The 352,636-nt window shown below is 60.9% G+C and carries 311 protein-coding genes, 2 tRNA genes, 5 pseudogenes and 1 riboswitch (1 of these 319 running past the window's edge); of the genes and pseudogenes, 164 read left to right on the top strand and 154 right to left on the bottom strand.

Annotated features, from left to right (window positions below):
* The 4 genes from J4G38_RS03435 to bshB1 all read left to right on the top strand — a co-directional run.
* Positions 1-373: the end of a sigma-70 family RNA polymerase sigma factor gene (locus tag J4G38_RS03435; protein WP_035566352.1), read on the top strand. The gene continues 491 nt to the left of window position 1, outside the view; only the last 373 of its 864 coding nucleotides appear in the window; the start codon falls outside the window, past its left edge; its stop codon occupies positions 371-373.
* A 204-nt stretch (positions 374-577) separates the two neighbouring features.
* Positions 578-1,513: a thioredoxin-disulfide reductase gene (gene trxB / locus J4G38_RS03440; RefSeq protein WP_210515579.1), complete on the top strand. Its 936-nt coding sequence runs from the start codon at positions 578-580 to the stop codon at positions 1,511-1,513.
* A 126-nt stretch (positions 1,514-1,639) separates the two neighbouring features.
* On the top strand, positions 1,640-2,758 hold the full coding sequence (locus J4G38_RS28870; protein ID WP_317198175.1) for a M23 family metallopeptidase: 1,119 nt from the start codon (positions 1,640-1,642) through the stop codon (positions 2,756-2,758).
* 133 nt (positions 2,759-2,891) lie between these two features.
* Positions 2,892-3,611 carry a bacillithiol biosynthesis deacetylase BshB1 gene (gene bshB1, locus J4G38_RS03450; RefSeq protein WP_210515764.1) on the top strand — a complete coding sequence of 240 codons (720 nt, stop codon included), beginning with the start codon at positions 2,892-2,894 and terminating at the stop codon, positions 3,609-3,611.
* On the opposite strand, the gene J4G38_RS03455 is transcribed toward bshB1, so the two are convergent.
* The 3 genes from J4G38_RS03455 to J4G38_RS03465 form a co-directional block, all read right to left on the bottom strand.
* Positions 3,603-3,995: an amidohydrolase family protein gene (locus tag J4G38_RS03455; RefSeq protein ID WP_210515578.1), complete on the bottom strand. Its 393-nt coding sequence runs from the start codon at positions 3,993-3,995 to the stop codon at positions 3,603-3,605. The two genes, bshB1 and J4G38_RS03455, sit on opposite strands and share 9 nt — an antisense overlap.
* Before the next feature lie 179 nt (positions 3,996-4,174).
* Positions 4,175-4,432, bottom strand: coding sequence for a hypothetical protein (locus J4G38_RS03460; RefSeq protein ID WP_210515577.1), 258 nt, complete (start codon positions 4,430-4,432; stop codon positions 4,175-4,177).
* Positions 4,432-4,605: a hypothetical protein gene (locus J4G38_RS03465; RefSeq protein ID WP_210515575.1), complete on the bottom strand. Its 174-nt coding sequence runs from the start codon at positions 4,603-4,605 to the stop codon at positions 4,432-4,434. The genes J4G38_RS03460 and J4G38_RS03465 overlap by 1 nt, the downstream gene beginning before the upstream one ends.
* A gap of 214 nt (positions 4,606-4,819) precedes the next feature.
* Here J4G38_RS03465 and parS point away from each other — a divergent pair, with 214 nt between their 5' ends.
* Both parS and J4G38_RS03475 read left to right on the top strand, forming a co-directional pair.
* Complete coding sequence (gene parS, locus J4G38_RS03470; RefSeq protein WP_226163123.1) at positions 4,820-5,218, top strand: type II RES/Xre toxin-antitoxin system antitoxin; 399 nt, start codon at positions 4,820-4,822, stop codon at positions 5,216-5,218.
* Between the two features lie 107 nt (positions 5,219-5,325).
* The gene (locus J4G38_RS03475; protein ID WP_210515571.1) at positions 5,326-5,778 is read left to right on the top strand and encodes an RES family NAD+ phosphorylase; all 453 of its coding nucleotides are present in this window, start codon (positions 5,326-5,328) and stop codon (positions 5,776-5,778) included.
* Here the strand turns inward: J4G38_RS03475 and J4G38_RS03480 are convergent.
* Together J4G38_RS03480 and accC are read right to left on the bottom strand one after the other, a co-directional pair.
* Positions 5,775-6,380, bottom strand: coding sequence for an imm11 family protein (locus J4G38_RS03480; protein ID WP_210515569.1), 606 nt, complete (start codon positions 6,378-6,380; stop codon positions 5,775-5,777). The two genes, J4G38_RS03475 and J4G38_RS03480, sit on opposite strands and share 4 nt — an antisense overlap.
* A 14-nt stretch (positions 6,381-6,394) precedes the next feature.
* On the bottom strand, positions 6,395-7,906 hold the full coding sequence (gene accC / locus J4G38_RS03485; RefSeq protein ID WP_210515566.1) for an acetyl-CoA carboxylase biotin carboxylase subunit: 1,512 nt from the start codon (positions 7,904-7,906) through the stop codon (positions 6,395-6,397).
* Positions 7,907-8,122: 216 nt separating this feature from the next.
* On the opposite strand from accC, the gene J4G38_RS03490 reads away from it, so the two are divergent.
* The gene (locus tag J4G38_RS03490; RefSeq protein WP_210515564.1) at positions 8,123-9,370 is read left to right on the top strand and encodes an aminotransferase class I/II-fold pyridoxal phosphate-dependent enzyme; all 1,248 of its coding nucleotides are present in this window, start codon (positions 8,123-8,125) and stop codon (positions 9,368-9,370) included.
* A 254-nt stretch (positions 9,371-9,624) separates the two neighbouring features.
* Positions 9,625-9,795: pseudogene (locus J4G38_RS28875) on the top strand (histone H1); the annotation flags it as partial.
* Positions 9,796-9,996: 201 nt separating this feature from the next.
* Here J4G38_RS28875 and tyrS read toward each other — a convergent pair.
* Entirely contained in the window at positions 9,997-11,535 is a 1,539-nt protein-coding gene (gene tyrS, locus J4G38_RS03500) for a tyrosine--tRNA ligase (protein WP_226163124.1), read from the bottom strand.
* 161 nt (positions 11,536-11,696) lie between these two features.
* On the opposite strand from tyrS, the gene holA reads away from it, so the two are divergent.
* Entirely contained in the window at positions 11,697-12,758 is a 1,062-nt protein-coding gene (gene holA / locus J4G38_RS03505; RefSeq protein WP_210515560.1) for a DNA polymerase III subunit delta, read from the top strand.
* Positions 12,759-12,814: 56 nt separating this feature from the next.
* Positions 12,815-13,015 carry a hypothetical protein gene (locus J4G38_RS03510; RefSeq protein ID WP_210515558.1) on the top strand — a complete coding sequence of 67 codons (201 nt, stop codon included), beginning with the start codon at positions 12,815-12,817 and terminating at the stop codon, positions 13,013-13,015.
* 96 nt (positions 13,016-13,111) lie between these two features.
* Here J4G38_RS03510 and J4G38_RS03515 read toward each other — a convergent pair whose 3' ends face one another.
* On the bottom strand, positions 13,112-14,356 hold the full coding sequence (locus tag J4G38_RS03515) for an MFS transporter (protein WP_226163125.1): 1,245 nt from the start codon (positions 14,354-14,356) through the stop codon (positions 13,112-13,114).
* Between the two features lie 580 nt (positions 14,357-14,936).
* Between J4G38_RS03515 and J4G38_RS03520 the strand changes: the two genes are divergently transcribed.
* The 9 genes from J4G38_RS03520 to trmB all read left to right on the top strand — a co-directional run bounded on the left by J4G38_RS03520 (position 14,937) and on the right by trmB (position 26,586).
* Complete coding sequence (locus J4G38_RS03520) at positions 14,937-15,554, top strand: ATP-grasp domain-containing protein (protein ID WP_210515554.1); 618 nt, start codon at positions 14,937-14,939, stop codon at positions 15,552-15,554.
* A 172-nt stretch (positions 15,555-15,726) separates the two neighbouring features.
* A complete protein-coding gene (locus tag J4G38_RS03525; RefSeq protein WP_210515553.1) occupies positions 15,727-19,026 on the top strand; it encodes a tetratricopeptide repeat protein in 3,300 nt (1,099 codons plus the stop codon).
* A gap of 72 nt (positions 19,027-19,098) precedes the next feature.
* The gene (locus tag J4G38_RS03530) at positions 19,099-20,859 is read left to right on the top strand and encodes a TonB-dependent receptor (RefSeq protein WP_210515551.1); all 1,761 of its coding nucleotides are present in this window, start codon (positions 19,099-19,101) and stop codon (positions 20,857-20,859) included.
* A gap of 101 nt (positions 20,860-20,960) precedes the next feature.
* Positions 20,961-22,178, top strand: a complete 1,218-nt coding sequence (locus tag J4G38_RS03535) for an HU domain-containing protein (RefSeq protein WP_210515549.1) — start codon at positions 20,961-20,963, stop codon at positions 22,176-22,178.
* Between the two features lie 8 nt (positions 22,179-22,186).
* On the top strand, positions 22,187-22,882 hold the full coding sequence (locus tag J4G38_RS03540; RefSeq protein ID WP_210515548.1) for a MotA/TolQ/ExbB proton channel family protein: 696 nt from the start codon (positions 22,187-22,189) through the stop codon (positions 22,880-22,882).
* Between the two features lie 98 nt (positions 22,883-22,980).
* Positions 22,981-23,400 (top strand): ExbD/TolR family protein, encoded by a 420-nt coding sequence (locus J4G38_RS03545; protein ID WP_210515547.1) that lies wholly within the window; start codon positions 22,981-22,983, stop codon positions 23,398-23,400.
* A 149-nt stretch (positions 23,401-23,549) separates the two neighbouring features.
* The gene (locus tag J4G38_RS03550) at positions 23,550-24,449 is read left to right on the top strand and encodes a hypothetical protein (protein WP_210515546.1); all 900 of its coding nucleotides are present in this window, start codon (positions 23,550-23,552) and stop codon (positions 24,447-24,449) included.
* A 116-nt stretch (positions 24,450-24,565) separates the two neighbouring features.
* A complete protein-coding gene (locus J4G38_RS03555) occupies positions 24,566-25,888 on the top strand; it encodes a bifunctional folylpolyglutamate synthase/dihydrofolate synthase (protein ID WP_210515545.1) in 1,323 nt (440 codons plus the stop codon).
* A gap of 32 nt (positions 25,889-25,920) precedes the next feature.
* Entirely contained in the window at positions 25,921-26,586 is a 666-nt protein-coding gene (gene trmB, locus J4G38_RS03560) for a tRNA (guanosine(46)-N7)-methyltransferase TrmB (RefSeq protein ID WP_210515544.1), read from the top strand.
* Between the two features lie 60 nt (positions 26,587-26,646).
* On the opposite strand, the gene J4G38_RS03565 is transcribed toward trmB, so the two are convergent.
* Positions 26,647-27,243 (bottom strand): beta/alpha barrel domain-containing protein, encoded by a 597-nt coding sequence (locus J4G38_RS03565; RefSeq protein ID WP_210515543.1) that lies wholly within the window; start codon positions 27,241-27,243, stop codon positions 26,647-26,649.
* 149 nt (positions 27,244-27,392) lie between these two features.
* Between J4G38_RS03565 and rpe the strand changes: the two genes are divergently transcribed.
* From rpe to hisIE, 9 genes are all read left to right on the top strand, one after another.
* A complete protein-coding gene (gene rpe / locus J4G38_RS03570) occupies positions 27,393-28,106 on the top strand; it encodes a ribulose-phosphate 3-epimerase (protein WP_210515541.1) in 714 nt (237 codons plus the stop codon).
* A 26-nt stretch (positions 28,107-28,132) separates the two neighbouring features.
* Positions 28,133-30,745: a TonB-dependent receptor gene (locus J4G38_RS03575; protein WP_226163126.1), complete on the top strand. Its 2,613-nt coding sequence runs from the start codon at positions 28,133-28,135 to the stop codon at positions 30,743-30,745.
* Positions 30,746-31,485: 740 nt separating this feature from the next.
* Entirely contained in the window at positions 31,486-32,337 is an 852-nt protein-coding gene (gene hisG / locus J4G38_RS03580) for an ATP phosphoribosyltransferase (protein ID WP_210515539.1), read from the top strand.
* Between the two features lie 11 nt (positions 32,338-32,348).
* Positions 32,349-34,790 (top strand): histidinol dehydrogenase, encoded by a 2,442-nt coding sequence (gene hisD, locus J4G38_RS28880; protein WP_317198176.1) that lies wholly within the window; start codon positions 32,349-32,351, stop codon positions 34,788-34,790.
* A gap of 50 nt (positions 34,791-34,840) precedes the next feature.
* Positions 34,841-35,947 (top strand): bifunctional histidinol-phosphatase/imidazoleglycerol-phosphate dehydratase HisB, encoded by a 1,107-nt coding sequence (gene hisB / locus J4G38_RS03595; RefSeq protein ID WP_210515537.1) that lies wholly within the window; start codon positions 34,841-34,843, stop codon positions 35,945-35,947.
* 79 nt (positions 35,948-36,026) lie between these two features.
* On the top strand, positions 36,027-36,614 hold the full coding sequence (gene hisH, locus J4G38_RS03600) for an imidazole glycerol phosphate synthase subunit HisH (RefSeq protein WP_210515535.1): 588 nt from the start codon (positions 36,027-36,029) through the stop codon (positions 36,612-36,614).
* A gap of 23 nt (positions 36,615-36,637) precedes the next feature.
* A complete protein-coding gene (locus J4G38_RS03605) occupies positions 36,638-37,354 on the top strand; it encodes a 1-(5-phosphoribosyl)-5-[(5-phosphoribosylamino)methylideneamino]imidazole-4-carboxamide isomerase (protein ID WP_210515533.1) in 717 nt (238 codons plus the stop codon).
* Between the two features lie 54 nt (positions 37,355-37,408).
* A complete protein-coding gene (hisF, locus tag J4G38_RS03610; protein ID WP_210515532.1) occupies positions 37,409-38,164 on the top strand; it encodes an imidazole glycerol phosphate synthase subunit HisF in 756 nt (251 codons plus the stop codon).
* A gap of 50 nt (positions 38,165-38,214) precedes the next feature.
* Positions 38,215-38,886: a bifunctional phosphoribosyl-AMP cyclohydrolase/phosphoribosyl-ATP diphosphatase HisIE gene (gene hisIE, locus J4G38_RS03615; protein WP_210515530.1), complete on the top strand. Its 672-nt coding sequence runs from the start codon at positions 38,215-38,217 to the stop codon at positions 38,884-38,886.
* A gap of 79 nt (positions 38,887-38,965) precedes the next feature.
* Here the strand turns inward: hisIE and J4G38_RS03620 are convergent, their stop codons facing one another.
* From J4G38_RS03620 to J4G38_RS03635, 4 genes are all read right to left on the bottom strand, one after another.
* Positions 38,966-39,934 carry a hypothetical protein gene (locus J4G38_RS03620; RefSeq protein ID WP_210515527.1) on the bottom strand — a complete coding sequence of 323 codons (969 nt, stop codon included), beginning with the start codon at positions 39,932-39,934 and terminating at the stop codon, positions 38,966-38,968.
* Between the two features lie 852 nt (positions 39,935-40,786).
* Positions 40,787-41,947 (bottom strand): tetratricopeptide repeat protein, encoded by a 1,161-nt coding sequence (locus J4G38_RS03625; protein ID WP_210515526.1) that lies wholly within the window; start codon positions 41,945-41,947, stop codon positions 40,787-40,789.
* A 198-nt stretch (positions 41,948-42,145) separates the two neighbouring features.
* On the bottom strand, positions 42,146-44,749 hold the full coding sequence (gyrA, locus tag J4G38_RS03630; RefSeq protein ID WP_210515524.1) for a DNA gyrase subunit A: 2,604 nt from the start codon (positions 44,747-44,749) through the stop codon (positions 42,146-42,148).
* Positions 44,750-44,894: 145 nt separating this feature from the next.
* Positions 44,895-45,125 carry a hypothetical protein gene (locus J4G38_RS03635; protein ID WP_210515522.1) on the bottom strand — a complete coding sequence of 77 codons (231 nt, stop codon included), beginning with the start codon at positions 45,123-45,125 and terminating at the stop codon, positions 44,895-44,897.
* Between the two features lie 265 nt (positions 45,126-45,390).
* Here J4G38_RS03635 and J4G38_RS03640 point away from each other — a divergent pair, with 265 nt between their 5' ends.
* Positions 45,391-46,413 (top strand): LLM class flavin-dependent oxidoreductase, encoded by a 1,023-nt coding sequence (locus tag J4G38_RS03640; protein ID WP_210515520.1) that lies wholly within the window; start codon positions 45,391-45,393, stop codon positions 46,411-46,413.
* A 25-nt stretch (positions 46,414-46,438) separates the two neighbouring features.
* Here the strand turns inward: J4G38_RS03640 and J4G38_RS03645 are convergent, their stop codons facing one another.
* Positions 46,439-47,086 carry an HD domain-containing protein gene (locus J4G38_RS03645; RefSeq protein WP_226163127.1) on the bottom strand — a complete coding sequence of 216 codons (648 nt, stop codon included), beginning with the start codon at positions 47,084-47,086 and terminating at the stop codon, positions 46,439-46,441.
* Positions 47,087-47,186: 100 nt separating this feature from the next.
* Positions 47,187-48,353 carry a hypothetical protein gene (locus J4G38_RS03650; RefSeq protein ID WP_210515518.1) on the bottom strand — a complete coding sequence of 389 codons (1,167 nt, stop codon included), beginning with the start codon at positions 48,351-48,353 and terminating at the stop codon, positions 47,187-47,189.
* A gap of 172 nt (positions 48,354-48,525) precedes the next feature.
* On the opposite strand from J4G38_RS03650, the gene J4G38_RS03655 reads away from it, so the two are divergent.
* The gene (locus J4G38_RS03655) at positions 48,526-49,341 is read left to right on the top strand and encodes a phosphatase PAP2 family protein (RefSeq protein WP_210515517.1); all 816 of its coding nucleotides are present in this window, start codon (positions 48,526-48,528) and stop codon (positions 49,339-49,341) included.
* Between the two features lie 421 nt (positions 49,342-49,762).
* Here J4G38_RS03655 and J4G38_RS03660 read toward each other — a convergent pair.
* The 4 genes from J4G38_RS03660 to J4G38_RS03675 all read right to left on the bottom strand — a co-directional run bounded on the left by J4G38_RS03660 (position 49,763) and on the right by J4G38_RS03675 (position 53,646).
* Positions 49,763-49,835 (bottom strand) — tRNA-Thr (locus J4G38_RS03660).
* A gap of 134 nt (positions 49,836-49,969) precedes the next feature.
* On the bottom strand, positions 49,970-52,471 hold the full coding sequence (locus J4G38_RS03665; RefSeq protein ID WP_210515515.1) for a DUF349 domain-containing protein: 2,502 nt from the start codon (positions 52,469-52,471) through the stop codon (positions 49,970-49,972).
* Between the two features lie 91 nt (positions 52,472-52,562).
* Positions 52,563-53,120, bottom strand: coding sequence for a YqgE/AlgH family protein (locus J4G38_RS03670; RefSeq protein WP_210515513.1), 558 nt, complete (start codon positions 53,118-53,120; stop codon positions 52,563-52,565).
* A 55-nt stretch (positions 53,121-53,175) separates the two neighbouring features.
* Positions 53,176-53,646 (bottom strand): DinB family protein, encoded by a 471-nt coding sequence (locus J4G38_RS03675; protein WP_210515511.1) that lies wholly within the window; start codon positions 53,644-53,646, stop codon positions 53,176-53,178.
* Between the two features lie 260 nt (positions 53,647-53,906).
* Between J4G38_RS03675 and pdxH the strand changes: the two genes are divergently transcribed.
* From pdxH to J4G38_RS03705, 6 genes are all read left to right on the top strand, one after another.
* Positions 53,907-54,557: a pyridoxamine 5'-phosphate oxidase gene (gene pdxH, locus J4G38_RS03680; RefSeq protein ID WP_210515509.1), complete on the top strand. Its 651-nt coding sequence runs from the start codon at positions 53,907-53,909 to the stop codon at positions 54,555-54,557.
* 112 nt (positions 54,558-54,669) lie between these two features.
* On the top strand, positions 54,670-56,001 hold the full coding sequence (locus J4G38_RS03685) for a DUF1015 domain-containing protein (protein ID WP_210515507.1): 1,332 nt from the start codon (positions 54,670-54,672) through the stop codon (positions 55,999-56,001).
* 99 nt (positions 56,002-56,100) lie between these two features.
* Positions 56,101-57,849, top strand: a complete 1,749-nt coding sequence (locus J4G38_RS03690; RefSeq protein ID WP_210515506.1) for a hypothetical protein — start codon at positions 56,101-56,103, stop codon at positions 57,847-57,849.
* A gap of 28 nt (positions 57,850-57,877) precedes the next feature.
* Entirely contained in the window at positions 57,878-58,459 is a 582-nt protein-coding gene (locus J4G38_RS03695; protein ID WP_210515504.1) for a Maf family protein, read from the top strand.
* The gene (locus J4G38_RS03700) at positions 58,460-60,214 is read left to right on the top strand and encodes a hypothetical protein (RefSeq protein ID WP_210515502.1); all 1,755 of its coding nucleotides are present in this window, start codon (positions 58,460-58,462) and stop codon (positions 60,212-60,214) included.
* Positions 60,215-60,321: 107 nt separating this feature from the next.
* Positions 60,322-60,819 (top strand): cupin domain-containing protein, encoded by a 498-nt coding sequence (locus J4G38_RS03705; RefSeq protein WP_210515500.1) that lies wholly within the window; start codon positions 60,322-60,324, stop codon positions 60,817-60,819.
* An 88-nt stretch (positions 60,820-60,907) separates the two neighbouring features.
* On the opposite strand, the gene J4G38_RS03710 is transcribed toward J4G38_RS03705, so the two are convergent.
* The 6 genes from J4G38_RS03710 to sdaAB form a co-directional block, all read right to left on the bottom strand.
* A complete protein-coding gene (locus tag J4G38_RS03710) occupies positions 60,908-61,336 on the bottom strand; it encodes an EamA family transporter (RefSeq protein ID WP_210515498.1) in 429 nt (142 codons plus the stop codon).
* Positions 61,333-61,797, bottom strand: coding sequence for an HAD domain-containing protein (locus tag J4G38_RS03715; protein ID WP_210515496.1), 465 nt, complete (start codon positions 61,795-61,797; stop codon positions 61,333-61,335). The genes J4G38_RS03710 and J4G38_RS03715 overlap by 4 nt, the downstream gene beginning before the upstream one ends.
* A 37-nt stretch (positions 61,798-61,834) precedes the next feature.
* Positions 61,835-62,824 carry an NAD(P)H-dependent glycerol-3-phosphate dehydrogenase gene (locus J4G38_RS03720; RefSeq protein ID WP_226163128.1) on the bottom strand — a complete coding sequence of 330 codons (990 nt, stop codon included), beginning with the start codon at positions 62,822-62,824 and terminating at the stop codon, positions 61,835-61,837.
* 202 nt (positions 62,825-63,026) lie between these two features.
* A complete protein-coding gene (locus J4G38_RS03725) occupies positions 63,027-64,436 on the bottom strand; it encodes an efflux RND transporter periplasmic adaptor subunit (RefSeq protein WP_210515494.1) in 1,410 nt (469 codons plus the stop codon).
* Positions 64,437-64,526: 90 nt separating this feature from the next.
* Positions 64,527-66,077 carry a TolC family protein gene (locus tag J4G38_RS03730; protein ID WP_210515492.1) on the bottom strand — a complete coding sequence of 517 codons (1,551 nt, stop codon included), beginning with the start codon at positions 66,075-66,077 and terminating at the stop codon, positions 64,527-64,529.
* 72 nt (positions 66,078-66,149) lie between these two features.
* Positions 66,150-66,830, bottom strand: coding sequence for an L-serine ammonia-lyase, iron-sulfur-dependent subunit beta (sdaAB, locus tag J4G38_RS03735; RefSeq protein ID WP_210515491.1), 681 nt, complete (start codon positions 66,828-66,830; stop codon positions 66,150-66,152).
* Positions 66,831-67,118: 288 nt separating this feature from the next.
* Here sdaAB and J4G38_RS03740 point away from each other — a divergent pair, with 288 nt between their 5' ends.
* A complete protein-coding gene (locus J4G38_RS03740; protein ID WP_210515490.1) occupies positions 67,119-68,108 on the top strand; it encodes a tryptophan 2,3-dioxygenase family protein in 990 nt (329 codons plus the stop codon).
* A 136-nt stretch (positions 68,109-68,244) separates the two neighbouring features.
* Here J4G38_RS03740 and J4G38_RS03745 read toward each other — a convergent pair whose 3' ends face one another.
* Together J4G38_RS03745 and J4G38_RS03750 are read right to left on the bottom strand one after the other, a co-directional pair.
* Positions 68,245-68,454, bottom strand: a complete 210-nt coding sequence (locus J4G38_RS03745; protein WP_210515489.1) for an LPXTG cell wall anchor domain-containing protein — start codon at positions 68,452-68,454, stop codon at positions 68,245-68,247.
* 133 nt (positions 68,455-68,587) lie between these two features.
* Positions 68,588-69,910, bottom strand: a complete 1,323-nt coding sequence (locus J4G38_RS03750; RefSeq protein WP_210515488.1) for an MFS transporter — start codon at positions 69,908-69,910, stop codon at positions 68,588-68,590.
* Positions 69,911-70,091: 181 nt separating this feature from the next.
* On the opposite strand from J4G38_RS03750, the gene J4G38_RS03755 reads away from it, so the two are divergent.
* Both J4G38_RS03755 and J4G38_RS03760 read left to right on the top strand, forming a co-directional pair.
* Positions 70,092-71,663 carry an NAD(P)/FAD-dependent oxidoreductase gene (locus tag J4G38_RS03755; RefSeq protein WP_210515487.1) on the top strand — a complete coding sequence of 524 codons (1,572 nt, stop codon included), beginning with the start codon at positions 70,092-70,094 and terminating at the stop codon, positions 71,661-71,663.
* Positions 71,664-71,797: 134 nt separating this feature from the next.
* A complete protein-coding gene (locus J4G38_RS03760) occupies positions 71,798-72,157 on the top strand; it encodes a CoA-binding protein (RefSeq protein ID WP_210515486.1) in 360 nt (119 codons plus the stop codon).
* Positions 72,158-72,334: 177 nt separating this feature from the next.
* Here J4G38_RS03760 and J4G38_RS03765 read toward each other — a convergent pair whose 3' ends face one another.
* The gene (locus J4G38_RS03765; RefSeq protein ID WP_210515484.1) at positions 72,335-73,345 is read right to left on the bottom strand and encodes an ABC transporter ATP-binding protein; all 1,011 of its coding nucleotides are present in this window, start codon (positions 73,343-73,345) and stop codon (positions 72,335-72,337) included.
* 299 nt (positions 73,346-73,644) lie between these two features.
* On the opposite strand from J4G38_RS03765, the gene J4G38_RS03770 reads away from it, so the two are divergent.
* A complete protein-coding gene (locus tag J4G38_RS03770; protein ID WP_210515482.1) occupies positions 73,645-75,279 on the top strand; it encodes a hypothetical protein in 1,635 nt (544 codons plus the stop codon).
* 24 nt (positions 75,280-75,303) lie between these two features.
* Here the strand turns inward: J4G38_RS03770 and J4G38_RS03775 are convergent, their stop codons facing one another.
* Together J4G38_RS03775 and J4G38_RS03780 are read right to left on the bottom strand one after the other, a co-directional pair.
* Positions 75,304-75,816 (bottom strand): anthrone oxygenase family protein, encoded by a 513-nt coding sequence (locus tag J4G38_RS03775; protein WP_210515480.1) that lies wholly within the window; start codon positions 75,814-75,816, stop codon positions 75,304-75,306.
* A gap of 55 nt (positions 75,817-75,871) precedes the next feature.
* On the bottom strand, positions 75,872-76,825 hold the full coding sequence (locus tag J4G38_RS03780; protein ID WP_210515478.1) for a S1C family serine protease: 954 nt from the start codon (positions 76,823-76,825) through the stop codon (positions 75,872-75,874).
* A 202-nt stretch (positions 76,826-77,027) separates the two neighbouring features.
* Between J4G38_RS03780 and J4G38_RS03785 the strand changes: the two genes are divergently transcribed.
* Positions 77,028-78,596 (top strand): MFS transporter, encoded by a 1,569-nt coding sequence (locus J4G38_RS03785; RefSeq protein WP_210515476.1) that lies wholly within the window; start codon positions 77,028-77,030, stop codon positions 78,594-78,596.
* Positions 78,597-78,604: 8 nt separating this feature from the next.
* On the opposite strand, the gene J4G38_RS03790 is transcribed toward J4G38_RS03785, so the two are convergent.
* A complete protein-coding gene (locus tag J4G38_RS03790; RefSeq protein WP_210515474.1) occupies positions 78,605-79,147 on the bottom strand; it encodes a hypothetical protein in 543 nt (180 codons plus the stop codon).
* Between the two features lie 115 nt (positions 79,148-79,262).
* A riboswitch (Fluoride riboswitch) is annotated at positions 79,263-79,336 on the top strand.
* Between the two features lie 48 nt (positions 79,337-79,384).
* On the opposite strand from J4G38_RS03790, the gene J4G38_RS03795 reads away from it, so the two are divergent.
* Positions 79,385-80,680, top strand: a complete 1,296-nt coding sequence (locus J4G38_RS03795; RefSeq protein ID WP_226163130.1) for a voltage-gated chloride channel family protein — start codon at positions 79,385-79,387, stop codon at positions 80,678-80,680.
* 6 nt (positions 80,681-80,686) lie between these two features.
* Here J4G38_RS03795 and J4G38_RS03800 read toward each other — a convergent pair whose 3' ends face one another.
* Positions 80,687-81,178 carry a hypothetical protein gene (locus J4G38_RS03800; protein ID WP_210515472.1) on the bottom strand — a complete coding sequence of 164 codons (492 nt, stop codon included), beginning with the start codon at positions 81,176-81,178 and terminating at the stop codon, positions 80,687-80,689.
* A gap of 746 nt (positions 81,179-81,924) precedes the next feature.
* Between J4G38_RS03800 and J4G38_RS03805 the strand changes: the two genes are divergently transcribed.
* From J4G38_RS03805 to J4G38_RS03815, 3 genes are read left to right on the top strand one after another with little or no spacing between them, the layout of a single operon-like run.
* Complete coding sequence (locus tag J4G38_RS03805) at positions 81,925-82,482, top strand: RNA polymerase sigma factor (RefSeq protein WP_226163132.1); 558 nt, start codon at positions 81,925-81,927, stop codon at positions 82,480-82,482.
* A 3-nt stretch (positions 82,483-82,485) separates the two neighbouring features.
* Positions 82,486-83,592 (top strand): hypothetical protein, encoded by a 1,107-nt coding sequence (locus J4G38_RS03810; RefSeq protein WP_210515470.1) that lies wholly within the window; start codon positions 82,486-82,488, stop codon positions 83,590-83,592.
* A gap of 26 nt (positions 83,593-83,618) precedes the next feature.
* On the top strand, positions 83,619-84,776 hold the full coding sequence (locus J4G38_RS03815) for a porin family protein (RefSeq protein ID WP_210515468.1): 1,158 nt from the start codon (positions 83,619-83,621) through the stop codon (positions 84,774-84,776).
* Positions 84,777-84,898: 122 nt separating this feature from the next.
* Here the strand turns inward: J4G38_RS03815 and J4G38_RS03820 are convergent, their stop codons facing one another.
* Positions 84,899-85,657, bottom strand: coding sequence for an RNA methyltransferase (locus J4G38_RS03820; RefSeq protein WP_210515466.1), 759 nt, complete (start codon positions 85,655-85,657; stop codon positions 84,899-84,901).
* A gap of 53 nt (positions 85,658-85,710) precedes the next feature.
* Here J4G38_RS03820 and tamL point away from each other — a divergent pair, with 53 nt between their 5' ends.
* Complete coding sequence (gene tamL / locus J4G38_RS03825; RefSeq protein WP_210515464.1) at positions 85,711-88,311, top strand: translocation and assembly module lipoprotein TamL; 2,601 nt, start codon at positions 85,711-85,713, stop codon at positions 88,309-88,311.
* Positions 88,312-88,376: 65 nt separating this feature from the next.
* Here the strand turns inward: tamL and J4G38_RS03830 are convergent, their stop codons facing one another.
* Positions 88,377-90,617, bottom strand: a complete 2,241-nt coding sequence (locus J4G38_RS03830; protein WP_210515462.1) for an alpha-ketoacid dehydrogenase subunit alpha/beta — start codon at positions 90,615-90,617, stop codon at positions 88,377-88,379.
* Between the two features lie 134 nt (positions 90,618-90,751).
* Between J4G38_RS03830 and hemF the strand changes: the two genes are divergently transcribed.
* Genes hemF through J4G38_RS03845 form a run of 3 tightly spaced genes read left to right on the top strand, consistent with a single transcriptional unit; the run spans position 90,752 to position 92,826 of the window.
* A complete protein-coding gene (gene hemF, locus J4G38_RS03835; protein ID WP_226163134.1) occupies positions 90,752-91,678 on the top strand; it encodes an oxygen-dependent coproporphyrinogen oxidase in 927 nt (308 codons plus the stop codon).
* Positions 91,671-92,249, top strand: coding sequence for a phosphatase PAP2 family protein (locus J4G38_RS03840; RefSeq protein WP_210515458.1), 579 nt, complete (start codon positions 91,671-91,673; stop codon positions 92,247-92,249). Before hemF ends, J4G38_RS03840 begins: the two co-directional genes overlap by 8 nt.
* Before the next feature lie 13 nt (positions 92,250-92,262).
* Positions 92,263-92,826 (top strand): flavodoxin family protein, encoded by a 564-nt coding sequence (locus J4G38_RS03845; protein ID WP_210515456.1) that lies wholly within the window; start codon positions 92,263-92,265, stop codon positions 92,824-92,826.
* A 96-nt stretch (positions 92,827-92,922) separates the two neighbouring features.
* Here J4G38_RS03845 and J4G38_RS03850 read toward each other — a convergent pair whose 3' ends face one another.
* From J4G38_RS03850 to J4G38_RS03875, 6 genes are all read right to left on the bottom strand, one after another.
* Entirely contained in the window at positions 92,923-93,519 is a 597-nt protein-coding gene (locus J4G38_RS03850) for a riboflavin synthase (RefSeq protein ID WP_210515454.1), read from the bottom strand.
* A 130-nt stretch (positions 93,520-93,649) separates the two neighbouring features.
* Positions 93,650-93,973 (bottom strand): hypothetical protein, encoded by a 324-nt coding sequence (locus J4G38_RS03855; RefSeq protein WP_210515452.1) that lies wholly within the window; start codon positions 93,971-93,973, stop codon positions 93,650-93,652.
* A gap of 135 nt (positions 93,974-94,108) precedes the next feature.
* Positions 94,109-95,755, bottom strand: coding sequence for a S8 family serine peptidase (locus J4G38_RS03860; RefSeq protein WP_210515450.1), 1,647 nt, complete (start codon positions 95,753-95,755; stop codon positions 94,109-94,111).
* A gap of 105 nt (positions 95,756-95,860) precedes the next feature.
* Complete coding sequence (locus J4G38_RS03865) at positions 95,861-96,661, bottom strand: hypothetical protein (protein ID WP_210515448.1); 801 nt, start codon at positions 96,659-96,661, stop codon at positions 95,861-95,863.
* Between the two features lie 31 nt (positions 96,662-96,692).
* Entirely contained in the window at positions 96,693-97,859 is a 1,167-nt protein-coding gene (gene mnmA, locus J4G38_RS03870; RefSeq protein ID WP_210515446.1) for a tRNA 2-thiouridine(34) synthase MnmA, read from the bottom strand.
* A gap of 139 nt (positions 97,860-97,998) precedes the next feature.
* Positions 97,999-99,420, bottom strand: coding sequence for a sugar transferase (locus J4G38_RS03875; RefSeq protein WP_226163136.1), 1,422 nt, complete (start codon positions 99,418-99,420; stop codon positions 97,999-98,001).
* Positions 99,421-99,575: 155 nt separating this feature from the next.
* Between J4G38_RS03875 and J4G38_RS03880 the strand changes: the two genes are divergently transcribed.
* From J4G38_RS03880 to J4G38_RS03900, 5 genes are all read left to right on the top strand, one after another.
* Positions 99,576-100,238 carry a protein-L-isoaspartate(D-aspartate) O-methyltransferase gene (locus J4G38_RS03880; RefSeq protein WP_210515748.1) on the top strand — a complete coding sequence of 221 codons (663 nt, stop codon included), beginning with the start codon at positions 99,576-99,578 and terminating at the stop codon, positions 100,236-100,238.
* 117 nt (positions 100,239-100,355) lie between these two features.
* Positions 100,356-102,578, top strand: coding sequence for a M43 family zinc metalloprotease (locus tag J4G38_RS03885; protein WP_210515445.1), 2,223 nt, complete (start codon positions 100,356-100,358; stop codon positions 102,576-102,578).
* Between the two features lie 312 nt (positions 102,579-102,890).
* A complete protein-coding gene (locus tag J4G38_RS03890; RefSeq protein WP_210515443.1) occupies positions 102,891-105,050 on the top strand; it encodes a M43 family zinc metalloprotease in 2,160 nt (719 codons plus the stop codon).
* 189 nt (positions 105,051-105,239) lie between these two features.
* A complete protein-coding gene (locus J4G38_RS03895) occupies positions 105,240-105,758 on the top strand; it encodes an acyl-CoA thioesterase (RefSeq protein WP_226163138.1) in 519 nt (172 codons plus the stop codon).
* Between the two features lie 52 nt (positions 105,759-105,810).
* The gene (locus J4G38_RS03900) at positions 105,811-106,593 is read left to right on the top strand and encodes a hypothetical protein (RefSeq protein WP_210515439.1); all 783 of its coding nucleotides are present in this window, start codon (positions 105,811-105,813) and stop codon (positions 106,591-106,593) included.
* Positions 106,594-106,631: 38 nt separating this feature from the next.
* Here J4G38_RS03900 and J4G38_RS03905 read toward each other — a convergent pair whose 3' ends face one another.
* Positions 106,632-108,152 carry a TonB family protein gene (locus tag J4G38_RS03905; protein WP_210515438.1) on the bottom strand — a complete coding sequence of 507 codons (1,521 nt, stop codon included), beginning with the start codon at positions 108,150-108,152 and terminating at the stop codon, positions 106,632-106,634.
* A gap of 110 nt (positions 108,153-108,262) precedes the next feature.
* On the opposite strand from J4G38_RS03905, the gene J4G38_RS03910 reads away from it, so the two are divergent.
* Entirely contained in the window at positions 108,263-108,646 is a 384-nt protein-coding gene (locus tag J4G38_RS03910; protein WP_210515436.1) for a hypothetical protein, read from the top strand.
* Positions 108,647-108,670: 24 nt separating this feature from the next.
* A complete protein-coding gene (locus J4G38_RS03915; protein WP_210515435.1) occupies positions 108,671-109,330 on the top strand; it encodes a hypothetical protein in 660 nt (219 codons plus the stop codon).
* An 87-nt stretch (positions 109,331-109,417) separates the two neighbouring features.
* Here J4G38_RS03915 and J4G38_RS03920 read toward each other — a convergent pair whose 3' ends face one another.
* The 7 genes from J4G38_RS03920 to alaS form a co-directional block, all read right to left on the bottom strand.
* Entirely contained in the window at positions 109,418-110,542 is a 1,125-nt protein-coding gene (locus J4G38_RS03920; protein WP_210515433.1) for a TlpA disulfide reductase family protein, read from the bottom strand.
* Between the two features lie 209 nt (positions 110,543-110,751).
* Entirely contained in the window at positions 110,752-112,209 is a 1,458-nt protein-coding gene (gatB, locus tag J4G38_RS03925; RefSeq protein ID WP_210515431.1) for an Asp-tRNA(Asn)/Glu-tRNA(Gln) amidotransferase subunit GatB, read from the bottom strand.
* Between the two features lie 114 nt (positions 112,210-112,323).
* On the bottom strand, positions 112,324-113,181 hold the full coding sequence (locus J4G38_RS03930) for an energy transducer TonB (protein WP_210515430.1): 858 nt from the start codon (positions 113,179-113,181) through the stop codon (positions 112,324-112,326).
* Positions 113,182-113,283: 102 nt separating this feature from the next.
* Entirely contained in the window at positions 113,284-114,210 is a 927-nt protein-coding gene (locus tag J4G38_RS03935; protein WP_210515428.1) for an SPFH domain-containing protein, read from the bottom strand.
* A 166-nt stretch (positions 114,211-114,376) separates the two neighbouring features.
* The gene (locus tag J4G38_RS03940) at positions 114,377-115,135 is read right to left on the bottom strand and encodes an energy transducer TonB (protein ID WP_210515427.1); all 759 of its coding nucleotides are present in this window, start codon (positions 115,133-115,135) and stop codon (positions 114,377-114,379) included.
* A 36-nt stretch (positions 115,136-115,171) separates the two neighbouring features.
* Complete coding sequence (locus tag J4G38_RS03945) at positions 115,172-115,984, bottom strand: toxin-antitoxin system YwqK family antitoxin (protein WP_210515425.1); 813 nt, start codon at positions 115,982-115,984, stop codon at positions 115,172-115,174.
* A 21-nt stretch (positions 115,985-116,005) separates the two neighbouring features.
* Entirely contained in the window at positions 116,006-118,693 is a 2,688-nt protein-coding gene (alaS, locus tag J4G38_RS03950; protein WP_210515423.1) for an alanine--tRNA ligase, read from the bottom strand.
* 177 nt (positions 118,694-118,870) lie between these two features.
* Here alaS and J4G38_RS03955 point away from each other — a divergent pair, with 177 nt between their 5' ends.
* The 6 genes and pseudogenes from J4G38_RS03955 to J4G38_RS03980 all read left to right on the top strand — a co-directional run bounded on the left by J4G38_RS03955 (position 118,871) and on the right by J4G38_RS03980 (position 125,061).
* On the top strand, positions 118,871-119,905 hold the full coding sequence (locus tag J4G38_RS03955) for a glycoside hydrolase family 53 protein (protein WP_210515421.1): 1,035 nt from the start codon (positions 118,871-118,873) through the stop codon (positions 119,903-119,905).
* Between the two features lie 22 nt (positions 119,906-119,927).
* Positions 119,928-120,290 carry a MerR family transcriptional regulator gene (locus J4G38_RS03960; RefSeq protein WP_210515420.1) on the top strand — a complete coding sequence of 121 codons (363 nt, stop codon included), beginning with the start codon at positions 119,928-119,930 and terminating at the stop codon, positions 120,288-120,290.
* 120 nt (positions 120,291-120,410) lie between these two features.
* A complete protein-coding gene (gene dprA / locus J4G38_RS03965; RefSeq protein ID WP_210515418.1) occupies positions 120,411-121,538 on the top strand; it encodes a DNA-processing protein DprA in 1,128 nt (375 codons plus the stop codon).
* A gap of 208 nt (positions 121,539-121,746) precedes the next feature.
* Positions 121,747-121,878, top strand: a pseudogene (locus J4G38_RS29110) (delta-60 repeat domain-containing protein); the annotation flags it as partial.
* 215 nt (positions 121,879-122,093) lie between these two features.
* Positions 122,094-124,160 (top strand): T9SS type A sorting domain-containing protein, encoded by a 2,067-nt coding sequence (locus J4G38_RS03975; RefSeq protein ID WP_210515417.1) that lies wholly within the window; start codon positions 122,094-122,096, stop codon positions 124,158-124,160.
* 94 nt (positions 124,161-124,254) lie between these two features.
* The gene (locus J4G38_RS03980; RefSeq protein WP_210515416.1) at positions 124,255-125,061 is read left to right on the top strand and encodes an aminotransferase class IV; all 807 of its coding nucleotides are present in this window, start codon (positions 124,255-124,257) and stop codon (positions 125,059-125,061) included.
* 17 nt (positions 125,062-125,078) lie between these two features.
* On the opposite strand, the gene J4G38_RS03985 is transcribed toward J4G38_RS03980, so the two are convergent.
* Both J4G38_RS03985 and J4G38_RS03990 read right to left on the bottom strand, forming a co-directional pair.
* The gene (locus J4G38_RS03985; protein ID WP_210515414.1) at positions 125,079-125,594 is read right to left on the bottom strand and encodes a hypothetical protein; all 516 of its coding nucleotides are present in this window, start codon (positions 125,592-125,594) and stop codon (positions 125,079-125,081) included.
* 9 nt (positions 125,595-125,603) lie between these two features.
* Positions 125,604-126,398 (bottom strand): thymidylate synthase, encoded by a 795-nt coding sequence (locus J4G38_RS03990; protein WP_210515412.1) that lies wholly within the window; start codon positions 126,396-126,398, stop codon positions 125,604-125,606.
* Between the two features lie 160 nt (positions 126,399-126,558).
* Between J4G38_RS03990 and J4G38_RS03995 the strand changes: the two genes are divergently transcribed.
* Positions 126,559-127,113 (top strand): hypothetical protein, encoded by a 555-nt coding sequence (locus J4G38_RS03995; RefSeq protein ID WP_210515410.1) that lies wholly within the window; start codon positions 126,559-126,561, stop codon positions 127,111-127,113.
* A gap of 89 nt (positions 127,114-127,202) precedes the next feature.
* Here the strand turns inward: J4G38_RS03995 and J4G38_RS04000 are convergent, their stop codons facing one another.
* Positions 127,203-127,406, bottom strand: a complete 204-nt coding sequence (locus J4G38_RS04000) for a hypothetical protein (RefSeq protein ID WP_210515407.1) — start codon at positions 127,404-127,406, stop codon at positions 127,203-127,205.
* Between the two features lie 181 nt (positions 127,407-127,587).
* On the opposite strand from J4G38_RS04000, the gene J4G38_RS04005 reads away from it, so the two are divergent.
* The 4 genes from J4G38_RS04005 to J4G38_RS04020 all read left to right on the top strand — a co-directional run bounded on the left by J4G38_RS04005 (position 127,588) and on the right by J4G38_RS04020 (position 131,952).
* On the top strand, positions 127,588-129,909 hold the full coding sequence (locus J4G38_RS04005; protein WP_210515405.1) for an efflux RND transporter permease subunit: 2,322 nt from the start codon (positions 127,588-127,590) through the stop codon (positions 129,907-129,909).
* Positions 129,910-130,101: 192 nt separating this feature from the next.
* Entirely contained in the window at positions 130,102-130,893 is a 792-nt protein-coding gene (locus J4G38_RS04010; protein WP_210515403.1) for an oxygenase MpaB family protein, read from the top strand.
* Between the two features lie 51 nt (positions 130,894-130,944).
* Positions 130,945-131,334, top strand: coding sequence for a ribosomal maturation YjgA family protein (locus tag J4G38_RS04015; RefSeq protein WP_210515746.1), 390 nt, complete (start codon positions 130,945-130,947; stop codon positions 131,332-131,334).
* Between the two features lie 138 nt (positions 131,335-131,472).
* On the top strand, positions 131,473-131,952 hold the full coding sequence (locus J4G38_RS04020; RefSeq protein WP_210515402.1) for an FKBP-type peptidyl-prolyl cis-trans isomerase: 480 nt from the start codon (positions 131,473-131,475) through the stop codon (positions 131,950-131,952).
* 9 nt (positions 131,953-131,961) lie between these two features.
* Here the strand turns inward: J4G38_RS04020 and J4G38_RS04025 are convergent, their stop codons facing one another.
* Entirely contained in the window at positions 131,962-135,681 is a 3,720-nt protein-coding gene (locus J4G38_RS04025) for a DEAD/DEAH box helicase (RefSeq protein ID WP_210515400.1), read from the bottom strand.
* 183 nt (positions 135,682-135,864) lie between these two features.
* A complete protein-coding gene (locus J4G38_RS04030; protein WP_210515398.1) occupies positions 135,865-136,266 on the bottom strand; it encodes a hypothetical protein in 402 nt (133 codons plus the stop codon).
* A gap of 112 nt (positions 136,267-136,378) precedes the next feature.
* Here J4G38_RS04030 and J4G38_RS04035 point away from each other — a divergent pair, with 112 nt between their 5' ends.
* From J4G38_RS04035 to J4G38_RS04070, 8 genes are all read left to right on the top strand, one after another.
* Positions 136,379-136,948 (top strand): hypothetical protein, encoded by a 570-nt coding sequence (locus J4G38_RS04035; protein ID WP_210515395.1) that lies wholly within the window; start codon positions 136,379-136,381, stop codon positions 136,946-136,948.
* 347 nt (positions 136,949-137,295) lie between these two features.
* Entirely contained in the window at positions 137,296-137,655 is a 360-nt protein-coding gene (locus J4G38_RS04040) for a hypothetical protein (protein WP_210515392.1), read from the top strand.
* A gap of 92 nt (positions 137,656-137,747) precedes the next feature.
* Complete coding sequence (locus tag J4G38_RS04045; protein WP_210515389.1) at positions 137,748-140,924, top strand: DUF5691 domain-containing protein; 3,177 nt, start codon at positions 137,748-137,750, stop codon at positions 140,922-140,924.
* Positions 140,925-141,000: 76 nt separating this feature from the next.
* Positions 141,001-142,089 (top strand): ATP-binding protein, encoded by a 1,089-nt coding sequence (locus tag J4G38_RS04050; RefSeq protein ID WP_210515387.1) that lies wholly within the window; start codon positions 141,001-141,003, stop codon positions 142,087-142,089.
* 29 nt (positions 142,090-142,118) lie between these two features.
* The gene (locus J4G38_RS04055; RefSeq protein ID WP_210515385.1) at positions 142,119-142,532 is read left to right on the top strand and encodes a RusA family crossover junction endodeoxyribonuclease; all 414 of its coding nucleotides are present in this window, start codon (positions 142,119-142,121) and stop codon (positions 142,530-142,532) included.
* Positions 142,529-143,203: a hypothetical protein gene (locus tag J4G38_RS04060; RefSeq protein WP_210515383.1), complete on the top strand. Its 675-nt coding sequence runs from the start codon at positions 142,529-142,531 to the stop codon at positions 143,201-143,203. Before J4G38_RS04055 ends, J4G38_RS04060 begins: the two co-directional genes overlap by 4 nt.
* A gap of 32 nt (positions 143,204-143,235) precedes the next feature.
* Positions 143,236-145,620, top strand: coding sequence for a DUF5682 family protein (locus tag J4G38_RS04065; RefSeq protein ID WP_210515381.1), 2,385 nt, complete (start codon positions 143,236-143,238; stop codon positions 145,618-145,620).
* Positions 145,621-145,778: 158 nt separating this feature from the next.
* Complete coding sequence (locus tag J4G38_RS04070; protein ID WP_210515379.1) at positions 145,779-146,897, top strand: VWA domain-containing protein; 1,119 nt, start codon at positions 145,779-145,781, stop codon at positions 146,895-146,897.
* Between the two features lie 63 nt (positions 146,898-146,960).
* Here J4G38_RS04070 and J4G38_RS04075 read toward each other — a convergent pair whose 3' ends face one another.
* Positions 146,961-147,449 (bottom strand): SMP-30/gluconolactonase/LRE family protein, encoded by a 489-nt coding sequence (locus tag J4G38_RS04075; RefSeq protein WP_210515376.1) that lies wholly within the window; start codon positions 147,447-147,449, stop codon positions 146,961-146,963.
* A 75-nt stretch (positions 147,450-147,524) separates the two neighbouring features.
* A complete protein-coding gene (locus J4G38_RS04080) occupies positions 147,525-148,607 on the bottom strand; it encodes a winged helix DNA-binding domain-containing protein (protein ID WP_210515374.1) in 1,083 nt (360 codons plus the stop codon).
* Positions 148,608-148,846: 239 nt separating this feature from the next.
* On the opposite strand from J4G38_RS04080, the gene J4G38_RS04085 reads away from it, so the two are divergent.
* The gene (locus J4G38_RS04085; RefSeq protein ID WP_210515371.1) at positions 148,847-150,259 is read left to right on the top strand and encodes a glycoside hydrolase family 125 protein; all 1,413 of its coding nucleotides are present in this window, start codon (positions 148,847-148,849) and stop codon (positions 150,257-150,259) included.
* A 16-nt stretch (positions 150,260-150,275) separates the two neighbouring features.
* On the opposite strand, the gene J4G38_RS04090 is transcribed toward J4G38_RS04085, so the two are convergent.
* Positions 150,276-151,859, bottom strand: a complete 1,584-nt coding sequence (locus J4G38_RS04090) for an FAD-dependent oxidoreductase (RefSeq protein WP_210515369.1) — start codon at positions 151,857-151,859, stop codon at positions 150,276-150,278.
* A gap of 905 nt (positions 151,860-152,764) precedes the next feature.
* On the opposite strand from J4G38_RS04090, the gene J4G38_RS04095 reads away from it, so the two are divergent.
* On the top strand, positions 152,765-154,756 hold the full coding sequence (locus J4G38_RS04095) for an AAA domain-containing protein (RefSeq protein ID WP_210515366.1): 1,992 nt from the start codon (positions 152,765-152,767) through the stop codon (positions 154,754-154,756).
* Between the two features lie 73 nt (positions 154,757-154,829).
* Here the strand turns inward: J4G38_RS04095 and J4G38_RS04100 are convergent, their stop codons facing one another.
* Positions 154,830-155,987 (bottom strand): SMP-30/gluconolactonase/LRE family protein, encoded by a 1,158-nt coding sequence (locus J4G38_RS04100; protein WP_210515362.1) that lies wholly within the window; start codon positions 155,985-155,987, stop codon positions 154,830-154,832.
* Between the two features lie 320 nt (positions 155,988-156,307).
* On the opposite strand from J4G38_RS04100, the gene J4G38_RS04105 reads away from it, so the two are divergent.
* Together J4G38_RS04105 and J4G38_RS04110 are read left to right on the top strand one after the other, a co-directional pair.
* Positions 156,308-158,497 carry a catalase gene (locus J4G38_RS04105; RefSeq protein WP_210515359.1) on the top strand — a complete coding sequence of 730 codons (2,190 nt, stop codon included), beginning with the start codon at positions 156,308-156,310 and terminating at the stop codon, positions 158,495-158,497.
* 126 nt (positions 158,498-158,623) lie between these two features.
* The gene (locus J4G38_RS04110) at positions 158,624-159,139 is read left to right on the top strand and encodes an FKBP-type peptidyl-prolyl cis-trans isomerase (protein WP_210515356.1); all 516 of its coding nucleotides are present in this window, start codon (positions 158,624-158,626) and stop codon (positions 159,137-159,139) included.
* Between the two features lie 146 nt (positions 159,140-159,285).
* Here the strand turns inward: J4G38_RS04110 and J4G38_RS04115 are convergent, their stop codons facing one another.
* A complete protein-coding gene (locus J4G38_RS04115) occupies positions 159,286-159,882 on the bottom strand; it encodes an acyl carrier protein phosphodiesterase (protein ID WP_210515353.1) in 597 nt (198 codons plus the stop codon).
* 128 nt (positions 159,883-160,010) lie between these two features.
* Between J4G38_RS04115 and J4G38_RS04120 the strand changes: the two genes are divergently transcribed.
* From J4G38_RS04120 to J4G38_RS04130, 3 genes are all read left to right on the top strand, one after another.
* A complete protein-coding gene (locus J4G38_RS04120; RefSeq protein ID WP_210515350.1) occupies positions 160,011-160,523 on the top strand; it encodes a pyridoxamine 5'-phosphate oxidase family protein in 513 nt (170 codons plus the stop codon).
* Between the two features lie 73 nt (positions 160,524-160,596).
* Positions 160,597-160,809 (top strand): hypothetical protein, encoded by a 213-nt coding sequence (locus tag J4G38_RS04125; protein WP_210515347.1) that lies wholly within the window; start codon positions 160,597-160,599, stop codon positions 160,807-160,809.
* 9 nt (positions 160,810-160,818) lie between these two features.
* Entirely contained in the window at positions 160,819-161,529 is a 711-nt protein-coding gene (locus tag J4G38_RS04130; protein WP_226163139.1) for a spheroidene monooxygenase, read from the top strand.
* Here the strand turns inward: J4G38_RS04130 and J4G38_RS04135 are convergent.
* Positions 161,526-163,139, bottom strand: coding sequence for a hypothetical protein (locus J4G38_RS04135; protein ID WP_210515344.1), 1,614 nt, complete (start codon positions 163,137-163,139; stop codon positions 161,526-161,528). The genes J4G38_RS04130 and J4G38_RS04135 overlap by 4 nt on opposite strands.
* A 194-nt stretch (positions 163,140-163,333) precedes the next feature.
* Here J4G38_RS04135 and J4G38_RS04140 point away from each other — a divergent pair, with 194 nt between their 5' ends.
* A complete protein-coding gene (locus J4G38_RS04140; RefSeq protein ID WP_210515341.1) occupies positions 163,334-164,929 on the top strand; it encodes a hypothetical protein in 1,596 nt (531 codons plus the stop codon).
* An 80-nt stretch (positions 164,930-165,009) separates the two neighbouring features.
* The gene (locus tag J4G38_RS04145; protein WP_210515339.1) at positions 165,010-166,554 is read left to right on the top strand and encodes a hypothetical protein; all 1,545 of its coding nucleotides are present in this window, start codon (positions 165,010-165,012) and stop codon (positions 166,552-166,554) included.
* Positions 166,555-166,601: 47 nt separating this feature from the next.
* Here J4G38_RS04145 and J4G38_RS04150 read toward each other — a convergent pair whose 3' ends face one another.
* On the bottom strand, positions 166,602-167,723 hold the full coding sequence (locus J4G38_RS04150) for a DNA topoisomerase IB (RefSeq protein WP_210515337.1): 1,122 nt from the start codon (positions 167,721-167,723) through the stop codon (positions 166,602-166,604).
* A 195-nt stretch (positions 167,724-167,918) separates the two neighbouring features.
* Between J4G38_RS04150 and J4G38_RS04155 the strand changes: the two genes are divergently transcribed.
* Entirely contained in the window at positions 167,919-169,022 is a 1,104-nt protein-coding gene (locus J4G38_RS04155; RefSeq protein ID WP_210515334.1) for an App1 family protein, read from the top strand.
* A gap of 1,186 nt (positions 169,023-170,208) precedes the next feature.
* Here the strand turns inward: J4G38_RS04155 and J4G38_RS04160 are convergent.
* Positions 170,209-170,673, bottom strand: coding sequence for a YybH family protein (locus J4G38_RS04160; RefSeq protein ID WP_210515328.1), 465 nt, complete (start codon positions 170,671-170,673; stop codon positions 170,209-170,211).
* 159 nt (positions 170,674-170,832) lie between these two features.
* On the opposite strand from J4G38_RS04160, the gene J4G38_RS04165 reads away from it, so the two are divergent.
* A complete protein-coding gene (locus J4G38_RS04165) occupies positions 170,833-171,117 on the top strand; it encodes a TIGR03643 family protein (RefSeq protein WP_210515326.1) in 285 nt (94 codons plus the stop codon).
* A 5-nt stretch (positions 171,118-171,122) separates the two neighbouring features.
* On the opposite strand, the gene mtgA is transcribed toward J4G38_RS04165, so the two are convergent.
* Positions 171,123-171,884, bottom strand: coding sequence for a monofunctional biosynthetic peptidoglycan transglycosylase (gene mtgA, locus J4G38_RS04170; protein WP_210515324.1), 762 nt, complete (start codon positions 171,882-171,884; stop codon positions 171,123-171,125).
* Positions 171,885-172,040: 156 nt separating this feature from the next.
* On the opposite strand from mtgA, the gene J4G38_RS04175 reads away from it, so the two are divergent.
* Complete coding sequence (locus J4G38_RS04175) at positions 172,041-172,676, top strand: LON peptidase substrate-binding domain-containing protein (RefSeq protein WP_210515321.1); 636 nt, start codon at positions 172,041-172,043, stop codon at positions 172,674-172,676.
* 15 nt (positions 172,677-172,691) lie between these two features.
* Here J4G38_RS04175 and J4G38_RS04180 read toward each other — a convergent pair whose 3' ends face one another.
* Both J4G38_RS04180 and J4G38_RS04185 read right to left on the bottom strand, forming a co-directional pair.
* Complete coding sequence (locus J4G38_RS04180) at positions 172,692-173,504, bottom strand: M48 family metallopeptidase (RefSeq protein ID WP_210515319.1); 813 nt, start codon at positions 173,502-173,504, stop codon at positions 172,692-172,694.
* A 122-nt stretch (positions 173,505-173,626) separates the two neighbouring features.
* Positions 173,627-174,304: a murein L,D-transpeptidase catalytic domain family protein gene (locus J4G38_RS04185; RefSeq protein ID WP_210515316.1), complete on the bottom strand. Its 678-nt coding sequence runs from the start codon at positions 174,302-174,304 to the stop codon at positions 173,627-173,629.
* Positions 174,305-174,535: 231 nt separating this feature from the next.
* Here J4G38_RS04185 and J4G38_RS04190 point away from each other — a divergent pair, with 231 nt between their 5' ends.
* Positions 174,536-174,967: a hypothetical protein gene (locus J4G38_RS04190; RefSeq protein ID WP_210515314.1), complete on the top strand. Its 432-nt coding sequence runs from the start codon at positions 174,536-174,538 to the stop codon at positions 174,965-174,967.
* A 50-nt stretch (positions 174,968-175,017) separates the two neighbouring features.
* On the opposite strand, the gene J4G38_RS04195 is transcribed toward J4G38_RS04190, so the two are convergent.
* A complete protein-coding gene (locus J4G38_RS04195) occupies positions 175,018-175,425 on the bottom strand; it encodes a hypothetical protein (RefSeq protein ID WP_210515312.1) in 408 nt (135 codons plus the stop codon).
* 181 nt (positions 175,426-175,606) lie between these two features.
* Entirely contained in the window at positions 175,607-176,077 is a 471-nt protein-coding gene (locus J4G38_RS04200; RefSeq protein ID WP_210515311.1) for a DUF4199 domain-containing protein, read from the bottom strand.
* Positions 176,078-176,361: 284 nt separating this feature from the next.
* Between J4G38_RS04200 and J4G38_RS04205 the strand changes: the two genes are divergently transcribed.
* Both J4G38_RS04205 and J4G38_RS04210 read left to right on the top strand, forming a co-directional pair.
* A complete protein-coding gene (locus J4G38_RS04205; protein ID WP_210515308.1) occupies positions 176,362-177,984 on the top strand; it encodes an ABC-F family ATP-binding cassette domain-containing protein in 1,623 nt (540 codons plus the stop codon).
* Between the two features lie 84 nt (positions 177,985-178,068).
* Positions 178,069-178,893 carry a hypothetical protein gene (locus J4G38_RS04210; RefSeq protein ID WP_210515306.1) on the top strand — a complete coding sequence of 275 codons (825 nt, stop codon included), beginning with the start codon at positions 178,069-178,071 and terminating at the stop codon, positions 178,891-178,893.
* A gap of 85 nt (positions 178,894-178,978) precedes the next feature.
* Here J4G38_RS04210 and J4G38_RS04215 read toward each other — a convergent pair whose 3' ends face one another.
* Positions 178,979-179,137 (bottom strand): lmo0937 family membrane protein, encoded by a 159-nt coding sequence (locus J4G38_RS04215; RefSeq protein ID WP_210515303.1) that lies wholly within the window; start codon positions 179,135-179,137, stop codon positions 178,979-178,981.
* Positions 179,138-179,344: 207 nt separating this feature from the next.
* On the opposite strand from J4G38_RS04215, the gene J4G38_RS04220 reads away from it, so the two are divergent.
* Both J4G38_RS04220 and msrA read left to right on the top strand, forming a co-directional pair.
* Positions 179,345-180,232 (top strand): 3-hydroxyacyl-CoA dehydrogenase family protein, encoded by an 888-nt coding sequence (locus tag J4G38_RS04220; protein ID WP_210515300.1) that lies wholly within the window; start codon positions 179,345-179,347, stop codon positions 180,230-180,232.
* Between the two features lie 353 nt (positions 180,233-180,585).
* Positions 180,586-181,122 carry a peptide-methionine (S)-S-oxide reductase MsrA gene (msrA, locus tag J4G38_RS04225; RefSeq protein WP_210515298.1) on the top strand — a complete coding sequence of 179 codons (537 nt, stop codon included), beginning with the start codon at positions 180,586-180,588 and terminating at the stop codon, positions 181,120-181,122.
* A gap of 60 nt (positions 181,123-181,182) precedes the next feature.
* Here msrA and J4G38_RS29115 read toward each other — a convergent pair.
* Together J4G38_RS29115 and J4G38_RS04235 are read right to left on the bottom strand one after the other, a co-directional pair.
* A pseudogene (locus J4G38_RS29115) lies at positions 181,183-181,571 on the bottom strand (GxxExxY protein).
* Positions 181,572-181,677: 106 nt separating this feature from the next.
* Positions 181,678-182,502, bottom strand: coding sequence for a 2,3,4,5-tetrahydropyridine-2,6-dicarboxylate N-succinyltransferase (locus J4G38_RS04235; RefSeq protein ID WP_210515295.1), 825 nt, complete (start codon positions 182,500-182,502; stop codon positions 181,678-181,680).
* 264 nt (positions 182,503-182,766) lie between these two features.
* On the opposite strand from J4G38_RS04235, the gene J4G38_RS04240 reads away from it, so the two are divergent.
* Complete coding sequence (locus J4G38_RS04240; protein WP_210515293.1) at positions 182,767-183,813, top strand: adenylate/guanylate cyclase domain-containing protein; 1,047 nt, start codon at positions 182,767-182,769, stop codon at positions 183,811-183,813.
* A gap of 65 nt (positions 183,814-183,878) precedes the next feature.
* Here the strand turns inward: J4G38_RS04240 and J4G38_RS04245 are convergent, their stop codons facing one another.
* From J4G38_RS04245 to J4G38_RS04255, 3 genes are all read right to left on the bottom strand, one after another.
* Positions 183,879-185,459, bottom strand: coding sequence for a cyclic nucleotide-binding domain-containing protein (locus tag J4G38_RS04245; protein ID WP_210515291.1), 1,581 nt, complete (start codon positions 185,457-185,459; stop codon positions 183,879-183,881).
* Positions 185,460-185,562: 103 nt separating this feature from the next.
* Positions 185,563-186,441, bottom strand: a complete 879-nt coding sequence (locus J4G38_RS04250) for a YitT family protein (protein WP_226163140.1) — start codon at positions 186,439-186,441, stop codon at positions 185,563-185,565.
* Positions 186,442-186,701: 260 nt separating this feature from the next.
* On the bottom strand, positions 186,702-187,355 hold the full coding sequence (locus J4G38_RS04255) for an efflux RND transporter periplasmic adaptor subunit (protein WP_210515286.1): 654 nt from the start codon (positions 187,353-187,355) through the stop codon (positions 186,702-186,704).
* A gap of 207 nt (positions 187,356-187,562) precedes the next feature.
* Between J4G38_RS04255 and J4G38_RS04260 the strand changes: the two genes are divergently transcribed.
* From J4G38_RS04260 to J4G38_RS04280, 5 genes are all read left to right on the top strand, one after another.
* Positions 187,563-188,738: a glycosyltransferase family protein gene (locus J4G38_RS04260; RefSeq protein WP_210515284.1), complete on the top strand. Its 1,176-nt coding sequence runs from the start codon at positions 187,563-187,565 to the stop codon at positions 188,736-188,738.
* A gap of 111 nt (positions 188,739-188,849) precedes the next feature.
* Positions 188,850-189,860, top strand: a complete 1,011-nt coding sequence (locus J4G38_RS04265) for a 3-oxoacyl-ACP synthase III family protein (RefSeq protein ID WP_210515282.1) — start codon at positions 188,850-188,852, stop codon at positions 189,858-189,860.
* Positions 189,861-189,986: 126 nt separating this feature from the next.
* Positions 189,987-190,649 carry a metal-dependent transcriptional regulator gene (locus J4G38_RS04270; RefSeq protein ID WP_210515279.1) on the top strand — a complete coding sequence of 221 codons (663 nt, stop codon included), beginning with the start codon at positions 189,987-189,989 and terminating at the stop codon, positions 190,647-190,649.
* Complete coding sequence (gene mnmE / locus J4G38_RS04275; RefSeq protein ID WP_210515276.1) at positions 190,646-192,067, top strand: tRNA uridine-5-carboxymethylaminomethyl(34) synthesis GTPase MnmE; 1,422 nt, start codon at positions 190,646-190,648, stop codon at positions 192,065-192,067. The genes J4G38_RS04270 and mnmE overlap by 4 nt, the downstream gene beginning before the upstream one ends.
* A 204-nt stretch (positions 192,068-192,271) precedes the next feature.
* A complete protein-coding gene (locus J4G38_RS04280) occupies positions 192,272-193,561 on the top strand; it encodes a citrate synthase (RefSeq protein ID WP_210515274.1) in 1,290 nt (429 codons plus the stop codon).
* A gap of 82 nt (positions 193,562-193,643) precedes the next feature.
* Here J4G38_RS04280 and J4G38_RS04285 read toward each other — a convergent pair whose 3' ends face one another.
* The 4 genes from J4G38_RS04285 to J4G38_RS04300 form a co-directional block, all read right to left on the bottom strand.
* Positions 193,644-194,018, bottom strand: coding sequence for a hypothetical protein (locus tag J4G38_RS04285; protein WP_210515271.1), 375 nt, complete (start codon positions 194,016-194,018; stop codon positions 193,644-193,646).
* Positions 194,019-194,522: 504 nt separating this feature from the next.
* Positions 194,523-196,499, bottom strand: coding sequence for an OmpA family protein (locus J4G38_RS04290; protein ID WP_226163141.1), 1,977 nt, complete (start codon positions 196,497-196,499; stop codon positions 194,523-194,525).
* A gap of 8 nt (positions 196,500-196,507) precedes the next feature.
* Entirely contained in the window at positions 196,508-197,089 is a 582-nt protein-coding gene (locus J4G38_RS04295) for a 7-carboxy-7-deazaguanine synthase QueE (RefSeq protein ID WP_210515740.1), read from the bottom strand.
* Positions 197,090-197,291: 202 nt separating this feature from the next.
* On the bottom strand, positions 197,292-198,215 hold the full coding sequence (locus J4G38_RS04300; protein ID WP_210515738.1) for a bifunctional 5,10-methylenetetrahydrofolate dehydrogenase/5,10-methenyltetrahydrofolate cyclohydrolase: 924 nt from the start codon (positions 198,213-198,215) through the stop codon (positions 197,292-197,294).
* A gap of 95 nt (positions 198,216-198,310) precedes the next feature.
* On the opposite strand from J4G38_RS04300, the gene J4G38_RS04305 reads away from it, so the two are divergent.
* Complete coding sequence (locus J4G38_RS04305) at positions 198,311-198,733, top strand: DUF5684 domain-containing protein (RefSeq protein WP_210515268.1); 423 nt, start codon at positions 198,311-198,313, stop codon at positions 198,731-198,733.
* A gap of 71 nt (positions 198,734-198,804) precedes the next feature.
* Here the strand turns inward: J4G38_RS04305 and lepA are convergent, their stop codons facing one another.
* Entirely contained in the window at positions 198,805-200,592 is a 1,788-nt protein-coding gene (gene lepA, locus J4G38_RS04310) for a translation elongation factor 4 (RefSeq protein WP_210515266.1), read from the bottom strand.
* Positions 200,593-200,745: 153 nt separating this feature from the next.
* On the opposite strand from lepA, the gene J4G38_RS04315 reads away from it, so the two are divergent.
* The 7 genes and pseudogenes from J4G38_RS04315 (at position 200,746) to J4G38_RS04340 (ending at position 207,362) form a co-directional block, all read left to right on the top strand.
* Positions 200,746-201,600, top strand: coding sequence for a hypothetical protein (locus tag J4G38_RS04315; RefSeq protein ID WP_210515264.1), 855 nt, complete (start codon positions 200,746-200,748; stop codon positions 201,598-201,600).
* Between the two features lie 100 nt (positions 201,601-201,700).
* Positions 201,701-202,108, top strand: coding sequence for a GlcG/HbpS family heme-binding protein (locus J4G38_RS04320; protein ID WP_210515263.1), 408 nt, complete (start codon positions 201,701-201,703; stop codon positions 202,106-202,108).
* A gap of 90 nt (positions 202,109-202,198) precedes the next feature.
* Positions 202,199-205,618 (top strand): methylmalonyl-CoA mutase family protein, encoded by a 3,420-nt coding sequence (locus tag J4G38_RS04325; protein ID WP_210515260.1) that lies wholly within the window; start codon positions 202,199-202,201, stop codon positions 205,616-205,618.
* 44 nt (positions 205,619-205,662) lie between these two features.
* Entirely contained in the window at positions 205,663-206,274 is a 612-nt protein-coding gene (locus J4G38_RS04330; RefSeq protein WP_210515257.1) for a hypothetical protein, read from the top strand.
* Positions 206,275-206,361, top strand: a pseudogene (locus J4G38_RS29120) (methylmalonyl-CoA mutase family protein); the annotation flags it as partial.
* Positions 206,362-206,440: 79 nt separating this feature from the next.
* Complete coding sequence (locus J4G38_RS04335) at positions 206,441-207,049, top strand: hypothetical protein (RefSeq protein WP_210515254.1); 609 nt, start codon at positions 206,441-206,443, stop codon at positions 207,047-207,049.
* 10 nt (positions 207,050-207,059) lie between these two features.
* The gene (locus J4G38_RS04340) at positions 207,060-207,362 is read left to right on the top strand and encodes a toll/interleukin-1 receptor domain-containing protein (RefSeq protein ID WP_210515251.1); all 303 of its coding nucleotides are present in this window, start codon (positions 207,060-207,062) and stop codon (positions 207,360-207,362) included.
* A 332-nt stretch (positions 207,363-207,694) separates the two neighbouring features.
* Here the strand turns inward: J4G38_RS04340 and J4G38_RS04345 are convergent, their stop codons facing one another.
* Entirely contained in the window at positions 207,695-208,243 is a 549-nt protein-coding gene (locus J4G38_RS04345; RefSeq protein ID WP_210515249.1) for an REP-associated tyrosine transposase, read from the bottom strand.
* Between the two features lie 334 nt (positions 208,244-208,577).
* Here J4G38_RS04345 and J4G38_RS04350 point away from each other — a divergent pair, with 334 nt between their 5' ends.
* Positions 208,578-209,366: an SDR family NAD(P)-dependent oxidoreductase gene (locus tag J4G38_RS04350; RefSeq protein ID WP_210515246.1), complete on the top strand. Its 789-nt coding sequence runs from the start codon at positions 208,578-208,580 to the stop codon at positions 209,364-209,366.
* Positions 209,367-209,738: 372 nt separating this feature from the next.
* Here J4G38_RS04350 and J4G38_RS04355 read toward each other — a convergent pair whose 3' ends face one another.
* Complete coding sequence (locus J4G38_RS04355; RefSeq protein WP_210515243.1) at positions 209,739-210,257, bottom strand: SgcJ/EcaC family oxidoreductase; 519 nt, start codon at positions 210,255-210,257, stop codon at positions 209,739-209,741.
* Positions 210,258-210,549: 292 nt separating this feature from the next.
* On the opposite strand from J4G38_RS04355, the gene J4G38_RS04360 reads away from it, so the two are divergent.
* The 9 genes from J4G38_RS04360 (at position 210,550) to J4G38_RS04395 (ending at position 218,209) form a co-directional block, all read left to right on the top strand.
* Complete coding sequence (locus tag J4G38_RS04360) at positions 210,550-211,419, top strand: aldo/keto reductase (RefSeq protein WP_210515241.1); 870 nt, start codon at positions 210,550-210,552, stop codon at positions 211,417-211,419.
* A gap of 99 nt (positions 211,420-211,518) precedes the next feature.
* The gene (locus J4G38_RS04365) at positions 211,519-212,586 is read left to right on the top strand and encodes an OmpA family protein (RefSeq protein ID WP_210515239.1); all 1,068 of its coding nucleotides are present in this window, start codon (positions 211,519-211,521) and stop codon (positions 212,584-212,586) included.
* A 75-nt stretch (positions 212,587-212,661) separates the two neighbouring features.
* On the top strand, positions 212,662-213,255 hold the full coding sequence (locus J4G38_RS04370) for a polysaccharide deacetylase family protein (protein ID WP_226163143.1): 594 nt from the start codon (positions 212,662-212,664) through the stop codon (positions 213,253-213,255).
* Between the two features lie 12 nt (positions 213,256-213,267).
* Positions 213,268-213,483, top strand: coding sequence for a hypothetical protein (locus tag J4G38_RS04375; RefSeq protein ID WP_226163145.1), 216 nt, complete (start codon positions 213,268-213,270; stop codon positions 213,481-213,483).
* 143 nt (positions 213,484-213,626) lie between these two features.
* The gene (locus J4G38_RS04380) at positions 213,627-214,208 is read left to right on the top strand and encodes a pseudouridine synthase (protein ID WP_210515236.1); all 582 of its coding nucleotides are present in this window, start codon (positions 213,627-213,629) and stop codon (positions 214,206-214,208) included.
* Positions 214,209-214,370: 162 nt separating this feature from the next.
* Entirely contained in the window at positions 214,371-214,505 is a 135-nt protein-coding gene (locus tag J4G38_RS28545; RefSeq protein WP_262905905.1) for a hypothetical protein, read from the top strand.
* A 242-nt stretch (positions 214,506-214,747) separates the two neighbouring features.
* Complete coding sequence (locus J4G38_RS04385) at positions 214,748-215,374, top strand: FKBP-type peptidyl-prolyl cis-trans isomerase (RefSeq protein WP_210515233.1); 627 nt, start codon at positions 214,748-214,750, stop codon at positions 215,372-215,374.
* A gap of 78 nt (positions 215,375-215,452) precedes the next feature.
* Complete coding sequence (locus J4G38_RS04390; protein WP_210515230.1) at positions 215,453-216,136, top strand: hypothetical protein; 684 nt, start codon at positions 215,453-215,455, stop codon at positions 216,134-216,136.
* 114 nt (positions 216,137-216,250) lie between these two features.
* A complete protein-coding gene (locus tag J4G38_RS04395; RefSeq protein ID WP_210515227.1) occupies positions 216,251-218,209 on the top strand; it encodes a KUP/HAK/KT family potassium transporter in 1,959 nt (652 codons plus the stop codon).
* Between the two features lie 140 nt (positions 218,210-218,349).
* Here J4G38_RS04395 and J4G38_RS04400 read toward each other — a convergent pair whose 3' ends face one another.
* From J4G38_RS04400 to J4G38_RS04410, 3 genes are all read right to left on the bottom strand, one after another.
* Positions 218,350-219,231, bottom strand: a complete 882-nt coding sequence (locus tag J4G38_RS04400) for an SDR family oxidoreductase (protein ID WP_210515224.1) — start codon at positions 219,229-219,231, stop codon at positions 218,350-218,352.
* 108 nt (positions 219,232-219,339) lie between these two features.
* Positions 219,340-220,269 (bottom strand): helix-turn-helix domain-containing protein, encoded by a 930-nt coding sequence (locus J4G38_RS04405; RefSeq protein ID WP_210515221.1) that lies wholly within the window; start codon positions 220,267-220,269, stop codon positions 219,340-219,342.
* Between the two features lie 130 nt (positions 220,270-220,399).
* Positions 220,400-222,211, bottom strand: coding sequence for a M61 family metallopeptidase (locus J4G38_RS04410; RefSeq protein WP_210515219.1), 1,812 nt, complete (start codon positions 222,209-222,211; stop codon positions 220,400-220,402).
* A 133-nt stretch (positions 222,212-222,344) separates the two neighbouring features.
* Here J4G38_RS04410 and J4G38_RS04415 point away from each other — a divergent pair, with 133 nt between their 5' ends.
* From J4G38_RS04415 to J4G38_RS04425, 3 genes are all read left to right on the top strand, one after another.
* Positions 222,345-223,217 (top strand): C40 family peptidase, encoded by an 873-nt coding sequence (locus J4G38_RS04415; protein WP_210515216.1) that lies wholly within the window; start codon positions 222,345-222,347, stop codon positions 223,215-223,217.
* Between the two features lie 621 nt (positions 223,218-223,838).
* A complete protein-coding gene (locus J4G38_RS04420; RefSeq protein ID WP_210515214.1) occupies positions 223,839-224,279 on the top strand; it encodes a DUF2147 domain-containing protein in 441 nt (146 codons plus the stop codon).
* A 182-nt stretch (positions 224,280-224,461) separates the two neighbouring features.
* Entirely contained in the window at positions 224,462-225,097 is a 636-nt protein-coding gene (locus J4G38_RS04425; RefSeq protein WP_210515211.1) for a hypothetical protein, read from the top strand.
* A gap of 147 nt (positions 225,098-225,244) precedes the next feature.
* On the opposite strand, the gene J4G38_RS04430 is transcribed toward J4G38_RS04425, so the two are convergent.
* Positions 225,245-227,323, bottom strand: a complete 2,079-nt coding sequence (locus tag J4G38_RS04430; protein ID WP_210515209.1) for a M1 family aminopeptidase — start codon at positions 227,321-227,323, stop codon at positions 225,245-225,247.
* Between the two features lie 211 nt (positions 227,324-227,534).
* Here J4G38_RS04430 and J4G38_RS04435 point away from each other — a divergent pair, with 211 nt between their 5' ends.
* Positions 227,535-229,799 carry a gliding motility-associated C-terminal domain-containing protein gene (locus J4G38_RS04435; protein ID WP_210515206.1) on the top strand — a complete coding sequence of 755 codons (2,265 nt, stop codon included), beginning with the start codon at positions 227,535-227,537 and terminating at the stop codon, positions 229,797-229,799.
* 144 nt (positions 229,800-229,943) lie between these two features.
* Here J4G38_RS04435 and J4G38_RS04440 read toward each other — a convergent pair whose 3' ends face one another.
* From J4G38_RS04440 to J4G38_RS04450, 3 genes are all read right to left on the bottom strand, one after another.
* A complete protein-coding gene (locus J4G38_RS04440; protein WP_210515203.1) occupies positions 229,944-230,597 on the bottom strand; it encodes a cytochrome c oxidase subunit 3 in 654 nt (217 codons plus the stop codon).
* Positions 230,598-230,695: 98 nt separating this feature from the next.
* Positions 230,696-231,034, bottom strand: coding sequence for a hypothetical protein (locus tag J4G38_RS04445; RefSeq protein WP_210515200.1), 339 nt, complete (start codon positions 231,032-231,034; stop codon positions 230,696-230,698).
* Positions 231,027-231,278, bottom strand: a complete 252-nt coding sequence (locus tag J4G38_RS04450) for a hypothetical protein (RefSeq protein ID WP_210515197.1) — start codon at positions 231,276-231,278, stop codon at positions 231,027-231,029. Before J4G38_RS04450 ends, J4G38_RS04445 begins: the two co-directional genes overlap by 8 nt.
* Before the next feature lie 213 nt (positions 231,279-231,491).
* On the opposite strand from J4G38_RS04450, the gene J4G38_RS04455 reads away from it, so the two are divergent.
* The 3 genes from J4G38_RS04455 (at position 231,492) to J4G38_RS04465 (ending at position 234,693) form a co-directional block, all read left to right on the top strand.
* On the top strand, positions 231,492-232,343 hold the full coding sequence (locus J4G38_RS04455) for a hydroxymethylglutaryl-CoA lyase (RefSeq protein ID WP_210515195.1): 852 nt from the start codon (positions 231,492-231,494) through the stop codon (positions 232,341-232,343).
* A gap of 12 nt (positions 232,344-232,355) precedes the next feature.
* Positions 232,356-233,099, top strand: a complete 744-nt coding sequence (locus J4G38_RS04460) for a (Fe-S)-binding protein (protein WP_210515193.1) — start codon at positions 232,356-232,358, stop codon at positions 233,097-233,099.
* 238 nt (positions 233,100-233,337) lie between these two features.
* Positions 233,338-234,693, top strand: a complete 1,356-nt coding sequence (locus tag J4G38_RS04465) for an O-antigen ligase family protein (RefSeq protein WP_210515191.1) — start codon at positions 233,338-233,340, stop codon at positions 234,691-234,693.
* Between the two features lie 12 nt (positions 234,694-234,705).
* Here the strand turns inward: J4G38_RS04465 and J4G38_RS04470 are convergent, their stop codons facing one another.
* Together J4G38_RS04470 and dapA are read right to left on the bottom strand one after the other, a co-directional pair.
* Positions 234,706-236,472, bottom strand: coding sequence for an FG-GAP-like repeat-containing protein (locus tag J4G38_RS04470; RefSeq protein WP_210515188.1), 1,767 nt, complete (start codon positions 236,470-236,472; stop codon positions 234,706-234,708).
* Between the two features lie 526 nt (positions 236,473-236,998).
* The gene (gene dapA, locus J4G38_RS04475; protein ID WP_210515186.1) at positions 236,999-237,883 is read right to left on the bottom strand and encodes a 4-hydroxy-tetrahydrodipicolinate synthase; all 885 of its coding nucleotides are present in this window, start codon (positions 237,881-237,883) and stop codon (positions 236,999-237,001) included.
* A 133-nt stretch (positions 237,884-238,016) separates the two neighbouring features.
* Between dapA and J4G38_RS04480 the strand changes: the two genes are divergently transcribed.
* Entirely contained in the window at positions 238,017-238,940 is a 924-nt protein-coding gene (locus tag J4G38_RS04480) for a polysaccharide deacetylase family protein (protein WP_210515183.1), read from the top strand.
* 177 nt (positions 238,941-239,117) lie between these two features.
* On the opposite strand, the gene J4G38_RS04485 is transcribed toward J4G38_RS04480, so the two are convergent.
* The 6 genes from J4G38_RS04485 to J4G38_RS04510 form a co-directional block, all read right to left on the bottom strand.
* The gene (locus J4G38_RS04485; protein WP_210515180.1) at positions 239,118-239,648 is read right to left on the bottom strand and encodes a hypothetical protein; all 531 of its coding nucleotides are present in this window, start codon (positions 239,646-239,648) and stop codon (positions 239,118-239,120) included.
* 309 nt (positions 239,649-239,957) lie between these two features.
* Positions 239,958-242,066, bottom strand: coding sequence for an NAD-dependent DNA ligase LigA (gene ligA / locus J4G38_RS04490; protein ID WP_210515178.1), 2,109 nt, complete (start codon positions 242,064-242,066; stop codon positions 239,958-239,960).
* Positions 242,067-242,207: 141 nt separating this feature from the next.
* Positions 242,208-242,828, bottom strand: a complete 621-nt coding sequence (locus J4G38_RS04495; RefSeq protein ID WP_210515175.1) for a DUF4920 domain-containing protein — start codon at positions 242,826-242,828, stop codon at positions 242,208-242,210.
* A 92-nt stretch (positions 242,829-242,920) separates the two neighbouring features.
* Positions 242,921-243,541: a hypothetical protein gene (locus J4G38_RS04500; protein WP_210515172.1), complete on the bottom strand. Its 621-nt coding sequence runs from the start codon at positions 243,539-243,541 to the stop codon at positions 242,921-242,923.
* A gap of 152 nt (positions 243,542-243,693) precedes the next feature.
* Entirely contained in the window at positions 243,694-244,452 is a 759-nt protein-coding gene (locus tag J4G38_RS04505; protein ID WP_210515170.1) for a hypothetical protein, read from the bottom strand.
* Positions 244,449-246,323, bottom strand: coding sequence for a S8 family serine peptidase (locus J4G38_RS04510; RefSeq protein WP_210515167.1), 1,875 nt, complete (start codon positions 246,321-246,323; stop codon positions 244,449-244,451). The genes J4G38_RS04505 and J4G38_RS04510 overlap by 4 nt, the downstream gene beginning before the upstream one ends.
* Before the next feature lie 106 nt (positions 246,324-246,429).
* Here J4G38_RS04510 and J4G38_RS04515 point away from each other — a divergent pair, with 106 nt between their 5' ends.
* Complete coding sequence (locus J4G38_RS04515; protein ID WP_210515165.1) at positions 246,430-247,251, top strand: OmpA family protein; 822 nt, start codon at positions 246,430-246,432, stop codon at positions 247,249-247,251.
* A 105-nt stretch (positions 247,252-247,356) separates the two neighbouring features.
* Here J4G38_RS04515 and J4G38_RS04520 read toward each other — a convergent pair whose 3' ends face one another.
* Both J4G38_RS04520 and J4G38_RS04525 read right to left on the bottom strand, forming a co-directional pair.
* Positions 247,357-248,817 (bottom strand): M20/M25/M40 family metallo-hydrolase, encoded by a 1,461-nt coding sequence (locus J4G38_RS04520; protein ID WP_210515162.1) that lies wholly within the window; start codon positions 248,815-248,817, stop codon positions 247,357-247,359.
* Positions 248,818-248,936: 119 nt separating this feature from the next.
* A complete protein-coding gene (locus J4G38_RS04525) occupies positions 248,937-250,673 on the bottom strand; it encodes a M14 family zinc carboxypeptidase (RefSeq protein WP_226163147.1) in 1,737 nt (578 codons plus the stop codon).
* Between the two features lie 182 nt (positions 250,674-250,855).
* On the opposite strand from J4G38_RS04525, the gene surE reads away from it, so the two are divergent.
* Positions 250,856-251,710 carry a 5'/3'-nucleotidase SurE gene (surE, locus tag J4G38_RS04530; protein ID WP_210515158.1) on the top strand — a complete coding sequence of 285 codons (855 nt, stop codon included), beginning with the start codon at positions 250,856-250,858 and terminating at the stop codon, positions 251,708-251,710.
* Positions 251,711-251,743: 33 nt separating this feature from the next.
* On the opposite strand, the gene J4G38_RS04535 is transcribed toward surE, so the two are convergent.
* The 3 genes from J4G38_RS04535 to J4G38_RS04545 all read right to left on the bottom strand — a co-directional run bounded on the left by J4G38_RS04535 (position 251,744) and on the right by J4G38_RS04545 (position 254,238).
* A complete protein-coding gene (locus J4G38_RS04535) occupies positions 251,744-251,998 on the bottom strand; it encodes a hypothetical protein (RefSeq protein WP_210515156.1) in 255 nt (84 codons plus the stop codon).
* 36 nt (positions 251,999-252,034) lie between these two features.
* On the bottom strand, positions 252,035-253,414 hold the full coding sequence (locus J4G38_RS04540) for a sensor histidine kinase (RefSeq protein WP_210515154.1): 1,380 nt from the start codon (positions 253,412-253,414) through the stop codon (positions 252,035-252,037).
* 143 nt (positions 253,415-253,557) lie between these two features.
* Positions 253,558-254,238 (bottom strand): response regulator transcription factor, encoded by a 681-nt coding sequence (locus tag J4G38_RS04545; RefSeq protein WP_210515151.1) that lies wholly within the window; start codon positions 254,236-254,238, stop codon positions 253,558-253,560.
* A 167-nt stretch (positions 254,239-254,405) separates the two neighbouring features.
* On the opposite strand from J4G38_RS04545, the gene J4G38_RS04550 reads away from it, so the two are divergent.
* A complete protein-coding gene (locus J4G38_RS04550) occupies positions 254,406-254,999 on the top strand; it encodes a phosphoglycerate mutase family protein (RefSeq protein WP_210515148.1) in 594 nt (197 codons plus the stop codon).
* 213 nt (positions 255,000-255,212) lie between these two features.
* On the opposite strand, the gene J4G38_RS04555 is transcribed toward J4G38_RS04550, so the two are convergent.
* The 3 genes from J4G38_RS04555 to J4G38_RS04565 all read right to left on the bottom strand — a co-directional run bounded on the left by J4G38_RS04555 (position 255,213) and on the right by J4G38_RS04565 (position 258,886).
* Positions 255,213-255,968, bottom strand: coding sequence for a COG4705 family protein (locus J4G38_RS04555; protein ID WP_210515145.1), 756 nt, complete (start codon positions 255,966-255,968; stop codon positions 255,213-255,215).
* A 147-nt stretch (positions 255,969-256,115) separates the two neighbouring features.
* Positions 256,116-257,663 (bottom strand): sigma 54-interacting transcriptional regulator, encoded by a 1,548-nt coding sequence (locus tag J4G38_RS04560; protein ID WP_210515143.1) that lies wholly within the window; start codon positions 257,661-257,663, stop codon positions 256,116-256,118.
* A 116-nt stretch (positions 257,664-257,779) separates the two neighbouring features.
* Positions 257,780-258,886 (bottom strand): vWA domain-containing protein, encoded by a 1,107-nt coding sequence (locus J4G38_RS04565; RefSeq protein ID WP_210515140.1) that lies wholly within the window; start codon positions 258,884-258,886, stop codon positions 257,780-257,782.
* Positions 258,887-259,126: 240 nt separating this feature from the next.
* Between J4G38_RS04565 and J4G38_RS04570 the strand changes: the two genes are divergently transcribed.
* From J4G38_RS04570 to J4G38_RS04580, 3 genes are all read left to right on the top strand, one after another.
* The gene (locus J4G38_RS04570; RefSeq protein ID WP_210515137.1) at positions 259,127-259,408 is read left to right on the top strand and encodes a DUF427 domain-containing protein; all 282 of its coding nucleotides are present in this window, start codon (positions 259,127-259,129) and stop codon (positions 259,406-259,408) included.
* Positions 259,409-259,618: 210 nt separating this feature from the next.
* Entirely contained in the window at positions 259,619-260,479 is an 861-nt protein-coding gene (locus tag J4G38_RS04575; protein WP_210515134.1) for a methylated-DNA--[protein]-cysteine S-methyltransferase, read from the top strand.
* 82 nt (positions 260,480-260,561) lie between these two features.
* On the top strand, positions 260,562-261,245 hold the full coding sequence (locus J4G38_RS04580; protein WP_210515131.1) for a flavin reductase family protein: 684 nt from the start codon (positions 260,562-260,564) through the stop codon (positions 261,243-261,245).
* A gap of 96 nt (positions 261,246-261,341) precedes the next feature.
* Here the strand turns inward: J4G38_RS04580 and J4G38_RS04585 are convergent, their stop codons facing one another.
* The 4 genes from J4G38_RS04585 to J4G38_RS04600 form a co-directional block, all read right to left on the bottom strand.
* On the bottom strand, positions 261,342-262,322 hold the full coding sequence (locus tag J4G38_RS04585) for an acyl-ACP desaturase (protein WP_210515128.1): 981 nt from the start codon (positions 262,320-262,322) through the stop codon (positions 261,342-261,344).
* A gap of 132 nt (positions 262,323-262,454) precedes the next feature.
* Positions 262,455-264,146 (bottom strand): hypothetical protein, encoded by a 1,692-nt coding sequence (locus tag J4G38_RS04590; protein WP_210515125.1) that lies wholly within the window; start codon positions 264,144-264,146, stop codon positions 262,455-262,457.
* An 82-nt stretch (positions 264,147-264,228) separates the two neighbouring features.
* On the bottom strand, positions 264,229-265,077 hold the full coding sequence (locus J4G38_RS04595; protein WP_210515123.1) for a phytanoyl-CoA dioxygenase family protein: 849 nt from the start codon (positions 265,075-265,077) through the stop codon (positions 264,229-264,231).
* A gap of 108 nt (positions 265,078-265,185) precedes the next feature.
* Complete coding sequence (locus tag J4G38_RS04600; RefSeq protein ID WP_210515120.1) at positions 265,186-266,157, bottom strand: glycosyltransferase family 2 protein; 972 nt, start codon at positions 266,155-266,157, stop codon at positions 265,186-265,188.
* Between the two features lie 118 nt (positions 266,158-266,275).
* On the opposite strand from J4G38_RS04600, the gene J4G38_RS04605 reads away from it, so the two are divergent.
* Both J4G38_RS04605 and J4G38_RS04610 read left to right on the top strand, forming a co-directional pair.
* Positions 266,276-268,696: a hypothetical protein gene (locus J4G38_RS04605; RefSeq protein ID WP_210515117.1), complete on the top strand. Its 2,421-nt coding sequence runs from the start codon at positions 266,276-266,278 to the stop codon at positions 268,694-268,696.
* Between the two features lie 668 nt (positions 268,697-269,364).
* Entirely contained in the window at positions 269,365-270,561 is a 1,197-nt protein-coding gene (locus J4G38_RS04610) for a PKD domain-containing protein (RefSeq protein ID WP_210515114.1), read from the top strand.
* Here the strand turns inward: J4G38_RS04610 and J4G38_RS04615 are convergent.
* Positions 270,555-271,853, bottom strand: coding sequence for an MATE family efflux transporter (locus J4G38_RS04615; RefSeq protein ID WP_210515111.1), 1,299 nt, complete (start codon positions 271,851-271,853; stop codon positions 270,555-270,557). The two genes, J4G38_RS04610 and J4G38_RS04615, sit on opposite strands and share 7 nt — an antisense overlap.
* 26 nt (positions 271,854-271,879) lie before the next feature.
* Positions 271,880-272,896, bottom strand: a complete 1,017-nt coding sequence (locus J4G38_RS04620) for a hypothetical protein (RefSeq protein WP_210515108.1) — start codon at positions 272,894-272,896, stop codon at positions 271,880-271,882.
* 156 nt (positions 272,897-273,052) lie between these two features.
* Between J4G38_RS04620 and corA the strand changes: the two genes are divergently transcribed.
* Positions 273,053-274,255 carry a magnesium/cobalt transporter CorA gene (gene corA, locus J4G38_RS04625; protein ID WP_210515105.1) on the top strand — a complete coding sequence of 401 codons (1,203 nt, stop codon included), beginning with the start codon at positions 273,053-273,055 and terminating at the stop codon, positions 274,253-274,255.
* A gap of 537 nt (positions 274,256-274,792) precedes the next feature.
* Here corA and J4G38_RS04630 read toward each other — a convergent pair.
* The 3 genes from J4G38_RS04630 to J4G38_RS04640 form a co-directional block, all read right to left on the bottom strand.
* A complete protein-coding gene (locus tag J4G38_RS04630; RefSeq protein ID WP_210515102.1) occupies positions 274,793-275,194 on the bottom strand; it encodes a hypothetical protein in 402 nt (133 codons plus the stop codon).
* Between the two features lie 207 nt (positions 275,195-275,401).
* Positions 275,402-276,439: an AAA family ATPase gene (locus J4G38_RS04635; RefSeq protein ID WP_210515098.1), complete on the bottom strand. Its 1,038-nt coding sequence runs from the start codon at positions 276,437-276,439 to the stop codon at positions 275,402-275,404.
* A gap of 32 nt (positions 276,440-276,471) precedes the next feature.
* Positions 276,472-279,240 (bottom strand): hypothetical protein, encoded by a 2,769-nt coding sequence (locus tag J4G38_RS04640; RefSeq protein ID WP_210515095.1) that lies wholly within the window; start codon positions 279,238-279,240, stop codon positions 276,472-276,474.
* Between the two features lie 187 nt (positions 279,241-279,427).
* Between J4G38_RS04640 and J4G38_RS04645 the strand changes: the two genes are divergently transcribed.
* The 3 genes from J4G38_RS04645 (at position 279,428) to J4G38_RS04660 (ending at position 283,141) form a co-directional block, all read left to right on the top strand.
* The gene (locus J4G38_RS04645; protein ID WP_210515093.1) at positions 279,428-280,021 is read left to right on the top strand and encodes a hypothetical protein; all 594 of its coding nucleotides are present in this window, start codon (positions 279,428-279,430) and stop codon (positions 280,019-280,021) included.
* Between the two features lie 1,022 nt (positions 280,022-281,043).
* The gene (locus tag J4G38_RS04655; protein WP_210515090.1) at positions 281,044-281,583 is read left to right on the top strand and encodes a hypothetical protein; all 540 of its coding nucleotides are present in this window, start codon (positions 281,044-281,046) and stop codon (positions 281,581-281,583) included.
* An 82-nt stretch (positions 281,584-281,665) separates the two neighbouring features.
* Positions 281,666-283,141: an APC family permease gene (locus J4G38_RS04660; RefSeq protein WP_210515087.1), complete on the top strand. Its 1,476-nt coding sequence runs from the start codon at positions 281,666-281,668 to the stop codon at positions 283,139-283,141.
* Positions 283,142-283,237: 96 nt separating this feature from the next.
* Here J4G38_RS04660 and J4G38_RS04665 read toward each other — a convergent pair whose 3' ends face one another.
* From J4G38_RS04665 to J4G38_RS04675, 3 genes are all read right to left on the bottom strand, one after another.
* Entirely contained in the window at positions 283,238-283,972 is a 735-nt protein-coding gene (locus tag J4G38_RS04665; protein WP_210515084.1) for a carboxypeptidase-like regulatory domain-containing protein, read from the bottom strand.
* A 307-nt stretch (positions 283,973-284,279) separates the two neighbouring features.
* The gene (locus tag J4G38_RS04670; protein WP_210515081.1) at positions 284,280-284,720 is read right to left on the bottom strand and encodes a hypothetical protein; all 441 of its coding nucleotides are present in this window, start codon (positions 284,718-284,720) and stop codon (positions 284,280-284,282) included.
* 123 nt (positions 284,721-284,843) lie between these two features.
* A complete protein-coding gene (locus J4G38_RS04675; protein ID WP_210515079.1) occupies positions 284,844-285,284 on the bottom strand; it encodes a hypothetical protein in 441 nt (146 codons plus the stop codon).
* Positions 285,285-285,594: 310 nt separating this feature from the next.
* On the opposite strand from J4G38_RS04675, the gene J4G38_RS04680 reads away from it, so the two are divergent.
* From J4G38_RS04680 to J4G38_RS04690, 3 genes are all read left to right on the top strand, one after another.
* On the top strand, positions 285,595-286,941 hold the full coding sequence (locus J4G38_RS04680) for an NAD(P)/FAD-dependent oxidoreductase (RefSeq protein WP_210515076.1): 1,347 nt from the start codon (positions 285,595-285,597) through the stop codon (positions 286,939-286,941).
* An 11-nt stretch (positions 286,942-286,952) separates the two neighbouring features.
* Complete coding sequence (locus J4G38_RS04685) at positions 286,953-287,174, top strand: hypothetical protein (protein WP_210515075.1); 222 nt, start codon at positions 286,953-286,955, stop codon at positions 287,172-287,174.
* Positions 287,175-287,253: 79 nt separating this feature from the next.
* The gene (locus J4G38_RS04690) at positions 287,254-288,606 is read left to right on the top strand and encodes a 4Fe-4S binding protein (protein ID WP_210515072.1); all 1,353 of its coding nucleotides are present in this window, start codon (positions 287,254-287,256) and stop codon (positions 288,604-288,606) included.
* Between the two features lie 456 nt (positions 288,607-289,062).
* Here the strand turns inward: J4G38_RS04690 and J4G38_RS04695 are convergent, their stop codons facing one another.
* The 5 genes from J4G38_RS04695 to J4G38_RS28895 all read right to left on the bottom strand — a co-directional run bounded on the left by J4G38_RS04695 (position 289,063) and on the right by J4G38_RS28895 (position 292,371).
* A complete protein-coding gene (locus J4G38_RS04695) occupies positions 289,063-289,449 on the bottom strand; it encodes an IS1 family transposase (protein ID WP_210515069.1) in 387 nt (128 codons plus the stop codon).
* A gap of 1 nt (position 289,450) precedes the next feature.
* A complete protein-coding gene (locus J4G38_RS04700; RefSeq protein ID WP_210515066.1) occupies positions 289,451-289,783 on the bottom strand; it encodes an IS1 family transposase in 333 nt (110 codons plus the stop codon).
* A 160-nt stretch (positions 289,784-289,943) separates the two neighbouring features.
* On the bottom strand, positions 289,944-290,810 hold the full coding sequence (locus tag J4G38_RS04705) for a cation diffusion facilitator family transporter (protein WP_210515063.1): 867 nt from the start codon (positions 290,808-290,810) through the stop codon (positions 289,944-289,946).
* A gap of 173 nt (positions 290,811-290,983) precedes the next feature.
* Positions 290,984-291,583, bottom strand: coding sequence for a WD40/YVTN/BNR-like repeat-containing protein (locus J4G38_RS04710; protein WP_210515060.1), 600 nt, complete (start codon positions 291,581-291,583; stop codon positions 290,984-290,986).
* Entirely contained in the window at positions 291,583-292,371 is a 789-nt protein-coding gene (locus J4G38_RS28895; RefSeq protein ID WP_317198179.1) for a sensor histidine kinase, read from the bottom strand. Before J4G38_RS28895 ends, J4G38_RS04710 begins: the two co-directional genes overlap by 1 nt.
* A 232-nt stretch (positions 292,372-292,603) precedes the next feature.
* Here J4G38_RS28895 and J4G38_RS04720 point away from each other — a divergent pair, with 232 nt between their 5' ends.
* Positions 292,604-294,835 carry a sensor histidine kinase gene (locus J4G38_RS04720; protein WP_226163149.1) on the top strand — a complete coding sequence of 744 codons (2,232 nt, stop codon included), beginning with the start codon at positions 292,604-292,606 and terminating at the stop codon, positions 294,833-294,835.
* 5 nt (positions 294,836-294,840) lie between these two features.
* Complete coding sequence (locus J4G38_RS04725; RefSeq protein WP_210515055.1) at positions 294,841-295,227, top strand: response regulator; 387 nt, start codon at positions 294,841-294,843, stop codon at positions 295,225-295,227.
* 35 nt (positions 295,228-295,262) lie between these two features.
* Here the strand turns inward: J4G38_RS04725 and J4G38_RS04730 are convergent, their stop codons facing one another.
* The 3 genes and pseudogenes from J4G38_RS04730 to J4G38_RS04740 all read right to left on the bottom strand — a co-directional run.
* Positions 295,263-296,048, bottom strand: coding sequence for an alpha/beta hydrolase (locus J4G38_RS04730; RefSeq protein WP_210515051.1), 786 nt, complete (start codon positions 296,046-296,048; stop codon positions 295,263-295,265).
* A gap of 194 nt (positions 296,049-296,242) precedes the next feature.
* On the bottom strand, positions 296,243-296,404 hold the full coding sequence (locus tag J4G38_RS04735; protein WP_226163163.1) for a cyclic nucleotide-binding domain-containing protein: 162 nt from the start codon (positions 296,402-296,404) through the stop codon (positions 296,243-296,245).
* A gap of 139 nt (positions 296,405-296,543) precedes the next feature.
* Positions 296,544-296,834 (bottom strand): annotated as a pseudogene (locus J4G38_RS04740) (Crp/Fnr family transcriptional regulator); the annotation flags it as partial.
* A gap of 178 nt (positions 296,835-297,012) precedes the next feature.
* On the opposite strand from J4G38_RS04740, the gene J4G38_RS04745 reads away from it, so the two are divergent.
* Positions 297,013-297,678 carry a DUF4159 domain-containing protein gene (locus J4G38_RS04745; RefSeq protein ID WP_210515048.1) on the top strand — a complete coding sequence of 222 codons (666 nt, stop codon included), beginning with the start codon at positions 297,013-297,015 and terminating at the stop codon, positions 297,676-297,678.
* 107 nt (positions 297,679-297,785) lie between these two features.
* Here J4G38_RS04745 and J4G38_RS04750 read toward each other — a convergent pair whose 3' ends face one another.
* The 4 genes from J4G38_RS04750 to J4G38_RS04765 form a co-directional block, all read right to left on the bottom strand.
* A complete protein-coding gene (locus J4G38_RS04750; protein WP_210515045.1) occupies positions 297,786-298,358 on the bottom strand; it encodes a 1-acyl-sn-glycerol-3-phosphate acyltransferase in 573 nt (190 codons plus the stop codon).
* Positions 298,359-298,475: 117 nt separating this feature from the next.
* Positions 298,476-299,240 (bottom strand): patatin-like phospholipase family protein, encoded by a 765-nt coding sequence (locus J4G38_RS04755; RefSeq protein WP_210515041.1) that lies wholly within the window; start codon positions 299,238-299,240, stop codon positions 298,476-298,478.
* Between the two features lie 106 nt (positions 299,241-299,346).
* Positions 299,347-300,195, bottom strand: coding sequence for an MBL fold metallo-hydrolase (locus J4G38_RS04760; RefSeq protein WP_210515039.1), 849 nt, complete (start codon positions 300,193-300,195; stop codon positions 299,347-299,349).
* A gap of 113 nt (positions 300,196-300,308) precedes the next feature.
* A complete protein-coding gene (locus J4G38_RS04765; protein WP_210515036.1) occupies positions 300,309-301,256 on the bottom strand; it encodes an acetyl-CoA carboxylase carboxyltransferase subunit alpha in 948 nt (315 codons plus the stop codon).
* 296 nt (positions 301,257-301,552) lie between these two features.
* Between J4G38_RS04765 and J4G38_RS04770 the strand changes: the two genes are divergently transcribed.
* Positions 301,553-301,626, top strand: a tRNA-Asp gene (locus tag J4G38_RS04770).
* 177 nt (positions 301,627-301,803) lie between these two features.
* A complete protein-coding gene (locus tag J4G38_RS04775) occupies positions 301,804-303,114 on the top strand; it encodes a site-specific integrase (RefSeq protein ID WP_210515034.1) in 1,311 nt (436 codons plus the stop codon).
* A gap of 90 nt (positions 303,115-303,204) precedes the next feature.
* Here J4G38_RS04775 and J4G38_RS04780 read toward each other — a convergent pair whose 3' ends face one another.
* The 3 genes from J4G38_RS04780 to J4G38_RS04790 all read right to left on the bottom strand — a co-directional run bounded on the left by J4G38_RS04780 (position 303,205) and on the right by J4G38_RS04790 (position 305,481).
* Positions 303,205-304,104 (bottom strand): nucleotidyl transferase AbiEii/AbiGii toxin family protein, encoded by a 900-nt coding sequence (locus J4G38_RS04780; protein WP_210515031.1) that lies wholly within the window; start codon positions 304,102-304,104, stop codon positions 303,205-303,207.
* Complete coding sequence (locus J4G38_RS04785; protein ID WP_210515029.1) at positions 304,076-305,122, bottom strand: type IV toxin-antitoxin system AbiEi family antitoxin; 1,047 nt, start codon at positions 305,120-305,122, stop codon at positions 304,076-304,078. The genes J4G38_RS04780 and J4G38_RS04785 overlap by 29 nt, the downstream gene beginning before the upstream one ends.
* Before the next feature lie 155 nt (positions 305,123-305,277).
* Entirely contained in the window at positions 305,278-305,481 is a 204-nt protein-coding gene (locus tag J4G38_RS04790) for a hypothetical protein (RefSeq protein WP_210515026.1), read from the bottom strand.
* A gap of 150 nt (positions 305,482-305,631) precedes the next feature.
* Here J4G38_RS04790 and J4G38_RS04795 point away from each other — a divergent pair, with 150 nt between their 5' ends.
* The 4 genes from J4G38_RS04795 (at position 305,632) to J4G38_RS04810 (ending at position 307,679) form a co-directional block, all read left to right on the top strand.
* The gene (locus J4G38_RS04795) at positions 305,632-306,378 is read left to right on the top strand and encodes a hypothetical protein (RefSeq protein WP_210515024.1); all 747 of its coding nucleotides are present in this window, start codon (positions 305,632-305,634) and stop codon (positions 306,376-306,378) included.
* A gap of 69 nt (positions 306,379-306,447) precedes the next feature.
* Positions 306,448-306,792 carry a hypothetical protein gene (locus J4G38_RS04800; protein WP_210515021.1) on the top strand — a complete coding sequence of 115 codons (345 nt, stop codon included), beginning with the start codon at positions 306,448-306,450 and terminating at the stop codon, positions 306,790-306,792.
* Positions 306,793-306,862: 70 nt separating this feature from the next.
* The gene (locus J4G38_RS04805; protein ID WP_210515018.1) at positions 306,863-307,294 is read left to right on the top strand and encodes a hypothetical protein; all 432 of its coding nucleotides are present in this window, start codon (positions 306,863-306,865) and stop codon (positions 307,292-307,294) included.
* A gap of 160 nt (positions 307,295-307,454) precedes the next feature.
* Positions 307,455-307,679, top strand: a complete 225-nt coding sequence (locus tag J4G38_RS04810) for a helix-turn-helix transcriptional regulator (RefSeq protein ID WP_210515017.1) — start codon at positions 307,455-307,457, stop codon at positions 307,677-307,679.
* 51 nt (positions 307,680-307,730) lie between these two features.
* On the opposite strand, the gene J4G38_RS04815 is transcribed toward J4G38_RS04810, so the two are convergent.
* Positions 307,731-308,099 (bottom strand): hypothetical protein, encoded by a 369-nt coding sequence (locus tag J4G38_RS04815; RefSeq protein WP_210515014.1) that lies wholly within the window; start codon positions 308,097-308,099, stop codon positions 307,731-307,733.
* Between the two features lie 311 nt (positions 308,100-308,410).
* Here J4G38_RS04815 and J4G38_RS04820 point away from each other — a divergent pair, with 311 nt between their 5' ends.
* Positions 308,411-309,391: a GIY-YIG nuclease family protein gene (locus tag J4G38_RS04820; protein ID WP_210515011.1), complete on the top strand. Its 981-nt coding sequence runs from the start codon at positions 308,411-308,413 to the stop codon at positions 309,389-309,391.
* Positions 309,392-309,425: 34 nt separating this feature from the next.
* A complete protein-coding gene (locus J4G38_RS04825; RefSeq protein WP_210515009.1) occupies positions 309,426-310,205 on the top strand; it encodes an HNH endonuclease in 780 nt (259 codons plus the stop codon).
* A gap of 115 nt (positions 310,206-310,320) precedes the next feature.
* Here the strand turns inward: J4G38_RS04825 and J4G38_RS04830 are convergent, their stop codons facing one another.
* The 8 genes from J4G38_RS04830 to J4G38_RS04865 all read right to left on the bottom strand — a co-directional run bounded on the left by J4G38_RS04830 (position 310,321) and on the right by J4G38_RS04865 (position 313,790).
* Entirely contained in the window at positions 310,321-310,641 is a 321-nt protein-coding gene (locus tag J4G38_RS04830; protein ID WP_210515007.1) for a YegP family protein, read from the bottom strand.
* 41 nt (positions 310,642-310,682) lie between these two features.
* Positions 310,683-311,372: a PD-(D/E)XK nuclease-like domain-containing protein gene (locus J4G38_RS04835; protein ID WP_210515005.1), complete on the bottom strand. Its 690-nt coding sequence runs from the start codon at positions 311,370-311,372 to the stop codon at positions 310,683-310,685.
* Positions 311,373-311,457: 85 nt separating this feature from the next.
* A complete protein-coding gene (locus J4G38_RS04840; protein ID WP_226163151.1) occupies positions 311,458-312,186 on the bottom strand; it encodes a hypothetical protein in 729 nt (242 codons plus the stop codon).
* Positions 312,187-312,260: 74 nt separating this feature from the next.
* The gene (locus tag J4G38_RS04845) at positions 312,261-312,416 is read right to left on the bottom strand and encodes a hypothetical protein (protein WP_210515002.1); all 156 of its coding nucleotides are present in this window, start codon (positions 312,414-312,416) and stop codon (positions 312,261-312,263) included.
* A 48-nt stretch (positions 312,417-312,464) separates the two neighbouring features.
* Complete coding sequence (locus J4G38_RS04850; protein ID WP_210514999.1) at positions 312,465-312,779, bottom strand: DUF3846 domain-containing protein; 315 nt, start codon at positions 312,777-312,779, stop codon at positions 312,465-312,467.
* Positions 312,780-312,835: 56 nt separating this feature from the next.
* A complete protein-coding gene (locus J4G38_RS04855; RefSeq protein ID WP_210514996.1) occupies positions 312,836-313,024 on the bottom strand; it encodes a hypothetical protein in 189 nt (62 codons plus the stop codon).
* Positions 313,025-313,072: 48 nt separating this feature from the next.
* The gene (locus tag J4G38_RS04860) at positions 313,073-313,474 is read right to left on the bottom strand and encodes a hypothetical protein (RefSeq protein WP_210514993.1); all 402 of its coding nucleotides are present in this window, start codon (positions 313,472-313,474) and stop codon (positions 313,073-313,075) included.
* Complete coding sequence (locus tag J4G38_RS04865; protein ID WP_210514990.1) at positions 313,467-313,790, bottom strand: hypothetical protein; 324 nt, start codon at positions 313,788-313,790, stop codon at positions 313,467-313,469. Before J4G38_RS04865 ends, J4G38_RS04860 begins: the two co-directional genes overlap by 8 nt.
* 166 nt (positions 313,791-313,956) lie before the next feature.
* On the opposite strand from J4G38_RS04865, the gene J4G38_RS04870 reads away from it, so the two are divergent.
* The 3 genes from J4G38_RS04870 to J4G38_RS04880 all read left to right on the top strand — a co-directional run bounded on the left by J4G38_RS04870 (position 313,957) and on the right by J4G38_RS04880 (position 316,125).
* A complete protein-coding gene (locus J4G38_RS04870; RefSeq protein ID WP_210514988.1) occupies positions 313,957-314,316 on the top strand; it encodes an SLOG family protein in 360 nt (119 codons plus the stop codon).
* Positions 314,317-315,389: 1,073 nt separating this feature from the next.
* On the top strand, positions 315,390-315,674 hold the full coding sequence (locus J4G38_RS04875; protein ID WP_210514985.1) for a hypothetical protein: 285 nt from the start codon (positions 315,390-315,392) through the stop codon (positions 315,672-315,674).
* 52 nt (positions 315,675-315,726) lie between these two features.
* The gene (locus J4G38_RS04880) at positions 315,727-316,125 is read left to right on the top strand and encodes a M15 family metallopeptidase (protein WP_226163161.1); all 399 of its coding nucleotides are present in this window, start codon (positions 315,727-315,729) and stop codon (positions 316,123-316,125) included.
* A 53-nt stretch (positions 316,126-316,178) separates the two neighbouring features.
* Here J4G38_RS04880 and J4G38_RS04885 read toward each other — a convergent pair whose 3' ends face one another.
* Positions 316,179-316,790: a type IV toxin-antitoxin system AbiEi family antitoxin domain-containing protein gene (locus tag J4G38_RS04885; RefSeq protein WP_210514979.1), complete on the bottom strand. Its 612-nt coding sequence runs from the start codon at positions 316,788-316,790 to the stop codon at positions 316,179-316,181.
* Between the two features lie 325 nt (positions 316,791-317,115).
* On the opposite strand from J4G38_RS04885, the gene umuD reads away from it, so the two are divergent.
* The 10 genes from umuD to J4G38_RS04935 all read left to right on the top strand — a co-directional run bounded on the left by umuD (position 317,116) and on the right by J4G38_RS04935 (position 333,352).
* The gene (gene umuD, locus J4G38_RS04890) at positions 317,116-317,589 is read left to right on the top strand and encodes a translesion error-prone DNA polymerase V autoproteolytic subunit (RefSeq protein ID WP_210514976.1); all 474 of its coding nucleotides are present in this window, start codon (positions 317,116-317,118) and stop codon (positions 317,587-317,589) included.
* 108 nt (positions 317,590-317,697) lie between these two features.
* Positions 317,698-318,993, top strand: a complete 1,296-nt coding sequence (locus J4G38_RS04895) for a Y-family DNA polymerase (protein WP_210514974.1) — start codon at positions 317,698-317,700, stop codon at positions 318,991-318,993.
* Between the two features lie 58 nt (positions 318,994-319,051).
* Positions 319,052-319,351 (top strand): hypothetical protein, encoded by a 300-nt coding sequence (locus J4G38_RS04900; protein WP_210514972.1) that lies wholly within the window; start codon positions 319,052-319,054, stop codon positions 319,349-319,351.
* A 137-nt stretch (positions 319,352-319,488) separates the two neighbouring features.
* A complete protein-coding gene (locus tag J4G38_RS04905; protein ID WP_210514970.1) occupies positions 319,489-319,677 on the top strand; it encodes a hypothetical protein in 189 nt (62 codons plus the stop codon).
* 554 nt (positions 319,678-320,231) lie between these two features.
* Positions 320,232-321,200, top strand: coding sequence for an HNH endonuclease (locus J4G38_RS04910; protein ID WP_210514968.1), 969 nt, complete (start codon positions 320,232-320,234; stop codon positions 321,198-321,200).
* Between the two features lie 133 nt (positions 321,201-321,333).
* Positions 321,334-324,648 carry a helicase-related protein gene (locus J4G38_RS04915; RefSeq protein ID WP_210514966.1) on the top strand — a complete coding sequence of 1,105 codons (3,315 nt, stop codon included), beginning with the start codon at positions 321,334-321,336 and terminating at the stop codon, positions 324,646-324,648.
* A 36-nt stretch (positions 324,649-324,684) separates the two neighbouring features.
* Positions 324,685-328,572: an Eco57I restriction-modification methylase domain-containing protein gene (locus tag J4G38_RS28900; protein ID WP_210514963.1), complete on the top strand. Its 3,888-nt coding sequence runs from the start codon at positions 324,685-324,687 to the stop codon at positions 328,570-328,572.
* A gap of 21 nt (positions 328,573-328,593) precedes the next feature.
* Positions 328,594-330,654, top strand: coding sequence for an ATP-binding protein (locus tag J4G38_RS04925; RefSeq protein WP_210514959.1), 2,061 nt, complete (start codon positions 328,594-328,596; stop codon positions 330,652-330,654).
* A gap of 37 nt (positions 330,655-330,691) precedes the next feature.
* On the top strand, positions 330,692-331,627 hold the full coding sequence (locus J4G38_RS04930) for a GIY-YIG nuclease family protein (RefSeq protein ID WP_210514957.1): 936 nt from the start codon (positions 330,692-330,694) through the stop codon (positions 331,625-331,627).
* A gap of 36 nt (positions 331,628-331,663) precedes the next feature.
* Positions 331,664-333,352: a UvrD-helicase domain-containing protein gene (locus J4G38_RS04935; protein ID WP_210514954.1), complete on the top strand. Its 1,689-nt coding sequence runs from the start codon at positions 331,664-331,666 to the stop codon at positions 333,350-333,352.
* A 31-nt stretch (positions 333,353-333,383) separates the two neighbouring features.
* Here the strand turns inward: J4G38_RS04935 and J4G38_RS04940 are convergent, their stop codons facing one another.
* The 7 genes from J4G38_RS04940 to J4G38_RS04970 form a co-directional block, all read right to left on the bottom strand.
* On the bottom strand, positions 333,384-335,225 hold the full coding sequence (locus tag J4G38_RS04940; RefSeq protein WP_210514952.1) for a DUF262 domain-containing protein: 1,842 nt from the start codon (positions 335,223-335,225) through the stop codon (positions 333,384-333,386).
* Between the two features lie 411 nt (positions 335,226-335,636).
* A complete protein-coding gene (locus tag J4G38_RS04945) occupies positions 335,637-336,290 on the bottom strand; it encodes a hypothetical protein (RefSeq protein ID WP_210514949.1) in 654 nt (217 codons plus the stop codon).
* A gap of 119 nt (positions 336,291-336,409) precedes the next feature.
* Positions 336,410-337,801, bottom strand: a complete 1,392-nt coding sequence (gene dnaB / locus J4G38_RS04950; RefSeq protein WP_210514946.1) for a replicative DNA helicase — start codon at positions 337,799-337,801, stop codon at positions 336,410-336,412.
* 15 nt (positions 337,802-337,816) lie between these two features.
* Positions 337,817-338,650: a hypothetical protein gene (locus J4G38_RS04955; RefSeq protein WP_210514943.1), complete on the bottom strand. Its 834-nt coding sequence runs from the start codon at positions 338,648-338,650 to the stop codon at positions 337,817-337,819.
* Entirely contained in the window at positions 338,647-339,237 is a 591-nt protein-coding gene (locus J4G38_RS04960) for a hypothetical protein (protein WP_210514940.1), read from the bottom strand. Before J4G38_RS04960 ends, J4G38_RS04955 begins: the two co-directional genes overlap by 4 nt.
* 12 nt (positions 339,238-339,249) lie before the next feature.
* Complete coding sequence (locus J4G38_RS04965) at positions 339,250-339,582, bottom strand: helix-turn-helix domain-containing protein (protein WP_210514938.1); 333 nt, start codon at positions 339,580-339,582, stop codon at positions 339,250-339,252.
* A complete protein-coding gene (locus J4G38_RS04970; RefSeq protein WP_210514935.1) occupies positions 339,573-339,833 on the bottom strand; it encodes a hypothetical protein in 261 nt (86 codons plus the stop codon). Before J4G38_RS04970 ends, J4G38_RS04965 begins: the two co-directional genes overlap by 10 nt.
* Before the next feature lie 256 nt (positions 339,834-340,089).
* Between J4G38_RS04970 and J4G38_RS04975 the strand changes: the two genes are divergently transcribed.
* The gene (locus J4G38_RS04975; RefSeq protein ID WP_210514932.1) at positions 340,090-340,776 is read left to right on the top strand and encodes a S24 family peptidase; all 687 of its coding nucleotides are present in this window, start codon (positions 340,090-340,092) and stop codon (positions 340,774-340,776) included.
* Positions 340,777-341,205: 429 nt separating this feature from the next.
* Here J4G38_RS04975 and J4G38_RS28905 read toward each other — a convergent pair whose 3' ends face one another.
* From J4G38_RS28905 to J4G38_RS05020, 9 genes are all read right to left on the bottom strand, one after another.
* Positions 341,206-342,318 (bottom strand): DUF3298 and DUF4163 domain-containing protein, encoded by a 1,113-nt coding sequence (locus tag J4G38_RS28905; RefSeq protein ID WP_210514929.1) that lies wholly within the window; start codon positions 342,316-342,318, stop codon positions 341,206-341,208.
* Between the two features lie 13 nt (positions 342,319-342,331).
* A complete protein-coding gene (locus tag J4G38_RS04985; RefSeq protein WP_210514926.1) occupies positions 342,332-343,939 on the bottom strand; it encodes a WG repeat-containing protein in 1,608 nt (535 codons plus the stop codon).
* Positions 343,940-343,982: 43 nt separating this feature from the next.
* A complete protein-coding gene (locus tag J4G38_RS04990) occupies positions 343,983-344,696 on the bottom strand; it encodes a phosphodiester glycosidase family protein (RefSeq protein ID WP_210514923.1) in 714 nt (237 codons plus the stop codon).
* A 25-nt stretch (positions 344,697-344,721) separates the two neighbouring features.
* The gene (locus J4G38_RS04995; protein WP_210514920.1) at positions 344,722-346,164 is read right to left on the bottom strand and encodes a phosphodiester glycosidase family protein; all 1,443 of its coding nucleotides are present in this window, start codon (positions 346,162-346,164) and stop codon (positions 344,722-344,724) included.
* Positions 346,161-347,906: a LamG-like jellyroll fold domain-containing protein gene (locus J4G38_RS05000; protein WP_226163153.1), complete on the bottom strand. Its 1,746-nt coding sequence runs from the start codon at positions 347,904-347,906 to the stop codon at positions 346,161-346,163. Before J4G38_RS05000 ends, J4G38_RS04995 begins: the two co-directional genes overlap by 4 nt.
* A gap of 4 nt (positions 347,907-347,910) precedes the next feature.
* Positions 347,911-348,789 carry a hypothetical protein gene (locus J4G38_RS05005; RefSeq protein ID WP_210514915.1) on the bottom strand — a complete coding sequence of 293 codons (879 nt, stop codon included), beginning with the start codon at positions 348,787-348,789 and terminating at the stop codon, positions 347,911-347,913.
* Between the two features lie 9 nt (positions 348,790-348,798).
* Complete coding sequence (locus J4G38_RS05010) at positions 348,799-349,611, bottom strand: hypothetical protein (protein ID WP_210514912.1); 813 nt, start codon at positions 349,609-349,611, stop codon at positions 348,799-348,801.
* 33 nt (positions 349,612-349,644) lie between these two features.
* Positions 349,645-351,762: a hypothetical protein gene (locus J4G38_RS05015; protein WP_210514908.1), complete on the bottom strand. Its 2,118-nt coding sequence runs from the start codon at positions 351,760-351,762 to the stop codon at positions 349,645-349,647.
* A gap of 103 nt (positions 351,763-351,865) precedes the next feature.
* A protein-coding gene (locus J4G38_RS05020) for an IS5 family transposase (protein ID WP_394371008.1) occupies positions 351,866-352,626 on the bottom strand; the annotation gives its coding sequence in 2 pieces (ribosomal slippage) (positions 351,866-352,303 and positions 352,306-352,626; 759 coding nt in all).
* Positions 352,627-352,636 lie beyond the last annotated feature (10 nt).

Genomic DNA, 352,636 nt, shown 5'->3' on the forward strand with positions numbered 1-352,636 from the left:
GACCACTTCCGAAGTGGTTGATACGCTGAAAATCAGCGGCCGCCACGTATCGGTGGACGCTCCTTTTGTGCAAGGCGAAGAAAACCGTTTGCTCGACGTACTCGAAAACGAGGACGAAGAGTCGCCGGACATGGCTTTGATGAACGACTCGCTCCGCAAGGAGGTGCAGCGCGCCCTGAGCACGCTCACCAAGCGCGAGGCGGATGTTATCACGCTGTACTTCGGGTTAAACGGCGAAGCCGCGCTGACTTTGGAGGAAATCGGCGAGAAATTTAACCTGACCCGTGAGCGGGTGCGTCAGATTAAAGAGAAGGCTATCCGGCGGTTGCGGCACACGTCGCGCTCGAAAGCGCTGAAGCCTTATCTCGGCTAATCAATTAGTTTTGCGAATTGAAAAACCCCGACCGGCAGGTTGGGGTTTTTTGTACGGTTCGGCGTTCATCGGCGTCTACCTGGCTGTCGCGCGAAACGAAGTTCGACTTAGTCAGTTCTGGCTTTGCGCTCCGGTGGTGCCGTTAGCCGTTTTATTTTCATCGTTCAATGATGTGCGGAGCAGGGCTTCGCGCTACAATGCAAAATGTCTGAACACATCAAATGCCTTATCATAGGGTCCGGCCCAGCCGGTTATACCGCCGCCATCTACGCTGCCCGGGCCAACATGGCGCCCGTGATGTACATGGGCCTGCAGCCCGGCGGCCAGCTTACCATTACCAATGACGTGGAGAATTTCCCGGGCTACGCCGATGGCGTGATGGGCCCGCAGATGATGGAAGACCTGAAAAAGCAGGCTTCCCGCTTCGGTACCGATATCCGCTACGGCATTGCTACGGCGGTGGATTTCTCGGTGCATCCGCGCAAAATTACGATTGACGAATCCATTGAACTGACGGCCGATGCCGTGATTATTGCCACGGGTGCTTCGGCCAAGTGGCTGGGGATTCCGTCGGAAGCCAAGTTGAACGGCTCGGGCGTGTCGGCCTGTGCGGTTTGTGATGGATTCTTCTACCGCGGTCAGGAAGTGGCCATTGTGGGCGCTGGCGACACGGCGGCTGAGGAAGCGACGTACCTCGCCAACCTGTGCAGCAAGGTGACCATGATAGTGCGCAAAAGCGAGATGAAAGCCTCGAAAATCATGCAGCAGCGCGTGCTGGACAACCCCAAGATTGAGGTGCTGTTTGATACCGTCACCGATGAGATTCTGGGCGAGCACAGCGTGGAAGGCGTGCGGGTGAAGAACCTGATGACGCACGAAACCCGCGAAATTGCCTTGACGGGCTTCTTTGTGGCCATTGGCCACGAGCCCAATTCCAAGATTTTTCAGCCCTATTTGCACCACGACGAGCAGGGCTATCTGAAAACCATTCCTGGTACCAGTAAAACCAATGTGGACGGCGTGTTTGCTTGTGGTGACGTGCAGGACTTCACTTACCGGCAGGCCGTGACGGCCGCTGGCACCGGCTGCATGGCCGCGCTCGACGCCGAACGCTATTTGGCGGCATTGGGCATACACTAATTTCCTTGCATCGACGTGTTAGAAAAGGCGAGCTTTGTGGTTCGTCTTTTCTTTCTGCTTCGTCTTGAATGAACGGCGCGGGGTGGGGGTTGTAAAACCTTTGCACCGGCCTTTTTCCGTCTGCTTTTGATTTTTCTGAAAAATTCCCACTGGCGCCCGGTCCTGCTGCTGCTGGCGTTATTGCTGCTGCTGGTAGGGCTGAGCCCGGCCCAGGCACAGCGCCGTAAGCCACCGCGCACTAAAACCAAGGCCGGCAGCACCACCGGTAATTCCGACTTTTTCCGCATTAAAACGCCGAAAATGCGCTATGTGCGGCCGGATACAACCACGGTTATTGAAACTGAAGAGCTGCCCGACGACAACTCCGACGCCGCGAAATCCATCTACTTCAACCCCGCTAAAAAGCTCAGTATCGTGAGCGAAGACACCACGACGCTGAACGAGGGCGGGCAGGAAATCGTGGAAATGTCGGATGAGGTGCTCATCGACTCGTCATGGGTGAAAGTGGCGGGCTATTATTCCATCTGGGATACCCACCGCGTGAACCCGTACCGGGTAGACGGCCGCAGCTACCGCGACTCGCTCAAGCTGCACCTCACCGACCCGCCCCGGCAGCGCTACGCGAAAATGCCACTGGTGAAAACGCCCATTACGTCGGGGTTTGCCTTCCGGGGGTACCGTTGGCACTACGGCATGGACCTGGACCTGGAAACCGGCGACTCAGTGCGCGCTGCTTACGACGGCGTAGTCCGCATCAACGCCTGGGACGGCGGTGGCTACGGCAACTACATTCTGGTGCGTCACTACAATGGTTTGGAGACGATTTACGGGCACATGAGCAAGGCCCTGGTGCCCGTGGGCACCTTCGTAAAGGCGGGCCAGCTCATTGGCTACGGCGGCAGCACGGGGCGCAGCACGGGCTCGCACCTGCACTTTGAGGTGCGGTACCAGGGCAACCCCATCAACCCGGCGTTGATGTACGACTTCCCTGGCTATCGGCTGCGGAAGGACAATTTCACCATCACCTCGCAGTTGTTCAACTACTACAGCCGGGCGGTGGGACGTAGCCGCAGCAGTGGCGGCGGTCGGCCCTCACGGGCCCGGCAGGTTGTCACGCACAAGGTGCGCTCCGGCGATACCCTTTCGGAAGTAGCCGAGCGGTATGGCGTCCGCGTAAGCACCCTGAAACGGCTAAACCCCGGCGTAAAAACCTTGCAGCCCGGCAAGAAGCTGCGCATAAAATAGCATCACGGATGTAGTCAGATTTGAGGGATTACACGGATTTCTGTGCCCCATTCTGCTGGTATCTAAAAAAGCCGTGAACTTGGCTGAGACCAATAATAATCTGTGCAATTTGTCAAATTCGACTACATCCGTGATAAAGCTTGATGTTCTGGCGCTGGGCGCCCACCCCGACGACGTTGAAATGTCGTGCACTGGCACGCTGCTGGCCAGCATGGCCGCTGGCAAAAAAGTCGGCATCGTCGACTTCACGCGGGGCGAGCTAGGCACCCGCGGCACGCCCGCCATCCGTGCGGCCGAAGCCGCTGCTTCCAGTAAAATTCTGGGCATCGATATTCGCGAAAACCTGGGCCTGCCCGATGGTTTCTTCCGCAACGACCGGGAGCATCAGCTGCCGCTCATCGCCGCCATCCGCCGTTACCAGCCCGAGGTAGTGCTGGCCAACGCCATCGAGGACCGGCACCCCGACCACGGCCGGGCTGCCCAACTGGCCATTGACGCCTGCTTTCTGGCCGGCTTGCGCATGATTGAAACCTTTGGTGACGACGGCCGGCCGCAAGCCGCCTGGCGACCCAAAAACGTGTACCATTACATCCAGGACCGCCAGCTGCCGCCCGCTTTCGTGGTCGACATCACGCCCTATTGGGAGAAGAAGTGGGAAGCCATCCAGGCCTTCAATACCCAGTTCTTCAACCCCTCCCTCGATGCCCCGCAAACCTACCTCTCCAGCCAGGCCTTCGGCCGGTTTATGGAAGCGCGGGCGCGGGAGTTCGGCCACATCATCGGCGTCGAGTTCGGCGAGGGCTTCACGGTGGCGCGCCCCGTGGGCGTGCGCGAGGTAGGGGATTTACTGTAGCTTCAGCAGCTGGTCGGCGTTGCCGTAGGCCCGCTTCTCTACCTCGGCGGGCGGCACCAGCCCATCCAGAAACTGGCGGCCCTGGGCGTTTTCGGCATACGGATAATCTACTAAAAACAGGATGCGGTCCACGCCGAACGTGGCCAGCGCGGCTTCGGGCGGCGGACGCGTGAAAATGCCGCTAGTGGTGAGGTGCACTTGGTTGCGTAGCATTTGGCTGATGGCACGCGTGAGGCGGGTTTGCTTTTGGGGCATGGTCATGTCGCAGCGAGCCATCATCACAGGCAGGGTTTCGCCCATGTGCCCGATGATGAGCTGCCGGCGCAGGTAGCGGTCAAGGGTGCCGGCCAGCACCAGGCGCGGTACGTGCACGGCCTTTTCCATGTGCCAGCCATAGCCAGCCGGAGCCCCATTTTGTGCGGCAGGTGGTTATAGTACGCACCGCGCACCGGCTACCGGCGGAATACCGGGGTGGAGGTAGAGCGACACGTCCAGTTCCTCGGCTTTGGCCAGCAGCGGCGCAAATTCCGGGGCATCCAGAAATTGCCCGTTGGTGGTGCCGTTCAGCAGTGTGCCCCGGAAACAGTGGTTTTCACCGTGCGCTCCAGTTCCCCGGCGGCCGCTGCGGGGTTGGTGGTGGACAGGTAGGCAAAACCGGCAAACTGCGTGGGGTGCGCGGCAATGGCAATGGCAATGGCCTGGGCCTGGGCCATGCGGTCGTTGTACTCGCGGGCAAACGCCGGGCCTGCGGTGGCAGCCAGCAGCTCCGCGCCCGGCCCCGATACCGACAGCACCTGCACCGAAACACTAGCCGCATTCATCAGCCGCAGCCTTTCGGCGCCAATTCAATTTCCCGCAACTGTTCTTCCTGCTGCGCCACCGGCGACTGCGGGTTATTCTCAACCGGCCAGCCAGCCTCAGCTCGTACCACCGGGCTAATGCGGTTGACCATGTCGGGAAAGGAAATGTGCTCTTCGAGGGTGACGATGCGCACGAGAGAGGAAGGCGAATGGTGAGGAGAAGTAGACTAACGCAGGCACCCAGGCGCAGTTCTGCACTGTTTTCAACAGTGAGAGCGTACTTCTCTGGAAACGAAAAGGAAATATTTCTCGTTACTACGGAAATATTTCCCACCTTTGGGAAAGCATATTATACTTATCACTATGGCTGCCGCCGCTGCTCATCCGTCCGCCGTTTATTCACCCGCTTTGCTTGGACTGCAAGCCACCGTGGCCGATTCTTTTGCCTTGGTGATGGAGGCGCGCACCGGCGTGCTGGCTAAAACTGCCTTTGACGTCGCCGCCCTGCTCCAACTCAGCGCCGACGAGTTGGCCGACCTCCTCCACACCACCACCAAAACCCTGCGCACCTACCGCCAGGCCAAAAAGCGCCTCGGCCCCGCCGCCAGCGAGCAAATCCTCAAACTGCTGTCCCTGGCCCGCCACGGCGAGGAGGTTTTTGGCACGCAGCCTGCTTTCCGGCGCTGGCTCGACAAGCCCGCCTACGGCCTCGACAACCAGGCCCCGCTCGCCCTGCTCGAAACCAGCGGCGGCATCGACCTGGTAGCCGACGAAGTAGACCGCATAGCCCACGGCGACTTCGCCTGATTTGTTTGTAGTGGTCAGTTGCTCGTTGTTAGTTGTCAGAAAAAAAACTAAAAGCACTGACGGTCATCGACTAATAGCTGAAAACGAGCAGCTGACAACTAACCGAAGTGGAAATCTACCGCATCTGCCTGGCCAAATACGCCGACGAACTAGTCGCGTCCGGCAACCCCGGCCGTTGGAACCTGCGCGGCCAGCTGGTCATCTACGCCGCCGGCAGCCGCGCCCTGGCCTGCCTCGAAAACGTGGTGCACCGCAGCGGCGAAGGGCTCAACAGCCTCTTCAAAGTCATCCGCATTGAAGTGCCCGACGTCCTGCCCATCGAAGAGCTAACGCTTGCTCAAATGCCCGAGGAATGGCAGCTACCGCGTCACTACGCCCGCTGCCAGCCCCTGGGTGCCGCCTGGTACCAGCGCCAGGAAGCCGCTGTGCTGCGCGTGCCCTCGTCTATCATCGCCCATGAGCACAACTACGTGCTCAACACCCGCCACCCCGATTTTGGGCAGATTCGCATCGTCGGCTGGGAGGATTTTGAATTTGACCCGCGGATTAAGGAAAGCTAGAAAATGCGTGCATTTTCAAAATGTAAGCCCGCTAAACCTTTGCGCCGAGCATCCTCCCAAACTTGACGGCTTACATAAATTCCGGATGGAATTTGCCAGAACATGTCATCAGGCCGACCAAATACACATAGGTTGGCTATTTTCTCTTGCGAAAAAGCAGGGTTAACAAGAAATTTAGGCTTATTAATGAGCTTATGGAAAACAGACTTTTCCAGGTCTAATACATCATTTTGCTTCTTAAACCTGAGCATGAAGTATCTGCGAAACCCGCTTGTTTCTGAGTTGATGTTCACCCGAATCCATTCATATTGCTCATCACCAGAGGCGTGATAATCAATAATTTCACGCAATCTTTCTGACATGACAGGCCAAGCAAAAGTATTAGGTAGGTAATCAAACCACTGATGCTTTAAGCCACTTAAATTGGGGGATTCAACACTTCCGCTTTTTCCAAAGGAAACCTTTTTTAAGGTCAGGTCGAACGGAATTTTATTTTGATTTATTATTTCTGCCATAATCGTAAAGTATGGCAGAATATTCTCTGGGGCACAGGCAACCGCAGCATGACGACTGTCTTGCGGGCTGAGGGAAAAATGGGCCATTTAGCGTACCGTCCCTACCGCACCCCTAGCCGATTCCGGCGCCAGCCCGAAACCTCCACCCCAGCCGTTTCCCCAGCCACCGCAGCCGCTTGAGGTTTCTTATCGCTGAGCAGCATGGCACCCAGCGCGGCAGCTATTTTAGCCATAGCCTCGTCCGGCGCGGCGGGAGCGAGGTCGGCGGGGGAGAAGTGGTTTTTAATAAAGTTGGTGTCGAAATCGCCGCTTACGAAGGCGGGGTGGCGCATCACGTAGGCCCCGAAGGGCAGCGTGGTTTCGATGCCCGTAATTTTAAATTCCTCGATGGCGCGCAGCATGCGGGCAATGGCCTCGGCGCGGTCGGCCCCGAAGGTGACCAGCTTGGCAATCATCGGGTCGTAGTAAATCGGGATGTCCATGCCCTGCTCGAAGCCGTCGTCGACGCGCACGCCGGGGCCCTGGGGGCGCACGTAGGTGGTCAGGGTTCCGATGTCGGGCAGGAAGTTGTTCTGCGGGTCTTCGGCGTACACGCGCAGCTCCAGGGCGTGGCCGGTGATGACGAGGTCGGCCTGCGAGAAAGCGAGGGGCTCGCCCTGGGCCACTTTGATTTGCTCCTTCACCAGGTCGAGACCGGTGATTTGCTCCGTTACGGGGTGTTCCACCTGCAGGCGGGTGTTCATTTCCAGGAAGTAGAAGTTGTGCTTATCGTCGAGCAAAAATTCAACGGTGCCGGCCCCCGCGTAGTTGCAGGAGCGGGCCACGTCCACGGCGCAGCGGCCCATTTCGGCGCGCAGCTCGGGTGTGAGCACCGAGGAGGGCGCTTCCTCAATCACCTTCTGGTGGCGGCGCTGGATGCTGCACTCGCGCTCGAACAAGTGCACGATGTTGCCGTGCTCGTCGCCCAATACCTGAATTTCGATGTGACGCGGGCCGGTCACAAACTTTTCAATAAAGACTGCGCCATCGCCGAAGGCCGACACGGCCTCGTTAATAGCCAGCTGCATCTGCTCCTCGAATTCGGCCGCGTTTTCCACGATGCGCATGCCCTTGCCGCCGCCGCCGGCCGAGGCTTTAATCAGGATGGGAAAACCAACTTCCTGGGCAATAAGCTTGGCCGCGGGTACGTCAGATATGGCCTCGTCGGTGCCGGGCACCAGGGGGATGTTGTAGGCCTTCACGGCCTGCTTGGCCGAGAGCTTGTCGCCCATCATTTCCATGGCCTCGGGACTGGGGCCGACGAAAATCAGGCCGGCCGCGCGCACGGCGCGGGCAAAGCCGGCATTCTCGGAAAGGAAGCCGTAGCCGGGGTGAATGGCATCAACGCCCAGTTCCTGGCAGATTTTGATGATTTTGTCGCCGCGCAGGTAGCTGTCTTTCGAGGCGGGCGGGCCCACGCACACGGCCTCGTCGGCGTAGCGCACGTGCAGGGCGTTGCGGTCAGCTTCGGAGTAGATGGCCACGGTGGCAATGCCCATTTCCTTGGCGGAGCGGAGGACGCGCAGGGCAATTTCGCCGCGATTGGCAACGAGCAGCTTGGTGATTTTTTTCATCGAAATGGGAGCGGGCGGGACGAGTTGGAAGTGCAAAGAAAGTTCGAAACTGCAGGCCCACGGCAAACCTGCGGGTAGACTAGCGGTTGTTAAGCCCAAATTATGTACATCAACGGCTCGGGGTTACCTTTGTGATTAGGCACGTTTTGGGTTCCCCCGAAATAAACCCAACGCTAGTTCTCCGCCCTTTACCTTCACCTCATTCCCGTTTCTTCAGTGGATATTTTCGACCGGATTTCGGCGAACCGCGGCCCGCTTGGCTCGCACTCGCACTACGCCCACGGCTATTTCACATTCCCCAAGCTCGAAGGCGAAATCAAGCCCCGCATGACCTTTCGGGGTAAGGAAGTCCTGACCTGGAGCCTGAACAATTACCTGGGCCTGGCCAACCACCCCGAAGTGCGGCAGGCCGACATCGACGGGGCCACCGATTACGGCATGGCCTACCCGATGGGGGCCCGCATCATGAGCGGCAACTCGACCCTGCATGAGCAGCTGGAAAACGAGTTGGGCGAGTTCGTAAACAAGCCGTCGGCCTTGCTGCTCAATTTCGGCTACCAGGGCGTGGTGAGCATCATCGATGCGCTGGTGAGCCGCCACGACGCCATTGTGTACGACGCCGAGTCGCACGCCTGCATCATCGACGGGGTGCGGCTGCACCAGGGCAAGCGGTTCGTTTTTCCGCACAACGACATGGCCAATCTGGAGAAGCAGCTGGAGCGTGCCAAACGCTTGACCGACGAAACCGGCGGCGGCATTCTCGTGATTACGGAGGGCATGTTTGGCATGTCGGGCAACCTCGGCAAGCTGCCCGAAATCGTAAAACTGAAGGAGAAATTCAACTTCCGAATCTTCGTTGACGATGCTCATGGTTTTGGCACGCTGGGCCCCACCGGAGCCGGAACGGCCGAGCATTTGGGCTGCCAGGACGGCGTAGACCTAATTTTTTACACGTTTGCTAAAAGCATGGCGAGCGTAGGCGCATTCGTGGCCGGGCCGGAAAGTGTGATTGAATATTTGCGCTACAACATGCGCAGCCAGATTTTCGCCAAATCGCTGCCCATGCCGCTGGTGGTGGGCGCGCTGAAGCGCATAGAGCTGATTCGGACGCACCCCGAATACCGCGAAAACCTATGGACCATCGTGCGGGCCCTGCAAAGCGGCCTGAAGGAAAAGGGCTTTAACATCGGCACCACGGAATCGCCGGTAACCCCGGTATTCCTGAACGGCGAAATCTCCGACGCTACGGCCCTGACCTTTGATTTGCGTGAGAATCACGGAGTTTTCTGCTCTATTGTCGTGTATCCGGTGGTGCCCAAGGGCGTGATTATGCTCCGCCTCATCCCCACGGCCGTGCATACGCTGGCCGACGTACAGGAAACGATTGCGGCGTTTGAGACCGTGGCTGCCAAGCTCGATAAAGGGCTTTACAGCAAGGCCCCGGCCACGGCCCAAACCGCCTAAAACAGCCCGCTAAGGCACTTCGCGCCGGCTGCCCGAGAGGGCGGTCGGCGCTTTTGTTTTTGAACTATACCGAGATAGTAGCAGGTGGGCGACTTTGCGCAAATGGCCTTTTTTTTGGCAAAATCGGCCTCTGAAAGCAGGGGAGGGGGTTTTTAAAAAAAAGTGAAAAACTTGCTTGCATTTGAAATCCCTGTATATTAGGGCCGGCTTAACACCACCACAAACTCATTTTTCACCCCAAATCCCAATTCCCAATGAACAATTTTGGCAAACTGAAGGACCTCGTGATGTCGCTCGAAGACGACTTTTCGAAATTCTACGACAAGCAGAACGCCGCTGCCGGCACCCGCGTGCGCAAAGGCATGCAGGAGTTGAAAACGATGGCCCAGGCCTTCCGCACCGAGGTTCAGAACACCAAGAACACGGGTGCCGCCGCCGCTGCTCCTGCTGCTAAGAAAGCCGCTCCTGCTGCTAAGAAAGCTGCTCCCGCTGCCGCTAAAAAAGCCGCTCCTGCGAAGAAGAAGTAATGCTGAACCACAAATATTCGAGGTAATCGAATTTTGTGGAAAGCAAAAAAAGGTCCCGCCGATTGGCGGGACCTTTTTTTGTGTGCTGAGCGGGCCGGATTACACCAGCTCCACCAGGAAGTAGTTCTTCTTGCCTTTCTGCACCACGAGGTATTTGCCGGCCAAATGCGAGAACGCGGCTACGGAGGCGTCGGGAGAGGGTACTTTTTCGCGGTTGATGCTCACGCCACCGGCCTGAATCATCTTCTTGGCTTCGCCCTTGGACGGGAAGATTTTGTGCAGCGTGGTGTCGCTGAGGAAAGTCGCGGCGGTGAGGTCGGGCAGCTCGTCGCGGAGCACCCGCAAGCGCGGCACGCCGGCGAATACGTCGAGCAGGGTGGCCTCATCGAGCGAAGCAAGGTCGCCGCCGCCAAAGAGGACCTGCGAGGCGGCAATGGCGGCCTCGCAGGCGGCGGTGGAGTGCACGCGGGTAGTCACGTCCTGGGCCAGGGCCTTTTGCAGGATGCGCAGGTGCGGGGCGGCGGCGTGCTCGGCTTCCAACTGCTCGATTTCGGCCTGCGAGAGCAGCGTAAAGACGCGAATAAGACGCGGGGCGTCGGCATCAGCGGCGTTGAGGAAGAATTGGTAGAACTGGTAGGGCGAGGTGAGGGCGGGGTCGAGCCAGACGGTGCCGGTTTCGGACTTGCCGTACTTGGTGCCGTCGGCTTTGGTGATGAGCTGGCCGGTGAGGGCGTAGGCTTTGGCGTCGCGGCCTTCGGCGTTGGCGAGGCGGCGGATGAGTTCGGTGCCGGTTGTGATGTTGCCCCACTGGTCGCTGGCGCCCATTTGCAGGGTGCAGCCGAGGGTTTTGTTGAGGTGCACGAAGTCGTAGCCCTGCAGGAGCTGGTAGCTGAATTCGGTGTAACTGATGCCAACAGTACTCTCTTGGCTACCGAAAATTAAGCTTCCGTCAGGAGGAGTGAAGTTAGAATCCACGTTCTTTTGTAGGGAAGCACTAAGATTTTTCATCTCAGTTCTACTCGATTTGACCTTAAATAGAGCATAATTGACATCTCCACCATTTTGGACAGCAATTTCAAGTTCTTGAAGTCGCTCATCAAGAACATTAGCCCTGTCAAAGAGTGCCGAGCTAAGTCCTTGCGTGGTTTCAAAGGATTGGGAACGGCTTATTCGATTTTTTACCGAATCCTTACTCATCATGTAATTGACAGTAAGGTTTTTTCCAACTTCGCGCAGAAATTCGAGGAAACCGAAGTTTTTGAACCAGTCGTAGTTGTTGACGACCAGCGCGCCGGTGGGGCCTTCGCTAAAATCCAGGAATTTCTCCAGTTGGGCCTGAATGCCGGCCTGGTTGTGGCGCAGGGTGGCCTCGTCGAGCAGGTTGCGCTCGGCGGATTTGCCGCTGGGGTCGCCAATCATGCCGGTGGCGCCGCCCACGAGGGCCACGGGGCGGTGGCCGGCGCGCTGCAAGTGCACCAGCAGCATGATGGTGGCCAGGTTGCCGATGTGCAGCGAGGCCGCCGTGGGGTCGAAGCCAATGTAGCCGGTGATGGGCGCGTGGGTGGCCAGGTGTTCGGCGGTGCCGGGCATGGCGTCGTGGTACATGCCGCGCCAGGTCAGTTCTTCAATAAGGGACATGGGGTCTTAGGGACTTGGGGACTTGGTTTTCGGGCCGACAAAGAATGCCGAATCCATAGACCACGCCGGTAATAAAGAGTGACAAAGGTAGGGGCGGGCATAGGCAAGCGCTAATTTTGCGACGGAGCGGCCCATCCAAGTCCTTAAGTCCCCAAGTCTCTATGCCCCTATTAGAAGCCGACGCAGTCCTAAAGCAGCTCCAGCAGCGGCAGTTTCAGCCTGTGTATTTTTTGCAGGGCGAGGAGCCGTACTATATCGACGTAGTAGCCGATTTGATTGAGAAAACCGTGCTGGCGGAGCACGAGCGCAGCTTCAACCAAGTGGTTATCTACGGCAAGGACGTGGACGTGACCGGGATTCTGGGCCAGGCCAAGCGGTTTCCGATGATGGCCGAACGCAGCGTCGTCATCGTGAAAGAGGCCCAGACCGTGGCCGATTTGGAGCAGGAGCGGAGCTGGCCTTTTCTGGAGGCCTACCTCAAAAACCCGCTTTCCAGTACCGTGCTGGTGTTTTGCTATAAGCACAAGACGCTGGATAGCCGCAAGAAGCTGGGCAAGCTGCTCAGCGGGAAAGACTCGCCCGCCGTGCTGATGACCAGCAAAAAGCTCTACGACAACCAAGTGCCGCAGTGGCTCACGGCCAACGTGCGTGGGCGCGGCCAGCAGATTACGGGGCAGGCCACGGCCATGCTGGCCGAGTACATCGGGGCCGATTTGGGCCGGCTGGCCAATGAGGTGGACAAGCTGGTGCTGAACCTAAAGCCCGGCCAGCCCATCGACGAGGAGCTGGTGCAGCGGCTGGTGGGCATCAGCAAGGACTACAACATTTTCGAGCTGCAAAAAGCCCTGGTGCAGCGCGATATATTGAAAGCCAACCGCATTCTGGGCTACTTCGCGGCCAACCCCAAGGCCAACCCGCTCATCCCGAACCTGACGCTGCTGTTCAACTTCTTCACCAAGCTGCTGGTGCTGCACCAGGCCGGCCCCAACCCTTCGGATGGTGTGTTCAAGGGGCTGGGCATCCTGAACAGCTTTGCCCAAAAGGAGTACCAGCAGGCCCTGCGCGCCTACCCGGTGGAGCGGGTTGTGGGCCTTATCCACGCCATTCGGCGGGCCGATGCGCAGAGCAAGGGTATCGAAAGCGGCTCGATGGACGATGCGGAGATTCTGCGGGAATTGGTGTGGCTGATTCTGCACAACGTGCCGGCCGGGGTGCTGGAGTAACGCCGCGGCGGCATCTGCCGTAGAAAGCGGACATCCACCTTAACCTGATTTCACTCATGAGCAATAAACCAAGTGGCACCCTGGGCGGCCTGATTTCCGGCTTATTCGGCGGCAGAACCAACGACGACGGCACCCGCACCGGGGCTTCGCCGACCCGCAACCTGGTGGGCGGCGCCCTGCTGGCGGCTGGGGCCGCCTACCTGTACAAGCGCTACAAAAGCGGCAACCTGAACTTGCCTAATCTGAATTCCAAGTAACGAACCGGCTTCGATTCGTTGGATACAACAAGCCCCATTAGCCGTTGCTGATGGGGCTTGTGCTTGCTGGTAGGGTTAATGGACCACCCATTTGGCCTACGCCCGCTGCACCTTGTAGAGCCGGGCCCCGAACAAAAACACCACCACGTAGCACACAATGGGCAGGTAGTAGGCATGGGCCACGCTGGTATTGGCCACCAGGCCCATCAGGCGCGGAAACAGCGCGGCCCCCACCACGCCCATCACGATGAACGACGAGGCCAGCTGCTTGTGTCGGCCCAGGTCCTTCAGCCCCAGGCTGTAGATGGTGGGAAACATGATGCTGAAGAAGAAATTGAGTAGAATGAGCGCCACGAACGACACCAGGCCCCAGTGCTGGGCCACCACCAGGCACATGCCGATGTTGGCCACGGCCACGGCCGCCAGCAGCCGGTTGGGGGCAATGAACTGCATGAGGTAGGTGCCCAGGAAACGGCCCAGCATCATGCCCACCAGGCTCAGGGAGAAGAAGTAGGCGGCTTTGTCGTTGGTGAGGCCGGTGTACTCCACGCCGTAGTTGATGAAAAAGGCCCAGGTGCCGCCCTGGGCCGCCGTGTTGAAGAACTGGGCCACGCAGGCCCACACGAAATGCCGGTGCTGAAACAATTGCTTGTCGGCCACCAGGTCGGTGGGGGCTTCGGCGGGGGCCAGGGCCACGGGGGTGTGCTCGGCATTGAGGGCGGGCACGGTGACGAAGAAAAACGCCAACCCAATGCTGCCCACCACGGCCCCGATGATGGCGTAGAGAATTTTTACCGAGGCGAGGTCGCCGGCCGCGTGGGTGCCGCGCAGCACGAAATACCCGCCGATGAGCGGCCCCGACACCGCCCCGATGCCGTTGATGGCGTGGGCGAAGTTGATGCGCCGGTCGGAGGTGCGCGGGTCGCCCAGGCCGTCGAGAAAGGGGTGGGCCACCGCTTCCAGCGTGGCCAGCCCGCAGGCCAGCACGAACAGCGCCAGGCGCAGGTAGCCGAACGAGAGGGCGGTGGCGGCCGGCACCATCAGAAAAGCGCCGAGGGCATAGAGTCCCAGCCCGAGCAGCACGCCTTTCTGGTAGCCGAAGCGTTTCATGAACCAGCCGGCGGGCAGCCCCATCACAAAGTAGGCCCCGAAAATGGACAGCTGCACCAGCGCCGAATCGGCTTTGCTGACGTGCAGCACCTCCTGGAAATGCTTGTTGAGGATGTCGCCCATCGTCACGCCCACGCCCCAGAGCATGAACAGCGACACGACGAAAACGAGGGTGAGCAGATAGCGCCGTTCAGTGAATGGCGGCGGCGGAGCGGTAAGGGTTGGCTGCACAGGCGAAGAAATGAGCGGGGTTTGAGGAAAAGAATGCCCGCCTATAAGCGACTGCCCGCCGGATAGTTTGGCTAAAACCGTAATCCAACGGCTCATTTTAGCTGTTGGAGCTGTTGGAGCTGGTGTGGCTGGTACGGCACAACGTGCCGGCCTGGGTGCTGGGGTAACCGGCTGATAAGGAAGCACTAGATGGTCCCGGCTACTCGTCCGATGGTCCCGGCAACGCATCCGATGGCCCCGCATGGCTTCTGATGCATCCGGCAACCCATCCGATTGCCCCGGTAACCTATCCGATGGTCCCGGTAACGCCTCCGATGGCCCCGGTAACGCCTCCGATGGTTCCAGCGACGCCTCCGATGTGGGCAGCAACGCTTCCGATGGGGGTGGCATGGGGTTGAGAGGTGCTGCTACGGAAGCACGGCGGCAAGCAGTAGTTTTAGCGTTGGTACACGTTTCTTTCAACTATGCGCGCTCATATTCACTTCGCCCACGGCCTGCCCCAAAGCGTCAATAACTACCTGGCTATGGATGGTTTTCAGCAAATGGGCTGGGAAATCGTGCCCTACACCGATGCCGAGCCGTGCGGGATAATGCTCCCGACGAGGTTGTGGTCGGCCACATTGCGGCCGTGCGGGCCAGCCTGCAGGCGCTGGGCTTGCCGGTGCCCACCGAGCTGGGCTACCCCGAGGCATTATGGCCATTTCTGGGGCGGCGGCTGTGGCAGAGCACCATCAATAAGGTAGCGGCCAATGCCAGCCAGTGGCCGGTTTTCGTGAAGCCAATGCACGACGCTAAAAAATTTACGGGCGTGTTGGTGCGTGGCCCCCGCGACCTCATGGGCTGCGGCGACCAGTACGAGGACACGCCCGTGTGGTGCGCCGAGCCCGTGCAGTTCGTGGCCGAATGGCGTTGCTTCGTGCGCTACGGCCGTATTCTGGATGCCCGGCCCTACAAAGGCGACTGGCGGGCTCACTTCGACCCAACCGTGGTGGAACAGGCATTGGCGGCTTATTTGCCGGGAGCGCCGGCAGCCTTTTCGCTGGATATTGGCTGCACCGCCGCTGGCAAAACTGTGGTAGTGGAGGTAAACGACGGCCATTCGCTGGGGGCCTACGGGCTGATGCCGCTAGCGTATGCTAAGTTTCTGTCGGCGCGCTGGGCCGAAATGACGAGCAGCGAGGACTACTGCGATTTTTGAAGCGGTAGTTGAAGTGTGCGGTGGCCCAAGCCAACTGCCAGCCAGGCGTAACGGCGAATATGTGCGGCAATGAAACCTGCAATTATGCGTTGGCTGGGCAACCTACGGGCATTTATCGCTACTTTTGGCGAGTTCCCGGGCCCGGTGCGGCCCCTCCACGACAGGTATTTACATGAAGCTATTTCCCCGGCTGGCGCTGGCCGCCGCCCTGAGTGCCGCGGCGCCGATGGCCGCCCAGGCCCAGCAAACCCAAGTGTTTGCCGCCGATGAGCGGCACTTTCAAGAGGGCCTGGAGCTGTTTGACCGGGGCCAGTACGGCGCGGCCCAGGAGGCGTTTCGGGCGTACCTGGCCATTGAGCCGGTGCACCTGAGCCAGGCCGGCCCCACCGCCGGCGACCGCACCGCCGACGCCGAGTACTACTACGCCATCAGCGGCCTCTACCTCTCGCACCCCGACGCCGAGGGGCTGATTCTGGACTTCGCCGCGCAGCACCCGGCGCATCCCCGCGCCGCGTCGGCGTATTTCGAGCTGGGCAAGTTCTACTTCGACCAGAAGAACTACGAGTCGGCCATCCGCTACTTCACCAAAGTGGCCCCCGACAACCTGAGCAACGACCAGCGCGCCGAGGCCGATTTCAAGCTCGGCTACAGCTATTTCGAGCAGAAGGACTACGAGAAAGCCCGGCTGCTGTTCGACCGCAACAAGCAGGTGCAAAGCCAGTACAAATACGCCAGCTCGTACTACGCCGGCTACCTCGGCTACCGCGCCGGCGACTACGCCGCCGCCCGCGCCGACCTGGCCGTGGCCGAGCAGAACGACGCCTACAAGCCGGTGGTGCCGGCCATCGTGACCCAGATTTACTACAAGGAAGGCAACTACGACGGGCTGATTGGCTACGCCTCCAAAGCCCTCCAAAACACCCCGCCGCCCCAGAATTCCGACGAAATCCAGCTGCTGCTCGGCGATGCGTACTACCAGAAACAGCAATACAAGGAGGCGGCGGAGTATTTCGACAAGTACGCAGCCATCCACAAAAACAAGATTGAGCCGGCGCTGGAGTATAAAATTGGTTTCGCCAACTACAAGATGGGCGACTTCAAGGGCGCCATCGCCAGCCTGAAGAACGTGGCCGTGCGCCGCGACTCCCTGGGCCAGAACGCCGCCTATCACCTCGGCCTGAGCTACGTGCAGAACAACCAGAAGCCCCAGGCCGTGACGGCTTTCGAGGCCGCCCGGCAAAGCACGTTTGATAAAAGCATTGCCGAAAACGCCACCCTCAAGCTGGGCCAGGTGCAGTACGAGCTGGGCAACCTGCCCGAAACCATTGCCGTGCTGAAGGACTTCCGCAAGAAGTTTCCCCGCTCGAAAAACCAGGCCACGGTCGACGAATTGCTGAGCACCAGCTTCCTGTCGTCCACCGATTATTCGCAGGCCCTGACTTATCTCGAAAGCCTCGAAGACCGCAGCGACAAGCTGAACGACACCTACCAGCGCGTGGCCTACTCGCAGGCCGCACTGCTTTACAACAACGGCAACTATGCCGAAGCCCTGCCGCTGCTGGACAAGTCCCTGAAGTACCCCTCCGACGACGGCCTGCGGGCGGCGGCGCAGGTGCTGCGGGGCGAGATTTTCAGCGTGGGCCAGCAATATCCGGACGCCATCACGGCCTACGTAGCGGCCGCCCGTTCGGCCCGCCAGGGCGGTGTGAGCCCCGAGGAGGCCGATTTTGAGCAGAAAGCGCGCTACGGCTTGGGCTACGCCTACTACAACACCAAGCAGTACGAGCGCGCCCGGCCGCAGTTCCAGGCCTTCCTCAGCGACACCGACGCCAAGCCGGCGGACCCCAACTACTACGACGCCACCCTGCGCCTGGCCGACACCTACTACGTGGCCAAAAACTACCCGCAGGCCCTCACGCTCTACGACAAAGTCATCACCGCCAACGCGGCCGACAAAGACTACGCCTACTACCAAAAAGGCCGCACCCTGGGCCTGATGGGCCGCCGCGAAGAAGCCAACAACACGCTGGCTGCGCTACTCAAAACCAGCCCTAACTCGCGCTACGCCGAAGATGCCGTGTTCCAGCAGGCGCAGCTATCGTTCGAAGCCGGCGAGTACCAGCCGGCCGTCACCGGCTTTTCGCGGCTGATTGACAACCGGCCCAACAGCGGCCTGGTGCCCCAGGCCCTGCAAAAGCGCGGCGTGGCCTACGCCAACCTCCAGCAGCAGGACAAGGCCGTGGCCGATTTCCAGCGTGTGCTCACGGATTTTCCGCGCAGCGAAGCCGCCTCGCAGGCCATCTACAGCCTGCAGGAAAGCCTCACGGCGCTGGGCCGGACTGAAGAGTTTGACGCGGCCCTGGCCTCATTCAAAATTCAAAACCCGGACAGCAAAGCCACCGAAAGCGTCGAGTTCGAAGCCGCCAAGTCGCTGTACCTGGCCGAAAAATATCAGCCCGCCATCCTACGTCTGGAAACCTACCTGAAGCAGTACCCGGAATCAGCCCTCGGGCCCGATGCCCGGTTCTTCCTGGCTGATTCGTACCTGAAAACCGGCGACAAGCAGCAGGGCCTGACCCGCCTGCGCGACGTGGTGACCGAAGGCAAAACCGAGTTCCTGAACCGCGCCGTGGGCCGCCTCGCCGACCTGGAGTTCGAAAACAAGAACTACGCCGACGCCGCCAAGCTCTACGAGCGCCTGCGCGGGGCCAGCACCAACCGCCGCGAAGTGGCCAACGCCACCCTCGGCCAGATGCGCAGCCTGTACGAGAGCGGCGACTACCCCGGCACCCGCCGCGTGGCCGAGGAGCTGCGCACCCAGGCCGGCGCTACGGCCAATGCCACCAACTCGGCACTGCTCTACCTGGGCAAAGCCAGCTTCCGGGCCGAGAGCTATGACCAGGCCGCTACCGAACTGGCCGCCGCCGTCACGGCCGCGCCCAACGACGTGAACGGCGCCGAAGCCCAGTATTACCTCGCCGAAACCTACTTCAGGCAGAAGAAGAACGAAGACGCCAAAGCCGCCGCCCTGAAGGTCAATTCAGACTTCAGCAACTACGCCCTGTGGCAGGGCCGCGCCTTCCTGCTCATCGCCGACGTGTACGCCGCCGAGGGCGACAACTTCCAGGCCCGGGGCACGCTGAATTCGCTCATCGATAATAATTTCCCGGTGGCCGAAGTGCTGGAAGCCGCCAAACAGCGCCTGAAAACCCTGGGCGCCGACCAACCCGACGACACCGCCGCGCCCGCTACGCCCAAAGCCGCGCCCACCAAAGCCCCCACCAAAGCCCCCGCCAAGGCACCCACCAAAGCCCCCGTAAAAGCGCCGACGAAAGCTCCTGGTGCCACTCCCGCGCCGGGCAAGCCCGCAACCACCGCGCCGGCTCCCGCCAAAGGCAAGGCACCTGCCGTGCCCCCCACCAACCTGCGCGGCACCACCACGGCTCCGGCCGATACGGCTACTCAGCGCTAGGTCCGGCGTATTTTCTCATTGAATAATCATTTGCTGATGAAGCGTTTGTTGATACTTAAATCTTATTCCGCAGTGCGCTCTGGCGTGGGCGTGGCCTCCGGGCTGGCCCTGGCCGCTGTGCTGGTTGGCATCGCGGCCCCCACCGCCAGCGCCCAGCCCACCAAGGGCAAGCACACCGGCAGCATTGAGGAAGCCGAGATTGAAATCGTGAAAGAGCGCGTGAACCAGCTGCCCGAAGCCACCCGCAACTTCGAGAAAATCAAGCTGCCCGCGCCGCCCAAAACCGAGCGCAAAGTGACGTATACTTTCCCCGATTTCCGGCTGCCCGCCGACCGCCTCAACCCTTCGGTGAAGGTGCTGACCATCCGGGCCGAGGAGCCTGCGCCGCTCACCGGCAACTTCGTGAAGGCCGCCATCGGCAACTACGGCACGTTCTACGGCCGGGGCTATTTCCACAGCACCCGCAACACCGACCATGCTTACGGGATTGATATCAACCACATCAACTCCCTGAATGGCCCCGTGGATGGCAAAAATTCCAGCCAGTCCGAAACCAGCGCCCACCTCATGGGCGAGCTGTACCGGGGCACCGGGGCTTTCGGCGCGACGCTGGATTTCGGCCACGAGCGCTACAACTTCTACGGCTACAACAAGGCCGCCAACGGCAGCCCGGTGGTGACGCCCGAAGCCACCGACATCAAGCAGGCATTCAACCGCTTCGCCGTGAAGGCCTACGCGCACAACCGCGACCCGGCACAGCAGCTAACCTACGACGCCGGCATCGGCTACCGCTACTGGACCGACAACTTCGCGGCCTCCGAAAACGACGTGCGCCTGAACGCCAAAGTCGGCTACGCACTGGGCGAATCCAGCCGCGTAACCGTCGCCGCCGATGCCTCCTTTATTTCAGATAAGGACCAGGCGGGGCCCACGGTTGCCTTGCCCAATCCGGCCCTGCTCACGCGCACCCGCACTTTTGTGCAAGCCACGCCGGCCTACGAGTTTGTCAATAAAAGCATCGCCTTCTCCCTGGGCGCGACCCTGGGCTATTCGTCCGACACGGCCACCAGCGTCAGCAAGGCTGTGATTTATCCGGCCGTGCGCCTGGGCTACACCGTTGAGCCCGAGAAGTTCATGGTCTACGCCGGCCTCGGCGGGGCGCTCCAGCGCGTGACGCGCTACGACCTGAGCACGGAAAACCCGTGGCTGAACCGTGGCCTGAACGTGGCCGATACCCACCGCGGCCCCACCATCTACGCCGGCTTCACTTCCACGCCCGCCCGTGGTCTGGAGCTGAACGTGCGGGCCACCTACGCCCGCGACCGCAACCTGTATTTCTACCTCAACAACCCCATCGACCCCACCAAGTTCGACCTCGTGTACGACCAGCACGCCACGGGCGTACTCAACATCCACGGCGAGCTGCTGTATAATGCCGCCGAGAAATTCCGACTCGGCACCCGGATGGATTACAACAAGTACGCCCTCAACACCCTGCCCGAGCCGTTTCATCGCCCCGAGTTTCAGGGTTCGGTGTTCGGCACCTACAATGTTTTCGACAAGCTGATGCTGGGCGTGGAAGGCTATTTCTACTCGGCCAGCTACGGCATCAGCTACCGGTCGAACAACACGCCGGGGACCGTGCGAACCTCCGATTTTTACCGCGCCACCGACCCGATTGTGGACCTAAACCTGCGCGCCGATTACCGCATTACGCCAAAAATATCCATCTTTGCAATGGGTAACAACCTCGCTAACCGCCAGTACCAGCGCTTCTACGGCTATCCGGTGAAGGGCATCAACGTGCTGGGCGGGGCTACTTACACGTTCTAATTCGGGCCTTTGTGTCTTGGATTTTAAGGACTTGTCCTGCGTAACTCGTAGGCTGAATCCTGATTTTTCGCGCCCACTGAGTCCCCAAATTCCCACCTGCTATGCACCTTGCCGACCACATCCGCCCCTTGCTCCGTGACCACGACTGCGTGATTATTCCGGATTTCGGGGGCCTTGTGGCCGATGTTTCGCCGGCGCGGGCGCAGCCCGGCCGCCAGGCCCTGAGCCCGCCCACCAAACTCGTGGCCTTCAACCAATCGCTGACCCGCAACGACGGCCTGCTGGTGGATGCCCTGAGCCAGCACCTGGGCCTGCCCATTGCCCAGGCCCGCGAGGCCGTGCGCACCGCCGTAGCCGGCCTGCAGCAGGAACTTGACGAAACCAACCGCACGGAGCTGCCCGGCATCGGCATTTTCCGCCGGGCCGCTGGTCGCGGGCTCGCCTTCGAATACACCGGTACCGATAACCTGTTGGCCGCGGCCTTTGGTCTGCCCGAGTTGGCGGCCCGCCCTGTGCGCGCCAATGATGCCCGCCCCAAGCGCCCCCAGCCAGTCTTGCGCGGCACGGCTACCCGCCGCTCACGTTGGGCGCGGCTGCTGCCCGGCGGTGTTATCGCTATAGCTGCCGGCCTGCTACTCCTGGCAAATTACCAGGTGGCGCTGAATGCCGGTTATCTGCCGGCTAGCTGGCGTACCCAAATGCCAAAGTGGGAACTGACCCAGCAGCCCGCAGCTTCGGCCACCGAGCCCACGGAGCCGCAACAGGCCACCCTGGGCCAGCACAGCTTTAGCAACAGCGCGATTGTTGCGGATGGCATAACTCCCTTGCCAGTTGAATCTTCAATCGCTACTCCCGAAGCAGGGGTACAGCCAAGTGCTTCATCTAATGAGTCATCAGATGAAGCAGTAGCCGCACGTTCTAACGCTGCGTCCGTTGCGGTTGTACCTGAGGTTTCGCCCAAGGCCGCCGCGACAGTCGCCGCGCCCGTTGCTGCCACCCCCAAAGCACCTGCCGTAATTGCAACGCCCACCCGGGCCATTGCTCCTGTTGCTTCGGCCGCAGTAAGCTCCACTATAATTAAAAACCGGACCGGTCGTTATTACGTCATCGCTGGCGCGTACCGAAGCCTGTCCGGCGCCGAGGGTGGGCGTAAATTACTGGCCCATAGCGGCCACGCTGCTCACATTATTATGCCGCCCTACGGCAGCCGGCTGTTCCGCCTCACTGCGGCCGACTACTCCGACCTGGGTTCCGCCCAGCGCGAAGCCCAGCGGCTGCGCCTAAAAACGCATAGCGACTACAATACCCTGAAATTTTAATTGTCCGCATGTCCGTATTCCTTTTGCAAGCGACTGCCGCTGCCGTCGATACTGTTACTACCGCCGCTCCGGCCGCTCCAATTGCCAATACCAGTGTCCCCGTTATCGACCTGCTGCTGCGTGGGGGACTGATAATGATTCCGCTGGTAGCCCTGTCCATTCTTTCGGTTTACATCATCATTGAGCGCTACATCACCATCCGCAAGGCCGCCGGCAACCCCGACGCCTTCATGGCCAGCATCCGCTCGCTGATGGTGAAAGGTGACCTGGCCGGGGCCAAACTGCTCTGCGCTCAAACTGCCTCGCCACTGGCCCGAATGGTTGAAAAAGGCCTGCGTCGCATTGGCCTGCCATTGAAAGAAATCGAAACCAGCGTTGAAAACGTGGGCAAGATTGAGATTGCCCGTTTGGAAAAGAATATCAGCATCCTGGGCATCATCGCCGGTATCGCTCCCATGATTGGCTTTGTGGGCACCATCATCGGCGTTATCAAGATTTTCTATTCCATTGCCGCCACCAAGGAATTCGGTATCCCGCAGGTAGCCGACGGCTTGTATGTGAAGCTGGTAACATCGGCCACCGGCCTCATCGTCGGCATCATCGCCCACATCGGCTACCACTGGCTGAGCATTCTCGTGGAGCGAATGGTGTTCCGTATGGAAAACTCGGCCATTGAATTCATGGACATTCTTCAGGATAACTAATTGATTTGCTAATCATTTGATGCGCTGGTACGCAAACTTGAGGTTAACCATTGAGCTATCAGCACATCGAATAATTAACTTATCAGCATATCAACGCTATGAATCTTTCCCGCCGCCATCGCCTCACGTCGCACGTTGAGACCGGGGCCATGAACGACATCATGTTTTTTCTGATGTTGTTCTTCCTGATTGCCTCCACGCTGGTGAACCCCAACATCATCAAGCTGTTGCTGCCGAATGCAAAGTCAAGCACGCAGGTGATGAAGCAGCCCATCACCGTATCGGTGGATGCGGCTGGCCAGTATTTTGTCAACAAAAAGCAGGTGAGCCCCGCTGATGTGGAGGCGGCGCTGGTGGCCCTGATTGGCACTGCGCCGACCACGGAGCAACCCACCGTGGTGCTGCGCGTCGATGCTTCGTTGAACGTTCAGAAGCTGGTTGACATTCTGGAAATTGGCAACCGCCACAAATTGAAAATGGTGATGGCCACCCAGGCCCAGCAAGCAGCGGGCAAGTAATCTGCTGATATGTTATTTTGCTAATGATTTGATTCTGCTGGGTTTCGAAAACTGCCAAAGCTTACCGTTGAGCCCTAATTAGCTCCGCGCCGAATCAGTTTTAATTCTCACCAGTTCATCACCGCATCAAAAAATCAGCACATCAAGCAATGGCTATTGATTATCCCGAACCGCACCGCCGCGAGGCCCTGATTGGCACCCTGGTTGTCCATGGGGTGCTCCTGTTGCTGTTCATATTTATGGTGTTCAAAGGGCCCAACCCGCCGCTGGCCGCGCTGGCCGGGGGCGATGGCAACGTAGAATTGAATTACGGCCTCGACCCCGTCGGCTCGGGCAATATCCAGAGCATGGCCCCGGCCAATAACTCGCAGAACCGCGAAGACAGCCGCCCGCCCAAAGCCAGCCCGGACCCGCAGCCCCGCCCCACCGCCGTGGCCACGCCCGACCCGACGCCACCCGCCCAGGAAAAAATCATCACCAGCGAGGCTGAAGAAAGCCCCGTCTCGGAAGCGCCGGTAGAAACGCCGGCTCCGCCCAAGGAAGAAGTAAAAGCGGCGCCCAAGCCGAAGCGGCAGGTAGCCGTAGCCTTTTCGCCCAAAGGCAGTGCGACCGGCGGCGGCACCGGGGTAAACGGTTCCAGCAATACGCCAAGCGGCAACAACAACGGCGACCATCCCGGCACCGTGGGCGACCAGGGCGACCCGAACGGTTCGCTGGACGCAAAGGCCCTGTATGGCCCTGGTGGGGACGGCAGCGGCCGGGGTTCCGGGCGGGGGCCAGGCAACGGGAATGGCTTGGAAATGAGCGGCTGGCGCTTCGAAAGTACCCCCAACGTGGTAGCGCTGGACGATGACCCCGGGATGATTCGCTTTAAGATTAAGATTTCGGCCGATGGCGAAGTGGAGTCGGTGACGAAAGTGTCGGGCAACGTTTCGGCGGCGCAGGAGAAGCTGTGCCGCGATAAGTTGCTGGATGCCAATTTCGTGAAGACCAATGGGGCGGCCGGCGGGGCTACGGGCTTTTATACCTTCAAATTTTCGGTGCGGTAATCCGGTTGAAAATCAGTTGATGCCCCGCCGTCTGCTGAGCAGGCGGCGGGGCTTTTTAGTAAGATGCCGCCCAACTCCGTTAATTTGCGCTTTCCTCCCCCGTTTTCTTCATTCCCGTGACCTATTCCGAAACTCTTGCTTATCTCTACGACCAACTGCCCATGTTTCAGCGGGTGGGGGCGTCGGGGTTCAAAAAAGGCTTAGGCAATACCTTGGTCCTGGCCGAAGCCCTGGGACATCCGGAGCGACAGTTTCGTAGCGTGCATGTGGCCGGCACCAATGGCAAGGGCAGCAGTTCGCACTTGCTGGCGGCGGTGTTGCAGGCGGCGGGTTATAAAGTCGGACTGTACACCTCGCCACACCTGCGGGAGTTCACTGAACGGATTCGGGTGAACGGACGGGAGTTGCCCCCGGAGTACCTGGTGGAGTGGGTAGCGCGCTGGAAACCGTTGTTTGAAACCGTGCAGCCCTCGTTTTTTGAGATGTGCGTGGCGCTGGCATTTTCCTGTTTTGCCGAGCAGCGGGTGGACCTGGCCATCATAGAAGTAGGCTTGGGTGGCCGGTTTGATTCCACGAACATCATCACCCCGTTGGTATCGCTCATCACCAACATCAGCTTTGACCATCAGGCGCTATTGGGCGATACCTTGCCCGAAATCGCGGGCGAAAAAGCAGGCATCATCAAGCCCGGCGTGCCGGTGGTGGTGAGTCAGACTCAGCCCGAAGTCGCCGCAGTGTTTCAGCGCGAAGCCGCCACCAAGCTAGCGCACCTGGTTTTTGCCGACGAGATTTACCAAGCGGCCTTTACTGCCGAGCCGGAGCCGGAAACCGGTTTGCGGCCCGTTTCCATCACCCAGCAAGGCCGGCCCTATTTGTCCAACGCCGAGCTGGGCCTGCCCGGTGATTACCAGCAGCAAAACCTGCCCGGCGTGCTCGCCACCCTGGATGAGCTGCGCGCACTGGGTTTCCGCATTACCGAAGCCGCGGTGCGTGCCGGTTTTCGGCAGGTAACGCAGCTTACGGGGCTGCTGGGACGCTGGAGCATCATTGGCCGCCGGCCGCTGGTGGTGTGCGATACCGGCCACAACGCCGCCGGCCTGCGCCTGGTGGTGGCCCAGCTGCGCCGGCTGTCGTACCACCGTTTACATTTGGTCATCGGCACCGTGAACGATAAGGACGTGGCCAGTATGCTGGCCCTACTTCCCCCGGAGGGCATTTATTACTTTTGTGCGGCCAATATTCCGCGGGCGCTGCCGGCTGAAGAACTGATGCTGCAAGCTGCTGCCATTGGCGTGGTGGGCCAGGGGTATGGGTCGGTGGCTGCTGCCGTGGTAGCCGCTCGCGCCGCTGCCGGGCCGGAAGATGTTGTCTTTATCGGCGGCAGCACCTTTGTAGTGGCTGAAGTCGACGAGCTTTATACCGCCGCCAAAGCCGGCTAACAATCCCGTTTCACGTATTTTATTTTACCGATTTGCCTCGCGTCAAACTGCAGCGTTTCACCGATAACGCCACCCGTCCCGATATTATTGAACCCGGTAAGCCCGAATACGAACAACTGGGCGGCCGATGGCGCACCGATTTCTTCCGGGCCCCGTATCCGCTGACCCTGGAAGTGGGCTGCGGCAAGGGCGAATACACCGTGGGCCTGGCCCAGCGCCACCCCGAACGCAATTTCCTGGGCCTTGATATAAAGGGGGAACGTATCTGGCGGGGCAGTTCCCGCGCCGCCGAAATGGGCCTGACCAACGTAGGCTTTGTGCGGATGCGGGCCGAAGCGCTGGCCGCGCAATTTGGGACCGGCGAACTAGACGAAATCTGGATTACTTTTCCGGACCCGCGGCCCCGCGACCGCGACATCAAGCGCCGACTGACTTCGCCGCGCTTCCTCGGTTTGTACGAACAATTGTTAACTCCCGGCGGTCTGCTGCACCTCAAGACCGATAACGAAGGCCTTTTCGAGTTCACTTTGGAAACACTGGCCGCCCGTCCCGGCGCCACTGTCGAGCGCTTTACCCGCGACTTGTACTCAGAAACTGCCCCGGAATTTGCCGAAGCTCAAGCCATTCAAACCAATTTTGAAGGTAAATACCGGGCAGTAGGCGTGCCCATTAAATACGTGCAGTTCCGGCTAACGTAGGCCGACGGGATTTGGGCGGCACGCGCTAGCTCAACCGTAAGCCGGAGCCATTCGGATTTATTATTCGACTTCGAGCGCCTCAAACACGGCTTCAAGTTGGTCGAAATCGCGTAGGCCGGGCTTCACTTCATCGCCGGAAGGAAAGGATAAACCCGCTAGCGCGAGCTGGCCGACGAGATTACGCGCCAGCTTGGGGTGCAGGCCGGGGCCCAGCCAAAGCGGCCGCTCGGCCGCGAGGGTTGCCAATGCAACGTAGGTACCGGGAGCAGCCGGTTCGGGTAATTCTACGAGGAAACCTACTGGTGCAGTAGGCAGGGGCTGCGCTAAGGCGGCGGAATCCGGGGCTAACTCCAGGTACACGGGCGGGGCAATTTCAGCCAGTTCTTCAGCCGGACGCGAGCTTCTCAATAGCACGGCGTCGAGACTGCACTCGGCGGCTATTGCATTGATTTCGTAGCTGCTGAGCTGGTCGAACTCACCTATTAGTTCAACCCCGGCAATCCAGCCGGCGAGTTCCTTCACGGTTTTGGTGTCGAGGTGCCCGGGCAGCGCCGGGTCGAGCACAAAGGTTAGTTTGTCGGCGCCCATGCCGGCACAGTAGCGGGCATCGGAGAGGTTGTTGATGCCACGAATGAGGAGGGGAACGAGGTGGGGCACGGGAAGGCGGTGAGCAGTGAACCGGTTGCAGTGAACCGATGGTGACGGGAAGAAACGGACGACGGGCAGCGGGCTGCGTCGCAAAAGTAGAGGCCGGCCGCCGGCCGGGCTTCATTCGGGCTTCGCGCGCCGTCTGTATCTTCGTCCCCATGAACTCAACCCGCCGTGCCCCGTTGCTGGCCCCGTCGTTTCTGGCCGCCGATTTGGCCAACCTGCAAGCCGAAACCGAGCGGCTGGCCACCAGCGCCGCCGATTGGCTGCACTTCGATGTGATGGACGGCCGTTTCGTGCCCAACATCTCCTTTGGCTTGCCCGTGCTGCAGGCCGTGGCCCGCTACGCGAAGCAGCCCATCGACGTGCATTTGATGATTGAGGAGCCGCAGCACTACCTGGCCGCGTTTCGCGATGCCGGCGCCAGCAGCATCACGGTGCATTACGAAGCCTGCCCGCACTTGCATCGTGTGGTGCAGCAAATCAAGCAGTTGGGCTGTCGGGCCGGCGTTGCGCTGAACCCGGCGACGCCGGTATCGCTGCTCGAAGACATAGCCGCCGACCTTGATGTGGTGCTCGTGATGTCGGTGAATCCTGGTTTTGGTGGGCAGGCCTTCATTCCGAATACGCTGAAAAAAGTGGCCATGCTAAAGGAATTGTTGCTGGAAAATGGCTCCGCTGCGCTGATTGAAGTGGATGGCGGCGTGAACATGACCAACGCCGGCCCGCTGGTGGAAGCCGGCGCCGATGTACTGGTGGCCGGCAATTTCGTGTTTAGCGCGCCCGAAGGCCCCGTGGCCACGCTGGCAGCCATGCGCGACCACCTGGCCGGGCTGGAAATGGATGCCGAGGCCGCTGGCCGGCGGCAATAGTCGCGGCGCTTGCTCGTTCTAGCCCCGTGAAACAACTCTTTACGCTGCACTTGCTGCCTGTGCCTGCATTTCTAAAAATTTTGGGGCGTGGCTTCTGGCCGGTTTGCGGTGTGGCGCTGGGGCCTTTGCTGCTGGCGCCGGCCGTAGTAGCAGCCCAAACGACTGCGCCCACGGAAGCCCCAACTGCGACGTTCGTAACCCTCACGGGTACTTTGCGGGATGCCAGCGGCCAGCCGTTGGAACTGGCGGCAGTGGGAGTGGAGGGCCAGCCCGGCGGGGCCAATACCAATGCCGACGGCACGTTTTCCTTACAAGTGCGGGTCCCGGCCCCCGGCCAAACGGCCGTGCTGGTGGTGCGCCGGCTGGGGTATTTGCAATTGCGGATTCCCTTGAAGCTGCCCGCTGATGCCAACCGTCCGTTGCGCCTGGCCATGCGCCTGGATACCAAGGCGTTGGGCGGAGTAAACGTCACGGGCCGCTCCGGCCAGGCCGATACCCGCGAGCAGGTCAGTATCACGCACATCGACCCGCGTTCGGCCAAGGAAATTCCTTCGCCATTCGGCGATTTTAACGCCATCCTCAAGACGCTGCCGGGCGTGGTTTCGAATAATGAGTTGAGCAGCACGTACAATGTGCGGGGCGGCAACTACGATGAAAACCTGGTGTACGTCAACGGGTTCGAGATTTACCGGCCGTTTCTGGTTACTTCGGCGCAGCAGGAAGGCCTCAGCTTTATCAATCCCGATTTGGTGAAGCAGGTGGAATTCAGCAGCGGCGGCTGGCAGCCGAAGTATGGCGACAAGCTGGCCTCGGTGCTGAGCGTGGACTATAAGACGCCCGAGAAGTTTGCGGCCTCGCTCACGGCCAGCCTGGTGGGCGGGGCGGCCCACGTCGAAGCCCGCTCGGCCAATGGCCGGGTGAGCTACCTGGCCGGGGTGCGCTACAAGAATGCGCAGTACGTGCTCAACTCCTTAAAGCAGCAGCAGGGCGGCTACAATCCGACTTTTTTCGATGCGCAGGCATTCGTCAATATTGGTCTGGGAAAAAAGGAGGACATGCAGCGCACCACGCTGGGGCTGCTCGGCGTCATCGCCCACAACGACTACCGCTTCTCGCCCGAAACCGGCCAGGCCACGTTCTCAACCGGGACCAACCAGTTTACCCGCGTCTTCATTGCCTACGACGGCCGCGAGCGGATGCAGTTCGATACCTACCAAACAGGTTTGAATCTGAAGCACGACTTTTCCTCGAAGCTGCAGATGGAGCTGCTGGGCTCGGCCCTGATTTCGCGGGAGTTTGAGTTCCGCGACGTGGAAGCGGCCTACACCTTCGCCGAAATAAACCGCGACCCGACCTCGCCCGATTTCAACCAGGCCGTGCGCCAGCGCGACATTGGCTCGCAGTTCAAGCACTCGCGCAACTTCCTCACGGCCCAGATTTATACAGCCGAAACCCGCGGCCGCTGGACGCCCGCTGCCAACCACACCGTGCGCTGGGGAGCCAAAATCGGCCGCGAAAAAATCACCGACACGCTCGACGAGTACAGTTTCGCCGACTCGGCCGATTTTGTGCCTGATTCCCGCCGTACGCGCTTGCTTTCCGACTTGAGCCTGCTAAGTACCCGGAGCCAGGGCTTCATTCAGGATACCTGGAACCTCGATTCGCTGCGCACCCTCACCTACGGCGTGCGGGCGCACTACTGGACCACCAACGGCCAGCTCGTTATCAGCCCGCGCGTGCAGTTTTCGCAAATCAGCCGCGTGCACCCCAATCGTTCGTTCAAGGCCGCCGTGGGCGTTTATTATCAGCCGCCGTTCTACCGGGAGCTGCGCAACCAGGCCGGCGACCGCACCGACCCCAGCCAGCCGTTGATTCAGACCGGCACGCTCAACGTGGAATTGCGGGCCCAGAAGTCCTATCATTTCATCGTCGGCAAAGAAATCAGCTTTCGCCAATACGGGCGTCCCTTCAAGTTTTCGGCCGAAGCGTACTATAAATACCTCACCGATGTAGTGCCCTACGACGTGGACAACGTGCGCCTGCGCTACTTCGCCAAGAACAACGCCACGGCCTACGCGGCCGGTTTCGATGCCCGGGTGAGCGGCGAATTTGTGAAAGGGGCCGAATCGTGGTTCAGCCTGGGGGTGCTCACCACCCGCGAAAACGTGAACGGCGACTCCATGAATATCGTGGACGGCACCGGCAAAATCACCGGCCGCGAGCCCAAAGGCTACATCCGTCGCCCGCAGGACCAGCGCCTGAACGTGGGCGTGTTCTTCCAGGACCATCTGCCCGACAATCCTTCGGTGCGCGGCTACGTGAACCTGGTGTTCGGTTCCGGGCTGCCGTTCAGCCCGCCCAACCAGCCCGATTTGCGCGGCACCGATGCCCTCGTCACCACTTATAAGCGCGTCGATTTGGGCTTCTCTAAAGTCATCGGTTTGAAAAACGACAAGGCTCCCAAAACTCATTTCTACAGTTTCGACAGCCTGTGGCTGGGACTGGAAATTCTCAACGTGTTGGCGGCCAACAATGTGGCGGGCTATAGCTACCTGCAGGACGTGAATGGCGTCACGTATTCCGTGCCCAGCTACCTCTCGCAGCGGGTGGTGAATCTGCGGATGATAGCGCGGTTTTAACCCCCTCTGAACGTTTGATTCAGTCGTCCCGGAAGCGGGCGGTCAGCAGAAAGCTGGCCGCCCGCTTGTCGGTTTGGGCCGTGCCAATGGCTTGTTGGAATAGCCCGGTTCGGTATTCCCCAGTGCTTGCTTACCTACAGCACGAGAAAACAGCCGTAGGTTTGGGGGAATAAGATTATATACCAATATAACTATATTTTATGCAATCAGTGGCCATGATTTAGGCGCCTGTTTGCTTGTATGTATATCTATTTTGAGCTGTGCGGGGCAAAAGGCCGTGAAAAGCGCAAAAACCGGGGGCATTCGCTACGATGGTTGCCGCTACGCTGACGGGAAGTTGCGAATTAACTTTTCTCTCCAGGTAAACTTTTCCGGCTGCTTGGGGGTATGAAGACCGGAAACAAAAACCGCCCCGTTGGTGGCGACGGTTTCGGTTTCCGGCTTACCTTTGTACCCGATGAGCATTTTCTCCGCTTTTGTCTGTGCTATTGCCGCCGTCCCCGTTGTGGGCTTCCGGGCGGTTGCGGGCGGGCACCATCACCACCATCTGTGGGGGGCCGGGCTGCGCGCCGGGTGCTAGCATAGCACCGGCCGCCCGCGCCTCCGCCGCCGCGTTCCGGGCCGCAGTCGCGCCGGACTATCCTTTTTAAATTTCCGGGAAATTCCATCGCCGGGCCTTGGGGTCTGGGGTGAATTGATTCGTGCCCTTGCGGGGCCCGGCCCGCTTGTTACCCTATTTCATGCTACGATTAGCCATTCAAAAGTCCGGTCGCCTGAGCGAGGATTCCCTCGCCCTCATTCGCGAATGCGGCATCCACTTCCTGAGCACGTCCTACAAACTCAAAACGGAAGCCACTAATTTTCCGCTCGAAATCCTGTTTCTGCGCGACGATGACATCCCCGGCTACGTGAAGGACGGCGTGGCCGACCTGGGCATCGTGGGCCAGAACGTGCTGGTGGAAGCCGGCTACCCCAACCTCGAAGTCGAAGCCCTGGGTTTCAGCAAGTGCCGCCTGAGCCTGGCCGTGCCCCGCGCCGATGCGTACCCGTCCATTGAGGCACTGCAGGGGAAGAACATTGCTACTTCCTACCCCAACATCCTCGGCCGCTACCTGGCCGAGCACGGCGTGCAAGCCAATCTGCACACCATCAGCGGCTCGGTTGAAATTGCGCCCAGCATTGGCCTGGCCGAGGCCATTTGCGACATCGTGAGCAGCGGCTCCACCTTGCTGGGCAACGGCCTGCGCGAAGTCGAAACCGTGTTTCGCTCCGAAGCGGTTCTCATCGCCCAGCCCAATCTCACGGCCGAGCAAAGTGACCTGCTGGAGCAGCTCCAGTTCCGGATGCAGGCCGTGCGCCGGGCCAAGCGCAGCAAATACATTTTGCTGAACGCGCCCGTTTCGGCCCTCGACGAAGTGCGGCGCTTGTTGCCCGGCATCAAATCGCCTACCGTTACGCCGCTGGCCGAAGCTGGCTGGGTGTCGGTGCAGTCCGTGGTGCAGGAGGATGAGTTCTGGCACATTACCAGCCAGCTCAAAGCCGTGGGCGCCGAAGGCATTCTGGTGCTGCCCATCGAAAAGATGATTGCCTAGCCCGGTTCGCCATGCAGCTCTATTCCTATCCCGACCCCAGCACCTGGCCCGCGCTCCAGCAGCGCCCCGCCGCCGCCGAAGCGCCCCAGGTAGCCGCCCGCGTCCGGGCCATTTTTGAGCAAGTGCGCACCGGTGGCGATGCCGCGTTATTGACGTTAGCCGCCGAACTCGACAAAGCCACGCTGACCAATCTGCTGGTTTCTGAAGCCGAGTTTGCCGCCGCTGCCGCCCAGGTTCCGGCGGCGCTGCAAGCCGCCATTCGCCAGGCCAAAACCAATATTGAAACCTTCCACGCCGCCCAGCGGGAGCCCGAATTGCGCGTCGAAACCATGGCCGGCGTGGTTTGCTCGCGCCGGGCGGTGCCGGTGCAGCGCGTGGGCCTGTACGTGCCGGGTGGCACGGCCCCGCTTTTCAGTACCCTGCTCATGCTGGGCGTGCCGGCCCGCCTGGCCGGGTGCCCGGAAGTGGTGGTCTGCACGCCGCCCCAGGCCAATGGCGCGGTGAGCCCGGTTATCCTGTTCGTGGCGCAGCTGCTCGGGATTGATAAAGTGGTGAAAGCCGGCGGCGCGCAAGCCGTGGCCGCGCTGGCGCTGGGCACCGATAGCGTGCCGGCCGTGGATAAAATCTTCGGCCCCGGCAACCGCTACGTGACCGCCGCCAAGCAAGTAGCGGCCGCCGAGTACGGCGTGGCCATTGATATGCCGGCGGGTCCGTCCGAAGTCCTCGTGATTGCCGATGCCACTGCCAATCCGGCCTTCGTGGCCGCCGATTTGCTGTCCCAGGCCGAACATGGTCCTGATTCCCAGGTGGTCGTGCTCAGCGACTCCAGCACCGTCCTGGAGCAGGTGCGGGCGGAGGTAACGCGCCAGCTGGCCACGTTGCCCCGGCGTGAAGTTGCGGCCCTGGCGCTCGACAACAGCCGCGCCGTCCTGCTGCCCGATGCGGCCAGCATGCTGGAATTTTCCAATCAATACGCCCCGGAACACCTCATCCTGGCCACTGATAACGCCGAAGCTCTGGCGGCACAGGTCACCAATGCGGGGTCCGTATTCCTGGGCCATCTCACGCCGGAAGCTGTGGGCGACTACGCTTCGGGCACCAACCACACCTTGCCCACCAGCGGCTATGCCCGGCAGTATAGCGGCGTGTCGCTCGATTCGTTCGTAAAGAAAATCACGTTCCAACGCCTGTCGGCTGAAGGCTTGCAAGCCGTTGGCCCGGTGGTGGAAACCATGGCCGAAGCCGAGGGCTTGGCTGCTCACGCCCGCGCTGTAACCCTGCGCCTGGAGTCGTTGGCTGCCAATGATACCGCCAAGGCCAACGCATCGGGTTCTGTGGCCACTGCCACTGCTCAGGCTGCTGGTCCCTACGCCGGCCTCATTCGCCCGAGCGTGGAGCGCATGCAGCCGTATTCTTCGGCCCGCGATGAGTTCGAGGGCCTGGCCCCGGTGATGCTCGATGCCAACGAAAACAGCTTCGGCTCCGTCGGCCCCGATGACTTCAGCCGCTACCCCGACCCGCACCAGCGCGCCATCAAGGCCGATTTGGCCCGTTTGAAGGGCGTCGCGCCGAACCAGATTTTCCTCGGCAACGGCTCCGATGAAGCCATCGACCTGCTCGTGCGTCTCACCTGCACGCCGGGCCAGGACAGCATCGTTATCTGCCCGCCCACCTATGGCATGTACGAGGTGGCCGCCAACCTCAACGACGTGCGCGTCGAGCGCCTGCCGCTGACTGCCGATTTCCAGTTGCCCGCCGATGCCGCCGAAAAACTCGCTACTTCCAACGCCAAGCTGGTCTATCTGTGTTCGCCCAATAACCCCACCGGTAATCTGCTGGCCCAGGAAGCCGTTGAAACGATTCTGGGCAGCTTCCGTGGGCTGGTGGTGGTCGATGAAGCGTACGCCGACTTTGCCGCGGTGCCCAGTTGGACGACTTGCCTGGCCGAGTTTCCGCGTCTGGTGGTGCTGCAAACCTTCTCCAAGGCCTGGGGACTGGCGGGGTTGCGCTTAGGCGTCGCGTATGCGGCTCCGGCGCTCATCGCCTACCTCGATAAAATAAAGCCGCCCTATAATATTTCGGCCGCAACCCAGCAACACGCCCTGGCGGCATTGGCGGCGGCGCCGCGCCTTGCCGAAATGCGGGCCGCTCTCCTGGACGGCCGCACCTGGCTGGCAGAGCGGTTGCCGGAATTGCCCAGTGTGGAGCACGTTTTTCCTTCTGACGCCAACTTTCTGCTCGTGCGTTTCAGGGTGGACGCCACGGCTTTATACGACCAGTTGCGCGCCCGCGGCATCGTGGTGCGCAACCGCACCACCCAGCCCGGTTGCGCCGGTTGCCTCCGCCTCACGGTGGGCACTGCCGCCGAAAATACCCGGCTGCTCCAGGCGCTCACCGAAATCGGTCGGTTAACCGGAGTAGAGCAACCGACAACATCCGCCGCTGCTCACTAAATCGCGGGCTTCGGCCATCATTCATCGCTCACCGTTTACAGTTAACTGATTTGAAAAAGGCGCTTTTCATCGACCGCGACGGCACCATTCTCGTGGAGCCCCAGCCCAGCCAGCAAATCGACGGCCTCACGCCCGACAAGTTTCAATTCCTGCCGGGCGCCATCAGCGCCCTCGCCCGCATTGCCCACGACCTGCCCGGGTACGAGCTGGTGCTCGTCACCAACCAGGACGGACTGGGCACGGCCCGCTTCCCGGAAGACACGTTTTGGCCGGCTCATCAGCTCATGCTCGATATTCTGGCCGGCGAGGGCGTTCACTTCGCCGCCGAGCACATCGACCGCAGTTTCCCCCACGAGGGCCTGCCCACCCGCAAACCGGGCCTGGGCCTCCTGGGCCAATACCTCGACCCGGCCAATGAATACGACCTGCCCAACTCTTACGTCATCGGCGACCGTCTCACCGACGTGCAGCTGGCCACCAATCTCGGCAGCCAGGCCATTCTGATAGGAGAGGAGCCTGACCCACGCGCCGCGCTCACTACCACTAGCTGGGAAGCCATTTATCATTTCCTGCGCTACCCGGCGCGGGTGGCCGTCATCGAGCGTAATACCAATGAAACGCAAATTGCTATTCGGCTGAATCTGGATGGCACCGGTCAAACCGATATTCACACGGGCCTGGGCTTTTTCGACCACATGCTCGAACAGCTTGGCCGCCACAGCGGGGTTGATTTACACATAAGTGTAAACGGCGATTTGCATATCGATGAACACCACACAGTTGAAGATACTGCGTTAGCCCTTGGGACGGCATTCTCACAAGCTTTGGGCGATAAGCGCGGGTTGGCGCGCTACGGTTTTCTGTTGCCCATGGATGAGGCCCTGGCCCAGGCCGCCATCGACTTCTCGGGCCGTCCCTGGCTGGTCTGGAATGCGGAGTTTAAGCGCGAGCGGGTAGGGGACTTGCCTACCGAGCTGTTCTTTCACTTCTTTAAGTCCTTTACTGATAATGCCCGCGCTACGCTTAACATTGCCTGCGCAGGCGATAACGAGCACCACAAAATTGAGGCGATTTTTAAAGCCGTAGCAAAGGCTATAAAGATGGCTTTGCAGCAGGATGATTCGGCGGCAATCCCGAGCACAAAGGGAATACTATAAACAAATGGCGTTACTACTTGCGTTAAAGATGGTGGGCGCTAGGGTCTTTGTATATCCAAATGAATAAATTGGTTCGCTAATGGAAATTGCAGTTGTAGATTACAAAGGGGGGAATGTGCAATCCGTGCTGTTCGCCTTGGAGCGTCTTGGAGCCAGCGCCACCCTGACAGCCGACCCGGAAGCGCTACGCCGGGCCGACAAGGTGCTGTTTCCCGGCGAAGGCGAAGCTTCCTCGGCTATGCAAGCGCTGCGGGAAGCTGGGCTCGACCATGTATTGCCCACGCTGACGCAACCCTTCCTGGGCATTTGCCTGGGTATGCAGCTGCTGGGCCAGCACAGCGAAGAAAACGATACGCCCTTGCTTGGACTATTGCCCTTCACGGTGCAACGCTTTGCGCCCGACTCAACCCACAAAGTGCCTCACATGGGCTGGAACAACCTGTTGGCATTGCAAGGCCCGCTGTTTGCCGGCCTTACCGAGGCGGACCACGTATATTTTGTGCACAGCTACTATGCTCCGGTGGGCGCTTACACGACGGCTCAATCGGCCCATCCGGCGCCTTTCAGTGCGGCAGTGCAGCATCGCAATTTCCATGGCGTGCAGTTTCATACCGAGAAAAGCGGCACCGTGGGCACCCGCGTTCTGGCCAATTTTCTGGCGCTTTAAGTTCTGTTAAATACCCGTTTCCTGTGGAGATTATCCCTGCCATCGACTTAATAAACGGCCAATGCGTCCGGCTTAGCGCCGGCGACTTTGGCCGCCAGACAACTTACGATAGCGACCCGGTAGCCGTGGCCCAGCGCTTTGCCGACGCCGGCGTGCGCCGGTTGCACTTGGTTGACCTCGACGGGGCCCGCGCCGGCTATCCGGTGAACCTGGCCGTGCTCGAAGCAATTGCGTGCCGAACCACGCTGGATATCGACGCTGGCGGCGGCATCCAAACCGAAGATTCGTTGGCCCAGGTGCTGCGTGCCGGCGCGGCGCACGCCACGGCAGGCAGCCTGGCGGTGCGCGCGCCGGCCACTGTGCAAGCCTGGCTGGCCCGTTACGGGGCCGAAACCATCTTCCTGGGGGCCGATTTCAAAGGAGAGCATATCCTGATAAATGCCTGGGCTGACCAAAGCACGCTCACGCTGGCTGGTTTTATCGCCGACTATCTGGCCGCCGGGGCATCCACTTTCATCTGCACCGACGTGAGCAAGGACGGTTTGCTGCAAGGGCCTTCGCTGGATACGTACCGAACGCTGGTGCAGCAGTTCCCCACTGCGCGTTTCATTGCCAGCGGTGGCGTTACCACCGTTGCCGACCTCGAACGGCTCGCCAAAGCGGGCATGCACGGGGCCATCATCGGCAAAGCCATTTACGAAGGCACCATTGCGCTGGCCGATTTGAAGCCTTTCCTGTAGCCCTTGGTGCCGGTTTCACATTCCGATTTTCCATTCGCCTCATTCGTTGACTCCGTGGTTAAGAAAAGACTCATTCCCTGCCTCGACGTACGCGACGGCCGCACCGTGAAAGGTATCCAGTTTGAGGGCCTGCGCGATGCGGGCGACCCCGTGGCCCTGGCTGCCCGCTATGCACTCGAAGGCGCCGACGAGCTGGTGTTTCTCGATATCACGGCCACCAACCAGCGCCGCAAGCCCCTCACAGAGCTGGTGCGCGACGTGGCTCGCGTGCTCGACATTCCATTCACCGTGGGGGGCGGCATCGGGACGGTGGCCGATGTGGAAGCTCTACTGCTGAGCGGAGCCGACAAAGTATCCATCAATTCGGCCGCGCTGGCCCGCCCCGAGTTCATTGCCGACCTCGCCCGTCGATTTGGCTCCCAATGCATTGTGGTGGCGGTTGATGCCCGCCTGGTGGAGAACGAGTGGCAGGTAATGACCCGCGCCGGCACCCAGCCCACCGGCCGGCAAGCCGTGGAGTGGTGCCGCATGGCGGCCGACTTAGGTGCCGGCGAGTTGTTGCTAACTTCCATGAGCCACGACGGCACCAAATCCGGTTTCGCACTGGAGTTGACCCGGGCCGTGAGCGATGCCGTTTACGTCCCCGTCATTGCTTCTGGGGGAGCTGGCCAGCCGTCCGATTTTACGGCCGTATTTCAGGCCGGCGGGGCCGATGCGGCCCTTGCTGCCAGCATTTTTCACTTCAATGAAACCGCGTTGCCGGCGCTAAAGCAATATTTGCACGAGGCGGGCATCGCCGTGCGCCTCTAGGCTTGGTCGTCTAATTTTACGGCGCCAATCCTGTTCCTTATTCCCGACTAATGACTGCTTCCTCCACGTCCGCTGCCCCATTGCGCTTCGATTCTACCACCGGCCTCGCCCCGGCCATTGTGCAGGACGCTGATACTGGCCAGGTGCTCATGCTCGGCTATGTGAATGATGAGGCGTGGGCTAAAACGCAGCAGGAGGGGCGAGTGACGTTTTTTTCGCGCTCCAAGAACCGGCTGTGGACTAAGGGCGAAAGCAGCGGCAACTACCTTACGGTCGTTAGCCTGCATATTGATTGCGACGCTGATACGGTCCTCATCCGGGCCTTGCCGGCTGGGCCTACCTGCCACCGTGGCACCATTAGCTGTTTTGAGCAAGCTGAGCAGGTGATTGCGCCCGCGCCACCAATTGGTTTTTTAGCTGCTTTGGAGCGATTAATTGCCGAGCGGAAGCAATTCCCCGAGCGGGCCCCGACATCCTACACGGTTTCGTTGTTCCAGAAAGGCATCCCCAAAATAGCGCAGAAAGTGGGAGAGGAGGCCGTGGAGAGCGTAATTGATGCCGTGGCGGGGCATCGCGATACGCTGCCGGGTGAGGTTGCGGATTTGCTGTACCATTTGCTAGTGCTCCTGGCGGCCACCGGTGTACCCATGGAAGAAGTTATTGCGGTGCTTCAGGAGCGCCATCGGTTGCCCAACAATCGCCACTTAACCGAAACTGAGTAAAGAAGCAGCCATCATCACATCAATCAATGCGAGTCATCGATTGGCACTACGCTTTGTGGTTCACATGCTTAGCTTGATTTTACGCTTTTAATTGCCTTCTTATTTTTTCAAGTAGGGCAATAGCAATTGCAACGTCATCTTCTTCTGTAATTGATAGAGTCGTGTTTACTCCAGGTCCACTTACTTGTATCTGATAGGCATCCCGTGGGCTATGCTCTGGTAAGGCTGGCGCTGGCGTGGTGATTCTGGGTGAGATAAATGGGGTAAGTTCCGTCTCCTGGGCAGCAGGCTTTCGCGCGGTTTCAGTTATTTGTTCTGCGTTTGCTGCGGGTGCGGTGTTTAGCAAGCCAAACAAGCTTGCTATCGCGTCTTGACTATTCGTTTTTGTGGGCTCCGTTGCTGGTGGTCGTGGTATTGCAGCATTTTGTGCTGGGCTAGTAAGTTCTGGTGTTTGGATATTGTTATTTTCGGGTGTTGTCGTGAGTAAGGGTAAAAATTGGGGTTCTTGTCGAAAGGTATTTGGCGAAGGTTGAGGACTGGCAAGTTCACGCCGCGGGGTTTGTTGAGCCGCCAAAGTATCAATGTCGGCTATCACGTTGTTCTCATTTAAGAGCCCCACCATGCGTGCGCCGTCTACAAAGGCCTTTGCTACACCTTGGGCGTTGATTTCCTCGACTCCGAACTCTCTAATAAGCATCACGTCCAGCATCTGAATGGGAAGCTCACGGGACCTGAATTTCCGGCACAGTTGTGTAAATAGGGGGGGCGTAAGGAAAGCTTCGCGATGAAAGACTAGTTCTTCCTGCTTGTCATAGGCGTGTTTAATGCGTTTGAACAAGGTTGTGGTCGTCAATAATTCTCGTTTGCTCGTCAACAGCCCAAATTTCACGGCCGAGCCGATGATGGCCTTAAATGACCCGCTCACTTTCCGGTTGAGCTTGCGTGCAGCTGTATCGATGGCACACTTTCCGCCTGTGTCGTCTGTAACTTCGGCGAGTTCCCATGCCCCGGTATAACTTGTTCTCGGATAGTCTATAAGTTTTGGCATTACGTCATCAGAATTAGGAGTACAAGTATAGGCCCTTATCGCATAATAAAATATAGTATTAAAAAGTTCACTGACGGGAAATTTTATACCATATTATGCGTTTATTATCTACCCTTCTATCAGTTGGGGTTAGAAGCATATAAATTGTGACCTAAATATACAGTATATCTTGCTGCTAGCACATATTATCAAGTGCTAATTTCAAAAGGAGTATAATTTATTTCTCAGTTTCTTAGCTACATATTTGTTGCATAGCAGCACAAGAAACTTAAGCATTATTAGAGTGATTTGCATACCAAGTATTCGAAAGTATAAAAGTTGTCCAATTTTATACTTTTTTTTATCTTGATCTAACAGGTCCTAATTGTACCCGGCTGGGGAAAACATAGAACCAGCAGATTCTCTCTACGCTGCAAGACTATGGAAAAATGAGACAGCTACCTACGCACGCTCTTTTTCCCTAAAGACGAAATCCATTACGCCTCGGCGTTGCTGAAAGGGGTACTACGCATCTGAATAGGCACAAAGCGGCGACATGGTCATTAGAGAAACTGCTGCTACCCAGCACCAACTTTCAATTTATTGCTGCCACCGCACCGCCACTTCGAGGCTTTGTCAGGAGGACAACTAAGGCATAAGCAATAAACCATGCGAACAAATAATCACTCGATGAGCAACGTCACTACGGCCATAGACTAACTAATGAATTGAACTACGAACACTCGCAAACCGAGAGCAAAGATGTGTCTTATAATTTATATTATGTTAAATTGATGATACGAGAAATGACATGAAAAAAGAAAAGCCCATCCACATGCGTGGATGAGCCCTACCCTTAACCTGGAACCAAACCTATTTTTTATTAAGCGACTGGAGTTTGGCATTCAACCGTTCTGAGTCGGCAGTACGACCCAGCCGAAAATAGACTTTTTGCAGCGATGCCAACGTGTTGCGGTCATCCGGCTGCAGCTGAAGTGCTTTCTCAAAATATGGCACCGAAGCTTCAAAATACTTCTTACCGTCCGCTTCAAACTTCTTCCCTGAAGTCTGATACGTCTTCAAATCCATCTTACTGGCTTTTGTATAAGCATCAGCAGCTTTGTTGTAATTATACACGCCGAGGTTAAACTGAGCATCAAAATTGTTTGGGTCAAGCTCAACTGCCTTCTTATAATCGGCCAAAGCAAGGTCCTGCTTCTTTTGCTGGTCGTACATCGAACCCCGCACAGCGTACAGATTGGAATTGCTCGGGTCTGCAGCAATCGACTTATTGATTTTACCCAACGCATCCTCACCTTTGCCGCTCGCCAGAGACATATTCAAATCTTCCAACATAAATGTTTTGTTGGTTGGATACGCCACTAATGCCTGCTGAAGCACTTTAGCAGCTTCAGCATCGTCTTTTTGTTGTTTAGCCATTTGGAGCAATCGTGAATACAGCGTCACCGACTTGTAATTCATGGCCAACAATTGGTTGTAGCTGGTTTTAGCACCCGCATAATCCTGCTTGGCCTCATAAGCATAAGCCGAATAGAGCACCGCCGTGGTATCCTGAGGCTTTATTTGCGAGGCAAGTTTGTAGCTCGCAATTGCTTTGTCGTACTCTTTAGCGTTGTAGCTATTCACAGCATCGTTGAACGCACGACCGTACAGCCCATCCATTCTGGTAACTGCCTGCTTACCAAATTCACCGGTCTGCGTATCCAGCTCAACCGTCTTAGCATACGACTCATAAGCTTTTTGCAGTCCCTCACCCGGCTGCAGCTGCTTACTATAGATAGGACTTTCCAACATGCCTTGGTAGATTTCGCCCCGCGTAAACCAGGTTTTGGCTTTGCCGCTGGTTTTTTCATTCACAATTGCCTTATCAATGTCCACGCGAGCCTTGTCGAGCAGGCCGGTACGCTGGTTTAGGATGGCATTGGTGACGGCTGAAGTTTGGGCCAATGCCACCGAGGGCAAACTCGCAGACAACGCCGCCGCAGCAGCAAGGGTCAAAAATGTCTTGTTCATAAGAAAATGGGAATAAGCCTTAAATGGGCAGTTGACCGCACGTTCTGTTGCAGCAACTGCTCAGCAAGACTAGAAAGAATGAGAAAAAGTGGGCGAAAAAATAAAAACTACTACGAACCAAAACGGGAGGTGCCGGTATTGGTTTCACCAAAAATAAACAGGGCAGCCCAATTGGGCTGCCCTGCTCCTATTCAGCAATTATGCCAAATCGGCTTCTTCCGCGTCGTCTTCCGTCGAATCATCTCCACCGTCGAGTTCATCCGCTCCGGTAGAAACGGTTCCAAAACTAGCTTCAGCTACGCCATCAGCACTAGCAATTACCACCAGAACGGCCTCGGTTTCCCCTTCTTCTTCCTTCTCATCGGCCGCCACTTTGGCTACTGATGAGATTTCGTCGTTGGCACTAATTTTAATCAACCGAACACCCTGGGTAGCGCGGCCAATGGTACGCAAATCGCTCATTCGCAAACGGATGGTGATGCCTGATTTGTTGATAATCATCAAGTCATCGGTATCGTTCACGTCTTTGATAGCCACCAGATTGCCCGTTTTATCGGTCAGCTTCATGGCGCGAACACCTTTGCCACCGCGGTTCGTGACCCTGTATTCGTCGAGGGCGCTACGCTTGCCGTAGCCATTTTCACTCACAACGAGCAATTCCTGCGAGGGGTCGCTGAGGCAGACCATACCGACCACGCGGTCGCCAGGCGTTTCCGACAAACTAATGCCGCGAACACCGGCCGCGGCCCGGCCCATCGAACGAACCTTCGACTCGTTGAAGCGCACGGCGCGGCCGGAACGCGACGCCAGCACCACTTCAGCGTTCGGAGCCAATAGTTGCACGTCAAGAATCCGGTCGCCTTCGTTGATGGTAATGGCATTAATGCCGGCGGTACGAGGGCGAGAATACGCTTCGAGCGGCGTCTTTTTCACCGTACCCTGCTCCGTGCAGAACATCAGGAACGTATTTTCGAGGTAGTCCGGGTCTTTAAGGCCGCGCACGTTGAGCACGGAACGCACCTTGTCTTCCCGCGGAATTTCGATGAGATTCTGGATGGGCAAGCCTTTGGTGGCCTTCCCTCCTTCCGGCACTTCGTACACTTTCAGCCAGAACACCCGGCCCAACTCGGTGAAAAAAAGCAGGTATTCGTGCGTAGTCGCCACGAACAAATGCTCGGTAAAATCGTCCTTCTTGGAGATGGCCCCGCGCGAACCCGCCCCGCCCCGGCCCTGAGCCCGGTATTCATCGAGGTTGGTGCGCTTGATGTACCCTTCGCGGCTGATGGTGATGACCATTGCTTCGTCGGCAATCATGTCCTCGGTCGAGAAGTCACCGCCGATGTAGTTGATTTCGGTGCGGCGGTTGTCACCGTAGCGCTCGCGAATGTCTTCCAGTTCGGTTTTGATGATGCCGCGCTGAAGCTCATCCGATGCCAGAACGGCGTTCAGGTGGTCAATCAGCTTCATTAACTCGTTGTATTCGGCCACGATTTTGTCGCGTTCCAGGCCAGTGAGACGCTGAAGGCGCATGTCGAGAATGGCACGGGCCTGCACTTCACTCAGCGCGAACCGCTGGATGAGCTGGCCACGGGCCACCTCAGGGTCCCGCGAGCCGCGAATCAGGGCAATAACCTCATCCAGGTGGTCGAGGGCAATGAGCAGGCCTTCGAGGATGTGGGCCCGCTTCTGGGCTTCGGCCAACTCGTAGCGCGTGCGGCGCACGATGACTTCAGCGCGGTGCTCAACAAAATACTGGATGAGCTGCTGCAGGTTCAGCGTCATAGGGCGGCCTTTGACCAGGCATACGTTGTTGACGCCAAAAGAGCTTTGCAGTTGGGTATAGCGGTACAAGTTGTTGAGTACCACGCTCGGCATGGCGTCTCGCTTGAGGTCGTAAACGATGCGCATGCCGTCGCGGTCCGACTCGTCGCGCATGTCCGAAATGCCCTCAATCTTCTTATCGTTGATGAGCGCGGCGGTTTTCTCAATCATCGACGCCTTGTTCACCATATAGGGAATTTCGGTGACGACGATTTGCTCCTTGCCGGTTTTGGTGGTTTCGAACGTGGCCTTGGCGCGCATTACCACGCGGCCGCGACCGGTTTCAAAAGCCTGCTTCACGCCTTCGTAGCCGTAGATGATGCCGCCCGTGGGGAAGTCGGGCGCCGTCACGTACTGCATCAGCTCGGACACGGTGATTTCCGGGTTGGCCAAGTAGGCGATGATGCCGTTCACAACTTCCGTCAGGTTGTGGGGGGCCATGTTGGTGGCCATGCCCACGGCAATGCCCGAAGTGCCGTTCACCAGCAGGTTCGGGAATTTGGCGGGCATCACGCTGGGCTCTTCCAGCGAGTCGTCGAAATTGGGCTGGAAGTCAACGGTGTCCTTGTCCAGGTCGTTGAGCATCTCGTCGGCGATGCGCTTGAGGCGGGCCTCGGTGTAGCGCATGGCGGCCGGCGAGTCGCCATCAACGGAGCCAAAGTTGCCCTGGCCGTCCACCAGCGGGTAGCGCAGGCTCCAGTCCTGGGCCATGCGCACCATGGTGTCGTACACGGAGCTGTCGCCGTGCGGGTGGTATTTACCCAACACCTCGCCCACGATACGGGCCGATTTTTTGTAGGATTTGTTGTAGCCCACGCCCAACTCGCTCATGCCGTAGAGCACGCGGCGGTGCACGGGCTTCAGGCCGTCGCGCACATCGGGCAGGGCCCGGGAGATGATGACCGACATCGAGTAATCGATGTACGCGCCCCGCATCTCGTCTTCGATGTTTATCGGAATGATTTTTTCGCCTTCCGCCATTGAGGGGGTTGATAGGCAGCTCAAAAAAGCCCGTTAAAAGGGCGCTTTAAGCCGCAGGGTGAATGGTTCTTATTGTGCGTGCGAAGATACAACAAAAAGGCCGCAGCGGCAAGCGCTACGGCCTTTTTTAGGCGTTTCGAGCCGCCTATCTCAGCGGCTTGCTTTTGTCCTGGGCATGGGTACCGGACTTGGGGTTGTAAGTCTTAATTTTCTCACCAATAGCTGGGTTCTGCTTCTTGAACCACGGCTGCCCGTGATACTTGACCCCGCTGTGCAGGTGCACCTTGCGCACATGGCAGGACTCAATGGGACAAGTGCGGCAACTGGCCACCGCCAGCAGCAGCAAGCAAGAAATCAGACGGAGAAACGGCTTCATTGGGCAAAGGTAACGGGCAGAAAGCGCTGAGACGGTTCCCTTTCTCGGGTGAGTTTCCATTCCTCTTGGCCTTCCACTCTGCAGATTGACGGCCCTGGCTATTGGATTTGAAGCAGGCAAAGGCAAAGTGACTGGTCTAACGCAAGCAATAAAGTAAAGACAACGCGAACTATGTACATACATATGATGTACATACATTTGTATTGCCGTCTGCGCATTATTATGTCAAAAAGCCCCTCATCACCATTTAAACACTCGCCCTTCCATGGAAATTGGCATTGATAGTTTCGCCTCGCACCTGCTAAACAACAGCACTGGCGCTACCCTGAGCGCTGCGGAGGCCATGAGCCAGTTGCTTGACCGCATTGTGCGGGCCGACGAAGTGGGGCTCGACATATTCGGCATCGGCGAGCACCACCGGCCCGAATACCTCGACTCCGCACCTGCCGTTATTCTCGCGGCGGCGGCCGCCCGCACCAAGCGCATCCGCCTCACCAGTGCCGTGACCGTGCTCAGCGCGGCCGACCCGGTGCGCGTATTCCAGCAGTTCGCGACGCTGGATTTGATTTCGCAGGGCCGGGCCGAAATGGTGGTGGGCCGGGGTTCTTCAATTGAGGCATTTCCGCTGTTCGGCTTTGACCTTGAGGACTACGACGAGCTGTTCGCCGAAAAGCTGGGCCTGCTCCTGACCGTGCGGGACCACGAGAAGGTGCAATGGTCGGGCAAATTTCGGCCGGCGCTGCAGGGCCAGGGCGTCTACCCGCGGCCGGTGCAGCCGCAGCTGCCCATCTGGCTGGGCGTGGGCGGCACGTCGGAATCGTTTGTAAGAGCCGGCACGCTGGGCTTGCCGCTAATGGTGGCCATTATCGGCGGCGACACCCACCGCTTCCGCCCCCTGGTAGACTTGTACCGGGAAGCCGGCCGCCGCGCCGGGCACGCGCCCGAGCAGCTGCGCGTAGGCCTGCACTCGCTGGGCTACGTGGCTGCCACCACCGAGGAGGCCCGGGAAAGCTTCTTTCCGGGGTATGCCCGCACGTTCAGCGCCCGCGCCCGGGAGCGCGGCGGCCTGCCCGTAACGCGGGGCCAGTTTGATGCCCAGGCCGGCCCGCTTGGGGCATTGCTAGTGGGCAGCCCGGAAGAAGTAGGCAAGAAAATTCTACGCCACAGCGAGGCGCTGGGCGGCATTTCGCGGGTTACTTTCCAAATGGATGTGGCGGCGCTGCCCCATGCCCAAATCCTGCAGGCCACCGAGTTGCTTGGCACCCGCGTGGCGGCTTTGCTGAAATGATTACAAAGTCAAGCAAGAGGGTTGGTTAGTCAACGCCGTCCCACTCGGCCAGGAAACGGGCCATGTAGCCTTCCATGTAGGCATGCCGCTCCTGGGCCACCTGGCGGGCAACATCGGTGTGCAGCCGGTCTTTGAGGTGCAGCAGCTTTTCGTAGAAATGATTGAGCGTGGGCGCGGTGTTCTGCTGGTAGCTGGCAAAGCTGTCGTGCGCCACGGGGGCAATGGCGGGGTCGTGCAGCGGCCGGCCCTTGTGCCCACCGTAGGCGAAGGCCCGGGCAATGCCAATGGCCCCAATGGCATCGAGCCGGTCGGCGTCCTGCACGAGCGCCGCTTCAATGGAAGAAACGGGCGTTTCGACGCCCAGCCCCTTAAAAGAGACTTCCCGGATAATCGTTTCGACGCGGGCAATGAGCGGCTCCGGGGCGTGCTGCGAGCACAACCACGCGCGGGCGGCGCGGGGCCCGGCCTCGTAGTCGCCACCGTGGAATTTCCAGTCGGCGATGTCGTGCAGCAAAGCGCCCAGCTCGGTGACTTCGCGGTCGGCTTCGGGGGCGGCCAGGGCCAGGCGGCGGGCCATCAGCCACACCCGGCGGATGTGCGCCCAGTCGTGGCCGCTGCCCTCGTCGGCAAATTGTTGTTCGATGAAATGCGCGGTGGCGGTAAGTAGTTCCAAAACGTGAAAGCGGATAAAAGCGGGCCGAAACAACGCAATAACGTTGTTCTGAGAGCCAACGTGGGAAACGACAAAAGTAGCGCCAGCCGCTGCTACGGCGCTAATCAATGGGCAAAGCCCGCTCGAATGGCGCAGTGCGGTCGAACAAATACCGGTAGGTGGCGTGGGTGCGCCACACGGTGCCGCCAATGGCTTCGGCAATGCGCATCATCTTGGGGTTGAAGTCCCCAATCCAGTTCATCACGAAGTCATCGTAGCTGACTTTGGTGCGGTCCTGCACCATGTTGGCCACGGCCATGATGAAGGCAATTTCGAGGCCCTTGCGCTGGTGGGCGGGCACAATGCCAAACACAATACCGGTGAGGGTGTGCACCGCGCCGCGCCAACGGTACCACGCAAATTTGAGCTTGCCCCACCAGTTCAGGTTGCCATCGACGTACCGAAACAGCTCATTCAATTCGGGCAGGGAGATGAAAAAGCCCACGGCTTCGCCCCGAAAATACGCGAACCAGCACACCCGCTCGTCGATGATGGGGCGCAGCTTTTTCATGATGTTGCCGGACTGCTCGGTGGTCATTTCCTTCACGCCGTCGTGCTTCACCCAGGCTTTGTTGTACACCTGCCGGAAATCCTCGGTGTACTTGGGCAGGTTGTCGAGGCGCAGGTGTTCGAAGCTGTAATCGGCGTGATGGAGCAGGCCGGCGGCGCGCTCCAGGTACTCGGGCGAGAACGGAGTGGCCAGCTTCCGGAAATAGGTGTATTGATTGAAGTAGCACTGAAAACCATAGGTTTCGAGCAGGCGGCGGTAGTACGGCGGGTTGTAGTTCTGGCCATAGAGCGGGGCGCCGAAATTGTCGAGCAGCACGCCCCACCACTGGTCGCGGTCGCCAAAATTGATGGGACCGTCCATGGCAGCCATGCCCTGCGCCGCAAGCCACGTCCGGCAGCCGTTGAGCAGGGCATCGGCGGCCACCTGGTCGTCCACGCATTCAAAAAAACCCATGCCCCCCGTGGGTTGCGCGAAAGTTTGGGCAGTGTGCTCGTTCACGAAAGCCGCCACCCGGCCCAACGTGCGCCCGGCGCCGTCCACCAACAGCCAGCGAATGAGGCAGCCGTGGCGGAAATACTTGTTTCTGTCGCGGTCAAATACGTTTTCCACGTCGCGGTCCAGTGGGCGAACGTAATCAGGGTCACGGGCATAAAGCCGAACCGGAAACTGCAAAAACTCACGGGCCTGAGCCGAGGTTACTACTTCCAACAAACGCATACGCAACCAAAAAACCCAAAAGAACTCAGAATGAAACGGCAAGTTAGCAACCCCAACGGTTAACAACCTGAACAGGCTAAAAAGCCAACCGCTAGTATTTGTGCAACTTGGCCGAAGCAGCGCCGGCGCTGCTTCGGCCCCGCAGTTGTTTCTTCGCAATTTATCCTTCGCCATGACTATATTTTTTCGCAACCTGCGCGCCTTGCTCCTGCTGCTGCCGCTGGCAGCTGCACCCCAACTGGCCAAGGCCCAAATCCCCCGGACTGCTCCGGCCGATACGACCCACAAATACGAAAACCCCAGCGGCCATTCCGCGCCCACCAAGAAAACGTTTTTCAAAAGCAAGGGCTTTCGGGCGGCCATTGTGCCGGCAGTGCTCATCGGCTACGGAGCCAGCACCATCAACGGCAACGGCTTCTACAGCTCGTATAATGCCAAGAAGGACATTCGCCGGGCTTTTGGCACCTACCGCAACCACATCGATAATTACCTGCAATTCGCACCTTATTTAGAAGTGGGCGGCGTGCTGCTGGCGGGCGTGGAGTCGCGCGACGACCGGGTGAACCTGGCCCTCATCGTCCTCAAAAGCGAGCTAATCATGCTCACATCGGTGTACATCGTAAAAACGCTAACGGCAGTACAGCGGCCCGACTCGTCGGACCGGCTTTCGTTCCCGTCGGGCCACACGGCGCAGGCGTTTCTGGCGGCCAGCATCGTGCACACCGAGTTTCGGGACAAGAGCCAGTGGTACGGCATCGGGGCCTACACGCTGGCGACGGGGGTGGCCGCGTTCCGCATGATAAACAACAAGCACTGGGAATCCGACGTGTTTGCCGGGGCAGGGTTCGGCATCCTGTCGGCCCACCTGGCCTACCTGAGCCACCGCAACCGCTGGGGCCGCAAGCCCATCGGGCGCGACGTGAGCATGGTGCCACTCTGGAGCCCCGGCGGCGGAACCGGCCTGAGCGTAACCTGGCGACCGAAATAAGCCGAAGTACGCTTTACCCAGCTGGCCCGGTTTATGAAACTATCCATGGCCGATAAGGCCAACTCCAGAAGGACGCTATAAAGGAACAGCTTGCGTTGCCCGAATTTGGAATGGAATCCCGCACCAGAATTGCCTAATTCGTCCCCACCCCACCGCAACAGCAGCCCGCTTACGTTCAGGCCAGCAAAGACGCCCCAGAAACCACTCCTAAGCTCGCAAACAGCGCTTTTGCTTCAGGGTATTCACCGCCGTTATGTGTGTGAAATGCATCAGCTGCGGTCAACACGGAAATTAGAAACAGGGCTACAATCAGCACGCACATTACCATTGTCGGCGACGCAACGGTCCTCAGCGAAGAAGCCTATCTACCGAAAAATGAAAATGGCCTCTACAAACCGTAGAGGCCATTTTCATAACACTGAGCCGCCTGTCGGACTCGAACCAACGACCCTCTGATTACAAGTCAGAAGCTCTACCAACTGAGCTAAGGCGGCTAATTGGTGGCACAAAAGTACGCGGCTGGAGACACTTTTGCCAGCCTACGCATTCATTTTTATAAAAACAGGCCCGACGCAGACTACGCCGGGCCTGTTTTTACCTGAGAATCACGCGGTTTATTATTCTCTATTTAGCTGCGAATAACTTTTAGCTGCTTTTTCAGCACATCGATGCGCTTCTGCCCTTCGGCGATGCGGCCCTGATACTCCTCACGCAATTGGGAGGCATTTTTGGAGCGGGCGAAAAAATCGAGGTTGGTTTGCAGCGTGGAATGGTCGTTTTCCAACTCGTTGATTTCCTTGCGCAGCGCCATTTCCTTGCGCGTAAGCTGTTGCTGCGCCTGCGGACGGGCCTTCAAACGGCTCACTTCCACCTGAAACAACAGGTCGTTGCATTCGGCGTAGCTCAGGCCGGGAACGTGGTCCAGGTACTTGCCCAACAGGGCCAGTAGCTGTTCCTCGCTGCGGTCGGCGGTGCCACGGCCGGGCTGCTCGTCGGTGGGGTCGAACTCGGCCACCCAGCCGGCCAGAATCTCCCGGAAACCTTCCAATGTGCCGGGCGCATCGGCCGTGAGGGCGTTGACCTGGTCGGCAATTGTATCGAGGTGCGCCGTTTGCTCCGCCGACGACTGCTGCACTTTCTCCTCCCGCTGCCGGGACTCGTGCTTGGGGCGGTCGAAGATGGCATCGCAGGCGGCACGGAAACGGTGCCAGAGCTTGTCGGCCAGCTTGTCAGGCACCCGGCCCACTTCTTTCCACTCCTTCTGCACCCGAATAACCACCTGGCGGGCAGCATCAGCATCGGGGTTGTTCAGGGCTTCTTCGGCCTGCTCAATGAGGGCAACCTTGGCTTTCACGTTGGCCGATTTCTCGTTGTCGAGCGACTTGAAGAAATCGTTTTTCCGGTTGAAGAAGGCTTTGTAAGCGGCCCAGTACTGCTTGTTCAGCGCATCGGCCTGGGCGCGGGGCACAAGGCCGGCGGCTTCCCACTCGGTTTTGATTTCCTGGAGCTCGTCGGTTTTCGAGCGCCACAGGTTCACGCGGTCGGTGTCGAAAGAAGCAAATGGCAGCACACGCTCCAACAGGGCCTGCTTCACCACGAGGTTGGCTTTTTCTACCGTCGAGCGCTGGTCCACGAACTCCTTGCGGCGCTGGTGCAGCACATCCGACGCGGCGATGAAACGCTGCCAGAGCGGCTCGCGCTGGTCGTTCGGCACGGGACCGATGTGCTTCCATTCCTCGTGCAGCTTGGTCAGCTCGTCGAGGGCTTTGTTGATGCCGGGCACGCTGGTCAGGGCTTCGGCGCGCTTGATGAGGCCTTCTTTGGCCTCGAGGTTGCGGCGGCGGTCCAGGTCCTTCATCTCCAGGAAGCGGCCCTGCTTGCTGTAATAGATGTCGAGCAGGCCGTGGTAGGTATCCCAGATGCCCTGGCTGTCGGTTTGGGGCACGGCCCCGGTGGCTTTCCACTCGCCTTGCAAGGCCTTGAGCCTGGCCGAGCTGTCTTTGGTTTCGGCCGCTTCTACCAATACGCGCAGCTGGTCGAGCAGCGCTTTTTTCTTGGTAAGGTTATCACCCCGGCTGACGTCTTCGGCTTTTGCGTCCTTGGCGCGGTTCTCGCGAAACTCCTGCATGGCCTTGTTCAACTCCTGCTGGCCCTCGGGCTGCTGGAACGCGAAGGCTTCGGCACCCTCGCCGCCTTCGGCAAACTTCTGGCGGGCGGCGCTGCGGGCCAGTCCCACGTTGGTTTCGTACTGGCGGGTGAGGTCCTGGATTTGCTTGCGGTTGCGGCGCGCATCGGGCCGGCGCAACAGCTCCACCAGGTAAGACGCCTGGGCGGGCAGGTCGAGGGCCGTAAAATCGGGCGCTACGGTTTCCGAAACATAGCTATCCTCGCCTTCAGCCCCGGTGGGCTCATCGCCTGCGTCGATGGCCTCCACATCGGCCGGAGCTGCATTGAGCGGGGTTTCCGACGAAGTAGGCAGGGCCGCCACCGTCTCGACAGCAGTTTCCAGCTCGGGAGCACTGTGCAGCTCCACGGTGGGCAACTCCGGCGCCTGGTCTTCCACCGTGGCGACGGTGTTCGGGCCGCTCAGGGTTTCGGGGTCGGCAATGGGTGCGGGCGTGGCGCTGGCAATGTGCTCATCGGCGGGCAACGCTTCCGGGGCGGGGGCAGGCACGGGTGCTTCGGCCGTTTCGGGCTCGGGCTGCGAAGCCATTTCTGCACCGTAATGCTCCACGGCACGGGCTTGCGGGGCCGACATATCGTGGCCGTCCACGGTCACGGCGTCGGAAACGTGGTGAGCGGTTTCGGCGGCAGCGACGGCTTCGGGGGTGCCGGGCTCGGGGGCCACAACGCCCAAATCAGTCGCCATGACCGATTCGCCGGAGGCTTCAGCCGTACCGGCGCCTTCGGGCTGGTCGGCGGGCAGTTCGGGCGTGCCCTGGAGGGGCATCTCAATCTGCGCCCCCGATTCGGGCGAAACCGAAGTGGCCGGCATGACCGACTCGGTAGGGGCCGGGGCCGGCTTGCCCTGGATTTCGGCGAGGCGACGTTGCAAAATGGTCATCCGGTCCTCGGCGGCCGGTTCGGTGCCACCGGTGACCGGGGCAGTGGGGTTTTCTTCAGCAGCCATAAATCTTCGTAAAAGCCAGCCCCGCATGTGGGACCAGAGGAGAGAGCAAAAAAGAGTGGGAATTAAATAAAACGACAGCGCAAAACCCGAATCAGTTCAGGCGAGGGTCTACCGGATAATTGGCCAGTACCTTAAACCGCCCACCTTTCTCCCGCAAAATCTCCCGCCAGAAGGCATCGGATGCCAAAGTAAACACTTTCCCGGCGCTTGCGGAGTGCCGTATCCAACTCTGCCCCTGCATTTCGCTGGCCAATTGGCCCACCGACCACCCGGAATAGCCGGCAAACAGCCGCACTTCGTCGGCCCCCACGGCCCCGCTGCCAATGAGGCCGAGCAGCAGCTCAAAATCGCCGCCCCAATACACGTCCTGCCCCAAAGCGGTGGCGCCCGGCAGGTCGGGCCGGCGGTGCAGATAGTGCAGGGTATTGGGCTCGACGGGGCCGCCCACGTACAGCGGCAGCGCGGTGGCGGCGTGGCCCACCTCAGGCGGCAGGTCCAGCACATCGCCCAGGGTGAGGTTGGTGAGGCGGTTGAGGACCAGCCCGAAGGTGCCGTCTTCCGGCGCGTCGTGGCAAAGCAGCACCACGCTACGCTCAAAGTTGGGGTCGTTGAGAAAAGGCTGGGAGATGAGCAGGGTGCCGGGACGCATGTTCGGAGAAATAAAGGAGAAATGAGAAATGCCGGGGCCGGGCGGCCACCAGAATTCAATTTACAAATTGCAAGGCTTGTCCTTGAGTCAGGAGGCGGCGATGGTAATCAATTTGGCCAAGATGATAGGTAAGGTGCCCGTACAAGTGGATTAGGAAGGCCTGCGTGGTCATTGGGTCGCCCAGCACTTCGTCGGGATAGGCGGTCTGCAATTGGGCTTCGGTGAGGGCGGTCAGGGTCCGCTCCACTACGTTTGTCGTGTCTTTAACTTGCTGAACCAACACCGCTTGCGGCACATGCTGCGTCGTAAATTCGGCATTTCGGTTGCGCACGTAGCCGCTGTGGCCCAGCACGGCGCCGATGTAGGTATTGAGGTTGCCGACCAGATGCAGGCACAAATTGCCCGCCGAATTGCTGATGCCGGCCGCAACCTGCCACAGGCTGGCTTCGTCGGGAAATGCGGCGATTTGCTGCGCCAGGCGCTGCAAATCGCGCTGAAATAGGGTGCAGAGGTCCTGGCTGAGCATAAGAGTGGTGAGGAGCGGGAATGGAACGCTAGCGCAGCAGAAAGGGCCAGTGCCTTCCGCGTCAGCCAGCGGCTGGGGGTTTGCCAGCTGGCAAGCGAGCCGGGCTCTGAGTACCTTGCGCCGCAAATGTCCTTTTGCCTTCGCAAAGGAGTTATAAAGACTCCCGCTTGCGTAAAAATGTTCCTTCTTGGCCCACAATCCACAACGGCGCGTTTCGAGGCTTTCCTATTCCGCATGCTTCCCCATCATTCACCTAACGCATGACCGACCCGCACCTAGCCGACCTGCGCAAAACCTACGCCCAGCGCACCCTTTCCGAAACCGACGTGCTGCCCAATGCCGTGCAGCAGTTCCGGCAGTGGCTGGATGAAGCAATTGCCGCGCAAGTGGAGGAACCCACCGCCCTCACGCTGAGCACGGTGGCCGCCACCGGCCAGCCGTCATCCCGCGTGGTGCTGCTGAAAGGCCTGCCCGATGACGCCGGCTTTCTCTTCTACACGAATTACGACTCGCAGAAAGGCCACGAGCTGGCCGCGCAGCCGCTGGCGGCCCTCAACTTTTTCTGGCCGGCCCTGGAGCGGCAGGTGCGCGTAGAAGGCCGCGTGGAAAAAGCCCCGGAGGCAATGTCGACTGAATATTTCCAGAGCCGGCCGCGCAGCAGCCAGCTCGGCGCCTGGGCCTCGCCCCAAAGCCAGGTCATCGGCAGCCGCGAGGAGCTGGAAGCCCGCGAAACCAAAATAGCCGAAGAATTTGGCGCGCAGGACCCGCTGCCGCGCCCACCGCACTGGGGCGGCTACATTTTGCGCCCCCACCGGCTGGAGTTCTGGCAGGGCCGCCCCAGCCGCCTGCACGACCGCATCGTTTACGAGCTGCTAGGCAGCAGCTGGCAGCGCAGCCGGCTGGCCCCATGAGGCTAAATCACGCCTTTGGCTTAATGAGGAATGAAGATTGAGGAATTATTTCAACGGTCCTGATTCGGCTAATTCCTCATTCTTCATTCCTCATTCCTCATTGACCAACTCCTTGGCTGAAATTCAACCCTTGCGCGGCTGGCGCTACAACCCGACGCTGAGCGCTAACATTGATGCTTACGTTTCGCCCCTGTTCGATGTAGTGTCGGCCAAGCAGCGCGAAGCCCTGTACCGCAACCCGCTCAATTCCATCCACCTGTCGGTGCCCCGCGCCGAGGACCCGGCTGGGGCGGCCCTTGCGCGGCTGCGCGAGTGGGAAGCCAGCGGGATTATCCGGCAGGATGAATTGCCCGGGATTTACGCCTACTACCAATATTTCCGGTTGCCGGGCAGCGCCCGCGAATACTGCCGCAAGGGCTTCATGTGCCACATTCGGGCGTATGACTGGGACGAGGAAGTGGTGCTGCGCCACGAAAACACCCTGCCCTCCTCGGTGAACGACCGGGCCGAATTGCTGGCCCGCACCCAGTTCCAGACCAGCGCCACCCACGGCCTGTACCGCGACGCCGATTTTGAGCTGGAAACCTACTTGGACGAAGCCATGCGCTCGCCGCTGGTTGAAACCGAGGAGGACTACCAGGGCGCCCGCGACGTGCTGGCCGTGATTCAGGACGCCACCGTTATCCGGCGATTTCAGGAATTGCTGGCCACCCGGCAGGTAATTCTGGCCGACGGCCACCACCGCTACGAAGGCTCCCTGGCCTACCGCCAGGCCCGCGAGCTGGCCGCCGACGGCCGCGCCACCGGCCGCGAGCCCTGGAACTATCACCTGATGTACCTCACCAACGCGGCGGCCGACGACCTGCGCATTCTGCCCACGCACCGCCTGCTGCTGGAGCTGCCCGGCAGCCTGAGCGACGCCGAGCTGCTGGCCCGGCTGGAACCGTATTTTACCATTATTCCGCAGGATGACGCCACTGATTTGCCCGAAATCATTGCCGGCAAGCGCTGGGCCTTTGGGCTGTATCTGGGCGGGCAGGCCTTCAAAATCCGGCTGCGGCCCGAGGTGCACGCCCAATTGAACTGGGACACCACCGAGGCCGTAAAAAACCTGGATTTGACGGTACTCCACTTTTTCGTGCTGGAAAAAGCCCTGGGCATTATTGGGCCCGATGCGCAACGGTCCTGGCCGGGCGTGGCCTATGTGCGCAATTTCACCGAGTGCCTGCAACGCGTGGACCGCGGCGAGGCCCGCGCCGCCTGCATTGTGAACGAAGTGAGCATGGCCGAGGTGGAAGCCGTATGCCACTCGGGCGCCGTAATGCCGCCCAAATCCACGTTTTTCTACCCCAAAACCATTGGCGGGTTCCTCTTCAGCAGCATTGCCGACGAGGAAGCGGGCAACCTGTTCAGCGACTTCTTTGCGGTGCCCGCGCAGTCGTAATCCGGGGCGGGGGCCTGAGGCCGACGGCTTTCGGCCGGGAATTCAGCTTCGGTAAGCCTCGCGCCCACCACCCCGCCCCTGCCCCGTTTGCCTTCGCACATGCGCTTTCTGGCCCTCCTTGCCTGCTTTGTATTGATAGCCGCCAGTGGTTTGCTCAGCCTGCTGCTGGGGCCGGTTTCGTACGCGAAACTGCAAAGTCTGGGGCAGCTGCTGTACCTGGAAGATGCCTTTGCGCGCCTGCCACTGGCCCTCACGCCGGCGCGCTACGCCGCACTGCGGGGGCTGCTGTTTGGCACCTTGGGCGGCAGCCTGCTCGCCGGGCTCAGCCTGCTGCGCCACCCGGCCAACCGGGCCGAGCTGCGGGGGCTGAGGCTAGAAATAAACGCGGCCTGGGCCAGCCTGCGGGCCACCATCCGGAACTTAACCAAAGTTGAAATGGCGGTGGGCCTGGGCTTGCTGGGCCTCGTGCTGGGCGTGCGCGCGGGCCTGCTGCTGGGCTACGGGTTTCGGTACGATGAGCTCCTCTCCTACCTGTTTTTCGTGCGCGAAGGGCCCGTGGTCACCAGCAGCTTTTACCCGCTGCCCAACAACCACATTTTTTTCAACCTCTGCTGCGCGCTGGGCCGCCCGGTGTTGGGCCAGCACCCGCTGCTGCTCATGCGGCTGCCTTCGTACGGGGTGGCGGCCCTGGGCACCGCCCTGAGCTACGCGCTGCTTGCGCGGTTCACCAATTTCCGGCTGGCCACGCTGGTCACGGGGCTCTTCAACCTCACGCCGGCGGCGCTTTACTACGCGGCTTCGGGCCGGGGCTACTACATGCAGCTGGTCCTGATTCAGCTGGGTTTTTTCGCCGTGGTTGGCCTGGGCGCCTGGCCGCACTACCGGCGACTGGCCTGGCTGGTGTTTGTGGTGAGCAGCGTGCTGGGACTCTACACCATTCCCACCTACGCTTACCCGCTGGCTTCGCTGGCGCTGGGGGCCGCACTGGTGCTGGCGCCAATTCGCGGGCAAAAGCAATGGCTGGAGCTGCTGCTTACCGGCTTACTCATTGGAATAACCGCCACCCTGCTTTACGCCCCGGTGGGTGCGGTTTCGGGCTGGCCCCGGCTGCTGGCTAATTCGTACGTTGTCCCGGCTTCGTGGGCCACTTTTCGCGCTTCGGCGCTGGCCAACATTTACGAAAAAACCCAGGAGCTGTTTGGCGTGGTGCGGCCGGTACTGCTGCTCGGCGGGGCACTGGCAGCTCTCGTCCCGCTGGCGTTGTGGCGGGCGCGGCTACCGGCCCTCGAACGCAGTTTGGCGGGCGTAACCTGGGCCTTGCTGGTAGTGCCCGCGCTGGTGATTATGGCGCAACGCACCTACCCACCCACGCGCGCAGTTGTATATCTGGCCTATTTCGGCTTCCTGCTGGGGGCGCTGGCCCTGTGGTTTGTGGCCGGACGCTGGCGGGGTTTTTCCCTTTCCAAACCACAGCAGCTGGGCCTGATTGGGATGTGCGTAGTGGCGGCCGGGGCGCTCCGCTTCGATTACGTGCTGGCCCGCATCTACAGCAGCCGGCACGAAGAAATTCAGTTGACCCAAGCGTGGCGTTGGCTAGCGGCCCGCAAGCCAAAGCAGGTACTCCTGGGCTCTTACGAGGCCTTTTTTTACTATTACGCGGTGCAGGACCACCAACGGGTAGAGCTGGCCAACCGTCCCGCGCCCGGCCGCCGCTACGACTACCTCGTGCTGCCACCCAGGCAGGAATCCGCCCCGGCCTGGGCGCGGTCATTGGGCTACCAGCCCGTGTTCCGCAACGATTTAGTGAGCATTTTTGCCCTTGCGCCGCTTCCGGCCCGACCCCATTGAGCGCGCCGCTTTTCTTTTCGCCTTCTGAATGAAACTGATTTTAGCTTCCAACTCGCCCCGCCGCCGCCAATTGCTCACCGACCTGGGCCTGGCCTATGAAATCCGGCTGCGCGAAGTGGACGAAGACTTCCCGCCTCACCTGCACCAGGCCGAAGTAGCCGAGTACCTGGCGGCCCGCAAAGCCGACGCCTACGCGCACGACCTCGCCCCTGATGAAGTCGTACTCACGGCCGATACCATCGTGTGCCTGGACGACGATGTCCTTAACAAACCCGCCGACGTAGCCGAAGCCACCGCCATGCTCACCCGCCTGCAAGGCCGGGCGCACGACGTGTTCACCGCCGTGTGCCTGCGCACCGGCGACGGGCGCCAGGTCGTGTTCTCGGACCAAACCACGGTCTATTTCCGCCCCCTCACCCCGGCCGAAATCAGCCACTACATCGCCACGGCCCGGCCCTTCGATAAAGCCGGGGCCTACGGCGCGCAGGACTGGCTGGGCATGGTGGGCATCAGCCGCCTCGAAGGCTCGTACTTCACCGTAATGGGCCTGCCCACGCACCGCGTCTGGGAAGAGCTGGAGAAACTGGGCGCCCTGCCCACCCGTCCCTAAATGCCCGGCCCGTCGCCCCGTTTTTTCTGGATTGTGGGCCTGCTGGCCGTTGCAGCCTGCGCGGCCTACGCGGCGGCGGTGCTGGCTGGCGCTGACCTGGCCGAGGTGCTGGCGCTGGATGGCATCGCGGCGGAACACGAGCATTGGCACATTCAGCCCCTCACGGCGGCGGGCTTTCAAGGCGTTAAACTGGCGCTCAGCCTTGTGGCGGCAGGGCTGGGAATAGCCGGCGGCGGGCTGGCCTGGTCGGCCACGGGCCGTCGCGAGCTGGCCGCGCTGGCTCCGGAAATACGCCAGGGCTGGAATTCAATCACGCATCGCTGGCAGCTGCTGCCGCAGCGCGCCCGGCTTGGGGCGTGGCTGGGATTGGCAGTCCTCACCGCGTTGCGAACTTACTTCAGCCTCAGCAAGCCCCTGCACCCCGAAGAAATTGCCTCGTACGAATACTTCGTCAGCAAAGGCTTGCTGGCCGTGAGTAGCTACTATCCAATTCCCAACAATCATATTCTATCCAACACCATCAGCTGGGCATTTTATCGGTTAAAACCAGGGTTTTGGTGGAGCATGCGGTTGCCGGTTCTGCTCGTGAGCACGGCGGGCACGGCGGGATTATTCGCGGGCTTGCTGTGCTGGGCCAATTTCCGGGTGGCATTTTGGGCCACCGCCGGTTTTTGCTGGCTGCAGCTGAGCCTGTACAACGCCAGTGCCGGCCGGGGCTACTGGCTGTTGATTTCACTGGTCGGCATCCTGTTTTTCTGCACCCTGGTACTGGACCAGCCGGGCGGCCCCCGACGAGCCGCGTGGGTGGGTTTGGTGCTGGCCAGCCTGGCGGGCTTCTACACCATCCCCACATTTGCGTATGCGCTGGCCTCGGCCCTGGCGTGGCTGGGCGGGCGCAGCCTCTACCGCCGCCACTGGCCGCAATTGGGCATTCTGCTGGCAATGTCAGCAGCCATTGCAACTGGCGTCGCGGCACTTTACGCGCCGTTGGTGCTAATTTCTGGCGCCGGGGCACTGTTCGGCAATGGGTTCGTCACCGCTCAACCAGCGGCAGTTTTTTGGCTCGGACTCCCGGCTTATCTATGGTTTACGGAAGGCCTCCTGGCTGGGCAGCGCACGGTGGGCGGCTTGCTCGTGCTGGCTGCCATAGCGGGCACCGGCTACTGGTTGTGGAGGGCTCGCCGCCACCATTTCGCCAGCCCCGAGCCGTTGCATTTAGGCAGCGCCACCCTGTGGTTTGCCCTATTCCCTTATGCGCTGGTGCTCGTGCAACGGGTATTTGCCCCCGAGCGGGTGCTGCTCTACAAGTCGTTTTTCCTGTTCACCTTGCTGGCGCTGCTGGCTGATGCGTGGCTGCGCCGTCCGGCGCCGGCCTGGCTGCGGCGCTGGTCGGGGCGGGCTTTGGTGGCCGCGTTTGCCGTTTTCGCAGCCTACCAAACGTATTATGTGGAATTCTTAAACCGGCAAATCCGCACCACCACCGCAGCCTATCGCGCCGGTTTTGAGTGGCTGCGGCGGCAGCCCGCCGGCCCGGTGCTGGCCCCGGAGCCGCTGCACGAGCTGTTTTTCCGTTTCTACGCCCACACCACCGCGCCAGACCGGCCGTGGCAGATTGATATGGTTCGCCGCCCCACCCGCCGCTACGCGTACGTGGTGGCCTTCCCCAATAAGCGCGGCGCATTCCAACCCGTTTTTGCTTTCCCACCGGCTTTTGCCAACTCCCAGGTAGAAATTTTTGCCGTGCCCAGGCCATAATTTTTAGGGCTAACCGGGGCAGGCCGAACGCAACAAAAACGTCTCCTTCGGACGCTTTGATGGTACATTGGTGTACCCAATTTTAGATTTCAACCAATCCAACCGCTATGCGCCCCACTTCCATCCGAACCCTCGACCCCCAGGCTGGCCTCGCCATTTCGGTGGTTGGCGACACGTACCGCGTCCTCGTTAGCGGCGAGCAGTCCGCGGGCGCCTATGCCATCATCGATATGCTGGTGCCCCCCGGCGGCGGGCCCGGGCCGCACGCCCATGCCGAAATTCAGGAGGCCTTTTTTGTGATTGGGGGTGAAGTAGTCGTACGGTCTGAAACCCAGACGTACACCGCTAAAAAAGGGGCCTTCGTGGACATACCTACCGGCGGCGCCATCCACAGCTTCACCAATGAGTCGACGGCCGTGGCGCATCTGCTGTGCGTAGTCGTGCCCGCTGGCCTGGAGAAATTTTTTGCTGAAATCGGCCAGCCCGTGGCTGCCGACGCATTTTTGCCCAAGCCCGAACTGGGCCCCGACGCCCTAAAAGAGTTGCAAGCCCTTGCCGGGAAGTATAACCAGGAAGTATTTCCCCCGGATTATTTCACGAAATAACCAAGCCTGCTTCGGACGGAATGCGTTTGGTGCCGGGCTTTCGTACGCGTTTTGAAACGGGCACAAATTCCACCTTGCTGAGCGGCTCCTACTGCCCGCGTGCCAGCAGCGCAATGCCGACCACAATCAGCAGCAAGCCACCGGCCTGCGACAGCGTCAGGGCCTCCCGTAGCACAACCAGGCCCAAAACTGCCGTGAGCAGCACCGAGCCGCCCACAATCACCGGCGTGCCCACCGAGGAATTCACCCCGCGCTGAAACACCACGAACGTCAGGATTTCGGCCAGCCCCACGCCCAGCCCAGCCAGAGCCGCCAGCCCCAGGCCCTGGCTGGTCACGGGCAGCGGCTGCCCTTGCAGCTTCAGTTTCACTAGCCACGCGGCCCCGAGAGCGGCAGCTACCAGCTGCAGCACCACCGCGCCCACGGCGGGCGGCAGATGGTTGGCGGCGAGCTTGATGAAGAAGTTGTAGAGCGCCAGGCACAGGGCCGTGAGCAGCGCGAGGGGAAGCCAGTTCATGGGGTGAGGAGAATATCCAGCACTTTGGTCATGGCTTCTTCGTCCAGACCAATCAGTGGTTTTGTAAGCACACACCGCGCCTTTATGGCTTCCGGTAATCGATTGATTGAAAGGTCATCGTCAATAATCACATACGTTTCTCCATCGCTGCGGCTTGCAACCCACTCTGCTATTTCATCGGCCCGGTCGCCCATGCAGTTAAGGGTTGCCACATCATTGATTTTAGCAATTAGCGGTGAATTAATTCCTCTGGTCTGCAAAATAACTTGCCATTCGCCAAGCGAATAATTGATTCTGTGTGACGTAGTCAATACAATCCTTGCCTGGGTCTGGTCGATGATACGGCCCAAGTTATTCGCGGCGCGTGCATTGAACTTCATAAAGCCATCGTCCTGAAGCTCCACGGCCCGCCACGCTGGGGTCGTCACTAAAACCCCATCAATATCCAGGAGAATTACCATGTCAAATCAATTCAAAAACCCAAAATCCGACAGAATCTCACCGCAGCTTCTCCTTCAGTAACTCCAGCTCCACGGCCGGCGAAATCCGCTCGTAGAGAATGTTATAGGCCGCCTCCGTAATCGGCATATTCACCTTAAGCTTCTTGTTCAGCTCATGGATGGATTTCACGGCGTAGTAGCCTTCGGCCACCATGTTCATTTCCAGCTGGGCCGATTTCACGGAGTAGCCGCGGCCCACCATGCCGCCAAAGGTGCGGTTGCGCGAGAACTGCGAGTAGGCCGTCACCAGCAAGTCGCCGAGGTAGGCGGAGGCCGATAGGTCGCGCGGCTGGGGGTTGATGGCTTGCAGGAAGCGGCGGATTTCCTGCACCGCGTTGCTCACCAGCACGGCCAGGAAATTGTCGCCGTAGCCCAGGCCATGCGCAATGCCGCCGGTGAGCGCGATGATGTTTTTCATCACCGCGCAGTACTCAATCCCGTCGAGGTCGGAGGCCGGGTGGGCGCTCACAAAGCGGTTGCGCAGCAGCTCGCAGAAGGCCAGCGCAAGGCCCGCATCGGGCGAGCCGATGGTGAGGTAGCTCTGTTTTTCCAGGGCCACTTCCTCGGCGTGGCAGGGCCCGGCAATTACGCCCACCTGCGTGCGCGGCAGCCGAAACCGCTCGACCACGTAATCGGTCACCAGTTGGTTCTTGCCCGGAATCATGCCCTTGATGGCCGAAATAACCTTTTTGTGTTTCAGCGAGTCGCGGTCCAGCTTATCCAGCACGGGCTGCACGAAAGCCGCGGGCACGGCCAGCACCAGCCAATCGGCTTCCTCGATGGCTTCTTCCAGGTCGGTGGTGGGGTGCACGCGGTTCAGGTCGAACTGCACGGCCGAGAGGTAGCGGGGGTTGTGGCGGGTGCGCAGCAAGTGCTGCACGTCCTCTTTCGAGCGCAGCCACCAGTCGACGCGGGCGCCATTTTCGGACAGTATTTTGGTGAGAGCGGTGGCCCAGGAGCCGCCGCCAAGCATGGCTATTTTTTCCAAGTAGGTGGGAGTTTAGTATTGAGCAGCGAAGAACGCCATGAGTGAGAAACCAAGAACGTTACGGGCTAAGAAATCAAGAACGTCATGCTGAGGGAAGCCGAAGCATCTCTACCGCGCAAGTAACTATTTGCTATTGCGGTAGAGATGCTTCGGCTTCCCTCAGCATGACGTTCTCTGGACGTCTTCTGACCAGCTTGCGACCTTATTTCGCCGCGTCCGGGTCGTCCTTCAGCGCTTCCTTATTCAGGGTTTTGGCATCCTTGATTTCCACGTGCGAGCCGTCTTTCAGCGTTTTGGCCACGGCGCGGAAGGGGCCGCTCGCCACCTGGTCGCCGGCCTTCACGCCGCTCAGCACTTCGATGTTCTGGAAGTCACTGATGCCGGTTTTCACGGGCGTCAGCACCGCTTTGCCATCTCGAATCACGAACACCACTTCCTGAATTTCGGCCTTGGGCGCGCTTTTTGGGTCCACGGCCGTGGCGGTGCCATTGCCCCGGCTGGAGCGAATTTGCGGGCCGCCTTTTGCGTCCGTTTTCGCATTGGCCGAATCGGAACGGGTGGTCACCGACGCCAGGGGTACGCTCAGCACGCCGCCTTTGCGGTCCGTGATGATGTCGACCGAGGCCGTCATGCCGGGGCGGAACGGCACGATGATGTGCCCGCGCACCGTGCGCAACAGGTGGCTGTAGCTTTCCGGCAGCAGCCGGATGCGCACTTCAAATTCGGTCACGGCTTCGGCCGTGAGGGCGTCCTTGGCGGTGTTGGCAATGTTGGTGACGAGGCCGCGGAATTTCTCGTCCTTGTTGCTATAGGCATCCACTTCCACCTCCACCGAGTCGCCGATGTTCACGTTGTTCACGTCGTTCTCGTTCACGTTCACGCGCACCTCCATGTTGTTGAGGTTGGCAATGCGCATGATTTCGGTGCCGGCCATTTGGGTGGTGCCCACCACGCGCTCGCCTTTTTTCACGTTCAGCTTGCTCACCGTGCCGCTCACCGGCGAATAAATCGTGGTTTTGTTGAGGTTTTTGCGGGCCTCTTCCAGCGAGGCCGAGGCGGCCGTCACAGTGCTTTGCGAGGCGCGGATGGTTTGCTTGGCGCTGTTAATTTCCTCCTGCGAGGCATTGTAAGCGGCCTGACTGGCTTCGTAGTCCGACTGCGAAATGACTTTCTGCTTGTACAGCGAAGCGTTGCGGCGGTAGGTCAGCTCGGTTTGCTTGGCGCTGGCCATCAGCTGCTGGAGGCGGGCCTGGGCCTGGCCCACGTTGGCGCGCTGGGTGCCCACCTGGGCGCTTTGCATTTCCACCTGGGCCTGGTAGTTATCGGGCCGAATGCGGAGCAGCAGCTGCCCTTTGCGCACAGAATCGCCCTCCTGCACGTACAGTTCAATAATTTCGCCCGACACATCGGGCGAAATTTTCACTTCGGTTTCGGGCTGCACTTTGCCCGAGGCACTGACTTTTTCCACGATATTGGCCGGTCCGGCCTTGGCGGCGAGGACTTCGACGCCGGTCGGCTTGCCCACCCAGCCTTGCTTTTTCGCCACGGTGTAGCCCACAATGAGCACCAGCACCAAACCAATCAGGATGTAGAGTAAACGGTTGTTTTTCATGTAGTAATTGTCGGTTGTTGGTTGCCGTCGTCAGGTTGTTTCCGTGCTCGTTATCAGCCTAATAACTGACAACGAGCACCTAACAACTGCTCAAAGTGTCAGCGGCTTGCCCTGATAGAACTCGAGCACTTTGCGCCGGAAAATGAAGCTGTACTTGGCCTGAATGCGGTTTGATTCGGCGAAGGTGAGGTTGTTTTTGGCGATGTTGAATTCGGTGCCGTTGAGCAAGCCGTTGTTGAAGCGGATTTCCGAGTTGCGCTGCGTGAGCGTGAGGGCCGTCACCTGGCGCTTGGCCGCCGAGTATTGCAGCTGGGCGGCGCGGGCATCGGCGTAGGCCTGCTCGATGCTTTGGCGCAGGGTGAGGCGGGCCTGCTCGGCGCGCACCGTGGCCGACTGCTCGTTGAGCAGGGCCCGCTGCACGCCCGTGCGCACCTGCAAGCCGTTGAGAATGGGCACCGACAGGCCGAACTGGATTTGCTTGCCCAGGTTATTATTCAGCTGGTCGAAAAACCTGACCGGGAGCACGTCGTACGTGGGCTGGCCGGGCAGCTGCACGGTGTAGCCGCTGGTGCCGGGCACGGGGTTGCCGGCGGCATCCAGCACTACCAGCGGAAACGGGGTCCCCGCCGATGTGCCCGAAATCACCCGCGACACCGAGGACGACGAGAAACCCGTAAAAATCTGCCCCGACAGGAACAGGCGCGGGTAGTAGGCGCCCCGCGTGAGGTCGGTGCTGCGGCGGGCGCTCTGCACCCGCAGCTCGGCCGCCTTAATCTCGGGCAGTCTCGTCGAGGCCGTTTGGAAGGCTTGGTTCACGTCGAGGCTGTAGGGTGCTTCCTCGTCGGGGTCGGCCAGCTGGGGCACGTCAATCTGGAAGTTCTTGGCCGTGGCCGGGTCAATGTTCAGCAGCTGCATGAGGGCCAGGCGGGCCAGGTCGGCCTGGTTCTGGGCCGTTATCACGTTCAGCTGGTCAGTGGCCAGCTGCGACTGCGTATCGAGCACCGTGCTTTCGGGAATGCTGCCGGCTTTGAGAAGGATTTTGGCGCGGTCCAGCTGGGCCTGGTCGTTATCGACGTGCAGCTGATTGGCCCGCACCAGCTCCTGGGCCAGCACCAGCTGCAGAAACTGCGACGCCACGTTCAGGCTCAAGTCGTTCTTGGCCTTCTCAATGTCCTGCACGCTGGCCTCGTAGTCCAGCGCATTGCGCTTGATGGTGTTGCGCAGCTGAAAGCCCTGAAACAACACCAGCTGCGACACGGCCGAAAAGTTGTTGGCCCGAATGGTCTGGCTCTGATACTCGTAGGTGAGCGGGTTCACGCTCGTGCCAAACTGCCAGGTCTGGTTGCCGTTGAGGTTCGCCGAAGGCAGCAAGGCGGCCTTGCTCTGGTTGAGGACAACCTTGTTGTTCTGGGCCGAGAGGCTATTCAGGCGCACGCCCAGGTTGTGCTCCAGAGCGTAGTCCACGGCGCGCTGCAGGGTCCAGGGGCCGGTGGCGGCCTGGGCCGGGCCGGCCAGCGCTGCTGCGGGCGGCGAGGCCGGAATGGCAGGCGTCTGGGCCTGCGCGGCGGTAGCCAGCAGCAAGGCTCCCGCCAGCGTGAGCGGCCGGGATTTCACAGCCGAAAGGGTAATACGTCGTTTCATCTCGCAGAAAATTTTGGTGCTTCCAGGGTAGCTTAATCGAAGGGAAAAGCTATTTATTACATTTCCGCGCCGTCATTCCAGCGTTGCAATGTAGGTGATGCGCTGCACCCAGCTCAGTTGACGTAAATACGCCAGCGTTATTTCCTTAATCGGGCTATCCATCTCAATAAACTGCCGGGCCGCGTCGTTGCGGCCCTTCCGGCTCACAAACATGGTGGCGATGTTGCACTGGTCGTGCGCAATAACCGAGGCAATGAACGCAATGGAGCCGGGCACGTCTTGGGCATCGACGATGAGCGTGTGCAGCGCGCCCGAGAAGTCGGACGAAAACCCATCGACCTCCACAATGCGAATAACGCCGCCGCCCCGGCTCTGGCCCACCACCTCCACGCGGTGGCCCGTGGCCCCGTCCAGCAGGTTCACCTTGATGGTGTTCGGGTGCATGGTGGAGGCATTGCCCACGCTCTGAAAGGTATACTGCAGGCCGGCCGCTTCGGCGTGGTCGAAGGCCGTGCGGATGCGGGTGTCGTCGGGCGCGTAGCCGAGCAGGCCGGCCACAATGGCGCGGTCGGAGCCGTGGCCCTCGTAGGTGCGGGCAAACGAGTTGTAGAACGTCACCACCGCCTCGGTGGGCACGGCCCCCAGAATGCGGATGGCCGCCCGCGCGATGCGCACCACCCCGGCCGTGTGCGACGAGCTGGGCCCAATCATCACGGGGCCAATCATATCAAAAATGCTGGATTTTTCGGCCATGGGCTTGCGCCATCAATACGGTTACGGAGCTAAAAGTAGCGGATTTGAGCCACACCGGGCAGTTGGACGGGCGGGCGGGCCCCACAAAGTATTCGATAAAAAGCTCGACTTAAAGGCATTTAAGCTCCAGAATTCGCAACAAAGATGCGGCCCAACCACATAGGTTGCGGATTGTTAGGCACGCCGCCTAATTCCGCTCCTTGAAACCACAGTATTTTAACGATATTTGCCACGGCCCACCCAGCCAATAGGCTCCTCTTTTTCCCTCTCACTTCACCCCTTCCCCACATGTCCGCCCTTCCCACCACGGACGAGTTTTCTCCCGCTGTACTAGCGCAGCTGCGCCGGCTAAAGGATAAATACGTCCCCGACGGCCAGGACCTGGCCGCTTATCTCGAAGGCCTCTACCACGCCAAATACATTAATTACTGGGATTATATTGAGCTAGACACCTTACTCTCCCTGCAACGCCCGCTCACCAACCTGCCCGATGAGCGGATTTTCATCATGTACCACCAGATTTCGGAGCTGTATTTCAAGCTCTGCCTCTGCGAGTACGAACAGATTGGCGACCTGCAGCAGCCCACGCTGGGCGAAGTAGTGCTGCGCCTGGGCCGTATTAACCGCTATTTCGACAACCTCATCGACTCCTTCGACGTGATGGTGGATGGCATGGACAAGCAGCAGTTTCTCGACTTTCGCATGGCCCTCATGCCGGCCTCGGGCTTCCAGTCGGTGCAGTACCGCATGATTGAGATTGCCAGCACCAGCCTCGAAAACCTCACCGACCAGGTGAAGCGCCAGACCCTGGGCGAGGCTGCCGCCCACGACTTCGACCAGCTCCTGGGCTGCATTTACTGGAAAGCCGGCGCCACCATCGAGGCCAGCGGCGCCAAAGCCCTTACCCTCATCGAATTCGAGCGCAAATACACCGCCGACCTCGTGCGCCACGCCGCCGCGTTCCAAAACCGCAACGTGTGGGCCGTGGTGCAGCGCCTGCCCGCCGAAGACCAGCACCACCCTCGCCTGCTGCGCGCCATGCGCCAGCTCGACGTGAGCGTGAACGTGAACTGGCCGCTGATGCACTTCAAATCGGCGGTGCGCTACCTGCAGCGCAACCCCACCGACGTGGCGGCGACCGGCGGCACCAATTGGCGCAGCTACCTGCCGCCCAAGTTCCAGCGCCGCATCTTCTACCCGCAGCTATGGACGGCCCAGGAATTGGAAGATTGGGGCAAAGGATGGGTTGAGCAAGTGCTGGAAGGCGTGAGTGCGTAGAGTTGGCTCCGCCAGCGTTAAATCAACCCGCCTGAAAGGTCTATTATCAGGGCCTGCTTCGCGATACCGCATAAAGGCAATACCCCGCAAAAATGGCTTGAGCGTCATTTTGCGGGGTATTGCCTTTAAAAAGCTTTTACCGTCGGTTGTTGCCATACATTTTCCAGCGGCCGAAAAATGCCAGCGCGGCTGCGACGATGACCAAGCCAACCAGTGCGTACTTAAATCCGCCCTGGCCGGTGTGCGCCCAACTCCACCAGGACAATATACCGGCAACAAACATCAGGCAGGTGGTAAGCAGTAGCCGCGTGGTGGAAACGTACGGCGGTTTGAGCATCGTTTTCATGGCTCTCGGGGTTTAGATAATTGCGGTGAGGCAGCATGGCTGATTTTGCTACAACTAAATATACACATACAAACCACCATTCACAAGCTATTTGTTGTCTTTCGTGGCTGACGGATATAGGGCTGCCGGCCTCTTATTCCGTCATCTGTCCGTGTTCGGCCCGCGTCTCGCCCATTCGCCAGTACACAAGTAGCGAGAGCAGCGCGCAGCCCGTCACGTACCAATAGAACCACTCTTCCACCCCGTGGTCCTTGGCGAAAAGAGCCAGATACTCGGCCGTGCCGCCAAAAATGGCCACCGTGAGCGCAAACGGCAGCCCCACGCCCAGCGCCCGTATTTCCGTGGGGAAAAGCTCTGCTTTCACCACCGCGCTGATGGACGTGTACCCGCTCACGACAAACAGCGCGGCGATGAGCAAGCCCGCAGCCACCCAGGCATCGTGCGTGTGGGCCAGCTGGCGCAGGAGCGGCACCGTGCCCAGCGTGGCCCCGATGCCAAACATCAGCAGGACCGGCCGGCGGCCCACTTTGTCGGAAATAGCGCCCAGCAAGGGCTGAAACAGCAGCGCCACGGCCATCACCCCAAACGAAATAAGGGTGGCCTGCTCCTTGGAAAAGCCCGAAGTGTTGACCAGAAATTTTTGGGCATACGTGGTGAACGTGTAGAAAGCCAGCGTGCCGCCCAGCGTGAGGCCCACCACGGTAAGCACTGCCTGCGGGTGCTGCATGAGAACCCGCATTTGGCTGACCGTGGGAGCGCGGCCTTCGCCTTCGGCTCCGGCAGCGGCCACCCCGCGCCGGTGCTCCTCAAAAGCGGCGGTTTCGCCCATGTGTGTGCGCAGGTACAAGGCCCCCAGCGCCGCCACTGCCCCGATGATGAAAGGCACCCGCCAGCCCCAATCGCCCAGTTGGGCAGGCGTGAGCAGGTGCTGCAAGCCCAGCTGCACAATGAGGGCCAGCAGCTGCCCGCCCATCAGCGTGAGGTATTGAAAACTGGACCAAAAGCCCCGGTGTCGCGCTCCCGCCATCTCGCTCAGGTAGGTGGCTGAAGTGCCATATTCGCCACCCACGCTGAGGCCCTGCACCAGCCGGGCCAGCAGCAGCAAGGCCGGCGCGGCCACCCCAATGCGGGCGTACCCCGGCGTGGCCGCAATCAACAGCGAGCCGCCGGCCATGAGGCGCACCGACAGCAGCAGCGCCGCCCGGCGGCCGTGGCGGTCAGCATACGCGCCCAGCAGCCACGCGCCCAGCGGCCGCATCAGAAAACCCACTGCGAAGATGGCGGCGGTACTGAGCAGCTGCGCCGTGGGGCTGCCTTTGGGGAAGAATACCGGCGCGAAGTACAGCGCAAACGCCGAGTAGGCATACCAGTCGTACCACTCCACCAGGTTGCCAATGGAGCCGCTGACGATGGAACGCAGGCGCGAGATGGTGGGAGAAGCGGAGAGCACAGTCATGCGGCAAATAAAAGCGGTGGCGACCGGGGCTTCCAACGCAGGCTCCCTTTACCTGTTCAACGGTGCGCAAAACCAGTGCCCAGCGCAGGATTGTACCTTTGCCAATAGTTGACTGAGCGCCTAATTCATATGTGAATCTGGTGTTTTAAATCAAAGGATAACTACCTTTCATATTACACAAATGTTAAAACAAGAACTGGAAATCCTGCTCGCTCCCGAAGTAGCTTTCGATGAGTTTACCAGGTACGAAGCCGTGCTTCGCCAAGCCGGTTTACAGCCCGGCGAGGCCGATTATATCCACCTCCGCAAGCGGTCCATCGATGCCAGGGGCCGCCAGGCGCTGGTGAGGCTCCGGGCCGATGTATACCGGACACCTCCCCCAACCGATTTGTTTGGCCCTTGGTTTGTTTATCCAAATGTGAAAATACATTCACCGGCAGTGCTTATTATTGGTGCCGGCCCGGCGGGGCTGTTTGCCGCGTTGCGCTGCATTGAGCTGGGTCTAAAACCCATTGTGCTGGAGCGGGGACGCGACGTGCGAGCACGGCGCCGAGACCTGGCCGCTATCAATAAGGAGCAGCTCGTAAACCCTGATTCCAACTACTGCTTTGGGGAAGGCGGCGCGGGCACTTATTCCGACGGCAAATTATATACCCGCGCCACCAAGCGCGGCGACGTGGGCCGGGTACTGCGCCGGCTGGTGCAGCACGGCGCCACGCCCGACATTCTGGTGGACGCCCACCCCCACATCGGCACCAATAAACTGCCGGCCGTGGTGCAGGCCCTGCGCGAAGCCATTATTGAAGCGGGCGGCGAAGTGCGCTTCGAAACCCGTGTGACGGACCTGCTGCTGGAAAATAACCGCCTGCGCGGGGTGGTGACGGCGACGGGCGAGGCGCTGGAAGCTGACGCCACGATTCTGGCTACCGGCCATTCGGCGCGGGATATTTACGAGCTGCTGCACCGGCGCGGCGTGCTCATCGAAGCCAAGCCATTTGCGATGGGGGTGCGCGTGGAGCACCAGCAGGCCCTGATTGACCAGGCCCAGTACCGCCGGGCCGAGCGCGGGCTGCTGCCGGCAGCCTCCTACTCGCTGGTGCACCAAACGGAGGTGGGCGGGCAGCAGCGCGGCGTGTTTTCGTTTTGCATGTGCCCCGGCGGCTTCATTGTGCCGGCCGCAACGGCTCCCGGCGAAGTGGTGGTGAATGGCATGAGCCCCAGCCGCCGCGACTCGCAGTTTGCCAATTCCGGCATTGTGGCCGCCGTGGAGCTGGTTGACATGGACCTGAAACAATACGGTGCCCTGGCCGGCCTGCGCTTTCAGCAAGCCATTGAGCAGCGGGCCTGCCAGGCGGCCGGCGGCACCCAGCGGGCGCCCGCGCAGCTGCTGGGCGACTTTCTCAGGAATAAAACCTCGGCCAACCTGCTCGAAACTTCCTACCAGCCCGGCTTGGTGGCGGTGCCGATGGATGAGGTGCTCGGCGATGCGCTGGCCGAACGGCTGCGCCAGGGCTTCCGCGATTTCGGCCGCAAAATCCCCGGCTACGCCACCAATGCCGCTCAGATTGTGGGCGTGGAAAGCCGGACCTCGGCCCCCGTGCGCATCCCGCGCGATAAGGACACGTTGCAGCATCCGGTGGTGGCGGGCCTGTTTCCCTGCGGCGAAGGCGCGGGCTACGCGGGCGGCATCGTGTCGGCGGCCATGGACGGGGAGCGCTGCGCGGAAGCCGTATTTGCAATTGTTAAAGGATAATGTTTGTTCGGTAGTCGCGGCGGCCTGCTAACCACGGCAAGCGCGGCTGCGTAATCATGCTTCCTTATAGTATTACCGCCGGCAGCTCTGGCCTGGTCAAAAACTGCCGCTGAAAATTCAACGTTGAAATCAACATGAAAAAGACTCTTGTTCTTGGTGCTTCGGACAACCCATCCCGCTACTCCTTCCGGGCGGCGCACATGCTCAAAAACCACGGCCACGAAGTGGTGCCGGTCGGCATTCGCCAGGGCGAAGTAGCGGGCATGGCCATTCACACGGACCGGCCGCTGGAAAAAGACATCGACACGGTGACGCTTTACGTGGGCCCACAAAACCAGCCCGCCTGGTACGACTACATTCTGGACCTGCAGCCCAAGCGCATCCTTTTCAACCCCGGCACCGAAAACCCGGAGCTGGAGCGCCTGGCCCAACAGCGCGGCATCCAGACGGAAGAAGCCTGCACCCTGGTGCTGCTTTCGATTGGGCAATATTGAGTTGTTAGTTAGTGGTTGTTAGGTGTTAGTCAACATCCTGGTCAACAACCGACAATGAGTAATTGATAACCCATTTACTTTTGAACGAATGCTTGTAAAACCACTGACCTCTCGTGGTTTGCACGTAAATACCCTGGCAGTTTCTGCCGGGGTATTTTTTGTAAAACCGGCCGCCTGTTAAGCCTGAGCCACGGGCAATTTCATCTCCCAGCCAGTGCCGGGCGTCACCGAAACCGCTACAGTCTGGCCCGGCGCAAAAGCTGCCGCCGCAGTTCTGGCCCGGATGGTGCTGGCGGGCAGCTCGATTTCCAGCTCGTAGTAGCTGCCATAAAACCGAACGGCCCGCACCGTGCCGGCCAGCCCGTCGCCGCCGGTAGCAGGCGGCCCGAGGCGAACTTGCTCGGGGCGCACCAGTAGCGCGGTTGCGGCGGTTATGCGCCTGGTGCTGGGAGCGAGCGCCTGGCGGTCGGCCCCCATTATTAGGTTATAATCGCCGAACAGGGCGGCGGTGTATTCGTCTACCGGCTGATGATAAATCTGGGCGGGCGGCCCCTGCTGCACCACGCGGCCCCGGTGCAGCACCAGAATTTCATCGGCCCAGGGCAGGGTGTCGGCCGCGTCGTGCGACACCAGCAGGCAGGTGATGCCCAGGCGGGCGCCCAGCTCGTCGATGATGGTTTGGAGGATGCGCTTGTGCACCCGGTCGAGGTTGGAGAACGGCTCATCGAGCAGCAGCAGCCGGGGCGCGGCGAGCAGCAGCCGGGCCAGGGCCACGCGCTGCTGCTCGCCGCCGGAGAGCTGGTCGGTGCGGCGCTCGGCCAGGTGGTCGATGCGGCACAGCTCATACAGGGCCTGGGCTTCGGCCGGCGGGCGCTTGTTGGCGTAGCGCAGCACCTGCTCGACGCGCAGGGAATGCGGCAGGTCCGATTTCTGCGACAAATAGGCCACGCCGGGGTGGCCGGGCACCAGGGTTTCGGCGGGGCCGCGCACCCGGTCGCCGCTCACGCGCACTTCGCCGGCGCTGGGCTGAATGAGGCCCGCAATAACTTGCAGCAGCGTGCTTTTGCCGGTGCCCGAGGCGCCGGCCAGCGCCAGCTTGTGCCGCGCCGGCTGGCGGAAACTGATGTTGTGCAGAACCGTGGTTCCGTGTTCCTCCAGGCTGATGCCGGAAACGGTGAGCAACTCCATGAGCACCAAAAAGCGAAAACGGCATTCCGCAGCTTTCGCCCCAAAATCAGGGCCAGGCTTACGCTAACGCCACGGCGAAGCTACTGCCTCACGCAGTAATAAGCCGCCGCCCCATTGCAAGGCCGCCGAAAGCCTGGGGCCAGAATGTGGGCCTTGACGGTCGAATCATGCAGGTTTTGAGCCCGATTTCATGCCAACTTCCGGGCCGCTCAGCTGTTCATTTGCATGATGCCAATGGCCTCGCTCCGGGCCAGCTTTTTCATTGTCGCGTTCGTGAAATTGCGACCAAGTCATTGCTTATGAAAACTTCCGTCCTTCTCTCTTTCGGCCTGCTGCTGAGCACTGCGGCTTTTGGCCAGCACTCCACCATGCCCGGCATAGATATGGCGGCGCCCAAGCCGGCCCGCCGCCCGCCCAGCCCCCAAACAAAACCGGCCACTACGGCCCCATCCCGGCCTAAATCTGCGGCCGTGCCTGCTGATAGCACGGCCCGCAAGGCTGCGGTAGCGCCGGCCATACCGGGCATGGCCATGCCGGGCATGAGTATGCCCGCCACGCCCTCGCCCGCCTCCGCCCCGCCCAGTCACGATATACCGGGCATGGACATGGCATCCCCAAGCACGGCCACGCCCATGCCCGGCCACACGATGCCCGGCATGGCCATGGACAGTGCCGGCGGCATGATGATGGATTTCCGGAATTCTTTTTCCAAAAACCTGCCCATGACGCGGCAGGGCTCCGGCACCAGCTGGCACCCCGACAATTCCCCGATGTATATGCAGATGTACCAGCCTAAGGGGTGGGACGTGATGCTGATGTACTCCCTGTTCCTGCGCTACACCCGCCAGAATGCCAACCACGACGCCCGGCGCGGCGATGCCAACTTCCGGGCCAACAGCTACGTGATGGCCATGGCCAACCACCTGGTGGGCCAGCGCGGGCTGTTCAGCGTGCAGGCCATGCTGTCGGCCGACCCGCTCACGGTGGGCGGCGCGGGCTACCCGCTACTGTTCCAGACCGGCGAGTCCTGGCAGGGCGAAAAGCTGCACGACCACCAGCACCCGCACGATTTGGTCAGTGAGCTGGCCGTGGCCTACACCTACGCCGCCAGCTCCGACGTGGACCTGACCGCCTACCTCGGCTACCCCGGCGAGCCGGCCATTGGGCCGCCCGTGTTCATGCACCGGCCCTCGGCGGCCAATCTGCCCTCGGCGCCGCTGGGCCACCACTGGCAGGATGCCACGCACATTCAGTTTGGAGTGGCCACGCTGGGGGTGCGCTACCGCAACGCCAAGCTCGAGGGCTCGCTCTTCACGGGCCGCGAGCCCAACGAAAACCGCTACAGCTTCGACCGGCCGCGCTTTGATTCCTACAGCGCCCGCCTCTCGGTGAACCCGGCCACCAACCTGGCCCTGCAAGCCTCGATGGCCCACATCAACAGCCCCGAAGAGCTGGAGCCGGACGACAATGTGGACCGCACCACGGCCTCGGTGCTGCACAACGCCGCGCTGGGCCCGGAGAGCATCCTGTCGTCGACGCTCGTATGGGGCATGAACCGCCACAGCGGCTCCGGCGACGCGTATTATTCCCACTCCTTCCTGCTCGAAAGCAACCTCCAGGCCCGGCAATTCAACTTGTTTACCCGCCTCGAAACCCTGCAGCTAAACTACGACGAGCTGCTGCTGCCGGCCCTCACCGACAATGATGCGCACGCCAGCCGGCAGGTGTCCGCCTTCACGCTGGGCGCCTCAAAATACCTGGCCAAAACCACAGCCGGCTGGCTCGATTTGGGCCTCACCGGCACCCTCAACGCCTTCAATACCGACAACCTGGCGCTGCTGAATGCCTACGGCAAAAACCCGCTTTCCTTCGAAGTGTACCTGCGCTTCATCGCCCCGCGCATGAGCATGCACATGGGCGGCATGAAGCACTGATTGCGGCCGCCCGCCCTGGCCTTTTTACATCGGTTTGGCGCGGGCCGCCGGGGCCGACAGACAGGCCCCCACGGCCAGCCCCAACGCCACCGTAGCGGCAATGGTCCTCACGCGGTGCCACTTGTTCCAGGGGCTTTCGAAGGCGGCCCGTGCCGAAACCGCCGCAGCTGGCGAGGCAGTTTGCAGAGGGAATGCCGCCAGGGTTTCGTTTAGGGGAATATTAGCGGCCACCGTAACCCCCAGGCTGCCCACCAAATACATAATAGAAGCAGCTCCCAGCAGCCAGCATCGCCGCGAAACCGGGCGACCAACGTGCAAGACCGTGGCCAGGGGCAGAAAAAAGGGTGCCCCAAGAAAGCTGGCCAAAAAAATCGGGTTTTGAATCGCCTCGTTAATGGCCTGCATCGCCGCAATGTACTGCGGGGCCGGCAAACGCGCGAACGCCGGATTTATCGCCACCGCGAAGCCGTAGAACAACCCCGCCACCAGGGCCGTCGTGAAGGTGGCCAGCGCCAGAACAATGGATTTGACGGACATGGGTGGCGGCAATTGGTTACCACCAAAATACGACCACCCGCCCATTCACGCCCGTTTAGGCGGCCATCAGCCGGACCCGGCCCGCGCCGCTTTCCACGGGCGTGATGCGCAGCTCCACTTTCTGCTGGTTGCGCAGCACGGTCAGGAACTGAAACGCGCCGATTTTTTCCTGCGTGAGCAGCCGGAACAGGTCATCGGAGCTGGCCACGGGCTGGTCGGCGAAGGCAATGACGAAGTCGCCTTCGCGCAGGTCGGCCGCGGCGGCGGGCGAGCCAGCCTCCACTCCCACCACAAACAGCGCCTGGCGCGCGGGCAATTGGTGGAAGCTTACCACGCGCGGGTGCAGGTCTACTTGCTGGGTGCTGAGGCCGAGGTAGCCGCGCCGCACCCGGCCCTCGCGCAGCAGGGCCGGCAGAATGGCCGTGGCCGTGTTGATGCCGATGGCGAAGCACAGCCCCTGCGCCCCGCGAATGGTGGCCGTGTTCACGCCCACCACCTGCCCGTCGGCGTCGATGAGCGGGCCGCCGCTGTTGCCGGGGTTCAGGGCCGCGTCGGTTTGCACGATGTTGTCGATGAGGCGGCCGGTTTCGGTGCGCAGCGTGCGGCCAAGGGCGCTCACCACCCCGCTCGTGACGGTGTGCTGGAAGCCGTAGGGATTGCCAATGGCAATGACAAGCTGGCCGATTTGAATGGCCGCCGAATCGCCGAGCCGCGCGGCCGGGTGGCCTGTGGCCGGGGTCTGGAGCAGCGCGAGGTCCGAATCGGGGTCTTCGCCGACCAGGGTGGCCGGATATTCGGTGCCGTCGGCGAAGGTGAGGCGGATTTCCTCGGCCCCGCGCACGACGTGGCTATTGGTGAAAACGTAGCCATCGGTGGAAAACAAAAAACCCGAACCGGAGCCCGCCGGGGCTAATTTCTGCTGCTTGTTCTTTTTGCGAACATCAATTTTTACAACAGAATCTTTGGCCGCTTCCACGGCCGAAATAACGATTTGCGAGTAGGAATCCATAACGTTGCAGATAAAAGCGGGAATGCGCCTGGGCACGGCTGGCAAATAGTTGGCCGCCGGGTATTTAGCGTCATTTTGACAGGCAAAGCAGAAGCATCGGCAGCTACAACCTGCTCAAATCGAAATCCCAGAACGTCATGTTGAGCGCAGCCGAAGCATGACGTTCTTTATATACCGTTTCAGCATTTCTTCCCCACCCACCATGGCCCTGCCTCCCGCCGCCGTCCCCACAGCCACCACCGACGCCGCCACCGGCCGCTGGATTCTAGTGGCCGCCGTGGCCGCTTCCTGCATGGCTTTCCTCGACGGCTCGGCCCTGAACGTGGCCCTGCCGGCCCTGCAGCACGACCTGCACGCCGATGGCGCGGGCCTGCTTTGGGTCCTGAATGGCTACCTACTGGTATTGGCGGCGCTGATACTGGAAGGCGGCACCCTGGGCGACCGCCTGGGCCGCAAACGGGTGTGCATGGCCGGCATCTTCCTGTTCGCGGTGGCCTCGCTGGGCAGCGGCCTGGCCCCGAGCACGGGGTGGCTGATTGCGGCCCGCGTGGTGCAGGGCCTGGGCGGCGCGCTGCTGATTCCGGGCAGTCTGGCCCTGATTTCGGCGGGCTTTCCGGCGGCGCGGCGCGGACAGGCCATCGGTACGTGGTCGGCCGCCACCACGCTGGTAACGCTGGGCGGGCCGGCGCTGGGCGGCTGGCTGGCCGATGCCGGCTGGTGGCGGGCCATATTCCTGCTCAACCTGCCGCTGGCCGCCGTGGCCCTGCTGGTACTCTGGCGCAAGGTGCCCGAAACCCGCGACGAAACCGCCACTGGCAACGACTGGGCCGGTTCGGCGCTGGTCGCGCTGGGGTTGGCGGCGCTCACCTTCGGCCTGCTCTCGGCCCCCGCCCTGGGCTGGGCAAGTCCCCGGGCCTGGGGACCGTTCGGGGCGGGCGTGCTGGCGCTGGGCGCGTTCGTAGCGGTAGAGGCGCGCAGCGCCCACCCCATGCTGCCGCTGGGCCTGTTTCGCAGCCGCACTTTCAGCGGCACCAACCTGCTCACCCTGCTGCTCTACGGCGCCCTGACGGCGGCCATGCTGTTTGTGTCCCTCAACCTGGTGCAGGTGCAGGGCTACTCGCAGCTAGAGGCGGGCCTGGCCTTCGCGCCCATGGGCCTCCTCATTGCGCTGCTCTCGCGCCGCGCCGGCCGCTGGGCCGACCAGCACGGGCCGCGGCGCCTGCTCACGGCCGGGCCGCTGGTGGTAGCCGCGGGCTTTGGCTGGCTCAGTGAAATCGGCCTTACCGCTGGCCCGGCCGCGTACTGGACCACTTTTTCCCCCGGAGTGGCCTTGTTCGGCCTGGGGATGGCCCTGACCGTGGTGCCGCTGACCACCGCCGTGATGACGGCCGTTGACGACCAGTACGCCGGCACCGCCTCGGGCATCAACAACGCCGTTGCGCGCACAGCCGGGGTGCTGGCCCTGGCCATCCTTGGGGCCTTTGCCCTCACGCACTTTGCCGGCCAGCTGGAACAGCGCACGGCTTCACTCCCGCTCTCCACCGAAGCGCGCCAGTTACTGCACCAGGAAGCCGGCAACCTGGGGGCGGCGGCCGTGCCGGCGGCAGTATCCGCAGCCGAGCGAGGGGCAGTGCGAACGGCTATTCGCGAGTCATTCCGGCACACGTACCAGCAGATGCTTTGGCTATGCGCGGGGTTAGCCGTGGCCAGCGCCGGCCTGGCATTCTGGCTGGTGCCGATGGGGCCGCGCCGCAGTAAGCCACAGGAGTAGCGAACGAGTTATAGCAGAATATCCAACGTCAGGGCCGGCATGAGGAGTAGTTTGCGGCCCACGGTCCGCATGTCGCCGCCACTCACGTAATCAGCGGTAAAGCCATTGGCGGCCAACACGCTGAGGCCGGCCCGGAAATCGTTGCTAAAGCGCAGGTTCACGCCGAGGCCGCCGCCCACGTTGAAATCGGTCAGGGTGCCGTTGCGGTAGCCGAGGTCCCAGTGGTAAAGCGAATACACCCCGCCGAGGCCCAGTACGGGCTCAATACGCGGGTTTTTGAGCGGGATGTAATACGTAAGCAGCCCGATGCCGCCCCCGCCAAACTCGTTTTGCCGCTGATAATCGAATACCTGCGTGGCTACCAGCCGGCCGCCAAAATGCTCTAGAAACCGAACTTCGGCCTGCACCCCCAGGACTTTGGGGTTGGCCAGAATGCCAAGTGAGGCTTTGTAGCTTTTGTAAGGGGCGGCTTTCGGGGCCACCTCTTGCGCCGCGAGACGGGCAGCAGAAACCAAAAAGAAGACGAGCGGAAGAAGTGGCTGTTTGCGCATGGGTAGCACCGAAGGTAAGCGGCTGGTGGCAGTAAGGTCGGATTTGCGTTCTGCTCGACAGAAATTCAGTATGCCTCTGGCCCATGAAATCAGCCCGTTTTTCCGCTATATTTGCCCGCAATACGGTGATGGATTTCCACCGCGAACCGCCGGTGCTTCGTGCGCCGCGCTGATGATTCCTACGAAGCGGACGGCCAGGGTGGCCGCGCCGCATAGCTCATCATTTCGTTCGCGCCCGTGGCCCCACGTTTCAACTTCTCCCGCCTGCTGCCCACCCGGTTGCGGGCCCTCGATACCACTACGGCCCTGGTTTTCATGCTGCGCTGGCTGCTGATTTGCGGCTTGATTGGAGCATTAGCCGGCACGGCTTCGGCGGGCTTTTTGGTGGCACTCGATTGGGTTACCGGCTGGCGCGAAAGCCACCCGTGGGCACTGGCGCTGCTGCCGGTGGCGGGCCTGCTCATCGGTTTGGCCTACCATTATTGGGGCGACCGGGTGGTGCGCGGCAACAACCTGATACTCGACGAAATTCATCGCCCCAGCGAGCGGATTCCCCTGCGGATGGTGCCGCTGGTGCTGGGCGGCACGCTGGCCACGCACCTGTTTGGCGGCTCGGCGGGGCGCGAGGGCACAGCCGTGCAGATGGCCGCCGCGCTGGCCGACCGGCTCACCCGCTGGCTGGGACTGCGCCCCCGCGACCGTCGGCTGCTGCTCATCGCGGGCATGAGCGCGGGGTTTGCTTCGGTGTTCGGTACGCCGCTGGCCGGGGCGGTTTTTGGGCTGGAAGTCTTTCTGCTAGGCTCCATTCGCTATGAAGCCGTGCTGCCCAGCTTCCTGGCCGCCGTGCTGGCCGACTGGGTCACGCGGGCCTGGGGCGTGGGCCACACCCGCTATCCCACGCTCGAGGCGCTGCCGCTCACGCCGGCTTTCCTGGCCTGCACGCTGCTGGCGGGGGCTTTGTTTGGGCTCACGGCGCGCAGTTTTGCCACCCTCACGCATGCCATCAGCCGGGTATTTGGGCGCATAACATATGCGCCGCTGCGGCCGGTGGTGGGCGGGGCCGTGGTGGCCCTTTTGATTGGTGGCCTGGGCCTCAGCCGCTTCAGCGGCCTGGGCGTGCCGGTCATCGTGGAAGCCTTTCAGCACCCGCTGGCCCCGACCGATTTTGCCTGGAAGCTGGCGCTCACGGCCCTCACGCTGGGCTGCGGCTTCAAGGGCGGCGAGGTCACGCCGCTGTTTTTCATTGGGGCGGCGCTGGGCAGCGCGCTGGCCGTGGTGCTGCCGCTGCCGGTGGCGCTGCTGGCGGCCATGGGTTTTGTGGGCGTGTTTGCGGGGGCGGCCAATACGCCGCTGGCGTGCACGCTGATGGGGCTGGAATTATTCGGCAGCAATGCGGCCGTGTACCTGGCCCTGGCTTGCGTGGTGGCGTATTTATTCTCGGGCCACACCGGGATTTACGGCTCGCAGGTGGTGGGCCAGGCCAAACAGCTGCGCCAGGGCCGGCAGCAGGGCCACCGGCTGGGCGAACTGTAGCAAAGGCTACCGTGCCGTGGAAGCAAGGACCTTTTCGACGGGTTGCGAATCGAGGTTGCGAACGGAGATTGTGGAGCGCGGCGACTGGGCCTGCACCTGCACGGCATAGCGATAACGCTCGTGCCCTACCCGCAGCACCACTGCGTACTCACCCGCCGGCAATTTGCCAAAGTTCAGCTTACACCCATACGAAGGCTGGTGGTTGACTTCAGCCGACAGGCAAATGTTGCTGCTAAGCTGCATCACCCGCACCTGCATCCGTTCCTGGACGGGGTTTTCAATGGTCAGCCACAAGCTTTCGGCATCGCCTTGCTTGGCGTGCACGGGCCGCGCCTGCTGGGCTTGAGCGGGGCTGCTCCACGCCACGGCGCCTAACATAACGGCGGTGCCCACCAACCCAGTGCGTACGCGGCGTTTGATGGCAGTGGTTTGCGAGCGGTGGTTGGCGGTTGCAGCGGCCAACGATTGAGTGGGGCGGGAAGTGAGAAAGCGTTTCATGGTTTTTGCAAAAAAATGGATGATGAATTAGTTAGGGTGAAAAGCGGTGGAATGTGGAGAGTACCGAAGCAGGCCGCCAATCATTACTGCCTGGCCAATGTTTTTTTCCGGGTGGCGCAGCCATCGACTGCCTGGCAATGAAATCGGGGCGGGCTACGTGCGGCGATTGCCAGGAGCTGCTCGAGGAAGTTTTTCACGATGCACGGGGTGAGGTGGGCAGAAACGACTTCGGAGATTGGCTCCTCCCCTGTTGGGCAGGCAAAGTGCGCTGGTAACGGGCGTCCTTTAGTACACGCTTACAACAGCTACCTTGTTAAGAACAGAACAAATGTAAAGCAGGTACTTTGTAAAGCAAGGTACTGCTTCAAAAAAATATTTATAATTTGAAGCATTTATTCTATTATGCGCTGATAATCAGTGAATAATAGAATATTAAAAATTTCAGCCTTTGCCTCATTACCGGATTTGGAGTTTGCTCCATAGTGCTAACGTTGCTGCAGCCCGACCCTAGGCTGCCCAGGCAGCCGACTAATTCTTCGCAAAAGCCAGGCACCAAAACGGTTTCAAGGCCCTCATCAACCCTTCCTCCTGTGCCGCGTTGCTGGGCTTCCCGCAAAATTGTGCAACGTCAGCGGGCTCCCGCGCTACTGCCCCACCCGCCGCGCCGGGCTGATTTATTTTTTCCGCAGGCAACCAGCAACGCTATTTTCGCATCTGCCGCGCTACCTCACCATCCTTTCTGCATTTTGCCCACTCTTACCGTGACCGAAGCCGACCTCATCGCTGCCTGTGTGCGGGGCGAGCACCGGGCCCAGCGCCAGCTCTACGACCAGCTGGCCGGGCTGATGCTGACCGTGTGCCGCCGCTACCTCAAGCGCCGCGAAGATGCCGAAGAAGCCCTCCTGCTGGGCTTTGCCAAGATGTTCCGGGCCCTGCCCAACTACCGTTTCGAGGGCAGCTTTGAGGGCTGGGTGCGCCGCATTATGGTGAACGAAGCCCTGATGCAGCTGCGCCAGCGCGAGCTGATGACCGTGTCCTTCGAGGATTTCGCCCAGCCCGAAAACCTGGCCACCACGGCCGCCACGGCCGATACCCAGCTCCAGGCCGAAGACCTGCTGGCCCTGCTGGCCACCCTACCCGCCGGCTATCGCACGGTTTTCAACCTCTACGCCCTGGAAGGCTACGGCCACCAGGAAATTGCCGAGCTGCTGGGCATCAGCGAAGGCACCAGTAAATCGCAGCTGAGCAAGGCCCGCGCCCTGCTCCAGCGGCGCGTTCAGTTTTCTGCCATTAGCACGAATTAGACTATGCTTCCCGAAGATATCGACGACTTATTTCGCGACAAGCTGGCCGGCCACGAAACGCCGCCCGGCGATGCGCTGTGGGCCCGCCTCCAGGCCGCTCCCGAGGCCGAACCGGCGGCCGACGCCAACGCTGAACGCCTCGACCAACTGTTCCGGCAAGGCCTGCACGCCCACGCCACGCCCCCCCGCCGCGAGCTGTGGGAGCGGCTTGAAGACGAGCACCTGCGGCCCCACAAGCGCCGGCCCGCTGCGTGGTGGCCCATGGCCGTGGCTGCCGCCCTGGCCCTGCTGCTGGTGGCCGGCGGCGCGGGCCTGTGGCTGGGTTTCCCCAGCGCCAGCACGCCGGCCGGCACCGTGGCCTCGCAGCAACACCAGCGCACCAACGCAACGGCCAACGCCGGCACTACTGATGCCGCGGCCCCCGCTGCTACGAAAGCGGCTACCGCAGCAGTGGCTACGGACGAGGCGCCGACTACTGCTACGGTAGCCACCAATACTTTGGCCCAACCCTCAAAAAAGGCTTACCCGGTAATTATTAAAGAAAATGAGGTGGCCCAGGCAACCCGTCCCACGGCCCTCGCATCTACCACCCCGAAGGCCAGGATGGCAGCCCCCGGGCAGTCGCCTCGCCACCCGCTGGGCACGAACCGGGAGCTGGACGCAGCCGCCGGTAACTCCCCACTCGTGGCCCACACGACGGCCCCTTCCGCTGCCCACCCGGCCCCCACGCTCCCCACCGCTCCTGACGAGCAGCGGCCCTCTACCCCAACAACTTCGGCCGTAGTGGCCACTGCCACCCCCGTTCCGGCACCGGAAATCGTCCCCGCCCGGCCAATCCCGGCCCCCAGCGTGGCCAATGCCGGCGAGCTGATTACGGTGGACGTGCGGAGCGGCGCCGCTCCGGCCGCCCGGCCCACCAAAATTTTCAGCGCCGCCACGGCCCCGGCCCCCGACGAGCGCCGGGGCCTGGGTGGCCGGCTCCTTCAGCAGGCGGGCCACCTGGTGCGGGGCGAGCGGGTGAGCCTGGCCGAAGCCACCGGCCTGCCCGAAAACGTGACCCTGCGGGCCACCGTGGCCGGCCGCAGCCTCACCAAATCCATTCAATTGTAATTCAACATTCCTCTTCTTTAGAACTCATGCAACGCGCTTTTCTCTCCTTTTTTCTGTTGATGCTGGCACTGGTGAGCGGGCCGAACGTGGCCCGCGCCACCGCCCTGGCCGGCCGCGCCACCGTGAAAGACACCATTGTGGTGCGCCTGCCCAACAAAGCCGTGCTTACCCTGACGGTGCGCGACGCGGCCCAGCTGCGTCAACTAAAAAACTACCACCTCGACTCCCTCACCTCGCGGCTGGCCGGCTACATTGCCCAGGCCGAAGCCGCCGCCAAAAGTGGTAAATCGGAACAGGTGACGATGGAGTTTTACCCCGACAAGGACCAGCCCGGCAAGAACATGCCCGAGCAAATCCGCATCACCACCCACAAGCCCACCGCCAGCTACGGCCCCAGCAACAAGGTGGAAGTGCTGCTGGAGAAAAAAACCGGCCTCGTTATCAACATCGACGGCAAGGATGACTCCACGCCCCGGTCGGCCGCCAGCCGCGCCGACCGGCAGGCCAGCCGCGACTCCACCCGCCGGAAAGAACTGGAGCGTCACTCCACCAAGTCGCACCTGATTTTTGACCTGGGCCTGAACGCGCTGGTCAACCAGAAGCAGTACTTCACCCCCGCCGGCCAGGCCGAAAACATCGACCTGCGCACCGAAGGCTCGCGCTACGTCAACATCGGCCTGAACTGGGACGCCCGCCTCGGCGGCAAGCACAGCCCCCTGAGCCTGACCGTGGGCCCCGAATTTGCCTTCAACAACTACATGCTGAGCGGCAACGACAAGTGGGTGAACGCCAACGGCCGCACCGACGTGGTGCGCGAAACCAACGGCCGCCAGTTCCAGAAAACCAAGCTGGCCACTTCCAGCATCAACCTGCCCCTGATGCTGCGCCTCCAGCTGCACGACTCGCACTACCGGCCCACCTTCACTATTGGCGCGGGCGGTTTCGTGGGTTACCGCATCAAGTCCTGGACCAAGCTGAAATACACCAGCGAAGGCACCACCTACAAGGACCACGACGACGGCAGCTACAACATGGAAAACTTCCTCTACGGCCTCCAGGGCACCATTGGCTACCGCGACCTGGAGTTCTTCGGCAAGTATAACATGAACGGCCTGTTCAAAACCAACGTCGGCCCCGATACGCAGGTGCTCAGCTTCGGCGTCCGCATTATCGGGATTAATTAACCCAGGCTGCGGACGGAAACTACAATGCCCCGACTCACCCAGAGCCGGGGCTTTTTACTATAATGGCAATAATACATTAGCGCAACGATTTGCTTAGCACGGGGTCTTCGCAATGACAATTTCTACTGCTCCCGAAAAAAATTATCCAGCAGAATCGCGGCTGAAATGGCCACGTTCAGGCTTTCGGCTCCGCCCCCGGTGCCGCGCGGGATGTGCAGCCGGCGCGTGAGGGCGGCCTCCACGGCCGGGGTGAGGCCGTGCGACTCGCTGCCCATCACCAGCACGCCGGCGGGGCGCAGGGTGAGGCGGTGCACGTTGTCGCCCTCCAAATCGGCCCCAAAAATGCCCACGGCGGGCGGCAGCGTGGGCAGCCAGGCGGCCAGGTCGCGCTCCCAGACCCGCACCCGCGCGAAGGCGCCCATGCTGGAGGAAACCGTTTTGGGCGAATACGGGTCGGCGCAGCCGGGGCTGAGCACCACGCCGGGCAGGCCGTACCAGTCGGCCAGCCGCAGCAGCGTGCCGAGGTTGCCGGGGTCGCGCACTTCGTCGAGGGCGAGCAACAAAGCGGTTTCTGGCAGCGTTAGGGGCAAGGGTTGCCCGGCGGGCAGGCGGGCCACGGCCAGGGCCGTGGTGTTGGTGGCCAGCGTGCCCAGCTGGGTCAGCTCGGTTTCGGTGGCAATGGCCAGCGGCAGCCGGGCGGGCAGCCGGGCACGGTTTTGGTCAGCAAATTCGGCCGTGACCAGCAGGTGTTCCGTTTCCAGGTCGGAACTTAGCAGCTCCAACACGCTTTTGCCCCCTTCGACCAGGAACGCCCCGTGGCGTTGCCGGTACTTCTTCTGGTGCAGCGACTGCACGTATTTGCCAAGTGCTTTTGAAACCATTATTGTCTAAGTATACTTCGAAGCTAAGCCCGGCTCGCCGTTTGCCCCCCCTGGTGGCTCTGGTCCTGCTGGCGGCGTGCTCGCCGTTTAGCCTGCTGCGGCCCAACCAGCGGTTGCTCGCCCGCGTCGAGCTTAAGGGGGTAGAGTTGGCCGACAAAGAACGGCTCACCGCGCTGGCCCAGCAAAAACCCAATACCCGGTTTCCGCTGCCCAAGGTGGCCATCTACCACCTAGGGCATAATTTTTATGATTCGGCGCGCATCAAAAATAAGCTGCGCGCCATTCAGGCCAGCTACGCCACCAAAATGCAGGCCGCCGGCACCGATTCGGCCAAGCTTGGCCAGCTCCTCACCCAGCGCGAACGCAAAGTGGAACGCAAGCAGCTGGCCCTCGACAAAGGCAACGCCATCATGCGGCTGGGCGAAGCGCCGGTGGTGTACGACTCGGCACTTACGCACCGCTCGGTGGAGCAAATGACGACTTTTTTGCGCTCGCAGGGCTTTTTCCGGGCCCGCGTCACGGCCACCGACACCGCGCGCTATCAGCCCGGCGCGGTGCTGAAAGTGCTGAGGGCCGTCGGCAAAATCATTCCCGGCAAGCCCGACTCGCTGGATGCCACCAAGCAGTACCGCCGCGTGACGGTGACGTACAACATCACCGAAAACAAGCCGTTTCTCTACCGCCTCCAGGCCCCCAGCATTGCCGATTCGGGCGTGGCCGCCGTGGTGCGCCGGGGCCAGGGGGCCTCGCTGCTGCGCGAAAACGAGCGCTACAACGAAGAGCTGATTGGCCAGGAGCGCACCCGGCTGGAAACGCTGATTAAAAACGCGGGGTATTACGATTTCCGCCAGCCGTACATCACCCTGGAAGCCGACACCAGCTACGAGAAGTTCACGGTCCGGATGCGCACGTTCATCGCAAACCCCGCCCCCGGCCAGGGCCACCGCGTGTACACCGTGCGGCAGGTGCGCTTTGTGACCGATGCCGGCGTGGGCCGCACCCTGCGCAGCGCCACCGGCGACACCCTGCGCCGGGCCGGTACCGTGGGAGCCCTGCGCGCGCGCCCCAGCCTGGGCCTGCGCACCGATACCACCGTCACCGATTCGGTCCGCTTCGCCGCCTACGAGCAGAAGTACAGCACCAGCCTGCTGGCCCGCAAGGTGCTGGTGCGCCCCGGCCAGCTCTACAACGTGGACCGCACCCTGCAAACCCAGCGCCTGCTGGCCGACCTGGATATGTTCCGGTTCAATACCGTGAACTACCGCAAGGTACCCGACCCGCCGTCTGCCGACAGCGCCGGCCGCCACCCCAGCACCGGCCAGTTGGTAGCCGTTATCAACGCCTCGCCGGCCCCCAAGTTTTCGGAAACCAGCGAAGTCGGCGGCACCTTCGTGGCCAACCTGGCCGGCCCGTTTGCCAACCTGCGCCTCAAAACCCGCAATCCATTTGGCGGGGCCGAGGTGCTGGAAGTGGGCATTCGGGCCGGCCTGGAGGGCCAGTTAAGACGGGTTGCAGTGGATGGGAAATCAACGCCCGAATCCGTGTATACCGTGCAGCTTGGGGCCACCGCGGCGCTGGTACTACCACAGTTTCTGGTACCCTTCCGCACCAATCATTTTTTAACCAGATACAACCCCAAAACCCGTTTTAGCCTCTCTGAAACGTTTGTTGACCGACCCGAATACACTCGTTCCAACTTCGAGTTTGCCTACGACTACATCTGGCAGCGTTCCGCATTTCACCAATACGTCTTTTCGCCGGTCGTCATCACGCTGGTTAACACGTTGCGCACCGACACCGCTTTCGAACGGCGGTTGAATTTGCTACGTGACACGCAAGGTTCCTCCCTGTACCGGTCGTTCAGTAAGCAGATTGAACCCAGCATCAGCTTCACCTCGCTTTATAATTCCAACGATTTCAATGAAACCCGGGACGCCCATTACCTCCGGCTGTTCGCCGAAGTCGGGGGCCTCACGCGGGGCCTCTACAAAGATGCCTTATTGGCTCAAACAGGCCTTAATGTATATAATTTTGCCCGCATCAGCGCCGACTATCGCCGCTACTACCACCTCACTCCCAAAACGTATGTTGCGTGGCGCCTCAATGGGGGGGCCGTACACGCCCTCGCCCCCACTTACGACCCCCAGACCAAAACCGACGCGTACATTATTCCTTACGATAAATCGTTTTTTGCCGGCGGCTCCACCAGCCTGCGGGCCTGGGCACCGCGCCGGCTAGGGCCCGGCGGCTACACCTCCATCCTGAGCACGGGCCAGCGCGACTACGTGTCGGAGCAGCCCGGCGAGCTCCTGCTCGAAGGCAGTGTGGAGTACCGCTTTCCCATCTACAGTTTCATCAAAGGGGCCCTTTTCACCGATTTTGGCAACGTGTGGGGCTTGCAGGAGCGCAAAGATGGCAATGGCAACTACCTGCGGCCCAACGCCCAGTTCCAAATCAACCAGTTCTATAAGCAGATTGCGGTGGGCTCCGGCCTTGGCATTCGCTTCGACTTCACCTTCCTCATCCTGCGGCTCGACATCGCCACCAAGGTTTACGACCCCACCGCTCCTTCCACCGAACACTGGGCCCTGCGCAATTTCAATAAAGACGCCAACCCCATTGCCTTCAACCTAGGCATTGGATACCCTTTTTAAATCAGTTTTCAGGGAACGGTTAGCAACTGAATTCGAGATTGCTACCTGTTCCCTGAAAACCGGTTTTAATACCCCAGCAGCTCTCCCAACGCCGCCGAAACCTTACCCGCGCTGGGCAGCATCATCTTTTCCAGCTCCACATTGAGGGCGATGGCGGGCAGATTGGCCGCGCCGAGGGTGAAGACCGGCGCGTCCAACGCCGTAAAGCAATGGCGCTGAATGCGGCCGGCCAGGCTTTCGGCAAAGCTGTTCAGCAGCGGCTCTTCGGTGAGGACGAGGACCTTGCCGTGGCGGCGCGTGGCGGCCGTCACGGCTTCAAAATCGAGCGGGTTGAGCGTGCGCAGGTCGAGGATTTCGATTTGGCCAGGGTAGTCGCGGCTGGCGGCTTTGGCCCAGTGCACGCCCATGCCGTAGGTCACCACCAGGGCCGTATCGCCCTGGCGCAGCTGCTCGGGGTCGGCGGCCTGAGCCACGGCGGCCTGGCCTAGTGGGATGACGTAGCCGGCGGCCGGCTCCACGGTTTTGGCGTCTTCCGTGCCGGGCACTTTGCTCCAGTACAGGCCTTTGTGCTCCAGCATAATGACCGGGTTGGGGTCGAGGAAGGCCGCCCGCATCAGGCCTTTCATGTCGGCCGCGTTGCTCGGGTACACCACTTTAATGCCGCGAATAGTCAGCAGCGTGCTTTCAATCGAGCCCGAATGATACGGCCCGCCGCCGCCATAGGCCCCGATTGGCACGCGGATGAGGGCCGGAATCGGGAACTTGCCCATGGTCAGGTAGCAGGATTTCGACAGCTCTTCCACCAGCTGGTTCAGGGCCGGCCAGATGTAGTCGGCAAACTGAATTTCGACGATGGGCCGGGCGCCCACCGCCGCCATGCCCGCCGTGCTGCCCACAATGTAGGCCTCCTGAATGGGCGTGTTGAACACCCGGCGGTCGCCGTATTTCCTGGCCAGCAGCGCCGCCTCGCGGAACACGCCGCCCAGCTCGCCGCCCACGTCCTGCCCATAAAACAGCGCCTCCGGGAATTCCCGCAGAATATCATCTACGGCGTGCAGGGCGGCGTCCACCATCAGGGCTTTTTCGGCTCCGGCGGGGGCGCGCTCGCCGGCTTCGGCAGTCACGGCGGGGGGCGCAAACTCGTGGTCGGCGAAGGTGGCGGGGTCGGGGTTGGGCGCGGCCAGGGCTTCGGCCCAGTCGGCACGCACGGTGGCCTCGGCTACGGCCGCCAGGTTGGCCAGCGCCGTTTCCGAAACGCCGTTTTGCAGCAGCAGCTGGTGCAGGCGCGGCAGCGGGTCCTGCTCCTGGTGGGCAGCCAAATCGTGGCGGTACCACTCGCGGCGCACGCCGCTGGTGTGGTGGCCCAGCAGCGGGCATTTGGCGTGCACCAGCACCGGGCCGCGCCGGGCGCGCACGTGCGCAAATGCTTCCGTCAGGCCTTGGTAGGAGGCTTCAAAATCGGCCCCATCTACCTGCAAACGGCGCAGCCCCGGAAAGCCAGCGGCGAATTCGTAGGCGTTCATGGCCCGCATTTCGCGGCCGGTGGCCGAGATGCCCCAGTCGTTGTCCTGCACCAGGTACACGATGGGCAGCTGGTGCAGCACCGCCATTTGCAACGCTTCCGATACCTCGCCCTCCGTCATCGCCCCATCGCCAATGGAACACAAAACCACCGGTTTTGAATGAGGAGTGAGGAATGAGGAATGAGGAATTGCCGTTGACTCTAATTCTTCATTCTTCATTTCTAATTCTTCATTTCGGGGATGGCGCAGGCCCTGGCTTTCGAAGTAGGCCAGGGCCTGCGCCATCCCCGTGGCCGGAATGGCCTGCATGCCCGTGGCCGAGCTCTGGTGCGGAATCACGGGCACGCCCGCCCGCCGCAACGACGGATGCGCGTAGTACGTGCGCCCCCCGCTGAAGGGGTCATCGGCCTTGGCCAACAGCTGGAGCATCAGCTCATAAGGCCGCAGGCCGAGGCCGAGCAGCAGGGCGTCGTCGCGGTAGTAGGGCGTGGCGTAATCGGCTTCGGTGAGCAGGAAGGCGGCGGCCAGCTGCACGGCTTCGTGCCCCCGGGCGGTGGCGTGCACGTAGCGGGCGGCCGTAGCTTTTTCGGCCTCGTAGAGGCTGGCCATCGCGGCGGCGGTGTGCATCAGGCGGTAGGCGCGGCGCAGCAGGGCCAGGTCGGGAGCCGCAGCCACGGCGGCCGGCGAGGTAAATGCCGCGGCCGCCGCCGCTGCGGCCGCGGCTACGCGGGTGTTGGGCAGGTCGGCGGTATCGGGAGCGGTGGGAATGGCAAAATCGGACATCGGGGGCGGAGCGGGTGTGGCCACAAAAGTACGCCCCGCCCCCGTCCGTATCTTTGCCTCGCCTATTCCGCTTTTGCGTTTTCTTGCCGGCCTCAGCAATCAATAGTCTGCCAGCCCGGCTCAGCACCTTTTCAGTGAATCCCACTTCTTCGCCTACCACCCGCCCCGAAATAGAAGCCTGGCTGGCTGATTTTCAGCTGCGCCTCTGCCAGCAGCTCGAAGCCGCCGATGCCGGCCCGGTCCATTTTCTCACCGATGCCTGGCAACGCGAAGGCGGCGGCGGCGGCCGCTCCAAAGTGCTGGAGCACGGGCGCATTCTGGAAAAAGGCGGCGTGGGGTTTTCGGCCGTGTGGGGCCAGATGAGCGACAAAGCCGCGCAACAGCTGCACATGCCTGACCCGCATTTCTACGCCACCGGCGTGAGCGTGGTGCTGCACCCGCGCAGCCCGCGCGTGCCCATCATCCACATGAATGTGCGCTACTTCGAAGCTGGCAACGGCGAAGCGTGGTTCGGCGGCGGCATCGATTTGACCCCGATTTACGTGGATGAAGCCCAGGCCCGCCGCTTCCACGAGCGGCTGCGCACCGTGTGCGACCGCCACAACCCGACCTATTACCCCAGGTTTACGCGCTGGGCCGACGACTATTTTTACCTGCCCCACCGCCAGGAAACGCGCGGCGTGGGCGGCATTTTCTACGACCGCCTCACCGTGGGGCCCGATGGCACCGCCGAGGAATTATTCGCCTTCATGCGGGACGTGGCCGAGCTGTTCGGCCCTTTCTACACTGAATTGATGGCGGAAAACCACGCCCTTTCTTTCACCGAGCGCGAAGAAGCCTGGCAAACCATGCGCCGCGCCCGCTACGCCGAATTCAACCTGGCCTTTGACCGGGGCACCCGCTTCGGCCTCGAAACCGGCGGCCGCACCGAATCCATTCTCATGAGCCTGCCCCCGCGCACCGGCTGGGCCTACAACCCCGCCCCGCCCGCCCCCGGCACCCCCGAGGCCCGCACGCAGGCCTGGCTGCGCAAAGGCGTAGATTGGCTGGCCGATGCTTAACTACCTCCAATCCCTCGACCGGCAGCTGCTCCTGGCCATCAACCACGCCCGCACCCCGGCGCTGGATTCGCTGATGACTTTTGCCTCGAACCGCTACGTGTGGATTCCCGTCTACGTCCTGCTCATCGCCGTGCTCATCGACTTGTTTCGCCGCCGGGTCCTGCTCATGCTTCCGCTGCTGATTGCGGCCGTGGGGCTGGCCGACAGCATCACCAGCCGGTTATTCAAGCCATTTTTCGGCCGCCTCCGCCCCTGCCACGACCCCATGCTTTTCGGCCGGCTCCACCTGCCCGATGGCTGCGGCGGGCAGTTCGGCTTCCTGTCCTCCCACGCGGCCAATTCCGTGGCGCTGGCCATTTTTTTATTGCTGGCGCTGCCGGCGGGCCGTTTTCGCACCCTCAAAACCCTGGCTTTTATCTGGGCAGCTCTGCTTTCCTATAGCCGCATGTACCTTGGCGCCCACTACCCTACCGATGTGCTGGGGGGCGCCGCCATTGGCGCCTTGCTGGGCTGGGGCACGGCGGTGGCTTACCGGCGCCTGGCCCCACGCTGGTGGCCTCAATATGCGTAGCTTGGCTTCCCAAATGAGTCTTCCCCCTCGCCGCTTTCTGTTTTTGCTGTCGAGCACGCGCCGGCTGGGTAATACCGAACAGCTTGCGTACTGCGCCGCGCACCACCTGCCTGTGCCGGCCGAGCAACAGTGGTTGCACTTGCTCGACTACCCCCTGCCCGACTTTGTGGACCTGCGCCATCGGGGCACCTTTCCAACCCCAACCGGGAACGCAAAGTTGCTGCTGGATGCCACACTGGACGCCACCGACATCGTGCTCATCGCGCCTCTTTACTGGTACAGCCTGCCCGTGCCCGCCAAGCTCTACCTGGATTACTGGAGCGCCTGGCTGCGCACTCCCAACCTTGATTTTCGCCAGAAAATGCAGTGTAAAAGCTTATGGGCCATTGTCGTAAGCAGCGGTGAGCGCGCCGAAGCCCAGCCCCTGGAAGACGCCCTCAAACTCAGCGCCCAGTACATGAAAATGGCATGGGGCGGCATGCTCTTCGGCACCGGTTCTCGGCCCAACGATATTCAGTTTGATGCCCCGGCGTTACAAAGGGCGAAGTCCTTTTTCCTGACCCCGGCCGGCAATTAGCCCGCATCCAACTGCTGAGTCTTTTGATATTCGTTGCTAGTTGTCAACGCACTAATAACCAACAACGACCAACTAAAAACTCCGCACGCCTGAATTTCAGTTGGCCTTGCCCAGCAGCTTGGCCACGTATTTGCCCACAATATCGAACTCCAGGTTCACCGTTTCGCCGGCTTGCAGCTGCTGAAAGCTGGTGTGCTCATAGGTATAGGGAATGATGGCCACCGTGAAGCCGTCGTCGGTGCTGTCGAAGCAGGTCAGGCTGGTGCCATTCACGCAGATGGAGCCTTTTTCGACGGTGAGGCGGCTGGGGCCGGGCTCGTGCCCAAAGCGGAACAGCCACGAGCCCTGCTGGTCTTCCACGCTCAGGCAGGTAGCCGTGGCGTCGACGTGGCCCTGCACAATGTGGCCGTCGAAGCGGCCGTTGGCGGCCAGGCAGCGCTCCAGGTTCACGTGGCGGCCGGGCCGCCACTGGCTCAGGTTAGTCACGCGCAGCGTTTCGTCGATGACCGTGACCACGTGCGTGCCAGCGGCGGCATCCACGGCCACCACGGTCAGGCACACGCCATCGTGGGCCACGCTTTGGTCGATTTTCAGTTCGGCGGCGAAGGGCGATGCCACGGTGAAGTGACGGTTGCTGCCTTGGTTTTCCACGGCCACTATGGTGCCGAGGGCTTCAATGATTCCAGTAAACACGTATCGCGGATTTAGTCGGATTTTTCTGATTTCGCGGATTGCTTGCCGCAAATACAAAGAACGGCTTCCTGTGAGCAAGAAGCCGTTCATCGCAACAATTGGGGACGGGTGAATGATTTGGGGGGGACGCCTATTTCTCGGCTTTCTCCAGGGCTTTCCAGTCCAGTTCGCCGTTTTCGCGGCGGCGCAGGAACACGGTCTGGTCGTCTTTCTGCATTTTGCCGAAGGTCAAATCGCCCCGGCAATCGATGCATTTAACGGAAGTGTACTTGAATTTATCCTGGGAAACCCGGCTGGTCAGGTCCAGATTGTCGGAGCCGCACAGCCCGCAGGCGGCCACATCGGGGAAGCTAAGCCGGTCGTACTCCGCCACGGTTTCGTGGAAGTTATTGCCCTGCACGGTGAAGTGAAACTGGCGGCGCCCAATGCGCTTGGTAATCATCATTTGCAACATTCTACTGCAAGAAAACTAGGTGAATTTATGCTTTAAAACTACGAAATATCGCCCTCAAAAACAAGCTGATATGCCGCCAAAACCGCATAAAAAAAGGTCTCGGATGAGGCCTTTTTTTATGCGGTGAAAACCAAGCTATTGCTGCACAAATTTCACCGTTCGGCGCAGGCTGCCGGCGCTCACCTCACAGGTGTAAGCGCCCTTGGCCAGGTGGGCCAGCTGCAGTGGCGCCTGGCTGCCGGCGGTGGCGGGCAGCTGCTGGCGGTCCACCACCGCTCCGCGGGCGTCCAGGACACGCACGCGCAGAGCCTGGCCGCGCAGGGCCGCTGGCAGCACCAGCGTGAGGGGGCCGTCGCCGCTGGGGTTAGGGAACAGGCCCAGGGCGTCGCTCGCGGCGGGCACGCTGGCCGTAGTGGCCAGTGGTGCGGTCGGATGCAGCGCATTGTAGGCCGCCAGGAAATTGGGAATGCCATAGCCCAGGATATTATCCGGCACGGTGGCTTGCGAGGCCGTGCTGCGCAGCGCCACAATCACCTGCTGCGCGGTGAGCGTGGGGTTGGCCTGCCAGAAGCCGGCCACCATGCCCGCCAGAATGGGGCAGGCATAAGACGTGCCGCTGCCCCGAAATGCGGTGCCATTGGGGGCCAGCACGGCTGCGGCCAGGCCCATGGCCGCCAGCGTGGGCTTGATGCGGCCATCGGAAGTAGGGCCGTAGGAGCTGAAATAGGCATGGTTGCCGGAGGAATCCACTGCCGCTACCGACATGATGGAATCGGCATCGGCCGGGGCCGAAATGTAGTGCCAGGGGTCGTCGCCTTCGTTACCGGCGGCGCTCACCACCAGCATGCCCACGCGGGCCGCCATGGTCGCCGCCCGCGAGCTGATGGCGGTGCGGCCGTTCATGTCAGCATAGGTGTAGGAAACCGAGGGCAAATCGAACGTAGTGTAACCCAACGAGGAGCTAATGACGTCGACCCCAGCCGAATCGGCGTACTCGGCGGCCGCCAGCCAGTTGGCTTCTTCAATGGGGTGCTCGGAGTAAATATCCTCGGTGATGCACAGGTGGAACGTGGCCTTGGGCGCGGTGCCAATGTAGAAACCCGTCTCATTGGCCCCCATAGCCGACAGGCAATTGGTGCCGTGGCTGTTGCGGGTGTACACGTTGGTACCGCCGTCGACGAAGTTGCGGGTGCTGGCCATTCTATTCTCCAGAAAGAGCGGCTGCAGGGCTGAAATCTGGTCAACGCCGGGGAAGCCGGCATCGAATACGGCAATCTGCATGCCTTCGCCACGAAAACCGGCGTCGTGCATCGAAAGGGCCCCAATTTGTAGGTTCTGGCGGAATGCGGGGCCGTACTGGGCGCGGGTGGCCTGGGTGCGCGCCACCGTAGCGGGCACCTGCACCGGCGGCGGCGTGGGCGTGGGCACGCGGTAGCTGCGGTTGAGCGTGGTGGCAGTGCGCACCGTGGGCAGCGCCGTGATGCGGGCCAGCGTGACCGAATCGCAGGAAACCACCGCCGCATTGAACCAGCGCGACGTGTAGATAACCTGCGGACTGCCGGCCAGGGCGCGCACCTGCGCCACGTAGGCGGGGTTCACGGGCAAGTCGCGGGGCTGCACCGCAATTCCCTGCCGCGTGCGCCGCAATAGGGAGCGGGCGGACAAAAACGCCTGCGGCTGCGCCACCGAATACGGCGTACCCGCCTTATCGCGGAAGTACACCAGGTGGCGGCGCACGGTGCCCTGGGCAGCTGCCGGCACAGTGGCCAGGACGTTCAGCATCCCAGCTACCAAAACCAAAATCAGCCATTTTCTTGAAGAAGGCACCATAGCAAGCAAAAAACTGCGGTTAGTAAACAAAGCCAGCCGGCCTATTGAATGGGATAATCAATTAACATGGTAATCAATCAGGGTTTCCCGGCGCGAGAAAGCGCTGAAGTACGAGTTGACCGGGTAGACCTGGTTGCCGCCTACGGGATAGTTGTAAAACGCCAGGTACACCCGACGACGAAACACCGGCCCCACATTTTTCGCAAACACCTGCTGGTAGCTGATGCGCTTGAGCAAGCTGTTTTCAGTCGCCGCGCCGGTATTCATGGTCGTGAGCGTGGTGGGGTACGCCTTGGCGGGGGTGGTTGGTGTACTGCCCGTGGTGAAGGGCTGCCCCGTTCGGCTGTACTGCCGGGTTTCGGCGGTTATGGTGTCGTTGAAGTTGTTGTTGAACGCGTTGAAATTCCACGACCGGCCATCTTTTACCGGGAAAATCAGCTCCACGGTGCGGGTGTTGTTGCGGTTCATTATCACCGATTGCGCCGAGGCGCTGAGCACGAAAACGCTGTCGGTGGTCCAGGTGGTGGCTGGTGGCACCTGTTTGGCGCGCACCAGGCGGTAGGCCTTTTGCCCGGCGGCATCGGTAAAGACCTCCGTGACGGTTTCCTTGAACCGGTACGCGCTGGGCCGGGCCACGCTGGTGATGCCCATTGATGCCAGGCTCCAGGTGGTATCGGCCACGGCGTAGGTCCAATAGTTGCCCACGGCCACTGGGTAGTAGTCAATTCCGGTTTCGGGCGCGGGCTCGGTCTTGTCTTTGCAGCCCGCAAAAGCGCCGGCCAGCGCCAGGGCCGCAATGGCCAGCCCGGTGCGGCGGGCCGTCGCTTTTGTGTTCGGAATCATTAGCATTCGATGCATAAGTAGAATAGCAGAAGGCAGGGTGGCGGAATTACTGGCCGGCTACCTCCACGGTAGCGGCAGCAAAAGGTAAGGGAAATTCGCCGATTACGTGGCGCTCAATCCAGCCGCCGCCCAGCACGTCCTGGCCGTCGTAGAACACGGCGGCCTGCCCGGGCGTGATGGCCAGGACGGGCTCCTCGAAGTAAACGCGGATTTTGCCGTCCACTTCTTCCAGGAAAGCCGGCGCCCCGTCGTGGTTGTAGCGCACTTTCACCACGGCGGGCACCAGGCCCCGGCCAGCCAGCGAGGCCAGTTTGCCCATGTTCAATTTGCCCACCACGGTGGCCGTGCTGGCCAATTCTTCGTAGTTGCCCAGCACCACCTCGTTGGTATCGGGGCGGATTTCGAGCACGAACGCCGGGTAGCCCAGGGCCACGCCCAGCCCCTTGCGCTGCCCGATGGTGTAGAACGGGTAGCCCTCGTGCTTGCCGATGACGCGGCCGTTTTTGGTCACGAAGTTGCCGCCGGCCACGCGGGCTTCCAGGCCCGGCACGCGGCGGCGCAGGAAGCCCCGGTAGTCATTGTCGGGAATAAAGCAGATTTCGTAGCTCTCGGGCTTGTTCACCAGCTCGGTGAAACCGCGCCGGCGGGCTTCGTCATAGATTTCGGTTTTGCGCATGCCGCCCAGCGGGAACAGCGTACGGCTCAGGCTCTCCTGGCTCACGCCCCAGAGGGCATAGCTTTGGTCCTTATTTTCGTCGAGGCCTTTGCTCACCACAAAACGGCCGGTTTCAGCGTCTTTGCGGATGTTGGCGTAGTGGCCGGTGGCGATGAACTCGCAGCCGAGCTGGTCGGCCCGGCGCAGCAAAGCGTCCCACTTGATGTGGGTATTGCAGAGCACGCAGGGGTTGGGCGTGCGGCCCGCGAGGTATTCGTCGGTGAAATTATCAATGACAAAATCGCCAAACTCATCCCGGATGTCGATGATATAATGCGGGAAGCCGAGCGTTACGGCAATGTCGCGGGCATCGTTGATGCTGTCGAGCGAGCAGCAGCCCGTCTCCTTTTTCGAGCCGCCGGCGCTGGCGTAATCCCAGGTTTTCATGGTCATCCCGACTACTTCGTAGCCTTGCTCGTGCAGCAGCACGGCGGCCACACTGGAGTCAATTCCGCCGCTCATGGCGACGAGTACTCTTCCTTTTACTTCGGTATTCATAGTGGATTGCAATTCACCCGGAGCTTGAATGGTTCCGGCTGGCAGCCACAAAGGTACAAGGTCAGCTATAAGTGAGCAGTGAGCTGCGCGCATCGGCCGAGTCTGCAATTCATTGATAACTGTTCACTGCTCACTGACCTTACTTCCCCCGCCCTTCCACGATGATTTTCAGCGTATACAGCAGCACGCGGAAGTCCATTGCCAGGCTCATGTTTTCGATGTAGAGAATGTCGAATTTGAGCCGTTCGACCATCTGGGCCACGGTTTCGGCGTAGCCGTATTTTACCTGGCCCAGGGAAGTGAGGCCGGGCCGCACGCGGTGCAGGTGGCGGTAGTGGGGCGCGATTTTCACAATCTGGTCGATGAAAAACTGGCGCTCGGGGCGCGGGCCCACCACGCTCATGTCGCCCTTGATGACGTTCCAGAACTGCGGCAGCTCGTCGAGGCGCACCTTGCGCATGAAGCGGCCCCATTTGGTGATGCGCGGGTCGTGGTCGGAGCTCAGGGCCGGGCCCAGCTTCTCGGCGTCCAGGAACATCGACCGGAACTTGATGATGCGGAACGGGTGGCCGTTGCGCCCAATCCGCTCCTGCCGGTAAAACACCGGGCCGGGCGACGAGAGCTTCACCATCACGGCCGTGAAGGCGTACACCCACCAGGCCAGCAGCAGAAACAGGGACGAAGCCACCACGTCGAACACCCGCTTGAGCATTATCTGCCACACGGGCATCAAATCCTGCTTGATTTCGATGAGCGGCGTGCCGAATAAGTGGTTGACTTTCACCGAGCCCAGCAGCATCTGGTACAAGTCGGGCAGGATGCTGACGCGGGCCGTGGTGCCCTCCAGCAAAGCCAGAATATCCTGAATGAGCAGGTGTTCGCTGGGCTCGATGGCAATGACGATTTGCTCGATTTTGTGGGCCCGGACCAGGGCGGGCAGGCGCTGGTAGGAGCCGCGGGCGGGCAGCTCGGCGGCCAGGCCGGGGTCGATGGTATCGCCCACGGGCGCGAAGCCTATCAGGCGCAGGCCCAGGTGGCGGCTGGTGCGCGCCAGCTCATGAAACGTGTTTAGGGCCAGCGCGTTGGAGCCGACCAGCAACGTTGGGAACGAAATATGACCTTTGTAAATCTGGCGCTGCACGCTGCTCACGGCCCAGGTGCGCAGGATGGCCGAGATGAAAAAGTGCAGCAGGTAGTACGCCGTGAAGGTTTTGTAGTAGGCCCGGTAGTTCACCACGCCCTGGTCGTCGAGCAGCAGGGTGAAGAAGATGACCACGGCCCCGAGCAACGACACCCGCGCCAGGCGCAGGATTTCGGCCAGGCGCGACTTGCGGTAGATGTCGCGGTACTCGCCCACCAGCCCGTAGAGGACGGTCCAGAACACGGCGATGAAAACGGCCGAGCCCGTGAGGTCAAACAAGGCCCCTTCGGTGAAGTGGTAGCCCGTCATCTCGTTGAGCAGGTATTTCCGCTCCAGGTAGAAGCATATCCACGCTATGAGCGCGGCCCCGAAATCGGCAGCAACAAGCTTGACGTATTGAAAGCGGCGAATAAGCTGCAAAACGGTAGTTTGGGTAGTATTTTCGCGGTCTGTGGACAAAAACCGCGCCGGGCAAAGGTAGGGCCCGGCGGTAGTTGTCAGGTTTTCCTTTTTTTCACTTGACTAAAAACGGGGGCGCCCCGGCCAATTTCCTCATTTTACATTCCACCCTCCCCATTTCGAAGCTCAACGATACCTATCGCCACCAAGGGCAGCGCCGCGCTTTGGCCCGGGAGCTGCGCCGCCGCGGCATCCACGACGAGCGGGTGCTGGCGGCCCTGGCCACCGTGCCGCGCCACCTGTTCTTCGAGCCCGCCTTTGAGGCCCACGCGTACCAGGACAAAGCGTTTCCCATCGGCGAAGGCCAGACCATCTCCCAGCCCTACACCGTGGCCTACCAGACCCAGCTGCTGAACGTGCAGCCCACCGACCGCGTGCTGGAAGTGGGCACCGGCTCGGGCTACCAGTGCGCTGTGCTGCTCCAGCTCACGCCCCACGTCGACAGCATCGAGTTCAATGAAGTGCTGTTTGCCCGCACCCGGCAGCTGCTGGCCGCCCTGGGGGCCGGCGGCGCGGGCCTGCACTGCGGCGACGGTTCGCTGGGCCTGCCGGTGCGCGCGCCGTTCGATGGCATTCTGGTGACGGCCGGGGCGCCGGGGCTGCCGCCGGCCCTGCTGCGGCAGCTGCGCGTGGGCGGCCGGCTGGTGATACCCGTGGGCGACAACCAGAGCCAGCGCATGGTGCGCGTGACCCGCGAAGGGCCGGAGGCTTTCGTGCGCGAAGAGTTTGAAGAATTCCGCTTCGTGCCGCTGCTGGGGGCCAGCGGCTGGCGCAGCTAGCCCCGGCTTCATCGTTTGCCCACGCAAGGGGTGTAACTTGCTCATTCTTTACTGTTGCCGGGGAGTACTGCTCCACCCTACTAGCACCCCGGCAGCGCAATTTCCCCCTCTTTTTTTATGCTGAAACTGTTACGCGTTTCCCGGCGCTGGGTGCTGGGTATTGGGGCGATGGCCCTGGGCTTATCGGCCACTGCCCAAACGCCGGAAGGCGTTAGCCGCAGCTATCCGGAACACCGCACGGGCTTCCGCTGCGCTTTCGATAGTGCCCAGCAGGCCGCGTTTGCGCGCCAGCCGGGCGCGGCGGTGGCCTACCGGGCTTTTTTGCAGCAGGTAGCCGCCATGCCGGCCGTGGCCCAGGCCCGCCTGCTGGCCGCCCCCGATGTGACGGTGCCCGTGGTGATGCACATCATCCACACCGGCGGCTCGGATAATATTTCGGATGCCCAGGTGAACGACGCGGTGCGGGTCATTAACGCCGACTACAGCAAAACCAACCGCGACACGGCCGACGTGATTGCGGCCTTCCAGTCGATTTATGCCAACATTGGCTTCAAGATGAAGCTGGCCCGCCTCGACCCGAACGGCAACTGCACCACCGGCATCACCCGCACGTATTCGACCGATACCAACATTGGCGATGACCGGGTGAAAAGCCTCATCGTGTGGGACCAGAGCAAGTACCTCAACATCTGGATTTGCACCAACGCCAACGGGGCCGGCGGCTACGCCTACCTGCCCTGCACCGGCGGCGCGGTCGATGGCATCGTGATTCGCAACGCCCAGTTTGGCAGCATCGGCACTTCGGGCGGCAGCAACCTGGCGGTGCGCTCGCTCACCCACGAAATCGGCCACTACTTCGGCCTGCCCCACACCTGGGGCGGCAGCAACACGCCGGGCCTGGCCAGCAATTGCAGCATCGACGACGGCATTGCTGATACGCCGAACACCACCGGCTCGCAGACCAGCTGCTCATCGGCCTACGGCACGGGCACGGTGCTCACCAGCTTCAACCCCTGCGGGCCGCTGGCCAACGTGCAGAATTTCATGGACTACTCCAGCTGCACGCGCATGTTCACGCTGGGCCAGCGCGCCGTGATGCGGGCCTCGCTGCAGCTCGGCTGCCGCCAGGTGCTCACGAGCGCGGCCAACCTGCTGGCCACCGGCACCAACGACGGCTACACCAGTGGCGCCTGTGCCCCGGTGGTGACCTTCCAGGCCTCGGCCACGACGGTGTGCGAAGGCTCGGCGGTGACCTTCAACGACTATTCTTATAACGCCGACCTCACGGCGCCCGGCACCAGCTATGCGTGGCAGTTTCCGGGGGGCACGCCCGGCACCTCTACCCAGCGCAACCCGGTGGTGACGTATGCCACCGGCGGCGTGTATGACGTGACGCTGACCGTGACCACGCCGGGCGGCAGCGGCACCCGCACCCGCCCGGCCCTGGTACAGGTAGTGGGCGGCAACGCGGGCCTGGTGGCCACCGTGGCCGAGTCCTTCGAAAACCCTAACTTCCCCGCCAACTTCCCGGTACCGAACCTGCGCAACTGGGTGTCCTCGTCCACGTCCACTTCGGGCGGGGCGCGGTGGATACGCCAGGCCGTAACCGCCACCAACGGGCTGGTGGTGAGCGACGGTACGGCGTGCGTAATTGTGCCCAGCTCACTGCTGGCCGCCAATACCCAGACCCGGCTCACCTCGCCCAACATCAACCTGAGCAGCTACTCGGCCACCAATCCGCCGGTGCTGTCCTTTGACCGCGCCTACGCCCTGCGGCCCACTTCGCCCAGCGAATCGCTGGCCGTGCAGTTCAGCAACGACTGCGGCACCACCTGGACCACCCAGCGCATCTATTACCCCGGCGTGCTCAACACCCGCGACACGCTGCGGGTGTACGGCTACGTGCCCCACGCCGCTTCCGACTGGCAGCAGCTGCGCATCGACATTCCCGCCACCTACCTGACCAGCCATTTTCAGGTTCGCTTCCAGATGGTGAGCAACGGCGGCAACTACTTCTACCTCGACCACGTGGCCGTGGGCCTCGCCTCGGCCCTGGCCGGCCGGAGCGGCAGCAGCGCGGCCACTCCGATGCTCGTGTTCCCCAACCCGCTCACGGCGGAGACGGCGGTGCAGTTTACCCTGGCCGCCGCCGGGCCGGTCGAACTGCGCCTGACCGACGTGCTGGGCCGCACGGTGCTCAGCTTGCCCACCAAAACCTACTCCGCCGGCCCGCAAACTTTGCCTCTGACCAACGCCGGCCGTGCCCTGCCCGCCGGCATCTACTTCGTGCGCGTCACCCTCAACGGGCAAGCCTTCACCTCCAAAGTCACGGTTGAGTAAGCCTAAGAGGGTTGTTCACGGCAACGACTTCAACCCGCGCCATTTGCCTGGTTGCCCTGGTCCTGCCCAACGCCCGCCCCGGCTTTTTTCCGCCGTAATACTCCTTGACTAATATGGATAGTTTCTGCAACCCAAAATCCTGGTCCCTAAAGCGGTAGGTAATTGCAAATCCCCTGTTGCTCTTTTGGGCGCCATTCGCATAGTTAATCAATGCCTTTTATAGGGTAAATTTGGGGTCGTTTCATTGAACTTGTCGTCACCCATTGCGACTTAACATTTTTCCTACTCCCTCTCTCCTCACTTCATTTTCTCATGCTGAAAAAACTTTTACCCTCGGTGCTGAGTGCCGTCCTGGCCCTGACCGGCTTCGGGGCCCAGGCCCAAAATAGTAACCGCAACTGGTGCGGCACCGATGCCGTGCGGGAGCAGTACTTTGCGACTCATCCCGGTGCCCGTGAGGCCCAGCTGTTGTTTGACCAGCAGCTCACCGTTATGGCGCAGGCCCAGCAGCGCAGCTCTTCCTACGTCACCGATGTAACCATCCCGGTGGTGGTACACGTCATTCACGCCGGCGGCACCGAGAACATTACGGACCGGCAGGTTGCCAGCGCCATCGCCCAGCTGAACATCGACTACCAGAAGCTGAACCCCGACACGGCGAACACCCTGCCCCTGTTCCGCCCCATTGCCGCGTCGATAGGCTTTCAGTTCCGCCTGGCCAAAAAGGACCCGAACGGCAACTGCACCACCGGCATCACCCGCCACTACCTGCCCACCCTCATCAATGACGACCAAAGCGGGTCCGTGCAGGCGGCCGTTCTTTGGGACCCCAGTCGCTACCTGAACGTCTGGGTGGTGGGCTCCATCGGCACCGCCTCCGCGGGCGGCATCGTGGCAGGGTATGTAAGCCCCCCGAACTCCCCTACCAACCCCCGCGACGGTTTTGTGGTGCGCAGCGACTTTTTTGGTACCCAAGGTACCAGCACCCTCTCCAATACCCGGGCCGCGACCCACGAGATTGGCCACTATTTTAGCCTGGCCCACCCTTGGGGCAGTACGAATAACCCCGGCACCGGCGACTGCTCCGGCACCGACAACGTGGCTGACACGCCGCCAACCGATGGTACCCAGAGCTGCAACCTGAACTATGCGCCTTGCGGCCAGATAGCCAACGTGCAGAACTTCATGGACTATTCTTTTTGCTTCACCATGTTCACGCAGGGCCAGCGGGCCCGCATGCGGGCGCTGCTGGCGGCCACCCGCACCGCGCTCGTTTCGCAAACCAACCTGGTGGCCACGGGCACGAACGACGGCTACGTGGCCCCCGACTGCGCCCCGATTGCGGCCTTTATCCCCACCAGCGCCACCAGCGTCTGCGTCAACACCCCCGTCACCCTGCGGGACATTTCCTCCAACTTCACGCCCGGCGGCGGCCCGCTCACCTACGCCTGGTCCTTCCCCGGCGGCACCCCGGCCACGGCCACCGGCCAGACCGTGGCGGTGCAGTACGCCACGGCCGGCTACTACTCCGTCACCGAAACCGTGAGCAACACCGTCGGCGGCACGAGCAGCACCCAGACCAACCTCATCAAGGTGGAAGGCCCCACCGGCGGCGAAACGGCCCCCTACACTGAGTCGTTTGAGAACGCGGCCTTCCCCAACCTCTTCGCCGCGCCTTCGCTGCGCAACTACACCGTGTCGGCCACGACCAGCGCTGGCGCGGCGGCCCCCTACGTCTGGCGCCAGCAAACGGGCACCTCGGCGGCCGACGGTACCGGCTATTTGTACACCGCCGACCGCATTTTCCCAGCCGGCGCCATTTCCACCCTCGTCTCGCCCAACATCAGCCTGGCCGGGGTGACGGGCCCGGCCGTGCTGCGCTTCGCCCGGGCTTATGCCCTGCGCTCGGCCGCCAGCAACGACCACCTCGACATTTCCTTCAGCAATGACTGCGGCGCCACCTGGTCCGTGGCCACGGTGCTGCCCGCCGCCACGCTCTCCACCCAGGGCCCCACGCCGATTGACGGCTACACCCCGGCCACCGCCGCCGCCTGGCAGACCCTGGCCGTGGCCATTCCGGCCCAGTTCCAGCAGAGCCCCCTGTTCAAGGTGCGCCTGCAAATGGTCAACGGCACGAGCGCGGGTAATAACTTCTACTTCGACTACCTGCGCATCTCCGGCGTGCTGGCCACCAAGGCCGACGCGCTGGCCGCCCGTGGCATCAGCGTGTACCCCAACCCGCTCACCCAGGAAACGGCCGTGCACCTGGCCCTGGCCACGGCCACGCGGGTGCAGGTTAGCCTGACCGACGTGCTGGGCCGCCCCGTGCTGAGCCTGCCGGCCAAGACCTACGGCGCCGGCCAGCAAACCCTGCCCCTGACCGGTCCCGGCCACGCCCTGTCCGCGGGCCTCTACCTCGTGCGCGTCGCCCTCGACGGCCAAACCTTCACCGCCAAACTCACCGTCGAGTAAGCCCCACTGCTTGATGATTCTTTTGCAAAAAAGCCCCGGCAGCCGGCCGGGGCTTTTTTGTGGGCAGAAATTTCGCTGAGAGCCGGCCGTACCTTTGTCTTAACCGCTGACGGCGGCTAACCGAATGGGCCCATGGCGCAGGCGGAGCCGGCCGTTGCTGCCTTCTATTGCATCCTATATTTCATCGCCGTGCGCAAGCAAAAACCCGTCGCCGACTCCTTCGTTATCATGACCGAGCTGGTGCTGCCCAATGATACCAATACGCTGAACAACCTCATGGGGGGCCGCATGATGCACCTGATGGACATTGCCGCCGCCATTTCAGCCCAGAAGCACTCCAACCGCATCGTGGTCACGGCGTCGGTCGATAACGTGTCGTTTCGCGACAGCATCCGGCTGGGCAACGTGGTGACGCTGCAGGCCCAGGTCACGCGGGCGTTCAGCTCCAGCATGGAAGTCCACATCGACGTGTGGGCCGAGGACATCCCCAGCGGCACCAAGCTGAAAACCAACGAAGCCTTTTTCACCTTCGTAGCCGTCGACCAGGCCGGCCGGCCCATTGATGTGCCCGAGGCCCTGCCCGAAACCGAAGAGGAAATTCATCTGTACGAGGGCGCGCTGCGCCGCCGCCAGCTTCGCCTGGTGCTGGCCGGCCGCATGCAACCGGCCGAAGCCAAGGAGCTAAAAGCCCTTTTCTCGCTGGAATAGCCGCTGTTTTTGTTTAAATTGGCTACTCCCATCGGCTAAATTCCTTCCCGCCATGTCCGCCGAAAAACTAGCTTTCCTGCAGAACTTCTACACCGACGTCACGCTCTACGTGCCGGCCGAGCCGGAGCCGGTGGCTGCCGCACCCAAGGCGGTAGTGCCGGTAGCAGCGGCGCCGGCCGCCCCTGAAGCCAGCAAAACCACCCCAAAGCCTCCGGTGCGCGACGTTCAGCTGCCGTCCAAATCCTTCAGCCAGCCCTCAGCCGGCCTCGAACGGCTGGCGGCCGGCTTCCATCACCCCATCACCGCGCCCGAACCACTGGTGGAAGCTCCCGCCCAGCCAGCGCAAGCGGCTGAAAGGCCGGTAGTCGCTGCTGCACCGGTGGCCGCTCCTCCGGCCCAGCCGGCTGATGCGCCCGCCGTGCCACCCGTCATGCTCACCCAGTTCAGCACGCTGGGCAACAATGCGCAGGGCGTAATCCTCTTGTTCCGGCTGCCGCCGGAGCAGTTTGTGAAGCTGCACCGCAACGTATTTTTGAACAAGATGCTGCAAGCCCTGGGCATCGTGATGGCCGATGTGGTGCTCGTGAACGTGGAGTCGGACCTGCCGGTGGCACTGGTGAACCTGCGCCGCGAGCTGGCCGCCACGCACATCATTGCCTTTGGCAAAAACCTGCTCGATACCACCATTCGCAATACCCAGATTTACGAGCCGGTGCAGTTCCCAGGTATCGGTCTCTCCTACCTGTCTTCGGCCACCGTGGAACTGGTAGAATACGACACGAGCCTGAAAAAGCGCCTCTGGCCGGGCTTGCAACGCATGTTCGGGGTCGGCTAACTTCGGCGCTTGCACCGAAGTTTATCGGCCGGCCGGCGCTATTTGGTAGCGGCCGGGGGCGCGAATTTGACGGTGGCCGTCACCTGCACGGGCACGGCCTGGTCGTTCTGCCGGCCGGGCGTGAACGGGCCCACGCGGTTGATGGCGTCGAGCACGGCCTGGTCGCAGCTCACGCACAATGAGCGCACCACGCGCGGCTTGCGCACCAGCCCATCGGCATCCACAATAAACTCGACGTACACGGTGCCGGCAATATGCTCGCGCCGCACGGCATCAGAATAGTGCAGGGCCTGCGTGATGGCGGCCGGGTAGTCGCGCGTGCCGTCGAGCAACGTGGGCATCTGCGAGGCGTACGTGTACACCTTTTCCGTTTCGGAATAGGGCGCGGCGGGGTCTGGCAGCGGCATCGGGATTTCCAGAAACTGGTGGGTGGCGGCGGGCTGCCCGACGGCGTCACGGGCGGGTGTCCAGGCCGGGAAGGTGCGCACCAGGCGCAGGGCTTCGGCGTCGCAGCTGGCGCAGAGGGAGTTTTTCACCTCGGCGGCATCCACCTTGCCATCGGCCCGCACAATGAAATCGACCCGAATACGGCCCCGCAGCTTTTCGGTAGTCACCACGGCCGGCACGCGCAGGTTGCGGCGGATGTACTCAAAAAGGCCCGTCGATGCCGGGAAAGTGGCGCGGGTAGGCAAGTCCTCACTGCGGTAGATGTGGCTGGGCGAGCGCAGCGTAACGGGCAGGTTCATCGCCACGGACACGGCCTGGCCATTCTGCCGGCCGGGCACCAGTTTGGGCAGCTTGTGCACGGCAGCCAGCACGGCGGCATCGCAGGCAGCACACAGGCCCCGCCCGATTTTCGCATCCTCCACGTCGCCGGTAGGGCTCACGGCGAAACTGGTGTACACCACGCCTTCCGAGCGGCCGTCGAGCACTTCGGCGGGATAAACCAGGTTTTTCAGCACCGCCTTTTGCAGGGCGGCCTGGTCGGCGGCGTAGCTTCCGCCGGCTTCCGCCAGCGTCTTATCGGTGGTTTTGGGTTGGCCGGGCAGCTTGGGCATTTGCTCCACGTAGGTGAAAGCGCGGTTCGCGGCGGGGGCGGCGGCCTGGGCCACACTCGCGGCATTCGTTGCGCCGGCCTCCTGGAAATTGACGGGCACCGTGAAGCTGACCCACACGGCGCGGCCGTTTTGCTTGCCGGGCACGAAGCGCGGCAGCTGCTGCACGGCATTCACGGCAGCTTCGTCGCAGCCCGAGCCGAGGCCTTTCACCACTTTCACGTCCTGCACCGCGCCGGTGCTGGTCACCGAGAAAGACACGAACACCCGGCCGGTTATCTTATTGCGCCGGGCTGCTTCGGGGTAGATGAGGCGCTCCTGAATGGCGGCCGTGATGCCGGCCATGCCCCCGCCAATGGGCAGCGTGGGCATTTGCTCGACGTAGGTGTATACTTTTTTTCCTTCATCGTCGTCCTGCGCGGCAGCGGGTTGGGCCAGCGCCAGCAGCGCCGCCGCAAGCATTATAGCGGGGAAAGAAGAAAAGCAGAGGGTAGATAAATTCATGGCGCAATATTACGGCTGCCTGCTTACCCGACCGGGGCCGCCGCGCCAGTTTATCCCATTCAATACCTTTGCCCCTGGTCTGGCGCCATCGCCAGCTCCGCTGCCGCTCCATGAAATTCCTTGTTAGTGCTGCACTTCTGGCGGCCACCCTCACCGGGGCCAACGCGCCTGATTCAGCCCCAAAACCTGCCGTCGACCTCGACCCCGTGTACGGTGCCAATCGCAGCGAAATCTACCATACGCACCGCGTGAAGGAGGTTTTTATGGATGAGGAGGCCTTTTACAACGGCAATCTGACCACAGAGCGGTGCCTCAACAAGTACCACGAGCTGGACCACGCCGGCCGCGTGACGCGGGAAGAAACCACCCACAACCGCGTCATCATGTATCGGCATGACTTCGAATACAATGCCGCCGGCCAGCACGTGGCCACCACCACCTATGCGCCGCTGGGCGGCGAGCGCAAAGACACCGGCCGGGTAGGCCTCGCCTGAATACCAGCCAGCCATGACCGTTTCGTGACCGAAGGCACCGAAACCGCCGGCATCACCGGCTGGGATGCCGACGCGGGCCTGTGGCACCCCGTCAACCGGGTGGTCAGCACCACGCGGCACGACACCACCTACGCAGAAACTATAGATGCCAAAGGCGCCATTATCAGCCTCGTTCGCACCTTCCGCACCGGGCCCGGCAAGCACATCTACCGACACGACTACCTCAACTTCTCGCCGGGCGGCCTGGACGAGCCCAAATACTACTATGTTCGCACCGAGCGCGACCAAGTGGTGGAATCAGGCGCGGTGGATTTTTCGCAGAACCTCGACGCCTACATTGCCCAGCACCCCGAGGCCATGCGCTACGTGTTTGGCTCAAAACGGGGCTTTTATGCCCTCACCGATTACGTGGCCCGGCAATCGACCGGCACCTACCACCCCACCACCACGGCCACCTACAACCGCCAGGGCCAGCTGTTGGCCGAAGTCAGCTACAACCGGCGCACCACTTACCAGCGCGATGCCCACGGCCGCGCCCAAACCAGCCAGGACTCCTATCAGGAACAGCCCGGCAACCGCACCACCTACACCTACCGCCCCGACGGCCTGCTGGCCAGCGAAACCGTGACCCAGCACGACGGCACTCCCGACGAAAACCGCTACTACCGCTACACCTTCTACTAAGGACTGCAACAACTCCCCGGACCAGTAAAACGCAAAGCGCCCGGCTTACATAAGCCGGGCGCTTTGCGTTTTACTGGTCCGGGGAATTTAGTTAACGGTTTTCAGCACTTCGGCCAGCTTGGCGGCCAGGGCTTCACCGCGCAGGTTTTTGGCAATAATCCGGCCCTTGGGGTCAATCAGGAAGGATTGGGGAATGGCTTTCACGCCGTAAGCGGCGGCGGCCACGCTGTTCCAGCTGGCCAGGTCCGAAACGTGGTTCCAGGTCAGGCCATCGGAGGCAATGGCTTTTTCCCACTTGGCCTTATCCTGGTCCAGCGACACGGAATAAATGGTAAACCCTTTGTCCTTGAACTGATTGTAGGCCTTCACCACGTTGGGGTTTTCCTGGCGGCAGGGGCCGCACCAGCTGGCCCAGAAATCAATCAGCACGTACTTGCCGCGCAGGCTGCTGAGGGCCATTTTGGCACCAGCGGGCGTGGGCAGGTCAATTTCCGGGGCCATCGAGCCTTGCGCGGTGGCCCGCAGTGGCTCCAGCCGGGCCGTCAGCTCTTTGGTGAAGGGGGAATTGGGATTGGCCTTGCGCTGCACGCCCGCCACGGAATCAGCGAACTGAAATTCTTCCTCCGGATTCATAAAAGCCCCCACCGCGAAACCGCTCACCACCGAGGTGGCGTTGCGCCGAATCAGGGTTTTTACCTTGGCCGTGGTGCCGCCCTGAATCTGGTAGTATTCCTTCTCGACTGCTTTCATCTCCTCCGTTTTGCCGGCCTGACCGGCGGCGTTGTAGCGCTTGCCAATGTCCTCGAGCTGGCCCTTGCTGCCGGTCATCACCTGCGTGAGCTGGCGCAGCACTTCGGCATCCTTGCTGCCTTTCACGGTGTAGGTAGCGGGCAGGCTTTTGGCGTCACCGCTGAGCTGCACGTGGGTTTTGTTGTCCAGCAGCAACAGCACCTGATTGGCATCGTCCAGTTTCAGCTGGAAAATACCCGGCGCAGTGGCCAGGCCCTTTAGCGTGAAATTGCCCGAGGCATCGGTTTTGGCCTGGCCTTTCTCCACGAATTGATTGGAGGTGAGTTCCGCAAGGTGCAGCACCGTGCCGGCGGGCGCGTTCTTGAGCTGGCCCGAAACCTCGTAGCCATCGGCGGCGGCGGCGTTTTGGCAGGCATTGGCCATGCCCAACACGGTGGCAGCCAGAAAAACAGATTTTATCATAGGATGAAGCATATATGCTTAAGCTTGTGCTAAATGTAGCCAACGCGGGCCAGTGAAGTTATTGTTCCGAAGCAGGAATTCAGAACGTTTGCTGAGCGCAGTCGAAGCATCGCTACCGCTTCGTTGAATCGAGTTGATTACTTGCGCGGTAGAGAAGCTTCGACTGCGCTGAGCATGACGTTGGGGTTGACGGTCAAGCAAGCAATTCCTTACCCTTCCAGCGCGGCGCGCAGCAGCTGGTTAGCCAGCTTGGGGTCGGCTTTGCCGCCGGTCAGCTTCATCAATTCGCCCATAAACATGCCGGTGAGCGACTTTTTGCCCGCCCGGTACTCGGCAACTTTGGCCGGGTTGCCGTCCACAACTTGCTGCACCAGGCCGGCCAGCTCGCCGGTATCGGCTTGCGTGAGCAGGCCCAGGCTTTCGGCCGCGCCGGTTGCGTTGGCGGAGGGATGGTCGAGCAAATGCGGAAAAAGCTGCTTGCTGGCGACGGAATAATTGATTTTTCCCGCGTCAATCAGGTCGATGATGCCGGCAATCTGGGCCACGTCGAGCGGGAAGTCGGCCATGGTGAGGGCGCGCTCATTGAGGTAGGATTTCACCGGGCCCATCACCCAGTTGGCCGCCGCTTTGGAGTTGGGCGTGAGACGCGAAAGGTCGTCGAAGAACAGGGCCACCTCCTTCTGGTCAATCAGCACCGAGGCGTCGTAGTCGTTCAGGCCCAGCTCGCCCACAAAGCGCGAGTACAGCTGCTGCGGCAGGGCCGGCAGCTCGGCGGCCACGCGGTGCAGCCACTCGTCGGAAATCACCAGCGGGGGCAGGTCGGGCTCCGGGAAGTACCGGTAGTCGTTCATGGTTTCCTTGCTGCGCTGGCCGTTGGTGGTGCCGCTGGCTGCGTCGAAACCGCGGGTTTCGCTGTCCACTTCGCCGCCGGCTTCGATGATGTTTATCTGCCGCTCGATTTCGTAGGCAATGGCCCGCTGCACGTTGCGGAAGGAGTTCATGTTCTTTACTTCCACCTTCATGCCGAACTGCTTGGCGCCGTGCAGCATGACGGAAATGTTGGCGTCGCAGCGCAGTGAGCCTTCTTCCATGTTGCCGTCGCAGATGCCGAGGTACTCCACCAGCTTCTTGATTTCGATGAGGTAGGCGTAGGCTTCCTCGCCGGTCCGGATGTCGGGCTCACTCACAATCTCAATCAGCGGCACGCCGGCGCGGTTCAGGTCAACCAGGGTTTCGGTTTCGCCGGCCAGGTGCATCGATTTGCCCGCGTCTTCCTCCATGTGAATGCGCGTGACGCCGATGCGCTTGGTGGACCCGTCGCTGAGGCGCACGTCGACGTGGCCGTCGTGGCAAATCGGGGTTTTGTCCTGGGTAATCTGGTAGCCCTTGGGCAGGTCGGGGTAGAAGTAGTTTTTGCGCGCAAACAGGTTGTCGCGCCGAATCTGGCAGTTGGTGGCCAGGCCCATTTTCATGGCAAACTCCACGGCCGTGCGGTTCACCTTGGGCAAGGTGCCGGGGTGGCCGAGGGTAATCACCGACAGGTTGGTGTTGGGCGCGACGCCGTATTCGTTCTCATCGGCAGAGTACATCTTGCTGTGCGTGAGCAGCTGGGCGTGTACTTCGAGGCCGATGACGGGCTGGTATTTGGCAAGGGTGGCTTCGTCCATATCAAAAAACGCGGGGGTCCTGAGTGCTAATTAACCCTAAAGGTAACGGGTACAGACAAGCCAACGGCCACGGGCCGCACCCAGGTTCCGCGGATTTACGCGCCGGGCCGGCCCCTACCGGAAGCGGCCGTAGCCCCGCGGCGCACCGTACCCCGGCCGGTAGGGCGTCTCCAGGGTGTAGTACACCGGCACCGTGAGGTAGCTCATCAGCACCTGGCCATCGCGCCGGCCGGGCACGAACTGGCGCTTGAGCTTGGCCACGGCCCGCAACGCCGCGTTGTTGAGAAAAGAGGCCGTGGAGTGCACCACGCGGGCATTGCTGATGCGGCCATCCGGGGCCACGGCCAGCTCCACGTCGATTTCGCGCAGCCAGCTACGCCGCAGCATGGTCATCGTTTGGTTACTTTCGCGGCGCATGGCGTCCCGCTCCGGGGCCGTGAGGCGCACGGCTTTCGTCAGCTCTCTGGTCAGCTGCTCGGGGCCGCCGGGGTATAAGGGCAGCTGCTCGTAGATAAAATAGGGCACGGCGGCGCCGTCGGGTCCGTAGCAGCGGCCGATGCCGCAACGGCCGTTTTCGTAGTGCTCGCGCCGTTTCAGGCCGCCGTCGGGGTAGTAGGTAAACAAGTCGCCGTTGCGCTGCCCGCGCATGTATTCCTCCTTGGAACGCATCTGCCCGTCTTCGTACCACGTGCTGAGGGTGCCGTGCCGGATGCCCCGGTACGCGTTGGCGTAGGGAATGTACTGCTTGAGGTGCCCCGAAGGATAATACACCCGCGTGACGGCGCTCAGGCTGTCGCGGAAGACCGTTTCGGCGCAATAGGCGGCCGAATCGAGTTGGGTAGCCGGCTGGGCGTCTTCCCTAAAGAATGTGGCGGGTGGGCTGGGCAGCGCCTTTGGTGGGGCCTGTGCGTGGCTCGCCAGGGGGCCGGCCGCCAGCAGCGCCAGCTTCAGAAAAAGTGGTTGCGTTTTCACCGGAAGGGGCCGCTGCCAGGGCAGGTTAATCGGCGCGAAACAATTAGGCCCCAAAGTACGCAGCGGCCGGAGAAACGGCAATATCCGGCCGAACGGCCGGCCTTATTTCACCGGCCGCTGCAGCTGCTGGATAGCCATCATTTGCTCCAGGCTTTTGCTCATGCCTTCGTTCGAGCCGTCGAGGAAAATGACGTTGCCTTTGCCCTGTTCGGCGAAATGCTTGATGGCCTCGGTCCACATCGAGAAGTAGACCATCGACGGGTCAAGGTTGTTTTTGCTCATTTCTTCCACGGCGTGGGCGAGGCCCTTGGTCACTTCTTCACGGAACAGGGCCACGCCCTGGCCGCGCAGCTGGGCGGCGATTTTCTCGGCTTCGGCCGCGATTTTGATGGCGTTGCCCTCGGCTTCGGCGGCTTTGGTTTTGGTGATGAGCAGGGCCTGGCCTTCGTTTTCGGCGGCGGCTTTGAGGTTGTTCGACGCCACGACTTTGGCCATCGAGCGCATGATTTCCTCATCAAAAGCAATGTCGTTGAGCTGCAAGTCAATCAAATGGTAGCCCCAGCTTTCGAGCGTGGCATCGAGCTGGTCTTTCACATGCAACACGATTTCGCCCCGCAGACTCAGAACGGCCGCCTGCCGCTGCGTGGCCACGAACGCCCGGATACTGCCCTCCACGGTGCGCACCAGCGCCTGCATCAGGCTTTGCTCATCCACAAACTTGAAGGCCACGTTCTTGATGGCTTCCTCGCTCTGGTCGAAGGCCGCGTACACCAGCATGGCCTTGAAGTTGACGTTGGCCTGGTCGATGGTAATGGCCTGGAAATTCAACTCCAGCGAACGGTTCTGGATGGAAATTCGCTTGTAAACGGCCTCAATAAACGGCAGCTTAAAATTCAGCCCCGGCGACATGATGCGCCGGTACTTGCCGAAAACCGTAACCACCGCCACCGTGCCCTGCGGCACGATGACGTAGCAGAGAAACAGCGTCAAGGCGATGAGGCCCAGGATGACGAGCGCAAAGGTTGACATGGAAGTTGTGCGGGTGAAAGGTGAGATGGGAATTCAAGGGCTTGCCCCGGCAGCTCAAATGTACATTGCACCAGTTGTCTGGCTTCATTTCAAAAAGCTTCTTTTCAACCTTGATAGCGAAAGGGGGCTTTTCGGCTCATGCGGGGCAACAAAGCCAGGGCGCAACTTACTGAATTCTAAACGTAATGGGCACTGTGAAGCTGATGGCGGCAATTTCTCCATCGTACTTTCCCGGCGTAAAACGCCCGAGCTGCTTCACGGCCTGCACCGCCGCCGCATCCAAAGGCGGCGTCACGGCCTTTGTCACCCGCACATCAGTCACCTTGCCCTTTTTCGAGACCACGAACGTGACGAGAACCTGCCCGGTTTGTGAGTAGCGCAGGGCCTCGGGTGGGTACTGCACCCGGCGCGATACTGCCGCCACAATGGCCTGCTTGCTGCCGTCGCCCTCCGAGTACACGGGCATCACCAAGAACTCAAAAAACGGCACGGCGGTGCCGTCGGCACGGTAGCACTCGCCTTTCGTAACCTTGTCGGCCACATACGTTTCGTGCCGCTTCAACTGTCCCGACGCGTAGTAGAGCCGGCTTTCGCCCTGTTTGGCGCCGTGCACAAACTCCTGGTGCCACTTCTGCTGGCCGTTGGGATACCAGTTGTCGAAAGAGCCGTGGGCAATGTTTTTTTGGACGTTGTCATAGGTGCAGATGCTCTGCAGCTTCCCGTTCAGAAAGTAGTCGCGCAGCGTGCCGCCCACACTGTCGGTGTATTCGGTTTCGCGCCGGTAGCGTGCGCCCACTTCGGAGGGCAACACGTGGAAAGTGGAATCCAGAAACTCCCTTTTCAGCGGCGGAATAATCTGCTGCGCCAATGCCGTGGGTCCAAATCCACCCAGGAAAACCAGTAGCAGCCAACGCATATTTTTCATCAGGAGTTAAGAAAACAGAATGGAATTTACGACCAATCAGCGATATAGAACCTTGGCCTGCACCACTCCTTCCACCACATCGTTGGTAGGCTGACCCTCGAGCACGGCGGGCTCGAAGGCCGGCAACTGGTTGATGGCTTTGAGGATGGCGGCCTGCAAGGCGGCCGGGGCATCCGTCAACAAGCGGGCGTCTTGTACCGCGCCTGTGGGGTCAATTCGGAAGGCATAATACACCAGCAGTTCCTTGGGCTGCTGGTAGCCGGCCGGCAAAAACCCTTTGTACTCCTGCTGCACCAGTTTCAGAAACCTGCCCGAATAGGTGTTCTTACCCTTCAGTTGCGCAAACGTGTGGTAGGGCGGGCACTTTGCCAGGGCCTGGCCCGTGGAATCGTAACAAGTGCTGGTGCCTTTGCCGGAAGTAAAGAGCTGATTACGACACAGCTTCCCGTTGGGGTGGTAGGTGCGCAATACCCCTACCGTCTGGCTTTTATGGTAGGTCAGCTCCTCGCGCAGTTGGCCGGTTTCGTACCACTCGCGGCTGTGGCCTTCCAGCTCAATCCCCGGCACCAGCCCCGTAAAGTATTGTTCCAGAATCAAGCGGCCGGTGGCCAGCATGTAGCGCCGGGCCTGCCAGTTCAGCCCGGCACTGTCGATTCGGGTAAATCGGTCGTAGCAATGCGCGCCTTCCGGCCCGGCCGGCAGCGGCACCCAATACTTATCGTAATAACGAAGGCCCACCGGCTGGCCCAGCAGGTCGTCGACCACGCGCACGATGGGGACGCCCACCGTTTGGCCGTGCAGCACCGTGCGGCTAGCCAATAGCAACACCGCAAGCAGTTGCTTTTTCATCAATTATAACGAAGGGAAATGCTACGCCAGTGCGGTTACCAGTCCCTCCGCCTTGTCAATGGCCGCCGCTAGCCCGGCCACGTTCTTGCCGCCGGCCGTGGCGAAGAACGGCTGCCCGCCGCCGCCGCCCTGAATTTCCTTAGCCAGCTCGCGCACCAGCGTGGTGGCATTGAGCTTGCCGGCTTTGGCCGTTTCATCATCCAGCATCACGGCCAGCTGGGGCTTGCCATCCACGGCCGCGCCCAGCACTAGCACCAGCGGCGCGGGTGCCGCCTGACGCACCTCGAAGGCTAGCGATTTGAGCGAATCGGCAGATGCGGCGTGGACATTGGCAGCGACGAAATGCAGCCCGTTGGGCAACTGCCGGACCTGCGTGAGCAGGTGGCGGCGCTGGGCGGCGAGCTGCTGCTGGGTAAATACCTCAATTTGCTTGCGCAACGCGGCCATTTCCTCGCCCTGCTTTTCCAGGGTGGTGACGAGGTGCTGCGGGTTGCCCAGCGTCTCGCGCACCTGGTTCAGCAAGTCGATTTGCTGGTCTACGTAGGCTTCCGCCCCGGCTCCGGTCACGGCTTCAATACGGCGCACCCCGGCCCCCACGGCACTTTCGGCCGTGATTTTGAGGTAGCCGATGCTGCCCGTGTTGGGCACGTGCAGGCCGCCGCACAGCTCCACCGAAAAGTCTTTATCGAAGGTGATGACGCGCACGAACTCGCCGTATTTCTCGCCGAACAGCGCCATCGCGCCCAGGTTTTTCGCCTCGGCAATGGGCACATTGCGGCGCTCAATCAGCGGGATTTGCTGGCGAATCCGCTCGTTCACGATTTGCTCGATTTCGCGCAGCTGCGCATCAGTCACTTTGGTGAAGTGCGAAAAGTCGAAGCGCAGCAGCTTCTCGCTCACCAGCGAGCCTTTCTGCTGCACGTGGCCGCCCAGCACCTCGCGCAGGGCGGCCTGCACCAGGTGCGTGGCCGAGTGGTTCTGCCGAATCTGGTTGCGCCGGGCCACGTCGGGCTGAGCAATGAACTCGCCGGTCAGGTCCTCGGGCAGCTCCAGCACGGTGTGCACGATGAGGTCGTTTTCCTTCTTTGTATCAATCACGCGCACTTTCGACAGCGGCGATTCCAGGTAGCCGGTATCGCCGATTTGCCCGCCGCTTTCGGCGTAGAAGGCGGTTTGGTCGAGCACTACCTGGTACTCGGTTTTGCCCTTGGCCGTGGTCTTGCGGTAGCGCAGGATGCGGGCCGGCGCCTCGTCCAAATCGTAGCCCACGAAGGCGGGCTGCTCATCGGAATCGGTCACCACCACCCAGTCGCTCTGCTCGGTTTCCTGGGCGTTGCGGCTGCGGTTTTTCTGCTGCGCCAACTCCTTCTGGAAGCCCTCCTCATCCACGGTCAGGCCCTTTTCGCGGGCGATGAGGGCCGTGAGGTCGAGCGGGAAGCCAAAGGTATCGGACAGCTCAAAGGCCGTTTTGCCATCAATCAGGTTGCCATTGGCGCGGGCAGCTTCTTCCAGCGCATCGAGGCGGCGCAGGCCGGTTTCCAGCGTTTTCAGGAAGGCAATTTCCTCTTCCTCAATCACGCGCTGCACGAAAGCCGTCTGGGCTTTCAGCTCGGGGAAAATGCCGGCCATCTGGTCGGCCAGCACGGGCACCAGCTTGTAGAGGAAGGGCTGTTTCTGGTTCAGCGACGAAAACGCGTAGCGCACGGCCCGGCGCAAAATGCGGCGAATTACGTAGCCGGCCTTCACGTTGCTGGGCAGCTGGCCATCGGCAATGGTGAAGGCGATGGTGCGAATATGGTCGGCGATTACGCGGATGGCGATGTCCGTTTTCTCGTTTTCGGTGGTGGGCTGGTCGGTTACTTTGGCCGGGGCCGTGCCGTGGTACTCCACTCCTACTTCGGTGGCAATGAACTGAATGAGCGGCTGAAAAACGTCGGTATCGTAGTTCGACTTCACGCCCGACACGGCCATCATCAGGCGCTCAAAGCCCATGCCGGTGTCCACGCTCTGCTCTGGCAGCTTGATGAGGGACTTGTCGGCCAGGCGCTGGAATTCCATGAACACGTTGTTCCACACCTCCACCACCTGCGGGTGGTCGGCGTTCACCAGCTCGCGGCCGGGGGTGGCAGCGCGCTCCTCGTCGGAACGCAGGTCGATGTGGATTTCGGTGCAGGGGCCGCAGGGGCCGGTGTCGCCCATCTCCCAGAAGTTGTCCTTCTTGTTGCCGGGCAATATCCGGTCGTCGGTGGTGTATTGGCGCCAGAGGTTCTGGGTTTCGGTATCGGGGCCGAGGTTATCACCCTTATCACCTTCGAAATAGGTGACGTAGAGCCGGTCTTTTTCCAGCTTGAAAACGTCCGTGAGCAGTTCCCAGGCCCAGGCAATGGCTTCGGTTTTGAAGTAGTCGCCAAACGACCAGTTGCCAAGCATCTCGAACATGGTGTGGTGGTAGGTGTCGTAGCCAACCTCCTCCAAATCGTTGTGCTTGCCGCTCACGCGCAGGCACTTTTGGGTATCGGCAATGCGCTTGTAGGGCGCGGGCTTGTTGCCCAGGAAATACTCTTTGAACGGGGCCATGCCCGAGTTGATGAACAGCAGCGTGGGGTCGTCCTTCACCACAATCGGGGCCGAGGGCACGATGTGGTGGCCTTTGGAGGCGAAGAAATCGAGGAATTGCTGGCGGACGTGGCTGGCGGTGGGGAGCGACATAGGAATCGAGAAAAAAGCGGGCCCGCACCCGGCAGAGGTTGATGGATTGCCACGGGGCCAGCGTCGCAAAGGTAACAAACGGCCTCCCTGCCCCGGTTGCATCGCTGCCCGTATCTTGCGGGCCGGGTTTAGTGGTTATGCTTTCCCACTTTCAGGCCCCCACTTCTACTACCTGCTATGGCATTCACCACCTTTCTGCGGCGCTTTTCCTGCCTGGGCCTGCTGGCGCTGCCGGCCCTGAGCCACGCGGCCACGCCCCCGGCACCGCACAAGGCCAAATTGGGCAAAGTCCTCGGGGCTGATATTTCCTTTCTGCCCCAGCTGGAAGCGCGGGGCGTGAAGTTTTCGGACAAGGGCGTGAAGAAGGACGCCATCCAAATCCTCAAAGACCACCACTTCAACTACATCCGCCTGCGGATTTTCAACAACCCCGCCGCCGACAGCGGCTACTCGCCCGGCAAGGGCTTCTGCGACCTGCCCCACACCCTGGCCATGGCCCAGCGCGTGAAACAGGCCGGCCTCAAGCTGCTGCTCGATTTCCACTACTCCGACACCTGGGCCGACCCGCAAAAACAGTTCAAGCCCGCCGCCTGGAAAGCCCTCACCGGCCCGGCGCTGACGCAGGCCGTGCACGACTACACCAAGGAAGTGCTGCAAGCCCTCAATGCTCAGGGCACCCCGCCGGATATGGTGCAGGTGGGCAACGAAATCAACCACGGCATGATTTGGCCCGATGGCGACGTGCAAAAAGCCGACAGCCTCACCCGCTTCGACACCCTGGCCCAGCTGGCCGAAGCGGGCGCCAGCGCCGTGCGCGAAACCACACCCAATGCACTGGTGATGATGCACATTGCCCTCGGCGGCCAGAACCTGCATTCCACCACCTGGCTCGACCGCATGATTGCCCGCAAGGTGCAATTCGACGTCATCGGCGAGTCGTATTACCCGAAATGGCACGGCACCATTGCCGACCTTCAAAACAACCTGACCGCCCTGGCGAAAAAGTACCCGCAGGATATTGTGGTGGTCGAGTATTCGGAGCGCAAGCGTGAAGTCAACGACATTGCTTTCAACCTGCCGGGCGGCAAAGGCAAGGGCAGCTTCATCTGGGAGCCGCTCAACACCTGGGAATCCATTTTCGACAAACAAGGCCAGGCGAATGACTTGTTGTTAATTTACGACGAAATCAGCCGGAAATACCGGGTTGAGTAACTCCAAGCCGGCCGCTACTACCATGCCCTATAAAGAGCGCAGCATCGAGAAACAGTACTTCACCATCGGCGAGGTAGCCGCCCAGTTTAAGGTGGCCGAGTCGCTGGTGCGCTTCTGGGAAACCGAATTTGACGAGCTGCGGCCCCGCCGCAGCAAGAAAGGCAACCGCCTCTACACCCCGCAGGACATCGAGGTTTTCCGCACCATTTACCATTTGGTGAAGGAGCGCGGCTACACCATCCCCGGCGCCCGCGACATGCTCAAGCAAAAGGGCCCGCAGCTGAAGGAGAAGATTGACGTGGTGCAGAGCCTGGAAAAGGTGCGGGCGTTTCTGGTAAGCCTGAAGAAGGAGGTGGAAGCGGCCGGCAAGGCGGACCCGGAGTAAGCTCACGAAACCCCTGCGGAGAGGGGCGGCTGATGCCAGCAAACCAACATTTAAAAAATACTCCCTACCGTCGTCAGGCTCCCCTCTCCGCGGGAGAGGGGCCGGGGGTGAGGTGACCCAATGAACGACGACACCCTCTTCCACGAGCTGGCCCTCACGCTCCTGCCCGGCATCGGCCCGCAGCTCACCCGGCAGCTGATGAGCTACGGCGGCGCGGCCAAAAACGTGCTGATGATGCCGCCCGGCAAGCTGCGCCGCATCCCCGGCGTGGGCGCGGCCACGGTGGCCATCCTCACCGGCAAGGAACGAGAAATGGCCTTTCGCAAAGCAGAGACTGACTTAAAGAAAGCCGAGAAGGACGGTGTACAAATCCTATTCTACACCAGCAAGCGCTTCCCCAGCCGCCTCAAGCTGATTCCGGACGCCCCCGCCATCCTCTATTACCAGGGCACGGCAGACTTGAACGCGCCCAAAACGGTGGCCCTCGTGGGCACGCGCAAAGCCACGGACTACGGCCGCGAGCAAACCGAGCGCATCGTGAAAGGCCTGCTGCCGCACCGGCCGCTGGTGGTGAGCGGCCTGGCCTACGGCATCGACATCATGGCCCACCGCGCCGCCCTGCAGGAAGGCCTCGAAACCGTGGGCGTGATGGCTACCGGCCTGGACAGAATCTATCCGCACACACACCAGAAAACCGCTGAGAAAATGCGCGAGCAAGGCGGCCTGCTCACCGAATTCCCCTTCGGCACGCCGCCCGACCGCTACAACTTCCCGGCCCGCAACCGCATCATCGCCGGCCTTTCGGACGGCACCGTGGTGGTGGAAGCCGCCATCAAAGGCGGCGCCTTGATAACCGCCGAGCTGGCCCTGAGCTACGACCGCGACGTGCTGGCCGTGCCCGGCAACCTGGGCTCCCCATCCTCCGAAGGCTGCAACGCGCTGATTCGGGACAATAAGGCTGCCCTCTACGCCGAGCCCCGCGACCTGGAGCAGCTATTAAACTGGGATGCGGCCCTGCACCAGTCGGGCAAATTCAAGCCCACGCCCTCCTACTCAGCCGACGATTTCACGGCCGACGAATTTGCCTTGATAACGATACTAGCCGCCGCGTCCGGCCGCGAAATGCAAATGGACGAGTTGGCCTGGAAGGCACAAATAGCCATCTACGCCGTGGCCTCGCTGTTGCTGGCGCTAGAGTTTCGGGGCGTGGTGCGGGCGCTGCCGGGCAAGAAGTTTGCGTTGGTGTAAGAAAGTCAGTGGACTTTTTCTTTTGGCTTACTATGAAAATAGTTCCACAAAGGCAAATTGTGGCCTCATTTTCGCTCCCAGACATTTTTTCTACCAACCAAAAACACAATGAGAACAGGTAGACTCCTTACCGGCCTGTTTTTAGTTTCTTTCGCTTGGCGACCTGCCGCGGCGCAGACCCCTCGACCCGACGTTTGCACCGCCCAGCATGTATGCACCGGGCGTGGTGTTGTCGGCCGTGGAGCAACCGGACGGCAAGCAGGTCGTGACCGGGCTTTTTAATCGCGTCGATGGCACGCCGGCCTGGGGCATAAGCCGTTTCAATACCAACGGCACCCTGGATGCGGCATTCCAGCAAAATATTGGGGCCGGGGCTTATGGCTACCGCCTGCGCCTGCTCAGCAACGGGCAGTTTTTCCTGCTTTACCCGGGCAGCACCTTTTCCCCGCCGCTCACGGCGGGCGGCATTAGTCGGGTGGCCATGCTGCGCCTGAACGCCGACGGCACGGCGATGCCTCCTTTGACCCCGGCACGGGACCCAATGACTACGGGTTTGTGGACGACTTGCTGCCGCTCTCGAATGGCAAAGCCATTGCCGTGGGGTTCTTCGACCATTTCAACGGGGCGGTGGCAAATGGCATCGTGCGGCTTACTGCCGCTGGCGCCGTTGATGCCACGTTTAATTCCGGGTTGGGCGCGGCCCCGGGCGACGATATTGAGCGCATCATCGCGCTGCCCAACGGCCAGTTTCTGGCCACCGCGTCCATCAGCAGCTACGATGGCGTGGCGTGCAGCGGGGGAATAATTCGCCTGAACGCCGACGGCAGCCTCGACCCAACCTTTGTTGCGGGCCTGGGCGGCGTGGTCGATAACGTGGTGCTGCAACCGGATGGCCGGATACTAGTAGCGGGCCAGCTTTCGGTGGGCACCAGCACTCCCGATATTGCCCGCCTGATGCCCAACGGGGCCTACGATGCAAGTTTTACCCCGCCCTCGTTTCCCGTATTTTCGGTTTCTTCCCGCTACGGCGATGCGCTCCAGCTCCAGCCCGATGGCAAAGTCATCGTTCTCAATATCTTTCCCGCGGCGGGGGGGTCGGCATCCTCGGTGGTGCGTTTGAATGTTAATGGCACCCTCGATTCATCGTTTCAGGTAGGCACGGCGGCAAACAACGGGCCGTCGTCGGTGCTGCTGCTGGCCAGTGGCAAGATGCTGCTGATGGGCGGTTTCACGGCGTTCAGCGGCGTTCTCGACCGTCCTTTGGTTCAGCTGACCAGCGCTGGCGCGGTGGACCCCACTTTTCAGCCGCTCATCCAAACCACGGGCTCGGTGGCGGCGGCGGTGCGCCAGGCCGACGGCAAGCTGATGGTGGGCGGCAGTTTCACGCAAATCAACGGGCAGACCGTGCGGCGGCTGGCTCGCTTCAATACTGACGGTACCGTGGATGCCTCGTTCACGGTAAGCCCTGGCCTGGATACCCGGGTGGCCGACGTAGCGCTGCAACCCGACGGCCGCGTTCTGACCATTCAGGCGGGAGAAGTGCACCGCTACCTCACCACCGGTCAATCCGACAACAGTTTTTCACCGCCCAGCTTTACGCGCAGCCAACTCACGCACTTGCTCCTGCAAGCCGATGGCCGGGTGCTGGTGGGCGGCACGGTGGTCAATAACAACGGCACCCCCGTGCCCCAGGGAGTGCTGCGCCTGCTGGATACGGGTGCCATCGACGCTTCGTTTGCCCCGGCCAGCACCGGCGCGGGTCAGTTCGCCGGCTTTCAGGCCATGGCCCAACAACCCGACGGCAAGCTGCTGGTGGCCGGCCGGTTTGCGGCCACAGCTGGGGCTTCCCCTGTGCAAACCGTGGTACGCCTGACCAGCACCGGCGCGCTGGATGCCGGTTTCACCGGCAGCGCTTTTGGCGCGGTTGCAACCACGGGTACCAGTTCCATCCAAACGCTCGCGGTTCAGCCTGATGGCAAAATCCTGGCCGGCGGGGCTTTCTCGGCATACGGCACCACCCCGCTCGTGAACATCGCCCGTCTGAATCCCGACGGCACCCCCGATGCCGGCTTTACGCCCCCGGCCACCGCCGGCACGGTGAATACTTTGCAGCTGCAACCCAACAACCGCATCCTGGTGGGCGGGGCGTTCACCAGCGCCAGCCTTCCTACTAATCTGGCCCGCCTGCTACCCACCGGCACGGCCGATACTTCCTTTGGCCCCACGGCCGTGCCCAATAGCGGCGTCAATGCCCTGGTGGTGCAGCCCGATGGCAAAATTGTGCTGGGTGGCTCCTTTGCCAGCCTGAGCAATCAAGCCAGCATGGGCGTGGCCCGGCTAACGGCCACCAACGTGTTGCAGGTGAAAGCTCCCCAGGCGGTAGCCGACCGCACCAGCGCCTGGCCCGTGCCAGCGCACTCCATGCTGAATGTCAGTTTTGACGTGGCCGCCCGGCCCCAATCGCTCGACTTGCTCGATGCAGTAGGCCGAACCGTTCTGCACCAGAGCCTGAACGGGCAGCCAACGGCAACGCTGGCAGTTGATAAGCTCACAACCGGTACGTACCTGCTGCGCGTTGGCTACGAAAGCGGCGTTGTGGTGCGCCGCATCCAGGTTCAGTAGCGGACCTTCGATGATGAAAGTTAAAAAAGGACGAACCGCCCGGTTCGTCCTTTTTTTGGGTGCAAGGCGTGGCTTTTCCCTACCTTCCGGCAACATGCTATTACTGAACAACGACCTGCTGCCCACGGCCACCCTGTCGCTCCCCAACCGTGGCCTGGCTTTCGGCGACGGCCTCTTCGAAACGCTGATTGTCACCGAAAACCGCTTGCGCCTGGCTACCGACCACTTCGCCCGCATGCAGCAGGCCGCCGCTGCCTTATACCTGAAACTACCTGACGCCCTCGCCTCGCCCCAAGCAGTAGAAACCGCCCTCACTCGCCTTGCCACTGCCAACCAGCTGCCCGCCGCCCGCCTGCGCCTGCAACTCTGGCGCACCGGCGGCGGCCGCTACACCCCCACCACCGATGCCGCCGAATGGCTGGCCACCGCCGAAGCTTTCGTACCCGACGAAACACCCATTGCCAAGGCCGATTTCGCATTGGAAACACATTCCATTCATTCCCCGCTCAGCTTTTGCAAGGGGCCGCAGGCGTGGCTTTACGTGCGCGCTGCCCACGAGCGGCAGCAGCGCGGGCTCGATGAAATTATCCTCTGTGATGCAGCCGGGCATGTAGCCGAAGCTGGCGCGGCGGCTATTTTCTGGATGAAAGAGGGTGTGTTATTCACCCCTGCGCTGGAAACCGGCTGCGTGGCCGGGGTGCGCCGGGCCCAGGTGCTTCGGGAAGCGCGGGCGGCTGGAATGGAGTGCCGGGAGAAGCTTTTCAGACAGGAAGCATTGCTGGCAGCGGAGTCGGTTTTTACAGCCAATGTTGCAGCAGTGAGGGTAGTACATCAGATTGGCGATGTACGTTTTTCAATCCTGGTGCCTAATTTTCTGGCTTCACTCAACCACGCATTCTAGCGCTAACCTCCCAACGCTTACTGTGCGATAAACCGCATGGGCACCACCAACGAATCCTGCAAACTCTTGGACCGCACGAAGCGCAACGCCCCGAGCACCCGCTGCGCCTCCGCGTCGAGGGCCTGGATGGCGGCGGGCGGGTAGTCACTTTCAGGCAGGGCCAGCTCGCGCTTGGTGACGCGGGGCGGCTGGCGCACCGAGCCGTCGGGGCGCACCAGCACGCGCACGAAGAGGCGGCCGGTGGGCAGCGGCACATCGGGGTGGGCGGCCGTGGGCCGGGCGGCATCCGGAAATTTGGCCTGTTCCGACACAAACTCGAAGAATTTGGTCCGGCCGTCCGCCATTTTACCGGGGTCGGCTTCGTGCCAGAACCGGGGCAGAATGGGCGACTGCAGCTTGGGCGGCACTCTGGCCACGGGCAGCAGGCGGCCCTGCGGCAGCATCGGGAAGCCCGGCGCGGCATACTGCGCGTGGGCGCAAGGCACCAGCAGCACGCTTCCCAGCAAGACCAACCCCAGTGCGCGCTTTCTCATCGTGCCGCGTTATACGGCTACCGGCGCTTTTATCGCCGGCCAGGGCGCGTAGTTTTCCAGCTGAAAATCTTCGTACTGAAAACCAAAAATATCCGTCACCGCCGGGTTGATGCGCATGTGGGGCAGCGGGCGCGGCTCGCGTTCGAGCTGCAATTTGGCTTGCTCCAGGTGGTTGCTGTAAAGGTGGGTATCGCCGCCGGTCCAGACGAATTCGCCCGGCTGCAAGCCCGTCACCTGGGCCACCATGAGGGTGAGTAGCGCGTAGCTGGCAATGTTGAACGGCACGCCCAAAAATACGTCGGCTGAGCGCTGGTAGAGCTGGCAGGACAGCTTGCCATCGGCCACGTAAAACTGGAAGAGCGCGTGGCAGGGCTGCAACTTCATTGCCGGCAACTCGGCCACGTTCCAGGCCGAAACGAGGATGCGGCGCGAGTCGGGCTGGGTCCTGAGCTGCTGGATAATCTGCGAAATCTGGTCGATGTGGCCGCCGTGGCCGTCGGGCCAGGAGCGCCACTGGTGGCCGTACACGGGGCCGAGGTCGCCGTTGGCATCGGCCCACTCATCCCAGATTCTCACGCCGTGCTCCCGGAGATAGGCAATGTTGGTATCGCCCCGCAAAAACCACAGCAATTCGTGGATAATGCTCTTCAGATGCACCTTTTTGGTGGTCACCAGCGGAAAGCCCTCGGCCAGATTGAACCGCATTTGAGGCCCGAAAATGGAAACGGTGCCGGTACCCGTCCGGTCGGTTTTCACGGTGCCGGTGTCGAGGATTTGGCGGAGCAGGGCTTGATACTGGCGCATCGGCTGAAACGAGGTAAAAGCAAAGAGTTGAGAGCGGATGATGCCAAAAATACAGTTTAAGCAGCAGCTATCTTCAACTCGGCAAAATTCAGCTGCGTACGTTGCCTGCGGGACTCGCTATCTTTGGAACACCCACTAATTGACCGTAAAGTATTTACCAATGCTTCAACGCTACCGACCGTTAATTCCGGTTATATTCCTGGTCATCTGTTGCATCAACACAATTGCTACGGTATTTGGTGGGACCGTAACTATCGATGGTATCGCCTATGGATATACTCTTAATGCCAAGCATTACGGGGCCTTTGCCGCAACTTTGGCAACAATAGCCTCCTTCTTTTTTCTCAAGCATTACTACAGGTATTTCCTGCTGTTTCTTTTCGCGCTGGGCATTTTTGGCCTCATAAACTTCACTGCTTCGGAAATTAGCTCGGGGCTAAACTTCGGCGAAGTACACGTTGGCATGAGTCCAGTTTTGATGGTATTTGGTCCATTGGTTTATATATTCAATTACCAAAAAATAAATTCTGCCATCTTCTCAGTTATTAAATCTTCGGACGAGAAAATCGCCAGCATCCAACAAGAGGAAATAAGTGAATTCAAAAACCGATTTGCTCGAAAGTCGAGCGAAGAGCTTGCGCAGATTGTTGCCCTTAACAAATTGGTACCGCCGGCATTAACGGCCGCCCGGCAGCTGTTGAAGGAAAGACACTAAGCCTTTACCGCACTCAACCTAAACCAAAAAAGCCGCCTTGTTTCCGAAGCGGCTTTTTGCTGCTCAGCGGCGGCCGAAGCCGGCTGGGATTACAGTTTCACGGCAACGGCCGGCTTGGCGGTGGTTTTCACGCTGGCGGTTTTGCCGCCTTTCATGCAGCACGAGCCACCGGCCATGCTTTTGGTGCAGGTTTCTTTCTTGCCTTTTTGGCCGGGTTTGTCGTGGCCGTCGTGGGCGAAAGCAGTGGTGCCGGCAAAAGCAAACAGGACGAAGGCGAGCAGGGCGTTTTTCATGGGAAACGAATTGGGGTGAAGGGAAACAAAAGGCGAAAACGCGCGGTTTTCAGGGTCTAAGATACGCATTAGCGGCACTTGTTCCTGCCCGCTGCGTACCTGCTCCGTTTCTCCGTTTGCTCATCAATTGCCGCCCGCCCGGCGCCTGCTTCGGCGGGGGCTTTTTGCGGGCGGCCGCTCCATGTCCCTTCGCCGCTACGCCCATATTACCCTGCTCGTGCTGGGCCTGCTCACGGTGGTGAGCGGCTACTTCGTCGCCCAGCTGCGGTTCAACTACAATTTTAACGACTTCTATCCCGCCGGCGACCCCGACCTGGACTACTACCAGGGCTACACCCAGCGCTTCGGCAACGACAACGACTACCTGCTGCTGGGCGTGGAAGCCCCCGCCGGCCAAACCGTATTTTCGCCCGCTTTCCTCACCCAGGTCGATTCCCTCACCCAACTGGCGCGGCGCGAGCCCAACGTGCGCCACGTCACCTCGCCCACCACCCTGGCCAACACCGTGGTGGAGGGCCTCGGCGTGTTCAGCCTGCCCTACCTCCACCCCGAAACCTACGCCGCCGACCCCGCCCGCCGCGCCGCCGACTCCACCCTGATTTACCGCACGCCCGGCCTCGTGGGCAACGTGTTCAGCCCCGATGCGCGGGCCGTTTCCCTGGTGCTCCAGCTCACCCCCGACCTCGAAAAACCGCCCGGCGACTCCCTCTTCGCGGCCCTGCGCGGCGGCCTCACCCGCCTGGGCCTGCCCGAGGCGCAGGTACATTTCGCGGGCCGCATCGTGGCGCAGTCCGTGTTCGTGGACCGGCTGAAGTGGGAGCTGGTCGTGTTCATGTCCCTGTCGGTGCTGCTGGTGACGGGGCTGCTCTGGCTCACGTTCCGGACGTGGTGGGGCGTGGTATTGCCGCTGATTGTGGTGCTGGGGGCCATTTTGTGGGGCCTGGGCGTGATGGCCGCCTTTGGCGTGAGCATCGATTTGATGACGGCCCTGCTCCCGCTCATGTTGTTTGTGGTGGGCATGTCCGACACCATTCACATCATCAGCCGCTACGTGAGCGAGCTGGGCTACGGCGCCAGCAAAAAGGACGCCCTGCGGGTCACCATCAAGGAATCGGGGTTTGGGTCGGGGCTGTCGGCGCTCACCACCAGCCTGGGCTTTTTCACGCTGATGACCAGCACCATCCGGCCCATTCACAACTTCGGGTTGTTCACCGGCATCGCCGTTATTCTGGCGTTCATTCTCAGCTTCACGCTGCTGCCGGCCATGCTCGTGCTGCTGGGCAAACCGGCCTTGCGCGAGCCGCGCCGCCAGGGCCACAGCTGGGACGGCGTGCTGAGCCGGCTGTTTCGCACGGTGCTGGTGCGGCGGCGGCTGGTGTTCATTGTGAGCGGGCTGGTGCTGGCGGCGTCCATCGGGCTGGCCACGCGGGTGCGCATCAATTCCTCGCTGCTCGATGACTTATCGAAAAATGACCCCGTGCGAATGGATTTCGCCTTTTTCGAGCGGCAGTTCTCCGGCGTGCGGCCCTTCGAGCTGGAGCTGAAACCGGCCGAGGGCCGCGACATCTACGACCTGGCCGTGCTGCGCCAGACCGAGCGCATCGAAGGCTACCTGAGCAACACCTACGGCCTGCGCTTTGCCGCCTCGCCGGTCACGCTCGTGAAATCGGTGCGCAAAGCCCTGCACGGCGGCGGCCTGGCCGACTACCGCCTCCCCACCGACACGCTGGAAATGCGCAGCCTGCGCGGCAAGGTCCGCCAGTTCCGCAAAAAGCCCGAATTCAGCGCCCTGGCCCTGCCCGACGGCACCGCCGGCCGCCTCACGGGCCGCATGGCCGACGTGGGCAGCATCCGCGCCGATGCCCTGAACGACGCCCTGCGCCGCTACCTGCGCACCGGCATCGACAGCACCGTGCTGCGCACCCGCCTCACCGGCTCGTCCAACCTCATCGACAAAAACAACGAAAGCCTGACCCTGAACATGATTCAGGGCATGGCCATCGATGTGGCCATGGTCACGCTCATTGTGCTGGCGCTGTTCAAATCCTTCCGCATGACGCTGGTGGTGCTCATCCCCAACCTGCTGCCTATCATCATCGTGGCCGGCGTGATGGGCCTGGCTGGCGTGAACATGAAGGTCAGCACGAGCATCATTTTCACCATCGCCTTCGGCATCGCGGTCGATGACACCATCCACTTCATCAGCAAGCTACGGCTGGTGCTGGGCAAGCAGCCCGATATATTCAAGGCGGTGCGCCACACGTACCTGCTGGCCGGCAAGGCCGTAATTACCACTTCCCTGATTCTGGTGGGCGGCTTTTCAACCCTGCTGTTTTCGAAGTTCGACGGCACCTTCTACGTCGGCCTGCTCATTGGCCTCACGCTGCTGTTTGGCGTGGTGGCCGAGCTGACGCTGCTGCCGCTGCTGATTCTATATTTCTACAAGCGCCCGAAAACGAGCCACTCACTGCCGGAAAGCACGCTGGTAAAGAATCAATTCTAAGGCAAGCGTGTAGGGTGCGGGGCTGGCCCCCGCCCGTCATTGGACATTCTGGTCCGGGCTTCGTGCACCGACAAATAAGCCTCGCACCTCGTTCCGTAGCGAGAATTATACTTTGCATTGCAAAGTTCTTTATAACTTGCCGACGAATTATCGGGCCCCTCCGCTCTGTTCGGGTTTTAGCTGACTCGCCTCATGGACTATTTCGTTGCTCCCACTTCCATCGTGCGCCGCATCTGGGGCACTGCCGATACGGTGATGTTCATCTTCGCCGGGGCGGCGGCTGAGTTCGCGCTGAACAAAGCCGTGGACTGGCTTTACTTCACCGGCCGCCTGCCCGCCGACCCGCTGGGCCGCCTGTTTTCCACGGTCGACTATGCCCGCCGCATCGTGTTTGCCGACCGCGCCGGGGCCGAGCACGCCATCGACACCATTGCCGCCATCCACGGGGCAGTGGAGGCGCGGCGCGGCCAGGCCATCCCCGCCTGGGCCTACCGCGACGTATTGTTTATGCTCATTGCGTACTCCATTCGAGCTTTTGAGGTGCTGGAACGGCCCCTCACGCCCGTGGAGTGCGAGGAAATTGTGGACGTGTTCTGCCGGCTGGGCCAGCGCATGGGCGTGCCCGATTTGCCGGATTCCTACGCGGCCTGGCGGGCGGCCCGGGCCCGGCACCTGGCCCAGGACCTGGCCGCCAGCCGCTACACCACCGACCTTTACCTGCAATACCGCAAGCACCTGGGCGGCCCACGCTACCAGCTGCTGCGCGCGGTGCAGGGCCTGGTAGCGCCGCCCTGGGTGCGCAGCCTGCTGGCGCTGCCCGGTGGTGGCTACCTGCGCCCGGCCATCGCGCTCTACCGCGCCACCAAGCATTTGGCGGTGAGCCAATGGGCCAAGAATGCCCTGCTGCCCGCTGAGTATCAGGCCCGCATCCGGGCGCTGGACGGCGTGCCGGCCGCGTTGGCCCAGCACGCCGCCCGCGCTTAGGCGCACTCCCAACATCGTCAAATAGCTCCAAAATCAGAACTTGTGCTGCTTATGTTCGGCTTTCATTTCCGATATTTTCGCCTGGCCCTGGGCCTGTTCCTGGTCGAGGTATTCATCGCATTGTTCGTGCACGACCGCATTATTCGTCCCCAGGGCGGCGATTTTCTGGCGACGATACTCCTGTATTGCCTCATTCGAAGCTTCTTTTCTTTGCCGACCAGTGTGGCGGCCGGCGTGGCCCTGCTGGTTTCTTACCTGTTAGAAGTCCTGCAATACTTCCAGTTGCTGGCGCATTTGGGCTGGCAGCATTCTGCGCTGGCCCGCGTGCTGCTGGGCAGCCAGTTTGAGTGGCCCGATATGCTGGCCTACACGCTGGGCGCGGCATTTATTATAGCGATTGAGGCGGCGAGAACGGCTTCCGCAACGGGCCAAACGGGCTGATTGCGCATTTTCTACTTGTTCCTGCAACCTTAATTCAGGCTCAATGCTCTCAGCATTGAGTTCGCAGGCTTATTTTTACATCAAAAACAATCCATGAAAAACGTATTTTCTAGTGGCGTACTCCGCCTGCTATTCCCCGTGCTACTCACCACCGCGGGCCTGATGACGACCGCCTGCAAAAAGGACGACAGCACGACCACCACCACCACGGACTACGCGCCAATCGACAACGCAATTATTCAGAAATATCTGACTGATAACGCTATCACCACCGCCCAGAAGCAGGCCTCGGGGCTGTATTACTTGCCCGTGGTGAGCAACCCAACCGGCACCCGCGCCGTGGCTGGCAAGCTCGTGTACGTGCTGTACACCGGCCGTTTGATGGACGGCACGGTGTTCGACGCATCGTCGATGCACAATAACGTGCCCATCAGCTTTGTGCTGGGGCAGGGCCGCGTAATTGCCGGCTGGGATGAAGGCATCGCCCTGATGCACGAAGGCGAAAAAGCCCAATTGCTGATTCCCTCAGCGTTGGCCTACGGGGCTTCCGGCTCGGGCACGACAATTCCGGCCAACTCGGTGCTCCGCTTCGAGGTTGAACTGGTGGCCGTGCGCTAACGCGCGGCGCTATGGTTGAACGAACGCGCCCACCCGCGCCAGCAAGGCGGCGTGGTGTGGGGCGCGGCTCAGCATTTCCGGGTTGCCGAGCAGCACCAGCTGCTGACGGGCGCGGGTGAGGGCCACGTTGAGCTTGCGGTCGACCTGGCCGGATTCGTCGGGTGACACCATGAGCTCCAGCTGGTGCTCGTGGTGGCAGCAGAAGCTCACGATGATGACCTCGCGCTGGCTGCCCTGGTAGCGCTCCACGGTGTCGACACTCACCTGGGCGAGGGCGGGCAATTGGAGCTCGACGGCTAACTGGGCCAGCCGCGCCCGGATGCGGGCCGCCTGATTGCGGTAGCTGGCAATGATGCCCAGCGTAGTTTCGGGGTTGAAGGCAGCGCCGTAGCCCTGGGCCACGTAAGCGGCCGCCTGCCCGGCCAGCTCGGCTTCCTGGGCCGATTCTTTCATCGACAAATCCTCGGGCTGGCGCTGCGTGGGCACAAATACCACGCGCCGACTGCGCAATGCGGCGGCGAAGGCATCGGCCGGGGCGGGCCAGGCGGCGCGGCTGAGCGGGGCCGCCTGCCAGGGCTGCGGGCACCGCAGCTGGCCTTCGTAAAAATCCTGATTGACGAGCACGGCCAGTTCCTGGTGCATGCGGTATTGGTCGGCCAGGGTGCCGTGGGCGTGGGGCCAGCGGGCCTCGGCGCGGCGGAAAAGGCGCTCGAAATAGGAGTTGCGCAGGTTAGTGAGGCCCAGCTCGTCGCGCAGCAAATCGGCCACTTCGGGGGCAATGGCGCTGGTTTCGGGTTCCTGGGCCACCACGGCGGGCAGCTGGCGGTGGTCGCCGATGAGGATGAACTTCCTGACCTTGGCCAGCAGCGCGAGCATGGGCGATTCCAGCACCTGGCTGGCCTCGTCCACCACCGCCACATCAAACTGCTTCAGCATAAACAGCTCGGGCTTACCCAGCAGACTGGCCACGGTGCCCACGTAAAACGGCGTGCCGGTGAGGCGGGCGCGCACGGTTTGGCGGCTGGCGCAGTCGGCAATCATGTTATCGAGCAGGTACGGCCGGTAAGCGGGCGAGGTGCCCAGCCGCGAACCCACCCGAATAAACGGCAGCCCGGCATCGACCAGCTGCTCGCAGATTTCGTCCACCGCGCGGTTGGTGTAGGCGGCCAGCAGCACCTGCTTGTCCTGTTGGCAGAGGCTGACGGCCAGCTCGCGCAGGATTGCGCGGGTTTTGCCGGTGCCGGGCGGGCCGCAGAGCACGAACCAATCGGGCGCGGCCAGGGCGCGGGCCACTACTTCGGGGGCTGTGGTGGCGGGCGTGGCGGCGGGGTTCCAGTCTTCGGGTGGGCGCGGGCCGGTGCGGGCCAGCAGGCGCAGGCGGCGCTCCGGTCTCAGGCTCAGAAAGGCCGACAAGCCGGCCCATTCGCGGCGGAAAGTGTCGTAGGTATCGGGCTCCAGGGCCCAGTGCGAGTGGCCCAGCAGGTAGCGCGGGGCCATGCGGCGGTTGCGCACACTGAGCACTACCCGGCCGTCGGCCCCCAGGTCTTCGGCCAGCACCGCCTTCACCACCTGCGCATCGAGCACGGATAATGATTTGCTGCTTTGGTGAGGGGTTGAGGTGCTTAATTTGGCTGGGTCGGCGGCTGAAAGCCCTTGGCCCGCCCCCGCTTCGGCGGCCTCATCGGTAGTTATCGTTTCTTTCGGATTGCGGCGGCGCGGGTAGAGAATCAGCGTGTCACCGGCCCGGAAATTGACTTCGCGGCCATCGGCCGGGCGCTGGAAGATGAGGTGCGGGCCGAGGCCGCCGCGGGCGTCGTCATCGGCATTGCTGTGGTCTTCCACCAACGTCAGGTCATCGAGCAGGCTGAAATTCTGCTGCTTGCGGGCCTGGGGCAGCAGCCAGAGGCCGGCCTGGCCGCCGGCATCGCCGGGCCGGGCCTCGTCGCCGAGGAGCGTCAGCCGCATTTCGCGGGCCGTGAAACGGGCCAGTTCCAGGCAGTAGGCGCGCTCGACGGGGTCGGCGGCGGCCCAGGCGTTGGCTACTTTTTCGGCTTTGGCTTTGCCGAAGGACGGCAGCGCCATCAGGTTGGGGTGCAGCACGGGAGCCAGCAGGGCCGCGGTTTGGCGCGGGCCGGTGGCGCGGGCCAGCTGCAATTCGGTGCCCACCAGCTGGTTGCGGGCCGAAAGCAGGCGGTCAATCAACTCCTGGTCCTGGTCGACGCGGCGCACGGCGGGCTGGCCGCTGGCCGCGTTGGAGTAGAGAATGCTGGTGCGGCCCCGGCCGGCCGTTTCGCCATCGGCCCCAAATACCGATTCGAGCAGCAGACGGTAGAGCTGGGCCTGGGCGGCGTGGTTGCTCCAGGGCTCGGCATGCGGCACTTTGGTCGAGCTTTTTAACTCCACCAAGTCGTAGCCGGAACTGCTTTCGTGCAGCAAATCGAGCCGCCCTTGCAAGCCATAGGTGGCCGATAAAAACGTGGGTTCGAGGAAGCAATCGGCGAGGTGCAGGGGCTCCTGCTGGTAGCCGGTGCGGCTTTGGGCCACGAAACCCTGGGCGCGGGTTTCGCGCAGGGTGCGGTGGTGGCGGCGCAGGTCGTTGAGTAATTCCGGCACGCCGGTGCGGGTCTGGAACTCGGGCAGCGTGCTCAGCGACAGCGGCGCCGAGCGAAACAGTCGCTGCTTAAAAAACTGCTCCAGGTTGAAGTCTGGGCTGGTTGTTAGTTGCTCGTTGTCAGTTGTTAGAACTGGAAGCACCGCCGTTGACTCAGGCGGAAATACCCCGCCCAAAGCGGACGAACCCACGCTGACAACGGCAACGGCTTCAACGGCCGCCGGTGGAGCAGCAACTTTTAATTTTTCATTCTTGATTCTTAATTCTTCCTTCCTGCCAGCGTGGCTTACTTCTTCGTCCAGCAACAGGTTCACCAGGTTGCCGAGCACCAGCGGGCGCGAGGTTTCATCGGGCAAAAACGCGTTCAGCAGCGCCCATTCCGGGATGGTGCCCTCGCGCTGGGCGCACTCGGCAATGGTCGTGACGCTGATGAGGTAGTCGGGCTCGAGCACCACGCGGCGCGCACGCACGCTGCCATCGGCCAGCAGCACCGGGCCGATGAGGTGCAGCGTGGGATGCAGCGCGGCGGCCAGCGGCAACACGTTTTCGTAGGCGGCGGGCAGCACCAGGCGGAACGGGCCGCTGGGGCGGCCGTCGGCGGGCGTGGACAGCTCCACGGTCAGGTCGCCGGCGGCCAGGTCGGCGTGCAGCACCCGCACGCGCCACGCCACGCCGGCCGGGGCCGTATCGGGCGCAAATGGCCGCGAGCCGGCGGGCTGACTACCAGAATTTTCTACTTCGGGAGCGGCGCCGACGGCCAGGCCAGCGGGCAGCGCCGGCCCCGCATACGCCGTGCCGGTGAGGTGCAGCACCAGCGCCGCCACGGCCGCGAAACCACTGGCGGCCTCAGCTTGGGTGCCGGCGTAGCTTTCGTGCACCACCAGATTGGCCGCCAGGCGCAGGGCTTGCAGCTGCTGGCGGAGCGCAGCCGGCAGCTCCTGCGTGTACGCTACCTGTCCGATGGCCTGATTCAGGTCAATAAACGGGGCTTCCCGCTGCTTGCAGTCGTCGCGCAGCACGGTTTCGAGCAGCTTGCGCAGCTTGGGCAGCTGGTCGGCCGGCGCGGCGGCGTGGTCGGTGGCGAGGGCGGCGAGGCGGGAGTAGTAGCGGGTAGGCATTGAGGGGCAGAAAACTGGCGGCAGGACCTATAAAAGTAACGGTTTTACCGGGGCCGGTTGCGAATGATAGTAGCTCTTTTCAGGTTCGAGCACTGCAGCGCGGACCACAAAGTCCGCGCTACACCCGCCGACGGTCACAGCTACGCCGTTCGCGCAACTTTATATCTGACGGCAAAAACCGCGCTACCGGGCGGCGCTAAGGCCCATGGGAGCGGCCAAAGGGCCGTCCTCGTACATGTTGAGGTAGAGCTTGAGAGGTTCTTTGCGGCCTTTCCAGGTGAGGGAATACACGTCGAGCTGGCCTTCGTTGTCGATGCCTTCTGCCGGGATTTTGAAGGCGCAGCAGCTGCCCTGGCGCTCGTACTCAATAACTTCGCCGTGAGGGCCGAGCAGGGCGTTGAGGTAGCGCTGCTGGTTGCGCGCCCCGGCTTCGCGGCCGCCGCCCACCCGCACCGGGTTGTTTGCCGTAAAGCCGTACGTTTCGTCCTTGCTGGTTTCCTGAATCAGGAAGGGCAGCACGGTGCTGCCGCCTTTTTCGTGCAGGCCTTCCGACACTGCACCGCCGTACGTTGGCGGCGTTTTCATCCGGGTAGTTTCGCAGCTCCATACGCCCAGCGCGAGGAGCAATAATGCACTGCCTTTTTTCATACTCTGTATTTTTATCATGCCAATGCCTTTTTCTTCATTGTCTTCCAGCGTGCAAAGAACTACACGCCAGCTGGCTTTTCACACAGTAGTGCTGGGCAGTGGGCTGTTATTGAGTCTGTCCGTGGCGGCCCAAACGCCGTCCGTATCGTCCGATTCGCCCCTGCCCCACCTGCTGGCGGAGCGTAAAGCCCTCACCGACCGCTACACTGCCGCCAGTGCCCAACGCCACAGCTTGTTCGGCAACAAGCCTTCCAAAAAGGACCTGCAGGAAGTGGTCGACGCCCTGCAAGGCATCGTGGACAAGGACCAGCAAATCGTGGACGTGCTCAACCGCACCGCCCAGGCTGCCACCACCACCTCCGTGCGGCTGGCCGCCACCACCACCTACCTCGAAAGCACCGGCCGCGACGACCGCAACCTCACCGCTCAGCGTCTTTCCGAGCTGCAGAACGAAACCGAAAACCTGCGCCAGCGCGAAAAGCAGCAGCTGGCCAAGCAGCGCGACCTCGAAGCCGACGTGGCCGACGCCAAGCAGGGCCATTTCGTGCGCGACGCGCTGATTGCGGGGCTGGCCGTGCTGTGCGTGGGGCTGCTGCTGGCCCGGAAGCGGCGCAGGTAGGCACCTGACTGTTTGGGCAGTATTTCCGGCTGAAACGGCTGAAAGGCTTTCGTATGGGAAAAAACCGGCTTCAAAACCATTGCTCTTTCGCCATGCAGCCCTTAACATTGAGTTTCCGGACTACCCCTGTTTCGGAAGAACTTTCCGCCGCAAGTTGTTCAACGACGAGACGCAAAATGTTGCGTCTCTACTCCCGTGCACCAAACTGAGAGTTGCGGTAAAATGCCCTGCGGCGGTCATTTTGCCGACTTTGAAAAGCCGGAATTGCTGGCCGAGGAGCTGCGGGGATTCTTCCGGCCGCTGCGGGCCAAAGGGCCTGGGAGCGGAAACACGCGTACTTTCACCGCATGTCATCCCCGTTTCCCTTTCAAATAACGGCGGCCCCGGCCCCGGTCTCGCCTGAGTATCAGTTTGTCATTTTTGCCGACGTGGGCGGACTGGAAGACTACTATGCCCTGTTCCAGCATTTTGGGTTTGGCGGCACGGCGGCTTCCTGGGTCGAGCACATCGAAACCATTATCGAAGAGCACCAGCCCGGCCTGCTCGATGAGATGGAGTTTGTGGAGGGCGACCACACGTTTGTGGCCTACGCCAGCGGCCAGGTGGCCGTCGACCAGTTTCTGGCCTGCGTGCTGCCGTTTTTCGACACCCTGCCGCACTTGCAGAAGTACCTGAGCCAGGCCGACCCGGACGACTTTTTCGCCTGAACAAGCCGGGGCTCGAACCGAGGGCCAACGCGACGCTGACGCGCTAGCGAAGCTGGGAATTCGCTGCTACTTTTGGCGCCTACCCCGCCCGCATGATTTCCTTCACCGAAGCGCAAGCCCAAGCCCTCGTCACCGACCCCGGCACCCTGAAACGGGGCCAGGAGCTGGCCAACCCCACCAAATGGGCCAACCTGGGCCGCACCGACACCGCCGCCTGGGGCGAGTGCGCCGGCAGCGGCTCCAGGCCCTACCTCACCGGCATCGACCTCAGCGAGCCGGCCTTTAAGTGCAGCTGTCCGAGCCGCGTTTTCCCCTGCAAGCACGGCGCGGGGCTGCTCCTGCTCCTGGCCCGCCAGCCCGCTTTGCTGGCGGGAAACACGCCGCCGGTCTGGTTGGAAGAATGGCTGGGCAAACGCCAGCAAACCCAGGAGAAGAAAGCCGAAAAACCTACCCCCAGCCCGGCATCGGCCACAAAAGCAGCCAAAGCGTCAGCAGCAGCGGAGGCAACGGAAGGCGAAGAATTATCCGGTTTGACTTTTTTGGAGAGCGGGCCGGAAAGCGAGGTTTCGTTGAAAGGTGAGGTTCCGACAGGACCCGACCCCAAGCGCCTCGCCCGCATGGCCGCCGGGGCCGATGACCTCGCCGCCTGGCTCGAAGACCTGATGCGCGCCGGGCTGGCCACCCTCGACCAGCAGCCAACGAAATTCTGGGAAAGCCAGGCCGCCCGGCTGGTCGATAATCAACTGCCCGGCCTGGCCGCCACCCTCCGCGAGCTGGCCACCCTGCGCCACGCCCACGCCGACTGGCCCACCCGCCTGCTGGCCCGCCTCGGCGAGCTGTATTTGCTGGTGCGGGCCTTCCAAAACCTGCCCAACCTGAGCCCCGACGCCCGCCAGGACGTGCTCCAGCAAGTCGGCATCAACCTCAAGAAAGAAGACCTGCTCGCCACCGCCGCACCCGTGGCCGACGCGTGGCAGGTGCTGGGCCAGTTCCGCTGGGAAGAAGACCGCCTCTCGGCCCGGCGCACCTGGCTGCGGGGCCGCGACACCGGCCGCCCGGCGCTGGTGCTGGATTTTTCGTTTGGCGGGCAGCCCTTTGCTACGTCGCTCATTCCGCAGGGCAGCTACCTGGGCGAAGTCGTGTTTTACCCCGGCCTGCTCCCCCTGCGCGCCGCCCCGGTGAGCCTGAAATTCGATGGCACGCTGCCGCCCACGGCCGTGCCGCCCGGCCAAGCCATCAGCCAACTGCTGCACGACTACGCCGAGGCCCTGGCCCGCCAGCCTTGGCTGCGCGAGTGGCCCGCCACCCTCGCCCAGGTGCTGCCCACCCCGCTCTCCGACGGCCGCTGGCGGCTCCACCACGCCACCGAGGCCCTCACCCTGGCACTGCGCTTTGCCGACGAAAACACGCCCTGGCAGCTGCTGGCTGAGAGTGGCGGCCAGCCCGTCACGCTCTTTGGCGAGTGGGACGGCCACGCCTTCCGTCCCCTCAGCAGCTGGCTCGCAACCTCACCGGACCCCGCCGGGGCCAGCTTCCTCTCCATAAATTCGGGGGAACAAGCCGATTCCGAAACCAGCAGAGCCGGTGCCCCCTCTTTTTTGGAGAGGGGCAGTGCCCGGCAGGGGTCAGGGGGTGAGGTTCCGCCCGCGCCAGAGCTACCCGCCTGGCCCCAGCTCCTGCGCATTGCCCTGCTCGGCACCCGCCAAAGCGCCGAAATTCCGCCCCCCATTCCCGCCCTGCCCGCACCGGAATCACCCGAGCAAGCCGTGCTGCTGGCCGCCGGCACCCTGGCCCTGATGCGGAAAGCAGGCCACCGCCCGGCCGCGCCCACGGTGCCGCCCCTCGCGCCGACTCCGCCCGAGCTGCTGCCCGCCCTCGGCCCGCTGGGGGCCGACAACCTTCGCCAGATGCTCCTCAATTCCCAACATCTGGACTTGCTGCCCGACTACCTCGCTCGCGTGGCGGCGCGTGCCCGCCGGGTGCCGCCCGCCTTGCTGGTGCCGCTGCTCAGCCACGCCACCCGCTCTCCCGAAACGCGAGCGGCGCTGGGGCCTGTGCTGGGCACCCGCGGCCACTGGCTGGCTGCCCTGCACCCCGATTGGGCCAGGCTGGCCGATATCCTGCCCGCACCTGCCGCCGATGCCGCCGACCTGACCAACTGGGAAACCGGCCCGCCCGCCACCCGCCTCGCCTGGCTCACCCTGCATTTTGCCCCGGCCCCGGACGCGGCCCGCGCCCTGCTGCTGGCCGCCCTGCCCACCGAGCCCGCCAAAATGCAGGAAGCCCTGCTCGACGTTCTGGCCAACCACCTGCACCCCGATGCCGAGCCTTCGCTCGAAGCCCTGCTCAAAGCGCGGGGCCAGGACGTGCGCCGCCGGGCAGCTGAATTGCTGGTGCAAATTCCCGGCGCGGCCCTCCCCGAGCGGCTCTGGGCCCGCGCCGCGCCGCTCATCACCGCCCGGCGCAAGCTGCTGGGGCTGGGCAAACCCACGCTGGAAATCACCCTGCCCACGGCCTGGGACAAATCCTGGCTGCTGGATGGCATTGAGGAAAAGAGCGGCCGCTTCGATTATCGCCGCAGCCCGGTAGCTGGGGCGCAAGCCACCGTGGGGCCCGCCGCCGCCCGCCTGGGCAACCTGCTGGCCCTGCTGCCACCCCAGCGCTGGGCCGCCCACCTCGGCCTCACGCCCACCGAGTTGCTGACTGCGGCGGCAAATTCGGAATGGGCCATTCCGCTGCTGCCTTGCTGGGCCCAAAGCACCCTGCTGCACCACGATGCTGGCTTTGCCACGGCCTTTCTCAGATTGCGAATTGACGAGCGGCCGACGCTGCAAAAGGCGCATTGCGACCGCAGCCTGCCGTGGGCGGACCTGGCGACTCTTTTGCCACCCGCGGCCCGGCAGGCTTTGCTTATAACGCCCCTCGTGGAGCACATCCGCCGCCAGGAGCCCGGTTCGATGACCGAGTTGGCGGCCATCCCCGCGCCTTGGCCGAGGGCCCTCACTGCCGCCGTAGTGGAAGCCGTCATCAGCCAATTGACCAACACGGCCGTGCTGTACCAACTCAACGAGCCGCCCTACCATCTCCGGCAGCTGGCCTGGCTGTTGCCCCAAACCGCGGCCTCCAGCCTCGCCCCGGCCGATGTTGCCTGGGCCATTCAGCAGGTAGAAGCCATCGACCAGCCTCACTCGGTTTTTCTTCCCCAACTGCATGCGTTTGTCGACATCCTGCGCTTCCAGGCCAATTTGGAAGCGTCGCTGAACCAATGACAATTGAATAACCAGAGCGTCGTGCTCATCTGACGTTCTGGCAAAAATCAAAATTCTTCTTCCACACCCAACCGCCATGACGCCTACCACCCTGCTCCGCCCCCACGCCGAAGACCTGTACGCCGAAGAACTCGCGGCCCTGCGCGCCAGCGACGACCGCCCCAAGCCGCCCGGCTGGCACCTCTCGCCCTGGGCTGTGGTCACGTATTTATTGGGTGGAAAACTAGCTAACGGCTTCGAAATTGAGGCCAAGTACATCGGCCAGCGGCGGCTGATGGAAATTGCCGTGGCCACCCTCGCCACCGACCGCGCCCTGCTCCTGCTCGGCGTGCCCGGCACGGCCAAAAGCTGGGTGTCGGAGCACCTCACGGCCGCCATCAGCGGGCACACCAACCTGCTGGTGCAGGGCACCGCCGGCACCGCCGAAGACAGCCTCCGCTACTCCTGGAACTACGCCCGCCTGCTCGCCGAGGGCCCTTCGCTGGCCGCTCTCGTGCCCAGCCCGCTCTACAAAGGCATGCAAACCGGCCAGCTCGTACGCATCGAGGAGCTCACCCGCATTCCGTCCGACGTGCAGGACACCCTGCTCACCATGCTCTCCGAAAAGGTGCTGCCCATCCCCGAGCTCAGCACCGAAATCCAGGCCACGCAGGGCTTCAACGTCATCGCCACGGCCAACGACCGCGACCGCGGCGTGAACGAGCTGAGCAGCGCCCTGCGCCGCCGCTTCAACGCCGTGGTGCTGCCCCTGCCCGCCACCCTGGCCGAGGAAGTCCACATCGTGCAAACGCGGGTGGCCAAGCAGGGCCAGGCCCTCCAGTTGCCCGTGGAGGCCCCCGCGCTGGAGCAAATCAGCCGCCTCGTCACCATCTTCCGCGAGCTGCGGGCCGGCGTCACGGACAACGGCAAAACCAAGCTCAAGTCGCCCACCGGCACGCTGAGCACCGGCGAGGCCATCTCCGTCATGAACGCCGGCCTGGCCCTGGCCGCCTACTTCGGCGACGGCACCCTGCGCGCCAACGACCTGGCCGCCGGCCTCACCGGCGCCGTCATCAAAGACCCCGCCCCCGACCGCGTGGTCTGGCTCGAATACCTCGAAACCGTGGTGAAGGAGCGCGAGGGCTGGAAGGATTTGTACCGGGCGTGCCGGGAGGTGGTGGAGTAGATAAATTGATTCCTACTACATTTAAACCCTTGTCCGTTTTACTTGTGCTTGTCGAATTTCTACTAGTACGCCGGCCCATCGCACACCAATCAAAAGATGCTACAAAACGGCGGCTATGGCAGGAATTTGTAGCTATTGAAGCGCGCAAAGCATGGGGAGCACAAGCCGCTATCGATACGCCCTGTCAGCTTACGCTTGTTTATTTTTGCGGAGAGCGCCCTGCAGATATTGATAACATTATCAAGCCCATTCAGGATGGTTTGAACGGGACAGTGTATGTGGGCGATGGCTACGTAACTGACGTAGATAGTCACCGAAGGCCGCTTACGGAAGCTTTCGACCTTATTAGCCTGCCGCTACTTGTGCTCTCTGCCCTTTCCGAGGGCAAAGAATTCGTGTATGTCCGTGTTTCTAATTCACAAGCCATAGAATCGTATTTATGAATTCCGCACATCGCCAACATGATATCCAAGTAGCCGCCTTGGCTGAAAGCTACCGCCAACAAGGCTATTCCGTAACGGCACCGCCTGATAGGGAAAGCGTGCCCTTTGATTTAAATGGTTTCAGGCCCGATTTGTTAGCCGAAAAAGAAGGACAACACCTGCTCATTTTGGCTAATAATACACAGCAGCCGATTTCAATCAGTCGCTTACGCGAACTAACTGAAACCATTAAGCAACAGTCCGCGCTGGGATGGCGCCTGCTGCTCATCAACTATTCTGCTGAAAGTGCGGCCGGTGGCTTGCCACAAGACCCCATTTCCTGGAGCACTATCGTGCAACGGATAAGCCAGGCTAAAAAACTGCGCGAAGCCGGTGAAGCGGAAGCGGCAATTCTGTTGTTTTGGTCGGCTTTGGAAGCGCTGCTACGCCGCCATGCCGAAAGCTTGGGCTTTCCGTTGGAACAGCTTTCGGTTCGGGCATTGCTTGATTATTTATACTCAGATGCAGACCTCTCTTATGAGCATTTTGACCAAGCCAAACACTTGCTTTCTGGCCGTAACAAGGTAGCTCATGGCTTTCCACTCCCCGAAGCCCCGCAACAGGCCAGTCATTTACAAACCCTTATTGATGAATTATCTGATGAATGGCTGCCCATGCGTAATGTGGCATAATTCGTTGCACTGGTGCTTGAAGTAGCTTCGTAATGCCCACCGACCTGCGCCTCTTCGGCATTCGCCACCACGGCCCCGGCAGCGCCGCCAGCCTCGTGGCTGCCCTCGATGCTTTCCGGCCCGATATCATCCTGCTGGAGTGCCCCGCCGATGCGGAGGCGGCCCTGGCCACGGCCACCCACCCGGAGCTGGTGCCACCCGTGGCGCTGCTGGTGTACAATCCCAAGCAGCAAGGGCAGGCGTCGTTTCTGCCGTTCGCCGAGTTTTCGCCGGAGTGGCAGGCGGTGCAGTGGTGCGCTCGCAATAGCGCGCATGTCCGGTGCATGGATTTGCCGATGAGCTTACGGTTTGGGATGCGGGATGCGGTGCAGGCGTCAACCTCACCCCCTGACCCCCTCTCCAAAAGAGAGGGGGCACCGGACATGCCTACTGATACAGCAACAGCAGAAACTGAAGCAACTTCTGCCCCAGCCGAACCCTCCCTTCCCGAACAAACTGAACAAGCCGAAGAAAGCAATTCCGGTGCCCCCTCTTTTTTGGAGAGGGGGTCAGGGGGTGAGGTGAGCACGGAGGGCGACCCCGAAACTGACCCCGTCGCTTACATCGCCCGCCTCGCCGGCTACACCGACTCCGAGCAGTGGTGGGAAACCCATCTCGAACACGCCCCCGGCAACGCCGACACCTTTGCCGTGGTGCTGGAGTTGATGACGGCCCTGCGAGAAGAGCTGCGCCGACCCGAAACCGAAGAAACCCTGCTCCGTGAGGCCTTCATGCGCGAAACCCTGCGCGCCGCCCTCGCCCAGGGCTACCCGCGCGTGGCGGTGGTGTGCGGGGCTTGGCACGCCCCGGTGCTGCAAACCGAACTATTTAAAAAGGAGGACAAAGCCCGCCTCAAAGGCTTGAAGAAAGTCCCCACCGAAACCACTTGGATTCCGTGGACTTATGAGCGGCTGTCGTTCAGCTCCGGCTACGGGGCCGGGGTGCTATCGCCCGCCTGGTATGAGCTGCTGTTTGCCCAGTCCCGCGCCGAAGTCCTGACCCACTGGATGGTGCGCGCCACCCGCTTGCTGCGCGGGCAGGACGTAGACGCCTCTTCGGCCCACGCCATCGAGGGCGTACGGCTGGCGGCGGCGCTGGCCGCTGTACGCGGGCTCGCGCTGCCCGGTATTGATGAGTTGCAGGAAGCCGCCGTGGCCATCCTGGGCGGGGGCTACGCCGAGCCGCTGGCCCTGGTGCACAAGGAGCTGGTGATTGGGGTGAAGCTGGGCGAAGTGCCGGCTGGCCTGCCCGCCACGCCCTTGCAGCAGGACCTGGCCCAGCAGCAAAAGACGCTGCGCCTCAAGCCCGAAGCTCTGCCCAAGCCGCTGGATTTGGACCTGCGCCAGCCCGCCCAGCTCGACCGCAGCCACCTGCTGCACCGCCTGCGCCTGCTCGCCATCAACTGGGGCGAACCCGAGGACGCGACGGGCTCCCGCGGCACCTTCCACGAACTATGGACCCTGGAATGGGAGCCCGAAATGGCCCTGTCGGTGATAGAAGCCGGCCGCTGGGGCAATACCGTCCTCACCGCCGCGGCCGCTCGTGCCACCGCCCGCGCCGCCGAAGCTACCACCCTCGAAGCCGTGAGCACGTTGCTGGAAGAAGCCCTGCGCGCCGACCTCGGCCCGGCCATTCCGGCGCTGGTGGCGCGGCTGGAAACCATCGGGGCCGGCACCCGCGACGTGACCCACCTGCTGGCCGCCCTGCCCCCGCTGGCCCAGGTGCTGCGCTACGGCAACGTGCGCCGCACCGACACTGCCCAGGTGGCTCAGGTGGTGCAGCAGCTCATTCCGCGCCTGTGCATTGGCTTGCCGGCCGCCTGCGCCGGCCTGGATTACGACGCGGCCAAGCCTCTTTTAGCCCGCATCGAGGACACCCACCAGGCCATTCGCCTGCTCCAAAACCCCACGCACGAAGCCGACTGGTACGCTGCTCTGGCCGCCGTGCAGCGCAACACCGCCACCAACGGCCTGCTGGCCGGCACCGCCGCCCGCCTGCTCTTCGACACTCAACAGGCTACGCCCGAAGCCACCGGCACCACCCTCGGCCTGGCCCTGGCTCCCGCCCAGCCCACCGACTACTCCACCGCCTGGATTGAGGGTTTCCTACGCGGCAGCGGCCTGCTGCTCATCCATCATCGCGAATTGTTCGACCTGCTGGATACCTGGCTGGGCAGCCTGCCGGAGGATACTTTCCGCGAAATCGTGCCCCTGCTCCGTCGCGCTTTCACCGATTTCTCGCTGCCCGAGCGCCGGCAGATTCTGGAGCTGGCCGGCACGGATGCTTCTGCTCAGATGGCCAGTACGGAAGTGGAGGATTTTGATTGGGAGCGCGGGGCGCGGGTGCTGCCGGGGCTGCGGGAATTGCTGGGCGTTTAGTTGTTTAACCTCAAAAAGAAAGTCCTGCTCTTCTGGCGTCCGCGCAGCCGAAGCATTTCTGCTGCTTCGCTGCAATAGCATTGATTACTTGTGCGGTAGAGATGCTTCGACAAGCTCAGCATGACGTTCTTTCACCTCCGTTCCTCCTGCCAATATCTATGTCCGCTCCCACTACCCCCACCCGCTGGAAACTCGTACTCGGCTCTGCTGCCGATGCACAAAACGCCGTGCCCCTGCCCCCCGACTACGGCCGCATGGACGACGTGCTCACTGCCCTCTACGACGGCGACAAAGCCGAGCGCAAGGCCGGCCTGGGTGGTTCGGCGCCCCGCGTGAGCCGCTGGCTGGGCGACATCCGCGAGTATTTTCCCACCGAGGTAGTGGCCATTATGCAGCAGGACGCCATGACGCGCCTGGGCCTGAACCAGCTGCTGCTGGAGCCCGAAATCCTGCGCACGGTGCAGGCCGACGTGCATCTGGTGGGCACGCTCATGTCGCTGAGCCGGGTGATGCCGCAGAAGGCCAAGGCCACAGCCCGCGAGGTCATCACCAAAGTGGTGCGCGAGTTGGAGAAGAAGCTCGCCAACCCGTTGCGCCAGGCCGTGCAGGGCGCCCTGAGCCGGGCCGTGCGCAACCCGCGCCCGCGCTATCACGAAATCGACTGGGGTGCTACCATCAAAGCCAACCTCAAGCACTACCAGGCGGCGCACAAAACCATCATTCCGGAGCGACTGGTGGGTTTCGGGCGGCGCGGGCAGGCGCTGAAGGAAATCGTGCTCTGCGTGGACCAAAGCGGCTCGATGGCTTCCTCGGTGGTGTATGCGGGCGTATTCGGGGCGGTCTTGGCTTCGCTGAAAGCCGTGAAAACGCACATGGTCGTGTTTGATACCGCGGTGGTGAACCTGAGCGAAAACCTGCACGACCCGGTGGACTTGCTTTTCGGCGTGCAGCTGGGCGGCGGCACCGATATCAACCTGGCCCTCACCTACTGCCAGCAGCTCATTACCCGCCCGACGGATACCATCCTCGTCCTTATCACCGACCTGTACGAGGGCGGCAACGAGAAGGAAATGATAAAACGCGCCGCCGCGCTCAAGGCCGCTGGCGTCAACATTGTGGTGCTCCTGGCCCTGAGCGACGACGGCGCCCCCAGCTTTGACCGGCGCGTGGCCGAGCAGCTGGCGGCGCTGGACATCCCCAGCTTCGCCTGCACGCCGGCGAAGTTTCCGGAGCTGATGGCCAAAGCCATTCAGGGGCAGAAGCTGGAAATTGCGTAGCGTGGACTCTGCGAGTCCGCGCGTCGTTCGCTCAATGCGCGGACTCGCAGCGTCCACGCTACATCAGTCCCGAAACGGCTTCGGTCCCGGTTCCATTTTAAACAGCTGCACCGGGAATCTCACCGTTTCCACGCCGCGCTGGGAGCCGGCGGTGCGATTCATCTGCGGCACCGGAATCCAGAGCGCGCCGGCGTGGCTAATCCACAACGCATCGGCCCAGATGAGGCGGGGGTTCTGCACCAGGACGCTGCTTTGGGCATCGGGCGTCACTTTTAAGATGCGCTTTTCATGGGCGTCGCTCATGCAGAGGTTGCCGTCGGCGTCGATGGCCGTGCCGCAGCAGGCAGGAAAATCAAAGCAGTAAGTGCCCTTTTTGGAGAGGCCGGCGAAGCTGATGTTGGGGTCGTCCGAGTACTTGGTTTCGAGGCGGTACATGGGCCCGGCGGTTTGGAAATAGAAGTATTTACCATCGGGCGACACTTCCAGTTGGTCGGCGTGCAGGGCTACTTTGTCGCCGTTGAGCTTGAGCATGGCTTTACCTCCGCCGTACATGGGGCGGCGAGCGGCGGTAGTGCGGTCGCCGTCGAGCAGGCGGCGGCCCTGGCCGGTTTTCTGTAGGAATTCCCCTTACTCAGTCACGACGTGGCCCAGAGGCAAACTGAGGAAGTCGCAATACTGCCCGGCTGCCTCCATCACCAATTCGTTAGGTACTTCAACCGGCCCAAAAAAGCTCACGGCTACGTCGATAGCGCCCTTTTTGAGTGTACGCTTCCAGGTGCCGACTATCTGGCCATCGACCACCACCATGGGCTTGAAAATTCCATTGCCGCCGGGCACGATTTTGTCCGCGTGCCCGGCGTCCAGCACCGCCTGCCGGTCTTTGTAGCCGAGCAGGTACTCATCGAAGCCCGGCAGCAGCTGCACGTTCGTCGCAGTGGGGGCAGCGCCGGTTTCGGGCGGTGAAAACCAGTAGGTTTTGCTCTCGACTTTTTCCGCAATCAAACTGGCCTGCACGGCTTCCAGCCCTTGCCGGGCATCGGTTACGGCCATGCCCGCCCAGTTGGCAAAGTCGTGCACGGTGGCCGGGCCGTGACTGGCGAAGTAGCGCCGGGCCAGCTCTGCCAGGGCCGCATCCCGGTCAAGCGGCCGGGCATTCGGAGCCCACTCTTCCAGCAACACGAACGTCTGCTGCCGGCCCTGCAACGGCCCCAGGCAGATGTGCCCCTGCTGCGCGACGTAGCGCAACAGAAAATATCCCCGCTGCCCCGCCGTGCTGATTCCGGCCTGCTCCAGCACCTGCATCATGGCCGGGCGCATCAGCCGCTGGCCGCCTTTCAGGGCTTCATAGAAAGCCGTTCTGCTCTGCTCAATCACGGTTTCGTCCATCTCCAGCTGCTGCAGCCGCGCCGCTTCGCCCTTCAATATCCGGGGGGCCAGCAGCTGCACCATCCAGGCCGCGTCCTCGGCGGGCACGAGGTGGATGGTGCCCCGCATGGGCCAGGTCAGCACGAGCTGCTGGTCGGCCAGGGCCTGCTCGACGGCAGCCAGTGATGGCACCCGCGTGCGCAGCCCCACGGCCCACATGGCCTGCCCGTAGTCCTGCGCCTGCACCGCGCCCATCCAGCGGACGGCGGCGGCCGGGTCGGTGCATTTTGCGCCGGCAATCCGTTGGTTCAGCAGCCGCAGAAGGGCAATTTCCGGGTGTTCCATGGGCAGCGAAAATAAGGGGCCAGAGCCGTTTCAGCAGGATACGGGGTAGCAGCGCGGACTGGACTTTGTCGTCCGCGTCCCCGCGCCGTTCATAATTGTTTGGGTTTCTGCCGGGGACGCGGACTACAAAGTCCACGCTACGGGTATGCCGGCCCCGAAACCGCGCTTGCTGAGGTCCTCTTCGTTCAATTGCCGGGCCTTACTTTGCACCCAACCCCTTATCCTCGTCCCTCCCTTCTATGAACCGCCGAACTTTTGTGCGGGGCGCGGGCCTGCTGGCCGCCAGCCCCTTATTTGGCCTGCCCCGCCTGGCCTGTGCGGCTTCGGACCTGCCCACCGTGCGGCCCGCCGCCGGCCAGCGCCGCTTCCAGAGCCCGGCCGTGGAAAACGCCATCGCCGAGTTCGGCCGCACCGTGAAAGACCCGGAGCTGGCCTGGCTGTTCAACAACTGCTTTCCGAACACGCTGGACACCACCGTGACGCCCACCACCCGCGCCGGGCGGCCCGATACCTTCGTCATCACCGGCGACATCGACGCCATGTGGCTGCGCGACAGCTCGGCCCAGGTCTGGCCCTACCTCTCGTTCGTCACGCAGGATGCCGCCCTGCGCCAGCTGGTGGCCGGCGTCATCAACCGCCAGACGCGCTGCATCCTGCAAGACCCCTACGCCAACGCCTTCTACCAGGACCCCACCAAAGTGGGCGAGTGGAAAACCGACCAGACCGATATGAAGCCCGGCGTGCACGAGCGCAAGTGGGAAATCGACTCGCTCTGCTACCCCATCCGCCTGGGCTACCACTACTGGAAAATCACGGGCGACGACCAGCCCTTCGACGCCCAATGGCGCCAGGCCATCGCCCTCACCCTGCAAACTTTCCGCGAGCAGCAGCACAAAACCGGCCCCGGCCCCTACCATTTCTACCGCCAAACCACCAACCTCCTCGATACCCAGCCGCTGAACCCGCCCCCTGTGCACCCCACGGGTCTCATCGCCTCGGCCTTCCGGCCCAGCGACGACGCCACGCACTTTCCGTTCCTGGTGCCGAGCAATTTCTTCGCCGTCACCAGCCTCCGCCAGGCGTTTTTGATGATGGCCGACATTGCCCACGACAACGCCGCCGCCCAGGAATGCATGGCCCTGTCCGATGAAATTGCCCTCGCCCTGCGCCAGCACGCCATCATCCAGCACCCCGACTTCGGCCCCGTTTACGCCTACGAAGTGGACGGCACCGGCGGCCACACCCTCATGGACGACGCCAACGCGCCCAGCCTCCTCTCCCTGCCCTACCTCGACGCCCTGCCCCTCAACGAGCCCACCTACCAGAACACCCGCAAGCTGGCCCTGTCCGCCACCAACCCGTTTTTCTTCAAGGGCACGGCTGCCGAGGGCATCGGTAGCCCCCACACCGGCGCGGATAGAATTTGGCCCATCAGCCTCGCCATGCGCGGCCTCACCAGCCTCGACGACGCCGAAATCCGGGCCTGCGTGCGGGCCCTCAAAGCTTCCCACGCCGGCACCGGCTACATGCACGAGTCCTTCCACAAGGACAACCCCGCCAAGTACACCCGCGCCTGGTTTGCCTGGGCCAACACCTTCTGCGGCGAGTTCCTCTGGAAAGTGTACCGGGAGCGTCCGAAGCTGCTGGCGTAAGGCGCGGGGTCGTGCCCTACACCGCGTTTACCGAAGCATTACCAGCCAGCAATCGGGCCAGCGCCGCCTCATCATCCGCCTCCAACGCTACCTCCGCTTTGAGGTTTTCGATGTCGCGCTTCACGCTGGCCACGGCCAGGGTTTTGCCATTGGCCCGAAAGGCCACGGAGCCTTCCCGCTTCGCTAAATCGCCGCTCACCGGGGCCTGGTCCCACTTTTCGGCGTGGCCGACGTAGCGAATCGACAGGTCGTAGTGCTTGCTCCAGAAGAACGGCACGGCCTCGAAACGCTCGCGCAGGCCCAACATGTTGCGGGCGGCCGTCTGGCCCTGGCGCTGGGCCACCACCCAGTGCTCCACCCGAATATTTTCGCCACTGTGCGGGTCGGGCCAGCGGGCAATGTCGCCGGCCGCATAGATGCCGGGGGTGCTGGTTTCGAGGTATTCATTCACCGCCACGCCCTTGTCGATGGTCAGCCCGGCGGCCTCGGCCAGCGCCAGCCGGGGCCGCACGCCGATGCCGACCACCACTAAATCGGCCGGCAACCGCTCTCCATTCTGCAACACCACCGCATCCTTTTCGATGCTGGCCGCGCTCTGCCCGAGGTGAAAAACGACGCCCTTTTCCTCGTGCAGCGCCCGCACCATTTCACCCAATTCCGGCCCCAGCACCTTCACCAGGGGCGTTTTTTCGGGAGCCACTACGTGCACTTCCAGGCCCTTGGCCCGCAGGCTCCCGGCCACTTCCAGCCCAATAAAGCTGGCCCCCAGCACCACCGCCCGCCGTGCCCCCGCCAGCCCGGCCACGACGGCGTGATGGTCGGCCAGCGAGCGCAGCGTGTGCACCTGCGGCAGGTCGTGACCCGGAATATCCAGCTGCACCGGCGCTGCCCCCGTGGCCAGCAAAAGCGCGTCAAAAGCGTGGGCCGAGCCATCGGCCAGCAGCACGCGGCGGCCCGGTACGTCCAGGCTCGTCACCTCCCCGTGCACCAGGCTGATGTTGTGCCCGGCATAGAAACCCGCTGGCCGCAGGGCCACCGGCTGCTTCCCATCGGCCGGGAAGCTTTTGGATAAGAGGACACGGTCGTAAGGTGCTTCGGCCTCCCCATCGAGCACGGTGATACGGCCTTCGTAGCCCTCGCGGCGCAGCGTTTCGGCTGCCGCGCTGCCCGCCGCGCCCGCGCCCACGATGACGATGGCGGCCGGGTGCGCCGGGGCCATTTTGGGTGGCCCTACGGGAGCCAGCGGGTCGCGCTCCTGCTTCTGGGCCACGTAGGCCCGGCCGTCGCGCCGTTCCACCGTCCAGCACGGCAGCGGGCTGAGAGCCGGGGCGCGGAGGGCCTCACCCGTGCGCAGGCTGAAGCAGGCGTGATGCCAGGGGCAGCGCAGGGTGTCACCTTCAAATAAGCCCTGGCCCAGCGGAGCCCCCAAATGGCTGCACTTGGCCGTGTTGGCAAAAATTTCGTCGCCGCGCCGGGCCAATAGCACGGGTTCGCCATGGGCGTGGCCCGTGACCATGGCGCCATCGGCGAGGTCAGCAAGGGCGAGGCCATCGGCCACAAGGTCGGGGCCAGGGAGCGGAGGAGTGGCAGTAGCAGCCATAGCTTTTCGGGAAGCGTTGAGAGGTTAGGGAATGACTCCACATACGTCAATTTCCGTTTTTAGTAAAATTGCGGTGCTCGCACTGCCGCCCGCTCTGCTCCCATTCATGGCAATGATGCTCACGGCCACGGTAGCCGCGCGTGTCACCCCGCCGCTATCGTCGCAGTCACGGCCGCGATGCCCGCAGCTGCGGCAGCATGACATGACGTCACCGCAGCTATCCATGACGCCTCCGCTGCTATCATCGCGACCACGGCAGGCATCGTTGTCAAATAGTAACGCGAACTTTGTAGTTCGCGTCCCCGGGCCGTTAAAGTCGTTACGCCAAGCGAACGACAGAATTCGCGCCACTATGTGCTGAAGCATTCCATCGCGGGCCTGCGTCAGCAACAAGGTTTCTCCCGCTACTATCGACCTTTGCTACTATTCCTCTAAAGTCAGCATCTGCCTGAATCACATTATGGACAAGTATTTCCCTTTCAGCATAACGGTTGTGAATGGAGCACTGCGTGGTTCACCCGAACAGATGTACCAGATGGTGGCTGATTTTGAGTCTCCGGAGTCATCCGCTTACAAGTTGCTATTTGAAAAATATAGCCCCGCTGAATGACTAATTTCGCTTGTGGATATTACAGCGCTGATTATTGAAGGCAGTGCCCCAGAATTGTCCGACCACATGGACTTTGATGAAGAAGGCTACTTGTCAGATATGATGCCGACAGCGAAACGGCAATTCAAGAATTTACGTCAGTGGTCTGTCCCGCTTTTCAAGACGTCGAAGAGTTGGAGCGATATGTTCGCAAACTAGCTGACCAATAATTCGCTGCTAAATCCCTCGTGGCTTTGTGCCACCCATTTCCCCCATTTCGTTGTTACTCTTAACAACAAATCCAACCCGCTCTCTTTTGTCCGATACCACCCCCACTTTCGCCCCCGTCGACCCCTACGCCATCGAAAAAGAGCTGCGCCACGTCCAGTCTCTGATGAAGCTGGAGCAGCAGGAAGACCTGGTGCAATTCAAGCTCAAAAACGCCAAGGCCAGCATTGCCGAGCGCCAGCAGCGCGGCCTCACTTGGTACCCCGTCACCATCACGCAGGAAGAAATCGGTTTCGGCGGCAAGGTCGTCCTGGAGCTGGAGCGGCCCGCCGGCCAGCAGGGCCTGCACCTGTTTCAGGTGGGCAAAAACGCGGCCCTGTTTGGCAACGTGCCCGGCCGCTCGGCCACCGACCGGCCCACGCTCAACGGCGTTATCACCAGCGTGCGGCGCAACAAGCTGCTGCTCGCCACCAACAAAGAGGACCTGCCCGATTGGGTCACCGACGGCAGTAAAATGGGCATCGACCTCACCTTCGATGAAGTCAGCTACCGCGAGATGGATTATGCCCTGGGCAAAGTCATGGGGGCCTACGGCGACCGCCTCGCCGACCTGCGCGACATCCTGCTGGGGGCCAAAGAAGCCCGTTTCCGCGAGGAAAAAGCTTCCGATATTTTCTATCCCAGCCCGCTCAACGAATCGCAGCAGGCCGCCGTGCGGCACGTGATGGCGGCGCAGGACGTGGCCATCATCCACGGCCCGCCCGGCACCGGCAAAACCACCACGCTGGTGCAGGCCATCCTCGAAACCATCCGGCGCGAGCGGCGCGTGCTGGTGTGCGCGCCCAGCAACACGGCCGTCGATTTGCTCACCGAAAAGCTGGCCGAGCGTGGCGTCAACGTCATTCGGATGGGCAACCCGTCGCGGGTTTCCGACCTGCTGCTGGAGCACACCCTCGATGCCCAGGTGATGGCCCACAAGAGCTACAACGAGATGCGCTCGATGCGCCAGACCGCCGACCAATACCGCGAAACCGCCAGTAAATACGTGCGCAACTTCGGGTACGAGGAGATGCAGCAACGCAAGCAGCTGAAAGAAGAAGCGCGCCTGCTCTTCCAGCAGGCCGACGATTTGGAGCGCTACATCACCGAGGATTTATTGGAATCGGTGCAGGTGATAACGTGCACGCTGGTGGGCGCCGGCAACCGCAATATCCGCCACCTGACCTACGAAACGGTGTTTATCGACGAAGCCGCCCAGGCCCTGGAGCCCGGCTGCTGGATACCCATCGGCAAGGCCAACCGCGTGGTGCTGGCCGGCGACCACCACCAGCTGCCGCCCACCGTGAAGAGCGACAAGGCCGGCGCCCTGCGCGAAACGCTGTTCGAAAAAGCCATTAAGCGCCAGCCCACCAAGGCCCGCATGCTCACGGTGCAGTACCGCATGCACGAGCAAATCATGCAGTTCAGCTCCGACCAGTTCTACGATGGCCAGCTGACGGCCTACGAAACCGTGGCCCACGCCGGCCTCGACGCCTACGACCTGCGCTTCGCCCCCGACCTGCCCGTGGAGTTCCTCGACACGGCCGGCTTCGGCTTCCAGGAAATCACTATCCCCGAAAGCCGCTCCACCGCCAACCCCGAGGAAGCCGACCTGCTCCTCAAGCGCCTCGCCCAGCTGCTGGAACCCTACGACCCGGCCGACCACGAAGACGACCCGCTCAGCATCGGTGTCATCGCCCCCTATCGCGCCCAAATCAACTACTTGAAGGACGCCATTGAGGAAAACGACGAGCTTAGCGGCTTCATGCAGCACCGCCAGCTCAGCGTGGGTACCGTCGATTCGTTCCAGGGCCAGGAGCGCGACATCATCGCCATCACCCTCACCCGCAGCAACAACCACGGCGAAATCGGCTTCCTGAGCGACATCCGCCGCATGAACGTGGGCATGACCCGGGCCCGCAAAAAGCTCCTGCTCGTCGGCGACTCTTCAACGCTGAGCGCCCACCCGTTTTTCAAGGCCCTGATTGAGTACGTGGAGCAAATTGGCGGGTATCGCACGGCCTGGGAGCTGCAGGATTAACCTATCTTCAAATTAGGTAAAAGTCCGTCATGCTTCGGCTGCGCTCAGCATGACGGGCTTTTGTATGTCGTTTTTAGGGCAAATCAATCACCGACATCGTGTGCGGCGCATCCGATTTCGCGTTCACGAAGTGCTTCTCGGGCTTGTCGAAATCCGAGATATACAGCCGCTTGCCCTTCAGCAGCACTTCGGCCGGCTGGTCGAGTTTGCCGCCACTGCCGTCCGTGTCACCGTTTTGGGCCAGGGTGGTCACGGCATTCCCATTGCGCAAATCCACGATTTCAATGGCGTTTTCGCGCGAGTTGCAGACGTACATCTTATCCGTTGTACGGTCGATAATCAGGCCATCGACGCAGGGAATTGGCTTGCCGCTGAGCTTCAGGGTTTCCTGCTTGTCAAGGCTGCCATCGGGTTTCAGTGAGACTTTGTAGAGACGGCCATCGCCGAAGCTGCCGGTATAGAAGTTGCCTTTGCTGTCGTAGTCCAGGCCGTCGGCGCCGTTGTCCACGCCGGTTTCATTCACCGTCGTGCTGAAGGTGGCCAGTACGTGCGGGTCCATGGTCTTGGTCTTGAGGTGGACGGTGCCCTTGTTCAGCTCAGCGAGCGAAAACTTCAAAATGGCGCTTCCCTTGTCGTTGTTGGGCAGGTCCCACTGGCTGTCGGTTACGTAAATCGTGTTGCCTCTCCAGACCACGGCATTGGCGAGCGCGAAGTTGTCGACCACGGTGGTGATGGCGCCGGGCTTGCCGTGTTGAACCGCCACCTTCATCAGGCGCGATTTAAAATCCTTGCTGTTTTCGTACTGATTTTCGGCGTAGTACAGGTTGCCGTCGGGGCCAAAAGCCAGGTCCATGGGCGCGGCTTTTTTGGTGGTGGGCTCCAGGGGCAGGTTGGTGGCGTAAGGCGTCATGGTGGTGCCGTCAATCTCCATCAGCGAGGCCGGCTGGCTGTTATCGGCCAGGTTCGGGACGGAGAGGATGAGGTGGCCGTTGGGGGCCAGGGCCAGGCCGTCGGGGGTGTTGTGGGCGTCGTCGAGGGTGAAGAGCAGCTTGGGGCTGCCGATGGTGGGCACCGGGTCGGATTTAGCCGTAGTGGCCGAGGAGTCGGTTTTCACCACGGCTTCTTTGCTCACGGCTTCAGCTTCGGTTTTGGGAGGGCTGGACTGGCAGGCGGCCAGCAAGCCGCCGCTGAGCACCATGACCGCCAATTGGTTAAGCGCCGATTTCAACATGGAAAAGCAAAGAAGAAGGTACGACGAAGAAGAAATAATCTCACGCCATCGGTACGCGCCGGGCGGCGGCGGGGTTATCCGCCCGCTGGCCCGCAACATGTGTTTGGGGGCCGTAGCGCACCGAAATCATGGGCATTCCCTTAATATTCCCTCAATGCCTCCGGAACAGGCTCCTCGCTAAGCCAACTTCAGCTGTTGACGCTCAAATCAGTAGGCGGCAGAAGCAAAAAAAGATTACGTTAATGCTTAAAAAAATACGCTAACCACCTGACCAAAAAGCACGTTCACGCCAAGGCATTCAACCATTTCACCGCCTTTCCATGAGCAAAAAACCCATCGCCAAGCAGTCGAACGAAGACGCTGTGAGCAACCCCAAAACCGGGGACCTGGCCAAGAATACCGAGGATGGCTTGGGCCAGTTCCTGACCTCCAACCAAGGCCTGCGCGTCAATGACGACCAGAACTCGCTCAAGGCCGACGAGCGCGGACCCACGCTGCTGGAAGACTTCCTGCTGCGCGAAAAAATCACCCATTTCGACCACGAGCGCATCCCGGAGCGGGTGGTGCACGCCCGAGGCGTGGCCGCCCACGGCTACTTCGAGGCCTACGGCAACGCAAGCGAGCTGAGCCGCGCCGCCTTCCTGCAGCCCGGCGCTGTCACGCCGGTTTTCACACGCTTCTCCACGGTGGCAGGCTCGCGGGGCTCGTCGGATATGGCGCGCGACGTGCGGGGCTTCGCCGTGAAATTCTACACCGAAGAAGGCGTTTACGACCTGGTGGGCAACAACATCCCGGTGTTCTTCATCCAGGACGCCATCAAGTTTCCCGACTTCATCCACGCCGTGAAACCGGAGCCGCACAACGAGATTCCGCAGGCCGCATCGGCCCACGACACGTTCTACGACTTCATTTCGACCAACCCCGAATCTACGCACATGCTGCTCTGGGCCATGTCGGACCGCGGCCTGCCCCGCAGCCTGCGCATGATGGAAGGCTTCGGCATTCACACCTTCCGGCTGGTGAACGCCGCGGGCAAGTCCTGCTTCGTGAAATTCCACTGGAAGCCGCTGCTGGGCACGCATTCGGTGGCCTGGGAAGAAGCCCAGCAGATTTCGGGCAAAGACCCCGATTTCCACCGCCGCGACCTCTGGAACTGCATCGAAATGGGCGCTTATCCCGAGTGGGAGCTGGGCGTGCAAGTGGTGGAAGAAGCCGACGAGCGCAAGTTCGATTTCGACATTCTGGACGCAACCAAGCTGATTCCAGAGGAGCTGGTTCCGGTGGTCAAGATTGGCAAAATGGTGCTCAACCGCAACGTGGACAACTACTTTGCTGAAACCGAGCAGGTGGCTTTCTGCCTGAGCCACATGGTGCCGGGCATCGATTTCAGCAACGACCCGCTGTTGCAGGGCCGCCTGTTTTCCTACCTCGACACCCAGCTCAAGCGTCTCGGCGGGCCTAATTTCCACGAGATTCCGATTAACCGCTCCATCGCGCCCATCTACAACAACCAGCGCGACGGCCATATGCGCCAGACCATCAACAAGGGCCAAACCAGCTACGGCCCCAACCGGCTGAACGACAATTACCCCCAGCAGGCCAAGCGCAGCGAAGGCGGCTTCAACTCGGTGCACGAGCGGGTGGATGGCCACAAAATCCGGATGCGCAGCAAGAGTTTCGTGGACCATTACAGCCAGGCCCGCCTGTTCTGGAATAGCCAGTCCGACGCCGAAAAGATGCACATCGTGAAGGCCCTGCGCTTCGAGCTGAGCCATGTGCAGAAGGAGGCAGTGCGCACCCGTACCCTGGTGCAGCTGGCCCAGGTAGATGCCGAATTGGTGCGCCGCGTGGCCGAAGGACTGGGCGCGCCCGTGCCCTCCGCCGACGGCGTGCAGCTCAACCTGGCCGTGCCCGCCGATGGCAACGCAGCCGATTACCAGTCGGCCCCCGCCAAAGCCAACACCTCCAGCTCGCCCGCCCTGAGCATTGCCCCGGACAGCCCCATCAACGCCGGCAAAGCCAGCATCAAAACCCGCCACATTGCCATTCTGGCCACCGATGGGGCCGACGTAGCCGCCATCATCAGCCTGATGAAAACCCTGATGGACCTGGGTGCGCAAACGGCCATCGTGGCCACGCACCTAGGGACTTTGCACGGCCTCGGCGGCGAAGAGTTACTGATTAACGGCACGTTCCAGTCAACGGCCTCCGTGCTATACGATGCCGTGTACGTGGCCGGCGGCGAGGCCAGCGTGGCCAAACTGAAGCAGGATGCCGACGCCGTGCGCTTCGTGAACGAGGCCTTCCGCCACTGCAAGCCGATTGCGGCTTCGGGCGCGGGCATCGACCTGCTGAAAGCCGCGGCTTATCCGGGGGCCGATGATATGTTGAGTGCCGACGGCGTGGTAACCAGCTCGGAAGCGCAGGTAGGCGGCCTGGCTCCGAAGTTTATCGCGGCCATTGCCCGGCACCGCTTCTGGAGCCGCGAGCTGGCGGCAACGCCAGCATAAAGGCAGTTAGAAGCTGACGTTCTGCTTTTTTGTTGAATTCTTCCGCCGTTTCCAGCAGAACTCCTTTTCTTTGCAGCACAGCCGCTTGGGCTGGCACTTTCTCCCCCAATACCCATTCCCATTTTCATGACTGCCATCTCCCAAAACCAAGTCGTCACCATCACCTATGACCTCAGCGTGACCGACGAAAACCAGGAAAAAGTGCTGGTTGAATCCGCCGAAGCCGATTCACCGATGGTGTTCCTGTTTGGCCACAGCGGCTTGCCCGAAGAATTTGAAGCCCACCTCGCCGGCAAGAACCCCGGCGATGCGTTCCAGTTCAGCCTCACGCCCGAGCAGGCCTACGGCGAATACGACGACCAGGCGCTGGTCGAAATCCCGAAGGAAGTTTTCCTCATCGACGGCAAGCTGGATGATGAGATGCTGCAGCCCGGCAACTTCCTGCCCATGGCCGACAACGAAGGCAACCACATGCAAGCCAAAGTGGTAAGCATCGGCGATTCGGCTGTGCAAATGGATTTCAACCACCCCCTGGCCGGCATGGTGATGCACTTCAACGGCAAGGTGCAGGACGTGCGCCCCGCCACTGCCGAGGAAATGACCCACGGCCACGTGCACGGCGAAGGCGGCCACCAGCACTAAATACCTGTAGAATAGATTATTATTAACGTCATGCTGAGCTTGCCGAAACATCTCTACCGCAATACTAAATCTGATTAGTTGCGCAGTAGAGGTGCTTCGGCAAGCTCAGCATGACGGTCTTTTTTCAGCCTTTTACATTCAAAATTTCACTCCAGAATATTTGCCACCTGCTGCTGCAGCTCTGGAAAAAACTCCCGGAAATCGGCCTCATAGGCTGCGTAGTTTGCCCGCAGCTCATCCACCGCGGTCTCCATACCCGACCCTGCTGATGCGCGGCGGCTCAGGCCACTGAGGGCACGGCGAATGCCTTCCAGTTCGACGTAACCCATCAGCCAGTTATGCTGCGTCATGTAGGGCAGAAATTGCTGCACGCGGGGCGGCATTTCGGCCTGGCGGGCGGTGAGTAGGGCATATATCCGCCGGGCGAAATCAGGGAGCATTTCGGGCGAGAATTCCGCGAAATTCCGGGCCAGGAAATGGTCGAGGAACATATCAGAAATCACGCCGGCGTACTTGCCGTAGCCGGCTTCGCGCAGGCGCTGGGTGCTGCGGCGCACCACGGGGTGCTGGTCGGTAAAGGCATCGATGGCCCGGTGTAGGCGAATGCCGGTCTGCACGGCGGGGGGGTAGTTTTCGAGCTGCTTGCCCGGCACCGAATCGGCAATAAACTGGCCCACCACTATATCGGCATACGTCGGGGAAGCAAGCTGGCCCGCAAGAAAAAGATGTGCTAGAAAATTCATTTTCGCGGGAAAGGTACGGGCCAGCGCCGGCAATTATTCAACCCCAGCCGGGCCGCTGCCGTAAGCAATTACGCGGTGGGCTGGTATCGGCTGCCGTCCGACTTTCACTTTCCCTACTCCCCTTCCCCATGTCCGACCAGTCGCCCGTAACCCACGACCTGACCCAGCTATTCGAAAAAATCAAGGACGTGCGCATGGCCATGCTCACCACCACCGACGAGCACCACACGCTGCACAGCCGCCCGATGTACACCATCAAGCCCGACGCCGACGGCTCGCTGTACTTCTTCACCGATGTGAAATCGGCCAAGGTGTACGAAGTGAAGAAGGACAGCCAGGTGAACCTGAGCTACTCCAATCCCGACAGCAACGTGTACGCCTCCGTCTCGGGCCGGGCCAACGCCTACCGCGACGAGGCCAAAATTGCCGAGCTCTGGAGCGAGCCCATGCGGGCCTGGTTCCCCAAAGGCAAAGACGACCCGAACATCACGCTCCTGAAAATCACGGTGGATAAAGCCGAATACTGGGATTCGCCCAGCAGCCTGCTCTCGCAAGCCTACGGCTACGTGCGGGCCGTGGTAACCGGCGAGCGCAGCAAAGACGACGACGTGAACGAGCACGCCCAGGTGCAGCCGAAATAGGCGGTTAAGTACCCATTATTGAAAGGCCGGAAGCAATTCCGGCCTTTTTTTGTTGAACCACTGTGTCGTTTGAATGCAAACCCTTTTCGCCTTACTCACTTTTGCAGCCATTTATTCCCTTGGCTTAGGTTTTGCCGATGCAGCCCGGGACCACGGCTTTTGGTTTGGCACGAGTGTCGACAATACAAGTCAGCCTTTCAGAGCCTTTTTCAAACAAAGGGGAATTAAACGATGGGCCATTTTTGCCTTGATTATTGGCATTTTGGGCAGCCTTTTAACCGTATAAACTCACATTTTGCCCCATACTACCCTCACCATATTCACCCTGAAGCCCGGCCAGCAGCGCTGGGGCCTGGCCCAGATGGGCACCTCGCCCCGGCATTTGCAACGGGTGATGGGCCTGCGGTTTTTCAAGCTGTTGGGCAGCGGGGCCAGCAACGGCTTCGGCCTGTGGCCCAACCTGCGGCGCTACGGCTTCATGGCGGTATGGGAAGATGCGGCGGTGGCGGCGGCATTTTTTGCGCAACATCCGCTCTGGGCTACTTACGCGGCGCGCAGCGAGGAAATGTGGGCCGTGCAGCTGGCGCCGCTGAAATCACAGGGCTTGTGGGATGGCAAAACCCCTTTCGCCTACGCCCCACCCTTGTTGGCCGGCGATGACGCGCCGGTGGCCGTGCTGACCCGCGCCAGCATCCGGTGGCGCAAAACGCCGCGCTTCTGGCAGTTTGTGGAGCCTACCAGCGCCACCCTGGCGCAGGCGGCGGGCGTGCGGGCCGCCATTGGGCTGGGCGAGCTGCCGGTGGTGCGGCAGGCCACGTTCAGCGTGTGGGACTCGGCCCAGGCCATGCAGCAATACGCCTACCGCGACGCCCGGCACCGGGAAGTTATTCAGCTCACGCGCCGCGAAGACTGGTACGCCGAGGAGCTGTTTGCGCGGTTCCAGGTGCTGGGCAGCAGCGGTACCCTCGATGGAGTGAACCCACTGGCTGGCCTGCTGCCGCGCTAGTCGTGCAAATTGTAGCGCTTGAGCCAGCCGGCCCCATTGGCGGATAATTCCGGGTGCGGGTCAGCTTCACTATTTAGGCCGGCCCGATTGCGGTTGGCGTCGTCATCGGCGCTGCGGTACCAGGTAAAATCGGCAATATCGGCCCGGGAGGTAGTTGGGCTCAGCACCTGGTCGCGGCCCGCGCCGTCGTAGATGTTCACGGCGAAACCGGGCGCGATGGGTGGGCGCAACTCAAAAATATCATTGCCCGCCAAGCCGTACACGTTCAGTAGGTGCGTATCATGCTGGTCGTACACCCGCTCCACAATCAGGCTGTCGGGCTGGCCCGCCCGCCGCGCCAGCATCTGCACCCGCAAGCGCCCCGCGCCGGCGCCACTGATGATGAAACGCTCGGATTTATCGGTCCCCACCAGCCAGGCTTCTTTGCTGAGCACCTCGTAGTAGCGCTGGGCCACGGCGGGCAGCTGCTCGCGCCGGGCCCGGAGCATCGGCGCGAAGCGGGCGGCGATACCGGCCCGGGTTTCGGGCGGGCCGGCGGCAAGCGCCTGGGCAATTACGGCATCGGTCAGCCGGAGGCGCAGCGAGTCGGCTTCCTGCCGGAAGTCCTCGGCGCTGAGGGTACTCAGTAGGGTGCGGTCGAGGGCGCGGGCGGTGGTGGTGAGGCCATCCACGGCGCCCAGCCCGATGGTGGCGCCAAAGCTGCTGTATTTGGGCACAAACCAGGAAATAATGCGGGTGAGCACGCCGTCATCAAACAGGAAAAAGGCCTGGTCGCGGTCGCGGGGAACGGGCCGGTAGCTCACCCGGCCCGCCGCTGGGAGGCTGGCCCAGCGCCACTGGTCGGGGCGGCGGCTCCAGTCGCCCAGCCACACATCGAGCAGGCGGGCGCGCAGGTAAGCCCGCGCCACCACCTGAGCCCCCGGCCGCTGCTGGAGGCGGGCCAGCATGTGGCGCGTGTTGACCACGGCCGGCGAGTGACCGAAGCTGGCCATGCCGCTGCAGTTGCCTTCGGGCCGCTCTTCCAGCAAGTACAGGGCGTTGGCATAGCCGGCCCGGAACTTGCCCAGGCCGGGGTCGTTGGGCACAAACACGAGGCTGGGGTTGGTGTGGTACACGCCGGCGGCTTCGGCCAGGGGCGCGGCCACGTAGGCCCCAAACGGCTGGCCCGCACTGGTTTGGTCCTTCATCAGCCCCCCCAGGAGCCAGCGAATCCAGCCAGCGGGCAGGGCGGCGCTGGCATCTTTATCCACGGAGCGCAGCACGAACTCGCGGCCACCGGCCGTACGCAGGCGCAGCGTGTGGCTCTGGTAGCTGCCCCCGGCCTGCATGGGCGTGAGCGTGTCGGGGGTGACGGTGGCCAGGTGCACCACCGGCACCGTGACCGGCGTGGCCCACCACTCCCGGTAGTGCGTGCCCCAGAAAAAGCGCCACACCGCGCCCCTGGCGTATTGCGGCCCGGCCGCCATGCGCACCGTAGCCGAGTCGGCAGCCCACTGCGGCGGTGCAAAACTGCTGGGGCTAGGCCCGGCACAGCCGGCCGCCGCCACGGCCAGGGCGCCGCACAAGGCCCGAAAAAAGACGGCAGAACAAGAGGCAGCCCCAGGCAGCATAGAGGATAATTAATCAGCAGCAATTCGCTACACAGCAAGCCGATAACAAAGACATTGGCGCTCCTATAGCGCAAATGGCAGGGTTGCGGTTGTGTAGCACGGCCGGGCAAGTTCCACCTTTACGGCGGAGTTGCGTTAAAGGCGCATTCGTGCTGCCTTGTTTTTTTTCCTGGATGCCTCAGCTTTTCGTTCTATTGCCCGGGTTTCGACGGCGCTTGCGGGCTCTGGCACTGGCGGGACTTGCCGCCAGTGGCTGCGCCCGTCTGCATTACTTCCAGCCCGATGCCCGCATCGGGCCCGGCAGCACCGAAGCCCTGCCGGCCACTGCCGACAGCGTGCTCATCACGGCCGGCCGCCACTACAACCATCATTCGGGCATTTTTTGCCTGGTCTGGGGCCGCCACTACCGCCGGGTATGGGCCGCGCCGGCTACCGTGCCCGTGCTGCACCTGGCCACTGCTATGCCCGGTGGACTAAAACCCGGCAAGTCCGGCGGCGGCTTTCAAAGCATCAGCATGACGCTGACAGGGCCCCAAAACCGGGAATATGCCCTCCGTGCCCTCGACAAAGAGCCTCGTAAAACCCTGCCTTTCCTCCTCCGGCACTCGTTTTTGTTGAACGTTGTGCGCGACGCTACTTCTGCCGCCAATCCCTACGGCGCCTTCACGGTGCCGCCGCTGGCCCAGGCGGCGGGCGTGCCTCACACCCGCCCGCGCCTGGTCTACATTCGGCAGGATGAAACCGGGCTGGGACCCAATTCGGAACGGTTTCGGGGCAAAGTGGCGCTGCTGGAAGAAAAGTATAACGCCCTGGCCTCGTGCACCCCGGACCTGGCCGGAGCCGCCGATTTTGTGGGCGGCGAGGCCATGTTGAAAAACGTGTACACCCACCCTTCGCATTTCATCGACCAGCCGGCTTTTTTGCGCGCCCGCCTGCTCGACGTCTGGCTCGGCGACTGGGACCGGCACGAGGGCCAGTGGCAGTGGGCGGCCTTTCCGGAGCCCGGCGGCCGGGTGCGCTACCGAGGCATCCCGAAGGACCGCGACCAGGTCTATTTTCGGTTTGATGATGGCGCCATTCCCTGGCTGGCGGCCCGCCCGTTCATCGCCTCGCAGTTCCAAACCTTCAAGCCCACCTACGGCTACCTGCCCGGCCTGGTGTTTCAGGCCCGGTTCATTGACCAGCGGGGCCTCTCGCAAATGACCCGCGCCGACTTCCTGCGCGTGGCCACCGACTTGCAGCGCCGCCTACCTGACTCCCTCATCGACCGGGCCGCGCATTGCCTGCCGCCCGCCGCGTTCGCGCTGGAGGGCCCGCGGCTGGCCACCGCCCTCAAAGCCCGACGCGACGCCCTGCCCCAGGCCGCCGAGGCCTTTTACCTCACGCTGACGCACGAGCCCACGCTGGGGGGCACCGCCCAACCCGAGCGGTTTGTGGTACAGCGCTACCCCGACTCCACCACCGTGCGCGTGTTTTCACCGGTCCAGAACCAACAGCTGGCCGGCGACTCGCTCCGGTTCCGCCGCACGTACTTCACCGCCGAAACCCACGAGCTGACGCTGGACGGCCTGGGTGGCGACGATGTTTTTGAGGTGACCACCACCGGCGCCGGCAAGCCCATCCGAGTGCTGCTCTATGGCGGCGAGGGCCACGACCGGCTGCGCCTGCAAGGCAGTAGCCGCCGCCTCCACCTCTTCGACGAAGCCTCGGACATGACCGCCGCCGGGGCGCACCGCCCCAGCCTGCCCAAAAAGAAGCATCGCGCCTACAACCGCCTGAACGACGATTGAAGCCGTTGCGCTGCGCTTCCATCAGCCTTTTTTGGCCGGTTACCGTTGAAAGCCCGACCTTAATTTCTAGCTTGCCTTTAATGCCGCTTCGCTTACGTTTTTTCCTTCTAACTGCGAGCACCCTGGCAGTGCTGGGGTCCGGCTGCGTTCGCAAGCAGTTCTTCCAGGCCGATGCTCTTCCTGATGCCGCCCTGCCCCTTTCTACTACCGCCGACACCGTGCGCGGTGCCACCGCCGGCCGGCAATATGCCCGCCACGGCGGCCTCTACAATGCGCTGGTGGGCCAGCACCACCGCCGCACCTGGGCCGCGCCCGTAACGGCGCCCGTGCTCCGGCTCGCGCAGGTGCAGCCCGGCGGCCTGCACCCCGGTAAAATCGGTGGCGGCTTCAACAGCACCAGCCTGGGCCTGACGGCCGCCAACGGCCCGGCATACGTGCTGCGCACCGTGGATAAAGACCCCATTCGGGCCATGCCGGAGTGGCTGCGGGGCACTTTTCTGGTCAATGCCCTGCGCGATAACGTGTCGTCTACCAACCCGTATGCCTCGCTGGTTGTGCCGCCCCTGGCCACGGCCGTGGGGGTGCCGCGCGCCGCGCCGCGCCTGTTCTACGTGCGCCCCGACGACCCTGCTTTTCAGACGGATTCTTTGCGGCATTTCCGGGGCCAGCTGGCTTACCTGGAAGAAAAAGCGGCCGTGATGCCCGATGCCATGGCCCCGGCCGCCGTGGTAAATAGTGGCAAAGTCTTCACCACAATGTTCAACGGCCCCGCCTGTCGCCTGGACCAAGTGGCCCTGCTCCGGGCGCGCCTGCTCGACGGCTGGCTCGGCGACTGGGACCGGCACCCCGGCCAGTGGAGCTGGGCCGAATATGCCAAAACCGAAACGGACCTCACCACTGTTTCGCCACTGCCCAAAGACCGTGACATGGTCTTTTATCGCGTCGACGACGGCATTTTGGGCTGGCTAATCGGCCATGTGGCCCTGCCCCACTGGGCTACTTTTGGCCCGCGCTACCGGCAGGCATCCGGCCTCATGGCCTCGGGCCATTACCTCGACCGCCGGGGCCTGAATTCCCTCTCGCGGGCCCAGTTCCAGGCCGTGGCGCGGGCCATGCAGCAGCTGCTGCCCGACACGCTCATTAACCGCGCCGTGCAGCGGCTGCCACCGGCGGTGTTCGCCCTGGAAGGCCCGCGTACCATCGCGGCGTTGCAGGCGCGGCGAGCCGAATTGCCGGCCCTGGCCGATTTATTTTATCGCCTGCAGGCCCGCCGCGCCGTGGTGGGCGGCACTGCCCAGCCCGAGCGGTTCGAAATCCACCGCTACGCCGATTCTACGGTGGTGAACGTGTACCCTGGCCCGGCAGCCGGGCCCGCGGCTCCGCTCCTCTATCACCGGGCCTTTTTCGCCTCCGAAACGCATGTTATCCAACTGGAAAGCCTGGGCGGAGACGATGTTTTCGTGGTTGAAGAACATGCCTCCAACTTCGCTAGCCGGCCTAAAATCCGGATTTACGGCGGCCCTGGCGCCGATGAGCTGCACGGTCCGCAACATAGTCGCGGCATCAGTTTCCAGCAAGGCAGCGCCCCCGCCAAGGCCGCCTATGATAAGCTGCCGGAGGAATAAACCGGCCCGGAACAGAGGCGCTCGAAGGCGTCTTTACCGGCCTCAACTCAAGCCTTTTCCAGCATCTTCAGCACCAGCCGCTCAATGGGCGAGAGCAAGTCGCCAGGAGTAGCCTCAGCGTCGTTTCTACGCAGAAATTCAATCAATTCGCCTGTTTTGAACAGCTTCACCACCTGCGGGTGAATATAATATTTCGAGCACACCGTGGGCGTGTTGCCCAGGCCGCTGGCCACTTCTTTCACCGCACTTTTTACCACTTTCTCGGGGGCCAGGTCCGGCTCGTTCCGGAGCACGGCTTCCAGGCATTCCACCATTTTCACGGTGCCGCCCCAGGTCCGGAAGTCCTTGGCCGACAGCGCCAGGCCGGTGTGCCGGTTCAGGTATTCGTTCACATCCCCCGATTCGAGGGCGTGGCGCTGGCCATCGGCGGTGTAATACTGGAACAGGTGCTGGCCGGGAATTTCTTTGCATTTGCGCACCAGCCGGGCCAGCCGGGCATCGTGCAGGGTCACGTCATGCGGCACGCCCTTCTTGCCCACGAAGCTGAAATTAACCTCAGCGCCCTCGATGGCCACGTGCTTGTCCTGCAAAGTGCTGAGGCCGTAACTGGGTTTCGATTTCCCGTTCTTCTTGGCGTACTCCTTGTTGCCGATGCGGATGAAGGACTGGTCCATGAGCGTGAGCACCAGCGCCACCACTTTTTCGCGGTCGAGGGCAGCGCGGCGCAGGTCTTTATTGAGCTGTTCGCGCAGCGGGGCCAGCTTTTCGCCGAAAGTGCGCAGGCGCGAAAACTTGGTCAGGCTGCGCATTTCGTCCCAGGCCGGATGGTAGCGGTACTGCTTGCGGCCCAGGTTGTCGTGGCCCGTCACCTGCAGGTGCGTATTGGGCGAGGGCGAAATCCACACCTCCGTCCAGGCCGGTGGAATCACGAAACTGGCAATACGGTCCAGCGTTTTGGCGTCGCTGATTTTCTCCCCTTTCGCATCGTGATAGGTAAAATTTCCGGCGCGAGTGACGTGGCGGGTGATGCCCGTGCCCTGGTCGGAGGCGTAGCGCAAGCCGGCCATCCGGGCCTGCCGGGCCGGGTCTTTGTACACGATATGCGCCTCATCCTGTGGATTGAGGCGCTTTTTGCGGGTTTTCGGGCGGGGTTCGGTGGCGGTGGGCATGGATAGAGCGAAAAGGCCCTGGAATTTGAACGTCGAGGTTCTACGCAAAAGGCCCATCTGAGGCCATGTGGCTGTAGCGCAAACATTGTAGTCCGCGTCCCCGAACGCTACCCGAACGGCGCGGAGGCGCGAACTACAACGTTCGCGCTACGGTCCTCGCTTTCGCTTCACCGCTGCCGGCCGTAGGTTTGCCCCATGAAGCTGCTTGATGCCCTTTCCTCTTTCACCGAATGGACCGACCACCTCCTCACCCGCACTTCGGCGCGGCGCGGCTGGCTGCGGCCCCTGCAGCTCGATGCCTACCGCAGCTACGGCACGGCCGCCAGGTTCTACATCAAAGGCCGCCTGCTGGCCGACCGCGGCCTGCGCCCCCAAACCGCGGCCGACTCGCGCTGGCGCAACTTCCGCAGCATGGTGCGCCGCTTCAACAGCCGCGAAGTAGCCGGGGCCGACCTCGTGGCCGAGCTGCCCGACGGCAGCCAACACCTCGTCACCACCGACGACGAAGGCTATTTCACCCTCATTATCGAGCCCAAAGTCCTGCCCCTGCCCGAGGCCTACCTCTGGTACCCGGTGCCGGTGCGCGTGGCCCGGCTGCCGGCACACTTCCGGCCGCTGCTGCCCGAGGTGCTGGCTGCCGCCAAAGTGCTGGTGCCCCCGCCCAGTGCCGAGTTCGGCATTATTTCCGACCTCGATGATACCGTGTTCGAAACCAGCGCCACCAACGTGCTCAAAATGCTGGCCCGCACCCTCCTCAGCAATGCCCATTCCAGGCTGCCTTTTGTGGGCGTGGCCGATTTCTACCGTCGCCTGCAGCGCGGCCGCACCGGCCGCCCCGACAACCCCTTTTTCTACGTCAGCAGCAGCCCCTGGAACTTGTACGACGTGCTCGATGAGTTCCTGGGCATCCACGAAATGCCGCCCGGCCCGCTTCTGCTCCGCGACCTCAGCATTGCCCGCCCCAAAACCACGCCCCCGCCTGGCGTCACCGGCTCGGCCGCCATCCACTTCGCCCACAAGCTGCACGAAATCGACGACCTGCTCACCACCTACCCGCGCCTGCCCTTCGTCCTCCTCGGCGACAGTGGCCAGGAAGATGCCCGCATCTACCGCGAAGTGGTGCGCCGCCACCCCGGCCGCATCCGGGTCATCTACATCCGCGACGTGCAGGTGCCGGAGCGGGCCGCACTCATCGGGCCGATTATTGAGGAGCTGAAAGTGGACGGCGTGACGATGCTGCTGGTGGCGGATTACGCCGCCGCCGCCGCGCACGCGGCGGGGCTGGGGCTGGTGGGGTGACACTGCTGCAAGTCGCCCTCCACGAGCACCTCACCCCCATCCCCCTCTCCGAAAAGAGAGGCGAGACTAGTTTCGTAGGGTTTCAACTTCCGGTTTAGAGCTAGTTCCTCCTCTCCTTTTCGGAGAGGGGGCTAGGGGGTGAGGCGCACGGCAGAACGACCCGAATGCGTAATTGCAGTTATTCGCACCAGTATTTAACCAATAAGCTCCGATTTAACAAAGCCCTGCTACCTGGCTAAAAAAAGCTTCGCTAAAAGCGAGACTTTTTTTGTCATCTTTGCTCTCGTTTTTCGAGCAACGCGAAAAGCCGAAAGCAAAACCACCCATGCAATTGCTCTCGGCTTTTCGCGTTGTTTGAAAAACGAGAGCAATATGGCATCCCCTGAAACAGCCCGCCTCCTGCCAAGCATACGCCAGCATTTCAATCTGAGCCAGCCAGCGCTGGTCTACTGCCTGGGCCTTAGCCGCACGATGGTATCCCAGGGAGAGGGCGGCCTGCGCTCCCTGCCCCAGGCCGCCCTCACGCTGGCCCTGCAAGCCACGGTGGCCCCGCCCCGGAAGAAGCCCCCGACTTGGCGGTGCTGCAGCGGCACCAGCGCGCCTGCCAGTTCCGGGCCGACCGGCTCGCGTTTGAATTGGCGGCCCTGCCTGAGCGGGCGACCCAGGCCCGGCGCCGGCTGGTGCTCCGGCGCCGGCGTGGCTGGCTCGGTTTGCAGCGAAGGCCCGGGCCGAGTCGGTTCGTAGCGGCAGCACGGCTCACGCGCGGCTGCGAATCCGCCGGGCCGGCCTGCTGGCGGAGGTGGCAGAGGCCAGCCGGGTTTTAACCCTAAAAAAAGTCCGCTCCGGTTTGGAGCGGGCTTTTTGTTTGTCGGCTCGACCGGGTCACCTCCCGAAACCCCTCCGGGGCCGGCCCCCTCTCATTGGGGAGAGGATGCCAGTTTAGAGATAAAACTGATGTTACGCAGTGGAGTAGCGCGGACTCTGTAGTCCGCGTCCCCGCGCCGTTAAAGCCCCAACTGGCGCGGGGATGCGGACTACAGAGTCCGCACTACAGTACCCCGAGCCACCTTCACGAAGACCGTGCGTAACAGCAGTTAAAAAGTAGTCCCGGTTTTAACTCTTCACTTTTAACTGAGCAAGACCAGTGCCCCTTCTTTTTTGGAGAGGGGGTCAGGGGCTGAAGTGCCTACTGGCTGTTTGTATGGTCGGCCACCACCACCCATTTCCCGTCAATCTGCCGGAGCACGAGCAGGAAATACCCCTGCAAATCGCCGGCTGAGGGCCGTGCCAGATGCCAGCGCCCCACCACCTGCGCCGCCCCGGCCGCCAGTAGCGTCACTCGCAAACCGCTGAAGTCCAATTGGCCCATCGCGGCCGCATTGGGGTAATTCTTCTGGTAATTGGCCAGCGTGGGCTGCCAGCCATAGGTCGGCCCTTTCCGACCGATGAACACCAGCGAATCAGACTGCCAGTAGCCCTGCATGAAACCGGGAATGTCGCCCCGGTTCCAGGCCGCCGTTTGGGTGGTGAGCAGCTGCACAATGGCCCGGCGGGCAAGCTCCGGGCTGGGTTTGGAAACGGCCTGGGCAGCGACGCAGTAATTACCGGCCAGGCCGGCCATCAGGCCTAGCATTGGTTTCAGGTTTGCCATAGACGCGGCGAGATGAGGGGCTGGGGTTGTGATTTGGAGCCCCAATCTCGCCAAAAACCCGAATTAAAAGACTCAGCGCAGCCGCTAAAAAGCAATTTCCGCTGTTGTATTGCCCTCCACGGCCACTACTGTGCGGCCGTGCCTTCAACAGCACCAGGCATGACTACGCCGACTTTAACCGATGCGGAGATTGACCGCGTTATTGAAATGGCCTGGGAAGACCGGACCCCATTTGAGGCCATTGAGCAGCAATTTGGGCTCACCGAACCAGCCGTTATCAAGCTCATGCGGCGCGAGCTGAAGGCCTCTTCCTGGCGCCGGTGGCGCGCTCGGGTGCAGGGCCGCGCCACCAAGCACCAGGCCAAAAGTCGGGTCGATGATGCCCGCTTCAAATCAACCTTGCAGCGCAACATCACCTTCAACAAAATCTCCAAGCGCGATTAGGCGGCTTATTTCAGCATCTCGGCCACGTAGGCCGTGCCGCCCAGGCGGCGCATGTTGCGCATCACCCGCAGCTGCTTGGCCCGCGCCACCGGTCCGGGGTTGGAAGCCCGAAACCGCAGCGGATTGGGCAGCACGCCGGCCAGCAGCGCCGCCTCAGCTGAACTTACCTGGCTGGCCGATTTGCCAAAATAGCGCTGGCTGGCCGCTTCCACCCCAAAGGTGCAGTCGCCCATTTCGGCCACGCTCAGGTACATCTCCATGATGCGGCGCTTGTTCCACAAAAACTCAATCAGCACCGTAAAATACGCCTCGGCCGCCTTGCGCACGTAGCTGCGGCCCTGCCACAAAAACACGTTTTTGGCCACTTGCTGCGAAATGGTGCTGCCGCCCACGATGTGCGTGCCGTCGCCGTTCCAGTTGCGTTTGGCCGCCTTGGCCAGGGCGTCGAAATCAAAGCCGTGGTGCAGCAGAAACCGCTGGTCTTCGGCCGCCACCAGCGCCAGCGGCACGGTGGGGGCCACCTCGTCCAGGGTCCGGAACTGGTAGCGAATGAGCCGGGGCTCCGCCTGAATGCCGTAGTAGCCCAGGCCCATGGGCGCGTGGGCGCGCCGGTCCAGCATCAGCCAGGTGGCGGGCGGCGCTACCCAGCGGTAAATCAGCACCCACGCCACGGAGGCCAGAAACAGGGCCGCCGCCACTTGCAGCAGCAAACGAGCGGTTTTTTTGAGCAGAACGGAAACGTCGGGAAGTAGCTTGGCAGAAGACATTGGGGCAAAAGTAGCGTGATAAGCGGGGTTTCGCCTTTCCCGCCTACCTTGGCGCCAGCTTTCACCGACGTACTTTCCGCCCGGCAGCGCCAAACCTAATCAAGCACTTCAATTGTTGAGATGCTGGTAGCCCCTCCTCGTTCAGTTCTTCATTTCATGGCCCGCCTGCTCCCGCTGTTTCCGCTTAATCTGGTGGTTTTTCCGGGGGAAAAACTAAACCTGCACATCTTCGAGCCCCGCTACCGCCAGCTGGTGCGCGAATGCATCGAACAAAACATCACCTTTGGCATCCCTCCCTACCTCGACAATTCCCTGAGCGAGCTGGGCACCGAAATGCGCCTTCTGAGCGTGGAACAAACCTATTCCAGCGGTGAATTAGACATTCGCACCAAAGCCGTGGGCGTGTTCCGCATCAATAAATTCTACCGCCAGGCCCCCGGCAAGCTCTACGCGGGCGGCTTGGTCGAAGAAGTGGTGCAAGACGAGGTAGCCGACCCCCTGTTGCGCGAAATCATCACCAAACAGGTCCGGCAGCTTTACGACGCTCTCGGCCTGCGCAAGCTCCTGCTGGAGCTGGCCCCCAACTACTGCATTTTCGACGTGGCCCACCACATCGGCTTCAGCACCGAGCAGGAATACCAGCTCCTGGCCACCACCAGCGAGCAGGAACGCCAGGAAATCGTGCGCGACCACCTCGACAACATTCTGCCCGTGGTCCTCGAAACCGAGCGCCTCAAGGAGCGGGTGCGCCTCAATGGCCATTTCAAAAACCTGACGCCACCGAACTTCTGACCTGAGATTGAACGGTTATTCTTTCAATCCCGCTGGTACGCCCTGCGGATACTCTGCCGCAATTTCTTTCTGCAGCTCGCCGATGCGATTGCCGGGGTCGGGGTGGGTGCTGAGGAATTCGGGGGTGCTGCCCCGGCCGCCCTGCTGCTCCAGCATTTTCATCACCTGAATCATGGCGCGGGGGTCGTAGCCGGCTTTGGGTGTAAAATCCACGGCCAATTTGTCGGCTTCCAACTCATCATTCCGGCTGAAGCGCAGGCCGATGACCTTCGCAATGGCGGCCGCGATGGCCGCCTTGGCCACCGAACTGCCCGGATTGTTGGGGTCATACGACGCAATGGCGGCGGCGCCAGCCAAGCCCTGAGTCAGGTTTGATTTAGCTACCTGGGCGGCCGAGTGCCTTGCCACTACGTGGCCAACTTCGTGCGCCAGCACTCCGGCCAGTTGTGCCTCCGAGGTAAGGTTTTTCAGCAGGCCCTGGGTGATAAAAACCTGCCCACCGGGCAATGCAAAGGCATTAATGGTCTGGTCATCGGCCAAGAGGTGGAACTGAAATTTGTAGGGCGTTTGGCCAGCTTTGGTGCTGCCAATTATTTTTTGGCCCACTTGCTGCACCGCAGCGGTGGCCCGGGAGTCGGGGCTTTCGCCGCCGTACTGTGCCTCCATTTCGGGCGCGGCCTGCACACCCAGGGCTATTTCCTGGTCGGCGCTCAAGTTCACGTGTTGAGTTTCGCCGGTTACCTCATTTTTGGAAGTATTGAAATAGTAGCCGAAAAGCGATACCGCCGCCACGATGAGGCCAATAATAAAGCGGAGATTGAGACGCATGAAAGTGGGAAGTAAAAGTGAAAAATGAAAAAGCCGCGGCCGTAGCCAGCCCTGATTAGGCTGAGCCGAATGCGCTTTAAACGCACTTGTTTCATTCTGGTTATTTTACTTTCCAGCGCCGCCTAGCGCGAGCCGGCAAAAGCTGCCACAGCCGTGTCCAGGTTCAACCATTGCGAGCGGTAGCCAGCGCCTGTCGGCCCGTGCAGATACAGCACGCTCCCACCCTTAATGGCTTGCACGATGGCCGGGGTTTCGGCCACGGGCAAAGCCGGGCAGCCTTGGCTGCGGCCCAGGCGGCCGTGCGCCCGCACAAAATCCTCGCATACGTACTCGGCCCCGTGCACCACCACGGCCCGGCTCTCGGCGTTGGTGTTGAACCCAGGGTCGAGGCCCATCAGCTTGAGCGACAGGCCGTGCTTGCCGGTGTAGGTGGTGGGCGCGGTGCGATAAAAGCCCAGGCTGCTCATTTCAGAGCCATCTTTGTTGGAAAACGCCATCGGCACGTCGGCCCCACTGGCCTTGCCGTGGGCCACCAGCGTATGGAACAACACCCTTGCCTGCTCTACATTGATAACCCACAGCCGCTTTTCCTGGCTGGACCGGCTGAAATCGATGAGGGTGAGCAAGGGTGGACTGGCCGTATGGCTGGCTTGGCGCAGGTTGTAGTATCCCACCAGGCCCTCGCGAAACACGGCCAGCGACAATCCGGCTGGTCCCAGCCCCAGCTTGGTATATAGCTGCGCGGCGCGCTTCTCAAAAGCCGTTTGAAAAAATGCCCGGCGGGCCGCAACCGGCAGCATGGCAAGAGCCGCCGATGACGGGGTTTGTGCAGCCAGTGGCCCGGCAAAAAACAATAACCCCAGAAATAAACGAACGTTAATATCTACTCTAAACATCAATATAATATGGATATAACAACAATAAGAGGCATTTGTGAATAGTTCACTGGAATGCGTAAGACAGCACCGGTCCAAATTTAGTGCTATTTTCGCCTGATGCCCGATATTCCGCCGCCATTTTTTCTTTTTCCGATGCCAACTTCCTTTTTGCTTACCTGGGTGGCCGTTCGCGGCCGTCAGCTGACTGCCGGCGTGGCCGTAAGCGGGCTATTGTTGGGCTGCGGCCACGCGTTGCCCCGGTTGCCAGGCTTCGATGCCGCTACCTGGCGCGCCGACCCTTATGCGTGCCGTGATGCGCGCCGCGCCGCCGTACCTGCCCTTGTGCAAAACAAAGAACAGCTTTACGAGGCCCGGGCCGATGACGTGAACGCCCTGCTTGGCCCGCCCGACGAGGAAGAATTGCGCGCCGGCACCGAAAAGGTCTATTACTACTACCTCGAACCCGGCACCCAATGCAATGCCCGGCACGCCCGCTCGGGGGCCGCGTGCCTCAGCCTGCGCTTCGGCCCGCTGGGCACGGTAACGGAGGTGCTCGCAGACCCGCTCACTCCCAAAATTCCATAAAAAAGGCCCGCCAAGCAATTGGCGGGCCTTTTTTATGGAATTATTATTTGCTAACCCAGGCCATTGCCAGTGCTGGCGGGCGCGGTGGCCGGCTGGCCGTGTTCCTGTTGCAGCTGGCTAAGCTGCGACGGCGTGAGGATACGGCTGCACTCCTGCTCGTACTGAGCTTCCAGCTCAGCGGCTTTGGCGGCGCGGGTGGCTTCGTCGTTCTTGTACTCGCGGTTGATGCTGTTCAGGCCCGCAAGTTTGGTGCGGTTTAGCGGCAAGAGCTTCAGAAACTGTCCTTCGTTGAGGTGCAGATGGTTCACCATGTCCCGGGTTACGGCGGCAGCTTCATTGGCTGTGGCCTTGGTGTTCATGGTTGGGTGTTCCGACAGCCGGTCAGACATCTGGGCTTGGGCAGAGAAAGAAGCTATCGCGAGAAGGAAGGCAATGAGGGCAATGGTCAACTTGTACATAAAAACAAAAGCTTAGCTTGGAAAGGCGATTGGACTTTAGTCTTAACGCTTGCAAGTTATGGTTTAGTTTCTGTTTTCTCTAATTTTTCTTATAGAACCACTGTGGCCTTTGGTTCTGCTGTCAACAAAAACGGCCCCGCAGGTGGTCGTTTAGCAATATTTATTCGCAGTAATAGTCAATTTAATCCAGGCTAGCGATGGGCTGATGGTCAGGGCTTTTGAAGTATTGCATGGCGATAAGTGAGGTAATAACCCCCGTCATCGTGCCCATCAGGATGATTCCCAGCCCGCCGATGAGGACCCCTAGGTCGGCCCCAAACAAGTCGCGGGCCTGAATCTGCTGCACGGCCGCCTTGCTTATGCCACCCAGCAGCCAGAAAAAAGCCCCCAGCAGCGCCGAAGCCGTGAGCGCGGTGACGATGCCCGTGCTGAAGCCTTGGAAATAGGACAAGCGGTTGCCACGCACCCGCTTGAGGCGCATAATGGCCAGTACAATACCGGCAATTAGTATGATAATATCGAGCGCGCCAGCTTCGATGTGCCCCAGAAAGCCGGCCATTGCGGCAACGCCCGTGTATACAATCAGAATCACGGCCGTGTAAAGGCCCATGCGCAGGCCGTTGGTTTCGGAAGTTAGTTGCTGGTCAGCCATGTTCAGAAAAAAATGGAAATGATGAAAAAATCTGGACGCGCTATTAGCCCCGCTTTTTATACTTGCCAAAGGGGCCAGAAGTTTTGCCAAAGGCTCTGTTTATAGCCAGGAGCAGCATTTTTTTACGTTCGGCAGCGGGCACTAATTCACCCACTAGTTAGTTCTTTTTATCAAGCCGGACAACTACTTTTTCGGCGCGGATATCGGCCCGGGTCCTGGTGCGTAATTTTGCGGCTTGCCGCGCGCCAGTGCGCGGGTTTGTTGTGTTACTATTTTCTGACTGAATGATTTCGACCACCAATGTGAGCCTGCGCTACGGCAAGCGCATCCTGTTTGAAGACGTTACCGCTAAATTCCTGCCTGGCAACTGCTACGGTCTCATCGGAGCCAACGGCGCGGGCAAGTCTACTTTCCTGAAAATCCTGTCCGGCGAGCTGGAGCCCAACACCGGCTCGGTGGAAATGCCGGCCGGCCAGCGCCTGGCCGTGCTCAAGCAGAACCAGTTTGCCTACGACGAGCAGCCCGTGCTGCAAACCGTGATTCAGGGCCACCAGCGCCTGTATGCGGTGATGACGGAGAAGGACGCCCTCTACGCCAAGCCCGATTTTTCGGACGCCGACGGGGAGCGCGCCGCCGAGCTCGAAGGCGAATTTGCCGACCTCGAAGGCTGGAATGCTGAGTACGAAGCCGCCGAGCTGCTTTCCGGCCTCGGCATTGTGGAAAGCAAGCACTACGCGCTGATGGCCGACCTTGGGGCCAGCGAGAAAGTGCGGGTGCTGCTGGCGCAGGCCCTGTTTGGCAACCCCGACGTGCTGCTGCTCGACGAACCGACCAACAACCTCGACGCCGAGAGCGTGCTGTGGCTGGAAAACTTCCTCGACTCGTTTCAGAACACGGTGATTGTGGTGAGCCACGACCGCCACTTTCTGGACGCCGTGTGCAACTACATGGCGGACCTGGACTTCGGCAAAATCACGATGTACCCCGGCAACTATACGTTCTGGTATGAGAGTAGCCAGATGGTGCTGCGCCAGCGCCAGGACGCCAACAAGAAAACCGAAGACCGCCGCAAGGAGCTGGAAGAATTCGTGCGGCGCTTCTCGGCCAACGCCTCGAAATCGAAGCAGGCCACCAGCCGCCAGAAGCTGCTGCAAAAGCTGACGCTGGAGGACATCAAGCCCAGCTCACGCCGCTATCCCTACATCGCCTTCAAATCGGAGCGCGAGCCGGGCAATCAGCTCTTGAGCGTGGAAAACCTGAGCGCCAAAGTAGACGGTCAGTATGTGTTCAAGAACGTAAGCTTCACGCTGGATAAAAAGGACAAAGTGGCCATCGTGGGCCGGGACGACCGGGCGGCCTCCCTCCTGTTCGACATCATGTTTGGCGAGGCTACCCCCGAAACCGGCGAAGTGAAATGGGGCACCACCATCACGCCCAGCTACTTCCCCAAGGAAAACAACAGTTTCTTCCAGTCGGGCGATTTAAACCTGGTCGACTGGCTGCGGCAGTACAGCGAAGAAAAAGACGAGAGCTTCATCCGCGGCTTTTTGGGCCGGATGTTATTTTCGGGCGAGGAATCGCAGAAGAAAAGCAACGTGTTGAGCGGGGGCGAAAAAGTACGCTGCATGCTCTCTAAAATGATGCTGCAAAGCGGCAACGTGCAGGTATTGGACGACCCGACGAACCACTTGGATCTGGAAAGCATTACCGCTTTGAACAATGCTTTGCGCGACTACCCCGGCTCGCTGCTGTTTGCTTCGCACGACTTGCAATTCATTGAAACCGTGGCCAACCGCATCATCGAGCTGACGCCTGACGGCATCATCGACCGGCGCATGAACTACGAAGAATACCTGGCCGATGAAACGCTGAAAACCCAGCGCCAGAAAATGTATAAAATGGCTTAGCGTTGAGCAAGGTTGGGAAACCATCGCGGTGGTGTGGCTCCTAGCCTCATTAACACTTCATTACTATTTTCTTAATTTTTCAGAATGAAACGTCATCTGCTTCCGCTGCTACTGCTGGCCGGCGTTGCCTGCCTGCCCGCCCATCGCGCTCTGGCGCAGGACAAGCCTGTGCTGAATTCGGCTCCTCCCGGCCCCACGCCTGCCCCGCCCCGCCCCGTGGAGCCAGCCCCAGCTCCCACGCCTGCTCCTTCGGCGCCAGCTTCTGCCCCCGCCCCGGAGCCCACCTACAGCACCCCCGCGGCCCAGCCCACCCCCGATGCGCCATCGGGCATGAACTTCCCGAACCGGAACCTGCCTCAGAATGGAAGCAAGGAGGACCAGCCCCAAAAAAAGAAGTTTATCTATACCAACATCGGACTGGGCTACTCTTCCTACGACTTTCTGAACCGCTTTAACGTCAGCGCCGCGCCGGCCCTCGGGTTTCGGATTACCGACAAGTTTGCGATTGGCCCCGGCATCTCGTATGCCTACAGCAGCTTTTCCGTGGCCGGCAACCGGCCGTATCCCTACACCCCGGACGGCAACCTCACCTCAACCGGGGCAAATAGCTTATCGACCAGTAGCCTGGGCTTTAAAGCTTTCGCTCAGTACATCGTTTACAAAGAATTCTTTATTCATGCCGAGTACGAAGTAACCAACGCGCAGATTGCGTTTGAAGGCCCCAATAATTACCTGTTTAAGCAAAATAGAACCGTTACTTCTCCGCTTGCGGGCGTTGGGTATCGCTCCTATCTCAGCGATAATGCGGCGATTGATATTGTCGGGCTTTATAATTTCGACAATTCTATTTATTCCTTGTACCCAGGGTTTGTACTGCGCTTCAGCTTGCTATTTAACATTGGCAAATAGCCCCGATTAATTTAATTAGACACAAAAGAGCCGCGCTGTTTCCAGCGCGGCTCTTTTGTGTTTTTAAGCTACCTCAGGTTCTGTGCTATACCGCGCTCCGTCCGCTGATTACGCGGAGCAGAATGGCAATGATTGCAATCACCAACAAGGTGTGAATGATGCCGCCGGTGTAGAAGCCGCCGAAGAAGCTTACAGCCCAGATGATGATGAGGATAACGGCGATGATATACAGGAGGTTGCCCATGGCTGGAGAGAGTGAAGGAGGTGAAAGAAATATGAAGAGAAGTGTCTCTGCGGCATTGTACGCGGGGTCCGATAAAAGGATATAGTAATTGAAAAAATAGTTGGGTTTTTTTCAAACAAAATGGCGGTTGACATTGGTGCCGTAGCTTTGTCACGCCCGGTCAAAGGGCCGCATTTCAATTCCCACCCACTTCTTTTTCCGCTTGTTATGAACGTCGCCGTTATTGGCTCCGGCACCATGGGCAATGGCATTGCCCACGTATTTGCACAGCACGGTTTCTCCGTGGCGCTCATCGATATCAGCCAGCCCGCCCTGGACCGCGCCCTGGGCACCATCACCAAAAACCTGGACCGCCAGGTGGCCAAAGCCACGCTGAGCGAGGACGACAAGGCCGCCACCCTGGGCCGTTTGAAAACCTACACCTCGCTGGAAGCCGGGGTGGCCGGCGTGGGCCTGGTGGTAGAGGCCGCCACCGAAAACGTGGACCTCAAGCTGCAAATCTTCCGCGACCTGGACCAGTACGCGCCCGCCGGGGCCATCCTGGCCTCGAACACGTCGTCGATTTCCATCACCAAAATCGCGGCCGTGACCCGGCGCCCGCAGCAGGTGATTGGCATGCACTTCATGAACCCCGTGCCGGTGATGAAGCTGGTGGAGGTGATTCGGGGCTACGCCACGTCCGATGCCGTGACGGCGCAGGTGATGGAGCTGGCGCGCCAGCTGGGCAAAACGCCCACCGAGGTGAACGACTACCCCGGCTTCGTGGCCAACCGCATTCTGATGCCGATGATTAACGAGGCCATTATCACGCTGTTTGAGGGCGTGGCGGGCGTGGAGGAAATCGACACGGTGATGAAGCTGGGCATGGCCCACCCGATGGGCCCGCTCCAGCTGGCCGATTTTATTGGCCTGGACGTGTGCCTGGCCATCCTGCGGGTGCTGCACGAGGGCCTGGGCAACCCCAAATATGCCCCCTGCCCGCTGCTGGTGAACATGGTGATGGCCGGCCGCCTGGGCGCGAAGTCGGGCGAAGGCTTCTACCAGTACACGGCCGGCTCGAAGGAGTTGGTGGTGGCCGGGCGGTTCCGGAAGTAGCGCACCGAACCTGCCTGTTTAATAAGTAAAAGGGGCCTGTACTTCGGTGCGGGCCCCTTTCTATTACCCGGAAGTGGGTCGTACCAAGGTACGGTGGGCTTCCGCAACCCCAAAAGCGGGGTGTACCGAGGTACGATGGGCTTCCGCAACCCCAAAAGTGGCCCGTACCGAGGTACGATGGGCTTGCGGATGGTCTGGAAGTGGGCCGCACTTCGGTACACCCCGGTTCCGGACCATCGGCAAGCCCGCCGTACCTCGGTACGGGCCACTTTCGGCGTATCCTTTACGTAAGGAAATAACCTCTGCCGCGTCTACCGCGTTGTTATCACAACCAACGAATCATTCCCCTACCCATGCAACATGCAACATTTGGCGCCGGCTGCTTCTGGTGCGTCGAGGCCGTATTTCAGAACCTGAAAGGCGTGGAAAAAGTGGTGTCCGGCTATGCCGGCGGCCGCATTGCCAACCCTACCTACAAGGAAGTGTGCAGCGGCCTCACGGGCCACAACGAGGTTATCGACATCACCTTCGACCCGGCCGTTATCAGCTTCAAGGAGCTGCTGGAAATCTTCTGGAAAACCCACGACCCGACCACCCTCAACCGCCAGGGCAACGACGTGGGCACCCAGTACCGCTCGGCCGTGTACTACCACAACGACGAGCAAAAGCAGCTCGCCGAAGAGTATAAAAAGAAGCTCAACGACGGCCAGGCTTTCCCCAACCCAGTGGTAACTGAAATCACCGCCGCCCCCACCTTCTACCCCGCCGAGGACTACCACCAGAACTATTTCAACCTGCACGGCCACGAGCCCTACTGCCAGTTTGTGGCCCGCCCCAAGGTGGATAAGGTGAAAGCGCTGTTTGGCGAGAAGCTGAGACCGCAGATTTAACGGATTTTTAACGGATTGAACGGATTTTTTGTGGTTTAGCGCGGGGGTGTTTCTGCTGAGTCAGGGCTTTAGACTTTTGACGAAGCGTTTGAATTCTAGGCTTGACGAACCGAAGTTAATGAGTCGTCCGACGGGCAATTTGAATGCTTCCAGGTAATTAATGATTTGTACGTGGTGGGAGGTGAGCAAGCAATCCACTGCTTTTAATTCAACCAGCACCCGTTTTTCAACGAAAAAGTCGACTCTACGAGAGCCGACTTTTCGTTTTCATAGAAGATGGGCAAATCCACTTCGCGCTCAGCACTGATGGCATTTTTATACAGCTCAATTGCTAACGCCCGCTGATAAACTACCTCCGGAAAGCCCCGCCCCAACTTGCGGTGCACGGTCATCGCACAGCCAATAACTGCCCGAGTCAATTCAGTATACTCGGCCAAATCAACCGTCATTCAACGAAGAAAAACAAGCACGGAAGAAAAGCAAGCGGCAAGCGGCGTCCCACGCGGAACCACAAAAAATCCGTTCAATCCGCTAAAATCCGTTCAATCTGCGGTCCTACACCGACACCCCGAAATCCCGCAGCGCGTCATTCAAACTCGTTTTCAAGTCCGTGCTGGGCTTGCGCTGGCCGATGATGAGGGCGCACGGCACCTGATACTCGCCGGCCGGAAACTGCTTCGGAATAGAGCCGGGAATGACCACCGAGCGCGGCGGCACGTAGCCGCGGTACTCCTTGGGCTCGGCCCCGGTTACGTCGATAATCTTGGTGCTGCCGGTAATGGTGACGCCCGCGCCAATCACGGCTTCCTTGCCGATGCGGCAGCCTTCGACGAGGATGCAGCGCGAGCCGATGAAGGCGCCGTCCTCGATGATGACGGGGGCCGCCTGCACGGGCTCCAGCACGCCGCCGAGGCCCACGCCACCGCTCAGGTGCACGCCTTTGCCCACCTGGGCGCAGCTGCCCACGGTGGCCCAGGTGTCCACCATCGTGCCTTCGCCCACGTAGGCGCCGATGTTGGTGTAGCTGGGCATGAGGATGACGCCGGGGGCCAGAAACGCGCCGTAGCGGGCCACGGCGGGCGGCACCACGCGCACCTGCTGGCCGGCGTAGTCGGTTTTGAGCCGCATTTTGTCGTGGTATTCGAAGGGGCCCACTTCCTGGGTGTTCATCTGGCGGATGGGGAAGTAGAGGATAACGGCCTTTTTCACCCACTCGTTAATGGTCCATTCGCCGCCGTCTGCGGTGGGCGGGGTGGCCACGCGCAGGCGGCCTTTGTCCAGCTCTTCGATGACGTGCTCGATGGCGGCTTTGGTGTCGGGGGTTTGGAGCAGGGCGCGGTCGGCCCAGGCGGCTTCAATTTGGGTCTGCAGGTCGGACATGATGCGGAATAAGTGCGCAAGCGGGCCGCCGGAGACTACCGGGGCCGGTTGGCCGGGGCAAAACTACCATCCCGGCCCCGACTTCCGGCTGGCGGCCCGTGCTGTGCGGCGGCGGCCCGGCCGGGTTCGTTGCCCCTTTGGCACCGGCTGCTTCGGGCGCCCGCGAAACGCTTTTCTCAGTAAGCACAATTATTTATACCGATATTACAAGTGCTCCGTATCACCTGGATGGGGCCCGCAAATCTTACTTCTATCGTTACAGTCATGAAAGCCAAAATACTGGTGGTAGACGACGAAACCGACCTGGAGCTGCTGATTCGGCAGAAATTCCGGCGCAAAATCCGGGAGGGTGCGTACGAGTTTATTTTCGCCGGCAATGGCCAGGAGGCGTTGGAGCACGTGGCGGACGAACCCGATATCGACATCATTCTCGCCGACATCCGGATGCCGGTCATGGATGGCCTCACGCTGCTTTCCAAGCTGCACGAACTCAACAAAGTCATCAAAACGGTGATGGTTTCGGCCTACGGCGACATGGCCAACATCCGCACGGCCATGAACCGCGGGGCGTTCGACTTCGTGATAAAACCCGTGGATTTCAACGACCTGGAGGTGACCATCAACAAAACCATCGACGAAGTGCGGCAGCTGCGCCAAACCTTGCGGGCCATCCAGGAAAATAACATCCTGAAAATGTACGTGAACGAGACGGTGCTCAACTTCATGACCCGGCCCGATTTCGAGAACACCCTCATGGCCAGCGAAACCATCGAGGCCACGGTGGTTTTTATCGATATCTGCGGCTTCACGGCCCTGTCGGAGCAGCTGCCGGCGGGCACGCTGGTGCAGCTGCTCAACACCTACTTCGACCAGATTGTGCAGGAGATTATCACGCAGGGGGGCAGCGTCGACAAGTTTATAGGCGATTCGGTGATGGCCGTGTTCCGGGGCGAGTACCACCTGGACCGGGCCCTCGACGCAGCGCTTTCGGTGCGAAGCCTGCTGAAGGCCCCGCCGGCCGGGATGCTGCAAAATATCAGCTACCATCCGGAGGTTTCCATCGGCATCAATACGGGCGAAATGGTGTCCGGCAACATCGGCTCGGCCTCGCTGAAGCGCCTCGACTTCACGGTTATCGGCGACGCCGTGAACCTAAGCCAGCGCCTGCAATCCGTGGCCCACGCCAGCCAGATTATCATCAGCGAAGCCACGTACAAGCGCGTGAAGGAATCCTTCCAATGCCAGCCCGTGGGCGAAGTGAGCCTGAAAAACAAGGCCCGGCCGGTGATGACGTACGAGGTGGTGTCCTAGCCAGCGGGCTTTTCTACGTCTCCCACCGGGGTTGGCGGCGGTTGGCTCGCGCACCAAGGCCCTGCCTAATGCGCCGCCTGGGCCATCTCGTTCTGGTGGCGCAGGCGCTGGCACAGCACCCGCAGGATGCTGTGCAGCACTTCGCTCCGCTCCTCCATCACGTCGTAAAAATCCTCCTGGTCGAGCCGGAAGGCCACCACCGGCCCCTGGGCCACCGCCGTGGCCGAACGAGGCTCGGCATCGAGCAAGGCCAGCTCGCCAAAAAAGTCGCCCTTGTGAAAGGTGGCCAGCTGCTGCGCCCCGTTGAAAATACCCACCTCACCTTCGCAAACGATGAACAGCGAGGTGCCCAGGGTGCCCTTAACGAATATTTCCTGTTCCGGCTCGAAGGAAATTTCTTTCATAATCGGGATGATGGTGCCGAGGATGTTTTCGGGCGTTTCGGCGAAGAGAGCGGTGCCTTTCAGCATCCGCACGCGCTCCGGCGCCGAGACGCAGGAAGTTGAAGTTAGCGTAGACATAAGCAACGGGATTACGGCGGAGTACAGCGTCAGGAATTGGTCGTAGGCGGCAGGGCGCTGCTCGGGCAGCCGTTGCAGCACGGCCACCGCCCCTTCCCGAATCAGTTGTTGGCCGGTTTGCAGGTGCGGGTACAAATAGGCCACGGTGGCGGGCTGGGGGTGCCACTGCCGCAGGGCCAGGCTGATGGTCCAGGCAGAGAAGGCGGCCAGTCCCCGGCGCACAACGGTGGTCGCAATGGGCTCCAACGGAACGGGCGAGCCCAGCAAGTCATCGAAGGTTTGCACCTGGTCGCCAAGGCTGTTGCCATCGAGCAGCGCCTGCAGCCCCCGGTACAGCGGCCGGGGAATCAGCTTATCCAGCAACCCGAGGGCCTCGGCTTGTCGGTGCCCGCCGGCATGGGCCAACCCGCGCTGGGCTTCCAGGATGATGGGGCGGGCGTACACTTGCAGCAGCAATCCGAACAGGCGCAGCTGGCATTGACGCAGCTCGTATTGCAGGGCGGTGCACAGCTCGGCAGCAGCCGCCACCATGCCGTGCAGCAGGTGTTGCGCAAACTGAAGCTCTTCTTCAATAAGCCGATGAAAAAGGGGCGCATCGGCCGGCACGGTGGCAAAGTGGCTCAGGGCCCGCAACGCGGCGGCGCGTGCCGGCAGGTTGGCCGTCTGGGCTATTTCGACCAACAGCTGCCGGGCCGCGGCCGTATCCATGCGCACGCAAACCTGCGCCAGGCGCTGCAAGCGGCGGGCGTCGGTTTCCTGAGCCAGGGCTTGCTTGAGCTGGGGCAAGCCGGCCTCCCCAAGCTCCACCAGGCTATCGACGGCCGCCTCCCGCGAGGCCTTGACGCTCAGCATGGCAATCAGTTGGCCGGTCACGTCAGGCCCGGGCGTGTTGGAGGTGGGTTCGTCGGCTGTTGGCTCTATTTGCGCTTGGTGTGCGCCTTTGAGCAGAGCGCGTTCCAGAAAGTGCCGCTGAGCCCGGCGTTTCCGATAGACCCGCAGCAGGAACAGCGCCCCCACTGCCAGCAAGCTCATGCCCAGCCACGGGCCCCACTGCCGAACCGAGGGGGGCACATTCGCGAGCACCAGGGCCGGGCCGAAGACCAGCTGAATTGTCTTCGGTTTCAAGGGTTGCACTCTCAGAAAACGGCTCCATTTTTCCATGAGAATCCATTTAGTTAAGCCCACCCGCCGCTGGAAAGCCACAATTAGCTTGCCGAACGCGGCGGCCTTAATGCAACGCGCGCTTCTTTACTAAGCCGCCTTTCATGTCGCTGATGCTTTGCATAAAGACGAACGCCTGGGGGTCGATTTTATGAATTTCGTCGGTCAGATTGACCACCTCCAGGCGGGTAATAATCGTGAACACCGCCTCCACTTTCAGGTGCTGGTGGCCGTGCGAGCCGTACCCCTGGGTACATTCGTAGACGGTAGCCCCGCGGTGCAGCTTATCGGTAATCAGCTGCCGGATTTCGGTGCTGTGGAAGGAGATGACGGTCAGGCCCGTGTATTCTTCAATGCCCACGATGATAAAATCCACCGTTTTAGCCGCCGACAAGTACGCCAGGATGGAATACAGCGCCGTTTCTATTGACAGCAGCCACGCCGCCACGCCGAAAATCACAATATTGATAATCAATACGATGTCGCCGATGGAGGCCGGCAGCCTGCGGCTCAGGTACACGGCCAGAATTTCGGTGCCGTCGAGCACGCCCCCGCCGCGCATGGCCAGGCCCACCCCAGCGCCCAGGAAAAACCCGCCAAACACGGCAATCAACAGCTTATCCTGCGTGAGCGGCGGAAACGACACCACCAGCAAGGCCCCGGCCAGCGCCAGAATGGTGAGCAGGGTCTTTATCGCGAATTTCCGCCCCAGGTGGTAGTAGCCCAGCACAATGAAGGGCACGTTGATGACTAGAATCAGAAGCGACAACGACACCCCGGTTAACCGGCTGGCCATGAGGGCAATACCGGTTACGCCGCCGTCAATGAACCCATTGGGCAACAGGAAGCCTTTCAGCCCCAGCGCGGCCGAAAAAACGCCAATCAGCAGCAGAAGGCTGTGAACTACGCCCTGCCGCAACCACCGCAGCGGAAGAACCTGGGGCAAGCTGTCAGCCCGAGTGGTAAATGTATTTGCATCCATATTGCAATTTAAATTAACTACTTATTTTTTGCATTCTCTGCATAGCGCCTTTTTTTCATGCGCTGGCTGAGCAAGACAAGGCCCGTGGCCTCAAGCGTAGGCCACGCGGCAAGCCGCTGCAAAGTCATTCCCGCTTGCCCACCCAATGGCTCGGCCAAAGGCGCGCACGGCCAGTCAGGCCCTGCTTTGCATGGGTACCTGGCAAACAAAGCCCGTTATGCAGGTTATTTTGCGTCGGTAGTCAGTGACGGGGCCGGTGCTGGAGTCGGGGGGATATTTTGCAGCCGCACCAGGGCCTGCTCGCCAATGCGAAACGGTGCCCGGAGTGTCAAGGCGATTTCCACCGGAAAGTTGTCCTCCGGAACAGCAGGCACGACGCTAACGACGCCGGTCACCACCCGGGTCGGGCGGTCGGCCACCCACACGCTCACCGAATCGCCCACCCCAATGCTGCCCCACCGCTGCCGGGGCAGCTTGATAGTTACCACCAGGTGGTGAAGCCGGGAAATGGTGGTGATGCGGGTGGCGGGGCTTATCTCCTGCCCTTCGCTCACCAGCCGAGGGCCCAAAAAGCCGTCGTGAGGGGCCAGCACATAGTTTCGGGTGTATAATTTCACCAGCAGCTGGCCTCGGTGCACGTACTCACTTTCTGCGAAGAAAAGTTGCCGGATGCGCCCGGAAATCCGGGCCGGCACCGGCTCTTCGCCCCCGGCCCCCACCACGCCCGCCGCCAAAATCTCCGTTGAGTCGGGAGCCGCGGCCGTCACGGCCACCGCCGAACCGGGTCTCTCCTTAGTAGGCATGGCGCACCGCACGCACCCAAGTGCCAGCAAGCCAACCGCAGTGCCCACCACGAGTATTTTTTGCTTCGGTTTCATGTCGTCATTTCGGTTGAGGTCCGTCGGCGGGCCATTGCTGAGGCTTGGGATTGCTCCGGCCGGTTGAGGGAACGTGCGGCGGCGCGTTCGCGCGAGGGTGCCATCCACCAGGAAAGATACGGACTGTTTTGCTCTTGATAAACCCGTTAGCCTTCCTTTGAAAAAGCTGGCGGTTCGAATACGCTCAAAATCTAGCATCTTTGGCCCGTGCTTGGTTCTGAAAATTCTCCGTTGGTGGTGCTGCTGGCGTCGGTATTGAAGCCGATTGATGACACCCGAATGTATGGGAAATTTGCCGCAACGCTGCTCGGCCGCCCGCATACGCAAATACACGTGGCCGGACGCGGGCCAGCCGGCTCGCCCCCCCCTGGTAAAACGGGCCGGCTGCACCAGCACCGCATTTTCGACGGGCCGCGCCTGAGCCTGGGCCGGCTGGCCGCCCAGTGGCGCTACTGGCGCCTGCTGTGCCAGTTGTCGCCCGCGATGGTCGTTGTGCACGCCCCGGAACTGCTGCCCCTCACCCTGCTGTGGCAAAGGCTGGGCCGGGAGCGGAAATTTCTTTACGACATCCGCGAAAACTACGCCCTGAACATCTCGACCCAGCGCGTTTACCGGGGATTGGCGCGCCGCTTGTTGGCCGCTGGCCTGCGCTGGGTCGAAACCCGGGCCGCCTGCCGGGCGGCCGGCCTCATCCTGGCCGAGGCCAGCTACGCCGACGAACTACCGTTTCTGTCAACCCTGCCCGCCCCCCCCGTCGTCATTCTGGAAAATAAGTACCAGCCGGCTCCGGAAGAGGCACTGCCCGCCAAACCACGGGAGTTACCGCCGTTTGCTGAGCCCCTGCGGCTGCTGTATTCGGGCACTATTTCGGAGCTGAATGGCGTGTGGGAGGCCATTGCCTTCGCCGAGCAACTGCGCGTGGCGTGGCCCGGCGGGGTGCTGCTCACCGTTGTGGGCTTTTGCCAGCAGCCGGCGCTACTGCGGCAGCTCCAGGAAAAAGTGGCCCAACGTGCTCAGTGGCTGACGCTGCTTGGGGGCAGTGAGCTGGTGCCCCACGCCCGCATCGTGGCCGAAATTACCCGCAGCCATCTGGGCCTGCTGCCTTATCGGCCCCACCCCAGCACGGAACACTGCCGGCCCACCAAGCTGTTTGAGTACCTGGCCCACGGGCTGCCCATCATCTCCTCGCTCAATCCACTGTGGGAAGCCCTGCTGCACCAATATGACGCTGGACAACCGCTCAATTTTGCGCAGCCAGTCAATGGCCCGGCGCTGGTGGCCCAGCTGCGGCGCAGCATTTTCTATCCTGCCGGCGTCCCTACCGACGTCCTATGGGCGAGCGAAGGCAAAAAATTGTGGCTTTTGCTGGATTCTGCGATTTAACCTGCCACCTTTGCGCCCCTTTTGCGTCAGCTGTGGGGCTTGGCAATTCGCCCGGCACCGTGCTTTTGCTTCATTCTCTCACTTAGAATTCCCACTCTATTTTCCGTCCTCATGGCAACTTTACGTCACGCTTACATTGCCGGTGTCGGCCACTACGTCCCGAGCCGGGTGGTCAAGAACGCGGAGCTGGAGCCCATGATGAACACCTCCGATGCCTGGATTCAGGAGCGCACCGGCATTCAGGAGCGGCGCTGGTTCGAGGAAGGCAAGGACACCACGGCCAACATGGGCGCCAACGCCGCCCGCAAAGCCCTGGAGATGGCCGGCCTCCAGCCCAACGACGTGCAGCTGATTGTGTTCGCCACGCTCTCGCCCGACTACTTTTTCCCCGGCTCCGGCGTGCTGATGCAGCGCGAGCTGGGCATGGCCAACAACTGCCCGGCCCTGGACGTGCGCAACCAGTGCTCCGGCTTCATCTATGCCCTCTCGGTGGCCGACCAGTTCATTCGCACCGGCATGTACGAAACGGTGCTGGTGGTGGGCTCCGAAATTCATTCCTCCGGCCTCGACAAAACGCCCGAAGGCCGCGGCGTGTCGGTTATTTTCGGCGATGGCGCGGGCGCCGTGGTGCTCCGGCCCAGCACGCAGGACGGCCAGGGCATCCTCAGCACCCACCTGCACGCGCAGGGCGAATACGCCGAGGAGCTCATCGTCCGCGAGCCCAGCTCGAACCGCGACAACCGCGTGGACTACATCATGAATAACCGGCAGGACCTGTACCCCTACATGAACGGCCAGAACGTGTTCAAGCACGCCGTGGTCCGGTTTCCGCAGGTCATCAAGGAAGCCCTCGACCAGAACGGCTACCTGCCCGCCGACATCGACATGCTGATTCCGCACCAGGCCAACCTGCGCATCACCCAGTACGTGCAGCAGAAAATGGGCCTGAGCGATGACAAGGTATTCAGCAACATTCAGCGCTACGGCAATACCACGGCCGCCTCGGTCCCCATTGCGCTGAGCGAAGCCGTGCAGGAAGGCAAAATCAAGCGCGGCGACCTGGTGTGCCTGGCCGCCTTCGGCTCGGGCTTCACCTGGGCTTCGGCGCTAATCAAGTGGTAATTTTTTCATTTAACATTTATCAATTAACATTTAACAAGCCATTGTTTGATTCTTTGGGCCTTGCATTCGCAGTGTTGCGAAATTGGTCTATTGCCAAATGATAAATGTTAATTGTTAAATGACCCTATGCCGAGTCATACCGAGGAGAATTACCTCAAAGCCATTTATAAGCTGGCCGAGGCCGAGCCCGATATGGCCGGCGTCAGCACCAACCGCATCGCGGCGGCCCTGACCACCCGCGCGGCCTCCGTCACCGACATGCTGCGCCGCCTTGCCGAGAAAGGCCTCCTGGCCTACGAGCGGTATCGGGGCGTGCAGCTCACCGCCGAAGGCCAGCGCCTGGCGCTGCTCACCATACGCAAGCACCGGCTCTGGGAAGTATTTCTGGTGCAGCAGCTCGGCTTCAACTGGGACGAAGTGCACGAAGTAGCCGAGGAGCTGGAGCACGTGCAGTCGCCGTTGCTCATGCGCCGGCTCGATGCCTTCCTGGGCCACCCGGCCCTGGACCCGCACGGCGACCCCATTCCCGCCGAGGACGGGGCCATTCGGCGCCCCGCCCACCGCTTGCTGGCCGACCTTGGCGTGGGCGAGCACGGTACCCTGGCGGCGGTCAAAAACACCTCCGTTCCCTTCCTGCAATACCTCGATAAAGTGGGTCTGCAGCTCGGCGCTTCAGTTGAAGTACTGGATAAGGTCACATTTGATAACTCCTTCGAAATCCGCATCAATCGCGAGCGAACAACATTAATTTCAGCCGAAGTGAGCCGTAATCTGTTTGTGACGGAATGAGCCCGCTATTCTCCGATACCATTGTCGCCCTCTCCACGCCGCCGGGCGCAGGAGCGCTGGCAGTAATCCGCCTGTCGGGTCCGGCAGCCATTGCCACCACCGCCGCTGTTTTCTCCAAAAAGCGCCTGACCGAAGCCGCTGGCAACACCCTTCACTACGGCACCCTGCGCGACCCAAATGGCGGCGAAATCCTGGACGAAGTGGTGGTGGGCCTCTTTCGCGCGCCCCGGTCTTTCACCCGCGAGGACGTGGTCGAAATCAGCTGCCACGGCTCCGACTACGTGGTGCGCCAGGTGCTGGCCCTGCTCCTGCGCCACGGCGCCCGCCTGGCCGAAGCCGGTGAGTTCACGAAGCGCGCCTTCCTGAACGGAGCAATGGACCTGGCCCAGGCCGAAGCCGTGGCCGACCTCATTGCCGCCGACTCGGCTCTGAGCCACCGCGTGGCCCTGAACCAGCTCCGCGGCGGCTTCTCCCAGGAGTTGCGCGACCTCCGCGCCCGGCTCATCAAGTTCGCCGCCTTGCTGGAGCTGGAGCTGGATTTTGGCGAAGAAGACGTGGAATTTGCCGACCGCACCGGCCTTGCTCACCTGCTGGCCGAAGTGCGCGGCGTGGTGACCAGGCTGCTTCGCTCCTTTGAACTCGGTAACGTCATCAAAAACGGCATCACCGCCGTTATCGCCGGCCGGCCCAACGCCGGCAAATCAACCCTACTCAACGCCTTGCTGCGTGAGGAGCGCGCCATCGTTTCGGCCATTCCCGGCACCACGCGCGATTTCATCGAGGACGAAGTGAACATCGACGGCCTGCGGTTTCGGTTCGTTGACACCGCCGGCCTGCGCGACAATCCGGCCGACGAAGTGGAGGCAATCGGCGTAGCCCGCACCCGCCAGCGCGTGCGCCAGGCGGCCTTGTTATTGTATCTGTTCGACTTAACCGAATTGACTCCAGCCGACGTGCACGCCGAAATTCAGGAGCTAACGGCAGGCCTGGACTTGCCCGTTTTAGCCGTCGGCAACAAAACCGACCTTGCTACCCCAATCGAAATAGCCGCTTTTGAACTGGCATTTCAAGCCAGCCTAGCACTTCAAGCATCCGAGCCCCCGCTGGTGCTTCTGGCTGCCGGCCAAAACCACGGGCTTGACGCACTGCAAACAGCGTTGCTGCTGCTGGTGCGGGGCTCGGCGCTGGAAAATACCGGTTCCGCCACCATTGTCACCAACGTGCGCCACGCCCGGGCCCTGGAAGTGGCTGCCGCGCACCTTGCCGCCGTGCAGGCCGGCCTCGACACCGGGCGCGGCACCGAGCTATTGGCTGCCGACCTCCGCCACGCCCTGGCGGCTCTGGGCGAGATTACGGGTGAAATTTCCTCCGAAGACCTCCTCACCAGCATTTTCACTCAATTCTGCATCGGCAAGTAATTCCTGATGAATTCTAACCTGGAGCGTTTTGGTGTAAAATCTTCGCAATCGATGCCATTGGCCTCTACGGGTTTTTTAGGGCTTATTAGCGAAACCAAGGGCCGGGTTCTTTTGTACTGAATGCGCCCAAACGGCCGGGAAATTTCCCGGCTTACGGCTTATGACTTAGTTTCGCACTCTATTTCCCTCACATTCCTCCCGCCCATGGCAGAATCTGCTGAACTTATCCTCGACGGCAAATCCATCTTCTTGCCCGTCATCGAAGGCACCGAACACGAAAAGGCATTTGACATTGGCAAGCTGCGCGACCAGACCGGCTACGTCACCCTCGATTCGGGCTACAAAAACACCGGCGCCACCAAAAGTGCCATCACCTTTCTCGACGGCGAAGAAGGCATTCTCCGCTACCGCGGCTATCCCATTGAGCAGCTGGCCGAAAAGTCCAGCTTTCTCGAAGTAGCCTACTTGCTGATTTACGGCACCCTGCCGAGCCAGAAGGAGTTCGACGACTTCAAACACCAGATTACGCAGCATACCCTCATCCACGAGGACATCCGCAAGATTCTCGACGGCTTCCCGTCGTCGGCCCACCCCATGGGCATCCTGTCGTCGCTAATCTGCTCGCTGACCGCCTTTTACCCCAAGAGCATCGCGCCCGAAATCAGCAAGGAAGAGCTGGACCTGAACATCGTGCGCCTCATGGCCAAGATTTCGACCATCGCCGCCTGGAGCTATAAAAACTCGGTGGGCCACCCGCTCATCTACCCGCGCAACGACCTCGACTACTGCGCCAACTTCCTGTACATGATGTTCAGCTTCCCCACCGAGAAGTATGAGCTCAATCCCGTGGTTGTCAGCGCTCTCAACAAGCTGCTCATCCTGCACGCCGACCACGAGCAGAACTGCTCCACCAGCACCGTACGCCTCGTGGGTTCGGCCAACGCCAGTCTCTACGGTTCGGTTTCGGCCGGCATCAACGCCCTGTGGGGCCCCCTGCACGGCGGTGCCAACCAGGAGGTGATTGAAATGCTGGAAGCCATTGAGGCCGACGGCGGCGATACCAGCAAGTGGATTGATAAGGCCAAGGACAAGAACGACTCGTTCCGCCTCATGGGCTTTGGCCACCGCGTGTATAAGAACTTCGACCCCCGCGCCACCATCATTAAAAAGGCCGCCGACGAAGTGTTGCAAGCCCTTGGCCTGCAGGACAGCCCGTTGCTGAAAATCGCGCAGGAGCTGGAGCAAGCCGCGCTCACCGACCAGTACTTCATCGAGCGCAAGCTGTACCCGAACGTGGACTTCTACTCGGGCATTATTTACAAAGCCTTGGGTATCCCCACCGAGATGTTCACGGTAATGTTTGCCCTGGGCCGCCTGCCCGGCTGGATTGCCCAGTGGAAAGAAATGCGCGAGAACAAGGAGCCCATCGGCCGCCCCCGCCAGATTTACACCGGCGAACTGGAGCGCGACTACAAAGCAATAGACGCCCGCTAGTCTTCCCGAAAACCCAAGCAAACAAAAAGCCCGCTCCATGGAGCGGGCTTTTTCGTGTCCGGCTGGGGCGGTTGGTCCTCCCCTATTTCAGGCGGTGCGCGGTAAAATTGGTCCGCAACGATTGGTAAGCCACCAGCTGCTGGGGCTGGAGCAGGTTGCTCAGCTCAGTTTCGTAACGCTGCTGGGCCTCGGCCAGCCGGGTGTCGCGCTCTTCAGCACTGGCCCCGTTGAGGAGAATCTCCAAATCGCGGCGCTCCGAGAGCATGTTCAGGTGCAGCTGCTTCACGGCGAGGTACTGGGCCTCGTTGAAATGCACGTGCAACGCCAGCGCCCGGGTAAGCGTGGTGGCCCGCGTCATCATCGCCGACGAGTAGGCGCCGTCGCCGGGGCCGGCCGCGGCAACTGGAGTTGCGCTAACACCCGCAGCAATGCAAGTAGCCAAGAACAAATTTTTCATGGGTTGGGGGGTGATGGTGAAAAAAGGAGGTGAATGGCCAGTTCTTGAGTGTTTGACCATACCAAACGTAGACACAATATTTTATTGAACAAAAAATGAATTTTATGGCACTTTTTTAATCAAGTAATTTCTGTCAATACTCATAACAAGCTCATTTATAAGACATTTATTAATTGGCAAAAACAACGTGATGAGCCAAAAAAAAAGCCCGCCAACGGGCGAGCCATATTTTTTTGCGCATGAATGCCATTATATTTTCACTTACTTAAAGCCTTGCTTTAAGTAAACTGCCGCCTTTTGCACAGACAACTTTTTTGCGACCAGAGTGGAGAGCCAGTAATTCGTAAGGCCAGGCACAGTATAATACCACAACTCCTTGCTCATCAAGGATACTTACTGGAGCAGAATAAAACCAGCGCCGCCACAGAGCGCACTTCGAACCCTTAGGAAAGTTGCATTTTTGCCCTCAAACCGTAGCCTGGCTTCCGAACAATGCCTTTGGGCTTAGAGGATATGCAGTTCGATGCGGCGGTTCATCTGGCGGTGTGCTTCAGAGTCGTTTGCGGCCAGCGGATGGCCTTCGCCGTAGCCCTTGGACCGTAGCCGAGTCACTGAAATGCCATGCCCGGACAAGTATTCGACCACCGACTGGGCGCGGCGCTGTGAGAGTTGAATGTTAGTTTCCGGCGTGCCCACGTTATCGGTGTAGCCGGATACCTCGATTTGGACATCCCGGTACTGCCGCAGAAATTCAATGAGCCGGTTTAGCTCGGTGCGGGACTGGGGCTTCAGGTCGTATTTGTTGGTATCGAAAAACAGGTTATTCAGCACCACGCTGCGCCCTGAGCGCACGGGTTCCAGGTATATGTCCAGTGCCGTGGGGTTGAAGGCGTGCTGGCTGGAATAATCGAAACTGAGGCTTTTGAGCAGGTACTTGTCGGCGGCGGCGTACATAGCGTAGTGGTGGCCTTCATTGAGCACCACGGTGTAGTCGCCATATTCAGGGTCGGACGTAACGAACTGGGTCAGCACGTCGGTGTCGAGGTCGTAGAGCTTGACTTCGGCTTTGAGCGGCTTTTTGGTGTTAGCGTCGAATACCCGGCCTTGCGTGTAGGTGCTGGTTTCGCGGGCCTTCACCGGCGGTGGCACCGAGAAGCTGAACAGTTCCACTGGCCGCTCGCGGGCCAGCCGGTAGCCGCCGGGCGGCTCTTCGGTGGCGCGACTGCGCGAGCAAAACCCCTTCTGATTATCGGAGGTAACAAACAGGGAGGCCTCGTTTTCGAATGTATTGAGCGGATAACCCAGGTTGCGGGGCTCACTCCAGGTACCGGCCGGGGTCTTCTCACACCGAAACACATCAAGCCCGCCCATGCCCACCAGCCCATCGGTGACGTAGTACAACGTGGTGCCGCTGGCGTGGATGAACGGGGCCATGTCCTTGCCCGTGGTGTTCACCGGCGTGCCCAGGTTTTGGGCGGCGCTCCAGTTGCCATCGGGCTGCAGGGTTGTAACATATATATCTTCCTGGCCCTGGCCGCCACGGCGGGTCGAGGTGAAATACAGCGTGCGCCCATCGGCCGAAAGCGACGGCTGCGAGTCCCATTCCGTGGAATTAACATTGGTGCCCAGGTTCACGGGGGTGCTCCAGTTGTTGCCGGTGCGGCGCGAAATGTACAGGTCGCAGTTGCCGATGGCACGGGGCCGGTCGCAGGAAGCAAACACCAGGGTTTTGCCATCGCCCGAAATCGAGCCCGCGCCTTCGTTGTAGCTGGAATTGATGGCCGGCGAAATCGGCACCGGCTCTCCAAAAGTGCCGTCTTTGTTTTGTCGGCTCACATACAGGTCTTCCCCGCTGCTGGCGGCCGGACGGCCCGTGAAGAGCAGGAATCGGTTATCGGCGGTGAGCGCTGGAAAGTATTGAAATTTAAAGCTGTTCAGCGGCGAAGGCATGGCCACGGGCGCCTCGCCCACGGGATGCTTCATGGCATCGAGCGCAAACTCACAAGTGAGCAGCTGGCGCTGAGATTTAGCTAGGTTCCTTTGCGTCTTGGGCGCCACTTTCATCAACTGCTTGTATGCTTCGAGCGCCGTCTGATATTCGCCATAGCTCAGTGCTAAATCGCCCAGCAACTGGTATTCCGACGAATGAATGGCCTCGAGGGGCACTTTGCTCAGGCCGTCGCGGTAGGCGGCCAGGGCCCCCCGATTGTCGCCAATGGCTTTGAGCAGGGACCCTTTCAGCAAGAAGGCTTCCCCAAAGGAGGGGAACTTCTCATTGAGCTGGTTCAGGGTTTCAATGGCTTTGATGAAGTCCCGGTCTTTGGTTTGCTGCTGCGCTTTTTCCAGCAGACTGCGGGCTTTGGTGTTGGTGGGCGTCTGGACTTTGGGGGCCAACTGGCTCCAGGCCGTTTCCGACGAGGCCAGCCACAGCAGGCACATCATTCCGAGGCGTACCGCCCCCAACACTGAAATGCGACGCATAAAGTAGGCTACGGGATGTCAAGATATTTATGGGTTTGGAGCGACACCTGCCAGCGCGGGTGCTGCTTCACATAGTCAACTAATGCGGGCGTCATGCGAGCGGCCCGGCTCCACTCGGGCTGCAAGTATAAGCGCGTAGTGGCCGGTACCAATGCGGCGTGCTCTTCGGCCCAGGCAAAATCGTGGTCATTAAAGACCACGACCTTCAGTTCGTGGGCTGCGGCTAGTACCTCCGGCAGCGGTGCTTTAAACTTTTTGGGCGATAAGCACACCCAATCCCAGGTGCCCGACAGCGGATGTGCGCCGGAGGTTTCGAGCCAGGTGTGGCAGCCGGCGGCCTGCAATGCCGCCGTTAGCTCATCCAGGTTGTGCATCAGCGGCTCACCGCCGGTGATGACCACATCGCGGCCGGGGTGCGCCAACACGGCCTCCACAAGCTGCGCGGTGGACTGGCGCGGATGCGCAGCGGCATCCCACGACTCTTTCACATCGCACCAGACGCAGCCTACATCACAGCCACCCAGGCGGATAAAGTAGGCGGCCCGGCCGGTGTTATATCCCTCGCCTTGAATGGTATAAAACTGCTCCATTACAGGCAGCATAGTGCCGGTTTTGGCAACGGTTTCATCACCGGAAGGTGCAATAATTTCGGAGGAAAGTAAATTCACGGGTATCATAACAAAAAGCCGTCAGGAAGCGAAGCAACCTTAACGCCGGCAAGCAGACGCGCCGTTCCAATGCCGGACTTTAAAAGTACGGTTTAGTCCCAGTTTAACCAAATATTCCTAAAAATCAGCTTGCCGGATTGGGGTAAATTTCACCCTTGGCCGCCCGCAAAGTATTCAGCAGAAGCATGGCAATGGTCATGGGCCCCACGCCACCGGGCACGGGCGTAATGGCCGAAGCCAAAGGAGCAACCTCGGCAAAATTCACGTCGCCTTTCAGCGTATAGCCGCTCTTTTTGGTGGCGTCGGGCACGCGGGTGGTGCCCACGTCAATTACCACGGCGCCGGGCCGCACCATGTCGGCCGTCACGAACTCGGGCCGGCCAATGGCCGCCACCACAATGTCAGCCGTGCGGCATATTTCGGCCAGGTTCCGGGTGCGCGAATGGCATAAAGTGACCGTGCAATTGGCAGTATCCAGGTTCTTGGCTAGCAATATGCTAACCGGGGTTCCTACAATATTGGAACGGCCAATAACCACGGCGTGCTTGCCGCTGGTTTTAATGCCTTGCCGGCTTAGCAATTCCACGATTCCGGAAGGTGTGGCGGGCAGCAAGGCCGGCAGGCCGGCCACCATGCGCCCGATATTCATGGGATGAAACCCGTCCACATCCTTCTCGGGCCGGATGGCTTCAATGACTTTTTCGGGGTTGATGTGAGCCGGCAGCGGCAGCTGCACGATGAAGCCGTCAATCTCCGGGTCGCGGTTCAAATCGTCGACCTGCGCCAGCAACTCCGCTTCGGTAATGTCGTCCTCAAACCGCAGCAGCGTAGACCCGAAGCCGACCCGTTCGCAGGCCAGCACCTTGTTGCGCACGTAGGTTTCGGAGCCCCCGTCGTGGCCCACCAGGATGGCGGCGAGGTGCGGTGCCTTTTTGCCGGCTGCTTTCAGGGCGGCTACTTCGAGGGCAATCTCGGCTTTGATGTCTTCGGCGGTTTGCTTGCCGTCGATAATGTGCGGAATCGGGGGCGTGGGGGCGTTAGCAATCATGGGCATAGGGACAGTAGGGAAACGCTACTAATTAAAAAAACTCTATATTGTCAATCATTAAGCTTACCTAACTCACCAACCACCAATTCACATTTATGCAAACTCACTTACTTGTTCTTCTTGGCAGTTTTATTGGCGGCCTGTTTGGGTTCATTTTTGGACTCCTGTACCTGGCCTTCATCATCGCCATATTCGTTGGCCTCTGGAAAATGTATGAGAAAGCCGGCAAACCGGGTTGGGCCGCGCTCATTCCCATCTACAACATTATCGTGCTGCACGAAATAGTGGGACGGGACTTGGTGAAGATTCTGCTCTTGCTCATTCCGTTTGTCAACATTTACTTTTTCATTACGCTTTACGTGAGCCTGGCCAAGTCTTTTGGCAAGCGTGAAACGGGCGAATACGTGCTTACCATCTTCTTTGCGCCGTTTTACCTGGGCCTGGGCGATGCCCGGTACGTAGGCCCCAGCGAAGGCCCCGGGGCCGTGCTGAACGGCCTTGGCAATCCAAGCTATTAGGTGCTGAGCGGCTGCGTTTCAGCGCGCTAAAATGAAAGCGGCCCCGGCAAATTGCCGGGGCCGCTTTTTTATCAGTCAATTTTCAGAACTGCCAGGAAGGCTTCCTGCGGGATTTCGACGGAGCCCACGGAGCGCATCCGTTTTTTGCCTTCTTTCTGTTTCTCCAGCAGCTTGCGCTTCCGGCTGATATCGCCGCCGTAGCACTTCGCGATTACATTCTTGCGAAGGGCCTTAACCGTTTCGCGGGCGATGATTTTCTGGCCAATCGAGGCCTGGATGGCAATGTCGAACATCTGGCGGGGCAGCAGCTCGCGCAGCTTTTCGCAGAGGCGGCGGCCCCAGTCGTAGCTCTTGGAGCGGTGCACGATGGCCGACAGGGCATCGACTTTCTCGCCGTTCAGCATCACGTCCAGCTTCACCATGTCGGCTTCGCGGAAGCCAATCAGCTCGTAGTCCAGCGAGGCGTAGCCGCGGCTGATGGTTTTGAGCTTGTCGAAAAAGTCGAACACGATTTCGGACAGCGGCAGCTCAAAGCTCATTTCCACCCGCTCGGAAGTGAGGTAGGACTGGCCTTTGATGATGCCGCGCTTCTCCATGCACAGCGTGATGATGGGGCCCACGTACTCGGAAGCCGTGATGATTTGCGCCTTGATGAACGGCTCTTCGATGAGCTTAATCATGTTCGGCTCCGGCATTTCGGAGGGCGCGTTGATGGTCAGGATTTGGTCTTTGGTGCCGATGGCGTGGAACTGCACGCTGGGCACCGTGGTGATGACCGTCATGTTGAACTCGCGCTCCAGGCGCTCCTGCACGATTTCCATGTGCAGCATGCCCAGAAAGCCGCACCGGAAGCCGAAGCCCAGCGCCACCGACGTTTCGGGCTCCCACACCAGCGAGGCATCGTTGAGCTGCAATTTTTCCATGCTGGAACGCAGCTCTTCGTACTCGGTGGTTTCGACGGGGTAAATGCCGGCGAAAACCATCGGCTTCACATCGGCGAAGCCCTGAATCGCTTCCGCCGTGGGGCGGTTTACGTGGGTAATGGTGTCGCCCACTTTCACCTCGCGGGCTTCTTTGATGCCCGAGATGAGGTAGCCCACGTTGCCGGCGCTCATTTCCTGGCGCGGCTCCTGGTTCAGGCCCAGGATACCGATTTCGTCGGCCCCGTATTCCTTGCCCGTGGCCATGAACTTCACCTTGTCGCCTTTGCGCATGGTGCCGTTCTTGATGCGAAACAGGACTTCGATGCCGCGGTACGAGTTGTAGACGGAGTCGAAAATGAGGGCCTGCAAGGGCTCGGCCGGGTCGCCTTTGGGGGCCGGAATCCGGTCGCAGATGGCGTTGAGAATGGCTTCGATGCCGATGCCGGTTTTGCCCGAGGCGTGGAGAATATCCTCCGGCTTGCAGCCGATGAGGTCCACGATTTCGTCGGTTACCTCCTCCGGCATGGCGTGCGGCAGGTCGATTTTATTGAGCACCGGAATGATTTCCAAATCGGCCCCGATGGCGAGGTAGAGGTTGGAAATCGTCTGGGCTTCGATGCCTTGCGAGGCATCAACAATTAGCAGGGCGCCTTCGCAGGCGGCAATGCTGCGGCTTACTTCGTAGCTAAAGTCGACGTGGCCGGGCGTGTCAATCAGGTTCAGCGTGTAGATTTCCCCTTTGTAGGGGTACTGCATCTGGATGGCGTGGCTCTTGATGGTGATGCCGCGCTCACGCTCCAGGTCCATGTTGTCGAGCAACTGGGCCTGCATGTCGCGCTTGGCCACGGTGCTGGTAAACTCCAGCAGGCGGTCGGCCAGGGTGCTTTTCCCGTGGTCGATGTGGGCAATGATGCAAAAATTGCGGATATTCTTCACAGAGGGCGGTTTTTCAGTCCGCGAAGGTACGAACTGCTTGGCGCAAAAGCCAGCCCGGCCCCGTTGGGCAGTCCAGGCACGGGCTGGCAAAAGTGGCCCAAACTACTTAGTTTTGTCGATTCCCTGATTTTGCCCGATTTGTACAATTTGCCTATGCAACCAGAAACTAATACACTCTCACCCACCCCGCTCGACAATGGCAAGCGCAAGTTTCTGATTACGGCGCTCAATGGTACGGCCATTTATGTGCTGGCTTATTACCTGGTGTGGGGCCTGCACCAGGTGGCCAGGCTGGAGGCGTCTGAGTTTTATCATTTGCGGGGCAGTTGGAACCCCAGCCGCATCCTGTACACCATGGCCGACGGCGAGTGGTGGCGCATGGCCATTATTGTGGTCAATGGCGTGGGGCCGCTGCTCTGCATTATTGTGGGGCTGTTGGCATTTCGGAGGTACTGGAAGCGCGAGCGGGCCCGGCGCGGGCAGGTGAAGCTGCTGTTGCTGTGGGTGGCTTTTCACTGCTGCAACATGGTATTCGGCGCACTACTGGCCGATACGTTCATTCAAACGGGATTCTGGTACGTACCCGACTGGCTGCTGAGCCTGGGCAATGCCGTGAACGTGATACTGGCCCTGCTGGCGGGCCTCCTGCAGCTGGGCCTGGGCTATTTCAGCGCCGTGGCTTTTTTGCAGGCCCATGATTCCAGAACCGTGATGCGGTTCGAGAACCGGCAGCTGATGGTAATTTCTACCCTTATCGTGCCCTGGGTGGCGGGCGGGCTGTTCATCGCCCTCACCAAAATCCCCTACATCTCGGTATACGAAGGGCTGCACCTGGTGATGATGGGCCTGTTGGTGACCCCAACGGCGCTGGGCTGTCTCAATGAGTTGTTTTCGGACACCGTGAAGAGGCCCCAGGCCACGCATATAACGTGGGGACTGGTTGGGCTGGCCGTGGTGGTAGCCCTGGTGTGGCGGTGGGCATTGAGCCCTCCCCTGACGTTTGGGTAAGCCGGAAAAATGCCTGCGTTGGGTAACAATGGCCGGTATCGGGTGGTTGTGGGCCGAAAATAGTCTCCATCCGCTCTAAACCAACACCATCCTAAGCATCATGGGAATCACCCTCCAACAAGCCCAAGCCGCCTTACATGCCGCTCATCAGAAAGCCCTGGAAATCGGCGTCAAAATGAATATTGCCGTGGTTGATGCCGGGGCCAACCTCACGGCCTTCATCCGCATGGACGACGCCTGGCTGGGCTCGCTCGACATCTCCATCAGGAAGGCCAAAACGGCCCGCTACTTCGACATGCCGACGGGTGCCATCGGCGGCCTCTCGCAGCCCGGCGGCTCACTTTTCGGCATCGAGCACTCCAATGGTGGCCTCATCACCTTCCCCGGCGGCCTGCCGATTAAGGATGCCGACGGCCACGTTATCGGGGCCATCGGCGTGTCGGGCAGCACCGTGGAGGACGACCACGCCGTGGCCGAGGCGGGGATGAAGGCCGTGGAGAACCAATAGCTATTGCCGCTGTTCAAGCCAACTTCAAGCGCCCCGGCCATCCCGCCGGGGCGTTTTTCGTACCTTTGCCTACCCAAAAACCACTCCCTTATGCACCCCGCTCCCACCGCGCCCTACAAGCCCAAAAACCACGTTCGCATCGTCACCGCCGCCGCTTTGTTCGACGGGCACGACGCAGCTATTAATATCATGCGCCGCATTATTCAGAGCAGCGGGGCGGAGGTGATTCACCTCGGACACAACCGCTCGGCGCAGGAAATTGTGGACTGCGCCATTCAGGAAGATGCGCAGGCCATTGCCATCACCAGCTACCAGGGCGGGCACAACGAATACTTCAAGTACATATTTGACCTGCTGAAGGAGCGCGGCGCGGGCCACATCAAAATCTTCGGCGGCGGCGGCGGCGTGATTCTGCCTACTGAGATTGCTGATTTGCAGGGCTACGGCATTACCCGCATCTACTCGCCGGATGATGGCCGGGCCATGGGCTTGCAGGGCATGATTAACAACCTGCTGGAGCAGGCGGATTTTCCCACCGGCCAGAATCTGAACGGCGAAGCGGGTCATGTGAAGGAGAAGGACGCCCGCAGCATCGGCCGCCTGATTTCGGCGGCGGAGAACTTCCCCGAGGAGTTTGAACGGGTGAAAGGCGAGCTGGTGGCGGAGTTTCAGATGGGCGAAAACAACCAGAATCAGGCACTAAGCTCCAGGCACAAAGCACCAATTCTAGGCATCACCGGCACGGGCGGCGCGGGTAAGTCTTCGCTGGTGGATGAACTGGTGCGGCGGTTTCTGATGGACTTCCCCGAGAAGACCATTGCCATTATTTCCGTCGACCCCAGCAAGCGCAAAACCGGCGGCGCGCTGCTCGGCGACCGCATTCGGATGAATGCCATCAACTCGCCGCGGGTGTACATGCGCAGCCTGGCCACGCGCCAGAGCAACCTGGCCCTGAGCCGCTACGTGCAGGACGCCGTGGACGTGGTGCGCGCCGCCAACTATGATTTGATTATCCTCGAAACCTCCGGTATCGGCCAGTCTGACACGGAAATCATCGAGCACTCCGACGCCAGCCTGTACGTAATGACGCCGGAGTACGGGGCGGCCACGCAGCTGGAGAAAATCGACATGCTCGATTTCGCGGACGTGATTGCGCTGAACAAGTTCGACAAGCGCGGGGCGCTGGATGCGCTGCGCGACGTGCGCAAGCAGTACCAGCGCAACCACGGCCTGTGGGACACGCCTACGGACCAGATGCCGGTGTTCGGCACGATTGCCTCGCAGTTCAACGACCCCGGCATGAACCGGCTGTACCGGGCGGTGCTGAAGATGCTGGAAACCAAGACCGGGGCCATTTTCGCCTCGCACCTGGAAACCAGCGGCGAGGACTCGGAGAAGATTTACATCATCCCGCCAAACCGCACGCGTTACCTCTCAGAGATTGCCGAAACCAACCGCGCTTATGACCAGCGCGTGCGCGAGCAGGCCAATATTGCCGAGGTGGCCGGGGCTTTTGCGAAGCTGGAAGAGCATTACCGCGACGAGAAAAAGAGCAGCGAGAGCATGGTGGAGGAATTCACCAAAAACAAGCAGACCCAACTCCGTCGCCTTGACGCCGATAGCCAGGCCATTCTGGAAAACTGGGAAAGCACCTTGCAGAACTACCGCAACCCGGAGTACGTGTACTCGGTGCGGGGCAAGGAAATCCGGGTACAGACGCATACCAAGTCGCTGTCGGGCAATATGATTGCTAAGGTGTCGGTGCCGCGCTACACCGGCTGGGGCGACCGCCTGCGCTGGGCCATGCAGGAGAATTTCCCCGGCGAATTCCCCTACACGGCGGGCGTATTCCCCTTCAAGCGCGAGGGCGAAGACCCAACGCGGATGTTTGCCGGCGAGGGCGGGCCGGAGCGCACTAACCGCCGCTTCCACTACGTGAGCATGGGCCTGCCGGCTAAGCGTTTGAGCACGGCCTTTGACTCGGTGACGCTGTACGGCGAAGACCCAGACGTGCGGCCCGATATCTATGGCAAAATCGGCAACGCGGGCGTGAGCATCGCCTGCCTTGATGATGCCAAGAAGCTGTATTCGGGCTTCAACCTGGCCAACCCCAGCACGTCGGTTTCGATGACGATAAACGGCCCGGCGGCGACGCTGGCGGCGTTTTTCATGAATGCGGCCATCGACCAGCAGTGCGAGCTGTACATTAAGGAGCACGAGCTGACGGCCGAAGTGGATGCCAAAGTGGATGCGCTGTTTGCGGCCAAGGGCCAGCCCCGCCCCCGCTACCAGGGCGAGCTGCCGGCCGGCAACGACGGCCTCGGCCTGCTCCTGCTCGGTGTGACGGGTGAGGACGTGCTGCCCGCCGACGTGTACGCCGCCATTAAAGCCAAGACGCTGACGCAGGTGCGCGGCACCGTGCAGGCCGACATCCTGAAGGAAGACCAGGCCCAGAACACCTGCATTTTCAGCACCGAGTTTGCCCTGCGCCTGATGGGCGACGTGCAGCAGTACTTCATCACCGAAAAGGTGCGGAATTTCTATTCCGTCTCGATTTCGGGCTACCACATTGCCGAGGCCGGGGCCAACCCGATTACGCAGCTGGCCCTAACGCTGAGCAACGGCTTCACGTTCGTGGAATACTACGTGAGCCGGGGCATGAGCGTGAACGACTTCGCGCCGAACCTGAGCTTCTTCTTTTCCAACGGCATCGACCCGGAGTACGCCGTGATTGGGCGGGTGGCGCGCCGCATCTGGGCCAAGGCCATGAAGCTGAAGTACGGCGCCGACGCCCGCAGCCAGATGCTGAAGTACCACATCCAGACCTCGGGCCGCAGCCTGCACGCCCAGGAAATCGACTTCAACGACATCCGCACCACGTTGCAGGCCCTCTACGCCATCTACGACAACTGCAACTCCCTGCACACCAACGCCTACGACGAGGCCATCACCACACCCACCGAGGAATCGGTGCGCCGGGCCATGGCCATTCAGCTCATCATCAACCGCGAGCTGGGGCTGGCCAAAAACGAAAACCCGCTGCAAGGCTCCTTCATCATCGAGGAGCTGACCGACCTGGTGGAAGAGGCGGTGCTGCTCGAATTTGACCGCATCACGGAGCGCGGCGGCGTGCTCGGGGCCATGGAAACCATGTACCAGCGCGGCAAAATCCAGGAGGAAAGCATGCACTACGAGATGCTGAAGCACACCGGCGAGTACCCCATTATCGGGGTGAATACCTTCCTCTCGTCGAAGGGCTCGCCCACGGTGGTGCCGGCCGAAGTCATCCGCGCCACGGAGGAGGAAAAGCAGTACCAAATCGACATGCTCACCCTGCTGCACCAGCGCAACGCCGCCCAGGCCCCGGCGCGCCTCAAGCAGCTCCAGCAAGTAGCCGTAGCCAACGGCAACCTGTTTGACGAGCTAATGGAAACCGTGAAATTCTGCTCGCTGGGGCAGATTACGAACGCACTGTTTGAGGTGGGCGGGCAGTACCGGCGCAATATGTAGGACCGCCGATGGAACGGATTTTAATGGATTGAATTTTCCCCGCTATGGCTTACAGTGATTTCACTCTTTTCGATTTGCGTCAGCAGTTTGACGCGCACTTTCGTGCGGAAACGCTTTTCCCGGACGCAACCCCTATCCAGCCCAGCGACTGGTTGCAGCAGGCCATTAAAATGGGGGAAGGCATTGGTTTCAACAGCGAAAAGTCGCGTTCAGAACGCCTGGTAACGCCCGTATTGCTGGAGCTATGCGAACGGAATAACCGCTCCTTCTCCATCTATTCGGGCATGAACCTCGACATCGACCCCGCGTTGGGTTTGCGTGGTGAATGCGATTTCATCTTTTCCTACAGTCGCATTCAGGACTTCATCACGGCCCCCATCTTCTGCATCGCCGAGGCCAAAAAGCAAGACCTGGAACTTGGGACGCTGCAATGTGCCGCCCAGCTCATCGCCGCCCGCCGCCTAAATGAGTTTGAAGGCAACCCGACCCAGCCACTCTATGGCTGTTCCACGACCGGAGTTGAGTGGCGCTTTCTAAAGTATGAGGGTAACGAATTCATTCTCGATGAAACCCGCTATTATCTAACGCAACTTCCGGCACTGCTCGGAGCCTTGCAAGCGATTGTGAATGCTACCCGCGCCGAAGCAGCGGTATAACTGACGGAAACGGTGAAATACTGCTCGCTGGGGCAGATTACGAACGCGCTGTTTGAGGTCGGCGGGCAGTACCGGCGGAATATGTAGGGGGTTCGGTGACTCGTCACATTCGAAAGAGGTGCTACCTTGCTGAAGTAGCACCTCTTTTCGTTTTATCAGTCCACTAATGATGAACCCTTCCGAAATTGAGTCTTTTTTCAAAGAACAAGAAAGCAGATTGAGTATCGAACATAAGACAACGACAATGCGGGTTATGATTAACCAACATTATGAGATGACTTATGCATCTGCAGAAAAGACACAAAAGAACTTGCATTATTATAAGCTAATCAATCCGTATGAAAATTATTTCCACATAGCTTTTGCAGCATACAATGTCAATAAAGATGATATTGATTTTTGTAATCGGATGATAAAAGATGAATTATCTACACCAGGTGGCTTATCAATTGGTGGATTATACCCAGCAATGTTTTGGAATGAAACACCAGGCAAAAAGTTAGACCTCACTGGAAAGTTAGAGCCAGAAAGAAACATTAATGCTTTAATATTCAGCAATATAGTATATCTATACACCAATGAATTGCCTGAAGGTTATGACGATAAGATTAACGATGAATTTAAATCGGCTGGCCTCATACCATCAATAAGGGATACTAAAACTTGGAATACGATGGAAAAGAATAGAAAACCTGATGTCTTTATATGCCATGATTCAAGGGATAAAATTGAGGCTGCTAAGCCTCTTTATGATGCTTTGATATCTAAAGTATGACGAAGTCAGCTTGGCATTGGGTGATAGTCTGACTGAAAAAATTGAAGAGGGAATTCGGCAGTGTCGGTTTGGTCTTATAATTCTTAGTAAGAATTTTCTTTCTAATGATAGATGGGCAAAAAATGAATTACAAAGTTTTGGGACTAAACAAAGAGTGACAAATGAAAAAGTCGTAATTCCAATTTGGCATGGAATAGATGAGTCTGACTTAATGCAGTACTCATTATGGCTTTTGGATAAAAAAGGTGGTAATACTTCAGACATAGAAGCTCTCGCAAACCAAGTAAAACGTTTAGTTGACAACAAAGAGTAGCTTCCTTATATGTGCTTTCCGCTGTGTCAATCGCGCTAGCAAAAGCTTCTCCCGCCTCCCCCGCCACTCCAAGAGGCGGCGGGGGAGGCGGGGGGCTTTCGCGTGAATTTTATCTTCGCAAACTGGCTCGCAAACTGGCGCGAGTTTAGGCGTAGCCGTAACTCGTGACGAACCTTGATGTGGAGGTTGTACCTCCACTGACGCGAAGCGGCAAGGCGGAACTGCGCGGAAGTATCTTTCTACTCCAACCGTTCAAATGCGAGGCGCAGCCTCGCCCGAATGGTAAGCACGAGTTACGGCTGCGCCTAAACTCGCGCCAGGTTTAGCCAGAATTAGCCTATGAACAGGACGTCGACCAAACCGGGGCGGCCAGCATAGTCCCGGGCACTGCTGTAGAGAAAATCCTCCGGGGTGTCCACAAAGCCGGCTACCACCGGGTTTTGGTGCAGATACCGAAGCCGCTGCTGGCGCAGGTCGTTCGTGTTAAGCTCGATGGGGTGGTTTTCCTGCTGCCAGAACTGGTATTTGGTGTTGTAGGCATTGCGCCGCCCGGCCCGCTCAAACATCCACAACATCCATTCCCGGCGGCTTTCCTGCAGGTTTTCCTCGATGGCGCGTAGTAATGCTTTGGCCGTATGCCGCTTCAGGTCGCGCAGGATGCCGGAGAGGTTGTCGGCCTGGCTGCTGATGATGAGGTGGGCGTGGTTGGTCATCAGGCACCAGGCGTAAATTTCCAGGCCTTTGTGTTGCTGGCAGTAACGCAGGCTATCTACAAAGATGTCGTTGTAGAGCCGCCGGGTGAATACATCAATCCGGTTCACCGTGGCAAAGCTGACGAAATAGAGTTGCTGGGAATCGTGGATTTTGTATTTCTCACTCATGCTTCAAAGTAAGTGCCAATGCTGGAATCGGCGTGACTGGCGCGAGTTTAGCGCAACGCAGTGGAGCGTAACTCGTGCCCGGCTTTCGGGCGAGGCTGCGCCTCGCATCAGAACAACTATGTAAAACGATGACCCAACGGCGCGGGTCCGGCTTGCCGCTGCGCGTCAGTGGAGGCTCAGCCTCCACATCATGGCTTGACACGAGTTACGCTGCGCTAAACTCGCGCCGGTTAAATCCATTTAGTTTGAATTAGCCAAACCCGCTAACCTTTCGGGGGCCGGACTGGTACAACCAATCCGGCTGCACGTTCACCAATCCGGCAGCCGTTGCCCGATGGAATTAGCAAACAAGAAAGTGTTCATAACCGGCGGCAGCGCCGGAATTGGCAAAGCATTGCTGGCCGAATTTCTCCGGCACGGCGTGCGCGACTTCGCGGTGATGGGACGCAAACAGGCGGCCCTCGATGCCCTGAAGCAGGAATTCCCCGACGCCCGGCTGCTGCTCATCGCCGGCGATGTGGGCCGGCCCGCCGACCTTGACCGCGCCGTGGCCACCATTGCCGGCGAGTGGGGCGGGCTCGACATCCTGGTGAACAACGCCGGGGTGGTGAGCGCCGGCCTGCTCGCCGACCAGGCCGACGACGACATCATCGGCCAAATCAACATCAACCTGACCGGCCTTATTCTGCTCACCAAGAAAGCCCTGCCCCTGCTGCTGCAGAGTTCCGACGGGGCGCTGATGAACATTTCTTCCGGCTACGGCTACCTGGCCATGCCCTTCTACAGCGTGTATGCCGCCACCAAGGCCGCCATCCGCCAGTTTTCCGATGCCATGCGCCGCGAGCTTTACCAGCACCCGCTGCACGTGATGACCGTGTACCCCTCCGCCACCGACACCGACATGATGAAAACCGCCGTGGTGAAGGGCATGGACTCGGCCGAAGACGTCGCCAAGGCTTCCCTCGACGGCCTGCTGGCCGGGGAAATTAACGTCATCATGGGTGGGGCGGAGCGTGAGGCGCAAATCAAAACCAATTTCCTGGAGCCGCGCAAAATTGACGCCGTCGCCGCTGCCAGCTACGAAGCCCTGCGCAAACGCACGGCCCGGCACCGCTCCATGTAGCGCGCGAACCGGCGGGAGTTTTGGCGAAGCCGTAACTCCCGCCGGTTTGGGCCGGTGCGGTTCCTGAACGGTTTCTGCCGCCTCTCCCACCACTTCTAGAGGCGGCGGGGGCACTTGGGGGCTTACGTGGGGCACTTTGGGGCATACCTAAGGCACTTTGGCTTCCTCATAGGTCACTTTCCCAGCGGCGCGGCCAGCGGCGCGGCCACGGTGGTGTGAGGCAAGGCCGGCCGGCCGGGCCGGCCAGCCGCAACAAAGCACTGGAGATTTGCTGGCAGCCGAGACACCGAAATGAAACCGCCCCGGCTGCTGCATCAGCGGCCGGGGCGGTTTCATTTCGGTGTTTGCGGAGCGGGCTGGGGGCCCCATAGCTTACCTTTTGGCGGTTGCCATGGGATGGGACTGCTTCATGGCCTTTTCGTTGATGCCAACTACATCGCCGGCCGCAACCAGCCACTGGCCGCTTTTTTTCACCAGCACCATCGACTCAATGCCCCGCCATGGGGCTTCTTTGTTCGTGCCCCGGTCGACCCCGTCCGGGGGGTACGAAACGCCGACGGCCATCTCCTCATTCACCACCGCCACATCCGGGGTGATGGACCGCACCGTCAGGTTGGAGGGTTTGAAGGGCACGTTCCTGTACATCTTATTGAACAGGTCCAGATGGCCCTGCACCACCTGCTGCTGGCCGCGCCAGTGCATGCCTATCGGGGTGATGAAGCTGACATCCTTGGTGGTGTAGGCGCTCATTTCCTGAAACTTGTGGTTGTTAAGGTTGGCATCCCAATGATTGATTACCGCCCGAATGGCTTTATCGTCGGCGGGCGCGAGCTGGGCCGCCGCCAACTGGCTGCATAAGAGGCTGCCGAGGCTTAGCAACAATGTTTTCATGGCGCTATGGGATAAAGGATGAAAAAAAACGCAAGTGGCGGCCCTTCGCTGCACGGCCGGAAAAAGTGTCGATGCCGGTTCAGCAGTTCTGCTCCCGCCGAAGCGCCAATACCTGCTCAGGGCAATGCCAACCAATATATACAAAAATAATAATATTTAAACATAAAACAAGCCATTCTTATTGCCTCTGCTGCAACCGTAAATTGGTGGGAGCCAAGAAACCGGCAATATTTTTTTTTCAATCATTCCGGCCGCCTTTTCGTCTGTCCTTATCACCACTCTATTCCAACCCATGACCATTACCATTGCCCAACACTCCGCCCAGCCCCTCACCGTGTCCCGCCTCGGCTACGGCACCATGCGCCTCACCGGCCCCGAAATATGGGGCGAGCCGGCCGACCGGCCCCAGGCCCTGGAAGTGCTGAAAACCGCCATTGCGTCGGGTGTCACCTTCCTCGACACCGCCGACTACTACGGCGAGGACATCACCAACCGCCTCATCGCCGAAGCCCTGCACCCCTACCCGGCCAACCTGGTTATCTGCACCAAAGTGGGCGCCACCCGCCGCCCCGACAAAAGCTGGATTCCCTTCAATACCCCCGAAAACCTGCGCACCAGCATCGACAACAACCTGCGCACGCTGAAGCAGGAGCAGATTCAGCTGGTGCACCTGCGGCTGATTGGGCAAGGCGGCGTGCCGATGGAGGAGCAGCTCGGAGCCATGTTTGCCATGCAGCAGGAAGGCAAAATCCTGCACGTGGGGCTGAGCAACGTGAGCCGCGCCGAGCTGGAAGCCGGCCTGAAGATGGGCGGGATTGCCACCGTCGAAAACATGTACGGCCACGGCCAGCGCACCACTATTAACCTGGGCCACGGCGACAGCCAGGGCGGCGAGGAGGTGCTGAACCTGTGCGAGCAGCACGGCATTCCGCTGATTCCCTATTTCTCGCTGGTGAACTCGCTGCCCAAGGCCGACAACCAGATTGCGGAAATCGCGAAGAAGCACAACGCCACGGAAGCGCAGATTAACATTGCCTGGCTGCTGCACAAGTCGCCGTGGATTTTGCCGATTCCCGGCACATCGTCGCTGGCCCATTTGAAGGAGAACCTGAAAGCCGCCGAAATTCAGCTGAGCGCCGAGGACATGGCGTACCTGGGATAGGCAAGCACAGCAACTCCAAAAAGTCGTCGTGCTCAGCTGGTGTTCGCGCCAGCTGGGCATGGCGTTTTGGTTTTTCAAAAAGACCTATAATTTCGCGCCATGAAACGCAGCTTTTGGTATGGCATCGGCGCCCTGCTGCTGGCAGGCCCGGTGCAGGCCCAATCCCTGGCGGGCATATGGCAGGGCGTAGAAGCCGAAACCCACCAGCCAGGGGCTTACTGGCCCTCGGTGCTTCGGGTGCAGAAAAGCAAGGGCAACGAGTTGTTCGGCATCCTCTACGAAGAGGTGGGCGGCAAGCCGGGCATCTCGGTGACGTTCCAGATGCAGGGCACGCGCACCGCCACCGGCATGCGCCTGGAGCACGGCGACAAGCTGAACGAAACCGGCCGCACGTTCGGCAGCTACTGGTGCGACGGCTCCATCACGTTCACCTACGACGCAAAGCTGGAGAAGCTGACGGGCCACGCCACTTACCGCCCGGTGGGCGACTGCAGCGTGGGCACGCTCACGTTTTATCGCGTCAAGCTGAAATCGGCCGCCACGGTGCCGGCCGGGGTTGAAAGCACCCTGCGCGTTTCGGGCCGCAACGTGCTCTGGTACGCCGATGCGGACCTGAAACAGCCGGTAAACCCCGGCAATGCCTTCCGCACCAGACTCACGAAAACCACCACGTTCTACCTCACGCAGGGCTATTACCCCACCAGCCAAAGTGCCGTGGTGCCCATCACCATCACGGTGACCGGCACTCCCCCGAAGCCCACGCCCACGCCACCTCCGCCGGTGGCCACCGTGCGCCCCGACACCGTGCGCCCGGCGCCCGCTGCCCCCCTGCTGACGACTACGCCCGTGGTGCTGCCCACGGTGCTGTTCCGGGTGGGCAAGCCGGAGCTGCTGCCCGAGGCCGGCCCGGCCCTCGACCGACTGGCCGCCGAGCTGAAGGACCGGCCCACGTTGCAGCTGCGGGTGTCTGGCCACGCCGACCGGGTGGGCGAGCCCGATAAGAACCAGGTGCTGTCGGAGCAACGGGCCGAAGCGGTGAAGGCATATTTAGTGAAAGCCGGCATCGCGGCCGAACGCATCAGCACCGTTGGCTACGGCGACACGCACCCGCTCTACCCCTCGCCCGACGTGCGCAACCGGCGCGTGGAAGTGGAAGAAATGAAGTGATGCCGAGGACTGACTGTGCCGGAATCCTGGGCTGATTGTGCTAAACTTGTGGCCCCGCTCCCAATTTTCCACCTGATGAATCCACTCAAACCGCTGGTCCTCGCGGCCATTTTGCTGGGCAGCAGCCGGCTTGCCGCGCAGGCCCAGGCCACCAGCCCGGGCTGGAATAACAAGCAGTGCGCCGTGGTGCTGACGTATGACGACGCCATCGACGTGGATTTGGACAACGTTGTTCCGGCCCTGGATTCGGCGAAACTGCGGGGCACGTTCTACCTCATTGGCTCCTCACCCGTCGTTACCAGGCGCCTCGGCGAATGGCGCCGGGCCGCCCAGCGCGGGCACGAGCTTGGCAACCACACCCTGTTCCATCCATGCGATGGCCGCCTGCCCAACCGCAGCTGGGTGAGCCCCGACCATGACCTGAGCAAGTACACCGTGGGCCGTGCCGTTGATGAAATCCGGGCCAACAACGTCTTGCTGAATGCCATCGACGGCAAAACCGCCCGCACCTTCGCCTACCCCTGCGGCGACCTGCTGATTGATGGGGTGAATTATTACGACAAGGTCAAAACCGAATTCGTGGCGGCGCGCGGCGTGGCCCCCGGCTTGCTGACTGCCGCCCAGGCCAAGCTGGATAACATGGACTGCTACTCCATCAACGGCCAGTAGGGCGACTACCTGGTGGACCTGGTGAAGCAGGCGCAGGCCTCGCACACGCTGCTGATTCTGGTGTTTCACGGCGTTGGCGGCGGGCACGCCATCAACGTGAGCCTGCCGGCGCACCGGCAGCTGCTGCGCTACCTCAAGGCGCACGAAAAAGACATTTGGGTGGCCCCGATGGTGGAAGTAGCCGAGAAAATCAGGGCTGAGCAAGGGCACGGCGCAGCCAAGCAGTAGCCAACCGTCACGTCGCGGCGGCAGTCAGAACTTAACGAGGCCGCATCCTACCCCAAAACGGGCAGCCGCACACCGGTGCGGCCGCCCACCGCACGGCCGCATTCCGAACTTGCACGCGATTACGGCCCGCCACCCACTAGCTTATGCCCCACCAGCACTTCCTCATTCACAAGCCCTACGGCTACCTCAGCCAGTTTGCGGGCGAGGCCAAGAAGAAAAAGCTCGGCGACTTCCATGATTTCCCGGCGGGCATCATGGCTATTGGCCGGCTCGATGAGGACAGCGAAGGCCTGCTCCTGCTCACCACCGACGGCCGCATGAGCGAGCTGGTGCGCAGCAAAAAAGTGGAGAAGGAATACTACGCCCAGGTCGATGGCCTGATTGACGACGCCGCCATTGCGCAGCTCCAAACCGGAGTCGAAATCGGGATTCACAACGTGCGGTACCTCACCGCCCCCTGCACCGCCCGCCGGCTCGACCCCGCTCCTGCCTTGGCCCCGCGGACCCGCAAAATCCGCGACGACCGCCACGGCCCCACCAGCTGGGTTTCCATCACCCTCACCGAGGGCAAATACCGGCAAATCCGCAAGATGACGGCCGCCGCGGGCTTCCCCACGCTGCGGCTGGTGCGGGTGCGGGTGGGCAGTATCTGGCTGGGCGGTCTGGCGCCGGGCGCGGTGGTGGAAGTAGCAGATTTTGGGATTGGTAATGAAGGTATGAAGTAGCCTGCATTTGCTCAGGGCACGGCCGGGCAGCTTGCGGGTGTGGTCTTCAACGAATGGCAATTGAGATTACGGCAAGGTTATTTTATGCTGCATGCCTAACATTTTTGTTGCCTCGTCGTATATTTGCATCAAATTATTTCCTGGGCTATTCCCGCCGTCATTATGAAAAAGACCACTGCTTTCTCGTTTTCCTCGTTGCTGCTCCTGGGCGGCGTAACCTACCTGGCTGCCAAACTGGCCGACCTGGACCTGACCTTCTTCTTCCACGGCGACGACGACCAGCACCACTACTGCTAACCGCTATTTTATCGCTACACAGCATCCTATCCCACTTATCCCGCTTATTTAGTGAGGAAGCCCGGCCCTTCAGCCGGGCTTTTTGGTTATACTTCCGGCCATTGCGACCGACTGCCACGGTTCGGCGCGGCTTTTGGAACTTTGCCGCGGCAACGGCGTAACCCGTTGAGTTGTTTTTTCACCGGCTGCCGGGCGCCGTTGCGCACCGCAACGCCCGCAGCCCCTACCCCACTCCTGGTTTTATGAACCTTGATTCCCACCAAGCTCAGGTGAGCTACATCATTGGCCGCGACCTGGCCCGCAACTTTGCCCAGCAAGGCCTCGACCTGGACGTGGACACCCTGGCCGGCGCGCTCAAAGAAGGCCTCCAGGGCCTCCCCAGCCGCCTCACGCAGGAACAAATGCAGGCCGCCATGCAACAATTGCAAGAGCAAATGGGCGGCCCCGAAGACGACACCAACCAAGAAACCGACACCATGAACAACAAAGCCGAAGGCGAAGCCTTCCTCGCCCAAAACACCAGCAAAGCCGGTGTTACCACCCTGCCCAGCGGCTTGCAGTACGAGGTAATCACGCAGGGCACGGGCCGCAAGCCCACCCTGGGCTCTTCCGTCACCACGCACTACCACGGCACCCTGATTAACGGCACCGTGTTCGACAGCAGCTACCAGCGCGGCCAACCCGCCACCTTCCCCGTCAACGGCGTAATTGCCGGCTGGACCGAAGCCCTGCAGCTGATGCCCGAAGGCTCGAAATACCGCCTCTACATCCCCTCCGACCTTGCCTACGGCAAGCGCGGCGCGGGCCGCGACATCCCCGGCGATACCGCGCTGATTTTCGACGTGGAGCTGGTGAAAGTGAATAACTGAGGGACTGCCGGGGCGGGGACCACCGTTTCCGCCACGACAACCACGGTTGCGCCCACCTGGACGCACCCAACCCCAACTTTGGCTGTTTCTGAGCAGATGAACGACCTCGAAGCCCAGCCACCCGCTGAAAATGCATCCGTGGCCCCGGAACAACTTTCCGGGGCCGCTTTGGTGCCTACGCTCACCGCAGCCAGTGGGCCAACCCCAGCATTCGGCCCAACTCCAGGGCCGCCGCCGATACCCGGGCTGCCCCCCCTCCCGCCCCTGCGAAGCGACGACGGACGGGTGGTGCTCACCGATACCACGCTTACAGTCAGGGAGCAGCCGTTTCTGCTGCTGGAGCTGGAGCGGGCCGAGCTCACGCCCGTGCGCTGGATTCTGTGGTACCTGCTGGGCGGGCTAGGGCTGGCTTTTGTGATGATTGCCTTTCTGCAAAACTGGCTGCACACCGGCCCGGCCATGCTGGGCATGGCCCTCACGGCGCTGCTGCTGGCCTACGGGCACCGCGGCACCAACCGCCTGCGCCTGCACCGGTTGGGCCGCGAAATGGTTAATTTTGCCCTGCCCGGCGAAACACCGCCCTGGCAGCGCCTCACCGCCGAGGTGAACCGCCGCATCGCCCGCGTGCACGACCACGCCGCCCGCGAAGCCGCCGCCCTGCTCGCCGCGGCCGATGAAGCCACCCGCCAGGCGGCACTCGCGGCCCAGGCCGCCGCCGAAGCGGATGAGAATACAAATAATAACCCGCTGACTGTCAATTAGCGCTACTTTCGTGGGCCAATGCCGTAAGCACTTTCCGGTGGCTTGGCTGCTACCTTCGCGCCCCGTAATTCATTTGTAGCCTCAATCTGCCGATTATCGATTTTTACCGACCGCATGGATTCTAAACATTCGCATACCGCCATTTCCGGGGCGGGGCTACTCATTGCCCTGGGCATTATTTACGGCGATATTGGGACCTCGCCGCTCTACGTGATGTCGTCCATCCTCAAGGGCGCCACGGTGCCGGATATGATTGACGCGCATCTGGTCCTCGGCGGCATTTCCTGCGTCATCTGGACGCTCACGTTGCAAACCACCGTTAAGTATGTGCTGCTCACCCTCAACGCCGACAACAACGGTGAGGGCGGCATTTTCTCGCTCTATGCCCTCGTGCGGCGGCGCGGCACCTGGCTCTCGGCCGTGGCCATCATCGGCGGGGCTTCCCTGCTGGCCGATGGCGTGATTACGCCGCCCATTTCGGTGTCCTCGGCCATTGAAGGCCTGAAAGCCGTGTACCCAACGCTCACGCAGGATGTTATTGTGTTCATTGTGATTGGCATCATCGCGGGCTTGTTTCTGCTGCAAAGCTTTGGTACCCAGATTGTGGGCAAAGCCTTTGGGCCGATTATGTTTCTGTGGTTCACCATGCTGGGCGTGTTGGGCATGAGCTGGGTTATTCAGAACCCCATCATTCTGAAGGCCTTCAACCCCTACTACGCCTACGATTTGCTGGCGCGCTACCCCCACGGTTTCTGGCTGCTGGGCTCGGTGTTCCTGTGTACCACGGGGGCCGAAGCGCTGTATTCCGACCTCGGCCATTGCGGCAAGGGCAACATTCGCATCAGCTGGACTTTTGTTAAAACCACGCTGCTGCTCAACTACCTGGGGCAAGGCGGCTGGTTGCTGACCCACTTGGGCGAGAAGCTGAACGGCCGTAATCCTTTCTATGAGCTGATGCCATCGTGGTTTCTGCTCATCGGGATTGGCGTGGCCACCATCGCGGCCATCATCGCCTCACAGGCCCTCATCACGGGCTCCTTCACGCTGGTAGCCGAGGCCATTCGCCTCAATATGTGGCCGAAAGTGAAGCTAAACTACCCCACCGATGTGAAGGGCCAGCTCTTCGTACCGAGCATGAACCGGCTGCTGCTGCTGGGCTGCATCGGGGTGGTGTGGTACTTCAAAAAATCAGAAAATATGGAAGCGGCCTACGGACTGGCCATCACGCTCACCATGTTGATGACCACGATTTTGCTTACGGTGTGGCTGCGGATGAAGAAAGTGGCCCTGCCGCTGGTCATTGCGTTTGCCACCCTCTACGGCATCATCGAAGGCGCCTTTCTGATTGCCAACATGCGCAAGTTTCCAAACGGCGGCTGGGTGTCGCTGGCCATCGGGGCCACCCTCATGGGCGTGATGTACGTGTGGCTGAAGGCGTTCTACATCAAGCGCCGCCTCACGGAATTCGTGCGCCTGGAGCCGTACGTGGACGCGCTCAAGCAGCTCAGCGACGACGACTCCATCCCGAAATATTCCACCCACCTGGTGTTCCTGACCTCGGCCGAGCGCAGCACGGAAATCGAGCAGAAAATCATTTACTCCATCTTCCAGAAGCGGCCCAAGCGGGCGGATATCTATTGGTTTATCCACGTCGACACGACCGACGAGCCCTATACCATGGAGTATAAGGTGACGGAAGTGGCCAAGGATGACGTTTTCCGCATCAATTTCCGCCTCGGCTTTCGGGTGCAGCAGCGCATCAACCTCTATTTCCGCAAGGTGATTGAGGACCTTGTGCGCAACAAGGAAGTGGACATCACCTCGCGCTACGAGTCGCTGAGCAAGCAGCACGTCACCGGTGATTTCCGCTTCGTGGTGCTCGAGAAGTTCCTCAGCATCGAGAACGACTTCCCGACCATGGAGAAGCTCGTGATGCAGGCCTACTTCTACATCCGCCAGTTCATCGCCTCCGAGGACCAGTACTTTGGCCTCGATACGTCGTCGGTGAAGGTGGAGAAGGTGCCGATGGTCATCGCGCCGGTGCGCGAGGTGGCGCTGAAGCGGATTAAATAAGGTCCATTTATTTAATGAATCCCCGCAGGTTCGGCCGGATTTATTGTAATTCGGCATTATACAAAAAAGCCCCGTGCTGTTGGCATAGGGCTTTTTTTGGTCGTTACTCCCATTCTGCTAACGCGCCGCAGCTACGCTTTTCAGCTGTTGAAATAGTCGCCCTGTTCGAGGTCGGCCAGCAGCCCGACATGGGTGGGGTGCCAGCCCAGCCACTGTTGCGTGAGCGCGCTGGACGCCGCCATGTCCAGGCCGGCAAAGGCTCCCATCCACCCAAAATGGTCGGCGGCTTCCTCGGCCGACTTCGACACCACCGGCACGTTCAGATGCCGGCCGATAACGGCGGCCAGGTCGCGGAGCGCAATGCCTTCGTCGGCTGCGCCGTGGTAGCACGCCCCGGCCGTGCCCTTCTCCAGCGCCAGCCGGAACAGGCGGGCGGCGTCGAGGCGGTGCACCGCCGGCCAGCGGTTCAGGCCCTCGCCAAGGTAAGCCGACTCGCCCTTCTGCCGGGCCAGCCCGATGAGGTAGGGCACGAAGCCGTGGTCGCCCGCGTCATGCACCGACGACGCCAGCCGCACCACCATGGCCCGCACACCCTGCGGCAACAGCGCCAGCGCCGCCGGCTCCGAGGTGCGCCCCATGCCCGCGGGCACGTCCTCCTCGGTCCCCGGGCGGCCCGTGGCCAGCCCGGCCAGGCCGGCGGTCACCACCAGCGGGCGCTGGGTGCCGGCCAGCGCCGCGCCCAGGGTTTCGATGGCGCGCTGGTCGGTAGCGGCGGCGGCCTGGTACTGCGAAAAGTCGTGAATAAAAGCCGTGTGGATGACGCCATCGGCGGCGGCGGCGCCGCTCCGCAGGCTGTCAAGGTCTTCGAGTGAGCCCCGGTGCACCTCGGCGCCGGCGGCCAGCAGCGCCTGGGCGCCGGCCTCCGAGCGGGTGAGGCCGAGCACCTGATGGCCCGCGCCCAGTAATTCCTGAATGATGGCGGAGCCGATGAAGCCCGTAGCGCCGGTTAAGAAGATACGCATGTGTTGGTTCCTTTACTAGTGGTTGAAGTACCCTACAAAGGTCCGGCCGGCAGCTGGCCGCCGGGCTGCGTGGGTCAAACCATCTACTGAATGATTCAAACAATTGCCCTAGCCCCGGAAGTCGCCGGGGGTCAGGAAGGTTTGACGCTTGAAGAAATTACAGAAATGCGCCACATCGGCAAAGCCCAGGCTATCGGCGATTTCCGACACGCTCCAGCTCGTATGCTTGAGCAGCATTTTGGCTTCCTGCGCCACCCGGCTGCCAATCAGGGCGGTGGTGGTGTGGCCGGTCGTTTCCTTCAGCACCCGGTTGAGGTGGTTGACGTGCACGGCCAACTGGCTGGCGTAGTCGGCGGCCGTGCGCAGGCGCAGCCGCTGCTGGGGGCTTTCGAGGGGAAACTGCCGTTCCAACAGTTCGGCAAACAGGGCCGACACCCGCGCCGAGGCGCTGTGGGCCGGCGCCAGGGCCGGGGCGGGCTGGAGCTTCTGCCCGAGATGAATCAGCTCCAGGAGGTAGGCGCGCAGCAGGTCATATTTATAGGCGTAGCCGGACGCGATTTCTTCCGCCATCTTCTGAAAAAGCGCATTAATGGTGGCAAATTCGGCGTCCGTCACGTTCACCACCGGGCAGCCGCCCGGCTGAAAAATCGGCAACTCATCCAGCCCCGCCCCAACCTTGGCAGGCAGCAGAAACTCGTCGGTGAAGATGCAGAAGTACCCCACCTGCGCCAGGTCGTGCGGCTGCCAGCGGTAGGGCACCCGGTGCGAGGCAAACCACAGGGCGTTGTCTTCAACTTCTACCCCCTGGTCGGCGTACTCAATGCGGCTGCGTCCGCGAATCAGGCTGATTTTATAGAAGGCCCGCCGGTCGAAGGTCATCGGCGGCCGGTCGCGGTAGTCCACCATCAGGTCCGCCACGTTGAAGACGTTAAACTGCCCCACTTCCCGCGGCATGGCCGACGGCAGCATCACGGCGGGCGCGGCCCCGGCCACGGGGGTCAAGTAGGGCGGCAGTTCTTCAAGCGAGTTGTGCTTCATAACCGGACGTTGTAAAAATCAAAGGTAATCCATCCCTTAAGTGTCCGCCTAATGTACACACTGAGCCGCCTCGCGGTTCACCTCTCTGCCTCGCCAGCCTCCTGGTCAATGCGCAAACTGTCGGGCCTTTTTACTTTCCCAGCCACTTGGCCAGCACCTTTTGCTGGGCCGCTGTGGGGTTGGGCAAAGGCTGAATGGTGTACTTGCGGTCCGGGTTGGGCAGCATTTTCAGCACCACGTCGCGGGTGAGGCCGTCGCGCCGCACCTGCAGCTTCACTTCCGAGCCGACGGGGCCGCCGAGGAGCGTTTTCACGGTTTCGTCGCTGGGCGCGGCCCCGTTGATGAACAGCACTTCGTCGGTGGCGCTGAGGCCGGTATTCCAGGCCGCGCCGTCGCGAATCACATTGGCCACCAGGAGCTTGCCGGTGCGGTTGGAGAAGTTAGCGCCCAGCGTTCCGTCGGTGCTGAGCGGCGTATTCGTCAGCGCCAAGCCGGCGTAGCCCAGCGTGGTGTTGAAGTCAATCGGCTTGGTGCCGTACACGCTGTTCTGGAAAAAATCGTCGTAGCGGCGGCTGGCCACGGTAGCCACGGCATCCTGGAATTCCTGGTCGGTGAAACCCCGGCCCGCCTTCTTATAATACGTGTCGTACAGCAGCTGGAACACGTCGTCGAGGTGCTTTTCGCCCTTCGTGGCCTCGGCAATGTTCAAATCGAGCCAGGTGCCGATGAGGTCGCCTTTGGAATAGTAGCTGATTTGGGTGTTGATGGCATTCTCATTGGGCCGGTAATACTTAATCCAGGCATCAAAGCTGGACTCCGCCGCTGATTGAATGCGATTGCCCGGCGTGTTTTCGACCTCCGTAATGGCGTTGCCCAGCTTGCCCAGGTATTCCTCCTTCGAAATCACCCCGGCCCGCTCGTTGATTTGCTTGGAGTAATATTCCGTCATGCCTTCGCTCACCCACAGCATGTGCGTGTAATTTTCCTGGTCGTAGTTGAACGGCCCCAGCGCCACCGGCCGAATGCGCTTTACGTTCCACAGGTGGAAATACTCGTGCGCCACCAGGCCCAGAAAGGACTTGTAGCCGGCCTCGGTGCCGTAGGTGGTGCGGCCCACTTCCAGCGTGGTGGAGTAAAGGTGCTCCAGCCCGCCGCCGCCGCGCTCCAGGTTGTGCACGATGAACAGGTAATGGTCAAGCGGATTCTGGCCCACCACGCGGTGCGCTTCCTCGCACACCCGCTTCATGTCGGCCACCAGCTTGGCGTCGTCGGTGCTGTAGGTGCCGTACATGGCCACCTGGTGCGGCGTGCCGTTGGCGGTAAACTCCAGCATTTTCTGGTTGCCGATTTCCATCGGCGAGTCGGCCAGCTCGTCGTAGCTGGCGGCTTTGTAGGTGAATTTGCCGGTGGCCGGCCGCAAGGGCGTGCTCACCTGCGCCCAGCCGGCGGCGGGCTGCACCACCACGGTGCTGCCCAGCATCTTGTTGTCGGCCGGGTACATGAATACGCTGCTGCCGTTCAAATAGCCGTGGTCACCGTCGATAAACGAGGTGCGCACGCTCAGCTCAAAGGCATAAACGCGGTAGCTAATCTGGAAATTGGCCTGCTTGGGGTGGCGCACCCGCCAGGTGTTTTTGTTGATTTTCTCGACGGCCAACCGCTGGCTGCCACTACGGGCCTCGAAGCCTTCCACGTTTTTCGCGTACTCGCGCACCAGGTAAGAGCCGGGGGCCCACACGGGCATTTTCACGTCGGTATAGTCGGCCAGGAAGCCACCCAGGTCCGTTTTTACTTCAAAGTAATGGGATTGGGGCGCGGGCATGGCCAGCGTGTAGCGCAGCGTGGGCACGGTGGCTGCGGGGCGCGCCCCGGCGGGCCGGCCGGCCGCCAGCAAAGCCGCCGCGGCTGCAAGACGAAGAACAACGGGTGATTTTTTGAGCATTCGGAATGAGTTGAAAAGAAGCAAGGGCACAAAGTAAGCCCCCGGGGTTGCCTCCAACCTAGCAGGTGACCGGCCCGTTAGGAGCAATGGCGGCGCTTATTCCCGGCGTCGGTTTCTCTAGCAACTCTTTTTTATGCGCATGGTCTGGCTGGTTTTTGTGGGGCTGATAGTGGCGATGGTGGTGGTGCTGCCCCGGTGGCGGCACCGCGAGGCCAGCCCCGCCCCGGCCCGGCAAAACACCACCGATTTGGCCACCGGCTCGGCGGCGCCCATTTCCTCCTTTGCCTCCCTGCGCCGTGGGCCGGCCGGCAGCACCCAGCCGCCCCGCGCCGACAGCATCGTGGCCTTTGGGCTGGCCCAGCGCGGCACGCCCTACGTGTACGCCGGTACGTCGCCGCTCACGGGGTTCGACTGCTCGGGGTTTATCATGTACACGTTTGCCCATTTTGGCGTGCCCGTGCCGCATTCCACGGCCCTGCTTATTGATGTGGGCCAGCCCGTAGCCCGCACCGAGGCCCAGCCCGGCGACATCGTGGTGTTTACGGGCACGGCCACCACCAGCACCACGCCGGGCCACGCGGGCATCGTCGTGTCGGCCCGGGGCGAGGTGCCGCTGCGCTTCGTGCACGCCTCCTCGGCCCGGCGCGAGTCGGGCGTGAAGGTGAGCCAGGTGGAAGGCACCGACTACGAGCGCCGGTTCATGCAGGTGCGGCGGGTGCTGGGGCCGGGCGCCGTGGCGGTGGCGCGGCCAACCCCAGCGGGCTCCGCGCCCCCCGCCGCCCCGATTGCCACCTTGCGGACGCGCCGGGTTACGGTTGAGCCGGAAACTGTACCAGTTGTGGCGCTACCCAAAACCCTGGCCACGAAGAAATACGCCACCCACCCCAGCAAAAAGAAAGTTGTGGCAAAAAAAACCACGGGAAAAAAGAAGCCTGCCGCGCCGAAGAAAACGACGCCCGTAGCCAAGCCCAAAGCGCGGGCGAAGTCCCGGCATACCACCCGTTAAATCCCGCACCCGACCCGCCTGAACGCAGCGATGCCCGGTTTGCTTCTGCCGTCCCACTAAAGGGCGGCTGAGCAAACCGGGCATCTAATCCTTCAAATCTTACCAAGCGGCGAACCTGGGGTACAGGTCCGGCGTCCGCTCCTTAGAGTAAGACCTGGCCGAATGTGGGAAGCCTTAGGAGCTGCCCCACGTGACTGTTGTTAGGCGCGTACTGCGGTGAGGCGTACGACATTCGACAGGCTTGGCAGGATTTGTTTGGGACTACTAGACATTTTGTACCTCCTTTCTTTACGTTCGACATATCCCTCGCTCGCGCGGCCCAGCACCTTAGGGCTGCTTGAACGGGGTCGTAGCACTCACTACTGGGCGGTAAAGTTAATAGCGGATGTTAAGGTTCAAAATACAGGAGCATAATTTAGGGCAAATCGGCCTAGATTATGGCTTTAAGCCTGATTCCCAGCCCTATTTATTTTACCTTACCCCGGCCGAAAACCACTACCTGGCCGCTGCCGCTGAACTTGGCCGTAAACTTGCCTAAGCCCTCCCAAACGCAGCCGGCGGGCCCTCCGAATATTTTCCCTTACCTTTTGCGTCAAACCCACCTTTTTCTCCTCGTCAGAAATGAAAAAAACACTGCTCCTCCTCGTTGCCCTCATGCTTGGCGTAGCCGGTATGGCGTCCGCCCAAACCATGACCCCGCTTGGGGTGTGGACCAACGCTGAAAAGAAGGCGACGTTTGAAATTTACAAGTGCGGCGACAAGCTGTGCGGCAAAATCGTGAGCCTGACCATACCGAACGACCCGGCCACCGGCAAGCCCAAAACCGACTCCCAGAACCCCGACGCCAAGCTGCGCAGCCGCCCCCGGCTGGGCCTCGTGTTCATGCAGGGCTTCAAGTACGACGACGATAACAAGTGGGACGATGGCAAAATCTACGACCCCGAAAGCGGCAAAACCTATTCCTGCTACATGAAGATGGAAAACGCCAACACCATGGAAGTGAAGGGCTACATTGGCTTCTCGCTCATTGGCAAGTCGCAGACCTGGACCCGCGTAAAATAGCCGAATGGGGCGTATGAATGCCTGATACCCTCACAAAGGCCGGTTTCCTCGCGGAAGCCGGCCTTTGCTTATGGCACGGTATCGGTAAGAGCGCCGCAATGGCCCAATTGGCTGAATGTCCGCTGCGGGCCCATAAACTATTTGCCTAAGCCGGTGTTTCGACTCCACTAACTTCCCACGTTTTGTTCCACTTTCTTCAGAATCTGTTTCGTTCCAAAGCGGCCGCGCCGGCCGCCTGGCACGCCGTGACGCTCTCGCCGGCCCAGGCGCGGCGGCACGCCCGCTGGGTCAAGCAGCGCGTGTTCCTGAACTGGCTCGGGCCGTATTTTAAGGCCTACCACCTGCGCAAGGGAGGCGCCGCCGGCACCCGCGGCCTCAAAGTGCAGCTGCTGGAGGAGAACGGCCGCGAAGGGGCCCTGTTTTTCTTCGACCCTACCATTGGCCCCGGCAATTTCCGCCACTTCTATGAGCACCTGGGCGAACGGCTGCTGGCCCAGGGCTACCACCGCGCCTGTGCCGACCAATGCACCAAAAAGGTGGCTCACCACACCGAAACCAAGCTCAAGCAGCTGTTCAAGCCCAACCCCACCGACTGTCCCAAGACCGGCCACTGCAACCAGCGCTTCGGCTTGGTCACCGTCGATTTGGTGGCCGTGAACGGAACCCCGATGTTCATTCGCCTCGCCAGCAACGCCGTTCTCGACCCCCACTTCACCCCGCCCAGCTCATTCGATGAGTTGCTGAAAACCCTGATGGATGCCCCTCCCTCCGACTCTGCCACCAAGGCACTGATTGGTGAGTACCACGACCGGTTTTAATGCATTGCGCTTTAGCCACTCGTTGTTAGCTACTAGTTATCAGCGTATTGATAACTAGTAGCTAACAACCCGGTTAACAATTTTAAGCAAACACAAAAAAGGCCGCTCCAGCACTGGCGCGGCCTTTTTATTTGCTGAGCGAAGGTGTTATTCCCGCACGAACTGCCCGTGGCCCAAGGCCTCATTGCCCGCGCCCAGCAGCCGCAGGTAGTACAAGCCGGGGGCCAGCGCGTGGGTATCGAGTTGGGGCTGCGCGCCGGGGATTATCTGGCGCAACACCACGCGGCCGGTAGCATCCAGCACCTCCGCCGAAACCCGGGCGGAGGTCAAAATGCTTAGCTGCAGCTGGTCGTGGCAGGGGTTGGGGTAAAGTAGCAGTGCGGCCGTGGGCGCGTCGGCACGAACGGCGAGCAGGGTGTTGTCGCGCACGGGCACGGGCGAATTCATGTCGAGCACCCACTGGTCGGGGTCCACGGCCACACTCGTTACCGTGCCGCTGACCGTGAAGGGGAACGTTTGGGAAGCCTGCCCCTGGTGCAGGCGCACGGTGCGGATGGTGCCATTCGTGAACGTGAGGCGGTAATCCACGTCGGTATCAAAAAACGGCGTGAGCGTGGGCTCGGTCACGGTTTCATCCACCCGCAGCACGAAGTTGCTGCCGCCCTGGTTCCACCGGGTGGTGAAGGTGGGGTAGCCGTGCCCCGTGAACCACTGCTGAAAAAAGTAGCCCAAGGGCCGGCCCGCCTCGGCTTCGAAGATGCGCTGCAAATCGGCGGTGCGGGCCGTGGAGCCGCGAAACTGGGTTTGGTACGTGCGCATGGCGCGGAAGAATTTCACGTCATCGTTCAGCAAATACCGCAGCATGTGGATGACGGCCGCGCCCTTCTTGTAACTCAGGTAATAGTCGAAAATCCGGTTGACGTTGGTGGTATCGGCCACGTAGATGCTGCCCGCCGAGCGCTGGGCGTAATTGTGCGCGTTGTCCATCCAGGTGCGGGCATTGGCGGGCGTGCTCAGGGCTTGCAGCGACAGGTATTCGCCGTAGGAAGCGAAGCTTTCATTCAGCCAGATGTCTTCCCAGCTGCCGCAGGTCACGTTGTCGCCGAACCATTGATGGAACAGCTCGTGGGCCGTGAGCGTGAACTCCGCGCCGTCCTGCGTGGTCATGGTCTGGTGTTCCATGCCGCCGTAGATGGGGGCCATGGTGAGGCCGTATTTTTCGTCGGCAAAAGGATAAAGCCCCACCAACGCCGAGTAGTTTTCGATGAAGCCAGGCGTGAGGTCGAGCCGGGCCTGCCAGTAGGTGAGGTAGCTCTGGTTGTAGACGTAGTTGACGATGGGAATTTGCGGGCTGCCCACCGGATGCGCATAGCTCACGTACTCCAGGTAGGGCGCCACCGACACTGAAATCAGGTAGTAATCAATGGGATGGCGGGATTTCCACTCGTACCGCACCTTGTTGCCGGGCAGCGGCACGGTGCGCACCAGCACGCCGTTGGAACCCACTTTATTGGGCAGCGTGGTCGTCACCCACACGTCCGAAGAGTCGGCTTTATCGGTGAGCACCTGCTTGCAGGGAAACCACTCGTGCGCCGAATACGGCTCGGACAACGACCAGGTGACGTGGTAAGCAAAATTGGAGCGGTAGCCGGTATCATAATGCACCGAATCGCGGGTGCTGAGGCCGTTGCCGATGGCGGCCGAGTTGCCGCTCGGCGCGGTGCCGTGGTAGTAAATCCGGGCATCGGTGAGGGAGCCGGCGGCAGCGGGCACGGCCAGGCGGGCGGTGGCGTCGGGGCCGGCGCGGCGGATGCCGGGCGAGCGGCGACCGTTCACCACCACCGAGTCGATAAGCAGCGTGGCGGTGCCTGCGGGCGAGCCCGCCGGGGCCTGGTACAGCTCAAAAGCCAACGAATCGAGAGCCTGCGCGCCCACCCGCACCCGCATCCACACCGAGCCGGCCACGTTCAGCGAGGTGCTTTCCAGAGCCAGGTCCAGCTTGTAGTATTTTACGTCGTAGCGGTTCATTTTGGCGCGGTGCGGCACCGACGAGGTGGCGGTGCGCTGGGCCGATTTCACCCGGCCCGTCGCGCAAAGTCGCCCCCCCTCAAGCGCTTCCTGGCTGAGAGCTGATGCCGGGGACCCAGGCAGCGGCTGCTGGGCTTTCACCCGAAACGAATCAGCAAACAAGCCGCTGATTATCAGCGCAAACATGAATGGACGCATGCTGGAAAGAATAGTCGTAACAATTTGATTCCGGGTGCGGTAGGTTCACTGTCGACCGGGCTGTCGAAGGTACGCCGGATGGCTCAAAAAGCCTGCTCCCGGCCCGCTGGGCAAGCCGTTTTCCGCAAACGCTTCTCTGGGGTCAAATGTTGGCCGGTGCGAGCGTATATTTCGGCTTAATCTGGATTTTCTACGCTTATTCCGCTACCCCATGTCATTCCGCCAATATTTGCCCGGTTCGGCATGGTCGGCTTTTCTGCTGTTTTTAGGCAGTTGGCTATCAGCCAGTCCGGCGCGGGCTACCCACATTGTGGGCGGCGAAATGGAGCTGGTGCACAATTCCGGCGATTCTTACACTCTGCTACTTAACCTGTATTTTGATGCCGTGAACGGCAGCCCCGGCGCCCTGGATGCGGACCTGACGGCCAGCATTTTCGACAAAGGCAACAACACCCGCATGATGAACGTGGTGCTGCCACTCACCAGCAATACCTTCGTCAATTACACCAACCCGGCCTGTGCCCAGCCCACGCTCAGCACCCGCAAGCTGGTGTACAGCAAGCTGATAAATCTGCCAGCCAATGCCTACACCAGCGTCCAGGGCTACTACGTGGCGGTGGAGCGCTGCTGCCGCAACAATTCCATCAGTAACATTGTGGCGCCGGGCAGCGCCGCCCAGACTTTCTACCTGGAGTTTCCGGCGGTGGTGCGCAATGGCCAGCCGTTTTACGACTCCACGCCCCGCATTTTTCCGCCACTGGCGGATTATGCGTGCCGCAACGAACTGTTCTACTACGACTTCGGGGGCCAGGATGCCGACGGTGATTCCCTGGTCTACGACCTGGTGACGCCGCTCAACGGGCATTCTGATGCCATTACGCCTAAGCCCGCTGCGGCCGCGCCCGCGCCCTACTCGCTTATTACCTGGAACCCCGGCCTGGGAACCCTCAACCAGATTCCTGGTGCGCCCACCCTGAGCATTAACCGGGCCACGGGCCGCCTCACGGTGCGCCCCATCAACGTGGGCCTGTTCGTGTTCGGGGTGCGCTGCTCGGAGTACCGCCGGGGCGTAAAAATCGGCGAGTCGCGCCGCGATTTTCAGTTGATGACCCTGAATTGCCCCATCAACACCAGGCCGAGCGTGGTGCTGCTGCCCGCCCCTACCGGCCACGTGCCGTACCACCCCGGCCGCGACACGCTGCACCTGGTGCCGGGCGGCAACCGCTGCGTGCGCCTGCGCTTCACCGACCCCGACCCCAACTCGCGGCTGACGCTGTCGCTCAGCCCGGTCAATTTCACGGGCTTGCTGCCCAATTTCACCACCGCTACCAGCGGGGCCGTGCACAGCCCCGGCGCCCCCGATACCCTCACGGCCACGCTCTGCTTCCCGGACTGCATCAACACGCGCGGCGGTGTGTACCTGCTGGATGTGGTGGTGGGCGACGATGGCTGCAGCCTGCCCAAGCGCGACACGGTGCGGGTGGCTTTCACGGCGGTGCCGGCGCCCAATACCCCGCCCGTTATCGTGACCACGGCGGGCCCGGCGTTGCCGCTGCGTGTGCACGTGGGCGACTTGGTGGCCTTCGACGTCACGGCCACCGATTCCGACAACGACCCAATTCAGCTGGAAATGAGCGGGCTGGGCTTCAGTCCCGCCGCGGTGGGGGCCACGCTGTCGCAGGGCACCACCGGCAATCAGCAACGGGGCCGCTTCACGTGGCGCGTCGACTGCCGGGCAGTTGGCACGGATTCGGTGCGCAATTTTCAATTTACCGCCGCCACTTCGCCGTGTGGCCTGCGCCAGGCAGTCACGGTTTCGGTGCCCGTGATTGTGGTTTACAACAACCATCCGCCCACGCTGGCTTCCACCCTGCCGACGGCCCGGCCCACCGAAATTCCGTTGGTGAAGCTCCCGCTGGGCCAGGTGTACACCGCCACATTTACCGGGGCGGATATCGACCGCGACGGCCTGACCCTCACGGCTTCCGGCAGCTCGGCCGATGGCTTGGAGGGCTTCGACCTGGCCACGGCTGGCATGCGCTTCGATGCCCTGAACGGCACTGGTGTGGCCACGGGCACTTTCCGCTGGGATGTGAGCTGCGCCGCGGCCAACCTGCACCGCGACCTTATCGTGACTTTCCAGCTGGTGGATGCCACCTGCAAGCCCCTCCCTCAGCTCCAGCGCGTGCGCCTACAGGTGAAGAGCCCCGATTCGGTGGCCGTGAAGCTCTACAACGTTATCACGCCGAATAACGACAACTACAACGACGTCTTCAAACTACCCGACCTGCCGCCGAACTTCTGCGACGCGCAGTTTGCCACCATCAGGATATTCTCCCGCTGGGGCCAGCAGGTTTTTGAATCGAATGACCGCGACTTCCGTTGGCCCGGCCAGGGCAGCGGCGGCCTGTACTACTACTACGTCACCTACACCGACGGCCGCAAATACCGGGGGTGGCTGGAAGTAATTCCGTAGCGCCTGCGTTGGTGGTTAGTAGCTGTTGATTGTTAGTCAAACGCTTATCGACTCACTGACAACGAGCAACTGACCACTACACAGCTTATACAAAAAATGCCGCCGGAGCATTCCGGCGGCATTTTTTGTGACTTTCAGGATTTCCTAATACAGGAACAGGAACACGGCAAAAAGGGCCACCCACAGCACGTCGATGAAGTGCCAATACGTGCCCAGCATCCGCAGCTGGCGGCGGTGATAGGGGTTGCGGATGAACACGAGCGAGCGCACGGCGTCGCGGTCGGCGTGTACCACGCGCAGCAGCAGAGCCAGCAGAAACAGCATCCCGCCCAACAAATGCACCACGTGCAGCGCCGATATCAGGTAGATAAACTGGCCACTGCTCCGGCTGGCAACGCCCCGAAACGGCACACCCTGCGACATCAGCTCGCGCCAGCCCAGCACCTGCAGGCCCGCAAATATGCAGCCCAGCAGCAGCGTGGCCCCCAGGCAGCGCCCGAGGCTGCTCAGGTCGTCCTGCGCATATAGGCGCGGGGCCTGCCCAATGGTGTAGCTGCTGACCACCAGCACGATGGTGCTGAGCGAAAAGTAGCGCGGCAGCGAGTGCAGGCCCGTCGGCACGCCGTTCCGAACCCGGGTAGCGATGTAGGCCACCACCAAAATCACGAACATCACCGTGATGGCAAGCATCGCCAGATAGAGTGCCACCTGCAGCGGCGGCATCCGCTCGATGCGGGCAAATGGTGAGGGGCGCTGCTGCGCCCCAACGCGGTTTTTATGGTCGTTTTCGGAGTTCATCGGGCTACACTAAGAAGTGTACTTCTCCAAACTAATGCGATTGAAATTAGTTGCAAACCCGCCCGAATTGACAAGATAATGTAGGGGCAGAAACGGCCTTATTTAAAGAACGAGCCAATTTTGCCCAGCACGGCGTTGAGGGTGATTTTGGGGGTGCGCTGCACGCCAAAGGTGACGTAGGTTTTGCCCCCCACGCGCAAGTCGAGGACCCAGCCCAGCTGGCGCGCCAGGTCGTTGATTTGCTGCAACGGGTCGGGGCCGGCGGGCTTGGGCGTTTTGGGCGCGCCGTGAGCTTTGGGCGGACCCGCGGTGAGCTGGTCGAGCACCTGCTGACTGGGAATATTCAGGATGAGGTAGGTGCCGGCGGCGGCCAGCTGCAGGGCATGCCCGTTCCAGGTGATAACCAGCTGGGCCTCAATTTCGAGGGTATTAGGCACCGGTTTCGGGGCGGCTGGGCGGCAGTTGGGGTGCAGTAGCGGGGCTGGCCGACTGGTCGCCACGGGTCCGGATGCGGAGCGAGCCGTTCAGCTTCCAGGTAGCGGCGGGGGCGTTGGGGTTCTGCGGGTTGGGCACCTGCAGCTCAATCTGGTCGAAAGCGCAGCTGAGCTCTACGCCGCCCGAAAGCTTGCCGAGCAGCGAGGCGGCCATATCGGCCCAGTTGGAGGAAGAAGAATCAGCCATGGGTATTGGTGAAGTTGAAGCAATGGGAGGCTGGTGGGCATCGGCCCAGCCTCCGGAAAGGCCGCAAAGTACGACCCTGCCCCTGCTAACGCAATGCCGTGGCTGAGGTTGTGGGGCCCGGCCATCGGGGCAGGAGCGTCCGTGGCCACCAGTCGCCGGCAGTGGGCCGGGCTGCTACCTTTACGCGCCCATCCCGCCCCGACCTCTCCCGCCATGAAGCTCATTGAATGCCCCCGCGACGCCATGCAGGGCCTGCCCGATTTTATCCCGACCGCCACCAAAACCGCTTATCTGAATAAACTGCTGCAAGTTGGTTTCGATACCCTGGACTTCGGCTCCTTCGTGTCGCCGAAGGCCATTCCGCAGCTGCGCGATACGGCCGAGGTGCTGGCCGGCCTGGATTTAAGCACGACTACCACCAAGCTGCTGGCCATTGTGGCCAACCGGCGCGGGGCCGAAACCGCCGTCCAGCACCCCGAAATCAGCTACCTGGGGTTCCCGCTGTCGGTGTCCGAAACCTTCCAGCGGCGCAACACCAACCAAACCACCGCCGAGGCCCTGGCCGATGTGGCCGCCATGCACGAGCTCTGCGAGCGCACCGGCAAAACCCTGGTGGCGTACCTGTCAATGGGCTTCGGCAACCCTTATGGCGATGCCTGGAGCCCGGAAATTGTAACTGATTTCACCCAGCAGCTGGCGGCGCTGGGGGTCCGCATCGTGGCGCTTTCTGATACCGTGGGGGCCTCTTCGGCGGCCACCATCGCGCCCCTGTTTTCAGCGCTGATTCCGGCGTTCCCGGCCATCGAATTCGGGGCGCATCTGCACACCACGCCCACCACCTGGCACGAGAAAGTAGCCGCTGCCTACGAAGCCGGCTGCCGGCGCTTCGATGGGGCCATTGGCGGCATCGGGGGCTGCCCCATGGCGGCTGATGAGCTGACGGGCAATATGGCCACGGAAAATCTGTTGGCATTTCTCGCTGAAAAGGGGCTAGATTCGGGGCTGGACCCAACCGCATTTGCCCGGGCGCGGGAAGCCGCAACCAGAGTATTTGCTTTGCATTAATACCTTCACACGATGCCTACCACCGTCGATATTTTCATTCCCTGCTTCGTTGACCAGCTCTACCCCGCCACGGCCATGCACATGGTGAAGGTGCTGGAACGTGTCGGCGTGAAAGTCAATTACAACCCCGACCAGACCTGCTGCGGCCAGCCCGCCTACAACGCCGGCTACCAGGACCAAAGCCGCTCCGTGGCCGAGAAATTCCTGACGGATTTTGCCGCGCCGGCATCCAATGAAACCCGCTACATCGTGAGTCCCTCGGCGTCGTGCGTGGGCATGGTGCGCAACAGCTACACCGACTTATTCGCCGGCACGGCGCAGCAGGGTGCCTGCCGGGCCGTGCAGGGCCGCATCTACGAGCTGACCGAGTTTTTGGTAAATGTGCTCGGCATCACGGCCATTCCGGGGGCGCGGCTGGCGGGCAAATACACCTACCACGACTCCTGCTCCGGCCTGCGCGAGTGCCACATCCGGGCCGAACCGCGCCAGCTGCTCGACGGCGTGGCCGGGTTGGAGCGCATCGAAATGGCCGAAACCACCACTTGCTGCGGCTTTGGGGGCACCTTTGCCGTGAAGTTCGAAGCCATTTCAGTGGCCATGGCCCAGCAGAAAGTTGAGCACGCCCTCGACACCGGCGCCGAGTACATTGTGAGCACCGACGTGAGCTGCCTGATGCACCTGGAATCCTACATCAAGAAGGAAAAGCTGCCGCTGAAGTGCCTGCACGTGGCCGATGTACTGGCCAGCGGTTGGTGAGCAGTGAGCAGTGAGCAGTGAGCAGTGAGCAGTGAGCAGAAGAACGTCATGCTGAGCTTGCCGAAGCATCTCTACCTCAATACTAATTCAGTGTGGCTGCAACAAAGCGGTAGAGATGCTTCGGCAAGCTCAGCATGACGTTCTTCTGTCCTGACTTCTGCCCTGACGTTCTTGTGCTGATGTTCTTCTGCCCTGACGTTCTTCTGCGTGACGTCCATCATAAAATAAAAGACTTTCCGTGCAGCAGTATTATTTATCCGGTCGGCTCTCGCAGCACCTGTTGTGGCTGGCTTGCGTGGCCGGCGTAGTGGGGCTGCTGGCGGCGCGGGCGCTGGTGGCCATCGCGCCCATTGTGGGCGTGGTAGCCGCGCTGGCCAACCCGCAGGTACGGCGCGAAATTCCGGACTACCTCCGCAACGGGGCGGCCATGCGGGCGGGCGCCGTGGTTGTGTTTTTGCTCCTGAGCGGCTTTTACACCAGTGAACGGGCCATCTGGCGGCACGAGCTATTCCGCGACCTGACCTGGCTGGGCGTGCCGCTGGCGTTCGGGCTGGCGGTGCCCCTCACGGCCCGGCAGCGGCTGGTGGTGGGCGCCCTATTCGTGCTGGGCACGGCGGCCGTGGGCCTGGCCACGCTGGGCCAGTACGCACTGAACCCCGCCCAGGCCAACCAGGCCATTCATGTGGGGCAGAACATGCAGGCCATCACCCGCGTGTTCCACATCACGTTCGGGGTGATGCTGGCGCTGGCCTTCTTTTGGGGGCTGCTGCTGCGGCGCAATGCCCTGATGGGGCCGCTGCTGCGGGCTTTGCTGCTGGCGGCGGCCGTGGTGGCGGCCGGCACCATTCACGTGCTGGCGTACCGAACGGGGCTGCTGGTGCTCTACACCGGCCTGCTGGCATACGCCGTGCGGCTGCTGGCGGGCAAACGGTTGGCCATCGGGTTTGGGCTGCTTGTGCTGCTGGGGCTGGGGCCTTGGGCCGCGTACCACACGCTGCAATCGGTGCATAAGCGCGTCGATTCCACCGTGTGGGACGTGCAGCAATTCACCCTCGGCCACGACATCAACGATTATTCATTGGCCCAACGGCTGGCCGCCATGGAAACGGCCGGGGCCATCGTGGGCCAGCACTGGCTGCTGGGCGTGGGCCCGGCCGATACCCGCGCCGCCATGATGGACCAGTACGCCTGGAAAGACTTTGGGCTGCGGTCCGCCAACCGCATCGAGGTGCACAACCAGTACCTGCAAGCCCTGCTGGGCGGCGGCGCCGTGGGATTGACGCTGCTGCTGGCGGTGCTGTTCTGGCCCCTCACCCAAGCGTGGGCGCGGCGCAACGCGGCCGTGGGCTTCTTTATCCTCAGCCAGGCCACGCTCATGCTGGTTGATGCGCCGCTGGACCTGCAAATCGGGCTCAACCTGTTCGTATTTTGCTACGGCTATCTGGTGGTGGCGGAGGAGCGGCATTGGCGAGCTGGCTCTGCGTTAGAGAGCACCAGGGAAAATGCTTTTTCCAATTCAAAACCTGCCCCAGCCGCAGTTGGGGTCAACTCCAATCCGACGGCACTCACCACGGTTCCGCAACGGCCAGCCTGAACCCGGCGCCGATTATTCCAGCATGAGGCGCTTGGTGAAGGTTTCGGTGCCGGCCCGCACGCCCAGCAGGTACAGCCCCGGCCGGCACCCGCCCGCGTCGAATTCCGCGCGGGTGCCGGCCGGTTGCAACGGCACGAGTTGGCGCAGCACAAGCTGGCCCACGGCGTTGCGCAGCGTGAGCGTAGCCGCGGCCGCACCCGGCACAGCCGGCAGGTTTACTGCGAATCGCTGGTGGGCCGGGTTGGGAAAAATGCTCACCTGAGCCGCCAGCGCGCTGGGTTGGGTAGCCAAGGGACGGTTCTGGTTGAGGCGAATATTGAGGGAGCTCGACGCCCCGGTACCGCTGGCGGGAATAGTCGCCGTAATCAAATCCAGGTCGCCATCCTGGTCAATATCACCTGCCGTCAAGGCGGCTGGGCCCTGGGCAGCCAAAGCGAGGGTGGTACCGGGAGTAAAAGTGCCGCTGCCATCATTGAGCAGCACAATCACCCCCAGGCTGCTGGTTGCCAGAATATCCAGGTCGCCGTCGGCATCGACGTCGGCCAGGTTTGCCTTTCCCAATCCGCCAGTCCCCGGTATCGTTGTGGTTGCGAAACCGCCCGTTCCGTTGTTTACCCCCACCACCACGTTGTACGTGGCATTGTCCAAGGCAACAAAATCAACGTCGTTGTCACCATCAATATCTCCCGCTGACAATCCCACCACCGCCGCCGCAACAGTTCCTCCCAAGGAAAACACCCCTTGTCCATTATTAAGCAGCACTTTGGTGTTGGGGTAATCAGGACTAAGCAGGTCCATATCCCCATCATTATCAACGTCAGCTGGCACCACGGCACCACTGCCAACCGAGCCGCCCGCCACGGTTATGCCATTGGAGAACGCGCCGGTGCCGTTGTTGAATAATACGTCCAGCTTAAAGCCTGGAAATTGCGTTATCAGGTCCTGGTCGCCGTCGCCGTCCACGTCCACCAGCGCCACGCGAGCAGTGTGCGGAACCCCCTGACTAACCCCGTTTAAGATGCTGCCTCCCCCCGCGGTGAAGTTGCCATTCCCGTCGTTCAAACCAAATCCCGCCCCGCCATTTTTACCGTACGCGACGTCGAGGTCCCCATCCCCATCAAGGTCTGCCGTGGCAATTGAACTGAACGACGTTCCAAGGTCTGGACTATCAACGGCAGCGGACAAGCGGGTAAAAGTGCCGGTACCATCATTGAGATAGCGATAAATCCCGGAGCCCTGGCTGGCACTTCCGGAATACCTGCTCCCCTCGTATTGCAGCAAGTCAAGGTCCCCGTCATTGTCCAGGTCGACCATGGTCAGGTCGCTAAGCCCAACATAGCCCACCGCAACATCACTCCCGGCCCCAAAGGCCCCAGTGCCCCCCGTCGCCGCGGCCACAAAGTCGAACACGCGGGACTGGGCCAGGGGCTGGCCGCTGGCATTCCGGGCAGCGGTGGTCAGGGTGGCGTGCACGGTTTCGCCCGCCTGATAGGGGTAGCTGGGCGTGAAGGTGAGCGTATTGCCGCTCACCGTCGCGGTGCCTGTCCGGCCCGTGCGCAAGCCGCCCCGCTGCGCGCCAAACACCTTCAATCCCGTGGTACTGGCCGCATCCAGCGGCTGGCTGAACGTGACGGTCACGGGGCTGGTGCGCGGGGCGTTGCGCAGGTTGGGAGCGGGCGAAATGGCCGTGACCGTGGGCTGGGCCAGGGCCGCGGTGACGCCCAGTAATAACAGAATGGTAATGCCGCCGGAGCGACCAAGCAGTACGCCTGAGTTCATATGATTGGGAAGAAAAACGAATGACGTGCGCAATGTAGCTCACAATATAATATAGCCCCTGTTGATTTTAGCCGTTTTCCGCTCCTGCGTGCTTCTCCTCGCCTTCCAAATCCAGTCCTTCAGCCCGCCCGGTGGCCTCCGGCAACGGCAGGCGCACGGCGGCGCGGTTGCCGGCCGCGCAGCAGGGAATCCTGCTGGGTGCAAGTTGTTCCGGGCCGCACCTTGTATAGCACCCGGAAGTGGTTATACCCCAACGGGCCCAGTCTGTATAGCAACGCTTTTGCGTTGGGCATAAATTACATTGGCATGTACCGCAACGCATGCGTGTTGAGCACTATCCCGCACCGGTATGTACAGTAACACCGTGTGGCTGGCCGCTATCCCGCACCCATACGTATAGTAACATTGTGTGGCTGGGCATAAACTCATACCCCGCCGTATCGCAACACCATGTGGCTGGGCATAACTGGGCATCTCCTTGTATCGCAACCACGGAGTATCACCCTAAAACCGGCCCTACCAGCCCCTACAGCGCCCGCCGAATCCGGTCCTTCAGCCCGCCGGTGGCCTCCAGCAGCGGCAGGCGCACGGCGGCCCCGCACACGCCCAGGGCCTCCAGAGCGGCTTTTACGCCCACGGGATTGCTTTCCTCATACATCAGCGGGTTGAGGGGCAGCAGGCGGAACAGGATGTCGCGGGCCGTGGCAAAGTCGTCGGCCAGGGCGGCGCGGGTCAGCTCGGCGAAGCGCTTGGGAAAGGCATTGGCCATGACGGAAATGATGCCCTCGGCGCCGCAGGCAATGAGCGCGGGCGTGAGCAGGTCATCGCCCGAGAGCAGCAGGAAATCTTTTGGCTTGTGGGCCGCGATGGTCAGGCACTGCTCCATGAGGCCGCTGGCTTCCTTGATGCCGATGATGTTGGGGTGCTGGGCCAGCCGCAGCGTGGTTTCGGCGGTGAGGTTGGACGCCGTGCGGCCGGGCACGTTGTACAGAATAATCGGCACGGGGCTGGCCTCGGCCAGGCGGTGGTAGTGGGCGATGAGGCCGGCCTGGCTGGGCTTGTTGTAGGCGGGGCTGGCCGAGAGCACGGCGGCCACGCCGTGCAGGTCGGTGGTGTGGAACAGCTCTTCGGCGGCGGCCGTGTCGTTGCTGCCGATGCCGTAGACCAGCGGCACGCGGCCGGCCACGTGCTCTTTGGCCACGCGCAACAGCTCGGCTTTCTCGGCGGCGGAGGTGGTGGGCGACTCGCCGGTGGTGCCGTTGATGACGAGGTATTCGACGCCGCCATCGATGCAGAAATCCAGCAGGCGGCGCCAGCCGTCGTAGTCCACCGCAAACGCGGCGGTGAACGGGGTGACCAGGGCCACGCCAGTGCCGTGAAACGCGGGAAGACGGGAGCCAGAATTGTTCATGCCGAGGGTTTGCGGGTTAGTTTTGTGGGCGCAAAAGTAGCGCAATGCGGCCCTTTGTGCGGCATTTGCCTTGGTTTACGATATTCACCCCCCTTCCCTTTTGGTTGCGAAGCCCGGCTTCCCCCGCTTTTTCATGAAATTTACTTCCGCTTCCCTCCTGCTGGCAGCCCTCGCCGTGGCCGCCTGCGACTCCAAAACCGCCACCACCGGCGAAGCCGCCACCAGCACCGCCTCCGTAAAAGCCGAAAACATCGACCCGGCCGCCGCCGAAACCTCCGGGACCAAGGCCACGGCCGCCGACGAGGCCAACGCCACACCCGCCCCCGCCCCCGGCACCATCCCGGCCGCCAAATCCGGCGATGCCGCCGCCATCCTGGCCCGGCCGCAGGTGCCCATCCTCTGCTACCACCAGATTCGGGACTGGACGGCCCGGGACTCCAAGAACGCCAAGGACTACATCACGCCCATCGCCACGTTCAAGGCCCACATCAAGATGCTGGCCGATTCAGGCTACCACACCGTCTCGCCCGACCAGCTTTACGCCTACATGACCACCGGCGCCAAGCTGCCGGCCAAGCCCATCATGCTCACGTTTGATGACACCGACCTTGACCAGTTCACCATCGCCCGCCCCGAGCTGGAGAAGTACGGCTACAAGGCCATGTACTTCGTGATGACCGTGAGCCTGGGCCGCCCCCACTACATGACCAAAGCCATGGTGAAGCAGCTTTCCGACGAAGGCAACATCATCGGCTCGCACACCTGGGACCACCACAACGTGAAGAAATACCAGGGCCAGGACTGGGTAACGCAAATCGACAAGCCCACCAAAACGCTGGAGGACATCACCGGCAAAAAAATCAACTACTTCGCCTACCCCTTCGGCCTCTGGAACGAGCAGGCCTTCCCGGAGCTGAAGAAGCGCGGCTTCGTAGCCGCCTTCTCATTGGCCGAGAAGCGCGACCAGAACGACCCGCTGTTCACCATCCGCCGCATCATCGCCAGCGGCTACTGGACGCCCCGCACCCTGCACACCAGCATCGTGCAGTCGTTCTAGGTAGCCTTCGTTATTAGTTGCTTGTTGTTCGTTGTCTGTTGTTAGAGCGCTGACAACGAACAACAAGCAACTAATAACGAAGGACCCGGCTGACCGTCAAAAAAAGCCCCGTCAGCAGTTGACGGGGCTTTTTTGTATCGGTCAGTAACTCCGGAAATTATTCGTACCGGGACCGCATCAGGGGGTTTTCACACCCGCAGGCCCGTTGGCAGCGGCTGGGGGGCTGATGCTGGCCGGTACCTGGTGCACCACCACCACGTAAGGGTAGTCACCCTTCATCTTGCTGTAAATCGTGGCCTCGAAACCGACGCCCTGGAACCGGATGGCCTCACAGCTGGGGCACGTCACGGGCTGGGCGGTGAGCTTGCGGCTTTTGAGCTCCCGGGTCAACTCGCGCACGCAGTTGGCCTGGGTGGTTTTGAGCACCACGTCCTGGCCGGGGCGCTGCGGCCGCAACGTGAGCCGGGCGGGTGGCAGGGAGCCGCCGTCCGGCGCGGGCACGGTCCAAAACGTCTCGCGCAAAGCAGCCGTGGGACCAGTAAAGGTCCATTCGAAGGTGAGGTGCGCAGTCACGACCTGCGGCGTGGTCAAAGCCGTCGGCTCGGTCCCAATGGCCAGCAGGTCCGACAGCCCCAGGCACTGGGCTCGCAATGACGGCGCCGCCGCTCCTTGCCAAAGGAGCAGCAGCAGGATAACAAGAATTCGCATGGGTGGGAAATAGAGGTCAAAGGTCGGTATTTCAGTCGATAGACAAAAATGCAGCCGGATATAAACCCCAATTTAAAGATTGGTATAGAAGTTATCCGCGGGCTAATGAAGTTGCCTTCCACTAGCCCGCGGGCAATGCCACCAAACAGGAGCTGAGGGCACATTTTAGTGCATCATCAGCTCAGTACAATCTTATCAATTCCACCCCGTTTTTGTTGCGGCGTTCGGAAACGACCGAAACCGAGTCCCCTTACCGCGATTTCGTGGTCAAGCCACGAGGCAATGCCTGGAAATAAGGCCCGAATGCACTTAAAATAACGACCCCTGCTGGCCCGGCCCAGCCGGAACAACCGGGTTTTCAGCGGCAGAATCCCTAACCTCGGGCGCTTCGGTGGCAGTGGGCAACAAGGCCATCAGGTCGGTTTCCGAAATGATGGGTACTTTGAAGCCCAGGGCCTTTTCGCGCTTGGCGGGGCCCATGTTGTCGCCGGCCACGAGGTAGCTCAGCTTCTTGCTGATAGACCCCGTAATTTTGCCACCGTTGGAGATAATGAGCTGCTGCAGCTCGTCGCGGCTGTGCTGCTCGAATACGCCGGACAGAACGAACGTGAGGCCCGCTAGCCGGTCGGAAGCCGGCACCGGGGCCTCGCCGGTTACGGCCAGCTGCACGCCGGCCTGGCGCAGCCGCTCCACCAGCGCACGGTTTTCGGGCTGCTGAAACCAATAGGCCGCAGCCACGGCAATCACGCCGCCCACTTCGGGCACGGCCGCCATTTCTTCGGCCGAAGCTGCCATAATTGCCTCGATGCTGCGGTAGTGCGCCGCCAGCTTCTGGGCCACCGTTTCGCCCACGTAGCGGATGCCCAGCCCAAACAGCACGCGCGGAAACGGCACCTGCTTGCTGACCTCGATGCCGGCAATGAGGTTGTCGATGCTCTTTTGGCCGAGGCGCTCCAGCGTCACCAGCTCGGGGCGGCGGGCCGGCAGGTCGTAGATGTCGGCGGGCGTCGTCACCATGTTTAAGTCGAAGAAGCGGCCCACGGTTTCAGCCCCCAGGCCGTCGATGTTCAAGGCTTTGCGCGACACATAATGCTCCAGGCGGGCCTTGAGCTGGGGCGGGCAGCCCCGCTCGTTGGGGCAGCGGAAATGGGCCTCGCCTTCGGGGCGGACCAGCGGCGTACCGCAGGCCGGGCACTCCGTGGGAAAGCGAATGGGCACGGCGTGGACCGGGCGGGCGCTCAGGTCCACCCCGGTGATTTTGGGAATGATTTCGCCGCCTTTCTCCACGTACACCAAGTCGCCGAGGCGCAGGTCCAGGGCTTCTATCTGGTTGGCGTTGTGCAGGGTGGCGCGCTTCACCACGGTGCCGGCCAGGGGCACGGGCGTGAGCAGGGCCACCGGCGTCACGGCCCCGGTGCGGCCCACGTTGTAGATAACTTCATTGAGGCGGGTGCGGGCGGCCTCGGCCGGGTACTTGTAGGCAATGGCCCAACGCGGGCTTTTGGCGGTGTAGCCCAGCTGGTCCTGCTGCCGCAAATTATCCACTTTGATGACGATGCCATCGGTGGCCACGGGCAGGTCGAAGCGTTTTTTGGCCCAGTAGTGCACAAAATCCAACACTTCGGTGATGCTGGTCGCCCGCCGCCAAGTGTCCGACACCGGCAGGCCGTAGCGGGTCAGGGCCTCCAGCGCGGCGCTGTGGCTGGCGAAGTGGCGGCCCGGCGTGAGCAGCGAGTAGGCGTAAAACCGCAGCTTGCGGGCAGCCACCTGGGCCGAATTCTGCAGCTTGAGGGTGCCGCTGGCGGCGTTGCGCGGGTTGGCCAGCAGGGCTTCGCCGTTTTGCTCGCGCTCGGTGTTCAGCTCTGCAAAAACGGGCAGCGGCAGAAATACCTCACCCCGCACCTCGAAGTCCAGGGGCTGGTCGGGGCCGGGGCGCAGGGCCAGCGGCAGGGTCTTGATGGTGCGTACGTTGGCCGTCACCACGTCACCGCGGGTGCCATCGCCGCGGGTCACGCCCTGGGTCAGCTGGCCGTGCTCGTAGGTGAGGCTCATGGCCACGCCGTCAATTTTCAGCTCGCAGACGTAGGCGTAGAGCGCGCCTTCGAGGCCCTTCTGCACCCGCTCATCAAACTCCCGCAGGTCGTCTTCCGAGTAGGTATTGCCCAGGCTGAGCATGGGGTAGCGATGCACCGCCGTGGGAAACTGCTTGGTGATGGTGCCGCCCACGCGGCGGGTGGGCGAGTTGGGCAGGACCAGGTCCGGGTATTCGGTTTCGAGCTGCTGCAGCTCGGCCAGCAGCTGGTCGAATTCCTGGTCCGGAATCTCCGAGATATCGAGCTGGTAATATTGGTGGTTGAGGTGGTGCAGGCGCTCGGTGAGGGCGTGAATGCGGTGCTGAACGGCGGAAAAATCGGGCATGGAGGTGGTTCGGTGGGGCGTTAAACGGAACGTCATGCTGAGCTTGCCGAAGCATCTCTACCGCAACACTAAATCTAATTAGTTGCGCGGTGGAGATGCTTCGGCAAGCTCAGCATGACGTCCGGATTTTTTCAGGTGCTACTAATTCCGTACTAAAACGCCGTCGGCCAGAAAAGTCAGCTGCTGCTCGTCCTGCGTGATGGCCGCAATCTCCTGGTCCGACTTGCCGGCGTCTTTGGCGTAGTGCTGCAGCTCGGCTTTGGGCACGGTGCTGCGGTAAGCCCAGCCACTCACCACCACGTCGTGGCCGCTGAGGTCTTTCGGCACGAAAAACGCGTAATCCCGGAAGCGGACGCGCATTTCCTTGCCGTCGGCGGTGGGCAGCGTCATCCAGCAGCCTTTGGCCTGGCACACGGCCGAGGCCTTGCCCGCTACTTTCACCTGGGCCGAATCGCGGGCATTCAGGGCCACGCCGAGGGCGCTCACGGGCACGGCACCGTCGGGGCTGATGACTGCGCCGTAGGTTTGGCCGGGGGCCACGGGGGCAATGCTGGTATTGCCGGGGCGCTCCTCGCCTTCCTCCTCTTCCTGGTTCGATTCGTTGCCGGTCCCGCTGCCCTTGGGCACGCTGGAATCGTGGCCGTTCACCTCTTTCTGGCCTTGCGGCACGGGCAGCACGGGGTTAATCGGGGCCGAAGGGAAGAAGCGTACCAGCACCAGAATGGCGACCAATACACCAACAAACGAGAGGATAAATTTCATGACTTGGGAGGTTGAGAATAACACTCAAAGATTAAGAACCAGGCGAAGAATCGGGCTTTTGACCTTCTCCTGCCTCTTAAAGTCGCGGCAACCTACTGGGCGATATCCACGGCCCGGCCCAGCTTGCGGATGTAGGCCATCCGGCGCTCCGAACCACCGGCGCCCAGGTAATCGAACCCCACCGTGGCGGGGTCATCGCGCAGGGCCGACCAGGTTTTGGAATCTACTTCGGCGGGCTGCTCGGCCCCGGCCGGAATGGCCGGCTGGGTGAAATGGCCATCGGCAAAGAAGTTGTTCATGCCCTGTAGAATCGCAATTTCCTGCTCGCGCACGCTGGCCGACTGCGCATCGGTAAGGTCGGAGTGGCTGAGGAGGGCGCGGGCAGGCAGTACCTCGTGGCGCAGGGTATCGCCTTTGCTGCTGATGATGATGAGGTGGGCCTGGGAGGTGAGCACGCGCGGGCCACGCAGCTGCAACACAAACTGGTCCTGGGTTTTGGAGTCGGAAAAGGAGTGCGATGCCGTCACGGTATTGAGCACTGTTTTGTTGCCGATGCGGGCGCGGGAGCCGGCGGGCGGCGGCGTGTAGGTGGCGTGCGGGTCGACGGTAGAGTTGCTGACTTCGCGCTCGGTGCTCACGCAGGAAGCGAGTTCCAGGGTAAGCGTGGCGGCGGTGAGGCAGAGGGCAGAAAGTCGGACTATCAGGGTTTTCATAAATAGCTGGCGACCCAAAAGGGAATTGGGCTCACAAAGGTAAGGCGGGAAAATGGGGCCGTAAAGATTGAGCTGCAACCAGCGCAATACCCGGCTATTGGGATTTTACGACAAAGCTCAGGCATTGGGTTTGCCACCGGCCCAATTCAGGCTCAGAACAGGCCCACTTCGACCCCCAGCAGCCAGTGGGGCAGCTCGGGCCAGGCAGAGTAGCTTGGGCCAAAGGCCGGCGACACCCGGTAGCGCGCCGTGAGGGCGTAGCGGTCCATGCCCAGGCGGGCGCCCAAACTGCCGGTCCAGCGGCGCAGGTACGGGAGGCCACGCTCCGTCGTTTCCACCGAGCCAATGCCGGGCCCCGGGTCGTCCTCGGTGGTGTGGCTGGTGGCGGCCACCCAGCCTCCGCCGGCCAGCAGGTCGAGGTAGCTCCCCACGGCATTGCCCCGCCGGCCCGCGTTCAGGCGCACGCTGGCTTCGGAATACACTTCGTGCAGGCCAAAGTTTTCGCTCTGGTGCAGGGCGGGCGTGGGAATGGTTTTCTGGCCGTTTTGCGCCAGGCCGTAGCGCCGGTAGGCGTAGCCCAGGTCGAGGTTGAGGGCCAGGGCTTGATTGAGCCGGAGCTTGAGCCGGCCGCCGCCGCGCACCTCCGCCGAGGACGGACCGTGGTGCAGGGCCGCTCCGGCCGGCCCGGCCACCAGCCCATAGCCCAAATAGACGTGGCCAAAATAGCGGCGATTGGGCCCAAACGTGGTTTTCACGGTGTCGTCGGCCACGTTGGCGTGCACCAACACCTGCTGCGCCCGGGCCGCCAGGGCACTGCCGGCAACCAGCAGGGCGGCTACTATCGCGGCCTTCTTTCCGGAAAATGGCGCCTTGCTCACCCGCAAATGGCGAAGTATTGAGGAGAAATTCATCGTTCCGAATAAGTCCCGGTGTAGCCTTTGAAATGCACCCGCAGCACGTCGCCGCCGCGCAGCAGGCGGCGCGGCACCTGCACCACCAGGCGCTGGGTTACGGCGCGGGTTTCGTAGCGGTGCAGCACGCCGCGGCGGTCGGCCAGGTTCCAGTAGAGGTAGGCGGGGTAGTTGGGTTCGGGCAGCGAAGCCAAAGACGCCGCGCCCGGCGGCACGGGCTGCTCGTGGCCCACGCGCGGCACCGATTCACTGGCCGAGGCTTTGGGGTCGGCTACTTCGGGGGCGGCTTGCAGGGCCGCTTCGCTTTGGTCGGCCACCAGCGGCAGGGATTCGGCGGGGCGCAGGGCGGCCTCGGGCCGAATGATGACGGCCACGAGGCTGTCGTGGGGCACGAAATCGAAGGTGGGCACGGCGGCCGGGGACTGCGGCAGCTCCGGGTGCACAGCAAAGTGGTGGAAGCGCGGGCGGCCGTAGCCGTGGGCGTAGTCGAAATACGGGTACAGCTCCGCCGATTTTTCCAGGCCCTGAAACAGCTGCATGGCCGTGAGCTTGCGGTTTTGCTGCCACATGCAGGCCGCGAAACCGGCCACCAGCGGCGAGGAAAACGACGTACCTTCCAGCCGCTCGTAGTCGTCGGGAGTGGTGGTGAGCACAATGCCGAACGCCGCCAGGTTGGGCTTGGGGCGCCGGTCGGCGGTGGGGCCGTAGGAGCTGAAATCGACGTGCAGGCCGGTTTCGGGGTCGAGCCCGCCAATGGCCAGGGCCGAGTCGGCGTCAGCGGGCGTGCCGATGCGCACCCAGTCGTTGTCGCCGTCGTTGCCGGCGGCGCTCACCACCAATATGCCCTTGCGCGCCGCCAGGTTGGCGGCCCGCGAAATGAGGCTGCGGTGGCCGTCCATCAGCTCCGGGAAATAGCGCTGCTCGGTGTACGCCAGCGAAGAATTGATGATGTCGGCCCCGAGGCGGTCGGCCCATTCCACGGCGGCCAGCCAGGCTTCTTCTTCGGCGTAGCGCTCCCGGTTTAGCTGCTCGGTGCGGGCCAGGAGGTACTCGGCGGCCGGCGCCAGGCCCAGGGCCGAGCCCAGCGTGCCGTCGATGCCGGCCGGCAGGCGGCCGGCGAGGCAGCCCATTACTTCGGTGCCGTGGCTACCGCTGTGGTACACGTCGGCGCGGTTTTTCAGGAAATCATGGGTAGCCACGATGCGCTTGCCCGCAATCAATTCGCGGAAGGCCGGGTGGTCCGGCAGCCCGCGAAAGCCCACGTCGAACACCGCGATGCGCAGGCCCCGACCGTCCAGGCCCGCGGCGCGCAGCGCGGGGCCGTCGAGGTGGGCCGTCTGGCGGCGGGCCAGCAGGTAGTCGTTGGCCGAAATGGGCGGCTTGGGTGGTTGGGCACCTGGTTTGCTGGTCGTGCTGTTGGCAGGCGACACTTCGGCCGCCTCCACGTCGCGCCGGGGCCACAGCTGCACGGTGCGAATGCCAGGCACCGTCCGCAACGCCGTGGCCTGCGCCGCCGTGGCCCGGCACGCCACCGCGTTGAACCAGCGGCTCACCAGCGTCACCGTATCGACCCGTGCCGTGATGGCCGCCAGGTAATCGGTTCGCACGGACAGGTCGGTGGCCTCGTAGGCGGGCAAGTGCTGGCGAGCCCGGCGGGCCCGCGCCGCTGGCGTAAAATACTGCTTTGGGTTGAAGCGGACGCCGTTTTTGTCGTTTAGCGTAATCCAGTAGCGGGCGGTAGCAGTGGCGTGGGGCGGCACCCCAGTGGGCGGAGCCTGCGCGGCAGCGGGCCGCACCGCGCCCAACAGCACCAGGCCTAGCCCGCCGGCGCGGCAAGACGGTGCCAAATGGCTCCAAATGGCAGTAAACAAAGGAAGAAAGTACATAGAATTGCCCCAAAGATAACCCCAGCCGGTGGCGCCCGTTTTAATGCTGGTCCGTTCGGGCTGCATTTGTTTTTTTAACCCTGCATCCATCATGTTTTTTCGCTTCTCTCCCACCCTCTTACTCGGGGCCGCGCTGCTGGCGCTGCCCGGCTGCAACCAAAAAGAAATTGCCGCCTTGCAGCAGCAAAATGCCGAGCTCACCAAATCGCGCGACCAGCTTACCCTGGAAAAAAGCGCCCTGGCCAACGATAAAACCCGCAACGAAGAAGCCCTCCGAAATTCGCTACTCAATAAAAACCAACAGGTTAATCAACTAAATCAAAACCTGGGTGATGCGGAAACCGACATCAAAAACAAGGACGCCGACCTGCAAAGCAAAAACGCCCGCATCGCCGACCTGCAGAATGCCTTGGCGCAAAAAGACGCGGCAACCAAAGCCCTCCGCCAACGCGTTTCCGACGCCCTGCTGGGTTTCAATGCCCAGGACCTGCAGGTGAGTGTGAAGAATGGCAAGGTGTACGTGTCGCTCTCGGAGCAGCTGCTTTTCAAATCGGGCTCGACCAAAGTGGACCCCAAGGGCCAGGATGCTCTGCGCAAGCTGGCCATGGCCCTCAAGGATAACAAGGACGTGAACGTGCTGGTGGAAGGCCACACCGACAATGTGCCCATCAAAGGCACTACCGCCAGCGGGGCCCGCGACAACTGGGACCTGAGCGTGATGCGCGCCACCGAAATCACCCGTCTGCTGACTACCGCCGGCATGGACCCCGCTCAGGTGACGCCCTCGGGCCGCGCCGAGTTCCTGCCCATTGCCGCCAACGACACCCCCGCCAACAAGGCTCTGAATCGCCGCACCGACATCATCCTCACGCCAAAACTGGATGAGCTGTTCTCGATTCTGAACCAGAACTAGGGCATTGGGGGTCACTGAGGCTAACGAAACAGCCCGCCGTGCAAAAGCACGGCGGGCTGTTCAACTTTATGCACACAATACTCAGGATGACAGACTGATTACATACTACAGGCCGTATTTGCTCAGCAGGTAAATCAGCGAAGCCATGCTGGCGCCGCCCAATTCCAGCTCGCGGCGGTTCACTTTGTCGAACGTGTCGGCTGCCGTGTGGTGGATGTCGAAGTAGCGCTGTGAGTCGCAATCGTAGCCGATGAGGGCTTTGGGGTGCACGGCGGCTTGCAGGGGCTCGATGTCGGTGCCAGCGTGGCCCGGAGTAATATCGGCGGCGTGGTAGGGCAGCAGCAGCGGCGCCCACCGGGCTATTTTGGCCACGGTGGCGGGGTCGGCCTCAATGTTGAAGCCGCGGGGCGTGAAGCCGCCGCCGTCCGACTCGATGGCGGCGAGGTGGGTTTCCTTGTTTTGGGTGGCCAGGCGGGCGTATTCGTTGCCGCCGCGGGTGCCGTTTTCTTCGTTCATGAACAGCACGGCGCGCACCGTGCGCTCGGGCTTGAAGCCGGTGGCGTGCAGCAGGCGCAGGGCTTCCATGCTCTGCACCACGCCGGTGCCGTCGTCGTGGGCACCTTGGGCGAGGTCCCACGAATCGAGGTGGCCGCCCACGGTGATGATTTCCTGCGGGAATCTGCTGCCCTTGATTTCGCCCACCACGTTGTAGCTTTTCTCGTCGGGTAGGGTGAGGCACTCCATTTCCAGCTCAAACTGCAGGTCGGGGTTGGCCTTGAGCAGCTGGCTGAGCTGGTCGGCGGCGTTGGTGCTGAGGGCCGCGCCGGGCACTTTGGTCACGCCCTCGGCGTAGCGCATGGTGCCGGTGTGCGGGTTGTCGTCGCGGGCGCTGGTCATGGAGCGCACCAGGGCCCCCACGGCCCCGCGCTTAGCGGCCTCAATGGCCCCGAGGGCGCGCTGGTCCACGGCCCCGCCGTAGGCCGTGCCGGGCTCGATGAGGGCGTCGTTGAAGGGCCGATTATAAAACACAAACTTGCCTTTCACGGCCGCCTCGGGCAGCTTTTTCACTTCGTCGAGGCTGTGCACCTCCACCACGCCGGCCTTGAGCTTGCCGCCCGTGCCCACCGAGCCGCCCAGGGCGCACACCGGCACCCGGATGCCTTTGTCCTTGTTGCCCACGATTTCGCCCCGCTCCTTGCTGCCGCGCACCCAGTGCGGCACCATCACCTCCTGCAAATACACACGGTCAAACCCCGCTTTTTCCATGGTGGCCTTGCCCCATTCCACGGCCTGCTGGGCCTGGGGCGAGCCCGACAGCCGCGGCCCGATGGTGCCCGTGAGGTAGCGCAGGTTGTCGTAGCTCTCGCCGCGCAGCAGGGCTTCGTCGAAGATTTTGCGCAGCGCCAGCGAGTCGGTGCGGTCGGCATTGGCGGCGGCGGCCGGCGCGGGGGCGGCTTTGGTGGGTTTCGGGGCGCGTTGCGCGTGGGCGGGGGCCCACCCGGCCAGCGCGGCCACGGCCGCCAGCGCGGCGCGGCGGCACCAGGCCGCGGAAAGAATTTCGGTCATAGGGCAGAAGTCGAAACCCGGTATTTTGGGGCTTCGCTGCGAAAGTACGCGGCCGGGCCCGGCCCGGCCTACAAAACCGTGCTAAAGCCGGCCCCCTCCTGCCCCGACGCCGGCGCCGGTTACTGAATTTTCCCCGGGCCCAGCCACCGGGCCACCGGGTAGCGGTTGTGGCCAGGCTCGTGGTACGCCGAGTTCAGGTACACCCATTCCAGCTGGGCGGGGCCGTTGGCGGCAAAGGCGGGGTTTTGCTGCCGGAGCGTTTCCAGGCGCTGGCGCAGGGCGGGGTCGCGGCGCAGCAGGTCGGCGGCGAGGTCCTCAAACACGTAGTCGGAGTAGTGCTCTTTCTGCTGCAACACGCTGTCGAAAAAGCCCCAGGCGAAGAACGAGTCGGTGGCCTGCGGCTCCAGCGTTTCCACGAGGTAGCGCACCGGCGCGGCCCCGCTCAGGTACACCACCAGGTCGCCCGGCTGGAAGGCCACGGTTTCCGTTTTGGTTTGCACCTGCACCTGGCTGTGCACGTAGTGGCCCTCGAACGGCTTGGGCGTGGTCTTGAAATCGGTGAAATAATAGACTTCCACGGGCGCGGTCACGTCGTGGGCCAGCGGTTCCAGCGTCGCACCGTTGCGGCGTAGGATGTCGGCCACTTCCACCCAGGCTTTGGGGATGATGTATGCCGCGGGCCGGCCGGCCGTGGTGGTGGGCAGGAAGGTATTGAAATACGGCACGGGCCGGGTGAAGGGCGCGGCACGGTCGTAGTACAGGCGGGGCTGGCCGCTCACGTCGCTGGGCTTGGTGCGGCCCTCGTAGCCGCGAAACTGCACGGTTTCGTGCTGGGAATCGTCCAGCGCCCAGGTGAGGGGGAAGGTGGTTTGGGCGGCCATACCGGCGGTGGCGGCGGCACGGGCGGCGGCCAGCGCGGCGGCCTGCTGGCCCACGGTTTCGAGCATGGTTTGCAGGAAATCATAGGTCGAGTGCACGCGGGGCGCGAAGGCCTTCAGCATGTGCGTTTCGGGCATGAAGCCGATGGTGTTGAACAGGGCCGCGTAGCCGGTGGAGTAGCGCGGCGTTTCGAGAAAAGCCTGGAGGCCGCTCTCGGGCGTCTGGCCTTCAAAGTCCACGTAGGGCGTCATGGGCCACTTTTTCTGCTCCATGCCTTTGTACAGCGCGGGCAGCAGCTGGCCCTGCAGGTACGTGCCCAGCGCCGGGGCCAGCTTGCTGTGCTGGGTGGCAATGAGCGTCATCGTATACTGATAATCGGCCCCGTTGGAGGTGTGGGTTTCCACGAACACATCGGGCTGCCACTTCTGAAACAGCGCCGCGAACGAGCGGGCATTGCGCGACTCCTGCTTGATGTAGTCGCGGTTCAAATCGAGGTTGCGCGCATTGCCCCGGAAGCCGTAGGCGGCCGGCCCGTTCTGGTTCACGCGGGTGGTGGCGTTGCGGTTCAGCATCCCATCGATGTTGTAGACGGGCACGATGACGACGGTAACCTGCACCAGCAGCTTCTGCAGCGATTTTTGCTGCATCAGGTCGCGGGCCAGCATCATACTGGCGTCGATGCCCTCCGGCTCGCCGGGGTGAATGCCGTTTTGGATGAACAGGATGCGGCGGTTTTTCCGCCGGGTGCTGGCTGGGTCGGCGTCGCCGTCGGCGCTCAGCACCACTTCGTGCAGGGGCAGGCCGGCGTCGGTGGGGCCGGCCTCGGCCAGGTGCAGATGCTGAGGGTAAGCCGCCGCCAGCTTCTGGTAATAGCCGATGCACTCGGCGTAAGTGGCCGTGGTGTTGCCGGCGGGGTCGTTTTCGAAGGGCGTGCGCCAGGCGGGGGCCGGCACGGGCGGCGGGGAAGCAAGGGTCATCAGCGAGGCAAGAAGAAAAAGCATAGTAGCGCGAACTTTGTAGTTCGTGTTCCCGAACGATGCGCAAGCGGCTCGGAAACGCGAGCTGCAAAGTTCGCGCTCCGGCGCGCTACTATTCACTTCCGGCCCCGAATGCCACCCTTACCTTTGCCCGCTCCTCACTTCTCACGCCCCGCTTCAAGTTGAAAAAGCCCCTCATTCTCGTCTCCAACGACGACGGCATCACCGCCCCCGGCATCCGCCACCTCGTCGAAACCGTGCTGGCCCTGGGCGCGGAAGTTGTCGTGGTCGCCCCCGATGCCCCCCAGTCGGGCATGGGCCACGCCATCACCATCGGCCACCCCCTGCGCCTCACCAAAAACCCGGTTTTCGGCCCGAATGTCGAAGCCTACGAGTGCTCCGGCACCCCGGCCGACTGCGTAAAAATCGCCAAGCACTACGTCCTCAAAGACCGCACCCCCGACCTCGTCGTGTCCGGCATCAACCACGGCTCCAATGCCTCGGTGAACGTGCTGTACTCCGGCACCATGTCGGCCGCCATTGAGGCCGCCATTGAGGGGCTGCCCGCCGTGGGCTTCTCGCTCTGCGAATATGGCCCGAACGCCGATTTCTCGCACGTAGCCGAGTGGGTGACCCAAGTGTGCCGCCACGCCCTCGACCACGGCGTGCCCGCCGGCACCGCCCTCAACGTGAACATTCCCAAGAAGTCGGCCACGCCCATTGCCGGCCTGCGCCTGGCCCGCCAGGCCCGCGCCAAGTGGCAGGAGGAATTTGACCGCCGCCTCGACCCCTACCAGCGCCCCTACTACTGGCTCGTGGGCTCGTTTCTGAACCTCGACTCCGGCACCGACACCGACGAGTGGGCCCTGGCCAACAACTACGTGTCGGTGGTGCCCTGCCAGTTCGACCTCACCGCCGCCCACGGCCTCGCCCACCTCAGTACGCAGTGGCAGTTGCCCCTGCCCGTGGCCACCGAGGCGGCCGCCCCGCCCCAGCCCGTGGCCGCGCAGGACTACGGCGTGGCCGCCCAGGAGTAAGGCGCCAATGTGCCGCGCACAAAAAATCCCCGGCTAGCTGGCCGGGGATTTTTTGTGCGCGAGGGCCGGGGCTTTGTGCCGGCTGGTGGAGGCCGGCGGCGGGCCCGGCACGGGGCGCACCGTTTTGGGGGGCGTAGTGGGGTACGCGGCTTTGCGCACCACCACCGTGGGGGCCGCTTGCAGCGGGTGCAGCAGGGTGCTGCGGTGCAAGGCCACTACTTCGGCCCCGACGGCAACTACCAGCACCAGCAGCAGGCTGGTTAGTAAGAATTTAAGGAGGTTGCGCACGGATAGTTTGATTACCGCCCGAAGTTAAATCTGCACCTATGAAGGCGGCATGAACCCCGCGGCAACGCCGACGGTGGGGCCAAAATCGAGGACAAACACCGTGCCTTTATCGACCTCCGATTCGGCCCGTAGCGTGGCGCCATGGAAGCCGGCAATGGTTTTGGCAATGGGCAGGCCCAGCCCGTAGCCTTCCGGCGAGTTGGGCGCGTTGGCGTGGAAGCGCCGGAACCGGTCGAACAGGTAAGGCAGGTGGTCGGGGGCAATGCCGAGGCCGGTGTCTTCCACCCGCAGCGTGTAGCCGCCGTTGGCTATCGGCCTTCCAATTACGTGAATGTGCCCGCCCTCGCGGTTGTATTTCACGGCATTCGAGAGCAGGTTGCGCAGGAGCGTGTGCAGGAGGCTGGCGTTGGCGTGGGGCCGCACGTCGTCGCCGCTCAGGTCGACGGCGAGGGAGATGTCGCGCTGCTGGCGGCGGTCGTCCAGCTCTTCGGCCACGTCGGCCACCACGTCGGAGAGGCGCACGGGCTCGTCGCGCAGGTACTGCTCGTTTTCGATGTTGGCGATGAGCAGCAGGGTGCGCACGGTGTTGCGCAGGCGGTAGAGCGTGCGCTGCGATTCCACGATTTGGTGGGCGTGCGGCTCGGGCAAGGTCGGGTCCTGGAGCATGTTCTCGAAGCGCGACTGCAGGATGCTGACCGGGGTCAGCAGCTCGTGGCTCACGTTGCTCATGAACTCCCGCTCCTTGGCAAACGCCGACTGCACCTGCCGCATCAGCGAGTTCAACCGGTCATCGAGCCGGCGGAAGTCAGTGGTATCGGTGTCAATGGGTTTAAACTGAAAATCGGACGGCTGCCGGATGCCCCGCAGCTTGCGCACAATCAGCTCCCGCAGCGGGGCCAGCAGGTAGTGCGCAAAGGCCGCATCGGAGAGCACCGTGAGCAGCGAGGCCGCCACCAGCACCCACAGCGCCAGCCGGCGCAGCGTGCCCGTGAGCAGCTCCACGGTGTCGAGCGACGACCCAATTTCCAGCCGAAAGGCCCGCTGCCCCGGCACCCCGGGCGGCCGCGCAAACGTCAGAATCCGAAAGTCTTCCACCTGCTGGTCTACCTGCCGGGGCTCTTCGGTGATGCGCTCGGCGGGCAGCGGCGCCCCGGCGGGCAGCGGCGTCACGGTGATGTACTCCTGCTTGAAAATGTTGTAGTCGGCGTAGGTTTCGGCGCGCTCGCCCCGCTCAAAGGCCTGCAGGCCATCGCGGGCGATGAGGGCCAGCACCCGGTGCTGCTTGTCGCGCAGGCGCTGGTCGGTGTGGGCCACGGCCACCCGCTGCACGATGGGCGGAATCACCAGCGCCCCCAGCAGCACCAGCAGCAGCTTGGAAAGGGCGTTGGAAAGGGCAAGCTTGGCTTCTAATCTCATGCGGATTCGGAATCAAAAAACAAAAGAACGTCATGCTGAGCTTGCCGAAGCATCTCTACCGCAAGAGCAAATAATTACTTCAGCAGTAGAGATGCCTCGGCTTCGCTCGGCATGACGTTCTTCTTTCTACGTTCAACTCCCCCCTACTCCGCCGCCCGGTAGCCGATGCCGCGCACGGTTTCCAAAAAGTCAGCCGAGCCGAACTGGGCCAGCTTCTTGCGCACGTTTTTGATGTGCACGTCGATGTAGTTCGAGTCGGAATCGTCTTCCAGCACGTTGCCCCACAGGTGCTCGCCGAGCTGCAGGCGGGTGAGCACCCGGCCGCGGTGCAGCAGCAGGTAGTGCAGCAGGTCGAACTCCTTTTTGGTGAGCGGCACCTCCTGGCCGCCGATGCGCACAATGCGGGCGTTGGGGTCCATGCTGAAGCCGTGGCCGAAGGTGATTTCGGGGCGCTTCAGGTTGAATTTGCGGCGCGTGATGGCCTGCATCCGGCTGGTGAGCTCCAGCAGCGAAAACGGCTTGGGCAGGTAGTCGTCGGCGCCGAGGTCGAGGCCGCGAATCCGGTCGTCCAGCGCGCCGCGGGCGGTGAGGATGATGAACGAGGCCTCCTGGCTGTCGTTGAGGCGGGCTTCCTTGAGCAGGTCGAGGCCGTCGCCGCCGGGCAGGCCCAGGTCGAGCAGCACGAAGTCGTAGCTGCTCACGTACAGCTTCTCCGACGCTTCGGCGTAGGTATAGGCCGAATCAACCAGGTATTGGGCCTGCAGCAAAAACTGGCGCATTTCCTGGTGCAGGCTTTTTTCGTCTTCGATGAGCAGAACGTGCATGGAGGGGGTGGGAAAAGTCGATGAATGGCGTTAGTGGGTACAACATACGTCACAGCCGTCTGAACGCCGCATGAAGCGCACCCAAACCCGGCCTCCTCGCCCGGTTTACCGGATTGTGGCGTAATTTGCCCTCGCTCAAACTTTATCCCTTCTTTCCACTTTCTGCTATGGCCTCACGCCTAAACACCTGGTTATTTTTATTGATTGGTTTCGCCACCTGGGCGGCAGGCCCGGCGGCGCAGGCCCAGGACCCGGCGGCCAAATCCAAAGCCAAACCCGCCGTGACGACGGTTTACCTCGTGCGCCACGCCGAAAAAGATTCGACCTCCGACCACGCCGACCCTACCCTCTCGCCCGTGGGCCTGGTGCGGGCCCAGGCCCTGCGCCAGCTGCTGGCCAAGCGCCACCCGGCCGCCCTCTTCACCACCGACACCAAGCGCAGCCGCGCCACCATCGCCCCGCTGGCCGAAGCCACCAAGCTGGAGCCCCAGGTGTACGACCCCAAGGAAACCACCGCCCTGGCCGTGCGCATTCGCAAGGAGTACGCCGGCAAGACCGTGGTAATCGTGGGGCATTCCAACACGCTCCTGCCGCTCATCGAGTCGCTGGGCAGCACCCCGCCGGTCGAGGAAATTGCCGATGATGAATACGACTACCTCTTCACGGTGCGCATCGCCGACGGCACCCTGCCCACGGTGGGCGTGCGCGGCTACGGCCCCGAGCGCAAGCTGGCCGATGCCAAAGCGCCGCGCAGCAACTAGGCAAGGCCGCTCCCGGCGGAGAAAAAAGTAGCACGGATGGCACGAGGTCGTACCCGGTCGGGCTCAGCCCCGTGCCGACTATTCGCAGGCCCTGGCCCGCAACGCTGGAATGACTTTCGGCCGTATCGTTCAACAACGACAGGCCAGAAATAACTGACACGGGGCCGCGCCATGCGCCCGTCCAAATGAGAAAGGCGGGCGGGCACGTACCCGCTAGTGGCCCAGGCTTCCGGCGGCCACCACCGGCGGCTTGCTTCTGAACGTTTCGTACAGCACCAGCGCCACCAGCAGCCCAAACAAAATCAGCGACGAGCCTTGGGTGCCAAAGCCCAGGCCGTGCTTCTCGGGCGATTTGGTGAGCAAGTCGCCAAACGTGGCTCCAAAGGGCCGCGTGAGCACAAACGCCACCCAGAACAGCAGCACCCGCGAAATGCCGGTGAAGTAGTAGGCCAGCACCAGCACCGCCAGCAGGCTGCCAATAAGCATGGCCCCGCCCCCAAAACCCAGGCCGGAATCATCGGCCAGAAAGTCGCCCAGGGCCGTGCCCAGCGTGTTGGACACCAGGATGGCGGCCCAGTAAAACAACTCTCCGGTACGGGTCTTGATTTCGGTGACGGACAAAGATTTCTCGCGCCACCACCACAGGCCCAGCACCAGCAGCAGCAGCGACACCAGAATGAGCGAGCCCGTGGCGTAGCCCAGTGCCAGGGTGCGGTCCATGTAGTCGGAAATGGTGGTGCCGGCTGTGCTGGTGGCCAGAATGGTGGCCCAGTACAGCGCCGGAATGTAGCGCGACACGGCCAGCTGCCCGGCCAGCACCACCACAAAAAAGCCGAGCAGGATGAGCGAACTGGTGCCGTAGCCCACTTTCATGGTTTGGGCCAGCTGGTCGCCGGCGGTTTCGCCCAGCGTGGTGGCACAAATCTTCATTATCCAGAACAGCAGGGTGATTTGGGCAATTTTTTTCATGGGGCGCAACGACGTGAGGAATGGCAAAAGTTGCCAGACTTCCTGTTTACTTCCTGTTGCCCCGAAGGTTCGCTGCCCGATGGGACCCGCAAAAAAGCCCCGCGCACCTGATGGTACGCGGGGCTTTTTCCGCAAAAAACAGTAGCCCTACCGGCGGCGCTTCGGCTTTTCGTCCTCGTCGTCCTCATCGTCGTCATCCCCGAAAGTGGGCATGGTGAACATCGAGGAAAGCAAGTCCTTGAACTGCGCGCCGGCCGTGAGGCGGTTGCGCGAAATCAGGCTGTGCTCGCTCAGGCCGTGGAGCAGAAATTCCATCAGGAAGTAGGTGTGCTCGGGCGTTTCGTTGGGGTGCAGCTCGGTCACGATGTCGCGCAGGCCGGGCACCTGGTCAAGGGCCTTGCGGTAGTCGGCCGTGCTGGCATCGTGCAGCAAGTCCAGCGTGTGGCCGTTGCCGAACCACTCCTGCACCGTTTTATAGGGCGAAGGGCGGTTTTTAAGCTTCTTGGACTTGTCGGGGTCGGGGAAGAACAGCAGGAACAGCGTACGGATGGCTTTGCCCATCAGCTTCTCGGCCACAATGCCCGCGCCTTCCTGCTCGCCTTCGTACACCAGCTCCACCTTGCCGGTGATGGCGGGCACGGCCGAGATGAAGTCGCCCACGCGCACGTAAGTGTTGCTTTCGCCGTTCACCAGCGCCCGGCGCTCGGCCCCGGCAATCACCTGCTCGTAGGCCGAGATGGTGAGGCGGGCCGACACGCCCGACTTGGCGTCCACGAACTCGGAGCCGCGCGCCTCCACGGCCACCTGCTCCACGAGGTCGTGGATTACCTCGTTGCTGGTCACCATGCCCTTCTGCTCGTCCTTGATGCGGGCTTCCTGCTTGGTGATGCGCTTGCCGATTTCGATGGACTTGGGGTAGTGCGTGATAATCTGGGCGTCAATCCGGTCCTTGAGCGGCGTCACGATGCTGCCCCGGTTGGTGTAGTCCTCCGGGTTGGCGGTGAAGACGAACTGGATGTCGAGCGGCAGCCGCACCTTAAAACCGCGAATCTGAATGTCGCCCTCCTGCAAGATATTGAACAGCGACACCTGAATGCGCGCCTGCAAGTCGGGCAGCTCGTTAATCACGAAAATGCCCCGGTGCGCCCGCGGAATCAGGCCAAAGTGTATCACCCGCTCGTCGGAATACGGCAGTTTCAGCGTGGCCGCTTTGATGGGGTCGGCGTCGCCGATGAGGTCGGCTACGCTCACGTCGGGCGTGGCCAGCTTCTCGGTGTAGCGGTCGTCGCGGTGCATCCAGGCCACGGGCGTGTCGTCGCCGTGCTCGGCAATGAGGTTTTTGGCGAATACGGACAGCGGCTGGAGCGGGTCGTCGTTTAGCTCGGCCCCGGCCACCACGGGCATGTACTCGTCCAATAAATTAATCAGCAGGCGGGCAATGCGGGTTTTGGCCTGCCCGCGCAAGCCAAGCAGGTTGATGTGGTGCCCGGCCAGGATGGCGCGCTGCAGGTCGGGAATAACGGTTTCGTCGTAGCCGAAAATGCCGGGGAAAACGTCCTCTTTGAGGCGGAGCTTGCGAATGAGGTTTTCCCGCAGCTCGGCTTTCACCGTGCGGGATTTATAGCCAGACTTTTTCAGCTGGCCTAAGGTGGTGATGTGCTGCGAGTGGTTGATTGGAAGCTGGTCGTTGGCCATGAAGGGGAATATAGGGGCAGGGCTTGTCCCTGCCCGCCGTTAGAACGATGTAATTGTAAGGACGAAAGTATCGTGCGGGTGTCACGCAAAGATTCGGGCGGGGGCAGGCCCCGCCCCTACAAGGTTTTACGCCGGTTTTTCTTGTAGTCTTCGAACACCAGGTGGCCCAGCCCTTTCAGGCCGGAATAGTACGCCTTGCCCTGGTTCACCTCCGTGAATTCCTCCACGAATTTCTGCAGATACGGGTCGGAGGTAATCATGAACGTGGTGATGGGGATTTTCACGCGGCGGGCGGCGGCAGCCAGGTTCAGGGTTTTGTTTACCACTTTGCGGTCGAGGCCGAAGGAGTTTTTGTAGTAGCCGCCGGGCTCTTTCAGGCAGGTGGGCTTGCCGTCGGTAATCATGAAAATCTGCTTGTTGGGCGTTTTGCGCTTGCGGAGCAGGTCCATGGCCAGCTCCAGGCCGGCCACGGTGTTGGTGTGGTAGGGGCCGACTTGCAGGTAAGGCAAGTCCTTCACCTCAATCTGCCAGGCGTCGTTGCCGAACACGATGACGTCGAGGAAATCCTTGGGGTATTTCTGCTTCACCAGCTCGGCCAGGGCCATGGCCACCTTCTTGGCCGGCGTGATGCGGTCCTCGCCGTAGAGAATCATCGAGTGCGAGATGTCAATCATCAGCACGGTGCTGGTCTGGGACTTGTGCTCGTTTTCGCGCACTTCCAGGTCGCCCTCGGTCAGCATGAAATCGTCGCCGTCCATGCCGTGGTTGAGCTGGGCATTGCGGATGGATTCGGACATCTGAATCTGCTCCAGCGAGTCGCCGAAGCGGAATTCGCGCAGGTCGGTGCTTTGCTCGTCGCCCTGGCCGGTGTGGGGCGTGCGGTGGTTGCCGGTGTTGCTCTTCTTGAGCTTGCCAAAAATCTCCTCCAGCGCCGACTTGCGGATGCCCTGCTCGGTTTTGGGCGTAATCTTGAACGCGCCCTTTTCCTGCTCATTCTCATCGATGTAGCCCTTTTTCTTCAGGTCATCGATGAAATTGCCCATGCCGTAGTTGTCGTCGGTGAGCCCGTACTGCTTGTCGAGCTCATTGAGCCATTGCAGGGCCTCGCCCACGTCGCCGGAGGTGATGGTAACGAGCTGCATGAACAGCTTAAACAACGATTCAAAGCCCTTCTCGGGCTGGTCTTCGGGCACAAAATCGCGGAAGCGGAAGCCAACGGCCATATAATTCGGGGAACAGTTATCGGTTTGCAACTAACAATTTCCGGGCTTGCGGATACCTGTACATATCGGCCGGTTGTTGGCTTCGAAAACAACGACGGCGCGGGCAATGTTCAATTGGGGTCTTGGGGACTTAGGAACCGGGGAACCTGGTTCGTCCTCGTACCCTTTCCGCTTCGGATTTAAGGTTCTGAATCTCCGAGACCCTAAGTTCCCAAGACCCTAAGCCCCAAAACCCCACCCATGAAAGCCATCTGGAACAACACCGTTGTGGCCGAGAGCGACGACACCGTAGTGGTCGAAAACAACCACTATTTCCCCGCAGATTCCATCAAAAAGGAGTTTTTTGAGGACAGCATTGCCCAAACTACCTGCCCCTGGAAAGGCCGCGCCAGCTACTATTCGTTGAAAGTAAACGGCGAGCAAAACAAAGATGCCGCCTGGTACTACCCCGAGCCCAAAGACGCCGCCAAGGAGATAAAAAACCGCGTGGCGTTCTGGAAAGGCGTAAAAGTGGAGAAGTAAAAACTCAATTGAACGTCATGCTGAGCTTGTCGAAGCATCTCTACCGCGTAACCAATCCTATCGATTGGATTTACTATTGCGGCAGAGATGCTTCGACAAGCTCAGCATGACGTTTTTCTTTGACCCGATTCCTCCCCGAACTGCGCAAGAATCGGGTTTTCACCTTCAGCGCCAGGCGCGAAATTTGTAGTCAATCAGCCCCAAACCGACATGACTGACTACGACCGCATTGCCGGCGCCCTGGCTTTTGTCCGGGCCAATTTCCAGGCCCAACCGAGCCTGGACGAAATGGCCGCCCAGGCCCACTGGAGCCCGTTTCACTTCCAGCGCAAGTTTCAGGAATGGGCCGGCGTGACGCCCAAGAAATTTCTGCAATACCTCAGCCTCGACCACGCCAAGCGCATGCTGCGCGAGCGGGTATCCGTAGCGGAGGCGGCCCACGAAACCGGCCTCTCCGGTACCGGCCGCCTGCACGACCTTTTCGTGACCCTGGAAGGCATGACGCCCGGCGAATACCGCCACGGTGGGGCCGATTTGGCCCTGCAGTACAGCTTCGGAAACAGCCCATTCGGGCGTTACCTGGTTGCTTCGACGGCCAAAGGCGTCTGCAAGCTGGTGTTTGTGAACGATGAAGCGGCGGCGGTAGCGGCCCTGCATCAGGAGTGGCCGAATGCGAGGATTATGGCTACCGAAAATGCTTTCCACCTTCAGGTCGGCCGGTTTTTTGCCCGCGACTTCCCTCCCACCGAGCGGCTGCACCTGCACCTCAAGGGCACGCTATTCCAGCTCAAAATCTGGGAATCGCTGCTGCACGTTCCCGAAGGAGAATTGCGCACGTATTCGCAATTGGCCGAGGCGGCCGGGAACGGCGCGGCCGTGCGGGCGGCCGGCACCGCCATCGGGGCCAATCCGGTGGGCTACCTCATCCCCTGCCACCGCGTCATCCGCCAGACGGGCGAGCTGGGCCAGTACCGCTGGGGCGCCACGCGCAAAGCCGCGCTGGTGGGCTGGGAAGCCGCGCACACCGCGCCGAACCGCGCCGCACCCGTTGCCGCGGCCGCCGCTTACTAACGGCAAGTGCGCAAGAATCGGGTGGGGCGCAGGAGCAGCAAGGGCCAATTTTGCCTGTGCAACTCCACGAAAACCCTGCCCTATGCACCAGCTCAGCGAACCCGCCATTCTTTATTTCGGCACTCCCGTCGTCCTCATCAGCACGCTTAATGAAGACGGTTCGGCCAACCTGGCTCCGATGTCCTCGGTGTTCTGGCTGGGCTGGCGCGGGGTACTGGGCCTCGCGGCCCCTTCCCAAACCACCCAGAACCTGCTCCGAACCGGCCAGTGCGTGCTCAACCTGCCTTCGGTGGACCTGGTGGATGCCGTGAACCGCCTGGCGCTAACAACCGGCTCCGACCCGGTGCCGGCGGGTAAGCTGCACAAGGGCTACCGCACCGAGCGCAACAAATTCGGGTTAGCCGGCCTCACGCCCGTGCCGGCCGAAACCGTGGCGCCGCCGCGGGTGCAGGAGTGCCCCGTGCAGCTCGAAGCCGTGCTGGAAGCCACCCACGGCCTGGGCGAAGCCGATGACGCCATTCGCGGCCGGCTGCTTACCCTGGAAGTGCGCATCCAGCGCGTGCATCTGGCAGAATCCATTCTGCTGGCCGGTCATCCCAACCGGGTAGACCCCGACAAGTGGCGGCCCCTCATCATGAGCTTTCAGCACTTCTACGGGCTGGGCTCGCGCATTCATGACTCCACGCTGGCACAGATTCCCGAAGCGCTTTACCGCAGCCCCGACATTGACCGCGCCCGCACGGCTATGGAGCTAATCGGCAGTTGAGCGTTAGGCCATATGCGCAGACTGCAACGGGCTGAAACAACACCGCGCCTACTTCTCAGCAGAGAGGTAGGCGCGGTGCAGTAATTCAGCTCAGGGCTACGAAATCCACTTGAACTTGTACTCCAGCTTGGGCACGGGCATGCGGTCGGCCACGCGGCGCAGGCGGTTGGGCAGGGCCATCACGTAGTCGCGGGCTTTTTCGGCGGCCCCGTTGAGGCCGGTGAGGTGCTCGATTTTCCAGTCGTGAATGAGCGAGTCGAGGATGTCGGTGTAGTCGGAGCTGGTGTACACGCCGAGGCGCTGGGCGGCGTCGGTGAAGTGGCCGAAGGTTTTGCCCATCTCGATGCCCATTTCGCGCATGTAGTGGGCCGGCATCACAATTTTCTTGCGCATCATGTCCTCGAAGGCCAGCATCATTTCGGAGGGGTCCACTTCGAAGATTTTCTCCACGAACGTCTTGTAGACGCGGGCGTGGCGGTTTTCATCGCCCGCAATCATGCCGCAGATTTTGGAGAGCTGGTCGTCGCCGGCGGTGCGGGCCAGCTGGCCCACGCGGCGGTGCGAGATGTTGGTGGCCTGCTCCTGGTAGCTGGTGTAGACGAAGGCGCGGTACGGGTCGTGGGCCGTGCCGAGGTCGAAGCCGTCGTTGATGAGGTACTGGGTCGAGACTTCGAACTCGCGCATGTTCACGCGGCCCGAGAGGTACAAATAACGGTTCAGCAGGTCGCCGTGGCGGTTTTCTTCGGCCGTCCAGCCCCGAATCCACTGGGCCCAGCCGTTGTCGCGGTCGCGGTTCAGGTCGTCGAGCTCGTGGAACCAGGCTTCGTAGTTGGGCAGGGCCTCCTCGGTGATGGTGTCGCCGATGAGCACGGCCAGCAGGTCGTAGGGCAGGTTGCTGGCTTTTTCGCGCAACTCCTTCACCTCATCAAAGAAGGTATCGAGGCGCGAGTCGGGCAGGAAATCGCCGGGCTGCCAGCTCTCTTCCACACTTTTGAGGAAGGTGCCGATGTTTGATTTCAGGAAGCCTTCGAGGTGCTGCAGGACTTCGCTGCGGGAAGTCATCGTGGTGGTTAGCATGGGATGGGGCACGAAAGCGTGAGTTATTAATGAAGAAACGCTTTTGGCGAAGCAAAGGTCCGCCTTGTGAGCAAGGAGCGGGGTATAAGATTATGGCATTGGGCTGCGCAGGGCCCAAAAGCCGGGGCAAATTCAGGGTCCCGGGTAGGGCTGTACGCGGTAAACGAACAGGGCCGCATCGGCATATATAACCGGGTCGCTGGCCTGCGCGCTCAGCAGCAGGCGCGGGGCGCCGCCAAAGCGAAAGCGGCGGCTAAGCCAATGGGCGCTTTCGGGGGTGAGCACCCACAGCGGGGCAATAGCGGGCGCACTGGTCACTAAGCGGCGCAGGCAGTCGGTTTGGTCGGCATGGCCGCTGAGGGCGTACCGGAGCGGGCCCTGCGAGGCATCATGAGAAGACCAGCCGGTGAGCAACAGCACAGGCCCCGGGCCTGCTGAATAATTGCGAAAGGGCGAAAGGCTTTTCAGCAGGTCGTTGGTGCCCCCCAGGATGCGGAGGCGGCCAGCTTCCAAGCGGGTGATGGCCTGCAGGGCCAGCTCATGGTGGCGCCGTTCCTGGCTCAGCACCTGGTGGCGGTGCCAGGTTTTGGCCCCGTACAGCAGCAGCACCAGCACGGTGGCCACCACACTCAGCCGCCGAATCAATGGAGAAACGGCTGGCCGGGACATAACCAAGGGCTTCGCTCCGGCGGCGGCCACGGAAAAGCCCGCAGCCTGGAATAAGAAAGCCAGGTTGGTCAGGAGCCAGAAATCGAGCAGCGGCAATTCAATCCTGGCTGGCAGTTTGAGAACCCCGGCCAGGAACACAAAGACTCCGACAAAGCCGAATTGTACGAGCCAGAACCACCCCGGCCGGCCCCGGCGGGCCACCCCCACGGCAGCGGCCAGCAGCGCCAGCAGCAGCGGGAAGTAGTCACGAACCAGTAACTGAGCCCGCAGCACCAGCTTGGCGGGCACCACCTGCCGGAAAAAGTCGGGCGCATCGAAGTGGTAGGCGCGGCGGCACATGGCTTCGTTCACCACCGTGGAGTCGCCCATCAGCCAGAGATTAACGGCATCGGTGCCCAGACTATCGGCGGCAGTACGCGGCTGCGGGCGCAGTTGGTCGAAGTCCAACACGCGGGCAAAATAGCCGTCCCGCACCTGGGCATGGGCCTGCTCAGGGGTGCGAAGCAGGGCAGCGGCACCAGTGGCGAAGGCCAATATGAACGCCGCGCCCGCCACTACTGGCAACGCCCGCCGCCCGCCGCCGGCCAGCAGCAGCACCGCCGGCAGCACCGCCCCCAGGCCCAGCGCCGCCTGGCTGGGGCGCAGCAGCCAAGCGGCCCCCAGGCCCGCCAGCCCCAGTAGCAGCGCCCCCCGGTGCCCCGGCCGCTGCGCCGCATACAGCACGGCCACGCCCGCCAGCAGCAGCGCCACCCGCACGTAGCTGAACCACAGCCAGTGCTCGACCCAGGCCACCCCGAAAAACACCACCAACGCCAACACCAGCGCAGGCGGCCGCAGGTGGGGCCGCAGCAAGTTATCCAGCACCGCGAACGCGAGGATGGTGGCCCCGGCCAGCAGCGTGCTCAGCAGCAGGCCCAGCCAGGGCACGCCGGGCGCAGCCGTGTACGCGGCAGCCAGCAGGTGCCCGTAGCCGTGGAAATACAGCGGCACCGAGGTTATCGGCTTCAGCGACAAAACGCCCGAAAACAGCCAGGCCAGGGTGGTATCGTCGCTGGCTTCGTAATAGCTGCCCAGCCCCGCCAGCGTGAGCAATATGAGGGCCAGCGGCAGCAGCACTACACGGGCAAAAATGGCTAAACGGGAGTGGCTCGGCACAGCGGCAACGGAAGAATAGCCTGATTAAGCTGGGTTAATTTGACGGAGTGAGTGACGCTAATTTTCAATTCAGGATACTCGTTCAGGCCTTCCAAAACCGCATTTCGAGCGATACGCGGGTGGCGTCTTCGTTCAGGTTGGCGGCGGCGCCGTGCAGCAGGTAGGGCGAAAACACCAGCACTTCGTCGGGGCCGGGGTTGGGGCGGATAATGTCGAGCGAACGGGCGGGGCGCAGCACGCCGGGCACGGTGTAGGCCACGCCGTGGTAGATGGCCCCGCCGGCCGTGCGCTCCACGGCGTTTTCGGGCCAGTGGTGGCTGCCGGGCACCAGCGTGAGCGACGAAAGTGCCGTGCTGCCGGCCACGGGCAGGTAAATATTGAGGCCGTCGCGGTACTCGGGCAGCCACACGTCGCGGTGCAGGGGGTTGTGGTCGGCCCGGCCGGGACGCACGATGCGCAAGTGAAACACCCGCTCATCGGAGTGGTAGTTGTAGGCGCTGATGGGCTGGCCAGTGGCGGCGCTCAGATACGCTTCCATGACTTCCAGCGGAATCGGAAACTGGCCGTGCTTAAACTCCTTGGTCTGGGCGATGACGGCCAGATGCTTCCCATTATCGCCGCCAATGGCGTGGTGATACTGGGCAATATCGAAATCATCGGCCACCGGCACGCCGGCCGTGCGCATGGCTTCGCGCAGCAATGCGGCCAGGCCCGTTTGCAGTGCCTCGTGGTAGGGCGCGGGCAGGCCGGGCAGCACGGCAAACCCCTCGGCCGCCCAGGGGGCGCGGGCGGTGAGGTCGTGGTCGGCGGCGAGGAGGACCTGGCTGTCATCGGCCGCGCCGCGGGCCCCTTCCACTTGGTAGGGCACGGCCTGGCCGTTGAGGTTCAGGTGGTCGAAGGGCGCGGGAGTGGCAGCGGAATCAGGCGTCATGGCAGGTTGCTAGTTGTTCGTTGCTAGTTGTTGGCTAATAGCCAGTTGTTTTATACGATTGACTATTAGCCAACAACTAGCAACGAACAACTAAACTCGGCCCCAAATTTAACCGCTAATCCGGCTTCGAAGGTGGCTCCAGGCGGCCAGGGCCCAATCCAGGGGCGTGAAACGGGCCGTTTGGCGCAGGAGTCCCAGCACTTGCCGGGCCTCGGGGTAGCGGCCCCGGCGCACGGCCTGGCGCAATTCCCAGCGCAGGCAGGTGGCCAGTGCGGCCTGCTCCCAGGGCGTGCGGAGGAGGCCCAGCGCCTTGTGGCACACCGCAATGTTGGAGGCCAGGTACGGGTCGTTGGGCTGGTAGGCTTTGGTCGACATCGAGCGCGGGTGGCGGCGGCGGCGGGTGGTCACGGCTTCCTGGTAGAAGAACTGCCAGTCGCGGCTGGCCCGCACCCAGAAGTCGAAGTCCTCGTAGCTCAGCGCCTCGTCGTAGCCGCCCAGCCGGGCCAGCACGGCGCGGCGCATCATCATGGTGGGCGTGCAAATGAAATAATGGTCGAGCACGTCGGCAAAAACCCAGCCGCTGGCGGGGCGCGGGCGCAGGCGGCCGTGGCGGTCGGGCCGGTGGTGCAGGCGCAGCAACTGGCCGTTTTCGTCAATCAGCTCGGCATTGGAATACACCACGCCGTAGGAGGCCGGCAGCGCCTGAAACGCCGCCACCTGGCTGGCCACGCGCTCGGGCAGCAGCACGTCGTCGGTGGCAAAATCCACCACGAACTCGCCCCGGCACTGCCAAAAAGCCTGGTTGAAGGCGCGGCAGTTTTTGAGGTTTTCGGGCAGCAGCAGCAGGTGCCAGCCGGGGTTTTGGGCCGCGTATTCCTGCAAAATGGCCGGGCTGTCGTCGGTGCTGGCGTCGTCCACGAGCCACACTTCCAGGTTGGGGTACGTCTGGGCCCGAATGGAATCCAGGGCCTCGCGCACGAACGGCGCGTGGTTGTAGCACAGCGCCACGATGGACACCAGGGGTGGCGCGGGCGCTTCGCTTAACGAGGGATGAGGAACGAGGAACGAGGAATCGGGCATGCGCCGCAAATGAACAACTGAAAACCCCGCCTCATTTGGTAACCTGCCTAGATGGGTGCTTTGGGCCAATCCGTGAGTACCTTGGCCTCACCTATTCCCCTATTCTCCCTTTCATTGCATGAAGCACACTTACGCAGCGCCGAACCAATTTCGGCTGATGGCCACCCGGCAGGTTCTTGTTCTATTTTTGGTCGCTGCACTGGCATCAACAAAGTGCTATGGGCAAACCCCAGCGCACCAAGCCAACCGCCTGATTAGTGGCGCTACCGGCGGCACTAAGCCCGATACCACCGCACCGACGTCCAATGCCGGCACCAACCCTGGCCCCTTCGATACGGGCCCCGGTGGACCAGGAGCGATTCGCGTTACGGGGAGCGGGGTAAACACCATTTGCGCCGGCGACCATTTTACGATGACCGCCAGCGGGGGCAACGGCACCTTTACCTGGAGCCCAAACGTGGGGCTCTCCGCCACCACCGGCGCGGTGGTCGTGGCCGCGCCCCTGGTCACGACGACTTACAGCGTCACCAGCATCGACCCGGCCACGGGCCAGCCGGTATCGGCCGGGGGACCCGTGCGCGTGTACGAAAACTGCTGTCCTATCTCGCAGAACCCGACGGCCATCATCACCATCGCGGGCAGCCTGTTCAATGCCGGCACCGGCTCGCCCTTCATCAACCCGGCCACCGGCCAAAGCTACCCGGTGGGCACCCGGTTCCACTTCACGGGCAGCAGCCCGATAATTCTGAGTGGCCTGGCCTACCAGCCGCCCATGGGCAGCGTACTGCTGATGGACGGCGGCAAGGACCTGTATTTGCAGGACGGGGCCAGCCTGAGCCTGGCCGGCGTGAGCATCACGGCGGCCTGTGACGAGATGTGGGGCAAGCTGTGGGTGCGAAATACCGCCGTCGGCATCACGGCCACCTACGCCAACGGCACCCCAGGCGATGTCAACAGTCCGCCCGCCAGCACCCTGCCTACGCTCCGCAACCAGGTCAGCCACAGCTTGGGTGGCATCGATTTTGAGCAGGCTTCGGGCAGCAGCGCCGGGCCGTACTACCAGCTGGCCGGCATCGATTTTTTACATAATGAACAGAGTATGGTGCTGCACCGGGTCAATACGCCAAACGCTGCCCGGAGCGACGGCAACTTTGTGGTTGGGGCTTTATTTGACTCCAAACCGGAATCTTTCAAAGCACCCAAAGCTTTCGCGGCGGGCGACCCCAACTATCCCCATTACTCCCAGTACCATGTGTGGTTTACCGGCAATTGTGGAATTGAGTGGGATTACAGCACCTTTCGCAACGCGCTGTTTGGCTTCCACTCCCCGGACGACGGCAGCGCCTCGACGCTTGATGCCGGGGAGAACCGGTATGAAAACCTCTGGCTCGCGGCCATGAACCTCAACAGTTCAAACACGAGCGGTCTGCTGGCGTTGGGCGGCCCTTCGTATTTCGTGTTTCCCACGGCCACCAGCTTGCCGAACACCCCCCAATTTACCACTGCCGTTGCGAATGACGTGCTGGACGGCGTGGGCGAAACGCGGGGTATTTTCACCAACGGTACGCTGCTGCTAACCATCTACAACGCCGATTTTCGCCAGACTAACAATCCCTACACGGATTTTACTTTTTCCCAACGCACTAAGCAGGTCGGCATCAAGGTAAAGCGCCTGGGCGTCGCCAGCAATAACACCTTCACCCTGCTGCACACAGGCATTCAGTTCAGCGGTGTGTTATTTAATAACCCTTACAATTCGCTGGGCACCGTCAATACCAGCGTGTTTACCCAATGCCAACGGGGAATTGAAGTCTCGGGAGGTGGCACCAACCGTGCTTCTACAAACTTTAATAATCCGTGTGCTCCCACGGTATCACTACCGTTGTATTGTAATACGTTTGACCGCAGCAACGGTACCTTCCCTGGAACGGCCTACGGCATTATAGTGACCGGGGCACCGCTTGTCTCACTTGACCCGCTGCCTAGTTCGGTACCAACTCCGGTCCAACCGCGCTCGAATAAATTTCTTGATTATTCCGCTGGAAAACCTGCCTTTTATGCTATTTACAATGGCAGTTGTACTGCTCCACAGTTTTTTAACTACACCACTTTCCCTGATTATATAGACATACCTCCTGTGCGATTACAACCTTTATTCTCAGGCCATCACCAGTTATCAGAATTATGTTTTAATGTATCCTTGCTTCGAGCAAATCAGACCTATCCCCAAGGACAGGTTTGTGGAAGCGGCAATCCAGGGCTTGAACGGACCAATGCACCGAATGGCTTATCACAGAACAGTCCCAACCCAGCAACGGAATCTACTTCTTTTGCTTACCAGCTAGTTAAAGAAACTCACTCAGCTGAGTTGCGCGTCAGCCGGGCCACAGATGGTCGCCCGCTGCAACGCTATGCGATACCAGTTAAGCAGGAAGGCGTATTTGAAATGAATGTTTTGGGCTGGCAGCCCGGTCTGTACTTCGTTACAATGTATGCTGATGGGGTTCCTGGGCAAACAAGGCGGCTACTTGTAAAATAGTCTTTTATGTTAACAATCTACTCGTGATGAAACAGCTTAGCCTAATTCTACTTTTTGTTTTTCAGTTGAGTCCCTGCTTCGCGCAAACGCAGCCCACACGCCTCTGGCAGCGCAATTACCGCTACAACAACCGGCAAGGGGATGTAGGACTATTCAAACGCCTTACTACCAAACGGCTGTTAGCTGCGGCCAGCCTGACGGGCAACACCGATACGGCTTATCGCGCTGCGATACTGGGCTTCTTTAATAACAACGGAGACACGGTTCGTTATCGACTACACAACCCGACACGCAGCATAGCAAGCCAAAATATATTCCCGCCCAGCTACGGGTATGGTGATGCCGTTGCAACGCCGAATGGTGACTTGTTAATATTAGGTGGTATTACCTCCGGCTATATCCAAGGGGTGTACCAACCTCCTGTCATCACCTTAAATCGCACCGATTCGACCGGTATTGTGCGATGGACACGGCCGCTTACAATCAATGGCCAGATATCTTACGCTTTTAAGTTGTTGGCTTTGCCTGATGGTGGGGCCCTGATTTCCTGTGCGCCCGCTTCTCCAGCGTCAGTCAGTGCGCCGATAGCGGTAGTGCTACGGGTAGATTCGGCCGGCTCGGTTTCCTGGCAGCGCACCTACGGCCGGGCCTATTCAGCGTTGACTCACATGGCAGCCCTGTCTGACGGCTCGTACGCCCTGGCCGGCTACCAGGAGCGCCCCTACCCCGGTGCCAGCTACGTGCAACCCGACGTGTGGGTGCTGCGCATCACGGCCAGCGGCGACACCCTCCGCTCCCGCTACTACGGGGGGGCCACGGACTTTGAAACGCTGCGCGACCTGCGCCCCACCCCGCACGGTGGCCTGTTGCTCACCACGGTGAAAAGCATCGGGGCGGGCCCAAATGTCTACACCAAAGCCTGGCTCATGCAGCTCGACAGCCTGGGCCAGGTGCAGTGGCAGCACCTGCTGGGGCCCGCCACCGGAGCCAGCGCCCCGAGCTACGACCTCTCCCACGGCCGCCCCCTGGCCGACGGCAGCGTGCTGGTGAGCGGCTACCGCAACACCGGACAATATTATACGCAGCAACTCACCCAATACCTTGCCCTATTCCGTCCGGCGGTGGGTGGCGTCGCGCAGCCGGTCTGGGAGCGCTACACCCCCAGCAGTGGCCCCGACTACGAACCCAACCGGTTCCTGGACCTGAGCCCCAATGGCACGCTCACGCTGGCGGGCACCTTCTCCGACGCCACGCAAAACAACACTTTCGAACTCACCCGGCTCAGCAGCGTGGGGCTGCCTTACGAGCCCAACCTGTGCCAGACCCCGCCCGTGGCCGCCTTCGGCTACGCGCCCACTCCTACCGGCGACAGCCTGCGCTTCGTGAGCCTGTCCACGCCCGGCCCGCCGTATGCCCAATTCGTGCGCTGGCGCTGGGACTTTGGCGACGGCACCCACTCCGACGGCCCCGCGCCCCCGCCCCACCACTACGCCCCTGGCAGCGGGGCCGCCACGGGGGTGCGCCTCACCGTCACCAACAACCTGGGCTGCACCAGCACCGCGGTGGTTTACCCGTTCGCGCTGGCCACCGCCGCCCAGCGGTTGCTCCAGGACCGGCTCAGCGCCTTTCCCAACCCGGCCGGGACCGGCGGCGCGACGGTGCAGCTGCCGGGCCTGCGGGCGCAGGGGCCCGTGGCGGGCGAACTGCTCAACCCGCTGGGCCAAGTGGTGCGGCGCGTGAGCTGGCCCGCCAGCCAGCTGGCCCAGAGCGTACGCATAGACCTGAACGGCTTGGCCACGGGCGTGTACACCTTGCGGCTCCGGCCGCAGGAAGGTGCCTTGGTCAAACGCCTGGTGATTCAATAACCGGGGGCTTTTGTTTCACTTATTCTATTCTTCCAAAAGAAAAAGCCGCAGGCCAGCAGCAGCAACCAATACCGGGCGGCGTGGGCCAGCACCGCCCCTTCCAGGCCGTAGCGCGGCAGCAGCACGGCCAGTAGCGCCCCAAATACCGCCGCCGAAGCCGCCTGCACCGCGATGTATGGCCCCGTGCGCGCCCGGGCCGTGAGTTGAAAGATGAACAGCCAGCTCAGAAACTTGGCCCAGTCGCCGAGCAGCTGAGGGGCCAGGAATTCGCGGGCACCCAGCAAATGCGGCGCAAACAGCAGCGGCAGCAGCCAGTTGCGGCAGGCAAAAATCAGCCCCAGGCCCACGGCCAGCACCGGCGCCAGCAGCCGCAGCACGCCCAGCAGGTAGCCGCGCGCCCCCCGCGCCTGCCCGGCCAGCGCCGCCAGCCGGGGGTAAAAAACGCTGCTCATCACGGCCACGAATACCATGGTGTAGTTGTCCGAAAGCTTGGCCACTGTTTGCCACAAATCAGTACGCACCGGGCCGTAGGTGTGCAGCAGGTAGTCGCGCAGCACGTAGTCCACGGCCTTGCCAAAGAGCAGTGTGCTCACAGCCATGAGCAGGAACTGGCCCAGCCCACGCAGCGCCAGCCGGCTGACGGGCGCGGCCGGCCGCAGGTGCCGCAGCAGCCCGGCCCGCGCCGCCAGCACCAGCGCCGGCAGCAGCGTGAGACCCTGCGCCAGCAGGTAAGCCAGCAGCACGATGTTCAACGGAAAATGCTGGAGCAGGGTGACCGCAGCCGCGCCCGTGCCCAGCCCCGACAGCGCCACCGACAGCCCAATGTAGGCCCGCAGCCGCCCGGCCGCCAGCAGCGCCGCGCCCAGCAGCCCCTGCCCGGTGAGTAGCACGATGCCCAGCAGGAATGCCGCCAGGCTGCCCCAGCCCCAGCCCAGCAGCCCGCGGCTGGCCAGCACGCCTGCCCCGGCCAGCAGGGCCGCGCCATTGAGCCCGGCCGCGGCCCCCAGCCAGGCCCGGTAGCGCGGGCTGCCGGGCCGCAGCGGCGCGAGGTATTTCACCAGGCCCACATGCACGCCATCGTTGGGCAGGGCGGTGAGCAGGGCCATCAGGTTCTGGAACTGGGCCAGCAGGGTGAGGCCGCCGGCCGGCGCATACACCGCAAACAGCTTGTTGAGCACCAATGCCCCCGCCCCGCGCGCCGCTACGGCCACGCCCGTGCCCAGCGAGCCGCGCACAAATTCCCGCCAGATGGGTGGATTCGGGGTTGGGATAGGTGGTGGGGTGGTGGGCATGCAAGTGCAAAGAACGGGCGAGCCGCTTACAGCGCCTTTTCCCAGCTCAGGCGCAGGCCCGCCACTCCGCCCAAATGCCGCTTAAAGCGCAGCAGCGAGGCATTGGGGCCGGAGTCAAGGGTCGAGGTGCCAAGGTCGAGCACGGCCATGCCGCTGGCGCGGGCGAACGCGTGCAGGCCTTCGTTGAGCAGCACCACCGGGCTGAAGGAATTGCAGCGCAGCGGGCTGGCCGGGTAGAAGTTATACAGCACCCGCTCATCGACCCGAATGGCCACCGTGACGGCCGCCCACCCGCCGTCCGGCTCACGCACCGAGAACAGAAAATGCTCCCGGGGGAAGCGCTGAAACAGCTCCTGCACCCGCTCCAGGGGCAGCGACAATTCCTGGCCCCGCTCCTGCCGGCAGGTTTTGATGAAGTCGTAGGCCGCCGGCAGCAGAAAGGGCGGCTCCTGCTCGAAGTGCAGGCCGTGGCGGCGGCACTTGTGCAGTCGGCGGCGCTCGGAAGGGTGCAGGTGGGCTTCGTAGTCGCGGGCGGGGTCGAGGTGGTAGTTCAGCTCGGCCAGACTGACGCGGTAGCCGCGCTGGCGCAGGGCTTCGGCCAGCGTGGCGGCCCCGGCGGGGTCGTAGGCAAACGGGTAGCCCCGCATGGTCAGCTGCCGGATGCCCGCTTGTTGCAGCCGGCTTTCGGCCGCGTCCAGCAAGGCATGAACCTGGCCGATGGACACGCCCGCCGCCAGCTGCACGGCCCCGAACGGCGCCTGCGCGGGGCTGCGGGCCCGGCCCGATTCGGTATTCAGCGCAACGTGCAGCTGGGCCACGGTTTGGCCGGCCGCGGCATTTTCCAGATAAAAGCTGAGCACCGGGCCCGCCGCCGGCTGCAGCGCCTGATGCGCGGGCCGCAGGTACAGAAACGACTCGAACGCCAGCGGCAGGCGGGGCGGGGCCGGGCCCTCGGGCCCGCCTGCGGCCACGTACACGGCCAGCCCGGCGGCACCGCTGGCCGCGCCCGCTTCGGTGGCAACTAAGGAATTCGTACTTTTCAACCCGGTCTGCTGTGGCTTTCCCGGCAAAGTACGGTACAGATTGGGTGCGTGGCCCCAGGCAGGGCCTGCTTCAGTCCCCCGCTCCGGGCATCTTCATCTTACCACCATGCGTAAGGGGCGAAGTTGCGCCTTTGCTTTCGCCTACTTTCCCGCCGCATGTCCCCGCTCAGCCCCTCCTCCCAGGCCACCCCCAACCTCTCGCCCGCCCTGGCCGAAACCGACGGGGTCAGCTTCGGTATCACCGACCGCGAGGCCACCCGCCAGGCCCGGGAGCAGCAGGTGGGCCAGCGCCCCGGCACGCTCAACATCCGCGAAGGGGCCATGAAGCCGCGCCTGTTTCTGATGTCGTACGACGACGACACCTTCACCGAAGAAGAATACACCGACCGCTACAACGAGCTAATCGACCAGCTGCGCGAACACCCCGACCTCAAGCACTGGATTGACGTGCGCGGCTACGGCGACCTGGCCCTGATTGAGCAGCTGATGCAGGAATTCGGCATTCATCCGCTGCAAATGGAAGACGTGCTGAACGACTACCAACGGGCCAAAATCGACGTTTTCGACGATAATCGCCTGTTCATGGTGTCGCGCATGACCGACTTTACCGCCAACCTGGAAATCGACGACGACCAGCTGTCCATTTTCACCGGCCCGAATTATGTGCTGTCGTTTCAGGACGATTACGACGACTGCCTGGACTCGCTGCGGGCCCGCATCCGGTCCAATTTCAGCACCCTGCGCCGCCACCCGGTGCTGTACCTGGCCTACGCGCTTACCGATGTGGTACTCGACCACTACTACCCCACCATGGCCGCCATCGGCGACTACATTGAGGACCTGGAGGAAGCCATTTTTGCCGATAAGCGCCCCCGCCGGCTGCTCAACCGCATCCTGCGCATCAAGAAGGACGTGGTGCGCTTCCGCCGGCTGGTGTACCCGGAGCGCGACAAAATCGCGGAAATCCTGCGCCTGCCCGAAGAAGTGATGCCCGAGTCGCTGAAAATATTCTACCGCGATGCCTATGACCACGCCATCCAGGCCCTGGACCTGGCCGAAAGCTACCGCGACAACATTTCTTCCCTCACCGACCTCTACCTCTCCGACCAGGGCAACCGCATGAACGAGGTGATGAAAGTGCTGACCATCATCAGCACCATTTTCATTCCCCTGAGCTTCGTGGTGGGCCTCTACGGCATGAATTTCCAGCGCGACGACGGCCACGGCCACCTGCTGCCCCACAACATGCCCGAACTCTACAGCCCCTGGGGCTACCCCATTGTGCTGGCCGTGATGGGGCTGGTGGTGGCCGGGCAGCTCTTCTACTTCTATCGCAAGGGCTGGCTCACGAATCGGTAGGAAAAGCCTGCGCCGCGCCGGCGGCAAACCGGGGCCGGGCCGCAAGGCTCGGCCCCGGTTTGCGTTACTTTGCCGGCCCACTGCTACCCCGTTTTATGGCCAGGAAATACCAGGTTTTCATCAGCGCTGCCTTCGACGGCCTCAAAGAGCACCGCGACGTGGTGGTAAAGGCGGTATAACATCCCAGTGGAACAGGCAGGACATTGAAAGTGGGGGTCAATAAGAAGTAGTCTTTCACCCAAAAACGCCCCCGCGCCACTCCGGCACGGGGGCGTTTTGCCGGTGGCCCGAAACGCCTCCGCAGCGGGCTGCTGATGTTTCTCCAAGGCTCCGGCAAACCCGGCCGGGGTCGTATCTAGCCCGGCCCCGGCCGCAATAAGCCCGACCTTGGCCGTAGAAAGTACGACCTGGGTTGTATAAAACGCGGCCTGGGTCGCGTAAAGCACGACCCAGGCCGCCCGCACCACGGCCGGACGGGCACAAAAAACGGCCCCGGTCGCCACGCGGGCGGCCGGGGCCGGGCCAGTTGCCACCGGATTACATGGCCGGGGGCGGGGTCGGGACGTCGGCGGGCTTGGGGCCGTTGGGAAACCGCTCGCGCATCACGTCGATGATGGGCTTCACGCCGGGGGTCTTGCCGCGGTCGTCCTGGCCGTTTTTGTAGCCGCCACGGGCCATGCCCATCACGGTATTGCCGGTCGCGAGTTTGTTGCCGCTGAGCTGGGCCACGATGGTGGCGGCGGCCACGCTCAGGTCGTCGGCATCCCGAAAGGACTGCAGCTGACCGGGGTAGGCGGCAATCATCTCATCGGTCACGGTGCGGGGCAAAATTTGCGGGAAGTTGGCAAACAGCTGCGCGGCCTGCTCGGCAAAGGGGATGCTTTCGCGGCCCATCGCGGTGCTGCCCAGGCTTTTTTGCTCGGCATCCGTGAGGTGCACCTCAAACGGTGCCAGTGTCGGCTACTTCCTTGAGCTTGGCCAGGGCATCGGTTTTGATTTTGGCGGGAATGTTGGGCGGGTTGAGGGCCATAGGAGTTGTTGGGGGTAAAATGAAAAACACCCGGCCATTAAGCCGAACAGTTGGCAAAGTAATATAATATACCGATAGCCAGTGGAATGGTGCGGCCAACGGCTCCCGCCCCGCCCCTACAGCACTGCCCGCACCTGCGCTACCCGCTCGGCCACCGTGCCTTCTACCAGCGTGAAGGGGATGCCGTAAAAGTCCAGCTGCATCAGTATCATGCCGTGCTGAAAGCTGCGCAAGGCCTCGGGCCCGCGCCAGCCGTCCTGCTCGAACGGCACGGTGGGCGCACACACAAACGTGTGGGCGTAGCGCTGCCCGCACACCGCCGCCATGGCCTGCAAAGCCGGGTCGCAGCGGTGGAAATAGTAGTAGGAATACAGCGCCGTGGTGGCGGCGTTGGTATCGCAAAAAAGCACCCCGTGGGCCTGCACGGCCGCTTCGTCCTCCAGCTCGGCGTGGCGGCGGGCAATGTAGAGCAAGTCTTCGTAGTCGAGATTGCCGTTTTTTTGCTCGTGCAGCGTGCGGCCGTATTCCGGCACCCACGCGGTACCGCAGGCCGCCGCCAGCGCTTCGCAGAGCGTGGACTTGCCGCTGCTTTCGGCCCCCAGAAATACGACGCGGGGCACCACCGCGGGCGGCACCACGCCCAGCTGCGCGGCCACCAAAGGATGCAGATACTGCGCCGCTGCGACCGGGTTTTCACGCACCACAGTGCCCGATACCGGCACCCGCCCCCGCGCCGCATCAACGGCTACGTGCGGCACGCCCAGGTGCGCGGCAAAGCCGGGGCCATAGGCTTCGCTGGTGAACACCACGTCGATGCGAAGGCCCTGCCGGGCCAGCCACTGCCGCACAAATTCGCGCTGCGTGTCGTCATCGGCGGCGTCGGGCGGCACGCCGTCGGCCCCGGCCGAGAGGGCGAAAATGCGCAGCGGCGTAGTGCCGATGCGCGGACCATCGGCCCGCTCGTCGCCCCGGTACAGCTCGCGCAGCCACTGGGCGCGCACGGCGGCCGGCAGGGTGGCCGAATCGGGATTGGCGTACACCAGCACCACCAGCTCCCGCACCTGGGCCGCGGCGGCTTCGAGTAGCAGCTGGTGCCCCCGGTGTGGGGGCCAGAACTTGCCCACGACGAGGCCGGTGGAATTGGGTGCGGTCATAATTGGGGTGGGCACGACACCGTGGTGCTGGTTTAGGGCAACGAAACTTTAAGCTCGGTGCGCCGCAGCTCACGGCCCACGGTGCGTACGAATTGGTAGGTATCGGCGCCGGCATCGTAGCTCAGGCCAACGCCGGGGCCGGTGCTGGGCAAGGCGGCGCCCCCCAATAGCCGCCCCCCGGCATCGTAAAGAAATACCTGGCCCGGGCCGAACTCCGTGACGGCCACAATCCGGTGGTTACTGCCGAAATCGAAGAGCTGCACCGGTTTTTCACCCGAGGTCACGAAGCGCTGGGTGAGCAGGGGCGCCGCCTGGGTGGGGAGGTACACATCGAGCTGGTTGCCGTCTTCGCGGGTCACCACGAAGCTGCGGCCGCGCGGGTCGGGCACGAGGCGGAAGCGGGCGGTGCGGCTCCAGGTGGCCACCCGGCGGCGGCTGAGGATGTCGCCGCTCAGCGTGAAATTCACCAGCTCGCCGTGCTGGTTCACCACCGTGAAGCGGGTGCGGCCCAGGGTGCTGCCGGTTTGCACCAGCACATCGCCGGCCAGCCGCCCGCCCACGCTCAGCGGGAAGCCGGGAAACAGGTTTCCCTGCCCGTCGAAGGCGTATACGTAGCCGTTTTGCAGGGGCACCAGCACCACGTCGCGGCTGTTCACGTTGAGAACGGCCGGCCGGCCCGCCAGCGGAAAATCGAGGCGCTTGGGCTGCCAGCCGGGAAATAAATGGCCCTTGGCATCGAGCAGCAGCAAGGCATTGCCGGCTGTCACGGCCAGAAGGCGGGCGGGCACGCCGGGACCGGAACCGGGCGCGGCCAGCAGCGCGGCCACGCGCACGGTATCGGGCAGGTTGAGGGGAAAGGGCAGCACTTCCCGGCCATCGTTGGCCAGCAGGTGCAGGCGGTGGCCGGCCCCCAGCAGCAGGCCGCCCGGCACCCCGCCCCCGCTGGGCAGCAGCCCTGCCCCCACGGCCGGCCCAGCCAGCGTATCGGACCACAGCACCGCGTTATCGGCGCTCACAAAATGCAGCGCGCCGGCCGAGTCCTGCACCACCACGGCCGGAATGCGCGTGCCCACCACCGGCAGCAGCGTGGGCAGGCCCACCAGCGGATGTTTGAAGGCCAGGACCCGGCCATTGGCCGCCGCGCCACCGGCCTGCGCCACGGCCGGGCCCAAATCGGGGTGGCGCAGCAGCAGCTGGGTAAAATATTGTGCTTCGGGGGCTGCTTCGTTCTCGGCGGGCACCAGCTGCAGGGCAATCTGGGGGAAGCGCTTGAACAGGGTTTCGTTGCGCAGCAGGCCGGCCCGGCGCTCTTCGGTGAGCACCCCGAGCAGGGCGTTCCAGCTGTTGTGCGTGTCGATGAAAATGCTCAGGCGGGCCCGGGGCAGGGTTTCCCGCAAAAACGACACCTGCGCCGGAGTCTGGGTCCAGGTGCGGCCGGCCACTACGTCGGCCAGGTAGCCGCTCAGGGTGGGTTCATCCGAAAGCACCAGGTAGCTGCCCACCAGCACGCCCGCGCCGGCGCGCACCTCCACGGCGCGGGGCTGCGCGGGCGCCAGCAGCGGCCCCAGCACGTCCGCTTCCTGGAAGCCCACCGGGTGCACTTCGTAGGAGCCCACCTTGGTGAAGGCCGGCGAGCTGCCGTCGAGCCGGCGCAGGCGGGCCAGCCAACGGGCCGTGCGGGCCGGCACCGGGCAGCGCACAAACGCCAGGCGCCCCGGCCGGCCGCCTGCCGTGGTGGTGGCCAGGTAGCCAATGGCCATCTCACCATCAAAAGTGGCCCGGAGGCTATCCAGCGCCGCATTGCGGCCCAGCGAATCTACCAGTGGGCGGCCCGGCCGGGGCCAGGTCTGGGCGGGGTTGGCCGCGAGGTGCAGCAGCAGCGCGGTGCGCGTGCTGAGCAGGCCGGCTAGGCCCAGCGGTTGCGCGGGCTGGCCTCGCAACCGCTGCTGCAAAGTACCCCTGGCAGTTTCGGGGTTCGAAAACCCTTGCAGCTGGGCCCGGCTGCCGGCCAGCTTCGCGCCCAACAAGCCCTGCGAAACCAACCCTGCCAGCTGGTCGAACTGTCCGTGGGCTTCGGGCCGAAACAACACGTCCAGGAACTGCGGCAGGCGGCGGTAGTTCACCAGCAGCGTGGCGTCCATGTCGCGCAGCTTCAGCAAATCCGTCGAGCCGAAGGCGGCCAGCACGGTGGGCGCTTCGGGGTGGGCCAGCCGGCGGACGACGGCTTCTACCAGGCCGGCATTGGCACTCACGAGCAGGTGGTTGCGATAGTTGAGCACGGTGAGGCTGTTCTCGCTGCGCAGCTCGGTGAGCACGCTGAATTCCTGGCCTTCGTAGTCGCGGGTGGTGAGGCGGTAGCGGGCGTCGCGGCCCAGCGTTTCGAGCAGGCTGCGCACCTGGCGGTACTCGCTCACCTGGCTCAGGGGAATCTGGTAGAGCACGTCGAACTCGCCCGGCCCGGTCACGTGAATGGAGGTGATGACCAGCTTGTGGCCCAGCAGCGCGAGCAGGCCGTTGCGGCGGCGGGCGTTGCCCCCGGCGAGGCTGTCGGCCAGGGCCAGGTGGCCGGCCGCCTGCTGGAAATAGCGCACGGCCGTGAGGTTGTCCCACAGCTCGGTTTCCTGCAGGTGGCGCACCAGCGCGGGGTGGTCGTGGGTGCTCAGCACCAGCACCGCATCGTCGGGCACCAGGGCGTAGGGGTCCACGGGCACCGCGGCCAGGGTGCGCCGGTAATACACGTAAGTGGCCAGCGCCAGGAGTAGCAGCAGCGCGGTGAGTAACGCCAGGAGCTTGCGGGACATGCGAGAGGAAGCGGATGACGGGCGACGAAAGTACGGGGTTTGGCCGCTTGGCGCTGCCTGCCGCCCCCCTTGCGGCCGAAAAACCCGCTGTGCCCTGACACTTCCCCCAAAAGGCGGCGTATCTTTCTGCTGGCTACCAAGCGCCTCCTCAACCATGCTTCACTGGCAGAACACACTTGCGAAAATAATGGCTTGCTGGCCTCGGGGCCGCATTGCGGGCTTTGTTTTCCGGCTTTCCCTGCTCCCGCTGCTGGCTTTGCCGGCCTGCTTCCAGCTGCGCGAGCCTGAGCCCGCCGCCACGGCCAGCGAGTGGATTCAGCCCACCCAAATCGATATTTTGCTGGCCAACTTCACCACCGCAGTGCAAAACCTGAACGTGGCGAATTACGAGCGCAGCCTCAGCGGCCCGGATTACCGCTTCGTGCCCGACCCCACCAGCGCCGGCTCCTCGCCCGCCCTGTTTGCCAACTGGAGCGTGCCCGAAGAAACCACCTATTTCAGCAGCCTGCGCCGCCGCACGGCCCCCGGCGTCACCAATTCACTCACCCTCACCGACCGCCGCGACCAGCTCTACACCGCTGATTCGGTAGAAGTCACGGCCTTGTATCAGCTCAAAGTTACTCAGCAGGACACGGCTTTCCACGCCGGCATTCTGCGCGGCAACATGCGACTCATTCTGCGGCGGCGCAATAACGAGTGGCGCATTATCGCCTGGCGCGACCAACGCACCACCACCGGCCTGTGCTGGACGGATTTGAAAAAATATTTCAGCTCGCACTGACTTGCGCCTACGGCGGAATGCGGAATGCGGAATGCGGAATGCGGAATGCGGAATGCGGAATGCGGAATGCGGAATGCGGAATGCGGAATGCGGAATGCGGAATGCGGAATGCGGAATGCGGAATGCGGAATGCGGAATGCGGAATGCGGAATGCGGAATGCGGAATGCGGAATGCGGAATGCGGAATGCGGAATGCGGAATGCGGAATGCGGAATGCGGAATGCGGAATGCGGAATGCGGAATGCGGAATGCGGAATGCGGAATGCGGAATGCGGAATGCGGAATGCGGAATGCGGAATGCGGAATGCGGAATGCGGAATGCGGAATGCGGAATGCGGAATGCGGAATGCGGAATGCGGAATGCGGAATGCGGAATGCGGAATGCGGAATGCGGAATGCGGAATGCGGAATGCGGAATGCGGAATGCGGAATGCGGAATGCGGAATGCGGAATGCGGAATGCGGAATGCGGAATGCGGAATGCGGAATGCGGAATGCGGAATGCGGAATGCGGAATGCGGAATGCGGAATGCGGAATGCGGAATGCGGAATGCGGAATGCGGAATGCGGAATGCGGAATGCGGAATGCGGAATGCGGAATGCGGAATGCGGAATGCGGAATGCGGAATGCGGAATGCGGAATGCGGAATGCGGAATGCGGAATGCGGAATGCGGAATGCGGAATGCGGAATGCGGAATGCGGAATGCGGAATGCGGAATGCGGAATGCGGAATGCGGAATGCGGAATGCGGAATGCGGAATGCGGAATGCGGAATGCGGAATGCGGAATGCGGAATGCGGAATGCGGAATGCGGAATGCGGAATGCGGAATGCGGAATGCGGAATGCGGAATGCGGAATGCGGAATGCGGAATGCGGAATGCGGAATGCGGAATGCGGAATGCGGAATGCGGAATGCGGAATGCGGAATGCGGAATGCGGAATTTTGAGCCTTTCAAACGGTTTGCAAATTCCTCATTATTAATTCCGCATTCCTCATTCAGTGTAGCGTATATTTCGCCTCATGAAATTGCCGCCGCGCCCGTCGTTTCCAGTTGTGTTGCTCGCCGGCATCCTGCTGCTGCTGCTGGTGCCCGCCTGCAATCCCTTCGCGCCGGCCCTTGATGAAGTGCCCGCCGACCAGAACGCCCTGCTGGGCAATCCCATTTACGTTCGGGGCTTTTTCGACCGGTTCCGGGCTGCCTATCAGCTGCGCGACTCCACGCTCTACGGCCAGCTGCTGCACCCCAGGTTTCGCTTCACCTACCACGACTTTGCCGCCAACGTGGACCGCTCCTGGACCCGCGACGTGGACGCCAACACCACTTACCGCCTGTTTCGGGCCGCCCGTTCCACCAATTTGCAGTGGACGCAGTACCTGCCCAGCTCCGATACCCTTTCCTCCGATACGCTGGCCAACGTGGAGCGCTCCTTCCTGCTCACCATCGAGCAGCGCGACGACGAGCGGTTTTCAGGCTCCGGCACAGCCCGCCTGGTGCTGGTGCGCAAGAACCGCAACGACCCCTGGCGCATGCGCAGCTGGTACGACCGGAGCGAGTTTTAAGTGTTTTTAATCCCTCCAAAAGCCAGGCCCGCCTTCTACAGCGGGCCTTTTCGTTTTCTTTGGCAAAAATCTTTGCTTTCTTATGACCGAACCGCAACCCGACCAGCCGCATTTTAAGCGCGCCATCAATCTTTTCGATGCCATCATGCTCGTCACCGGCAGCATGATTGGCTCGGGCATCTTCATCGTCTCGGCCGATATTGCCCGGCAGGTGGGCAGCGCGGGCTGGCTGCTGGTGGTGTGGCTGCTCACCGGTTTCATCACCATGGCCGGGGCCATCAGCTACGGCGAGTTGGCCAGCATGTTTCCCAAAGTGGGTGGCCAGTACGTGTACCTGCGCGAAGCTTTTGGGCGGCTCACGGCCTTCCTGTACGGCTGGACGCTGTTTCTCGTCATCCAAACCGGCGTAATCGCGGCCGTGGCCGTGGCCTTCGCCAAGTTCACCGGGGTCCTCATTCCGTATTTCAGCGTAAAAAATGCGCTGTTTAAGGCTGACTCTTTTGAGTTCAGCACCGTGCAGCTGCTGGCCATTGTGCTCATCATCGGCATCACGGCCCTTAATGCTCAGGGCGTGCGCACCGGCAAGCTCATTCAGAACGTGCTGGGCAGCACCAAGCTCATTGCGCTGGGCCTGCTCATCGTGTTCGGCGTGGCCCTCGGGCTGAACCACGACGCCATTGCGGCCAATTTCCACGACCTCTGGACCGCCACCCGCTACCCGGCCCCCGGCGTGAGCGCGCTGGAGCTGCCCATCAGCGGCAGCGGCCTGCTCATCGCCATCGGCATGGCCATGACCGGCTCGCTGTTTTCGTCCGATTCGTGGAACAACATCGGCTTTGCGGGCGAAGAAATTCAGAACCCGGAGCGGACGCTGGTGCGCAGCATGGCCATCGGCACGGCCATTGTCACGGCCCTCTACATCCTCATCAACGTGGTGTACCTGCTGGTGCTGCCCCTGCACGGCTCGCCGGATGCCGCCACCGTAGCCGGCCGCGGCATCCAATACGCCACCGACGACCGCGTGGCCACGGCCGTCGCCGAATCGGTGCTGGGCAAAGCCGGGGCCTACGTTATGGCCGTGCTCATCATGCTCAGCACTTTCGGGGCTAATAACGGTATCATTCTCAGCGGCTCCCGAGCGTATTATGCGATGGCCAAAGACGGCCTGTTCTTCCCCGGCCTGGCCCGCCTGAACGTAGCCGGCGTGCCCGGCCGCGCCCTGTGGGCCCAGTGCCTGTGGGCCTGCCTGCTCTGCCTCAGCGGTTCCTACGGCCAGCTGCTGAACTACGTGATGTTCGCGGTGATACTGTTCTACGTCGTCACCATCATCGGCATTTTCGTGTTGCGCCGCACCCGGCCCGAAGCGCCCCGCCCCTATCGCGCCTGGGGCTACCCGGTGCTGCCGGGCCTCTACGTGCTGCTGGCCAGCACTTTCTGCATCATCCTGCTCATTGCCCCCGATACCGCCGAATTCTCTCGCCGCGGCCTGGGCCTGGTGGCACTGGGGCTGCCGGTATATTTCCTGTTTGGGCGGCGGTTTGGGGGTACTGCCGCCTAAGTGCGCCGCGCAAGGCAACCGGATTTTCCCCCACCAAAAAGGCCCGGACTTTCAGCTGAAAGTCCGGGCCTTTTTGGTGGTTTCAAACGGGAAAATCTACCGGCGCTTGCGGCCGGTTTTGGCGCGGGGCGTCAGGGTCACGTTCATGGGTTTGGCACCGCTGCTGCGCACGATTTCGTCTTCGTAGCCCCCGTAGCCATAAATCAGGGTGTTATCGTTCCCGCCCGGCACTTCCATGGTATAGTTGCCGTTGGCATCGGTGCTGGTGCCTTTGCTGCTGCCTTTCAAGAGCACGGTAGCGCCTACCAGCGGCCGGCCGTTTTCGTCCTCAATCTTGCCCGACATCGTGACGTTGGCCGGGGCCGCGGGCTCAGGTGCCGCCACCGGGGCCGCCGCTGGGGCCGGCTCCGGCGCCGCCGTTGGGGCAGGTGCGGGGGCCGCCACTGCTGCGGTAGCCGGCGCAGTGGCCAGGGTGCTTACCATTTTCGGAGCAGTGGAGGCGTCCTTTGCAATCGATTTCGGAGCTTTTGAAACGGTTTCCTCGGTGGCGGCGGCGGGGACAGCCTTCAGCCCGGCGGCGATGCTATCGGCACCGGTAGGGGTTGTACCGGTCACGGCCGCATCATCGAGCATGAACGATGGCGTGGCGGATGCGAGTCCGCTGCCGCTGCCTTTGGGCAAGGCCACGTAGCCAAATACCAGCACCAGTACCACCGCTACCAGGATGTACATCAACCGGTTATTGCCTCCTGAGGCAACTTCCTCGTCCTGGGCCTCCAGGTTGGGGTCGTACTGCTCGTTATCAGGCTTGGGTAGATTTTCTGGATTCATCGTTTCGAAAAAGTAGTTAAAAAATGAGATGTGGGAAAGCAGTTGAAACGGAATTGACTAGTAAAGCCACCCGTCCAAAATGTCCCCGCAAGTTAAGCTTTTGCGGCGTTATATATCCGCTCCGTTAAATTTTTTGGTAGGTATCGCCACCTGCGTGGCCCTGCATCCGCTACCCGCTGGCTGTAAGCCTGATACGCCTGGCCTGCCGGCTGGCCACGCAAAAAGCGGGACCGGGCCCCGATGCGTCGTGCATCGAACCCCGGTCCCGCTTCGCGGTGGCTTATTCCAATTTGGGTTGCGCGGCGGCTTATTCGTCGCTGCTGGTTTCGCCGTCGCCAGCGTCGCCAACGGGCCTGACGGGGCCACTGGGGGCTTTATCGCCAAAATTCTGGTCGCGCGTGCGCAGGTTTTGGTCCAGCTCGTAGCTGCCTTCGGCCTCAAAGCCAGGGCCCTGGGCCTGCTCGCCGACGTTGTCGTGGTCGTTGCCGCCCTGGGGGCTGGTTTCGGAACCGCCGATGTGCAGGTTGTCGAGCTGGTCTTTCTGGTTGTCGCGCTGGGTGTAGCCGTTGGCACCGGTGTTGCGGGCTGCGGTGGGGTCGTTGCTGGCTTTGTTGTTGCTCTGGTCCTGCTGGTACTCCTTTTCCTTTTCCAGCTCTTCGTTTTTCGGGAATTTCTTGTTTTCCGTAATATCGGCGTTTTCGCCTTCGCTGGGATTGGTACCGTCGCCGGAAATAGTGTCAGGAATCATGGGCTGGGGAATTAGGTGAAGGAATGCTTGAGTAGACTTACGCAGGCCCCGGCTTTCCGTTACGCGAAAGCCGCGGCTGCTGGCAGGCCCCGGCTTTTGCGTTTCCACGGCCTTTCAACAGCGTTATTTCGTCACTTCTGCAATGCCGGTTTCGGGCTGCTGCTGGTCGTTCAGGCTCCAGCTGTAGGGGTAACACTCCACCGAATACCAGGTTGGCACGCGGTTTTCTTTCCGAAACTGATTCACGTACAGCACGCCGGCTTCGCCACTGGTGTTGTACGCATTCAGATAAAACGCGCACTGGTCGGCCATCTCGGCCTTGGCCACGTTGAACTCGGCAATATTGGTCAGCAAGCGGCCCAGCGCGTCGGAATCGCGCTGAATGCCCGCGTAGTTCACTTTCCCTTCTTTGTTCACAAACTCCTGCAGGAACTTCGTGGTCTGCGCCGTGAGGGACGCGGCGGTAATAGAGTTGTCGCCCGAAGCCAGGGCCGGCCCACCGCAGAGCAGGCCAAACAGCAATGCAACAGCCCAGGGTTTTCCAAAAGTCAGCAGAGATTTCATGTCAGAAGCGGGTTATAATTGGTTCAGGATGTAGAAACTACTAGGCCGCTGCATGCTCGGATTCGGGGTTTTTACCGATTCCCATTTCGGTTCACCGGCAAACCGGCCAAAGTTTATTGATTGCGTGGAAATACTATTCCCAAAAATCATATTCCCAAAAATAGTCTGACAAAAAAATCTTTTAGCCGGGCCTCAACTCGCTTTTGCCGGGTTTATCAACATGTTATCTTCCACAGTGGGGCCCGTGCCGTTGTGGCCCGGTTGGCGGGTCCCGCCTACATTTGACAAGTAGCTTTCAGTACACTGACCCATGCATCTGGTTATTATCGGCAATGGCATTACCGGGGTGACGTGCGCGCTGGCCGTGCGGCGGCTGCGGCCGGATGCCCGCATTACCCTGGTTTCGAGCGAAAGCGCGCACCATTACTCGCGCACCGCGCTGATGTATGTGTACATGGGCCACCTGCGCCCCCAGGACATCAAACCTTACGAGGACTGGTTTTGGGATGAAAACCGGCTGGGCCTGGTGCACGCCACCGCCACCGCCCTCAGCACCGCCGAAAACCTGCTCACCCTGGATAACGGCACCACCCTGACGTACGACAATCTTTTGCTCGCCACCGGCTCCGAAAGCAAGCTTTATGGCTGGCCGGGCCAGCACCTGGCCGGCGTGCAGGGCCTCTACAACCTGCCCGACCTGGCGGCCATGACCCGCGACACCAGCGGCATCAGCCGGGGCGTGGTGGTAGGCGGCGGCCTCATTGGCGTGGAATTGGCCGAGATGCTGCACACCCGTGGCATCGAGCCCGTGGTGCTGGTGCGCGACGCGCACTACTGGGCCTCAGTGCTGCCACCCGAAGAAGCCAACCTGGTGGACCAGCAGTTTCAGAAAAACCACGTACCGGTGCGCTACAACACCGAATTGCGTGAGATTCTGGGCGATGGTCTGGGCCGGGTGCGAGCCGTAGTAACGACGGCCGGCGAAGAAATTGCCTGCCAATGGGTGGGCCTCGCCACCGGCGTAACGCCCAACCTGACGCTGGCCAACACCTCGACCATTGAAACCGACCGGGGCATCCTCGTCGATGCGCACCTGCGCACCAGCGTGGCCAACGTTTTTGCGGCCGGCGACTGCGCCCAGCACCGCGAGCCCGCCGCCGGCGAGGTACCTATTGAGCAGCTGTGGTACACCGGGCGGTTGCAGGGCGAAACCGTGGCCCACACCATTTGCGGGCAGCCCACGCCTTACCGGCGCGGCATCTGGTTCAATTCGGCCAAATTCTTCAACCTCGAATACCAGACCTATGGCCGGGCCCCGGCGGGCCCTACGGCCGGCCTGGATAGTTTTTATTGGGAACATCCGTCAGGCCGGGCGGCGCTGCGCGTCTATTTTCGGGCAGCCGCGCCGCACGCCGTGGTCGGGTTCAACGCCCTGGGGCTGCGCCTGCGCCAGGCCATGTGCGAGCAGTGGCTGCGGGCGCAGACGCCGGTGCCCACGGTGATGGCGCAGCTGGGCGCGGCTAATTTTGACCCTGAGTTTTTTCCGCAGCACGAAAAGGCGATGGTGGCCGCCTTCAACCGGCAGTTTCCTCAGCAACTGGTGGTGCTGAAGCAGCGCAAGGGATTATTTGCCCGGCACTGGTCGCCTTCAACTTAACCTGATTCCCCGTGGATTTCTCCAAACTTTACCGGCCCTCGGCCCTCAACAGCTTTCAGTTCATCGCCCTCACCGGCCTGCTGATGAGCGCGGGGGCCCATCTCATTCTGCACTTCTTCGTGGGGCGCACCCCGGCGGGGTTCAACTGGCTTTACGTATGTTGGACGGCCTTTTACCTCATCGGCACCCTCATCAATTTGTTTGGCAAGCCGGATGAGCATCACCATCATTGAAGACAGTTGACAGGGAACAGTTATCCGCGAGCAATTGCGGCTATTGTTTATTTACAACAACTCATTGCTCCATAACTGAATGGCCACCGCCCCGCTTCTACCCGCCTCTTCGCCTGCCGAAAAGCTTACGCTGGCCGTGGTGGCCGGGGGCCTGCTGGCCCTGCTCCTGGCGCTGGCCGATGCTGACGCGACCCGCCAAAAAACCTGGTTTTACCTGGCGCTCGGCCTCGTTAGCGGGGGCACGCTGGCTTGGAGCTGGCTGAAATTTGGAACGGCCCCGGCCGGCGTGCAGCAGAACAACCTGTGGCTGCGGGCCAGCACAGGGCGCGGCGCCGTAGCCTGGGTTACCGGGCTGGTGCTCACGGGCTTTTACGTGGTGCTTTATTGGTACAGCGGCGACGATGGCCACGGCCACTTCGGCCCGCTCAACAACCTGGTGCATGCCCTCGACGGCTTCAGCCAAACCCTGCGGGCCCGGCCCGCCGACCAATGGTTTCTCTATGGCACGTTCTATACGCTGGCCGTGCTGCTGATGGGGGCCCGCGCCCTGTGGAAATACCGCCACTCGCGCTACCAGCTCATCCGCACCGCCTCGGTGATGTTCTTCCAATTGGGGTTTGCCTTTCTGCTGCCGGGGCTGCTGCAATTCTTCCAGCAGCCGGAGTTTTATTTCACCTATTTCTGGCCGCTGAAGTACGATTATCTGTTTCCCGGCACCGTCACCTCGCTGGTGCAAAACGGCGGGTTGGGCGTATTCATGGTGTTTTGGGGGGCGGCAATGTCGCTGCTGGCCACGCCGGTGCTCACCTACTTTTTTGGCAAGCGCTGGTACTGCTCGTGGGTGTGCGGCTGCGGCGGCCTGGCCGAAACCGCCGGCGACCCCTACCGCCACCTCGCCGACAAAAGCCGCGCCGCCTGGCGCTGGGAAGTGGGCATTATCTACACGGTTTTGGTTGCAATTGTGGCCATTACGGCCTTGCTCTGGGTGAATTTTGCAATGCACAGCACCTTGCTCGGCGAGGCCGGCAACGTGGCGGCCAAGTGGTACGGCTTTGCCATCGGCTCGGTGTTTTCGGGCGTAATCGGCGTGGGTTTCTACCCGCTGATGGGCGCCCGCGTGTGGTGCCGCTTCGGCTGCCCCATGGCCGCTTATCTGGGATTGTTGCAAAAGCACTTTTCCCGCTTCCGCATCAGCACCAACGGCGCGCAGTGCATCTCCTGCGGCAACTGCTCCAACGTGTGCGAAATGGGCATCGACGTGCAGCAGTACGCCCAGCGCGGCGCGCCCATCATCCGGGCCTCGTGCGTGGGCTGCGGCATGTGCAGCACCGCCTGCCCACGCGGCGTGCTCAACCTGGAGAACGGACCGCGCGAAGGGCGATATCAGGCTTCGCAGCTGATTCACGCGGATTCGCTGCGGATATTGAGCTGATAATTAGTGCTACTCGAATGATATTTTTGAGGCGTTCCAACTCAAACTAGTGAGTCAAAATCTTCATGATTTCACTTTCTACCAAACTACTGGCGAGCCTTGGTTGGGCGCTTTTTTTTAGTTCATGTGTCACTCGGATGCCGCCAAGCAGCGTCAGGCCCGGTATGTACAGCGCCACCACCAGTTTGCTCGCCACAGGGTCAAACGCCTGGACTACTGCATCGGGGCTCGATGATTACGACGTTTTGTTTTTTCATCCATCTACTAAATTGTGTCGGGATACCACCTCGATTCCAAAACTGGCTCATTGACCTGCCCAGAAGCTCGGGCCAGGCATTGTCCCACTTAGGGCCTAACCGAATAGGCTTTGAGCTTCACCCAAAAAGACAATTGTACCACGTAATCCGAGCGCAGGCAAAATGAAGCATCGCCAAGTAATTTTCGGGCAGTGGTCTATTAGAGGGTGAGGTTGTAATGCTCAATCACGATTTTAATTCGGGCGATGTGCATGCTCAAGGACTTGCTAAAGGAACAGGACTTGCGCACCAGCACGCCGCACCGCTGACGCAAGGAACAATTGATGGCCTCGACGATGCTGGTCTGCCCCTCGCCTGTGGGGCAGGGCCGGTGCTGCCAGCGGGGCACCACCTTGGCATAGGCTTTCCGCTGGTCCGTAAAGAACCAACAATGGCGGCGGTAATGCGCGGGCAAGGATTGCCACAGGCGGCGCAAAGGCGCTTCGCCCCGGCTGCCCAGCGTCCAGCCCACGATGCGCCGCCGGGCCCGTTCGACCACGAGCCACAGCCACCCTTTGCGCTTGCGGCGGCCGACGAAGCGCCACAACTCAGCGAGTGCGCGCGCTTCCCAGCGTTTGCGCTGGGCCTTCGCCGAGCGCCTCGGGGGCAGGGGCGGCGAGGGAGGCGCCGCTTTTTTTTATCCGCTGGGCAATCGTCAGCCGCGCCACACCCGTCAGGCGGGCAATGCTGCGGTGGGAAGTGCGTTCGCTCAGCAGGGCGTCCACCTGCGCGTATTGCGCCGCCGTGCGCGCCGCCGCCGGCTCGCACAGGCCCTGGTAGCGGCACGCCGTACACTGATACTTGGGCGGGCCGTTTTTACTGCCATTGCGCCGAACCTGGCCGCTGCCGCATTTGGCACAGAAGTGCTGCGTATAAATCATAAACCGCTATCCGCCGTTCACCCCATTATAGACCACCGCCACTTTTTTTAAGCTTTTTGCTCATCCCCAATTTTTAAATACGTCACTACTCAACACTATGAAATCAGGGGCATTCGGGAGCTTCTGCCGGGTAGTTGAGCGCCAGACTAATTACTTTTTATCAGTTTGGCTCAACGTGAATTAAGATATTCCCTAATTGTGGTAATTCACGATGCAGCGCATCCTTTAAGTGGTGCGCAATTTCGTGCCCTTGCCGCACGCTGATATCGCCTCCCACTTTGGCGTGCAGGTCGACGTGGTATTGCATACCGGCTTTGCGGATAAAGCATTTTTCGGTGTCCAGCACGCCGTCCACCCGCAGGGCGACTTGCCGGATTTCACCCACCAAATCGTCGTAAACGTGCTCGTCCATTATTTCGCCCAGGGCGGGCCGGAAAATCAAATAGCTGTTGTAAAGAATAAAGCCGGAGGCAAACAGCGCGGCCCAGTCGTCGGCGGTTTCGTAGCCTTTGCCAAAAACGAGGGCAATAGAAATGCCAATGAACGCGGCCACCGACGTAATGGCATCGCTGCGGTGGTGCCAGGCATCGGCTTTGAGCGAGGAGCTGTTCGTTTCCACGCTTTTCTTCATGACGATTCGGAAGGAAATTTCTTTCCAGATGATGATACCGCCCAGCACAATCAAGGTCCAGGCTTTGGGCAGCGCGTGCGGCGTGCCGATATTCTGGATGCTTTCGTAGGCAATAATCGTGGCCGAGGTTATGAGGAAGCCCACCACCAGGAACGTTATCAGCGGCTCGATGCGGCCGTGGCCGTAGGGGTGGTTTTTGTCGGCCGGTCGGCTGGCGTACCTGATGCCAAATAGAACCAGGAACGAGGCAAAAATATCGGTCGTTGACTCGATGGCATCGGCCACCAGGGCATACGAATTTCCGAAATAGCCGGCAACGCCCTTAATCAGGGCCAGGCTGGTATTGCCGATGATGCTGAAATAGGTGGCTTTTACTGCGGTTTCCTCGGTTGTCATGGATGTGGGGAGAAAAATCAAGCGCGCCGGGCCTGGTGGTGGTAGCATTACGGGAACCAGCCCGGCACTAGCTATACGGCCGGCCTCGCCACCACCCGCTTTATCTTCCGTTCACATCCTAAACGTTGCGGCGCGTCGTGCGTTGGAGCTTCAGGAACGGCTCGCCTGTTTTTTCACTTTACATGCACTCGAATGAGCGACTGGCCGGCCACGGCGGACCCGTCGGTGGCCGAGTAAAAGCTCGCGAATTGAATGCTGGCTGTGTTCGTCAGCTCGGTTTCCGTCCAGGTGGCGCCAGCCGTGGTGGTTTGCTTAAAGGAACCGTCGTAGGTGCCATAATCGCCGCCACTGTGCCGACCCGCCCCGAATACGACGGCGCTGGTGGCCGTGAGCGGCTGCACGCTCAGGGAAGTAAAATCAGATTGGCGGACGAACCTCCAGGTCACGCCGTTGTCCGTGGTTTGGTAGATGGTGAGGTAGTTGGCCACGCAATAGCCGGTGCCGCCCCAAAAGGCCAGCTCGTTCAGGTAATACGCATTCAGGGTGGCCGCATCGGCCCAGGTGCTGCCGTTGTCGGTGCTGCGGAAGGTTTTGCCATTGTGCCCGATGCAATAGCCGGCCGCGTGGTCAAACGCGATTTTGTTCAGGGTGTAAGCCGCGCGGCCGGCTAGCGTCCGGTTGCTGCCGGCATCGGAGCTTTTCAGGACCTGCGCATCGGTCCCTTTGACGAGGATGAACACGTCGCCCTGGCCATTAGCGGCCACCGAGGACACTACACTACTACGGCCCCAGTTGCAGCACGCTCGTCCAGGTGGTGCCGCCGTCCGTTGTTTTGAGAACCAGCCCGCCGACGGGGGCACAGCCGGCGCCGCCGCACGAAGTCGCCCCTCCTACGGCGTAGCCCACGGTGGCGCTGGTAAAGAGCAGTTGCAGCAGGAGCTGGTCGGGGGTTGGGTTGAGGGGGCTGCCGTTCGCCGCTGCTGGCGCGCGAGTGCGGCAGTATGCTTTTCACGATGCTGCCGGCGCGGTCGGCGTGCTCGTTCACCTTTTGTTGGGTCTGGGCCAGGTCATCGAGCAAATGCGTCAGGGTTTGCTTGCCGTGCTCTGACAGCGCCTCGTGGGCGAGGCCTTCGCGCAGCTCCTGCACCAGTTCCAGGCCTACCTTGGCAAAGTTGTCGACAAAGTCCAGGGGGTTCTGGATTTCGTGGGCAATGCCGGCCGTCACGGCACCCAGCGAGGCCAGCTTCTCCTGCTGCACCAGCTGGGTTTGGGTGTTTTGCAGGTGCTCCAGCGAATCAGCCAGCGACTCGTTTTGCCGGGTCAACAGCCGTTCCTGACGGAAATTCTCCGAGCGGAAATAATACACGACCACAAACAGCGTCATGAAAAACAGCAGCACGTTGGCGTTGTAGAAATACTGGCTGTTGGGCATGTAGAGAAACGGCTTGAAAACCGTCATGACGTAGCGCACGGCAAAGTAGGCGGCCACATTCAACCCAAACAGCACCACAGTTTTCCAGAGATTGCGAAAGAACAGCATGGGCACGATGCGGGCTGGCAAGGCGAGTACCGGTAATTATATTAAAATTATTCCGCTTATGTTAACATTGCATTCAATATATACTTAATTTCTGTTTTTTGGCCCCGGAAATGCGCGGGCAAGCCCTGATGGCAACCACGCTCCCGCCCTTTCACTACACCAGCCCAGCACTTGAACACCCTGACCGTCACCCATTCCCGACTCGACCTAGCCACTGGTACCGGGTGCTGCCCGTTACCGCGATAGAAATGCGATGCCGTACCCACCGCCGATAAAACCGCTGTTCTACCTCCTGCTGCTGGTTGGCGCCGTGCGGATGGCGGCGGCGCGGCCCGCCCCCCAGGCGGCGCTCACGCTGCGCAACATGCCCGCCACCGGCCTCGTGCTGGACAGCGGCTGGACCTTTCACGCGGGCGATAACGCCGCCTGGGCCCGCCCCGAAACCGACGACCGGCAGTGGCAGCCCATCAACCCGGTGCTGAACCCGCAACAGCTGCCTCAGGTGCAGCGGGCCGGCATTGGCTGGCTGCGGCTGCGCTTCCGGGTGGGGCCGGAGCTGCGGCACCAAGCCCTGGCGCTCGGGATTTTCCAATACGCGGCCTCGGAGGTGTATTTCAACGGGCGGCTGCTGCGGCGCTACGGCACCGTGAGCGCGGCCCCCGCGCAAGTGCGGCCGTACTGGCCCGACGGCGAGCCCATTGAACTGCCCATTACCGATGCGGCGGGCGAGCAGGTGCTGGCGGTGCGCGTGGCCAGCTGGCCGCCCTTCCTGGCCTTCAACGAGTTCTTTGTGCCGTTTTTTTTCGAGGCCCACCTGGACGGGCTGCCCCAGCTGGCCCTCCGCTTCGAGCACGAGGCCACCTACAAAACGTCGGATATGCTGCTGTTTGGCGCATTTCTGCTGATTAGCCTGCTGCACCTGGCGTTTTATTTCTACAACTCGGCCCAGCGGGCCAACAGCTATTTTGCCCTGTATACGCTGCTGGAAGCCTGCAGCTTTTGCTGCACGGGATTCCTGGACGAAGTTCATCGGCTCGACCTGCGGCTGGGCGTCGACATCCTTTCGTATGTCTGCCTGCACACCGGCAGCGTGCTGGCCGTGCGCGCCCTCTACAGCTTGTTTCATGTGCGGGTGGGCGCGGTGTACTACGGGCTCTGGGCGGCCAATATCGTCAGCCTGGTGCAGCTCACCTTTGTTCACCAGCTGAGCTGGTACCCCACGGTGATATTCATGGTGCTGGTGACGGCCGAGCAGCTGCGCCTGACCCTGGCCGCGCTCCGCCAAACCAAGCGGGCAGCAGGCATCATTGCCACCGGGTTCGGCATTGCGCTGGCCCTGCTGCTGGTGTTTGGGTTCATCATCAAGTTTCATCCCAAGCTGCTGCAGCTGGAAGTTCTCTCCATTCCGGTGCATACGCTGCTCACCTTTCCGGCCTTTCTGAGTCCGGTACTGGCCATTTCACTGTTTCTGACCCGTCGCTTCGCGCTCGATAGCCGGCTGCTGGCCATCAAGCTGGCCCAGGTGCGCCGGCTCTCGACCCAGACCCTGGCCCAGCAGCAGGAAAAGCAACAGCTCCTGGCCCAGCAAAACGAAACCCTCGAACAGTTGGTGCAGCAGCGCACGGCCGCGCTGCAACGCACCCTCACCAACTTGCAGGCCACGCAGGAACAGCTCATCCAGAAGGAAAAAATGGCGTCGCTGGGCGAGCTGATGGCGGGCATCGCCCACGAGATTCAGAACCCGCTCAACTTCGTCAACAATTTTGCCGACGTGGCCGTGGAGCTGCTCACCGAGCTAAAAGAAGGCCCCCTGCGCGCCCTGAGCGGGCCGCCGAAACACGGCGCCGAGGACCTGGTGAACGAGCTGGCGCAGGACCTGGGCAGGATTAGCTTCCACGGCCAGCGCGCCGACAGCATCGTGAAAGGCATGCTGGAGCACTCCCGCACCAACTCCGGCGAGCGCCGCCCCACCGACCTCAACGCCCTGGCCGACGAGTACCTGCGCCTGGCCTACCACGGCCTGCGCGCCAAAGACAAAAGCTTCAACGCCACCCTCACCACCAACCTCGACCCGCGCCTGGGGTCGGTAGAAATAGTGCCCCAGGAAATTGGGCGGGTGCTGCTCAACCTGTTCAACAACGCCCTGTATGCCGTGCAGCAGCGGCAGCAGCTCGGGCAGGCTGGCTACCGCCCCGAAGTCTGCGTCAGCACCCAGCACGCCATCTATGGGCAGGTAGCCATTCGGGTGAAAGACAACGGCATGGGCATGCCCGATTCGGTGCGCCAAAAGATATTTCAACCGTTCTTCACCACCAAGCCGGCGGGCGAAGGCACCGGCCTGGGCCTCTCGCTGAGCTACGACATCGTGACCAAAGGCCACAACGGCACCATCACGGTGAACACCCAGGAAGGCGCGTACACGGAATTCACGGTGAGCCTGCCCGTGAACGACGAAAAATATCAGGCCCTAACCTACTCTGTCTAAGTCTAATGAAAATTCTGGTGGTCGACGACGAGGCCGACGTGCGCTTCCTGTTTGAGCAGCGCTTCCGGCGCGAAATCCGCGAGGGCCTGTTCTCGTTCACCTTTGCCTTTTCGGGCGAGGAAGCCCTCTCCTATCTGACGCAGGAAAAGCATTATTCCGAAGTTGTGCTGATTCTCTCCGACATCAACATGCCGGGCATGAGCGGCCTGGAATTACTCCGCAACATCAAGGTGGACCACCCCAATCCGCCGCCCGCCGTGATGATGATTACGGCCTACGGCGACGAAAACAGCTACGCCAAGGCCATGCAGCTCGGCGCCGCCGACTTCCTGGTGAAACCCATCGATTTTGCGCTGCTAAAGCAAAAGCTACTCCCCCTGAGCAATGGCTAAGCAAGCACCGGGCAGGCTTTATAAACCGGCCTCATTCACAGCTTTTCCAGCCAATTAATGATATAATCCGCGTCTTCCTGCCAGGTGGGCTGGCCCAACACAAAGTGGTTGCGGCCTTCGAATTCCTTGTAGTCCAAGACCGAGTCCGTTTTTTCGTATTTCTCAAAATTCCGATGATTGAGGTGCGCCGGAATGATGTTATCGATGCTGCCGGAAGTGAGCAAAAGCGGGGCGTGCGGCTTCTCGTAATCCACTTCCGCCGCGCTGCTCAGGCCGCCCCGGGCCACGGTTTTCGACTCCGGAATGGTGTATTTGTCGTACGCCGCCTGCTGCACTTCCAGCGGCATGTCATTCACGAAAGCATACTGCCAGTCTTCAAAGGACATCAGGTACGTTTCATCCTGTGATGTAAAGAGCCCCAGGGATTTCCAGCCCGCTTTCAGGAACGAAAACTCGTACGGAAACACCCCCAGCGTGGGCACCGAGTGAATGGCCACCCCGGCAGCGGCCAGGTCGCGGTTGACAATAAGTTGCGTCATGAGCCCGCCCAGCGAATGCCCGATGACGATGGGCTTTTCCGGAAATCCCTGCACAATCCCGGCGTAGTGGTCCACCACCTCGCTCAGGGTAAGCTCGGCGAGGTCGGTGTCGTGGGGCTGCCGGGCCCGCAGCTCCGCCGCAGTGCCGTCCTTGAACGGCCAGGCCGGGGCGATGGTCGTGTAGCCCCGGCTCTCGAAATACGTTTTCCAGGCATCCCAGCAGTTGTTGCTCACAAAAGCGCCGGTCACAAAAACTACATTTTTGGTCGTGATTGTTTTCATAGGGGTTTGCAGAAAGGTGGTTACATGTGTTTTAATGTCAGCGCACGCATTAATTTTCAGGCCGCTATTTTATAAAATAAACTATATATAAGCTAATAAAATTTCTAGGGCCGGCCGTAGTCGCCGCGCTGTTGTTCGTTGCATAATGGCCACGCAAAGGCCCCAAGCGGCCAAGGTGGCTACCTGTCTAGAAATCACCCGTGGGCCGCGCCTTTGGCCCCCGCTCGTATCCGGCTCAACGACGTATCTGTTACGCCCAGGTACGAGGCCACGTACTTCACCGGGGCGTGCAGCATGATTTCGGGCGTGGTTTTCAGAAGCTGTTCGTACCGCTCCGTGGCCGATGCCGTTATCATGCCCAGCATTCGCCCTTTGGGGGCGGCAAACCCCTGCCACCAGCACCAACCGCCCAAACTCCCCGAATTCGGTCCGGGCGTGGAACAAGGCATTGAGCTGCGCAAACGTAATGAACCAGCCGTCGCAGTTCGTCAGCGCCTGAATGTTTTCCTGCGAGGGGACGCGGGTAAAGAAGGACGATACTTCGAACACGATTTCCCCGGCTCTGTAAAACCCGGTGGTGACGTCGTTGCCGGCCGGGTTGCAGGCAAACGCCCGCAGCAACCCGTTATCCAAGAAGAAATACTCGTCGCACACCTTGCCTTCACGCAACAGAAAGTCGTGCCGGACAACGCTTTTGCGGGTGAACTGGCTGGCAGTTTCCGCTGCTTGCTGCGAATTGATAATCCCCCTGCTTTGCAGGAAATGGGTTAGTTTATCTTGCGACATATCCACGGGGGCCGGTTGCTACTGCTGGTAAAAATACCTGTGTGCGAAGCAACTGCCCGCGTGTTTCGCGGCCCATGTAGGCGGTGGTTTCGCCAGCCGCCCCCGTGGGCAGTTCGTGAACTTTCCCGTTCGGCCGTTACTTTACAAAACTGGCTGGCCCGGCCTGCCGTCGTTGTCTATGTTCAAATACCTGCTGCTCACCGCCACCCTCCTGTTCTCGCTCGCCGCCGCCGGCCCGGCCGCGCCCAGCTTCCGCATTGCCAAGCTGCACTACGGCGGCGGCGGCGACTGGTATGCCAATAAAACCTCGCTCCCCAACCTCATCAGCTTCTGCAACCAGACGCTGAAAACCAACATCGCGCCCGACGAGGCCACCGTGGAGCTTGACGCGCCGGAACTCCTCACCTACCCGTTCGTGCACATGACCGGGCACGGCAACGTGAGCTTCACCGCCGCCGAAGCCAAAAACCTGCGCCAGTACCTCACCGGCGGCGGCTTCCTGCACATCGACGATAATTACGGGCTCGATAAATTTATTCGCCCCGAGATGAAGAAGGTATTTCCGGAGCTTGAGTTCGTGGAACTGCCCTACTCCCACCCGGTTTACCACCAGAAATACCAGTTTCCGCGGGGCCTGCCCAAAGTGCACGAGCACGACGGCAAGCGCGCCCAGGGCTTCGGCCTGGTATACAAAGGCCGGCTCGTGTGTTTCTACAGCTACGAATGCGACCTTGGCAACGGCTGGGAAGATGTGGGCACCTACCCCGAAGACTCGCCCGCCATTCACGACGCCGCCCTGCGCATGGGCGCCAACCTGGTAAGCTACGCCCTGACCCAGGATTGAGCGCCTTCGGCTTAATGAAGAATGAGGAATGAGGAATGAGGAATGAGGAATGTTGAGCCCACTTGGCTAATTCTTCATTCTTCATCAAGCCGAAGGCGTCCACCGTCTCACCGCACGCCTTTTTCGGGGAAGCGCCCGGTTTTGGTGCGGTAAAAGGCTTTGATTTTGGCCTCGTCCGCTTCGTAATCGCCCGTTGGATAGACTGCCTCGCCAATGCCGGCCTCTTTCCGGGCGTAGTCCAGATACCCCAGCCGAATGGGCACATGCGCGTTCAGGGCCGCAAAGTAGTAGCCCTTGCGCCAGCGCGGCTGGAAAGCCCGCGTGCCCTCCGGGGTGATGAGGATGACCAATTCGTCGTGTTCGTTGAAAAGCTTCACCATGCCATCCACAAGGCTGTTATTGCGGCTGCGGTCCACGGGCAGCGCGCCAATGGCTTTCACCAGCCAGCCCAGCGCCCAGTTTTCGGTCCATTCTTTTTTCACGGTGAAGCGCACATCCACATCCATGAGATAGAAGGCGGCCCGGGCGATGATGAGGTCCCAGTTGCTGGTGTGCGGGGCCGCAATCATCACACTTTTTTTGATTTCCGGGTTACGAATCTCGCCCAGTTTCCAGCCGGCCACTCCAAAAACGAGCCTGGCCATGTAATACCAGAAAGTAGATGTTTTGCGGGCGGGCATCAGGCAGTGAGCTGGTGAAGTGAGGAATTAGTTTGCAGCTTTCGAGCAAAGCAATTCTTACGCGAAGCTCGGGTTGAGTGCAAAGATGGGCAATTGGCCCCAATCTGGCGCTTTTATCTACATCAGCGCCTGCAAGGCCGCGGCCTGACCCATGGTGTAGCGGTAGCCGATTTCGAAAAGCTCCGGCCCGCGCTTGTAGCTCAGGGGGCGGTAGTGGCGCAGCTCGGGCGGCTCCAGCAGCAGGTGGCACTGGCTTTTGCGGGCCGCCGTGTTGGCGTTGATGGCCAGGTGCAGGGTGCGCTCGATGAGGCGGCGGAAATTGGGAATCCGGGCCTCGCGGTTGATGGGGTTGCAGTGCACGCCCACCACGCGCAAGTCGGGCTGGCCGAGCAAGGGCTCCACGGGCAGGTTATTGAGCAGCCCGCCATCCACCAATTGCCGGCCCTGGTACTCCACCGGCCGATAGATGATGGGCACGGCCGATGAAGCCAGCAGCGGCGGCAGCAGCAGCCCCGAGCTAAAATACACCGACTCGCCCGCCATCAAATCGGTGGCCACCAGCGTCAGCGGCCGGCTGAGGTCCTCAAAGTTGACCGTGCTGCCCAAGTGCCGGGCCAGCAGCTGCTCCACCGCATCCAGGTGCAGCAGCCCAAAGCGGCTGAACGCCGGCCGCGTGAGCCGGAACACGTTGGTGCCCAGCAGCAGCCGCAGAATCTCGCGGGGCGCAAAGCCTGCGGCGTAAAACACGCTGGCAATGGCCCCCGAGCTAACGCCCGCCAGCTGTGCCACCGGCAATTGCAGTTCTTCGAGCGCCGCCAGCACACCCAAATGCGCAATTCCGCGTGCGCCGCCCCCGGATAAAGCCAAACCCAGTTGGGCCATGGTGTTGTTCGTTATTTAATCAACCTGACGCATTTTTCTGGCATCGCCAGCCAATACCCTGCCGCAGCACCTTACGCAAAACCAAGCCGAACAACCATGCGCAGCCCTACAAATCGGCCAGGCGCAGCGTCTGGTCCAGGCGGATGCCCTTATCGGTGAGTTGCACGGTACAGGCTTCGTTGGTGGGGTCGTGCTCCAGCAGCAGCACCCAGTTTTCGTCGGCGGCGCGGCGCAGCACGGCTTCTTTTTCGGGCATGGTCAGGAGCGGGCGCACGTCGTAGCTCATCACGTAAGGAAGCGGAACGTGAGCGGCGCTGGGCAGCAAATCGGCCATAAATGCCAGCGTGCGGCCTTTATAGTGCATCACCGGCACCATCATTTTCTCGGTATGCCCATCGGCCAGAATAATTTCGCTGAATTGCGGCAACGCATCGGGCACACCGGCCTGCAGGTCGATAAACTTCAAACGTCCGCTCTCCTGAATCGGCAAAATGTTCTCTCTCAAAAAGCTGGCTTTTTCGCGCGGATTGGGCGTCACGGCCCACTCCCAATGCGCCTCATTGCTCCAATACGTCGCATTCGGAAACGCCAGTTGCAGTACGCCATCGGGCCGGCGCTGCACCGAGCCCCCGCAATGGTCGAAGTGCAGATGCGTCAAAAAAACATCGGTAATATCGGCACTGGTAAAGCCCAGCTTGCGCAGTGATTTGTCCAGCGTGTCGTCGCCGTGCAGGTAAAAATGGCCCCGAAACTTCTCATCCTGCTTCTCGCCAATGCCGTTGTCAATCAGCAGCAGCCGGCCTCCATCCTCAACCAACAGGCAGCGCATGGCCCAGGTGCACATGTTGTTGGCATCGGGCGGGTTTAGCTTTTGCCACATGCTCTTGGGCACCACGCCAAACATAGCGCCGCCGTCGAGTTTGAACAATCCGGTGTCAATGGTATGAATGGTCATCTTCTCATTTAACAGTTATCAATTAACATTTAACACGCTGCCAATTCGCATTTTTCAGCACCTATCGAATCGATTCAATGCTGGTTAAATGTTAATTGATAACTGTTAAATGACTACTCCACCACTACGCCCATCGCCGAGAACTTATCAATTCGCTGCGAAATCCGGTCTTCCACCGAGATGGCAGCCAGTTCCTTCAGCGTCTTCAGCAACGTGTTTTTCAGGGTTTCAATCATCAATTCGGGCGCGGTATGCGCGCCGCCCAGCGGCTCTTTCACAATGCCATCAACCAAACCGGCATTCTTCATGTCGGTAGCCGTGAGTTTGAGCGCCTCGGCCGCCTGCTCCTTATAATCCCAGGTACGCCACAAAATGCTGCTGCACGACTCCGGTGAAATCACCGAATACCAGGTATTTTCCAACATCAGCACTCGGTCGCCGATAGCAATACCCAAAGCCCCGCCGCTCGCCCCCTCGCCGATGATGACACACATAACCGGCACCTTGAGCATAAACATCTCCTTGAGATTTCGGGCAATGGCCTCGCCCTGCCCGCGCTCCTCAGCCTCAAGGCCCGGAAAAGCGCCCATGGTATCAATCAAGGTCACTATGGGTATATTAAACTTTTCCGCTAATTTCATCAGGCGCAGGGCCTTGCGGTAACCCTCAGGGTTAGCCATGCCGAAATTGCGAAATTGGCGCTCCTTTGTATTGTGCCCCTTTTGCTGACCAATAAACATGACCGTGTGACCGTCGAGTTCGCCCAAGCCGCCCACCATTGCCTTATCATCACCAACCGTGCGGTCGCCGTGCAGTTCCACAAACTTGTCAACCATGCCCCCAAGGTAATCCAGCATTTGGGGCCGGTCGGGGTGGCGCGAGAGTTGCACCCGTTGCCAACGCGTCAGGTTGGCGTAGGTTTCCTTTTTTAGGTCTTTGATGCGCTTTTCCAGCGCCGCCACGGCTTGGCCTACTTCTACGTCGCTGTCGGCGGCGAGTTTCTGCATTTCGAGGAGTTTGCCTTCGAGGGCGGCAATGGGTTGTTCAAAGTCGAGGAGCATGAGCTGCGGAGGGATTTGCGTGGAGTAGGAAAGGGAAATATGGGACAGCGAAATCTGGAAGAGGCTCAAACCCGGGACCTGCTCCGCCGATTGCCGCCAGGAAAGCGGGTGGCAAAGGTAAAACATCCACCGTTGCGGTGCCGTGCAAAAATTAATCGTCCTGAAAAACAACCTTAAAGCTTTCAAAAAGCGCTGAATTGGCAAAAATATTAGCCCCTGGCTTGCAGGACGCAATTTTTATCCCCTACCTTTGCATCACCAAAACGGAAAAACACACGGTTTTCCCCTCAGCAAACGGTTTGGTAGTTCAGTTGGTTAGAATGCCGCCCTGTCACGGCGGAGGTCGCGGGTTCGAGTCCCGTCCAGACCGCTACCGTTTGCATACGGAAACCCCTAAAAGTCGCATATCTGTTCTCAGAAGCGGTTTTTAGGGGTTTTTGTTTTTGGTTGGTTTCGGAAATAAAGCCCGGTTTAGGAGCATATGCGCCCCCACTGCCGCCCCCAGTGGCGGCCCCAAAAGCATCTCTCCCACTAAACCCTTTTTCCGATGACCATTACGTTTGAACGGCGGACTGACCGCCCGGACGCCGCGGGGCGCTGCACCATCCACCTACGGGCTTACTTCGACAACCAGCGGCTGCGCTTCGCCACGCGGGAGCGCTGCCTGGCCACGGAGTGGCACCCGGAGCGCAACCAATTCCGGCGCAGCTTTTCCGGGGCGCAGGAAGCCAACGAGTATTTACAGTCGTTGTGCGACCGGTTGCACGCCCACTACCGGCAGCTGCGCGCCGCCGGCACAGTTATCACGCCCGAGGTATTGAAGGCTGTGTTAGCGCCGCCGGTGGTGGCTAAGCCGGTGGCCGAAGCAGAGGTGCTGGTATTCTGGCTGACCGACCTCTACGCGGACTACCAGGCGGCGCTGCTGGCTCGGGGCAACCTCGCGCAGTCGTTGGTATCGGTGGCTTCTACCCTCACCCACCTGAAAGGGCTAGAGAAGTCGCTGAAGAAGCGGCTGCAGCTTGGGGATTACGACCTGGCTACCCACGACAAGTTTCTAGCCTACCTGCGCGGGACGCGGAAACTGGCGCAAAACACAGTGTGCAAGACGGTGAAGCATGTGAAAGCCTTTCTGCGATATGTGCGCGAAGACCGACGGATGCCGGTGGCCGTGGAACCCCGAGAAATGAAAATCAAGTGGACCGACGTGGAAAAGGTCTACTTGAGCGCTGCGGAGCTGGCCTTGCTGGAAAAAGCCATGCTCCCCTCTTCGCTGGTGGCCACGCGGGATGCTTTCTTATTCTGCTGCTATACCGGATTGCGGCACTCGGATTTATCGGCCTTGAGCACGGCCAACGTGCAAACCTGGGACGGGAGCCGCATCCTGCGGCTGACGCAGACCAAGACGCGCACGGCGGTCAGCATTTACCTCACGCCGCCGGCGGCAGCCCTGCTCGACAAGTACGAAGGGACGCGGGCCCAACTATTGCCGGCCTACAGTAACCAGGTGATGAATCGCTACCTGAAGCGTATCGCGCAGTTGGCGGGGTTGCGGGAGATGGTGGAAGTAGTGACCATCGAGGAAGGCAAGGTGGTGAAGCGGCAGCAGCCCAAGCATGAGCTGGTGAGCATGCACACGGCTCGGCATACGTTCGCGGTGCTCTCGCTGATGCGCGGGCTGCCAGTGGCGGTGCTGCAGAAGGTGCTGGGCCACGCCAAGATTCAAACCACGATGCTCTATGCTAAAGTGGTGGAGGACTTTCAGCACCAGGAAATGCGGCGGATATGGGATGGGGGCGCAACACCCGTGCCGGCGGCGGCCCCCAATCCGGTGTGCGTGATTGAAGCGGCGGTGGCGTAAGCTGGGCGGCAGCTATTTACAGAAAAGCCCGGCTTGGATAGTACCAGGCCGGGCTTTCTTTTCTACGGAGGGCTGTCGCTGTTCAGCGACTCAGGAGGATTGGGCGGGCGGCCATTCGTCGGTCAGCCCGGTATGCAGCGCGGTGAGCACCTGCAGGCAGGTAGTGAGCGCAGCTCCCTGCTGACTCAGCACCTTTGCCAACGGGCTGCGCTCGCCCAGCGCCAGTTGGTCGGCAAGCAGCGCTAACACCCGCACTTGCACGGGGCCGGCCGCTAGCAGCTGCCCCATTTGCCGGCCCAGGACCCGCGCACCCACCAGCAGCATAAAGTTGGTGGCCGTGGCCGTTTCGTTCTCGTCGAACAAGTCCAGGTGCTCGGTATAGATGTCGTCCGCAATGAGGTTAAAATAGCCCTCCACCAGATTCCACACGTCGGTGGCATCCTTGCCCCGCTTCTCGGGGCGGTCCTGCCAGGCGATGAGCTTGAGCACGGCGATGCCCGGGAGGGTGACAACCCGCCACGCTTCGCCGGCTTCGGTCGTGAGGGTGGCCGCCTCGGCCAGCACTTCCGAGAACCCCACCGTGGAGATGCGCTCCATGCCCCGACCGGTCAGGTAGACGTCGCCGGCTTCGTCGGCAATGGCCCCGAAGGGCATCAGGTCCACGGGCACGCTGCCGGAGCTGCCGGGGGCGTGGTAGTGCAGGCAGAAGGCGCTGTGCCGGGTTTGCGTAAAGTTTTCGTGCGCGATAAGCCAGGCCAGCAGGGTTTCGTACTCGGCCGTGTTGTTGATGAAGACGGCCAAGTCTAAATCCTTGGTCATGCGCCGTTCCGGGGCGTGGTACACTTGGCTCATCCAGATGTCCCGCGCCACCGCTCCTACTACGTAAAAGTCAATGCCAAAGTGTGCAAAACCGCGCTGCAGCGCGGCCATGGCGGCACTCATACCCGCCGGCTGCAGGCGCTCAGGCGAGATGTGAAAGATATTGCTCATGCAGCAGCTTGGCCACCTCGTGGTTGCGCGGGTCGGTTGTTAGGAGAAGGTCAGCATAAGCAAGCAGCGGGCTTACGGCCCGGCTCTGGGGCCGGTGCTGAAAGGAGGTTGTTTCAAAGGGCATCAGCACTTCTACTTTGCCGCTCTCGTCGGGCACCAGCCGGAACCTGCGCATGAGCTCGCCGCGGCTGGCGGTGCTGTAGAGCGTGAAGTACTCCGGCAGCAGGTAGCCATCGAGCAGCAGGTGAGCGGCCGGCTCGCCGCCCCACCACGAGTCGATGCCTAATGGCACCTCCTGCCAGCCGTTTCGGCTGGTGTCGGCGTCCAGCCAGCGGTAGCGGTGGGGCAGCAGCTTGGGCCGCACGGTTTCGCCGTAGCCTTCCACCCAACGCCGCAGCACCTGCGGGGCATCCAGCCAGCGCCGGTGGTCACCCTCCTCGCGCAGCAGCCCTAGCTGGCGCAAATCGGCCAGCACGGCACTGACCGACCCCAGGGCCAGGCTCGCCTCATCGGCCAGCGTCCGGTACGGGGCTTGCAGCAGCTCGGGCCGGTTGAGCAGGTGGTAGAGCAACCGCAGCCCCGTGCGCCGGAAGGCGCGCCGGGTTTCGCCGCGCTCGGCAGCGGGTGGCCGCTTCCCCTGAATCAGAATCAGCAAGGCGGGGTCGGCCGACTGCAGGTACGCATTGCCCACGGTATCGAGGTAATACACGCCCTGCTGCTGCAGCGCCTGCCCAATGGCAGGCGAGATGTACGGGCTCACGACCACCCGGGGCAGCTGGCCTGGCCGCACCGAAGCCTTTAGCAGGCCCAGGGTTTTGAGATGCAAGGCGGCTTTCACATCCACCAAAAAGGCATTCTGGCCAATCAGCAGCTGCCCATCCGCGCCGTGGAGCGGGCTACCGGGCACATTCGGGTGCTGGTGGTCTAGCCGGACGGGTTGCCCAATCAACTGCTCCAGGGCATAGGTGGCCCGGTCGATGGTGCTGACGGTAAAGGTTTGCTCGGGCAGCATGTTCATTTTTTATTGGTGTTCAGCATTTGTGAACACTCAAAAATACTGAACACTCCGGCAGAAAGCAAGGAAGTTGGATAAGAGAAATGCCGGCGGCAGACGGCGAAAGAAAGGGCAGCCTCGGGCCAGCTATGGGCGAAGTACGGGCGAGCCCCGGTTGGTCACCGGGTGGAGGTTCCGTTAAGGGCGCGGGAAACCTCGGTTTCATCGAGGCCGGTGTGCTGGCAGAAGTCGCGCACGGATACCAGGGCACCGGCCGGCTTGCCGGCGGCCTCACGGGCACGGCGGACCAGGCGCTTGGCGGCGTCGTAGCTGCGGCCGGTGAGCTGGGCCACGTCTTTGGGATAGATGCAGATACGCGGCATGGGGTGAGCGGGCGCAAACCGGGCTAGTGTGGGCGCGGCACTTGGTTAGACAAAAATAGTAGATGAATTTTGGTTCACCATTGAGCGCAGGGCCACATAAGTGGATTAAGCGGCAAATACAATCACCATTTTTATCAACTCTTTTTTCTTATGGCACAACAGACCGGTATTTTGGGCATTCAGGGCACCGTCGGGGGCCTCGTGTTTGCCAAGGACGGAAGCATCCGGCAGAAGCCGGCTTCCAACAAAGCCAAGTACATGACGGCGGCCAGCATGGCCCGGACGCGTGAAAACACGGCGGAATTTGGCCAGGCGGCCAAGTACAGCAAGGTGCTGCGCGACTCGTTGCGCGTGGCCATTGCCTCGGCCAGCGATAGCCGCGTGGCTTCGCGCCTCACCAAGCTGATGCGGGAAGTCATCGGCCTGGACGATACGAATGACCGGGGCCAGCGCGTGTTCGACTCTTCGAACTCGGCTCCGCTGCTCGGCTTCAACTTCAACGCCGGCGCGGGCATCGGTCAGACGATGTACTTCCCCTTCCAGGTGACGGGCGACGCCGCAGACGTGACGCTGAGCATTCCGGCGCTGAATCCGGCTTCGGACATCGCCGCTCCGCAGGGCACGACGCACTTTGAAGTGGTGTTCGCGGCTTCCTCGCTGGATATGGAGACGCTGACCTTCACCAACGCCGTAGTGGCCGCTCCGCTGGGCATTCTGGCGGTGAACAGCGTGGCCCTGGTGAACCAGGTGGTGGCAGCCAGCTTCCCGGCTGCGCCGCCCGCGGCCAACCTGGTAGTGGGCGTGGTGGGCATCAACTTCTACCAGCAGGTGAACGGCAAGTTCTACCCGCTCAATAACAACAGCACCAACCCGCTGGCCATTGAGTACGTGGCCTAAGCCACGGGAACGAAACGGCCGACCGGTAGCGGTTGGCCGTTTTTCTTTTCACCTCTCCCCTTCCCCATCATGCCACTGACCGGGTACCAATTGCAATACAAGCGGCGCATGAAGAAAGCGCTGGCCTTGCGGGCGAAGGCCGACCGGCGGGCCCGTCATCTGGTGGCACGCCTGATTACGGCGCTCACGCAGGGGGAAACGGCTGCCGACCACATCGGACGGATTAACACGCTGTACGGGACCGGTATGAGCCTGCGCACCGACCTGGTGGACGGCTATCGACTGGCCGGCACGGCGGCGGCCCTGGACCAGATTGCCACTGCGAGTCTGGGCGGGGCCCCGGACGCGGTGTTTGTGAACCTGCCCGTTGACGCGGGCGATGCCATGTTTCCGCCCAATGCGGACTTGGACTAACTCTTTTCTAACTTCTAATTTCTAACTCATTATGGCACTTACGGCCTATCAAACTCAATTTAAGCGGCGCATGAAGCGCGCCATCAGCCTGCGGGCGAAAGCCGATGCAAAAGCCCGGCGCTACACCAAACTCTTGTCGGATGCCATCGGCTCGGCCGAGGATGCGGCCATGCAGATGAACGAGCTCAACCAGATTTACGGCGTGGACGTGAGCACCTACACGTTGCTCACGCAGGCGCTGCACGCCAATAGCGGGCAGGAAGTGCTGGAAGACCATCTGGCGCAGAGCACGCCCGGCGAGGAAGCGGTTATCTTCAACCAGATACCGGACGGCAACGGTGGGCAGCCCCTTCCGGCTAACCCGCTGTTTGGGGAGCTGGTGACCGGTACGCCGATTACGCCGGCGGCTCAAATGAAGCAGGTCAGAGACAAAGAAGTGGCTCCGAAAACAGTGATTGTGGCGGATGAGGCACCAGCAGCTTCAGAAGTATTTGAGGCTTAAAGGCTTTATCAACAGCTAAAAACAAAAAGGCCAGCTCCTGTTTGACAGGGGCTGGCCTTTTTTATACCCTGACGGGTATAGAACGTCACCGAAAGCATACATTTACACCCGTTCGGGTACATATATAGTTGATACCCCCGCCTGTGGCCTTATTATTCATATGACTGAAAGCATTGCGCAATTTGTAAAACAGCGACGGAAAATGCTTCGGCTTACCCAACCTGATATGGCTGCCAAAGCAGGCGTTGGCCTGCGGTTTGTGCGGGAATTAGAACAGGGGAAAGCTACCCTGCAGCTGGACAAAGTCAACCTTATTCTCAACTTATTTGGCCACGTATTGGCACCGGTACCGGCAGATAGGTCACACTGGACAGACGAGATGTGAAAGCCATCAGACACCTGTAAAAGAGAGGACGATGAAGTGATATGCTTGGAATTAACGTCGGTTTCGACGGGCGCGGCGCTCAGCGACCTTTATAAAAAAGGATTCGAGCAGGGTGTCGGCGTGGTTGCGTTGCTGCCAGGATAGCAGTTCGGCCGCCGTGATGCGGTAGCCGCGGGGGCTACCAGTACAATCCACGTAGCGCAGGCGGCGGGGATGGCCGGCGGGCAGCTTTAGATAATCGCGCAGCGTTTCGGGATGGAGGACAAGCAGTTTGGCGGCCTGTGGGCAGGAAAACATAACCTCGGGGAGTGGCAGATGGGACAGGATGGTGGTGACCTGTTGCGTGATTTCACGCTGGATTGCCTCCTTCAGCTCATCCTGTTGGTGTTCACTGAAGGTAAGTATGATTTCAGGGAGCATAGTTGAACGGGTTTAGAGGAGCGAAAGGCAATTCACTGCACTTTGATTACCAATTAATTGGAACCAGTCAGCATTGTCAAATCACAGGTTTGTAGGGTGGAGTCTCAGAATCTCCAACCACTAGTTGGAGATTCTGAGGCACAGCGTTTAACAGTAGTTGTTAATTGGGCAGTTCTTTTGATATCGTGGGAAGCAGTGGTGAGACAGGACAGTAAGTTGCTACATTGCCTGAAAAGGAATGAAACACCCTCTCATAGAAAGGACGCCATATAGTTTATCGAGGGATTATTAGCACCCTTATTTACCTAATTATGAGTTTGCAAATTATTGATGAGCTAGGTTTTAAGGAAGCAGCTGGGCATGAGGTGCTGGGGCGGGTTTCTATTGCAGACTTATTTCCCAAGTCAAGAAATCGATGCGGAATTTACCTGCTACAATTCAGCGACGGCACCTACTACATAGGTCAGGCGGTGGATGCCGTACGGCGTTTTGCGCAGCACCGGAAGAATTACGATACCATCGCACACTACTGGTTTCAGCGGGTAACCAAGTTGCAGCTGGACTCGGTGGAACAGCAGTTGATTCGGCAGGCGGAGCAGGCCGGCCTGCTGCTGACGAACAAAACGTTTGTGACGAACGTGGTTGGAGAAACTGACTTGGACCTCCTTGTTAGCCCTGCTGAGCAGCAGACTTGGGTAGAGACGGGCAGCGAGCTGACCAACGACGGCATAGACCTTAGCCAGGCCGTGGAGGAACGGGCGAAGGTGAAGTATCGACAGAACTTCCTGCAACTGGAGCAGCACCGCCATTATCCACAGCTGCGCAGTTTGTTACGGGCTTATATTCAGCGGGGACTGCCAGCCTATAAGAAAACGGAGCAGGCTTTTTGGGCGCTGAGCTGCCTTCCCTCAACCAATAAGGCTACCTACCCGCGTTTCTGCAGCCTGAACGTGAACGGCATGGAGGTGCTCGTGGCGGGGGTAGAAAAGAAGAGCCAGGAGCCTTTTGTCTTCACGATTGTGTCTGGCAGCATGTTCCCTACAGCTACCGAAAAGCACCGTTTTCAGAAGGCCTACGCCCGGGTGATTGCAGCATCGGACTACCGCGCCGCCGGCGTCGACCAGTTCGTGATTCATTTTCGTTCGCTCGAAGCATTGCAAACAGCGCTGGAGCGGGAGCCCACTTTAAGGAAGAGCATCCGCGAGATGAACCTGCGGCTGATGCGGCGAGGCGGTACGGTTTACTCCCCCTATCATTGCTTCGACCTAGTGGCGGATGTAGTGCGGGGCTAGTCAGCTGGGCATAACTGTATTGTGATTCTATACTATGAAACAAGGCCAACGCCTCTGGACCCGGGATGAGCTGCTGCTGGCCATCAACTTGTACTGCAAGCTCACCTTTGGGCAGCTGCATAAGGGCAACCCGGCCATTATTAAGCTATCAGGACTGATTGACCGTACGCCGAGCTCGGTGGCGCTGAAGCTGGTGAACTTCGCTAGCCTCGACCCGAGCCTGGACCGGGCGGGCATGAGCAATGCCAGCCACCTGGACCGGCAGGTTTGGCAGGAATTTTACGCCGACTGGGCGGGGCGGGCGCTGGAAAGTGAGCAGCTGTTGGCGGAAGCGCAGCATCTCACGCTGGAAGATGTGGCGGCCGAATACGAGCCACTGCCACCGGTGCCAGTGGGCCGGGTGAGGGAGCAGCTGGTGAACGTGCGGGTGAATCAGCAGTTTTTCCGAAGGACAGTGATGGCCGCGTATGACAATACCTGCTGCATTACGGGGCTGAACGTGCCGGCGCTACTGGTGGCGGGCCATATCAAGCCCTGGGCGGTTGACGTGGCCAATCGACTGAATCCGCGCAATGGATTGGCGCTAAATGCGCTGCATGACCGGGCTTTTGAGTTGGGGCTGTTTACCATCCGGCCCGACGACTACGTGATTGAGGTAGCACCGACCGTGCGACAAGGTAACCGGCCGGATGCGCAGGCGGTGGGGGAACTGTTGGGACAATACCATGGGCAGGCGCTGCGGCTGCCGGCGCGGCGGCGGTTTCTACCGGACCCTGCGTTTCTAGACTGGCACCGCAGCAAATGGCAGCCGTAATTTTTGCAACAAGCTGTTGCAAAATTCAACCTATGCTGCTCGGTATCATTTTTAGACAAGTCAAAGCCCCGTCAGCTATTGGCCAACGGGGCTTTGACTTGTTGCACCAATAAGGCTAGCTCAGGTCTTCGATGCGAGCAGTTGGCGCATCCTGTAGTACAACCTGGATGCCGTGGTCGCGAGATTGGGCAGTGGTGTACTTCTCGCTGCGGCCGATGATTTCACCGTTGGCAGCGACGTGGTTGAAGCCATACTGGCCGGCGTTAAAAAATGATTCGAAGTGCTGCGGCTGGCAATTGGCCTGCACCGACCGGATGCCGTTCTGGCAGCTGGCCTTGGTGGTGTACCCTTCGCTGGATTGGACGATTTCGCCGTTGTCGGCACGCAGGTGGTACCAATACTGGCCGCTGCTTTGGAAGATTTGGAAGGTTGCCATAGTGAGCAAGATAAGAGTGTGGTGAAATGACTGGCAGCAATTTAGGCGGCCTGCGCCAACGGCGCGGGTACGGTGAGGGGAATAGACAAGCCGGCGGCTTGCCGGGCGTGGTGGCGCAGCAGCGCCGCGTACTTTTTGCGGCCCTGCTCGATGAGTCCGAGCATGGCCGTTAGTTCAACACGCCACACTTCGTGCGGGGCCTTTTTCTGCACGCCGATGATGAGAAAGCGCGTGGCACCGAGCACATCGAGGTAAAGGGCGGCCTGGCGGTCGTAGTCGTATTTCTCGATGGTGGTCAGGAAGTGGGCCTGGTCGGGGCTGCTGGTAGTTTTGAAGTCGATAAGCGTGAGCTGGCGGCCGGCGCGGCTGCGCACTAACAAGTCAGGGCGCAGCTTCACTCCTACTCCGGTGGCGGTGTGGATGGCGGTATAGGACTGTTCGGCGTGGCCCCGGTAAAGCAGGTCACGGCAGTAGCGTTGGCGGCGCACCTGGCGGGCCAGGGTTTCCAGGTCGGCCCACCGTATGCCGCGCTCCTCAGTGCGGACGTAATGCGGTGGCTCCAGCACGGCGGTGTGAAAGTGGGAGCCATAGGCCAGGGCCACGGGGTTGGGGGTGTTGGGCTTACCGAGCAGCACAGCCTTTAGATTGGACAGGTCGGTATTGCTGACGTAGGGTAAAGCGCGGTGCTGGGCCTGGGTCAGGTCGGGGTGATTGATGAGGGAGTGAAACATGAGGCTGCGGATATTAAGGGATGAGGAAGTAGCTCGCTGGGGCCGCCCGGCCCTGGACAGGACGGGCGGCCGGCGGGTGCTGCCGCTAGGCAGCGATGGGCAGGGGTACTTGCTCGGCTGCTGGCTCCGGGTCCTTGGTGTCGTCCTCGGCGGGCGCGGTGTAAGCGTGCTGGATGCGCAGGTCGGCGTTGCCGGTGTAGGTTTCGGCGCGCCAGATGGGGAAGTCGCGGGCGAAGTCGCGGCGGGCGGCTACTTCGGCCGCGTCGGCGGCTTCGTAGCTGAACTGGGCGATGTAGTAGGTGGCCGTCTTGCCGTCCTTGGTGGTTTGCTTCTTCTCGGCGGTCACCTTTACTACCACGTCGGCCAGGGTCAGGTCGTCGTAGAAAAGCGGCTCGATGAGGCGGTACAGGTTTTCGACGCTGTAGCCGTGGAAGAGCACGGCGCAAATGGCACCTTTCTCGTCGGCAAAAAACAGCTCGGCCCACAGCTTGCGGCCCATGTTCAGGATGTCGTCCTGGAACACGCGCCAAGCCAGCGGAATGAAGGAAAGCGAGTTGCCAAGCGGCACGGTGCCGCCGATGTTGAACTGGCCGGCCTTGGCATCGAAACGCACCTGGCGCGGGTGGCCGGGCAGATAGCGGAAGCGCGACACCTGCACGACTTCGCCGGTGGCCTCGTCGGCTTTCTCGGTGAGGTAGGCGGGCACGGCCGTAATGGGGCCGCTGAGGGTGAATACGGGGGCCTCGGGGGCGGTGGTGGATGCGGCACCGGCTTCGGTGGTGGCGCTGCGCTGGGCTTTTACTTTGGTGGACATGATGGGAAATAGTTGGGGTTGGAAATGAAAAAGGTGGGGCAAGTTGGCGGCCGGCCACTACGCCGTATCAGGTGTTATTTGGCCTCCGTGACGGACGAGGTCAGCACGTAGTATTTGCGGAATAGTGCCTTTGCTTTTATCAGGCTGACGGAGCGTTCAGTTAGGAGCACGGCGACTTTGGAGCGGCTGTCCTTTTCGTAGCCGTAGGCTTGGAATAGATTGGTTTTCATGGAAAATGAAGGGTAAAGTGGGGCCAGCCGATGCCGACCCCTAGTGAACTATTTGAATTGCTTATCGTGGCACAGAATGGCGCGGCCCACGATGGAATCCTGGCCCCGCGCCTCGGGCTGGTGCTGGTACCAGAGGTAGGTAGCCAGCAGATTGAGGTAGGCCGGGTGGCGGAACTTGCCTTCGTCGTCGATTATCAAAATCAACTCTGGCGTGAGGCGCACCACATCGACCAGACGGCAATCGAGCAGCTGGTACAATTCGGCCAGCTTGAAGCTGCAGCCGTTGGCGGGGCTGACCGGCTGCGGCTGGGCGCTGTGCGGGTCAAGTAATTGAGGCTGGTATGTTGTAGCGTTTTTTGGCATGACGGGGCGGGTTTGGTGGAGCCGCCCGGCTTGGCGGCCCCTGGTGAATTATTGAGTTAGAATCCCTCGACTTCGAACATCATCTGCTCGTATTCGCCATCCTCCCACCCCTCTTGCTCGTGGTGGTAGTGGGCCTGGCGTTCCCACTCGGTTTGCTGCTCGCAGAAGGCGGCCTGGGCTTCGTCAGCTGCCATTTCGTCGCTGCTGAGGCCGTTTAGCTCGGCCTCGGTTGGTTCGTACTGCATGAAAAGCGGGGCTTTAGGGCCCGCGCCGGGCGGGCGCGGGCCGAATGGCTAAAAGCGGAGGTACTTGGCGCGGGCGGCCTGCAAAGCGGCACCGGCGGAGCTGGCGTGGAAAGCGGCAGCAGCGGTTGCGTAAGCGGCGCGGGCCTGCTGGTAGCGGGTGATGACGGCGCGTAGCTGAGCGAAGCGGCCAGCCTGGGGACGGTAATCATTGCGCAGCGCGTACTTGGCGGCGCGGGCATCGAACATGGCGGAGTGGGCACGGGCCAGCATATGACGGGCAGCAACGGCGGCCGGGTCGATGGGAGCCGGCGGGGGAACTACCAAGGGGCGGGGCGGGTACTTGGCCGCTAGCCGGTCCAGGGTGGCCTGCAGGGCAGCCATTTTGATAGCGACTTGGCCAACAGCCGCGCCCACTACGGGCGCGGCTGGGGCTAGAACGAGGCTAAGCATGAGCCAGCACGCCGGCAAACTCATCCTCGGCCTTGATAACCTCCCACACGGCCCCGAACGCATAACCGGGGTACATGGCCCGCATGGAGCGGAAGGCCTCGCGCAAGGCGTGAAACGGGCACTTGCCGCTGCCTTTGAAGTCCGGGCGGGGCTGCCCTTCGGCGGGCTGCTCGGCCAGCTTGAGGCTGATGTACCAGGAGGTACCGCCCTGGTCATAAGTGGCGGCGGACTGTGATACCCAAATGCCGGCGAACGGGCAGAGGGCGGGGCCTTTCCAGGCGGCGGCAGCAAGCTGCAAAAGTTGATTGGGGAGCATGGCTGTATGTGTTAGCCGTGGGGTGCCCGCGCCGTAGGCCTCCGGGTGGGCGAGTAGCTAGGTCCTTCCCGACTACACCCTAAAGATACAACAATAATTTGTATTTGCAAACTAAACTTTAATAAAAATACCTTTGATGGCAAGCAATATTTGCCTATCTTTAAACATGGAAAAGCACAATAAAATAACAGTGGCAGTGGTAGGTAGCCGGGGCGTGAGAAGCTGCGCCGCCCTGGTGCGGCGGCTGGCCGAACTGGAGCCGGCGGAAGTGGTGAGCGGGGGCGCGGCCGGCGCGGATGCCCTGGCGGCCAACTGGGCCAGAGCCCACGGGGTGCCGCTGACCGAGCTGCGGCCCGACTATGCCGCCCACGGCCCCACGGCTGCTACCCATGTGCGCAATGCCGAAATAGTGAAGCGGGCCGCGCTGGTGCTGGTGGTGTGGGATGGCCAGAGCAAGGGCACGCTGAGCACGCTGAAAGCTGCCCGACGCCTGGGCCGCCCGGTGGAACTGCTGCCCCTGGACTGAGCCGGAGCCGGCGGGCCGGAGCCAGCGGGCACGGGCAACCTGCCCAAACAAGCTGGATGCCTTGGCTAGGGGGTTTGGGGGGCGGCCTAAGACCCCCAATGGATACTCGGCGGAGCCGGCCTTATGAGGCGTTAGCGGCCCTTTTCGGGCGGCGGAAGCCGAGGAGGATGACCGGGCGTTAGCCAGGGCATGATGGCAGGGGTTTGGGGCTTTCCCCAATAAAACCCTCCGCGAAGCGGGCCTTGCTTCTGCCTGCGTGGCTTGAACGCAAGCTTTACTCGCGGGTGGCAGGCTTTTTCGGCCTGCGGCCTGCAACCGAATTAAGAGGGTGCTGACGGGCGGCGTGTGGCCTTTTCCTGGCCTGGCGCGGCCTGGCAGCGGTGCGGTGGGTTGGCGGTGGGGCGGCTGGCTGACCAGCGGAAAGCGGGCCGCGGGGTGGGCTGGCGTTAGGGGCTGTCGCGGGAGTATCGGGGGACTGCGACCTGACGCGCCAGGCAGGTGGTGGGTAAGCTAGGCGGCGGGTGGCAGGGCCCTGTAGCTGAAGTATCGAGCGTGGGGAGAGCCGGGCGAATGGAGCGAAGTCGGCGGAGCATGGCGCAGCCGACGCAGCGGAATTGAGGCGGGCGGGTGCGGTGGGTTTTCGGTAGCGCAGGCCGGCCGAATGCAGCGACCGGAGCCATAGCAAGCCTAGTGAAGAGTGACGCTAGGAGCGATGAACGGTGCGCCGCGTTGGCGTAGGAAGTGAAATGAGGTGGGCCGGAGCGTAGGACGAGGTTGCGCTGAGAAGCTGAAGCGTCGGGGGTATGCGGCAAGGATGGGAAGGGCGCGACCAACGGGAGCGGTGCGCAGCACGGGAGCGTCAGCGCACCCCTGGACAGCCTGGCCCCGGCCCGTAGCGGAGCGAAGGGCCGGGGGCCGCCCAACTGCTTCGAATCAACAGCTCACAAAAATAAGTCAATTGTTAAAGTTCAATTAATACGACCATAACAAGATGCTACATACTATGCAACCAAAATTGTCTATAAGGTGTAAGTTTGTAATATCAATACTGACCAACAACTATTATATACATCATGCATTTCTTCAGCAGCACGAAAGCCGGGCACTTGGCGCACATTGGTACGACGGCCTTCCTGGGACAGGTGGCTAGTCACGAATTGATACCGCCCGACCCGACAAAAATTGAGAACTATGGGCACCTGATAATTCAGGCGCTGGTGGCGCTGGTAACCATTTGGGCTACGGTACGCAAGGCACTGCAGCGGCCCGAGGAAGTGGTGAGGGTGCCGGTGGAAGTGGTACCCGTGGACAAGGCTGCCCATCAAAGCGACCAGAGCAATGGCAACGGACTTGAATAGCAAACCAGCGGCGTTGCTACCGCTCCCACCGCCGCGGCTCAATGTGGCTCAAATGCTGCGGCAGGCCACGCGACTATCGCAGGTGCGGACGGAGCTGGTGGAAGCCTATCAGGTAGCGTTGCGTCGTTGGATGGGTGACCCGGTGTTAATGGTGCTGGGACTGCCCTTTGTGAGCGAAGGGTACCGGTCGCCGGAACGGCAGGATGAGCTGTACACGCACGGGCGAAATGCGCCGGGGCCGGTGGTGACCTACAAGCGCGGCGGCGAGTCGAAGCATAACACGCTCCCGAGTCGGGCGCTGGACGTGGCCTTTCTACTGGCCGATGGGTCGGTGTCGTGGTCGGGGCTGCTGCTGGGCAAGTTTGCGCGGCTGATGAAGGCGGCCGATGCGCGGGTGCATTGGGGCGGCGACTGGCCGGGGTTTAAGGACCGGCCGCACTTCGAGGTGTAGGGGAAGAACGAAACGAGCGGGCCAAGTGGTCCGCTCGTTTCGTTTTATACGCGCTACAGTACAGAAAGCAGCGCCTTGATGCGTAGGTTGAGGCGCTGGTGAGCGAACAGGGTTTGGTAGTCGGCGAGACGGGCGGGGTTGAGCTTGTCGCGCAGCACGGCAGTGTTCAGACGCAGGGCGGCGAAGTCGGCGGCGGTGCGGAGTTCGGGGTGCAGGTAGCAGTAATCTAGCAGGGCTTTTTCGAGGTCGGCCATGAGCACGGGCCAGTTGCCGCTCGGACGCAACACCTCGTAGCCGAAGAATAGGCGCGGCAGCAAGTGCTGGTAGCGGAATGTGCCGATGGGCGTGTGGTACTCCTGGGTTTTGCGCGAACTCACGGAAGTGAGCGTGTGTACGCCTTCGGGAATGAGGCCGTGGTAGGAAAAAGCCGTTTCCAGCGACAGGTAGGCGGGTTGGTAGATGCGGTTGGCGGTGAACCAAAGCAGGGGCTCGTCGACGGGCGTTTCGGTGAAGCGGTACCAGCGGTTGATGACGCGCTGAAGATGGCCGCGGGCCTGCCACTCGACCAGGCGGCGCTTGTCGAATCCGGGAAAGGCCTTGCGTAACTCATGGGTGGATACGAGGCCCTGGTTGGCGAAGCGGGAACGGACGGTGAGGTAAGTCATTTCAAAAAGTTGTTAAAAATAACAGCTATTTGAAATGAAACGCATGAATTACAAGCTCTGCTTCTCCTGTTAACAATGCCAAGCAGGTTTGTACAGTCAGCGTTTGGGGCGCCATAGCCGCCAGCTTTGGGGTAAAGAGCCATAGTACTACGGGGACTGTATACTAAATTTTATTATGCTATTGGTCAAATTGTTAAAACTATGTTTGACATAAAATTTAGCAATATCAAACTAAATTTGTTAGTCAAGCCGTATAATTGCGACTGCTAAGCAACTAAAGTGCATTAGCAGTCTACAATATTCAACACCCCTAACCCACTACCACATGGACCAAGTTATTCTATTGGGTAAAGCCTATCCCCTGCTTTCAGCGCATCCATTACCGATGGTGAATCTGTTGCTGTCGTGCGGCTTCCCTTCACCAGCCGCCGACTATGAATCGGAGTTGGTGGATTTGAACCGGTTGATGCTGCGGCATCCGGACGCTTCATACCTGGCGCGGGCCCACGGCGAAAGCATGACAGGCGCGGGCATCCACGATGGCGACGTACTGGCGGTGGACCGCAGCATGCAGGCGCAAGACGGAGACATTGTGGTGGCCTGCGTGGAGGGGGAATACACGGTCAAGCGGTTGTCGAAGCGGATTGATTCGGTGGCGTTGGTAGCGGAGAATCCGGCTTATCAGCCAATAGTAGTGCGTAATGCGGATGATTTGAGAATTTTCGGGGTGGTGGTGTTGGTGTTGCATCCTCTGGTGACGGAGGGCAGACGGGGACTGAGCTACGTGCGGCCCCAATAGTTTTTTAGGCTCTGCGGAGCCCCTGGCTTCTTAGGCAAAGAGCAATTCACTTCCTGGCGTTTAACCTGGCCCCTTCCTCAAGAAGTGAGCCCACTACCCTACTGCCGTATGTTTGGCCTGGTCGACTGTAATAATTTCTACGCTTCCTGCGAGCGGGTGTTCCGGCCCGAGCTGGAGGGCCGGCCGGTGGTAGTGCTCTCCAATAATGACGGGTGCGTGGTGGCCCGGTCGCAGGAAGCCAAGGCATTGGGGCTGAAAATGGGAGTCCCCTACTTCCAGGTGAAGGCGGAGTTTGAGCAGCGCGGCGGGGTGGCCTGCTCCTCGAACTATGAGCTGTACGGGGACATGAGCCGGCGCGTGATGTGGTATTTACAGCAGGTGGCGCCAGCGGTGGAAATCTACTCGGTGGATGAGGCCTTTCTGGATTTGCACGGCATGCAGCGGCATTATAATCTGGCGGGCTGGGCCGGCGACGTGCGCGGGGCCGTGCGGCAGCGCACCGGTATTCCGGTGTGCGTGGGCGTAGCCCCGACCAAGACGCTGGCCAAGCTTGCCAACCGGCTGGCCAAGGTAGATAGTCTGGCCAAAGTGGGGTCGGGCGTGCTGGTGCTCGATGATGAGGAGCAGCGGCGGGAGGCCCTGGCGCGGGTGGCCGTGGAAGACGTATGGGGCGTGGGGTACCGGTCGGCGGCCAAGCTATACACGGCGGGCATCCGCACGGCCGCGCAGCTGGCGGGCGTGGGCGATGCCTGGGCCCGCAAGAACCTGGGCGGCGTGGTGGGCGCGCGGATGTTGCACGAGCTGCGGGGGTTTCCGTGCTCGGGGGTGACAGTGGAGGATGAGGCGCGCAAGTCGATGTGCTGTTCGCGCTCGTTTGGTCAGGTGCTGACGCGGATGGAGGACGTGACCGGCGCGGTTGCCACCCACGCGGCGCGGGCCGGGGAGAAGCTGCGGGCGCAGGGCATGGCAGCGCGGATGCTGACGGTATTCATTGAAACCAGCCGGTATGGCAATGTGCCGCCCCCCTACTCGTTTTCGACGCAGCTGACGCTGCCCACGGCCACGGATGACACCCTGACGCTAACGAGCTGGGCGCGGCGCGGGTTGGAGCGGATTTGGCGGCCGGGCCTGCGGTACGTCAAGGCGGGCATGATGCTAGATGGACTGGAACGGGCCGGGGCTGACCAACAGGCGTCGCTATTTGCGGAAGTGGCCCGGACGCCGGCTCGGGCCAAGCTAATGGGCACCCTGGATGCACTGAACGGCAAGTTTGGCGCGGGAGCGGTGCGGGTGGGAACGGCGGTGGGTACGGCCGGCCGGCCCGAGCCCTGGGGAATGCGGCGCGGGGCCAAGAGCCCGGCGTTTACAACAAAATGGGGCGAGCTGTGGCAGGTGCGGTGTTAAGCGCTTGCCGCCCCTGAATGAGGAATCAAATTATTTGGGCAGTTTTTACAGAAACGAAATGGCAAACTTGATAATGTTGCTGGGAATGCGGGTGGAGAGCACGCCAGGAGTCGTGCGGGAATTGGTGGTTACCCGACCGGGCGCTTCCTGGGAGTGGCGAGCCGGGCTGCCGGAGTTGCTGGACCAGCGGCCGGCTCCGGCCATGCTGGTGGAATACCTGGTGCGGCTGTTTCAGCGACAGCGGCCGACCGAAGCAGCGTCAGTGGGGTTGATGAGCCTAGCCGCGGTGGTGCGAATAGCGCTGGCGCGAGCGAATGAGGAAGACGAAGAGTGGGAATGGGCGCAGGAAGTAGCGTGAGGCTTATCCTATTGTCAAATGACCATGGCATGGGCAGCGCAATGCCCCTTTTGCATCCTTGCCTAAGCTATGGTTGAAGTGGCCTGGAATGTGGATTTTGCGTGCTTTATCGTAGAAATGCAGAAAACCTACCGCTTATGAAAGCTACAGGCAAACGAATTGTAGACTGTTACCCGCACCTAAAGGACAGCATCGAGCTTCGGGAAATGCTGGTGCGCAATGCCGTGGGTTCAGCACGGGTGGAAGGCATCAGAGTTGATGAAGAGCGGTTGCGCAACTTATTGGCTGCTGCGGCTATGGAGACTGGGGCCACGCCCTTGCTGTAACCGTCTCCACTTGCTTGTACTCGGGTAGACCTGTGCCTAGACTGCCTTACATACAGGTTTGTCACGGCTCGGCCAATCACTCCTACTGGAAAATGGTCGAGCCGATTTTGTAGGCCAGAGGTTGTGAAGCGCAGGAATTACAACAAACGGGGCAAGACCAGCTTAGTCCTTTTTTCCTTGACGCTTGGTCCTTACCACTGGTCGAACGTGGGCAGAGAGGTGGTGGTGGCACTTTTACCTAATCCAGCTTGGTCCCTTTTCGGAATAGCTTGGTCCCTCCTAGTACACCAGCACGGCCATTGAGGCAGCTATTATGGAAAGCTTAGTGCTGGAAATGGGGATAGGAAATGGCGTGAGCATATCAGATTCGCGGACATTGATGGCCGCGAATCCGTAGTTTGGCCACAGTTTGGCCGCGGGTAGAAGAGTCCAGGACATGTGCGTGTGGGCAAGGGGTCACTTGGCGGCGGTTGGTAGCAACGGAGTACTCAATTGAGTAATTTGCCTTGTTCTATTACTTTTGAACGGTTACCGGCCTGACTTTACTACAATTTATGAACAACCTTGATTCTTACCTTGCACGGCTCAAAAAGCTACGAGTAGCGGGTGACAAGGTCGAGGGAGTGAAAATTGAATCGCCGTATAAACCGGCATTGCTGCTTGCTGTGATTGAAGGCATTGAGGAGCATTTAATCCTGGATAACCGCATTGAGATTACGCCCGAGCTGATTTCAGGCTTTAAGGCATACTGTAAGCTGCTTAGCCCGGGGCCGGAATACAGCGCGTGTCCTTTTCAACTACCGTTTTTTCATTTACGCACTGACGGCTTTTGGCACCTGCATCCCCGGCCGGGGCTGGAGCTCGTGGTGACGGCATCGAAATCGGTACGCAGCTTTGGACACTTGCGCGACGTGGTTGCCTTTGCCTCACTGGACACAGCCTTATGGAAACTGCTAATGCAACCGGTGGCCCGCGAAGAAATACGGCAGGCACTGCTAGTGCGCTATTTTCCGATAACGCGGCACTACTTCCGGCCGCAGGCAGGGCAGGAACGGCTGGATGAATTAGGCCGGCAGATGCTGGAAGAGCCGGCGGCTGTGTACAACCGCTCGGTGGACATAGCTAATGAAGAAGCGGTGGCCGAACGCAGCGGGGTATTTGTGCGGGAAGTGCTACGGGCGTACCAGTCGACTTGTGCGATATCGGGCTTGCAGCTGGTGAGCACTACGGGGGCCGCTCCGTTGCTCGATGCTTGTCACATCGTGCCCTGGTCGGTGAGCCGTGACGACACTATTGGAAATGGGCTGTCACTGTGTCCAAACCTGCACCGGGCCTTTGACCGGCACCTGTTTTGGGTGGACGATGACTACAGGGTGCGTGTGGCCGAGGGATTTGGAGAGCTGGGTGGACACGACTACGGCGTGCAACGGTTTAACGGGCAGCAGCTACGGTTGCCGAAAGTGCGGGCATGGTGGCCACGAGTGGAGAACCTGATGGCGCAACGGAGATTAAAACTGTCTTAATCGGGCACTGCGTCCGTATTAAATTCAACGCACATTTTAATCTGTAAAAACAGCCACGGTTGGGGTCGAAAAGGGTAACTTGCTCCTTTATTAGCATGGGCCAGGCATTCTGGATGGCTGTGCTTTCGACTTAATGACTAAGACAAAGTTCTTTACCAATCAAGATGGCAATACGCTGCTGGAAAAGCTGCGTGGCATCTTCGAGCATATGCCCGTGCATCAGTTTGATGCGCTGGTCGGCTTTTTTCGGGCTTCGGGCTGCTACCGGCTGCGTGAGCTGCTGGATAATGTGGCAGAGGTGCGCATTCTGGTTGGCATCAATGTAGATGTAGCACTGCAGAAAGCTCATGCCCAAGGTTTGCAGCTGGGTAATGCCCTGCGGGCGCGGCAGCAAGCCATGGATGACCTAGTGGAGGACATTCAGAAGGCTGAGTACACGCGGGAGGCTGAAGACGGCATCCGGTGGTTTGTGGATGGGGTGGCGAGCGGACGGCTGCAGGTGCGGGCCCACCCTAGCCAGCGGCTGCATTCCAAAATCTATATTTTCCGGCCACAGCCTTTCAATGAGCACACTTCGGCCTCGGTTATTACGGGGTCAAGTAATTTGACAGAAGCCGGGCTCAAGGACAACTTTGAGTTCAACGTGGAGCTGCGCGACTATGATGACGTCTGCTTTGCTACGAAGACCTTTCAAGACCTGTGGGACGAGAGCACGGAGTTGTTGCCGGCCGACCTGCGCCAGACGGTGGCCACCCGCACGTACCTGAATGACGATTTGACGCCCTACGAAATCTACCTCAAATGCCTGGTGGAATACTTCGGCAAAGCCATTGATGAAGAGTACGGCACGGTAGCAGACCTCATCCAAAACGACAAGTTCTACAAGCTAAAGTACCAGCTGGATGCTGTGACAGACGGCTTCCGCAAGCTAAAGCAGCACTCGGGCTTTTTTCTGGCCGACGTGGTGGGGCTGGGCAAGACTATCGTGGGGACGCTGATTGCGAAGCGGTTTTGCCAGTTTGCACGCTCAGCGGCCCATACGCCGCGGGTGCTGATTATCGCGCCACCGGCGCTGGTGAGGAACTGGGAAGAGGCCACGCGGGATTTTGCGCTGCAACGCTTCGGGGCCTATGACATTCTGCGTAATGGCTCGCTGCACAAGCTGCGCCACGACCCGGAGGACTATGACCTTATCATTGTGGATGAGGCACACAAGTTCCGGAATGATACGGCCGGGGCCTACGGACAGCTGCAGCGGCTGTGCAAAACGCCCACGCGCCGGAAGGTGCCAGGCACGGACACGTTTGAGCGCAAGCGGGTTATTCTGATTTCGGCAACGCCGTTGAACAACCGGCCCGAGGATATTGCCAACCTCCTCTATCTATTCCAGGACTCGAAGCAGCCGACGCTGGAAGGGGTAGATAACCTCCAGCACTTTTTCCGGCAGCGTACCGATGAGTACCAGCGCCTGAAAAACGTGTCGCGGGCGGATATGCGGGATGGACTGCGGCGGGTGTACTCGCTGATTCGGGAGAAAGTATTGGAGCAGGTGACGGTACGCCGCACCCGCACCGACCTGCTGAACAATGAAGTGTACCGGCAAGACCTGGACAAGCAGGGCATTGTGTTTCCGAAGGTGGGCAAGCCCTACAAGCAACTTTATCAGCTAGAGCCGGCCCTGAATCAGCTGTTCGACGAAACCATTCAGGTGCTGAGCAAGGACCTGAAGTACAACCGCTACCGGGCCATTGACAAGCTGAAAGAACCGAAGCGCAGCAAGTACAAGTACGCCAAGCGGATTTCGGACTCGCTGGCGCACATTATGCGCACGCTGCTACTGAAACGCATGGACTCGTCGTTTCTGGCTTTCCGCAACTCGCTGCGGCGCTTTGCGGAGGCCAACGATGCCATGGTGAAGATGTTTGCGCAGGGGCAGATTTTCATTGCTCCCAACCTGCCGGTAACGGAGCTTATTCTTAACGACCGGCTGGATGAGTTGGAGCAACTGGTGCTGGAACGGGCGGAATTAGACCCGAGCATTGAGGTATGCACCCCGGATGATTTTGAATCGGACTTCCTGCCAGGCTTGATAGCCGACCAACAATTGGTATGGCCACTGCTGGAACGCTGGGAGGGTTTTAAAGCCAGTGACCCGAAGCTGGATGCGTTCGTGCAAGTACTGGAAACCGAATTCTTTGCCCTAGACCGCAACCCTGGTCAGAAGCTGGTGATATTTTCGGAAGCCCGCGACACCACCGAGTACCTGGCGAAGCAGCTGAAGACGCTGAGCAAACGGCGGGTGCTTACCATCGATTCGGGCAACCGCGAGCGAATGATGACCACCGTGCGGGCCAACTTTGATGCAAACTTGCCATCAACTCAGCAGGCGCAGGATTATGACATTCTGCTGGCTACTGAAGTGTTGGCGGAGGGCGTGAACCTGCACCGGGCTTCTTCCATCGTGAACTACGACACGCCCTGGAACTCGACGCGGCTGATGCAGCGCATTGGGCGGGTGAACCGCATTGGCTCGGTGGCCGACCGGGTGTACGTGTACAACTTCTTCCCCACGGCGCAGGTGAATTCGACCATCGACCTGGAGAGCAAGGCGTATCTGAAGCTACAAGCGTTTCATGAGGCGCTGGGGGAAGACTCGGAAGTGTACTCGCCGGAAGAGGAAACGCAGACGTTTGGCATTTTTGACAAAGACCCCGACGAGGGGCAGGATGCTAGATTGCAGCGACTGTTGTGGCTGCGCGAGCAGTTTAGACGCGAGCCGGAATTACTGGACCGTCTGCGCCGCCTGCCGTTGCGGGCACGCTGCGGGCGTGAGCATCCTACCCTGCCGACACTGACGGGCAGCACGCTGTGCTACCTGCGCACCCATCGCCGCGACGGCTTCTATCTGTGTGACCGGCCAGGCGGACAGCCGCTGGAAGAGCTATCGTTTCTGGAAGCAGATGCCTACCTGCGGGCCACACCCGACGAACGGCCCCAGCCACTGCCGGCGCACCACCACGAGCACGTGCGCCGGGCGGCCAGTCACTTTGGCGCAGTGGTGGCCCAGGCGGCGGCGCAGCCGCAGGTGGTGCAACGGGTAGCTCCCAACGAGCGGCGGGCACTGGATTTTCTGAGCGGCTGCCTGCTGCTATTGCCCCCCGATGCGGCTCCGGCCGAGCGCCTGCAGCTGCGGGCAGCGCAGCTAGCGGTATCGACAGGCACGTTTCAGCAGCTGCAGCGCGACATCAATAAGCTACAAGGCAACTTGAAGAAGCTGAACATCATGCCCGGCGAGCAGCTGGCGCTGGTGGGCCGCCTGCTGACCAAGTACCCGCTGCCGACGCCAGAAGCTCCCACCTACGGGGCCGCACCGCCGGTGGCCCCCGATGAACCGGGCGCAGTGGGGGGCTGGCTCCCACGCATTATCATTTCCGAATCGTTGGTGTAGGCCCTTTCGGCCGAATCCTCACTCTTACTTTGCGCCGTGTACACTGCCGCCGACCTCAAACCCTTTTTGCAACAACGCTACGACCGCGCCGAATGGGTGACGATGTTGGAAAAGCTGTTCGGTTTCGAGCGAACCGAGTTTTTTGCTTCGGCAGCTAAGTTAGAGGTGAGTGAGGCCATTGCCGACCGGGTGGCCGCCATGCGGCAGTTTGGCTACGTAGAGCTGGGCGACCCCGCCTACGTCGGTTACCAGCACCGGCTGGCCCTGGTGGAGGTAGAGCTGAAAACCGGCAAAACCCTGGTTGCCCGCAACCGGGTGGGGCTGCGGGCGCTGACCTACCCCTACGTGGACGGAGTGCAAGCCCACGGAGTGCTGGCATTTTACTATGACCCCGAGCAGGCCGACTACCGCCTCTCCTTTCAAACCAAGCTGGCGCAGGGCCGGGGCACTAGCGCTGTGCCCGATTTTGTAGGCACCGACCGCCGCCGCTACACCTTTGTGCTGGGGCCACACGAGGCCGCTCGCACCGCCGCCGACCGCCTGAGCGAACTGAGCCGCCGGGCAGGCCGCACTACCCTCGACAACGTGCTGGAAGCGTTTTCGGTGGAACGACTGGGCAGCGACTTCTTCAAGCGCTACAAGGGCTTCTACGAGGAGTTTATTAAGCAGCTAAACGATAACCCCGCCTACCGGACGCTGTTTGGCCTGAACCCCAAACCAGCCAAAAACCTGTATGAGCTGGAAGACAAGCCGCTGCGCGACTACGCGAAGCGCTTGCTGGGGCGGCTGGTATTCCTGCATTTTTTGCAGAAAAAAGGCTGGATGGGCTGCGCCCCCGACCGGCAGGCGTGGACGGGCGGCAGCCCGGAGTTTTTGCTCGACTTGTTCCGGCCGTTCCGCGAGGCCGACCGGCCCGACTTTTACAGCGCGGCGCTGGTGCCGCTCTTTTTCGAAACCCTGAGCCGCAAGCGAGCCGACGACCTGTTTCGGGTGGTGGGCATGAGCGGGCCGTGCCGGGTGCCCTACCTGAACGGGGGTTTGTTTGAGGAAGAAACAGTGGGGGAAGTGGCCGTGGACGTGCGGCGCATTGATTTCCCGGCTGACCTATTTGGGCGGCTGCTCGATTTTTTCGCGCAGTACAACTTCACCATTGAGGAAAACCGGCCCGAAGACCACGACGTGGGCATCGACCCCGAAATGCTGGGCCACATTTTTGAGAACCTGCTCGAAGAGAACCGCACGAAGGGCGCTATTTACACGCCCCGGCCCATTGTGCAGTATATGTGCCAGGAAAGCCTGATTGGCTACCTGCACGGCCGCCTCGAAAAAGAGGGCATCGACCGCGCCATGGTGGCGGCTTTCGTGCGCGAGCACGACGTGCAGCCGGCCCTGCGCGAGCGGGCGGGCTACGTGGAAAAGCTGCTGGAAGACGTGCGCATCTGCGACCCTGCCATTGGGTCGGGGGCGTTTCCGATTGGCTTGCTGCAGGAGCTGTTTGCGGCCCGGCTGTACCTCTACCCCTATTTGTCGAACGAGCGCCGCCGGGCCTTTGACCCGGCCGAGGTGAAAAAGCAAATTGTGGCCCACAACATTTACGGCGTGGACCTGGACAGTGGGGCCGTGGACATTGCCCGCCTACGCTTCTGGCTGGCGCTGGTGGTAGACGAACCTGACCCGGTGCCGCTGCCTAACCTTGATTTTAAGGTGATGCAGGGCAACTCGCTGCTCGAATCGTTTGAGGGCGTGGACCTGAGCAAGCTGACCGACCCCGCGGCCGGCGACGGCGACACGCTGGTGCTGGCCGAGCGCGGACAGTTTGAGCTGGGAGCCGAGTTTAGCAAGCGGCGGCAGCCGCTGCTGGTGTTTTCGAGCAAGCAGAAGGCCGATTTGCTGCGCGATATTACCGAGTTTTTTGAGGCCGATGCGAGCCGTAAGGCGGCGCTACGGGCCGAAATTGGCCGCACCGTGGACGGCTGGCTACACGCCGAAATGGAGCGCGACCGGCTGCGGGTGCAAACGAAGCTGACCGATTTGGAGAAGTTTCTGACCGAGCGCCTGGGGCCTGATTTTGGGCCGGTGCTGGCCGCCAAACCCAACTCGAAGCAAGCCCGCGACCACCGCCGTCTGCTGGAAGAGCTGGAACGCGCCCAAGCCAAAGAGCAGCGCCTGCTGCTGAGCCAGCACTCGCCCGACCGGCCGTATTTTCTCTGGCACCTCTATTTCAAGGACGTATTCGACCGGGGCGGGTTTGACATTGTGATTGCCAACCCGCCCTACATGCGGGTGCAGGAAACCCGCAAAGGGCAGCCCGACGTGAAGCCCGAATACGAGCACTACTACGCCGACATCACAAGCGGGGCCTATGACCTGGCCAACCTGTTTGTGGCGCAGGCCCTGCGAATGTTGCTGCACCCGCAGGGCACAGCCTGCTTCATTTTTCCGCACAAGTTTTTCAATGCTGAGGCCGGGGCGGGCCTGCGTCGGGTGCTGGACGAGGGCCAACTGCTGCATCGACTGGTGCATTTCGGGGCCAACCCGGTGTTCAACGGCGTGAATACCTACGTGTGCATTGCGCTGCTGCAACGGCAACCGGCAGCAGACTTCCAGCTGCTGCGCTTACCCTACCCTACGCCTGCCGAGCACTACGCCCAGCTACTAGCCGACGACAGCCGCTTTGAAACCGTTCGCTACCAGACCCTGCGCGACGCGGCCCGGCTGCACGGCTCCGACCAGTGGATACTGATGGAATCGGCGGTCGAGTATGCGCTGCTGGAAGCCCTGTACACGGCCGATGCCGGTGACAGCAGCCAATCCCTAACCCCCGAACATGAAAGCCGCTATACGCTGGGCGACAACGTGGACATTTTTGTGGGCCTGCAAACCAGTAATGACGACCTGTACGTGCTGGAAGTTGATAGGGAATATAAGTCAGAGACGCACTGGCGTGGGCATAATGAAATAGACAGCAGTCAATATTGGCTAGTTGAAAAAAGCATCTGGAAGCCTTTTCTGCGAGGTAGAGATGTGCATAGGTATGAGGTACAATCAGACCCACCGGACCACGTAGTTCTGTTTCCATATGTCTTAGAATCCAGTCTATCTAAGGGGGCAAAGGCTGGAATAGAGAAACCAGTACCTATTCCATTTGGTGAGTTTGAGAGAATTCATCGTGACACTTACAAATATCTAGTACACTACGAAAAGCTGTTCAAAGCACGTGAGAGTGGCAAATCCACAAATTGGCCCGAATGGTATAGGTTTCTACGCGAGAATAATACAGAAAAATTCTTGCAGGAGAAACCTCGGCTTATTTCAATGGAAATATGCACCAGTCACCCGAACGTTACGCTCAACGACGGCAGTAATTACCATACAACTACAGTTTGGGGTTGGCTAATAAAAAATCAGTTAGGTTGGTCCGATGAGTTTCTGCTCGCAATCGCAAATTCTAGATTAATATGGTGGTTTCTTAAAAGAACCGGCGACACCTTACAAGGAGATGCCCGCCGCTTTTTTACACGTTACCTCAACCCCTTTCCCCTACCGCGCCGGGTACCGCTATTATATCAGGAGGCGCTGGCAACGCTGGCGCGACACCTGCTGTGGCTGCACGACAAGGGCAACGCGCCGGCCGTGCCCAACCTGCCCAATAGCGCCGTGGCCGACCTCTTCCGCGATGTGGTGGACCTGGGGGTGTGCGAACTGTATCTGGGAGAGCAGATGGCCGAAAAGCGGCTAGACATTCTCACCACAGTGGCCCAGGACATCCAGGTCGAAACCAGCGAAACTGGCGTGGCTGACCAGGCAGCGGTGATTCTGCGACTGTTTCGGCGCTGGCAACAGCCGGATTCTATTGTGCGGAGCCGGCTGCAGGTGGCTACCGTTCGGATGCCGGAGTGGCTAGGTGCTATTTTTTCGGTTTGATTTCTTGCCTGATACGAGTTTATGAAACGGATTACCAAACTGACGCTAAAAAACTTTAAAGCCTTTCGGAGCGCAGAGTTTGATTTAAACGGCCACCATGCATTGGTTTACGGCAACAACGGCTCGGGTAAATCATCGATTTATTGGGCCTTGTATACACTGTTCGAAAGCAGCGGTAAGAGTTTTGCCCAAACCAAAAAATACTTCGAAGACCCCGTTACTGAGAAGCAAAGTCTCCGTAATGTGGATGCGCCACTCACGGAATCGTCGTCCGTTGCTATTGAATGGAAAGAATGCGACCCTACGCCGGGTATGCGTCAAGACCAGCGTAGGGGCAGTTGCTTGTTATCAGACCAAACCAATCAAGCTGCCACATTGCCGTACATGGCAGAAGCCAGCCAAGGGTCTGACTTTGTATCGTACAGGCTGTTTCAGCATTTCAATGGCTCAAACCGTCATGATGTGAATTTGTGGCCAGCTTTCGCCCGTGACATCTTGCCCTACTACTTATCCGCCCAGAGGCAGCCCCCAACGGGACTGCGCCCGGGCAGCCCGTTAAGTTTCACAGAAGCAGTAGAAGATTTTGCCATACGTCGCGACAATTTAGATAATGAGCGTAATGCCCATCCTCGCCGGAACTTCAATAGACAAGAATCTGCTTTTGCTCAAGAGTGGGCTAATTTTAATCAGGAATTAAAGCAATTTATTGCAGAGATAGAAGCTGAGGCCAACGCCTATTTGGCTAACCGAGCCACTCATGCATCAGGTGTTCCAACGCTGACACTTGCCATCAGTTACGAGCCTGTAGGCTGGATAAGCCAAAATAGCTTGCGTGAGTTGATAGCAACGCAACCTGATGAGCGGGCAACGCTTCTGCGTCAGCATCGGTTTGCTAATATCAAGCTTAGTGTCAATTCAGCTCGTGAAGCCACCCGCTGGCACATAGCTGACCGACCCCAAACTTTCTTGAATGAAGCCCGACTTACACGCATAGCTATTGCCCTACGATTGGGTGCTTTGCTCACCAGACTTCCAAAGAATTTTAACGTGCTGTGCTTCGATGACGTGTTGGTCAGTTTGGACATGACGAATCGCCTTGAAGTATTGGATTGGCTATTCAGTCGTGAGGTAGCCGATGAAAATGGCGGGCAAATTTCACTATTAAAGCGTTATCAAGTCATTTTCTTAACCCACGACCGAGAATTATACGAGGCCGTTTATCACTACGCCACGAACCGGCCTCCGGCGCGCCAAGCCGATGGCAAACCCGAAAAATGGGCAAAGTGGGTACGCTACGAACTGTATTTAGAAGAAAGCGGTAATAGTTCGAATCCGCACATTGTTAAACCCGGTGGCAGCAACGACAATTATCTGCAGCAAGCCGATGGTGCCTTTGCTCGCTTTGATTATCCGGCTTGTGCCAACTACCTCCGCAAGTTTTGTGAAAAACAGATTAGCAGTTTCTTGCCAGACCGACTGCTTTATGAAGTTAAAAATGATGCTGGCGAAATCAAAATCAAAGACCTTGAAAGACAACTCAACCAACTCAAAGTTTATCTAACAAGTAGTGTAGAAATGGCTCTAGGTGCAGCAGCATTTGACCCATTTGCTGATTTGACACTTTATCGTCGGCTTCACCTGAATCCGCTGTCACACCATCATCCCCAGCCTATTAGTCTACCAAGTGAATTAAAAGCCTTCCGCAACAGCATTGTGCCAGCTTTAGAAAAACTGAAAGCAATTGAATTGATTGGTACACAGCCCTTGCGCGAAACGTTTGCCGAACTCGAATTACCAGAAGCAGTTACCAATATTACTCGAATTTTTAAATTGCGATTGCGTGAACCTTTGCGTGAGTTAAGCGGGCCGGGATTTCTCAAAAAACGGTCAAATTCATTATGCGAAGTGGTAGGAGAAATAACAGCCTCTGGAACCGCACCCGTACCGCTAATAGGGTTCCCATTAAATCCACCAGATTTAGACCGATTACACAGTGTCTTCGATGCATTAACTCATCTTTTAGGCTACTCAATCACTAACCCTTCGCCTAATTTAGAGGATGTTGACATAAGAGAGGTGTAAAAAAAGTCTCTTATGCTCAAACTAACTTAGTCCATCCATGCACGAAGAAGCCGTTAACTACGCCACCGAAGCCCTCGAAAAGCTCCTGACCCGCGCCACGCGTTTGAGCGCCGATGAACAAACCGGCATTCAGAAAGCCCTTAAGGCCCTGAATGCTTACCCGGAAGAATTCCTGAGCGGCACGATTGAAATAACCGTCAGCCGCCGCGTCCCTGAAGGTGGCTCTAGCTATACGAGTATCAGCATTGGGGAGGAAGGCCTGGAGCTGAGCAGCGGCGGCTCGGTGTACGACCCAGCTGTGGGCAGCGACTCGTTTTCGCGCACCGATTTCCGCCACTTTCGCGAAGCTGAGGAAACCGAAGAAGAGTTTGGCTGGGAGCAAAGCTGGCTGGAAGGCTGGCGTAGCAACCTACCTCGCCGGAACGACGCGGCCGGAGAGAAAGCAGAAGTATCGGTAGAAGACGAAAGCGAAGTGCTGCCTACGCCCGCCGAAGAAGTAGCCGCTACGTTTGCCACCTACGCCTCGGCGCTACCCGACCTGCTAGCCAGTTTGCAGGACTGCGAGCCGGCCACCCGGCTAGAGTTAAGCGGCCGGATTGCGAAAGAAACGCCGGGCGTTTACGTGTTCTACGATTGGTACGACCAACCCCAATACGTGGGCCGCACCCGCGACCTGCGCCGCCGGCTGGGCGAGCACGGGCGCGATTCTTCCTCACACTACAGCGCCTCGTTTGCGTTTCTGCGGGCGCGAAAAGTGGCCGAAAGCGACGGGCACGACCTTCGGGGCTTCTCGCGCAAGGAGCTGGCGAACGAGCACGAAGCTTTCCGAGACTTCTTCGCCGCCGCCAAGATGACGGTGGCCGAGATGACAATACGCTGGGTAGTGGTGCCCGATGCCGTGACGCAGGCGCTGCTGGAGGTGTACGCGGCGCTGGAATTGGGCACGCCGTTCAACTCGTTCGAGACGAGCTGATAACACTATTCTGCTTAAACTATCCGGCTGCTACCCATGCCCTATTTTACTTCTGAACAACACGCTATCATTTCCGCAGTCGGCGACCTGAAGATTAACGCCGTGGCGGGCAGCGGCAAAACCACTACCCTGCTGGAATACGCCAAGGCCCAGCCCGCCCGCACCCGGATTTTATATCTGGCATTCAACAAGACGGTAAAAGATGAAGCCAAGCGCAAGTTTGCGGCGGCGGGCCTGCGCAACGTGCGCGCAGAAACGGCGCACTCATTGGCTATTCGCGAAGTGATGCGTCAGCATCCGTACAAGCTGCATCCGAAAGGAGGCTACCGGGCCCACGAGCTGGTAGAGCTGCTGAAACTGCCTCGGGGCTTCGGGGAAGAGCGGCATTTGGAGCATATGGTGGCTAACCACGCGCTGAAGTTCGCGGCGTACTTCTGCAACAAGCCCGAGGAAAAGGTGCAACACCTGGACTACCGAACGACGGTGGTTGATGTGAAAGCGCGAGAGTTTGTGGAACATCACTACTGGTCGATTGAAAAGAACTGCCGGGACTTTCTGGCGCGCATGGACAGCGGGCAGATTCCCATTACCCACGACTTTTACCTGAAGAAATACCAGCTGAGCCGGCCGGTGCTGGCTTACGACATCATCCTGTTTGATGAAGGCCAGGATGCATCGGAAGTGATGCTGGAAGTATTTGCGCGGCAAGCCGCGACCAAGGTGATTGTGGGCGACACCCACCAGCAGATATACCGGTGGCGCCACGCGGTAAACTCGCTGGAAAAAACCAGCTATCAGAGCTTGCCCCTGAGCACCAGCTTTCGGTTCGGAGAGCCAATTGCGCAGCTGGCGACGCGGGTATTGGGATGGAAAAGCCAATTGGGCGAGCCCATAGCGCCAGCCATAGAAGGGCAAGGCATGGACACCGATGGGGTGAAAACACGGGCAGTAATTGCGCGCACCAACCTGGCGCTGTTGCTGAAAGCAATCGAGTACCTGCAGGACCACGACGAGCAACTGCAGCGGGTGTACTTTGAAGGCAACATCAAGTCGTACACTTATGCGGGCGAAAGTGCCAGCCTGTACGACGTGCTGGCCCTGAGCAAAGGGCGGCGCGGAGCCATTAAGGACCCGCTGATTCGGGCGATGGAAAACCTGGACGACCTGCGGGACTACGCCGAGAAAACAGAAGACAAGCCGTTGGAACTGCTCATTACACTAGTTGAAGAGCAAGGCGACGAGGTGGCCGGGATGATTGAGGAGCTGAAGCGGCGGCATGTATCGGATGCCGAACGCGACCAGGCGCAGGTATACTTTTCAACGGTGCACCGCTGCAAAGGGATGGAATACGACGAGGTGCAACTGGTGGCCGACTTTCCAACGCAGGCCGTGATTGACAAGCTGGAGCAGCAGGTAAAAACAAAGCCTCTGGAACCGGGCGAACGGGCCAAGGTGATGGAGGAAATAAATCTGCTGTATGTAGCCATTACCCGGTCGCGCCAGCGGCTGCACCTGCCAGCTGACTGCTGGCCGACGGGACTGCTGCACCACGCGGATATTCAGCTCGGTCAGGGTACCGGGGGCACAGTGTTGCTAGGCCTGCCGCGTACCCTCGCGGTTGTGACACAACCGGAAGTTATCCAGCCGGCAGTGCCCGCTGGACTTGTTGAGCAAGACGCAGCCCTCGCGACGCTACAGCAGCGCCTGAACCAAGCCGGCCACTAGGTGCCGGCCTGGTCTAGGCGCTGCTCTGTCTTCATTTCTGGTTATGCCAAATCTTCTGTAGCGTCGCCAAGCTGTTGCCTTCGTAGTATTGGCGGAGCAGGCTTACTACCCGTTCGTGATTTTGTTGGATAGTCGAGAGGTTCCATTCTGAGAAGGTTTGAAACACGTAATTAGTATTGGCCCGGCTGTCGAAGTGGACCTTGTACTTGTCCTTCTTGACTTGATAAGGTGCATTACCAATCGAGGAATTTTTGCGCTTATCAATCAGCACAATATTGCCTAAGCGGTGCAGCCACTTCTGATGGTCTTCGGCGGGCACATCCCAAATGGTGTTCTGGATTTTCTGCGGTAGAATGTGTTCGACGGTAGCAAAAGTTTTATTGAAGGTCATCTCCATGTCGCGGTGGCCTAACAACAAATCCAGCTTTAGAAGCAGGTAGCGCGTTTTATTGATTTTGGTACCCGAGAAGCTACCCCACCCTTCTTCATTCAGCATTTGATAGAAGACGTCCATATCAATGGCCGTCGTTGCTTTCTCATCGTCGAAATCGAAGCGCAAAGCATCGTCGGCCAGAAACTGAGCAGCAGCCACCACTTTGTTTGACTGGTTCTTGCTGATGTCTTCCATACGACGCAGCAGAATGAAGATGCGCTGCTGGAGGTTCCGATTGTTGGTGAGCCAGCTGGCGGAGAAGATGTTATCGACCTTAATCATGAAGTCGAGCAACTGGTTTTCACCGAAGCACTCGCGGTAGTACATCAGCAACACCATGTAGTTGTTGCTGTAGGTGGTAGCGAGAATAAAATTGAGGTTGGAAAAGAAGCAGCCACCCTCCTTGCTGTCGTAATCGGTAGTGGTGATGGCGCTGAGGTGGTTGACGTAGCGGCCAATAAAGTCGAAAGTTGATTTACCAGGGTGGATGGTGCCTTTTGCGTAGATAGAATTAAAAGCCTTCGTTAGGCTAAGATTGATATCGCCACGGTATTTGATGATTATGAAGACCAGGGCCCACAAGAACTCATCGAAGGAGTTATAAGGGGATTCTAACTCATTCTGGTATTCTTCCCAACGAGCAGCGTAGGTTTTGCGCTGCCTTTCATCGTCAATTGCCCGTAGATTTTGGGCACGCAGGATGTCGCTGGTGCGGAGCTGCAGGCCCCGGCTGTTGAGGACGGTAAAGAGGTTGTAGGCGTCGTCAACGTTGTCGTTGGTGGCCAGGTGAATAACCAGAACGTTATTGCATAGGTAACTATAATACCGAAAGATGTACTCCTGAAATTCGGCATCGTTATTAATCTTCGCCCGTTTTTCTTCCCACCAAGCGTGCATCAACAGCACACCGCCGCTCATATGGCGGATTGATGTGCCTGCTTCTTTCTTTTTGCTAGATTGCTTCAACTCAGCCTCCCGAAGGGTACCGCCGTGCTCGATGACAAACTGCTTAATGAACTCCTGGTCATCTTCGCGGATACTGAACTCCATGCGGTGACGCTCAGGGTTGCCGTCAAGCGGGTTAGCCTCCTGCCAGAGGCGGGTAGCCACGGTCTGGTGCAACTGTTCCCGATTGGAGAGGTCCCGGATAACGGCCTGAAGTAAGTAGAGCGTTATAAAGCGCTGCTGGCCATCGAGGATGTCGTTATACTCGTAGGGCTGGCCTTGGAGGACACCTTTTTTGGTGTTCCAAATCATACAGCCAAGGAAGTATTTGTGGTTTGGGTCTTGATTGAAGGCTTTGTCAACATCATCGAGCAGATTGTGAATCTGCTCTTCTTTCCAGACATAGGGCCGTTGATATTCGGGGATGTTATAGAATTTACCGAGAGAGAAAATGGCGCGGATGCTGCTCTCGCCAGGCTGTAGAAAATTGGACATTGGTAGAAACGCTGACTGTTAGTAATTGAATAGTGGGGAATGGTTGGGGGGTGAAAGTTATAGCTAATCTGAGCAGTTGACATGTCACTATCTAAATTTTTTAGTCTTTCCAGTTAAAAAAGCCTGCATCCAATCTGAGTTCAGCAGCGCCCAGCCCCTCGCCATCACTATTCATAGCCTGCTGAACTACCTACTACAGCATCGAAACGAGCACCAGAATTAAATAGCAAACAATACAGTTATCATTCTGTATTACTGAATATTATGCATCAAATTAGGTTTCTAAATTTCAGGCGTGACGTAGTTACAGTGAAGGGCATCAATTCTTGCGACAGTGTCGCAAGAATTGATGCCCTTCACGTTAGTTCTCTGACAAAGCTGGGCTTATAGTATTGTGAATAAGAGTGTTTGCTAATTGGCACTAATTTTAGCAGTCTCAAAAACTTGGTTATTAGCTTCAAAAACTGCGCGAGAAAAGCCAGCGGGAGTAGCGGAGCGCAGATTGGCTCGGTTCTTTGAGTCTGGCAGGTTGTGCATTTTGGAGCCGAGAATTGGTACTACCGCTTTGTACTCGGGCAACCGGAAACCGCCACCGGTCCACAAGCAGGTACGCTTGGTGTAAGCCTCGCTGAGCTGGTGCTCGGCGGACAGGTAGCCGGCGTAGTCGCAGGGGTCAAAACGGAAGTCTGGGGGCCGCCAATAGGTACTGACAGTGCTTACCGGGTTCTCGATGAAGTAGGGGCACTGGCACCAGGCGGCGAGACGGGCCGACCACTCGAACAGCTGCAGGGCCTTGATAACGCTGCCGAGACCCTTACGGCGGAAGTGGGCGCGACCGGAAATGGCGGTGTCGGTGCAGGGCGGGAAGAAGGCGGCAAAGGCCACGGGGCCGTAGGGCGGCAACCACTCGCGCACGTCGATACCGACGCGAATGATGTTGCCGTCACGGGTTTCGCCGGGTGGATGCTGCAGGTCGACGCAATAGCAGAGGTAGCCGGCGTCGGCCCATGGCTGGACGAGCGTAGTAGTGAGGTCAAAGCAGCTGATGACGATGGGGACAGGCATGACGAATGACGGAAATAGTTATCGGAATCACTTCCTCAAAACACGAGGCAGATTCTTGATTAATTGTGCGTTATGTTTCGGAATCAGTATCGTAATTTTTACTACTTTCCCTGCGACTTTTAGTAGCCAGCGGGCATTGTCGTCAGGTCCTGGAAAATACCCCTTCGCAAGTTGCAGGCAGCTACTACCTCGTCGGTGGCCCCGTTACGGTGCTTGGCGATGTCGAACAGAACCGTGTCGGCGGTAGCAGTGCCGTCTTCGTACTCGGCGATATTGTAGTACTCGCCACGCCAGAGGAAGATGATGCAGTCGGCATCCTGCTCCAGGCTGCCGGACTCGCGCAGGTCCGAGAGCAGCGGGCGCTTCTCTCCTCCCCTTTTCTCCACGTCGCGGCTGAGCTGCGCGAGGGCGATGACGGGGGCGTTGAGCTCTTTGGCTAGCTCCTTAAGGCCACGGCTGATGCTGCCGACTTCCTGCTCACGGTTGCCTTTGGTGTCGCCGCGCATGAGTTGCACGTAATCAACCAGGACCAGGCGCAGCGGGTGTTGGGCATGCAGGCGGGTGCATTTGGCGCGCAGCTGCTGGATGCTGAGGCCGGGCGTGTCGTCGAGATGCAGGGCGTGGCCGTGGGTACGCAGACGTTGGGCCTGCTGGCGGATGTGGGCCACTTGCTCCAGGCCGCCGGGAAGGTTGCCGCGCCGAAGGTCGGAGTTGCTATAGCCGGGGACTTCGCTGGCCACCAGGCGCTGCATGAGCTGCAGGGTGGGCATTTCGAGGCTGAAAATGGCGGTATGCTGGCCGTGGTCGAGGGCGGCGGTGCGAGCGAAGTGCAGCATGGCGGCCGTTTTGCCCATCGCTGGGCGGGCAGCCAGGATGATGAGGTCGGAGGGCTGCCAGCCGCCAGTGAGGCCGTCGAGCTGGGCAAGGCCGGTGGTCACACCGGTGAGGCCGTGTTGGCCGACGCTCTGGGCCAAGTGGGCGAAGGTGGCTTCCTCGGCGGCGGCGGCGGTTTGGCCGGGGCGGGTTTCGAGGCTGCGGTTGAGGGTAGTGAGGTGGGTTTGGGCGTCGCTGAGCAAGGTGAGCGGGTCGCGGGTATCGTCGTAGCCGTAGGCGGCCATTTCGGTACCGGCCTTAATGATGACGCGGCGAGCGTGCTGCTCCTGCAAAGCGCGGCAGTGGGTTTCGAGGTGGGCGGCCGAGTTGATTTTGCTGGTGAGGCCGGCCACGAAGGCCGGTCCACCGGTGCGGGCCAGCATGCCGCGGTGGCGCAACTGTTGGGTGACGGTGAGAATGTCGGCGTGGTCGCCGACCTGCACCAAGTCGCGGATGGCCAGGTAAATCTGCTGGTGGGCGGTGCAGTAAAAGACTTCCTCGGTGGTGAGGGTGGCCAGCATGGTGCGCTGGGCGTCGGCTTCGAGTAGGGCGGCCCCGAGTACAGCGGCTTCGAGGTCGAGAACCTGCGGGGGCAATTGGTTGTGGCGCGTGGCGGACGTGGTGGGACGAGGATTCATGGGGATTGGGATGGGTTAGCTCCAGCGGGTTGGGTCGAAAGGTTTGGGGGCGGTGCGGGCCCGTGACGGGGCCGGCGACTGGCCGCCGGCGGCGGCCTGGAATTGGGCGCGGCGGCGCATCCAGTTGCGGAAGGCGGCGCGCCAGTTGGCCATGGGGGTTTTGCCACTCACGCGCCAGCCGTTGCTTTCGTAGTGGTCGCAGAACGCGCCGGCTTCGGCGGGGGCATCGGCAATGTTGGGGTACTGCTCGGCGGCAAAGGCCTGGACCTCGGCGAGCGTGGGCGGCGCGGCGCTCTTCTTCCGGGCGTCCGCTGGTTTTTTAACTGACTTTTTAGAATTGAGGGCGGGCGCGGCGGCGTTAGCCGCCCCCCTCTCTTTTTTTGTAGATGTAATTGAAGTTGAAGATGAAAATGAAGGGGTTGGAATTTGCTTATCCCCGGTGGTTGAATTTTGCTTATCCTCGGTGGTTAGGTTTTGCTTGGCGGTTTGGTTAAGCAAAGCCGGATTTCCGCCCTTTTTGCCCGCTTCGCTCCGTATTTGTCGCAGGTTTTCGTCTTTCACCATGCGGCGGCAGAATAGGGCGCCGTCGGCGTCGCGGCGGCTGGCCACGCCATAGGTTAGCAGAGTGGTTAGGATTTGGTTGGCACTTTGGTTATCCAAACCGAGGCGGCGGGCGATGACGGCGTCGGGCATGGGGACACCGTTGACGAGTAACACGCCGCGCTCGTCGCTGTCGTGCATCATCAACAGCAGCTCAAACCACGCCCCACGGTGCGCGAGGTCGAGGGCCTGGACGCCCTGGTCCTTGTGCCAGTCGCCGGGGTAGAATTGGATAGCCGGAAGTTTCATGCCTCGGGGCGAGTCGACACAAGCGAAATGGAGGCAGCTGCTGGCTGCTCATCGAACAAGTCGAGCTGGCGGTACTCGGTGCATTTGCCGCGCAAGGCGGCTTCGACTTCGGCCAGGGCTTCGAACAAAGCGGTTTCCAGGCGGCCGGCGTAGGCATAGCGGTTGTGTTCGTCCTCAAACGACTGGTAAGGAGAGGTCAGGTTCAGGACGCGGCCACCAGTCAGCTCACGCTGGCCAATGAGGGTGACGCCCGACTGGTTCTTGCCCATCGAGAAGCCGGTGACGCTGAACAAGCCAAAAAGGGCGGGCAATTCTTCGGCTTCGTCGGGCCAGAAGTCGGGGGTTTCGGCTAGCTGCTCGGCCAGCAAGCACAGGTGCGGTACCAGGCGGCTCAACCGGTGCAGCAAGTCGGCATGGACCTGCTCCTGGCAGGTGAGGGCAAAGGCACGGGCGGGAGCTTCCTCGTGGCGTTGCTCGGTGAATTCGCAGGTCAGGTGCAAGTCTTTGAGCTTGACCTTCTGTATGGTAATGAGGGAGTTGGTGGCCTCGGGGCTGTCAGGCCCGACGATGGGGAGTAGCTGGGACATGATGGGAAAGGGTTAGGCAGCCTGAGCCATCACCGGACGGCCCTGGGGCACAGTGGTTGATGGGGGCAGCTGGCGGTGGTAGCGTTTGACGTAGCGGTCGAGCTCAGAAAGGCGGAAGCCCCACTCCTTCTCGTTGAGGCGCACACCGGTGAGGCGGCCGGCCCGGCGGGCCTTGCGGATGCCTTCGGGCGTGAAGCGCAGGTACTCGGCGGCTTCGCGGACGTTGAAAAGGCGGTCGGGTGGCGCGGGGGCGGGCTTGTTGGCCTCTTCCTGGGCTTTGAGGCGCTGCACGTCGGCCAGCAGCTGCCGCCACTCTTGTTCGGGGACGAGGAGAGCTACTTGCATGGCTTCCCGCTAGTGGCTTTGGTGGCCCGGACCTGAAGGGCGGCAACCCGCTTCTTTTCTTCTTCGACCACGCTGATAAAGGCCTCGGCCACATCGGTATTGTGGTAGCGGCCGGTGAGGATGTTGTAGACCTGCTGCTTGGAGTAGGTCATGCCCCGGCTGGCCAATAATTCGACCGTGCGACGGGCAAAATCATTGCGCTTGGGCAGCGTGGCCCGTAGCTCAGAAATAATCTTTGCGAACTGTTCCATTTTGTTTGCTATTACGTATCTTTGTTTAGACTTCGAAGCTCAAATGTGGCTACTAAAGTTTGTAACAGCAAATAAAGTTCATAGACTAACGGCAATAAAAATGGACCCTAGAGCGCACGTTGGCACACGCATCAGTCAACTGATGACTCATTACAGCCTGTCGGCTTACCAGTTAGCCAAGAATTTAGGCTACGAAGGTCCACAAAAGTTGTATAAGCTAATTCAGAACAAATCCAAGCCGGGGTATGAAACTCTGATGGACATTCTGGACCACTATCCGCAGATGCGGTCGGAGTGGCTAATGCGTGGCGACGAGCCGATGTTTAAGACGACGGATGCCAAACCGGAGGTGAAAGAAGCGTCCAGCTACACCGGAATGCCCACCGTGGTGACGGTAGATGCCAATGGTAAAGAAGTCATCCTCTTCGTGCCGGTGAAGGCTGAAGCTGGCTACCTGCTGGCCCGCGACGTGGAAGACACCATGACCGAACGTGAGACGTTGAGCATCCCGGGCATGCCGGGTGGCAAGACGGTCCGGGCGTTTGAGGTGGCCGGCAATAGCATGCAGCCCACGCTGAACCAGGGTGACGTGGTGGTGGCCACTTGCACCGAGCGGCTGGACCTCATTCAACCCAAGCACGTGTACGTGGTGGTGGCGCATGACCGAATTATGGTGAAGCGCCTGCGGGGTCCGGTGAAGCGCAACGAGCCCATTGAGCTGCTGTCGGACAACCGGTTTTACGACCCGTTCATCCTGCCGCAAAACGATTTGAAGGAGCTGTGGCAGGTGCAGGCAGTGGTGTCGCGCAGCGTGCCGGCCAACACCAACGAGTCCTTCGACCGGATGCTGGTGCTGCTGGAAATGCTGGCCCATGACTCGACGCAGCTGCGCAGCATTCTGCTGGATATAGCGTCCCGCTACGATGTAAAATTGGTAGGTTAAGTAGGGTAAAATGGGGCCGGCCCCGCTGCCGCAACCAATAGTATAATTATTCAGCGCATTCCGCAAATATGTTTGTGTCCTTTTAACGCCTCTGGCTGGGCTGCAAATCAATCAACGTTGCAAGGCTCAATTAGCTGCTTAACAGGCGCTAATAATGAATGTTATTAACTATTGACACTTCCCATGCACTGTAGTTAATGGCGAGTATCCGACTAATCGTGTATAAAGTGCTGATTGGGTTCGAGCTCATTCAATAATGGGCTCTAAAGCAGTTTTGAGGTCAGCTTATACTCCGAACGATGTAGGGGCAGGGTGGTCGTACCCGGAGGGGCTTCCCCCCGCCCCTACATCCACTGAATTCGAAACAGCTCTAGGCCCTCTTAATGCCCGACTGCCTCACACTTTTGGATGCTTTCCAGGCTACCCTAATTACAACTGACCTTTGATAAACGCTTCGGCAGGATTGCCCTGCTGAAGCAAAGTACCCATTTGCTTGTATGTGATGAATACCGTTGGGTCGCCGCCAGCATAGGCTGCAGCCTCATAAGGATTGAAGTGGAAAAGCAAACCCGTGGGTTGAATAAGAAAGTTCTCATTCATCTTGAACTCCTCTGCGTCATGCAGCATGTCATTGTCAGCATTTTGTGCATAAAAAAGCTTGCGTCCTAACAACAACAAGCGCTGCTCATAGCCGGGAGCCAACAAATCCCGCAATCGGATTTGGGTGTTGCGCCGCAAATCATAATTGATGTACCGAGTGCTATGGTTGGGGTGAGCTCCGCCGCTATCCTCGCTTTCATCAATTTGCAAGGAAAGTAAGTGGTAGCCGTTATTTACTACACTTACATCAATATCGGCTTGGACCGGCCCTTCATACACTCTTTTTTTCATCCAAGTCTGCAAGTCCAGATTTTGATTCTCAGTAGTTCCGCTACCATCGTCCATCAGAAGCTGGCGGATATCCTCGTTGATTTTGTCGTGCTCCTCAACCAAAGGCAGTCGCAACGAGACAACCGAACAATTATCCATGTCGGCGGGTCGGTTTTCAAAACGGATGGTACAGTCTTTTACTTCTTTCGAACCAAAAGTCAAACGGGCGGCGCCGGTATAGTCTTCGTGCAATGCCAGCGGTAGCGGAGCACCTGTTTTCGTGTTCGTCCAGATACCCGCCCAGCCAGTGGCCGAAAGCTTGCCCGCAAAGCGACCAGTTATTTTTCCTGCTTGGTCCTGCTCATCCAATTCGGCCTCATGGCCGCGGAGCCGACCGTTTAACGTTAGCGGTAGGCGTGTCCGTTGGTAATAATAAACACCGCTTAACCGACCGCTGCTGTCTTTGTCTATCGTCAGTACAATAGCCGATTTGCCGATGGTACCCGTGTAGCGCTTGCTAAAGGTTGCCAGCGTGGCAATATCCGGGGCAGTTGGCTGAACAACGGCCGCCGGAATATCACTACTGACGCCCTTATCTTTTTTGGATTGGCAGGCACTTGCCAGGAATGCTGTGCCGAGCACCGCCACGGAAAGGAATCGAAGAGTAATCACTATGTAAGAAAGGTTATTTGTCGAGCTGTACATCGTTCGTTAGCTTGCCGTTGTTAGCTTTCCAGGAGCCGAAGCAGTGATTAATGTTGAGTGCGCCACCATCTTTGGATGTTACCTGCAACTCAAAGGCACCGTCCCACTTGTCGTCACCCGGCTCACGCAGCTTGAGCCCGAACCCACACGCGTCGCCCTCAACCCAGGCCCAATAAGTGCCCGTCACAGCTCGCCGGTTATTGCCTACTTGGTTCCAGCCAGTTACCTGGTCACCGTTGACTTCGTCGATTTGTAGCGTCAACGGTTTTGCTCCGATTTTACCCCGCCACGTACCTCGCAGATAGGTAGGCGCGCCAGCTTTAAGCTGTGCTTCGGTGGGTAGAGCGGAGGGGGTTTCAGCCGATGAACCGCTCTGAGCACCTACTTCTACAGCTGGGGCGTCAACAGGTGCTGCTGAAGGGGCCATATTAGTGCTTGTTGGTGCTATTTCGCTATAGTCAGAATCCTCCCGGTCACGGGTGAGCACCGCTACGGCAGGGTCTTCATTGCCCAAAAGCACCTCCGATAAATCAGGCTGGTATACGCCGTCATAAGTAGGGTTTTCGATGAATTTGCCGGCCTTGTCAATCATACCCCATTTATCACCGACTTTAGCGAAAGCTACATTTCCGTAAAATGGCGTCGCTTCTTCAAACTGGGCATTAATAACCCATTTACCTTCTCGGTCCAGGTAACCAATTTGATGCGTATTGTTGTCCATTGCTAACGCCATCCCATTGGCAGAGAAGGGAAGGACCCCAGCATAGCTGGGATTAATAACAATTTTACCACTTTCGTCAACAAAGCCCCAACTCTTCCCAAACTGTACCGGCGCCAAGCCCTGTGCAAATTGGCCAGCACGGTCAAACTGTGGACGGATAGCATAAGCCCCTTTTTCATCGAGATAGCCATACTTATCCTGCGCTTTTACCAAAGCGCGGCTCTGGGCAAAGTTTCCGAGCTCTGCATGCTCTAGTGGGACAACTACTTGGTTATTTTTATCAATGAAGCCAACTTTACCTTCAAAAGGACCGGCCTGCTGCTCTACTCTGGCTTTGCCATTCACGAATGAAGCCGCTTTGCTGTAGCTAGGCGGGATGACCAAGCGGCCATCTGCATCGATGTAGCCCCACTTCTCACCCATCCGTACTGCCGCCAAGCCTTCGTGAAAACTTCGGGCTTCGCGTGCCCCCTGTACAACAAATTTTACTTTGCCGTTGGCATCTACAAAGGCAATCTGCCCACTAGCGGGTAATACGCAGGCTAAACCTTCTGAAAAGCTCAGGCCTGCCTCGTAAGCAGGAGCGATAATAAATTTTCCCTCCGTGTTGATGTATCCGATTTTATGAGCGGTATTTTCTACCTGGGCTAATCCATCGTGGAACAGGCCAGCCTGAGAAAACTGAGGATTGATAACTGATTTACCCTTTTGGTCTAAGTATCCCCATCTGTCCGAGGTCTTGTAAGGGAGTAATTCAAACTGCCCGTCGGCGGCTTTCCCGTCTTTGCTTGAGCTGCAGCTAGTGGCAGCGGAAATGACAAATGCTGATAGGAAAAGGGAACGTGAGAATCTGGTGAGCAGTAACATTTGGTGAATTAGAATTGAAAAATGGAAATCCAGGACTTGAGTCCTATTCTATAGTGTACTTGATGTAACGGCAAATCACGGTTCCTCCCGCATTGTAATCCACATCTCGGTCGGGGAAATACATATCGCAGCCAGCGCTTTCCAGGCAAAGGGCAGAAGCGCATTTAAGCTTTTCCTGAAAAAAGGAGGCCAGCTCAAAGAAGGTCACCGGTTCATTGGAGATGACGAAATTCACATACCGCTCCCCTCCCATGGTGCTCACTCCAACCCCACACCGGATGTAGCGATTTACTGAGTTTGCGTTGAAGGCCGGGTTTATCGTTTTATTATCGATGAGCATTGGGCCTGACTGAACGCCATAGGCCACGCCTGACTGCGAGGCAATGCTGCCGCTTTCCACCACTGCTACGTCGCTGCTAGTGACTAGAAAAGCGCCGTTTGGCTTCAGGTAAAAGTTTCCGTCGCCCGACTTGTTGTTCACGGGGCCTTGTTCGGTCCCGTTCATCACGAAATAGCCCAGGGGCTGGCAGGCCTTATCAGTAATACTGGCACTAATCAGCAGAAAGGGAACGCCAGTTTGCTGAGAAGCTACAAAAGCTTGGTGAGACAGACCGCCCGTATTCTCGACTATTGAGAAGCGGGCCGCTTCCTCTGGGGTAATCTTTACCGAGAAGTAGCTGAAATCATGCCCCCCGTAATTGCTATGAGGACTGGAAATAACCTGGCCTTTCGCGAGTGCTCCCAGCAGGGCGAACACGAGCGTAAACAGTAGCTTCGCGTGCTTATTCATTGCCTTTCCTTGGGTTGGGCCGCCGTTGGTCTTTCTGCGAAGCAGGAGCTGCGGAAGGTGGAGCTGTTTTCGCCGCAGCTGGCTTTTTAAGGGCGCTATTTGAAGCGGTATCACCTGGTATTGCCGCTGGTGCCTTGCCTGATTCCGGCAGTGCTGACGGCTGCTTTGCCGCCGTGCTGAGCACCGGCGGGTTGTCGCTGCTGCCTTTGGGCACCGAGGTGCGACTAATGACCGATACCATGGGGCCAAAAAATCCCCCGGTATAGTTCGTCTGCTCACCTGCTAAGTACATCCTGGAAATAGCTCCATCCAGAAACAAGGCATTGGAACAGCCGAATAGGTCTCGGAAAGTGGTGGAAAAATCGTAGAAGGTACTTCCCCCATCTGTGGCCAGAAAAATGACCCTGCTACCTGTGTTGCCGACTTGGTTTATGATGCCCACGCCGCTGCGGACCTTGGCATTAGTAGAGAGCTCGGAGAAGTGTGAGTTAAGGCGGTTATTAATTACCAGCATGGGGCCCGACTGTGTGGCCTCCCGCACTTCGTGTTGCCGCTGGCGTGCTTCCCATTGGCGCTGGTAGCCCCCCGTGGAGTCGATGCGGCCTACGTTGTGGCTATCGATAAAAAAGACACCATTGGGACTCAGGTAAAAGTTCTCGTCGGTAGCTGGCTTTTGGACATTGAGCGGATTGATTACAACCCCATTGCTTATCAGCAGACCGACAGGCTCCTGGTTGGCATGAAACATGCCGGCATTGGTTATCATCGCGGGGCTTTGGCCGAGCTGCTTGTAATGCTCACGTAGCCGCTCCAAGCTGGTGAACTTGGCGTGTTTCACACTGTCCTGGTCGAGGTGAAGCTCAATTTTATCATCATTGAGGTCGACCACATACGCCTGATAGGTGATGCCGTGCAGCTGGAATTTGAAGCCCTTGCGCTTAGCTGCCAGCGCCTGGCGGAGGGTAAGGGTGACACGGTCAAGAGCCTTGGTGTTAGCAGCAAGCTGCTTATCGGCTTGAATTTTTACGCTGTCCTGCCAGTGTAGGCGCTGAGTGGCCAGTCGAAGAAGCTGGTTGCCTAATTCGGCGTCGCGCTTTGACTCCTCAATGTCGTGAGCAGAATTGCCCGGAGCCGACTGCTGGCAGATGCTCTCACGCTGTGCTAGCAGGTCGCGCTGAGAAGCGGCAAATTGGGGTGGCAGCAAGCCGGCATTTGCGAGCGTGCGACGCACGCTCTTGCAGTCTGCATACGCTTTGCTGTATTGGTCGAGCAGGTTTTCCAGCGATTTGTCATCGCCGGGACGCGGCAGTGTGGTAGCTACCTGTTTAGGGGATGGCGGCTTCTTACCAGCACCTACTGGCAATAATCCAGTGCCAGCACTCAGGCTACAAGCTGTCAGCACAGCTAGGGCTCCTTTTAGAATAGACAGGCTCATTTTTGCTTGCAGGTAAGGTTGATGGAGTCAGATAGGCCAGGAAGCGAGTACAGCACTTTCGTGTATGCCGGCTTTTTTCGCTGCAACTGTTTGGCAGTGTCTTCGGTGTAGTAACCGTCAAAAAACTCCACCTTAAGGGTATTGGGGGTGCCAGGCCGCCCTACGTTCCAGGCCTTTACAATCAGGGAGTTCTTTTCTCCTGCATTGAGCTGAAGGGGACGAATAATTACCCCGTGGCCTTTGTTGACAATCATCTGTTTCGCCACTATCTCCCGGCCTTGAAAAAACACGGAAATAGAGTCGCCGTCCTCATCGTAGCCATCATAAGCTAAGATGGTGACGGTGCACGTACGAAACTGAAGGGTGGCGCCAGGCTTGACACTGTCCTGCCTTATTACGCGCCCTCCTACTATTGCAGGAGCAGGCGGTGAACTCCCTACCAGGGGTTTAGCAGGCACTAAGGGCACTGCAGCAGAAACTTGCGCTACGAGCACGGGGGGCACTGGCGCCGCCTGCACTATTACCCGGCGGCGGCACTCTGTCCGGTTGCCCTGTTGGTCGATGGCGGCAAAGACCAGCTCACTTACACCAAACGGGAACAACGTACCGGACTTGCCGCCCTGAGCTAATTCCACTCGCACATTGGGGCAGTTGTCGGTAGCGACAGGCAATGCATAGCGCCACACGGCCCCGGCTGGGCTGGCAGACTTAGCCGTTATCACAGTGTCTGGGAGGCAGGATATTTGGGGAGGCTCGCGGTCAACTACTTTGATGCTGGTATAACAGGTCTTCTTGGCTCCATCGGCGCTTACGGCCTGAAAGGCGAGGGTGGTGCTGCCCACGGGAAAGGCCGAGCCACTGGGCAGGCCTAGTGTTTGCTTTACCGTGACGGTGCCGCAGGGTGTTGAGGCAGTGGGCAACGCAAACGTGACCACCGCCGAGCATTGGCCCGAGGCTGCATCAACAACCCGGCGGGCCGGGCACTCCAAGGTGAAATCAGCAGCTCCTTGCTGGGGGGCAGGAGCCTTGAACAGCTGTAATAGCTGCGATGAGGTCAGGGCCCCATCGTAGAGCCGCAGCTCGTCGAGACTGCCTTTGAAAAACTCCATTGCACCAGGGGCATCCCGCCCGATGAAAAGCGGAAAATCATTAGCGTTTAGGGAGCCTTGGTAATCAAAAGCAAACACCTCCACGCCGTTTTGAAAAGTGCGCACCGTAGCCCCATCATAGGTAAGGGCGTAGAAAAACCAAGAGCCCACCGGGAACGGATGGACACTGAACGTGGGGTCGTACTCGGTAAAATCGGAGTTGATAGAGACGGTGCTTTGTTGAATAGCGGGGGCTTGCAGCACCTGGACCCGGTAGTGGGGATTGGCTAATGTTTCGCTTGCACCATCGCCCTTGCACAGCAGGGTTACCCACCGGGGGGCATCGGGGGTAAGCGGGTCAAGGCGGCACCAGGCGGTCGCCGTGAACTGTTGCGATGGCGTGTTGAGCGAGGGGGAGCTTGGGATTTCCACGTAGCCGTCCTGCCCGTTGAAATGCAGAGCGCTGCAGGGACGTCCGTAACGGTCGGTTGTGGGGCTCAATCCTCCGTGCCAGACTCCGTTATTGCGGTTTCCGCTCAAATCCATGGTGGCCTGGCCATCCAAGGGATAATAAGCCAAGAGTCGCTGGCCACGGCTTTCAAGCGCAACCAGCATCCAGGCCAATGCAAGGAGCAGGATAAACGGTGAACGCATTGACCTACTCGTAGTAGTAAGCAAGTAGATTAGCCGCTTCTGGCAACGAGAGCTTCCCCTTAATCATGGGGTTTTCGGTTCCGCTGCAGTTATACAGCTTGAAAACATCCTGCGCGCCCGTGTCCAGGTTTATCATGAAGGTGACGTCCATATTTTGGAAGTTGTTCAGGAAGCGTAGGGCCTTCTGAGCGCCTGCCATCAAGGTTAAGCCACTTGAGGGGCACTGTACAATGACGTGGTATAGCTCTCCTTCCTCGTTCTTGCCAACCGCCAGAAAACGGCGTTCTGCCGTATTTGGTGAGGAACCTGAAAAAATGGTCAGCTTGTTTTTATATGCCAGCAGATGAGTCTGAAATACAGTAGCGCGGTTATTGGCAGCCCACTCAATAAAGCTTTGCAAGTCGTAAGAGGAATTACGAATCCGATATTTTGTAGCAACCCCGCCGTCATCTACAGTTAGGTCGTCGTTTTTCAGGTTGGTCACTGCTATGCCGCCTGTGGCATAAATAATCACGAGTCCATCCCAATCGGCCAAGTTTTGATTAACCAGCGTTCCATTGTCAATGGTCAATCCGACCGGAGTGCGGTATTTGTCCATGTAGGTACCACTCGAAGCCAGAATGACGTTCTTGTTAGTGGACCAGCGCATATAGCGGTTATAAACAGAGCCTCCCAGTGCATCGGGAGCCGCAAAGTACTTGGCCTTAACGTGGTTGCCCGGCTGCCGCTTCATGGAGATGACCTGGTAGCGTTCCTGCTCGTAAGAAACATTGATGGTCTCCACATATGCACAGTCGTAGCGTTTGGCGTCTCCTGGCAAGAGGGTCATGCTGGAGGCAGTTAGGGCAATGACGCTTAGCGAAAAGTAGGATAGTAGTTTCATGATGTAGACTTAGCGCGTAAGCAAAGAGGGGGTGAAGCGTTGGCGGACCGTGTAGAAAAACGCCAGCCAGGTAAGCAGGAAAAGGGCAACAAAAAGACCAGCCCCCAGCCTGGTTGGCAGGGATGAGTCGCGCAAGAACTTGGTCAGTAAATAACCCCACTGCCCTTCCACGACGTTGTTTATTACTTTCTCCGAAGCAGAGAAGGAAACGGGAACTCCGCACTTAGCATCGCGGCATAATTGATTGAGGTGCTTGAATTGAAAAGCATACTTAATGTTGGGGTTGCGGCGGTATTGTTGCTCGAGCGAAGTAGCCACTTGCTTCACCCAATAGAGGTTGAGGGCACGAAAGAACGTAGCCCTCCGCGGCTCAAAACGGGCTGCAACGGGCAGCTGCGAAGCCCAAGTCATGATGCTCAGCAGATGAGCCATGGTGTCGGCCTGGGCGCTGTGCATCCAGCGAGCCGACAGCGAATCGGTGAGTGCCGTGTAGAGCAACCGCTCGTTGTTGTGGGCGCTGGCCGGAAATAGCGAGTCGAGGGCCTGCGCATCGAGCGCCAACCGGCGAGCATCGGAAAAGTCAGTTGAATCCAGGTAGCTTTTGTAAGGAAAGCGGCTCGGCAAGTTTACGGCAGTAGCTGATGCCCTCCGCAAAGCCGAAGGCAAGCTTATCGAGGCGGCATGGGGCTTGAAAGCTAGCGCCACCGTTGCATTTTCCTCGTTCGGCTGCAGCAGGACTGATGCGGCCCATCCCACAAGCAGCAACAGAATGGCAGCCAAGCCAAAGGTTGCTTTTTTCCAGGTGATTATTTTCTTTGACACTATGGGGATAGTTAGAAGTAAAACCGGTGAGTATTAGCGAAAAAAGTCTTCTTTCAACACCAGGCTAGCGTTGAACTGCGCTCCATACATGCTAGCATTGAGCGGGTTGAAGCTTTTCTGCACATCCTGCAAGGTTCCTTCCAAGCGGAGACCTATTTTGTTATGGCACCACCAGTTAATGCCTGCTCCGACATTCCAATTTGCCAGGTTTGCATAAATATTCTTCGCGTCGAAATTATGATTGGAGCGCACCAAAAAGCCCTGCAGGTCAACCGTATTAGCCACCTTCTTATCGCGCCCGTAGGCCCCGATTCTAGTTCCTACACCCAATTTGGAGAAGTAGCTTTTGTCGCGCTGATTGATTTCCCAAACAGTACTCTGGTTTTCGAAGCGGTACTCGCGCAGTCGATGCTCCTGCGTAAGTAGGAGCTTAAATCGACGGGCTCCCAGGGCCATCTCCCCACCTACTCGGAATTCGTAATAAGAAAACCGTTTGCTTGCTTCCGAGCTGCTGGCACTCATTAGGCTGTAAATTCCCGTGCCGAGTGCTGCGGATGACTGAATTCCAAGGCTGAAGCCATTTTTAATGATGGGGTGAAAAGTAAATTCTCCCACCACGCCGAAGGCATCGGCCTCGCTTCTCACTGTATCGTTTCGTACGGTCCCATTGCTGCGATTGAAGTTCTGGCGACCGGTCATGATGGAAGCGTGGTTATAGTCGATGCCAAAGCCAATTCCAAAGTGCAGAAATTTCTGCGCCTGGAAGGCATGTTCCCAGCTGCGCGCAGACCCGGCCACGACCGACTTAGAAACGCATTCGGTTTGCCCACAGGAGCTAACGGCTTTGACGAAAACGACCGTTGGCTTACGCAGCTTTAGCGTAAGAGATGACCCGGTTCCCAGCAGCTTTCCTTTACTGCAATCATTGGCGTACCAATTCCATTGGGCATTGTCTCCGAGCTGACCACCCTGCACCTGTAGAACGAATGGTGCCTTGCGCGTAACGGAATTAGGGCCGGAAATACCCTGCGCCGCCACAGACTTGCTGATAACCTGAATAGATAAGCTTGCAGAAGCGGAGGGCGTGCAAGTACCTTCGGCGCGTACCAAATACACAGTGGAAGCGGAGGGACTAGCACTGAAGGTATCCCCCAGCCCAAGCGGCTGGCCGCTGCAGCTGCCCGCGTACCAGGCCCATCGGGCGCCGGGGGCTAGCTTACCCCCAACGACCTTTAATAAGACGGGTACAGGGCTGCCTTCGCAAAATTGCGTAGGTCCGGCCGCACTTATCGCAGATGGCGCTTCGGAGTTGCCCGTTACCTCAACAGTTTGCTTGGCGCACTCGGTGGTGTTGTATTTGCCCTCGGCACGCACGAAATAAGTGGTGCTGGTGCTATTGGTTCCTTTTGTCTGGGCGGTGGTCGTTAGGGTGCGGCCTGTGCCTACCTTGGTGCTTCCGCAGGCTCCGCTGTACCACACCCATTCGGCGTCGACGCCAAGGGCACCACCTACAATCGATAGCGAAAGGGCTTCTCCATTGCAAAGCGTGGTTGGGCCACTAACGCGCTGTGGGGCCACGCTGCGGTTGTCCATCCGCACGGTAGTGGATAGGCAAGCAGTGCTGCCAGGCTCTGCCTTTACGAAGTATGTGGTGCTTCCGCGAGGAGAAATCACGAGGGAGCGACCCTTTCCTACGGGCGTGCCGTTGCACTGTCCCTCGTACCACACCCAGCTGCTGCCTTGCGGCAATGAGCCACCTAGGACGCGGAGCGTTGCCCCCTGACCGGGCTGGAGGGCCGTGGGTCCGCCAATAGAATCCGCTTGAATAACATCAGTTGAAACCACATCCCTGGACTTCATAGCCATTGGGCTCACCTTGATGTCAAAGCACGGATTAACCAATTGCAGACAGGGGAAGGGAGCATCAACAACGCTTACCGCTGCTGCGTCTTTGGAATCCACCGTTCCCTGTAGCTCCGAGCCCCCAACAGGAACGGTGAGCTGCTTGATGACCAGCTGGTCATTTTCATTAAGAAAGCTCATTTTCCAATTGACATGTGCCTCCTGCACAGCAATAGGGCCTTTGTAGATGTACTTAATCTTAACCAGGCCACCAGTGGGCTTAGGCGACATCGATATTTCAGCATCCACTGTTAGTCCGTTACTGGAGTAAACACGCTTCGTCACCTTGGTCGGCGTGCCTTTCGGCTGCCCATGTGCTGCGCCCGCAAGGAGAACTAGGACGTGTAAACAATTAAAGCCACATCAGGATGGCTCCGAGGGTGACCATTGCCAGAAAGGTGCTGGCGTTCTTTTCGTAGCGTGAAGCGAGGCCCCGAAACCGCTTGAGGCGGTTGAAGCAGCGTTCGATTTGGTTACGATTTTTGTAGACTTCTTCGTTGTGCTCAATCACTTGCGTCCGATTTTTTTTGCTCGGAATCACGGCCTCCGCCCCCGCCGCCCGCACCTGGTCGCGGACGTAGTCCGCGTCGTAGGCTTTGTCGGCCAGCACCTGCTGGCCGGGCCGCAGGTCGGGGGCGAGCAGGGCCGGGGCCTGGGGGCAGTCGCCGGCCTGCCCGCCCGTCAAGGCGAAGCGGCGCGGCCGGCCGAGCGCGTCGGCGCTCAGGTGGAGCTTGCTCGAAAAGCCGCCCCGGCTGCGGCCTAGGGCCTGCGGGCCGTTTTTTTTCGCGCCCCAGCCGCGTGCTGGTGGGCGCGGACGATGGTCGAATCGACCATCAGCTCGTGCAACCCGGTGTCGTCCTGGAGCGCGGCCAACACCTTCTCCCACACACCCTTTCGTTTCCAGCGGCCGAAGCGCACCGACACCGTGGACCACGCCCCGAAGCGTTCGGGCAAGTCCCGCCAGGGCACCCCGCAGCGCAGCCGCCAAAGTACGGCCTCCACGAACAAGCGCGTGTCCTTGGCCGTCACGCCGCAGGCATTCGCTTGGCCCGGCAAGAGTGGCGAAAGGCGTTGCCAGTGCGGGTCGGTCAGGAATGTGCGGTCTTTTTGCATCTTCAAAGCT

This window comes from Hymenobacter terricola, from assembly GCF_017921975.2.
Taxonomy (GTDB): Bacteria; Bacteroidota; Bacteroidia; order Cytophagales; family Hymenobacteraceae; genus Hymenobacter; species Hymenobacter terricola.

Excerpts from the sequence above, each read along its gene's own strand:
- J4G38_RS04525 (WP_226163147.1), bottom strand. The coding sequence starts at position 250,673 with ATGACCCTTGCTTCCCCGCCGCCCGTGCCGGCCCCCGCCTGGCGCACG.
- J4G38_RS04585 (WP_210515128.1), bottom strand. The coding sequence starts at position 262,322 with ATGCTAACCACCACGATGACTTCCCGCAGCGAAGTCCTGCAGCACCTC.
- hisIE (WP_210515530.1), top strand. The coding sequence starts at position 38,215 with ATGACTGCTTCCTCCACGTCCGCTGCCCCATTGCGCTTCGATTCTACC.
- J4G38_RS04085 (WP_210515371.1), top strand. The coding sequence starts at position 148,847 with ATGAACCGCCGAACTTTTGTGCGGGGCGCGGGCCTGCTGGCCGCCAGC.
- J4G38_RS04785 (WP_210515029.1), bottom strand. The coding sequence starts at position 305,122 with ATGAACATGCTGCCCGAGCAAACCTTTACCGTCAGCACCATCGACCGG.
- J4G38_RS04875 (WP_210514985.1), top strand. The coding sequence starts at position 315,390 with ATGCATTTCTTCAGCAGCACGAAAGCCGGGCACTTGGCGCACATTGGT.
- accC (WP_210515566.1), bottom strand. The coding sequence starts at position 7,906 with ATGAAAAAAATCACCAAGCTGCTCGTTGCCAATCGCGGCGAAATTGCC.
- J4G38_RS04810 (WP_210515017.1), top strand. The coding sequence starts at position 307,455 with ATGACTGAAAGCATTGCGCAATTTGTAAAACAGCGACGGAAAATGCTT.
- J4G38_RS03635 (WP_210515522.1), bottom strand. The coding sequence starts at position 45,125 with ATGAAGCCGTTTCTCCGTCTGATTTCTTGCTTGCTGCTGCTGGCGGTG.
- J4G38_RS04580 (WP_210515131.1), top strand. The coding sequence starts at position 260,562 with ATGCACCAGCTCAGCGAACCCGCCATTCTTTATTTCGGCACTCCCGTC.
- tyrS (WP_226163124.1), bottom strand. The coding sequence starts at position 11,535 with ATGTCCCTTATTGAAGAACTGACCTGGCGCGGCATGTACCACGACGCC.
- J4G38_RS04060 (WP_210515383.1), top strand. The coding sequence starts at position 142,529 with ATGAATTCCGCACATCGCCAACATGATATCCAAGTAGCCGCCTTGGCT.
- J4G38_RS04955 (WP_210514943.1), bottom strand. The coding sequence starts at position 338,650 with ATGAAACTTCCGGCTATCCAATTCTACCCCGGCGACTGGCACAAGGAC.
- J4G38_RS03935 (WP_210515428.1), bottom strand. The coding sequence starts at position 114,210 with ATGTCAACCTTTGCGCTCGTCATCCTGGGCCTCATCGCCTTGACGCTG.
- J4G38_RS04005 (WP_210515405.1), top strand. The coding sequence starts at position 127,588 with ATGTCCCTTCGCCGCTACGCCCATATTACCCTGCTCGTGCTGGGCCTG.
- J4G38_RS04405 (WP_210515221.1), bottom strand. The coding sequence starts at position 220,269 with ATGAAGCACAACTCGCTTGAAGAACTGCCGCCCTACTTGACCCCCGTG.
- J4G38_RS04825 (WP_210515009.1), top strand. The coding sequence starts at position 309,426 with ATGAAACAAGGCCAACGCCTCTGGACCCGGGATGAGCTGCTGCTGGCC.
- J4G38_RS03830 (WP_210515462.1), bottom strand. The coding sequence starts at position 90,617 with ATGTCCGATTTTGCCATTCCCACCGCTCCCGATACCGCCGACCTGCCC.
- J4G38_RS03640 (WP_210515520.1), top strand. The coding sequence starts at position 45,391 with ATGGAAATTGGCATTGATAGTTTCGCCTCGCACCTGCTAAACAACAGC.
- J4G38_RS04960 (WP_210514940.1), bottom strand. The coding sequence starts at position 339,237 with ATGTCCCAGCTACTCCCCATCGTCGGGCCTGACAGCCCCGAGGCCACC.
- J4G38_RS04360 (WP_210515241.1), top strand. The coding sequence starts at position 210,550 with ATGACCATTACCATTGCCCAACACTCCGCCCAGCCCCTCACCGTGTCC.
- dnaB (WP_210514946.1), bottom strand. The coding sequence starts at position 337,801 with ATGAATCCTCGTCCCACCACGTCCGCCACGCGCCACAACCAATTGCCC.
- J4G38_RS04045 (WP_210515389.1), top strand. The coding sequence starts at position 137,748 with ATGATTTCCTTCACCGAAGCGCAAGCCCAAGCCCTCGTCACCGACCCC.
- J4G38_RS03815 (WP_210515468.1), top strand. The coding sequence starts at position 83,619 with ATGCAACGCGCTTTTCTCTCCTTTTTTCTGTTGATGCTGGCACTGGTG.
- J4G38_RS04125 (WP_210515347.1), top strand. The coding sequence starts at position 160,597 with ATGCAAACCCTTTTCGCCTTACTCACTTTTGCAGCCATTTATTCCCTT.
- alaS (WP_210515423.1), bottom strand. The coding sequence starts at position 118,693 with ATGTCGCTCCCCACCGCCAGCCACGTCCGCCAGCAATTCCTCGATTTC.
- J4G38_RS04600 (WP_210515120.1), bottom strand. The coding sequence starts at position 266,157 with ATGCCCGATTCCTCGTTCCTCGTTCCTCATCCCTCGTTAAGCGAAGCG.
- J4G38_RS03955 (WP_210515421.1), top strand. The coding sequence starts at position 118,871 with ATGGCATTCACCACCTTTCTGCGGCGCTTTTCCTGCCTGGGCCTGCTG.
- J4G38_RS03940 (WP_210515427.1), bottom strand. The coding sequence starts at position 115,135 with ATGAAAAATATGCGTTGGCTGCTACTGGTTTTCCTGGGTGGATTTGGA.
- J4G38_RS04605 (WP_210515117.1), top strand. The coding sequence starts at position 266,276 with ATGAAGCACACTTACGCAGCGCCGAACCAATTTCGGCTGATGGCCACC.
- J4G38_RS04200 (WP_210515311.1), bottom strand. The coding sequence starts at position 176,077 with ATGGCTGACCAGCAACTAACTTCCGAAACCAACGGCCTGCGCATGGGC.
- J4G38_RS03480 (WP_210515569.1), bottom strand. The coding sequence starts at position 6,380 with ATGGCCCATTTTTCCCTCAGCCCGCAAGACAGTCGTCATGCTGCGGTT.
- J4G38_RS04295 (WP_210515740.1), bottom strand. The coding sequence starts at position 197,089 with ATGGAGCAGTTTTATACCATTCAAGGCGAGGGATATAACACCGGCCGG.
- J4G38_RS04675 (WP_210515079.1), bottom strand. The coding sequence starts at position 285,284 with ATGAAATCTCTGCTGACTTTTGGAAAACCCTGGGCTGTTGCATTGCTG.
- hisD (WP_317198176.1), top strand. The coding sequence starts at position 32,349 with ATGCAGCTCTATTCCTATCCCGACCCCAGCACCTGGCCCGCGCTCCAG.
- J4G38_RS04065 (WP_210515381.1), top strand. The coding sequence starts at position 143,236 with ATGCCCACCGACCTGCGCCTCTTCGGCATTCGCCACCACGGCCCCGGC.
- J4G38_RS04800 (WP_210515021.1), top strand. The coding sequence starts at position 306,448 with ATGCCACTGACCGGGTACCAATTGCAATACAAGCGGCGCATGAAGAAA.
- J4G38_RS03760 (WP_210515486.1), top strand. The coding sequence starts at position 71,798 with ATGAAAAAGACTCTTGTTCTTGGTGCTTCGGACAACCCATCCCGCTAC.
- J4G38_RS04135 (WP_210515344.1), bottom strand. The coding sequence starts at position 163,139 with ATGCTGCCTGGGGCTGCCTCTTGTTCTGCCGTCTTTTTTCGGGCCTTG.
- J4G38_RS04175 (WP_210515321.1), top strand. The coding sequence starts at position 172,041 with ATGGCCCGCCTGCTCCCGCTGTTTCCGCTTAATCTGGTGGTTTTTCCG.
- J4G38_RS04110 (WP_210515356.1), top strand. The coding sequence starts at position 158,624 with ATGACTGCCATCTCCCAAAACCAAGTCGTCACCATCACCTATGACCTC.
- J4G38_RS03790 (WP_210515474.1), bottom strand. The coding sequence starts at position 79,147 with ATGCGCAAACAGCCACTTCTTCCGCTCGTCTTCTTTTTGGTTTCTGCT.
- J4G38_RS03865 (WP_210515448.1), bottom strand. The coding sequence starts at position 96,661 with ATGCATCGAATGCTAATGATTCCGAACACAAAAGCGACGGCCCGCCGC.
- J4G38_RS04075 (WP_210515376.1), bottom strand. The coding sequence starts at position 147,449 with ATGTACGGCGGAGGTAAAGCCATGCTCAAGCTCAACGGCGACAAAGTA.
- J4G38_RS04205 (WP_210515308.1), top strand. The coding sequence starts at position 176,362 with ATGATTTCGACCACCAATGTGAGCCTGCGCTACGGCAAGCGCATCCTG.
- J4G38_RS04520 (WP_210515162.1), bottom strand. The coding sequence starts at position 248,817 with ATGACCGAAATTCTTTCCGCGGCCTGGTGCCGCCGCGCCGCGCTGGCG.
- J4G38_RS04415 (WP_210515216.1), top strand. The coding sequence starts at position 222,345 with ATGCGCATGGTCTGGCTGGTTTTTGTGGGGCTGATAGTGGCGATGGTG.
- J4G38_RS03675 (WP_210515511.1), bottom strand. The coding sequence starts at position 53,646 with ATGCTCAGCCAGGACCTCTGCACCCTATTTCAGCGCGATTTGCAGCGC.
- J4G38_RS04750 (WP_210515045.1), bottom strand. The coding sequence starts at position 298,358 with ATGCCCGCCCGCAAAACATCTACTTTCTGGTATTACATGGCCAGGCTC.
- J4G38_RS04305 (WP_210515268.1), top strand. The coding sequence starts at position 198,311 with ATGCAAACTCACTTACTTGTTCTTCTTGGCAGTTTTATTGGCGGCCTG.
- hisH (WP_210515535.1), top strand. The coding sequence starts at position 36,027 with ATGGAAATTGCAGTTGTAGATTACAAAGGGGGGAATGTGCAATCCGTG.
- J4G38_RS04860 (WP_210514993.1), bottom strand. The coding sequence starts at position 313,474 with ATGCTTAGCCTCGTTCTAGCCCCAGCCGCGCCCGTAGTGGGCGCGGCT.
- J4G38_RS04855 (WP_210514996.1), bottom strand. The coding sequence starts at position 313,024 with ATGCAGTACGAACCAACCGAGGCCGAGCTAAACGGCCTCAGCAGCGAC.
- J4G38_RS04560 (WP_210515143.1), bottom strand. The coding sequence starts at position 257,663 with ATGGCCAACGACCAGCTTCCAATCAACCACTCGCAGCACATCACCACC.
- J4G38_RS04325 (WP_210515260.1), top strand. The coding sequence starts at position 202,199 with ATGCACCCCGCTCCCACCGCGCCCTACAAGCCCAAAAACCACGTTCGC.
- J4G38_RS03725 (WP_210515494.1), bottom strand. The coding sequence starts at position 64,436 with ATGAAAAACAACCGTTTACTCTACATCCTGATTGGTTTGGTGCTGGTG.
- J4G38_RS04815 (WP_210515014.1), bottom strand. The coding sequence starts at position 308,099 with ATGCTCCCTGAAATCATACTTACCTTCAGTGAACACCAACAGGATGAG.
- J4G38_RS04840 (WP_226163151.1), bottom strand. The coding sequence starts at position 312,186 with ATGTCCACCAAAGTAAAAGCCCAGCGCAGCGCCACCACCGAAGCCGGT.
- J4G38_RS04735 (WP_226163163.1), bottom strand. The coding sequence starts at position 296,404 with ATGATAACGGCATCGGCCACGGAGCGGTACGAACAGCTTCTGAAAACC.
- J4G38_RS03740 (WP_210515490.1), top strand. The coding sequence starts at position 67,119 with ATGTCCGCCCTTCCCACCACGGACGAGTTTTCTCCCGCTGTACTAGCG.
- J4G38_RS03990 (WP_210515412.1), bottom strand. The coding sequence starts at position 126,398 with ATGCGCCAGTATCAAGCCCTGCTCCGCCAAATCCTCGACACCGGCACC.
- dprA (WP_210515418.1), top strand. The coding sequence starts at position 120,411 with ATGAACGACGACACCCTCTTCCACGAGCTGGCCCTCACGCTCCTGCCC.
- J4G38_RS04365 (WP_210515239.1), top strand. The coding sequence starts at position 211,519 with ATGAAACGCAGCTTTTGGTATGGCATCGGCGCCCTGCTGCTGGCAGGC.
- J4G38_RS03945 (WP_210515425.1), bottom strand. The coding sequence starts at position 115,984 with ATGAAAAAGCAACTGCTTGCGGTGTTGCTATTGGCTAGCCGCACGGTG.
- J4G38_RS04185 (WP_210515316.1), bottom strand. The coding sequence starts at position 174,304 with ATGCTGCCGGTTGCGGCCCGCCGGGCATTTTTTCAAACGGCTTTTGAG.
- pdxH (WP_210515509.1), top strand. The coding sequence starts at position 53,907 with ATGACCGACCCGCACCTAGCCGACCTGCGCAAAACCTACGCCCAGCGC.
- J4G38_RS04320 (WP_210515263.1), top strand. The coding sequence starts at position 201,701 with ATGGGAATCACCCTCCAACAAGCCCAAGCCGCCTTACATGCCGCTCAT.
- J4G38_RS04160 (WP_210515328.1), bottom strand. The coding sequence starts at position 170,673 with ATGGCAAACCTGAAACCAATGCTAGGCCTGATGGCCGGCCTGGCCGGT.
- J4G38_RS04645 (WP_210515093.1), top strand. The coding sequence starts at position 279,428 with ATGGCTTGCTGGCCTCGGGGCCGCATTGCGGGCTTTGTTTTCCGGCTT.
- J4G38_RS04180 (WP_210515319.1), bottom strand. The coding sequence starts at position 173,504 with ATGCGTCTCAATCTCCGCTTTATTATTGGCCTCATCGTGGCGGCGGTA.
- J4G38_RS04240 (WP_210515293.1), top strand. The coding sequence starts at position 182,767 with ATGAAAGCCAAAATACTGGTGGTAGACGACGAAACCGACCTGGAGCTG.
- J4G38_RS04945 (WP_210514949.1), bottom strand. The coding sequence starts at position 336,290 with ATGCCTGTCCCCATCGTCATCAGCTGCTTTGACCTCACTACTACGCTC.
- ligA (WP_210515178.1), bottom strand. The coding sequence starts at position 242,066 with ATGCCCGATTTTTCCGCCGTTCAGCACCGCATTCACGCCCTCACCGAG.
- J4G38_RS04880 (WP_226163161.1), top strand. The coding sequence starts at position 315,727 with ATGCTGCGGCAGGCCACGCGACTATCGCAGGTGCGGACGGAGCTGGTG.
- J4G38_RS04665 (WP_210515084.1), bottom strand. The coding sequence starts at position 283,972 with ATGAATCCAGAAAATCTACCCAAGCCTGATAACGAGCAGTACGACCCC.
- J4G38_RS04845 (WP_210515002.1), bottom strand. The coding sequence starts at position 312,416 with ATGAAAACCAATCTATTCCAAGCCTACGGCTACGAAAAGGACAGCCGC.
- trxB (WP_210515579.1), top strand. The coding sequence starts at position 578 with ATGTCTGAACACATCAAATGCCTTATCATAGGGTCCGGCCCAGCCGGT.
- J4G38_RS03920 (WP_210515433.1), bottom strand. The coding sequence starts at position 110,542 with ATGATAAAATCTGTTTTTCTGGCTGCCACCGTGTTGGGCATGGCCAAT.
- J4G38_RS04280 (WP_210515274.1), top strand. The coding sequence starts at position 192,272 with ATGGCAGAATCTGCTGAACTTATCCTCGACGGCAAATCCATCTTCTTG.
- J4G38_RS03885 (WP_210515445.1), top strand. The coding sequence starts at position 100,356 with ATGCTGAAACTGTTACGCGTTTCCCGGCGCTGGGTGCTGGGTATTGGG.
- J4G38_RS04985 (WP_210514926.1), bottom strand. The coding sequence starts at position 343,939 with ATGTTACTGCTCACCAGATTCTCACGTTCCCTTTTCCTATCAGCATTT.
- J4G38_RS04455 (WP_210515195.1), top strand. The coding sequence starts at position 231,492 with ATGAAGCTCATTGAATGCCCCCGCGACGCCATGCAGGGCCTGCCCGAT.
- J4G38_RS04725 (WP_210515055.1), top strand. The coding sequence starts at position 294,841 with ATGAAAATTCTGGTGGTCGACGACGAGGCCGACGTGCGCTTCCTGTTT.
- J4G38_RS03810 (WP_210515470.1), top strand. The coding sequence starts at position 82,486 with ATGCTTCCCGAAGATATCGACGACTTATTTCGCGACAAGCTGGCCGGC.
- J4G38_RS03995 (WP_210515410.1), top strand. The coding sequence starts at position 126,559 with ATGCTTCAACGCTACCGACCGTTAATTCCGGTTATATTCCTGGTCATC.
- J4G38_RS04765 (WP_210515036.1), bottom strand. The coding sequence starts at position 301,256 with ATGCTCCTCGACTTTGAACAACCCATTGCCGCCCTCGAAGGCAAACTC.
- J4G38_RS04640 (WP_210515095.1), bottom strand. The coding sequence starts at position 279,240 with ATGTCCCGCAAGCTCCTGGCGTTACTCACCGCGCTGCTGCTACTCCTG.
- J4G38_RS04050 (WP_210515387.1), top strand. The coding sequence starts at position 141,001 with ATGACGCCTACCACCCTGCTCCGCCCCCACGCCGAAGACCTGTACGCC.
- J4G38_RS04410 (WP_210515219.1), bottom strand. The coding sequence starts at position 222,211 with ATGCTCAAAAAATCACCCGTTGTTCTTCGTCTTGCAGCCGCGGCGGCT.
- J4G38_RS04610 (WP_210515114.1), top strand. The coding sequence starts at position 269,365 with ATGGCAGCCCTGTCTGACGGCTCGTACGCCCTGGCCGGCTACCAGGAG.
- J4G38_RS03715 (WP_210515496.1), bottom strand. The coding sequence starts at position 61,797 with ATGGTAATTCTCCTGGATATTGATGGGGTTTTAGTGACGACCCCAGCG.
- J4G38_RS04150 (WP_210515337.1), bottom strand. The coding sequence starts at position 167,723 with ATGCCCACCGCCACCGAACCCCGCCCGAAAACCCGCAAAAAGCGCCTC.
- J4G38_RS05005 (WP_210514915.1), bottom strand. The coding sequence starts at position 348,789 with ATGAAACTACTATCCTACTTTTCGCTAAGCGTCATTGCCCTAACTGCC.
- J4G38_RS03460 (WP_210515577.1), bottom strand. The coding sequence starts at position 4,432 with ATGAATGCGGCTAGTGTTTCGGTGCAGGTGCTGTCGGTATCGGGGCCG.
- J4G38_RS04545 (WP_210515151.1), bottom strand. The coding sequence starts at position 254,238 with ATGCACGTTCTGCTCATCGAAGACGAAAAAAGCCTGCACCAGGAAATG.
- J4G38_RS04370 (WP_226163143.1), top strand. The coding sequence starts at position 212,662 with ATGAATCCACTCAAACCGCTGGTCCTCGCGGCCATTTTGCTGGGCAGC.
- mnmA (WP_210515446.1), bottom strand. The coding sequence starts at position 97,859 with ATGAATACCGAAGTAAAAGGAAGAGTACTCGTCGCCATGAGCGGCGGA.
- J4G38_RS04965 (WP_210514938.1), bottom strand. The coding sequence starts at position 339,582 with ATGCAAGTAGCTCTCCTCGTCCCCGAACAAGAGTGGCGGCAGCTGCTG.
- J4G38_RS04835 (WP_210515005.1), bottom strand. The coding sequence starts at position 311,372 with ATGTTTCACTCCCTCATCAATCACCCCGACCTGACCCAGGCCCAGCAC.
- J4G38_RS04090 (WP_210515369.1), bottom strand. The coding sequence starts at position 151,859 with ATGGCTGCTACTGCCACTCCTCCGCTCCCTGGCCCCGACCTTGTGGCC.
- J4G38_RS04720 (WP_226163149.1), top strand. The coding sequence starts at position 292,604 with ATGCCGTACCCACCGCCGATAAAACCGCTGTTCTACCTCCTGCTGCTG.
- J4G38_RS03785 (WP_210515476.1), top strand. The coding sequence starts at position 77,028 with ATGGCCCTGCCTCCCGCCGCCGTCCCCACAGCCACCACCGACGCCGCC.
- J4G38_RS04080 (WP_210515374.1), bottom strand. The coding sequence starts at position 148,607 with ATGGAACACCCGGAAATTGCCCTTCTGCGGCTGCTGAACCAACGGATT.
- J4G38_RS04395 (WP_210515227.1), top strand. The coding sequence starts at position 216,251 with ATGGATTCTAAACATTCGCATACCGCCATTTCCGGGGCGGGGCTACTC.
- J4G38_RS03910 (WP_210515436.1), top strand. The coding sequence starts at position 108,263 with ATGAAATTCCTTGTTAGTGCTGCACTTCTGGCGGCCACCCTCACCGGG.
- J4G38_RS04335 (WP_210515254.1), top strand. The coding sequence starts at position 206,441 with ATGATGAACCCTTCCGAAATTGAGTCTTTTTTCAAAGAACAAGAAAGC.
- J4G38_RS04030 (WP_210515398.1), bottom strand. The coding sequence starts at position 136,266 with ATGAAAACGCCGCCAACGTACGGCGGTGCAGTGTCGGAAGGCCTGCAC.
- dapA (WP_210515186.1), bottom strand. The coding sequence starts at position 237,883 with ATGAACAATTCTGGCTCCCGTCTTCCCGCGTTTCACGGCACTGGCGTG.
- J4G38_RS04285 (WP_210515271.1), bottom strand. The coding sequence starts at position 194,018 with ATGAAAAATTTGTTCTTGGCTACTTGCATTGCTGCGGGTGTTAGCGCA.
- J4G38_RS03620 (WP_210515527.1), bottom strand. The coding sequence starts at position 39,934 with ATGCCAAAACTTATAGACTATCCGAGAACAAGTTATACCGGGGCATGG.
- J4G38_RS04120 (WP_210515350.1), top strand. The coding sequence starts at position 160,011 with ATGTCCGACCAGTCGCCCGTAACCCACGACCTGACCCAGCTATTCGAA.
- J4G38_RS04010 (WP_210515403.1), top strand. The coding sequence starts at position 130,102 with ATGGACTATTTCGTTGCTCCCACTTCCATCGTGCGCCGCATCTGGGGC.
- J4G38_RS04850 (WP_210514999.1), bottom strand. The coding sequence starts at position 312,779 with ATGCCAAAAAACGCTACAACATACCAGCCTCAATTACTTGACCCGCAC.
- J4G38_RS04615 (WP_210515111.1), bottom strand. The coding sequence starts at position 271,853 with ATGCCCACCACCCCACCACCTATCCCAACCCCGAATCCACCCATCTGG.
- J4G38_RS04805 (WP_210515018.1), top strand. The coding sequence starts at position 306,863 with ATGAAGCGCGCCATCAGCCTGCGGGCGAAAGCCGATGCAAAAGCCCGG.
- J4G38_RS03745 (WP_210515489.1), bottom strand. The coding sequence starts at position 68,454 with ATGAAAACGATGCTCAAACCGCCGTACGTTTCCACCACGCGGCTACTG.
- J4G38_RS03905 (WP_210515438.1), bottom strand. The coding sequence starts at position 108,152 with ATGAATTTATCTACCCTCTGCTTTTCTTCTTTCCCCGCTATAATGCTT.
- J4G38_RS04215 (WP_210515303.1), bottom strand. The coding sequence starts at position 179,137 with ATGGGCAACCTCCTGTATATCATCGCCGTTATCCTCATCATCATCTGG.
- J4G38_RS04830 (WP_210515007.1), bottom strand. The coding sequence starts at position 310,641 with ATGGCAACCTTCCAAATCTTCCAAAGCAGCGGCCAGTATTGGTACCAC.
- J4G38_RS04440 (WP_210515203.1), bottom strand. The coding sequence starts at position 230,597 with ATGAACTCCGAAAACGACCATAAAAACCGCGTTGGGGCGCAGCAGCGC.
- J4G38_RS03860 (WP_210515450.1), bottom strand. The coding sequence starts at position 95,755 with ATGCTGAACGTCCTGGCCACTGTGCCGGCAGCTGCCCAGGGCACCGTG.
- J4G38_RS04345 (WP_210515249.1), bottom strand. The coding sequence starts at position 208,243 with ATGAGTGAGAAATACAAAATCCACGATTCCCAGCAACTCTATTTCGTC.
- J4G38_RS04595 (WP_210515123.1), bottom strand. The coding sequence starts at position 265,077 with ATGACGCCTGATTCCGCTGCCACTCCCGCGCCCTTCGACCACCTGAAC.
- J4G38_RS03960 (WP_210515420.1), top strand. The coding sequence starts at position 119,928 with ATGCCCTATAAAGAGCGCAGCATCGAGAAACAGTACTTCACCATCGGC.
- J4G38_RS04680 (WP_210515076.1), top strand. The coding sequence starts at position 285,595 with ATGCATCTGGTTATTATCGGCAATGGCATTACCGGGGTGACGTGCGCG.
- J4G38_RS04315 (WP_210515264.1), top strand. The coding sequence starts at position 200,746 with ATGCAACCAGAAACTAATACACTCTCACCCACCCCGCTCGACAATGGC.
- J4G38_RS04040 (WP_210515392.1), top strand. The coding sequence starts at position 137,296 with ATGTCATCCCCGTTTCCCTTTCAAATAACGGCGGCCCCGGCCCCGGTC.
- sdaAB (WP_210515491.1), bottom strand. The coding sequence starts at position 66,830 with ATGGCCGAAAAATCCAGCATTTTTGATATGATTGGCCCCGTGATGATT.
- J4G38_RS04025 (WP_210515400.1), bottom strand. The coding sequence starts at position 135,681 with ATGCCTACCCGCTACTACTCCCGCCTCGCCGCCCTCGCCACCGACCAC.
- J4G38_RS04100 (WP_210515362.1), bottom strand. The coding sequence starts at position 155,987 with ATGTTGAAATCGGCGCTTAACCAATTGGCGGTCATGGTGCTCAGCGGC.
- J4G38_RS03670 (WP_210515513.1), bottom strand. The coding sequence starts at position 53,120 with ATGCGTCCCGGCACCCTGCTCATCTCCCAGCCTTTTCTCAACGACCCC.
- J4G38_RS04435 (WP_210515206.1), top strand. The coding sequence starts at position 227,535 with ATGTCATTCCGCCAATATTTGCCCGGTTCGGCATGGTCGGCTTTTCTG.
- J4G38_RS28545 (WP_262905905.1), top strand. The coding sequence starts at position 214,371 with ATGAAAAAGACCACTGCTTTCTCGTTTTCCTCGTTGCTGCTCCTGGGC.
- J4G38_RS04145 (WP_210515339.1), top strand. The coding sequence starts at position 165,010 with ATGCCGCTTCGCTTACGTTTTTTCCTTCTAACTGCGAGCACCCTGGCA.
- J4G38_RS04430 (WP_210515209.1), bottom strand. The coding sequence starts at position 227,323 with ATGCGTCCATTCATGTTTGCGCTGATAATCAGCGGCTTGTTTGCTGAT.
- gatB (WP_210515431.1), bottom strand. The coding sequence starts at position 112,209 with ATGGACGAAGCCACCCTTGCCAAATACCAGCCCGTCATCGGCCTCGAA.
- J4G38_RS04905 (WP_210514970.1), top strand. The coding sequence starts at position 319,489 with ATGAAAGCTACAGGCAAACGAATTGTAGACTGTTACCCGCACCTAAAG.
- J4G38_RS04265 (WP_210515282.1), top strand. The coding sequence starts at position 188,850 with ATGGCAACTTTACGTCACGCTTACATTGCCGGTGTCGGCCACTACGTC.
- J4G38_RS04575 (WP_210515134.1), top strand. The coding sequence starts at position 259,619 with ATGACTGACTACGACCGCATTGCCGGCGCCCTGGCTTTTGTCCGGGCC.
- J4G38_RS04900 (WP_210514972.1), top strand. The coding sequence starts at position 319,052 with ATGGCAAACTTGATAATGTTGCTGGGAATGCGGGTGGAGAGCACGCCA.
- J4G38_RS03770 (WP_210515482.1), top strand. The coding sequence starts at position 73,645 with ATGAAAACTTCCGTCCTTCTCTCTTTCGGCCTGCTGCTGAGCACTGCG.
- J4G38_RS04745 (WP_210515048.1), top strand. The coding sequence starts at position 297,013 with ATGTTCAAATACCTGCTGCTCACCGCCACCCTCCTGTTCTCGCTCGCC.
- mnmE (WP_210515276.1), top strand. The coding sequence starts at position 190,646 with ATGAGCCCGCTATTCTCCGATACCATTGTCGCCCTCTCCACGCCGCCG.
- J4G38_RS04155 (WP_210515334.1), top strand. The coding sequence starts at position 167,919 with ATGAAGCTGCTTGATGCCCTTTCCTCTTTCACCGAATGGACCGACCAC.
- J4G38_RS03730 (WP_210515492.1), bottom strand. The coding sequence starts at position 66,077 with ATGAAACGACGTATTACCCTTTCGGCTGTGAAATCCCGGCCGCTCACG.
- J4G38_RS03650 (WP_210515518.1), bottom strand. The coding sequence starts at position 48,353 with ATGCGTTTGTTGGAAGTAGTAACCTCGGCTCAGGCCCGTGAGTTTTTG.
- J4G38_RS03695 (WP_210515504.1), top strand. The coding sequence starts at position 57,878 with ATGAAACTGATTTTAGCTTCCAACTCGCCCCGCCGCCGCCAATTGCTC.
- J4G38_RS04210 (WP_210515306.1), top strand. The coding sequence starts at position 178,069 with ATGAAACGTCATCTGCTTCCGCTGCTACTGCTGGCCGGCGTTGCCTGC.
- J4G38_RS04915 (WP_210514966.1), top strand. The coding sequence starts at position 321,334 with ATGACTAAGACAAAGTTCTTTACCAATCAAGATGGCAATACGCTGCTG.
- J4G38_RS04385 (WP_210515233.1), top strand. The coding sequence starts at position 214,748 with ATGAACCTTGATTCCCACCAAGCTCAGGTGAGCTACATCATTGGCCGC.
- J4G38_RS04400 (WP_210515224.1), bottom strand. The coding sequence starts at position 219,231 with ATGCGTATCTTCTTAACCGGCGCTACGGGCTTCATCGGCTCCGCCATC.
- J4G38_RS03755 (WP_210515487.1), top strand. The coding sequence starts at position 70,092 with ATGTTAAAACAAGAACTGGAAATCCTGCTCGCTCCCGAAGTAGCTTTC.
- J4G38_RS04255 (WP_210515286.1), bottom strand. The coding sequence starts at position 187,355 with ATGAAACCGAAGCAAAAAATACTCGTGGTGGGCACTGCGGTTGGCTTG.
- J4G38_RS03980 (WP_210515416.1), top strand. The coding sequence starts at position 124,255 with ATGCTATTACTGAACAACGACCTGCTGCCCACGGCCACCCTGTCGCTC.
- J4G38_RS04000 (WP_210515407.1), bottom strand. The coding sequence starts at position 127,406 with ATGAAAAACGCCCTGCTCGCCTTCGTCCTGTTTGCTTTTGCCGGCACC.
- holA (WP_210515560.1), top strand. The coding sequence starts at position 11,697 with ATGCCCCTATTAGAAGCCGACGCAGTCCTAAAGCAGCTCCAGCAGCGG.
- J4G38_RS04910 (WP_210514968.1), top strand. The coding sequence starts at position 320,232 with ATGAACAACCTTGATTCTTACCTTGCACGGCTCAAAAAGCTACGAGTA.
- J4G38_RS04355 (WP_210515243.1), bottom strand. The coding sequence starts at position 210,257 with ATGAAAACATTGTTGCTAAGCCTCGGCAGCCTCTTATGCAGCCAGTTG.
- J4G38_RS03655 (WP_210515517.1), top strand. The coding sequence starts at position 48,526 with ATGACTATATTTTTTCGCAACCTGCGCGCCTTGCTCCTGCTGCTGCCG.
- J4G38_RS03710 (WP_210515498.1), bottom strand. The coding sequence starts at position 61,336 with ATGAACTGGCTTCCCCTCGCGCTGCTCACGGCCCTGTGCCTGGCGCTC.
- J4G38_RS04290 (WP_226163141.1), bottom strand. The coding sequence starts at position 196,499 with ATGCGTCGCATTTCAGTGTTGGGGGCGGTACGCCTCGGAATGATGTGC.
- J4G38_RS04925 (WP_210514959.1), top strand. The coding sequence starts at position 328,594 with ATGAAACGGATTACCAAACTGACGCTAAAAAACTTTAAAGCCTTTCGG.
- J4G38_RS04975 (WP_210514932.1), top strand. The coding sequence starts at position 340,090 with ATGGACATTCTGGACCACTATCCGCAGATGCGGTCGGAGTGGCTAATG.
- J4G38_RS04330 (WP_210515257.1), top strand. The coding sequence starts at position 205,663 with ATGGCTTACAGTGATTTCACTCTTTTCGATTTGCGTCAGCAGTTTGAC.
- J4G38_RS04655 (WP_210515090.1), top strand. The coding sequence starts at position 281,044 with ATGAAATTGCCGCCGCGCCCGTCGTTTCCAGTTGTGTTGCTCGCCGGC.
- J4G38_RS04790 (WP_210515026.1), bottom strand. The coding sequence starts at position 305,481 with ATGCCGCGTATCTGCATCTATCCCAAAGACGTGGCCCAGCTCACCGGC.
- J4G38_RS04635 (WP_210515098.1), bottom strand. The coding sequence starts at position 276,439 with ATGACCGCACCCAATTCCACCGGCCTCGTCGTGGGCAAGTTCTGGCCC.
- J4G38_RS03545 (WP_210515547.1), top strand. The coding sequence starts at position 22,981 with ATGAATCTTTCCCGCCGCCATCGCCTCACGTCGCACGTTGAGACCGGG.
- J4G38_RS04350 (WP_210515246.1), top strand. The coding sequence starts at position 208,578 with ATGGAATTAGCAAACAAGAAAGTGTTCATAACCGGCGGCAGCGCCGGA.
- J4G38_RS04420 (WP_210515214.1), top strand. The coding sequence starts at position 223,839 with ATGAAAAAAACACTGCTCCTCCTCGTTGCCCTCATGCTTGGCGTAGCC.
- J4G38_RS03550 (WP_210515546.1), top strand. The coding sequence starts at position 23,550 with ATGGCTATTGATTATCCCGAACCGCACCGCCGCGAGGCCCTGATTGGC.
- J4G38_RS04220 (WP_210515300.1), top strand. The coding sequence starts at position 179,345 with ATGAACGTCGCCGTTATTGGCTCCGGCACCATGGGCAATGGCATTGCC.
- J4G38_RS04500 (WP_210515172.1), bottom strand. The coding sequence starts at position 243,541 with ATGAAAACCCTGATAGTCCGACTTTCTGCCCTCTGCCTCACCGCCGCC.
- J4G38_RS04565 (WP_210515140.1), bottom strand. The coding sequence starts at position 258,886 with ATGGCCGTTGGCTTCCGCTTCCGCGATTTTGTGCCCGAAGACCAGCCC.
- J4G38_RS03780 (WP_210515478.1), bottom strand. The coding sequence starts at position 76,825 with ATGGATTCCTACTCGCAAATCGTTATTTCGGCCGTGGAAGCGGCCAAA.
- J4G38_RS03540 (WP_210515548.1), top strand. The coding sequence starts at position 22,187 with ATGTCCGTATTCCTTTTGCAAGCGACTGCCGCTGCCGTCGATACTGTT.
- J4G38_RS04195 (WP_210515312.1), bottom strand. The coding sequence starts at position 175,425 with ATGTACAAGTTGACCATTGCCCTCATTGCCTTCCTTCTCGCGATAGCT.
- J4G38_RS04895 (WP_210514974.1), top strand. The coding sequence starts at position 317,698 with ATGTTTGGCCTGGTCGACTGTAATAATTTCTACGCTTCCTGCGAGCGG.
- J4G38_RS04015 (WP_210515746.1), top strand. The coding sequence starts at position 130,945 with ATGTTCGGCTTTCATTTCCGATATTTTCGCCTGGCCCTGGGCCTGTTC.
- J4G38_RS04820 (WP_210515011.1), top strand. The coding sequence starts at position 308,411 with ATGAGTTTGCAAATTATTGATGAGCTAGGTTTTAAGGAAGCAGCTGGG.
- J4G38_RS03820 (WP_210515466.1), bottom strand. The coding sequence starts at position 85,657 with ATGGTTTCAAAAGCACTTGGCAAATACGTGCAGTCGCTGCACCAGAAG.
- J4G38_RS03525 (WP_210515553.1), top strand. The coding sequence starts at position 15,727 with ATGAAGCTATTTCCCCGGCTGGCGCTGGCCGCCGCCCTGAGTGCCGCG.
- J4G38_RS03840 (WP_210515458.1), top strand. The coding sequence starts at position 91,671 with ATGCTTAACTACCTCCAATCCCTCGACCGGCAGCTGCTCCTGGCCATC.
- J4G38_RS04165 (WP_210515326.1), top strand. The coding sequence starts at position 170,833 with ATGACTACGCCGACTTTAACCGATGCGGAGATTGACCGCGTTATTGAA.
- umuD (WP_210514976.1), top strand. The coding sequence starts at position 317,116 with ATGGACCAAGTTATTCTATTGGGTAAAGCCTATCCCCTGCTTTCAGCG.
- J4G38_RS04795 (WP_210515024.1), top strand. The coding sequence starts at position 305,632 with ATGGCACAACAGACCGGTATTTTGGGCATTCAGGGCACCGTCGGGGGC.
- J4G38_RS03625 (WP_210515526.1), bottom strand. The coding sequence starts at position 41,947 with ATGAACAAGACATTTTTGACCCTTGCTGCTGCGGCGGCGTTGTCTGCG.
- J4G38_RS03750 (WP_210515488.1), bottom strand. The coding sequence starts at position 69,910 with ATGACTGTGCTCTCCGCTTCTCCCACCATCTCGCGCCTGCGTTCCATC.
- J4G38_RS03845 (WP_210515456.1), top strand. The coding sequence starts at position 92,263 with ATGAGTCTTCCCCCTCGCCGCTTTCTGTTTTTGCTGTCGAGCACGCGC.
- gyrA (WP_210515524.1), bottom strand. The coding sequence starts at position 44,749 with ATGGCGGAAGGCGAAAAAATCATTCCGATAAACATCGAAGACGAGATG.
- J4G38_RS04865 (WP_210514990.1), bottom strand. The coding sequence starts at position 313,790 with ATGCTCCCCAATCAACTTTTGCAGCTTGCTGCCGCCGCCTGGAAAGGC.
- J4G38_RS04930 (WP_210514957.1), top strand. The coding sequence starts at position 330,692 with ATGCACGAAGAAGCCGTTAACTACGCCACCGAAGCCCTCGAAAAGCTC.
- J4G38_RS04690 (WP_210515072.1), top strand. The coding sequence starts at position 287,254 with ATGGCCACCGCCCCGCTTCTACCCGCCTCTTCGCCTGCCGAAAAGCTT.
- J4G38_RS03705 (WP_210515500.1), top strand. The coding sequence starts at position 60,322 with ATGCGCCCCACTTCCATCCGAACCCTCGACCCCCAGGCTGGCCTCGCC.
- J4G38_RS04550 (WP_210515148.1), top strand. The coding sequence starts at position 254,406 with ATGGCCTCACGCCTAAACACCTGGTTATTTTTATTGATTGGTTTCGCC.
- J4G38_RS04380 (WP_210515236.1), top strand. The coding sequence starts at position 213,627 with ATGCCCCACCAGCACTTCCTCATTCACAAGCCCTACGGCTACCTCAGC.
- J4G38_RS03690 (WP_210515506.1), top strand. The coding sequence starts at position 56,101 with ATGCGCTTTCTGGCCCTCCTTGCCTGCTTTGTATTGATAGCCGCCAGT.
- J4G38_RS04555 (WP_210515145.1), bottom strand. The coding sequence starts at position 255,968 with ATGAAAAAAATTGCCCAAATCACCCTGCTGTTCTGGATAATGAAGATT.
- J4G38_RS04495 (WP_210515175.1), bottom strand. The coding sequence starts at position 242,828 with ATGAAATTTATCCTCTCGTTTGTTGGTGTATTGGTCGCCATTCTGGTG.
- J4G38_RS04760 (WP_210515039.1), bottom strand. The coding sequence starts at position 300,195 with ATGACCATTCATACCATTGACACCGGATTGTTCAAACTCGACGGCGGC.
- J4G38_RS04485 (WP_210515180.1), bottom strand. The coding sequence starts at position 239,648 with ATGCGAATTCTTGTTATCCTGCTGCTGCTCCTTTGGCAAGGAGCGGCG.
- J4G38_RS04570 (WP_210515137.1), top strand. The coding sequence starts at position 259,127 with ATGAAAGCCATCTGGAACAACACCGTTGTGGCCGAGAGCGACGACACC.
- J4G38_RS04070 (WP_210515379.1), top strand. The coding sequence starts at position 145,779 with ATGTCCGCTCCCACTACCCCCACCCGCTGGAAACTCGTACTCGGCTCT.
- J4G38_RS03700 (WP_210515502.1), top strand. The coding sequence starts at position 58,460 with ATGCCCGGCCCGTCGCCCCGTTTTTTCTGGATTGTGGGCCTGCTGGCC.
- J4G38_RS04105 (WP_210515359.1), top strand. The coding sequence starts at position 156,308 with ATGAGCAAAAAACCCATCGCCAAGCAGTCGAACGAAGACGCTGTGAGC.
- rpe (WP_210515541.1), top strand. The coding sequence starts at position 27,393 with ATGAACTCAACCCGCCGTGCCCCGTTGCTGGCCCCGTCGTTTCTGGCC.
- J4G38_RS04505 (WP_210515170.1), bottom strand. The coding sequence starts at position 244,452 with ATGAATTTCTCCTCAATACTTCGCCATTTGCGGGTGAGCAAGGCGCCA.
- J4G38_RS04470 (WP_210515188.1), bottom strand. The coding sequence starts at position 236,472 with ATGAACTCAGGCGTACTGCTTGGTCGCTCCGGCGGCATTACCATTCTG.
- J4G38_RS03455 (WP_210515578.1), bottom strand. The coding sequence starts at position 3,995 with ATGGAAAAGGCCGTGCACGTACCGCGCCTGGTGCTGGCCGGCACCCTT.
- J4G38_RS04115 (WP_210515353.1), bottom strand. The coding sequence starts at position 159,882 with ATGAATTTTCTAGCACATCTTTTTCTTGCGGGCCAGCTTGCTTCCCCG.
- J4G38_RS04670 (WP_210515081.1), bottom strand. The coding sequence starts at position 284,720 with ATGATTCCTGACACTATTTCCGGCGACGGTACCAATCCCAGCGAAGGC.
- J4G38_RS04270 (WP_210515279.1), top strand. The coding sequence starts at position 189,987 with ATGCCGAGTCATACCGAGGAGAATTACCTCAAAGCCATTTATAAGCTG.
- J4G38_RS03510 (WP_210515558.1), top strand. The coding sequence starts at position 12,815 with ATGAGCAATAAACCAAGTGGCACCCTGGGCGGCCTGATTTCCGGCTTA.
- J4G38_RS04660 (WP_210515087.1), top strand. The coding sequence starts at position 281,666 with ATGACCGAACCGCAACCCGACCAGCCGCATTTTAAGCGCGCCATCAAT.
- J4G38_RS04705 (WP_210515063.1), bottom strand. The coding sequence starts at position 290,810 with ATGACAACCGAGGAAACCGCAGTAAAAGCCACCTATTTCAGCATCATC.
- J4G38_RS03900 (WP_210515439.1), top strand. The coding sequence starts at position 105,811 with ATGTCCGCCGAAAAACTAGCTTTCCTGCAGAACTTCTACACCGACGTC.
- J4G38_RS04300 (WP_210515738.1), bottom strand. The coding sequence starts at position 198,215 with ATGATTGCTAACGCCCCCACGCCCCCGATTCCGCACATTATCGACGGC.
- msrA (WP_210515298.1), top strand. The coding sequence starts at position 180,586 with ATGCAACATGCAACATTTGGCGCCGGCTGCTTCTGGTGCGTCGAGGCC.
- J4G38_RS03855 (WP_210515452.1), bottom strand. The coding sequence starts at position 93,973 with ATGTTGCAAATGATGATTACCAAGCGCATTGGGCGCCGCCAGTTTCAC.
- J4G38_RS03535 (WP_210515549.1), top strand. The coding sequence starts at position 20,961 with ATGCACCTTGCCGACCACATCCGCCCCTTGCTCCGTGACCACGACTGC.
- J4G38_RS05000 (WP_226163153.1), bottom strand. The coding sequence starts at position 347,906 with ATGCGTTCACCGTTTATCCTGCTCCTTGCATTGGCCTGGATGCTGGTT.
- mtgA (WP_210515324.1), bottom strand. The coding sequence starts at position 171,884 with ATGTCTTCTGCCAAGCTACTTCCCGACGTTTCCGTTCTGCTCAAAAAA.
- hisG (WP_210515539.1), top strand. The coding sequence starts at position 31,486 with ATGCTACGATTAGCCATTCAAAAGTCCGGTCGCCTGAGCGAGGATTCC.
- J4G38_RS04540 (WP_210515154.1), bottom strand. The coding sequence starts at position 253,414 with ATGAGATTAGAAGCCAAGCTTGCCCTTTCCAACGCCCTTTCCAAGCTG.
- J4G38_RS04755 (WP_210515041.1), bottom strand. The coding sequence starts at position 299,240 with ATGGCCCAACTGGGTTTGGCTTTATCCGGGGGCGGCGCACGCGGAATT.
- J4G38_RS04935 (WP_210514954.1), top strand. The coding sequence starts at position 331,664 with ATGCCCTATTTTACTTCTGAACAACACGCTATCATTTCCGCAGTCGGC.
- J4G38_RS03985 (WP_210515414.1), bottom strand. The coding sequence starts at position 125,594 with ATGAGAAAGCGCGCACTGGGGTTGGTCTTGCTGGGAAGCGTGCTGCTG.
- J4G38_RS04775 (WP_210515034.1), top strand. The coding sequence starts at position 301,804 with ATGACCATTACGTTTGAACGGCGGACTGACCGCCCGGACGCCGCGGGG.
- J4G38_RS04970 (WP_210514935.1), bottom strand. The coding sequence starts at position 339,833 with ATGGAACAGTTCGCAAAGATTATTTCTGAGCTACGGGCCACGCTGCCC.
- J4G38_RS04235 (WP_210515295.1), bottom strand. The coding sequence starts at position 182,502 with ATGTCCGACCTGCAGACCCAAATTGAAGCCGCCTGGGCCGACCGCGCC.
- J4G38_RS04885 (WP_210514979.1), bottom strand. The coding sequence starts at position 316,790 with ATGACTTACCTCACCGTCCGTTCCCGCTTCGCCAACCAGGGCCTCGTA.
- J4G38_RS04940 (WP_210514952.1), bottom strand. The coding sequence starts at position 335,225 with ATGTCCAATTTTCTACAGCCTGGCGAGAGCAGCATCCGCGCCATTTTC.
- J4G38_RS04480 (WP_210515183.1), top strand. The coding sequence starts at position 238,017 with ATGAAATTTACTTCCGCTTCCCTCCTGCTGGCAGCCCTCGCCGTGGCC.
- J4G38_RS04515 (WP_210515165.1), top strand. The coding sequence starts at position 246,430 with ATGTTTTTTCGCTTCTCTCCCACCCTCTTACTCGGGGCCGCGCTGCTG.
- J4G38_RS04190 (WP_210515314.1), top strand. The coding sequence starts at position 174,536 with ATGCCAACTTCCTTTTTGCTTACCTGGGTGGCCGTTCGCGGCCGTCAG.
- J4G38_RS03765 (WP_210515484.1), bottom strand. The coding sequence starts at position 73,345 with ATGGAGTTGCTCACCGTTTCCGGCATCAGCCTGGAGGAACACGGAACC.
- J4G38_RS03800 (WP_210515472.1), bottom strand. The coding sequence starts at position 81,178 with ATGAAACGCTTTCTCACTTCCCGCCCCACTCAATCGTTGGCCGCTGCA.
- J4G38_RS03665 (WP_210515515.1), bottom strand. The coding sequence starts at position 52,471 with ATGGCTGCTGAAGAAAACCCCACTGCCCCGGTCACCGGTGGCACCGAA.
- J4G38_RS04730 (WP_210515051.1), bottom strand. The coding sequence starts at position 296,048 with ATGAAAACAATCACGACCAAAAATGTAGTTTTTGTGACCGGCGCTTTT.
- J4G38_RS04460 (WP_210515193.1), top strand. The coding sequence starts at position 232,356 with ATGCCTACCACCGTCGATATTTTCATTCCCTGCTTCGTTGACCAGCTC.
- J4G38_RS03775 (WP_210515480.1), bottom strand. The coding sequence starts at position 75,816 with ATGTCCGTCAAATCCATTGTTCTGGCGCTGGCCACCTTCACGACGGCC.
- J4G38_RS04995 (WP_210514920.1), bottom strand. The coding sequence starts at position 346,164 with ATGAGCCTGTCTATTCTAAAAGGAGCCCTAGCTGTGCTGACAGCTTGT.
- J4G38_RS04450 (WP_210515197.1), bottom strand. The coding sequence starts at position 231,278 with ATGGCTGATTCTTCTTCCTCCAACTGGGCCGATATGGCCGCCTCGCTG.
- J4G38_RS04780 (WP_210515031.1), bottom strand. The coding sequence starts at position 304,104 with ATGAGCAATATCTTTCACATCTCGCCTGAGCGCCTGCAGCCGGCGGGT.
- J4G38_RS04700 (WP_210515066.1), bottom strand. The coding sequence starts at position 289,783 with ATGATTTATACGCAGCACTTCTGTGCCAAATGCGGCAGCGGCCAGGTT.
- corA (WP_210515105.1), top strand. The coding sequence starts at position 273,053 with ATGTCCCCGCTCAGCCCCTCCTCCCAGGCCACCCCCAACCTCTCGCCC.
- J4G38_RS03890 (WP_210515443.1), top strand. The coding sequence starts at position 102,891 with ATGCTGAAAAAACTTTTACCCTCGGTGCTGAGTGCCGTCCTGGCCCTG.
- J4G38_RS04870 (WP_210514988.1), top strand. The coding sequence starts at position 313,957 with ATGGAAAAGCACAATAAAATAACAGTGGCAGTGGTAGGTAGCCGGGGC.